This is a genomic window from Oceanobacillus timonensis (genome assembly GCF_900166635.1).
GTDB lineage: Bacteria > Bacillota > Bacilli > Bacillales > Amphibacillaceae > Oceanobacillus > Oceanobacillus timonensis.
Genome location: NZ_LT800497.1, coordinates 1222029 through 1568168, shown reverse-complemented (window position 1 = coordinate 1568168; position 346140 = coordinate 1222029). Strand labels below are relative to the sequence as shown.

Sequence of the window (346140 nt, the reverse complement as noted above, 5' to 3'; positions counted from 1 at the left end):
ACCGGGTTATACCAGTTAAAAAGCATCGAATCGCATAAGATAATAGCTGTATTACAGCATAATCATGCGGTTACCAATCTATTTCATCCTATATAAAACCGCCTGTTTCACATGATGATCGAAACGGGCGGTTTTATGTAACCTATCTGCTTTCATTTGATATTGTCTGCCATAACACGGGTTTCACTTATTCCGTGACTCCGTCCAAACCTAAATGCAGCAGGGCATAATCTCTTCCCTGCCCATCTTGTTCGGATTCTCCAATCACTTGAAATCGATGCTTCAAATAAAAAGCAGTAGCTGATGTATTGTCCTTATTTACATCTACGAATTGAATGCCATCTTTTTCTATTAAATCCTTTATAATAATGCTGCCAAATCCCTTCCCTATTTGGTCCGGGTCTAAAAACAACATTTCCAAATTTCTTTCATTCACACCAGAAAACCCAATCAATGTATCATCATGGTACCACGATTTCATATCTAGTTGCGGGAAATAAGTTGGAATTTCTGCTTTCATTTCTTCTCTATCTTTGGATTTCAAAAAATCATGTGTTGCTAACACAGATTTCTCCCATAATTGAATCAGAGCAGTATAATCTTCACTGCTAGGCTTTTTCCATTGCATGAGTACTTCCTCCCAATTAAAAATCGAATAAAAATCCTTTCCTTTTTACAAGTAAGGCATGTTTTTATTATATATGCCTGTTCATGTTTTATGAAGTAATTATTCCATTGCTATCTATAACCTCTTATTTACTGCCAAAGAAAAGTCATTTTCACTTTCTAATTATCTTCTATAATAGAACACATTTCACAATATCAGAACAAAATCGCTAACGCGACTAAATCACGTCCCAAGTAGATGCTAATCACTTGGGACGTTTTTCGCTTCAATCATAGTGCCATTACAATGCGGACAATGAAGTTCTACTTCATCCCTATTATTTTTATCCACACTAAATTCACCAATGATATACTCCGGGACTTCATCGGTTCCATGGCAATCTAAACATTGAAATAATATGATCTTCATTTCTTCTTTTAAGCCAAAAGGATCCTCTTCGTCCAGCCAGTCTGGAAAAAATTCATCTGATTTATCCGGCTCTTTTGGGTTTGTCAATTCCGTATCTCCTCCTTCTTTCTTTCTCTACATCCTCCATGTAATGATAAATCCACCCATAGTCAGCATGCCATATTCCAATGAGCTCCATCTGTTTACGGCAACACGGACATTCCAAAGGGTCCTGTTCAAATGATTCTATCATACGTTGACGGTATGTTTTTTTCTTACGTTTTGCTTCCAAAAGAAACGAAATCTGCTTCGTTCTCATGAACGCATATAAACTCAATATTTGTTGCGCTTTACGATGAGCCCTTCTACTATACAGCCCATATCTCCCAACCATTCGAAAATGCTTTGGTGGAATGTGTTGTAATATTTCAAATAAGAACCTGTACACTGGAACCTTTTTATCTACACGTTTTCCTGTTTTATGATCCTCATACCAGTAATGAACTGTTTCCCCATCATAAGATTCAATACGATATTCGGCGATAGCTGGTCGAGCTAAATATCTGCCGATATACTTGGCTACACGCTTGGCATTGTTCATTTTCTTCTCTGCATTGACATAAAAGCCTTTCGGATACCTTTGATATAACTCATTAATAAGTTCTATGATTTTCGGTGTTGCAGGAAACCACTTCTTCAACAAATCTAAGACAACTTTTTGCCAGGACTTTCTTAAAAAATCATAAGGAACATATCCATTATTAACCCATTCATTTTGATTATCTAACGCACCTTCTGTCACCAATGCATGTATGTGAGGATTAAACTTTAAATCTCTTCCAAACGTATGAATAACCGTAATAATCCCTGAACGGAAGCCTCTTTTCTTACCTTTCTTTTTATTATGGTACTGAAATACTTCGGCTACCTGTTTACTTAATTCATTTAATTTTTTTCGGTCATTGTAAAATATGTTTCTTAACTCTCGTGGAAGTGTAAAGACCATATGGCGATGCGTAACATTAAATATCATTTCCTGTTGTTTGTCTGACCAGTCATCCGTATACTTTTTCCCACAACGGTGGCATAGTCTGCTTTTACAAGTAAAACACACGAATTTAGGAGAAGGATCCCCTTCACATCCTAAACACTCATAGCGAGCATATCCTAAATCACGTGTCCCGCAACGAATTGTTTTTTCTACCGTTTCTTTTATATGTTCACGATAAGTTTTCGGAAAACGATCAGCATGGAACTCCCAAAATCCAGCAAAATGGTCTTTTAAGATTTCTTTAATAACTCCGCTTCCCTTTCTCATATCTCTACCCCTCCAGTGAGTTAATAAAAGTTTAACATAAAAGTTATCCACAGCTAGAGAATTTTATAATTTCCTAGACAATAAAAAAAGAGAAGTATATTCCTTCTCTTAAATGGTTTGATTTTATTCATTACAAGAGTCTTCTTGTGAATCCTTACGAGGTGATAAAACTTTTGTTAAATCCATTTTAGAATAAACTACTCGATGAATCATTACTTTATCATTCTTTACTGTATAAAAGACAATATAATTTTTTACCTGTAATAGCCTATATTCATCTTCTAGTTCCTTAGCAGGCTGATAAACTCTACAAGAATAAGGAAACTGTTCTAACCTCGCTATAGAGTTATCCAAATGATTAACTAACTCTATTGCTGCTTCAGGTGCTTTTAACGTGTTTTGAATATAATCTACAATATTCCTTAAATCACTGACTGCTAAAGGTAAATAAATTACCTTATAATGCGTGTTCAAAAAGTCCGATAAATAGGACCAAGTCGGCTAAGTTCGCGACGTCCGTGTCGCAAAGCCGACACTAGCACGTCGTGTGCGTCGGAAGTTCAAGGCGACTAGCAAATTCCAAACGGAGCGTATGCTTTATAATACGTGAGTATTGGAATTTGCTAGTCAACGCAGAAATTCGCCGTGTCATTTTTATTGGATTTTTTGAACATCCTCTTATACATTATCTGTGTCCTTATCTTTTATTCTGGACCTTAACTCTGAAAACACTTCTTCATGCGTATACCTTTTATCTGTTGATTTAGCCTCTATTTCTGCTTCTTTTAATTTTAAATAAATATCACTTTCAAACATTTTCCGTTCATACGCTTCTATACTCATGACAACCATGTCACCATATCCATTCTTGGTCAAGAACACCGGTTCGGATGTTTCATGTATCGTTCTTGAAATATCTGTAAAATTATTTCTTAAATCTGAAACAGGACGAATGTTTACCATATCCTCACTCCTTCACTATATTATCTTTATTTTTTCATAATTATGATAAAATTTCAATTTAGTGTTTTTTATGCATCTTCATAACTTGTATTTCAGCTATAAGTATTCATAACCTCTGCGTATCCGAAAAAACAATCCGAAATATTGTCCCTTCGCCAACCTGTGATTCCAATTCAATCCGATGATGCAGATACTCCACAGCTTCTTTGATTAAATACAGCCCCATCCCCGTAGATTCTCTGAATTTCCTTCCGTTTTCTCCTGTATAAAAAGCATCAAAAATACGTTTCTTATCCGCTTCCGGAATGCCTATTCCAAAATCCTGTACTTCTAAGACAGCCTCTTTCCCGCGTTCATACATGGAAATAAGCACGGCATTACTCTTTCCTGCAGAATACTTCACTGCATTTAAGATAAGCTGCGTCAAAATAAAGTAGAGCCACTTTTCATCGCTTTGCACGGTCAATCCCGCTGTTCTTTCATCCACTTTCGGATAAACCTGGTTACGTATGTAAAATCGTTTATTTTCCCCATTCACCTCATGAACCAGTGACTCCAGATGAATCGGCTTAATATGAAAATCCTGCTCCATCGTCCGCAGTCTTGCCATATAAAGAATCGTATGTAATCCCGACTTCATCCGCTCTGTTTCTTCCCGAATACTGGACGAATCCGGCTCATCCAGATTCTGCGCGGTCAGCTCAATCACAGAAATCGGTGTCTTCATCTGATGCACCCATTGATCCATCAGCTTCAGATGCTCTTCCCTTTCCTTTTCAATGGTATTAATCTGCTGCTGATAATGCTTGTACTGACTGCGCAACAGGTCATCCAATGCTTCAGAAACAGGATGCTGGCTGCTTTTCTGCAGCGATTCGTCCAATGTTTCTAAAGGCCTGCTTAATCGCTTATAAAAGGAACGCCGGCTGACATATTGATAACAAAGATAGCAGATCAGCAAAAAGAAGCCGATAAAAATGGCATACAGCGCCGGCAGCAGGTTCCGATAGCCATCCAGCCAATAAAGAAGCAGGATAGCCGTAAATTGCAGGATATTAAGCGCAATCAATAAAGTATGTTCCTTTAAAAATAGCTTCATTTCAACTCTCCTTCAAACAGCTGTTTTAAACTTCACGACTTAGAAAAACAAGTCTTTCTATTTCTTTAAAGCCACGTCTTTTATAAAAAGCTTCTGCCGATATTCCTCTGTCCGTCAAAAGAGAAATGGCAGTAATCGAATTGGAATCCAGTTCATTTATCAAATGATTGATTAGCGCCTTTCCAATCCCTTTATTTTGTCTATCCGTATCTACACACATTTCATGGATAAAAAATTCGTCTCCACTCCACCAGGTTCGACGTGTTCCAAATATAAAACCAACCATCTCCTCCTTTTCTATCGCAGACACGCCTAAAAATCCCGGAGTCCGGTAAAAATCTGTCAAATATTGTTCAGCTTTTGCCATCGTCCATTTATCATTCCATGGCTCCTCGTTAAAAACGCTTAAAAACAGGTTACTGCACATACGCAAATCATTCTCTTCAACTGTTTTAAAATGCACACTGACACTTCCTTCTTTCATTTATTTTTCTTTCACATGCTTTTCAGCCGATATCCGACTCCTCTGACCGTTTCCACACCATCTTCTATTCCAACAGCCTGCAGCTTTTTTCGCACTCTTGTGATATTGACATTCAATGTATTTTCATCCACGTAAGTCTGGTCATCCCAAAGCTTCTCCAGCAAATCCTCCCTGCCGGCAACGCGCGGGTAACGGTTCATTAACGTTTCGATAATATCCGCTTCTTTTTTGGATAAAAACGTTTCTTCCCCTGCAAAGGTTAATTCCAGTCGTTCCGGTAATAATTTCAGACCTTCTACTTCCAAAAAACGCTCCTTCGCATCCTGTGCATATGCTCCATAGGCACGGCGCAGCTGACTCCGTATTTTAGCCATCACAATTTCCGCACTAAACGGTTTCGTGATAAAGTCATCACCGCCATTTTCGAGTGCCATTACCTGATCCATCTCCCCTGTCCGTGCGGAAATAAAAATGACCGGACAAGTGGATGCTGTGCGAATTTGCCTGCACCAGTAAAAGCCATCATAGCTCGGTAAATTAATATCTAAAAGCACCAGATCAGGCTTTGTTTCTTGGAACACTTCCATAATCCGTTCAAAATCCGTGACAAAAGATACTCGGTAGCCATATTTTTCAATGTAATCCTGCAGATGTTTTGTAATCTTCGGGTCATCTTCTACAATCATAATGGTCTGCATATCTATCACCCTTCTCTATTCTAAAATAATTATGGCACAGATTATATGGAACCACAAAAATAGCGAAAGTATTTTCACCTTACAAAAGTGTAAGCTGACTGTAAGGGAAAACGATTTTTGCATCCCTTTTTCGTTCTTATAATAAAGATACAAATAAAAACAGAAAAAGGAGTATCATTATATGAAAAAAGGAATAAAAATACTGGTTGGAATGTTGATTGTATTCATTTTTGCAGCTGTTGCTATCCAAAAGACGACAGCCGGAATCATCCCGCTGACAGACTGGTTATTACAGAAGCCTGTGGAAACCTACTATGTAGAAACATCAGATGATAATTATGAAAAACTATGGAACGGAAATTATAAGTATGTCTTTTCAGGATTTAACGAAGATGGCGATGAGCAACAGATTACGAGAGTGATAGATAGAGAATTACAGACAGATGCTTTTCTTCAGATGGACGCTTCCGGCAGCTATGGGAAAGGCTGGGGAGAAGTGATGGAAGAAGAAATTCCAGAAGCAGCCTTACTGCAATTGGATTAAAATGCAGCAATTTACAATGACAACGCAATGTTTCATAGATTTATTCCATCTAAAAACAGGAGTACTCCCCTGATAATTGAAAGTACTCCTGCTTCTAAGTTGTATCTTATTGAAATGGCGGATGAATTGTATTGTTTCATCCATCACTAAGATTATACTTCTTCCTTTGTATGTTGAAATTTTCATTTTTCCGTTTCAAATTCTAGAGAAGAATTTTTTAAACCTTCTTATCCAAATCAGATTTATTTTCTTTATGCATCATCAAACCAGCAACCAGAAATGGCACGCCGGATAAATCAGTTATAATATTTTTGAATCCCATCGCAAGAATAAAAGCAGACCAGGAAGAATGAGCATTTTTCCTAATCATGAAGTAAGCAACAATCTCCAAAACAATGAAAACAAAAGTAGAAATGAGATATAAAAGACTGGCTATGACAAAAAAGAAAAGAACATAATTAATCGGCTCATTAGCATAAACGATAGTTTGGAGCCAGTCTAAAAATGTTCCAGAACGCGTCGTGCCATTAATCGTATTCGGATTATAAATAATATATCCGCCAAATAATGCCGTAATTCTTTGAAACAGGATAAGTATAGCAACCCACTGGATAATATTTAAACCAATCCCCAGCAAAATAAGGCTTTGTGTATGATTTCTCATAAATAGATTCTCCTTCTTCTTTCTTTATGGACTATGTTATTCCTTTTATTGCAACGAACTATTGTCAGCTCATTAAACCCTCTCAAATAATAACATATTTCGCCAATTCCTGAAGCAAAGGATGCGAAAATCTCGGCAGATGGCATTCCATTATTTAAATAATAGACCAAAGCGCTTCGGCAATAACCCGACATCTCTCAAGATATATTTTCCTATATTAGAAGTTTTATCTTTTGCTAACTTGGTAATAACCATATAAATGGAATTTTAAAATGAACATTTTCAAAACTACCTTAAAAGGAGCGTGTATCAAATGAAAATTGTAGCATTATTTCCTGAAACAACCGGCAGTAACACGGAAAACCAATTATTGAATACGGAGAAAGCAATTGGATTAAAACCGTTCTTACAAGAAAAAGGACACGAACTGGTTATTTTAAATAATAATGAAAAAGATTTGGATGCACATCTGGCTGATATGGACGTCGTTATCAGCGCACCTTTCTACCCTGCGTATATGACAAAGGAACGTCTGAACAATGCGCCAAATTTAAAACTCGCCATAACCGCTGGCGTTGGTTCAGACCATGTTGATTTAGACGCAGCCGTTGAAAATGAAGTGACCGTTGTCGAGGTGACTGGCAGTAATACAGTCAGTGTAGCGGAACATGCTGTTATGGATATTCTTATCCTGCTGCGTAATTTCTTGGAAGGCCATCGTCAGGCAGAGGAAGGCGAATGGAATTTATCACAAGTTGGCAATCATGCCCATGATTTGCAGCATAAGACAGTAGGTATTTTCGGATTCGGACGTATCGGTCAACTTGTTGCAGAACGCTTAGCTCCATTTGATGTGACCATTCAGCACTACGATCCGATGAACCAAAAAGATATGAAAGGTTCCACTTTTGTTCCTTTTGACAAGTTAGTTAAAACAAGCGATGTGATTACTATTCACGCACCATTAACCCATTCTACCGATAACCTGTTTGATAAAGAAGTATTAAGCCAAATGAAACAAGGCAGTTATTTAATCAATACGGCACGCGGCAAAATTGTCAATACAGACGATTTAACAGAAATGATTGAATCTAATCATATCCAAGGCTACGCAGGCGATGTATGGTATCCACAGCCTGCTCCGGCAGATCATCCATGGAGAACCATGCCGCGTCAGGCAATGACTGTACACTACTCCGGCATGACATTAGAAGCGCAAGCCCGAATTGAAGAGGGCGTTAAAGATATCTTAACGCGTTTCTTTGAAGAAAAACCGTTCCAAGAGAAAGATGTGATTGTAGACGGCGGTAAAATCGCAAGCTCCAGTTATACTGCGGAATAAAAGTTGTTTTAAATAGCATATTCTGCTTGATAGTGTACAGATTTATAAAAATAGGCGTATTTTGTTTCCTCGCTGAATGCGCCTATTTTTTTATAAGGAAAACCACATCTAATCGTAATAGCGAAAACAATTTCCCATCTACAAATGTCGACTCTTAACAGTCTGATTTTTTTCATAATGATAAAATGTGCGTTTACTGATATTTGTCTGTTTCGCTCATTCTCTTATAACGCAAAAAGCTATCACAGTTATATTTATCTGTGACAGCTTTTGAGTGCTTTAAATATTTTCCTGTCTTAACGTCTCCACGATACTATCCTTCTTCAATTTCGACATCGAGTAAAGCATAGCTGCTCCAACAATCAGAAATACAGCTAGAATCGCAATTCCAATATATATCCATGGAATGTTGAAACTGTAATCAAAGGCGTATTGCGTCTGCGAATAAATAATATACATCACCACAAAACTAATTGGCAAACCATACAACAAGGATTTCATTCCATAAAACAGGCTCTCAAAATAAATCATTTTACGAAAAGCTTTTGGCGTCATGCCAATCGATTTCATCGTTACAAATTCTCTCCGTCGCAAGGCAATACTTGTTGAAATGGTATTAAAGATATTAGCAACAGAGATCAATGTAATCAGGATGATAAACCCGTAAACAAAAATAGACAACACCCGTGCAAATTGTTCATTATCCCGTCTGATTTCATACTGATTATAAATAGATACCTCATTCGCAATTCCCAGCGCTTCTATATCTTCTTGCGCCTGATCCGGGTCATCAGAGGTGACATATACCTCGGATAAACTTGCTCTTTCATTTGGATATGATTCCACTATATTCTCAAGCACTTGTTCCGGTACAATAAGATAAATGGTCTTCGAATCAGCATGGGAATCCCCAACGGGATATTGATTCGTCAGACCAAGCAGCTCGATGTCTTCCCCCTGTTCCAAATTCCAATCTTCTGTCTCTTCATTGTAGCTGTTCACTTGAAGCGGCAGCATATCACCTGTATCCACTTTTAACATATCCGTTTCGATATATTGCGTGCCATCATTATAGGTGACATGGTTCACTAAAACACCACGAAAATCACTTTCTGCCCTATCCGTTATATCATTATCGGCAAGATATTGTTCCCAATCCGTATCAGATAAGCCGACTAATTCCAGGTTATACGGAAGACCTTCTGCTTTTTCAGGCGTTTGATCCCAATTTTCATAGTTCTCCCCAGTCATGTGCTCCGGAAAATATGCCTGGAGATTAGCTTCTTTGTAAATGAAACTTTCCTCCACACTATCTAAATCTTGTATGTCTTGATAGGTTTTCCACAATGGGTTTGAATCATCTATCTCCCCCGTGCCGCTAATGGAAATATCATATTCCAATTCATCCGACAGTACTTCATATGATTTGGTCAACGAGCTGGTATAGAACCCTACAGTTAAGAACAGAATAACGCTGATCATGAGTGAAAAAACAGTCACCTGGTAACGTTTCTTATGTCTCTTTAAATTCTTCAAAGCAATTTCCGCTTCATAGCCAAAGAGTTTACGGACGATACGGCTTGTTTTCACTTTCTTTTTCGTTAATTTGACATCCTTCGCCTGGCGAATAGCATCTATTGCCGTCACTTTAGATGCTCTGACTGCAGGTATCCATGCAGAAATCAAAATAGTCATCAAAGAAACACCGACAGCTATCCCAATTAAAGGAAAAGTAACAACCAGCCGAAAATCTGTCTCCAGCCCTACATTTTGTAAAATCTGATTCACATAATGCAGCGTGATGCCAATGCCGGCAAAACCAGCTCCAATTCCAACAGGGATACTGATTGCCCCGATTAAAAATCCTTCAAATAAAACGGAATTTCTTTTTTGCCGTTTCGTCGCTCCAACGCTGGCAAGCATTCCTAAATACCGTGATCTTTCTGATACCGAGATAGCAAATGCATTATAAATTAAAGCCATGGAACCAATCACGATAATCAGCATAATAACCGTTAATAATCCGGACAAAGTAGAAACCGTCCCGCTGTTCACGGAAACAAGGTACGTATTCAATAAAGTCGTGTTAAAATTATACGTATCATCCGCTACATCCAATTCTTGCGCCAGCAAATCTACATCATCGAAAAGGGTTATCCCTAAATCATTCACTTTTACAAAAGCACGATCCACCACAGATGACGCTTGTGCATCCGTATAAGCTAAAACCGTATATCCTGGAGACCACGGCTCGTCCCATATCGGTTCTTCGATTTCACCAACAATGGTAAAGCTGTATTCCGTTTGATTACGTAATTCTTCATCCACTTGTCCCTCTATAACCAGCAGGGAATCATCTTGACCTAACGTATGATTTGCCATACCTCTCGTTCCTGTATAATGTCTTTCTCCTATATTTAACTCAATCGTATCTCCAATTTGGTAATCAAAATCCTGTCTCTTTAATTCCTCAGAGATCACTACCTCCTTTTCATTTGCCGGGAGCCGGCCTTTCGTCAGATTCACTTGCATCTGCTCCAGAGCCGTTTCATCCATGCCCCGGACATACAGGTATCTTTTCAATAATTGATCATTCAACGGTGCGTAACCATATTCCTTCATCACACCAACAGAATCTGTATTGGCATCGGTTTGAATCTTTTCCAGCTGCTCTGAATCAAGCTGATCCATGCTGTAATGCCAATTCCCTTCATTAGCAATCGCATCCCGCTGCTGCATATCTATAAAAGAAATTCCCAGGGAAGCTACTCCTGTAATCATCGCAACAGAAATAATGACACCAATAATCGTAATAAGCGTTCTTCGTTTATTTTCTTTTAAATGCCTTAACGTAACTTTATTAACTATATTCATTGGCGAATCACCTCGTCCTTGGCGATCACACCGTCCTCAATGGAAATAATCCGATCAGCCTGAAGGGCAATTCGTTCATCATGGGTAATGACGACCAATGTCTGGTGATATGTTTTATTAAATAGTTTTAATAAATCAATGATTTCTTTACTATTCTTACTGTCTAGATTCCCTGTCGGCTCATCTGCAAGAATAATAGATGGATTACTGATTAAAGCTCTGCCAATGGATACACGCTGCTGTTGACCTCCAGATAGCTGATTCGGTAAATAGTCTAATCGATTATGAAGTCCTAGAATTTCTATCAATTCCTTGAAGTGCTTTTTTTCCACTTGATGGGAGTCTAACAGCATCGGCAATGTAATATTTTCCTCTACTGTTAAAACCGGCAGGAGATTGTAAAACTGATAGATTAAGCCAATCTGCCTCCTGCGAAAGACAGCTAACTGTGTTTCATTTAATTCATAGATGTCCGTATTCTCTATAAACACCTTGCCATCCGTCGGCCGATCGACACCTCCCAGTAAATGAAGCAGTGTCGATTTCCCGGAACCAGACGGTCCAATAATTGCTACAAACTCCCCCTGCTCCACGGAAAATGATACATTATCCAATGCTTTTACCGCCGTGTCACCTTTTCCGTACACTTTAGACAAATTTTCAACCCGCATTAATTCCACTACCATTTCCTCCTTATTTTCCTTTGTTCCCTACTTTACCTGTCTAAGGTGACGGGATAGTGACAATAACAGTGACAATATTGTCACTTATGATGACATAACCTGCTTATAAAATGAAACTTCATTTAGCGAGCTGTTTCTCCCTGATAGAATTTAATTAAAAAAGTGGTTCCTTTTTCAGATTCACTTATTACTTCAATATCTCCCTGCTGATGAGCAACAATCGAATAAGCCATCGCCAAACCAATACCAACACTGCCATCAGCCGCCTGACTTCCTTTATAAAAACGTTTAAAAATATGTGGAAGCTCTGCTTTCTCGATACCTTTGCCATTATCATTAATTCGAATTTCTGTAAAAATAGCATTTTCCTTATAAGAGATGGAGACTTTTCCGCCGTGCGGGGTGTGTTCTATTGCATTCTTTAAAATATTAATACAAGCCTCTTTCGTCCAGTTTTTATCGCCTATAAAAGTCACCCCTGGCTTTTCTTCTATCTCCAGCTCCATCTCCTTCAGCTCAACAGGGATTTCCATCGGTGCAACGACTTCTTGTATAAGCTGGTCCACTTCAACCTTTTCCTTGCTGAATAGCGTAGTTCCCGCATCGATTTTGGAAAGCTTTAATAACGAGGATACAAGCCATTCCATCCGTTCTAATTGCCTGCGAATATGATATGTAAATTCCTGCCGCTTTTCCGTCTCCATATTCGGATCGCTTAATAAATCAGCCATTACGGTCATCGAAGTCAGCGGTGTTTTGATTTGATGAGAAATATCGGAAATCGCATCTGTGAGTTTTTCTTTATCCTTCTGCAGCCCTTCCTGCTGTTCGGATAGCATCCGGGTCATTTTATAGATTTCATTTTTTAATATACTGAGGTCCCCTTCTCGATTATCCCGGACATCGAGCGCGGTATCTCCTGCCATAATTTTTCGTAAATAACCGGATAACTGGATCATCCGCTGGTAACGCCAAACCATCCATACCATATAACAAATCACCAGACTCCCGCCCACAATCGCAATAAAGACGGCTGTGACAGGAGAATGCATATACCCTAATAGCATACCAATTCCTAAAATCAATACCGTGGAAGTGAGAAAAAAACGGATTTCTTTATTTCGCAGCATCTTCAGCCGCCATTCTGTATCCCAGCCCTCTGACTGTTTCTATAATTGCCGGTTGCTGCGGGTTATCTTCAATTTTCTTTCGAAGCCGTTTAATATACACCGTGAGTGTATTATCATTGACAAACTCGCCAGCCACATCCCATATCTGTTCCAGCAGCTGTTCCCGAGACAGTATCTGCCCGCGGTGGTTGATAAAAATCATCAACAGCCGATATTCCAGTGCGGTTAATGCCAGTTCTATGTTTGCTTTATACACTTTTCCTTCTAACGGAAATACCTCTAACGAACCCAGCTGAAAAGTGTCTTTCTCATTTGAATTATTTTTTTGATAACGTCGGAGCACCGTTTTAATCCGTGAACTTAATTCGCGGATACGGAACGGTTTGGTAATATAATCGTCTGCCCCCATATCTAGTCCCATCACCACATTCACCTCATCATCAACAACGGTTAGAAAAATAACAGGGACATCTGCTTTTTCTTTCACAGATCGGCATAAATCATAGCCGCTGCCATCCGGTAAGGATAGATCAAATAAGCATAAGGAAATGCTGTTTAGCTCGGTATCTATTATTTCTTCTGCTCCTTGCGCATGATGACAGACAATCACTTCATAACCTTCTTGACTTAACGAATATTCCAAGCCGGAAGCAATTGCTTTATCGTCTTCTACAATAAGTAATTTCATAGCTGTTCCTCCATATTTTATTGCTCTTTCTTTCCTTTTCCTGCGCGTCATTTTTATTGGATTTTTTGAACGTCCTTTATAACTATTATACAAATAGTTTGGAATAAGTTATATAATACAAGTTATTTTTAAAATTATTAAATTATTTTTAAAATAGTTGTTGTTTTTCATTTTAAAGGGACTTATGATGTACTTAGACGCCGGCGTACTTATACTTTTTAGGAGAATTTCAAATGAAAATCGAACAAATTTCTGATTTACCAATCGTTTATATGCGAAGAATAGGTGCATATGGAAAGGAAAATAACCAGCTAATGGCTGCGTTTAAACATTGGATGATCTACAACAATGCTTCAAAGGGCAATTTATTAACAGATAATGCAGTTATATTAGGCATTATTTGGGACAATCCAACCCTTGTCCCCTCGGAAGCTTGCAGATACGATACAGCACTTGTATTGTCTGCCCAGCAGGAAATAAATGATGAATGTGTTCAACAAAGTATTTTACAAGGCGGAAGCTATGCTGTTTTCACTATTGAACATACAGCTGATGCATTGACCAGAGCATGGGAAACTATTTTCTCTGAATTAGCTGTTCCAGGCCATCAGTTAGATGAGTCAAAACCGATTTTGGAACGATATGTGAAATCCATGCTGGATAAGCATGTTTGTGAAATTTGCTTGCCCATTCAGAACCAAATCAAAGAGAAATAACGCATATGATATCTCTTTCATTCAATACAAATTCCCTAATGTTTTTGTCTATGTATAGAGATTTTCGTGGAGATTTATAACTTTCTAACACCCTGTTGTCACCTATTAAAAATATAGGTTGACAATAGGGTGTATATTCCCTTATTATTCTATTTATATCAAAACTAGAAAGTGTGGGAAATCTATTGAAATTAAGAGATATGATGTTTATGTCATTATTCGCAGCAATTATCGGAGTTCTTGCTATTTTCCCTCCTGTCCCGCTTCCCTTTATTCCTGTACCCGTTGTAGCGCAGACACTGGGTATTATGCTGGCAGGCGGTATATTAGGCGCCAAACGCGCTGGGCTCAGCGTTCTTCTTTTTGTCTTCCTCATTGCCGTCGGAGTTCCGTTATTAACTGGTGGTCGTGGCGGTTTAGGAGTTCTTGTCGGACCCACAGGGGGATATGTTCTATCATGGCCAATCGCTGCTTGGGTTATCGGTTATTTAACCGAAAAAAATATCCATTCGCTGGCCTATTGGAAACTTGTATTAATCACTATTTTTGGCGGTTCACTTATTATTAACATCGTCGGCGTTACCTATTTATCTATTTTATCAAATCTTCCATGGGGTCCGACCGCTCTTTCAGCCCTAGCCTTTTTACCAGGTGATGTTTTAAAAGCATTAATTGCCAGTGCTGCCATTATGAAAATAAATCAGATTTATCCATTGATTGGCGAAAAAAAGCGTGTAACGTACTGAGATCGTGCGTGCACATACTATTGCTTCCCATTAGAAATGGAATATTCAAAAGTACGTAACGATGGAGATAAGAAAGGTGAAGAAGCTATTTTGATTGGTTTGAACAAATATAATTTTATGAACTAATCAACCACTATCAAAATAACTTCTTCTATCTAAACCTCCCCTTCTCCCCCTAACGATTCCAAATAACGATAAAGCGTTGATTTACTTATTCCTGTTTCATTTTTAATATCAAACAATTTAAAACCGTCCTGATACATCGCAATCGCTTTTTTAATATTTTCATCCGATTTTTTGGGACGACCAATTGATTTCCCTTGTCTTTTCGCTTCGTATATGCCATGTGTTGTCGATTGTTTAATACTGTCAGATTGGAATTGCAGTACATGCGTCATCATATCCTGTAAATACATATTCAGCAGTGTGTCGCTATGCATATCTTCACGCTGAAAATGAATGGTCACCTTATCTTTTTCACACACTTTTAATACTTCCATCAAGTGATGAAAAGTATCCGCTAAAGCAATCATTTTTTCTACAAAAATATGATCTCCTGCCTGTACCTCCATCAGCAGCTCCTCCAGCTGATGCCGTTTTTTCGGCGTTCCATGTTCTTCTTGAAATATCCGGTCGCATTTCCCCTCCAGAGACGCTAATTGACGCTCAGATTGTTGATCATTATATAACGGTCTTGTATAACCATATATCATATTATTCGCTCCTATTAATTTCCCTTAAGGGTTCCTTTTTGGGAAAGTTAGTGCTACAATGTGAAAAGAATTTTAGAAAAGGAGTTTATCATGCAACATTTAAAACAACAATGGTTCGGTAATATCCGGGCGGACATCTTATCCGGTATTGTCGTAGCGCTTGCTCTTATTCCTGAAGCAATCGCTTTTTCAATTATAGCAGGTGTTGATCCGATGGTAGGTTTATACACCTCTTTTGTTATTGCTGTTGTCATTTCTTTTGCCGGCGGCCGGCCGGGAATGATCTCTGCAGCTACCGGAGCAATGGCGCTGCTCATGGTTCCTTTAGTCCGTGATTACGGTCTGGATTATTTATTGGCAGCAACGATTTTAACAGGTATTATTCAACTTATTTTTGGGATATGTAAAGTTGCCAAAGTCATGAAATTCGTACCAAACGCCGTTATGATTGGCTTTGTGAATGCGTTGGCTATTTTAATATTCACGGCACAGCTGGAACATTTCATCGGCATATCCACCATGACCTATGTATTCGTGGGAATGACATTAATTCTGTTATACACTTTACCACATTTCATTAAAGCAATTCCAGCTCCGCTAATTGCTATTGTCGTACTGACATCTGTGGCCATTTTCAGCGGAGTGAATCTGAACACTGTAGGAGATCTTGGAACGATTACCCAATCCTTCCCATCATTTTTCATTCCAGACGTACCATGGACACTGGAAACACTACAAATTATTTTCCCATATTCCTTATCAATGGCTATTGTCGGGCTGTTAGAAACTTTACTAACATCCCAAATTGTCGATGATATGACAGGAACAGAAAGTAATAAAAATGGGGAAGCACGCGGCCAGGGGATTGCCAATTTTATCACCGGTTTCTTCGGTGGAATGGCAGGATGCGCAATGATTGGACAATCTGTCATTAATGTAAAATCAGGCGGTCGGGGACGATTATCTACTTTTATTGCAGGTATCTTTTTAATGTTCCTTATCCTTGTGTTAGGTGACCTGGTTGTGCAGATTCCGATGCCCGTATTAGTCGGAATCATGATTATGGTAAGTATCGGCACGTTCGATTGGAGTTCTTTTAAATACTTAGTAAAAGCTCCCCGTACAGACGCAATCGTTATGTTGGCAACGGTCGTCATTGTTGTTTATACACATGACTTATCCAAAGGCGTGCTTGCTGGCGTTCTATTAAGTGCTATTTTCTTTGTTATCAAAATTTCAACCGTTAAAATTTCGAATAACGGCCATCGTTATCATATTCACGGGCAGCTCTTTTTTGCTTCCATTGACGGATTTGTCGATTACTTTAAAAAAGCGGATATCCAAAGTGAAAAAATTGAGATTGATTTCTCTGACAGCCGCATTTGGGATGATTCCGGAGTCGGCGCTGTAATAAAAGTAGTAAATCTATTAAAAGAAAAAGGAATTCAAGTAGAACTTGTTGAAATAGATACTTCAAGTAAGAAAATAATGGATAAATTAGATGGTGTTTTATCATCACATTAAGGGGGATTCTCCATGTATAAACATATCTTACTCGCTTCCGACGGTTCAGAAAATGCGGTACGAGCAGCGAAAGAGGCGGTCAAACTTGCCGCACACAATCCAGATTCCATCATTGATGTCATCTATGTTATCGACTTTGACAAATCAAAAACAGCAGTCCTTCACTCCAATTCCAATGAGGAAATCGATATGGAACGCCGTAAAAAGAATTCAAAAGTCATTCAATTTCTTCAGGAAGCAAGTGCAAATTATAAAACGACTATCTTACGCGGGAAACCGGGGCCGGAAATTGTGAAGTATGCGAATGACCAAGGTGTAGACATCATTGTCATCGGCAGCCGCGGCTTAAACGCATTACAAGAAATGGTGTTAGGAAGCGTCAGCCATAAAGTCATGAAACGTGCAGCCTGCCCTGCGATGATTGTGAAATAGTATAAAAATAATGACCTGCACGATCCACCTTTAAATCAAAAATATTTTATATAATACCAGCCTTTCTCCTATTCAACAAGGACACCAAAATCGGCCATTGCCCACATTTTGTGTCCTTGTTTTATTATGAAGGTTTGCCATGTTGCTGAATTGGGTTATATAATCATAGAGTTACGAAAATGCCTGTTATTTCAACGCTCTTAAAGAAGGCTTTCATGCTGCTAATCAGCTTTTGTTACCCAACAGTAAAGGAGAATCACGATGACCTTCACGCTTATACTCGCACTTATTATTTTTTGCATCACACTTATTTTTGTCATTTGGCAGCCTAAAGGCCTGAATATCGGCTGGTCTGCTTCCGGAGGAGCTCTGCTGGCATTGTTATCCGGCGTGGTCGGATTGGGAGATGTGTTGGAAGTTATTCATATTACTTGGAATGCTACCCTTGCCTTTGTAGCCATTATTTTAATATCTCTGGTTTTAGATGAGATTGGATTATTTGAATGGTCTGCCCTGCATATGGCGAAAGCAGCCAATGGAAATGGCCTGAAGATGTTTATTTACGTCAGCATATTGGGAGCAATGGTAGCAGCACTATTTGCCAATGATGGGGCAGCACTTATTCTGACACCGATTATACTGGCAATGGTTAAAAATTTACATTTCAAAGCGCATATGATTTTTCCATTTATTATCGCAGGTGGATTTATTGCGGATACAACTTCGCTTCCCTTCATTATTAGTAACTTGGTAAATATCGTATCGGCCGATTTTTTCGGAATTGGCTTTGCGGCATATGCAGCACGGATGGTTATTCCCAATCTATTTTCATTTATTGCAACGATTTTCGTATTGCTGCTTTATTTTCGCAGAACCATTCCAAAAAGATATGACCTGTCCAAGTTAAAAGAGCCAAAGGATGCCATTCAAGACAGGAAACTATTTCGCTTATCCTGGTATGTTCTTGGTTTATTAATGATCGGCTACTTTACAAGCGAATGGATGCATCTACCTGTTTCCATCATCGCCGGAATCATAGCTATTATCTTTCTTTTCCTGGCAAGGCGCAGTCCAGCAGTTCATACCAAAAAAGTTATTTCAGAGGCCCCTTGGAATATCGTAATCTTTTCCATCGGCATGTATGTCGTTGTTTACGGACTGGGAAATGCAGGTCTTACCTCTGCCCTTGCCACAGTGATTCAAGCAGTTGCTGACCAAGGATTGTTTATCGCGACTTTTACGATGGGATTAATTGCTGCAGTCCTGTCATCAATTATGAATAATCTGCCGACAGTGATGGTTGATGCGCTTGCTATTGCTGAAACAAATACATCCGGAATCTTGAGAGAAGGGCTTATCTATGCAAATGTCATCGGCTCCGATTTAGGGCCGAAAATCACGCCAATAGGTTCTCTCGCCACTTTGGTCTGGCTCCATGTATTATCACGAAAAGGGATAACGATTCTATGGAGAGAATATATTAAAATCGGGATGATACTAACTTTCCCTATTTTATTAGTCACTTTACTAGGGTTATACTTGACTCTATTGTTTTTTTAAATACACACTTAAAAAAGAAATCCAAACACATGCGATGGTGTTTGGATTTCTTTTGTTTCATATTAGAGATGCTGTGGCCTTTTTGCTTTTCTTATAAATTAAAAATAATTCCCATCAACGAATAAATAATCACTGTTGAAAAAACAACCGTCATATGAATTAAGGAATAAATAAACATCGATTTTGCCCATTTTTCCGAGTCCATCCGCTGGTAGCCGAAAACACTCAACATAAGCCATCCAAGACTCATGATAAGTGATACAAGCATCAGCCCGACGCTTAATGAGCTTAATAAAAAGCTGATACCAAACATGACAATTAAATAAATATTTGTCTGAATATACGTCCGTCTGACCCCTTTTACAACAGGAAGCATCGGCACGCCAGCTGCTTTATATTCTTCATGCTTCCGAATCGAAATCGAATAAAAATGCGGCATCTGCCAAATAATCGTAATCACAAAAAGTCCTAAAATCGCCGGATGCATAATGTCCGGATACATGGCTGCCCAGCCGATTAAAGGCGGCATAGCGCCAGAGATACTGCCGATTTCCGTATTGTACACCGTTCTCCGCTTGCTCCACATCGTATAAGGGAACACATAAAAAAACAACCCTAAAAAGCCGAGGAACCCGGCCAGCGGTGTCGTTAAACAAAGGAGAATAATTCCGGCAACAGCCATGATAATACCCAGCCACAATACTGTTCCGGGCTTAATTTCACCTGTAACGGTTGGTCTCCCTTTTGTTCTTTCCATCACTGCATCAATATCCCGGTCATATAAATTATTAAACGCCCCGGCTGCTCCTATCACGAAAATAGATCCTAAAAACGCAAATAAGATTTCCGGCAGTTTTTCTAAAATACTGATTTGATACGTGTATAAAGCTAATGTTAATCCGGCAAACATCGGAATCAAATTAGAACGAATAATTCCGGTCTTGACCGTTTGCGAAAGTATTTTGGATATGGGGCTTTTTTGATATTGCCCATTCATTGCTTCTGCCATTTCTTATCTAATCTCCTTTTACCCATCTATCTGAAACCAATACCCACGGTTTAAACTGCAATCAAATGAAAGCACTACTCAAAATATATACCATACACTATTTTAATTCCAATGAAACTATTTGTATAGAAGGTTTTATTAACGGAAATTGTGAACATTAAACGAACGTATTTTTATAATTTTAGGATTTTGCAGCATAAAACCGGACTGTATCAGATTTCATCCTCTCTGCCTGTAAAAAATCCATATATCTTTTAGCAAGATATATGGATACAAACACTACATTTTATTTTTCATATTCCGAATAATCACCGTAAAGACAGCTCCGCCATCAGGATGATTATCCGCACTGATTTCACCATGGTGTTTTTCTACGATGGCTTTCGCGATAAATAATCCCAAACCGGAATGACCATCCACGCTGTTCCGCGCTTTATCCTCCCGGAAGAACTTCTTAAACAATTGTTCCCTGTTTTGCTTTGAAAAACCTGGACCGCTATCCGCAATTACTATTTTCAATTCCTCCTCCGCTATATACGTTTTCCAAGTAATAACACCCTGTTCCGGTGTATAGCGTAGACTGTTCGTTAACATATTATCCAACATTTGATTGATCCGAAATGGATCCAGATAAAATAAACCAGGCATTCCCTCCGGATAATGAATCGTTGCCTGCAAACGAATGTTTTGAGCAGCCCCTAATTGCTTGTACTCCTTGATTTTAGCCTGGATTAGTGCTTCCACATCTGTTGATTCCACTTCTAAATGAAATTCTGTCTTCTCGTAGCTGGATACATCATTTAGCTCTTGGATCAAACGAATCGAACGCTGGCAATTAGATACTATCGTTTCCACATACTGTGTATTTCGATTGGTAAGCTCCTGATTGCTTTCTAAAATCCCCTCTGCATGTCCTTGTATAATCGTCAACGGCGTTTTCAAGTCATGTGCAACAGCTGCAACCATTTCTCTTCTTTCTTCTTCCAAACTCCATTGTTTTTCAAGCGCTTCTTTTAATGCTATTTTCATCTTATCAAAAGCCGCTACCAGCTGATGTAGTTCCTGGATATTGCTATTATTATGCATCGTAAAGTTTAAATCTTGATTTTCTATTTTTCTGGCTCCGGTGATAATTTCATTAAACGGCTCTTCCATTCGTTTTGCCCATCGCTTGCCAATGATATACGTAAATAAGTAAATATAAACAAATGGAACAAGCAAGCAGAGAATCAATAAGGTGAGAAGTACTGGCTGTGACTCAGCATTGGTTGACATGACAGATAGTTCATATCGAAAACCAACCGCTCCCTGAAGATGTTGCTCATTATCTGTAATCGGATAATAAATAACGATTTTATCCCCATCGTACATATTATTATTCAATTCCGTTAATACATCCTCCCTCGATGCAATATAACGATCTTCCATACTGCCATATTGCATCACGCCATCCGTATCAACGATTTGATAGTCTATCCCTTCTAAAGGAATCTGCTCTTCTAATACGGTTTGGTTATCGGGATTCAATACATCTTCCTGTTCATTTACAAACTCAACAAGCTCCGGTATCTGGCTTTCATAATAATTAGCAGGATTCAACGTTTTATTCTGATAGATGAGTTGAAATACTAGAAGTCCAATCACCCAGGTAAGGATTGTTGCCAAAATACTGAATAGCATAATACGGTAAAAATGACGGCTTAATTGTTTCCTTAAATGTTGCATCAGACTAGCCTTCCCATTTATAGCCGACGCCCCATACCGTTGATATATAAGGGGTGGACGGATCATATTTTTGAATTTTTGCACGTATCTTCTTAATATGTTCGGTGATGGTCGTAGAATCCCCAAAAGAATCTATTCCCCAAACCTGCTCATAAATCTGTTCCTTGGTAAAAACCTGGTTGGGGTGCATAACAAAAAACGTGATAATTTCAAATTCCCGATAGGTGAAGGGAATCTTTTCATCCTGGTAAAATACTTCATAAGCAGAAGTATCAATAATAAGATTTTTCGCATGCATGCGATGATAAGCCTTATAAGCATTTCTTTGTTCCCGGCGCAAATGCGCATAAATTCTTGTTTTTAATTCCTTTAGACTGAACGGCTTTTCAATATAATCATCGCCTCCAGCCATCAGCCCTTTAATGCGGTCATGCTCCGTATTTTTGGCGCTGACAAATAAAATCGGACAAGAAACATGCTGTCTTATCTCTTCACAGAGTTGATAGCCGTCCATACCTGGCATCATAATATCCAGAACAATTAAATCAGGCTGTTCGGGGAGTAGACGCAGTGCTTCTTCCCCACGATAGGCAACCAGTACCTGATACCCTTCATCCTCCAGGGAATCTCTCATAAAAGTAACAATATCTTTTTCATCATCTACGAGCATAATTTTACTTTTCACTTTGATCATCCTATCCAATCACGCTTTTTCCAAATTCCTATATTCAGTATATAGCTTCCCAAAATAAGAAACAATATGACTGAAAACATCATTTGTTTCTGCCCTGCCAATAATACAAAAATCGTATCTGCCATGGATAAGAAAAATACCATATAATCCGAAATATAGATGCTGCCCACCAGAAAGCCAATGATTCCAATATAAGCTAAAATCATATTCGGCAATATAGTACTAATCAAGCTCCCTACCATCATTGCTGAAACCAAAATAACAAAAGCGGTCAGATAATACAAAAACACATAACCATATACTGCTAGTGGCTGAAGCATTTCCGTATCTAAAAAAGTAGTTTCTGTAACACTGGGAAATGCCAGTTGCCCATAGATAATACCTGCTGCCATTGTAATCATTAACAGCAGAAAAACAATGATAGATAATATCGTAATTTTCGCCAAGAATAGCTTTCCTCTTGGAACAGGTCTTAATAACACCATCCGATACGCACCCGATGTATATTCTCCATTAAAGCTGTCCACAACAAGCATGGGAATCAAAATAAATAAGAAGAATAAACCTAACTCTCTTAGCAGGAAGGGTGCTGTATTTAAAGCATTCAATGTGACCTCTTCTTCCGGACTGTAAAAAGCAACTCCGCCAAACGCCGAAAGAAATAAACATTGAAATCCAATCAGCAGCAAATAAACACCAATGCCAATCCATGTCTTTTTCCTTTTAAACATCCGTTCTGTCTCGCTTCGTAATATATTTTTCAAGATAATCACCACCTAAATAAAAGCATTTTTTCGTCTGCAAATAAAATAAAGGAAACTAACCATAGGAACCATATACATAAACAGAATAAGAAGATTCCAATATAACCATTCTTTGTTCTCTGAAAGCATTAATGTCAATCCTTCCCATTGAATCATGGGTATGGATGTAAAAAATAGCCGCATATACGTACCTTCATTTATTAACTCATGAAAAAAGTTCAAAATTTGCGGATAAGTAAAGGATAATAATAAAAATCCTACCCCAGCACCAATAGCTGTTGTCGTTGTCCGGCTAATAATAGCTAATAAGAAAAACACGGTAATCATGACAATCATCGTCAGAAAAGCTAAACTGTAAAATTTCATATTATAACTTATTCCCTCTGCAACACTGACAGGAGAGGAATAATAGAATTGCATATATTCATCCGGCCGTTCAAAAAGGAACAATCCGATGACATGACTGCAGATAAAATAAAGAACAAAGAAAAGGAGCATGGTTCCTATAATAACCATATATTTAGCTGTCATCACCTTACGAAAGGAATAGGAACGAATCAAAACCATCCGCAGCTGCCCGGATTGATATTCTTCCGTAACAGACAAACTAATAAGCAGCAAAACCACTCCTTGAAAAGCAGTAAAAAGCATTTCTGATAAACCAAGCACTGGAAAATTCCAAGCTACTGTATATTGGGCAACATCAGGGCTAATCGCTGCATTCTGTGTGTTTAAATAACTGGCTGCCGCAAATAAAAGAACTGGGATACTTAAAAATGCAAGCCAAGTTGTCTTCCGTTTCCATAACCGGTTCCACTCACTACTTAAAATATATTTCATCGGGAAACCAGCTCCACAAAGGCATCTTCTAACTGCTGCCCTTCCCTTGCCAAGTTTTCCATCGGTCCAGACCATAATACGTTGCCTTCTTTAATAACAACCAATTGATCACAGATCCGCTGAATTTCATCCAGTAAATGACTGGAAATAAGAATCGTCATTCTATACTCCTCATTCAACCTTAAAATCAGCTCTCTTAACTCCCGAATCCCCATCGGATCCAGTCCATTGGCCGGCTCATCCAGTACCAGTAAAGAAGGATCTCCTAATAAAGCTTGCGCAATCCCAAGCCGCTGCTTCATTCCTAATGAATATGTCCGCACCTTATCATCGGCTCTACCCTCCATTTGAACGATTTGCAACACGTCATCTACCTTCTTTTTCCGCGTTTGCTTTGTTAGTTGTGGATGAAGCAAAGCCAAATTATATAAATTTTCTCTTCCTGTCATATAAGGAAAGAAAATTGGATTTTCGATGATTGCGCCAATCTTAGAAAGCCCCTCCTGGCGATTTTTAATGATGCTGTTTCCTTGAATAAAAATATCTCCCTCATTAGGCTGAATTAATCCAGTAAGTACTCGCAGCAAGGTTGTTTTTCCAGCTCCATTAGGGCCAAGTAAACCACAAATTTCACCTTTTTCAACCTGAAATTGAATGCCTTGAAGCAGCGTTCTCCGTTTTACTTTTTTTGTTATATGTTGTACAGATACTATATTTTCCTTCATTCGTATCAACCTCCTATTTTTAGATTAATTGATAAAAATAAAGGAATTATAAAGAAAGGTAATTATATATATAGCTCAACTTTCGCACTTTAAAAAATACCTTCCTTTCCAAGGGAACAGGAGCTGATTGATTCTTGCTTACAGCTGTTGCCAAAGATGAGAAGGTAAGGTGTAAGGCGACCGCTACGGCGGACCGTTTTGCTTTCCTAGGGGCACGCTCTTCAGCTAACTTTTGCCAAGAAGAGCACTTGGCAAAAGTGGATCTTCAGATGGTGCTGATCCCTCAGGAGTCAAAACGGTCCGCCTCCGCTAGTAGGATATTCTACGCGATTGCAATAGCTCAACAAATACTACCTTGACTAAAACATGCTTATGAAACCTTTTTAGATATACAAAATACTCCCTTCATAATAGGAGAGAATGTTTATTGTTTCTCTGTCTACTATAAAGGGAGCATATCAGCTATTGCTATTTGCACTTCTACTATTCTATATTATTACGTTATGACATTCTGTGTTTTTTTCTGTTTCCTCAGTGCAACCACACCAGCAATAAGGTAACCCAGACTGGCGACGATTCCAATAAGTCCAAGGACCAGTGTTAAAATGACACTTATTCCTCCGAAAACAATCAGCAAAATCCCAATAAGCCGGACTTTTTTTCGTTTCGCTAAAAATATTGCTGCTGCAATCCCTAAAATGGCATAAATAATCGCAACGATTGCTACAAAGGAAACAATATTTCCAAATATTTCTATTTGTTCTTCCATCGTTACTCCCGCAAGTTCATCCCCGGCCTCTTGCAACGTTTCTTCCAGATATTCTCGAGAATCTCCGCCAGGTTCTAAATCGCCAAGTACACTATAGGAATTCATAGCCAATAGACCGTATGATAAAATAGAAATAATAATAAGTATAATACTGACATTATGATTTACTTCTCCAGATCGCAAAATCACACCCCCTACTCCATGATATTTCATCATCTTACATGATTTATTTTATTTATCTTCTACTCTATATTAAATCAAAAACAGGGGATTTGAAAAGGAATGCGTGCTTGAGGTATACAATATATTTGTTTGTACACTTTCAATAGCCATGAATTATTCCCCAGGAAATAATTCATGGCTGTAAATTCCTTATTTTCCCTTTTTCACACTTTATCCCTTTGCTATGAACGGAACAAATATATTTCATCAGAAAAAAAGCGTATTATTCCATAAATAAAAGGAATCAAGAGAATAGGCCTTCCATAACGCTAGTATAACGCAATCATGCTGTTATTTGTCTAAATAGGAAGGAATACTGTCTTTGTTATCCATTTCCTCTTACAGTATAATTTCCATTAAATGATTAAAAAGGAGAGATTAAATTACGTAATGTGGAAATCAAACAAAATTTTAGGATTATTAGCTATTTTTATGTTTATCACCGTATTAGCAGCATGCGGCAACAGTAACAGCGATAGTAATGCTGAAAGTAATGGTATCGATCTTGGAGAAGAAAATATTGCACTTGGGACAGATGACTATGTATCTAACACGGTGAATACATACACAGCAAAATTACTACTTGAAGAAATCGGTTATAATGTCCAAGTAAATCAAACAGATGTAGGTGTGCAATATACCGGCTTATCTGATGGGGCTACGGATGTCATTGTCGGTGCGTGGCTTCCCTATACACACGGAAATTATTGGGATGAGTATGAAGATGATCTAGAAAAAATAGCTACAGTAACGGAAGAAGTAGAACTCGGCTTAGCCGTCCCTGCTTACATGGAGGATATTGATTCTATTGAAGATTTAAGAGATAACAAGAATAATATTGGTGAACAGCTGGAATGGGACATTACTGGTATTAGCCCGGGAGCCGGCCAAATGAACTTAATGGAAAATGAAGTCATCCCTGGATATGACCTTAATGATTGGACATTATTGGAAAGTTCAGGTGCTGCCATGGCCGCATCTTTATCTGATGCTATCGACAAAGAAGAACCGATTGTTGTCACCTTATGGACACCGCATTGGACGTTCAATGAGTTTGATTTGAAAATCTTAGATGATCCAGAAAATGCATTTGGTGATCCCGACGATGTCTTTTCGGTATCAAGAACAGGGTTTGAGGAAGATTCACCGGCAGCTCATCAGCTGATCAGTCAATTCCATATCACTAAAGAAGATACACAAGAGATGATGTTAAGCGTACAAGAAGGAATGGATCCGGAAGATGCTGCGCAACAATTTCTGGATGAAAACCCAGATTTAAAAGAAGAATGGCTAGAAGGTTTCAATTAATAGAATAAACATAAGAAGTCGAAAGGGAGATGGATGTCTGATATCCATCTCCCTTTTGAAATGATTGTTATAAATTCTTAAGATATATCTTCCTTCAACAACGTTACTTCATTTTCCGATACCTTCCAGAAAAAACTTAAACCAATACATAAAATAAAGTTAACAGCCAAGCCCCATAATCCACTTGCGATACCTAATGGCTGTAAACCGGTCATTGCCATGACGGATGCAATAATCGTACCAACTAGCATACCCGTAAATAATGCATAACGATGAAGCTGTTTCCAGTAAAGCCCTAAGAGAAATGCCGGGGCAATTTGAATCAACAATTCAAATTTTAAAATAAATATTCGGTATAACGTTGCCGGCGGGTACCAGGCAATCAAAAGCAAAATAATAACAATCGCAACACCCGTTAATTTACCGACTAATATTTGCTTTTTATCGCTGGCATTTTTATTGATATAGCGTCCATAAATATCCTTCGAAATAACAGATGAAAATGTAAGCAATACCGAATCCGCAGTTGAAATAATAGCTGCAACAATTCCACCAAATAAAAGAACCATCGCCCAATAAAAGAACGGGTGCTGCATCGCGATATGGTTAGCCATCATTCCCACTAATTGTTCCGAATCTCCCTCGCTCAAACCGGGGAAAGCCTGAATACCGATAATGCCAATGATAAAAACAAATCCAGAAGTAACAAAAGGCATCCACGCCATCCATGATAATGATTTCTTTAATGATTTTTCACTCTTCGCAGCAAAAATCCGCTGAATAGCATGTGGATAAATAGCAGCTCCAATCATAACCAGGACCAACATACTATACCAGCTTAGAATTCCACTGCTATCCGGCACTCCTAATTTTTCCGGAGAAATGGTTGCAGCATATTCTGTTGCAGAAGGCAGACCGCCAAAGTAAACCATCGATCCAATCAGCAATATTGCTACACCAAAAAGCAGCGCAATTCCTTGCATGGTATCTGTATAAGCTACAGAACGCATTCCGCCAAGCCAGCCATAGATAATCATAATAGTAACAAAAAATACTACAGCAGCCTGGTAAGGTATCGTACCGCCTGTTAATCCACTAACCCCATGACCGATAGCAATAATCTGCTCCAATAAGAAATTTCCTAATCCATAGAGCATCAACAAAGAGGCCAGCAGTGTAACTGCTTTCGATTTAAATCGCTTATCAATATAATCTGATGGCGTAATAAATTGATGTTTCTTACTCAATGTATACAGTCTTGGTGCAAACATTAAATATCCCACAACAATTAAAATAAAGAACGTAATGGACTGCATCCAAAGAAAACCCATACGGTAGGCAGTTGGTGCATAACCAACAACTGTATTTCCACTATATTGCGTTGCAAAAAACGTAAAAAATAACACGAAAACGCTAAGGTTCCCGCCGCCTAAATAAAACTCTTTATTTGATTGATGAAGCCCTCTATTTCTCCAATATGTAATAAAACCAATAAAAAGCATCAAAAAACCATAAAAAAGCATAATAATAATACCAGAAGTTCCTGAAAATGCGAGATTATTCATTGTTCCTCTTCCTCCTCCCACATTTCTTCTTCATCACTCATGTGCCAGCAATACTTTAAAATAAGTGTCAAAACGATAGATATGACGAGAGAAACGCCTAATATAATCCAAGCCCAGTAAGGTACTCCTAAAATAAATGGTTCATAGGAACCTGTAGGTAAATACCATGGCACACTAAAAATAAGTAAAGTAATTAAAATAGCCCAAATTTTCCAATTTTTAATTGGTTCCTTTTTCTGTTTCATTTTTTCCCTCCAGCCAATCTTTCTAATTTAAATAAAAGAAACTCTTTTTTAATTAGAAAATTTCAAAGATAGTTTAAACTTAACTTTATAAAAAACGATACATTATGTCAATGTGAATCTATTATTTTTTTCGTGGTTTTTGAAAATGCCGCTTTCCGTTTCTTGTTAACGCATCCTTTTAACTGCATTCTATTCCGTATCACTATCTAAATAACTACTTATCGTCGTTTCACCTGCACATGATTCTCCTTACAGATAAGATACAATCTTTCTGTTTCCAGACTGATAAAGTGAAATTTCTATTATCTATTAAAAGGAGAAACCCCCAGAGAGATTCCTCCTTTTGATAGATCCATCGCATATTTTTCTTATTCAAGGAAACCTTCTTCAAAAATAGCAAGTAAATGCTCCAGCGTTACCGGATCACTGTAAGTAGCCTCCTCTGTATTAAATGCAATCACTTGATTGTTTTCCACCGCTGGAATAGACTGCCAAGTTTCGCTCTTCGTAAATTCATTTTCTGCTCCCATCTCACTCAGAACAATGAAATCCCCTGCATATTCTGGCAACGTCTCCAGAGATAAACTGTAATACCCGTCAGCAAGCGCATCCTCCTGCACTTTTTCCGGCATGGTCAGCTCCATAGCCTGATACAATATTTCTGTTCCGCGAGCCCAGTTATCTCCAAAGACAGAGAAGTTTTTAGAGTCTGTTTCAAATACGGAAACAGAAACATCTTCCCCATGCTCTTCTTTGATTTTGTCGCCAACTGCTTTTGCGCGTTCGCTGAAATCATCCATCCATTCCTGTGCTTCTTCCTCTTTATTGAGTAATTTACCAATCTCCAAATGCTGCTGCAGATAATCCAGCTTTCCCCAGGTATAAATAACAGTCGGCGCAATCTTTTCTAGTTCATCCAGATTTTCCATATGCGAACCGGCAATAATTAAATCCGGCTCCAATGCTAAAATACTCTCCGGATCATTTTCTGAAACGACCTCTACATCTGCCAAACCTTCTTCAAAAAGCGGACTTGCTTTTGTCCATTCGTCTACCCCTACCAAATTTCCATCAAGAGCAAAGACATTTGGGCCATTTGACAATGCGACAATCCGCTGTGGATCAGCAGGTATTTCCACTGGCCCTGTCTCTGATTCATATGTCACCGTTTCATCAGATGTTTCTTCTTCAGCATTATTTTGTTCTTCATCTGACTGATTGCTGCACCCCATGATAAGCAGGCTAAGCATACATCCTAAAAGAAATAATAGCTTTTTCATTTGTTTATCCTCTTTCTATTTTTAGTTTAAAACGTTTAATCTTTCAGTCTTGCTAATAAATATAAAAAGTAAGGAGCTCCAATTATCGCGACAATGATTCCTGCCGGCACTTCCGGCTGTTGAATGAAGCGACCGATCATATCTGCCAAGAGCAACAGGAACGCGCCTATTAATCCAGAAACAGGAATAACATACTCATGCTTATCACCAACCAGCTGCCTGGCAAGATGCGGAGCAATAAGCCCAATGAATCCGATTCCGCCGCTAACCGAAACACTTGCTGCAGCAAGTCCAACAGCAGCTACTAATAGTCCACGCCGCTCTTTTTCCAGATTTGCGCCTAATCCAACGGACGTTTCTTCCCCTAAATGAAGAATATTCAGAACCATCGCTTTAGCGTAAACAAACGGAATCAAAATAATAAGCCAGGGAAGTAATGCAAGCACAAACTGCCAATCCGAACCCCAAATGTTTCCTGCAAGCCAAGTAGCCAAAAATTGATACGTTTCCGGATTCAATCGCAGTGTTAACACAATCATTAATGCATTAATACCAGCTGCAACTGCAATCCCTGTCAATACTAACCGCATAGGTAAAATTCCTTCCGAACGCTTGTAAGACAGTATATAGATGATAAGCGCGGCCCCAGCAGCTCCAAGAAAAGCTAAAAATGGCATCAGAAAAACAGATAGTGTTGTTGTTACTGCAAAGAAAGATAAAAATAACATCACAGCTAAACCCGCTCCGGCGTTAATGCCGATAATTCCGGGATCCGCCAATGGATTCCGGACAATTCCCTGCAGCACTGCTCCTGAAATTGCAAGTCCCATTCCTACCAGCAAAGCAATAACCATACGCGGCAACCGAAAATCAAATAAAATCAGATTCTGCTGTTCCGTACCTTGTCCGAAGAAAGTTAATATGACTTCTGTCGGGGTTAAGTAAATGCTCCCTGTGTTTAAGCTGATTAAAAATATGATAATCATCAGCAGAACTAAAATAGCGCTAACCAGCATTGCCCTTTGCGCTTTTCTGAACTGGCTATGCTGGTTATTTTTTTGTATGCTCATACCATTCCCCCGCCCTTTCTTGCCAAGTATAAAAAGAAAGGCACGCCCAATAAGGCAATTAATGCACCAATTGGCATTTCATGAGGAGGACTGATGTTGCGTGCTGCCAAATCAGCCAGCACAACAAGTAAAGCACCATAGATAACAGTTCCTGGAATAATCCAGCGGTAATCCTGCCCGATAAACCAGCGGACAATATGCGGTACCATTAACCCTACAAAGCTTACGGCACCAACAACAGAAACAGCCAGTCCAGCTAAAACAACAATAATCAAGGAAGCAGCCAGCTTCACACGCCCAGTTTTTATTCCTAAACCTACTGCAACCTCTTCCCCTAAACTTAATAACGTTATCGACCGGGATACTGTCATAGCAGCAATTAATGCTAAAAGTAACCACGGGATAATTATTTGTAAATGGCTCCAGTTTGTTCCGGAAATACCACCTGCATACCAAAAAGCTAAATCCTGTCCAATTTCATAATAAAGCGCAATTCCTTCACTAAGTGCACCTAAAAGCGCACTGACTGCCGCACCAGCCAACACCAAGCGAATCGGGGTCAGCCCGTTTTTTGACAATGAACCCACTCCGTATACAATTCCTGCTCCAAGTGCAGCGCCTAAAAATGAAAATAAAATCATATATAAATAAGGCAAATGCGGGAAAAAAGCAAAACAGCAAGCTAACATAAAAACTGCTCCGGCATTTAAACCTAGTAAACCTGAATCAGCAAGCGGATTACGTGTCATTCCTTGCATTAATGCCCCTGCTACAGCAAAGCAACTGCCTACAATCGCTGCGCCGAATATACGGGGAAAACGTATTTCTCTAATAATTTGATGCTGTTGTAAATCTGAATCAAATTGGAAGATGGCCTGCCATACCGTTTGTAAGGACATATCTGCTGACCCAAATGAGACAGCCAGCACCAAAGACAATAATAAAAGGATGCTCCCAATCCCTAAAATAAACATGCCACGGACAGGGCGCACGGTTTCTTTGACTTCTTTTCGTTCTTCTAGTTTATTCATTGGATGCTAATACCTCTCGTTAATTGCTTTTACTTGTTTTATTTTAGCCAGACACCGATTGCCAACATGATTTAGACGAAGCATTCACGTTACAGCCGCCAGACGTTTTTTCTGCCTGACACAGCTGGTATGATAAACAGATTGGATTTGCACTATGTGGACATCTAGCTATATTTGCATCAATTTGAAAAACTTGCTGCAAATGATCACAGGTCATTACTTCCTCCGGTGTGCCATCAGTGACAATCTCTCCATCACGCATTGCAACCAAATAGTCGGAAAAACGGGAAGCATGATTTAAATCATGAAGAACCATAATGATCGTACGACCTTCTTCTTTATTAAGGCGATCCAATAACAATAAAATATCCAATTGATGTGCCAAGTCTAAATAAGTAGTCGGTTCATCCAACACAAGAATGTCTGTCCCTTGTGCTAATGCCATTGCAATCCAGACTCGCTGCCGCTGTCCTCCCGACAAGGCATTGATTGACCGATTCTGGAATTCTGTTAATCCTGTCACTTCCATTGCCCAGTTAATATAGTCATAATCTTCCTTTCTTAAAGAGCCCATTCCTTTTTTATACGGAAAACGTCCATAAGAAATTAATTCATATACTGTCAGTCCTCCTGGTGCTTCAGCAGTCTGAGGCAGAATCGCCATTCGTTTTGCAATCTTTTTTGTATCGACCTTATGGATTTCTTCCCCTTCTAAAAAAACAGCCCCCTGCTTCACATTTAAAATACGAGCAAGGCTTTTAATTAAAGTTGACTTCCCACAACCATTCGGACCGATAATAGTTGTAATCTTATTAGATGGAATCGAGATACTGAGATTCTTAATGATTAATTCATTGATATAGCCGACATCAATGTCGTTCACTTCAATCGCTTTCATTGATTCGCCTCCTCTCTTAATATAGATAATCTCCACACTCAATAATGATAATCATTATCATTGATAACGATTATCATTATTAATTAAAAAGATGAGGTTGTCAAGTTAATTTTTGAAAATAGAAAACGGCTGAGTTTATCTATCTTTTATTAACTTAACTTTTGCTTTTTAAAAAGTAACTTCCTTTCCATAGGGACAGGGGTTGATTGTTTCTTCCATGCGCTGTAGAATCCTATTAGAGCGCAGGCCAACCACGAAGACTCCTAAGTGGTTTGCAAGCTAAAACCGTGACTCCTGGGGTTGGGACTGCGCTTACTCGTCCCATCGAAAACATTTGTACGTCGGAAAGCGTAGTGGTTGCCCGGAGCGGAGCTATGCACCATACCCTCTTCAAAAAATACAAGGATGATTTAAAAAAAGAGCATGATAATAGCAATCACGCTCATACTGGAATAGCAAGATATATATGCTTATTTTCAGGTGCGAAAGTTGAGAGGGTAATAATAACAAAGCAATCAGCTTTACGTAACTTATTCATTAACATTTCCACGGTCAAACTTTATTGACACTTTGTCAGTCATCTGTATATAATGATTTCAAAGGAGGATAATTACATGAGAGATGTGAAATTGCCTGAAGTACGAAAAGCGGAAATCTTAGATGCTTCGATGAAACTATTTATGGAAAAAGGGTACCTGCAGACAACAACAAAGGACATCATTAACCAAGTAGGAATTTCACGCGGTCTGCTTTATTATCATTTTAAAAATAAAGCAGAAATTCTTTATATCTTAGTCGAAAAGTCTGTTAATCCGCTCATTGTCCAAATGAAAAAAATAGTCAATAATATGTCCTTACCCCCGACAGAGAAATTAAACCAATTTTTACAGACAACGATTATTCAAGAAGATACAATTACCGAAGAAAAAATCACGCTGCAAGAAACTGTACACTTAGAAGAAAATAGATATATGATGGACCGTTTTTATCATAAGTTTATTGAAAAACTTCTCCCTTTATTTACAAAAGTAATTGAAGAAGGAAAAGAGCAGAACGTTTTTCAGGTAGACTTTCCTTATGAAACCGCACATTTTTTAGTAACAGGGTATGTTTTTGTTTCGAATGATCTTAAACTTAAGAATTTAGGGTTGGCAGAAATGAACGTGTATTTACAAGCTTTCAAGGGAGTTCTAGCAAAAACGCTAGGAATAGAAGCATCCGTTCTAGATGAATAACCAATGTATATTACTTCATTGGTTATTTTCAGCACTTTAACTGACACTTTGTCAATAGGAGGGAATTTATGTTAAAAGTAAACCATGTTACCAAAAGGTATGAAGACGGAACAAAAGCTATTACGGATATCAATCTCCATATTCAAAGCGGTGATATTTACGGTTTTATTGGAAGTAATGGAGCGGGCAAATCTACGATGATTAAATCAATTGTGGGAATCCATCCTTTTAACGAGGGAGAGATATGGATAGATGGCTATTCCATCAAAACCGATCCTGTTCACTGCAAAAAAAGAATCGCATTTATCCCTGATACGCCTGACCTTTACGAGCATTTAACCGGGATGCAGTATATCAACTTTATGGCCGATATTTTCGAAATTTCTTCACCCGAGAGAAAACAATCCATTGACAAATACAGTACCATTTTTGAAATGACAAGCAAACTTCATAACAGCATTGCTTCTTACTCTCATGGCATGAAACAGCGGATTGCTATCATTGCTGCTCTCGTCCACCGACCAGCATTATTTATTCTAGATGAGCCTTTTGTCGGCTTAGATCCAACTGCTTCTTATGAGCTAAAAAGATTGATGCAAGAACATGCCCAAAATGGCGGCGCTGTATTTTTTTCAACCCATGTATTAGAAGTTGCCCAAAAACTGTGTAATAAAGTCGCCATTATTCATCAAGGAGAACTTGTTAAAAACGGATTTATGGACGAGGTTGTCGGCTCGAAAAGTTTAGAAGAAATTTTTATGGAGGTCCGCAATGAATCAAAAAATATGGATATTATTTAAAAATGACCTTACCGGCAGCATTCCATTCCATCTATTATTCCGTTCCGGCAATCAAAACAAAGGGGGGAAGATAACTGCTGCTGTGCTGCTTCTCATGGGAATTCTTTTGCTTGCCTATAATACACTGACGGCAAAAACATTGGCCGATATGAATCAAGGACATCTGATTCCTGTCTATATGCTCTCCGTTTCCAGTATCATGATGGTCTTTTTATCGCTTTTACGTGCAAACGGTACTATTTTTGGCAGCAGCGATTTTGAACAGCTTTCCGCTTACCCAGTCAGTGACAAAGAAATATTTATCAGCAAGCTGCTGCATTTATATTTCTTTCACTTGCTGATCAGTCTACCATTTAACCTGCCTGTATTACTCGTTTGGGCACCAAACACTGCGGCGTCACCTGTCTTCATGATACTGTTTTGTATCACAGCGCTGGTGACACCGGTTATTCCAATTTGTATCGGTGTTATTTTGGGAAGTTTTGTTTACCATCTGGCTGCTTATTTCCGGCAAATGAATCTGATGGCTGTCTTTTTATCTCTTATTCTACTAGGGATATTCAGCTATTCGACGATACAGGCGTCAAGCCGGGCAGAAGGTATGCAAGAAATAGGGACTGCTTTGTACAGCCAAATGACAAGCATGTATTTACCATCCGTATTATGGCAATTTGACAGTGCAGCATCCAGTTTTCCTATTCTGATTTTTCTTTTCATCAGCTGTTTATTCCTTGTTCTGCTTATTTATACCGGTAGTAAGTATTATCGAAAGCTAAACTTACGGCTGCTTGCCTCCACAGTAAAAAATAATGCAAAACAGCGGATTATTAAACAACGGAGCATTTTCTTCGCTTTATGGAAAAAAGAAATAGCTACTTTATTCAGTTCCTATAACTACTTGTTGAATTCGATACTTGGTACAGTGCTGTTAATCTTTCTTAGTGTCGCATTGCTTCTATTTGGACCGGAAAAGTTGACAGATGTTGTCCCGCTGCCTATTTCAATGGAGACAATAACGAATGTATTTCCCATGTTTATTGCAGCCATGCTTCTAATAAGCAACCCAGCAACTGCTGCCCTGTCCATGGAAGGCAATAAGCTCTGGATTTTAAAAACATTGCCTATTGAACAAAAAAGAATCGTTCAAGCTAAGTTAGCCTGTACTTTTTCTCTGCATTGTTTTGGTTTTTCCATTAGTATGATTGCTTATGTAATCAGACTTTCTCCAAATTGGGAACAGCTGGTGTGGGCTATCGTCATTCCAGTAAGCTATTCCGCTTTCATCACTACATTCGGTTTAATGCTGAATTTTTTCTATCCACATTTTAGTTGGAAAAATGATATGTATATTGTTAAACAAAGCCCGTCTGTTTTCATTGCAGCTCTTACTGGGATGGCAATCGTATTTGTGCCGCTAGCACTTATTTTCTTTCAGGTTATTCCATTATTTTTGATCTATATGGCACTTTCTGTTCTATTAATTGGTTTAGCTGTGATTTTTTATCAGCGAACCTGCACGATAAAATTTTTATAAAGGAGAATGATGATGAAAAAGGATATCACGGTACTCTTCATTATGTTGGTGATGTTGTTTGTTGTTATTTTGTTCTTGCCTGCCTCTATTCCGATTCATTTTAATTGGCGCGGAGAAGCGGATATTGTCGTCCATAAATATGTTCTTTTGCTTGGCGTTATTATTCCATATTCTGTTTACTGGCAATTCTTTAGAGAAAAAAGAGAGTAGTTCATGTCTTTATACGAAAAAGGCCTTTTCCTCATCTTCTAAGGAAAAGACCTTTTCGTATATTCATGCTTTCTCGTTAGCAGTATTATGATCAGGAGATGTAAAACTCTCTTCATTCGCCTGCTTTTTATAATAGCGGCGTTCCAATTTCTTGCTTCGGAATGTTTTCTGTCCCGGATGGTGCGCTTCTGCAAAGCTGCCTCCGGTAACGTCCTTCACCGTATGCACAACCGTAAATGCATTTTCATCAATACTGCTTACCAGCTTTTTCAGATAGAAAAGCCGTTGTTTCGGGATAGCCACATAAATTAGATTTTCTTCGACACCTTCTGAGTTTTTCTCTGCTTTTAAAACAGTCGTATGTGTCCCCAAACTGGTTTGCAGCGCATGCTCGACTTCTTTGGTTTTATTAGAAAAAATATGCACGACTCTTTTTGCTTCAAAACCTTCTAATACATAGTCCGTTACCCGCTTTCCAATAAACAGCGCAAGGACTGTATACATCGTGTACACCGGACCAATGATAAAAACACCGGCAACAACGACAGAAGCATCCAACACAAAGTTGGTTCCTGTTAATTCCCAGCCAAATTTATAGTTTAACATCCGAGCAATCGTTGATGTTCCCCCTGTTGTACTTCCTGAACGGAAAATTAACCCAAAACCAACGCCAGTAAATACACCAGCAAAAACAGCAGCTAAAAGCGGATCCGGGATACCGCTCGCTAAATCTTCTAAGAGGTATATAAAAAAAGAAAATAACGGTATAGTCACGACAGATTTGATAATCATATCTTTAGGTAAATAACGATAACCTACAAGAAGAGTAATTGCATTCAGAATAAACGTAGTTAATGCCGGGGATATATCAGTTTGATGATAAATAAGCAATGATAATCCTGGCACACCACCTTCCGCTAAGGAATTCGGCATGGCAAAAATCGCCACAGAAGCGGCAAAGAAAAAGGTGCCGGCAATTAAAAATACATAGTTCTTCATACAATATTCCTCCTATTTATATTTAGTTGTGTGAAATTAATATTACACAGTTCTATTATTTTTATCCTCTAGAAAAGGAATAATATCCCAAAAAAGCAGCTGTTTCATTAAAGTGGTTACACCAGCCAAACAAATGAACCACCCGAAAAAATCTTTTCCTAAACGAATTAGGAAAAGATTTTAGAAACAACGATGTACAAGAATGTTCCATTAATGATAAACATTCACAGCAGCATCGTTTTTTGCTTGAGGATTATTTATCTTATACTGGTTACTTTACCGTACTCAACACTTATTTTCAACAGGCAAATGCATTTATTTCATTTCCAGAACTTATTGAGCACAATGTTTACATAAATAAAGGAGAACGCTATTTTCTGCGCTCTCCTTCTATATGGGGATTATTATTTTTCTACATTCACCAGCATTCTGCCCAGATGATCGCTTTCTAATACGGATGGCAGAAGTTCCGGTAATGCATCCAGCCCAACTTCCTTATACACTAAGTCTTCCAGGTTATCTAATTTTAAATCTGTTGCTAAACGTTCCCAGATATACTTCCGCTCTTCCATCGGACAATAGACCGAATCAATTCCAAGCAGGGAAACACCGCGTAAAATAAACGGAAAAACAGATGACGGCAAATTGACACCAGCTGCCATGCCGCTGACCGCAACACTGCCGCGATATTGGATTTGTGCCAATAAAGATGCTAACGGCTCCCCGCCTGCTGCATCAACGGCTCCTGCCCATTTCTGCTTATCCATCTTTTTTACTTTTCCATCATAGACTTCATTTCTGTCAATCACTTCCGCTGCGCCTAATTGTTGCAGATAAGCAGCTTCATCCGTTTTTCCTGTACTAGCTATTGTCTGATATCCTTTCTTTGTTAAAAGGGAAATAGCAATACTTCCAACACCACCTGTTGCCCCAGTGACAAGCACAGGACCATTTTCCGGCTTCAGTCCATTTTCTTCTAATCGCTGGACAGATAAAGCAGCTGTAAAACCGGCTGTTCCCAATATCATGCTTTCTTTTAAGGTCAAACCTTCTGGAAGAGGCACAATCCATTCTGCCGGAACACGTGCATATTCACTGTAGCCGCCATAATGGGAAACGCCTAATTCATAACTGGTAACGATAACCTTATCGCCCGCTTGATAACGATGATCTTTTGAATTAATCACTTCCCCGGCTAAATCGATTCCCGGAATAAACGGATAACCCTTCACAATATTTCCATTTGGATGAGCAGCAAGGCCATCTTTATAGTTGATACCGCTGTATTTCACATCAATTAGAACTTCACCCTCAGGCAGATCGGATGGTTCGATTTCTTTTACATGCAAATTCAAGTTTTCATTTTCTTTTTCTATGACGAGTGCTTTAAATGTGTTTGCCATCATATGACCTCCATCTATATTTTCTAATTGATTATTCCCTGGTTTTAGGTGTTTCAATCCTGTATTGATTCTTTTTTTAGCTCACCCCATTGGAAAATACTATTTCATCTGTTCCTCCAGCTCCCTTATTTTTTCTTCCAGCATTGTTGCTCTTTCATCCAGGCGTTTTACATCAATCAATTGCTGTACTTTTTCCTCCAGACGGTCTATCTTTGTTTCCAGCCTGCTGATGCTATCCGTTTCATATGAAAATGATTGCAAACGAGTATCGGAAAAAATAGAATCAGCATCTTTTTCCGATACTGCAAAGCAGATAATGTAATCTTCCCCTGTTACTTCTTTTACAGCATCCCCAATCCATTCACTATATTGGTCCTCGAGCCAATCAGCTGTAAATGTATTCGCTGCAAATACAGTTAATTCGTCTTCATTCCATTCTACTGTCGTATTTTTCAACCATGTATCAAAACTTGGTTTAGATAACTGCCAGCTTAGTTTTTCCAATACTTTTTGCCATATATCCATGAAGTCTTCCTCCCTCTATATCATTAAAATAAGATAACTTCTCTCTTTTCACCTTGCTGTTCATAATAGAACTCTGACATTTTTTCATCAACAAATACCTTATACATCTTCATAAAATCAGGCGCTAATGGATAATCCGGCAATGTATCCTTTGCAATCCAAAATACCTCTCCTTCATCCGAACTCTTTAATTCTCCGGAAAACAATTTTGTTTTATACAGCAATACAACATACCTTTCATCTTGGTTCGTCTGGAATTGCTTCGTTCCGCACAGTACAGGCTGTTTGATATGTAAGCCTGTCTCTTCTGCTACTTCCCGGACTACTGCATCATGGAATGATTCTCCTTTTTCAATATGGCCTCCAGGGAAAGTGATTCCCGCCCAGTTTTTATTTTGTCTATCTTGTACTAGAATCTGCCCCTGTTCATTTTCAACCATACACATATTGGTGAAAATGGCGGCTTCCGAACGCCCCATTGCTGGCTCCTCCTTGTTTCATCTATATTTTCTTACTATCTAGTATACCATTCTATCAAAATCGTAACAGGATAATATGTTATGATGGAAAAAATACAACACTAGAACAATAAGATAGAGAATCTACGGAAAGAAGGTATAGATATGAAAATTGACATTCCAAAAATTTCTCCCGCATTAACAGAGAAAAGATTTACCGATATTTTTTACGAAGAGGATCCGTTACTGGAAATGTGCGAAATCACCGGGACAGAGTTTACCAATGAAGTGGTAGAGCGTGTACGGATTTACGATGCGGTTATTAAAAATTGCCAATTTAATCAGACAGACTTTGAAAATATAGAGCTGACAGATGTCCGCTTTGAAAATTGTGACTTATCCAATGTGAATTTAACGAAGTCCTCTATCCACCGCGTGGAGTTTATTCATTGCAAATTAGTCGGTTGTGAATTTCCGGAATCATCTATCGGCAATGTCCGGTTTGATGATTCTACATTAAATCTGGCTGCTTTCGGAAATGCAAAGTTAGAAAAGGTCATATTTAACGAATCGATATTAACCAATGTCGATTTCTATCATTGTAAGTTCAAAAAAATTGAATTCCTTCGTTGCGACTTAAATGAAGCAAACTTTGAACAGACTAGTCTGAAAGGGATTGATATCAGCTCTTCCAGTTTTGAAACGTTAACTGTTTCTTTAGAAAGCTTAAAAGGCTGTAAAGTTTCCTCTTATCAAGCCATTCAGTTTGCTTCTTTGATTGGATTGGTCATTAAAGATTAAAAAGAAAATCAAGCTTATTTGTTATTTCATGTTTAATCATCCTATTTTGTGGTATATTCATAATAGACTAATTCAATCGGAAAAGAGGTTTTAAAATGGTTAAACATGTAAATTTAGGTAAATCAGATGTCTCCGTACATCCTGTCGGCTTAGGAACCAATGCGGTAGGAGGCCATAATATTTATCCGGATATGCTGGATGAAGAACAAGGAAAAGACGTTGTCCGCACAGCGCTCGATAATGGCATTAACATGCTGGATACAGCATTTATTTATGGACCGGAGCGCTCGGAAGAACTCGTTGGGGAAGTTATGCAGGAATATAAACGTGATGATATCGTGCTGGCAACGAAAGCAGCTCACAAATTTGTCGGAAACGATACAGTCATGGATAATTCACCAACATTTTTAAAACAATCCGTAGACGATGCTTTAAAACGTACGCAGACGGATTATATTGATTTATTTTATATCCATTTCCCCGATGAAGACACACCAAAAGCAGAAGCAGTCGGTGCTCTAAAAGAATTGAAAGATCAAGGAAAAATCCGTTCCATCGGTGTTTCCAACTTTACACCTGAGCAATTGAAGGAAGCAAACCAAGATGGTTATGTAGACGTACTGCAAGCAGAGTACAATTTATTAAATCGTGCACCGGAAAAGGACTACTTCCCTTACACAGCGGCAAATAACATTACATTTATTCCTTATTTCCCACTGGAGTCCGGTTTATTAGCTGGTAAATATGATAAGAACACCACTTTTTCTGATTTACGGGCAGAAAAACCAAATTTCCAAGGGCAGCAGTTCCTGGATAATCTGGAAAAAGTAGATCAGGTCAAAAAAATCGCTGATAAATATGGCGAAGAGGTCGCTCATATTGTGCTGACTTGGTATTTTTCTCAACCATCCGTTGATGTGATTATTCCTGGCGCAAAACGGCCGGAACAAGTACTAAGCAACCAAAAAGCAGCAGAGATTTCATTATCTGAAGAAGATATTCAAAAAATCAGCGATATCTTTGCTTAATCATTTACAGACAAAAACCGCCTATTGTTTGCCATTCAAACAATAGGCGGTTTTTTGGTTACAGGTATTTGTTGACAAAACGATTCATCCGTTTCGTTGCTTCCTGCAGATTTTCCATCGAAGTCGCATAGGAACAACGGATATGCCCCTCTCCGCCAGCACCAAAGATATCTCCCGGCACCACAGCAACATGCTCTTCATATAATAGTTTTTCCGCAAATTCTTCCGATGTCAATCCAGTAGCTTTAATAGATGGAAATGCATAAAATGCACCTCCAGGCATATGGCATTCCAGTCCCATCTCTGCAAAAGACTCTACAAAAAATCCGCGTCTCTGCTTATAGGACTGCTTCATTCTTTCTACATCGTCCATTCCGCTCTGCAAAGCTTCAAGTGCTCCGTACTGCGCCATGGTCGGTGCACACATTAAACTGTACTGATGCAGCTTCAGCATGGCCGCCAATAAATCAGGCGGTGCCATCACAAAGCCTAGGCGCCAACCTGTCATCGCAAAAGCCTTGGAGAATCCGGAAATTAAAATCGTTCTTTCCTTCATCCCAGCAAGCGCCGCAAAGCTGACATGCTTATGGTCATAGCTTAACTCTGCATAAATCTCATCAGAAAAGACCATCAAATCATGTTCTTCCGCCAGCATTGCAATTTCCTGCAGGTCTTCTTTTAACATCACAGCGCCGGTAGGATTATTCGGAAAACTGATCATTAACGCTTTCGTTTTTTCAGTAATTGCAGCCCGAATTTGTGCGGCTGATACTTTAAAATCATCTTCTATCTTTGTTCCGACCGAAACTGGTACCCCACCTGCCATGGATACGAGCGGCGCATAAGAAACAAAGCCAGGTTCGACAATAATCACTTCATCACCCGGGTCCAAAATAGCACGGCAGCCAATATCAATTGCTTCACTTGCTCCAACCGTTACAAGCACTTCTGATTCCGGATCATAATCCACATCAAAGCGCTGTCCCATATATTTGGTGATTTCTTGTCTTAATTCGAGTACACCTGCATTCGCTGAATAAGCCGTAAAGCCTCTTTCCATCGACGAAATACTGGCCTCACGAATATTCCATGGAGTTGTGAAATCAGGCTCTCCAACTCCTAAGGAAATAATATTATCCATGGAAGAAGCAAGATCGAAAAATCGCCGTATACCGGATGGCTTAATATCCTGTATACGTGACGATAAGCGGTTTTTGGCTTTTACACTGACTTGGCTCATGGTGTCACCACAATTCTGCGATCTTCTTCGCCTTCTTCAAAAATAATCCCGTCATGCTTATACTTCTTTAATTGAAAATGAGTTGTCGTTGAAATCACGGAATCGATGGACGAGAGTTTTCCCGAAACAAAACGGGCAATTTCTTGCATCGTCTTTCCTTCAATTACCACCTGAAGGTCATAAGCACCGGACATGAGATACAATGCCTGTACCTCAGGAAAACGGTAAATCCGCTCAGCGACTTCATCAAACCCGACACCACGTTTGGGTGTTACCTTGACATCAATCATCGCTGTTACTTGCTCAGCCTGTGGCACTTTGCTCCAATCAACAACTGTCGAATAATTTAAGATAACTTTCATTTTCTCTAATTTTTTTACAATCGTATGAATTTCTTCTTCGCTAATATTTGTCATTTTCGCTAATGTATTGTAATCAATTCGCGCATCTTCTTCTATAATTCTCAAAATTTCTAATTCTTTTTCTGTCATTATCCTTTGACTCCTTTACCATTTCTATCCAAAATCCAATTTCGTATTTGGATTATATTACATCATAACATATTCGACAAGATAAATTCATTTCTGTCCCCAAATATTTTAAATTTGAATTTGAAAATCACACAAACTCCCGGATGAAAAAGAGCAGCTGGTTCGCCGTGTATATTATACTGCTCTCGACATGAATCAAATCAAAGAAAAGCAGAATTTATCCCTCTTTTTTTCGTAAAAGCGACAAAATACGATACCCATCCGATTGCATACCGCTATATGCCCCCATCCAACCGGGATAGATAACGGGGATAATCGTAGATATAAACTGAAGAAGATTCATCCAAAACATACCTGTTATTAAGAAATGAATATATCCATTAAAAACATGATAGTGGAAAAAGAAGAATAGAATCATAGTAAAAATAGCTGTTATTAACGGGCCTCCTAACGAAATCAACACACTTTGAAATGTTTTAATGTCTTTGAGATTCCTTCTGTAACAAATACCGGCTATTCCCCACACAATATGATAATGTATTCTTCCCAGCCGAAAATTCTCTTTATTGGTATCTTTAAAATCACCCAAATAAACCTTTGCCACACCATTTTTAGCAGAACAAACGATTGCCAGGGCATGACCTGTTTCATGAATAAGTACAGTAAGTGGAAAACCGATGATATACAATAACAACAACATGAATATATTCATTACATCACTTCCCTATTTTACGGTAATGGTATAATACTCTATTACCTTTTACCATACAATAGGTGCATAGACAATATGGTATATATCAACTTATAAAAGCTTAACAGTTAAAAATCATAGATTCTCCCCCTTTTCACAAGACCATCTTTACTCCAAATCCCATCAGCAGCACGCCAACACATTTTTTAAAAACTTTTAGAAATACAGGTTTCTTCAGCCATTTCTTGACAGCATCCAAAAAATAAACCAGTATAAAAAACCACCCTGCGGCAATCAAGGTTAGCATGCACCCAAGAATAATTAACTGCTGATTCGTATTTCCGCTCAAATCAATAAATTGCGGGATAAAGGTGATATATACCAAAACAGTTTTAGGATTCAATATATTACTGATTGCGCCTTGTAAAAAAGCATCTTTATAGTGAGATTTCATTCCTTTATGATTTATAGTATCTTCCGACATCATATCTACTGAAAAAATATCTTTTGTAAAAAAGGCTTTAACACCTAAATAAAACAGATATGCAGCTCCTAAATATTTAATCATATGAAATAAGAAAACAGACTGAGCAATCACAACAGACAAACCAAGTACAGCAATCAGGGTCCAGAAAATCAGACCTGCTGCTATACCAAGTATGGTGTAAAAACCAGCTTTCATACCGTGACCAAATGTATGTTTCATCACCAATATGGTATCCGTCCCTGGAAGCATGGACATCATTAATGCCATCAATATATATGCAAATAAATTTTCCATCCTATTGTACCTTCCATTCTATCTCAACAAAGCGAGACTGCCCGTTAACTGATTCACTTTTTTCTTCTCCCCATAAATTCCCAGCCCATAATACAGATAATCCGATTTTGATTTTTTCTGCAGTTTTGCTATGTATTCCTCATACGTTTTACAGCTTTGCGCCGCATTTGAAAAATCTACAATAGTCAAATCATCGAACAGCTCTGTCGTTATCTTATCTCTTAGTTCTTGAAGAAGTTCGGCATTCCCTTTCAAAACAGGAATAGGTGATTTCACAATGCCAGCATGCTCCACATCAGACCGGTCTACTACATCTTCACCTACCATTTCAGGTATTTCTTTTCCTAATGTTACGCCTAAAATAACTGCTGTGTTGGCAATTAATCCTAAAGGCAAATTTTCATCGATGACAAGTACGCATTTCGTTTCCGCAGAACACATTATACCTCATCCTCACTTTCAAAAATCTTCATGTATTGCTTTGGTGTTAACCCAATCATGCTCTTAAACAATTTAGTCAAATGACTTTGATCACTGAACCCGGTTAAAAAAGCAGCCTCAATCGGTTTAATACCTTGTTCTAACAGCTTTTTTGCATGATTCACCCGAACCGTTTGTAAATAACTATAAGGAGAAATTCCTTTTTGTTTCGTGAATGACCTTAATAAATGATATTTGCTCCATCCGGTTAGATCACTCAGTTCTTGCAGTGAAATTTTATGATTATAATGCTCCTGTAAATAATTACTGATAGTCTTTACTTTTTGAGAAGATTCCGAACCTGTTTCCGGAATTGTCAAATCTGAATTTATCTGAATCAGTTCTTCCAGCAAATATAAAAACAACTCTTCTTTTTTAAATGCGTCCTCCTCCACAGCTATTTTTAAATGAAGTTCCTTTAAAGTAGACGCCACCTCACTCTGATACAAAACAGTCTCTTGGAAATATGGAAGAATTTCCTCACCTTGTATTTCTAAAACAGCTTTTTTCATGATATCTGTTTTTACGTTAATACAACGGTAATCCAGTGTTCCCCCATCTACTTGTTCACAGCTATGTGTATCATAAGGATTAAAAATAAGGACATCCCCTGGATAAATCGTAAATTCTTTCCCCTGACAGGTTAACTGACGCTCCCCCTCTTCAATAAAACCAATCACATAATAATCATGAAAATGAGCGGCAAATTTTTGCGTAATGCCTTTAAATTGATACGCTTCTATATCTACATCCGGATCCAGAAAAATGGTTCGGGTTTCCTGTGGCATGTATAACTCTCCCTTCTTCCATTTGTTTGACTTTCTTTTAAAATAACAAACAGAGCTTGATCTTTCTTGTATGATATTGCGCTTTAAATAAAAATAACCACCGGTAAATCTACCGATGGCTATTTCTTACTTATTATTTGATTTCATTAACAGCATAAAAATAATGATTAGGGTAAAAGCAGTAAATGCTAAAAATGGTATCGTTATAAATCCGAACCAATTAATATACTCCGCATCACACGGCACACCGCCCACACACGGTTTTAACGGTGCAAATCCCGGTACTTTCTGCTCCAGATAGTGATACAGTGAAATACACCAGCCAATAAGAGCAATCGGGAGTACATATTTTTTAATCGTAAATTCCTGTTTAAACGTTGCTACGCCAAGAATGAAAGCCAAGGGATACATAGCAATCCGCTGATACCAGCATAATTCACATGGTATATATCCTTTTATTTCACTGAAATAAAGACTTCCCAAGGTTGCAACAAGTGAAACCAACCAGGCAAAATACATATAAAGCTGTCTTTTATCCAGATGCTGCATATTATTCACCTAGCTCTGCATCGATGGCTTGTTGGATCGTCTCGTAATCAAATGTCCCCTCATCATCTATCATTACGCCATTTACCATAATAGTCGGCGTTGATTCTACGTTAAACGCATCTATCATCTCTTCGTCTCTTTCTACTTCATCCATGTACGTATCGGCTTCTATATCTTCCATCAACGCTTCCGTATCAATTCCTTCAATACCGTCTGCAACTTCTTCTATTTTATCCATCGTTACCCAAGCTGCTTGCTGGTTGCCATCAGGCTGTTCAGAAAAAAGGGCGTGATGGAAATCCCAATATGCTTCCGGATTTTGCGCATAGACGGTTTCTGCAGCTAATGAAGCTAAACGTGATTCTTCCCCATGGAACAGAACATTCACAAAGGAATACTGTACATCTCCATTATCTATATAGTCCTCTTGCAATTGCGGAAAAATATTTTCATCCCACGCTTTACAGCCAGGACATTTAAAATCTCCAAATTCGACAACAGTTACCGGAGCGTCAGCCTCTCCATCGGTTGGTTGTCCTTCTGTTGACGGCGCTTCATCAAATTCTATTCCAAAAGATTCTGAATCCCGGTTTACCAGCACGACTAGTAAAACCAAAAGGGCAACAACAATTAATGTTATTGTCACAATCACTTTTAATGGTGACTTTTTCATATATACACCTCTCCTATCTCTATGTAAAATATAACATAAAAATGTTATTTTACTCTGTTGAAGTTTACAAAAAGTAACTTCCTGTTAAAAATTCAAATACAGTTTTAATATACATTATTTTTTTAATTCATAAACCTATTTAATTGTCACTTTTATGACAATATCAAAACATATAAGTTTTGTCTACTAAATAAGAAAATGATAGAAAAAGAGATTGCATTTAAACCTCTTTTTCTATCATTTTACTTTTCAGCTTCCTAATAGGAACTTAAATTAAACTTTTCATAATAGGTTTCTATATTTTCTTCCCAATCTTCCTTGGAAACTTTAAACACGGCATTCCCATTGTTATCATATACACCTATATTTCCTTCATCAGGTGCAATTTGGTATGTTTCATTCGGATCTACTGCTACATCATCAATATCTTCACTGTTTGAACTGGCAACATCACTGTCAGGTTGTTCTTCCTCCTGAGCATTAGCATCAGCATTATCGTTAGCATTAGCAGTATCAGACTCTGCCGTTTCAGTTTCAGCCGCTTCGACATAGTTTTGAATCTGATATCGTTCTGTGTCAGATAAATCGTCCCATTGTTTGTAGTTGCTCATGAATGTTAAAGCGAGAACAAGCAGTAAAACTGGCGTAATACCCGTTATAACTTTTTTCACTTTACCTTCCTCCTGTTATTATTGTGGATTTTCTTCTACCTTCGATATACCATTTCTCCGTTCATCCTTAGAGCCGAAAATTTCGTTAGATTCTCCATCAACAATAAGTGCCTGAATACCGCCATAAAAGTCAACGTCCGTTTGGTTGTAAATTTCATAACCTCTGGCTCTTAAACCGGATTGCACATCGGTATCCAACTCTGTTTCTGTCAAAATATCATTATCTTCAATATAAAATCTACTATCATCAATAGCTTCGTCAAATGGTTCATTAAATAGCAAATATTTAGTGAGTACCTGTGTCATCACCATCGGAATCCGCTTACCACCCGGTGATCCAATACCGATTGTTTTTTCCCCATTCGTCAAAATCGACGGACTTGTAAAGCTTCGCGGTGTTTTACCTGGTTCAATGCTATTTAACGAATCATCTCTTTGACTGAAGTTCTCCATTTGGTTATTCATAAAAAATCCAGCTACATTATCACCGGAACCAAAGAAGTTCCCTAAAGTATGTGTCGCTGATACCATTGTACCATCTTGATCGATAATGACAAAATGTGTCGTATTATCGTGGTCTTCCTCGTCTGATACTGAATCATTCACTTCATAGTCTTCCGATAATTCATCAAGCGAAATCGTATCCGCCATCTGTTGTGAGTATTCACTGGAAGTTAACTCGTCCGTTGGAATAGTGTCATCTACCAATGTATCTCCCACATTTTCGACTCGATCATCATAAGATCGTTTGGAAATTTCTCCGATAAGATGGATATAATCTCTTTGATTATCTTCTGTGGATGCAATATTTAATTGCTCAGCCATTTGCAGCGATTGAATTAAAGTAACTCCAGCCAATGGCGGCGGCGCAGAATACACATCATAGCCGGCGAATTCCCCGTGAGCAGGTTTTTGGGTTTTTGTTGTAAAACTGTTTAAATCCTCTGCTGTCACCCCTGCTGTTGATAATTCTTCTTTTTCCAGTATTTGATCGGCAATTGGTCCGTTATAAAAAGCATCCGCACCACCTTCCTGGATGGAACGTAATGTTTCCGCCAATTCAGGCTGTACCAATGTATTACCAGCTTCCAGTGCTTCGCCGTTCGGGAAAAATTCTTCTAATTCCCCAGGCTCCATCCGGTAAGAACCTTTACGAAGCCGATCTACCAAATGGTTGTCCACTTCAAATCCTTCCTCTGCATAGTCGATGGCCGGCTGGATCAATTCATCCATATCCATCGAGCCTAAGTCCTGATTTAACGTTTCCATACCGTCTACCAATCCGGGAACGGCAAAGGACTCTGGCTCTGCACCTGACTCTGGCGCTGTTTCACGGTACTCGTAAACAGTGGGCTCTTCTGCATCATTCGGATAAACCAACATTTCTCCACCGCCGCCGACACCGGAACCATATGGCTCGACAACACCAAGCACATAAGAAACGACTACGGCCGCATCTGCTGCGTTACCTCCGTTTTCCAGTACTTGCATTCCTGCTTCCACGGCAAGCGGGTGGGAAGAACTGACACCATAACCGTCTACCGTCTCTACCGTTTCTGATTCTTCCACACCGTAGTCTACTTCCGTTTCCTCGCTCTCAAACAATCCTTGTTGTGTATAAACAAATACAAGTCCTGCTACGACAATAATGGTTAATATCGAAAAAAGTTTTTTATTGCCCATTATCAGAACCCCTTCCTTCTAAAGCATCTGAATGATCTACTTCCAAGATTAATTTCCCATCTTCTTTTTCAAAATTCTCTTCCGGTTGGTTACGCATTAATTGCTTATGAATTTTCATTTGATTGTATTTATTCTTTGTTTCGTAAGGCTGTGCTCCATTTATACGTACCGGTGTAATTTCAAACCTGCCTGTACCATCATCTAACAAATCATATTGAACAATAGCACTATCCTTGGTCCGGGACCATCCCTGATCAAAAACAAAGTTACCAAGTCCGTAAAAAATAACACCGTCTTTATATTTTTCCACTTCTGATAACACGTGTGAGTGGTGCCCGATAATCGCATCTGCACCGACATCAATCATCGCCCTTGCTAATTCCGTTTGTCTTGGATGCGGTTCATTGTCATACTCAACACCCCAGTGCATATTCACAAAAACAAGGTCTGCTTGCTGATTCGCTTCTTCAATCATCGGAAAAATATTATCCGGTAATGCACGAGCAACTCCAGGACGGTAACCAAGTGCAGAAAAGCCTTCCACAAGGGCATCCGTATAGCCAACAGTTGCAATCGTTAAGCCGTTTACTTCCTGATAATCAATTGCGTTTGCTTCTTCTAAGTTTTCCCCTGCACCAACATGGTTTAAACCAGTGTCATCCAGTGCTGTAATCGTGTCATTAAGTCCTTCTGCTTCATAATCCATCATGTGGTTATTGGCTAAATTGACTAATGTAAAGTTCATATCTTTTAACGTTTGAGCTGCATCCACATTTGTATGTAGATGAATTTGTTTATCTATTGGTTCATAATTCTCTTCATCCTGAAGTAAAATGGGATTTTCTAAGTTACCGGACACATAGTCGGCATTTTCAAAGTAAGGCTTCACCTTATCAAAAAGATACGCTGTTCCATGTTTATTTGTCACATCTTCCACATGACGACCAAACATTAAGTCACCTACAAAAGCAGCAGTGAACTCTGAATCAGACCTTTTTTCAACCTCTGATACATCTTGTGAAAAGAAGAGCTGATGCCCGATGGTGAAGAGAACAATGACAGCTAAACCGATGGCCACATGCTTACCGGCAGACTTTTTTTGACGTTTTCCCATCCGTAGTATTTTTTCTTGGTATGTTAATTTTCTAGACATATTAACCCTTCCTATATGATGTAATAGACGCTTAGAATAACAAAAGTGAGTGCCCCTAATAGAAGCGTACTTCCGATGGTGATAATGGCTCCTTGTTTTTGAATCGTATTTGCGATAAGACCAGGAACAATGACGCCAATTCCCCTAAATTCCAATATTTCAAACGGGAGCACCGGATAGGTGAAATCGAGAAGAAGTTTCAACACAATTCCTACCGATAACATAGCGGCAAATTTTCTCCGTCCGTAAAGCAATATAAACCGAGACAGCCCATATGTAACTATGACATAAGTTAACAAACTAATACCAAAAATAACGGCAATAAAGATAGGCTGGTCAAAAACCAGTGCTAAATATCCCGGTACTACCAGTCCGGCTGGTACAATACCTGTTCTTTCTGAAAAAAGTAAACTTAGAATAACACCAAGCACAAGTGCAATATATAAATCTGAGCCAAACATTCTATGATCCTCCTATTTCTGTGTGGGCTTGAATTTTTTCAACTAAAGGTTCGGCAGCACCATGGATATTTCCTATACCATAAATAAGATGATTCGATGCTGTCTCCGTCAATGTTTCATAGATTTCATCTGTAGACTTTCCTTGGAGATCAATGATTTGATTGACTTTTAGTTTACCGGACTTGACCGCCTGTTTAATCGGCTCAGCCTTTTCTCCAATCAACACAAGCACATCCATTGGTATATACGGCAAAACATCGTCCGCAAATTGAATGGTACGATCCACACGGTCTGCCCGACAGTTCATTACAATAATTGGGTTTTTCTCTGTGTAACCTAAAGTTTCCACATTCTTCCAAATATTAATAGTGGAAACAGAATCATTGGCCGCAAATCCATTCACAAAATAGGCGGATGTATCTCCTTGGTTTAGCTGTCTTATCCACGTTGCACCGGGATCAGGCTGTGCCTTGAGCATGCCCCGAAATGCTGTTTTTTCATCAATATCCAATGCTTCCGCAACGGCTAATGCCAGCGATGCATTTTCCGGGAAAATCATATAGGGAAATTCACGTAAATACGCTTCAGGAATTTTACTATTATCCGCAACAATCACTTTGGTTTTTCTTTTTGCTGCTTCTGCTTTGAAATATTCCACGTACGGCCCTTCCGAAATAATCAAATGTCCATTATATGGGATAGTAGCTGTAAAAGCTTCGGCTATTTCATCTAATGTAGGTCCCATTACATCCATATGGTCTTCCAGCACATTCACAATGACACCTATGTTCGCTTGCAGTAATTTCTCCTGGAATACAATTTGATAATCCGGGTTAACAGCCATACACTCACTGACCAGAGCTTCGGCACCCAGTTCTGCCGATTTTTTCACAACCATTTTCTGTTCGCGGATATTCGGTCCCTCTGGACGGCGAACAATCGGTTCTTCCTCTGATGTATTCCAATAAATAATCCTTGCTGAACTACCCGTTGTTTTACCGATAGTTTTGTACCCTGCTTCTTTGATAATACCTGTAATTAAGCGCGTTACTGTTGATTTTCCACGGATGCCATTCACATTGACCCGAATTGGCAAAGCATTCATATGCTTTTTATGTGAATTCCACTCCATGATACCGATAACCAGTGCAATAACGAGCACAATTGGAATCAATAACATAACTATACCCTTCCTTTACCATTCATCAAATCATTTAAATTGCAGATTTTTACTCCGCAATGTATTAATTGAAGTATTTAGGCACACTTTGACAATACCTATGATATTTTAACAAAAAAAGATGCGTTGCCAATAAAAATCCCATTTTTTTATTCTAATTGTAATATATTTGACAAATCTGACTCTCAAATGAAATGAAATACATGTCGAATATACCGATTAATATTTAAATTTTCTAGTCTATTATATCAGTTTTTGTATGATTGTCGTTCTTTAAATACCTCTTTATTTAAATTTGTAAAAAAGAAGATGCAGAAGGATATATTTAACAATTATATCCCTAATAAGCGCCATAGATGGAAGAATTTGTATAATAAATGAAATCAAATTGTTATACCATCCAGTCATTTATATAACAACAAACTATCTGTCTATATTTTTTAGATACGATGACGAATATAATTCGATTAATGAAAGAATCATTGGAAAGAAAAATGTGAAGTTGATTTCTCATTTTTATTTTTGATAACACAAATTGAGAAGTTAACTTCTCATTAATGCAGAAATGGGCGATGTCATGATTGTTATCAACCGTGTACAGGTATTTAGAAAACAGCAAAAAATGACTCAAGAAAAATTAGTGAGCAAGGTCGGTGTCTCCAGGAAAACAATTGCATCGCTGGAAAAAGGAAATTACACTCCATCTTTATTATTGGCACTGCAAATTGCAGAAGTACTGGAAACAGATATTCACACCATCTTTTATTTGGAAAAGGAGTGACCCTGCGATGAAGAAAATTATATTTGAGCAGACCGGCAATGTGATCATGATATTGCTTTTAACTTTAGGAATGATACAAACAGTTCTTACCGCTACTGTAAAAGAAGACCCTATCTTCTATTCTTTTGAATGAGGCATTTTTTGGTTTTTATTTGTAGGTTGGTTGATTATTTTTGGTATTGTTTTATATGGAAAAAATTGCATAATGAAGGTTATCGTACCAAGAAAGGTGAATTCAGTACTCAGGATGAGCGAGAGGAGCTTATCTCGAAAAAAAGCCAGTCTGATTACTTTTAAAATGCTGATTCCCCTATGGGTTGTTCTTCTTTTTCTGTGTTTTGGATTGAGTTTGCTCTTTACAGATATCAAAATTTTTCAAATCACGATTATCGGCATTTTAGGAGGCAGCTTAATAATAAGCTTTCTTACCTATCTGGTTGCGTGGATAACATTAGATTTAAAAGATTAAAAAAATCCCACATTGCTGGACGTAGACTGCGGACCAAGAATATATGCTGAAAAACTATGCCGTACAGGTTATCAAGTAGCCGATATCCACTATTAAAAGCGCTTTATTCATGATGCCAAACAGTCTGCTGACCAGCAGGGATGAATCTATCCTGCAACGATCAAATTACTTAGAAATGGAAATAAAGCGAAACTTCCTTCGATGGGAGTTCTTCGACGCACAACGCTTTACGATGGGACGAACAATCAAAATCCCAATCTCAGCCAGTTACACTGCGATAAATATGCCAATGCTTTTACACCGATGCTGCTCCTTCAGATAATATCTGTGACAACTTTAAAAAATTCATACACAAAATATCCGGAAAAACCAATCAATACAATGCCTGCAATAATGGAAAATCCTTTAATCATTGCACGGCTCATTACTTTTCTCGTTGTAGCTACAATAGCCAGCAACCCCATATCATGCAGCAATATCCCAGTTAAAATACCAGCCGCTATGATTAAAAAATTGCCCGGTTCAGCCGGATTATATGTATTACTTAATACTGCACCAAATACACTTAACCAAAATACAATGTTTCCTGGCGATACCGCGACAAGAAATCCATTCCGATAGGAGGAACGCATTGATTTCGCAGGTTTCTCTCCAGCCAATGTAATATCACTATCCGCATTTTTTATCGAATCGTAACCAATCAGAAATAGAAATACTGCGCCAATCAGCCACATTGGGATCTGAATAAAAGACAATTGCAGAATGGACGCCAATCCTAAATAAAGCGCAGCAATCAAAACAAGGTCGATTGTCATTCCTCCTAACCCGACAGCCCAGCCATGCATAAAGCCATTTTTCAGCCCTTGCTTGGTCATTTCCACCGTAATTGCCCCTACTGGCATCGCAATCGCAAGCCCGGCCATTACATATGTAAAAAATAATGCCATGACTGATATCCTCCTTTAAAAAATAAAATATTTTTCATCATACTATAAAAAAAGATAAATGTATACATATACAAAAAAATTTATAATTATTCTTTCATAACAAATAATAAATCACATATAAACATTGGTTAAATAGCTATTTCTCAGAAAAAACAGTGCATACAATTTTCTATAAAAAGTACATCACTCCCCTGCTTATTTAAGAAATAGAAACTTTTTATTAAATACCCTGGATTCCTGCATAATCAGCTGGATAAGAGCACAAAATATCATTGTTAATAAAATACGACAGGAAAGATGATGCGATGAAATACATTTTAGCTCTTTTTATTAAATTCGCTCTGACAACAGGAATATTATGGATAACATTAGGGATGGTTTTAAACATTTCTTTCAGTAACTTAATGATTACCAGTTTAATTTTAACTGTCGCTGCATTTGCAGGAGATATGCTGATACTGCCAAAAATCGGAAATATAGCAGCTGCAGTAGGCGATTTTGCACTTGCTTATCTCGTCATCTGGGGAGTAGGATCCTTTTTATATGACAGTTTGCTTTCCGTTGATGCAGCTGCATTAATTACTGCTTTCTTTATTACGATAAGCGAACTTGTTTATCATCGCTACTTACGTCATTTTGTTTTTGACCATGCAGACAAAAATGAAAATCACGTTCATCCGGGTAACATGCAAACAGAAGCCAGTGAAGAATTTTATGATGGAAAAGACAAAAACAAATAGACCATATGTACTTCCATTTTTATGTAAGGTTTCCAATGACATATGAGAGTATAAAGTGAAATTTAAGAGCAAATCATAAGAAAAATATGAACAAAAAAGGAGTATTTACCATGAAGTTAGCTTCCCATGAATTACATGAATTAAGCGAGCTGATTGCAGGATGTTATAATACGATAACTTGCATGGCCAGCTTTATCAATCAAGCCCAAGATCCCGAACTAAAAGGGTTATTACAGCGGCATTTCCCTTTGCATGTCCAGGATTATAATTTAAAAGTAGAATTTGTTCAAAGTCAGACAACACCTGATATAACAAAATTTCAGCCAGCTAAAATAAACCCGATGTTAGAATCTTATACACAGGCACCTGTTTCTGAATTTCCATCCGCAACGCCTCGAACGGAAGTGCAGCAGCATACGGATCGTGAAATTGCTACAGCTTATTTGCTTAATCAAAAGAGTTCTGCCAAAAACTATGGGAGTGCTTCTGTAGAGTGTGCTAACCCTGATTTAAGAACGTTTTTGGAGCATGCCTTTTTGAATAGCAACCATCACGCTTATGAAATTTGGCAATATATGACGAAAAAAGGGTATTATCCATTAATGGCTGCACCGGACAATGCTATACAGACAATCGCTTCTATCTACCAGCCAGTGGATCAGCCACCTCAAATGTAAATATAATAATAACATGTACTAAAAAATCAGGAGCAGAAATTTCTTTATTTCTGCTCCTGATTTTTGTAAGTGTTTATTTTGTTTCTTTTTTCTTAAAATACTCTGCTTGCAAAATACCCATGTGACAAATATCATGCCACTTGCCATCTCGAAACAGAGATTGTCTGCTCGTCCCTTCAGCTTCAAAGCCCATTTTCTTATATAATTTGATTGCCCGCTTATTAAATGAAAATACCCGTAAGGATACTCTGTGCAGATTTAACTCATAAAAAGCATAATCCAACAGCAGGTTCAATCCTTCTAATCCATACCCTTTTCCCCAATATTCTTTCTCACCAATATCAATAATGCACTCTGCATTCCGATTTTTATAATCTATATGGATTAAAGACACAATACCAATAGACATTTCTGTTTTTTTATCGACCATTATATAGCCTTTTGATGTTTCCGATTTCAGAATAGCATATTCTATAAAATCTTCTGTCGCTTTCATTGGATAAACATCTAAAAATGGACTGGTCGAATGCATTACTTGCACATCATTTCTCCATTTATGGTAAAGTACTGCGTCGTCCTTGATTATTTTTCTCAACCGGATTCTTTCTGATTCAAATAACACGGCATTCCCCTCCCCTTTCGTATATCGTTCACTCATTGTAAGATACCTTTACTTGTATATGAAAACAAATTGGATTCATTTTTGGAATAAAATTTCAACTATTTTTGATAGACTACTTCGCCACCAACAATGGTCATTTCCACCAAATCATCCGATAACGCTACTGATGCATCAAGCGGGTTTTGTTCCAGTACGACAAAATCTGCAAATTTACCTTCATTGATACTTCCCTCTTCTAAATCCGTTCCGTTCAATATAGCAGCATCTACTGTCATCTTTTTATAAGCTTCCAACCTTGTCAGCTGTTGATGTTCTCCAAGCAATTCTCCTTGTCTTGTTTTACGTTCGACGGCAATTCTGATAGAATCAAGCGGCGAGATATCTGTTACCGGGCTATCAGAATGGATTGTAAATGTCATCCCTTTATCTTCTGCCCATCTGACAGGATCCAAGTTTTGGACTTTTTCCGGACCTAAAAAGAATTTTTTATGGATATCTCCAAAGTAATAAATATGGTTGGTAAAGAAAGACCCGCCGATAGCATGCTTCGTCATTTCAGCAATGTCCGCTTTATTCACTGTTTGCAAGTGTTCAATTCGATTCATCAGACTGTTTGTTTTCGTTCCAGAAGTTGCTTTATAAGCTTCTATCACTGTACCTGCAGCCTTGTCCCCATTAGCGTGTGTAATCAACGGGTAGCCAAGCTGTTGAAAATGATTGAAAAGTTCTTCTAATTCTTCTTTTTCAAGTTGCAGGTCATCCGATGGTTCGCCATCGTAATAATCTCCACGAATCGCTGCTGTATGCAGCTGAATCGAACCGTCGCTGAAAAATTTAGCACCTGCCAGCGTACTATATCCACCGCTTCGTGTTTCAAATTTTTCTTGTAACTCTGTTGCATGGACTTGTTGGAGCTTTGGCTCATGAAGCAGCAGCTGATAAGCAATCGCCCACCTTGTCCGGATTTTTTGAGGGGTCTTTAAAAATTGAAGTACCGCTTCATAATCGTCCATTCCGGAATAAATACCAACCCCCATCTCGGTCGTATTGGTTATTCCTTTTGCCTGATAAGCTTTGACGCCTGCTTCGATATCTTCTGCCAGCACATCTGCTTTTGCCTGTGGAAGTACTGCTTTCACTTTATCCAAAGCCGGAAACTCAAACAACACGCCATTGACCAGTCCATTTTCATCACGTTCATATCGTCCACCTTTAGGGTCTGGATCATGTAATCCTACTCCCATTATTTCCAAAGCTTTCGTATTGACTGCTCCCATATGTGCAGAACTCTGCTGAATATAAATAGGCAGGTCTGTTGAAATCTGATCCAAATCAAAACGGTTTGGATGACGCCCTTCCGCCAATTCAAACTCATTATAACCATATCCACGCAGCCATCCGTCGACAGTAACCGCATCTTTATGTTCTTTAAACGTTTCAATCATATCTGAAATACTGCTTACATTTTCAGGCGAGCAATTCATTTGTTTACGAAAACTGCTGTACATAATTAAATGACTATGCGTATCAATAAAGCCTGGTGATAACCATTTGCCCTTTAAATCCAGAGCGTCATTATCCGTTACGACTCCATTTTGCTCCCTTATCTCCCGGATTCGTCCCTCCGACAGCTCAACTGTCGCGAGATATACATTATTATTTAATAAATCGAGTACATTTGCGTTGGTTATTTTATTGATAACCATTTATTCCAACTCCTTTGTGTGATGTTTTTCATCTACCAGCTTATGGCGCATAGCGGTCATGACCACTTCGGTCTTATCATGCGATGTACACAGACTTGCCACAACCAGCAGAATAAAAGAAAATACATAGCCGGCAAGTGCCTGGTCAAACGGTAACCCGGTATATGGATAAATCAGGATAAAAACGAATGAGCCGACCATCGTGATAAACACACCCGCTTTGGTCACTCGCTTCCAGAACATAATTGCTAAAAATGGAAAAACAAGTATCACCCCATTAACCATTAATGCCCAGCGATAAGCGTCATTGATATTGGTGATAAACAGCGCTGCCCCTGCACCTAGAATGGTAATGCAAATAACAGATAATCGAGAAACAAGCAATAACCTTGCATTGGTTGCATTCGGATGAATCATCACTTGGTAAAAATCTCTTGTTAAATTACTTGCTCCCTGCAGATTAAAGGAAGTCGCTCCTGTCATTAATGCAGCAAGCAATGCAACAAAAATAATGCCGGCTACTGGTGCTGGAAGCAATTCATTCGTCACATAAGAAAACACCAGATCTTGTTCCATATTCAAATCGACAAACTGCCTTGCAGCAACTCCGATTAAAAATGGGAAAAATGAAATCGCAGCAACAATAATATGACCAGTGATTCCAGCTGTCAGTGCTGTTCTCTCATCTTTAGCGGCAAAAATCCGTTGCCATGTAGACTGCCAGACAAGATAGAATGGACCTACTGATAAAGCGTACAGCAATGTATCCGTTAACCCATCCGGACTGATAGGACTCAAATAGGTAAATGTTGTATTGTTGAATAAATCCCCGATTCCTCCAACATGAGCAACAACAGAAATAGTCAGTATCACCAGACCTATGATAATAATCAGCGATTGAACAGCATCGGTAATAATTGTAGCGGGAAGGCCGCCTAAAATAGTAAATAACAGAATTAAAATGGTGCTGACAAATAATCCCGTATTTAATTCCCATCCAAGTGTAATGTTAAATACCGTGGACATTCCCACCAGCTGCAATCCTATCGTCGGTACAGAATAGACAAATGCCGAAATAATAGAAGGAACCATTCCTGCACGTCCGCCAAATCTTACCGTAAATAATTCAGCTAATGTAAATAATTTTTGGCGTCTGAGCGGCTTGGCAAAAAGCAGTACTAAAAGCAGACTGAATATATAAGCTACCAGCGCAAATTTAAAATAACCTGAAAAACCGACCGTAAAACCAAGACCAACCCAGCCTATAAATACTGCTGCCCCTGCATTCGTACTAATAATTGTTCCTGTGATTTTCCAAAAGCCTGTACTCCAGGAGCCGATCATATACTCCTCATATGTTTTAATTTTATAATAGTAATACCAGGCCACGCCCAGCATCATCCCGAAATACAGAATAAAATATGTAATATACCAGTTCATCAACTTCCTCCCGTTTTTTATACAGTTCTTCTTTCTCTATAATTTTTATGCTCACATACTTCTCACATATCGTCTATCACTTCCTAAAACATAGATTACTTCCTATTCCCATTTTATATAGATACGAAACCAATTTATCATATTATTTGCAATTTGTACGAAAGAAAGTCCAAACGGATAAAGCAAGGACGTCATGAGAGATAATTAAAAAATATTCGAGGAAATGTTAACTGAACGCTGAAAATAACATTTTATTATATTCACTTTCATTATCTAGTATAATAAAAAGACAGCTTTTTCACTTTCTCTGAAAAAGCTGCCTTTATTTACTGATCCTGCTCACGGTCCACATATCGGCCAAAGTCAGGAATAGCTGTCTGATCAAATGTATTTACTAATTCCTCCAGTCCTTCCGTAAGTTCTTCCTCATACATTGGCTCGCCATGCCCAGTTACTGCAATCGCAGGGTTTAAAGTTGCCAATGTTTGGACTGATTTCTTTGCCGCTTCCCAATCTGTAGTAAAATATCTTGGCGGCCCGTGTACTTCCCTGTCCTGTACCATCACCTTATACAAGGAATCTTGTTTTACGGTAATAAATGCATCCCCAGCAACCAGAACACGGTCCGTATCCCTATATAGAGAAATATGACCTGGTGAATGACCTGGCGTGTGTACCCATCGCCAATCAGGCATCTCAGGAACACTGCCATCAGCCGGGAGTTCTACTACGCTGCTCCCTAAGTTGACCGGTTCATTTGGAAACATAGCAGAAGCCTTCGCAACGAGACCACCTTCTACACCTGGATCAGGTTTGGGGTAGCTCTTTTTTCCAGTTAAAAAAGGGAGTTCTAACTTATGAGCATAAACAGGTACATCCCAATGCTTGACTAAATCAACCAGTGCCCCCACATGATCAAAATGACCATGTGTTAAAATAATTGCTTCCGGCCGGCTGTTCTTTCCAAAATGTTCTTCCGTCATTTCGATAATTTTATCTGCTGATTTCGGCATTCCCGCATCTATTAATACAAAATGGTTTGATTTATGATTCTTTACGAAACAGATGTTAACAATTTGGATTGTAAGACAATAGATATCTGGCAATACTTCTATCCAGGCGCCACTATTGACAGACGTGGCAGGGAGATATGTATAATCATCTCCGTAAGAAAAATCCTTACTCACTTTTTATCTCCTCCTATATGACACCAATATAATGAATATATAGATACCTTTCCCTTTCATGAAACTTTTATTCCTTCAAACTCCCCGAAACATAGGTTTCCATTATTTAACTAATAATCCACCGAAGATGAAGCAGCGAATGGATTAAAAAATATGTTATATTAAAACAGAGAAAGGAGTTTTACCATGTCTAAAAAGATTCTGATGATTGTTTTGACATTAGTGAGCGCAATTGCTTGCATTTTATTAACTGTCCGGCACACAACTGGTTCTAACACCATTTCTTATGATGATCCTGCCGGTCTGCTGATTTCAATCGGGATGGTAGTCGTATTGTTCTTACCACCTTTCCTCTTATCATTCCTGCATCATTCTGTTGCAAAAATGATTTCAGCAATCTAACAGGCTTTGATTGCCATTGCTTTTTTCGGGGCCATGCTGGCAAGCTTTTTTGCATCAGCAGGAGTGTTCGTCGTGATTGTAGCAATCATTGGTACTGTTTTATGTATTGCAAGTATTTTTGTAACCCTGTCTACAGGAAATAATAAAAATACATATAGCTTTTAAAATGGATTGGATATTTTATCTTATCCATTTTTTGTTTTAAAAAATATATATCGTCATTTTCACGATAGCTGCTCCCTAACCGGAAGTAACTTCAGAAACAATACAGTTTAAACGCTTCATGTTATGATAGATGTAGTATAAATAAATGGAGATTATAAGGAGGAAGCACGATGTGGAATAAAAATACATTGACTGAAAAAATCGGCATCCGTTATCCCATTATTCAGGCTGGTATGGCTGGAGGAATCACGACGCCAGAACTGGTTGCAGCGGTTTCTAACGCAGGAGGACTCGGTACGCTCGGTGCTGGTTATTTGAATGCAGAACAGACACAGGAAAGTATCCGGAAAATAAAACAGCTAACAGATAAACCTTTTGCGGTTAACCTGTTTACCCCGGAAACACCGGAAGTGCATTCCGAAGAAGTGAATCAGGCCAACAAATGGCTTTCCCCCTTCCGTGAAGCATTACATATCTCACAAGTGCCGGAAATAAATGAAATCCAGACGACTGTTTTTGATCAGCAAATCCAAATAATGATCGACGAGCAGATTCCTGTATGCAGCTTTACTTTCGGCATTCCTTCCCGCTCTATTCTTCAGCAGTTAAAAGAAGAAAGCGTTTTATTAATGGGCACGGCTACAACAGTCGCTGAAGCAAAAGCTAATGAAGAAAGCGGCATGGATATGGTCGTTATGCAAGGAAGTGAAGCGGGCGGTCATCGCGGAACATTTTCGGGTTCCTTTGAAGATGCCATGATTGGTACAATGGCGCTTATTCCACAGACTGCAGACCAGGTAACGATTCCACTGATTGCAGCTGGGGGAATCTCTGACGGGCGGGGTGTTCTGGCTTCCCTCGTTCTCGGTGCACAAGGAGCTCAACTGGGCACAGCATTTCTTACCACTTCGGAGAGCGGCGCAAATAAACAACACAAGCAAGCTGTCTTAAGCAGCAGAGAGGACCAATCAGCAATCACATCTGCTTTTAGCGGCAAACCTGCGAGAGGGATTCAGAATGATTTCATGATAAAGATGAAGCAATATGAAAAACAGTTGCCAGCTTACCCGATTCAAAACAGTTTGACGAAACCGATAAGAGGGGAAGCTGGAAAACAAAAACGTCCGGAATGGATGTCACTGTGGTGTGGTCAAAATCCAAGGTTATGCAAATCAGAACCGGCAGGCGAACGCATTGCTGCTGTTGTTTCACAAATAGAGAGGTTACAAAAATAGGCTGCTTTGCGTTCTTTCCTTATGAAAACAGGGTGCTGATCATTTTCTGATCAACACCCTGTTTTTCATTTTAGGCTTTTTCCGCTGTAAGATTTTCTTGTTGTAATTCCGGTGCTTCCTCTTGTTTTGATCTGCCTCGCTTAATAAAGAAGGCAAGAATCAATCCAATTACCGCAAATACCGTTGACACCATAAAGGCATCATTGATTCCTTCTACTTGTGCCAGATGAGCGGCGTGCAACATATCTTGTTGATTTGCAGGATTAAAATGATTATCTGCAATAATCCCTTCCATACTGTTTTTGGCCTGGTTGGTCATGACTGTAACCAGGAATGCCGTTCCAATAGCACCAGAAACAGAACGAACCGTGTTCACCATCGCTGTACCATGCGGATGAAGTCTTTCTGGAAGCTGATTCAAGCCGGCAGTCATAATAGGCATCATGATCATGGACATACCAAACATGCGAATCGTATAAATAACAATGAGATACATATAACTTGTTGTATCTGTCAGTTGCGTAAATAGGTAAGTGGTGATAACCGTTATGGTCAAGCCGACAATCGCAAGTGGACGTGCACCAACTCTGTCAAATATTCTACCGGTAACAGGCGACATAATCCCCATGATAATTGCTCCTGGCATCAGCATCAGACCAGAATTCATCGGGCTGACACCCAACACATTTTGTAAATATAGCGGAATCAGCAGCATTGGAGCAAACATAGCTACTGTAATGGCTACATTAATCACTGTTGTCAGGGAGAAAATACCATCTTTAAACACCCGAAAGTCCAGCATTGGCACTTCTGCTCTGAGTTCCCGTGTTACAAATAATGCTAAACCGATAAAACCGACAACCAATCCGGTGATTACTGTGGCATCTGTCCAGCCGTTTGTTCCAGCTGTACTGAAACCATACAAGATTCCGCCAAAACCAAGTGTTGACAGGATAATCGCCACAACATCAATATCTGGGAAAGTCTGTCTGGTAACGTTCTTCAAGAAAATCGCTCCAAGAATAATCGTTAACACAGCAATTGGGAAAATGATATAAAATAGTAATCTCCATGAGTAATGTTCCACGACAAATCCGGATAATGTCGGGCCGACAGCAGGAGCGAAGATAATCGCAATACCAATAATACCCATCGCCCCGCCACGTTTTTCAACTGGGAATAACGCAAGCACAACTGTTGTTAACAGCGGCATAATAATTCCTGCACCAACTGCCTGGATAATCCGTCCAGCCATCAATATTGTAAAGTCCGGTGCAATCCCGCAGATTAACGTCCCTGCCGCAAATAAGCTGATGGCCGTTAAAAACAGCTGTCTTGTTGAAAATTTCTCCATTAAAAATGCGGTAATCGGAATAAGTACCCCGTTCACCAGCATAAATCCAGTCGTAATCCATTGGGCCGTACTCTCACCTATATTCAAATCCTCCATAATAGAAGACAAGGCCACGTTCATCAATGTTTGATTCAACAGTGACACAAACGCGCCGAGAATGATAACCGCAAGAATAGGCCCTTTTTTTATATGTTTTGTTGTTGATTCAGTCATAATTTCTTTCTCATCTCCTGTTTCTCTTATTTAATTGTTATTTCTTCCCCTTTTTTATCCGCTAAAGAAAAAAAGAATGCCATCAAACACATTCCAATGGCCCGATGTACATTACTTCCCTTATACGGTTGTTGCTACATCGTCTGAAATGTTTTAATAAACATTTCCACTCGACGGACAAATGGCTGACATTCTTCTATTTCAGCCAAAAATAGCAGGAAAGATTTCACCAGGAACATTCTCGGGTTTTTCTGATGAATTTCTTTCTGTAAAGATTGAACCGCTGCGGTATACTCTTCTTTTTCCGTTTCATGCAACGGTAGAATATTTATCTTTTTCTCGATTTCTTCCAACAGCTGATCCACTTGCTCTTCTGGATTCCTCGTTGCTAATTCTGTTTTTAAAGCTTCGTATTCTCCCATTAATTCCGATGTTAAAACCGGTTCTGCGTCTGTTATATGATGAATCATCGTATCAAACCGATTAATGACAAAACGGGCCACGCGCTCAAAATCAAGGTCCTTATGATCACGAAAAATAAAGGAGATGTATTCCTTCAATACCCCGGAGAGCATCAACGCAAAGTCCCAGATATACGGTTCTGCCTTACTTCCATAGGTCTCTATAAAACAATCTTTATACCAGTTCATCATTGTCATTCGGATTCTTTTCATAAGCAAAGAAATTTTTGGATTATCATGAGGCGGTAAAGCTGTCAGAAGCATACTCATAAAATCTTTGTTTTCACGAATTCCGTCAAATTGCACAACAAGCTTTTGAATCAACTTTTCTTTTGGCGGTAAAGACGAATCGAGACTAAGATTTTCAGCCTGCTGCAGCATCTTTTGATGGTTATGGCGGATAACCTGAATCAATAATTCTTCTTTCGAGTCAAAAAAGTTATATAAGGTACCTTTAGAAATCTTACATTCATTCGCAATCTCCTGAACCGATGTGGCATCATACCCCTTTTTAGAAAAAAGATGAATCGCTGCTTGCATAATTTCTTCTTTTTTATCCATTATCTATCCCCTCTAACATGCACTTTCTCAAACTTCAGGCTTCAGGTATACACCTGAAGCCGATGGATGAATGAACAGGAAAACTATACCCGCTAAATGACTATACGGTCAAAATAGAACTAATTAGTCAATGAAATATTATAATTGACTACATGGTTTTTTGTCAACCACGCAGTTCTATAAATTAAAAATTCCTCCAGCGACCGTATTTACACTACTCTCGCTGGAGGTTAAGCAAATTCAGAAAACTTATTTTCTTGAATTTTTATGTTCTCAACTTTCGCACTAAAAAAAATAACTTCCTTTCCAAGGGAGCAGGAACTGATTGATTCTTCCATACATCTGTTGACAAAGATGAGAAGGTAAAGTGTAAGACGACCGCTACGGCGAACCGTTTTGCTTTCCGACGTACAGGACGTACTAGTGCAGACGTTGCGACTTTAGTCTGCCTAGGGGCACGCTCTTCAGCTAACTTTTGCCAAGAAGAGCACTTGGCAAAAGGGCATCTTCAGATGGTGCTGATCCCTCAGGAGTCAAAACGGTCCGCCTCCGCTAGCAGGATATTCTATGCGGTTGAAATAGCTCAAGAAATAAAAGTTCGATTAGACAGAACACATTTTTCATGGTGCATGATAAAAAGGCTCAGCAATCCTTTCTATGCATGAAAGCTATTCTCGATATGAATTGATTTGAACTGCTAAATCAACCATTGGAAACACCAGATTGATTGGTTTATCAGGCTAAAAAGCGATTATTTCATCTCACTTCATCAGGATGTTATTTATTCCATGTGCTGTAGAATTCTATTAGAGCGTAGGCCAACCACGCAGACTCCTATGGGAACAGGGCGAGCTGAAGATCCACTTGAAAAGCGGTTTTCTTTTCAAGTTAGCTGAAGCCGTCCCCATGGAAAGCGGAGTGGTTGGCCGGAGCGGAGCTTATACACCCTATCCTGTTCAAAACATAGAAGAATAATTTAACGAAAAGCAAGCATGATAATAGCTTTCATGTTCATCCTGGATCAGCAACGTTTATATGCTTATTCTTAGGTCCGAAAGTTGAGATATTAAAATATCCGCAACGTGTTACTTTTTCGTACCATTTCGATAAAAATATCTAAAGCTTTCGTTCGAAACGGTGATTTGGTAATAATGGAAAAGTCACGTATAAAAGGAAGACCTTTAAACGGAATCATTTTCAAATCACCATATTTCACTTCCTTTTGAACCGCCCATTTTGAAAGCAATGTAATTCCCAGCCCAGCCGCTACAGATTCTTTAATCGACTGTGTACTGCTGAAGTGCATCAACCGGGAAGGTGTTATCTTATATTGCTGAAAGAATGTGTCTGCTGCCTTTCTGGTACCTGAACCTTTTTCACGCACGACCCAAGTTTCCTTTTCTAAATCACTGATGTCTATTTCTTCCTCCTTTAACAGTAGTTTATTTTTGGAAGAAGCTACAATGACCATCTCGTCTTCTGCAAAATCCTCGGTAACCAATTCTTTTCTATCAAAATGTCCTTCTACAATTCCTACTTCCAATTGATGCGCTGCAACTAACTCTATAATACGCGTTGTATTACCAATCGTAACAGCAGGCTCAATATCTGGATATTTTCCTTGTAAGTCGGCAATAATTTTCGGCAGGACATATTCTCCAAATGTATAGCTCGCTCCAATTGCAAGCTGTCCATTTGCCCGGTTCATTAAATCATCTGATAAATTTTGCATGATGGTATACAGGTTGAGGATTTGTTTTCCATAATGATACACAATCTCCCCTGCTTTATTTAAACGGACATATTTGTTGCTGCGCTCTAGTAAGCGCATACCCATGCTATCCTCGAGCGTACGAATATATTGACTGACCGCCGGCTGTGTCATATAGTGCTCTTCTGCCGCTTTGGAAAAATTCTGTTTTTCTGCAACCGTGATAAATATTTGCAAATGTTTATCCATTTTTTCACCCTCTTTATTTCATTATAACGTTTTACTTATTATATGTATTATTATAAATTATTTTTCTTATATATTCATATTAGCTATGCTATATACAGGAGGTGCTTTTATGAGTGCAGAAGCATCAAATCAGCAAAAACAGACAAATGGATATCTTTTTGGAAAATGGATAAGCGGCATTGTATTTACGTTTTTTATTGCCTTGCTTGGATTCTTGTTGGCGAAAGTTCCAGGTTTTGATCATGTAGGACAGCTTGCATGTGCTATTATCATTGCCATTATTTACAGGCAATTTTTTGGATACCCGGAAGTTCTGCGCGCTGGAATTACGTTTTCATCCCAAAAACTGCTCCGTTTAGCAATTATTTTATATGGGTTAAAGCTAAATATAAATACCGTATTTCATGATGGAATCGGACTTTTGCTGCGTGATGCTTTGGTGATCTTGCTCGCAATCGGTGTCATGATCTGGTTAGGCAAAGTATTCAAAGCAGATAAGCATATTACGCTTTTACTTGGAGTTGGAACAGGGGTCTGTGGTGCTGCCGCAATTGCCGCTGTCGCCCCCATTGTAAAAACAAAGGATGAAGATACAGCAATCAGCGTTGGTATAATTGCTTTGATGGGTACAGTGTTTGCGATTGGATATACTCTAATCGAGCCATTCCTCCCTTTAACACCAATCGAATACGGCATCTGGTCGGGAATCAGCCTGCATGAGCTTGCCCATGTCGCTATCGCAGCGGAACCAGCTGGAGAAGATGCATTAGCTATTGCATTGCTGGCAAAATTAGGACGGGTGTTTTTACTTGTTCCACTTTGCTTTATTCTTATTTATTGGATGAAGTTTAAAAATAAGGGAAATCAAACACAAAATAAAATTGCTTTTCCATGGTTCCTGCTTGGCTTTATCCTGATGAGCCTGTTCGGCAGCTATGTGCTTGGAGACACGATTCCTGTATCTGAAATGACGATGGAAAGAATCTCGTCAGCAACAACATGGATACTAACAGCAGCTATGGTTGGACTCGGTTTGAATGTCAGTCTGAAAGCTTTGCGTTCCAAAGCGTTAAAACCGCTGTTGGCAATTACGATTACATCATGCTTCCTTTCCGTTATTGCTTATTTTATTACCTAGTTTCGAAATGAAAATAACTTCACGAAAAAGGAAACGTTTACACCGCTAATCATTGTGATTATTTATGTTATGATGGGATGAAACATCAATATTGGAGGCAACATAACATGTCGACAGCTGTTATTCTCATTGCTGTTATTGTTTTTGCTGTTATTTACCTGTTGGCATCCCAAAGTAAAAACAAACTCGCTAATAGGCAAGCACGGAAGACACCGAAAGAGATTCTCCCTGAAATTCAGCAAAGACTTCAATCGGGCGAAGATAAAATTAAATTGATTAAATATGCACGTGTAGAAACTGGTCTTGGCTTAAAGGACGCGAAAGATTTGGTCGAGGGGAATTTCGAATGGAATCCTTCCACTTCCAACGAAGAGCTTCTGCAAAACGTACAAGAGATGCTTCAATCGGGTATTGGCGAAGTAAAAGCAACGAAATATGTTCGTGAACAAACAGGACTTGGGTTAAAAGAAGCAAAAGATTATGTAGATAATGCTAAAAAGGATGGAAGTATGTGAGCCAACACATATAATCCCTTCTGTTTCCAAACAAATTCAACGAAGACAGCCTGTTCAGATAAGCCGTCTTCGTTTTTTGTGCAGAAAGATTGAATCATTGTGAATGGTAGGTCTACATACGAAACACAATCTGAAATAAAGTGACTATCGTCTAGCTGACTTCAAAACTTTTTATGTAACAGCTGCTCATTCCAACGCGCGGAATCGAGCAGCTTTTTTCATAAACCTATTCCTTATCAGCAACTTTCACAAGCTGTTTCCCAATATTCTCGCCAGAAAACAGCCCTAAAAATGCATCTGGAATCGCATGGAATCCTTCATGAATGGTTTCTTCAAACTTCAATTCACCATTTGATACAGCTTCTTCCAGAGCTTGATAAGCTTCATCATAATGTTCCGCAAAATCACCAACCAGCAAGCCTTGCATTTTGACACGGGATTTAATCAGGAATTGCTGTACACGTAAACCAATGTCTTGTTCTCCTTCTTCCAGGTTGTATGCAGAAATAGCACCGCATACAGGCACACGCGCAAATACATTGAGCAGCGGCCAGACAGCATCTGAAATTTCACCGCCGACATTTTCATAGTAGACATCAATGCCATCCGGGCATGTTTCTTGTAACTGTTTGCTGACATTTCCTTTTTTATATTCTACAACCGCATCAAATCCAAGTGTTTCTGTGATATACGCTGCTTTTTTCTCTGATCCAACAATACCGACAACACGAGCTCCTGCCTTTTTAGCTAACTGCCCGGCAATTTGCCCAACAGCTCCAGCTGCACCGGAAACAACAACCGTTTCCCCTTTTTTCGGTTCGCCAATGTGCATCATACCAAAATACGCAGTCATTGCAGGCATTCCCAGAACGCTAAGGGCATTGCTAGGCTCTAACCCGTTCGTTCCGACCTTTCGAACCTGATCTGCTTTGACAACATTATATTCCTGAAAGTCGAGGTTTCCTGTCACTAAATCACCTGCCGCAAATCGGTCGCTGTTTGACTTCACTACTTGACTGACCGTTCCTCCTTTTAATGGAGAACCGACCTCAAAAGGCGCTGCATAAGAAGGCGCATCAGACATTCTGCCCCGCATATACGGATCGACAGAAACATATAATGTTTTCACTAACATTTCCTCTTTTGCGGGTTCATTAACTTCTACTTCATTAAATTGAAATGTATTCTTATCTGGTAATCCATTTGGACGCTCTTTTAATAGTAATTGTTCTTGTTTCATTTTTATTTTCCTCCCTAATCTTGCTCATTCGATAAAGTAATCATTTATATTTATCATATTCCCCTTTTCCTTTCTATTTAAAAGTATAAACATATTATATTCACTCTATTTATTATTTTTTCTGTACTAACCATGCATAAAAAAACATTATAAGGTAAAATAAAGTTTCTTCATCCATATAAGTAAAATGGAAAAACATTCACAGAAAGAAGGTTATGATAGATTGAGAACACGGAGCCTATCTCCTATACCTTTTTTAATCATAGGAGTACTATTTTTAATTTTATTTGGTATTATTTCCTGGGGAGTATATTTTGATAGCAATTGGGTTCAATCATTGGATTTATCATGGATTGAGCGAATCCAGGGTACCATCTCTGAAGGCAAGACAGCATTTATTATGAAAATAACGGAACTAGGAAACATGAAGCTGGTGATTGCCTTAACGATTCTACTTGCTATTGTATTATTTTTTAAACGGAAATTTGCGGAAGGTCTGTGGTTTGGCGGAACCATTCTTTTTTGTGCCGCAATCGGGGGAAAGATACTTAAAAAAATCTTTGACCGCGACCGGCCTGCATTTCTGCAATTAGTTGAAAAAACAAACGAAAGCTTTCCAAGTGGTCATGCCACAGCAACAACGATTTTCTATGGATTGATTGGACTTGCGCTTGTTCTAGTTTCTGTTCAAATTTGGAAAAAAGTAATTGTAGGTTTTATCACACTCATATGGATTGGTTTTATACTATTTACAAGAGTTTACTTAGGTGCTCATTTCCCAACTGATGTACTTGCCGGATTTTTATATGGTACAGCAGCTGTATTGATTTCCATCGGTGTTTATTTACTCGTTCGGGAGCCGCTTCGCCATCTGCTGCGAAAACTTCATTTAGCGGATCGAAGTAAGGTTTTTGAAAGGGCAAGATGATAGAAAAAAGGCATCCGTACGAAAACGGGTGCCTTTTTTTACGAAATTTGCGGCGAAAGAACATGCAGTTCACATCTGCATATCATACGTTGTCTCTCGTCTTATGCAAATCAGCTCATCGCAACATAAAGTATAGCATTGTTTTAGTTAAAACACCATGCTTTTCTTAACCTGTCTCTTACCAGTATAATACTTCCTCAATCAAGTACTTATTTGTTCCTTTCGTGCCACGCTTTCACATAATCTAATCTTTCTTTAAATTTTTTCTCATTTCCCTGCTCTGTCGGAACATAGTATTGCTGCCCTTCCAAAGAAGGCGGCATTGTTTTCATCGTTGTTAATTTATCTTTTTCATTATGGGAATATTGATAACCCTTCCCATAATCCAGTTCTTTCATTAATTTTGTCGGTGCATTTCTTATTTGTAACGGGACAGGTTCATTAATTGATTCCTTTACATCTTTTTTTGCTTTTAGTCGCGCTTTGTACACGGCGTTTGATTTCGGTGCCAACGATAAATAAATAACAGCTTCTGTTAGATGCACATCACATTCCGGCATTCCAATATAACGGCAAGCTTGAAATACATCTGTGGTAATAGTCAAAGCACGCGTATCAGCTAAACCGATATCTTCACTCGCAAAGCGAATTAATCTCCTGGCAATATAGATTGGATCCTCGCCTGCTTCCATCATTCTGGACAGCCAGTAAATTGCTGCGTCTACGTCACTGTTCCGCATCGATTTATGCAAGGCGGAAATGATATTGTAATGCTCTTCGCCGCTTTTATCATATAGAAAAGAAGTCCGGTTAATCAGCTGTTCCAGATTATCCTCACTGATATAAATGCCGCCGGAACTGGTATCACTGTTTAAAACAGCCATTTCTAACGTATTTAAAGCTGTTCTGGCATCTCCGCCCGCAAATTTAGCAATAGCTTCTAAACTTTCATCTGTTATATGAATGTCCATATCGCCAAAGCCGTACGGATGGTGTATGGCATTTTTTAAAAGGCGTACAATATCAGACAACTCCAACTGGTTTAAAACAAAAACCTTGCTTCGCGATAACAAAGCAGCATTCACCTCAAAAGAAGGGTTCTCAGTGGTTGCTCCGATGAGAATAATACTGCCATTTTCCACATAAGGAAGAAAGGCATCCTGTTGCGCCTTATTAAATCGGTGTATCTCATCAATGAAAATAATGGTTTTTTGGCCCATATCACGTCTTGTTTCCGCTTCTTTCATCAAATTTTTGATATCCTTGATGCTGCTATTTACAGCAGATAAGTTAATAAATTTCGATTCCGTCTTATTGGCTATGATTTCAGCCAATGTTGTTTTACCAACTCCAGGCGGACCCCAAAAAATAATAGAGTTTATCTGATCATTCTCTATGATTTCACGTAACACCTTGCCGTGAGCCAATAAGTGCTGTTGACCGACAAATTCATCCAGTGTTCTTGGACGGACACGGCTGGCCAGCGGTGCATTTCTCTTATTCTCTTCCGAAAAAAGCGATTCTTGCTTCATTGGTCTCACCTCTTATTGGTATAAATAATCTGCGCACAGAAGAACATTCGTTCTTATTATAACAAATTATTATTTATTTGAAAAATACTGCGAAGTGAAGACAAAGCTGTATTAAATGAAACACAGCTCTTCTCTCTTCCTTCTTCTATTCATCCTTTTCCATTTGATATTTCTTCATTAATTTTTCCGCTTCTCTCATGCCATCCTTGGTCAGATAAACCGATTTCCACCTCTTACTTCCGCGAATCAAATCTTTATCCGTAAAATCATTTAAAATGTCAAAATCGTATCCCTTCCAACTTCTCCGCATATCTTGCGGGATATCTTCTTCCTTCCATGAAGTTAAATAAAGAAGCAACAAGGTCAGTTCTTTTATTTTTTCTTCCATGACGAACCATCCCTTTCATCTTTGTTTTGTTTCATTTGTTGACCGTGATTAGAGAATTTTTAAATATTTCTCTATTCAGTACCACCACTCATCGTTCATTCCCCTTCTACATACGATGTCTGATAAGAGCCTCCAGTAATCGTCAAGCAATTTAACCTGCCTCCATACGCACATGCACCATCAATACCAATTTTCTTATTCCCAAAAAACACGCTATTATCTTTTTCACCGCGTATACCCTGCGTTGGTGTATGTCCATGCACAACGGTAAAATCATGCGGATGATCAAATGCCAAAAACGGATAACGTATCCAGATTTTATCGTAGTCAGGGGTGTCCTTCCAGTCCTCTAACGTTGGATCAATCCCAGCATGAATAAACAGATGCTCTTCTGTTTCATAATAATAAGGCAGATTGGACAAAAATTCCACGTGATCGCGATCGTTTTCTTTTATGAGCTGCTTAACAGAAAATAAATCCGCTCTTGTAATCCCTTTCGGAAAATGTTCCTTACCAACATAAGATTCCAGTGTAGTCATTCCACCATTCATTAAATAGAGCTGTTCTTTATCTGCATCTTCACTGCGTATAAAATCCAAAAACATCTGGTCATGATTTCCTCTTAAAGCAATCGCTCCTTCTTCCACTAGCTCCTTCATATAAGCAACGGTGCGCTTTGGTTCTGGCCCTCTGTCGATATAGTCTCCAAGTAAAATAAGCTGATCTTCTTTTGGATTATAATCATTTAATTGTAATAGCTGCACAAGTTCCTGGTAACAGCCATGAACATCACTGATAGCAAGGATTCTTTTGTTCGACACGGTAATCCTTCCTCCTCTCTTTACACATCTTTTTCCCTAGGTCACGCTGCAGTGTAAGCTCCTGTATGAAACTCCTATTGTCCCAAAGGCTCGTCTCCCCTTTGAATAAAATCCCTTATATTACTATACCCTTTTTTCCCTCCTGATTAATCTGGAGCAAATATATTTTTTCGTTTGTAGGTGTTTTCTTTCATCCAAAAATAGACATGAAACTCCTTATCGTACATGGAATTCGCTGACTTCTTCCGTTTTCTCCCTCTCTTTACCGAGAATAAATTTCTTTTTATTCTCTAAGTCTTTTTATTCGGTAATGGGACAATAGAATATGCCTCAATGATTCTTCTCAAACCCTTTCCAACCTATAAAGACTCCTATATACTATAAGCAAAGGAGGTGGCAAACATGGAACAAGAAACAATGTTGAAAGAAATACCGCAGGCTTTCAAACTTCATTCTCAACACATTGATACAAAGTTTGAGCATATTGACCAGAGATTCGAAAAAATGGATGAAAGATTGGAACAAGTGGACTCGAAAATGGACAACATGCGAATAGAGCTAGAAGCCCGGATGGATCAAGGTTTTGAACATTTAGGAAAAAAGATTGACGGGGTTCGTGCAGATTTAACAGAAACACAAAATACGGCCGATTTTCTGTTAGATAAGACTGCCCAGCATGAGAAAAAACTCCGCTATTTTTCTGAACCGCAATCATCCTTTCCGAACGATCTAATTCCATCATTTGAATTGTCCTCTGCTGCATTATCACAGTATTGGAGCAAGGGCTCCATTATTTTCGCCATTAGTGGAATACAAAGAAAAAGAGCTATGTAACAACACAGCTCTCCTTCATGAATGACTATGTCCATGATGGTGATCCCCACTTGTCTCATAATCACTCTGGCACATAATGGAATTCCCATGTGGATTATTTTCCGTTTCAACTTGGATCGTGATGTGGCCAATCCCTTGTTCGTGCAAGTTATCCTCCACGTTTCGAAGCAGTGCTTGACTTTCCTCCACTTTCATTTGTCCGTCTACAATAACATGACAGGAAAGTGCATTCAGTCCGCTAGTAATACTCCATACATGTAAATCATGAATACCTTTCACACCATCCACACGCTCAATAACCTTTACAATATCTTTTATATCTACATGAAGCGGTGTTCCTTCCATCAAGATATGAACGGAATCTTTTGTAACACGCCAGCCGCTGATTAAAATAAGCACGGCCACCAGTACACTTGCTATCGTATCTGCCCATGTCCAATGAAAGAAAATCATTAGAAGAGCCGCAACAATAGCGCCGACAGAACCTAGTAAATCTCCGAGAACGTGCAAGAAAGCTGCCCGCATATTCAAATTATCTTTTGTATCTCCGCCACGCAACATGGTAAAGGCAACAAGAATATTTACGAGTAAGCCTATCACAGCAATAATCAGCATTCCAGTGGATGCGACTTCAGGCGGGTCAAATAATCTTTGAATTGCTTCATAAAATATAAAAATGGATACGGCCAGCAATGTCACCCCATTGATGATAGCCGCTAAAATCTCAAAACGTTTATAGCCATAAGTTTTGGCATAATTTGCAGCTCTTTCTCCTATGATAAAAGCTATAAGCGCAATGAATAAAGAAATGGAATCGCTTAACATATGACCGGCGTCCGCTAAAAGTGCCAAGCTGTTGGTAAGAATACCGCCAATGACTTCGATAATCATAAACACAGTAATAATGATAAAACTAATCATTAATGTTTTTTTATTAGCACCGTGGGTATGATCATGGTGATGACCCGCTCCCATAGGAAAACCTCCTTTTTCATTCATTTAGATGATGCAGAAGCATCTATTAACTATGATTCGCATGATTGATCATTTGTTTTAAAATAAGCATGACATGTTCATCATCCGGCGAATAATACATTGTCGTCCCTTCTCGACGGGACTGGACCAGTCGTAAGTTCTTGAGAAAACGTAATTGATGGGAAACAGTAGATTGTCTGATATCTAACGTTTCTGCAATCTTATTGACGGAGCATTCATTTTTAAATAATAAATATAGAATGCGGATTCTTGTTGGATCACCTAATGCTTTAAACGTCTGGGATACGATAAATAGCGTTTCACTATCCAGCTCTTCAGAAGAACTATTTTCCACTTTATAATCCTCCAATTTATGTACGACCTCCTCTTATCAATGTATTCTATGAAACGATGGTTAACTTGATTTTTAATATATGAACATATTAACATATAAGCATATAATATTCAACGGTGAAGCAATAATATAGTCATTCAATGAAAAATAAAACCAGCGATAGCAAATGTATTTTCTACAAACGCCATTAAAATCGCCGCCTGTTCCTTTTTCAATATGATGAATAACCCTCCTTTTTTAACATCTTATTTGTTTCGATTTGTGATGATAAATGCATTTATCGGGAAAACTATATTGTAACGATGGAATGTACCTCTCAACCATCTGTCCAGTATACTTGTTATTATTCCAAAAAATGCGTGAATAATAAGTGTTTACCTCATTTCATGCAGTTATGGAATAACAAAATGAAAGACAAATACAATCGTAATTGATAAACTTTTTATATAAATGACAGAAATGAAAAAGATCGGAGCTTAAAACATGGAAAATATTGCGTTAATTAGTATTGCTGTTATCGTCGTTGTCGGGATTTTTTCACAATGGCTTGCCTGGCGAATTCAATGGCCTTCTATCGTTATTATGTCTATTACCGGGCTATTGCTTGGTCCTATTTTTGGTCTGTTTAATCCTCAGGAAGCGCTTGGGAGCTTCTACAGCCCCTTGATTTCGCTAGCTGTTGCTATCATTTTATTTGAAGGCAGTTCCAGTCTGGATATTCGGGAAATTAAAGGCATATCTAAATCCGTTTTCCGGATTGTCACGATAGGTGCTTTCCTCGCCTGGATTGGCGGTTCGCTCGCCGCACATTATATTGCAGGATTAAGCCTGGAAGTCTCCTTCATTATCGGAGGTTTGTTTATTGTAACTGGGCCAACGGTTATCATTCCGCTGCTCAGAAACGCTAAATTAAAGCCTCGTACTGCAGCTGTTCTCAAATGGGAAGGTATTATTGTCGATCCTTTTGGTCCATTACTTGCCCTGTTTGCCTACGAGGTAATTAAAGTACTTACAACAGAAACATTACATATGAACTATATGTTCAATTTCTTTCTTAGTGCATGTCTTGCTGTCGTCTTTGGTTATGTAATTGGTATGGTTGTCAGCTTGATGATTGAGAAAGGATTTATTCCGGAATATTTAAAATCTCCGGTTATTATTGCCTTTGTATTGCTCTGTTTTACCTTGGCAGAAGTAGTGATGCATGAAACTGGTATGCTTGCTGTCACAGTAATGGGGTTGACTGTGGCCCGTACAAAACACTATGTCTCCTCCATTGGACATGATGTCAGCCATTTTGTGGAGAATGTCACTGTTTTATTAACATCCACCGTCTTTATTTTACTGACAGCTTCTTTATCAAGAGAAACCATTGCAGAAATATTCACATGGCCGATTATCGGATTTGTTCTTGTGATGTTATTTATTGTACGACCTTTATCGATTTGGCTCTCTACGATAGGAACAGAGCTTTCTAATTCGGAAAAAACCTTGATCGGCTGGATTGCTCCCAGAGGAATTGTAGCCTTATCTGTTTCCGGATATTTCGCAGCGAATTTGCTGAATGATGGGCATGAAGAAGCTGCTATCCTTACAACACTGACATTTGCACTTGTTTTTATTACAGTATGTGCGCATGGGTTTTCATTAGGTCCGGTTGCCAAAGCACTTAAGCTTGCTAATGATGCTCCTCCCGGCGTTTTATTAGTAGGAGCAAATAGCTTTTCCATTGCATTAGGAGCGTACTTGCAGAAGCTAGGGATACCCGTGTTAATCAATGATACTTCAGCTGCACAGCTACAGCCGGCTATAGATAAACAAATACCTGTCTATCAAGGACAAATTCTTGCCGAACATAGTGAGTATGAGGTGAATTTAACCCCATATGAAAGCCTTCTTTCTCTTACAGGAGATACAGCATTTAATGCACTTGTCAGTCAATCATATGTACCAAGCTTTGGCTATAGCAATACTTTTATGCTTCCAAGCAAAAGCTATCAACAAGAAGAAAATCAGGTTCCTTCTGCACGTAAAGCACATCTTTTGTTTCAAGAAGGTGCCGTCTTTACAGAGTTAAATAAAAAAATTAATACCGGCTATAGCATACAAGCGTTACCAGTGGAGAAAAAAGATAAAGTGAAGAAAACACAATTACCAAAAGAGACCATCCATCTTTTTGTTAGCAAAGAGAATAAGTCCGTTCAATTTATTACACTGAAAAGTAAGTTAACTCTTGATGAAGGAGATCAACTCATTGTTTTACAGAAAAACAAAACGGAAAACGAATGAAACATCTATGAATCGGGAAGTATATGTCTGAAACAAAGACATATACTTCCCTTTCTATTGCCAATGCCAAAATAAAAAACAATCCTCTCCTTCATATTACCTTTACCTAACAATCAGTCCCTCTTTCAAAATAAAAACCAACAAACCTGGGTAATCTATAATTATCTAGTTACAGAAATGGAGGGATATACGATGAATAAATTATTTACCATATTCGTTTTCATCGGGCTGCCGCTCTCCATCATCGGGTCTATCTTTCATTGGTCTGCCGTCATCATGTTTATTATTTATTGTTTGACGATTATTGCTTTAGCCGGCTTTATTGGCAGAGCCACAGAAAGTTTAGCAATCGTTTTAGGACCAAGAGCTGGCGGTCTGCTAAATGCTACTTTCGGAAATGCAGTAGAACTTATTATTTCTATATTTGCATTGAAAGCTGGGCTTATCGGAATTGTGTTAGCCTCGTTAACAGGTTCTGTATTAGGTAACTTACTGTTAGTCGGCGGTCTTTCTTTTTTTGTGGGTGGTTTGAAATATAAAAGGCAGTCTTTCAGCATTTACGATGCACGACATAATGCAGGTATGTTAATTTTTGCTGTTATTGTTGCATTTGTTATTCCAGAGGTGTTTACCAATACGATGGATGCACGTGATACAATGATTTTAAGTGTTGGCGTATCCATTATTTTAATTGTATTATATCTGGCTGCTTTATTATTTAAATTTGTTACCCATCGTGGCGTTTATCAAACAGATCATGCACAAAACGAACCGGATTACGAGGAAGAACCTGAATGGGGAAAAGCAAAAGCAATTATCATTCTGGCCCTTGCAACGGCTGCTGTAGCGTATGTTTCGGAACATTTGGTATCAACATTTGATACTGTCGGAGCGGCATTTGGATGGTCGGAACTATTTATCGGTATCATTATTGTTGCCATTGTGGGAAATGCAGCAGAACATGCTTCGGCAATTATTATGGCCTATAAAAATAAAATGGACGTTGCTGTTGAAATTGCCGTCGGTTCTACCTTGCAAGTAACCATGTTTGTATTGCCGATTCTTGTATTGTTATCTCTTTTCTTTCCAACATCGATGCCGCTTGTCTTCACCTGGCCGGAACTTATCAGCATGGTGACTGCCGTATTTTTAATGATCACAATTTCGAACGATGGGGACTCCAATTGGTTTGAAGGACTTGCGCTGTTAGCTGCGTATGTCATTATGGGGATTGGGTTTTACTTGATCTAAGGTTTATAATTGAAAATACGCTTTTTATAGCAACCGCATTTTTTAGCCAGTGCCCTTATTATATAAGAACACTGGCTATTTTATATAGAGAATATCTATTTTCCAAACAACCCATTCTTAATAACACATTCTTTTAACGATGATGTCTATCAGAATTTATATTGTAAATGACGGAATATAACGCACAGCAATATCTATAATTTCATACTCCTTTTCTAAATATCCAGATCCAAACGCCTGCCCACTTTTCGCCACAACACTTGAACCAGTTGTTAATGCCTCGTCCGGCACCTCTGCTTCACGTTGAATGAAGAACAAAAGCTAAGTTCGCGGTATTATGTCTCAGGCTCCTTTGTGATCTATATCCTATATGCTGGAACGAACCTGGCTGATAATGCTTGCTGGACCTTCCACTTATCATTTTTGAATTTCCTCTATTCTTGAAGTGGGAGTCTTACCAACAGTTACACTACGATAACTATATTCAGCAAGCATTTTTCTTTAAACTGCTTTCGTTCTATACATCAGATACAAGAAATACGGCGCCCCGATAATTGCCGCGATAATCCCTGCTGGAATCGTACCAATCGGTAAAATCGTCTGGCCGATGGTATCCGCAATCACCAGCAGCAATGCCCCCATCAATAATGCAATTGGCAAAAACAGCTGATGTCTTGGTCCGACGAAAGCCTTCGCTATATGCGGGCCCATTAATCCGATAAAACCAATCGAACCTACGACCGCAACGGCAACGGAAGATAAAATAACGGAAGCAATAAGCAGTATCCGTCTTTCTTTATCCATATTCATTCCTAAGCTTTTTGCTGTTTGGTCGTTTGTATTGATAATATTTAGACTGTTAGATTTAAAAAATAAAAATGGAATGATAATTAATATCCAGGGTAAAAAAGTAAAAACGAATGGCCATTCATCGCCCCAGATATTCCCCGCCAGCCATGCTGCAATAAATTCAGCCTGATCTTCATTAAATTTTCGCATTAGCGTTATCGAACCACCCGATAGTGCTGTGGATAGCCCGACACCTATCAAAACCATATTGGCAGGGCTGATTCCTTTCCCTTTATTATAGCTGAACAGAAATATCAGCAATGCGGTCAATATTCCCCCTGCTGCGCTGATTAACGGCAGCACATAAATAAACGTATTAGGGTTTGCTTGTCCGATAACAATAAAAACGGCAATTGCAAAGCCTCCGCCTGCATTGATGCCGAGAATCCCTGGCTCTGCCAATGGATTTTTAGTGATACTCTGGATTATGGCTCCGCTCATGCTCAAAGCTATTCCAGCAAGCAATGTAATCAGCATCCTCGGCATTCGAAACTCCATTAAAATTAAGTTATCCTTGAATTCCCCCTGCCCAATCAATGTTTTTAAATAAGTGGATAACTCCATTTTATATTCTCCGGAAGTAATGCTCCAAGTGACTGCCAAAAAAAGCAGCATCGCCAGAACGAGACATACAATGATCTGTTTTCTTTTCAACCTGGGATCAATCATATCGTTCGTCCCCCTTTTTTAATCAAATACAAGAAATAAGGGACACCGATAAAGGATATGATTGCACTGACAGGAGCTTCCCCCATCAGTCTGGCAATCGTATCTGCACCAACAACCAGACAGCCTCCTAAAACAGCGGTCAATGGGAGAACTTTTTTATAATCTGTGCCAACTAAAAACCTTGCAATATGCGGAATCATTAATCCTACAAACGCTATCTGCCCGACAATTGCTACAGAAATTCCTGCAAGCAGCATGCTTAAGAGCATCGTGCCCGCTCGTATAAGCTTTACATTCTGTCCCAGCCCTTTTGCAACTGCTTCCCCTACATTTAAAACAGACAACTGTCCGCTTAAAAGCATAAAGATAATCACGATGACAGCAACCACAGGTATCCCGACAGATAGCTGCTGCCAAGTAGTTCCAGAAACACCCCCGGAACTCCAGAATATTAAGGATTGATTTAACCTGAAATAGAGTGCAATTGCTTGGCTTGCAGCACTTAGCAAAGCACTGACTGCAGCACCTGCCAAAATAAGACGAACCGGATTAAATCCGTCTTTTCTGGAACGGCCAATCAACAATACCATGGTTCCGCCAAGCATTGCACCAATAAATCCAGCTAAAATCAATATGGGAAACGATATAACAGGTGAAACAGCGTAGGCCAATGCGAGCATCAGAGCAGCTCCCGAATTCAAACCAATTAAGCTCGGGTCAGCAAGGCTGTTTCTTGTGACGCTCTGAATTCCTGCACCAGAAACAGCAAGAGCAACACCAACCAATAAAGCTCCAATATCTCTGGGGATACGGACATCGATAATAATATTGTGGTTCATATCCATTGGGTCATAATTAAAAATCGCATCAAAAATCACAGAGGTATCTATCGCGGCACTACCGATTACAATAGATATCCAAAATGTTACTGCCAGAATGATACAGGCAATTGGAAAAATAACACGAAAATGAATAAAATTATTGTTCTTTGATTTCATAACTGCTGACTCATTTCTTCACTTGATTTCAACTTTGGAATATTTCCTGTTAACTAATTGGTAATTTGCTATCATCGGTTTTCCGGTTAACTTATCCTCCGTCAGCTCCGCATCAATATGGAAAACTTCGGCAAGTAATTGGCTTGATAAAACCTCTGGCAAACTGCCCTGTGTAATTATTTCCCCGTTCTTCATCGTTATCATGTAATCCGAAAAACGAATAGCCTGATTAATATCATGAAGCACCATCACAATCGTTGTATGCTGTTTCTGGTTAAGCTCCTTGATCAATTCTAAAATTTCAAGCTGATGTGCTATATCCAGAAATGTGGTCGGTTCATCCAGAAAAATAATATCCGTTTTCTGAGCCAGCGCCATAGCAATCCATACCCGTTGTTTTTGACCGCCGCTCAAATCATTGACCACGCTATGTTTAAACTCCGTTACACCAGTAACCTGTAAAGCCCACTCTATGACTTCTGCATCTTCTGGAGCTAAACGCCCAAATCCCTTTTGATAAGGATACCTTCCATAGGATACGAGCTCCCCGACAGTTAACCCGTCGGCAACTTCTGGAGATTGGGGCAAAATAGCAATTTTCTTAGCAATCTCCTTGGAAGCCGATTTTTGGATATCTGTTCCGTCTAAAGCTATTTTTCCTTTTTTTATCGGAAGAAGCCGGCATAATGCTTTCAGCAAAGTTGATTTCCCACAGCCATTCGGACCGATAATGGAGGTTATTTTCTGATCTGGTATCTCCATATTTAAATTTTCAATGATAACCTTACTCCCGTAAGCAATCGTTAAATCTCTTCCAGTAAGACGATTCATAGTGCTCCCTCTTTATAGTTAAATTAATCTTATGTTACTTCATCGCATCCAGTTGTTCCTTAATCATATCTCTTTGTGCTTCTAATGAAATCGGGTCATTATATCTGGTCACTGCTAAATCTAATTTAATTACTCTGCCCTCTTGAACAGCCTCGATATTTTCCCAAACCGCTGATTCTGTTATAGGGGCTTCTTGCCCTTCCGTAGCTAACACAATAAAATCGCCTGCGTACTCAGGAAGTTCTTCTGTGGAAAGCTCTACATTAAATTGATCCTTCGTAACCTCTGCCAGCGTATCCGGCTGTACAAATCCATAGCCATCATATAAGATTTCTCCGCCGCGACCGTAATCCGTATTAAATGAGACCAGCCCTTTCGGTGTTGATTGGAAAATGGAAAGTGTACTATTCCCGATTAGGTCTTCATACTCCGCTGCATCCTCGCTCATTTTTTCTTCCCATTCCTCCAGCCAAGCTTGTGCCTCTTCCTCTTCTCCGACAAGCTCTCCTAACAATCTCGTATTATCTTTATACGTGCTGATCATAGAATCAAACGTTACCGTTGGAGCAATTTGCTCTAGTTTATTTAAATTAGGATCTGTCGCTGTCGCAACAATTAAATCCGGCTCCAGGTTGATAATGCTCTCTACGTCTTCCGGATCGATACGTTCTATCCCTTCTGTCGCCTCATTCAAAACCTCGTCCTGGTCAACATAAAAGCTTACGCCAACCGGTTCATGCCCAAGTTTGAGCAATGCACCTATATAGGTTGGATGAAGTACGACAATTCGTTCAGGGTCAGCGGGCACCTCCACATCCTCACCGCTATCTGTCGTAAATGTTTTTGTTTCTGTCTCACTTGACTCGTTACTGTCTTCATTACTTGCTTTGGCGTTATCCGATTCCTGCCCGCTATCATTACAAGCTGTCAAAAAAATAAGAAATAGTGCACTGATTAAAAAGAATAAGCTTTTTTTCATGTTATGTTTCTCCTTGTATATTATGTTTAAGCCTAATAATTAATAGATTTTAGGCATCACTTGTACCTTGAAAATTAAATAATAATAGTTAGTCATTTTATTTATTGTTGGAGGGCGCAGCTTCGTAATGAGCGTATGCTTGCCTTGGCAAGCATACCGCGAATTAGAAAGAAGCAAGCGACAGTGCGGTAGCCCTCAAACAAAAGTGTTTACGATGCTGAGCTGTCTTTGGGAAAATAGCCATAGGTAGCGTTCCTACCAAGGGATTGTTCCGATTTCTCCTGTTGCCCCAAGCTAACACTTGGGTGTCTTCCAATTAGAGAGTGTTGCCCTGGCCCTGTGTTATAGACCTACACGTTGACTGTTTCCCGGTCAGTTAGCCCTCCCGCAAAGCAGAAGGAGGCTCATGCACTGCTGACTCCCGGTGTATTCCAATAGCTCGCAAGGCTGTCGTTCATAGGTTTCCCAGGGACATCTCAGCATCGTAGGCGCTACATCATCATAAACCAAAGGAGGTGATTCCTATGACTTCTCCCTTGTTCGTCGGAATTGACGTAAGCAGTAAGCATAACGTCGTCTGTTGCTTAACCCGGGACGAAGTGAAACGGCCTCTGAGCCGATTTACCATTACCAACAATCGTCCCGGCATTCAAGAATTGAAAGACCGTATTTCCAAACTCGTCAAAAAACATGGGTTTGAACAGGTTTTATTCGGTCTGGAACACACCGGAAGCTATTCGACGCACACGGCTATCTATTTGCAGCAGCACCTGGACTTTGGCGTATCAGATAAATTGGTTTACGCATTGAATCCTAGCCTTATCAAAGAATTCAAAAAAGCGAATTTTCTCGATGCTCCCAAAAACGACCGGGTGGATGCCTGGTATATTGCCGCAAAACTTCGTGCAGGTAATTTACCGCATCCTTATACGTGGAGCGAGCCACAAATGGCTCTACAGCGACTGACACGTGCACGATATCATTTGATGCAGGATTTAACACGGGAGAGCAACTTTCTCCTGACAAACCTGTATTTAAAGTTCAGCGACTATACCATCGCTGGACCGTTTAAACAAAACACGCTCGGCGTAACGTCCATGGCCGTCATGGAAGAGTTTACTTCCGTTGAAGAACTCGTTGATATCTCATTGGACGAGCTCATTACCTTTTTGGTGCACCATGGAAAAAATCGATTCGATGATCCCGAAGCCGTTGCCCGTTCCTTAAAAAAGGCAGCACGGTCTTCTTATCGGCTATCTGACTCCATGGCAGATTCGGTCAACTTAGCGATGGCATCCAGTATCCGGGTTATTCGCGCTATTCAGCAGGAATTAAAGGTCTTGAAAAAAGCCATTATGGATCATTTAGAAACCATCCCACAAACGCTGGATACAGTCCCGGGAATTGGTCCGATTTTCGCTTCTGGTATCCTGGCCGAAGTAGACATTCATCAATTCCAAAAACAGCAGCAGCTGGCTAAATTCGGCGGAATTGCCTGGAACCAGTCGCAATCCGGTGATTTTACTGCCAATCGAACCCGGCTGATTCAATCGGGGAACCGCTATCTCAAGTACTACCTCTTTGAGGCCGCAAACAGTGTTCGGGTGCATGACCCTGTTTTTGCCCAGTACTATGCGAAAAAGCGGGAAGAACCAAAAGAATTTGCCAACAAACGTGCCCTTGCGCTTACAGCTCGAAAACTTGTGCGGTTGATCTTTTATCTGCTGAAGAACAACCAAATTTATCATCCAGAAGGAGGGATGCCACAAAATCATAAATAGATTTTTATCGCCCTTTTTCTTTCACCTATTAATTTGTTTATATGGTATAAAATGTAAACAAATTAGGGTGGGTTTAGTTTCCTATTGCCTTTTTTAGCTGTATTGGCACGAATGAAGTAGGTTTTTAAAAATCAGTGCTTGACATTATACCGCTGCTCTCTATTTGATTTAGGTATTCATCCGTATAAATATACTTTATTTTTTTCATCCAAAATATCATTATGGGATGAAACGACAGCCGTTTTATGTGCATCTGGTTCCATATATAATTTGGCACTGTTTACTGCATTAGCAGCATCCTGATAAGCTCCGGCAATCAATTTTAATTTCCCTTCATAATAGACACAATCCCCGGCCCCGTAAATTCCAGGCAGGTTGGTATTACCAAACGCATCGCTTTTTATCTGTAAATAATCCCCTAATTCCAACCCTGTTTTATTTTCTTCGTTATTAAAAAGATAATTGTCCTTGTTGTACCCGTGATTTACCAGCAATGCATCAATTGACATCGTAAATTTTTCATCTGTTTTGTTGTTGTACAGGACCACCTCTGAAACCTCGTCTTCACCTGTCAGCTTGTCAATTTCTGTATTAAACAGGATATTCACTCCATTATTTATGAGCTTTGTTTTGGTTGATTCTAACCCCTTTAAATCTTCTCCCCGGTAAATCAACGTGATCTCCTTGGCTATTGGGGATAAATCATTGCCCCAATCTATCGAGGATGGGCCTCCTCCTGAGATAAGCAGCGACTTTCCTCGAAATTCATTAACATCAAGAACTTTATAATAAAGATTCTTGCTTTCAAATTCAGCCGCCCGCGGCACTTCCAATTTAAATGGACTGATCACACCGCCCATCCCGGTAGCAATAACGATTGTTTTTGAATAATGTATTTCCTCTGTACTGGTTGTCAGCATAAAGGTACCGTCTTCTATTTTTTCTATGTCCGTTACAATCTGCCCCAATACAACAGCCGGATCAAATGCCAGCCCTTGTTTAATCGATTGATCGATTAGCTCTCTTCCTGTTATTGGAGGAACTCCTCCCACATCCCAGACCATTTTTTGCGGGTACACATGCACTTTGCCGCCAAGCTTATTATCAGCTTCAATGATTTTTGTTTTCATTTCCCGCAAACCGGCATAAAAGGCAGTGAACAACCCTGCTGGCCCTCCTCCAATAATGGTAATGTCATATATTTCTTCTTTATTTTTAAACAATTCGTATCCCATCCTTTTCGTCTATTTTATTATTGATAATGATAATCGTTATCAATTAAATTCATTATAATTCAATTTTCTTATAAATCAATACATTTTTTTGGAGTAAAATGATAGGCTTTTTAACGGCGAAGGTAGTAAAAACGTTATTTTTCTAAGTAATGGAGGGAATGGAATAGGGTAGATATCATTTCTAAACAAAAAGAAGGGAGCTGTATGTCGTCACTCGACATACAGCTCCCTTTAAACTGAACATGTATTTTGAATGTAATTTGAGAATTGTTCTTTCTTCATTGGAACAAAAGATTTTAGCCAGAAAGGAGACGCCTTTTATGATACATTTCACAGTTTAAACAAGCTGGCTAAGCAGATCGATCATGCTGGCAAAAATTCAACGTATCCGTCCGTCATTTAAAGCTCTGTTCTCAGCTCCCACAATTCCGGAAAAAAATATTGTTCCATTACTTTCTTCAGGTAGCTTACGCCGCCAGAACCTCCTGTTCCTTTTTTAAAACCAATAATCCGCTCCACCGTTTTCATATGTCTGAAACGCCACTGCTGAAATAAACCCTCAATATCCACCAGCTTTTCAGCAAGTTCATACAACTCCCAATACTGATCTACATTTTTATAGATCAGCATCCAAGCTTTTTTTACACTTTCATTCGTTTTATGCGTTATACTAACATCTCTGTTCAGGACTTCTTTATCGATGAGAAAACCGGCTCTGGCAAGTGCTTGGATTGAAACATCGTAAAGGCTTGGTGCATCGTGCGCTTCTTGTAAAATTTGATGAAGCTCCATATCTTTTTCATATATTTTGAGAACATATTCTGTTTTATATCCCAAGGCAAATTCGATTAATCTATTCTGATAAGATTGAAATCCGGAAGCATTTCCCAATTTATCTCTAAACTCAATATACTCGCTTGGTGTCAATGTAGACAAGACGTCCCATACACTTTTCAACTGCTCTTGTATTTGAGTTACCCGGGCAAGTTTTTTAAAGGAGGACCTTAGATTGTCTTCCTGTATATCCTCAATAGCAGAGTAAATCTCATGCAAGATCTGCTTCATCCATAGCTCACTGACATGATGGACAACAATAAATAACATTTCATCATGATGACTGCTTAAACGGTGCTGGCTCGATAATAACGTGTCCAGGCTTAAATAATCGCTATACGTCATTTTCTCTTTAAAATCAGTTTGGATACTCTTTTCATTTTCAAAAGCTTGGTGCCGATTAACTGATTTCATTTTACCGCTCCTCTATTGGTTTGATAACAGCACGAACTGGGCTTCCATCACCTTCTTCCAGCGCCAGTGGCAATGCAATCAGTTCATAATCACCTTCTTCTACTTGGTCCAGCATCACATTTTCCAGAATATAAATATCGTGTTTGTATAATGCATGATGTCCGCTCAAGTCTTTACTTGAAATTCTGTCCACAGAGGGGGTGTCCACTCCCGCCAGTTTAACGCCGAGTGTTTCCATATAAGCAGCACCATCCGCTGTAATTGCGGCAACCTCTTTCGGAAATCGGTCGGGCTTGTTCGGAAGTGCCGTTTTGATCAATAAACGTTCTGCGTGTTTAATCCCCTTTGTTTTCAATGCTTCGGCATTAATTTCATCAAAATCACTAAGATCAATAACCTTACAAGCACCAACATAGCGTTCTATATCCAAATCCAGTATCCGCTTGCCATCATTTAAAAAGTGAAACGGTGCATCCACATGCGTCCCGATATGGGCGCTTGTTGTGATTTTACCGATATTCACAGATCCTGACGTTTCTTTGGTGACGGGAGTTTCATAGTGAAATGGCTCATCTTCCGGCCAGTGCGCCAGTTTATTATTCAACGGTTGGGAAATATCAATCCATTTGGACATTAGGAAACAACCTCTCTTTCATTAGAAAATTGCTCATACCATTTCTCTACCATTATATTTTTCAGTCTTTGTACACAGTCATAAACATCCGCAAAAGAATTATATAAAGCAACCGGAGCAAGACGAATGCCGGATGGTTTTCTGAAATCAGGGATGACATTCTTCCATTTTAACGCTTTACAAATCCGTGCTGCTTCCGGATGCTCCAGGTAAATATGTCCCCCACGCTGTTTTTCATTTTTTGGATTACAAATAACAAAACCGAACTCCTTTAACTCATATTCCACTAAGTCCATCATATAAGCAGTCAGCTGTAAGGATTTTTCACGTATCTTTTCTATCCCTGCTTCCTGAAATAAATCCAGCGCACCAATTAACGGAGCAGCACTTAACACATGTGGTGTCCCAATTTGAAAAGCTCCCGCATCCTCTGCAGGCATCAAGGTATGTTCCATGTCAAACTGCTTTTCTTTATCCGAGCTGAACCACCCTGCTAGTCCTGGCGAAATACCAAAATGTTTTTCATTCACATAAAGTGCCGCTACACTTCCGGGACCGGCGTTTAAATGCTTATACGTGCACCAAAACGCAAAATCAACATTCCAATCATGTAACTGATGTGGGATAGCTCCAACCGAATGACATAAATCAAAACCGATTTTTATACCGCGTTCATGCGCTGCCTTTGTTAACTTTTCCATATCTAATATTTGGCCGCTCCGATACAGAACGCTTGGTAATACGATTAGCGCAACTTCCTCTGTCATTGCGTTGATAATTGTTTGTTCATCAAGTATATGACCATCCTCGCTCGGAACTTGAACAAGATGCGTGTCATCATACCCTTGTAATGCCAACTGTGCCTTTAAAGCGTAAATATCGCTTGGAAAATTAAGCGTGTCTGCCAGTATTTTGGTTCTCTTTCCTTCCGGTTGATAAAATGTAGAAACCAGTTGATGTAAATTTACTGTTGTCGATCCGGTTACGACGACTTCTTTATTCTTAGCACCTACAAGCCCAGCCATGTTGTCACCAAGTGATTCCGATAAGTAATACCAGGGCTGCTCTCCAGTCGTCCATCCGTCAATACCGTGTTCTTTCCATGAAGCTAGTAAACCATAAACAGACTGTTCTGCTCTTTTGCTCATCAGTCCTAAAGAATTCCCGTCCATGTAAACGCATTCATTATTGAGGTAAAATTCATTTCGAAAATCTCTCAATACATCGACAGCATCTAATTTGTCAGCATAAGCTTTGGTATATTTTTCTTTCATTTTTCCACTTCCCTTAGTGATTATTTGGAAAGATTTAAAATTTATCCTATTGTATGATACCCATTCATTTTACAACAGCCATATAAGGAGATACAACTTCTAAAGAGTATCTCCTCTACTTGGATAATTATTTCCTATAGACTCGGCTCATTTTCGCTATCCTGCTCATCATCACGTACCACAAAATGTCTGATAATCCTGTTCCGGTGGATTAACAGCATATTTCTCCTGCTCCTCTGTATACGCATAAGGATCTTCCAATGCTGTCAACAAGGCTTGGAAAGGTTCGTAATCTCTTTTTTCCACTGCTGCGGTCAATACCTCTTCCACCAGATAATTCCTCGGAATAATCGATGGATTATGTCGTTTCATTACTTGATAAGCTATTTCTAAAGATGCCGATTGCCTTTCAAGCTTATCCTGCCATGCTTGATACCACTCTTTAAAAGCTGTTGATTGAAAAAGCGCAGAATCCGCATCGAACTGCTGCAGGGTTAAGGAACGAAAAGTGTTCGTAAAATCGGCACGGTATTCCTCCATTAAATCCAGTAAATTTTGGATTAATGTTTTATCATTATCCTTTTTATCCACAATACCAAGCTTTTGTCTCATCCCGTCTAACCAATATGCTTCCACAGACTTGACGTAGGTTTCTACAGCCTCTTTCGCCTCAGGAATCGCCTGTTCTTCATCTTCATCCATCAGAACTAACAAGGATTCTGCAAAGCGTGCCATATTCCAAGCTCCAATTCCCGGTTGATTGCCGTAAGCATAGCGTCCTTCCTGATCAATCGAACTAAAAACGGTTTTCCGGTCATATTGATCCATAAAAGCACATGGACCATAATCAATCGTCTCTCCGCTGATAGCAACATTATCTGTATTCATCACACCATGGATAAAGCCTTTTAACTGCCAGTCTGCAATTAATGCAGCCTGCTTGTCTGCTACCTTGTATAAGAATTTCAAATAACGGTTCTCATCCGCTTCGATTTCTGGATAATGCCGCTTGATACTATAGTCTGCCAATGCTTGTAAATCCTCTTTACTTCCCCATTGCCTTGCATATTGAAACGTTCCAACCCGAAGATGGCTTTTGGCTACTCTTGTTAATATAGCGCCAGGCAACGGAGCTTCACGCAATACTGTTTCACCTGTTGTGGCTACCGCTAAACTACGGCTTGTCGGAATGCCCAAACCATGCATTGCCTCACTGATTAAATATTCTCGCAGCATCGGGCCAAGCACAGCTCGTCCATCTCCGCCGCGGGAATAAGGCGTTCTGCCAGAACCTTTCAATTGAATATCATAGCGCTCTCCCTTCGGAGTCACTTGTTCTCCAAATGATACAGCCCGGCCGTCGCCAAGCATGGTAAAAGAGCCAAATTGATGCCCTGCATAGGCTTGGGCGATTGGTTCACTTCCATTGGGAAGCTTATTGCCTGCAAAGATATCCGCTTCGTTTTTCAAAGCAGAACTGTCCATTCCTAATTCTTCTGCGAGGTTTTCATTGTATATGACTAATTCTGGGGCATCTGCTCTTACTGGTTTCACATTTGTATAGAAAAGATCAGGCAATTGCTGGTACGTATTTTCTAAATTCCAGCCTTGATTCTGTTTATCAGTCATCGTATCGCCTCATTTATTTAAAAATTTGTTTTCTTTAGGATAACATATGAATGGTTTAGAGAAAGAATCTGGTGCTTTGTGATGAAACCTCTGAAGTCCCATACAAAGAAAGAAACAGAAAAAGCAACAAAATAATTTCGCTATAACACTAACAATCTTTGTTAGTGTTATAGCGAAATTATTTTATGGAGTTGTTTTTTTGTCACTCTCTCACAGAGCAGTTTTTTCTTGTAGAAAAGAACGAAAGAAGTTGGGAACCACTCCAACTTCTTTTATCTGTGAAATCCCGCATTCTTTCTTACACCTTTAGTTTAATCCACAGGCTATCGCCTGTCAAAGCGATACAACTTCACTCCATCTTTTAGTATAGGAGTATTCTGAACCTTTAAAAATTGAACAAACAAGAAATGCTATTTATGGTAAAATAAAAAAAGCATGAAGTGGACAAAATGTATTTCACGCAAAAAATCTCCCCAAAGTTGACATACCGCTAGCTGAAAGGGGGTGTACCTTTGGGGACTCGTAAAAACAACCTAGAAAAAAGAAATGAGAAAATCTTCAAAAATGTTTAGGTTTAATTCGAGGTCTAGCCAACCTTGCGAGAATTATATCTTTCATTAAGAATTGGTTCTCATAATTTTTTTACCGCTCTTTTTCTTTTAAAAGAGCGGGTTTTTTGCATAAAAAAAGTCGGAAGCCACCCAACTTTTTTCCGTCACCCTTGGGACGTAAAAACACCTAGTTCTAATACACCCTTATTTTAATCCAAATATAAACTTGTGTCAATTCGATTTCAGCGGACAAAATGTCATGAAATACTTGATAAAATAAGGGTTCTATATATCTATTCCCTTTATCCTCTAAATTATTCTTAATCACAAAAATTAGAAATACCTAAACCTTCTTTGTCGAACTACAATTTTTTAGCAGAAGTGATTAATCAAACTTTAAAGAGCAAATAAAGCAAGTAACAGCAATGACTTTCAACCTATAATAGTTATTAAGAATAGTACTGTCCTGCCTAACAGCACTACTCTTTTGTATTCTTATATCCAAAGAACTCATAGAGCAGAATAATGATGGCAGTTACAAATCCTATTACTATAAAAGTATTTACTTTAGGTATATCAAAAACAAACACTACAATAATAAATACAATTAAAACCATGAGTATCTGTCCATAATCTTTCTTTCTATTTTTCCTCTTATTACTCATAATGTATTTCAGAGCTCCTTTGGTTTTAATCTTTCCAGAAAAAATCAAATAATAAGTGTACATGTCAGTTATTTACCCGGTATATTATACTATAAACAAATGCATCATTTTTATTTTAAAGAAATACCTGCTCCACAAGATATCTGTATAATTAATCGAAGAAAGCGTGATAATATGGCAATCCTTCCTAACAAACTTGGAATTACCAGCCAAACCGAACTCAACCGCATAGAAGAGAAGATTTCGAAGCAAAAAGCAAAACAACTCTTTGACTCTGGTGATATGAACTTTATAGAAATAGGGACTTTCAAAGGATTAAGCGAAATTCACAGGTATCTTTTTGAAGATATCTATAAATTTGCCGGTATGATGCGCGATGTAAATATAGCTAAGAAAGATTTCCTGTTTGCCCCCGTCATGCATCTAAAGGATTCTTTGGATTATATAGACAAGATGCCTCAGCACTCCTTTGATGAGATTATTGAGAAATATGTTGAAATGAATGTTGCGCACCCCTTTCGAGACGGGAATAGGAGAAGCGCAAGAATCTGACTTGATTTGATGTTAAAATCGGAAGTGCGTGGCGTAATTGACTGGAATGTAGTAGAAAAAAAGATTACTTACCAGCTATGGAACGCAATCCAGTACAAGATATTGAGATAAAACAAATCTTAAAAAACGCTTTGACGCCCAAAACAAATGATAGAGAACAGTTCATGAACGGAATCGATGCCAGTTTCTATTACGAGGGTTATTTTGCATACAAAATGGAAGAATTATAAGGAAACAGCGCTCATTTCAGAGTTGAAATAAGCGCTGCAAGAAAGTGCTCTTTAAACCACAGGAAAAGCAGGTAAATCATCCACAAAAGCAGAAATATCCTGCCCTGCTTCCTCCTCCGTCACTAAACAAGCATCCAACGACGCCGCAATCCCTTCCTTATCCATCTCACTGCCAATCAAAACAAGTTCTGTCATTCGACCCCCGGCCTGTTCATCCCAGTCCTCAAACAAAGAGGGGTCCTGCACTTTTAATGCTTCCTGTTCTGCTTCCGAATAGCTTGCCAGCCATCTGCCGGCTCCTTCCAGTGTCATCATTGAACCTGCCTGAGACAAAAACCCTGCTACATTATTTCTGGTGACTAACCAAAAGAAGCCTTTCGCCCGGAGGATTTCCTTCGGCCAATTTTCCAGCCAACCTTGAAAACGCTCGGGATGAAACGGTTTTCTGCTTCGATAGACAAAGGAGCTGATTCCATATTCTTCTGTTTCCGGAATATGCTCCTCATTCAATTCCTTGATCCATCCGGCGCCATGCTTTGCTTCTTCAAAGTCAAATTGGCCGGTTTGAAGCACCTGTAACGGATCTACTTTCCCGAAGACTGCTGTGATAAATTTCGCATCTGGGTTTAATTTATAAAGTAAGCTCTTTAATGAAGTAATCTCTTCCTCCGTCATCTGATCTGTTTTATTTAAAATAATCACATTGGCAAATTCAATCTGGTCTACCAGTAAATCGACAATTCCTCTTTCATCGTCTTCAGCAACTTCCATCCCGCGGTCCATCAATAAGTCCTCTGATTGATAATCCTTCCAAAACTGATGTCCATCGATGACCGTTACCATCGTATCAAGCTGGAAAAAGGCATTTAAGTCGATTCCCAATTCATCATCCGCATAGACAAAGCTTTGCGCAACTGGAATAGGTTCCGACACACCGCTTGATTCAATCAACACATAATCGATATCGAGTTCTGCGAGTTTTTCCAGCTCTACAATCAAGTCTTCTCTTAATGTGCAGCAAATACAGCCATTAGTCATTTCTACCATATTTTCTTCCGTACGGATAAAGCCGCCTTCTTTGACTAATTTAGCATCCACATTTATCTCACTCATATCGTTCACGATAACGGCTATTTTCAATCCTTGCTGATTTTGAAGCAGATGATTCAGCAGGGTTGTTTTTCCTGCACCTAGAAATCCGCTTAACACCGTTACTGGTATTTTCTTGCTCACTTTATTTCACGCCTTTCTTACAGATGAACTGGCTGTAACCGTCATTCTGGAAATGACAGCATTACAGCCAACTAAACGTCTTTATTCCTATATTTTTTGTCTATATAAAAGAAGCTTCCTCTCCGCTAATGAAGGATTCACGTTCTTTCCTTGTCCAAATAAACTCGGCTCGGTGTCGTCCCTTGCTGATACAAGTACTTTCCACTATACCCTTCCGTTTTCTGATCCACCTTGGCAATAACAAGCTGGCAAACTCGCATTCCGGCCTGCAGCTGAACAGGCACGCGATTCGCATTAAACAATTCCAGTGTAATTTGTCCAGAAAATCCCGGATCGATCCAGCTCGCATTTTGAATAAAAACACCGAGTCGTCCAATCGAGCTTCTTCCTTCCACAAAGGCAGTTAACTGTTCTGGGAGACCAATTTGCTCCAATGTCGTTCCCAATAGAAAGCTTTGCGGCGGAATCGTGATGGTCTCTTGCTCTGCTATCTTGATTTTCCGATAATCTGCTGGTTGATCAACCGATAAATAGGGCGTGGACAAGTCATCAACAACTAAAAAATCTTTTCCCAACCGCAAATCAATCGAAGCAGGCTGGACACTTAATTCCTGAAAAGGAGTAATCATTAACAGCTTATCATCAACATGCTGTTTTATCGTTTGTCCGGATAAAATCATGCCTTCGCACTCCCGGATAGCTGCCACGGAAATGGATTTCTAAACGCGGACCAGTCCTCATCCATTTCTGTTTCACTCAACAGGCAGCGTTCTAAATCCTCGGTTATCTGTTCCTTATCCAAGTCCATGCCGATGAATACCAGCTTCGTATGGCGGTCTCCGAATTGCGGATCCCACAGCTCTCTGATTTCTGGATTATTCTCGAATATTTCCCTTTGCTGGGCTTTTGGCAGCGAATCGACCCAATAGGCTAAAGGCTCCACCTCAACAGAAGGCCCTGCCTGCGATAGCAATAAGGCTAGATCATTATGTGTCGCACACCAGACAACGCCTTTCATGCGGATAATTTCTCTTGGCAAATCCTGATACCAGCTTACCAGCCGTTCCGTATGAAATGGCAATCTGGACCGGTATACAAAGGAACTGATCCCGTATTCTTCCGTTTCCGGCGTATGATTTTCGACGCCCGCATTTAATTCCTGCAACCAGCCGGCTGAGTCGCTCGCCTTCTCAAAATCAAATAAATTCGTATGGACAATTTCCTGTAAATCGACCTGACAATGCTGGGTACGGATGATTTTTGCTTCCGGTTGTAAGGTACGAATCACCTGCTCCAGCTTATCTAAATCTTCTGCTTTGACTAAATCTGTTTTATTGAGAATAAGCACATTACAGAATTCAATTTGATCAATTAATAAATCAGCAATATTTCGTTCATCTACATCACTGACCGCCTGTTTCCGGTCAAGAAGCGAATCGCCTGAACCGAAATCATGCCAGAAGCGGTTCGCATCAACAACGGTAACCATGGTATCCAATCGGCAATATTGGGTTAAATCAATATCCATCGTTTCATCAATATAAGAGAAGGTTTGGGCTACCGGAATCGGTTCACTAATCCCGGAAGATTCAATCAATATATGATCAAACTCTCCTTGCTTCACCAGTTTTTCCACCTCTACTAATAAATCCTCCCGCAGTGTGCAGCAGATGCAGCCATTAGACATTTCAACCAGCTTTTCCTCTGTCCGTGAAAATCCGCCTTGGGATTGGACCAGCTCACTATCAATATTGACTTCACTCATGTCATTGACGATGACCGCCACCTTTAACCCTTCCCGGTTATGTAAGACATGATTTAATAACGTTGTTTTTCCAGAACCTAAATACCCGCTTAATACCGTAACAGGAATCTTCTTCATGTATTCGTCCTCCTCTTTTTAAAATATGAAATGTAATCCTCCAGCAACAATTGCTGCGCTGACAATACTGGTCAGCATTTGCTTTCCGCCAATAGACAGGGAAGTCCTCCAGCCCAGTTCCTTCCCAATTGTAAATAATGTCACCAGACAGGCGGAGAGTGTCGATGCCAGATAGACAAGAATAAAAATCTGGCTCAGCGACATCTCCATTAATAAGCTGCCCTGCCCTTCATTTAAGATAAGCAGGCCATCTTTCCGAATGAAAGAAAATATCAGCCCCGGCGCCGCATCTACAGGTAAGGAAAATAAATAGATTATCGGCATCGCAAGCCAATGGAGTAGAGATAATATATTCATAGCCTGGAGCACAGATGCCGCCAGACATATTATTAAAAATATCGGCATTGCCTGCAGTAAAAATTGTTTAATCGAACTGGCAACCTTCCATGCAAATGCCTGCCAGTTTATTTTTTGAATATAAGGAAGCGGAGCAATACGTGTTAGATTATCTGCCTCATTCCGATTCCAAATTCTTGTGTGGATTGCTCCAACGATAAATAAGATAAATAGATATGGAATAAATAACAGCGGGGCATGTGCTGCACTAAAGATAGACAGTGTTGCTCCGATTTGATAACTGCATGCCGAGCCAAATGCAATCAGTGAAACACAGTTCGTGCGGGTGCAGCTGCTGCAGCCTCGGCTTTGAAAAACCGCCACAACATTACATCCGAACCCCGTGATAACCGGAAGCAGGTCCCTTCCCGTCAAACCAATTTTACGAAGCCATGGATCCAGTGCACGTGTGACATGCTCCTGTATACCTGTCTCCTCAGTAAGGCTTGTCATCACACTGATCAGCAGCACAACAGGAAAAGCCCACAGAAAGGAATAAGAACCTAGCGTAATCAAGCCGTAATCACCTGTTAATACCTCCGCCAAAAAAGAAGGCGCCTGATTGATCCAGCCTGCAATCGGATCAAGAACATATTGATCAGCTATCGGCTCCAACCAACTGACAAATAAATAAGCACCCATGACAGGGACAGCAAACATTCCTAAAATAAAGAAGCAAGCCAGGATTGGTCCGGCAATCGGCATACGAAATACCGGAATTAATTGATTAGCCGTAGCACCCGCATCGGGAAGAAAGCTTAGAATGCTTTTAGAAGCTCCCCAAACTTGCGCCTGCTTTATGCCCTCAATCACCGCCTCCTGATTCTGCTCATCCATTTTTCTTGTATTTACCCAAACAACCGGAACCTGTACTAATTCCTTTATCCGATTTTGTTCAGACAGAGGTGGTAAATACTTGTCCCGATGTGTTGCAACAACTGCAATCCTTTTGCCTTTCAAATTTAGTTCTGCTTGCAGCTCGGTCAATTCTTCCTTTAAATTAGTGGCTTTCACAACTAATAAAATCGTTTTTTCATCCTGAAAATGGTCCAGGGTAAGCTGTGTATTCTGGCTGTCCATATCAAATTGCAGCCCGGGAAGATCTGTTAGATGGACATCGGGATGTAATTGACAGGAAGCTTTCAAAGCAGCAATCGTCGACCCTTTTACATTCCTGGCAATAGCACTTTTCTCACCCGTCAGCGCACGAAACAAACCCGACTTCCCAACGGATTCACTGCCAATCAGCACCACCTCTTCCTGTGTAAGGGAAGAGGCTTGAGCCTGCTCTAGCATTGGCACATCTCCCCGCACATAGAAAGGTCATTCAGATAAAAGTTTTCTTTTTTATACTCTTCCAAAATGGATAAATCCAAATCCAGCTGTCTTCCAATCGTTTCTGCGATTACCGCAAACCGCTGGCGGAATTTATAAATATAACAGAAGATATGGCTGCCATGCCGCAATTCTGGACCTGCCAAAAACAGCCCGCTCACTGCTGTTGATTCATCCTGCTCATTCACAAGTACTTCGTTATGCTTCCCGCGTGACACTAAATTCTTTATTTGCTTCGTGCTGCCAGTAAAGCCTGTTGCCAGAATAGGTCTCGCTTTTGTAAAATATACTTTTCCATCCTTCGTATAGACATCATAGCCTGAAGGATTTTCTTCAATTCGTGCGACAGTAGTATTACCCGTTACAGTTAATAATCCAGCATCGAATAAGGGGCGAACCCGGTTATAGGTATAAGTTGATAGAGCAAGACTTGGATCACTGCTATCCAATTCCCATGTATTCGTTCTAGCAATCACTCTCGTTTTTTTACCAAGCTGCCCTAATTGATAGGCAGCATCCATGCCGCTTTCGTAGCCGCCGATGATAAGAAAATCATCTCCATTCATCTCCTGCCAGGATGAAATCATACTGTTGTGGATTCCCAGATCCGCACCAGGAAACGGCGTTACATCAGGGAATTGATATTCTCCCCCAGCCCAGACAACGTAGCGGCTTTGATAAAGTCCGTCTGACGTATTTATAGAAAAAATGGTGTCTTTTTTATCTATGTGATTCACCTGAACTCCTTTTTTGATTGGAACGGCAAAATGATTTGCCACTACCTCCAAATATTTCGCATAAGCTGGTCCTGTGGGATGCTCCATATCAAGGGTATAAGCTGGTGACGTTTTCGGAACGATGGCGTTTAAATCGGTTTGACCAAATCCTTGCGCCGGGAATGATGGCGTAATAAAGCGCATTTCCTCCGGCTAGCTTTGAAAAGAAGCACCAACATCATCTTTTTCTAAAATCAGACAGGATGCATTCATCTGCTTGAGTATTGCCGCAACACCAATACCTGAAGGACCTGCCCCTACAATAACGACATCATATATTCTTTTCATGGTTACCCTCCTCAAATCGTAATTATTACGGTTTGATATTCAAAAATTAAGCAAGGCAATATTGAAAGCCTTTTTCCAACTCTTGATGGTCAAGATGCTTCCCAATAATAACAACCTCGCTTTTGCGTTTTTCATCCTTTGTCCATACATCGCCTTCCGTACCTGCAAAGAGCATATGCACTCCTTGAAACACCACTTTTTGCTTCATTTGTTTAATGGAAAGAACTCCCTTGTAACGGTAGAGACTTTCTCCTTTGATACGAACTAAGTAAGCAAACCATTTATTCACTTTGTCCAAATCAAGCGGGCGTTCATCTTGAAATACAAAGGATGTCACGTGATGATTATGATGATGGTGATGCGTTTCTGTTAACAGCTCAGGGTCAATGTTTAAAGCATACTTTAAATCAAACGATTTTTTTCCGATTAATTCTTTCGTGTCTACGATTCCATACGTCGTATAAAACTGCTTGGCATTTGGATTCATATGCGTTAACTGTTCTTCCAGCTTCTTTCTTTCATCTTCTGTAATCAAATCGGTCTTGTTCACGAGCAAAATATCGGCAAATGCAATCTGCTGCTCCGGCTCCTCTTCCTGCAGATGCTGCTCGATATGCTTGGCATCAACCATCGTGATTACACTGTCGATTTCAAAGGTATCAGCCATCTGCTCGTCCATCAAAAACGTTTGAATAACTGGGGCTGGATTCGCCATGCCTGTTGTTTCAATGATAATGCGATCCACTTTTTCTTCCTGCTTCATTAAATCAGTTAACAAGCTGATCAAATCACCACGCACATTACAGCAAATACAGCCGCTGTTAATTTCAACGATTTCTTCTTTTGTTCGTATCACCAGCTGACTATCAATCGATGTATCACCAAATTCATTAATGATCACAGCCGCTTTCTCATCTGGCATATCATGCAGCAGTTTATTTAACAATGTCGTTTTGCCGGCACCTAAGAAACCAGTTAGAATCGTTACTGGAATGGGGCTTTCTTGTGACAATGCTTTTCCTCCTTATTCATGAAAGAAAAAACAGCTTTCCGCCAATCATCAGCTAAAAGCTGTTTTCTTTCTTCTCTTCTATCGAGCAGCACTTGAAAATACAGCGCCAGCTGAGATGGTACTGCTTAGACATTCACAGCATGATTACCAGCTGGCTTTTTTCACGCCCGGCACTTGCCCTTTATGCGCATATTCTCTCAAAGCAATACGGGACATACCGAATTTACGTATATAACCGCGTGGTCTTCCTGTTACCTCACAACGGCTTTTCAAACGCGTCGGTGAAGAATCCCGAGGCAGTTTACGAAGCGCTTCATAATCCCCTTTTGCTTTTAACTCTCTTCTTAATTCTGCATATTGTGCAACCATTTGCTGGCGTTGTTTCTCTTTTGCAATTTTAGACTTTTTAGCCATTTTACACTTTCTCCTTTCGATATTACTCTTTATTTCGTATTTCATAGTAACTTTAAATCGTAACGTTTACGAATAGAATTCATTATAAACTATTTTATTAATTATGTAAACAGTAATTATTACGTTTTATGTTTTTCACCTGAATTTATGGTAGATAAAAGAATTAGTGCTATAATAATGATAATTTAGGAAGGAGTGAATAAAGCGATGGATTGGTCTGATGTTCGAAATCTTTATCCAAATCAATTTGTAAAGCTAAAAATACTAGCAGCTCAAATTGAAAAGGACAAAGAAGTTATTAAAGATGTGGCTGTGATAAGACCTGTATCTAATGCAGAAGCAACGAAAGAGTTATTACATTCAAAAGGAGATGAAGTAGTCTATCATACCGTTCATAAACAGATTATTCTTGAAGTACGCCAAGATGTTGGATGAAGGAGGTTCCGCTAATACGAAAGATTAATTATAAGGACGAACTGCTTTTGGACGACATTACACTTAGTATTAGAGAATATAAAAGACATATAAACGATAATAGGATAAAGAAAAGAGCAAAGGAGCTTGAAAAAAATGGAAAAACAACAAACGAAGCATATCTCCCATCACAAAAACGAACCTCCTCGAAATCCTAACAAACGGACGACAACAATTAATCTTAAACGGACTATTGAGCGAATGGAAGCTAATGACAGAGAAGCTATCAGACAAGCTCGTTAAATGAAAACGTTAATGCTAACATGAAATTGTTTATAATTCCCTTGCCCCAAGCCCACATCCATTTTATTGATAATTCCCATAATCAATAAAAAAGCAATCTAAAAATCATAATCGCTATTTTCTTTTTTATTCCATTCTAAAGGATTGGATTTATCATAGGCTTCTTCTCCTTGTTGAAGCCTTTCGTAAAAATCCATTTTATCACGAAGGTAAGCTGCACATCTTTGTAATTTTTCAAGTTCTTTATTTACATTTTCTTGTTGTTCACGAACAATCTCCTTTCGCTCAGGAATAGCTTCTTGACCAATCAGGCAAAGGTCAACGTATTTCTTGATTGCTTTCAGCGACATGCCTATGGAAGGATACGGGGTATTTCAAGTATCACCGGAGGAAACCGAACGTTGTGTTTCAGATGCGTTAAAGGTCGGTTACCGCAGCATTGATACTGCTGCCGCTTATGGCAATGAAGAAGCGGTTGGTAAAGCAATCAAAAATAGCGGTATACCTCGGGAAGAATTATTTATTACGACGAAGCTATGGGTTCAAGATCAAGGATATGAAAACACAAAAAAAGCGGTGGAAACCTCTTTAGAAAATTTAGGATTGGATTATTTAGATTTATACCTGATCCATCAGCCATTTGGCGATTACTATGGTTCATGGCGTGCCATGGAAGAATTATATAAAGAAGGAAAAATCAAAGCAATTGGATTATCCAACTTCGAGCCAGCCCGACTCGTTGATCTTATCTTGAATAACGAAATTGTTCCTGCTGTGAACCAAATTGAAGTACACCCATTTCTACAACAAAATGAGGCAAAAGCGGTGATGGAAGAATATGGCGTTCATATGGAAGCCTGGGGGCCTCTTTCAGAAGGCGGAAACAATATTTTTGACAATGACGTATTAACTGAAATTGCTGAAAAACATCAAAAAACTGTTGCACAAGTTATTTTAAGATGGCATTTGGAGCGCGGTGTCATTATTATTCCTAAATCTGTTCGGGAAGAACGTATGCGGGAAAATCTAGATATTTTTAATTTTTCATTGGATTCTCAAGATATGGAGAAAATTTCCGCTTTGGGTTTAGGAAAAAGCAATATCATTGATCATCATGATATAGAAACAGTTAAAACGTTGAATACGATGAAAATTCATGATTAATCAATCAAGTGCAACCATTTTTTTATAATATGGTTGCACTTGATTCTAATACAAAAAATTTCGCAGAAGAATTGCAAATTAAAATTAGAGATAGATTACAAGAACAAAGGTATAGCAATGAAGAAGGAACAACACTTGTACCATGGAAAAGCATTAGAAATATCTGCTAAAATTTGGGATGCTATTCAAAAAGAAAAGATAGGTGTATTAGTAGATTTAGGTTGCTATTCTTCAAACTCTACATGAACAATATCTGGTTCTCTTCCACTTCTGGCTAAAATCACACTAGCTTCCCTGTCATTTTTCCATTCTACAGAAATATCATGCGGCATTTTTGTTTTCTTTATCGTTTGATTATCATAATTTATCTGTAGAATCGGGTCGGGGAATTCTGCTATTTTAACCACTTCTATTTCATTTTCCTGGTTGGGAGACTGACTGAGCATTAACTGCGTTTCTTCAGGGTGACCGAAAGCGTATATAATTTTAACTGGAACCCAAACAATCGCTGCTATGATAAGCAGAATCATCAGAAAATAGATACTGCCAATAATTATTTTGTGTTTTGCCTTTCGACGCTCATACTCTACCAACTGATCATTATTCCAATCCATTCTATAGCCCTTCCCATTATTGAGATTGTAAGTCAGTTTAGCAAACTGACCAAAAAACCATTTTTACTTAGAGTTTTTTCTCTTAGAAAATCCTTGTATTTTTTCATTACTCAACAGAATCATGCCCAACAGTTTTGTAAACCGTGATATGTTTGAAGCACACCACGGTTTACAAATCATTTCTAATATGGTCTTTTTATCTTCATCCATATAATATAGGAGATAGTAAACGTTGATTATTCTTCCTCTTCATTATCACTATCACCATCAGAATCCTCTGCCTCTTCATCCTGTTCTTCTTTTATGTCAAAGTAGGAATCTAAAACACGTTCCCCAACTTTTAGATTCACTTCATTCCCTTCCCCAATTCCGACATGCGGGACAATAACAGCAAAAGCAACTTCTGGATCATCAAACGGCGCATAGCCAACTAATGACAAATTATTAAGGTCAAAACGTTCGCCATCAACAAATTCAGCAGACTCCGCTGTCCCTGTTTTTCCGGCCGGGTTATATGATTTATCATCGAAATAATCATTTCCGGTTCCTTGTGATCCTTGGTAGGAAAGACGAAAACCGTCCTGAACACGGCTGATTTCATCATTCGTCATTTCTATCCGATTCATCGTCGTTGTGTTGGTTGTATAATACAATGGCCCAAGCTCTTCCATAGAGGCAACTGGATCACGGGCTTCCTTTAAGAAATGAGGCTGAACACGATAGCCGTCATTGGCGATGGTTGATACATATTGAGCCAGCTGTAAGGCTGTGTATGTATCATACTGCCCGATAGCAAAGTCAAGGAGTGTACCTGGATCTTCTGGTGTTTGTCCTCTTAATCCGGTACTTTCATTTGGATAATCAACCCCTGTTGTGGAGCCCAGTCCAAATTGATTGAAATAATTTTGCAGGGTTTGCAGGGTTTCTCCCATATTTAAATCTATATTGGCATTTTGAGGCATCGGATGCCGATTGTCACCGCCCAGGCGCAAGGCAACATAGAACATATAAACATTGGACGACCTTTCCAGCGCTGTTAAATCATTTACTGTCCCCATATCTTGAACCGAGCTTTTCGCCTCCGCTCCTGCTAAATTCATCGGTGCATCCCTAAATGTGTCTCCCGGAGATATAGCACCTGAATCATAGCCTGTCAGGATTGTCGCCCCTTTAATACTGGATCCTGGTTCATGCGCATTATTCAGGGCCCCTAATCCGGCATCATTATATTCATCATTCTCGTCATCATATTCTACTCCAGAAACGGCTAACAATTCTCCGGTTTGTGGGTTCATTACTACAGCATAAGCATTTGTAGCAAACCGATTTTCATAAGAATTGCTTGCTTTCATCGATTGAAATTCATCTAATAAAATGTCATCAACCTCTTGCTGAAACTCTAAATCTGTCGTTAATACTAAATCTTTTCCTCGTTCTCCATCAACGATCGTCTCCGAATCAATAATCGATCCGTTCTGGCGTGTCGTATATTGAATTTCTTCCTTGCGTCCACGCAGAAAGTCTTCATATTGCTCTTCCAGTCCACTCCTGCCAACACGATCATTCCTGCTGTATCCCTTTGTCAAGTAAGCACTCATATCTTCAGCAGGAATACCTTCTTCCTGACTGGAAACATTGCCTAAAATACTAGTTAATGTATCTCCATTTGGGTAAACACGATCCCACTCTGTGGTGGCATTGATACCAGGCAATTCATCTAAATTTTCAGCTACAGCAGCATATTCCTCTGCTGTGACATCTTCATTTTTCACAACCTGTGGAGTAAGTGCGTACGCACTATCCAACTCTTTTTTTATCGCGATAAGTTCTAACTCTTCATCTGTAAAATCGGCAATTTCTTCATCTGTAATTAATTCCAGCGTAGCATCATATACTTCGGAATTTTCCATTTCTTCTGTATCCACTGATTCTAACCGCTCTTCTATTTCTTCCTCATGAAGCAATAAATAATATTCTCTTCTATCTCTTTCTGTAATTCGATCAATATATTGATCATCACTCATATCAATATATTTCGCTAACGCTTCGGCTACCTCTAGACGGTCCTCTGCTTGAACGTCATTCGAAGGCGTATACGTAATAGAATACAACGCTTCATTATCTGCAATAAGTTCTCCATTGGTATCAAAAATTTTCCCTCGGGGCACTGGCACGCTCGTCGTATCTAAATTTGTCCTCTGAATTTCTTCTTGGTAAGACTCTCCATTTAAAATCTGAACAACACCTAACTGAAGTACGAGTGCAGAAAATAAAAGGAAGATGACAAAGAAGAGGATATTCATACGAACTGGAAGCAAGGCACGTTTTTTATTATTCTCCTTTTTGTCTTTCACTTTTCTCCTCCTTATTTTATATCAGGTATATTATCAAATAACATCTTTCCTTCGAGTTCTCTGTAAACAGTTCTTTAGCAAAACGAAAAGCACATCTATTTGTTGCTATATATATTTATTTACGAAACTCACATTAACATATATGAACTTGACAACCCAGTTTTAACTTTTTTTCAGAAATCTTATTTAGGGTATGGCTGAATTTTTATTTTTCTATTCCTTTACCAATATTATAAGTACACCATAATTCATAGAACGAAACTTCATTCAGTAGGAGATTTGGTTCTTCTCCTGCTGAGATAGCCTAAGTGATTCAGGGAGTTAGCTCACCTGATCTCCCGCCTAAATAAATTTATTTTGAGGCGGGAGTTTTACGGACGCTTCTCCGTGATAAATTAGGCTATAATTTTTTAAACTATCCTTTGTTAAAATAGTATCTTAACCATGAGATTCCTTATCTCCAACAATACAAATGAACCTACTGACTTTAGGTCAAATCATTGGAATCTATTTTTAGATAATGCACTTTGACGCCCCCACATCATTATGGTAAGCTTCTTTCAACTATTAAGTTAACTTCAGGTTTACATTTGAAAAGAGGCGATAAAATGACTTATTCTATTGGAGAAGTAGCTAAAAAATTAGATCTGACTATCCCCACCTTACGTTATTATGATAAAGAAGGGCTCATTCCTTTTGTCGAACGCACCGATAATGGAACCCGTGTATTTAAAGATTCTGATATAGAGTTACTGCATGTTATTCAATGCCTGAAATCCAGCGGTATGTCTATCAAAGATATCAAGACCTTTATTGAATGGTGTTCTATAGGAGACGCTACCTTGCAACAAAGATACGATTTATTTATCGAGCAAAAAGCAGTTGTAGAAAAACAAATGGAAGAATTAAAAAATACAATGGCTCTCATCAATCATAAATGTCATTATTACAAAGTAGCGCTGGAAGCAGGAACGGAAAATGTGCATAAGGACAATAAAATAGGAAATACCGTATTCGATTCGTGAAAAATTAGCTGCACTTTATGATGTTATATATGAAGTACAGCTATTTTTCTGTCTCGAATACGGCAAACTCTTTATTTGAAATCCAGAATAATCATTCCTGGTCGGCAGTTTGATATAATCTATTTCGAAGTATGATAAAGACAAAACTGATCATTAACGCAACAACACCGACAAACAAAATTTCTCTCGTTCCAATTTGCGATATAATCATTCCCGCTATAGAGGTTCCAATGGTTGTACCCAAATTCACAGATGTCAGGAATAAACCATTTGCAAAATCCGGAGCTTGCGGAGCCGCAGACATAATCCAATACTGGTTGATGTTTGCACCAATTCCACCTAATATCCCCCATGCCGAAATAATAATAGCAGTAGGAACAGTCAGTTCAGCTACAGGATAAAAGATCAGATATAGCGCAATTAATGCAATAGGAAAAATGGTTACTGTGCGGATAGGGCTTTCAGAAAGCAATCTTCCAGCTATAATATTTCCTAAAATATTAGCCAAACCATAAACGAGGAGCATGATACTGATAACATTAGATGACATATTTGTTACGGTTCCTAAATATTCAGCCAGATAACTGTAAACGCCGAAAATAGCTGCATTGATGAGCAGCACAGCAAAAATCGAAAGCCACGTAACTCCTTTTGTTAATATTTTCAACTGTGAACCATAGGAAAGCCTTTCTGTGATTGGCATGGATGGAACCAAAAAGATCGTCGCAATCAATGTAAAAATATTAATGATAGCGAAAAAAGACATGGCTGCTTGCACGGAAATCGCATCCGAAATAAAACTGACAATCGGAACGCCTAATACCATCCCGGCAGAAACACCAATAAATACTTTGGAAATTGCTTTCGGTGCTTCTCTTTCACTGACAGAAGCGCCAGCAACTGATAATGCCATGGAGACATAAAGCGGATGGAAAAAGGCCGGTATCACACGGGCAATCAAAGCAACCGTAAAGTTTGTTGTAAAAACAGAAATAATGTTTCCGATAATAAAAATAATCAATACCATTAACATGACATTTTTTCGATTCATACCAGAAAATATTAATGGCATTGTTGGTCCGGCAATAGCTATCGCTAATGCGAAAAGACTTACCAGCAAACCTGCAGTCGAGACACTGACATTAAAATAATCTGCTAAATCCGGGAGTATGCCAATAACCCCCATTTCGGTATTGATAATACCAAATACGCCAACTGCTAATATAAATATAAGTAACCCTTTCGAATTTTTCATAAACGTTTGTTTCACTTCCTTCTTCCATCATCGCAACAAATATTTTCTATATTTATTACGCTTAAAAATATAGAAGCACATCTATAAAATAAATACTTTATCCATAGATATGCCTCTTTTATTCTCTCTGTATTGATTATTACTTCAACGTCTTTAGGATAATGTACAAATTTTTCATCCGCTTAAACGGGTTGACCAGTCGGTCGCACAATCATATCATTAACGGATATGCGATCCGGTGTGTCAATCGCAAACACAACTGCAGATGCAATATCTTCAGAAGTTAATCCAGATTCCAGCTGATCTTGATGAAGAGCTTCCGCAACCTCTTTATCACTAATGGTTTGATACAATTCGGTTGCAACTGCTCCTGGTGAGATAATGGTCGATTTAATATTATTTTCGCGCTGTTCCTGTCTTACCCCTTCCATAATTGCACGGACTGCAAATTTGGTTCCGCAGTACACAGCGGAACCAGGATAAACGACGTGGCCTGCAACAGAGTCCGTTGCTATCATATGGCCTGATTTTTGCTCTGCCATAATCGGTACCACTGCCGCAATTCCATTTAAAACACCCATGATATTGATATCAAGCATTTTCTGCCATTCATCACGGCGCCCTTCTACGATTGGAGCAGTTGGCATAATACCTGCATTATTATAAAGGACATCAATTCTTCCATACGTATTCATCGCAAGGTCCACTACTTTTTGTACATCTTCATAGTTGGTAACATCTGCTTCTTGAATATGAATATCTGCCTCAGGAAATGCTTCTTTGATTGCTTCCAGACGGTCTAATCGACGTGCAGCAATAACCAGCTTCGCACCTTTTTCAGCAAGCAGTTTGGAAGTTGCCTCCCCAATTCCGCTTGAAGCACCCATAATTACGATTACTTTATCTTTTATTGACATGATTAAAATCTCCTTTTGTGTGATTTTCTTTTCAATAACATCATAGAATGATATGATTCAAATAGCAAATACCTATATCAAATACATTAGTATACCTTATAAGCATAGGAGGAGTTATGATGGAAATCCGATTATTACGGTATTTTATTGCCGTAGCAAATCAGCAAAGTATTTCTGGGGCAGCAAAACATTTACATCTTTCCCAACCCACCTTATCTAGACAACTAAGTGAGCTGGAAGCGGAATTAGACACTCCTTTATTCATCAGAGGGAACCGCAAAATTACCTTAACCGCAGAAGGTATGTTTTTATTAACAAAAGCAAAAGAAATTGTAGAATTGGTTGATAAGACCGAAGCGAATTTTAACCAACCAACAGAATTTATTAGTGGAGAAATATACATTGGTGGGGGCGAAACAAAAGCCATGCAGTTTATTGCAAAAGCATTAAAACACCTCACCCATCATTATCCAGCTATTCAATTTCATTTATACAGTGGAAATGCGGACGATATTATGGAAAAATTAGATAACGGGTTATTAGATTTTGGGGTTGTTATCGAACCAACAGATAAACAAAAATATGATTACCTGCATCTGCCGGCTACCGACGTATGGGGTGTATTAATGCGTAAAGATAGTCCATTGGCGGATAAACAATCGATCCAACCTTCTGATTTAATAGATAAGCCTTTATTAATTTCGCGGCAAACGACAGTGGACAATGAACTAACTGGCTGGTTTGGGCAAGACGTAAAAAATCTTTCTATCACCGGAACATATAACTTGCTTTATAATGCCGCGCTTATGGTTGAAGAGGGACTTGGATATGCTTTATGTTTAGATAAGCTGATTAACACATCCGGAGACAGTAATCTTTGCTTTAAGCCTTTGAATCCTGATTTACATGCGGGTTTAAATATCATTTGGAAAAAACACCAAGTTTTCTCCAATGCAGCAAGAAAATTTTTAGAGCAAATTCGAAATAATATGGAAAAGTATACACATAATGAATGAACTTTAAAATGATAAGTTAAATATAGAATCTGGAGTATCTTTATGAAGGTATACCAGATTCTATATTTACCAATTCATCATTTAAAATGTATCTTCCACAAAATCACTAATGACCCCAATCGCCGCTTTACTCCCTTCACTGGCTGCAATAACCAGCTGCGGCGGGCCAGATGCAGTATCTCCGCCGGCATAAATTCCTTTCACACTTGTCCGGCCTTGCGAATCTGTTTTAATCCCGCCCATATCATTCAACTCTAAACCCAGGCGTTTGGCAAAGGGGGAAGCCTGCTCCATGTTAGAAGATACAAAACCCGCTTCTTTATGCAGTTCTTTCCCATTTTTAAACTGAATCGTTTTTAATTGTCCATTGTCTCCTTGCAATCGCAGAATTTCATCATCTATCACCTTTATTTGCTTTTGTGTTAAAATATCTCTTTCTTCCGCAGATAAACTTTCTTTTCCATTGGTGCAAACAACCATATCCCTATTCCAATTGGAAATCATTTTTATACCATGAAAGGAATGTGCTCCATCGGCAATATAAACCAATGGAATATTCTTTAATTCCCATCCATCACAGAAAGGACAGGCAAACAGACTCGTTCCATAAAAATCATGGATTCCTTCGATTTCAGGTAATATATCTTTGAGTCCTGTCGCCAGAATAATGGTTTGAGCTTCGTAGTCTTGACCTCTCTCTGTTTGAATTCGAAAAACAGTGTCGTTTTGTACAATATCCGACACCCGCTCTTTCTGAATCGATATACCAGGATACTTCCTTAAATCTGCATGCGCCGCCTTTCTAAATTCAACTGGCTTTATTCCATCTCTGGTTATAAAATTATGGGAGCCCTGTGTAACCGCATTGCGTGGAGCACCATCATCTAATAAAATCACTTCTTTTCTTCCTCTGCCTAAAACAAGCGAAGCATTTAATCCAGCAGGCCCTCCCCCGATAACAGCGCAATCATACAACATAAAATGTCCTCCTCTTTCCTTTAGTTAAAACACAATAATAATATTGTTAAATAACTATATCGTAATCGTTACGGTTTATCAATGTTATTGTTTCATATGTATAAAAAAAGAATCTATCTAAAAATATCTTTGGATAAATTTTTTATTTTTTTAGATTCAACAACACCGAAATCGAGGGATGACAGATTAAATTTATTTTTGATATTAGCAACTGCTATGGGTCTCGCACTGAATTATTTCACAATAATCCCATATACCAACTGATAATAGCATCACCATAAAAGTATGCAATAAAAGCGCCAACCACAATATAAGGACCAAAAGGCACCGGCTGTTTTCTTTCAATCCATTTGAACGCAATCAGCAATATGCCAATCACTGCTCCAAGAAATGCTGCTAAAAAGAAAGCAAGGATTACCTTATCTGCTCCCAGTACAATGCCTAAAACAAAGAATAACTTCATATCTCCTGCTCCCATTCCGCCACGGCTTACAATAATAATGAGAGCAAGTAAAACACTCACAAGAACCGCTCCAATAATTGGCGACCACCAGGGGGTTAAAGGGGAAATGATTCGCATGATAATAAATAATGGCAGGAAAAAGAATAAAATTTTGTTTTCAATGATCATATATCGGATATCGGAAACGAGAATAATCATCAACATCGATACGAACAATACAGCTGTAAATAATTCCCAATCAAAACCAAAATTCCAAAAACTAATCAGGAATAAGGCGCCTGTGCTACATTCAATGATCGGATATAGCGGAGAAATGCTGCTCTGACACTTCCGGCATTTTCCAAATTGCATAAGATAAGAAACAATCGGAATGAGCTCATACCAATGCAATGTTTTTTTACAGTACGGGCAATAAGACCTGTCTGTCGTAAATGTTTCTCCTCTCGGCGAGCGTAAACCAACTACATTGTAAAAAGAACCAAATACAGCTCCAAATAAAAAGAAAAAAAGACTATAAAATACCTCCAACCAAATACCTCCCCACATTCACTTTTAGGCAAAAAGCATCAACTATTTTATTATAGCAATTTTCGATAAAATAAGCTATGCGTTTTTTACCAAATTCGTTTGAGACATTCTTTTTCAATTGTGATAACGATTGAAATAAAGGAAGACATTAGAAAGGCTACTGATCATATGAAATGAAACTAAATGATCAGTAGCCTGGTTTATTTCGCTTTTTCATTTTTTACGTTGTTAACTGCTTAACGACTGGTATATCCAGCATCCGCATGAATCACTGTCCCTGTAATGTAGGAAGCTTGATCAGATGCTAACCAGAGGCTTGCTTCAGCAATTTCTCTAGCTTGGCCGAATCGACCTAAAAGACTAAGCTGCGGAGCAAATTCTTCTTCTGTTTGTCCGGTTTCCTCTAATGCTCCTCTTAGCATCGGCGTATCAATCGCTCCCGGAGCAACGGTATTGACACGAATATTTTTGTCTCCATTTTCCAGAGCCGCTACTTTTGTCATACCAACTACCCCGTGTTTTGCAGCAACATAAGCGATATTATTTGGTTGTGGACGATAGCCGCTGACCGAAGAGATATTGACAATACTTCCGCCATCTCCTTGTTTAATCAATTGCTGTAATTCATATTTCATACATAACGCTGTTCCAGTCAAGTCAATCGAAATCAATTTGTCCCAATAAGCTTCATCAAACGCAGCTGCCGGCGCATTATCAGGTGTTAAGGCAGCATTATTAACCGCTACATCCAGACGTCCATATTTTTCAACCGTTTCTGCAACCATCGCCTGCACCTGATCGGATTTCGAAATATCTACTTTTATAAAGTGAGCAGTACCGCCATTCGCTTCAATCTCAGCAACTGCCTCTTGCCCTTTTTCTTCGTTGAAATCGGCAACAACGACTTTCGCCTTTGCTTCTGCAAAGAGTTTGGCTGTAGCAAGTCCCATCCCCATTGCAGAACCGGTTACGATTGCTACTTTCCCTTCTAAAACTGGAAATGTCATACAATCCCCTCCAAATTTAATTTATTTTTAAACGGATGTCGCTCCTTGGCCCCCGTCTATTCTGTAATATGATCCGCTGATAAAAGATGCCTTCTCAGAAGATAAAAATACGATTAAATCAGCGATTTCTTCCGCAGTCGCATAGCGATTCATAGGAACGGAAGCTTCAAATGCTGTTCTTGCTTCTTCTGCATTGTCTCCCATGGCGTTTTTCTCAATACTGCGCATCATTTGCGTGTTAACACCTGATGGGGCAACTGCGTTCACTCGAACACCAAAGTCCGCCATTTCAAGCGCTGCTGTTTTATTTAAACCAATGACTGCATGTTTAGATGCAACATAGGCGCTCATTCCCGGCGCTCCCAGCAAGCCACCATTGGAAGCTGTGTTCACAACGGCACCCGCTTTTTGCTCTTTCATTATTTCCAATACGTATTTCAAACCGAAGAAAGCTCCCATCGTGTTCACACCAAATACATTATTGAAATTTTCTTCTGTTTGTTCCGTGATATTTTTAAACTCGCCATTGACTCCAGCATTATTGATAAATACATCAATTCTTCCATAATGCTCTTTCGTTTTTTGAACATATGCTTTTACTTCATCTTCTACAGCAACGTTTGCTGTTAACAATAACTTGTCTTTTGCATCCACCGATGCCATTGCTTTTTCTAAAGGTTCCTGCTTCAGGTCAACCAAAGCTAATTTTGCCCCTTCTTCGGCAAACGCTTTTGCAGCTGCAATACCAATACCGCCAGCTGCGCCAGTGATTAAAACAACTTTATTTTCAAATTGCATGATAATCATTCTCCTTCATCGTATACTTATTTAGTATTTATCCGACTGCCCGCCATCAATCGAAATAACGGTTGCATTGATAAAATCGGCTTGATCAGAAAGCAAGAATGCCACTAAATATCCTACTTCTTCTGGTTTCCCAAAACGTTTCATCGGATTTGGTTTCACAAATTCCTTTCCGACCTCTTCCCAATTATCCGGATCCATTTGTTTTAATGATCCTTCTACCATTGGTGTCATGATAGCGCCTGGAGCAATTGCTTTAATGCTAATACCATACTGTCCGTATTCAATACCGGAGTTTTTAGTTAATCCAGTAACACCATGCTTACTGGCGGCATAACCCGATTGGTTTCCGACACCACGAATCCCTCCGACCGAGGCCGTATTCACAATGGAACCAGTACCTTGTTCTTTCATTACTTTTAACACGTGCTTCATGCCATAGAATACGCCGTTTAAGTTTATATTGACGACCTTTTGAAATTCATCAATACCATAATCCTCTGTCAGGTTTTGTTTTCCTTCAATTCCTGCATTGTTGAAGAAAGCATCAATCGTAGCATACTGCTGAACGGTCTGATTGACGTAGTTTTCAACAGCTTTTTCATCGGAGACATCTGCTGTTATTATCAATACTTCTGCTTTTGGCGCTAATTCTAACACTTTATTTTTTGTTTCTTCTAAAGAAGCTGCATTTAAATCAACAAGAGATAGTTTTGCTCCTTCTTTTGCTACCTGCAAAGCAGATGCCTGACCTAAACCAGATCCTGCCCCGGTAATTAAGACAACTTTGCCCTCAAAACGATTACTCATATAAGTCGACCTCCTATGTTTTTTACGTTCCTATTCTCTTTTAATGGATTGAAAAAAGAATTCTATTACATCTTTCACCTCAATACATATTTTTATTGCGCCGTATACCCGCCATCAACGGTCAAACTATTACCGGTCATGAAGGAAGAATCATCCGAAGCTAAGAATAAAACAGCCTTTGCCATTTCTTCTGATGTACCAAGACGTTTTAACGGGGTTGCTTCTGCTAGAATTTGTTTGCTTTCTTCCGGGATAATCGGTGTATCAATGTAACCTGGACATAATGCATTGATACGAATGTTTTGTTCTGCATATTCCAATGCAAGGGAACGAGTTAAATTGATTACACCACCTTTTGCTGCGTTATATGCTGCCGAACCCGGTGACCCGACCCAGCCATACATAGATGCTGTATTGACAATGGCGCCCCCACCTGTTTTTAGCATTTCACGAATGGATTCACGAGCCACTAAGAAGACACCATCCAGGTCGACATTGACGGTTTTACGCCAATCCGCGTAATCTAATTCATGCGAAGATTGAATCGTCCCAATTCCAGCGTTGTTAAAAACAACATCTACCTTGCCAAAGGTTTCCACAGTTTGTTTAAAAATATTCGTAACTTCTCCTTCGCTTGTAATATCTGCTTTAATAAAGAAAGCTTCGGAAGGAAGCGCTTTCAACTCTTTTTCAAGTGCTTTCCCTTTTTCTTCATTTAAATCAACAAGCACCACTTTTGCTCCTTCTGAAACAAATAAACGTGCTGTTTCCGCTCCAATACCAGATACGCCGCCAGTAATGATAGCGACCTTATTTTGTAATTTCCCCATTTTTCTACCTCCCTCTTCACGAAAAGGCTTTCCCATTTCCTAAACTGGCGTTGACATATTTCAAATCTGTATTATTTTGTTACAATTTAATTGTACTATTCTATTTAAATGGATTACAATCATATAAAAACCGTAAAGTGTCTATTAATTAGACATATGAAATAAAACTGTCGAAATAATGGAGGGATTTGATGAACAATAACCAACAGATATTATCGGCGCGGAAAAATCGGACGAAAAAACATTTTATGCTGTCATTCATTAAACTGATCAAAGAGAAAGGATATCACTCGGTTACTGTCAAGGACATTGTTGATGCAGCTGCATATAATCGCAGTACATTTTACATCCACTATCAAGACAAGGAAAAACTGGCAGACGATTTACTTACTTCCATGTTAGATGGGCTGGAAGCTTCTGTTGGTAAGGCCTATAAACCTGGCCGCAAAGTGTATACAACCTATCTGAATGCATCCCACTTTAATATTATTTCCTACATTTATAGACATAGAGATTTTTTTGAACTGATTAATATAGATGATACCTTACCAGGCTTGCATTTAGGTTTTCCCCAAACCATTCAAAGAATCTATAAAAATCATTTTATATTTGAAACAATTAACGACCTTCCAGTGAATATGGATTATTTTACAAATTATACCGCTTTTGGTTTTTGTGGACTGCTTAAAAATTGGGTACATAGCGATTTTAAAGTAAGTCAAGAAGAATTTATTCAAGAAGTCGTTCAATTATCGAAAACACATATTTATTCCATCCGGTATATTGGGAAAGAATAAGAAGCAGCTCATAGTATTATTAGCAGTAAATTCCAATATTTACTTAATGTTTGATACTTCTAATGAAAAGATATCAAGTGAAACTTCTTTCAGTAGGCGTTTTACAGGCACTTTTCTGTGACTAACAGGAAATAAAGCACTAAAAAAGGAGCGGTTTAATGGAAAACGACTCCTTTTTTAGTCTATTGAAATCGGTTGTCTTACCATAATTATTTTACTCTCGCGCAAGTCTTTCACTTTCTTTTTAGCTTAATACTTTAATCCCTTTAACGATATTCCAAATGAAATAATAAATATCGATGATAAAGCAAACAGCTATCGCTATCATTGTGGTGATTAGCAACATTCCATCCGGATTGCCTTGCCCAATTTGTCCAACACGAATTAACACGATAATCGATCCAGCAATGATGATTGCGATAATCGGAATAAGGTGTGTCCATAAAGCCTTTTTCGCATGAGCTTTCGTTTCCTCATTCCCAAAAATCCAAACCAAAATTGGAAATAAGAATGGTGCAAAAAAGATACTAAAGTAACATAATGATGATAATAATTTATTTCCTTCCATATGATAAACTCCTCAAAAATACATCCTTTTATGATGAAAAAAAGAATGAATAAACATAAATGGATTAAAAGGTTTCAGCCACATAGTCACTAAGTACACTGATGGCGGCTTTACTTCCTTCTGCGGCAGCAATTACTTGCTGAGGCAGTCCACCAGCATTATCCCCTGCGGCATATACACCCTTTCTGCTTGTACGACCATAAGGGTCTATTTTAATTCCTCCCATGCCATTGGATTCTAAACCCAGACGTCCGGCAAAAGGAGCTGCTTGTTGTAATTTAGTCGAAATAAATCCGGCTTCGCGCTGGAGTTCCTTTCCATTCTTAAATTGAATGCTTTTTAATTGCCCGCCTTCTCCATGCAGACGCAAAATCTCGTCTTCTATCACCTGGATATTCTTTTGGGATAAAATAGCTTTTTCCTGCGGAGAAATGCTATCTTTCCCATTCGTACAAACGACAATGTCCTTACTCCAATTGGAAACCATTTTAATACTATTAAAAGCATGCGGATATGCAGCAATATAGACTAATGGAAGATCTTTCAGCTCCCATCCATCACAATATGGACATCCAAACAGACTCGTTCCGTAAAACTGATGCATACCTTCTATCTCTGGAAGGATATCTTTTAATCCCGTTGCCAAAATAACCCTTTGTGCTTCATACTGCTGCCCTTTCTCTGTTTGAATTTGAAAATAAGAAGCAGTCGGAACAATATCAACCACGTGGTTCCTTTGAACGGAAATCGTTGGATATTTATTTAAATCTTCATAAGATGCTTTTTTAAATTCGGCAGGATGAACCCCATCTCTGGAAATAAAATTATGCGATTCCTGGGTGACTGCATTGCGGGGTGTATCGTCATCAAATAAAATCACTTGCTGCCTTCCCCTGCCTAGAATAAGGGACGCATTTAATCCGGCAGGTCCTCCTCCTATAACTGCGCAATCATACAACATAATGATTTCCTCCTTCTTACTTATTGCAGGATGACATTTCGTAACAGTGCATTTACTATAAAGCAATCACGGAGCTTTATCAAGAAAGAAAACGAGGAATTTAGTGCCTCTTATTTTTGTTGTTTTATCAAGTAAAATATCAGAATTGATTTCAAATTAGCGAGCATGGAATTTGGTTACTTGAAGTTTATTCACTAGCAAGCCTTTTAATTTCTACTTCGCTTAAGTCTGTAATCTCTGCAATATCACTGGTTGACATACCTCTTGCTATCAGTTTCAAAGCTACTTCCTGATTCCGCTTTATTATCCCTTCTTGCTTTCCTCTCTCAAAATAAGAATTCGGCAGCTGCATGACCATTTCTTTTTCCTCTTCCGGCAAGTTTTCCATTTTCTCCATCATTTGTTCCTCCTCTTTGTTTCGTTTTAAATAAGTCTCGTAATAAGTTTGGCTTCATATAAACAAAGTGAGCCAATTTACAATAAAACCAGCTCACTTTGTTTGTTTATGGAAACAGATACCCTATTTTATTTGTTTACTCACTAGCAAGCTTTTTAATTTCTGCTTCGCTTAAGTCTGTAATCTCTGCAATATCACTGGTTGACATACCTCTTGCTATCAGTTTCAAAGCTAACTCCTGGTTCCGCTTTTTTATCCCTTCTTCTATTCCTTCTTGCTTTCCTCTCTCAAAATAAGAATTCGGCAGCTGCATGACCATTTCTTTTTCCTCTTCTGGCAAGTTCTCCATTTTCTCCATCATTTGTTCCTCCTCCTTTTTGTTTAGTTTTAAATACGTCTCGAAATAACCATTAAGAAACTCCATTTGCGCCGGATTGATTTTCAAACGGGTAATCATACGCAGAAATTCCAACTTTACCTGGACACGCTCGTGTTCTTCATAGCCCATCTGACTAAGCAATGCGGCTGCGGCCGGGTTATCTGATTGAATATATTCTTTCCAGTTTTTCTTTCTTAATTGTAATTGTAAAAAGTTAAATTGAAGTACTTCTTGGGTTGGTGTATCGATTTTGAATTGTGTCGGTTCTTCTTGGCTTCTATTATAACTCAAAACGGCGATAGGTTGAATTGGTTTGCGGTGTTTGGCGTAAAGATAGCTGAAGTAGAGAAACATTCTTTCGGGGAAATCAGCTTCATGGGTGGATTGCGCTTCGGTGTGAATATGGAGAATTTTATCCTCGTGATGCAACTTCACTTCGGCGAGCACGTCAATTTCCTTTTTGGAGCCTTCGATGTAGTCCAGGTAGACTTCCTGTTCAAAGAATGTGACGTTGGAGAAATCAATGTAGGGGTGAAGGTCGGGGAAAAATCCTTCGATAAATTCTTCAAAAAACTCTTGTATCAGCTTTTTCGTCAGCCGATCATGCTTCATGTAGTCTGCTTCTTCTTCTAAAATGACTGGTGCTGTAAACAATAGAACACTTCCTTTCTTTGAATTGTCTATATTTTACCAATCATTTAAAAATAAAGCTAGTATTATTTTAAAACACATAACAATACATATATTAAAAGACGCTGCATATGGGCGCCTTTTAATCCTATATGTTCCAACACTTTTATTTTCTGTTTTTTAACTCACAAAATCAATTCCATAATGCGTTAAAACAGCTAGTATAATACCATATAATAAAATACTCCCTCCTGCAGACAGGAATAAATTTATTTTATTCATGCCAACTCCATTAGCAATTACTGCCATTGCCCATGAGCCGACAATAGGGGTGATAAGCAGGACAACAAGCGGACCTTGTTTTTCAATGCGTTTTTTATATTTGCTTTCCGCTAATTTATCCATCCATTTCTTAATACGTTTCGACTTCGCAAGCAATGAATAAAAGAAGGCAATCAAAGGAACCGGCAAAAAATTCCCTATACTTGACCAGACAATAGAGGACACCGTATCCAGCCCCATCGCCATCGTAACTGGAACCGCAATATATATTTCAGTCATCGGAAAAAATCCGATAAACCACGCTGTAGCAGCTAAACTCAAATAATTTAACATAAACCAATCCCTCACTTATTTCGCATGACATTTTTCCATTTTCTATAGTAGAATATAAAGTATATGGTTACCATATACTCAAGTGAAAAGTTGGTGAAAAAAATGGACGCTTCCAACAAACTGATGACAACGGGAGAATTTGCAGCATTATGTGATGTCAAAAAACAAACACTTTTCCACTATGATGATATTGGCCTGCTGGAACCGGAATATAAAAACGAAAATGGTTATCGTTTTTATTCCATTCAGCAAGCTGAGGCTTATAGCTTGATTGACATGTTAAAGGAAATTGGAATGTCTTTAGCAGAAATTAAAGACTTTTTACAATCTAAAAATCCGAAGAAGATTACTGATTTATTAACAGAAAAAGAGAAACTGATAGATAAGAAAATAGAGAAATTACAGCGAACACAACAGCTGATTTCAAATCAGAAAAAGCAAACGGAAAGAGCCTTACAGTTAGACCTTGATCAATTTACCATTACGGATATGGAAATGGAACAGATTGTATTAAGTGAAAATATTTTAAATTACTCGCATAAAGATATTACAAAAATGATAATCGCTTTTATGAAATACGTGAAGCAAGGCGAAATCAATGTTGAAAATTGGGGAGCTCTCATTCGCCAGGAACAAATAGAGACAGGTGATTACTTAAATTATTCCCACTTCTTTTTGCGTGAAAACTCGCTTCATTTAACGGAAACATACCACACAAAGGCTGGGAAATATATCATTGGCTACCATAAAGGGAGCTATCTGAGTACGTATAAAACATATGATAAAATAAAAGCTTATCTGGATAAAAAAGGGTACCGTATTTGTGGCGACAGCTTTGAAGAGTACTTATATCTAATGGATGGAATCAGCTTGGATGTAAAAGCAAACTACGTCATAAAGATAATGATTCAAGTAGAAGAAAAATAAATATGTTTCAAGTACCAGTCAAATTGCGCTTGAAACATATTTACCTTTCCTCCTCCCTTCCATCCATTACTTCCAAAACATTATTCAGCAAATCTCTCAATTTCTCCATCTCCGGCACTGTGTTGGAAAGATAATAATAATTCTTTGTCCCCTCCCTGCGTATAGCCACAATACCGATTTGTTTCAGTATTTTTAAATGATGAGATACCGCCGGTCGTGACAGTTTTGTTTCTTCCGTTAAATCGATGACACGCAGACCATTGCACGCATGATCATTCAGTAAAGCAATAATGATAATTTGTCGTTTTTCATCTCCTAAAGCAATGAGAAGATCCTTTACTTCCTCCAATTCATATTTTAAGTTTTCTATTTTATTTGTTTTCATATACATCCTCGATTCATTTCATTAGTTCAATCGTTCAAATTATTAAACCATTAAATTTAAAATGAGTCAACAACATCGTCTTATGTCGGCTGTTTCAAAATAATTTGAAAACTGCCTTTAAATCGATGAGTTGACATTTTTTTAGAATATCTTTATTATTTATTATCAGTTCAATGGTTTAAATGTTTAAACTAATAAGAAGGAGATTTTCCAAATGAAAAAACGAATGAAAGCAATGCTTATTCATAAATATGGACAGAAAAACATTCAATTGAAAAACGTCCCTATGCCTAAAGTATCGAATAATGATGTACTAGTAGAAATTCACGCTGCCAGTATTAATCCCGTTGATTTTAAAATTAGAGATGGAAAATTAAAACCGCTTATCAAATATAAGATGCCATTGATTCTTGGAAATGATTTTTCCGGAACGGTTATCAAAACGGGAAAAAATGTAACGAAATTTAAAATTGGAGACCCTGTTTATGGTCGTCCAAGAAAATCAAGAATCGGAACGTTTGCTGAATATATTGCTATTCATGAAGATGATATTGCATTCAAACCAGAAAACGTAACATTTGAAGAAGCAGCGTCCGTACCATTAGTCGGCTTAACTACCTATCAGGCATTTCATGAGATATTAAACCTTCAGCCGAAAGACAAAATTTTGATTCAGGCAGGCTCTGGCGGGATCGGAACCTTTGCGATTCAACTTGCAAAAGAGATGGGTGCTTACGTCGCTACAACCGCAAGCAGCGCCGGCAAAGGTTTAGTAGAAAGGCTAGGTGCGGATAAGGTGATAAACTATCGTGAAGAGAACTTTGAGGAAAAACTAGCTGATTATGATTATGTATATGACACTTTAGGCGGGGATGCTTTAATCAATTCATTTAAAATCCTGAAACCCGGCGGAAAAATTGTATCTATTTCTGATATTCCAAATGCCCGCTTCGGAAAAGAGAATCATTACCCTTTTTGGAAAACAATCGCTTTTCGATTGGTATCAAGAAAAATAACGAAATTAGAAAGACAAAATCAGGTTCAATATAATTTTTTATTTATGAAACCAAGCGGTGAGCAATTAAACAAGATTACAGAACTTATCGAAGCAGACAAAATCAAACCATTGATGGACCGTGTGATACCTTTTGAAGATATACAAAAAGCGATGGCGTATTCAGAGTCAGGCAGGGCAAAAGGAAAAATTGTTATTAAAATAAAGTAAACTTATTCCTATTCTATCGTTCATAAAACCGATTTGCTAATTAACCAGCAGTGTAAAATCCTGTTTAAAGTGATTTTACATTACTGGTTCTTTTTTATCAGCAGGAATATATGAGCTCCATTAATGAAAGAAATACCATAAACGGATTACCCCCTTTACTTTCTACATACATTCATGTACTATATATCTAAATGATATATATCAAAAAGATATAAGGTGAGATAAATGAAAAAAATTAACGATTCGATGTATGCCGTACTCGGTATTTTAACCACAGGGTGCCATTCAGGCTATGAAATAAAACAGTTTATTGATAATAGCTTGAATCATTTTTGGAAAATCAGCTATGGACAGATTTATCCAACGTTAAAGCGGCTGGAAGAAGAAGGTTTAGCTACCGTTCAAACATCAGCTCAGGAAGGAAAACCAGAACGTAAGGAATATTTTCTGACAGAGAAAGGAAAAGAAGTTTTAAAAAATTGGTTGGAGCAACCGTTAAAGCAGTTGCCAGTTGAGCGGAATGAGGTATTATTAAAGCTATTTTTTGGCAGACATCAGACAGAGGAGCAAAGTCGTTACCTTTTAGAGGATTATAAACAAAAGTTAGAGAAACTGTACCAAACGTATGAAGGTATTGAAGAAGGCATTTCCCGTTATAACAACAATCATAGGGATGCAAAATATTGGCTTTTTACCTTGGATTATGGAAAACGGGTGACTGAAGCTGCTATTGCATGGTGCGATGCAACGATAAAAGAACTCTAACATTTTAAAGGAGGAATCATCCATGGGTAAAGAAATATTTACGGGCAGATACACGACAGAAAATGATCAAGACGTTGTTGTTTTTATTATTGGAATGCGTATCAATAAAAGGCTAGCGGTTCGTAAATGGGGACCTGTTTTTATGGCAATGCCACGTATGATAAAAGAACTCTATGAAAATCAGGAAGAATTAGGATTTCTTTCCATGGAAAGCTACTTTGGTCTGCGTACAACGATGATGGTTCAATACTGGCGTTCCACAGAAGATTTACTGGCATATGCAAAGGGAAAAAAGCACTTGACTGCATGGCAGCATTTCAATAAAAAAGTGGGAGAAAACGATGCAGTCGGCTTTTATCATGAAACCTACCAAATACAAGCCGGCACTTATGAGTCTGTCTACCGAAATATGCCATTATTCGGGATGGGTAATGCAGGCAACCCTATCCCTATTGATGCACAGCATCATTCTGCCCGCAAACGGCTGCAAGGTGTGAAAATAAAGTGAATGGCAGGTAATTTCTAAAGTAGCTTCTCTCATAAAAAATAAACTCCAAAAGATTCTGGAGTTTATTTTTGTATGGCTAACTTTTTTCTTTCTGGTGCGTTTTCTCCGTATCATCTTCCATAATATCATTTGCAGTGCTTTTAAATTCTCTTAATGTTTGCCCAGCTGCTTTCCCAATCTCCGGCAGTTTTTTGGGTCCAAAAATGATTAATGCTATAACAATAATAAGAATTAATCCAGGAATCCCTATGTTTGCTAATCCCATCCTACATCGCCTCCAATCCTCTTTGATTTTCGTTTTCACTAGTTGGCTGCTATTTTTAAGAAAATCAATCGTTCCTTCTAATGTACACTTTCCCTTTTATTCTTTTATATCATGATATAAGTATGTATATGAATAGTTTGTCTTATATATAACTAATGCTTTCATAACGATTTTGGTTTCTTTTTTATATGTAATTCCAAACCTCTGATAGATGACAGAGCAGTTTAAGCATCCGAAAAATTTCCCGGATACCGATTAATATTTCATTTCAAGGGGACATTACAACATGTACGATAAAATACGTTATGGAAGGATTTTTTCATGTTACATCAACAACATCAAGCGCTTATCAATGCCCTACAGGATTGCATTGTCGCATGTAATCACTGTTATGATGCATGTCTGAAAGAAGAAGATATAAAGATGATGGCAGAATGCATCCGCCTGGACCGGGAATGCGCGGAAATCTGTTCCTATCTGGCACAAGCTCTATGCAGAGATACACCTTTCGCCGCTGACTTGGCTTCTGTTTGTGCTACAATTTGCGAAGCGTGCGGAAACGAATGCAAAAAACATCAGCATGAACATTGTCAGAAATGCGCGGATGCTTGCTTTGCATGCGCAAAAGCATGTAAAAAGAGTGCCTAACAAACACAGAAAAGAAGCAGTTCCTTATTCAAGAAAACTGCTTCTTTTCTGTTTCCTATATTCTCCTGATTCCATCAATCATTCGACAGCAGGATATACATTACATCATTTTTTTCATTCAGAATGGTTATTTTTTATCAACCTGTATTCACTAATCCTGCAGCTACACCATTGATTGTCAGCAATACCTCTGTCACCAATTCATCAGAAGGATTTGCCGTTTCTCTTAATTGCCGCATTAAATCTACTTGCAGAAAATTGAGCGGATCAACATATGGATTACGGAGATAAACAGATTCCTGGATAGTCGGTGTATGACTGAGCAGCTCTTCATTGCCGGAAATTTGCAGCAATGCGTTTCTGGTCCGTTCATATTCATCTGCAATGTCTTCATAAATTCGTTTTGCCACATGAGGATCTTCCACTAACTCCAAATACTCTTTGGCCGTTTTCATATCTGCTTTCATCAATGCCATTTGTAAATTGTTGATAGTCGATTGAAAGAATGACCATTCTTTATACATGGTTTGTAAGATTTCCAGATGGCTGTCGTCTTCTTCCATGAAGGATTGCAGCCCTGTACCTGCTGCATACCAGGCAGGCAACATATATCTGGATTGCGTCCATGCAAATACCCATGGAATCGCCCGCAAGTCTTCAAATTGCTGGCTGTTCTTTCTGCTCATCGGCCGCGAACCGATATTTAAAGCGCCTAATTCCGTCAACGGGGTTCCCTGGTGGAAAAATGTTAGAAAATCCGGGTCACCAAACACAAGTGATTGATATTTCTGCAATGATTTTTCCGACATCGATTCCATTGCCTTTTCCCACTCTTTTTGACGCAATTCCTCTTGGGCAGGTGTATTTAATGTCTTAGCAGACCTGGTAAATAAAGCAGAAGCTGCTTGCTCCAAATTCCGGTAAGCAATATCTTCGAGCAGATATCTGGAAGAAAGCACTTCTCCTTGTTCTGTAATTTTCACACCATCCTCTAACGTCTCTGCCGGTTGAGAAAGAATGCTTGTACTTAATGAACCGCCTCCGCGGCCAAGGGAACCGCCACGTCCATGGAAGAATTTCAGACGAATATTATACTGTCTCGCCATATTATGGATTTCTTCCTGCGCTTTAAACAGATTCCAGTTGGCGCTCAACGTACCCCCGTCTTTACTTCCATCGGAATATCCGAGCATAATTTCCTGATGTTCGCCGCGTGCTTCTAACTGTTTGCGATAGACATCCATTTCAAATAATGTCTTCATAATTTCCGGTCCTGCGATTAAGTCGTCAATCGTTTCCAGTAATGGCGCAACATCAATATCACTTTCCACGGTACCATCTGGATACAAACGGTAAACGCCGGTTTCTTTAGCAAGCACTAAGACTTCTAACAGATCACTTGGTGATTCCGACATGCTGATTAAATAAACTTCAATCGCTCGTTTTCCGAATTCCTCATGCGCCTTTTTAATCGTTCGAAAAACTTCTAAAATGTTCCGTGTTTCTTTTGAATAGCCGCCATCAAAGAGCAGCAGAGGTCTCGGCTCATTCAATACCTCACTCAATACTTTCTGTTTATCTTCTTCTGTCATTCCAGCATAATCATCTGTAATATGCGCGGCTGTCAGAATCTCATGAATCGCTGTTTCATGTTCGCCGCTATGATTTCGTACATCCAGCGTCGCTAAATGGAAGCCGAACATTTCTACTTGACGAATCAGTTTCCGAATCGTTTTTAATCTTCTTGGTTCTGGCAAATGCGCCTCTGCACTTTCCTTGATTTCTTTGAGATCATGAACCAGTTCTTCCGCATCGTGATATCCTTGGGAAGTTTTCCCTGTTTCCCGCAAACGTTTTAAGATAACTGCAAATTTGCGTCGATATACTTCCGATTGGATAGGCCATTTATCTTGCTCATTCAAATACGTACACTCTTCTTCTTCTACCTTATCAATAAACTGCTGATTAATCGTGATACGTTCACTGGATTGGCTGAATCGTCTCATCAGCTCAACCATGGAAGCATCATATTTTTTCAAAATCAAGTTCCGCTGCAGTTCCAGTGTCTGCCAGGTTATTTCAGGCGTGACATTCGGGTTTCCATCCCGGTCTCCTCCAATCCAAGAACCGAAATTGATAAAATTTGGCACCTGCCAGTCTTTTTTCACTGGAATTTGTTCTTGTAATTGCGCCTCTAATTCTTGAAAGACATCTGGCAATGTTTCAAATAACGTTTGATCAAAATAGTAAAGTCCATTTTTCACTTCATCTAATACTTCTGGTTTCCGTTGTCTTAATTCATTCGTGTGCCATAAAGCCGTGACTTCATTAAACAGGCTTTCTTCCACATCTTTTCTCTCTCTTTGTGTTGTAAGCGGATTGTCCAGCTTACGCAAATGTGCCGATATCCGTTTTTGTATTTCCAATACTGTCCGCTTTGTTGCTTCTGTTGGATGTGCTGTCATAACCAATTCAATAGATAAATCATTCAGCACACTTTGAATCCCATCATTTGTCAGGTCACTTTCTTTCACTTTCGTAACCGCTCTTTCTATCGAAAAAGATTGGCTTGCATTCTCATCTTGTAAGTATTGGCGTTTGCGTCTGATTCGATGATTTTGTTCCGCAATGTTAATTAAATGAAAATAAATCGAAAAAGCGCGGATAACTTGTTGACGCAATGGTGGCTTTAAGCTGTTGATTTCCTTTTTTAACGTATGATATGTGTCGTTATCAGACCCACTGCGAAAACTTTTAGTCATTTCCCGAATGGTCTCTACTTTATCAAATAATTCTTTTCCGCCATAAAGCTTCAAAACTTCCCCTAATATATTCCCAAGCATATTAACGTCATTTCGCAATGAGGCGTTTTTATCCTTTGTTTCCATCATGCTGTTTCCTCCCCCTGTTCAATCGGTGTAAAATTATCATAACATTTTTCAAGAAAAATTAATAAATTCTAGGTACATAAGGAATTGTTTTCTGCCCTAAATCATGACTTATTCAGAAATCTGTTCCCCCTCGCTCCCAACGGATATATCATTCTAAATGGCTTTTTCCTGTGAAAATTCTAACGAATACATGTTTATATTTTTTCATTTACCTTATGATGAAAGATTGAACTCCTCCATCCTTTAAATAACAGTCATTTTAGGGCATGTGTATTCTTCTGCTTTTAAAGTAATAAAACTCTTCCCTTTTTTGGAGCATATGAAACACAAACAAACTAAAACGATTGGAAAAATAAATTTTAAGTTGACTAGCACGTAAAATACCTGAGGGATGAAGTGTCAGCTGCTTCCGTTGATTTTCGCCAGCAGCAAAATTCCTTCATGAGATTCCGTTCGCTATCCTTGCTTAAGAAATTGCTATTGCAATAACACCAATAACCATCACCGCTGCAGCAATAATTCTTCGTCGTCCAAAATCTTCTCTCAAGAAAATGACTCCAAATATGGCCCCTATTAATATACTTAGCTCCCTTACCGGAGAAACATAACTTACTGGTGTCGTTACCATGGCAATTAATATCAATATATAAGCCAATGGATTTAATAGACCCACGCCGATTGTCTCCAGCTTTAACCGCTTCCAGTTTTGACGGACTTCCTGCCAATGTTTTTTAGCAAATGGAATTAGTAAAATCACTTGTCCAAGAATGCTTCCATAACTAAGTAAGATTGGGTGGATTACCGTCACACTCACAATATATTTATCTAAAAGGGAATAACTCGCAATCATACAGCCAATGAAGATACCATACAAAATGGGATAGAGTACATTTTTTTCTCGTAAAATCCGAAATCCGCCTGTAAATATAAATACACTGAAAACAATGCATAAAATCCCGATTTGTCCAAGCCAATGGATCTCTTCTTCTAACAAGAAGAACGCGGCTACCGCAATCAGCATCGGAGCCGTTCCACGGGCAATCGGATAAATCAATGAAAAATCACCTATGCGATATCCCTTTTGCAAGGTTACTGCATAGAGCATATGTAACAGAGCACTCGCTAAAATGAATGCAAGTTCTACCCATCCAAATTTCACATCACTCCATATTATTACCATAAAAGCAAGAGGGGCATAAATCACCGCACTCGTTAACATATATAGCCATACAAATGCAGCGCCTCCTGAGGATTTTTTCGCCAAAATGTTCCATGTTGCATGAATAACAGCTGAAACCACAACGATGGCTAGTGCCCATGCACTCATCTGTTGCTCCTCCTTCACCCAAAAGCTTCATCCTCTTTTATAATCAGATAATTCTTTTATCTATTTATCGTATCACTTTTTGATCTAAAAATCATACTAGAGTCAGCAAATGCATAATCGATATACCATTTCATCCTTTATGCCACCGTCCTTTCAACCAATAAACAAAAAATTATATCCTATTCAGCAAAAGTTTCCTAAGGGCAATTTAATTGTTGACATAAAAATAAATGAGGTTCATACTACACAATGTAATCAAAACAATTTAACTGTGTGTTCACAACATATGACATTTTATAATGAAATAACTCAACTTTCGCCCTTTAAAAAGTAACTTCCTTTCCATAGGAATTGGTCGAGCTGAAGATCCATTTGAAAAGCGGTTTTCTTTTCAAGTTAACTGAAGTCGCCCCCCGTGGCGGACTAAGAACGCAACGTCCTGGGGCTGGGACTGGGGCTGGGGCTGCGCTTACTCGCCCCAACGAAAAACATTTGTATGTCGGAAAGCGTAGGGCTTGCCCGGGGCGGTTGCTATACAGCCTATCCTGTTCAAAAAATAGAAGGATGATTTAACGAAAAGTAGGCATGATAATAGAGATCATGTCCATCCTGGAACAGCAAGGTTTATATGCTTCTTCTTAGGTGTGAAAGTCGAGTAAATAATTAAAAAAGAAGGGATAAAGATGAATCATAAGAGTGCGGCATTATCCGTTCATAACCTAACAGTCTCTTATGGTGAACAAACCGCGTTACAAAACATCCATTTTCAAATTGAGCAAGGAAAACTGGCAGGTATTATTGGACCGAATGGCGCAGGTAAGTCTACCTTGATGAAAGCAGCACTTGGTTTGATTTCCAAGGATAAAGGAAATATTGAAGTTTTTGGAGAACCCGTCAACAAAATGCGTAAAAATATTGCGTATGTACCACAACGTAATAATATCGACTGGGATTTCCCAATTAATGTTTTGGATACGGTATTATTAGGGACTTTTCCAAAGTTGGGTGTTTTTCACCGCCCCAAAAAAATAAATCGAAAACGAGCTTATGAATGTTTAGAACAAGTCGGTTTAAGTGATTATAAAAAACGCCAAATTGGAGAATTATCAGGTGGACAACAGCAGCGCGTCTTTCTGGCACGTGCATTAGCTCAAGAGGCTCAGTTATTCTTTCTTGATGAACCTTTTGTGGGCATTGATGCGACTAGCGAAGAGACGATTATTCGCGTTCTTAAGGAATTACGTGATAATGGCAAGACAGTTATTGTCATTCACCATGACCTTTCCAAAGCAGAAGAATACTTCGATGATCTATTATTAATTAATACAGAATTAATTGATTATGGTTCTACGCACAAAGTGCTAAAACCAGAGACAATTACGAAAGCCTATCAAACCCAGGTTCCATTTTTACAAGCGAATGGAGGTGGGAACAGATGAGTTTTATTGCGGATATTATGCAATATAGTTTTATACAAAAAGCATTGTTTACAGCAGTTATGGTCGGCATCATATGCGGTATTCTTGGGTGTTTTATTGTCCTGCGAGGATTAGCGCTGATGGGGGATGCCATTTCCCATGCGGTGCTTCCAGGCGTTGCTGTTTCTTTCATGCTTAATATCAATTTCTTTTACGGGTCGGTGATTGCTGGTATTTTGGCCGCTCTTGGTATCGGCTATGTGAATCAACACAGCCGTATTAAGAACGACTCATCCATTGGAATTGTTTTTACAGCCTTTTTGGCATTAGGCGTCCTTTTAATACGCCATGCCCAGAGCGGGGTCAACTTAGATAGTATTCTGTTCGGCAGCTTGACGGCTGTTCAGACCTCTGATATGTGGTTGACGTTGATTGTCGGAGCCGTTGTGTTGCTTGTTGTGATTCTATTTTATAAAGAATTGCTTGTATCTACGTTTGATCCAACCATGGCAGCAGCTTATGGTTTACCGACGCGCTTGATTCACTATATGCTGATGGTTCTGTTAACATTAGTGACTGTTGCATCAATGCAAACAGTTGGTGTCATCCTGGTGGTAGCAATGTTAGTTACACCGGCATCCACTGCTTATCTGTTAACCAACCGGTTATCGATTATGCTTGTATTATCATCCTTGTTTGGGGTTCTTGCTTCCCTTGTGGGATTATATTTCAGCTTTGTATATGACCTTGAATCAGGAGCAGTGATAGTAATCACATCCTTTATATTATTTGCTTTGGTTTTTGTCTTTTCACCTAAGCAAGGTTTGCTTTGGCGCACAATCAGATCAAAACGAAAAAAAGCTGCTCTATAATGAATAAGAAAAATAAAGGAGATGGAAAAAGTGAAAATGAAAAATATCCTATTGTCCAGTATACTTAGTGCCATGGCATTACTTCTTTTAGCAGCCTGCGGCCAGGACAACCAGGATAATTCCTCTAGCGGAGACGGAAAGCTTCAAGTGGTTGGTGACTTTAGTATACTATCGGATATCGTTGAACAAGTTGGCGGTGACCAGGTAGATGTTTATAACATCATTCCTGCCGGCGAGGAACCTCATGAGTGGGACCCTTCTCCGGATGATACAAAAAATACAGCCGACGCAGATGCTTTCTTCTACTTTGGATGGAACTTGGAAGGCTTAGAAGGTGACAACGAAAACTGGGTTTACAAGCTATTGAATGCGGCAGATAAAAATAAAGATAATGACAATGTCTTTGCTCTGTCAGACGGATTGGAACAAAAAGAACTTGGCGGGTTGAAAGAAAATGAAGGAACAGTCAATCCCCATGCTTTTATTAGTCCCAAAGCCGGGATAGAGATGGCTGAAAATGCCCGTGATGCACTCATCGAAATGGATCCGGATAATGAAGAGGTCTATGAAGAAAATACAGATGCCTTTTTGAATGAACTACAAGACATGGACCAGCAATATGAGGAAAAAATTGGCGGAATTCCGGAAGAGGACCGCATCCTTGTTACAAGTGAAAGAGCCTTCCAATATGTAGCGGAAGATTATGGCTTAGAAGAAGGCTTTATATGGGAAATTGACGGAAACGATGAGGGTACTCCAGAACAGGTTAAATCAGCTATTGAGTTTGTGAATGAAAATGAACCGAACGCATTGTTTACTGAATACAATGGTGACGAACGGCCAATGAATACCGTGTCAGAAGAAACGGATGTACCTATTGCTGGAACGCTGTACTCGGGGGATTTAGGCGAAGCAGATTCTTATGTTGATTACCTTGAACATAACTTGCAAACCATTCTTGACGGAATAGCTCAAGATTCGGAAGAGGATTAGGATTCAAATCTCTTAACAGAAATGGACAAAAATCCGTATGAACAACGCGATGTTCCCTTTACAGTAGACAGCAAGATAATAAAAGCAGTGTACTTCTAATTTCAGAGAGGTACACTGCTTTTTAATTTAAAAGGTATATTTTTAAAATGTCATATTATCCAATTCTTTTCCGCTTGTTTCTTCATAACCTTTCATATATTTAATTCGGCGTTGTGCAGCAGATTCGCTGACTTGTTCATCTGCATGGTAAGAAGAACGTACGAGCGGCCCCGCTTCACAATGCGTAAATCCTTTCGAAAGAGCAATTTCTCTTAATTCATCAAACTCATCAGGATGATAGTAACGTTCGACGTTTAAATGTTTTTTCGTAGGCTGCAGATACTGGCCGATCGTTACAATATCCACATGATTGGCTCGAAGGTCATCCATCGCCTCGATAAGTTCTTCTTTTGTCTCTCCAAGGCCAACCATAATGCTTGATTTTGTAGGGGTGTCTGGCGCAATTTCTTTTACCCTTCTCAATAATTCCAAAGAGCGATCATACCGGGCAATAGCACGCACCTTTTTCGTTAATCTTCTTACCGTTTCAATATTATGGTTGAAAATATCCGGACCGCTTCCCATAAGTGTATGCAAGCTTTCATAATCTCCCTTCATGTCTGAAGGTAAAATTTCAATCGTACAGCCAGGCACATTTTCACGAATTTGCCGTACCGTTTCTGCAAAAACAGCTGCACCGCCATCTTTTAAATCATCCCGGGCGACAGCAGTCACAACAACATGCTTCAATCCCATAATCTCCACAGACTCCGCTACTCGTTTGGGTTCATTCCAGTCCAGTTCATTTGGGAGACCTGTTTTTACTGCACAAAAACGACAGCCTCTTGTACATGTATCACCAAGAATCATAAACGTAGCAGTTTGACGTTCACTCCAGCATTCATAAATATTCGGACATTTTGCTTCTTCGCAGACCGTGTTTAAGCGTTTGTCACGCATTAAATGTTTCAAATGGTTATAAGACTTGTTCGTATTCAACTTAATTTTCAGCCATTCGGGTTTCCGTAAATATTCTTCTTGTTTTGCCATCTGATCGACTCCTATCTGGAATGGTTCCATTCATCTGTTACATATTTACTGTACATAAGCTCATGAATTTCCTGTTCTTGTTCTTCAGAAAGGGTAAACGTCTTCAATTCGATATCTAAACCTGTTTGAAAACCGGCTTTTAGCGCTGTTTTCGTTTCCTCCAAAGACACTTCTCTTCCAGCTGCTTCATCGATTGAAATCGCTTTATCATCAAATGCTGCACGGGCGCGCTGTTTGACTTTTTCATTACGATAAATAAACAAGTCATATAATGTATCCTTATCCACAGAGAGCGGAATAGATCCATGCTGTAATATAACGCCCTGTTTCCTTGTTTGCGCGCTCCCTGCTGCCTTCTTATTATCAATTACTAATTCATACCAGGAAGGTTCTTCAAAACAAACGGCAGATTGGGAGGGTGCCAGCTTTTCTTCCGGTACAGCAAAATCTGCGGCAATACCCAGATTGCGATACCCTTCTAATAACCCTTTCGACAAAATAAGATAGACGTCTTTGACGGACTTTGGCATCCATGGATGCTGTTCGGAAATGATAACGCTGTACGTAAGTTCCTTATCATGCAATACAGCTCGGCCGCCAGTTAATCTCCGCACGAGGTGAAATCCATGTTTTTCCACTGCTTGCAAGTCAATTCTATTTTTCGTTTTTTGAAAATATCCAACGGAAAGCCCGGCAGGTACCCACTCATAAAAACGAAGAACCGGCGGTATTTTGCCTTCGCTATGCCATTGGAGCAAGCATTCATCTACTGCCATATTATAGGCAGGTGTTTGTTTACCGGTGTCTAAAAAATACCACGTTTCTGTCATAACATATTTCTCTCCATAAGATGAGAAAACAAATCCCCCTTTAAATATGTATTTAATCCCTCTGTTACCTAATGAATAATTGCTCAAAAGCTGCCTGTTGGTATGCTTCTTCGCTTCTGGGGTGATAAATTTTTCTGGCTGTTTGCTTATGGTGATATCTGCGAAACTGGAACTTTTGAACATGTACTCTTAATAGTAAATGGTCACGTTATATATGTCAAAAAATCCAAAAAATTAGTAATATTTCATATTATATGAGTAAAGAATAGAGCAAACCAAATAACTGTATTCCCCTCTTTCCATTCGATACAGCACCCCTTCATCTATTTATATCTTAATCCTCATCAATTTACTTATGTTTAATAATAACACTCCGTGATAATTTTTGTAAAACAGAACTATTGTACAATAAATAAAAAAAGCAGAACACCGCTTATTTGCAGCATTCTGCTTTTGAAGACCTGTTTTATACAGATGTTTCAATCAAATGGCATTTGAAATTACAATGCTGTAATTCCACCGTCAATTACAAATTCGGAACCAGTAGAGTAGCTTGCTTCATCGGAAACTAAGAATACAACCATGTTAGAAACCTCTTCCGGTTGGGCGACACGGCGCATTGGGATAGCCTGTTTTATCTGCTCAATCGCTGCTTTGGCATCTTCTCTATCCAGCATCGGTGTTTGAATCACACCAGGATGAACCGAATTTACACGGATATTGAGTGGTGATAATTCACGGCTTGCCGCTTTTGTCATACCACGGACAGCAAATTTCGTATCCGTATAGCCAACTGCTCCGCCAACTAATCCATTCATGGAAGAAATGTTGACAATTGATCCCGATTCCTGTTTTGTCATAATAGGTGTGACAGCTTTCATTCCTAAAAATACAGAAACCTGATTAATATTTACGATTTTCATATAGTCATCTAATGATAGTTCTTCCAGTGGGGTATTAAATGTAATGCCGGCGTTATTGACCAATCCGTCAATACGTCCCCATTTTTCCATAACGGTATCTACTACTGTTTTCCAATCTTCTTCACTGGCTACATCATGTTTGATGAAAAGAACGTCTCCATTTAGTTCTTTCTCTGTTTGACGACCGCCTTCTTCATTAATATCTGTAAATGCTACTTTCGCTCCTGCTTCCAACACTTTTTCTACATGTAATTTTCCCATACCCTGTGCTCCGCCAGTAATAATAACTACTTTGTCTTGTAATCTGCTCATTTAAATCCTCCTACATTTGTTTTTTAATAAATCTTAATACTTCCCCCATCAACCATCAGTGTCTGACCAGTGATATATTTTGAATCTTCACTTGCTAAAAATACAGCAGCTGGTCCAATATCATGCTCCACATCACCAAAGCGACGGAGCGGGATTCCTTCCAATACTTTTTCATAGTATTCAGGATTTGCTTCTTTCCACTGCTCTACGCCTTCTGAATAAGCAATGGGGGAAATAAGATTAGCACGAATACCAAATTCGCCAAATTCATTGGCAATCACACGTGTCATACCCCGGATGGCTTCCTTGGCAACAACATAAGAGCCTTGATTTTTATCACCTTTCATTGCTGCACCAGAACCAAAGTTAATCATATTTCCTTTGGTTTCTTTCAAATAAGGAATGACCATCTGGGATAAATAAAATGTTGCAAAAAATCCAGTTTTCATGGATAACTCTAACTCTTCTTCAGTAATGTCTAAAAATCCTTGCATTCGGGAAGCATGTGCATTGTTGACCAAAATATCGATTTGACCATATGTAGCAATAACTTCATCTACGCATGCTTGTAAGGATGCTTTATCCGTTAAGTCGGTTTTTATAAATACTGTTTCATATCCCTGTTCATTTAATGCATCACTTAATGCTTTACCTTTTTCTTCTGCGATATCTACAATCACTACTTTGGCATTTTCTTTTACATATGCCCGGACGATACCTGCACCAATACCGCCAGCACCGCCAGTAACAATAGCTACTTTATTATCTAATTTAGCCATGTTCCTCCCCTTTCTTTTTTTACAGGATCGCAACTTTTATGCACATATTAAACATCCTATTGTTAAACCGTTTCCAAATCTCACTCAGCAGGTGAATTACTTAATTCAGCTGCTGAACTTGATGGATTAATTTCTTTTTAATCCGGAGTAATTGCACAATCTCTTCCTCGTCTAAAGCAGTATATACTTCATTCAATACATCCTGCCCCCGCTGCTGCGCCTCGTCCAATAATTCTTTTCCCTTTTCCGTAATCGTAATTAAAATGACACGGCGATCATTTTCTTGCGGTTTCCTTTTAATATATCCCTTTTCCACCAGCTTACTTGTTATTCCCGTAATTGCCCCGGAAGTATAACCAATTTCTTTCGCCATAACAGAGAGCTTTTCAGATTCTTTTTCATTTAATTTCCATAAAAACACAATCTGAGAAATACTTATGTTTCTATTAAATTTTTTCATAAACAAAGTCATCATTTTATCACTGAAGAGCTCTGTGTTATGAATAAGTTCAAAAAACAGCGTCTCTTTCATACGTTTTCCCTGCTCTTTCTAATGTCGTTAAATGCTTTTATATTATTATTTTAGCACTAAACTATTTAATAGTAAAATATTAAAAGTATGAATGATGTATACATTACAACTAAAACGGGAATATAGAAACGATGAATGAATTTGGGAAGGATGATAAATGTGACACAAGAACAAGATTTCAAAGGAAAAGTTGTATTAATTACCGGAGCAGCTTCCGGAATCGGCGAAGCAACTGCATTAAAATTTGCCGAACGCGGAGCAAAAGTTGCGATTGGTGATATTAATGAAGAGAGTAACAAGGTTGTTCAACAAATTAAAGATCATGGCGGAGAAGCTGTTTTCTTTCAAACAAACGTCAGTAATCCGGAGGAAGTCAAAGCGCTGGTGGAACAAACGGCTGCTCATTTCGGAAAAATTGATTGTGCATTTAACAATGCCGGCGTACTACCTCAAATTGCATCTTTTATTGATACAACTGTAGAAGAATTTGATAAAACCATTGCGGTTGACTTAAAAGGCGTCTTTCTCTGCTTGAAGTACGAACTGGAATATATGGTTCAAGCAGGCGGTGGAAGTATTGTAAATACCGCTTCTGTGGCTGGGCTGATTGCTGATCCGGATATGTCTCCTTATGTTGCTGCAAAACATGGCGTTGTTGGTCTGACTAAAGCTGCCGGAATTGAGTATGCAGATAAAGGGGTACGTGTTAATGCAGTAGCTCCCGGAGTTACTGCAACACCGCTGGCTAAGGAAAAACTGGAAGATCCTGAGATTAGAGAAGAAATGATTGGAAACGTCCCGGCAGACCGGGCGGCTAAACCAGAGGAAATTGCAGAAACGGTGCTCTACCTGTCATCTGATAAAGCAAGTTACGTGATGGCTCAGACATATGTTATCGATGGCGGTCAAATTGCTCACTAAACGTACTGCCCTTTTTACTGATAGACATCTAAGAATAAGGTGGAAACAGGTAACTTGATTCGCAAGTATATGGATAAATGAAATATAAAAGGCTATTTGTTATACACGAAGTAACATATTTGTTTTATCAAGCTGTTTCCCTTATATTAGAAATGATGTGGTACGAATAAGCTTTACGAGGTGGAGAACGATGAAAAAAGTATATGAACTGACTACCATACAAATGGCTGAGGACTTCCTGGAACATCATGAGCTTAGCTTCTTATTCATATCCAGACCAGATTGCAGTGTATGTCATGCCCTATTACCAAAGATAAGCAGTTTGCTGGATAATTATCCGCTGATTCATTTAGGACATATTGATGCTGCAAAGGTAGAAGAAGTAGCTGAAAAGTTCTCCGTTTTCACTGTCCCTATTATACTTTTAATCATTGAAGGCAAAGAATATATCCGGGCAGACCGCTTCGTCCGCTTGGAACAGTTAGAAGAAAAACTGGATCAGATATATGAATTGTATACGCAGTAAATTAGATTAGCCATTGCGGTCATGCTGCAATGGCTTTTTTAATCTGAAATAATCGATGCATTATTTGTCAAACAGCACACAGAGACGGAAAAGCCTTCCTTGCTTAAGGGAGACTCAACTTAGCCGTTCTGCCTCCGTCTACGGTATAAATCTGCCCAGTAATAAATCCTGCCTCTTCAGCTGCAAGAAAAGCCACAAGTGCAGCTACTTCTTCCGGAGAACCTGTACGAGCGACAGGATGAATGCGGCCGATGTTATTTCGGAACGCCTCTGCATCCGGTGTATTTTCAATGAATTCACGGTTTAGTTCCGTATCAATCCAGCCCGGAGCCACTGCATTACAGCGAATTCCTTCATGGCCATGATCCACAGCTACTGCACGAGTCAATCCATGGACTCCAGTCTTGGAAGCACTATACGCAGCATGCCCGGGGTTAGCAGCCAATCCTTCTACCGAACCAGTATTGACGATATTACCTTGCGTTTTACGCAGATAAGGTAATGCTGCACGAATCAGAAGAAAAGGAGCAGTCAAGTTCACATGAAGATTACGTTCCCAATCCTCCACACTTAATTCTTCAATGGAAGACTCTTGCATCATCCCAGCATTGTTAATGAGTACATCAAGCTTTCCAGCCCGATTGATAACCTCCTCTATCACCTGATCCGGAGTATGCGGATTGGAGAAATCTGCCTGCACCCAGTCAAATTCTTCATCTTTCCCACGTTGTGCAGTGATGACAGTCGCTCCTTCATCACGCAGCCGGCAAGCAATCGCCCGACCAATCCCAGAGCGCCCGCCTGTCACCAATGCTACTTTGTTTTCAAAACGCTTTACTTGTGTTGCCATTATTATATTCCTCCTTAATTACTACAGTTCGTTCATCATCCCTTTCCTTTATTCCTTATGGAAACGGAAAAATCAGCAAAATGAAATAGTAAGAAAAAATGTATACTTCAAACATTTCAGCTATTAAAAATTTAAGGGAAAAGTTATGACATATATTCCATTTCAGTGTAACATGTTTTTTATCTTTTAAGAGACAGGATAATAAATAAACCAATCTATTCCATGCATAAATGGAGTAGATTGGTTTATACAATGTAAATGAATTCTTTTCTTCTTTGCGATTAAGCCCCTTCTATCATATCTCGCTTACGATAACCAAGGTAGCCAATAATCATCAAAGCAATACTAATCACCGTTATAACAATAAAAATTGGTCCATCAAATTGGTCCATTGGCATTTGCGGAATCCAGCTTTGCACAGCTGTTTTTAAAAATCCTTCCGGCAAATCCAAAATACCATCAAAATAATTTAGGATAAAGGAATAGCCAAGATACGCATAGACTATTTTCCCTAACTTCGGTGCCCAGCCAAGCGCTAAAGCTGCAAGTCCTGTGAAGAATAGCACGGACGGTAAGAAGTTATATCCAGCCGCAAGAAAATCAACGAAATCCATGGAGGCACTATCTCCCATAACCAACTTAGCTGTACCACCAAGGCCGCCGGCAGCCAGTAAAGTCCCGATTAAACCGGCAGCAATAGCTAAAGCCATTGTCGTCCAGTAAAATTGACCGCGGGTAACTTTGGTGGCGTGGAGCTGACTTAAATGCAGACGGCTCTCCTCAGCGAAAAGCTTATTCACAATGACAATCGGCAGAATAGAAACCAGCACGATCATGACCATCATAATGGTAGCTGTAAAAGATTCTTCAATAGAAACGCCTGATTGCGCAAACATTTGCGCCATCATTTCATTACTTTCAAGGAACGTCTGCATATCTCCGTAAATGGAACCGTATGCTGCCCCCATCACAACAAAAGCAATCAACCAGCCAATGATGACCCCTTTATTCAATTTGGTAAACAACCCCCGCACAGATAATAGAGATTGTTTTGCATGGTCTCTTCCTTCTCTTTCAGGCAAATAACCTGCGCCCATATCACGCCCGCCTTCCAGTGCAAAAGCAATCATGACCATCGCCGCACTGAAAATCAAGGCAAAAAGAATCGGCAGCCAGTTATTATCGGTAAATGGATACGTCAAATATGTCCAGCCAAGCGGATTGAACATAGATAAATCCACATTTGATACATCGGTTCCGGCACGAATAATATAAAGCAATCCAACGAGACCTAAAGCCGAACCTGTTGCACTGGATGAAGCTGGCATAATTTGTGCCAGCACCAGACCGATTCCTGCTCCAATCACACCGGCTATCCCAACTGAACTTCCAAATAAAAAGGAACCTTGGACAGAAATCGTATCTGCACCGAAAATCATTAACAGACTACTGATAACAAGCGCCAATAGCACATTAATAACAACCACTTCTACCATTGCTGCAAGTGAGTTTGCCTGCCGTCCGATTTGAAAAGAACGCACCAGTTCTGTCAGCCCGAGGTCTTCTTCCTTCCGTGTATGCCCTACAACATGCAGAACAGACATAATCATCGCAAACAATCCGCAGAATAATAACATTTCATGCGCATACATGGCTCCTAATGTATATTCCGCGGCTGTTTCAATGGGTGTCGGACCAACCATGGAGATCATCGCCGGGTTTTGCAATGTTTCATACATTCCAGCCAGCCCTTCCCCTTTTGCTATTTCTTCAAATGCAGGAACAAAGCCACCGGAAAATAATCCGACTCCTAAAATCCAAAAAATAATTTTTTTCCAATCGCGCTTTAGATACTGCAAAAACAATATATCCCAACGTGCAAATTTTTCCTTCATTGTCCTTTCACCTCCCTATCCGTGCTTACCCTTCATAATGCCGCATGAATAAGTCTTCCAATGTTGGCGGAACCGCTTCAAACTTCTTCACACCCAATTTCGTTGCTTCCGTTAAAATAGCATTGATGTATTTATTGTCAGCCGAAAAAGTAGCTTGATTGTCTTTTTGCGCAAAATCATGGACACCTTCTACAAATTCCATTTGTGAAACATCCCCCTCTGTCGATAAGGTAACAGCAGAACGGGTCAAATGCCGTAATTCATCCAAGGTTCCAGACTCTACAATCTCTCCCTGCCGAATAATCACGACCCTGTCAGCTAAACGCTCTACCTCACTCAAAATATGAGAAGACAGCAAAATGGATTTCCCTGCTTCTTTGATTTTTTCTACTTCTTCCTGAAAAACGGCTTCCATCAACGGATCAAGACCGGAAGTCGGCTCATCAAATATATATAAATCGGAATCCACGGATAAAGCTGCAATCAAACCAACCTTTTGCCGGTTCCCTTTAGAATACCCTTTGGCTTTTTTCTTCGGATCCAGTTCAAAACGTTTGATTAAATAATCTCGTTTGTGCTTATCTCCACCGCCATGCAGCTTCATAAATAAGTCAATAATTTCTCCGCCAGTCAAGCTTCCCCAGAGCGCAACATCACCCGGCACATAGGAAATACGTTTATGAATTTCCAGACTTTCTTTCCAAACGTCCTTCCCAAAAATTTCTGCCTGCCCGGCATCCCGTTTGATAATTCCCAATAAAGCGCGAATCGTGGTTGACTTTCCAGCACCATTCGGACCAATAAATCCGACGACTTCTCCCGCTTCTACAGTAAAGGTCACATCCTTTAATGCTTGAAACTTACCAAACTTTTTTTGCAAGCCTTGTAATTTCACAATTTTTGTCATAAGGCTAACACTCCTTCTCTCCTTATTTTCATACACGGTGTATCCAGTTCTGCCCTTTAAACCATGCTGCAGACAAAATAAAACCAAAATACATTTCACAGTTCAAAAATATAAAATAAATAAATAGTTTTAAACTATATATCTATATTATGGTTCAATATTATTCCTTTTTATGATTGAAGTCAATATAATATATACTATTTTTTATTTGCCAGTTCATAATTAGATAGATATAATAAATAGGAAGAGAAACGTTCATTTCAAAAAATTTTTAAAGAAATGCGCTATAGAAAGCAGGTCATACATGTGAATGGTTTTGAAAAACGGACAGAAGAAAAGAAAAAACAGATTTTAGAAGCAGCTTTTGAGCTGATGAACGGTGATGCAGACGCTGGAAATGTAACCATGGAGGAAATCGCGAAGCATGCGAATGTCGGCAAAGCGACCCTTTTTAAATATTTTGGCAGCAAGGATAACCTGATTCATGAAGTTTTCCAGGACTTTATTAATCAATTGATTACCGGTGCCAGAGAAATCATAGCTGAAGATAAATCATTTGAAGAAACGTTGATTGCATTAAGCCAAAATAAAATTGGCTATTTAGATAAAATCAACCATCAATTTTACATGCGTATGATGGATTTTTTTACGAAAAAAGATGACGAAGGCTTGTCTTTGATGATGCAGAAATTTAATGAAGTAAATTACGATATGTTATTGGATTTATTCCATCGGGGTCGTAAAGAGGGGAAAGTGGATCTGAAATATTCGGATGAATTTCTGCTGCTGTATTTCCAGGCAATTGTAGAAGGTATATCCAAACCGCAGATTTACGAGAAAATTGCCCCTTATACCGAAGAATGGACAGAGATGCTTATTAAAGGGATTGCGCCGAGGAAGGATTGATACTGCGCAACGCAATCCTTCCTCGGCGCAATTTCAACAAAAAATCGCAAAATAATAATTTTGCGATTTTTTTGTTATTTCATGCTAAAATAAAGGAACATACGGCAGACAAATCACTTTTGTATGTTTTGTATGTAATTCCAACCTCCATGTTAGCACTTTGCTAATTGAAAGGAAGCGCTGCAGTGGAGACACGAAAGAAACGAAGAAAAATAAAAAAGCAAGAAACTTTCCGAAATAGAATAGATTTAACCAGAGGCCTCACCAACCTTGTTAAAGTTATTTCTATGATTCGTGACTGGTTCTTGTGACATTTTTTCCACCCTTTTGCAAGGGTGGTTTAAAAAAAGAGCCGGGAACCACCCGGCTTCTTTTCTTCGCTCCAGTGGAACGCGAAAGAAACGTCTTCCATTTTACACCTTTATTTTAATTCAATCTGGAAATCCTGTCAATAAAGTGATACTTCCAGTGTTTGAATGTCATAAAGGTTCTATTATACTATTCCCCTTATATAAATATTTATGCTTCATACTTTCATTTTGAATGAATTTTTCTTGCGCTCAAAACATTGGATACTAACTCTGTTAAGCGTTTTTCCTTCATTTTTCTTCCCGTTCTTCCTAATATCCCACTTCGACCACTGCATTGACAATATACATTAAATCATTTTTATCCTCTTGGTCACTTAGATAGATACCGCTGGTTGTAACCAATCCGCCATCTAACTTTTCCACTGACACATCGCCGTACGGTATTAATTTTTTTATTTTTTCTTCATCCAGGTGATTCCCATCTCTCGGAATGCCTAATTTTACATTTACTTTCATATTGTTTAAATCTTGGTCAGGCAGCGCGTTTTGAACTCCTGGCATCGAATTAGAGTGAATCGCATCGATAACAGCACGTTTGGAAGCTTCGTTAATATCTTGTCCATGTAAATCTACACCTGTACCTGTCTGGATAAATAGCATTTGTTCCATGTTTTTTTACTCTCCTTTTTGTTTATTTATAGCTTCGAACTAAAAATGGTTGCCCATTCTATTTCTCCCAAATAATACATACTACCATTCTTCCAACCGCTTGTACTTATCTACCATTTGTTGATCCAGAAAATATAATGTGTCCAACAGTGCCGGAATAAAGAAACCGGGCCCTTCTGCTTTTTTCATCGCCAACTCCGCTGCAATTCCATAGGCTGCGGTTACCTCAACGCTTGCTTCATACACATCTTCTCCAACACTGACATATGGCCCGACGAGCGAGGTAAGTAAACAGCCGCTGGTTGTAATATTCTGCAGCATCGCGTCCCCATTTCCGCAAAGTGTCGTACGCATGCCATCGGTAATCACATCTGTTTTTCCGGTTGCAATGACGACCGTATGATATTTATTTGCTACAGCCTTTGCAATTTCCGGATCAATTTCTGCAATGGTGGAGTCAGGACTTTTCATGGAATCAAACACATTTCCTAGTACAGCAATTTCTCCTGCATTGGCCCGAATAGCGGTAAATTGAACCTTTTCCAACAGTTCATCAATGACTTCTGTTCGAAATGTTGTTCCTCCCACAGCAATTGGATCCAAAATAACCGGAACGCCTTCCTCATTCGCTGTTTTCCCGGCAATTAGCATAGCTTCTGCACGTTCTTCCGTCAGTGTTCCGAGATTCAACACAACCGCTTGGGCATTTTGCGCATTCTCCACCGCTTCTTTCGGCGTATGCGACATAGCCGGAGAAGCACCAATGGCAATCAATCCATTCGCAGCAAAGTTCGTGGCTACTTCATTGATGACATTATAAATAAGCGGTCTTTTTTCTTTTATTTTCCCGATGTAATCCATACTCAAACAACTCCTCCTGTCATAGACTCGAATTGGAAGTTTCCAGAATACCTTTTTACATCAAATAAAAAACCACCCCAAAATGGAGTGGTTACATTTACGTTAATGATACAAATTCACCGTATGTCTGCCATCTCCACTTTCCTACGCTAGTACGAGCTAGATCAGGTTCAAAGGGATTAAGATGATAATCTTATCTCAGCCAAGTGGCACCCCTAGTGGTTTTCTATTCAATGTTACGTTCATTCTAATAGTAAAAATGATTATTGTAAAGGGATACATTACTTGCACATTACTAGATCCACCTTTGTTTGAATCTATCACGTTACGGTTTATTCCCATCAGATTCCTTTTCCAGTTGAAAATAAAGAAATAACAGCCTTCTTATTTCCCAGGAAATTACCGGCCGTTTTCATCATGCCATTTAAGAATGAAATCAATTTTTATAAAACAAAAAGAAGGCAGCGTTTCGTATACTACAAGTACGAACACTGCCTCTTTCAGCCCTAAATGTAAGGCTTGCAGATTCTACTTCCGATTACAGCATATTATTGATTACCAGGTGATAAAACTATACATATCCGGCCGCTATCACCTTTCAAAAATATCCGTCATGCTATTGTCTTCATCGTGCCTGTACTCACTCCTCTCTCTTCTTTTTTGGATTTCATTTTTTAAAGTTGCACAAAAATTCTTCTCTAATTTTAAATAGATTGCATTTCTCAGCGTCTCTTTTAAAAGCGCATCTGACAAATGCCTGAGACTATTCATGGATATTCCTCCTACATTTGCATTTTTGAACCCGTTGATTTTCAAGAACCGGAAGTAGAATCTACATAAAATATTACAAAGTGAGACAAAAAGAACAAAATAATGCGTCAATAAATGACAGCAAGAATAAAATTCCTTCTACTTTAAATACAGGACAAATTGGCAGAGTGAATAAGGATGTGGTTGGCCTGACCGTAGCAGAATTTTACCTTGGGATGATATCAACTTGAAAAATACGTTATCTTCGTTAGATATTTTTAAATGATGACAGGAAGGGGATAATGTAGATGATACGAAATATACTACGCCGTCCCTATGCGTTGCCGATTTTGATGTCATTTTACATCCCCTCCTTCTTTTCAACATGAAAAAACGCTTTCTTTATCGGAATGGATCATTTTATTATTTCCCATCCCGATAAAGAGAGCGTTATTCGTTCTTACTTGTTTGGATTCTATACATCTATGATTTAATACCATTTACGCTTCATCAAAAATTTCTTTCGCTGTATTCAAAGCACTCCAGGCTTTAGGCCATCCTGTGTAGAAAGCCAGATGCGTTATCAATTCGACTACTTCTTCTTTGGTCACACCGTTTTGTTTTGCCATGTTTAAATGCGCCTCTAATTGCGGTACGCCTTGTGTCATTAGATTGGCACAGGTAATCATACTACGGTCGCGCGGAGATAATTCGGACTCTCTGGACCATACTTCACCAAATAATACATCATCGTTTAGAGCCGCAAATTGGGGAGCAAATTCTCCCAAATTGTCACGGCCTGCTGTTTGTTTCTTTGCCATGGTTTATCCCCTCTTTCTATTATTTTTCTTCTAATTTGGAATAAATATCATCCGAAACAGGTTCCAGCCATTCCGGGGTGCCAGCTGTTATAGCAATATGCTCAAACCAGCTGTCCTTTGTCGCACCATGCCAATGTTTGACTCCGTCGTGCGTTACAACTACATCACCGGGTTTTAAAAATTGGGCCGGTTTCCCTTCTTCCTGATACCATCCTTCTCCGCCAGTTACCAGCAATAATTGATAACCGTCATGATGGATATGCCAATTATTACGGCAGCCAGGCTCGAATGTCACATTACCAACACCTACGCTGACTTCCGGATCGGCAACTAAACTTTGCAGATAGCTTTGCCCGACAAAGTATTGCGAAAAAGCATCATTCTTTTCGCCTGCCGGAAATATCACGCCATTTTTTACGTCTTCATTTTTCGCCATTTTTTCTTCCTCCTTATTTTATCGTTTTTGATTGCGCTGATTTATAACTGTAAGACTTGCCACGGATTCACGCAGCATCATGATGAAACCTGAAAAAAGTTTTTAAATGAATGCTTTATGCTGCCTAACAAAACTGTTTTCCGAGCTTTAAAACAATATGGACTGACTTTACATTTAATCCGATTGCTTGTCGGAAATCCAGTTTTCCCCACTACATGTTTTTTCATCCCACGATTTCAAACATTTTTATTTCCAGAAACGTTATATTCATAAGAGATTTATTCCTTCGAGAAGCGGCAGCTGCTCTCAACTCCCTCACAATTCCATATTACAGCTGTATTCATGTATCGTCTAATACCTTTTAGATTAAGGAATATGCTTTAAAAGCATATTTAAATATGTCATTCTGCAAGGACAGCAGATGAATGAAAAATAGGGTATGATGATATTTACTACTTACCACATTTCTAAAACTTCAACATACGATTCAGCTTCTTTGCTCTCCTCGTTAAAATGATTCTTTTTTATCCTGTTAGACTAAAAAAGAACAGCAGAAAATATTTTCGATTCGCCTTCAAGCAACTTTTTTATAGAAGATGCATCCAGAAATAGTTCATTTAACTGCCAAAAACAGCGTTCGCAATAAATAACAGGTTTACTTGCTTCCATTTGTGGTTATGTTACAATAAAACACAGCTTTCTTAGATATAGGAGGAGAAAAACTTGTTATGAGTAAAAAATCGAATAAGAACTTTTCCAGCGTATTTACATATGCGTCGATTATCGTTGGTATATTAGTTGTGCTGGGTGCTGTTTTTCCTGATCAATTTGGACATTATTCAGGAGCAATCGGCGATTGGGTGACCGAAACTTTCGGCTGGTATTATATGGCAGTATTCACTGTCGTCTTATTTTTCTGTATCTTTTTAGGTATCAGTCCTATTGGTAAACTGAAATTGGGGAAACCAACGGAGAAACCGGAATTTAACACCATCTCCTGGTTAACGATGTTATTTAGCGCCGGTATGGGAATCGGGTTAGTGTTTTATGGTTCATCAGAGCCAATTTCCCATTATCTTGCACCACCTACCGCTGACCCGGAAACCAAAGCTGCCTTAGCGGAATCAATGCGATCTACTTTCCTGCATTATGGATTCCACCCTTGGGCTGTGTACGGTATAGTTGCATTAGCACTTGCTTATTCCCAGTTCAGAAAAGGGGAAGTTGGTCTTTTATCAAAAACATTACGACCTCTATTCGGAGATCGTGTTGATGGACCGCTTGGAAATATCGTTGACATATTAGCTGTGTTTGCAACGATTATCGGTGTAGCTGTTTCCTTAGGTGTAGGAGCCATGCAAATTAACGGAGGGTTAAACTACCTCTTTGGTGTTCCGAATAACATCATTACCCAAGGGATTATTATCGCTATTGTTACCGTGTTGTTCTTAATCAGTGCTTGGAGCGGATTAAGCAAAGGAATTCAGTATTTAAGTAATTTAAATATGATTTTAGCAGGTCTGTTATTCCTGTTTGTGTTGATTTTAGGACCGACTTTACTTATTCTCAATATGGTAACAAGTTCAACAGGGGATTACTTAACGTCACTTTTATTTAGCAGTTTGGATGCAGCGCCATTAAATGACCAGAAACATGAGTGGATGCAAACCTGGACATTATATTATTGGGGCTGGTGGATGAGCTGGAGTCCATTTGTCGGCATATTCATTGCAAGGGTTTCCCGCGGGAGATCTATCCGAGAATTTGTCTTAGCTGTTTTATGTGTTCCAACCCTTGTAAGTATATTCTGGTTCAGCGCTTTCGGTATGACAGGAATCGAAACGGGTCAAGGAGCACCGCAAATATTTAATCTGCCGCCTGAGACGCAATTATTCGGTATTTTCAATGAACTACCTTTAAGTATCATCCTATCTGTTATTGCTCTGGTGCTGATTTCATCTTTCTTTGTTACTTCAGCAGATTCCGCGACATTTGTATTAGGTATGCAGACAGCCTTTGGAACCTTGCACCCTAAAAACTTTATCAAAGTGGTATGGGGCGTATCATTATCAGCGATTGCATTTGTATTACTATTATCAGGTGGAGAAACCGGATTAGATGCATTACAATCGGCCGCTATTATATCGGCATTGCCGTTTAGTATCGTCGTCATATTAATGGGTATCGCCTTCTACAAAGATGCAAACCGAGAAAGAAAATATTTAGGTTTGACCATTACACCAAATAAACGAAGAATGCAAGAATATATAAAGAAAACAGAAGCAGAAGAAGAGCAAGAAAAATAATGAACCGAATGGTTCAACAAATATATAGTACATGCAAATAATTTTATCATCTAAAAACCCTTGTATCAGATGGATACAAGGGTTTTTAGATGATAATGTGACATGCAGATGCAAGTTCACTTTATCTGAAAATAAAATGATATTTTTCCTCTTACCAAGGCTGTGTAGTCGGTCCAATCGTAAATTCATTTACATTGGTATCTTCCGGCTGATCGATAGCAAACGCAACAACATTCGCAACACGATCTGGTCCGATTTCATATTGATTATACATTTCATTGGTACCTTTTGCAGTTTCTTCATCTGTGATGGTTTCAAGCAGTTCTGACCGGACAGCTGCCGGATAAATCGTTGCCGTACGGATATTTGTTCCTTCCTGAGCAGATTCCATACGCAGAACTTCCATTAAATCACGTACTGCCCACTTGGTTGCGCCATAGACAGCACCACCAGGATAAGCTTTGAGGCCTGCAACCGAAGAAGTTGTAATCACATGTCCGGATTTTTGTTGTTTAAATTCCGGCAGAATAGCTTCTATACCATTTAAAACACCTTTTAAGTTCACATCCACCATTCGATTCCATTCACCACTCTTCAGTGCAGATAATGGAGAGTTTGGCATTAAGCCGGCATTTAAGAAGATAACATCGACTTTACCAAATTCCGTCTTGGCTAAATCTACTAACTTCTGATTATCTTCTACTTTTGTGACATCCGCTATCTGATAAACTGCCTGTCCACCATCATTGGTAATGACTTCCGTTAATTCTTGCAGTTTTTCTTCGCGGCGGGCACCTAACACCAATTTCGCTCCTTGGCTTGCCAACAATTTAGCAGTAGCTTCACCAATACCTGATGATGCTCCTGTGACAATCACGACTTTGTCTTTAATGGCCACTTTGAACTCCTCCTTTGCTCATACTGCTGTTTTCCCTTCCATCCAAATGCTGAAACCTGACAGGTACATCGTTATTTTATTTCTGCTTTCACTCCATTTTATCTGCTAATGTAGACAGTAACTTCGCCGGATTACCGCCGACAATCGTATTCGGTGCTACATCTTTGGTAACAACAGAACCAGCTGCCACAACAGCATTTTCGCCGACTGTAACGCCAGGAAGTATCGTCGCATTGGAACCAATCCATGTTCTATCTTTCAATATCACTGGCTTCAGGTACATTGTCCCTCTGTTTTCCGGATTATAATCGTGGTTAATGGTTGCCAGAACAACATTATGACCGATCAGGCATTGATTCCCGATAAGGATTTGCCCTTGATCCTGAAATCGGCATCCGGAATTAATAAATACATTTTTTCCTATTTGAATGTTTTTCCCGAAATCCGTTGTAAATGGGAGAAATAAAGAAAAACCCTCATCTAATTCTTGACCGGTAATTTGAGACATTTGTTCTTTTATCTGCTCATCTGTATAAACTCCGGTATTTAAATGAGCGCATAAGCGTCTCGCTTCCGTGGATACGGCTACCATTGCCTGATTAACTTCAGAGCCGCCAATGATGACTCCGTCTGCTTCCATTTTTGATAAAAGCTCCTTCAATTCCATTTCATAGCCCTTCTTTCTATCCGAATCTAACCTTTGAAACCATCTTCATCATATCATAAGATAGTGTTTTTCAAATATCAAATAGCTATGCCTTATATACAAAAAGCAGGTTGACGTGTTGGTTCCATAATTGGTAGACTACACTAGAAAGGTCGTTCTACATAAAGGAGAAATGAAAAATGAGCCGTTCGACAAAAAAAGAAGCATTACTTGATGTTGCGGAAGCATTGTTTTATGAATATGGATTTCGCGGAGTAGGTTTAAAACAAATTATAAAAGAAGCCAATGTAGCTACCATGACGCTTTATAACCATTTTTCTTCTAAAGATAATCTGGTTGAAGAAGTCCTGAAACAACGTGAAGCACGTTACTGGTCTTACTTGGATTCCTATGTAGAAACAGATGCAGAATCCCCTTTTATTCTTGCAGTGGAAGCACATGGTCTCTGGTTAAAAGAACAATCTTATCAAGGAGATTTGTTTTTACGAGCAATAGAAGATTATGCAGGAACGGATAATGAAATTGAAAACATTGCAAGAAGTCATAAAGCAAAATTGCTGCAGTATTTTCAAAAATTGGCGAACAAAAAGGGAAAAGATAACGAACAAGATTTAGCGAACCAATTGACGTTGCTCTTGGAAGGAACAACTTCGATGACAACATTAATTGGAGCAGAGCAAGCAACAAAATATTCTATTAAGATGGCGAGGACACTTGTCCAACATTCATCTTAATTTTTTTACTATAAATTAGAAAGGTCGTTCTATATATTTTCAAAAGTTAGGATGAGCAACATGAAATTTTCAAAATTAGTTTTGCCTGGCGTGACAATGATTGCTGCTGCTTACGGGTTGGCAAGGTTCAGCTTTGGTCTGCTCCTCCCGGCAATCAATACATCCATGGAGATGACCGATTCGACATCCGGCGTTATCTCCTCCCTATTTTACATTGCTTATTGTGTAACAATTATTTACTCTACTGTTATCACAACAAGAGAAGGACCGAGAAGAATGATTATACTGGCCGGTTTGTCTGCATTTCTCGGACTGTTATTGATGGCCGTTACACCGAATGTTTGGCTGCTTGGATTAGGCGTATTGCTCGCTGGAGGTAGTACAGGCCTGGTATCCCCTCCTTATGGAGCCGCAGTCTCCCTTTGGATAAAAGAAAAGCAGCAGGGAAAAGCAAATACATGGATTAATTCAGGAACGGGTTTTGGGATTGCGCTTTCCGGCTTAGGTGCTATTTTACTGACACCTCATTGGCGCTTCACCTATGCCATCTATGCGGTTTTAGCATTATTTATTCTCATATGGAACTATAAAGTCATTCCGAAAATGGACACCGGCTCAGGATCAACATTAATGTTTAAAAAAGGAAATCTTTCACTGCAAGGTGCAAAAGGATCAACCAATCTGGTTATAGCTTCCCTTATTTTAGGTTTTTCTACTGCTGCATTCTGGACATTTTCCAGGTCATTTATCGAAATGGCTGGAGATTATAGTAATGCACAGCTCTCCGGATTTTGGGTGATGATTGGTATTTTCGGTGTCCTTGGAGGATTTTCAGGATCAATGATTGAAAAAGGCGGACTGCCTTTCGCTTATAAAATAGGAAGCTTGGCCATTGCTTCTGCCTCTATCATCCTGGCCTTGGCTCCGGAAAATTTTCTGATCGCTTATGTATCTGCCGGATTATTTGGCTGTGCTTATATCTTTTTAACTGGTGTTCTTCTAGTATGGGGCATTCGCGTTTTTATTAAGAATGCATCGTTAGGTATCGGTGTTCCCTTTCTGCTTTTGGCAGTTGGACAAGTCATCGGTTCTTCGCTAGCAGGTGTATTTATGGAGACATGGGGGTATACAGCTTCCTTTATAACTTACGGAATCATCGGCATGGCAGCTGTTTTAATGGGACCAAAAAAATCGTAAAAAGAAAATCCAAACTTATTCGTTGCCAGAATAAGTTTGGATTTTCTCATTTACCTTTTTATTCTATTTTACTCTCTCTGATCCGGGTTCTCATCAGATTGGTCTTCTTCAGAATCGCCATGCACTTCCTCTTTTTCTTGCTCAGAAGATGCAGCAGCTTCCTGTTTCTTTCTTTCATCCACTTGACGCTGCGTAATGATTTCTCCATCCGGCGTCATATATTTTTTATTCATTTTCCTTGTTTCCGGATCAATAAAGCTATAGATAATCGGAATGACAAACAAGGTTAAGAATGTGCTTGCAGTCAATCCGCCAATGACGACAATCCCCATTGGAGCAATGCCTTCCATGCCTTCTCCAAGTTCCAGTGTTAATGGAAGCATACCGAGAATCGTGGTAATAGCTGTAATAAGGATTGGTCTGAATCTGTCTTGCACACTGACTTCAATAGCCTCATAAGCAGACATTCCTTTTTCTTTCTGTTGCTGGATATAATCCACAATCAAGATCGCATTGTTTACAACAATCCCGATAAGGAGAATGAGACCTACCATGGCTATCACACTCAGCGGATTATTGGTGATTAACAGAGATAGAGCAACACCAATAAATGCTAATGGAATCGTCATGATAACCGCAAACGGTGCTTTAAATGATTCAAATTGAGCAACCATGACAAGGTAGATAAATACAATTCCAAGCGCAATGGCTAACATTAATTGCGGAATCGCATCATTGAGCATTTCCATATCTCCGCCCATTGAATGCTCGGTATCTTCATGCAGGTCAAGATCATCAATCTCATTTTCAATCAACTGACTCGCTTCATTTAATGAAAGACTGTCGCTGAAGGAAATGGTTAATTCTCTTGTATCTTCCATCTCATCTCTATTAATAAGCGTAGGTGATTCCCCTTCTTCCAGAGAGGCAACATCGCCTAAGTCTACATATTCACCTTCATCATTCGCAATCGAGATATTTTCAAACGCTGCTTCACTTTCCAAGACATCAGCAGGATACTTCACATTAATGGTAGTAAAGCCGTCTGTTTCTTCAATCGTAGAAGCTTCAACACCATTGGTTGCTTCATATAAAGCTTCTCCAACCTGTGCCGGCTGTAATCCATTATCTAGCGCTTCTGCACGGTCAACAACTACCTGTAGTTCTTCCACCGTTCCATCATTGCTGGAAGTTACACTATTAATATCCTCTTCTTCTTCCAATGCATCGATCACATCTGTTTCTGCTTCATCCAAGCGTTCTTCATCGTCATCCGACAAATTCAGGACAACCGAATTTGGTTCTCCGGCACTTGCCTGGGACATTGGAACAACATCAATTTCTGCAGATGCATCTGTATCCTGAATATCATCTTCCACTTCATTGATAAACTCAGAAGTGGTTATATTCCGGTCACTGGCATCTGTTAATTGTACGCTCACCGTTGCTGAATTGCTTTCATCTGTAAAGGACATCATACCAGATGAACCGGTTGTACTTAGATAAGAATCCACTTCATCATGATTATCCAGTTCCGCTTCAATATCTTCTACGGTGTCTTGTGTGTCCTCCAGCAGAGTTCCTTGTTCTTTTTCAACTTCTACTGTCAGAAAGCCTTCATCTTGTTCCGGCATGAATTCCATTCCCTGTACAAACAAGCCAATAGCTCCGGCAGCAAATAAGACAACAGCAGTAATCAATACAGATACTCTATGTCTGAGCGTCCATGCGGAGGCTCTTCTTAATCGTTTCATGTAGCCTTTTTGTTTCCGTTGCGATTCGTCCATATTTTTCGGTTCTGTCAAAATACGGCTTGCCAGCATTGGCACAACGGTTACCGCTACAAACAAGGAAGCCAGCAGACTGAACACGACTGTTATCGCTAATGGGGTGAATAACTGTCCCACTAAGCCGGTAACGAACACAACCGGTAAGAAAACAGAAGCTGTCGTCAAGGTAGAAGCAAGTATGGCTGTAAATACTTCCCTTGTTCCTTCTCGTGCTGCTTGTTTAGGATCTTTACCCATGGATAGATGTCTGTAGATATTTTCAATAACAACAATCGAGTTATCTAAGAGCATCCCGATTCCAAGTGCTAAACCACCTAATGTCATCATGTTGATACTGATATTTGTGAAGAACAGCAAAGCAAAAGTGGTAATAACGGAAAACGGAATAGACAATCCGATAATCAACGGTGCTTTCAAGTTTCTTAAAAACGCAAACAATACAAACATGGCCAACACGGCACCACTGATAAGGGAAACATAGATACTGTCAATCGCCATATCTATATACTCACCTTCGTCATAAAGCGTGCTGACAGAAAGCTGTTCATATTCATTGTCTTCCAGTAAAGCATCCAGTTCTTCATTAAATTCTTTGTTTACAGAGGACGCGTTCGCACCATCTGCCAACATCATTTCCAGCTGGACAGCATCTTCCTCATTATAACGGGTAATCACACCTCCGTTATCTTCCGAGATAGACACATCTGCAACGTCATCCAGCGTCACTTCCTCATCAGGCATGTCAAGCAATACCAGATCACGCAGTTCATCCAAGCCTTCTAATTCATTCGTTGTCCGTGTCGAAATATTGTATCCTTGCTCTGTATCTTCAATTGTATCGATAGGCATGGAGATATTATTCGCCTCTATCATTCCAGCGATATCTGACTGTGATAGATTGTAGTCACTCAAAGCTTCTGTATCTAATTCCACAGCTACTTCTCTATCCATCAAGCCATTAACATTAATGGATGCGACTCCTTGAATCGACTCCAGTTCATTTGCTAAATCATTGACTTGATTTTCAAATTCCGCTGTATCTCCATTGGTTGATGTAGCTGCCATTTGTATACTTGGCATCATGGAAATATCAAATTCGATAAAACTCGGATCTTCCGCCTGATCAGGTAACTCGGCAGAATCCATGGTACGGGTTATTTCATTTTCTACTTCATCAATGGTCATATCATAATCAAATTCTAAAAAGACCATCGAAGAAGCTTCCTGTGATTGGGAAGAAATATTCTGTAACCCTGTAACTGTAGAAAGATCCTCCTCAAGAGGTTCTGTCACATTATCCAACACTTCTTCCGGCCCCGCGCCCGGATAACTTGTTGCCACAACAGCAACAGGCGGATTAATATCAGGCATCATTTGAATCGGCAGCCTGGTTAATGAAACACTGCCCAGAATTAAAAGGACCAACATCACAACGATCGTGAATTTTGGTCTCTTAATCGAGAAATTCGATAAATTCTTCACTTACAAAACTCCTTCTATTTAAATTTTGGTATAGACCTTTTTATTGGCTATTTAAAAATTGAACAACGTGTTGTATTATTTATTATAAGGAGAATATATAAAATAGACAATGAACAATTACAGTATATCTGTTGAAAAAAGGAGGTTCTTTTCATGGGGGTCAAAGAACAGACAAAAACAAATTTGAAAGAAGCATTCTGGTCTATTTATAAGGAAAAACCGATTAATAAAATATCTATTAAAGAAATTACGGATACAGCAGGATATAACAGAGGTACCTTCTATAATTATTATAATGACGTCTACGATATTCTAAATGAAATTAAACAGGGGCTTGTTCCTTCTGAAGAGCTGCTCTCTTCGATTCTACAGAGTTTTCAAGATAATGACTTGCATAATCTGAAAGCAGAAAGAGAACAAGCCCGTTACGAATTAGAAAAATCCCAAGATCGAGACATGAACGAAAAAATCATGGTACTGCTCGGCCCAAATGGCGACCCGGATTTTCTATACGAATATAAAAAAATGGCCCGGGAAAAGATACTGAATCAAGTCAAAGATTTAGATGAAAAAAATCAAATTAAACTGGAATATATTATTGAATTTTTAATTTCCGGAATGATTCACACCTGGTTGCTTTGGAGTGAGAATAATGAAGATATGCCTGAGGACGAACTGGATAAAATGTTTAACGAAATAGCTGAAATTGGTTTTGAAAAGGTACTGGTTGATATATTTAATGGGGATAAGGAAAATTAAAATGGGCCTTTCTTTTTTTGGAATTCGGATGAAGGGATAATACTATCCCCACATTTTTAACGTATGTAAAAGAATAAGAAAGCTGATTTTCGCATCAAGAACAATGAGAAGATCGGCTTTTCTTAAAATGGTCTGTATCTAATTGTAACGGGAAGCCATCTCTATAAAGTAAAACTTCAATCAGTATAGTAAACGCCATAAATAGAAAGTAGCATAGGCTTCCCAATTCTCCCATTCAGAAGCTAATTCTCTGATTTCCTCTTTGGTCGGTTTTCTTTCCATTCCATTCGCTAACTTCATTGCATTCATCAGCCCCACATCATCCATTGGAAAAGCAGTTGGGTATCGAAGGCATCGCATACATACATAATTAGCTGTCCAAGGACCAATGCCTCTGATACGGATTAATTCTTTTTCAGCTTGCTTAAAATCATCAAAATCCAGCATTTGTTCTTTCGATAAATGACCATTTTTCATTCGTTTTGCAACATCGATAATATATTCCTTTTTCTTGCTCGTCATTTTTATATCTGCCATATCTGCAGTGCTTAATTCCGCAATTTTATCAAATGAAGGGAAAACCCAATATTTTTTACCCTCATAATTAAAAGACTCTCCAAACTTTTCTACAAACTGACGTTTTAATGTATAAGCAAATTTCAGGTTAATTTGTTGACCCAAGATGCCCCAGCATAAAGCTTCAAATAAATCATTTAAACCCATATTACGCAGTCCATAAAATTTTTCAATAGGCTGTTTTAACAATGGATCTTGCAAGCCCATTTCGTAAAAAGGAATAATATCATTATCAAGGTCAAACCATTCACAAATGTAATGGACTATTGCTTCTTTGGATTCTAATAATTCGGGTTTTGTATTCGCTAAAAATTCAACATCTAAAAAGTCATTATCGGCTGCACTGATACGTACTAATGTGCGAATGTGATTTATTTCAATAACACGAGTAATTTTATCATCTTCTATTTCATACATACACTCATTTGGTTCTCTTTGTAAATAACCCAAGTTCACCTTAAAATCAAATGCTTCAGGTGCCTTTATTACAATATGATTTTTCTTGTCTTCCCATGTTCTCACTTTTTCCTAAACTCCCCTCTTATTCGCTTCTTCCGCTGCAAGAAGCGTTCTTTTCATCTCTATACTGCCGCGAAATCCAGCCAGATCCCCAATTTTTGAAACCACTTTTCTGCAAGGAATATTTTTTATCTCCTTCCACGCCGGCGCTTGAAAAGATATCCCTTTTAATCAAAAGGAATATCAAATGCTTTCCTTACCTAAATTCTACACGAATGAACAGTAATAAAAACATCTTACAAGTTAAAAAGCAAGATATAAAAACAATTGATAGATTGATTTTTATGATTAATGATATGAACAGGTATCTATTATCCGGAAATAATCGAAAAAATGTAGAAAAATAGGACTTGTTTTTCGATTATTTCAAATGTCAAGTTGCTTCCCATAAACAAATAATTATCATATATAAAACAAAGGTTACGACTCTTGGTAATCGTAACCTTCTCACAAAAGACTCAAATCACTTAACTCGCTCTCAACACCCTAAGCCCATTAAGAATAACAAGAATCGTACTGCCTTCATGACCAACCACGCCAAGTGGCATATTGATAATCTGCAGAAAATTGCTGGCAATCAGAATACCGATAACCGCCAGGGAAAAGATAATATTTTGCTTCACAATAGCATTCATTTTTTTAGAAACACGAATGGCATGAACCATTTTTGCTAAATTATTTTTCATTAGTACAACATTTGCCGTATCTAAAGCAATATCACTTCCTGCCCCCATCGCCACACCAATATTTGCAGTTGCCAAAGCTGGTGCATCATTAACACCGTCTCCAATCATTGCTGCCTGCCGGTCTTGCTGGCGCAGGCGTTTTAAGTAATTTACCTTATCTTCTGGCAGACAATTCGCGTGAAATTCATCTATCCCAGCTTCCTTTGCGATATTTTCAGCTGTAGCTTGGTTATCTCCTGTTAACATAACCGTTCGCAGCCCCAGGCTTTGAAGGTTCCGAATAGCTTCTACAGCATCCTGCCGCAGTGTATCCTTCAATAAAAAGGCAGCAATAACTCTGGTATCTTTTTTCACAAAGATATTTGTTGTTGCTTTTTCCTGTGCATTAAAAGCATCAAGCAGCTGCTCTGCATCCTGTTTCCCTGCCATATCTGCATTACCAATCATCCAGGTGATATCATCTGCTTGTGCAGACAGTCCCTTCCCATTGTGATGCTCTACCGTTACAGCCACATTCGATTGTTCTCCCCGTTTTGGCGCCGCCCATTTCTGCATAGCAAGAGCCAGTGGATGAATCGACTCACTTTCTACAGCATAAATGATATTTGCCACATATTCTATATCTTGGCCGGGGGCAATATAATAATCAATCACTTCCGGCTCACCCTTCGTCAGCGTTCCAGTTTTATCAAAAGCAATCGCATCTAATTTCGCCAAAGCTTCTACATACACCCCGCCTTTAAATAGTATTCCTTGGCGTGCCCCATTGGAAATAGCCGATAAAGTGGCCGGCATAATCGAAGCAACTAACGCACACGGGGAAGCAACAACCAATAAAATCATGGCGCGATAAATCGTATCTGTCCAGGTCCATCCAAACAAAAAATGTGGCAAAAACATCATGACAGCGACGGTAATCAAAACGATATTAACATACATTCCTTCAAATTTTTCTATAAACTGCTGCGAAGGCGAACGCTCTTCATGTGCATTTTGAACCAATCCGATAATTTTTTGGAACATGGTCTCTGTCGGCAGCGTATTTATTTCAATCTGCAGACTGCCGCCGAGATTAACCGTTCCGGCAAAAACATCATCACTTACTGTCTTCGTAATAGGGATAGACTCCCCAGATAACGCACTTTCGTCCACTGTCGTATCCCCTTTGGAAATAATGCCGTCTGCCGGGATTCGCTCTCCTGATTTAACAGCAATATAATTACCGGGCTTTAATTGATTAATATTGACCACTTCCCCATTTAGCAAAGTGGCCGTTTCCGGCTGCAGTTTCATTAGACTTTGCAGTTCATTCTTGTTCTTATTTTCCGTGTAGCTTTCCAATGCACCGGATAAGGAAAAGATAAAAATTAAAATAGCTCCTTCCGCCCAGTAACCGATAGAGGCTGCTCCAATAGCAGCAATAATCATCAACAGCTCTACATTTAATTTTTTGGTTTGATAGGTTTCCGTAATCCCTTCCTTCGCTTTGGCAAAACCGCCGATTAAAAAAGCAGCGATTAGTAACGTAATCCATAAAGCATGGCTAATATGCCCGGATACTATCCAGGCAATCAAAATAAGTATTCCGCTTACCGCTGCGGCAATGATTTCTCCATGTATTTTGAGGTAAGATAAAATAGAACCATAGCCATTTGTCTTTATTTTTGTCCTCTCTGCTATTTCCGGCATGTTCTTCTCCTCCTTAGAAGTCGGTATAAGTACTGATATCGATTCTCATTTTCAATTAATTAAAATTAATATCAATTTATAATTATTATAAATAGTATACCATACTTTTCTTTGGATGGTTTGTAGAAATGGTGACAAATTGTATTCAGAATATGCTATATTCATAGCTAAGAGATTCCTTTTCATATGTACCGTAGATATGATGAAAGGCGGGTTAGTTATGAGTAAAGACAAAGAAACTCCGGAAGAAAAAAGAGAAAGGCTAAGACAAGAAGAATTAAAAAATCCATCAAGCAGTGTGCATGGTGGAGGCCTCCCTGATTTAGTCGGCGGTTTAGGTTGGAAAGGTACGGGTATTTTAATTCTTCTCCTTATCATAGGTATGATTATTGTATTGCTATTTGTAAAGTAGCAATCTAGTTATCCAATATAAAAAGCGCCTGAGATAAACAATCTCAGGCGCTTTTTATATTGGTTGATCAGTTGTACGGTCAATCATATGGCTATACAGTGACTGACAGGAATTAACATTAAACCTTATCTTATTCTCTGAATTGCCGTTCTTCTTCCAGCACTTTTTTTCTGCTATTTACTTGGTTCAGCCCATATAAGAACAAGCATGAAAAAAGTACCAATAAGACAACTGCGATGGTTGGCCCACTATTCGAACCAGAATAAACTATCATGAAGGTAATTAAAGAAAATAAAACAATTGCAATGAAAATGAGTCCAGTCAAAAGCCTTTGGGACATCCTCTTTAAATGTACAATCTTTGAATCCAAATCAGAAAAAAGATTAAATGGCCCCTTATCTGATTTTTTTCGAAAATAAATCCAGTTAGAAAATTCTCCTATTTTCTCCGCTCCAGTTTCCTCAATAAAATCAATATACTCTTCGCGTTCTTTTTTTGCTAATTTCGGATCAAGTAATTCTAATCTGTATATATATTCATTAGGTGTGCTTTCCTTAAAAGTATATTGGGGTACGTTGACTTTGGTTAACTCCCAGCCATCTGCAGCCATTTCATTTAGCCATTTTTCTTCTTCTGCAAATTTCCAAACGGTGAAAATTTTTCTAACTTTTTTCTCCATTATTTCTCCCTCCCCACTTCAACTATTTTCTTACCGTTGTTAATAAGCTCTTGCAGCCTTAATAATTCCAGCTCTACCATTTGCTTTCCTTGGGGAGTAATAAGATATTCTTTTTTACGGCTGTTAACGTTTTTGGGTAATTCCTTAATCCACTGCTTTTTTAACAGATTATTTAATGCTCCGTATAGCGTACCAGCTGCAAGAATTACTCTTCCTTCTGACATTTTTTCTACTTTCTGCATAATGCCGTAACCATGCAATGGCTCGTAAAGTGAAAGCAACGTATAATAAACCGCTTCTGTTAGCGCAACTTGTTCATTTTGCATCTTATTATCCTCTCTTTATATCTTATGACGTTATATCGTTCGACGATATAAATAATATATCATCTCCCGATATACCTGTCAACGATATATTAAAAATCCTATTTTACAATGTTTATCATTGCAACAACCAACCTTTATAAAATAGGCTTTTCATTCAAATCATATGTTTATAATCTAACAAACTTATTCGATTACTCCCCGGCTCGTTTCGACGCTTTATCACCTAAATCCCGGTAAAACCGCTCCTTACGGGAAAGAGAACGTCCACGCCCTCGCCGTTCTCTTACTCTTCTCATTTGACCCTGAATATACATCACAATCGGTATAACACCAAGAGCATATCTTCCATAACGGGCTACTTCAAAATCAGGCAATACGGCGTCGACCACTATTGGAAAGACAGTAAATACCAGACCAATCATTAAAATGAAAATCATTTCCGCATGAAACTTGCGGCTGATGCGCGTAACTTTCCACCCCATCGCCAAGATGAACGAAAGAACATATACAGCCGCCAGACAAAATCCAGCGTACAGCATGGTGAAAAACACCGCTTCCCTCGCATTATCGCCAATCAGGAAATTGATCGGTTCTCCTTGATATAAAATACCTTCTTCACTGCCGTTAAATGTGAAGAATACAATCACCATGAAACCAACCATAAAAAACATGAAAAAAGTAAGTGCTAAAACAACGATACGCCAAAGAATCAAGAAAACCCTGCGGATAATGCGGAAAATAAGACCAGATCCGGGTATTTTACTAAAAAGATAAATGATTATAAAAAGACCAACAATACCTCCAACTACAAATAATGTAGAAATGATTTCATCTGTAACCATAAGCTGCTCCTTTTGTGACCTCCGTGCAGAGGAATTATTGTTATTATCATATACAGACTCTGATTTGTCTGGCAATAGGTTTTTCTGACCAAAATACTAGTGTCTATCGCCTTCTTCCATTAAAAAAAGATACCAATCCGTTTAAGAACTGGTATCTTTTTCAATTCAGATAATCGTATTTTCCTTTTATTTATTGTTTATAGACTAATATATACAAATGGACGGGATAACTGCCTATTCCAATAGACAGCTTGCTGCTTAATATCCTGCAAATTCTTCAGAACGGATATTATCTTCATTTACACCGGCATCTACAAGCATTTCCTGCATTGCTTTAACCATACCGCCGGGACCTGATAAATAATAGATTGGTTTATTAATATCTGACACATACCGTTTAAGCATATCTGCATCAATATGACCGGTTTCGCCGCTCCATTCCTTTTCGTCTGCTCTTGTCATCACAGGAACAAACGTAAAATGAGGGTTTCTTTTTTCCATATCTTCCAGATCAGATAAAAACGGTGCGTCATCCGGTGTCTTATTGGAATACAGCAATGTAAGGTCATGATCCGTTTGCTGATTTGTAGCCTCCGCAATCATGCTTCGAATTGGCGTAATACCGATACCGCCAATCAGAAATACAGCTGGCGTTGATTCCGTTTTATGCAGGGTAAAGCTTCCGTTCGCCCCATCAAATTCAACCTCGCTGCCTTCTGGTAAGTTTTTCAGCTCCCGTTTAAATGCGGAATCTCTCAGTCGAGTCGCTGTAACCAGTTCATTTTCACTCGGCGCATAAACCAGTGATAATGCTCTTCGGGTTCCTTCCTCATCTGTCTCTTCTGGATCAATCAATTTAATATGCGTAAGCTGGCCTGCTCTAAATTCAAATCCTTCTGGCATTTCCCAATGAAAAGCCATTGTATCATTTGCTACAAGTTCTTTTTTCTTTAATTTAATGGTATTGTTTGCCATTTTGATTCGCTCCTTTGCATAGAGTCGTTTTCTTACTCAGATACATACTGATTGTAAGCTATTATTTTGATATATAGTATATCTTCCCCTTTTTTTCTGTTTGCAAACAAAAATGGCAAATGAAAATGCACAAACTGTGATCCAGCCTATTTATTCGGAATCAGATGATAAAAAGTCTTGCAGTACTTGTTTATTTTGTTCTAAATCAATTTCCAACACAGCACCAGCTTCTGTCCGGACATTTTGAAAGGAATTATCTACTGGAATGCTTAATGTTTCTATAGGATGCTCACTGCCAGCAATTAGTCCTTTGCCAATAGATAGAATGGTTTTATTATCTATATTTGTATCGATGTATGGATCCGCAATACCCAATAATTTCGGCAATTTCATAAGACTATGAATACTCACTGCTTCATCTTTTAATTTGGCGATTGCTTCTTGCTGCCGCTGTACTCTTCCGTGGTCGCCATCCTCATCTTTCCGGAATCGCACATACCCAAGCAGCTCTTCCCCATTTAATACTTGTTTCCCTGGTTCAAGTGTCACGCCAATATCTTCAGACATTTGATGTGGTATATCTACTTCAATCCCGTTGGGAGCAACAATGTCTGTAATTTTTGAAAAACCTTCGAAATCAACTACCGCGTAATAATGTAAGTCGATATCAAAATTTTGCTTTAGTGTTTGTCTAAGCAGCTCCGGACCATCAAATGCAAAAGCAGCATTTATCTTTTGCATGCCGTGTCCGGGAATCTCTACATATGTATCACGCATAATGGAAGCAAGTTTTATATCATGGGTATCCTGATTATAATGCGCAATCATAATCGTATCCGACAGGCCGTTTTCATCCCCTCGCGTATCACTGCCAATCATTAAAACATTGATTTCTCCAAACTGTGGTTCTGAACCTTCAAATGGAATAAAGGTTGTACCATCATCCTTGTATTGTCCTTCTTCAGCTTCTGATAAACCCTGATAATATTGCGTCACCGCATAAACACCTGCTGCGATGATGCATACGATAATAAATAACAGAACACGGGGGATCCATCTTCGCTTTGCAGTTTTTCTTCTTTCACGTCTTTTCATATTGAATGCTCCTTACATGTTCCTCTAATTGGAAAGTTTTTTCAAAGCAATTTGTACGGCAATAGCGTCATCCATATATCCAATAGGGAAAATATAATCCGGGATCACATCTACCGGTGTAATAAAGTACAATAATGTACCTCCCATGACAGCTAAAGTAAAGGGCTCTCTCTTATATTGTGCAAATTGTGTATAAAAATCCTTTAGTTGACTAATAAAAGGCCCCTTGCTCCCTACCTCATCTACTTTTTTCTTAAATTGATTGTGAATCGTTTGGTTTCCTTCTTCTGTTTGGGCTTGTTGTTCATACCTGTCCAATTGCTGTTGAACAGCATCCATACTTAAATTATCTTGATAAAGATCGGCTGCTTTTAGTGTTTGCTGAATCTCTTTCATGGATGTATGAATATCCGAAAGGTCCTGAGATGCTTCGGAGTGAACAGAATGACCAGCTGCATGCATCAGTTCTGCGAGCGGTATATCCAAACAAGAAGCAAATTTCTTTAAGTGTTGAATATTCGCTTCTCGCTTCCCATTGATAATTCGTGAAATAGTTGCCTTATCAATCCCCGTCTGCTCACTGCATTTTCTTATCGAAATAGCACGAGCATGTAATAACGCTTTCAACCTGTTACCTAAATGATTCGTGGACATATGTATTATCCTCTCATTTATCAAGATATTTGATGATTGCCCCTTTGAACCAAGGTTGTTATCAAAGAAAGCTTCCATTGCTAAGACCATTGGCTGCATCATATAAAATACTATCAACCAAGCAGGTTAATAATAATCTATTACATAATATATCCGAGTGTTGACACAATGTCAACACTCGGATATATAACAATCCTTATGATTACAGAATAACGTTTGTTTTTTACAACATCGTTACGTTTCCGTTTTAAAAATCAATTTCATCCCTTCATGACTTGCAGAAAATCCTAACCTTTCGTAAAAGCGATGAGCATCATGACGCTGTTTGTCGGTTGTCAATTGCACGAGACCGCATTTTTCAGCTTTCACGATAGCAATAGCTTCTTGAAACAAAGCTTCTCCTATCTTTTTCCCACGATAATTTTTATCAACCCGGACTCCTTCAATCTGCGCACGCTTCATTCCTAATCTTGCCAATCCAGGTATAATGGTCAATTGAATACAACCGATGATATCTTCTTCATGCAGAGCTAAGATAATCTGGTTACCAACCTGCACTTCTATGGCCTCAAAAGCTTGGTAGTATTCCTCTGGCAATGGATCCTCATATCGTTCGCGCCTGAAACCTAATTCATCGTCAGCTAATAAACGAACAATTGCAGGAACATCTTCTTTCTGCGCCTTTCGAAAATGCATCATTTTTTCCCCTTTCTTGCAGCCATTTCACTATTTTAATGTGTCACGCTTATCTCTCTTCCCTACCATATTACTATATATTATAGAAGAAATTATTTCACATTCACATCATTTCCAATGTTTTATTTCTCCAGTGCAGGGAACAAAGCAACAAAAGCTTTTAGTGAAGGGAGATAATCATGAAACAACCGGAAGATATCCAAATTAAATTCTTACATTTCAAAGATGATGGTGCTATCCCAAATAATCCGTCTTATCCGCTCCTTCTATATAAAGACGTGATTACTTCAGGAGACGATGCTAAAGCTGTTCTAACCGAAAACAACTGGCTGGGTGCGTGGCGCGGAAGTGTTGCTCCTTTTCACCATTACCACAGTAATTCCCATGAAGTGCTTATTGTAGTTAGTGGATCAGCTCAACTCCATCTTGGCGGAGAACAGGGAAATCAAGTGCAAGCAGAACAAGGAGATACAGTCATACTCCCCGCAGGAGTCGGCCATAAACTGCTAGACGGAAGTACCGATTTTGCTGTAATCGGCGCCTATCCAAATGGAAAACGTTATGATTTTTGTTATGGAAAGGCGGAAGAGCGCCCTGCAAATGTAACGAATATCAAAAATGTTCCCTTACCAGATACCGATCCGTTGTTTGGGAAGAACGGTCCGCTTTTTTCATATTGGAGGAATGATAAAAGCGGAGGTGCCAAAGTCTAACGAAAAACAATTTATCATGTACAAGGAAACCTTTTGATAAGTTTGATCACAAGGTTTCCTTTTTTTACGAACAAATACCACATTTCTAATGTTCTTCGTTAACATTCTATAAGTGCGCATGGTTTCTATTCATTAGTACTTCAATTATTCCATTTATCGCTTTATATCAGTTTTTTCTTTTCTATTTTTCTTTTAAACGTAAGTCAACGCTTCTCTTTATAGATTAATGGACGTCTTGACAAAAGAACCCCTGCATGATAAATTTTGAATAGTTAATCAAAAATATTATCGATTAATCAAATTATATTTTATTTAATCAAAAAGGAGTTTCTCATCATGGATCATCAAGCAGATGAATTTCATCATCTCCCGCGTTGGTTTCAACGTATCGTCCCATTTATAAGTATGATTTTAGCTATACTTGCATTTTCCTATGTTATTTATCTATACAACCTGGAATCACTAGCATTTGTGCAATGGGTTCGTTTCATTATTTTTGTCATTATAGGTGTGACGATGATTCTTTCCGCCATTTTTTATATTTTTAATGCAGCATTGTCCTGGAAATGGCTCATTGGAGCTTTAGGATTGCTTCCTATCTTGCTTCTATTGCAATTGATTATATTTCTGATGACGATTTTAAGGACGGTTATTGGCTCTCTCTTTCAAGGAAGTCTTCCGGAGCCGGTTCAAATGTTTATTGAAAATTATCCGAGCAAATTTGACGTTGTTATTTTATCGGTGCTTTTCGTTGTCGTAGTGCTGTGGATGATAAATAAGCTGCGAAAGAACAAGGGGTAAAAGATAAGGAGATTTGTTTATGCATCACTTAGAAACTACGAAAGTAAATCAGACGAAACGTGCGCTTTCTTTAGACCTTGCACGCGGATCTATGCTCTTTTTAATTATCCTCTCGCATATCCCATTGTTTTTATACACGATAGAGCCAGGGGTCATCACCAAAGTTGCCGGCAGTACATTCTTAGATCATTTCTTCAATTTTTTAATGGAAATCCTTGTAGACAACCGGGCGCGTCCATTATTTGCCGTTTTGTTTGGTTATGGTCTCGTTATGATTTATCGGAAGCAATGCGAAAGAAATGATGCAGCAGAAGCAATGCGTATAATAAAAAGACGCTGCTGGTATCTGATATTATTCGGTGCAATACTCGCCGGTGTCGCTGGTGGACAGGATATCTTGATGACTTATGGTATTGCTGGGCTCTTTTTCGCCTTCAGCTTAAAAAAAGATAATAAAAAGATAAAGAAATATGTGCTTCTTTCTACGGTGATATGTATCCTATATATCCCGCTTTTTTGGGGTGGCGTCCTTGTCGAAAATCAGGCGTACGGGTTACCGGTAGAATTAACCGGACAGGAAACATATTCAGGTACAATACTTGAACGGTTAGTCTCTATCCCGATTATTCCATTATTCACGCATCTTACCTTTCCGGTTATTCCTTCTATCTTAATGGGGATTTGGCTGGGGAATTTAAATATACTCATTCAACCAGAAAAACATATCAAACTGTTAAAACGGTTAACCATTGGCGGTTTAACCATTTCCCTTGCAGGTGCTATACCGTTGGTGTTGATTAATGATGTCTGGTTTCCTGACCTTTTCACCGCTGGATTTGCGTACGGTGTTCATATCCTTACTGGTTTTGCTGGCGGCGTAGGCTATGCAGCACTATTTGGACTGTTGGGAATTGCTATTACGAAGCGTGGGTTGATTATACATGCAATCGCAGCAATGGGAAAACGTTCCTTAACATTTTTCGTAATCCATGAGATTTTGACAGTTATCCTCTTGTCTCCTATGGCTTTTCATTTAGGAGCACACTTAACTGTCACCACTTCCGTATTGGTCGGTATCTTGATGTGGATGTTTACTTTATCGATTGCGTACTTGATGGAACGTCAGCAAATCAATGGTCCATTGGAGAGCTATCTGCGTTATTTGGTGTATAACAAGCAAAGGAAGAGGACAATGTCATAAGATGATAAAGTAAAAAACTGCATTCCCCAGGAGATATTCAAAACCTCTTGGAAATGCAGTTCTTTTTAAAAATATTTTATCTTATTTCTTCAGCTTCCAGCCAAATACAGGCATATCATTCGCTTCCCCATAATCTTCAATACGCTCTGCCTTTTTCAATACTTCCATATCCTCCTCTGAAATGGTAAAGTCCACTCCAGCATTATTTTCCATATGGTCCGGATTTGCTGTTTTAGGCAATGGAAGCAAGTCCAACTGCAACGTATAGCGAATACTTAATTGTGGGATGGAAACACCGTATTTTTCTGCGATAGCTTCCACTTCTTTATTTTTAAACAATTCACCATGAGCAATTGGTGAATAAGCCTCAACAAGAATGCCTTGCTCTTGCGTATATGCAATCAAATCAAATGGTGTATTGCTGATATGAGCTAAAACTTGATTGACCATCGGTTTGACCTTGCAATGATCAAGAATATTATCCAAATCCTCTTTTTCAAAGTTAGAGACACCAATTGCACGAAGTTTTCCTGCCTGATAAGCTTCTTCAAGAGCCTGCCAAGCTTCCCGATTTCCTTCAAAGAAACGGTCTTCTCCCGTAAAATCCGCCCATGGTTGTGGACTGTGAATAATCATCATATCAATATACTCAAGCCCTAATGCCTCCAAGGATTGATCAATGGCCGAAACAGCTTCCTCATACGATTTCACTTCTGCGGCAAGTTTGGTAGTGATAAATAAATCTTCTCTGTTCACGCCACTATTTTTAATTCCTTGGCCAATCCCCTGTTCATTCCCGTATGCTTGTGCTGTGTCAATGTGACGATAACCGATTTTCACAGCATCTTCTACAGCTTGTGCAGCATCGTCATTGTCGATAAACCATGTTCCCAATCCTAATTTAGGAATATCAACGCCATTAGCCAGCTGATAATTTTCGTTTAAAATCATTTGAACATCTCCTCGTATAAAGTGAATCAACTCTATTTTGCAGTATATCCGCTTGGTATTTTATTATAAGACCTAAAGTCGACTCCAGGTCAACCGCTGAGATTGTCATCAGGCAAAATGTTACTGTTAAATTTTCTTCGTTCTCATTTCCAAAATAAAAATGCATGCTTGTCACCCTTCTTTATCACAGAAAAAGATAAAGAAGGTGAAGTAATAACGTATGAAAAACATTTGGATATTCTTTATCTGAAAGCGACAAAATATCAATTAAACGTGTATAATGAATTTCGTGACGAAAATCGTCAAAATTCCACAGTTTTTTATTTCGTATCATTCACTGGTAAAATAGATAATGAGTTTGGATACGAAGTTTCTTTTTGTTTAATGGAGGTTAAGACATATGTTCAAGAAAAAACCAGATAAATTTTCCCTTTATCTCGTTGATTTTGCAAAACATTTACATGAAACAGCAGATTATTTTGTTCATTTTAAGGTAAAAGATTCGGAGACACTGAAACAATTTTCCGATACCGTAAAAAAATATGAATCCATGGCTGATGATAAGGTTCATCAAATCATTAAAGAGTTAAACCAGGCCTTTATCACGCCGATTGAGCGGGAAGACATTCTCCAGCTTGTCAATAATCTGGATGATATTATGGATGGAATTGAAGAGTTTTCTTCCAGGATGGATATTTATCATATTTTATCTTCCGATGATTACATTGATCAATTTACAGATTATATATTGAAATGCGCCGAGGAAATTTTGGCATCTATGGAATTAATCGCAAACTACCAATTAAAAGATGTGGAAGCGCACGCCATTCGGATTAAAGAATACGAAAGCAACTGTGATGAGTTATATCGAGAGTCCTTAAGGCATTTATTCCAAACAGAAAAGGACGCTATTAAAGTGATCCAGTATAAAGAAATTTATGAAATTCTGGAAGAGATAGCAGACTATTGTCAAAATGTAGCAAGTACACTTCAAAGTATCATCATGAAAAACGCGTAAAAGAGTGGTTAAAAAATGGATTATCTTACTATAATTATCGTATTGATTGTAATTTTTGCTCTTCTCTTCGACTTTATTAACGGGTTTCACGATACAGCAAATGCCATTGCCACATCTGTATCAACCAAGGCCCTGACACCCAGAAGAGCAATCATCTTAGCAGCTATTATGAATTTTGCCGGAGCGTTAACCTTTACGGGTGTTGCGCAAACAATTACGAGCGGAATTACAAATCCTTTTGAATTAGATAATGGGCTGGCAGTTATTTTAGCTGCTCTGATTGCAGCGATTATCTGGAATTTAGTTACTTGGTATGCAGGGATTCCAAGCAGTTCCTCCCATGCAATTATTGGGGCGATTACTGGAGCAGTCATTGTGTCGGCAGGGTTTCCTGCGATTCATTTTCAGGGTTTTATCTCGATTCTTGAGGGCCTGTTCTCCTCTCCTGTTATTGCTTTTATCATCGGATTTATCATATACAGCATCATTAAAGTTATCTTTAAAAACAGTAATTTAGCCAAGACAAACAAACGATTCCGGCTTGTACAAATCGTAACAGCCTCGGTACAATCCTTTGCTCATGGTACGAACGATGCGCAAAAATCAATGGGGATTATTACGATGGCACTGATTGTCGGAGGCATGCATACAACAACGGATATTCCTTTTTGGGTACAGGCTTCCTGTGCAACAGCGATGGCGCTCGGAACTTCCATCGGCGGATGGCGCATTATTAAAACCGTTGGCGGTAAAATTATGAAAATCCGCCCGGTAAATGGTGTCGCAGCTGACCTTACAGGAGCTACGGTTATTTTTGGTGCAACACTCATTCATTTACCTGTAAGTACGACCCATGTTATTTCATCCGGTATCCTCGGGGTGGGAGCCTCACATCGGCCAAAAGGAGTAAACTGGGGTGTAGCCAAACGGATGGTGATTACTTGGATTATTACGTTACCGATAACTGCTGCGCTTGGTGGAGTTATTTATTATATTTTAGATGTATTCCTTTAAAATGGAATGGGGTATCATTACGAGCTGTTCAGTGAATCTTGAAGAAAGGTTGATATATCAATCTATGTTGCATGTTTGTTTTGTAGGGCAGGGAGAAGGTTCGCTCCTTCCAGCCCCTTGTCTCCCTGCCGTCACTTTTGATCATCGTACAGGTTAGATGACTTCCTGCATCTCCTCACCCAAGTTTTCTCTTCCAATCTGTCGTCAGCTTTCATCGGCTCGAATTTCCTCATTACTACGGAACCATCCGCCACCTCTCGTTCATATAATGTTCCAGGCTGGGCTTTGCTTGCAGACCTTTCCGATTCCCCTTCGCAGAAAATATCCTGTCCATCCTTCTCCAATTTGGAGGGAGGATACTGCTTCGGCTACCTCACTTTAAAGGGGGAAAGTAAAGGATGGTTTTGACCCGCTTAGATTGTGCAACAGTGGAGCATATGTAAAACTTCAGGCCTTCCATAGAGAATAAAACTCCCAGAGGAATGAAATCTTTTTTCTAAAAGTATTTTATTTTGTTACTTTAGCTTCCAGCCAAATACAGGCATATCGTTCGCTGCACCGTATTTTTCTGCAATAGCTTCTACTTCCTTATTTTATATAGTTCACCATGAGCAATTGGTGAATAAGCCTCGACAAGAATGCCTTGTTCTTGCATATATGGAATCAAATCAAATGGGATATTGGTAATATGAGCTAAAATCGGATTGACCACTGATTTGACGTTCCAATAATCTAAAATGTTGTCCAAGTCCTCTTTGTCAAAGTGAGATACACCAATCGTACAAAGTTTTCCTACCTAATAAGCTTCTTCAAGAGCCTGTCAAGCCTCTCGATTTCCTTCCAAGAATCGGCTTTCTCCCATAGACTCTGCCATGGGTGTGGACTGTAAATTATCATCATATCAATATAATCAAGCTCTAATGTCTCCAGGGATTGTTCAATGGATGAAACAACTTATTCTTACGATTTCATTTCTGCGGCAAGTTGGGTTGTGTTAAATAAACCTTCTCTGTTCACACCACAATTTTCAATTTCTTTGCCAACACCGCTTTGATTCCCGTTTTCTTGTGCTGTATCACTGTGACAATCACCGATTTTCACCGTATCTTTCACAGCTTGTCCAGCTCGTCATTGTCAATAAACCATGTTCCCAGTCTTCATTTAGGAATATCAACTCCATTAGCCAAGTGAAAATTTTTGTTTGAAATCATTTAAATAACTTATCGTTTAAAGTGTATTAACTATATTTCACAGCATTTATAGAAGCCATTATATTAAATTACCAAAAGTCAGCCTCAGGTCAACAACTTAACTTGTAATTCAATTAAAAATTCCAATATATATCTTTTGTTTATTTTTAAAACAATACACGGATGCAACATCATCGCAATAATAAGTTCGTAATTTTTCCAGAACTTCGATAAAACAGAAAATATAGCCGCTTCACATAATCCTTTCATCAAAAGGTTATGTTAATAGGAAAGAACATTTTCAAGTAGAAGCCAAGAGGAGGCTCTTTTCCATGAGTAAAAACAAAAGAAGTTTTTCCAATGTATTCATATACGCATCGATTATTGTCGGAATACTGGTGATATTGGGTGCTGTATTCCCTGACCAATTCGGTGACATTTCTGGTGCGATAGGGACATGGGTTACAGAAACATTTGGCTGGTATTATATGACCACGTTTACTTTTATACTGTTTTTCAGTATTTTCCTTGGTCTCAGTCCAATTGGCAAACTCAAATTGGGTAAACCAAATGATAAACCGGAGTTCAATACAATATCTTGGCTAACGATGCTATTCAGTGCTGGTATGGGGATTGGTTTGGTGTTTTATGGATCATCAGAACCTATTTCTCATTATTTAGCTCCGCCGAATGCCGCTCCAGAAACGCAAGCTGCCTTAGCAGAAGCAATGCGCTCTTCTTTCCTGCATTATGGACTCCACCCTTGGGCCGTATACGGTATTATCGCACTGACATTGGCCTACTAGCAGTTTAGAAAAGGGGAGCTTGGTTTAATTTCGAAAACACTGCGCCCTATTTTAGGAGATAAAGTAGATGGCCTTATTGGAGATATTGTTGATGTATTAGCCGTATTTGCAACCATTATCGGGGTAGCCGTATCCTTAGGTGTCGGCGCGATACAAATTAATGGAGGTTTAAACTACCTCTTTGATATGCCCAATAATATATGGATGCAGGGAGTGATTATTGCTGTTGCGACTGTGTTGTTCTTAATCAGCGCTTGGATTGGATTAAGCAAAGGGATGCAATATTTAAGTAATTTGAATATGATATTAGCTGCCTTATTATGTCTTGCTGTGTTAATTCTGGGCCCTACCTTACTGATACTTAATATGATTCCGAGTGCAGCCGGGGATTACTTTAACACTTTAATATTTAACAGTTTGGATCCAGCACCATTAAACGAACAAAAGCATGAATGGATGCAGGAGTGGACGATATATTATTGGGGCTGGTGGATGAGCTGGAGTCCTTTTGTAGGTATTTTTATCGCAAGGGTTTCCCGTGGCAGAACCATCCGAGAATTTATTCTGGCCGTATTATTCGTTCCGACCGTTGTGAGTTTTATTTGGTTTAGTTCTTTTGGGTTAACAGGGATTGATACAGGACAAAGTGTACCGCAAATATTTGACATGCCGCCTGAAACACAGCTGTTTGGCATTTTCAATGAAATGCCTTGGGGTATTGTTTTTTCTATTATTGCCTTAGTGTTGATATTATCTTTCTTTGTTACTTCAGCTGATGCTGCCACATTTGTATTAGGCATGCAGACTGCTTTTGGAACGCTCCATCCCAAGAACTATGTCAAAATCATATGGGGAATCTCGTTATCCACCATTGCATTTGTATTACTTTTATCGGGCGGAGAAACCGGCTTGGAAGCCTTACAATCTGCCGCCATTATCTCCGCACTTCCTTTTAGTCTGGTCGTCATATTAATGGCGATAGCCTTCTTCAAAGATGCCGACAAGGAAAGAAAGTATTTAGGATATGCACTGACGCCTAACAAAAAAAGAATGAAGGAATACAAAGAACAGACGAAAGACGAAGAAAACGATACAAGTCAAGAGTAACGTTATTTAGCAGATGGAAAATGACTGGAACCGAGCAGGAGAAGGTGACTAACCTCCGACCTTTCACACCATAGTATACGGCGGTTTCATTTATTGCAACGCTTCGTTAGATAGCTATTAGCTAGTCTCTTTAAGCCTTGGTCTGACCAGTATTGGTCACCAAATACTTTATGCACGAAAGAGCTATTTGCGGCTGGCTAATAGCTCTTTCGTGTGTTTGCGCATTCCCATGCTTTCCCTTTCTTGATTCTGTACCTGACGAGATTCCTTATATTTCTTTTTCCCACTCTTCCTCTCCATCTCCCTGCTTCATTGGCTCTATGTATCCTTTGGCAGTCTGGGATTTGGGGTATTAGGCAGCCTCACCCAAGTACATCTAGCCTTCTATGAAGTATGTGTCCCTAAGAGTGGAGATTTGTTGCCAACTTTTTCAGATTCTGTGTCACCCCAGACACCCTTGTCTTGAGCCAGCCTCTATTACTGACTTCTTGGCTCGGGAATTTAACCCTATAGAGTGTGCACTTGCTTAGCACACTAAAATAATTCCTGCCAAAAAATAATTGGCAGGAATGAAGAAAAAGACAAATACGATCTCCATTATCTTTTTTACAATCAATGTACAATCAAGACTGGACATTCAGACAGCTGAGAGACTTTATGACTCACGCTGCCTAACATAACTCCTTTTACTCCGCTAATTCCACGGCTTCCGATGATAATCATGTCCTGTGCATGCTCTTTTGCATATTCTAAAATTTGATGCGCAGGGTCTCCTTTAAGAGAAACGGTGTTTACAGTTGCTCCTTCCAAGGTCATTAACTTGTTTTTCGCCTTTTCCAATATGTCTTTACTTTCATTTTCCAATTCAAGTAAGACATCCTCTAAATAGTCTTTCGGAACATACGTTAACCCTGGTGTTACATTTTCCTTGCTGACATTTACTAATACAATCGTGACATTCGAACGGTTTATATCAACCATACTTCGTGCAGCTTCCAAAACCTTGTTACTTACTTCTGATTCATCAATAGCGACAAGAATATTGTTAAACATTAGCATTATCCTTTCCTTCTAATTATTTTTTGAAGTACCAACCACACGGTTTCTTGCTGCCCCTAAACCAGATATCAAGAGCAGAATAGAAGCTCCAAGCAAGATGAGAAGCGGAACTGTCCAGCTATCTGTTGCATCATGTAAATACCCAAAAAGCGTTGGACCAGCAGCTGCCAGCAAGTAACCGATCGATTGAGCCATACCAGATAATTCCGCAGCTTGTTGTGCATTTTCAGTCCGCAAACCAAAAAATAACATGGAGAGACTGAAAGCAAAACCTGCTCCAATTCCTAACAAGATGATCCATAAAATAACCAGACTGGCGTTTCCGCTAATTAATCCCAGCGTTCCGACAAAAAACAATACTGCTGTTATCGTAACTAACAAACGCTGGTTAACCATCCGCCCTGCAATAATAGGCACAATAAAGGTAAATGGAAGTAACGCTAACTGCATAACAGAAAGTAACCAGCCGGATTCATCTGAATGGATGCCATATTGCATTAAAATTTCCGGCAACCATGCAATAAGCACATAAAATATCATAGATTGTAATCCCATAAACAAAGTAACTTGCCATGCTAATAACGATCCCCATAAATTGACATTATCCTGCTTACCTGTGCTCCCATCAGAAACAACAGCAGCTTGCTTATGGCGATTTATTATTTGAGGCAGCCAGAATAAAATAGAAACAAAACTGAGAATCCCCCAAATACCCAATCCTCCTTGCCATCCTGCTCCAAAATGGACTGCTAACGGAATACTTAAGCCTGAGGCCATTGCTCCAATTAAATTCATGGAAATGGAATATACGCCCGTCATTAATCCAATCTGTTTCGGAAATTCCTGCTTAATCAAGCTGGGCAATAATACGTTCGAAACGGAAATCGCTAATCCAAGAAGCGCAGTACCAATATATAAGGTCGCCATTCCAGACCAAGAGCGCAAAACAATCCCGATCGTAAGAAATATAAGCGATATGAAAATAACCATCTCCACGCCAAATTTCCGCCCCAGTTTAGGTACGATTGGAGAAAATAGCGCAAAAGCTAATAAAGGCAATGTCGTAATAATACCTGCTAATGTATTGGAAATATGCAAGTTATCCTTAATCATACTAACTAAAGGTCCCACCGAAGTTAAGGGAGCCCGTAAGTTCGTTGCGACAAAGATGATGCCTGCAATCATTAACCCAACTGCAAATTTTCCTGCGTTAGGATGCGTTTTTATATCCTGATGTTCCATTGTCTCCCCTCCTCATTTTTAGACAACATTATATTTTTTGTCTCATACATCCATTTTAGTAAATTGAAATGTATCAAAATGACAACAAAATATACTATAATATACTAAATTATAATTGTCTACCGTTTTACATGTGATTCTTCATTTGTAAAACATGAGAAGGCAAAATAAAACCCCTTTCTCAGCCGAAAAAGGGATCGATCATTAGATTCCATATCTCAACATCATATGAAGCACTACTTTTTCTTCCGAATGATTTATATAGGAATGGGAGGTATCCGCAGTAAAATGAATAGAATCATATTCCTTTAAATGATAATAACTTTCATCAATTTGCAGCGTGATATTCCCAGTCATCACAGTCACGGTTTCTGTTGTATTAGAAGGATGTGTTTCCGGAATATATGTACTGTTTGGCTGTAAATAAGCTCGATAAGTCTCTATTCCAGCATTCGCATCCTGAAATATAGGTTCTATACTCCAATTATTATCATCGCCAGTTATTTTAAATCCTTCCCCAGTTCTGGAAAGAGTAACATTGGTATCTTTTGAAAAGATGGACATCAGGGGGATAGACAAACTTTTCGATATTTTCCATAACACAGCAATCGTTGGATTAGTTTCGCCTCGCTCAATATTACCAAGTGTTAATTTACTCACACCGGATAGTTCAGATAAATCCTCCAAACTTAATTGCTTTTCTTTACGCAGTTTTCTCAGTACTGAGCCTATTTGCATAACGACTTCTTTGCTTTCATCGTTTTCCTGATTCATTTCAATCCTCCCAGAAATCAAATATTAAAGGGTATATCTTTTCTACTGTCCAATAAAAAGCATACTATAATATAGTATAATTGATTTTTCATTGATTTCCACTAATTATAGTTTGTTTATTAAAATGTATACGTAAACATTTATTTTAAGTCTCTGTTCTGCAAGGATATATCATCTTTGCAGAACAGAGACTTATTTCCCAGGAGCTGCTTATTTGCGGTGCGCCTCCACGACTTGAATAACACGATCGATTGCCTCAACAGCCGCTTGATGATTTTGTGAGAAATTGATACGGAAGCTATGCTGAAACTGCGGACCGAATTCTGTACCAGGTGTTACGGTCACTGCTGCTTGAAGCCGAAGCACTTTGACAAATTCATTTATCGAAATATCCAGTTCGGGAATGCTTGGAAACAGATAACTTCCCGCCTCTGTGGCTCTAACCGTGAACCCTTCAGCGGATTGCAGTTTCGCAACTATATCATCACGTATGGCCTGGTGCTGCGCAATTCGTTTATTCATCCAGCCATTTGGTTCAGAAAACCATGTTTTCAAAACAGCTTGACTATATCCTCCTGCACGAAGCGATACAATAGCCTGCAGTTTTTCCATGCGGTCGATTATTTTAGCTGATCCAAATGCAACACCTAACCTGTATCCGCTGAGAGATTCTGTTTTCGACGGTCCCATAATGGTAATAACATTTTCAGGATCAACGATATTTTGCGCACATAAATGGGTATAAGCCCCTTCCTCAAAAATTAAGCGCGCGTATAATTCATCAACAATAACGGATGCGCCATATTCTTGAGCGAGCGCTGCAATGCGGTGAATTTCCCCCTGTGAATAAATCACTCCTGTAGGATTATTCGGATTGGAAAATAAAAAGAGTTTCACTCCTGCTTGGAAAGCTTCCTCCAATTGGGTTAAATCTAACCCCGCCGAAGTATCTGTTCCCAAATAATCCATTTGAATCGGAACCACTTCCCCATCAAAAAATTCAACCAATTTTCTATTCGCAAAGTAATCCGATTCTACGATTGCCACTTTATCTCCTCTGGCAACAGTTGAACCCATCGCCAGAAACAAAGCTCCTTGTGTTCCTGGAGTAATGATAAAATTCCGTTCCGCATCAATTGCGGCACCGGTAAACGCAGAAACTTTTTGGGCTAGACGCTCCCGGATATCTTTACTACCGCGATATTCCGTATAAGCTTGTTTTCCTCCGGTATGAACACCGTCCACAAAAGCATCCAAAGAACCGGGAATGGGTTCAAAAGCATCCACATCCCCATGTGAAAAATCAACCGGCGTTCCAGGAATTTTTTCATACTTCCATTCCATTTCATCGGTATGCTGCCTGACTTCCTGCCCCGGTGCATATTCCGCACCAAGTTTTAGAAACTTCTTTTCAATAGCATCCATAAGGAATCCCTCTTTTCTTTTTAGATTTTTCCTCACTTTACATATTATTTCTAATTTCTTGTTGTTATCATTGTAGCTCTTATTCTTTTCTTAGTTCAACACGAAAAATAAATATCCTTTTATGATAAGCCTAACGATAAACCATTCACTCATTTATTTAAAAAATACAGCCGACAAAGGCATGAATATACACTTTCCTTCATACCCTATTTTAGAGGTGAGATAATGGGAAGAGTAGCTTACCGAGAAGCAGACATTGACTTAATGGCAAGGATGATGAGGGCGGAAGCAGAAGGCGAAGGAAAACAAGGAATGCTGTATGTTGGAAATGTCATTGTTAACCGTGCTGTAGTAGATTGTAGTGATTTTGCGGACTTGAGAACCATCGAAGAAGTTATTTTTCAGGTTCAAGGAGGCAATTACTCTTTTGAGGCCGTTCAAAAAGGAAATATGTTTTACCAAAGAGCAAGACCATTTGAAAGAAGACTAGCAAGACAGAACTTGGAGAGTTGGAGAGATCACCCGGCAAAGTATGCACTCTGGTACTTTAATCCTTACGCTCCCTGCCCTCCTACCTGGTATGATCAGCCTTTTTCCGGTCAATTTATGGACCATTGTTTTTATGAACCAGCTCCCGGAACGTGCGAAAGTGTTTATTCGTGATAATAAACTCCTATTCTCTGATGGTTCCGAGTATTTATTGCGTCAATCGAAAAAATAAATCTCCAAAGAAATAACTGCATAAGTTTGAAGAAGTCCTGGATCTTTTTGTTACCAAAAGTTCCAGGACTTCTTTTGATGCTATATCATTACAGCGGACCAACTACCGGGTGAGGTACATAAGGCTCTTCTAAAAATGCGACTTCCTCTGATGTTAATGTAATGGAAAGTGCAGCTACTGGATCTTCAATATGAGACAATTTTGTGGCACCAATAATTGGCGCTGTTACAGGCTCTTTCTGAAGTAACCAGGCAAGCGCGATTTGAACACGTGGTACACCATGCCTTTCTGCAATTTCTGCAACGCGCTCTACTACCAGTCGATCTGTATCCTCTGTCGCACCATATTTTGACTTCTGAGATTTGTCTGTTTCAGAACGTTTCGTTGTCTCGGACCAATCACGTGTCAATCTGCCTGAAGCAAGCGGGCTATATGGCGTTACCCCAATTTTTTCTGCTTTACAAAGCAGAAGCATTTCTCGTTCCTCTTCACGATATAAAAGATTTAAATGGTTTTGCATGGAAACAAATTTGGTCCAACCATTTTTCTCTGCCACATGATTTGCTTTTAAGAACTGCCAAGCATACATAGCAGAGGCTCCGATATATCTTGCTTTTCCTGCCTTCACCACATCATGCAATGCTTCCATTGTCTCTTCAATCGGTGTGTTATAATCCCAGCGGTGAATGATGTAAAGGTCCACATAGTCGGTTCCGAGACGCTCCAGACTTTTATCAATTTCACTCATAATGGCTTTTCTAGAAAGCCCGACTGCATTCGGTCCTTCATGTGTTGGAAAATAGAGCTTTGTTGCAATGGCAATCTCGTCCCGATTAGCATAGTCTTTGAGAGCTCGTCCCATAATTTCTTCACTTATTCCATTGGAGTAAACATTGGCCGTATCAAAAAAATTAATGCCAAGTTCAAGCGCTCTTTTTATAATAGGACGACTTTGCTCCTCATCAAGCACCCATGGATGAATCCATTTTTCTGGATCACCAAAACTCATACCGCCTAAGCACAGTCGAGAGACATCCAACCCGGTATTTCCAAGTTTCACATATTCCATTCTGAAACATCTCCTTTCATTTCATGTACACACTATACCCTTTAAAGCGAACTTTAAGTCAATGATATTGTTTTTTTATTACATGAATTGGAAGCGAATATCTTTCTTCATTCATTTTTTAATAGAAATGTTCTGAAAAATAGAAAATCTTTTATAACATCCAAAATATGGTTCGCTTTCAGTGTTGACCTAAAGCCAACTTTAAATGATATTATTTAGTTAATGTTACACGATTAGAGCTTTTGTAAGCTAATCTTTGTAATATAACCCCAAAGAAATAAAGTATGCGAAAGGAAGCAGATATAATGATACTGACATTGATCATTTCCCTTATTTTAATTGGCGGCTTTTTCATTGGTTTAAGGCAAGGATTAGTCTTGCAATTTGTGAATATAACAGGTTTTATTGTTTCCATTGCTGCTGCTTATCTATTTTTTAATGATATCGCTCCGCATTTAAGCTGGATTCCTTCCCCTGGTGCAGATAGTTCGTTTGAACCTATTTTTTATCAAACAATTGCCTTCCTGCTCTTGCTTATTGGCACACAAATTTTATGGAACATTTTGGGTTCCGTCTTAAATGTATTGGCGAATTTACCTTTGATAAATATTGTAAACAGCTGGCTCGGCGGCGCATTTGGTTTTGTAAAAGTATATCTCATTCTTTTTCTATTTTTAAATCTAGTTGCTTTTGTTCCAATTGTTTCCTTACAAAAGTCTGTTTCTGATTCAACGCTGGCACAGACGATGCTCCAACGTACACCTATTCTTTCTGAAAAGGTAGAGGAATTGTAATAAACGATTTTCATGAGTCCTTTTTCTTGACCTAAAGTTAACTTGAAGTATTAGAATGGTACGTACAATGATAAGGAGGTAGAAATAATGCAATCAAATTGGACACAAGAACAACTGGAAACTTTCTCAACAGCGGATGATATGTATATCTCCCCTTTTTACAGTGATGGGGAAACACCAGGAACACCAACTTGGATTTGGTCTGTCGTAGCAGATAACCATTTATATGTACGTGCTTATAATGGCCAACGCTCCAGATGGTATCAATCAGCCGTTGAGCAAAAAGCAGGAAAGATAAAATTAGCTGGTCAAGAATTTGATGTAACGTTTGAACCGATGGATAATGATGCTGCATTAACAGAAAAAATAAATGAAGCCTATCGAGAAAAATATGGTTCCAGCATGTATCTTCCTCCGATGCTCGGAGAAGGACCTGTCAGTGCAACAGTAAAAATAGTACCGCGTAATGCGTCATAGAATGGAACAAAATCGCTAACGCGACTAAATCACGTCCCAAGTAGATGCTAATCACTTGGGACGTTTTTCGCTTCAATCATAGTGCCATTACAATGCGGACAATGAAGTTCTACTTCATCCCTATTATTTTTNTGGAGTAAACATTGGCCGTATCAAAAAAATTAATGCCAAGTTCAAGCGCTCTTTTTATAATAGGACGACTTTGCTCCTCATCAAGCACCCATGGATGAATCCATTTTTCTGGATCACCAAAACTCATACCGCCTAAGCACAGTCGAGAGACATCCAACCCGGTATTTCCAAGTTTCACATATTCCATTCTGAAACATCTCCTTTCATTTCATGTACACACTATACCCTTTAAAGCGAACTTTAAGTCAATGATATTGTTTTTTTATTACATGAATTGGAAGCGAATATCTTTCTTCATTCATTTTTTAATAGAAATGTTCTGAAAAATAGAAAATCTTTTATAACATCCAAAATATGGTTCGCTTTCAGTGTTGACCTAAAGCCAACTTTAAATGATATTATTTAGTTAATGTTACACGATTAGAGCTTTTGTAAGCTAATCTTTGTAATATAACCCCAAAGAAATAAAGTATGCGAAAGGAAGCAGATATAATGATACTGACATTGATCATTTCCCTTATTTTAATTGGCGGCTTTTTCATTGGTTTAAGGCAAGGATTAGTCTTGCAATTTGTGAATATAACAGGTTTTATTGTTTCCATTGCTGCTGCTTATCTATTTTTTAATGATATCGCTCCGCATTTAAGCTGGATTCCTTCCCCTGGTGCAGATAGTTCGTTTGAACCTATTTTTTATCAAACAATTGCCTTCCTGCTCTTGCTTATTGGCACACAAATTTTATGGAACATTTTGGGTTCCGTCTTAAATGTATTGGCGAATTTACCTTTGATAAATATTGTAAACAGCTGGCTCGGCGGCGCATTTGGTTTTGTAAAAGTATATCTCATTCTTTTTCTATTTTTAAATCTAGTTGCTTTTGTTCCAATTGTTTCCTTACAAAAGTCTGTTTCTGATTCAACGCTGGCACAGACGATGCTCCAACGTACACCTATTCTTTCTGAAAAGGTAGAGGAATTGTAATAAACGATTTTCATGAGTCCTTTTTCTTGACCTAAAGTTAACTTGAAGTATTAGAATGGTACGTACAATGATAAGGAGGTAGAAATAATGCAATCAAATTGGACACAAGAACAACTGGAAACTTTCTCAACAGCGGATGATATGTATATCTCCCCTTTTTACAGTGATGGGGAAACACCAGGAACACCAACTTGGATTTGGTCTGTCGTAGCAGATAACCATTTATATGTACGTGCTTATAATGGCCAACGCTCCAGATGGTATCAATCAGCCGTTGAGCAAAAAGCAGGAAAGATAAAATTAGCTGGTCAAGAATTTGATGTAACGTTTGAACCGATGGATAATGATGCTGCATTAACAGAAAAAATAAATGAAGCCTATCGAGAAAAATATGGTTCCAGCATGTATCTTCCTCCGATGCTCGGAGAAGGACCTGTCAGTGCAACAGTAAAAATAGTACCGCGTAATGCGTCATAGAATGGAACAAAATCGCTAACGCGACTAAATCACGTCCCAAGTAGATGCTAATCACTTGGGACGTTTTTCGCTTCAATCATAGTGCCATTACAATGCGGACAATGAAGTTCTACTTCATCCCTATTATTTTTATCCACACTAAATTCACCAATGATATACTCCGGGACTTCATCGGTTCCATGGCAATCTAAACATTGAAATAATATGATCTCCATTTCTTCTTTTAAGCCAAAAGGATCCTCTTCATCCAGCCAATCTGGAAAAAATTCATCTGATTTATCCGGCTCTTTTGGGTTTGTCAATTCCGTATCTCCTCCTTCTTTCTTTCTCTACATCCTCCATGTAATGATAAATCCACCCATAGTCAGCATGCCATATTCCAATGAGCTCCATCTGTTTACGGCAACACGGACATTCCAAAGGGTCCTGTTCAAATGATTCTATCATACGTTGACGGTATGTTTTTTTCTTACGTTTTGCTTCCAAAAGAAACGAAATCTGCTTCGTTCTCATGAACGCATATAAACTCAATATTTGTTGCGCTTTACGATGAGCCCTTCTACTATACAGCCCATATCTCCCAACCATTCGAAAATGCTTTGGTGGAATGTGTTGTAATATTTCAAATAAGAACCTGTACACTGGAACCTTTTTATCTACACGTTTTCCTGTTTTATGATCCTCATACCAGTAATGAACTGTTTCCCCATCATAAGATTCAATACGATATTCGGCGATAGCTGGTCGAGCTAAATATCTGCCGATATACTTGGCTACACGCTTGGCATTGTTCATTTTCTTCTCTGCATTGACATAAAAGCCTTTCGGATACCTTTGATATAACTCATTAATAAGTTCTATGATTTTCGGTGTTGCAGGAAACCACTTCTTCAACAAATCTAAGACAACTTTTTGCCAGGACTTTCTTAAAAAATCATAAGGAACATATCCATTATTAACCCATTCATTTTGATTATCTAACGCACCTTCTGTCACCAATGCATGTATGTGAGGATTAAACTTTAAATCTCTTCCAAACGTATGAATAACCGTAATAATCCCTGAACGGAAGCCTCTTTTCTTACCTTTCTTTTTATTATGGTACTGAAATACTTCGGCTACCTGTTTACTTAATTCATTTAATTTTTTTCGGTCATTATAAAATATGTTTCTTAACTCTCGTGGAAGTGTAAAGACCATATGGCGATGCGTAACATTAAATATCATTTCCTGTTGTTTGTCTGACCAGTCATCCGTATACTTTTTCCCACAACGGTGGCATAGTCTGCTTTTACAAGTAAAACACACGAATTTAAGAGAAGGATCCCCTTCACATCCTAAACACTCATAGCGAGCATATCCTAAATCACGTGTCCCGCAACGAATTGTTTTTTCTACCGTTTCTTTTATATGTTCACGATACGTTTTCGGAAAACGATCAGCATGGAACTCCCAAAATCCAGCAAAATGGTCTTTTAAGATTTCTTTAATAACTCCGCTTCCCTTTCTCATATCTCTACCCCTCCAGTGAGTTAATAAAAGTGTAACATAAAAGTTATCCACAGCTAGAGAATTTTATAATTTCCTAGACAAATATAAAACCGTCTCCATCGATCATGGATGGAGGCGGTTTTTTCATGATAGAAAATATAGAATAAGCATTCGGTAAAGAGGGTTAAGTGTATACTAAAAGTCATTCCATGCTGTTTAGCTGAGAATTTTTTAGCGGTTATCCGGGCTTTAACACTCATTTTCGGAAGCAGTTTGATTTTCGACACACTTTTTTCTAAAGATAATTATATCTACGTTAAATCATCTGCTTATCTGCCAAGAGTACAAAGCCAAGCAAATCGCTTGTTTCTAGCATTAATCTTCAAATGATTCCCGGAGTATCCTTACTTCTTTCACTTCAAGACTAGTTAATTCAGCTATTTCTTCATCCGAATAATTCCTGCTCAACAGCTTTTTGGCAAAACCCCGTTCCGCTTCTGTCCTGCCTTGTTCCATACCTTTTCTGATTCCTTCTTCCTCGATTTCTCTATACACTTTTCCAAACGTCGGGGTGTCTCTTAACTTTTCCAAACCCATGATTTTTTCCTCCTCTTTTTTGTTTTGTGCGATGGGTAACGTTTCATACAGTTGTTCCTGCAAATCTGAGGGAATCAGCATCATATAATCTATGAAATACACTAATGCGGCGAGGTAATTGGTGCGGTGCGAATATTTTTCAAATGCCAGGCGGAGAAGCTGCTGTTTCAACCGGTATCTTTTTTTGTCATCTTTGTCGGTTTTGTCAGTGTTTTCACTGGTATACATGCCGGCAAGCACCGCTAAAGCAAATGGATTATCCGATTTTTTCAGTTCTTCTTTATCTTTTCCATGAAATCGATAAGTGTTATAGGTATAGGTTAATTCGGTGCCGTAAAAAGAATAGCCGAATGTGTCTTCATGCTCTTTCTGGCTGGCATCTGTCAACAAGGCGATGGAGTAGATCGAATGGCTGGTTCTGTCATAAATCCGGTAAAAATATTTAAACATGCGTTCTGCAAATTCTTTTTTTCCAACCGCCTGCACTTCGATGTGGATGAAGACGTATTTTTCCTCTCCATTCTTTAGATGTACTTTGACGATTTTATCTGAATATTTGGTTCTTTTTTTGGTTTTCATTAAAAATTGAAAAAGCTCCAGATTTTCAAAATGTACTCCTCGTTCAAAATCAATTTCCGGATACAAATCCGGTGCAAAAAAGGCCATGAATTCTTGAAACAACTCTTCAATCAAATTCTTCCAAAGTCCATCATAATCAGGTTGGTTTACGCGATAACTATTTGTACTTTCTTTGACTGTATTTAGCATTAGTTTACCACATCTCCAAGTAATAATAAATTTGTTTTCATCCTACTTGTTTTGTGCAAGGAAAGCAAAATCGTAAAATTGGATTTTCCACGTTGAAAAATGGATGCATAAAAGAAATTTCGCGCCGATATTTTATGTTTTTGGATTATAAAATGGCATCTTTTTTGATTTTTAATGATTTTTCTAAATCACAGAAAAAGATTGCTTTTTTAAAATCGCAAAGCACCACGATGTGGATCCCATCCGGTTTCAGCCTATCGCTTCTATAAATAGATTTTGTTGAATCAACGATTGCTTCACCCGTAATGGCTTTTTGTTGATAGAACCACGTTATTTGTTTGAAGAAGAGCTGTTTTCTATCACAGTATCTATCAGATAATTATTCATGAAGCGACGGATGAACGCATACTCAAAATCTGCGTATCCTTGAAAAATCAAATGGAATTGAATAACCCGACGACATATTATTTATAGCGAGATCAGGTAATCTTTTAAGAAGCTGCGTATGTAATGACCTATTCTATCGCTTTACAAATTTTTAAACATATGGAAATATATTTTATCAATCTATCAACATATCGACCTATCGACAAATTTTTTTAAAGAAACTAAAATGGTTAAATAATTATATAGAGGGAGGAATAGCATTATCTTTTCAAAACAAGGAAAACAAAACGTAAAAAAGTTTCTGTTTGTTTCTATCATTTTGGGAATCGCCCTAACAGGTATGACTATTCCCAATAATGCAGTAGAAGCAGCAAACACGCGCATTTATATCGATCCAGGGCATGGTGGATCTGACCCAGGAGCATCAGCGAACGGATTACAAGAAAAGGATGTAACGTTGGATATCGCATTGAAAACCAGAGATATTTTAAATGAACAATATAGCGGGCACACCATTAAACTTTCTCGGACGTCCGATGTTACCAAATCATTAGATACGAGAACGAATGAGGCAAATAATTGGGGAGCTAACTTTTTTGTTTCCATACATATCAATTCCGGTGGGGCTACAGGCTATGAATCTTATACATGGAATGGAAACTATGATAATAAAGAAAGAACCAATGCCATAAGAAACACCATCCACAATGAAACGGTGGACCAAACAGGATTCACCGATCGTGGGAAAAAGCAATCTAATTTACATGTCTTACGCGAATCGAGTGCGCCAGCTATCTTAACAGAAAATGGGTTTATCGATAACACAACAGATGCGGACAAGTTGAAAAACGATGCCGATTTAGAAGAAATCGCACAAGGGCATGCGGATGGAATCGCTAGAGCGCTTGGATTGCCTGCTAAGTAAGATTTGTTCTTTTTCAAAATGACGAGCAAAGTTAGAGCAAATGGAACATTTTTCATGATAATCGTACCGCTATCTACAAATGAAGATGGCGGTACAATTTATGTGTGAGATTATATATTTGACTCATCTTTCCACCATTTGTCCTCAAATAATATACTCCATTCGGTTTCCACATTGATAGTATGAATTCCTCATTAAGACATTAATGAAAAAACCTTACGTTCAAAGTCAATGATTTCCTCTAGAACACTTACTGTTAAAAAGACTATAAAACCCTACTTACAAGTTCATTTAAGCCTAGCCGTTTAGCTGATTAAAACAGCCTGCCCGTTATAGCTAGTACATTAAAGAAACAACTGCTGAGCTATCTTTTCTTCAATGCTTACACCTAATATACTAAGAAAATTCGAATTATCTTCTATTTATACGACAAAAATAAAAAGCCTTTCTGTGACAGAAAGACTTTTTATCCATTATAAATAATTATTTAACAACGTTAGCTGCTTGTGGTCCACGACTACCTTCTTCGATGTCGAAAGTAACTGCTTGACCTTCTTCTAAAGTTTTGAATCCTTCGCCTTGAATTGCTGAGAAGTGTACGAATACATCGTCTCCGCCTTCAACTTCGATAAATCCAAATCCTTTGTCTGCGTTAAACCATTTTACTGAACCTGTGTTCATATGAAATTCCTCCATTGTGCATAGTGCACACATTTATTACTTTGGTTGTTCTGATAATAATTCAAGACGATGATATACATTGTGAAGTTATGACATAAATCCTGTATTGCTAGCACGAACAATTAAGTTATTTGTAGTATAACACATGCCATTCAAAAAAGATACCCTTCTATATATATATTTGAAAGACGGTTTTCTTGTTCAATATAATGCATTCTTTTAAGTAACATAATCATAAATGTAATATATACTCATTTGTTAAATTTTTTTCGTTATAGTTTAATCTTCTATAACTTTTAAGTGATCATCTTGTTCACTTTGTACCCATTCGTTGCTCACGTTTCATCTTCTCCTTTACAAAGAAATACCAATCTAATTTATATTCGTTCAACATAAAATTATAAATTCCATTCCAATTTGCAAGGACATGCATAGAATATACTTTATGAAAAACTTCCTTAGTCAATTCTTCATTGTCAATATATTCATTTCTCATGCCTTCAGCTAAGTTGAAATCATTTTCTTCTAACATATCTAATAAAGCTCTTATATGATTTGCCGCAGTAAAAGTTTCTTTATGATAAGGGATCTTTTTATTATATTCAATGCCATAATCACCAAAGAAACTATTATTCGTGTCTTTCATAACAGGTGATTCCCATTGAATATCTCCCCAGTGCCAGTCACCACTTGTATTTAGATTACACTTAAGATTTAATGCATGCAATTTAGTGATATATTTCATAGGAACCACCTCTTTCCGTTAATATTCATTTCAGTACTATTATACCACAAATACACGTTTTCTAATGATCATAACTCCAATTCATCTTCAAATCCAATAGGTTAATATCCCATGATATAATTATAATCAAGTGGCATATTCCGATAGCCCATGTCTTCATATTTTCTAATTGGTTCATCACTAATATATGACTATGTTTCTGGAATGACAACCGTCCCCAGTTAATAATATCTTCCCAATCCACTCCTTCATTCAATAAAATATTATAATTAACCCCTCGTTCTCCATCATAGAAATCGCCATACACTTCAATGTCGTCAATTTCATAAAGTGAAACTTCATTCAGTGGGGGTTTTTCTTCATCCTCCACTGAATGGTAGTTGAACGAATCGGGCCGTTACTGGCTGTTCGATCTCCCACTTAGAATTTTCGAGTTTCCGCTATTCTTGAAGTGGGAGTTTTACAAAAGCCCTTCGATGGGACGAGTAATCGCAGTCCCAGCCAATTACACTGCGATAAATGATTTCGGCTTCCTCACCCTATTTCTATCTCTTTATCCGTTTCCATTAATTCCTTTCATTCTTCTCCATTTTAACGGCGAAAGTTACCATTATAAGGAATCATTCATACAGCAATAACTCGGGACGGCAAGTGACATTCATTTTTCACTTGCCAAATACAGCCAGCTGCACAGTCAAATCACCTTCCTTTTAAATAAGATATAGAAAAGCACATCAAAATTTCATTTAGGAGGGAGGGGAAATACCGTTGAATGAAAGCTATTATTATAGTAAAAAGCTGCGTGGCAAGGACCCCTATCCAAATTGCCAGTGCCATCATTGCAATAAAGAACGCAAAAGGATTCATGAGGGAAATGAAAATCGCACATCCAATACAAATACATTTCATCCTATATTTAATCCATCTATTACAGTCAATATATCCCCTGAATATACACCAACCCCCATAGGAGTGGAGACTGTCCAATACCTTACCCTTGCCGAAGAAGGGAAAAAGGTTTATACGAACAAGGATGCATTAAAGCAATATGGAAGCAGTGATATCCTTGATCCGGACAATGTTTCAACGCTTCATTTATTTGTCAATGGCTTGTTGCAGCCCCCATCCATTTACAATGTCGAAGAAGGTATTCTTCACTTAGAATCCAGTGACCTTCCTCCAAAGGATGCCCCCATTATTCTTCTGTTTGTCACGGTTAAAGGATAATATTACTTTTCTATTTGGTAAATATGCCTTTTTAATGGGACATTTTGTTAACTTCCAATACGAACTAATTCGTCTGACCAAGCATTTCCAACTCCCCTTCATAGAATACAATGTGGTTGATAGAAAATGGAGGTGAAAATGCACATGGCACTTCAGTTAATGAAAATCGCTATTAGCGGCACCATTGACACAGATGTTAATCCTGAGTCTGCAAAATTCTTTTACATTACAACAGAAGATACGGCAGCAGGAAGCACATTATCTATTGATGCTGCAAGTTTCCTGGGGGATGATGGTGAAGAGGTAACGACACTTCCAGAACTTGCAGAAGATAATAGTTATTTCACTGTGGAAATTAACGGTGTTGAGCAAATGCAAGGCTTATCAACATATACACCAGGTGCTGCAGGGACTGGTTCATTAGACATTGCTGTTCCCGCTGGCGGAGGATCTATTCCAGCAAACCAAACCGTTATCCTGCAAGTTGTTAATTTCACAGCAACATCCTCAGGGATATTTGACACCTAGAATATAAGTACTCCCTTTGTGCCCGCCAGATACTGGCAGGGCATCTATTGTCACCATAAACGCCTCATATAAGAAAAAATCTATTTAATGACCACACGTTTTTGGAAGTTTGAATAACATGATACTGTGATACTTTTCATTTCTTTTTAAGAATAACAAGGGGGAGAGTTATGAGTATTGAATTCTTTACATTGGGTCCGACAGCTATTCAACTATTTAAGGCAGGAGAGCAAAACCCGCAAAAAGCAAAACGAATGGTTTATGGACAGGCTACGTCAAATGCAAATGGGATAGCTACACTTTATTTCACTGACAATGGATTAGCAGATGGAAATCCATTATTAAATACGATTGATTATGCGGTATCCAGCGTATATTCAACAAATGCTACGATAAATGCAAGACCAAGAGTGCAAATGCGTGAGAAGAACATTACTGGAAAATATGTTTCGGCCAATGTTACAAATATTAGTGGTGTAACCGTTCTAGGCATAAGTGTATTGGGTTCGGAAAATCCAATGAGTGGGATTGTTGTGGATTTTATGATTTTGGGTAGTTTTCATAATTAAAATAGACCTTCGAATGGAAAAGTATCAATAATTGTACTTGTTCGAGTATCAATAATGATTGCCCAAACACAATTTGTAACATATTCTTTCCAAACAAAATAGCATATACATGATAATACGCTTGTTTTATATGCCTAAATTGCAAATAGATTCGAGTCAATGAAAATAAAGTAAAGAGCCGAAAGCCTTGCCATCAAAGTAGTTTCGGCTCACTATAACTATTCCCACTCTGTTTTAAGAGTATAGCATATAAACGAAAATGCTGTAATATCAAGGCGTTTGGGATACTATCAAAGCTTATAAAATGTATTAAAAAAAATAAAAAGTGCAATAAAAGTGCAATTGTACCTAATTAGATTTGTTTTCTAATTATTTGTTTCTTAACTCCAATATTCAATTTTTATTAATTAGTTAGGTTAACAATTTTGCCTATTCGAAATAAATTCATTTTCCCATTTTGCTCCTTCCTCTTCTTATGTTGTATATTAATTATGTTTGTTAGATAATATACATGAAAATGATGGAAGGAGATATATTATGAATAGAAAAATAACTGAGTTATTAACAACAGTTCTTCTAGAAAAAAATATTACATTTTTGCTTGGGGCAGGTGCTTCCACCCCATTTTTCTCATCTTTAGGTAACTTGGAAAATATTATTACACACGAAGATATCAATGAAAATGGTAAAATGCTTATCAAAAGTATCTTTTATGATAAGTCTATTGCAAATAATAAAGTGGACCCCCATTGTCAAGACACCAATTTTATAAAAATAAGGTGAAACCATTATTTCATCTTTATCCCATCTTAATGACCAGGTTTTCCTGTGCCAGAGACTGTCAAGGGCGGTCTTTCCCTTGACAGTCTCTGGCACAGGAAAGATAATCGCTCAAGATGGGATAATGATTATCTAATGAAAATAAATCGAAGCCGGTGTTTGATAATCCAATGATTGATGCGGACGTTCATGATTATAAAAATCCATGTAATGGCTTATATTGCTTCTGACTTCTCTTGGCATCTCATAAGTCTTTTAAGTAGACTTCTTCATATTTCAGGCTTCTCCAAAAGCGTTCAATCATGATATTGTCCAATGCCCGTCCCTTGGCGTCCATACTGATTTGTATGGATGGTTGTTCCTTTAAAAGATGAATATATTTTGAGCTTGTGAAATGGCTGCCTTGATCACTATTAAATATGTCAGGTGTACCCACCGTGAATGCACGTTGGACAGCATTTAGGACAAAATTCATTTCCAGTGTCTGATCCAATTCCCAGCTAATAATATAGCGGGAGTACCAATCAATAATCGCTGTTAAATACATCCAGCTATGATGCAGGCGAACATAAGTTATATCAATACTCCAAACTTGATTCGGGCGGGTAATATTCACTCCTTTCAATAAATAAGGATAAATACGATGCTGCAGGTTCCGTCTACTCAAATTCGGACCTGGATAGATGGCTTGAATGCCCATTTCACGCATATGACGCTGTACCCTTTTCCGATTAATATTCACCCCTTCTTGATTCAATAACTGGGTAATTCTGCGTGAACCGAAGAACAGAAATTTGGTATAAATCTCATCAATACGATGTTTTATGGCAACTTCCTCGGCAGATGGCAATACAGGCTTATAATAAAGACTGGAGCGATTGATTCCAAGCAATTTAGCCTGTTCTGAGATAGACAGATCCGAATCTTGCCACTCCACCAATTCCATGCGTTCTTTTTTAGTCATGGTAGATGCCAGATTTTTTTTTTGAGCCACGACAATTGCGTGGTTAATTTTCCGACTTCTGCATACAAGTTTTCTACTTGTTCTTCATGTTCGGCTCTCATTTTTTCTAAGTCTTTGTTTTGCTTTTCAAAGATTTGAGGCATCTCTTGCAGAAACTGTGTTTTCCATTTATGAAGCTGATTCACATGGATTCCATGTTCCGATGCTATCTGACTCATGGACTTTTCTTCCTTTAAGATTTCTAACACGATTTGTGATTTGAATGCGGATGTATATCTTTTTCGTTTCATATACCTACCTTAACATCTCCTTTTTTCGTGTCTAGATTCTTGGGTCCATTATAAAAAGCGAACAAAAACTGGTCGAGGAGTTAACAACAATCAATTTTGTTCGCATTTTATACTTATAAGTATATTTCATCTTGTTTTAATTGTTACAAAATGAGTTAGGATTAGTCAACAGTTAAAAAAGAAACACGTCTATTCATTTATATCAGATTCATTATTAGTATTAAATGTATCGGAATCTTTTGTTACATAGGGGTTCACACTTTTATCCTTATTTCTATATTTTTCACCAAATAAATCAAAACTCAAATAATCATCATATTTTTTTATCAGATCAGATAATTTTAACCCATAAACAGCACTTTTAATTGAATGAAGCTGTTCTGGCTTTCGCTCGTCTGAATCAATATATTCTTTTATGTATTTTCTTAACTCATTTAATTCATGATTATTCCATGATTCTTTTGATAAATTACTTTCATATTTTTCTTGTTTCAATTCAAGATTCCATGTTCTTTCTTTTTCCATAAATTTAATAATTTCATTTTCCACACTTCCACGCATTTTAAATTCTTTTGCGAACAATTCGTTTGGTGTTACATCTAATATTTGAATTATTTTTTCCAAATTTTGGAACGTTGGATAATTAATACCTCTTTCAATTTTAGATAAACTTTGCAAAGTGATCCCTACTTTGTCTCCTAATTCTTGCTGGGTAAAACCCTTTAGTTTTCTTATTATTCTAATGTTATTACCTATGGATTTTAAGTCCACCTCAATACACCTCAATTCGTAATTAATTCCTTGGGTATCATTTAATATAAAAAATATAAGATATTCAGTTGACAATTAAACTCACAAGGATTATAATCGCTTCACAAGCTAATATTAATCCTTTAAGTATTAATATGTTCATTTTTCACCAAAAATATTCAATTATATTAATATCACAGGGTTAATTATTGTGATAACAAGCAAGCTTTTTTGGCATTAAAATTATCACTTTATTTCATATCTTAATATTTATTCACTTATCACTAATTATAACATGAATAGTACTAACTATTCTTTATAGAAAGGAGTGAGTACATGAGTATGAATGAACGCCATTCTAAGAAACGTATCAACATGAGGATTAAAAATGACAATGATTTTACTAGATTAATCCCTTTAAAAAAAGTATCTGAAAATGTTTATGAAGATGATAGTAAAATTATAGATGATGTAACTTTTGACAAAGCTAAAAAGCAAATAAGAAAAAGAAAGCAAACTATTATTGACACAGTAAATGACGAAAAGTTAGAGGAAAAATAGTTGAAAATTATATATACTTTTTATGATTATTTTCTTTCCATCTTTGACTTTTATTAAAGGAGGGGTGAAATGATACCGGAAAAACCACCGGAGGAGCTATTGATAGACCAATTAAGCCGAAAATTGTATCTTACGGAAATGGAAGAAATACTGCTTAATCTTACCTATAACTTGATGTCAGACAAACTATACGCAAAAGAGGATGCCTTTTCAGAACTAATAAGATTAATAAGATTATTAAATTATGAACAGGAAAGTATCATGGACGATATTATTCGCTTAGAATACCTTGTATTTGATGAACAGGACCAATAAAAATTTAATACTAATTATAATTTATTAAACACTAAATAATTCTAAACGAATTAATTTAGTTTTTTTTTGTTTTAGGGAAATACCATGTACATTCATCAGCTTAACCAACAGAACGTATATTCCTATAAATTAATATACAAACTTAAGTTCGTATCAGGAGAGGGTATGATGAAAAAATATTTTACGATGGATTATACGGATGAACCTCGTCGAAACATATAAAATGTCTCGATATCCATTGATGATGGAGAAAGAAAAAAGTAAATAAAACCCAATCAGCTACATAGGAGAAGCTTATACTCCACCATAAGCCATGTTCAATAAAGCCAATATACAAATAAAATAGCTCAAGTATAATGACAAAAATAGACCAATAAAAAATATAGAGAGTCACCGATAAGACCGTTTTTTTTTGGTAGTAACTGGAGAAAAAAATAGTTTACAACAAAATATAAACCAAATGCGTTTAGTAATTGAATACAAAATGTTTCTGCTTTTGTTCCTGGATAATCCCATAAAGGATAAACAAACATCAATAAATCTGTAATCAATGCTAAAATAATGACTACGTAGCAAGTAAGAACATATACAGAGAATTTCTTTTTATCAGAAAAAAATAAGAATGCTACCCAGCTTATAATAAAGTTGATTGCCGCAATCAGTACCATATAGACACCTACTGTAATAAATTTCGTGATTTCTGCGTACCTATCTCCAATGCTTATACAAGAATAAAGAGAAAATAACTATATAAGTTGAATGAAAGATTCTACACCGATATGAAGACAATTATAGTGGCTGTGAATTAATACCGATATAAAATTTAAATTCAACTTATATTTTTTAAACAGTCGAATTTTTAAATGAAATAATACGGCTCTCGTGTGTTAAATGACAATAAAGATGTTTCGTTTATTTAAAACTTCAATTCTTAAGCACTGTCGTCCTATGAAGTAGCTTTCTTTTTCTTCGTTGTTGTCTTTTTAGTAGTTGTTTTCTTTTTAGGCTTCGTCGTTTTTGGTTTATCACTCTTAGCTCTATCTAACGATTCTTGCAACGCATCCATTAAATTAACCACATTATCCGGCTTCGCTTTAGTTTCTCCGCCAATTTCAACTTCTTCATTATTCTTTTTAGCCTCAATCAGTTCCATGAGTGCTGTTCTATAATCATCCTTATATTTTTCTGGTTCAAATTCAGTAGTGAGTTGCTCAATCAACATTTTAGCCGTATCCAGTTCTTTTTTGCCAACAGATTCTTGACTAGGTACATTAGGAACATCCCCAACCGCCCGAACCTCATCAGGATAATGGATTGTCTCAACCACTATAGCATCTTTATACACTCTTATTACGGCAAGTTGCTCTTTAGAGCGTATCATCATTTTAGCAATACCAATTTTACCAGTATCCGTTAATGCCTCTCTCAATAGTGCATAGGCTTTTGAACCACCCTCATTAGGTGATAAGTAATAGCTTTTTTCAAAATACACCGGATCTATTTCTTCCAGTTGAACAAAATCAACAATTTCTACAGCTTTATCTTCTTGTTCTTTTTTAAGGGCTTCTAATTCTTCATCATCCAACACTACAAATTTGTTGCTGGCATATTCATATGCCTTTACGATATCCTCATTTTTCACATCTTCATCGCAATTCGGGCAAGTCTTTTCATACTTTATGGGTGTCTTGCATTTCTTATGAAGGTTGCGCAGTTTAATATCTTTATTTTCAGTTGCAGCATGCATTTTGACTGGTATATTGACCAGACCAAAACTAATGGTTCCTTTCCACATCGTGTGCATTTTCCGACACTCCTTTTTGATTTATTTTGCTGACTTGTATGTTTTTTATACAAAGATTTGAGGCATCCTATTTAAAAGAGGTGATATAAGTGGTGGAATGGATGAAACCAATTGAAAGATCAGATATGCCAGAAGGCGATGAATGGGTGTACGAGGTTAAGTATGATGGGTTCCGATGTGAATTAAACTGGACTAATAAACAGGTTACTTTGACCAGTAAAAATAACCATGATATCTCCAATAAATTCCCCGAGATTATTAATTGGTGCAATGATAATTACAATTACTTCAAAAGCAAATTACCGCTAAAGATAGATGGAGAACTGGTCATTTTAAACCATTGCTACCAAGCTAATTTTGCTTTAATCCAAGTACGGGGAAGAATGAAAAGTATTGATAGGATTGAAAAACAGTCGGCTGCTAGACCGGCAACGTTGATGGTGTTCGATATTACAGAAATAAGAGAGAAGAAACTTACTCAAAATAATTTATCTTTACGAAAAGAAATTCTTTACCAACTTTTAGAGCCAATCCCTGATAATGAGGTTTTAAAATATGTAGAAACATTTACATCTATTGAAGAAATCCAAAAGATTGTTTCTGAATCTAAAAGCGAAGGAGTTGTAGCAAAGAAAGTAAACAGCACGTATCAAAAGGGAAAGAATCATCATGATTGGTTTAAGATTAAAAACTGGAGAGAGATTCAATGTATCTTAACAGAGTATAACCCCAGTAACGGTTATTTTGCTGTTGATGTTCTTGAGGATGATAATTTAATAAGTGTTGGAACATGCAAACATGGATTGCTGAAGGAATCAGCGGAAACGGTGCAAAAGCTTTTTAAGAAGCAAGGGAAATTAGTTAAGGGCAGTTATCATCTACCACCAGCTATAACCAGCATAATCAATACATTAGATTTATACGGTAGTGAATTAAGAGAACCTAATTTTAAAAGTATTAACCCCAATATTTCATATACAGAATGCACGCTAGATAAATTACAGTTAGACATGGCACAGTTGCCGATTGAAGTATCAAATACTGATAAATACTTATGGCCGGATGTTTTTAAAAAGAAAGACCTTTTGGTTTATATTAGAGAAATATCACCTTGGATGCTGCCATTTTTGAAACAACGTGCTTTAACAGTCATCCGATGCCCAGACGGAATAGAGGAGGAATCGTTTTTTCAAAAAAGTCTTCCAGACTACGCACCAGACTTTTTGTCATCTGATACTATTGAAGATTTAATTGTATGCAATCAGTTAGAAAGTTTAGTTTGGTTAGCAAACCATGGTTCAATTGAATATCATGTGCCTTTTCAACGAATTGGGCAAGTTACTCCGTTAGAAATTGTATTTGATTTGGATCCACCTGATAGAAATCTTTTTGCTTTGGCAGTAAAAGCAGCAAAATTATTGAAGCAAATGTTAGATGATTTAAACCTTGTTTCTTTTGTAAAAACGTCTGGAAATAAAGGAATGCAAGTATATATCCCTATAAAAGAGGGGAGCATGACTTACGATGAGGCAGGGATTTTTACAGAGGCAGTAGCTAAAACTTTGGAAAGAGCATATCCAAATGATTTTACTACCGAACGTTTGAAAAAAAATCGAAACGGAAGATTGTATATAGATTATGTGCAACATGGTCAAGATAAAACATTGGTTTCTCCATACTCACCAAGGATGACAGAAGAAGGCACTGTTTCAACACCTCTATATTGGTACGAGGTGAATGAAGATTTAAAACCAACCGCATTCACAATCGCGAACACAATAGAACGCGTTCGTGAAATAGGATGCCCATTTGCTGGATATTTCGAAACGGGTAGAAAACAAAAACTAGATAAGGTGTTGAAAATGGTTAAAGATTAAAAGCCCTCATGCTTGGGGGCTATATTATTATTTAACATCATTCCCAGCTCTATGACCACCGACTAGTTTAGCGCGAAATCTAGCCATGCCACCATCAAGTAAGCTAGAAGCATGTAGCAGAGAAGTATATCCGAATTTACGTCGTATAAAGTCTATAGTCTTGTCTAATTCTTCATTTCGGATTGTCTCTTCCGCCGGCTCGAATAAATTAAGTTGCAATGATTGTTTATGCTTTAGACCACCAAATGTTACGTTAACAACTCTTACAGGTGTATTTTCCTGGTAATGCTTATAAAAGATATATACCATATATTCTTTCAAATTTTTTGATGAATCGGTCGGGACAATTTTCATCTGTTGACTAAAACCGGATTGTACTACATCTCGAGAATATCCAATGGACAATTTCAAAACGCTAGTCATCAGATAATTTTTTCTTAACCTAGCTACATTTTCGTCTGTCATCTCTCTAATGACAACTTCAATATCGTGCATATCTTTGTAATCTCTGTTTAAAATCTGATTTCTGGAAAATGATGTACTTTTAGGTTTATAAACCTCTGATAGTAGTGTGCGATCTATTCCATGCGCATGAAAAAAAAGCTGTTCCCCAATCACACCCAAATTATTTTTTAGTTTCCTTAAATTAAATTGTGATAGGTCCTCGATACTGCGAATGCCCATTCGATTTAACTTTGCTTCCGTCTTTCCCCCTATACCCCAAAAATCGGTCAAGGGTCTTATTTTCCAAACTGTATCTGGAACATCTTCATATCGCCATTCGCCAATAAAACCGTTTGTTTCATCATGTTTCGCTTGGTGATCAAGTGCTAACTTGGCTAGAAGGGGATTATCGCCGATACCAACAGTCAATACTAACCCAAGTTCTCTCCATACATCATTCTGTATTCTCTTCGCTATATCGTGAGTACTACCGAAAAGCTTATGTGTTTTAGTGACATCAAGAAATGATTCATCGATAGAATAAACTAACAAATCTTCATTGGCAACGTAGCGTTTAAAAATGCGTAGTATTTCTAAATTTTTTTTTAAATACAATGCCATACGAGGTTCAACAATTTCTATATTTGCATTACGCGGGATCTCGTAAACCCTTGTTCCCGTTTTAACTCCATACTCTTTTTTTACCAGAGGGGACGAGGCTAAAACCAAACCACCTTGATTATCTGGTTTGGATACAACCGCAATCCGGGCTGTTAAAGGATTTTGATTTGTTTCGACAGCCTCAACACTTGCAAAGAATGACTTCGCATCTATACACATAATATCTCGCCTTGGCTCGTTTCTATAATCAATCATCAAAATATCATCCACAGCAAACTCTCCTTACGAATATATGTTTGTATATATTATACGAATAAACGTTCTTATATTCAATAGAAGAAATGCTTTTTTATTTATCCAATTATTTCATGCTTTTAATACAAATACTGCATTAGTCTATATTTTCTTGTTAATGTACCTTTATATTAGATATCCTCATTAATACGATGAAGATTGTCTAATGTTTGATTTTGAAAACCCGGGAAACAAGGAGGTGGATAAAATAAAAGAAGGAGCAGCCGATGTAGTTATTAACTATATCGAAGGCGCTCCCAATCAAGTTTGAGTGATAAAATTAAATTAGTACATTATGGAAAATAGATCATTTGTTTTGTAATAGCTATTAATTAGATTTTTAAACGTGTCTGATATTGTTATTTATTACCTTATCTTTAATTATCTTTTGCTAAATCTTTACGATTTGGAGCCATAGGAGGCTGTTCTAACCATTTATTTTTAATCATGATATTAGCTCCATCTTCTGAAAGTTTCTGTACCTCAACGGATAATCTGTTATACATTAAACCCAAATCTGCCCTAGGACTTTGAGCAATACCTACACCATAAAAGCCAATACTTGTCGAAATCAAAGCAGCTGTTTGAAACATCATCATTTTATCAGAAAACGTATATGTAGTACTTGTCGTCATCTCTGTATCCCATGTCATCGGTGCGGGCAGACTACTTTCCTTTAATTTTTCGCTAAACAATGTAATATGCTTTTTAGCTACTTCTATACATCTTAGTATAAATTTTGTAGTTTCCTTTGACTTAGCAACTTGACTATATCCAGTTAATAAAGCTGCTCCTAAAGCGTTTCTTTGAATATTAGCATAAAGGTGACCTATTTCTGATCCTGTTAATGGTCTTTTTTCACCTAAAATGTCCCATATAAAACCTTGCTTTTCTACAAAGTCAACTTCTTCAAGATTAGGCAAGTATGGCGCTCTGACATATAAGCCCTTTGATAACAATAAATCTTTTGTCATCTCGAGTAATACCGTTGTTTCTATTAAGCATTCTTTATAATGGGCAGTAATATCTGACCTTACAGCAAAGGACAAGCTAGATGCATATGATTCAGTCCCTAAAGAAGCCATTTGATGTATATATATTAATGCAAAACTGTCGGAATATAATCTTGGTGCAGTAAAATCAACATCTTCTTCTTTTTTAAAACCATGAGGAAGCACATATTTTTCCTCATTAAGTATTGCCGTAATTTTTTTTACATGTGTTTTTGATAATTGCAAAGCGTGTTCTATTACAGGTTTAACCTCTGCATCTTCAGCCTTTTCTAAAAAATAGCCTAGTGTGCATACGCTAGCACTATCCTCTATGTACTGCATCCAAAGCTGTGTTATTTCACCAGAAGTCAACCTTATTTGTTTTTCTTGGTCCATAATTAAATCCTCCGTTTTTCAATAACTATTTGGTTAGTTACTCTATGTAATTAAACGTAAAATATACAGAGGTTTATTATTATTATCTGTGAACATCATAACTACTTAAATTGCTTGGTTTAAAATAATGTGTGCTGACAAGTAACATATATGAACCTAAGATTAGTACATATTTACTGACTATAGAAAATAATAAATATTGTCATTTTTCGGGATACCGCAATGAATTTTTTAGGGAATTTTTAGGGGAAATACTGATGAATTTCATGCTAATATGTAAGTATATATTATTGGGAGTGTTTTAATGAAAAAAATTAAAATTGAAACTTCCAATCTATAATACTTTGTTAGTTCTGTACCGATACTCTAAACATTAAATTACAAGAAAGGAAGATGGTCGATGAGAAAATTAGTATTATTTTTCACTGTTTTATTCTTATTAGTTGCTTGCAACCAACAAGATGAGACCAGCAATCCTAATGTTTCTGAATCAGATGATACAGATGAAATAGTGCCAGGAGGTATCGATGCTGAGATTATACCTTTTAATTTGGAGAACGCTACAGAAGATGCAGATTTAATTGCTCAAGTAACTATTTTAGAAAAGGTAGAGGAAGTTAGCATAGAACCAGTACCTTATACTGTGTTTCGTGTTGATGTAACAGAATCTATTGAAGGTGAGCCGATTAACGAGACAGTGACTATTAAACAACTTGGAGATAGTGAATGGTCTATTAATAATAATGAATTTTTTGAACCTGGAGAAGAGTATATTTTCTTTTTAAATGAAACTAGTGAAAGTAACTCAGATTACTGGATAATAGGAGAAGAAACTGGATTCTTTCAAGTACTTGATGATGATACCGTTGTAAAATTAGTTAATTCCATACCAGAATTGAGAGATGCAGAATCAGACAATGTGAATGAACTTAATACATCCACAGAGGAATTGAAAATGGCAACAGATGAACAGGTTTTGGATAAACAGAAGCTTATTAACTTGTTAAACAATTTAGAAGGAGGTAACTAAAATGTTTAAAAAGTGCTTCTCAATTGGTATTGCTGTTATAATCACACTATTTTCATTAGCTTTTGTTGAATATACTGCAAGCGCTCATTCTGGAGCTAATTGTAATAGTGGTTCGGAAAGTACGGGATGGATAGTGAATTGCAGTAATCCAGGACATGCAGGAACTAGTAGTTACACTTATCGATTAGATCCTGCGCTAGATACAGCGTATGCAGGATATACAAATGTAGGTGTTAATAGATGGAATGATACTGGAGTTACAAATATTACACAAGCAGTTTCTTCAGATAATTTAGTAACATCACATGGAGGACCAGATGAAGATGTGGTTGCTACTACTAGAAGCTGGTACAATTCAAGCACAAGCCATAAGGATAGGTGGGAAATTAGTTACAACACTTACGTAATGAATGATAGAAGTGCTTCACAAAATAATGGAACAGCAGCTCATGAAATGGGGCACACTATTGGTTTAGCTGATTTATATGAAAATAGTAATTCAAATAAACTAATGTATGGATATTCCTCGAGAACTGTTACTTCACCTACTTCATCCGATATTGCAGGAGCTAGAGAAGCTGTACAATAAAAAATTATATATCTACTTGAATAAAAGTACCTCTTAATTGAAAAATTCTAGACAAGAGGTACTTTTATTTTTTGATTCAATAAAGTTATTTAACCGATACTAGATAATGTTATAAAACAATAAAACTCAAGAATAAAAAATATTTATACTTAAGAATTCTCAACAGTGATTAAATAGTTTACTCTACAATTATCCAGTTTGAATCTTTCTCTAAGGTAAGTTCATACTGTGAAAGTTGCATTGCTTTTGTTCCCTGGTCTAAATATTTCACCGTAACCCATGCTTTAACCTGATTATCTTGTGCTTGATAAACCGGATTAATCAGCTCAGAAAATACATACTCTTTTTCGATGGGCGGTAATACGTTACCTTTTACATAATAAGCAAGCTCTTGTTCCGTAGCCGTTGGATAGGAAGAGAAAAAGGTCTCTAAAAACTCATTGATTTCTTCTTCGGTAGCAGCTTCAACTGACCCATCACTTTCCACCTGATCTGGTGAAAAATTAGACTTTTCAGGCTGGGTCCACATTGTTGGATTTTGCGTAATAACTAGATTTTCTTGTTCATCTTGATGAAGCAAGATACGATAGGTCGAGCTTGTAAATGTGGTTTCTTTTTCTTCTGTTATTTTTTGCCGCACAGAATATACAACTGAAAAAGTATTATCTTCTTCTTCGGTAACGGACCATATATTGATATTCTCAACAGTGGAAATGGTTGGAATATCATCTCGAATCGTATCCTCATTTAAAACTTGCAATTCCTCTGTCAAGTACCTTTGAAGCTTGTCTTTTCGTTCTTCTAATTTCTCTGATTCATTTTCCCAAGTATAGTAATCTCGCACAAATTGTTTGGTGAAGTTTTCAATGGCATTCGTATCTATGATGCTTGTTTCTACCTTTTCCACTTCATGAATTGTGTGCTGATCGATGGCAGTAAAGTTTTTATAGATTCCAAAAGCCAAGCTGCTAACAAGTAGTATCCATAAAAAAATGACTGATTTTTTTCGTTTCCCTATGGTTTTTATCTTTCTCTCTGGTTCTTTCTTTGGTTTTACTTCTTTATCTTTTTTATTAAAAGGAAGTTTCATGCTATCCTGTCCTTTCTTTAATTATTAATACGTCCAGCGCCAATTAGATGTTCTTGCCAATAATCTGTTGTTAAATCCGCATAACCAATCGGATCACCAGCTTGATACATCTGATTATCGCCAACGTAGATTCCAACGTGCGTCACATAATTTGCAGTAGAGTATGTGGAATGGAAGAAAACTAAATCACCCGGTTCAGCTTCCGATAAAGAAATAGATTCTGTTACGTCATATTGTTCTTGTGCAGTTCGAGGAAGGTTAATTCCTGCTTTTTGATATACCCAACGCATCAAACCGCTACAATCAAAAGAAGTATCTGGATTATCACCGCCAAAAACATATGGAAAACCTTCATATTTTAAGGCTTCCTCCATTACTTGCTGAAAAGTTTCATCTCCAAAAGATGACGTTTCATTTGATTCTTGAAGATATGGTTCTAATAAATCGACATAAAACATATTGCCAAATTGATAACGCCATCCACCGTTTTTTTCCTCTGCAATTGGATTAGGATAGCTAACTTTCGTTCCTCCCGATTGCTCCTTTGCAAAACTTTCCGCTAATTCAAAGCTATACGATTTTCCGTTCTCTGCCACATAATCAATAAAACCGCCCCCGTAGTTATATGCTTGAAGGACGGTTGAATCATCGACATCTTTTTCTTCTGCTGATTGCAATAGCTCCGCAAGGTATTTTGTTCCCTGTTCAATGGATGCTTCTGTATCTATCGAATTGGGAGATAATCCGAGTGATTCGCTACTCTGCATAACATCTTCCGCAGTTCCGCCACTCTCTACTGCAATAATTGCGAGCAAGACAGGAACATAATCACTTATATCATATTCCTCAGCGTATTTTTCCACAGTTTCTTGATGAGCCAATACATCCTCTGTTAATTCGGTATTACTTAATTCCCCAGATGAACCAATCTCCGTAGAAGTATCAAAGTCTCCGTCTTCATCGGAAATAAATATAGCCACAAAAGCTAGTAAACCAAGAAAAGCCAATAAGCCTATTCCACCAACAATCAACATGATTTTCATTCGTAAAAAAATCATAAACGTTTCTTCCTAACCGTTTGTCTCTGACGTGGCGGTCTGTGCTGCATTTTGGTCCGTTTTCTAGGGAGAACAGGGCGTTTTGTCACCTGTGGCTTTTCTTTTGATTTTTGTGGTTGCTTTGAAATTCGATTCGATCTTACATTTTTACTTTGATTTTCTTTGGTAGCTGTTTTGTAAGGTTGATTCGCTTTTCTCTTTGGATTTCGTAACGTTTGAAGTGTTTCTTTTGGTATGGCTGTTTGTTTTCTCTTATGGTTTTCAGGAATTTTTCTTTCATTTTCTTTCGTCCTTTGTTTCACTGCGTTTGAAGGAGAAGCAGGCTGCTTCGGTGTTGGATTCATTGTATTAAAAGCTGTTCTTTTTTGATTTTTATCTAAGGCTTGTCGTTTTTCGGCAATCGTTTGTCGATGTTTACTGCTACGTTTCGTATTTTCCCGCAGCCGATTTTCTTTAGCTTTGGAAAATCCCTTTTTAAAGTCTTTGCCTGGTCGTTTAAGATTTTCCCTTCCTTGCGCCACAGCATATTTTGCTGTTGTCGGTAAATCCTGGACTTGTTGCTTGCGGTGTTGGATATTCGCACGCACACGATTTTTGGTATCTATTACTTTGCCTGTAGATTGACCAAGTTTTTGACTGAAAGATTGAGATTCACTGTTTTTGCGACCATTCCTAATTGTTCGATTTGGAGAAAGCTTTTGAAACGAATTTCTAGGAGAAACAGAATTTTTACCCTTTCCAGCCTTTCCTAAAAGTGTTCCGACAGTCGCTCCAGCTGTTGCGCCTGTTAAAGTACGCCCGATAGAACGTTGTAATCTCCGGCTGCTGCGATACGCCATTTGTTTTGGGCGGCGCATAACATGACGACCAACTTGTTGACTATCGCTGCTCTGTAATCGAAACATACTCATAATATCGCCAAGTTTCATATAGATTCCTGCAAAAGTAACGATTTGTAGAAAAGCAATCAAGAAAAATGGATAGCTGCTAGTCAAGCTGTACAACATGGAAGAAATACTAAAAGCAACGGTGATAACAAGCGTAATTCCAGCCCGTAACATAATGACATTAAACAGCTTGATTATCGCTTGTTTTCCCATGTTTTCAAAGCTGGGAATCATAGATAGTAAAAAGCTGATAGGAAGGAAAATCGCAAAAACGATAAATAGCACTTGGGAGAAAATCATCATTCCAGATAACAGAAAGACAAAGATTGAAATCCCAATATTAAATAGAAATAAAAAGAAGACCATCCCTAAACGTGTGGTAGTCTTGGTAATGGTTAAATTTTTATTATCTTCATCTTCAATTTCTGCTTTCACCGCATTTTCTCGAGTTTTTCCGTTTCTTGCATCTGGATCAATAGAAACTAAAGTATCTACACGTTCTTCACCAATGGCTTCCTTATCGGAATCATCAAATTGTAACAACATCCAAGGCTGTTCAATCTGAATCGAAAATAGATTATTACGAATCATATCAACACTATCATCGCCTTGATTATTGGAGTTAGGCATCAACATTTTTGCTCCTAAATCAAGTGCAGCTTCGCTTATATCGGCAGAAAAATCATTAATTTTCGTAATATAAGTGGGGGCAAAAGCAATAAATGATGCGGATAAAATAAATACCACTACAAAGTTGATAACAGCTCGTACAGCTTTCGTTGTCTCCTGTTTCATTAACCCCGTATAAGCGACATAAATTCCTATGATTAATATAAAGAGAAGCAAAAAGCCGACATAAAACCCTTCTTCTCCAAAACCTTCTGACGTGATTCCGGCTAAAGTTTGCATGTTTTTCCCGATAGCATTTGCTGTATCAGAAATAAAATCTAAAGAATAAGCCTGCTGGACTAAATAACCGGTGGCATTAGATAAATACAAATTAATAATCCAAATAAAATTTGTAATCGTATATAAACCATACATCACTTGCTTACCAATGCCGTCATCCCAATTCCAAGGTAGCCAGTCCCAACTTGAATCTACGAAAAAATCTAACTGGTAATTATCAAGTGGATAGAGGGAATAGAGATTGTCTTCTGATACCGTATCATCTACTAAACCTGCTGCATTAGTGACCGTTAATAAAGATAAAAACAATAAAAAAATGACTGTACTAATCAGTACAGCCATGACCATTATTTTTTTCTTTTTTGATTTGTTCATGCTTATCACTGCCTTTCTATGACAGGTGGGCGAGTGTCGAACGCTTCAAATAAATCTTCAAAGACAGGGTGAACTTGTATAATCCCAACCCTTCCATATAAATCTTGCATGAGGCATTGTCCATTTTCTAATTCTTTCAATCGCCTTTGATTGGTTTCATCTTCCGAATCGACACCGAAAAAATCCAGCGTTTTTTTGATTTCATTGATATCCCGGGAACGAAAGGCAAATTTCACACCGATATTATTCTTTAACTTTTCGTCCGTTAAATCTCCTGCGTTCTGCGTTACAAAATAAACGCCAGCATTCATAGCACGACCAGCTCGTACCAGTTTATTAGAGAGTGTTTTACCCTGTGCTACTTGTAAAAAGGACCAAGCTTCATCAAGGTCTACAATCTTAAAAATAGTGCGGTCAGAGTGAATAAAATCCAAAGCAAAAGTGGAAATGATAATTAGCATGGCGACACTCAATAGCTCCATGGTCGTATATTCTTCAAAGCTTGTTTCTGCGTCTGGAAGAACTAAATCTGCTACTTGGATAATATTTAATTGTTTTTCCAAACTGATAGAATTTTGTACCGTTCCATCTGAAAACAGAAGATGGGCAAAATCATAATCGGTAAAACTTTCAATATGATCCGCAATAGTCGAAGCTAACGGGTTAGGGTCACTTCGTAATTCGTGAATCACCAGCATTAACCCTCGATCTTCTTCTTGACCAACCGCACGAATTGCTTTTCGTAAAACAGGGAACTTGTCACCATCCCGACTAGAGATACCAGTAAGAAAGGTGAGAATATCAATCGCAAGACTTTCTGAATCCTTTTTGTTTTTCATAATAACAAACGGATCTAACAGTCCTTGGTTGGCTTCTTCACTTGTTAAATTAACAATATTAATCTCGTCGGAAATATCCGGTAAACCTTCTTTCCAGCCTCCACGTTCCCCTTTAGGATCGACCACCAATGCCTGACCGCCAAAAAGGACTGCATAATAAACAAGTAGGTTATTCGAGAAGGACTTGCCACCACCAAGCGAACCTAAGAAGGCAGATGCTAAAGCGTTGGTGACAGAGCCTTTTACTCCTTGACTTGCTAGGCTTGGATTCAAATAAACATTTCTTCCAGTGTCTAAGTTATAACCAAAATAAATGCCTTCGGTTTCACCCAGCATTTGTGTTGCACCAAACCCAAGTCCAGCTAAAAAGTCAGAGGTTACATACTGCACATAATCATTAATATAATGTTTGCTGCCGGGAATAAATTCACCATGTAAACCTAGCATGTCCCCGAATGGGCGAACGAGTTTTACATTCAAGTCATCGTAAAAGTCTTTGACTTCATTACATCGCTGTTTCAATTCATCCAATGTAGATGCAGAAACCCGAATGACATAGCTTAATTTATACATAGATTCCTTCGTTTGATCGAGGACATCTTCTAACTCATTCACTTGGTCTAAGGCTTCCACCACATTGTTTCCTGTTTCATTATCGGATTCCGTTGCATGATTATCTAAGTCTTTTAATTCCTTTTTCTTATTTCGTACCGTTGTGAGTGCTTTTTTATTCGTCATTATCTCTACGTGCATAGAGGTATCAATCGGAAAATCAAATTGTTGTTGCTGATAATAAAAGATTTCATCTGATGGAAACTCTAAGTCACCAACAATCGAATTAATGGTAAAGTAGGCTGCATAAGTTGTTGTTTCTTCTTGCTCTAGTTTTAAATAACGCTGATTTTCCGTAATTAAACAACGACTTGGCATAATTAAATCAAATTGTTTTATCCATGTTTCCGTTTCGCCTTTTTCAATCGTAAGAGGATAGTTGTAATCATCAAAAGCAATTCCTGATTGTCCATGAAGATGTTCAATGATATAACCCATATCGTCTTTCGTTAACGGTCGGACATTAAAACGGTTGGAAATTTTATTTTGTAATAACTGTTCCATCTTTAAGAATCGAGCGACTTCACTATTTGGCATGGAAACAAAATCTCCCATAAGATGATGATTGACATCACGCATGAAGCTAGAAAGAGAATTTTTCATGGATTGTCCCATTGCTTTCACACTGACTTCTTCCTCATTCAACAATAGTTTAAAGCCGATAAAGAAACGATAATCTACCTGATGTTCACCAATCATGGATACAAGTGCTTCTGTTTGATCATCAATTCGTTCATAAGCAACTTCTTTTAATCTTCCAGTAACTTGTTCTTTACTTTTTTCTTGTACAGAACGTATACTGTTTTCCGTACTAATCTGCAATGCATGAATTTTCCCGTCTTGATTCTGTGCGACTAACTGTCGAAAATGTTCATGCACCTGTATTTTTTCGTCTTTAGACAAAAAAGAATAATTATATGGCAGCAACTCAAAGTATGCAAAGCATTCTCCGTCATGGTTAAAGACGAGATTGTTTTCAATATATTTAATCGGATAGCCCATACATTTCACCCTTTACCGCAGTTATCGTTTCATTCATCATTTGCTTTTGAAGTTTGACGGCTTTTCCTCCATAAGTTACTTTGGGGCGGAAAAAGTAGGTGATAACTGATTTAAGAAAGCCATAAGGCTTTTTACCATCAAAACTTTTCTTACTCATAAACCATGTCAGTCCAACAGGAACTCCGACATATTTTAACAAGGCTCCATCAATCAATGAGAGTGGTGGAAGATTTCCAAGTAATATGACTACCAAGAGGGAAAGCACAAACCACGTCATTTGACTAAACGTGACTGGAAAAGGTAAGCGGAAATCATTAATGGCATATATCACTTTTTCAACTGACCAAATCCGAGTGTAGCTCTTTAATTTTTTCAAGAGAAATCATCCTTCCTAGAAAGAAAGCAGCTTGTCCTAATAACAAGCTGCTGCACTGTTTATTGTGGATATTCAAATATACCATGTGAAGATACAAGAAAATTGCCATCCATTTCAATGTCTCGTCCAAATGCTTGATAATCAATATAGTTTTGCAAATTAGTAGGCACTTCTCCGAGCATTCCTGTTTCTTCAACCAAATACCTTGCAACATCCTCCATGTCGTCACAGTCTGGATAATAAATAATATCATCCTGATGTTCGAGTAATTCTTCTAAACTGTCAAACCAATATCCTTGTATTTCTGAAAGAGCATCATATAAAGGCGTACCTTCAATTTCTTCTACCATAGCGCATAAACGATTGATTTCTTCGATTGGTGTATATTCTCCAATATCGAAAGGGAGCTCAAAATCATGGATAGCATATTCCTCATATTCATCATTTAAGCCAATTGTTTCTTTCACAGTTTCCATATCAATTGGAGGGGAGAACCAAGCACCCACCAATTCACCTTCATTATATTTTCCAAGGTTCGCTATATAAACTTGCATTTCCATAAACGTTCACATCCTTTTATAAAAATGATCAAAAAAAGTAGTAAACAAGATTGTCTACTACGAGTTAAAAACTCCTATCGTTGCCGAGTTATCAAAAATAATGAAAAGCTTGAAAAGAAAGCTTTTTATTCGTTGGGTCATCCTCATCATTCAACACTTCAAATTCAGTCATAGATAAGTCCGCCGGGTCATCTTCTAGTTTAATGACTATCAGCTCCGAGCCATTCACATTCATGTCATTTGCTTCTTCTATTGCCTTATCGCATATTTCATCTCCTGTTTGAAGAGACATGCCAACTTCTTGTAACGCTTCATCTAGCTCATCTCTTTTTTCAACCGTTACAATTTTATTCAATTCGTACACCTCCAAGAAAAGAAATAACATGCTGCCACTGCAATGTCTGTTTCAAAAAGATACTAAAAAAAGAGCACCTACGTTTGATTTACTGATACACGAAATAGGCTTGTTAATCCCTTCCGCACTACCGTTTGGATCACCATTTTTTTGCAGAACATAAGAAAAACACTTATCTTCAACAAAAAAACGGTCTGATTAAGCCCCTATGATTCGGTTGAAGAGGTCTAACAACACATCTTTCACTCCATCAGCGTTAAATACTAATCCTACTGCGACTAAAGCAATAATGAGAAATCCAATTAGTTTGGAAAACTCCCGTTTAAATCCTAAATAAATCCCAATCACCACAATTGCCATTAACACCAGAGATTGTGCATTATCTGAAAACCAGTTGTACAAATTCTGTCCGAAATTCATAAGCGTTTCTCCTTTCTATATTTCATCTTTTGAGGAGTGAATGACATCATCTGTCTTTATTGCTTGTTGCATAAGCAATTTTTGATGACGTTCCGTTAATTTAGCTTGATTCAACATATCTTTAATGATGGTTGTTTGATTGATTTCATCAAGTTTTGTTGCCAGTTTCCATGTGGGTGCAACTTGACGGGCTAACCACCGTAATGTTTTATCAAACGTATAGGGTTCAGGTTTCGTTGTTAAAGATATTTTTCGATTTTCTCCTAAATCCAAAAAACGCTGCCACGATGGATTCACTTTCCAACTGCTGCGACGTTTGTTTTCATCCTTATCTACAAAACGAATATAGCGATTGATTATCGAAAAAGCGGTCCGACCAGTATCCTCATACGTCATTAAATCTACAATCGCATGATACGCACGATCGTTTTTCAACCGAATTTCTAAGCGGTTTTTCACATCCGTATTTGCCAGTGATGTTCCATATTTTATAAATTGTTCATAATCCTTCTCATAGAGACAAAAATAAACATCACTTTTTAATGAGCCAATATATAACGTGTTTCCCATATCTGGTTTATCTTCTCCTTGCACTAAATCACCAGAGCGATAACTCTTAAAGCTGCGAAATACAGAGATACATTCTTCCTGACGACATTTATCTGTAAGGAAGGGAACATCCAATATGCCTGTTTTATCGTTTATCGCTAAGTCAATTCGCTTAAACACACCGCCCGTCTTGAAAACATGCATAAAGAAGTCATACCATGTTCGTTGTTGGGCTAATAGAAAATTTTCAAACTGGCGGCATCCGTTACCTTTCAATTCAAGTAAACAGCCTTTATCTTCATCCGGCGAAACCATGACCACAACATCTCCAAAAACGTATTGTTCAATATAAGAATAAAAGGCATATTCTTCATGCAGCATGTAGTCCATTTTTAATTGCATGATGTCTTCAATCACATAAACAGGGTCTGTGGTTAAAAAACGAATTCGCACATAATCAAATAAGATTTCAATGGGTGCTTCTGGATTAAACTGTTCCAGAATATCAAACAACGTTGCTTTAAGCGTTTCTGTGGGATTCACTTTTCCTGTCTCGATTTCACTAATATACGGTCTTGAAATACCAGCATAAGTGGCGAGTTTATTTTGTGATATGCCGTACTCTAACCGTTTTTCTTTTAAAACCTGATACCAAGGTAATTGATTCATTTGCATTCCTCCTAACGCAAAAAAGATGTCAACTAATGCTTAAAAGCTGACATCTTTCTAATGTGTTTAAAACCCTTGTACCATCAGGCGTTTATGGGTTGTTGAAACGGTTTCCAATTGTTTTTCTACCCCCCTGTTAGAAATGGGGGGTTAAGGCGTGGCTAAAGCCACGCCAAGGCTTAGCCCAGCACAGCGGCTTTCGCTTCGCACGCCGCTATGCTGGGCAGCCTTTAGTGTGCGAGTTTGCCTATCTCTTGTAAAAAGTCATGTTCTTTGGGAACAAGGGGTGTGTAAAATTCAGAAATGACATTATCCCCTTTATCTACATAGCCCCGACCTTTGATTTGTTTAAGAAAGAACTGTTTTTGAACGTCGCTTCCAAACATCATCCCGAACCCGAGCTCACTCATTCGACCAAGAGCTACTCGAAAGTTAAACTGATCCCTGATTCCATCTCCAAGATATTTTGCGTCTGGACGTTGACAGGCTAAGACAAGGAAAAAGCCTGCTTGTCTGCCTAACATCACAATCTGTTTTAGTTTGCTTAAAACCGCTGCATTCTCTTTGGAGGTAAGCAGCTCCATAAAAGCCACGTACTCATCAAATATCAAAAAGTGTGGAGATAAACCTAAATAAGCATAGTTTTCTCCTGTTTTATAACCTTCCATTTGTTTCATTTCTTCACTTCGAGCCATCATATCTTCATGGAATTGGTCAATACACGCCATTATATCTTCCTTTTTATAATGAACATCCGGCATGACCGTATTTAAATCGGCTAGGTCAGCATTTTTGGGATCTAAAATATACAGCTTTGCATTTGTTTTTAACAAAGCCTCAATAATGGTGAGAATAAAGTACGTTTTACCGCCACCTGTTCCGCCTGCAATAAGCATATGGGGAAGTTTATCATATTCCCAATACATAGATTCCATGAGTTTTAATCTGCCATCTTGTGCGTAGACATCCTCAATCGAAATACGGTTCGCTATCATGTCATAGAAAAGAATGTACTCCACAAAGGAATCATGTAATTCTTTTGATACTAATTCACAATACAGACCGCTTTCCAGTTTTGTTTCCAAGTTTAATAATGGCTCTTGAAATTTCCCAAGTGTGATTTCCACTTGAATATAGAGTAGTCCTTTCTCAAAACGATAATAGATTTTTGGAAAATGGCTGATTTTTTCTTTTGTGTTATCAGAAGGAATATCCTTAAAGAAGCTTTCTTTGGTGACTTGTTTAGTTTCATACCAGCCGTTTTCTAAAACCATTTTAGCGAGCTTTTGACGGTGGACAATTTGTTTGAATTGGTCATAGCGATAGCGGTAATACATAACGATACATCCAGCTGTTAATAAAAGACTGATAAGTAAAGTTACCAGTCAATACATACTAATAAAATGCTCTTGAAATAGTTTAAGCTGCCATTCTGTTGAAAGTAAGAAAGACAAGTGAAAAGGGGTAAAAAAGATAAGCCAGATTCCAATTATTCGTATAATGATAAATTGGGTAACAAGGGAAGCGTCTTTTTCCTTAATTCGTTTCCCACGTTTTTTCAAAGAAATCATAAAACCTCCTTTCCAAGATTCATTTACAATGAAAAATCTTTAAACCATTAGTCGACATTTTGGACATTGTAAAAAGAAGCATGTTTATCGAAGGAAGGCTGACTTATCCTTTCATATTTTCGGTGTGCAATTCGTTTCTCAAAAACTAAATCTTTAGCTTTTGGATAGTCCTGTCTGTTATAGGAGTAAATTTTTAAAAGTTTATTAGCTTCTTTTGTTAGTGGATAGATATAGCGAAACATTCGTCCGTTAATTTTTTCGATTCCTTTATATTCACAAAAATCTTGTGTGAGCCAATGCTTTTTCGAGACATTTTCAAAAAGTGCATTTTCTTCTAATAAAGCTCTAGCACTACGTGGGTGTATCTTTTCAAAAGTCTGATTATCACGATAAACGCTAGTCTTGAAATATCCGCAATAAAAGAAGTTGGATGCTTGATAAACATAACCACACTTGCCTTCAATACCATCTGCTAACGTATACAAATAAAGACAGTCGGTTTCTGCTTTCAACCACTTAATAAGTGTAGAAAGCGTTCGACTGCCAAAATAATTATTACGATTCATTTCTGGAAGAAAACACATCTTTCCAATTTCTAAATAGTCATTTGTTTTCAAGTCAAAGTCAGGAAAAAGTTTACGGATTGTCTGCAAAGGCTGCGTACCCCAACCTAACTCAACCACACCTAACAATCTTCTTTCTGATTCTGAAAAAATCCCTAAGAAGTATTTACACAACTTAGGGATGATTTTTGAGTAATGATATTTCCGAATAAAATGAATAGCTTCCTCTTTTGGAATTTCTTTGATGATAAGCGGTTTTTTTACCATAAATCATTTCCTATTTTTCATCTTCCGCTGGCTCTTTTTTCGGCTTTTGGGGAGGCTTTTGTTGTCCTTTTAATACTAAATCCTCTGCTTTAATAAACCAATCTACATCCGCACCACGAAAAGTAGCATTTGCTACCGTATCAGCAACGGGATTAACCATTTCCACTTCCGCATTATAATCAAACTCTTTTAGTGGAATAGAAGCAGGAATACTTACTTGAATCATCCGTCCTTGTTCTCTGGATTTTAAATCATAAGTGCGCTCCTTAACTTCGGAAGATACCGTACCATCTTCATTTTGAAGAAAAACTTCCCGTCGTAATGCAGAAAACTTTAACAATCCAAATGTTTTTTCTTTATCAATAATAATGCCCTGCGCTAATCTCATTTGTAGTTCCTCCTTATGCTTTGACTAAATCGTCAGCATGTAATTTATAATTTGTAAAACCACGATCCCCAATTTTATAGCCCTCTGCGGTAATACGTGCATTGACTAATTTTACTTTTTCCTCATGTTCAAAGAATTTTTCCCCAGCTTCATTAGGAAGGATGACTTCAATATCATCTGCCCGTTGAACGTCGGAATAGAGATTATAACTGCGAGATAGAGTTGTCATTCGTCCATTAATTCGGCGTTGTTCCACTTTTCCTTCGCCTGCATATTCTAAGTTTCCAAAAGTTTGTTCCATGTTCGGTATCACATATTTTAGTTCCATAATAGTTACCTCTTTCCTTATTTTTAATTTACTTACTTTTATATAAAGAAGAAACACGTACTGAAAGGAGGAGAACGAGAGTAAAAAATATTCATTGTAAATCACTCCTAATTATCTTTTATTAACGAAAAAACGCCATCAGTCGGTTAAATACCGTTCAATGACGTTTTCAATGTGTTTATTGATATATTTAGTTACTTTTTACATTTTTCAGAGCTATGACTGATAAAGTGATTAGATTAATGCATGTATACACTTATTGTAATCTCAAACTATATCTCTATTTCATTACATGATGTTTTTTAATCCGTAATAATCGCAAACTGTTTAATGTCACAAGTAATGTCGCTCCCATATCTGCGAATATAGCTATCCATAACGTTAACCAACCAGGGACAACTAACAATAATGCAACAGCTTTAATTCCTAGAGAAAAGGTAATATTCTGTTTGATAATATTCAAAGCTTTTCGGCTTAATTGAACGGTATACGGCAGCTTATTTAAGTCATCTGACATAAGAGCAATATCTGCAGTTTCTAGTGCTGTATCAGTGCCTGCTCCACCCATGGCTACACCAACCGTAGAAGCGGCCAGTGCTGGAGCGTCATTCACACCATCTCCAACCATTGCCACATGATGTTTCCCTCGAAGTTTTTTAATGAAGGTCAACTTATCTTCTGGAAGTAAATCAGCTTCAATATCCGCAACCCCAATTTGTTGACCGATTGCATATGCAGTTCGTTGATTATCTCCTGTCAGCATAACTGTATCAACTCCAAGATGATTTAATTGGCTGATGACTTCCTTGGAAGATTCTCTTATTTCATCCGCCACAGCTATGAATGCAAGAATCTCTGTTTCCGTTCCTAAAACCATGACCGTTTTTCCTGCTGTTTGTAAATCAGTAATCTTTTCTTTTTGATTATTTTTTATTTGATTATGCAGTTCTTCAAAAAGACTTGGGCTGCCTACATAATATACTTCATTATTTATCTTTGCTTTGACACCTTTACCTGTAATAGACTGAAATTCCTCCATAAATACATCATTATAATGCAATCCTTTTGCTTCCACCTTTTTTATAATAGCCGAAGCGAGTGGATGTTGTGAGCCTTTCTCAATCGCTGCTGTGATTATCATTAATTCATCTTCATTCCTAGCATAAGTTACAATATCTGTGACAGCAGGAACCCCTTTTGTTAATGTTCCAGTTTTATCAAGAGCAATGGCTTTAAGGTTTCCAGTCTCCTCTAAATAAACACCGCCTTTAATTAACACACCATTTTTTGCAGCGTTTCCAATGGCAGTCACTACAGCTACTGGAGTAGATACAACAAGTGCACAAGGGCAACCAACTACGAGTACAGCTAATCCTTGATAAATCCATGTACTCCAATCTCCACTACCAGCTAATGGCGGTATAATAGCAATTAATGCAGCTAGAATAACAATAGCTGGAGTATAATATTTCGCAAATTTATCGACAAATGCTTGAGAAGGTGCTCGCTCGGCTTGTGCTGCTTCTACAAGATGTATAATTTTTGATAGTGTAGTATCTTCTACTCGTTTAGTAACGCTAACTTCAAGCAAACCTTCTTCATTTAATGTGCCGGCAAATACTTCATCTTCTACTGTTTTTGTAACGGGAACACTTTCACCTGTAATAGCAGCCTGATTTAAGGTAGACATTCCTTGAATAACAGTTCCATCCATCGCTAATTTCTGACCAGGCTTTACGATCATAATATCGCCAATTTGAACATCATCTACATGGATACTGATTTCTTGATTTCCCCGTCGAATTAACGCTTCTTTCGGTGCAATATCCATTAATGATTCGATGGATTGACGGGCTTTATCCATGGAGTAACGTTCCAACGCTTCACTAATAGCAAATAGGATAACAACTGTCGCCCCTTCCACCCATTCGCCAATAATAGCTGCACCAATAATCGCAATGGTCATAAGTGTATTCATATCAAATTGTAATCTAATTAGATTTCTAAACCCTTTAATAAAGAGGCTGTATCCGCCAACTAAAATAGACACTGCATATCCAATCGTTGGAAGGAAATGTTCTTCCCCTAATTGTTTTCCTAAAATCCAACTGGCTAAAAGTAATACAGCTGAAATATAGACCTTTATATTTTCTTTTTGTTTCCAAAAAGGTTCATGTTCCACCTTTTGTTCTTTTTCATCTTGCACCTTTAAATTTTCAAACGATCCTGCTTTTTCTAATTCCTCAATGGTTGTTTGCCCTTTAACATAAATTTTTGAAGCACCAAAATTTACTTCGGCGTTTTCCACCCCTTGTAATTTCTTGACGTTATTTTCAAAAGTTTTTGCACAGCTTACACAACTAAATCCCTGTACACGATAAGCCTTCATTTCTTCTTTTGTGAGTGATTCAGGCATTTGCTTTTTCCTCTTTCTGATGAACCAATGTAATAGAAATCAATTGCTTAATATGCTCATCATCTAATGAATAAAAAGCAAGTTTTCCTTCTTTACGGTACTTCACAATGCTTTGTTTATGAAGTGAACGTAAGTGGTGAGAGGCAGTTGCCACAGAAGAACCAATGATATTGGCAATATCACATACACACAACTCAGAATCTATACATAAGGCATAAGAAATTTTTGTTCTATTTTCATCAGCAAGCACTTTGAATAATTTAGAAACACGAGAAAAATCTTCTTTTTGTAATTCGTCTTGTATACGATTGACTTTTTCCTCGTCATAACAATAAACTTCACACATGTCTTTTTTTACCAACTTAATCACTCCATCATCATTCAAATATATATTTGATTATATAATATCTTAATTGCTGAAATCATTCAAGTGTGTATTTGAATAATAGATAGTTTATTTTAATTCGTAAAAAATGGAGGGCACGCATATAAAATTTGCATAATTAACTACAATTCATTCGTTCTAAAATCTGTAATCGACTCGTCCATAAATCACACACCAAAACACAATCATCGTTTCCTCATTTTTATCACGTATCAATTTTCCATAAGGAAAAAAAGGAAAATCTTCAATTTCAATCTCATTTAAAACAAAATTGTCATCAATCCAATCCATAACCTTTTGTTCATAGATTTTATCTTCTACCAATGGAAATCACGCTCACTTCCATAATTAGCCAAAATAAAAAAGCAACCTTTTGGCGGAGAAAACTTGCAAAGGGTGCTTAGGTGTACTAATTAAATTATTGAGATTCTAACTTAACATTTCTAAGAATTAATGTGTAAAAGACTGTTAAACAGGGATGTTAAAATTAGAGAAATAAAAAAGAGATATTGCTTTTTACACAATATCCCTCATCTTTCCCCATTTCCTCTGGCGGAATTTTGGCGGGGAACCTATTTATTTTTAGTTGTTTTATCCATTTTACGTACCATCAAAATGCCGTCAAATCAATGTTTTCACTTCAAATGCCCTTAGTGAATTATTCCCACTCAATCGTAGCCGGCGGCTTAGAAGTAACATCATACACTACTCTGTTAATATTATCCACATCATTCACCAAACGCGTAGAAATCGTCTCAAGCACATCCCAAGGAATCCGCGCCCAATCCGAAGTCATGCCATCAATCGAAGTCACCGCACGAATACCAATCGTATGTGCATACGTACGAGCATCTCCCATCACACCAACACTCTTGATGTTTGGAAGCACTGTGAAGTATTGCCAGATATCGCGGTCAAGACCTGCTTTAGCAATTTCTTCCCGAAGAATCGCATCGGATTCACGAACGATTTCCAGGTGTTCTTCCGTTACTTCCCCTAAGATACGGATAGCAAGTCCCGGTCCAGGGAATGGCTGGCGCCAAACGATACGGTCAGGAATGCCAAGCTGGGAACCAAGTTCACGTACTTCATCTTTAAATAATGTGTTTAGTGGCTCAATCAAATCGAATTGCATATCTTCCGGCAGACCGCCTACGTTGTGATGTGATTTGATGGTTTGGGCTGTGTCTGTACCACTTTCAATCACGTCTGTATAAAGCGTTCCTTGCGCTAAGAAATCAATATCTTTTAATTTTGCTGCTTCATCGTCAAATACATAGATAAATTCATTGCCGATGATTTTACGCTTTTGTTCCGGATCGGAAACACCTGCTAATTTCGTTAAGAAACGGTCCTTGGCATCGACTTTGATAATGTTCATCTGGAAGTCTTCTGCAAAAACATCCATGACATCATCTGCTTCATTTTTACGAAGAAGTCCATGATCAACAAAGATACAAGTCAGCTGGTTGCCGATAGCTTTATGGATTAACGCTGCTACAACAGAGGAATCCACGCCACCACTTAGTGCACAAAGAACGTTGCGGTCACCGACTGCTTCTTGGATTTTTTCCGTTTCCATTTCAATAAAGTTGGCAATTGTCCAGTCTCCTGCACAATGACATACATCGAATACAAAGCTGTGCAATACATCATTTCCATACTCAGAGTGACGTACTTCCGGGTGGAATTGCACCCCATACATATGCTTCTCTCCATCACTGATGGCAGCAATTGGTGTCGACGGACTGGTTGCATCTACCACGAAAGAAGGCGGTGCTGCGGTTACTTTATCGCCGTGGCTCATCCATACTGTTTGTTTCGTTGGTGTATCTTTAAAGAGAGCCGGGCTTTCATTTAATTCAATTAATGCTTTTCCATATTCACGGTTTTTGGATGCTTCTACTTTTCCATCGAAATGCAATGACATTAACTGCATGCCGTAGCAAATCCCCAGAACAGGAATGCCTAAATGAAAAATTTCCTCATCACAACGGAAGCTGTCTTCCCCATAAACACTGTGTGGTCCGCCGGAAAGGATAATTCCTTTTGGATTCATTTCCTTAATTTCTGCAGCGGTCAGCTTATGTGAATGAAGCTCACTATACACGCCAAATTCACGAATACGGCGTGTGATTAATTGGTTATATTGACTGCCAAAATCTAAAACCAGTACTAATTCATTGTTCTCCATAACTAGACTCCAATCTGTATCTTTTTAACGATGTATGCTCTTCCCTTTTTCCAAAAATTTCTTTAACGAAACAGGTTTAGGCTGCTTCTATATTTAATAAAACCCGGATTCAGGCCTTTCTGTTTTCTGCAAAGTCACACCAAAAAACATAGAAAGGCAGAATCCGGGTATGATAAACAAACCTTCTTCTGCCTTCATAGTCGAATCATTTACGGTGATCCGGTAGAAACTTTCGAACCTTATTTTCGAGGATATACGAAAGGCATATGTCGAACGAATTATTTGTCTTTATATCTCTGGAGAATATCTGTTGTCCTCCACAGTATTACTTTTTCATTCTACTAATTGATGTGCCCCGGGTCAAGCCATTATTTGATTGATTAAATTTTTCCATAATTGCATTATTTCCTCTTTTTCACCTGTTAACCGTTTACTATAAATCATCCGCTCGTAAATGCTGGTTAATCTGCTCATTTCCACCGTTTGCAGCTGCTTATCTATGCGCCCGGCAAACTCTCTAAGTGTTTCATCATTGCCACGCTTGAAACCTTTTTTATTTGCCAGTTTTAACAAGTAGAGATAGGCTTCTTGGAACGAAGCATCATCAAAGTGATGTTCCAGCTTTCTCTGCAAGAAATAAATGCGAATGGCGCTTCTCTTTTTGTAAAGGATAAACAGAATCAATAAGAGTACCACAGCAATTCCAATCAGAATAGCGCCTGTCACTGTTGAAATCCCTGATGCTTCATCGGAATCCGTAGCATCATCTTCCTGTTCTTCTGCTCCCTCTGGTTCTTCTTCCTCTGCTGTATCTTCGTCCTGTTCAGGGGCTGGTGCTTCCAGCGGGTCCTCTTCCTCGTCTATAGAAGCATCATTTTCATCCGCATCGGCGTGGAAATCCGCCATATTGGAGAAACCTTGTGTCGGCTCAAATGGTACCCATCCGACATCTGGAAAATAGACTTCCACCCAAGAATGCGCATTGCTGTTGGCAACCTGATTCACATGGCTATCTGTATCCACGTCTGTATCCACCCGTTCCCCGCTTGTGAACCCTTTCGCCCATCTGGCTGGAATATCTTCGGAGCGAAGCAAAACAATCATAGCAGAAGAAAAGTTATCGCAATAGCCGATTCGGGTCTCAAATAAAAATTGGTCCACATAGTCTTCCTCTTCCTCTGGGATAGGGATATCTTCTGTCTGGTATTCAAAACCATTTGCACTGAAATAACGCTCAATGGCCCGGGCTTTATCGTATCTTGTCTCATGCCCTTCCGTTATTTCCGCTGCTAAATCTTCTACCCTTTCCGGTAAATCAGCAGGAAGCTGTGTATAACGGTCTTGTATTTCTTCTGTATCCTGTTCGGAATTATTCTGCAATGTATCCATATCAAAAGATGGACTGTCATAGTTTATTTCATAAGTTTCTGGAACGTATTCTTCCCCATCTAATGTGGTTTCAACCCCCTGCAGGCTTTCGTCCAGATGAAAATCTACCACTTCCCCCGTTGTAATAGAAGAAACGCCATAAGGATAGACCAATTTAGGTAATCGATGATTCCCCGTGAAGTTCACTTCTGCTTCCATTTCCTCTGTCTCCACGCTATCCTCGAAAGTGGATAATGTAATCTGGCCATCAGATTGGTCCATCAGATTTCGATCTGTCGACGACTCCCATCCCTTCCCTGTGTAAACATCTTTCGTTTCTATCCGCCAATAATGGTCTTCTTCAACGGCAGCTTCAAAAAGAACCGTATCGTCTTGCACAAAAGAACCGCCTAATTCTGAGTCGTCTTCTCCATATCCGACTTGCCCGACTCTTTCGCCATCACCACCTAATTGACCTGCAGATCCTTGTAAGAAAGGCAAAGGATCGGGCCATTGCGGTTCTGCTTTCGGTGCCTGATATCCTATAAAAGCAACTACGGCAACAATCAGAATAAGCGGCATAAGCCAATATTTTAGACGATCTCTTACAGAAACAGGAATATGGTTATTTTCAATCTCCTTACTCAAGCTGGACATTCCAAGGGCTATAAAAGAGATAATAAAAATACGTACAATGGCCGAGGCACCTTCATACACCGTAAATGTATCCAGAATGCCAATATAAACAAAGGTCAACAGAATAAATAGAATAATATTTTTCATTCGGACAAACCAGTAATAAAGCAAATAACTCATCAACCAGATCAGAAGCAAAAATAATAGACTTCTGAAAAAGGTGGTAAGCAAATACCATTCACCAGAAAACATCCGCTCGATATTATTAACCACTTCCCGAAAGGTTTCCACGATCCAGTTCAAATCGAAAAAGCTTGTATCAAAATAAAGCATATGCACAATCAGCAGTAACCCAATCCCTTTGATTGGCACACTGATCAGCCAATGCAGCTGAAAATAAGAAATAAAAAAGCAATATAGCGCAAATAAAATAAATACGCCGATGTTTGTTTCTGAAATATCCCCAAGCGGATAGAGCCATTCTAAAAACAGGCAGAATCCTGCGATATATAGTAGTAGCGTGTGCAGTGTGTTCAATTGTTTCCGGCTGTGTGTCATTTGAAAATCACCTCAACAGGATCCGTTCCAAGCTGTTCCAGACTTAATTCCTGTACAGCTATACCTGAAAAATAGAGCGGCTCCAGCAGATGCTTTTCTTCTTCAGATAAGTGTTTTTCCGGATGGATATAAATAATGGAAAAGTGCTTCATACGCTGTTTTGCTTCTTGAATCGCCTGGATTAAATAGGTATCCACGGATGTTATCAAAAGAAAGATGATATCTGCTTGATTAAAATGAGCCATTTCTTCGCGGAACCGCAGCGAAAAGGAACCTTGCTCTTCCTGACTTGCTGTGAGCAGATAACGCTTGATGATTTCCAGCTGCTGCGCATGATGACCTGCTTCAAATACATGTGCGCTATCTCCGATGGAAAGAAAACTTGTCTCATTACTTTTCGTTGCCAGTTCCTGCACCAGAGATAAACTCATTTCAATCGAAGCTTCATAGAGAAGCGGATGTTCCTTCTCATTCATAAAATTATCATGAACCAGTAAAATGTCTACGCTTTTCTCCCGGTCAAATTCTTTTGTCATCATCGTTTGTCTTCTCGCTGTCTGTTTCCAGTCAATCCATGCAAAGCGGTCTCCCGGAGCATATTCTCTGCTTCCCGAAGCAATGGTCGTATTTAGTTGCTGTAATTGATTGGAAATAACGCCGCCCTGTTCATAACTTGCTGTATCACTGATCAAACGAATCTTATGTTCATAGGGATAGACCATACATTTATTTTCAATAGGAAAATCGCGGCTTTTTTTGATAAAACCAAAAATTTCACCTGTTTGAATCGTTACTGTGTCCAGTATATGCTCTCCACGCGGCAAGGATTGCACCGAATAGCTGAATGTAAAATGCCTGCGGAAAAGAGGAAATAACATACGAATCAGCTTGCGGGAAACCGCCATTTTTCCTGAAGGTTGTGAAGAGAAGTATTTCTCTTTTTTTGTATCTTCCTTCATTAAAGAGGAGGGGAATTTCTCTTCAAATGTACAATATAATAAAGGAAAAGGAAGCTTCCGTTTGATATGTATGTTCACAACCATATCATCCCCGGCTTGATAAACCGGGTTTTCTATTTCCCGATAGACCTTCCAGGTACGTAACGGATACAAGGCAAAGAGAAGCTGGTAGATGCCAATTGGTAGATAACCATAAAATAAAAACCAGCTGACAAATCCGCCCTGGAACATGGCATAGCAGAATAAAGTAATCATCAAAACCAACACGCCAATACTGCGTAAGATGATGCGGATATTGTTCTTCATTCTGCAAAGCCTTTCTTAATTGGAATATGTGCCGACTCTATAATCATATCAATCACTTCTTCACTTGTTTGGCCCTGATAACGTGCTTCTGCTTTTAACAGAACCCGGTGAGCCAATACAAATGGTGCCAGGTATTTCACATCATCTGGAATAACATAATCTCTTCCTCCAATATACGCATAAGCTTTCGCAGCTTCCATTAAAGCAAGCGATCCTCTTGGACTCACACCCAAATAAATGGAACTGTGCGTTCTCGTACGGGTGACAATATTCAAAATATATTGCTGGATGGTTTCATCTATATAAACATTTTTCGTCTCTTCCTGCTCTATAATCAGCTCTTCTTGCGACATCACCGCTTGAATTTCTTCGATGGGATGGTGATTTTTATTTCTCGAAAGCATTTCTAATTCATCCGCATACGTTGGATAACCCATACGCAGTTTTAATAGAAAACGATCCAGTTGCGCCTCTGGCAACGGATACGTCCCTTCATATTCAATCGGATTTTGCGTTGCCATTACAAAGAAAGGACTTTTCAGCTGTCGTGTTTCTCCGTCCACTGTCACGCTTTTTTCTTCCATTGCTTCCAGTAGCGCAGATTGAGTCTTTGGAGATGTCCGGTTAATTTCATCCGCTAATAGAATATTTCCAAACACAGGGCCTTCCCGAAACTCAAATGCTAATTCCTTGGGATTATAAATCGATACGCCTGTCACGTCCGACGGCAGCAGATCCGGTGTAAATTGAATTCTGCTAAAATCACAATTGACCGACTTGGCCAATGTACGGACCAGCATCGTTTTCCCCACTCCAGGAACATCTTCTAATAAGACATGGCCTTCTATTAATAATGCCACTAAACTAAGCTTAACGATTTCTTCTTTACCAAAAATGACGCTATTCATATTATTTAACACATCTTGAATATGTGTATTTTCCACTATCTTCTCCTGTTCCATCATCGCCCTCCTTAACTACTAATTTGCCTGAATCTTTCTATCTTTTATGTTACTATATTAGCAATCATAATGAAATGAAATGCATTCTAAAGATTGATATATCTCTTATTATGGACAAATTCTGAAATGGTTATTCAACAGCTTTTATCAACTTAGGGGAATTTGATAGCTATTTTTCAGTAACACGATCTCTTTACACATGTTGAAAGCAGAAACAGTCTCATTTCTTCTTTGTTTTACAGTAGAAGCATACAAGCTGAAGTGCACTTCATGTCAACGAATAAGTCTATCTTTTTTCGTGTTACCTTCCATTCTTTTTTGAAACTGCATGGGCCTTTTTCCTACTAAAAAAAGCAGCCGAAGTTTCTTTTCCTCCAACTGCTTCTATCCATTCTTTATAAAAGTGTGTTATTTGTTTCTTACCATAAAACAAGACGTTGTTTCGAAACAGGCTCCGGATACACGGTGTCTATTTCCTGTAAATCCTCCGCTGTTAAGGAAATATCTGCTGCTTCTATATTATGGAGAACATGATCTGGGTTACTGGATTGCGGTATCGCTATCGTGTTTCCATTCCGAATCGACCAAGCTAACAAAATTTGAAATACGCTTGCCTCATGCTTTTCCGCAATCTCCTTTAACACGTTTTGTTTCGTCAGGTTCGCTCCAAAACTATCACCGCGGTCAATTGGAGAATATGCAATCACCGGCATATGGTACTTGTTCATCATAGGAACTAAATCAAATTCAATGCCTCTGTTTGCAATATTATAGCGGACCTGATTGGCCTTACAATTTTCTCCTCCTGGTAAATCGATAACATAATCCAGATCATCCACGTCTAAATTGGAGACGCCCCATGCTTTGATTTTGCCTTGATTTCTAGCTTTCTCTAAAGCTTCCACCGTTTCTTCAAGGGGAATATCTTCTTGCCAATGCAGTAAATATAAGTCAAGATAATCTGTTTCTAATCTTTTTAAACTTTGATCTAAGCTGACTGGAAGATTCTTTTTGGACGCATTGGAAGGAAGCACTTTGGAAACAAGAAATACATCTTCACGGGTATACGGTTGAATGGCACTTCCAACGAGTTTCTCCGCATTCCCGCTTCCATACATTTCAGCGGTATCAATCAGCTGCACACCATTATCAAGTCCGGTTCGAATCGCCGCTACTTCCTGATCAAAAGTCGCTGCTTTATCTCCCATGTTCATGGTACCTAAACCAATTGGAAACACTTCTCTGCCGGCAATGTTCACTTTTTTCATTGCTCCCCACTCCTCTTTTTGGAATCTGTTTTCTATGTTTGTTCCACGATTAGAGGAAAACAAAACGCAAAAGATCTATGGAAATATTCATCCAATCAGCAATCATGTTCTGTACTTCTTTTCTGCCCGAGCAAAGCAGCGGAAAGCCAACCAGATCTTCCGGCATCATTTCCTTTTTGGGTACTGAAAAAGAATCCTTGGAAACTAAAACGCCCCATTTCTCTGGTCTCGGTAATGTCATTCGTTCATACTTCTCCACTGCTATCGGTTCCAGTAACACGGCAAGGTCAATCAGCCCTTTATCTAATTTCTCTGTGATATAATCGCTTGTCCCGCTGAAGATATGGAAGGTTACTTGCGGATAATCACTGACCATTTCTTCTAACATCATTGCCAACGTATCAGAATTATCTGCTTCCACGCAGCCAATTGATATATGCCCGCTGAATAACTGTTTTTTCTGGTCAAAAAATGCTTACTCGGTATGGTCTGTAAGTGTAAGAATTTCCTCCGCACGGTCCTTTAAAAAGACACCGGCTTCTGTTAATTGCAATTGTTTCTTCTCCCTATAAAACAGTTCTGTTTCCAATTCTTCTTCTAGTTCTCGCAACTGCCGGCTCAAAGTCGGCTGTGTAATATGCAGAAGATCGGCAGCTTTTGAAATGCTCCCCTCTTCAGCAATTGTCCAAAAGTATCTTAATATCCGTATTTCCATTATCATGACTCCTTCAGTGTTTTTGCCTCATTCGCTAGAATAACGATGTTTGTAAAACTTTCAGTCATTCAATCTTCTGCTAATTATTTGTTCGCTGCAATAATTACTACCTTTACTATCCCCCTTATACTTAATCCCACGCCAAAATAAAACAAAGATGTTAATACAATATCATACGATATGAGATACAGTTATTCATATGACGTAATCAAATTATATGAAGAAAAATGGATAAGACAGGATTTCAGGGGGAGTCAAATAATAATGCGATGAAAAACTCCCCCTTCTTTATAAACAATATAACAGAAGGAGGAGCTAAAATATTTCGTATACATATCATTTGTTATTAGTATCTCAAGTGTATTTAATAGACTAACTGTAAAAATAACTTATTCCATCTTATATGGAAAGCTACTTTCACAATATTATTCCTTTAATGCAGAGGGTTTCACATCTTTTGGAATAGGACATTCATAAGGTGTATCTTTAAATTTCTCTTTAAATTCTTTTTGAATTTCTTCTAATTTATCAGGATTTTGCAGTACATCAATGGCTGTTAATGCCATAACGTTCCCTGAGCGCAGCATTCCCTTGTGGGCTACCGAAGTCGTACCTTGGGTAACCATTTGCCAAGAATGTGCCGGAGTTCCAATAGCACATGTTGCTGTAGAGCACTGTGCCGTTGGAACCACCCAGCTGACATCTGCAACATCTGTTGACCCTGGCATTGCCATATCCAAAGGAACATAATCACTAACAACATTACTAAGATATGCCTCTTTTAATTTATCTGTATCCTTAATGGCACCAAACGCTTTTAAGGAATCAAAAGCACTGTCTTTCTCATTAACAGATAATGAATCCCAAATTTGCTTGGCATAATTCATTTCTTCATCCGTATACAAGATTGTATCTTCGACTTCCTTAAGTTTCTCATACATTACCTTTTCTAAATTTCTATTAGGTATATAATTAGAACACGCTTTGTCCATTTCTATCGAGACGGTAGTTTCTGTCATTTGAGCGGCTCCATGCGCAATTTTACATATTCTTTCATAAATATCTTTGACATCCTGCATTTTGGGTGAGCGAATTAAATATAATACTTCTGCATCTGATTGAACTACATTGGGTGATTTTCCCCCGGTGTTGGTAACGGAATAATGCATTCTGGCATCCGGTTTAACATGCTCTCTAAGATAATTAACTCCCACATTCATCAATTCTACGGCATCTAATGCACTTCTGCCTAAATGCGGTGAAGCAGCGGCATGTGAACTGATCCCTTTAAAGCGGAAATACACCTGATAATTTGCTAAGGAACTGAGGCTCATCATTCCATTTGCTGCAGATGGATGCCAGGTTAGTGCAAAATCCAGATGATCAAAAGCCCCTTCTCTGGCCATAAAGGTTTTTCCGGATCCGCCTTCTTCTCCTGGGCAACCAAAATATTGAACTGTTCCCGATAAGTTATTGGCTTTTAAATATTCTTTTATCGCAATAGCAGCTGCTAAAGAGCCTGTACCTAAAAGATTATGACCACAGCCATGACCGTTTCCTCCGGGGATAACAGCTTCAGGATTACTTACTCCAGGTTTTTGACTTAAACCGGACAGCGCATCAAACTCACCTAGAATACCGATAATGGGATGGCCAGAACCATAAGTTCCCGTAAATGCTGTTTCTATATCAGCTATATTTTTTTCCACAATAAATTCTTCTGCTTCTAATGCAGTACATAAATGGTTCATTGAGGTATATTCTTCAAACCTTGTTTCCGGATGCTTCCAAATAAAATCACTAACATCAGTAAGAAAATCTTGTTTTTCCGCTAAAATATCACTTACAAATGCATTTACACTATTTACGATTGTCATGATACATTCATCTCCTCATTTATAGTTGATTTTTTAGGTTTATTTACACTTAGTAGTAAAATGATTGCTAATACAACAACCCCTGTTATTAGTAAAAAGCCTGTTAGCAGTCCTTGATTAATCAATAACCCAAACATAAAAGGCATCATGATAAAACCTAATACAGAGTTTGCAGAATAACCAACAGAATATTCCGTCAATACTGGTGATTTATATTCCGGATCACACATTTTCAATAATAATAATCCTGAGATAAATACTCCGGTTGATGTCCCAAGTACTGCAACACTTTTCTCGAACCAAAAGTCACTAAAATACTTTCTACAGAGAAAATAGGCAGCTAAAATAGTAAATGCTCCTATTACTATAATCATAATAAGAATTGGAATAAAATAGCTGAAGACAGCCTGAACAGGCATGCTGACGATTGCTGCAACAACAGCAAAATCAGTAAACATACTAGCTATTTTCGATGCAATTTGGCTATCTACTATCCAGCTGAGATTCAATTGACACATAGCCCACCAGATTAAGTACATAACTAAAATAGCGTAAGCCCAAATAGGAACACTTCCAATGATAGGAACATTAAAGTATTGGACAAGCGTAAGTAATCCATATGCAACGCCGCTGCCTCCAAGAATTAATGCGACATGGAATGCTAATGTGTCAACAGACGAACTTAAAGTTGTTTCTTTTCCAAACTTATTCTGTTTGTCTACATCTGACTGATATCCTTGTTTCATGTCTTTTGGGAAGCTTTCTGAACCACTTAAGTATTGTGTATACCCCTTCCTTGCACCAAAATTAATAAGAACAATTCCTATCAAAATACCACCGATAATTCCAAATGTAGCTGTTGTTACTGTAACCCCTTGTGCAGTCTCCCAGTAAGGCTGATTCATAGATTGCAACATGCTTCCAATAACTCCTGCCGTTCCATGTCCTCCGGAAAATCCTCCTCCTATCTCTGTACCAAAGGATGGATAAGCATCTGTTAACATTCCAATCTTTTCGGAAATATAATGAATTCCAATTCCCAATGCTTGTTGCCCCTGTGAAACGATGACCATTATGGCAAACATAATAAGTATATTTCTGGTTGTCCGGCTGCTCTTTTTATTCTCGTGATAATTAAGATCTTTATGTAACGCTTTTTGCTTTTGCTTATCACGTCTTGATTTGAACTTAACCCCAAAAGGTACTGTAGCAACAACTGGCACAATTAAAATTCCTGGAAGCAAAGCATATGTGCTTATCCAATCTTCAGGAATCGGAATTACTGCATTATTACCTAATACTGCTGGACCTAAGAATAATCCGATAAACCCGCCAATAACAGATGCCGGTAAAAATATAGTTTGCAAGAATTTTACTTTCGCTCTTAAAAAAGTTCCCAGCAATAAAAAACCACTTAACGCAGAAAAACTAATTAGTAAATCCATAGTTTCCCCCTTTTCGTAAAAAATGAATTCTACTCTTAAATAAAACGCTTACATATTTAACGTATTAAGACTTAATCGTCGTATAGACATCCCTGCAACTTAAATGAAAAATATTACTAATCTAGATTGAACAATTTCAAAATTATATTTTTTTCTGTAATTTGAATGAACATCAGCTCCTTATTAATTTTAAAATACAATTATTTCTATTCCCTCCTTTTTTCACTAGAGTATGAAAATAATATAATATTTATATATTATTCCCTTAACACACAACTTGTGTGTTATTAACTAATAATAAAGTTTCGTTTTTAAAATGTCAACACAATTTGTGTTATAAATCTAATTATTCCATCACTTCGTGTTACGTTTTCAGAAAATATAAGATTGAGGTGCTGGTATGAAAGGGTTTGGTATGCGTTTAGAAAATCTAAGAGATAAGCATGGTTACTCCAAAGTTGAAATTAGTTATAAACTTGGGTTTTCTCAGAATGTATATGGCTCGTACGAAAGAGAAACGAGAAGACCTACATTTGAAACAATGATCAAACTGGCAGATATATATGGAGTTTCTTTAGATTATTTAATTCGGGGAGATGAATACCACCCTAGCGATAAAGAAACGTTGAAGAAGCTGCTTGCAGAAGTAACTAAGGAAAAAGAGACGGAGTATCAGTCTGAAGAGCCGATGATATCTGAAGATTTGATTCAAATGATGAAAGCTATGAAAGAGCTTAAACCAAATGCTCGAAAGAACTTGATAGAATTTCTGAAATCACTATAATCTCTCATTCTCTTTATATGTTATATAAATTACTTATAATTAACCGATAAATAAAATGTTGCTATTAAATAACTAATTATTTCACTATCATACGCCATCTGTTTATTTAAAACCATCATTATAAAATGAAACGTCCTCCTGATAAACAATAAAAATCCGGATCATCATTCCAATTCTGATAAAAGAATTGCTTTATGATAATCCGGATTTTTTATACACACGAACATGAATCAAATATGCTTTATGAAGGACAACCGATTAATAACGAATCGGTCCATTTGGTCCAAGCGGAATGCCAATCCACATCCAAACAACAAGCATAATTGTCCAGCCTATTAAGAAGAAGATAGAGTATGGAATCATGGTAGATACTAGTGTTCCAATCCCCATTTTCTTATCATACTTCTGGGCAAAAGCGATGATAACCGCAAAGTAAGTCATTAACGGTGATATAATATTAGTCGCCGAGTCAGCGATACGATACGCCATCTGTGTGAATTCCGGTGCATAGCCAAGCTGCATCATAATCGGAACAAATACAGGAGCCATCATCGCCCACTTCGCAGAGGCGCTGCCAATAAAGATATTAATAATAGCTGCAATCAGAATAAATAAAAGTATTAAACCAATACCGCTAAAATTGACACTGTCTAAGAATTCAGCTCCATAAACACCGATAACGAGACCCATATTGGTTTCATTAAAGTAAGCAACAAATTGACCGGCTGTAAAAGCAAGTACAATAAACATGCCCATCGATGCCATCGTATCACTCATTTGCGCGGCGACATCTTTATCACTCTTAATTTCTTTGGTCACTAACCCGTAGACAAGTCCTGGTATTAAGAATAACAATGCGATTATCGGAACGAGAGAATCCATAAATGGAGACATAATAATTCCATCCATTCCTGATTCTTCTCCACGCAACGGCGCGTTCTGTGGTATAACCAGCAATGCTGCTAAAATAATAGAAACAACAAACGAAACACCTGTCCAGATAAGTCCTTTTTTCTCTGTTGCTGTAATACCTTTTATATCTTCGTTTGCTTCTCCTTTGTAAGCTCCTAAACGTGGTTCTACAATTTTTTCCGTTACCCAGGCACCAACAAATGTAAGTAAAAATACAGAAACAGCAATAAACAGCCAGTTCATGGCAATATTCATTTGATCTGCATATGCCGGATCAATAATGGAAGCTCCGGCAATCGTTAATTCACCAAGCATTACATCGGTTCCGGATATGAATAAGTTCGCACTAAACCCGCCGGATACGCCGGCAAATGCTGCAGCAAGACCTGCTAACGGATGACGGCCGAGTGCCGCAAAAATCAATGCGCCCAATGGGGGCAATACAACATATCCTGCATCGGATGCTACACTGGACATGACACCGGCAAAAACAATACCAAGCGTGATAAAACGGTTCGGAATGGATAAAACAAAACCTCGTAATAATGCACTAATCAGTCCTGTCCGTTCTGCCACGCCGATACCAAGCATCGTCACCAGTACAACGCCCAGCGGCGCGAATCCAATAAAGTTATCGGTCATACTCCCGAAAATATATTCAATCCCTTCTGCATTCAGAAGATTATTAATTTCTACCGTTTCTCCTGGATCGCCCGGATTTTCTACACTTATATTGAATGGCTGCAATGCCGCAGATAAGATGATAACCAGCAATGCCAGAATCGCAAATAGAGTTGCTGGATGCGGCAGTTTATTCCCTACTACTTCTACCATGTTTAAAAATCGTTGAAATACATTTGTCTTCTCTTTCTCCATACTGTCACTCCTTTTTTATAACAATAATATTCTGATAATGAAGTGGCTAGAAATCAATTTTATTATACATAGTTTCATTGACAATGAATACCCTTTCTTTACAAATAATAAAAGTAACACTAGAGGGAATTTTTCAAACACTGTCATTTCAACGCTTCGTAAATAATGTTCATTTTGTATGCGGTTTCATTTTTTTGAAATCAAAACAAAAAGTAGATTAGAAAAATAAACCGGCAATGGTGCTCCCTGAAGGCTGCTTCAAGGGAGCATTGGTTATTGAAAATAAGGGTTGCCTTGCATGCCCTTCCATAAATCGCTGCGTTCCATTTCATATGCAAGCTGTAAGAGACGATGTTCTTTTCCTTTATTCGCCATTATTTGAACGCCAATCGGTAACCCGTCATCCGTTATATACAGGGGAAGGGAGATTGCCGGCTGTCCTGTTAAATTAGCAAGCTGTGAAAATGGTGTATACGTTAAACTTGGTAAAAACATCTCGTAAATAATGGATTGCTTGTCCTTTTCCGCAGCCATCCTTGTTTTAAATTCATTTGCCTGCTGCGCTGTCATCGTCAGTTCCCCAACTTTTGGAGCGTGAAAAGCTGTTGCTGGAGTAATATAGAAATTATATGTTTGATGAAAAATAGACATGATTTCTGCTGCCCAGTCCCATGATGCCAGACTATCTGTATAATCTGCAGCCGACAAAGACTTTCCTGCTTGATGCAATAGCCAGGATTCTATTTCCATATCTTCGGCTGTCAAAGGAATGTCCATTGCTTTTTCCAATCCACGCACAACAGCATTCATTTCACCACTGTTCATCACGTAGTAATCCCGCATTAATTGAACGCCATCAATGGGCGGCTGCTTTTCCTCGACCATGTGTCCGCTTTGTTCCAGATAACGTACCAATTGCAGTACTGCTTTTTTAGCATCCGCGGCCACCTCAGTCCCTACCGGAGACGCTGTGCTGAAAGCAATCCGCATCCGCTTAGGCAACGTTTCAGACAAGCTGTTTTGATACCCTTTTTCAAATAAAGGGGTTTGAAAAGCAGCATGAGATTCTATTACTTGTAATTGATCCAGCATCGCCGCACAATCCCTGACTGATTTTGTTAAAGCAAAATGGATAGACGCTCCTTGCCACTGTCTGCCCTCTCCCGGACCAACCGAAGTTCTGCCGCGTGTCGGCTTCAACCCGACCAGCCCGCTGAAAGACGCAGGGATTCGGATAGACCCGCCGCCATCACTTGCCCCGGCTACAGGTATAACACCAGAGGCAATAGCTGCTGCAGCACCTCCGCTTGAGCCACCCGGAGAATATGCCGTATTCCATGGATTTCGAGTTGGTCCATACAACTTTGGTTCCGTAATATTTTTCAGGCCGAACTCCGGATTGTTGGTATGTCCCATAAATAGAAATCCCGCTTCTCGAAACTTTTTCACAAAATAAGAATCATGCTTTTGCACTTGTGTTTGTAAAAGTTTCGAGCCTGAAGTCAACTTTTCCCCTTCAATAGCCTGAGAAATATTTTTCATTAACATCGGTACACCTGAAAAAGCTGCTCCCTGAACCGGAAAATGATTTGCTTCTTTTTTTACTGCTTGTTCCCGGTGATGTGTTGTAATATTTAACGCAGGATTCACCGCATGCAGCCGTTTAAAAGCAATTTCGACTAATTCGGATGGATGGATGTCTTTTTGCCGGATAAGTTCTGCCAATCCGGTTGCATCATAGTTCTTATATTCATGAAACTGCATTTTTGCACTCCCTCTCCTATGTATCCCTTTCCTGCATCATGGAACCAGTTGATGACGAGCTGGAATACAACGGCGTTTACATTTATTTGGTTACAGATTATCATTACGAGCAGGGAAAATCCATTAAAAAAAAGCTTTTCTTTTCAAGTTAGCTGAAGCCGTCCCCATGGAAAGCGGAGTGGTTGGCCGGAGCGGAGCTATACAGCCTATCCTTTAAAAAAATAGAAGGACGATTTAACCAAAAGCTAGCTTGATAATAGCAATCATATTCATCCTGGAACAGCAAGGTTTATACGCTTATTCTCAGGTATGAAAGTTGAGTAATAATAAAATAGGTCTTTTACTAAACTTGATATTATTCTTTAATATGTTAGTATAAACTTTATCATTTCTTGTCGACCGGTTCTCCGCAAAATATGACCCATGCATCAGACAGTATCTTTCATGATTCGCTGTCTAATCCGTACAAAACAAGCGATTATCCTGCTTTGGTTCTAAGATGTGCCATGTTCCTGCTCTTGAATAACTCCCTTACATTGGAAAAACGCGCCATTCGTTTTTCTTTTTACTTTTGCTTTGCGTGGAATAAAAGGCCTCATCAGCCTTTCAAACATGTTTGTAAAGTGATAAATAGGGAAACATTTTAAATATATGACCAAATTTTTTATCAAGCACTTTATAAATCGTTTTCAAAACAACAAAGAAGGGTTCAACATAGATAAGGAGATGAAAAAATGAATAAACGTTTAATTGACTGGCCAACTTTTATATTGGCGTTAGTACTTTTACTCAGTGTCGTTATTCCATTAATTCTGTTTCCGGAAGCAGGTGCGTCTGTTATTAATCAGGCGAATGAATTTGTTACAGGAAATTTCGGAATTTTATACTTATTATTGGGGCTTGGTGTCCTCATATTTTTACTATATGTGTCTTTCAGTAAAAATGGAAATATAAAACTTGGGGAGAGAAATACAAAAAAAGAATTTGGAACATTTTCATGGGCGGCTATGCTTTTCTCCGCAGGCATCGGCTCTAGTATACTATACTGGGGGATGATTGAATGGGCGTATTATTATGAGGGACCGCCATTTGGAATCACTCCTGAATCGGAAGAAGCCATCAACTGGGCTGCGAGTTATGGAATGTTTCACTGGGGACCAGTAGCATGGGCTTTATATACATTACCCGCATTGCCAATTGCCTACTTTTATTATGTTCGAAAAAAACCCGTCCTCAAAATTAGTGAAGCCTCCAGACCGGTAATTGGAAAATATGCTGACGGGCCGCTTGGTACGATTATTGATGTATTATTTATTTTCGGTTTACTCGGCGGAGCAGGAACCACCTTGGCATTAGGAACACCAATGATTGCGGAAGGGATTAATCATATCACCGGAATTCCTGTATCTCTGGTAATGCAGGCTGTTATTATGCTGATTTGTACAGCCATCTTTGCAGTAAGTTCTTACTCCGGTATTCAAAAAGGGATTAAAGTACTGAGTGATTTAAATATATGGCTTGTACTATTTATCTTAGGGTTTGTGTTTATTTTTGGCCCAACTTTATTTATCAGCGAAATGACCTTTACAAGTATCGGTCGGATTGTTAACAATATTTTCTCGATGGCGACCTGGCTCGAACCGCTTGCGTCTATTCCCGGACATGAAGAAACGGGCTTCCCGGAATCCTGGACCGTTTTCTACTGGGCATGGTGGGTTGTTTACGCGCCGTTCGTAGGGCTGTTTGTAGCGAGAATTTCACGCGGAAGAACAATCAAAGAAATGGTGCTTGGAACATTGATTTACGGGACACTCGGTTGTGTACTATTCTTTGGAATTTTAGGGAACTATGGTCTTTATCTGCAACTTTCCGGCGGCTTCGATGTAATCGGCTTTATGAATGAGTACGGAGCTCCGGCTGCGATTATTGCTATTTTGGATCAGCTGCCGATTTCATGGTTCGTTATTCCAGTCTTTACGATACTCGCTATTATCTTCCTGGCGACTACTTTTGATTCGGCTTCCTATATTCTGGCAGCCGTTGCTCAAAAAAGACTTGTTGGCGGCGAACCAATGCGTTGGCATCGTATTTTCTGGGCGTTTGTGTTAATGATTTTACCAATGGCGTTAATGTTTATCGGCGGGTTGGAAACATTACAGACCGCCAGTATTGTTGCCGGCTTCCCGGTTATCTTTATCATGATTCTGCTGGCATGGTCGTTTATGCGGGCTTCCACAGAAGATTTGAACAAACAGCGGGATGCCAGAAAACCAAAATCTATCACCATTGAACATTCAGATACAGATAAATAAAATGTCTTCCAAAAGAATATGCTAACGTTTAAAAGCAAAAAAATGCACTTGTCATTTGGGTTATTCGTAAGCGGGAAATAATATGACGCCATGACAAATAGCCCTGAAAGGAGTAAACTTTTTGTAAAGAAGCTCCATTAGGGCTATTATGCTCGTTTTATATGTTTTGAAAGTGGCTTCACCTTGGCTTGGATATAAGGACTCCATGGAAAATAGTTTTCCCATTGTTCCGAGTCTTGAAAAATATTAAGCTGGGGAAGTTCCTTAAATAAAACGGTTAAGTATTCAAACGGATCAATTCCATTTTCTTTAGCTGTTTGGATAACACTGTATCCAATGGTATTCGCATGAGCTCCAGCTACGCTGGTTGAAAAATACCAGTTTTTACGTCCGACGGTGACAGGCCGAATGGAACGTTCTGCGAGATTATTACTAATGAAAAGGCGTCCGTCTGTTAAAAAGCGTTGAAGGGAATCCCTTAACTTTTGTGTATAATCCACAGCTTTTTGTAAAGGACCTTTCATTGTAACGAGAGCGTCCAGCCATCCCCAAAACTCCTTCAGTAACGGCTTGCTTTCCAGCTGGCGTTGCTGCAGGCGTTCCTCTGGAGATAAATCTTTCCATTGCCTTTCCAGCTTGAAAAGCTGGTCACAGTAATGGACGCCGACGGCGCCTTGTCCATTTGAATCATTGGTCTCTAAAAACTTTCTCCGAACATGCGCCCAGCACGTTTGAAGTTGCACATCTTCTAATTTTTGATAGACGGAATATCCATCACAATGAAGAAGTCCTTGAAATCCTTTGAGAAAGGTTTCTGCTACTTCAAACCGGCGTGTCTCGGAAGAATGGTAGAGAATAATGGGATGTTTGGCAGCTTCCGCTGTTCGAAATAACCATATCCTCGCATCGGCTGTAGCTGACTTTTCGTCTGCCCGGCGTAAAATTTGATAGGTCGTTTCATCAGCGGAGAGCACAGGTTCTAGAAGTAATTTTTCTCTCATTTGTTGGTACAATGGCTCCAGCCATTCTTCGGAACTTCGAATCGCCCAGTTTGCCAACGTTCTCCGGGAAACCTTCAACCCATATCTTGCCCATTCTTTTTCCTGACGATGATAAGGAATACTCATCTCCAGCTTTTGATAGAGATTATAGGCTAACACGCTCGGTCCAGCTAAACTTTTAGCTAAGGCTGGTTCCGGTGCTTTTTGTCGGAGAATGTGATTCTGACCGGTTTTCTTACAGGCTAAGCATTCATAAGCATGTTCATAATGTACATGTTTTACTAAATGAGCTGGGATAAACTCTAACTCCGTTCGAGCTTCTCGCTTCCCAAGATGTTTTAATGGGCTGGCACAGCACGAACAGACCTGGCTATCGGACGGAAGAGTGTGTTCTTCTACCACGATAGGCAAGTCTCTTGTGATATCGGCCCGCTGCCCTTGATATTTTTTTCGCTGATAAGAGATGGTCTCTATTTCAACGGCTTTGTCTGCAGGTTGCTCTGCCTCGCTAAAAGGGGGATTATTGTCTTCTTCGAAGAAGGAGAGTTGACCTTGAGAATTCTTTTCGGATGATGTTCCAAATAGTCGACGATTCATATTGGTCAGCTGGTTAATCAGCTGTTCAATTTGTTTTGCTTGTTTTTCATTTTGAATTGTCAAATGTTCGATTTGTTTCATCAGCTTCTTTTCCAATTCTGTCAACGTATTCACCCCCTGTGTCCAAATAATTTCTTTTATCGTACCACACTTTATCAAAAAGGGAAGAAAAAATTTAAAAAACAATTTCTCTCCCCCATGATTAAGTGAGGACACCTAATTTGGCAGGTTGAATTTTTTGTTTTTGATAGATGGAAAAGCCGTCAAACAGCCACTCGATTTGTTTTGGTGTCAGTTTTTCAACGTCGGTTTGCGAACGCGGCCAAGTTAACTTTCCCTGATCGTATCGCTTATAAAGCAAATAAAAACCTTCTCCATCAAACCAGAGAGCTTTAAATCGATCCGTTCTTCTCCCGCAGAATAAGAAAACAGATTCATCTAAAATATCTAATTGAAATTGACTGGTGATTACGGAAGCCAGACCATCAATGCCTTTGCGAAGATCTGTATAGCCACAGACTAAATAACAATTTTTCATCTGGGAGAAGTCAACGAGCATGACGGCACACCTCCTTTATCAAGGCTACTGCCAAAGATTCCTGACAACCTTCAAAGATTGTTAGCTGTAGAGAATGACAAGAAACTTCCGCTACTGGATTTACAGGCGTAGAGGAAGATGGTGCTGGGATCGTTACGGGAACAATCGGGTTTTCCTTCATGAAAAAACTACCTCCTGTTACTTGTTAAATCCAAGTATAGAGGTAGTTCCGTTATAATAGAATGCGGTCTATTATTTCCCGCTTACGGTTATTCCCATTTCACAAGTGCATTTTTCTATCCATGTTAATTACCAACAGTTATTTCATTTCTTCAACAGCTTGCTCCGCCCCTGTTTTGGGACTTTTCCAAACCATTGCCACAGCAATTCCTGCCATGAGTACCATTGCTGCAAAATAGTACGGATAATTTAAATTTATATCAAATAAAATCCCGCCGATGATTGGTCCAAAAACATTTCCGATACTGGTAAACATTGAGTTCATTCCACCTACAAAACCTTGTTCATTTCCTGCTGCTTTCGATAAATAAGAAGTAACAGCAGGCCGGATTAAATCGAAACCAATAAAAACAACAATCGTTACGAATAAAATCATCGCATAACTTTCCACAACCGTCATCGCCATAACAAGCATGGCAGAGAAAATCAGGCAATAACGAATCAAACGAATTTCTCCCCATTTGTCTGCCAATTTGCCGAACAAGGCAATTTGCGCAATCGTACCAACAATCGCTCCGCCGGTGATAATAATTGCAATATCCTTTGGTGCGAATCCAAATTTATGATCCACAAATAAAGAAAATAATGATTCAAAGGAAGATAAACCAAATGCGGTAATAAATATAACAATAAACGCGATAAAGTATACAGGAACAAAGATTCTTCCTAAGCCGGGTTTTGGAGCTTCTGCATCTCCTTGTTCCTCATAGTTTCTTTCTGGTTCACGCAGTGTTATTGTCGATAAGATAGCTGTAAATAGCGCCAAACCTGCCGCTGCAAAAAACGGGATTCTCGGTCCCACTTCTGCCAGTAATCCACCAACACCCGGACCGATAATAAATCCGGTGTTAATCGCTGCAGACATATAACCTAATGCTTTCGGTCTGGTCTCAAGTGTTGTTATATCAGCAATAAATGCAGTTACTGCAGGCATAATAAAAGCAGCACTTACTCCACCTAAAATTCGTGAGATAAATAAAATTTCTACGGTCTTTCCGATACCAAATAGAAACTCACTAAAACTAAAAATCAAAAGTCCGGTGACAATCATGCGTTTACGTCCAAACGCATCAACCCATCTGCCGGAAAGTGGTGAAACAATAAGCTGCGCAACGGCAAAAGCTGCTACCAAATAACCTACAACAGATCCAGACAAATTCAACTCATTCATAATCGTAGGTAAAACTGGAATAACTAATCCAATACCTAAAAATGCAATAAACAAATTCATCAGTAAGATAGACAGCGTCATATTTTGTTTTTTCATACTTCATTTCTCCTTAACTAAAATTTCATTTAAAACCTCCCTTAGGAATCTGATACATCATATCATATCTTTCTTATTTCAGATATATTTTTGCTTAAAATTTTTTGCCTTTTTTTCCGACAAATTTTGGCATATTTCTGCAACATGCATGCTAGATGTATACACCCTTACAAAGCCGTTTACAGCACCAATATTTTCGCTTTTTTTCACGCATAAAAAAAGATTACACTGGATAACCATGCAATCTTTTTTATATCAAAAAAGCAGCTATTTTCTCAAACATTCTTTACACTTCTTCTTCATCCAATACTTCCCATTTATCTCGAAACGCTTGGATAGCCTGAAACAACTCGTTCTCTCCTTTCATTTCAAAATGTTCCTCATGTCCGTTCATATCAATATGTCCATCTTTATCGACTGTCATTGTATAATTTTCCTTAGAACCTTGGAATAACAGCAAATATCCAGCATTTACAAATTCATCGGTTTCTTTGAGTTTCAGTGATTGACCAGCTTTTAAAATCTTATCAATTTCCTCTTTTTCCGTTAATGAAATCGATTTGGGTTTCCCGGACGGCTTTACTTCATATATTGTTATTTCTTCAATTTCGTTTGTTTCATTCATATTGGCAGGTAATTCATCTGCAAACAGCTTGGTATCCCCCTCTAACTTCCCAACAAGGAAAAACACTCCTGCTGCGATGATGAATGTAATGATAAGTATCTTTTTCATACAGACTTGCTCCTTTTCTTGCTGTAAATTCATTGTCTTTTTTATTATTGATATAATGAAGTATTTTGTCCACTAGAAAAGTGTATGAATTTATTCTATCTATAGATAAAGCACATTTTCAATGATCAACACGTATACGTACAAAAGAACAGGAGCAACGCGCTGCTCCTGTTCTTTGTTACTTTTCGATGATTTGGTTATTTTTCATTTCATATACATGGTCTGCCACATTTTCGATAAAAGCAGCATCGTGGGAAACAAAAATAATCGTACCTGGATACCCTTTAAAAAAGGATTCTAATGCTTTCGTTGTCTGGATATCCAAAAAGTTCGTCGGTTCATCTAGTAACAAGATGTGATAGGAACCAAGAAATAATCTGCACAGTTGCAATCGGATAGCCTCACCACCGCTTAAATAACGCAGTTTTTTATAAATATCATTTCCCCTGAAATACATAGAATGGAGCACACTGCGTAAAAAGCCTTCCTCATAATCCGTTGTTTTTCTTAAGCTGGCCAATACAGTTTCATCTGACTTTTCCTGATAAGCAAGCTGCTCAAAGAAACCAAATTCCACTTTTGGTGAAATCTCTAATCCTTCCTTCCGCTTGTAAATCGCCTGAAGTAAGGTACTTTTTCCAGAACCATTGGCTCCTGTAATTGCGATTTTTTTACCTAAAGGAAACTGAAAACGGGCAGCTTCTAAAAGCAGCTTCTCACCAGCCTTTAACGTCAGCTGATTCCCCATTACAGGAAAGGAATGATGCAACTCTAGTGCCTTGGACCGGTGAAATTGAATAGGACGTTCATGCTGAACAGCATCTACTTTTTCTAACTGCTCCATCCGTCTTTCTATTGCTTTGGCACTTTTTTGCATCCCTTTTTGCGAAACATCTTTAGGCTTTGTAGCGAGCCGCCGATCTGCGCCTTCTTTTTTTCGCGCATTTGCTTTCGCACCTTTTGTCATTTTCGCTGCCTTTTGCATTTTATCCTGTGCTGCAGCTTCTAAACGGGATTTTTCCTTCAGATATTGCTCATGTGCTTCCTGCTGTTGACTTTCTTCCAATGCTTTCTGTTCTTCATAATCCGTATAGTTACCAGAATAAATGTGGATTTCCCCATCACGAATTTCCCAAATCGTTGTGACAAGTTGATCTAAAAGTTTGCGATCATGGCTGATCAAAATTAGTGTTCCATAATAATTTTCCAATTCTCTCCGTAAATAACGGATTCCCTGTTGATCAAGATGCGTGGTTGGTTCATCAATCAATAATGCTTCCTGATAATTCGCCAAGAGCTGCGCGATTTTTATTTTGGTCTGCTCGCCGCCGCTTATTCCCTCTTCCAAATCGGGGACTTGCAGTTTGCCTAAAACCTTTGGATCGACTTCCGCATCCTCAGGCACTTCCATTTGTTTTAAATAGGCAAAGCTCGCATGACGGTGAATCTCCCCTTTTGACGGTTCTAATTCCCCTGCAAGCAAACGGATCAGGCTTGTTTTTCCTGACCCATTCGGTCCAACGATACCAATCCGATCCATAAAATGAACAGCTAACCGGTGAATGGAAAAAATATCTTTATCTAAATACGTTAAGTCGACATCTTTTATTTCAAATTGAATGTTTTGCATTTTTGCTACCTCCGAGAATTTTTATTTTCTCGTACCGATAGCCTGTCATTGTATCGATACGAGCTTGTGTGTTCTTCTAACAAGCCCGTATCAATCAAAAGAACAATAGCATCTGCATAGGAATCTCTCCTTATTTTTATTATTAGAACGAATGCCCTGCTTTTCCACACAAAGAAATAGAAAACTTTTCTTTATATCTGTATTTCATCATTAAAAAAGAACAGCAAATCGTCTGCTGTCCTTTTACATACTTCTTTCAGGAAAAAGATATACCTCATGTATACCTTCATTATAATAACTAAAAAAAGACAGACGACTCCTATTTCTCTGCGAGTGCCAAAGCACAGGCAGAGCTTGAACATGTTATCCAATTAGTTGTTCAAGTCTAGGAATCGAATTCTCATCTTAGCACAATTTCCTTTCCATTCTATATTTAACTTTATTATAAGGGGTTTATCTGTTTACGTCAATCTAACTTTTGGAGTTGTATATTCATATTACAGAATATTTATAAATGGAAAATTCAATTACTGGCAGATGAAGATGAATAGGAAGAATTATATGAGAGTATCAATAGTCTAATCGCAGCAGTTAAGGAAAAAAATTCAATAAGTACCAGACTTGTTCTCGCTACTTTCAAATCAATTTTAGGGGAATTTATTCTTTGTAGTTTAAATTTAAATCATAGTTAGGAGTTTATTTTGTAAACTGGGTTTTATTCCAACAGAATGAGAGGTAACTAGCAAAAAGGAATAATGTTCCTAAACAGGTTTTTAATATAAAAGATTAACAAGTTAACATTTCCAATGCGCCAAAAAGAAGGTAATTTGTACTTAAAATCAACTTTCTTTTTTTGATTAATTATTGCTAAAAAATTCTTAGTCCCTATATCATAAATTCCTTTTCTATTTACATTATTTTATATCTGAAACAGATACATTCTAAGTTAGTTTGATTTAGATATTAGGGGACTTTTAATTTTTATATTTTATGCACCCTTGGTCCGCTACGTGACAAAAAAGAAAAATTAATTAATACCTGTCCTTTTTATTAATATTCCTTAAAATGATTCCACTTTTCGGGATACTTGGAATCTTCACCATACTAAAGCTTAAGTTTTGATTGTCAGGAACTTCATAAGATATTTTATTTAAGTATTGAAGACTTATTTTCATGATTTCCATTGTAGCCTGTTCACCAGCACATCGGTGTCCTAAGAAATAATCTCCGCCGCCTTGAGGGATGAATTCAAATGGACTGCCCGACCAATCAGCAAATCGATTTGGATCGAATACACTCGGATTATCCCAAATGGCAGGGTGTGAATTTGATGATAGTCTAATAATTGGACATACCAAATGGGGATTTTTATACTAAATATAATAATCTCTAGGAGTGTCTAAAATGGCAAAAAGATATGATAAAGAATTTAAAGTATATGCAGTAAAATTAGTAGTGGAAGATGGAAGGAAAGCAGCCGAAGTGGCAAGAGAATTAGACTTAGTTCCCCAGACGCTGCAAAAATGGGTAGCTAGGTACAAAGAGGACCAAGAGAATAGCTTTGTAGGAAGCGGTAATCGCAGTCCCAAAGATCAAGCTGGGTATGAAAAAGATAAACGGATTCGTGATTTGGAAGAGGAGGTAGCTATTTTAAAAAAGGCTATGGGCATCTTCGCAAAAAAACAGAAGTAATCTATGGATTTATTCAAGAACACCACCACGAATTTCGTGTAGAGAAGATGTGCCAAGTATTAGGTGTTTCCAAGAGTGGCTATTATGAGTGGAAAGATCGCCCTGTCAGCGATCAATCTAAACGTAAACAAAAGCTAACAGCTCAAATCAAACGCATATTTATCGCATCAAAAAAAGATATGGCAGTCCTAAAATCACGCAGGTTTTACGCAATGAAGGGGTACCTGTTTCTCAAAAAACAGTGTCTCGTATCATGAAGGAAAATGGTTTACGTTCGAAAACAGTGAAGAAATATAAGGCGACAACGAACTCCAAACATTCGCATCCTGTCTATCCGAATTTACTAAACCAAAATTTCCAGGCAGATAAACCAGGACAAGTATGGGTAAGCGATATCACGTACATTTGGACCAGAGAGGGATGGTTGTACTTAGCGACCATCATGGATTTGTTTTCCAGAAGGATTATTGGTTGGGCAATGAGTCATCGAATGACCAAAGAATTAACACTCACAGCTTTAAGACGAGCAATTAATCAGCAAACGCCGCAAAAAGGATTAATTCACCATTCCGATAGAGGCAGCCAATACGCGGCTAAAGAGTATCAAGCACTTTTAAGAAAACATCATATCACCACAAGTATGAGTCGGAAAGGCAACTGTTATAATAATGCATGTATCGAGTCGTTTCATAGCGTGATCAAGAAGGAATTAATCTTTCATGAAGATTATCAAAGCCGAGAAGAAGCAAAGCGTAGTATCTTTTCTTATATCATGACATTTTATAATTCCAAGCGAATTCACTCAACCATTGGATATATGTCACCAATGGCGTATGAAAAAATGTATCTACGTAAAATAGCTTCATAGAAAAGCGTAATTAGCCTCTGTGTTAAAGGAAGGGACGGACTTCCCCTTCCTTTAACACAGAGGGAAGCAAGCGGAGTGCGGTAGGAATTTGAATAAATTCACCATTTCTATTGTCCAATTTCTTGACATAGATCCAGATTCGTACCATATAAATCCAATAAAGTTAATGTCCCCTCTTTAAAAAGAAAATTATTTCATGTAAAATCTTTTTTCACCAAAGCAACAACAGCTGGGAAAAATGGATAAAAACGACGCACCTCTTGGACAAACATCTCTGAATAGATGTCATCTTCTTTTTTGAGTTTCTCCCTTTCGTTAGGGTTCTGGTAGAGTGAAAGGAATGTAAAGTTTATATAAATGGCAATGGCAACAATCGGTCTCAATAAATTGATAACTTCCACAGCAACTGTTTCTGGATTAAGAAGGTTTCCTTCCATATCGCGGTGCCAAGAAAGACGATAAAGTATCGTATGTTTAGGGATTTCTAACTCCCCTTCCCGTACTTTATCTATTCGTTTTTTCATTTATTGTTCTATTTTGTTTCTGGAATATCGTCCTTTCCAATGAGGAGGACCTATATCAGCTGGGGATTCAAACATTTCTGCTAGATCATTTGTAAATGGTATTACTTCATTTTCTCCTAGAGGAATACCTACCCAGTGACAAGCAGTCCTGCACAAAATTGTTTTTACTTCTTGATAAAGCATAATTTCTTCTTTTTTTCCCATTTAATTAAAGCTTTTTCCCATTGTTTGCTGCAGATATCAGCAAGGGAGCTGAGTTGTTCATGCGTCATCATTGACATAAATAACTTTTTACGGTGGTGATGAGGGTGATTGTCTAAACCTTGAACAGCTCCTTTTCCAAATAACGTTTCTTGAATTCGATTAGGTGCTGCACCTGCTCTCTTAAATTTATCTGTATCATAGAAAATTTCTGCGGCTGCTTTTCCACCCATACAAATAGCTTTTTTCCCGAACAGACGTGTCTCGTATACATTCGAATGAAATGTATGACGCCGGTTTAGAATATACATATATCCTTCTCTTAATAGGCTCAGAGTATAATCAAGACTTTATTCCTTTGGCATCCGTTTTGAGTTTGTCACAAGTAAAACTCCACCCCCTTTATTAAATACTATTTCTATTTTTTCGTAACCTGCTCTTTTCTATTCTCGAAAATAAGCCCGATTCACCATTTGATTTCATCTCATTTGAATATAGAAGATACATTTCTAAAGCTAATCAGGCCTATGGTATTGATTACATATCTATTCATTGAAGAAAAAAGGCCCCTCTTACATTCAGAGGATCCCTTTTATTTCTTATGATATCGTTCTATCCCAAAAACGATGAGTTGCAATCGCATCAATGAATTGTTTTGAAAAATCATCTGGTTGCTGCTTATTTATAACAACACCTGTTTTGCTTGGTAATTGTTTATCTTTAAACCATTGTTCGCCTTCGTTCGAGACAGCAATTGGTTTAAAATGATCAAATGCTTCCTGTATAAACATTTTAGCCTTTTTCTCAAACATTTTATCTGCTTTCGATCCACCAGCAATGTATACCGCATCAAAAGCAACCGATGAATCGGTAAGAAACGTATGCTTAGCTTTCAGTTTGCTGTTGTCATCTGCTACTATAGATCCTAGCTTGTCACTTAATATCGCAGCTTGAACTCCGGATGCTTGCAAATTCTCGATAACTTTTTTTACTTCAACGCCATTAAATCCATCTGAAATAATGACAGCTGTTTTACGGGTTTTAGCTAATTTTGGCGTGTTCTCCTGACTTAATGCAGGGGATGCTTTTGTAATCTTGCTTTGAATATTTGCAGGCGGTACGCTTACATCAAGTTTTTGTGCAATTGCAGCTGCTAGCCCGTGGTCAACGTTACCAAACATGTCGACAATCTTTTGTTGCACTGGCTTATACTGTACTTTCCCAACTTCAAAACAAAAACCATCAATAATATGCTGTTTTTCCGCATTACTCATGCTATTCCAAAATAATTTTGCTTGACTGAAATGGTCTTCAAAACTTTTACTTCGGGATTGAATTTTTCTTCCCTCAACTTTTTCCTGATAATGAGCAAAGCCGCCATTCTTTTCATCTACCGTATGCGGTGAATTACCTGCTAAAGCATTATTTCGATAAGAGACTTGTCCCTTATTAATGGTTTGTCGATGAAACCCATCACGCTGATTATTATGAAACGGACAAACGGGGCGATTAATCGGTATCTCATGAAAGTTTGGACCGCCAAGACGGAGCAGCTGTGTATCCGTATAGGAAAATAAGCGTGTTTGCAGCAATGGGTCGTTGGTAAAGTCGATTCCAGGTACTACATTTCCTACGTGAAAAGCAACTTGTTCGTTCTCTGCAAAAACATTATCTACATTTCGATTTAAAGTCATTTTTCCAATAATACGGACAGGAACATCCTCTTCTGGCCACAATTTCGTTGAATCAAGAATATCAAAATCAAATTTAAACTCATCTTTTTCTTCTAAAATTTGAACACCGAGCTCGAATTCAGCATAGTTACCCATATTAATCGAATCCCAGAGATCACGACGATTAAAATCAGGATCTTTCCCGCCTAGTTTTTCCGCTTCATCCCATGCAAGAGAATGTGTCCCTAATACCGGTTTCCAATGAAACTTCACAAAATGCACTTTCCCTTCATCGTTCACAAAGCGAAATGTATGAACACCAAACCCTTCCATCATGCGAAAGCTGCGAGGAATCGCTCGATCGCTCATAAGCCACATAACCATATGCGCACTTTCCTGATTTTGTGAAACCCAATCCCAGAATGTATCGTGCGCACCACTTGCTTGTGGCATTTCATTATGGGGCTCAGGTTTGATGGCATGAACAATATCAGGAAATTTCATGCCGTCTTGAATAAAAAAGATAGGAAAATTATTTGCCACTAAGTCAAAGTTCCCTTCTTCTGTATAGAATTTCGTTGCAAATCCTCTTACGTCTCTTGGTGTATCTTTGGAACCACGTGAACCAACAACAGTAGAAAAACGAGTAAAGACTGGTGTTTTCACATTCGGATTTTGTAGGAATTTTGCCATCGTGTAAGGTTTCATGGATTCATATAACTCAAATTCACCGTGAGCTGAAAAGCCACGTGCGTGAACAACACGTTCTGGGATTCGTTCATGATCGAAGTGGGTCATTTTTTCACGGAAATGGAAATCTTCCATTAAAGTTGGACCTCTTTCTCCGGCTGTTAAAGATAATTCATCCTCCGTTACTTTAACACCTTGGTTCGTGGTCAGCTCTTTATCCTCGCTGTCCGCACTCCGAAAATATTCTAACTGTTCATTTTTACTGTTTGCATTTACCTTTTTATCTTCATTTATCATGTGTAGACAAACTCCCTTCCTAAATGTAGTAACATTTTATTATTTTAGCTAATAATGGATTAAAATGAAGGCTAAAATAATATGAAAACCCCCTCAAAAATGAAAGGGCTTGTTCTTTAGTGTAATGGAGGTTTTTGCGGTTGAACGGTAGTGGGTGCATACCCTTCTTTCATCTGCATCATATCTTGCGGCGTAAGTTGTGGCACCTGATAATATCCATGTTTGTTTTGATACAAAGAAATCTCATAAGCCATTTCAATACAGTTTGGAACAGAATCAGCAAGAACTCTGCGTACAACAGGATTCGTAACTTCTAATGCTGCTCCAGCTTTGGCTGGTACAGTTGACTTAACGGCACTTAACATGCCATTAGAAATCGTTTCATCATTTATTTCTGTTGATGCTTGCATTGGTTTTTTAGGTTGAGAAGCTTTTAACCCATAAGTGAAATGATTATCTTGCTTCATTTTATAACTTTGCGTAGGTTTTGCAGGATCTTGTCCCGTTTTAAAACATTCTAACGTAATATTATATTCATCCTGCATAAACGTTTTTTGACGTTCTAAAATATCGCGAAGTTCCGGGTCTTTTATATGTTCGTTTAGCATTGTATAGGTGTTCATCGTATTAATTGCTCCTGATAACACCTCGTGGACATCAAACATTTCATGGCCACCATGGTTCATTTGTTCGTTTTGCATTTGGTTATTTTCCATAATAACCCTCCTAGTTAATTTTCTTTCAATAATATGGTGACTAAAATAACAGTTAAATATACGTTTTTTTTAAATCATTCTAGAATTTACAAAAAGAAGAATCAGAAACTATGATTTCTCTATAACAAGTGATTATTAAATCACTAAAAACTGGAAATAAATCACAAGAATAAAAAGCTTATGTTATTGCAGAGTAGTATTACGTATTATCAAAGAAAGCGTGACTGAAATGACTATTGGAACAGAAGTAAAGCAAACGATTGCTTAATTAAAGCGTTCACAAGCTAATTTTGAACATACTTGTGAAAAGTGAAGTATTACAGAATAACAAAATAAAGGAAGTACTTACTATTAATTCTGCGCATACATTGCTGGTTATTGCGTGATGTGAACATCATCTTTATTGATATCCCCTCAACAAACGGCGACGTCATAAAGACGAGAATAGCCCTTCATGAGAACGAGTTGGATCTTTTTAATCCATCACATTAGCGAATGAAGAGAATTTCCTATTCGATAGCATTTGAATCAAGGAATGGTAATAAATGCTTTTTTTCTGAGCTTTCGTTATCGGTGGCCTAATCTGTGTAATCGGCCAACTTATGTTTGATGTTTTTAAACTTTCTCCTGCTCATACCCTAACCATCCTAGTTATTAGTGGTGCAATATTAGATGGTATTGGTCTATATGAGCCTTTAATTGATTTTGCTGGTGCAGAAGCCACGGTATCTATAACCAGTTTTGGTAACTCACTTGTTCATGGTGCCATGCAAGAGACTGAAAAACATGGACTTATTGGTGTAGTAACTGGCATTTTTGAAGTGACAAGTGCTGGAATATCCGCTGCGATTATCTTTGGTGTCATTGGAGCTTTGATGGAGCTTTGATATTTAAACCAAAAGGATAGGAGTCGATCATCAATGACTGTAGGAACACAAGTAAAAAGCTGCTACGCTTCTATAAAAAGTATTGAAGGTACATTAGAGTCTTTATATGAAACAACTAGAAATCCATCTTTACAAACTGCAATTGAAGATGCGAATAAGCTTGTTGCCCAAGTTAAAAGTGATATGCATCATCAAGTGATTGAATTAATGAAAGAAGAGCCACAATTTAAATCATAGGAGGATTACTATGCCAGAATGGATTATTGTCATCCTTCGTTCCCTTATTCTGATTTTATTTCTTTTTTCTTTAATCAAATGGTTAGGGACGAAACAATTAGCTCAACTGAATATTTTTGAAACCATTGCAGGTATCGTACTTGGAGGAATTGCTGCAGTTCATACAATGGATCCTGAAACAAACTTTTTTTACGCAATACTTGCTATGTTTATCTGGTTTATCGTACCGTTTGGAATTGAAAAGTTATCGCTGAAAAGTAAACGAACAAGAGATTTTACAGAAGGTAAGGCGACTATATTTATTCAAGATGGTAAAATCATGGAAGAAAACTTAAAAAAAGAAGGTTACTCTACAGATGAATTGTTGGAAAAATTAAGAGATAAAAACATTTTTTTAGCTTCTGATGTTGAATTTGCTGTATTGGAGCCAACTGGCACATTAAATGTACTTCCTTAAAAAGAAAACCGACCTTTAACTGCAAAGGATTTGGGATTAACGGTAGATCCAGGTAAAGAACCTCAAACGGTCATTATGGACGGAAATATAATGCTGGAACCATTGGCCAACGCCTCTTTAAATCCTGATTGGCTGAGAACAGAGTTAGAAAAACAAGATGTAGCTTTGGAGAATGTATTTCTGGGACAAGTAGATGATCAAGGTAAATTGTATTTAGATTTATACGATGACCATCTAGCTGTTGCTGAACCTTCACAGTCTGCACTATTACTAGCTACGATTAAGAAATGTCAAGCAGATTTAGAAATATTTTCCTTAGCTACGGATAATCAGAACTCCAAAGAAATTTATCAAAGATGCAGTAAAAATATGAATCAAGTTCAATCTATTTTAGAACCTTATTTAAAATAAATCATTTCATTACGAGAATATCGCAGTGAACTATTGTCCTTTTCGTCGGAATTAAGCATCGATTCGTACTTATACCAAGCTTTATATTATGATTTTATCCTTTATCACTATTAATTTAACTACTTTAAATTCAATAAAATTTCTAATATTCATATAATTATTGTCAACTTATTGTATCTTTTTTATCCCATTTTGTAATATTTTAAATAGATTCTACTTCCGATTATTCAAAATTTAAGGAATCAAAATGCAAACGTGGGAGGAATATTAATGAATAGTCTGAGGCATTTATCAGATGAACTCTTAAAAGAGTCTTTGATAAATGCAATCAAATTAAAGTTGGAACAAAATATTTGTAGATATTAAAAAATGAAATAAAGAAACGAGCGGAGAGGGGTGAAAAAGCTAAGAATTGAAAAGAGATGAACATGACGAATATTCGTAAAAAGTAATGGCGATAGGCTATTTATAGCTTCATGACCCTGTAATTAACAGTATGCTGAAATCGGAAGTAGAAATCTACTAGTCTTGAGTTTAGGCTGAAGGGGGTAGCCTTCGTACTTCATTGTACGGAACGCTACCCTCTTTTTTTACATAGGAAAGAATAAAATTTTTATCAATGCTTTTCAGCAGCCGGGTAGAAGACAAGCTCGCGCACTTATTAAATATGAACAACGTTTCCTGCAGTTCACCTACAATCTCGGACGGCCGAATTTCCCGAGTTTGGTTTTGACCTTGAAACAATGACTACCTCTTTTCCGGCATTTTTTTGAACACACACTATTAGAATTCCAAAAAATAATTCTAAGACGATGCAGCAGTTTAAAACCAAATTAGATCTGTGATTAAAACCTTGTATAAATGAAGGACATGAGCCCCTTTAGGATTCATGCTCTTCATTTATACTTAAAATTATAATAGCTCGAAATCAATACTATATTCTGTTCCAAAAGCGTTGCTTGGCAATTGCAGAGACAAAATCTTCCTCAAAATCAGGATTATTTGCAGCAAAAACAACACCATCTAAGTTATTATCTTTTGAAGCTTGAATGTATGACTGCCCGGTTGTTGCAACGCCAATCGGTTTATAGTGTTTATAGGTTTCATGTACGAAATTCAAGATATCCTGTTGAAATTTTTCTTGATTCGCAGTGGTTCCACCTACAACATAGATGGAATCATACAAGACTGGATTTGTTGTAACAAATGTCTCTTCAACTTCAATCTTTGTACCGTGTGCCGCTGCAACAGTTCCAAGCTTTCTACTAATAACATCCATGAATACTCCCTGTTGCTGCAAGAAGTTCATTGTTCTTTTTACTTCATCACCATTAAAACCATTACCGATTAATATTCCTACTTTCTGTGTGTATGCATAATGCGGTGTATTAGCTTGGCTAATGGCAGGGGAACTTGCTGTTACTGGAACTTGAGATCCCGTAGGCGGATTTACTCCAATATTTTCAGCAATTGTCGTAGCCATTTCTTTATCTACGTTGACCCACATATCGGCATTCTGCTGTCTTACTGATTCACTTTTTACTTTTCCAAGATGATAGCTAAATGTTTTTACAAGATCTTGCTTTTCGAAAGATGATAAACTGTTCCAGAAAAGTCTAGCTTGTGAAAAATGATCATCGAACGATTCGCTAGGGAGATCCCTCGTAATGTGTCCCTCCACTGCTCCAGGATAATTGGCGTATCCACCTTCCTCAGGAGGCGTCTCTGCTGGTGTATTACCTGCTAATGAGTTGTTATGATAATTTACGGAATCCACATCAATTCGATGTCTCTGGTAGCTATCTCGATAATTGTAATTTCTTTCTACGATTGGTTTGTTAACAGGGATATCTTCTATATTTGAGGAATGTTGTCGATGTAGTTCAGTATCCCTGTAAGCAATTGCTCTACCTTGTAATACAGGATCATTTGTGAAATCGATCCCTGGAACAAGATTGGCAGGGTCAAATACAGATTGCTCTTCTTCTGCAAAGAAATTATCTACCAATCTGTTTAATGTCAGCTTACCGATAATTTCAACAGGTATTTCTTCTTCTGGCCAAAGTTTTGTATCGTCTAAAACATCGAAATCATATTTAAATTCATCTTCTTCCGCTATTAACTGTACACCTAATTCATATTCAGGGTATGCTTCTTTTTTTATCGCTTCTATAATATCATGACGATGGAAGTCTGGATCCACTCCTCCAATTAAATTTGCTTCATCGAGTAACAATGAATGAACACCAAGTTTAGGTTCCCATTTAAATCTGACAAAAGTTGATTTTCCCTGTTCATTTATAAATCGAAATGTATTGATTGGCCAGCCTGCCATCATGCGCCAGCTTCTTGGGCGTCCCCGCATAGACATAAGCCACATGACCATGTGTGCTGATTCCTGGTTATTTGCAACATAGTCCCAAAAACTATCATGAGCGGTTGTAGCCTGTGGAACCTCTGTTCTAGGATCTGGTTTAGCCGCATGTGTCACATCCATAAATTTCATCGCGTCTTCAAGAATAAAGACAGGAAACTGAAGAGAGAGTTGATCATAATTTCCTTCTTGTGTATAAAACTTCACTGCAAACCCGCGTATATCGACTGCTGTATCCTTTGATCCTTTACTGCCGATAAAGTTAGAGAATCGAGTAAATACAGGAGTTTTCCGCCCAGGCGCTCCCAAGAAATGAAGTTTTGTAATATGTTTCATTGATTTATAAACTTCAAAATCCCCATATACCCCGAAGCCTCTGGCATGAACGACTTTTTCCGGTATTCGTTCTCTATTAAAATCGGTCTGTTTTTTATAAAAATGAAAGTCTTGTAATAAATGGGGGCCACGCTTTCCTGCTCTTAAGCTCTGTTGATCATTTGAAATTTTCACTCCGCTCTCTTCTGTCATCTGCTTTCCGGGGCCAGTGTTTTGTTTACGGTATTGTTCTAGTTGTTTATCCTTAGCATCATCGTCAGTTCTCTTTTTGTCTCTATCCTTATCCATTCAATCGCCTCCTATTAGAGGATGTTCAAAAAGTTCAATAAAAATGATGTATCGGGAAAAGGAACTTCTACTAAGATCGCCCGCGTCATTGGGACGGCCGCAGAAACCATCACAAATGTTTTGGATGGGCAAGTAACCGCAGTCCCAAACGGTTTTTGATGAGATGAGTAATCATAGTCCCAAGATGCCAGGGACTTTAGTTGATTTGATCTTTTTTCCCGTATTTTGAACACGCACTATTTTTAAATTTAACCACTCATTTATATAGGTATGTTTTATTTCCTAACTTAGAACACTACATACGATAATGGTTAGGCAAGCTCGCCTCCATTTGACAAATAAGTTGTATGACCACATGATTTAAAATCCCGTTTGCAAGTAGAATTACTAAAACTTTCACTTTCTGCAATAAAAGAAATTTGAACACAGGAGAAGATAATTATAGCTGCAGCTTCAATAAAAGTATTTCATCGCTAATTTTTCTGCTGTTCGTATTGCTAACGCTTGAGCAGTCAGCCTAGGATTCACTCCTCCACCACTATTATGCTCGACACTAGAGTTAGCGATGAAAAGCCGTTTTACTTGATAGGCTTCGCAATTAGCATCTACGACAAAACCCATTCGCATGATATTTGCCATAATTTTCGCTAACTTATTTCTCTTTTTCGCATCTTGCTTGCCGGCGTGTACTGGATAACAGGAACCGGCCCATGTTCACCTTTCATACGAGGAACCAGCTCCACTCTATTTTGACAGAATATAGCAGGCAACCAAGGTAGTCAATAATTAACAAATACAGTATAGCAAGGTTCAAACAAATTACAACAAATGGAAATAATAATCAAAATATGCAATAAATGAATAAAACAGAGTCATATAACATCTCTTCAAGTTGTCACTATCCATTTAAAATGCATTATTAAAGCCGGATAATAAATTATCCGGCTACTGTAGCTTCTTTTAATTCTACGTTATTCTTTTCTGCCTCATCATACAGCTGTAAATCATGATAAGTGATTTCTGGACGGCTTCCAACTCGGATGTTTATGCCTGTTTGACCTAGCCCTTCACTTATATAGAACGGTCTCCCATCTTGGTAATGCAAACCTTTGATTATACTTTTATGAACCAATTCTCCCATTTTTGCAAGGTGATACGGTTTAGGCCAATGTATTTGCCCGCCATGAAAATGGCCAGACAAAAGGTAGTCAAAGTGATGATTTTGCATTGCAAGAACGATATTCGGATCGTGTGTTAGAACTAAATTGTATCCTTTTTGGATTTCTTTATAGGATTTATCTATATTACTGCGACTTGTACTAAAATCATCAATCCCAATGATATTTACTTTTTTCCCACCAACCTCTATAATTTCATGTTCATTTTGCATCGTTTTAAATCCATATTCATTTAATAATTCTTTTAACTGGTTAAAATTCGAATTGTGCAAAACATAATCATGATTGCCAAAAACAACATAGGAGCCATAAACAGGATTCAACTTATTTAGTGCCTCTAAATACGGAACAAGCTTTGGGATGCTTCGTTTTCGATCGAGAAAATCCCCTGTCAAGGCAATAAGATCAATAGGCTGATCTTTCAAGTCCATAAATAACTGTTCTAGTATAATGGATATGTTTTCAATATGCATATCAGAAATATGAAGTACACGTAATGAAGTGGAATCGGTTGGTGGAAAATCTTTTTCTAGTTTAATATGATTGATTGCTACCGAATGTGTATTCTTATAACCTTTATATAAAAAGCACCCTGTTAGTGCTGTAAATACAGTGAAGATAAAATATAACATTCCCCCCTCCTATCCATCATTATAATAAAATTCTGGCGGAATTTTTAGTTGTAATTTATAGATAAAAAGGAAAACTTCATACAACTTTTACTAACGTATTTTATTTGAAACAGATTTATGCACTTACAGAAGGTTTTGACTACAATTTTCATTGATTATTCCCTGTATATGATGTCTTGCTGTCTATTTATGCAGGATTCGTCTTCTATTTAACCCTTTTATATTTGTTAAGCAGCTCATCCTTTGACATGAATAAATACATAGGGGGTATTATTTTTTCTTTATTTTACTGCTTGATAATAAATAAATTGGTAAAAGAGCGATTTGTTTAAACATTTTGTAATATCGGTTTTGAATAGGATAAATTTCAACCCCTAATTTCTTACATCCTCTATGTAACATTGTAATACCAATTAACCCTTTAATCTCATTCGTATTACCTCTTATTTCAATATAATGTACAATTTCTGGGAGTGATTCCTGTACAAACTTATAAATCATTAATGCTCTTCTAACTTCACTATCATTGTTTTGGATTTGCCCCAGTATTTTAATATTGTGTAAATGAATTTTTAGAAGCAAATCGTTTTTATTAATTTCTGTACCATCCGATAACGTAACTTTTCTTCCTTTGTATTTTGTTAAACGGACACGCATAATTCTCCGATCGTCAAATTTACTTTCAATATAACCTAAACGTGTAAAATGGAAATAAATCGGATCAATGACATTCCAAACAAAAAGTCCAGTTTTCCTAAAGTTAATACGCAATCTATTACCCCTCTAAATGATATAAGTGACAGTTTTATTCTTCATTAATCGTTGCTTAACTATTACTTGAAAAATTAAGTATTATGAATCAAAATTCTTTTGTTTCACAAACTAAACCTTGAAGGAGGCGAAAGCGTGATGTACAGGATTTTATTTATGCCTTTTTTACAAATTCCTTCAGGACATCATCATGTTGCTGACACGATAGAAAATCATTTAAATCAATCATCAAACGACTTTCATTTTGAAAAAGTGGAAATGTTATCACACTGTTATGGCAAGGTGGAAATGTTTATTTCATCCTTTTATTTACAATGGATTGATAAATTTCCAAGGATATATAGCAAAATCTATAAAGCTGTCGTAAAAAGAAGAAAAAGCAGGAAAAGCTATTATATATACGAAGTCTTATTTTAAATAAAATAAAAAATTTAATTAAACAAACCAAGCCGGATATAATTATTTGTACACATGCCCTGCCATCCTACCTTCTAAATCAGTTAAAAAAAGAGAATATATGGACTGGACCAGTTATTAATGTGTACACCGATTATTTTATAAATGATTTATGGGGGATTGAACATATTAATTATCACTTTGTACCAAGTTTGCACTTTAAGCAGGAATTGGTAATGCGAGGTATAAAACCGAAGCAAATTTTCGTAACAGGAATTCCTATCGATTCCATACTCAAAAAAAAGAAAATATCCGGAAACAATGAAAATTGATAAGTGGAGGTAACATGGGTGCTGGTTCGATTCAGCAACTGCTGCAAACTTTAAATCCCTCAGGTTCTATTCTTTATAAAGTACTATGTGGAAAAAATGAAATGTTATTTCAACATATAGAACATCTAAATTATCCATTCATCAAACCGCTTCCTTATCTCAATTCAAAAGAAGAAATGAATCAATTATACGATGAGGCAAATGCAATTATTACTAAACCTGGAGGCGTAACCATTTCCGAATGCTTATGGAAAAGACTTCCTATCTTTGTATTTGAAGCATTACCAGGACAGGAGGAATTCAATTTAAATTATTTGAAAAGTCAAGGTTTAATATTTCATTTGGATATTTGGAATTCAACAAATAACATAGAGAATATGATAACTGATATCTTAATGAACGATTTATCAGCTTTTAATGAACGGTTAGAGTCCTTTTATATATGCTTTGCAAAAAACGATGTTTCACAAATAATAGAAAAAATATTAATGTCATAAAAATTGGATGTAAGATGACTAATAAATTTTTAAAATATGTACAAGATATACACGTAATAAATATTACAAAGGGGAGATTATATTGGCTCAACAACAAATTGACGTAAACCAATTAAATCAAGCGAAAGCAAATGTTACATTAACACAGGAATTGTTAACGCAAGCTATCGAAAAAAGCACATCAGATCAAGCACTGGCACAAGAAGCAATAAAGCAGGCTTCTACTGAAATTGCTTCAGCACAAACAACGGTAAGCCAAATTCAAAGTGCCATAATGACCCAACAATCAGAATCCCAATAACAAAAATAATGACCCATGTTCCAAGCGATGGTGCGTGGGTCATTTTCTCATTTTCTTCAAATAAATTGCGGATTTAGTAAGATTTTTTTTATCTTGCCGTTCATATATTGTAAACGAGCACATTATCTCAGCTCCCATTTTTCAAATTAATTCGGTATAAAATCTGAAATAATGTGCTCCGATTTTCAAGCTATTCTGGAATGTGCTCAACTATTTTCAAAATAATTCAGCTCCATACTCCAGAAAAAAGACCCTAAAGCGGGTCGTCAACTTTCGCATATTGATTTAAATCTACACTTACTTTGTAAACTACTTCTCGATGAAGCACGACTTTCACTTCTTTCTCTAATGTGATAAACCAATCTGTATCCTTCTCCAGAAATGCTTCAAAATACTGCTGCTGAATAAGAAGATGAAACGTATATCCTTGATCTAACCAATATGCTTCATGGCCAATCCATAGCCTCCATTCTCTATCATCATAATGAAAAACCAAGATCCCTTTTGTCATCATAAACTACTATCCTCGATAGCCAAGCGTACAACTTCATCATCAATTTGATTTTTCTTTAACTGGGCTCCAAACAGAAGACTATTCACTGTCAATGTGTTAACGACCCTCGGCCAGCCTTGAGAACGCAAACCAATAGCCTCTATTGCTGTATCCGTGAAAATAGGCATGTTTGCACCAGCTAAGTTGAGATGATGCTCTATATACTTTGCGATTTCCTCTTTCTCCAGAGGCTGCATCTCATACTTCATAATCAGTCGCTGCGCTAAGGGGCGATGGTGGTTTATCGATAAGCGTGTTTTGAGATAGGGAAGACCAGATAAAACTAAGATAAATGGGTTCGTTGAATCCATTTGAAAGTTAAATAGTAGTGCTAAATCCTGAAGAAACGAATCTTTCGCCAGGTGCATTTCATCCAGTATAAAAACGGGCGTCACTTTTCGTTCGTGTTTCAGTTGTTCCATTCCTTGTTGAATTTGACGAAATAAATCAACTTTCCGGAATTTCGGTTCTTCTCCAAGTCCATACGCTAAACCGCGATAAAAGTCCATCACTCCTCCTGTGGAAAGAGGGAAGTAGACGATATGATATAGAGACGGATGGAGCGATTCTTTAAAAGAACGCAACGTGAATGTTTTGCCGGTTCCGGCTTCACCTACGAGAAGTCCCATCCCTTTTGTTTCTTTCAAGTAATCAAGAGCGCCAAGTGCTCCTTGATAATCGGTGGATAAAAACGCATTTTCTGCACGTATATCTTTAGAAAACGGTGTTTGTGCCAAAGAATAGAATGTTTTATACATGGGTATCCTCCTCCAGCTCTTCCCGTTTGGTAAATGGAGACCGGACACGTTTGGCGTGGGCATTATCTTTCATTGATACGGGGACTGCCTCTGCTACTTTTTGGTCGTCCTCGAACACAAAAATACCTTTTTCATCAAAACGGACATCGATAGATTGTCCGATAAAACGTGGAGGCACCTCATAAAGCTTTCCGTTTAGCGTAATCGTGCTGTCTGCCTTTACTTTTCGATGCTCTCTTTTCAAGAAAACCGTATCCAGAATCAATGTATCCTCCAAGAAATGCACGTTTTCTAATTGACTTTGATACACTTCATGTGGTGTCTTTCCTTCTAAAGAAGCATGAACCCGGCGATGGTATTCCTCTTCTAACCAGCGCCAGAATCGCTCATTCAATTCCTCCAAAGAGTCAACGGGGTCGGCCTGCAGAAGAGGATAAAATCTGGTTTGGATCGTTTTAAAAATCCTTTCTACCTTGCCTTTAGCACGGGGATCATACGGTTGTGTGTGTATTAACGTAATCCCTAATTGTGCACAAGCATATTGTAGGGTTTCCGAACGATAGATTTTTCCATTATCCGCATAAATGAGATTGGGTTTCCCTCTTCGAAGCAGTGCTTCCTTAGTCACTACTCTAACACCATCAAATTTTTCCGAAGTAAAGAATTGGCCAAATGGCACCAATCGGGAACAATCATCAATGTACAGAATCAAAAATGTTTTTTTCTTTTTTCCATCTATCGAAATATAAGGACCATGCGACAAATCCGCCTGCCATAAATGGTTAACATGTTCATGTGCAAACCTTTTTCGCTCCGGGATGGCACTTATTTTTTTGCCAACAAGGTTGTGTTTTTTCAATAATCGGTTTATAGTAGAGTAAGATATATTATTTTTGTTGATTTCTCCTTGTTTGATGAGCTGTTCGTAGAAAACACTCACAGGCATATGGAGAAATTTTTTTCTTATATACAGGATTTGATCCTGATCTTCCGGCGTTAATCTCCTGGAATTCCCCCGATCTGTTCTTTTCTTCGGCTTTAATGCGATGAATCCACGTTGTCGATAGTGATACAGCCATTCCTTTATTGTTTTTTCTGCCACAGTTCGCTTACCATAATAAGGAACCGAATGCACCTTGCCTTCCAACTGTTCAAAATAAGTCTTGGCATCGATCTGTTCATTTAATAATGGCGCAATTAAGCCATATCGAAATAAAGCTACTTGTTCACGTTCTTTTTCTGTCATGGAATCTTCCTCCTTTTTGATGAGAAGGACGACCGGTCATCCATAAATTTATTCTATCTTTTACGACATCCTTTGAAAACGCAAAAGGTATGTGGAATCGTAATTATTTTTTTGGGTTTTGAAATACGGCTGGATTAATTCGCCATAAAGTAGGTCGATAAGTGATTCCAGCTCCTTCGTAAGAAGGAAGATTCGCCAATATGCATAATCCTTTTCAAATAGTTTAGAGGCTCTTTTTTTCCTTTCTCCATTGTATTTTTTCTCTTCTCCTCATCTACGAAATAACTATGTATCCAAGGAACCCCTTTTAAAAAACGTCGCACATGGAATGTACATAATTGACGGGGACCATTTCCTTTTTTGTTTTCCAGAACTTCTCTTATCCTTTTTAAAATCGTGTGAAGAGTGTATTGAAAATAAGGAAGAAGAAAGTCCGGCAGGATCGAAAAACTCATTTCACACAAAAGACATTTCAATCGGCAGATTGGAATACGTAATGTGGCATCTTCTGTGATTCCATTTCTCCAATAAAAACCGTGACGATAAACATTTCCTCCACCCGTACAATGACAATTTGGACATTGATCCAATACTGGAAATTCATTTTCTTTACCTCTTTGGACGTATTCCTCTATACTTATTTGAAAATCATGGGATAGAATCATTCAAAAACCTCCGAAGGAATTTGAACAAAAATTAGCACATTTCTTCAGAGAAGTACAGCAGTAAAGCCGGAGAAATTTGAAAATTATATTGCTTTTTTAGAAGAAATAATGTGCTCGTTTACAATATAATCATTACCATAATGTTGCAGATAATATGAATAATCTTGAGGTAACTTTATATTATATTTTCCTTCTAGATTATTTATATGGTTTTCATTCCAACTAATATCAATCTCTTTTACATCGAAATCAATTATTGTTTCAAGCTTTTTTTTAAATTGTTCCATTTTTTAATACCCTCCTCGTAAATCTGATGCCGGACCAATATGCGGAATATTTCCATGCAAATCAGTTGGTATTAATTCTATTACTGTACTTGACTTATGGTGTGGTGTAACACCCGCTTGTTTTAGTAATTTCTTTGCAGCATTTTTTGATGGCAAATTATATTGGTGCTGAATTTGTTCATACACTAATGAAAAGTCATTTGGTGTACCTGTTAGTTTTCCTTTCTCAAATACTCACCCTCTGACAAAGGTGAAAAGTTAGGTCTACCATTAATAAATTCTACACCTTCACCATTTGTTATATTTTTTACTTCAGGTATATCAGAACACCATTTTCCATCCATTTACCATTTGTTCTTGGTAATCTTGTTGTTATTGGATTATTTACACCCTTATCTCCACTTCCATTGTCCTTAGTTGAACTACTACTACTCTTACCAATGCATTCTTCCCATGTTTTCAAAGAAATGTATCTTTTGCTAACCATCCTTCAGGGTTAATTATTTTTAAGTACCCTTCCCTTAAACGCCATATCCATAAGTTCTCCATGCTTCAATTAATTCTTTTGAAAGCAAATCTTTATATTTATTAATTGCGCTTTCTTCGACTTCACTATTTTTCTTAAAATCATTTTTAATGGATTAGCTACTGTCTGGTTTGGCTTATGTATTGCAACTTTTGTTTCCAGCTATTCGGAAACTTTCTTTGTAATATTTACTCGGAAACCCTTGTTTACCCCATTCAACTATTTAGTATTTCAATGCTTCTTCTTTTTACTATATTCCAAGCAAATTATAACAAAACAGCACCTGACCTAAAACATCAAATGCTGTTTCTATAATTAATGATTATTTTTCTCTTCAAACTTACTCATCTTTTCCATTAAATCTAAATCAAAATGCTCCTTATCTTTACTTATATACTTATACTCGAAATACTTTGTTCTTGCTGCTGGACCAAATTCGCTTTTATGCCAATCTGCATAATCATAATGTACTTTTAATTTTCCTTCTGCACTCAATAGTATTGTCACAGAAAACCACGGAACTTGGTCATTATTAATAAATACTTTTTGAAGTTCTATTGTTTTTTGAAATAATTTATGGAATTCTTTATAATAAGTGACTTTATCTATATTAAATAGTTTAGATATATAGTGTGAAAAAATATATTCTTCTTTTCCTTTTGGTGTAAAAAAGAAAAATATACCTCCTTCTTCATCTATCGCTTCTCCATTAAAATAAAATTTCTCCCATTCTATTGGTATCATCTCATTAATTTGTTGGGCAATTTCTCTATATGCTCTGTTTAGTTCCATTTCAAAACTCATTAAACTCATCCTCCTGATTGATTAGCAATTTCACGTAGTACCGAGAATTGACCTTCTATCTCGTACTCCACTATAAAAGAATTTGGTCGCATAGAATTATTAGAATACATAGGTTTAATACTAACTGATACTTTTTTAGGCGGCACTTCTTTTAATGCATTCGCCCACTCTGTTTCCATGTTATACCATTCTCCACCAGCACGATTAAGCTGACTATTTTGCGCAACCAAATTATCGGCATCCACATCTACGATTCTACCAATTTCATCCGTTGTATACTTATAACCGTCTTCTGTTACATAACGGGTATTAGGCGTCAATTCTTTTCTGCCATATCTGCCTCTAACGATATGTTCCCCATACGGTACTTCTTTAATTTGAAAAGCATTCTAAATAAAACAGCACTTGATGACTAGCCAAAATGTCAAGTGCTGTTTCTATATTTACTGATTATTTTTATCTTCAAACTTACGCATCTTCTCTATTAAAACCAGGGACAGTGAACCTGTTGTCCCTGATGATCATTATTTTTCCACCTTGATGATGCCAAGCTTTTTACTCAGGTTCATATAAACTATCTAAAAACCCATTAATATTTCTGGCTAAATAATGCATATTTTCCATAAGTTCATCCGTTTCCTGTTCATGGTTCCAAAAATAAATTTGTTCAAAATATTTTTCATTTACTCCTAAACACATTTGGACCGGTTAATCCTATTCTACCAAAGTTTAGAGCCCTTTTTTATGTTTTTTTATAAAATTGGTTCGAAATTCAGGATGAACTATATGATTCGTCACCGATTAATCGATACCATACGCAAAGATGAAAGAGCAAAGGAGCGCTTGGCAAAATTCAAACAGCAATATCAAGTAGATACAACGAGTGGAAATTATCGTAATCCAACAGGTGTAAATCACTTATTAATCGAGGAAGAAGAGGCTGCTGGAATGAAAAGAGAAATGAATCGAGCGTTTTGGAAGCAGGTGAGGAGTTTACTTACAAAAAAGCAATGGAAATAGGGTGGGGACTTTCCTTAATAAAGAACACGGGGACAGGCAGGGGACAGATGCCTTGCTAGGTTAGAGAAAAAATTGGGACAGTGAACCTGTCCCTGTGGCCTGTTATATTTCTTGCTCAACTAAATCTAATAACTAGAGAGATGCGGGGGCAGGTATCCATAGTATCCTCTTACTTTTAAGATTAACAATTGTATAAGTGTAATTTTACTTAAAAAGCGTTTCTAGCTCAACTAATTCTTTCAGAAACGGTTTATCATGACCTTCAGGTGGAATCTTCTGTCCCTTAGTACCACATGTCTATTTCAGTCTGTGAAAGTTGAGTAGATTAAATTTAATCCTTTAATAAATCATCATCTAAAGAAATATCAATATCATCTAAATTTATATTATATTCCCTTTCATGAGACATAAATTTTAAAATAAACTCTTTAAAAGAATTTGCAATTAAATAAAAATGTTCTCTACCCTCTATAGTCTTTTCTCTTTCGTGATACCAATAATACACTTTTCCTCTATACTCCTCTTTTAAACCTATACATATCAAGTCTCCTCCACCAGCATCTGCAATAGGCATAATATCAGTACCTAAAACCTCAATATAAGTTTGTATAGCTAATTCAATATCGTAGTTATCATTTGTAATGCCATAAAAATAGTTTATCGAATCAAAACCATCCTCTGGGGTTACTGGAGTACTCTCAATTGGTTGATACATTATGCCATCTTTTATAAAGCTTCCGCCATATTCCAGTAAAAATTCTTTATAATCTAATGGAATATTTATATTATAAATACGTTCTATCTCATTAGTACTGGCATTATAATTATCCCTTCTTATTGTACTCATATCCATATCAATAATTTCATTTAACTTACTTTTTATTATTTCATTCACTTAGTTTTTCCTCCTCTGAAATCAGATGCAGCACCAATATGTGGTATATTCCCTTGCAGATCAGTTAGTATCAATTCAATTTCAGTAGAACTTTTATGGTGTGGCGTTAATCCCTTTTCTTTAAGCCAAGCTTTGGCCAGATTGTTTGTTTTAAATCCTTTTAACTGTTTAATTTTTTCATAAACTAGGTTAAAATCCCTTTTAGTTCCATCTAACACACCTTTTTTAAATTTAATAGTACCTTTACTCCATGGAGTGAAATTAGGCCTTCCATCAGTAAATTCTACCCCTTCACCGTTTGTTACTTTTTTCACCTCTGGATTATCTGAATACCATTTTCCATTACCAGGGTTTCCTTCCCATTTACCATTTGTTCTTGGTAATCTTGTTCTTGAACTATCTATACCCTTATTAAAGTCTCCACTATTCTTAGTTGAACTATTACCATTACTCTGACTGTCCTAACTAAATGATAAGCCCCAGTAGCATCCTGCACAAGCCCAATCTCCGGCATTTGTTGTCGAATCCACTCTCGGATATTAGTAAGTGTTGGTTATTTTACACCATTAGGTAGTATAAAACTACTTGCTGTGGAAGAATTTGTATTGTTATCAGTCTGTGGCACAGCTTGTGATCCCGATGGTTTACTACTTGGTGATGGGACATCTGGACTTGGTGTTGGTCTACGAATAAACATCAACGTTCCCAAGGAGAGTACGTTTGCTATATGTTCTTTGGAATTTGGATCCTCTGGCGCAATTGCGCCTTTCGCTGTGTCTACTCCTCCCATTGTTAACCAATTAGCAAAGTCTGCTGGAGAGTTAAGCATATTTTCACCATAGCCAACTATGCCTCTATACGTATCTTTCCCGATATCTAAGGCACCTAGCGTTAGATAATTCGAAAAGTCATAAAATGAATTCATCTTGTTATCGTATAATTCTTTTTGATTATTTTCGAAACGAGTAACTGTATCCTTCCCTAACTCTACTGTATTGTTAACGGTCTTCTTGAAACTATTACCTAATTCCGTAAAGAAGTCTTCTTCCTCCACTTCCGGCGGCTTTAATCTCTCCTCAGGAATTTTCTCTACGAAATGATATTTCATAACTCCATCGTGATCCATGTAAGAGCGAACAATTCTTCCATCTTGCAGGGCTGATGAATTTTCGCATCAGGTCACCACGTCTGTTCGTGATCGGGATTATGCGACCATTCAAGAGTTTGATGCATTGGATAAGCATGACAAATACTTTTTGATTCGCTTGAAAAAATCCATGTATACACCAAATCGAAAAAGCATGCGCCGTTTGAAGATGGAAGACAGACATGTTTTAGACGATTACACAGCCGAAATAGGAAAGGTACAAAAACAATCAGAACATCGTTTTCTTGTCGTTTCCTTTTATGATAATGAAGAAAATACACTTCGGGTTGGCATTAATCTGATGTATTTATCTGCCGAAGAAATTTACAAAGATAAGAAGAGGAAAACATACTATTACAGTACGTATGTGAATTTACCAAATGGAGAAAGAAAACGAGATATGAAAAGAGGTTTTAAAACCAAGAAAGAAGCTAAAAATGCTGAAATTGATTTCCTTTACAATTTTGATATAGAAGATGAAGAAAATTTATCTTTTGAGAAAATAGCTGATATATACTTGAGTTGGTATAAAAAAAGAAGGAAAGAATCATCTTACACGAAAATAGAAAACGTGGTGCGTATTCATTTAAAACCGTTTTTCGGACGTAAGAAAATAAAATAAGCATCACCAAAACAGCTTATAACAGAAAGGTAACAATCACAAAGACACAAGCCAGTCACAGAACAGTTATTATGCTAGTCTTATCCCAATTAAAAGCATCCTGGGAACATTACAAACCCGGATATGTGGCATTTGGAGAATTTCACGATCATGTTTCTACAACTACCATAGATAACAATTTCGATAAATATGTAAAAGCAACAGGAGTTAAAAAGATACGTATACACGATTTCAGACACAGTCACGCCAGTTATCTAATAAATAAAAACGCAATGCCTAGTATCATTGCATAGCAATTAGGTCACAGAAATATAAGTACAACTTTAAATATATATAGTCACTTATACCCGAGTACAGAAAAAGAAGCCGTACTTCAAATGGAAGACGACTTCAAACCCGCTAAGATATACAATTTTAAATAAGTGTTGCCAGTTTTGTTGCCAGCGATTTGCAAATGTTGATATGACAGCATTTATAGACATCTAATGGAGACGGAGGGAGTCGAACCCTCGTCCAGAGATATCGCCACTCAAGTATCTACACGCTTAGTTGGTATATTATCATTCGCTCTCATGTCAGCCTACCAACAGGCTTCCATGGAGCTAGTCTGATTAAGTTCTTCTGCCCATCCTCAGACCGTGGATAGCAGTATAGCCCGCTTCATTTGAGACCCTTCAATCTGCCACACGGGCGATGGCAGGAAGGATCGTTTTAGGCTACTTACGCAGCTGCTAAAACAGGTTGATTGTTTTCTTTGCCAGTTATATTTAGGCGTAACGTTTTACGAGCCGTAACCTCGACGTGCAACTTGAGCTCAATCTATCCCTGTCGAATCCGTAACGTCCCCGTATAACATACAGGGAATATTGAAACTCACTTCAATTATTCAGCTGTACCTTGTTTCAGTAGTATTGTCTGTATATACAATGTCATACTAGGAACAAGGGTATTCTTCATTATAACAAATAAAACTAAAAAGTCAAGTATCGAGCGAATTAACGCATATTTTCTTTTATGGCCCGATCCACATCCCGCTTCATCTGTTTCCGTTTCATATCTTCACGTTTATCGTATTTCTTCTTCCCTCTTCCAAGACCAATTAATACTTTTGCATACCCATTTTTAATATAAATCTTCAATGGAACCAATGCATAACCCTGCTGCTGCGTCAAACCGATTAATTTATCGATTTCTTTCCGATGAAGCAGTAATTTTCTCGAACGAGTCGGGTCATGATTATAACGGTTCCCCTGCTCATATTCAGCAATATGCAGGTTGACTAATTGCACTTCCCCTTTTCTGTCTATTCTGGCATGTGCATCCTTAATATTCACTCTGCCATTGCGAATAGACTTGATTTCCGTTCCTTGCAGCACAATACCTGCTTCAAACGTATCTTCAATAAAATAATCATGGGAAGCTCTTTTATTTTGCGCAATGGTTTTTCCGTTTCCTCTTGGCATTTGACATCATCCTCTTCCATTGAACTTTTAAAAGTCCCTGTCCAGCTGTAGATATAGTGCCCACAACCGAATCCTCTATATATCTTACCAAAAAACTTGCCTTATCTCAAAAATATATTGTTTTCCCTCGAAAAACGATAAAATCTCTTTTCTAGAGATTTTATCGTTTTGGTTTATTTTTTTTCTTATTTTTGGCTTTTGGTTTGCCATTTGATTTCGATTTCGTTTTTGATTTCTCTTTGGTCTTGGTTGAAGACGGAATCACTTTCCCGGAAGGTTTCTGTTTTCTTTCTTTCCGGCGCGGAGAACCCAGGGATGTCAATTCAAAATCAACCGTATATTCTTCCAAATTAACATCGGCCACTTTAATATCAACTTCATCACCAACCCGGAATACTTTTGCCGTCCGTTCTCCAATCATGGCCTGACTGCGTTCATCATAATGATAATAGTCATCTGTTAAGTAGCTGACATGAACGAGTCCTTCCACTGTATTTTCCAGTTCGACAAACATACCGAAATTCGTTACAGAGCTGATAATACCAGTGAACTCTTCCCCAATTTTATCTTTCATAAATTCCGCTTTCTTCATATTATCGGTATCGCGTTCCGCATCAACGGCCCGGCGTTCCATTTCGGAAGTATGGCGGGCGATTTCCGGCATTCTGTCCTTCCAGTGCTTCATCGTTTTCTTGTCCATTTTCTTTTCAATTAAATAGGTACGAATTAATCGATGCACAATTAAATCTGGATAACGTCGAATCGGCGATGTAAAATGCGTATAAAAATCCGTTGCCAACCCAAAGTGACCTACACTTTGTGGAGAATATTTCGCCTGCTGCATCGAACGCAGCATTAATTTCGAAACAATCATTTCCTCTGGATCATCTTTAATCGAGTCCAAGACCTTTTGCAACTGCTGCGGATGGACCTCATTGGCTGTTCCTTTCACGGAAATACCCAAACCGGCTAAGAATTCATAGAATTTCTCCAGTTTTCCTTCATCCGGTTCCTCGTGAATGCGGTGAATAAACGGAACATCCATCCAATGAAAATGTTCGGCAATCGTTTCATTCGCAGCAAGCATAAATTCTTCAATCAATTTTTCCCCAACGGAGCGTTCGCGAATAACGACATCAGTCGGATGACCTTTTTCATCGACAAGTACTTTGGCTTCTTTAAAATCAAAATCAATCGCACCGCGTCCGAAGCGTTTTTTACGCAGAATAGCTGCGAGTTGCTCCATATCTTCAAACATTGGCACAAGCGGCTCGTATTTTTTGCGCAGTTCTTCATCCTTATCTACTAAAATCTTATTCACATCAGAATAAGTCATTCGCTCATTCGAATTAATCACACTTTGAAAAATTTCATGGTTGACGACATGTCCACTTGTATCAATCTCCATTTGACAGCCGAGTGTTAAACGGTCAACCTGCGGGTTCAAAGAACATATCCCATTTGATAAACGATGAGGAATCATCGGAATCACCCGATCAACCAAATAAACACTCGTTCCCCGCTCAAAGGCCTCTTTATCCAGAGGTGTTCCTTCATCTACATAATGACTGACGTCTGCAATATAAACGCCAAGCTGGTAATTCCCATTATCCAAACGTTTAACACTAATAGCATCATCAAGGTCTTTAGCATCTGCACCGTCAATAGTTACAATAACTTCATCCCGTAAATCCTTTCTTCCCTGTATATCATCCGGGTGAATTTCTTCCGGGACGTTATTTGCCTGCTCAATGACCTCTTCCGGAAAATCGATGGGAATCCCGTGCTTATAAATAATGGAAATAATATCAATGCCCGGGTCGTTTTTATGACCGAGAATTTGAACAATTTCTCCTTCTGCACTTTTTCTTCCCTCCGGATATTTGGTGATGCGCGCAAGTACTTTATGGCCATCCACAGCTCCGTGCATACTTCCCTTTGAAATAAAAATATCATTGGGTATCCGCTTATCATCCGCGATGACAAATCCAAAAGAACGATTATCTTCAAACGTGCCGACCACTGTAACAACAGCTCGTTCTAAAATACGGATAACCTTTCCTTCGGGGCGGCCTTCATCCATGTTTTTCTTTTCCAGTCGAACAAGTACTTTATCCTTATTCATCGCTGAACCCATATCATTTGCATGAATATACACATCGGTTTGATTTTCGTCCTCTGGAATAAGAAAAGCAAAACCTTTTGCATGCATCTGGATTGTTCCCTTGATAAGATTCATTTTGTCGGGAAGACCAAATCGGTTTTTCCTTGTGCGGACGAGTTCTCCTTCTAATTCCAATTCATTTAGGGCAATAACCAATTCTTTAAATTCTGTCGCATCTTCTAAAGCCAGGCCTTCTTCTAATTCCTGTATTGATAAAGGCTTGGTGCTGTTTTCTTTAATATAATCTAAAATGCGTTCTTTCATTATTTCACCTTCTTTCTTTTATCTTTTCTGCTTTATACTCTATACTTCCCAATCCAGGCTCTCTAAAAACATATAGATATCCTCGTGCAGCTGTTCCTTTTCTTTATCCATTGTAATAATATGATGGGAATTCGGATACCATTTTATCTCTTTATGGGTAGTTTCTACATTATCATAGATGTATTTCGCACTGTCTGTATTAATCATTTCATCCTTTTCTGCCTGTACGACAAAGGTAGGTGTATAAATCATATCAATATTTGATTTTACCTCTTTAACGGTTTCGCCTACTCCCCGAAAGAGACTCTCTGATTGCTCTATAAGCGCGTCCATTTCTTTGTCAATAGCCGTTTCGTCCTTCTGCTCGAATTGTTTAAACTCTCTGGAAAACTTCTTGAAGCCTTTTGTCAGCTGTTTCTCATTATCAAAATACATCGGCGCGCACATAGATACCATTCCTTTAATTTTCTCCGAATAAGCAAGTTTTAAACCTAATACGCCACCTAAAGATAGACCTGCCACTGCAATTTCCTTATAGCCTAAATCTCTCAAATAGTTATATGCAGCTTTCACATCTGCCCACCACTGATCCGGATTACTTTTTATTAATTCCTCCGGAGGCAGTCCATGTCCGCGATATATTGGTGCATGGCTCGTGTATCCTTTTTTCTCGAGAAAACGTCCCAGCATCCGGACATCCGCGGAGTGTCCGGTAAATCCATGTAATAATAAAACAGCCCGCTCACCTGCTTCGAATGTAAACGGCTGTGGTAATTTTATTTTCACAATTATTCATTCCCTTCATCTTCCATAAATCATTTTAGCCCATTCTATTTTAGTATACCCTGTATCACGCAAAGCGAAAATAAAAAAACCTTATCACAAAACTGCGATAAGGGTAGTATTTATTGCAATACGTATGCTGCTATAAAAGCTAATATAAAGAACAGTACACCCGTAACAATTGTTGAACGGTGAAGTACTAAATCAAGTCCGCGCGCCTTTTGCTTTCCAAATAGCTGTTCTGCACCGCCTGAAATCGCTCCTGATAAGCCTGCGCTCTTTCCAGACTGCAGTAACACTAGCGTAATCATCACGATAACGTCTACCACTAATAAAACATTAACCACAGTTAACCACATGTTTTCAAACTCCTCCTATGTTCCGACAATCCTACTCTATACTTTATCATACTTTTAATTTGTTGCGCAAGATGGAGTTGTGCACGTGGTCTTCATCCACATTAATAACAATTTTTTATTCCCTCTTTCCATTTGTTCCAAACCTGTCCTCCACGTATAATGAAATTAGAATTGCGGTGTTAACAGAAATAATAACCATACCTGTAAAGTTACCAAAGGAGGGAGATTTTCATGGAAATTAAAAACGACTGGCTGGAGGTCTCTGACGGCGCAAGCATTTTTATCAAACAATGGTTACCCGACAGCAGACCAATCGGTATCTTGCAAGTTGCCCACGGTATGGTGGAGCACATCGAACGTTATCATGACTTTGCTGCTTATTGTACTTCGTTAGGTTTTATCGTCATTGGCAATGATCACCGCGGTCATGGCAGAACAGGCGATTTAGGAATACAAGGTTACTTTACAGAAGAAAATGGCTTTCAGCGAGTAGTTACAGATTTATACGAAATCATGCAATACGGAAAAAAAGCCTTTCCATCTCTTCCTTATTACTGCTTTGGGCATAGTATGGGTTCTTTTTTAATGCGACACTTCATTCAGCATCATAGTACCGAAATGGATGGACTCATACTAACTGGAACTGGACATTATTCCAAAGTGCTCGCAACAACAGGGAAAATGGTAGCTTCTCTCTTGCCACCTAAGAAAACCTCCCCTTTCATGAATTGGCTCGTTTTAGGAAATGGTATGAGACAGGATAAACATTTCAAGCACGAATGGCTTACAAGAGACGAAGCATATGCCGCAGCTTATGAAGCAGATTCCTATACCGGCTTTATTCCGACAGCCCGTTTCTTCTATGATTTATTAGAAGGTATTTACCAAACCAGAAACCGAAATCTCAACCAAAATATACGGAATAACCTCCCTCTTCTCCTTATCAGTGGCGGGGAAGATCCAATTGGGCAATATGGAAAAGGCATATGGAAAACAGCTGCTCTTTTTCAAAAAAGCGGGCTGGAAAATATTCTCGTTCACGTTTATGACGGGGGAAAGCATGAATTATTAAACGATACCTGTCGGAATGAGGTGTTTGCGTTTATAGGAGCCTGGCTTTTAAATCATGGAAAATAGAAACAAAATCCATTTATTTTATCTGCGCACGTGTCGTCCCGCCAGCCTTGCATATTGGCACACGCTATTTTAACATAGATATGTTATAATTATAACTATAGTTCTATTAAAGAAAGGATGCTCTTATCATGAAAAGAATGAATGGAATTGCTGCTTCCAGTGGAATTGCCATTGCTAAAGTATATGAACTCAAAGAACCTGATTTAAACTTTGACAAGACATCAATTGATAATCCAGAACAAGAGATTGGGCGTCTTGAAAGCGCACTCGAAACCTCCAGACAAGAACTGGAGAAAATTAAAGCACATACATTAAAAGAAATCGGCGAAGAACATGCAGAAATTTTCTCTGCACATTTGCTTGTATTAGGTGATCCGGAGCTTATCAATCCGATCAAAGATAAAATTAAAAATGATAAAGTTAACGCGGAAGCTGCTTTAGATGAAGTTGCTACCATGTTCATCAACATGTTTAAAGATATGGATAACGAATACATGCGTGAACGTGCAGCGGATATTCATGATGTAACGAAACGCGTAATGTCTCACTTACTGCAGGTTTCCTTCCCGGATCCGGCGCTTATCGATGAACAGGTCGTTGTTGTCGCAAGAGACTTAACGCCTTCTGACACCGCACAGTTAAACCGTGAATTTGTAAAAGGGTTTGCAACGGATATCGGCGGCAGAACTTCCCACTCTGCCATTATGGCCCGCTCTTTAGAAATCCCTGCGGTGGTAGGTACAAAAGAAATTACCGGCGCAGTGAAAAAAGATGATCAAATTATCGTGGATGGTATTGATGGCGAGATTATTATTAATCCGACAGATGAAGAGATTAAGGTATATGAAGAAAAGCAAGCTGCATTTGCCAGACAACAGGAAGAATGGGCAAAATTAAAAGACGAGCCTACCTTCTCTGCAGATGGCGAACAAGTCGATCTGGCCGGAAATATTGGCACACCAAACGATGTGGAAAGTGTGCTAAATAATGGCGGCGAGGGCGTTGGTCTTTACCGCACTGAATTCTTATACATGGGCAACTCGGAATTACCTTCAGAAGATGTTCAGTTTGAAGCGTATAAATCAGTCTTAGAAAAGATGGATGACAAGCCTGTCGTTGTAAGAACACTCGATGTCGGCGGCGATAAGGAAATCAGCTACTTAGATTTACCACATGAAATGAACCCATTCTTAGGTTTCCGTGCTATCCGTTTCTGTTTAGAAAATGAACATGTATTCCGTCCGCAATTGCGTGCACTACTGCGTGCAAGTGCTTATGGTAATTTAAAAATTATGTTCCCAATGATTGCTACACTTGAGGAATTCCGTCGAGCAAAAGCGTTATTAATGGAGGAAAAAGACAATCTTCAAAAAGACGGTGTAGAAGTTTCTGACAGTATTGAGGTCGGAATCATGGTAGAAATCCCGTCTACGGCAGTGATTGCAAAACAATTCGCTAAAGAAGTTGACTTCTTCAGTATCGGTACAAATGATTTAATCCAATATACCATGGCTGCTGACCGTATGAATGAACAGGTTTCTTATCTGTATCAACCATACCATCCAGCAATTTTGAACCTGGTAAATAACGTCATTGAAGCCGCTCACTCTGAAGGAAAATGGGTTGGCATGTGTGGAGAGATGGCTGGAGATTCTACAGCTATTCCATTGCTTCTTGCCCTCGGCCTGGATGAGTTCAGCATGAGTGCCACTTCTATCCTGCCGGCAAGAACACAGATTCTTGGACTGGATAAAAAAGAACTTTCTAATCTGAAAGAACAATTCTTATCTTCAAGCACTGCGGAAGAAGTTCTTGCGTTGGCGAAAAGTAAAATTAAAAAATAAAATTAAGTCCTCGGTGATTGTTATAATCAAACAACCATCGAGGATTTTTATTTTAATACATCCGGTACATTCCTTGCGAGTTAGGAGTAGTATAACGAAATCCAAATTTTTCATATAATTTATCAGCAGGAATATCAGCGATTAAACTGACGTAAGAACCTTTGTATGTATGACTATCTAAATAGTTCACAATTTCTTGCATAACACGCTTCCCAAGCCCTTTTCCTTGATAACTTGGTTTAACCACAATATCTACTACATGAAAAACAATTGCCCCATCACCTACTACTCTACCCATACCAATCAACTTATTATCATCATAAATTGTCACAGCAAACAACGTATTTGGTAGCCCAATTTTAATCGCTTCTTTTTCCTTATTACTTAATCCTGCCTCGACACGGAGCTGGTTAAATGCTTCAATACTCGGAATTTTGTACTTGATTTGATAACACTCATTCATTTATTTTCCCATCCTTTTTAACTATTTATTTCTTTTATTATTTAAACATACCTTGAATAACTTTAATATAATATTTTCTTAGCTACTCCTATTAAAAAGCACTATTATGCTTAAATATAACAACTTTCATCATGGTAGGAGGGACCTTTGGATTTTCGCAGCAAGTATAATACGTACAGTTATACTGCACAAGAAGCGAATAAAGCTTGGAAAGACAAGATTAAAATTTTATTGATATCATTATTCTATTCAGTATGCCACAGATATAGGATGAGAGGTGGAATTTATTCAAAAACTCTATCTGACATCGGTATTGCATTTATAATAGAAAGTCATTATTCTAAACCAATTTTAGCAGTAGCTAAAAAGCAATGCAGCAGCTATTCTATTTTTTCTTTTATGCTTGATCATAACAAATAAGACTAGTTTAAAGCCAGACTGTGCTAATTTAATTTTATATAAAGCACTAATCCACCATATAAAAGCCTTGGTTCCGTAATTGCAAAAGCATATAAAGTGTAAAAAAACAATGGATATTATCTTGTTCAAAATCGCACTCTTGATGACCGTTTACTAAAAGGAAGTTGAAAAGGAACGTAGATGTTCCTGCAATGATATAATAATGAAACAACTTAACCAATCTTGATGTAGGCTCATTACAAATAGTACCTTTTTTTCTTTCAGCAATTTTAGACTATCTCAATAATTCACAATCAATATCAATCATTATATACTTCTTATTAGTATGTATACCCTGATTTTTAAATGTTAAAAAAGCTACCCGGAAGGCAACGTTAAAATATATTTATGTATTAAATTGTTCTTGATGCTACTCCTATACTTGCTAGAACAGTGTTCAAAATAATCAGAATCCCCTTGTTTGGATAAGAAAGAACTCTCTCTTACTTAAATAGAGAGCTCTTTCTTGTAATCTCTTCTTAACAGGGATCTTCCTATTAAAAAATCTTATTTAAATTATCAATATTGACTCTTGCGCTTTCCAGTGGATTACCATTAAAATCTTCCTGCTCCACTATAAACCATTCGACATCATGCTCTTTTCCAACGCGGAGTAATGTTTTTAAATCAAGTATACCCGATCCTATTTCTATACTCCGTTTTTTTTCATTCTCTTCTTTCATATCTTTTATATGAAGGGATACAATCCGGTTCCCATATTTATTGATAATATCAGTCGGTTCGTAACCCGCATATGTTGCCCAGAAACAGTCCAGTTCAATCTGCACAAATTCTGGGTCCGTCTGACCAAATAAAAGATCAAAACCTGTTTCTCCACCAAATGTCTCAAATTCAAAGTGATGATTATGGTAGGCAAATGTCATCCCGTTATCTTTACATCTTTGTCCAATTTCATTTAATTTTTCAGCTGTCCGTTGATAGTCTTCTTTGGTTTTCCGGTCTTTTTCAGGTAGCCAGGGACAAATCAGCAGGCTGTTTCCAATCTCTTGATTATAAGCCATCGTTTCTTTCAGCTTATCTCCGACCAATTCATCAAGCCCTGTGTGGCTGCCTGCTGCATCAATTCGTTTATCGTCCATTAATCTTTTCAATTTCTTTGCAGGTGTCTGAAAAAATCCTGCAAATTGGATTCCCTGATATCCCATGTCTGCCGCAAGACTGATAGTCTCTACTAAATTATCTGCTGCTGCTTCACGTACAGAATAAAGCTGCAATCCAAATGTACCCATCAATCCATCCCCTATCTGTTTGTAAATTCTTTACATAGTCACTTTTGTACAATTGATTTGATAGAAACGCCGTATATAGATTAGTTTATTCAGCAAAAAATTTCACCGGTTCTCCCTTGTCAGCAGATTCATAAAGTCCATTAATAATTTTTTGAATAATCACTCCCTGTTCTGCGGTACTGATTGGCTGCTCTTCGTTCAAACAGCAATCTACAAATCGTTCCATTTGTAATTCATAATTACCTTTTACTGGTAGAAAGGATGGTGTAATATCTATTAATGTATGATGTTTTTCTTGGTACATTTTTAAAGGAAAAACATCTGCTCCTCCATCCTCGCCCATCAACGAAACAGACATTTCATCATGTTTCTCTGTATTTGCGGCAAATGCCGATTCCAAAATAATCGACGCTCCATTTTTAAACGTTACCATTCCTCGTGCCATATCTTCTATAGAGAAGTTCTCCCAGTCCCAATGTCCTGCTAAGCCGACACCCGGTTTATTACCGAGCCTCTGATAAGTAACACCAAAAACAGTATCCGGTTCCGGGTATCCCATCAAGTAAAGTGCAGTGTCCAACATGTGTACACCAATATCAATAAGCGGGCCTCCCCCTTGGAGTTCCTTGTTCGTAAAAACACCCCAGCCCGGGATTCCACGGCGTCGGATTGCATGTACTCTTGCAGCATAGATTTCACCAAGTTCATTTGCATCAATAAACCGCTTTAAGGTATCTACTTCCTGTGTATGTCGAAAACTTAGCCCATAAGTCAATATTTTCCCGTATCGCTTTGCTGTTTCAGCCATTTTTTGAGCCTCCTCCACAGTCATCGCGGGAGGTTTTTCACAAATAACATGACAGTCTGCCTGAAGTGCTGCAATTGTTACACCAGCATGAAATTTATTGGGCGTACAAACACTTACTACATCAAGATCTGTTTCATTCAACATTTTCTGGTGATCTGTAAACACTTGATTAATATTAAATGTTTTAGCAGCGGCTTTCGCATTGTCTTTGGACACATCTGTGATAGCAACAATTTCCACCTTATTCTTCTGTTTCAGATAATTGGGGATATGCACCGCCGTCGCAATACCTCCTGCTCCTATAATACCGACACGTAAAACCTTGTCCATTCCTATTCCCCCAGTAATTCAATTAGTTCAATCCGCCGATTTTCTTCCTGTGATAAAACTGCCGCTTCGTTCAGACGGGTTAATTGAATAACATCTTCTTCTGTGATGGATGGTTTCGATTTGCCCTGTATTGCTGCAGCCCACTGTTCCATTGGAATTAGAAGAGATTCCGTCGCATCCTCAGGCTTTATCCATCCGTTCCCAGCGAATTGGCTGCTTCTTAAACGAATCTGTTCATCTTCAATAAGCAGTGTCCCCTCTGTTCCGTAAAGTTCTAATTGAAAAGGGCTTCCATCTGATAAGAAGCTTGTTTCAATAACTCCCAAGCTGCCTGATTCATATTCCAAAATAACAATAGCATTATCATCTGCACCAAGGTTTCTTGTGGAACGGAGTGATGCTTGCAATGCTTTCACAGGACCAGCAAGCCGGTTAGTCAAATAGAACGGATGCGCTCCAAGGTCAATGAGTGCCCCTCCTCCGCTCTGTGCTATATTAAAGAAACGTTCCGGCAGCCATCCATAATCCCCCTCTCCAGCAGCTACAGCACCATTATGTGCAAAACGGCAGCGTATTGTGGTTAAATTACCAAGCCATCCTTCGTCTACTGCTTTTTGTGCATACACATAATAATTCGTTGTGAGTCTTGGTAGGGAAACCATCAGGTGTACCTGATTTGCTTTCACAGTTTCATAGATTTCTTCGCATTCTTCAACTGTAAATGCCAATATCTTTTCCGTAAATATATGCTTTTTATGTTTTGCTGCAGTGATAATGATATCTTTATGCAAACTTGTCGGTGTCGTAACAACGACAGCGTCTATTTCCGAATTGTCCATGACAGATTGGAAGTCCCTTTCAAAGGGAACTCCCAGCTCCTCTGCCCATTTTCTTCCCCGCTCTTCCTCTTCATCCCAGACAAGCTGGACAGAAAGATACTCGTTTTCGTTCACTTCTCTTGCGTAATCATCTGCATGTACATGCCATCTGCTAAGTAATGCAACATTTATCATTTTTTTCCTCCTCTATATAAGACAACGTATCGTTTAGGTAAATATCTTTTATTTTATTTACAGGAAACACTCCGATTAAAAGTAAACTGCTTTTCCTGTCTTCGCAGATTCATAGATTGCCTCCAAAATTTGCGTAACCACAAGTGCTTCTTCAGGTTTTACCGTTGGTTCTGTATCATTTATAATACTCTCTATCCACAATCTTGATTCCAAATCGGCGTCATTTTCTGCTTTTCCTTCATAAAATGCTACACCACTAGTAGAGAGATCAATCTCTCTAGTATATAGTTTTCCGAAATCTTCCCCATTAATTCGCAAACCGTCTTTCATATCTGCGCCGCCCTCAGTACCACTAAGCGTACACTTCGCTTCGTCAACATCTAATGAATTTAATGCCCAGCTTGCCTCCAGGGTAATTGTTGCCCCGTTCTCCATTGTAATAAAACCAAATGCAGAATCTTCTACTGTAAATTTTTTCGGATCCCAGGGTCCCCATGCATTTGCAGCATCTTTCTTTTTGCCTAATTTATGATACGTGTTTCCCATAACCGATTTGGGTTTATAATTGTCCATCATCCATAAGGTAAGATCAAGCGCATGTGTTCCGATATCAATTAGCGGGCCGCCCCCCTGCTTTTCTTCATCCAAAAATACTCCCCATGTCGGTACAGCGCGACGACGAATCGCGTGTGCCTTTGCGAAATACACCTCTCCTAAATCTCCACGTTCTGTTACCTGATGCAGATGCTGACTGTCGGGTCTAAAACGGTTATTATAGCCAATCGTCAATTTCTTTCCTGTACGATGTGCTGTTTCTACCATTTGTTTTGCTTCCTCCGAAGTTTTAGCCATCGGTTTCTCACACATTACATGCTTCCCGGATTCCAGTGCAGCAACCGCTATTTCTGCATGAGAGATATTCGGAGTTAGAACATGCACCACATCAATCGTCTGATCTTCCAATAATTTTTGGTAGTCTTCATATACGGTTGCGTCTTCTGTTCCGTATTCCTGAGCTGCTTTTATTGCTTTTTCTTTCTCAATATCACAGAATGCTACTAATGTTACTTCCTTTATTTTTGATAGGCTTGGAAGGTGTTTCCCGTTAGCAATTCCTCCACATCCGATAATAGCTATATTTAATTTTTTCGTCATATTCAAATTCCTCCTGTTTTTCAAAAATATTTATATTCTCTTCATTTAATCAAAGCAAATTTCTGATTTCTTTTCACTGGATGCATACACGCCAGTGAGTATCTTCATCACTTCTACTCCATCCTCTACTGGACTGATGTTTTTTTGTTCTCCTTTTACACAGGAGATGAAATGGTCTATCTCCTTTTGAAATCCTCTATTAAAATCAAAAGACAGAAAATCAATCTGTGGTGTTGTATTTAAAATCGTATTATTTTTCTCCGCAATAATCTGTAATTTCGGTTCAATTTCAGCTCCTCCCTTGTCTCCGAACAGACTGACATTAACAGATTCCTCTTTTGCATGAAGTGTATAGCTAACATCTACCATCAATGAAGCACCATTCTCAAAACGAATGATTGCATTTGCCATATCCTCCACTGTATTTTTTCCAGGATCATAATCTGCCGCTTGATAAAAAGATTTATTAGCAATGTTCGAACGATTTCCAAGCTTATTATAGGTGTTTCCACTAATTGATTTTACTTTGGGTTTCCCCATCAGATACCAGCACAAGTCAATGACATGAACACCCAAATCAATTAGTGGTCCGCCTCCCGAACGATCTTTATCAGCAAACCATCCTCCTGGATTACCAAGCGCACGAATACAAGATGCTTTAGCATAATAAATCTCTCCCAAATCACCGGTATCGATAAATTTCTTTAAAACACGTGTGTTTGTTCCAAAGCGGCGGACAAATCCAACTTGCAGTGTCTTTCCATTACTTTTCTTTACTGCTTTTTCTATCTGATATGCTTCCTTCATTGTCTTACAAAGCGGCTTTTCAACTAAAACATGTTTGTCTGCCTGCAACGCTGCAATTGCGATTTCTGCGTGTGTATTATTCCATGTGCAGATACTTACTGCATCAATTTCAGAATCCGCCAATAAATCATGATAGTCCGTCACATATTTGGAAGCGCCATATTTCTCGGCTTTCCTGTATGCTCGATCTTTATTTAAATCACAAACAGCATAAATCTCTGTCTCCATATTATTTTTATAGGATTCAAAATGCATTTCAGAAATGGAACCGGCGCCAATAATACCAACTTTGATCCTCTTCACTATGCATCCTCTTTTCTTATTTCAGATTTTGTTCCAGATGTTCTGAACATTGTTCAAACTGATTTTTGTAGCTTGTTTGCATTCTTCCATTCCTTCGAATTCAATCGAAATGTATCCATCATAGCCGGATTGCTTGATAATATGGATGATATCGTACAGGTTGATATCTCCATGTCCACTGATTGCTCCGCGCAAAAAATTACCTGAAGCTGTTTGAAACCAGCCCTCACCAAGATGATGCGAAGATGCTGGACGATAATAGAAATCCTTGATATGCACCATGGAGGCATCTTTTATATTTTTCTTCACGGCAGCAACAGGGTCTTCATCCACACAGAGGAAATTTCCGACATCCAAAGTCGTTTTAAAATTTTCCCGGTCCACAATACTAAGCAGACGCTGAATCCGATCGCTTGCCTGAACATAAAAACCGTGATTTTCAATGCTGGTAACAATATCGTATTTCTTTGCGTAGTCAGCTATCCGTTGGCAGGCTTCCACCAACCTTGGCAAGTCTTTTTCAAACTGTTGAATCGATGTTTCCTGAGTTGGATTAAATGAAACATCATGCCGCATCCGCTTAACACCTAACGCGTTAGCAATATCTATTTCTTTTTTGACACGTTCCACCTCCTGTTCAAATGCTTCTTCTGTAGCCGGCAGAAAATCTGCTCCAATAGCATAATTAGATATTTCAATTCCAACCTCTTTTGCCTTTTTTTTAATTTTTTTAATTAAATCCGGGTTATCGGTCAACGTGTAACCCATCGGCACCAGTTCAATATGCTCTCCGCCCTGGGCTGCTGTCCAATCAATAACATCTAAAATGGTCATTTCCCCGTCATTCAGCGTTTTCACTAAACTATAAGAACTTATACCAAGCTTCATCTACGAATACCTCCAGTAGTTATTTATTTCCCTTTCATATAATCTAGTGCAATTAAAATTTTCATATCTGAACAAACGATACCTCTCCAGAAATACGACGATATTATCGATACTTGTCCTGTGTGCTTTCAAACCATCCTTTATTTCGTAATATCCAATCATATATTTCTTGATGACAAACAGAAAGCGATTACATATCATCATGTATTCTATGCTCAATTGGTTAAACATATTGACATGTTTTTTCACTCTAACGACTTCTTCAATAAATTCCTTTGGTGTATTCGTTCAAAGTAGGCTGATAATGAATAAGACTTTAATTGTTAATCGTTTTCTTTCCAACGATTATAAGCATCTTGATGGATTTCGACGTAACGTTCAATATTCATTTTTTCAATGGTATCTACATAGTTATCCCAGTTAGATAATGGCTCCACACCTGTAATAAATTTCGCTTCCATCTGTTCTACATAAGATTTCAAGTCTACTTCAATATTATTTACTTCTTTTTGCTCCTCCTTTGTCAAATAAACAAGCGGGTATCCGATTTCACCATATGGTTCAATCTTTTCAGCTGTTTCTTTCTTAATAAATTGTTCAAATACAGTATCTTCTCCTAGACTGTCCAAATCATTTCTTAATGATGGTGTCGTAATACCATAGTCAGGGGTGAGCGAACCTCGATAATCCTCCGAAGACTCATATCCTTCCGGTGTATCAAGCTTCTGCTTTGTTCCTTTTTCTTCGTCCTCCCACTCCCATAGATACCCTTCTGGTCCCATATTCAAATATTCAAATCCTTCGCTGGAATAGAAATGATCAATCCAGCGAATCGATGCTTCTGGATTCGGATTGTTTTCTGAAATAGAGAAGATACCTCTTGTCATCCCATGCCCCAGAGGGATGACAGGATCTTTTGAATCATCATTTGTCAAAGGATAGAACATTGGATTCTCAACAGCTTCTTCTTCTGATTCTCCTGTAGTAAAGAAAGAGTACCAATCCGGGAAAACACCTATGCGGCTGTCTTGTCCTTTAGCCTTTTTCTGTTCATCAGACTGGGAAAATGTTTCTGAATCCAATAATCCTTCTTCATATAGTTTATTCATATATGTTAAATATTCTTTATATGCTTCCTCCATTGGTGTATAACGCACTTTTCCGTTATTTTCTTCAATCCCCCATTCTTTGATGCCAAATGCGGCAAGCAGCCATGGACGAGAGCTCTCCATTTTCACGTCCAGTAATGGAATTTCATCAGCTTGTCCATTTCCGTTTGGATCCTCTTCTTTAAACCGTTTCAATAATTCATAAAATTCATCTGTTGTTTTAGGTAATTCTTCAACCCCTAGTTCTTCCAACCATTTCCCGTTATACCATAATGGGCCTGTATACCACTGAGCTGTGGTTTCATCACTAACCATTGGCAAGGAATAGATATGTCCATCAACGGTTGTAATCGACTTTTTAATATCCGGTCTTTCTTCCAGCAATTTTTTCAGATTTGGTGCATACTCTTCTATCAATTCTTCTAGCGGCATGAGTACACCCTGCTCTCCATAATCCACTTCCATCCCAGGAGTCAAATTATCCGTTCCTGCCCCATAAATAATATCACCTGTATCTCCGCTGGTAAAAGCCAGGTTCAGTTTTGTCTGAAAATCACTGATTGGTGGCGTAACGTATTGGAATTGAATGTTGGTCTTCTCTGCATAGTCCTTCAGCAGTTCCATGTTTTCCCATTCTTCGACTCCACTTCCTGGAGCCATCATTGTCAACTGTATTTCTTCATCCACAATGGGGAATCCTTCTTTGTTGACCTCAGCTTCTGCTGCTTTTTGCGCGTTTGCATCTCTTTTTTGCGTTTCTTCATCTGAACCACATGCTGCCAATATGGCAATGAATAAAATTAAAGTTAGAAGCAACCTCCAAGTATGTTTCACTGTTATTCTCCTTTCCATTTTCTAAATAATACTTAAAATTCATACTATTTATCTCTAACCTTTTAGCGAACCGATCATAACCCCCTTTACAAAGAAACGTTGTAAAAATGGATAAACAATAATAATTGGCAAGGTGGAAACAATCATTACACCATATTTGATAACTGCTGCAAGTTGTTGTTTACTGTGCATCGCTTCTGCCATACTTCCTGTTATATCCGTATTTTGTGAAGCCATTTCTTGTAGAACAAGTATTTCCCTCAGAACAAGCTGAAGCGGAAACAATTCTTTGTCCGATAAATAAATTAATGCATTAAAATAGCCATTCCAATGACCTACACCATAAAATAGTCCCATTACTGCAATAATCGGCATAGACAAAGGCAATATAATTTTGAAAAACATTTTAAAATTAGATGCCCCGTCAATAATTGCCGCTTCCTCCAGTTCTTTCGGAATCGTTGACTGGAAAAATACTCTTGCAATAACGATATTCCAGACAGCTGCAGCATTTGGTAAAACCATCGCCCAAATAGTGTCTATTAACCCAAGACTTTTGACAACCAGATAAGTTGGAACCAGCCCACCACTGAAAAACATAGTAAGTACAAACATAGCCATGAATAAATTTCTTCCCTTAAAATCCTTTCTCGACAAGGCATATGCTGCAGGTATCGTGACTGCAAGGTTAATGGTTGTCCCCAACACTGTATAGAATACGGTATTTAAATACCCTTTCCAGATTGCACCATTCTCAAAAATAATGTGGTACCCTTCAAACGTTATTCCTTTAGGAAAAAGCCACATTTTTCCTGAGTTCACATCAGCAGGATCACTAATGGATGCGCTGATTATATAGATCAGAGGATACAGCACAATCAATGTAGCAAAACCCAGGAAAACATAAATCAGCATTTTTATTATCTTATCGGTCATTGTTTCACTGATAGCTGAATTCATTAACATCTTCTCCTTTTACCATAAACTTGTTTCTGACCGTTTTCTTGCAATTTGATTGACAGTAATAAGTAGAATTGCGTTAATTACTGAGTTAAATAGACCGACGGCGGATGCAAAACTGTACTGTGCATCTAATAAACCAGCCTGATAAACAAATGTTGCAATAACATTAGACGATTCCAAGTTAAGCGGATTTTGTAAAAGTAAGATTTTCTCGAACCCCATCGCCATGATATTTCCTAGATTCATAATTAACAATATAATCATTGTCGGTACGAGAGCGGGAATGTTGATATGCCAGATTCGCTGCAACCTAGATGCTCCATCAACAATCGCTGCTTCATGATGCTGAGGGTCCACTCCTGAAAGCGCCGCCAAATAAATAATCGTTCCCCAGCCCGTACTTTGCCATACGCCGGAAAAAACATATACTGTCTTAAACCATTTCGGATCACTCATAAAAGGAATTGGATCAAATCCCAATAATGTAAGCCCATGGTTTATAATCCCCGTTGCAGGAGAGAGAAAAGCAATAATCATACCGGCCATTACTACGACTGATATAAAATGAGGCGCATAAGTGACCGTTTGTACCGTTCTTTTATACAGTCCATCCTTTGCTTCGTTCAAAGCCAACGCCAAAATAATAGGTAGTGGAAATCCGATAATTAATTCATACACGCTGAGTCCCAACGTATTCTTTATAAGATCCCAGAAATAATAAGAATCAAAAAATCGTTTAAAATGTTCCAGCCCTACCCATTCGCTTCCCCAAATACCGCTCGAAGGAATAAAATCTTTAAAGGCAATTTGAACACCGTACATAGGAATATAATGAAAAATAAAAAAGTACAAAAAGGCAGGTAAAATAAAAATGTACAGTTGCCAATTCTGTAGTATTTTTTTCTTCTTCTTTTTTGGCTTCGGCAATTTTGTCGAGGCTTTCCTGTTTTTTGGTGTTTGTCGTTTTTCCTCCTCGGTTAAGACCGTTGCTGTATTTGAATCCATATCTTCTCCCCCTTCATGTAACTGCTTTCATTCTAAATTTTTCAGAATAGAGGTTCAATATGTATATTTGGTTAAAAATTGTCTCTCTATCCTGCAAAAATCACTTTACCACCCGCACACCAATAAACTTAAATATTTAAGATATGTTGAATTTGTTCACCTATGTTAAATATGACACAATTATGATAAACACTGTAATGATGCTATTTTCTTTTCTCTCTATGTATTAGAAGCAAAACCCGTTTGACACTTTTAGAAATTATAAAACTGAAACAAAAAGAATGCGTTTACTCCAAAAAAGAACAATGCATAAGAAATATATTTAGACTTTTGTGAGAAGAAGACAAATGAAAAGTAATCTGAGAAACTCCCCTATTCAATTATTCTGTTCTTTTGCCTTCGTTTGTTCATCTGCTTGTGAAAATGTCTCCATCGTCTTTACTTGCAAAAACCAAATTAAACTTCATTTATTAGAGGGATGGTGTATTTAAATTTGATATTTATCATATTTGAATAGGGAATTAATGATTTCATATTGCTCCACCCCTCCATATCGCCACCTAGCGCCATCAGTTTAACTCTATCTCTTTATATACGATAGGAAAACCTTCTATATTTGAAGTCGCGCAACAAGTCCAGCAATCATTGCGATAGTATTACAATAGAGCTTTTCCTTGCTTCTCTGTATATAGAACAATAACTCGACAAAGGCTTTTTTGAAATACTGCACAAGACGACGAACTTTTAGTATTTATATATTAACGAAAAAATTCTACCAATAACTAGGAAATCTAGTTACTCTTCCAGCTATCATAGGCTTCCTGATGAATTTCAACATATCTCTCAATACCCATTCCTTTTATTGTTTCTACATAATTATCCCAATTTGAAATTGGTTCCACACCGGTGATAAATTTTGCTTCCATCTGTTCCACATATGACTCCAAATCTACTTCAATCGCATTTATTTCTTTTTGCTCTTCTCTTTTTATACTTACTTCAGGAATAGCAACCTGGTAATATGGTTCTCTTTTTTCTTCTGTTTCATCAATTGTAAAAAGAGCAAAATTATCAGGCTCTTCTTTTACATCTAGAGGAGGATTCAAAAATGGTGCTGCAATTCCATACGACGGTGTTAACGTTTTACGGTAATCTTCTGTATTGTCATACTCTTCAGGTAGAGGAAGCTGATTTCTTTTATTTTTTTCTTCATCAGCCCATTCCCATCTATATCCCTCAGGTCCCTGATCGAGGTAAACTCCTCCATCCTCGGTATAAAAATAATCTACCCATCTGATAGATGCCTCAGGATAAAGGTTTTCTTTCGTTAAAATAAAAGCGCCGCGGCTAAAACCTTGCGATGCAGTTACGATTAACTCATCCGATACCGGACTCGTTAATGGAACAGTCATTGGATTATTTATGGCTTCATCATTTGCCTCCCCAGTTAAAAAGTAAGAATAGTAGCCACCAAGCAGACCAATTTTATTTTCCTGTCCTTTTGCGGTTACCTGGTCTTCAGATTGAGAGAATATCTCGGGATCCAACAAGTTCTCCTCATATAATTTGCTCATATATATTAGATATTCTTTATAATTTTCCGTTATTGGCGCATAGCGAACTTCTCCATCAATTTCTTCTATACCTTGGCTTTTTAAACCAAAAGCGTTAAGAAATAGCATTCTAATAGGTTCTATTCCTTCACTGCTGATTGGAATTTCATCCGCTTTTCCATTTTCATTTGGATCTTCATCCCTGAATTGAATTAATAAATCATAAAGGTCATCTGTTGATTCAGGCAACTTCTCTATCCCCAAAGAATTCAGCCATTTTCCGTTATACCACACAGGATTCACCCATTTTCCTCTGTGATCCGTATTAATGTGTGGCAAAGCATAAATATGACCGTCTGCTGAAGTAATCGATTTTTTGATATCTGGTCTTTCTTCTAGTACTTTTTTGATGTTTGGTCCATACTCTTCAATTAGATCCTCTAAAGGTAAAAATTGACCCTGTTCTCCATATTCTCCTTCCATACCTGAAGTCAAATCAATTGGCCCATAAATAATATCATCTAAATCACCACTGGATAGAGCAAGATTTAAGTTTGTGCCAAAGTCACTGGCTGGAGGAGTATTAAATTCAAATTGAATATTGGTTTCTTCTGCATAATCTTGAAAAAAGGGCATATCCTCCCATTCTGTACCTTGTGCATTAGGCCCCATCATCGTCATCGTAATTTCTTCATCTACAATTGGAAAACCTTCTTCCCTTACCTCTATATTGTCGGCATGTTGCCCATTCTCCTCTATATCCGATGAACAAGCTGATATTAAACCTATTGCAACAATTGTTACAAGTATCATCATCACTTTGTTCCCCATCCACAAACTCCTTTCTTATTGTTCCATATTGACTAGATTGATTTACGCAATACTTATAAGCCCCCTCTATTTTGTAATTGTTTACATATTAGTACGTATTGAAAACGTTCACAATATGTATATTTATATATAAATTGTCATTGTTATTAACTAAACCTTGCTTACAAAGGTTTTATGCTTTATGTGATATGTAAAACTTGTTACAATATGCCGATTATTACAAAAACAAAAAAGGAACCCTTGGTTCCCCTCATTGTGTTATCTATTAAACCTGCGATATTGTCCAGGTGTAATCCCAACATTCTTTTTGAATTTCCTGGTAAAATTAGCAACATCCTTATACCCGACATTCAAAACAATCTGTTTGATTGAATCATTGCTTTTTACCAACTGCTGTTTAACATAATTCATTCTTAGCTCTTGTACATATTCAGAGAAATTAACACCAGTTTGATCTTTAATAAAACGACTGACATATGATGCTGATAGTTGGAATTCAACTGCAATTTTTCCCAGCGACAGATCGTACTGTTCAAAATGGATTTGTATATAGTTTAGGATATCTTTTCTTAACTGATCATTATGACTCTCTTTATCTTTTGCAACTTCTCTACACACTTCCTGAATCATTGTCAACAGGTCTTTATGCAGCTGTTCAGACGAACTAAATTCTGCAAGTTTATCAATATTTTGTATGTGGTTCCTGAGTCCAAGATCCGATATTGTTTTAATAACCGTATTAATAATGTCATAGTATATCAGCTTCACAGCGTGCAGTGGAAGTCCTTTCTTTGTATGCAGTGAAAAAATATCAGTTAATGTTTCCTTTGCTACTGCCACATTACCCTGTTTTAAACTTTGTACCAATTTTATTTGTTCTTCTCTGGGATAACCAAAGACCTGCTCCTGTTCTAAACTGATGTCTTCAAAGTTAATGATACTCCCCACTGGATACATAAATTTATAATCCATAGCTGCGAGGGCTTCAATGTAAGAACGATTGATTGATTTTTTTTCATTACAAATTCCTCCCACACTAATGGTAGGATCTGAAGAAAGCATCTTTCTCATATAATATTGTATTTCTCCAATTACCTGTCCTCTTTCTTTCCAAACATTTCCTTGTCTTTTCTCCAAGCCGATAATCAATGCAAAGGTATCATTGTAAAGTAAATTGACAGCCTGGCCAACGGCATTCATCAGTGCAAGTTCCGAAAAATCCTTTAATATTTTCTCTCTTGCTTCTACCACATTTGCTTTAACGTTTTTTTCCTCAAAAAAGATTATGGCAACAAAGTAGGCTTCCGCTTTTATCGGAATATGCAATGTATCCAGCATTTTTTCTATTTCTTTCTCGTCATTTATATCTCCTCTTAACAAACGGACCAACAGTTGCTCTCTTGCAAAAGGCTGTTGTAAATCGACCGTTTCATTAATCAACTGATAGTCGTGATAAATATGTGAAATACGGTGCTGAATGGTTTCCAATTCATTTTTATTTTCATTATTATGGCCATCATTTGTCAGTTCAAACAATCTTTTTATCGGTTTGTATTGATTTCTGCCCAAACAAACAGCAAGTACGATGCCCAGCACAAAAATACCTGTCATGATCAAAATGATTAATTGTTTTGTATGCTGCAATTTTCCAAAAAACTGATCTGTATCCATAATCGTTACAAACGTCCAATCACTGTCTTCTGATTTAACTGTTGAACGTGAATACTCATTCCCGTTAATTTTTAAATTATCAATCCCCTCCTTATTTCCAATAACTCTCCCTAAATTTGATTGTGCAATTTCTTCATCATGTATTGCAGCTGCAACTTCTTCATTATTTTCATTTAAAATATACGCATTTCCTTCAAAATCGCCCAGAATTGTTTCCATCTGGTCATTCATCATGGATTCCTTAATAAAAAACATCACCGTTCCATACGGTGTTGGATTATTTGGTGCAATTGGGTACAAATAAGCGACAACACGTTCCTTATTTCCTTCGTTTGTAATGATATTCTCAGCAGATTTGATTATTGGTAAATTCGTATGCAATTCTTCTATGAATTGCTCTTTTTCCCAATCCTCAAACTGGTATTTTCTTTCTAAGAGTACATTAAGCGGATAAGAACCATTGGTAGAATATAAAATATCTTTCGAATGATAATAAACAAATAATTCTTCTATAATAGAACTGTTTGCTTTATATTTTTTCAACTCATCGATGGCCTCACCACCGTAATAATCATCACTCACCATATAGGGAGTTAAACGAGGATCATAGGATATCCTTGCCGCAAGCGTTTTCAATTCATTCATTCTTCCATCTGTCAATTGTTTAACTTGTTCCAGTTTACTAATATTGGCTTGTTCAATTTCTTCACGTAAACTGGAAACTGAATTTTTGTATACGATAAAACTCAAAATAGAAAATGGAATCAGAAATATTAATAGGTAGGAGACAATATATTTAAATAATAAGCGGGATTTTATCCATTTAAATTTTGACACCTCCCTGGCCCCCTTTATTTTCAATTCATCTTTTTTTCTTCCAATTGAATAAAAGCTCTATGAGCAAACCATGTAATAGGAAAAATAGTCAATGACACTCCAAGAAAGAAAGTCAGCACCGGAAGATATACAAATAAATAATACAGCAGTAAAATACATAGCATCATGGCAACAGTCTCAAAAGGCCGGGAAAATGCTATGAAAAAAGATTGTTTGAAATATTGAAAGTATTTTAACTGATAACGTGCAAATACAGGAAAGAAATATAATAGAACTACGGTATATAGTAAAACGATAAATAATAATAAAGAATGAAGAAACGCAGATTGGATTACTTGTTTAGAGATGTTCAAATCTATATAGAGAAAGATACCTATAACTATAAGAACAATTCCGAGTCCATTTGATCGTAGAAATTGTTTCTTATATGTATGAAGAAATATCTGAAAAACAGGCGCATCATATCCTTCCTGAAACCATTTACTTATAACTGTAGTCACCGCAACAGTTGCCGGAATAACCCCAAACAGCCCAAGTCCCAATATAGTAAATATAAGCCAGAGTATCTGCAAGTAGATCATTTTAGAGAGCCAATTTCCAAAATCATAAAAAACCTTAATAAAGCCGTTTAATGCTGACATATTTACACTCCCATTTAATATTGTCGTATCCTTACAAATAAATCCTCCAATACGTCAAAATATTCGTATTTATCAAATAATATTTTTTATAACTTATAGGTTCCATATAACAAACATATCATATTTAACCATCTTTTGGTAGTCCAAATTTTTCGTTTTTTCAATATATTTTCACCCTCATAATATACACTTTTTCACAATTTACTTTTTCTCTCCATCAAAAATTTTACTGTATCACATTCTCTAAAATAAAATTTTATCCTTTCCTGATATAAAAAAACTAATAAAAGAATGTCTAATTAAAAACCCCCTGCCTACAATGAATGCATCATCGTAAACAGAGGGTTCTGCATTTTATTTGATCTATTATTTATCAGCCAAATTATAAAATGAAGTTAAACCGCCATATACACCCATACCAGCTAATTCATCTTCAATACGAAGTAACTGATTGTATTTCGCAACACGGTCGGTCCGTGATGGCGCTCCTGTTTTAATTTGACCAGCGTTTGTAGCAACTGCGATATCTGCAATGCTTGTATCTTCTGTTTCACCAGAGCGGTGAGAAACAACAGCAGTATAGCCGGCGCGTTTTGCCATTTCGATTGCTTCAAACGTTTCGGTAAGCGTACCGATTTGGTTCACTTTAACAAGGATGGAGTTTCCGATTCCTTCTTCGATACCTCTGGAAAGTTTGTTTGTGTTTGTAACAAACAAGTCGTCACCTACTAATTGTACTTTATCGCCAATACGCTCTGTTAATACTTTGAAGCCTTCCCAGTCGTTTTCATCCAGGCCATCTTCAATGGAGATGATTGGGTATTTGGAAATCATTTCTTCATACCAGTCAACCATTTCTTCAGCAGTACGTACCACGCCTTCACCTTTTAGATTGTATTTCCCGTCGCTGTAGATTTCAGAAGCAGCCACGTCCATTGCAAGTTTTACTTCTTCACCAGGTTTATAACCGGCAGCTTCAATGGCTTCTACAATAGTTTGAAGTGCTTCTTCATTGGAACCAAGGTTTGGAGCAAATCCACCTTCGTCACCAACGCCTGTATTGTAGCCTTTGGATCCTAATACTTTTTTCAAAGCATGGAAGATTTCCGCACCTGTGCGTAATGCTTCTTTGAAAGAATCCGCACCTACAGGCATAATCATGAATTCTTGGATATCTACATTATTATCCGCATGCTCTCCACCATTTAGGATGTTCATCATTGGTGTTGGCAGTGTTTTAGCGTTGAATCCGCCAAGATAATTGTATAAAGGAACTTCTAAATAATTTGCTGCTGCGCGGGCTGCTGCCATGGATACGCCCAGGATAGCATTCGCACCCAGTTTTCCTTTATTTTCCGTACCATCTAAATCAATCATTAATGCATCAATGATGTTTTGACGTGTTACATCTAAACCGATTAATTCAGGAGCGATGTTTTCATTCACATTTTCTACTGCTTTTTCTACACCTTTTCCTAGATAACGGTCTTTGTCACCATCACGTAATTCTACTGCTTCATATTCCCCTGTGGAAGCACCGCTTGGTACGATTGCCGAGCCAAATGCTCCAGATTCAGTGAAAATTTCTACCTCAACAGTAGGGTTTCCTCTTGAGTCTAATATCTCTCTTGCGTAAACGTCCGTAATATATGGCATTATTTTTTCTCTCCTTTACATGTAGGATGTAAGTTTTTTATTTTTTTATTAAAGATGAACCGGTCATTTCTTCCGGTTTTTCTACATTGAGTAAATCTAATAAAGTTGGTGCTAAGTCAGCAAGAATACCGCCGTCCCGTAGTGTGATATCATCTTTGGTAACAATAACAGGAACCGGGTTGGTTGTATGAGCCGTCATTGGTTTATCTTCCAATGTGATTACTTCATCTGAGTTACCATGGTCAGCGGTAATAATCGCATGCCCGCCTAACTCGGTAATTTTGTCTACAATTTTACCCAAACATTCATCCACTGCTTCAATTGCATCAATCGTCGGCTGGAGCATACCTGAGTGACCAACCATATCCGGATTAGCAAAGTTTAAAAGAATGGCATTCTGCTCTCCGCCATCAAGCTCTGATAATAACGCGTCCGTTACTTCATAAGCACTCATTTCCGGTTGCAGGTCATAGGTTGCTACTTTCGGCGAATCGATAAGTACACGTTTTTCACCGTCAAATTCTTTTTCACGTCCACCGCTCATAAAGAAGGTAACATGTGGATATTTTTCTGTTTCTGCAATACGCAGCTGATTTAAATCATTCTGTGCCAGAACTTCTCCAATCGTATTGTCGAGATTGACCGGTTTGTATGCAACCTGTCCATCTACCGTTTCACTGAAATTGGTCATCATAACAAACTCCAGATTCTTCGGTGCATTTTCGCCGCGGTCAAAATCTCTGAAATCATCATTCGCAAATGTTCTGGAAATCTGAATGGCACGGTCAGGCCGGAAATTATAGAATACAATCGCATCTTCGTCATCGATGGTTGCAACAGGTTTATCATTTTCATCAATGATGACAGACGGAATCACAAACTCATCATAGATGTCGTTCTTATAGCTGTCTTCCACAACTTCTGCAGCGCTATGATAAGAAGGCCCTTCACCATAAACCATTGCATCATATGCTTTTTTCACACGGTCCCAGCGTTTATCGCGGTCCATGGAATAGTAACGTCCAGATACCGTTGCAATTTTACCGACACCAAGTTCTTTCATTTTGTCCTCTGTCTGCTGCAAGTATTCACTGGCAGTTTGCGGACCGACATCGCGGCCATCCAAGAAGGCATGGACATATACCTCTTCCAAATCATAACTTTTTGCCAGTTCCAATAAAGCAAACAGATGGTTGATATGGCTGTGTACACCGCCATCGGATAACAGACCGAACAAGTGTAATGCTTTGTCATTTTCTTTCGCATGTTTTACCGCATTTACAAGTTCTTCTACTTCAAAAAAGCCGCCTTCTTCAATCGCCAGGTTCACACGTGTTAAACTTTGATAAACAATACGACCTGCGCCTATATTCAAATGACCGACTTCGGAATTTCCCATTTGACCATCTGGTAAGCCGACAGACTTTCCTGATGCTGTCAACTGATTATGCGCATAAGCATTCCAATAACGGTCAAAGTTTGGTGTTTTCGCTTGCTTGACTGCATTTCCTTTTTCTTCACTACGGATAGCAAAACCATCCAGAATAATTAATGCAGCTAATTTATCTTGACTCATTTTGTACCTGCCTCCACTAATTGAACAAAAGATTCAGGTTCTAAGCTGGCGCCGCCGACAAGTGCTCCATCAATATCTGATTGGAAAAGCAGTTCATCAATGTTTGCCGGTTTGACACTTCCGCCATATTGGATAACAACTTGATCTGCGATATCTTTGGAAGTAATGTCTGCAATGACTTCACGTGTTTTCGTACAAACTTCATTCGCTTCTTCACTGGTAGCTGTTTTTCCAGTTCCGATTGCCCAAATAGGTTCATACGCAATAACGGTTTGTGCTACTTGCTCATCTGATAATCCGGCTAATGCTTTTTTCACTTGGCCACCGACAACATCCATTGTTTCGTCTGCTTCACGCTGTTCTAACGTTTCTCCTACACAAACAATTGGTGTTAAGCCATGTGCAAAGGCCGCTTTTGTTTTCTGATTAACAGACTCATCGGTTTCTGCAAAATACTCACGGCGCTCCGAATGTCCAATGACAACATGAGTAACACCAATATCTGTTAACATTGAAGGGCTTACCTCTCCGGTATAAGCACCTGATTCTTCAAAGTGCATATTTTGTGCTGCAACTTTCACATTGGAACCTTTTGCTTTTTCTACAAGCGCAGGTAAATGGACGAAAGGAGCACAAACAATAGCTTCCGTGTTGCCGCTTGGCGTCTTAGGAATGACAGCGTCCATAAAATCAGTAGCCTCTGCCAATGATTTATTCATTTTCCAGTTTCCTGCAATAATTACTTTACGCATATGTCCACCTCATCTATTTTATTATTTATCGTTTAATGCATCGACACCTGGGAGAACTTTCCCTTCCATAAATTCCAAGGAAGCTCCGCCGCCGGTTGATACATGATTCATTTCACTTGCCAAGTCGAATTTTTCCACTGCGGCTGCAGAATCTCCGCCTCCGATAATCGAAAATCCTTCTGTTTCCGCGACAGCATCAGCAACTGCTTTGGTCCCGCCGGCAAACGCATTTAATTCGAATACACCCATTGGTCCATTCCAAATCACTAATTTGGAGTCTTTGATAATCGAAGCGAATTTTTCGCGTGTTTTTGTACCGATATCCAATGCTTCCCAATCAGCAGGAATTTGGTCGATAGCTACAATTTTCGTATTTGCGTCTTCTGAAAAATCATCAGCTACAACGGCATCAACTGGTAAAACGAAATTCACGCCTTTGTCTTGTGCTTTTTGCATAAATTCTTTTGCTAAATCAATTTTGTCTTCTTCCAATAGAGATTTTCCAATTTCGTGCCCTTGTGCTTTAACAAACGTATATGCCAATCCACCACCGATAATCAGGTTATCCACCTTATCAATCAGATTGTCAATCACGTTAATTTTATCTTTTACTTTTGCTCCGCCGATAATTGCTGTGAACGGACGTTCCGGATCTTCCAACGCTTGACCGAGAACTTCTATTTCTTTTTCCATTAATTGACCAGCTGCAGCTGGAAGTTTTGTAGCAACACCGGTTGTAGAAGCATGTGCACGATGCGCTGCTCCGAATGCATCATTGACATAAACATCGGCCATATCAGCAAATGCATTCACGAGTTCCGGATCATTTTTCTCTTCGCCAGCTTCAAAACGCACATTTTCAATTAATAAAATATCGCCATTGTCTAATTGGCCAATCGCTTTATCGACTTCTTCTCCGTAGACTTCATCCGTTTTAAGGACATCTTTATTCAGTAATTCACTCAATCTTTTTGCTACCGGATCCAGGCGAAGTTCATCGACAGCTGTTCCTTTAGGGCGCCCTAAATGACTGGCCAAAATGAGTTTTGCACCTTTATCCGTTAACTCACGGATTGTTGGCAATGCCGCACGAATACGCGTATCATCTGTGATTTCACCATCTTTTAAAGGTACGTTAAAATCAACACGGCAAAATACACGTTTTCCTTCCACTTGTAAATCAGCAATGGTTTTCTTGTTCAACGGAATCCCTCCTAATTTGGTATAGACAACTCTTGTTATTATACCATTTTATCTTGCTTTACTACTAATTCTACATAAGTTGAAATAAAGATTTCCCTTATAGCGACCGCTTCCGGGAAAATATATCAACTTTTGTGTTAGCAGCTTATCATTTAGTGGACTTTTGAAACTTCCTCTAAAATGAAAATAGAGGAGGAATCACTCCCTCCTCTATCTAACACCGTTCGGAGAGGCTTACCTTACAACGAACGTCATTTATAAACTTACAGTCCTTTTTCAGCCATGAATACAGCCAAGTCTACACAACGGCTGGAGTAACCCATTTCGTTGTCATACCAAGAAACAACTTTAACGAGATTATCTTCCATTACGATAGTAGATAGAGAATCAAAGATAGAAGAGTGTGTGTTTCCTACAATATCAGAAGAAACAATTGGGTCTTCTGTATATTCAAGGATTCCTTTCAATTCTCCTTGTGCAGCTTCTTTCATAGCATTATTGATATCTTCAGCAGTAACATTTTTATCAAGTTCAGCAACTAAGTCTGTTAATGAACCGTCTGAAGTTGGAACACGTACTGCGTTACCATTTAATTTACCGTCAAGTTCTGGTAATACCAGTCCAACTGCTTTTGCAGCCCCAGTTGAAGTAGGGATGATATTTTGAGCAGCTGCACGCGCACGACGATAGTCTTTATGCGGTAAATCAAGGATTTGCTGATCATTGGTATAAGAGTGGATTGTCGTCATTAGTCCACGTTTAATACCAAAGTTGTCGTGTAATACTTTCGCAAATGGTGCTAAGCAGTTTGTTGTACATGAAGCATTGGATACAACATGGTGTTTAGCCGGATCATATTGGTCGTCGTTTACACCCATAACCATTGTTAAATCTTCGCCTTTAGCCGGTGCAGAGATAACAACTTTTTTCGCGCCAGCTTGAATATGCTTTTCAGCGCCTTCTTTACTAGTAAAGATACCAGTAGATTCGATAACGATTTCTACGCCGAGGTCTCCCCAGCCAAGGTTTGCTGGATCTTTTTCAGAAAGTACAGTGATTTCTTTTCCGCCAACAACGATGTTAGAACCGTTCACACTTACTTCTTCATCTAATTTTCCATGGTTAGAGTCATATTTCAATAAGTGTGCAAGCATGTTTGCATCTGTTAAATCATTGATTGCTACAACTTCCACTTGATCATTATTTAAAGCTTGACGAAATACGTTACGTCCAATTCTTCCAAAGCCATTAATACCAACTTTTACAGCCATATTAAATTCCTCCTAAGAATTTCTTGTTTTTTTATTTATATAAAGAGGTTATCCTCTTAATATCTTTTCTGCAGCACCTTGATCGGTGATTAACATATTGCTCTTTCCCTGTTTAAAGTAAGACGTAATTGCATGACCTTTCGAAGTGCCCCCGGCAACGGTGATAACTTGCTTTGATGCATCGATATCTTCCAGTTGCAATCCGACCGTTTTCACCTTGTAAACAATACGGCCATCGACATCAAAGTAATAACCGAAAGCTTCTGAAACAGCTTGTTCTGATTTCAATAAATCAATAACCTCTTGGGGGGATCTCCTTCTTTCCGCCATACGCAGCGCATCTCCGACACCATGTATAACAATGTCAGCGTTTTTTATAACTGTTAACGCATCAATCACATGAGGTTCCTGCATGATTAACTCATAAGTGGAATCACTAATCGGATCCGGTACGTATAACATTCTGTACTGGCTATTTGATCTTCTAGCCATTTCCGAAACAATACGGGATGCTTGATTCTCCACTTTTTCCCCAATGCCGCCTCTTGCCGGAACAAATAATATATCGGTTCCTTCAGGCAATGGTTTCATTGCTTCTGCTACCGCTGCGATGGTACTTCCGCCTGTTACAGCAACCGTGTTGTCGTTTTGCAGCATAGACTGCAAATAAGTCACGCAAGCCTTTCCCATCTCTGCTTTCATTTGAGGATTATGGTCACTGTCACCAGGTACTACAATGACATTATCAATAGATAAAGTGCTTTTTAACTGGTCTTCCAAGTTCTCCAACCGGGACAAATCTCCAATCAAAGCAGCCAGCTGATCCAAGACTACTTTTCCCTCATTGGTTATAAACATACCTTTCGAGGTAACTTCAACCAAACCTTGTCCATGTAAAAAATCAATTTCTCCACGAACATGCCGCTCTGTTAAATTTGCACTCTCTGCTAAAGCCCTCCTGCCAATTGGCTGATGCACGTGTACATGCTGTAATAAAGTGTACCTTTCCTGCATCAAACTGACCAATTCAGGTACGATTTTTCTCTGTAGGGCCATGATGGATTCCATTTAAACCAGTCTCCTCCAACGGGTTCGAAAACGTCCCATGTGGTTGTTTTATGTCCCGATTCAATTTTCATTATAACATACCTTCTATAGAAAGCAAAGAAAAGGCCTGATAGAAGTACTCACATTTTATTTATTCCCATTGACTATGAACTTAAACAAAAAACCTCCCTTCTATGAGTCAGCTGGCCATATATTGACCCGCAATAAAGAAAACTTGGCATTCGTTAAAGGGAGCCTTGAAAGCGTGTTTTGCTTTCTTAGAATCCCTTATGCTCTTGAGTGCAAGCCTTTCGGCGAATGCCTTAGTTGGGGCTGGGACTGCGCTTACTCGTCCCACCGAAGACATTTGCGGTTACTCGCCCCATCAAAACCACTGCACTTATACTTGGTACCTAAAAATTTTTACTACGTCGAAATTCTTCTGCGTTAAAATTTTATACTTTCCTAACGTGTAAAAAAGACATTTTCTTTAGAACGACTCTATTCGTTCAAAGAAAATGTCTTTCTATTACTCCGCTAACAGGCTGCTGATATTTTCTATGTTTATTTCATTCCCATACACTGCACTGTCTTTATAAGCAATGACCGGAATCAGCAATTGATATTTTTCCAATAAAGCATCTGATTGGTAAATATCTATTTCTTCTACGGGGATGGCAGCTGTATTCAATAAATCCAATAATTCACGTGCTTCTACACATAGTGGACAATGCATTTTTGTATAAAATCGAATCATTACTTTTCTTTCATTCTCCTTTTACGCTTTGAGGAAGACGGAATATCCAGTTCTTCCCGGTATTTCATTACCGTTCTCCTTGCTACATAAACCTGATACGTTTCCTCCAGCTGTTTACGGATTTTTTCATCGGAAAGCGGGGATGTCTTGTCTTCCTCAGCTATAATCTGATGGACATACTGTTTCACCACAACCCGGGCAATCCCCTCTCCTTTCCTTGCTTCACGCTGCAATAGGTACTTCACCCGGAGGATACCAGCATCCGTCTGCAAATATTTATGGCTGATTGTCCGGCTAATAGTAGAAACATGAAGGTTCAAAGCATCCGCAATTTCCTGGAGCGTGAAAGGTTTTAATGCCGCTATCCCTTCCTCAAAATAAGATAACTGTTTATTTACAATGATACGCAAAACCTGTTCCAATGTCTTGCCCCGATATTGAATCGCCTGCTTCAGCATTTCTACTTCTTTCTTCTTTTCTTTTAAAAAAGCTGCTCCATCTTTTGGCATGTTCATCTGTAACATATCGTCCCGAATTTGAATGGTCGGGCTTGACCAATTAAAAAAAGATAAACGCCACTCTCCGTCTTCTTTAAAAACAGCTGCTTCTGGAATAATATACGCCGCTTCTTCCTGCTCCAATAATTTACCAGGGTTCGGGTGACATAGTTTCATATTTGTAATCAACCTGCCAGCCTCATCTTCTGTAACCGCATACGTTTCTGCTAAAGTGCCGATATCTTCTTCCGCAATCAGAAATAAGTGATTCTCAAACAAATCATCCAGAAAAGAATAATCACAACCCATTTCTTTCAACTGCAGGTGAATGCATTCTTGTAAACTTCTGGCTCCAATTCCCGGTGGATCCAGAGCTTGCAAATAGGACAGCGCCTGCTTTGTTTCTTCTATAGATAATTGGCAGTTTTCTGCCCAATCTTCCATCGATATATCCAAATAGCCATTTTCATCCAAAGAATCAATCCCGAAAAGAACAGCTTGTTTTATCCTTTCCTCTGGAATAGAAAGCATATACAGACTCTCTTTTAGTTGCTCGTACATGTTTTTTTTCGAAGCATTCATACTTTCAAGTGCATCCGTTTCTCCATGAAATTGCGTCAATACCTGTTGGTCAATAGGCTGGACATCTTCAATCAAAGGGTTTTCTTCCGCGATTTTCTGTACGTAATCGTATAATTCAATGCCGGATAGCTGAAGAATTTCGATAGATTGATGAAGCGATTGATTCATTTTCCAAGTTAATGCTTGCTGTAATACGAGACTTTGCTGCATGCTTCCCCCTCCCATTTTTTCATTAGATTGTTCTTTCGCATTGCTATCACATCAAGTTCCAATATCTACAGACACTATACTTTCTTCACCTGATTTTCCATCGTTCCAATCCCTTCGACTTCTAATGTTACATTATCCCCTGCCTGAAGCAGTCCGGACGGCTCCATCGCCATACCGACACCATGTGGGGTCCCTGTTAAAATGATATCTCCAGGCTCCAACGTCATGATTTCGGAAATAAAGTTCATTAAGAAAGGAATATCAAAAATAAGATGCTCTGTATTAGAAGACTGACGCACTTCGCCATTTACATAAGAACGGATATTTAATGCATGCGGATTATCCACTTCTTCCTTTGTAACAACCCAAGGTCCTACAGGTGTCGTATGATCTAATGATTTCCCTTGCAGCCACTGTGGTGTGCGTTTTTGCATATCACGCGCCGACGTATCATTGGCAAGTGTGTATCCGGCAATATAATCAAAAGCATCTTCTTTTTTAACTTTTGAAGCCGTTTTCCCGATAACCACGGTTAGTTCCACTTCATAGTCTAATTTTTCAGTAATGGATGGATAAAAAATAGCATCTTCCGGTCCAATAATCGCATTATCAAATTTAGCAAATAAAACAGGATAATCCGGAATATCTGATTTCATTTCATGAACATGCTCTTGATAATTTTTCCCAATACAAATCACTTTTTTAGCTTTTCCAAGCGGCATCCCCAAATGAACATCCTGAAGTGACAATGTTTCATACCCTTCTGCTTTTGAAAAAATCTTCCGCAATGCTTCAATATGTTCTTCTCCCTGTGTATAAAAAGCAGTCGGATCCGCAGGAAGCGTTTTTTCACCAAATTGTTTGGATAATGTTTCCACGTCTGCAACGGTATCAGAATCGGTTACGACCCCAACACGGTAATTTTCATCTTTCTCTTTCTGGTAAGCTACTAATTTCATCTTTTTCCCTCCCTCCTTTTATTATAGTCGAGATATCCCCGGGAAAGAAATAGATATGTCATAATTTTTTCAACCTTTTTCGAGTGTATTCATGCTATACTGGGTACCGGGAGAATGTAATAGAAAGGGGATACAACCAATGAAGAAGCAATTATTTTTTTTGGTGATTATTCTTACGGCTCTGCTAGCCGCTTGTTCAAGTAATGAAGCAGATACAGCAGAAGATGATGACGCAGAGTTACCAGAATTACCTGCTTTAGAAGTAGATTTTGATGTTCCTGAACATGTTGAAGTTGGAGAGACGATTGATTTAACTGCTCATGTCAGTTTTGAGGACGAGCCCGTTGAGGATGCCAATGAAGTTTTATTTGAAGTCTGGACGCAAGGAAATGCAGATGACAGTGTGGACATAGAAGGTACTCATCAGGAGAATGGCACATATACAGCAAGTTTTACATTTGAAGAAGAAGCTGTTTATGAAATGTATGCACATACAACAGCAGAAGGACAACATAACATGCCTTTAGAAACCGTTATCGCGGGAGATGCGGAACCATCTGAAGAAGATGCCCATGACGAAATGGACCATGAGCATCATGAGCATGGCGCAGATGAGGACGAACACGGACACGAGCATGAAGATGAATAAGAGGCTCTTTTAAACATAGGGGATGATTCATATTTCTTTTCGGTCTACATTTCGTTATACTATTAACGAGAAAGGCAAGCGGAGGGATATACGTTGATCCAGGTATACACGGACGGAGCCACAAACATGAAAATAGAAAAAAGCGGTGCCGGCATCTATATAAAGTCCGGGGAAAAGAAGCTGGAATATGCTGTTCCCCTGCCATATATGTCAAATCATGAAGCTGAATTTCACGCCATCATAGAAGCATTAAAAATTTGTCAAACAAACTTTAAGGGCGAAATCCTGTCTTTTCGGACAGATTCCAAAGTAGCAGCAGAAGTGGTCGATAAAGGGAAGACAAAAAATAAACACTTTCTTCCTTTACTGGAAACCATCCAGGCGCAAACAACAGATTTTCCATTTTTATTTATTAAGTGGATACCTGAGAAAGAGAACCACAAAGCAGATCAATTAGCTAGAAAAGCAATCCATCAACAATCATCATGATGCGCAGGATGACGTGAGAGGGAGGAATATAAAATGAGAAACATACCACTGAAGGAACAAAGCATTGTACTAATTGGTTTTATGGGTGTTGGAAAAACAACGATTGGTCAAACCGTTGCCCGAAAAATATATCGAGATTTTATTGATATTGACGAAGAAATTGAACGCAGATTTCAGATGACTCCAAAAGAAATTTTTGCAAAACATGGAGAAGCAACCTTTCGTCAGTACGAAAAAGACATCATTTCTGAGTTATGCCATAAACGGTTAAAAGTTATTTCGTTAGGTGGTGGTGCTTTTCTTCAAAAAGAAGTTCAAGATGTTTGCTTTGCCACTTCTACTGTTTTATTCCTCGATTTATCTTGGGAAAATTGGAAAGAACGGATTAGCTTATTAATAGACAGCCGCCCTGTTTTACAAGGTAAAAATATGGAGGAAATCAGAAAACTTTTTGATGACCGCCAGCCAATTTATGAAAGGCATCATTCCCGAGTCATCACAGATAATCAGGACATTGAAGAGGTTGCTGATTATATTGTAGATTCTTTAAAATTAGCTTGGGAGCTTTATAGTTATTAATTCAGCTTTCGCACCTAAGAAAGGAATGTTTGCTGAACATTTTTACCATGCACCACGTAAAATTTGTTCTGTCTGATCGAACTTTTATTTGTTTAGCTATTGCAACCGTATAGAACATCCTGCTAGCGGAGGCGGACCGTTTTGACTCCTGAGGGATCAGCACCATCTGAAGATCCACTTTTGCCAAGTGCTCTTCTTGGCAAAAGTTAGCTGAAGAGCGTGCCCCTAGGAAAGCAAAACGGTCCGCTGTAGCGGTTGCCTTACACCTTACCTTCTCATCTTTGTCAACTGATGTATGTAAGTAATGATCAACCCCTGTTCCGATGGAAAGGAACTTACTTTTTTAAGGGCGAAAATTGAGTTATTAAGAAAAAACAAGCCAGGGTGTTCAACCCTGACTTGTTTTTTTGATTGTATTACAATTCATTTTTATTATTCTTTACGTTCAAAAATGTCATCAATCAAGCCATATTCTTTAGACTGTTCTGCACTCATGAATTTATCGCGCTCTGTATCATGCTCAATAACTTCTAAAGGCTGACCAGTATTTTCAGACATGATGCGATTCATACGTCTTTTAATTTCAATAATTCTATTAGCATGAATTTCGATGTCTGTTGCTTGACCTTGCGTACCACCTAGAGGCTGGTGAATCATAATCTCACTGTTTGGCAATGCAAAACGTTTGCCTTTTTCACCAGCGTTAAGCAAGAATGCTCCCATAGAAGCTGCCATACCAATGCAGATGGTAGATACATCTGATTTAATGAAGTTCATTGTATCAAAGATGGCCATACCGGCTGTGATAGAACCACCAGGAGAATTAATATATAAAGAAATATCTTTTCCTGGATCTTCTGCTTCTAAGAATAAAAGCTGTGCTACAATGGAATTGGCCACATTGTCATCAATGCCGCTTCCAAGCAGAATAATCCGGTCTTTTAATAAACGGGAGTAAATATCATATGCACGTTCACCACGATTTGTTTGTTCAATAACTGTAGGTACTAAATTCATTTAAAAATCCTCCTTAAGTTGCCAACTTTAATGGCTGATGATTTTTTCTATACTTTATATGATAGCTCATTGGTCAATAAAGGTCAAACAAAAAGTTTCACCAAATTTATACTTTAACCATCATTCCCGATTTTATGTTTGTTAAACATGAAAATATGAAACACTTGGCGATGGATACAGAAGAACTTTTCATCAAATTATAGAAAAGGGCTTGTCTCAAAGGTTATTCATATGTATAATAAAGATTGTGTTTTTGATAAATAACATGCGCCCATAGCTCAGCTGGATAGAGCACTGGTTTCCGGTACCAGGTTTGCCGGGGGTTCGAATCCCTCTGGGCGCACTATATAAAATCCATAATGACAAGGGTTAGAGACATTCTTATCCCTTGTCTTTTTTAATGAAAATATATTCTGTTCTAACGAATTGCAAACCTCCGTGTTTCGAAATAAATTAATTCAGTCTAAACTTCCAAAAGAAAAGTCTTTTCCTCTCTTTTCATTGTCCTAAATTCGATGCTTCCATATTTTCATTATCCCCCAAAAAGCTCTTTTTTTATTTGCAAAAATAGCATATCCCATGCTCATACATACTTATTCTTTTTTAAAACCATTATCATTTCTCCAAGAACAGTTGTCCTGCAGCAACGCAAATGTCATACTATAATTAACTTATTAAAGGATATCAAGCAAGGAGGAAAAATATGAGCCTGAAGTCAAGCATCTATAAGATATTACGTATATGGAATGATGTTGATGCCGTCAAAAAGGGGAGAGTAGGGAAACGAATCGGCAGACGTGTAACTGGACGCGCTGCTGGAAAATCGATTAGAAAACTATTTAAATAAATTCTCTTCATCTATAATAATAAAAATAATCCTTTTATTATTATAGATGAAGAGTTATTATAACTTACTCCTATTAAATTGAATCAGAGAGCTCTTCAAAACAGATTCATTAAGTAAGGTAAAATCATTGATGCAGCATCTTCGAGAAAAAAGTTCCCCGAATTAGACAGAAAAACGAAGATTGAAGCAACCTGTCGTGTCTCAAGTATAGCGAATAATACCTTTATGAAACAAATGATTATTACAAACAGAACCTTGATGCCAAAGGTTCGGCACAAATGTATTAACAGTTATTATTTTAAAGTAAGGAAGCGTATCATGTCTTATATCATAATTATCATATATGTTACTGCTCTTGAAGTGGTATACTCTGTTTTTGATGAAAAAGTAAAAACAAGTTGGGTTTTTTCAGTTTTTAGAATTTCTTCGGTTGTCAGCTTGTTCATTGTCAGTATAAAACTAGAAGGATTTTTGTTTTATTTAGGAATTATTGTTGTACCGTTTGTCTCTATTACTATTATTCGTTTATTTTTTTCTGAAAATAAACCAACGATTAAAAATGATATACTGTTTTTCTTTTGTATGGTGATTTTTGTATTAGTGATGAGATTTTAAAGATTTGATTTTCAAATCCATTTATCATCATTATAATTTGTTTACATCACAAAAAAGAAATGACGTTGGCGAATGCTCATCCCATTCCCGTATTAATAAAGGTTTGAGATTTCTTTCACCAACGTCACACACGTACAGTCTCTTACATTTGAATAAAGCATGTCTCTCTAAAAACTCGTGCACTTTCTCACAAGAAGATGCAAAAAGAAGTTCTTCTCTTAAAGAAGGATTTAAAACCGGTTTACTTCATTTCTATTCATTTCATCACACTTTTTCACGGACAAGGCTGGTTAGATGTTTCATTGCCTCTTCTTCATCTTCCCCTTCAATAATAAGCGTTATTTCTACCCCTTTTGTCAGGGCTAAGCTCATTAATCCCATAATGCTTTTCGCATTTACTTTTTTCTGATCCTTTTCTAAAAATATATGTGAATCAAATCGATTGGCCTCTTGTACAAAATAGGCAGCTGGCCTTGCTTGCAGTCCTGAATCCAATTCAATCTTCACTGTTTTCTCAACCAACAAATTCACTCTCCTGTCTGTAAGTAAACGCATCCATTTTTTTGAATGCAGATAAATATCTGCATTGACTATGTGCGATGGTTATTGTGTTGTTCTTTGCATTATATCATATTCTGCGGATACTAGCATTAATTACCAAGCTGGAAATCTCCTTGCCTGATCTTTTCTGCAAATTCATCAATTTTTTTCAAGCGATGGTTCACACCTGATTTCGAAATTTTTCCACTGCTGACAAATTCACCTAATTCCTTTAACGAAACCTCTTCATACTGCACCCGCAGCTTAGCTATCTCTTGTAATTTCTCCGGCAGTTGTTCCAATCCAACTGTCCGTTCAATCAATTTAATGTTTTCAACTTGGCGGAAAGCGGCACCAATCGTTTTATTTAAATTCGCCGTTTCACAATTGACCAGCCTGTTGACAGAGTTTCTCATATCACGGACAATACGTACATCCTCAAATTTTAATAACGCCTGATGGGCTCCAATAACGCCTAAAAAAGCAGTAATTTTCTCCGCTTCTTTCATATATACAATATGTCCGTTTTTTCGCTCTAACGTTCTGGCATGTAAATCATATTCATTGAGTATGGATTTCAATGCTTCTGCATGTTCCTCGTAATAATTGAAAATCTCCAAATGATAGGAGGATGTCTCCGGGTTATTCATCGACCCGCCAGCCAGAAAAGCTCCACGAAGATAGGCTTTTCGACAACAATCTTTATCGACATATTTTTTGGAAATAGACCGGGTGATTTGATACTGATTTTTGATTAAATCTAAATCCTCTAATAAGGATTGTACGCCGTCTTTCATACGGACGATATAAACATTATTCTTTTTTAATTTCATTTTTTTCCGTACCAGAAGTTCTACCGGCAACGTATAATTTTGTTTGATTAATGTGTAGATACGCCTTGCAATTGCTGCGTTTTCCGTCTGGACATCCAATCCGTAACCTTGCTTTGATATAGAAATAACGCCATTCATTCGGACAAGTGCAGCCAGCTCAGCAAACTGACAGCAAGAATCCGATTGAATAGCGGTTAGCTCTTTCTTGATATCTGATGCGAAGGACATCGTATCACACTCCTTCCCCTTTTGAGCACTTTAAAACTTCAAAGAGCGGGGTATGTATGCTGCCCCACTCTAAATACTATAAAAACCGATAAAGCATCTCAGCTATTTTATCATTATTATGACGGAGTGTTCCATCTTTATGCTTCACGACAATATTTCCGGGAAAGACTTCTACATCCATCGTTTTTAAACGGGCAATATCCGCTTCTACGGGTACTGCTTTCTCTTCTTTATAAATTTCCTGTGTTTCCGCGTCTATCGGCTGATTGTGGACGATCACATAATCAATACAATTATCACCTACATGATCATGGATCGCCTGTACATGGTCTGCTGCAGAATAATTGGTTGTTTCTCCGTCCTGGGTCATGATATTACAAACATATACAATCTTTGCTTCTGTATTTAATAATGCTTCCTTCACTTCCGGCACAATTAAATTTGGCATGATGGAAGTATAGAGGCTTCCTGGGGAAATAACAATCAAGTCTGCCTTTTGAATCGATTCTACAGCGTTAGGCAACGGCTGCAGAGGCTGCGGCTCTAAAAAGACACGCTTAATCCTTTTTCCGGACAGTGGAATATTCGATTCACCATGGACAATCTCTCCATCTTCCATAATCGCATGTAAAGACATATTTTCATTCGATATCGGATAGATGTTCCCTTTCACATTCAAAACCCGTGAAATTTCTTTGATGCCTTGGTTAAAGTTACCGGTCATCGATGTCATGGCCGCCAGTAATAAATTCCCCAATGAATGACCTGTCAGTCCGTTTCCCTGTTGAAACCGGTGCTGGAATAGCTCTAACAGCATCGGTTCTGCATCCGATAGCGCTGCAATCACATTTCGGATATCTCCAGGTGCAGGCATTTCCATCTCGGAACGAATTCTTCCTGTACTGCCGCCATCATCTGCAACGGTGACGATGGCTGTTAAATCCACCGGCAAATCTTTTAATCCCCGAAGCAAAACCGGCATTCCTGTTCCTCCGCCAATAGCTGTTATTTTGGGAACATCACTCATGATGATGGAACCTTTCTCTTTTCAATATCCCTGTGGGAGACATGGGTAATATAATCATCACTGAATTGCTTGGAAAAATACTCCGCTAGAGCAACGGAACGGTGTTGTCCTCCTGTACAGCCAATTGCAATGACTAATTGCGATTTCCCTTCTTTTTTATACTGCGGAAACATGAAACGGAATAAGTCATTTAATTTCTCCGTAAACAACTGTGTATCCGACCATTTAAACACATAGGAATCTACTTCCTGATTTAAACCTGTTAAAGGCTTGAGCGCAGATACATAATGTGGATTCGGTAAAAAACGGACATCAAAAACCAAATCGGCATCAATCGGAATACCATATTTAAATCCAAACGATACGAAGTGGACAGAAAACACTTCCTGTATTTCTTCCTTGTATAATTGGAGAATTCTCTCACGTAAATCTCTCGGCTTCAAATCGGATGTATCAATAATCCGTTGGGAACGGCCGCGTAATTCATCTATAATAACTCGCTCCTGGTGGATTCCATTTAAGGGGAGTCCGCCAACCGCTAAAGGATGGGAACGTCTTGTTTCTTTATATCTGGACACCAATGTTTCATCCGTAGCATCTAAAAATAAAATATGGCTCTGAATCCATGGTTTATGGCTAATCGCGTCTAAAGCCTTATACAAGGAATCAAAAAATTCTCTTCCTCTGAGATCCATGACAAGTGCCACTTTTTGAATGGTATTGGAAGCATCTTTCATTAATTCTAAAAATTTGGGAAGAAGTGCAGGAGGCAGGTTATCTACACAATAATAACCTAGATCTTCAAAACTTTGTACCGCAACTGTTTTCCCAGCTCCTGACATCCCCGTAATAATAACGAGTTTTGTTTCTTTTTCCTGTTTCACTAAACTCTCCCCTTTCCAACCTCTTCCAACAAACAACTGTACTTATATATATCTGCTTTATATTATATTAGAAAATATCACATTCGCCAAGCTATTGGGCCAGTTCCCTTTCCCTTCCTTATACAGATGCAAAGAAAACATCGTATATTCCCGGAGCATACAGAGAAGATTATTCTTCTTTTCGTTGATCTATTTTTATATAAAAAAATGGACAGGTGAGTCACCTGTCCCAAAACTAATCTATCTATTAAAAGGGGGTCAATTAGTTAATTCTATAATACCCTTTTTGTGTTTCATGCGTGTTACAACAAGGTTAAGATGCAATTACCGGAGATTAATTTTTTTATACAAATCACATCCATAGACGGAAGCACCCGGCTGATTCGACAAAATTCAATAACTTTCGAATCAGTTACCACCTAAAAAACGACAATTATATGAATTAATCTTCTAACGTTTCTACATATTTAATTGCAGTTTCAGCTGCGATACTTCCATCACCTGTAGCTGTAACAATTTGTCTGAGGTCTTTTGCACGGATATCTCCAGCTGCAAAGATGCCAGGGATTTTTGTTTCCATGTTTTCAGACGTAGGAATATATCCTTCTTCATCTGTAATTCCTAAGTCAGTAAATGGATCATTTAAAGGAAGCATACCGATATAAACAAACACACCGTTTGCCGGGAAATCATATACTTCGTCTGTTTTGACATTTTTTAAAGAGATACTGCTGACTTTTCCTTCTGGACCGTTAATTTTTTCAGGTACCGTATCCCAGATAAATTCAATTTTTTCATTATTAAAAGCACGATCTTGCAAAATGCGCTGCGCACGCAATTCGTCACGGCGGTGAACAATGGTTACTTTGCTTGCAAATCTGGTTAAATAAACCCCTTCTTCGACAGCAGAGTCTCCACCTCCGACAACAAGGAGTTCTTTGTTTTTAAAGAAAGCACCGTCACAAACTGCACAGTAGGAAACGCCGCGTCCACCAAGCTCTTCTTCACCCGGGATGCCAAGTTTTTTATATTGTGCACCTGTTGCAATAATAAAAGCTTTGGTATGAAATACCTTCTTTCCGGCATAGATGGTTTTATAATGACCATGATCTTCAATGGATTTAATATCTCCATAAGCATATTCCGCACCAAATTTTTTAGCGTGATCAAACATTTTATTCGACAAATCCGGTCCTAAAATATGATCAAATCCGGGATAATTTTCTACATCTTCTGTGTTTGCTACTTGACCGCCTGGTATACCGCGCTCAAGCATCAGTGTATCTAAATTTGCACGGGAAGCATAAACAGCGGCTGTCATGCCAGCTGGTCCAGCTCCGGCAATAATTACATCATATATTTTCTCTTCGGACATTCCGTATCGCCCCTTTATCCTTATAATATTCTAATTCCATCGTATAGTGTAATGAAATTAAGATATAACGTCTATCTTTTTGCTCACTTCTTTAACGCCCAAGGCCCTTCTTCTTCTGATAACTTCGGGTGCCGCTTTAAGCCTTCTTCCCATAAACGCAACGCTTTGCTCGGGTTCCCTGTTTTATAAGCTGTTACGCTAAACCATTTATAATAGGATATTCTCCTTTTAGCCTGCTCTAAAGAAACATTTTGATACCGCTCATACGCTAATGTATAATTAGCTGTTTTCGCAAACACTTCAGCAATCCGCAGCTTTTGTTCCTCATGCATTGGATAGATATTGTTTATGATTTGAATATGTTTCTGATAGGCGGGGTCTTCTGTTTCATAATAAAACAACGCTAAATTTAAATGGCTGTGTAAATTATTTGGTTCTTCTTCCAGCAAATCCTCTTCAATATGCATCGCTTCTTCTTTTTTACCGGTATAAAACAGAGCCTGTGCATAATCGTGGACTGCCAGCTTTTGTTCTGGAAAATGTTCCATAATCTCTTCAATAACAGGAATGGCTGTTTCCCACTCCTCATTTTCAATATGGTAAAAGGCCGTTTCCTGCAAAATAATCAGTTCATCCTCATCCTCCAGAGCCAAGTTTTCTTCTTCTTCATCTTCCATTTTGATAAAGTCGAGCAACTGTGCAGCATCGTTGCTGAAATCCCCTTCCGGCTTCTTATCCAGATACAATTGTGCATACTTTTTAGCATCTTGAAGCAATCCAAGATGCGCATAGTTATTCGCAGCTAAATAATAACAATCCACATACTCCCCTGTCTGCAAAACATCTGTCAGCAGCTGATTGGCTTGGTGGTAAGCACCAATTTCTGTATAAATGACGGACAGTTGACATTTATATAAAGGAAAATAAGGTTTGGCTTCAATTGCTTTTTGAATCCATTTAATCGCAATGTCAAACTTTCTTTTCTTAAATGCTTCGACACCTTTTGTATAATAAAAGTCGCCTTCTGGAATGAATGGGGTTACGTTATTATTCGTTTTTGCTTTATTTCTTTTCCCTTTTAACATGCATCTCCCCCGTTCTTAAAGACAAGTCGAAAAAAGTATATCATAAAATATAGCATATTCCTACGTTTGTTGTTTATTTATATAGTGAAACCTTGAACACATATAGATATCAAAAAATAAGACGCATGGCAAAAAGGGATTTGCACATGCATCTTATGTTTGATTTTCACTCTTTTTTATTTATCTGGATGAGTGGTTTCGTATAATAATTGTTCCAGTTCTTTTCGGTATGCTGCTGCTTCGTCTTTTGTCCAGCCAAGTTCTTTTTCCATAAATGGAAGCACGGTGTCCATATGTGTCTCTACCCATGGACGATTAAAGAACAATGCACCGGAACGACGGATAAAGAAGTCAACTGCTTTATACGCCATTTCATCATTGATTGCGTATAATACTTGTGCAAAAACAGCCGGTTCAATATTTTCTTTTTTCGCAGCTTCTTTATTGTCTTTATAAAGTGTGAAGACTTTTTCTACATTGGAACCATAACGCTGGGTAAGCTCTGCAGCTTCGTCTTCTGTTAAGCCAAGGCTGACGCCTTCTTTCACTTTTTCTTCTTTAAATTTCTTAAAGCCTTTTGATCCGCCGACTTCACCACCGGAAATAGGCAGATGTTTCGTCTGGCTTTCGGTATATAAAATGCCTTCTTCTTCTTTTAACTGTTTGGCTACCGTATTCACAACTTGCTCACCCATTTTACGGTATCCAGTTAATTTTCCGCCTGCCATGGAAAGCAATCCGGAATCCGATTGGAAAACTTCATCTTTACGGGAAATTTCGCTCGGATTGTCTGTACCTTCTTCTGCAATTAAAGGTCGCAACCCAGCCCAGCTAGATTCAACTTTACTTGCATCAATGCCGACAGAAGGGAACATATAATTAATCGCATTTAAGATATAATCCCGATCTTTTTCTGTCATGGTTGGATGTGCAATATTTCCTTGATAGTCAGTATCCGTTGTACCAACATACGTTTTACCACCGCGCGGAATAGCAAATACCATCCGGCCATCCGGCGTATCGAAATAGACAGCCTGTTTAAGCGGAAATACGGATTCATCAAATACGAGATGGACACCTTTTGTTAAATGAAGTGTTTTTCCTTTTTTCGAACCATCCAGTTCACGGACATCATCTACCCATGGACCGCCGGCGTTAATGATTTTTTTCGCATAGATTTTATGCTGTTCTTTTGTGATTTGATTTTCTGCAACTACACCAATCACTTTTCCATCTTCATAAATGAATTCAACTGCTTTGGTATAGTTTACTGCTTTTACATCGTGTTCAACTGCTTTTTTCAACACTTCAACCGTTAAACGCGCGTCATCTGTTTTATATTCAACATAAAAACCGCCGCCTCGAAGCTCATCTTTTTTGACAAGTGGTTCGCGTTTTAATACTTCAGCCGGTTTTAACATTTTACGGCGTTCTGATTTTTTAACACCTGCCAAAAAGTCATAGACACGTAAACCAATATTGGATGTCAATGGTCCTAAATTGCTGCCTTTATGAAACGGTAACAGCATCCACTCCGGCGTGGTAACATGCGGTCCATTTTCATAAACAACTGCACGTTCTTTCCCTACTTCAGCAACCATTTTCACCTCAAACTGCTGTAAATAGCGCAAACCGCCATGTACTAATTTAGTAGAACGGCTGGACGTACCAGCTGCGAAATCCTGCATTTCAATAAGACCTGTGCGCAAACCTCTTGTAGCAGCATCTAATGAAATACCGGCACCGGTAATACCTCCACCAATCACTAATAAATCAAGTTCTTCACTTTCCAGCGTTTCCAGTACTTCTTTGCGTTGCTTACCTGAAAATTCACTCATAAACTCCACTCCTATAATTATCTATAGTTTCTTATTCCCTATTTAAAGACGGTTATGCATCTGAAAGCATAAGAAAAGTTGATTACCTGAACAGCCTTTGTTTTATTTTGCATCTGTTATCTACCTCAGATAAATAAAAAAAGACCACAAGATCACCAGTATTAAAAAATACCGGTAGTCCCGCGGCCTCTCCATCATTTCTCCGTCCGTTTCTATTAACTTCATTTTATATCCTAACATATCTTATATATGTTGTATAGCTTTTTGATTGATGAACGGATTTTTATTCGTATCGTTCGGTATGCTGGGTGTGCTGGCGTAAAAACTGCCAAAAACCCACATACAGCAGGACTATGACAAAACTTCTGCCAATGCTTTAAATATATAGTAGCTGGAAACAGATCCCGGATCGATATGTCCAACCGATTTTTCCTTGAAATAAGATGCTCTGCCTTTTGTGGCCTCCATCTGCTCAGTAGATTCCATTGCTTCTTTTGCAGTTGTTTCTAATTTTTCTGCACTGATTTCATCCTGTTCTTTCCACCAGGAAGCAAGCGGTTCCCATACATCCACCATTGTTTTTTCGCCGGTAGTCGATTTCCCCCGCTGCTGAATACCTTGTGCAGCCGCCTCCAAACCTGCTGCTATAGCGTCTTGATCTATTGTGTCTTTTCCTTTTACGGCCATCGACATTTTTAAGAATGCCGTGCCATAAAGCGGACCGGATGCGCCGCCTACTTTAGACATCAAGGTCATAGCAACGTCTTTTAATAAAGCGGACACGTCATCATACGTAGATTCCTCCAGCTTTTTGTCCACTTCCTGAAAACCTCTGGACATATTAATCCCATGGTCGCTGTCTCCAATGGCCTGGTCGAGCTCCGTTAGATAGGTTTTATTATCTTGCATATATTCGTTTGTTTTTTTCATCCAATCCTGGGCTTTTTGTATTGTTAACATGATCACATCTCCTTTTTGAACGTCCTTTTATACCCGGAATGCAACAGCTTCACTTGCTTCTGCTAACAGCTGTTTCATTTCTGTATCCACTTTTAATAATGTAATGGAGAAACCGGCCATCTCAAGGGATGTCATAAATTCACCGACATACGTATCATGAATGGAAATTTGTTTTTCTTTAAGCAAATCATTCACATGCCCATTCACAATAAATAATTCCATTTCCGGCGTAGAACCCATTCCATTAATCATAACGACAACTTCATCGCCTGCTGATAAATCGGCATCCTCGATAATATGATTGGTTAATTCATTCGCAATTTCTTTCGCTGAAGCAATCTGTTTCCGCTCCGTTCCCGCTTCGCCATGGATACCAATTCCTATTTCCATTTCATCTTCATCTAACTCGAAGCTTGGTTTACCTGCATCCGGTACCGTACAAGGTGTAAGCGCCATTCCCATGGAACGAACCTGTTCAATCGTCTTTTCCGCAGCTGCTTTTACCTCATCTAAGGAGGCGCCCTGTTCTGCTTTTGCCCCAGCTGCTTTATGCACAAATACCGTACCGGCAACCCCGCGGCGCCCAATGGTATTTTCACTGTCTTTCACGGCAATATCATCATTCACAATCACTTGCTCTACACGAATATCTTCTGCTTCCGCTAATTCACCGGCCATTTCAAAATTTAATACATCGCCCGTGTAATTTTTAACAACCAGTAAAACGCCATTTCCTTGGTCGACTGCTTTAATGGCCTCAAAAATCTGGTCTGGTGTCGGAGAGGTGAAAACTTCCCCAACAACTGCTGCATCCAGCATTCCTTTTCCGACATAGCCGGCATGAGCTGGTTCATGACCGCTGCCGCCACCGCTGACAATACCAACTTTACCAGGGGACAGCTCTTTACGGCGGATGACATTTGTACCTTCGACCTGCATCCACTGTTCTTCGTTTGCCAGCGCCATTCCTTTTACCATGTCTTCTATTACATTGCTTGGCTGATTAATTACTTTCTTCATTTCTACCCCTCCAGATGTTAATGAATTGAATCAATTCCGGTATCTATCGTAAAAAATGCAAATTGATTCCTTGCGTTCATGCCGACTGCTTCACTTAAGCTTATACGGATTCCCAACCTTTTTTTGAAAATACATAATGAAATAGTTTAACGATATGTCACGCAGCTTATTCTTTATTCCTGCAATCAGGCCCTATTATGTTATTGACATATTAGATAAAAATAAAACCTGCGACGCAGCAGACAGAAAAAAGACACAGATTATAAAAAAAGCCAGCTACAAATAGCACCAATGTCATTCTGGTACATGTTTGCGCAGGCTCTTTGTCTCCACCACGATTCATTTACATACAGGTTAAAGTAATACGCAAGCGTTGTCAATCTTGTGCTTCATTTTGCATTGATACGCTTTATAAACATTTTCATGCGGACTTTCTTCGTTTAGACCACAAACCACCTGTTTCATAGGCGGTTTGTGACTCTATACTTCTGTTCACCTATCCAAGATAACTCCACGCGACTTCTGACAACTGCAGCCAAGATACTTCCCGATTTTCTATTTCACTTCCAACCGGTAACCTGTCTCTTTCATAATCTTTTCATTTATCTCCGCTGCCGCTTCTGCTGCTGGTTCATTCCTGACTTTCACAGATACAAAACCTGTGTCCATATGAATAGATGGATTGCCTTTCATTTCCCATTCGTGCGGGATATTCTCTTTCGTAACCCGCAAGACTTCATTCTGCTTCGGCTGCTTGGCGTATTGAACCGCCATGCCAATTTCATTGCTCAATTCTTGCAGCATATTACTGTAGCGTGATGCCACTTGCGGGGTTATAAAATGGACCTCCATCACCGGCTGTCCATGCCATGTTTTCATACTGGTCTTATAAATATGCACGCCATGTGTCTTCGCATATTGTTTTGCGACTGCAATGGCTTGATTATTTTCCATTGGTTCCACCCCGGATGCTGCTGTAAACGGATCCGATTCGCCCGTTTGCGTATGAGGTGACACATCTTCATCCCCGAATTGCAGCGAAAATCCAGTTATTTTTTGAAATTGGTCTGTCATTGCCCGGCTGTTTTCCGGCTTACTCTCTTTCGTTACAACAATCCGATTATGCAAATGAACAGATGGCATCTCCACCGGTTTCTCCAGTAAAGAAGCAATCAACGGTTGAAAAGCTTCATGCCGGACGGCTGCCGAAAATACAACATTCCAGCCTGTTCCATTTTTTATATCTTGACGTATTTGTTTCTGTTCCGCTTCGGAAATGCTGTCCGGAAAGTCAAAAGACAAAAGAATATGTTCGTTTTCCGTCCCCATTTCCTGCACACCACACCGAAGAAAACGCGGATGTCCGTCAAAATACGAGCGAATATAGTCCATACTGTGATTCGCATCCATTTTGATTGCTTGTATCGGTAAATCGAAATTGCTTAATTGAAAGCGTAACGTTTTATTTAATTGATAACCGATCCGTCCTTCGATATCCACATACCGATGCTCTAAAGGAATACTTTGTAAAGCAAGCGCAACAGCAAATTGCTTACGAGGTTCCTTGATTTGCAAGTGCTCAAAAATTTCTTGTAATGATAGCGTATAATCTGGAAGCAAATCCCAATTGATCTCTTCTAAATACGGGCGGCTATATGTCAGCACATCGACTGCTGCCTCCGCAAATGTATCTATGGATTCACTCCAGGGTCCAAGTGTTTCCGCTACCTGACCGGCTCCTACTTTATCCATTTTGCCTTTAGGTGTCTCACAGTGCAGTGTGGCAATCTTAGGGTGTACATTTTGGCAGAGGCCAAATTTAAACGGCTTACCAGCTTCTTTTTGATAAAGCAAAGCAGAGCCGATATAATTCCGGAGCCGCTCCTGCTCGTTGTTCCGCTTATACCGTTTACCAACAACCCCTTTCCCATCCTTTCGTTTTGTAAACGGATAGGTCTCTCCGTTCTCGGACAGCATGGGATGGAATCTGGGGTGTATTTTATCAGCTAATGAATGCCGCGCTTCTTCATCCCCGTGCACCAACAGGGTATACGTCGGATTCATCGCTTCCACAAAACGCGTCATTTCACTGGCATCCGCATGCGCAGACAACCCAAATTTAGCGACATTGCAATGGACTTGATAGCTTGTTCCGTCAATATCGAGCATATCTTCTGTTCCCTCTGCCAGCGCAAGCAGTTTTTTGCCCGGACTCTCTTCGTCCTGGTACCCGGTCAGATAAATGGCATTCTTTTTATCCTCCACCAAATGCTTGGCATACCATGCACTGGCACCGCCGGTCAGCATTCCGGATGAAGCAACTATACAGGCAGGCTTTCCATTTACAATGGATTTCCGATCGTCCGCTTTCACGGCGATACAACGTCCCTCTGTCAAAAAAGCATCACCGGCAGTTCTTATGCGATGAGAAACCGGACCCTTCAAATAATGTGGATATTTACGGTAAATCCGGCATACCGGTGTAACCAACCCATCCACATAAATCGGAAATGCCGGAATCAATCCTTTATCCATATAATCCTGCAGGACGAGCAGTACCTCCTGACCGCGCCCTAACGCAAAAGCAGGGATAAGCGCAAATCCGCCATTTTGAATCGTTGCTGCTACATGTTCGGCAAGGCGTTTTTCTTCTGTATTACGATCCGTATGCAGCCGGTTGCCATAGGTTGATTCCATCACCATTACATCTGGATTCAACTGGTTTGCAACCTTTGCACCAGGAATTGTCCGACCTCCGCTGAAAGACAGATCGCCTGTTACAAGTATCCTTTCGCCATTCGCCTCCAGTGCAAACATTACTGCTCCAATAATATGGCCTGCCCGATATGCCGTAATTTTGATATCACCTATATGCAGTACCCCGTTAGCCGGAAACATTCGCAGTTCCTGAAGCAGTGTCTCCATTTGTTCTTCGGTGTAAGGCAGTAATTTTTCATTTAACCGGCTTTGCTCCGTCAAAATTTTATAAGCATCTTTCATCATAATTTGCATTAAATCAGCGGTCGGCGGGGTCTGAAACACAGGAATGTCCGGATACATTGCATGAACAACCGGAAGCGCACCAATATGATCCGCATGCGCATGTGTTACCAGAATTGCATCCGGTTTCCCCAACTCTTCCAGCATACCGAACATCGGAAGTACATCATCGCCGCGCATTCGCATCCCTGCGTCAATCAAAATACACGTCCGTTCAAATTGAATATGTAAACAGGAAGCGCCAATTTCACTTCCGCCTCCTAAAACTGTTACTTTCATTTAATCACCTCTTTTAGGACATGTTTATCCCCGAGTCCTCTATTTCTCCGTATCCGACATTATCCGAATATGGAGACAGGCTCTTTGTCCCAACTCTGCTATTTCTTATTTATGGATTTATTATAACATGTGGTTCAGGAATTTTTCTTGTGGATGTTCCATACTATTTGAGATACGAAGATACCTGTTAATGAACAGATGGAAGATTATAATTGAAGAGACAGTAAAGAGGCGTCACCATTAGACACCTGTTCAGAAGAATGAATGCATTAAAAAAACACAGACAACACCCTCTACCCAATGTAAAGGATTTGCTTGTGTTTCAATAGGTTAAATAGTAAGCCTGCGTGATTGTTATCCATTATTCTTTATTCCAAAGCTTCCGGCTGGAAGTAGAGACAGCCACAGCTCCTGCATCAAGCGCTTTAGTGACATCATCAACTTCTTTGATTAATCCCCCGGCAATCACAGGAATTTCTATTCCATCTGCAATCTCTTTGACCACTTCCGGCAACAGCCCGGGTAAGATTTCAACGTAATCCGGCTCGAACCTTTGGATCAGTTTCACACTTTGCTCCAAAGCAGCGCTGTCCAATACAAATACACGCTGGATGGCAAGCAGCTGATGCTTTTTAGCAGCAGCAATCACATTCCCGCGCGTCGTTAAGATGCCATCCGGCTTCATTTCCCGGTACAGAAATTCTACTCCATACTCATCCGCTTTTAATCCTTGAATCAAATCAAAATGGACCAATACTTTCTTATTGGCACGATGGCTATAATCAATCATGCTCTTCAGCTGAACTAATCTTGACTCTAAAATAATAATATATTCATGGTGGCTTGTTAACGCCTTTTCAAAATCCTTCATGCGCCGCACAGCAGGCAACACGCCGGTAAATAATTGCATAAGCATTTCCTCCCTTAATCCGCATCCGGCCATTTTCTTGATTCCATTTCTTCTTTTGTATAAATAATTTGCATCGGATTTCCACCGGCAAAAGCTCCGGCAGGAACATCTTTATGAACCAGTGTCGCAGCAGACACAATGGCCCCGTCCCCGATATGCACACCCGGTAATATCGTGGAGTTGGCACCGATCATCACCTCATCGCCGATATGCACTTCTCCGAGACGATATTCTGTTATTAAATATTCATGCGCTAAAATCGTGGTATTATAACCGATAATGCTATTATTCCCAACTTTTATTTTCTCCGGGAACATCGAATCAGGCATCGCCATTAAAGCAAATGACGTACGGTCCCCTACCTTCATATGCAGAAGATGCCGATACATCCAATTTTTCATCTGTAAAAAAGGTGTGTAACGCGCTATCTGAATCACCGCAAAATTTTTCACGATTTTCAAAAAGGACACCGTACTGTACATTTGCCATAGAGAGTTTGCTTTCGAATCTACTTTATACCTCTCTGTTCTCCGCATGACGTTCACCTGCCACTGTTAATAGATCCTGCATCGTATCCAAATAATAGGTTGGATGATAGTTTTTTAAAAAGTCCTCTGTTTTTTCAGACCAGCTGACCGCAGCCGTTTGTGTTCCTGCCCGCTGCCCGGAAACAATATCATGGAAATTGTCACCCACCATCAGCGTTGTCTCCGGAGTTGCATCAAGCAATCGTATTGCTTTTTCCACTGGTTCCGGGTCCGGCTTTTTATGAACCACATCATCGTACGTAATAATGACTGAAAAGAAATCCGTCAATCCAGTCAATTCCAACCCCATCATGACTGTTTTCTTGATTTTGGTACTTACAATACCCAGTGTGATTCCCTTATCATACAGCTTGTTTATCGTCTCGTAAACATCCGGGAAAGCTTCGACATACCGATCATGCTCTCCCATATTAAATTCCCGGTATACGGATACCATTTGTTCTGACAGTTCCGGATTAATATCATAAAATGTCTCCTGAAGCGGCGGACCATTCAAATTTTTGATTTCTTCCGGAGTGAAATGCATGTCAAAAGTATCAAATGTATGCTCAAACGAAGCTCGAATCAGCTCGTTCGTATTGATTAATGTGCCGTCTAAATCAAACAGAATGGTACGAATGTTCATGATGCATTTTCCTTTCTTCTTTCTTCCAAAAATAAGCAATGGTTATCGTTAAAATAATCGCTACTGTTAACCGTATGATCAATAAAGGCCAGACCGGAATTCCCAGCGGAATAAAGACAAGCGTATCTTCGACGACCGCGTGACAGGATACTAGAAAAATTAATGCCAAGTACATATCCTTCTTCGGCACATTATCTTCTTTCACTGCCTGCATCATTAAGCCGGCTCCATAAGCAAGACCAATTGTAAGCCCTGCAACCATTGTCATCGAAGCGCGCTTATCCATGCCAAGCAACTTCATCAAAGGAGCCATTTTTTCGGATATCGCATGCATCCAGCCCAGCTCCCGCATCAACTGCATAATCATCATCAATGGAATAACAATACAAGCTAACTGCACAATCGCTATCACAGCGGACTGTGCACCGTGAAGCCCAATTTCCCACCAGTTATTTAAAACCACGTCATCACCGGAAATAAACCCGTATTGAGCGAGCTCTCCTCCGCCATTCCAGAATAGATTGATAACCAGTCCGGACAGCGCAGCAAGTCCAACGCGTATTCCGACAATAATCCACCATTTGACACCTACCCTTGTCGCTACAGCAGATTCGATAAAAAGGTTATGGGAAAAGGACAGCATAACAGCCATAATAAATACTTCTTTGACGGTAAAATCAAAAGAAATAATCGCTGCGATACCGGCATATAAATTTAAACTATTCCCTAAAACAAGTGGAACAGCAGCTTCAGCTGACAAACCGAATAATCCCATAAGCGGTGATATGATATTCATAAACCAGGGGAAAACCGGCGTGAATTGCAATATGGTTATTATTAATGTAATCGGAAAAATAACTTTCCCCAGGGACAGGGTGGTCTTTAAACCCTGCATCAATCCCCTGTAAAGCATGCCTCGCATCTTCTTCCCTCATTTCCACTTCATACAATCCTTTTATTTCTTTTTCTTCTTTTTACGCTTATTTGTAGTTCCCTGCTTGGACGATTTCTTTTTCCCAGGTCTATCCAAGTAACGGACATTCGATGTCTTTATCAAGTACAGCATGATGATAACTCCTGCTATAATCGTTAAGATAGACACAACCTGTGCCGTTCTAAGTTCTCCAATAATATATAAACTATCTGTCCGCAGACCTTCTATAAAGAACCGGCCAATCGAATACGTGATTGCATATGTTAAAAATACCATGCCACGTTTCGGATTCGTTCTGCGGAACAATAACAGTCCGAAAAAGATAAGAAAATTCCAGGCAGATTCATATAAAAACGTTGGGTGATACATGACGCCGTCAATCACCATCTGGTTCATAATAAAATCCGGCAAATACTGATGAAAGCTTTCATAGGCCGCTTCCGAAATCGGGCCGCCATGCGCTTCCTGATTTACAAAATTCCCCCAGCGTCCAATCGCCTGCCCTAATATTAAACTCGGCGCAATCACATCGGCCAGCCGCCAAAAAGAAATTTTCTTGACTTTTGTAAAAACAATGGCGGTAATGACCCCGCCGATAACTGCTCCATGGATAGCAATTCCGCCTTCCCAGACGGCTATCATTTTCCAAAGAGGGCCATTCGCATATTGATCAAATTCAAAAATCACATAATAAATTCTTGCTGAAATAATCGCAATCGGCACAGCAAATATAATGAAATCCATAACGGTTTCTTTACCAAGTCCGACTCTTTCTGCTTCTCTCGTCGCTAAATAAACAGCCAATACAGCACCGACTGCAATGATAATACCGTACCAGTAGATTGTTAACGGTCCAAGTTCTAAAAATACCCGATCAATAGGAGCTCCTGTCCCAGTCATCAATATCCCTACCTCCTATTGTGGCGATTCCAAATCACCTTGTTCAATCATTTTTGTTAAACGATCCGAGAATTCTTCAGCTGTATTCACACCCATGCGTTTCAAACGGAAATTCATAGCTGCCACTTCAATAATAACAGCAAGGTTTCTCCCTGGTCTGACCGGGATAGTCGCTTGCGGCAAATGAACATCCATAATCTTCATGGTTTCTTCATCTAAACCTAAACGGTCATACTGTTTCTCCTCGTCCCAATTTTCCAATTGAATCACCATGGAAATCTTTTTTTTACTGCGGATAGAGCTCGCACCAAATAATGTCATCACATTGATGATTCCCAATCCCCGTATTTCCAGTAAATGTTCAATAAGTGCTGGCGCATTGCCAATCAGATTCTCATAATCCTCTTGACGGATCTCTACATTATCATCCGCAACCAGGCGGTGCCCGCGTTTGACTAATTCAAGCGCTGTCTCACTTTTACCAACACCGCTCTGCCCGATAATTAAGACACCGACACCATAAATATCGACTAAAACACCATGTATCGCTGTAAATGGTGCAAATTTAGATTCTAAGTAATTGGTTAAACGGCTTAAAACCCGTGTTGTTGTCCGTGGCGATTGGATAATCGGCACGCCGGAATTCTTAGAGGCTTCAATGAATTCTTCCGGTACATCCATCCCGCGGGAAATAATAATTCCCGGCGTTACATCCGTACATAGATTTTCAGCACGCTGCTGTCTTTCTGCTGCATTCAAACCCAGAAAGTATGCTAATTCTGTCTTTCCGATCAATTGCAGACGTTCTCTTGGATAATAATCAAAAAAGCCCGTCATTTCTAATCCTGGACGTGAAATATCACTGGTTATAATCTCGCGGTGAACGCCTTCTTCCCCTGCTACCAGTTGTAAATGAAACCTGTCCAATAAATCTTGTGTACAGACGGTTGAAACCATGATGAAGCTCCTTTCTTTATCAAAGCTAACTGTTATACATTTTAGCATAATCCTTTTAAAAAGCGTAGGGTTGAAGTTTTTTACAACTTCATAAAATGTGGTTCCTTTTTATCATACACGCAATCATTTCCTTATAATGATTTTGGGATTTTCCTTTTTTGAGTATCATAATCATACATTCTTTCAAATTTGTTGGACTTTCATACGGAAAAGCATTTGTTATTTTGAGGAACGCTGCACCGTATTTCATGAATAAAGGACAGTTGACCGGAAGATTAATAATACTTCGGTTAATAAATAAGCCTCTCTTCTAGTTTACATTTGTATACATCAAGGGAAATGGGTAAATAAACGTATCTATGAGAATGGTATGAATGAATCTGAAAGGAACAGAAAATAAAGAACACGAACTAAGGGAGGATCGTATGTATGTTTCAATCCTTATTTATATTTGTAGTTATTGGCATTTTAAACATCATTGAAACCGTACACTATGTCCAAAATGGGGAAACTTTTTTTGGTAATCGGTTAGGCGTTATTTGGTTATTGTGGGGAGTTGCTACCATTTCTTTAATTGCCTTTTATTTTTTGAGAAAGAAACAACAAGAGAGGTTTTGGAAAATCTCACAAGAATCATTTGATATGGACAGAGAGCTTGATACAACAGAAAGCGATTATTTTTATCAAATGCCGTTTACTAGGCTTTTTGATAAAATGCCTAGTATGATAAAGGGCGATCATGATTTTACATTTCAATTGTATTTTAAAAATCTGTGGTATAAATTTCTTACTCTTTTTCAAGTTCTTCCGGCATCATCAGGAACTACAGTCAATTCCGATCAGAATACAGTGAAAGTAGTTCCAGATAAAATATTTCGCCCCAAATTTTATTATGATGTGTATTGGAATGAAACTTTTTACGGCAGGCTGCGGTCGAAAGGATTTTTTAAAGAAGGCGGAAGTAAAAAGTACTTGCATTTTATATTTACTACAAGCGAGGAGGAGACATTCACGATACAGAGCGATTATTTTAGTATGGAAACCAAGATTCAAGATACAGAAGAAAATGAACTCCTTACTGCAAAACGTACCTACTTTGATTTAGCCAAAGATGAAAAAACAAATAGAAGAGGCGAGCAGCACCATATTCAGGTAGCTGAATCGAAGCTGCCAAATGAAATATTGTTATCTCTGTATGTTCAAGTTATGGGGGTACGGTAAAAAGTTTCCAGGAAATAAATATTTAGCTTTCTTAATCATATAGAATGAACCACCCCCCCTTGTAAACAGCTTCTTTTGCATCATATATCCCTGCAAAAAAGCATTCCCAGCGTAGGTATTCCTGTTGTGGAAGTTTTTATATTGTATCTCCAAACCATTCGATTGACTCCATCCCCTTTTCACGCTGACATCAAGCGACATTTACAATAAATCACCTATTATAAGAACCCTTTCTGCTGGTTATTCGGTCGTACTTTTAACCGTATCCGAAATGGGTTCTTTTTTTATGAGTTTTATATATTTTTTGTTACTTGCTCAATTTTCGCACTTTAAAAAGTAACTTCCGTTCCAAAAGAATAAGAATTGACAAAAATGATAAGGTAAAGTGGTAAAGTGTAAGGCGATCGCTGCGGCGGACCGTTTTGCTTTCCTAGGGGCACGCTCTTCAGCTAACTTTTGCCAAGAAGAGCGCTTGGCAAAAGTGGATCTTCAGAGGGTGCTGATCCCTCAGGAGTCAAAACGGTCCGCCTCCGCTTGGTGGGATGTTCAATATATGAAATAGCTGAACAAATAAACGTAGATCAGACAGAACACATTTTTCGTGGTGTATGGTAAAAATGTTCAGCAAGCATTTCTTTCTCTGCATGAATGCTATTATTTTATCTCACTTCATCAGGATGTTATTTCTTACAAACGCTGTAGCATCCTATTAGAGCGCAGGCCAACCACGTAGACTCCTAAGTGGTTTGCAGGCTAAAACCGTGACTCCTGTCACAACGCCTGCACTTGCACGTCCTGGGGCTGCGCTTACTCGCCCCATCGAAAACATTTGTGCATCGCAGGGCGAGCTGAAGATCCACTTGAAAAGCGGTCTTCTTTTCAAGTTAGCTGAAGCCGTCCCCATGGAAAGCGGAGGGCTTGGCCGGAGCGGAAGCTATACACCATATCCTGTTCAAAAAGCGAAGGATGATTTAACGAGAAGCAAGCATGATAATAGAGATCATGTTCATTCTGAAACAGGAAGGTTTATATGCTTATTCTTAGGTGCAAAAGTTGAGTTACTTGGCAAAAAAGATTACGATTTTTTAGTTTTGTGAATAACTCAAGTAAAAGGATTATTTTTCTGTACATTATAGTTGAAAAATATATAGCGTTTGTTATTATATATAGTGTGCATATACATTATATATAATAACAAACGAATAAAATTTTCGTAATCTAATAGGACAGGAGGAACGTATATTGAAAAATACATACATATTCTTACTCGGAGGATGGGCGACAGCCACTGTAGGATTATTTTTAGCTACAGTGGCAGGAACAATTGCTGAAGAACAGTTTTTAATTACTGGAAACGCTCGTCAACTTATCCAAGCAGCTGTTATGAGTGCTATCGTCGTTCCAATTATTTTGCGCTTATATGCTAAACTTCACAAGCAGACAGGGCAAACTCAAAAACCAGCCTATTCTATTAAAAGGAGTCATCACTTTTTCACTGGTTTCTTTTTTGTAACTGGATTAGCGTTCGCAGGATTATTCTCAGCAAGTACATTGGGCTGGTTAGAAATTAAACAATGGCATGCGCCGAGCAGCTGGTTCTATCCTTTTGTTATAAATATGATGATAGCATTTTTCTTTGAAGCACTCCCGGAAGAGTTAGCTTTACGAGGGCTCGTTTTTGATACATTAAGAGGACGTTTTGCTACTTGGGTATCTGTTATTATGCAAACACTGATCTTTATGGCAGTCGCCTTTAGTGTTTCCGTTCTGCAAACATTGGTTGGAATAGGCAGCTTGAGTATTACAATCATTTCTAATTTGGTGCTCTTTTTTATTTTCGGGATTGCTTTAGCTTTGATTCGTGTATACACCGGAAGTTTATGGGCATCCATTGGCTTTCATTTAGGATACCTGGAAATGACTCGATTTCTCGTCATACCTACCGAATATGGAGCGAAGCCCATTGTCAGCTTCGAGGAAAATCTCCCATATGGAAGTAACATATTCTTTATCATTGGTGTGATGCTATTTGGAGCGATTATTATATTACTTTTTTTACTTTCAATAAGAAAATGGATGGCAAAAAGAAATAATACCCTTCCTTTATAAAACTTTAGGAAAATATGAATTTATGATTGTTGTAATCTTTGAAAATAAAGAGCCACATGACACATTCATTCTCAAAAGAATAAGTAATGTGGCTTTTGGCAAACTTACATTTTAATCATCATATGTCTTTGATAGACCTTTTCCCCTTTGCGATGGGCAAATGCCATATCCTATATGTAACTTCTACGGCTATTAATCGCATATATGCACTATTTTTTTAACCAGCGTTTACTTACTAAATGCAGCCTTAAGTAAATAGACAACATCATATTGTTCCAACTCATGCATATGGCCCGCAGCATCTTCATAAAAATCTGTTGTAAGTGAATTGATACCATTTTCATCAGAAGAATAAGAAATATTGGCTACGACTACTTCGCCATTGTCTAAAGCAGCTTGCTCCGGAATACTCCCCCACACACTCGCCATGCTCTCTAAGTCGTTTAACTCTGTATCCGGTACATCGATTGAAGTCAAATTCCCCTCAGTGCCAACGCCAATATGAAAGCTATTATTGTTTTCATTAACACCTTCTGAAAGTGTAAAAATAATGGAGCCGCTTTGCTCAACCTCCGTTGTCAGATGAGCTAATCGATCATCAACCAACTTACCTGCTTCATATTTTTCAATCCATACAGCTGCTTCCTTATACGCATCATCTATATTGAAATCAAATACAAATGATTTATCTGAAGCAGTGGAAAGTATAGCGTCTTCCCTTTCTGTTAATTCACTAACAGAAAGGGTATTCGCGTCCGAGTCAGTTTTGCTGCAGGCAACTAAAGTTGATATAGATCCAAATGGCTGTCTATTCTTGCTGAAGTAAAAAGGTTGATGAGAGAAAACGTTCCACCACATGCTCCAGAAGCGCAACAAGTGTTTTTAGATATCAATGATTTATTTATAAAAATCGTCCCGGAGGACCTCATTACAAAAAATATCGATAAATGGGAGAAGCAATTAGAATCTACTAAAGTAGCGGATGATTTTGTAGTTCCGACTTTCTGGTTCAAAGAGGAAGAAGCTTATATGGAGGAAATCGCTAAAGCGATGGAACAGCAGTATCAAGAGGACAAAGAAAAATAACGGAATGAAAAAGTCCGAAGCTTTAGTCGATTTTAATTAAAGCATATTAGAGCTGTCAGGACTTTTTTCTTTGTTATTAATTGAAAGGAATATGATTAAAATTTCACAAAATAAATTATTTAGCTTTTAGTTAAGGTTATCTATATTCAAGACTTTTTCAATAACTGGATGTAATCTCTGGCACCATGTAGAATTCTATATATTAGTACAGTATTTTCAATTACCCGATAAAAAGAAATATAAGGCTCCGTTATAATCATTCGAAAATCGTAATGATTTAGAGATTTATGATTAATTTTAAGACCAGCATAAGGAAATATCTCAAGCTGTTTTAGAGAAGACATAATTCTTTGCAATACTTCCTCCGCTGCTTGTGGATTATCTAACAAAATATAATCAAATATTTCATCCAGGTCAGTATCAGCTTCCGTAAGCAATTCAACTTTATAACTTGTCATCAATTTTCTTCCTGATTCTTTTATATGCAGAATCGAGCGAAGTTGTTTTTTCTTTATTTAATCGTTGTTCTTCTGCGATTAATAATTTTTCTTTTAACTCAATTATCGCTTCTCTTTTTTCAAAAGCATCAATACTCATTAAAACAAGGTCCCCTTCTCCATTTTTAGTGATATACACAGGTTTTTCTTCTTCATGAGCAATTTGGGAAATAGTATTATAATCATTTCTTAAAGAGGTAGACGGCTTAATTATCATTTTTAAAAACCTCCTATCCATTTATTATAGTATTATAATACCACAATTATTATATTATATGTAGTTTGCTTTTGTTTGCCCTGATTAGCAGATGATTTTATAGCCCCGAATTAGAGGAAGAAGCCTATATGGAGGAAATCGCTAAAGCGATGGAACAGAATTATAAAGAGAACAAGGAAAAATAATGGAATGAAAAAGTCCGTAGCTTCAACCTATATAAAATAGAATGATATGCTTGTCCAGACTTTTTCACTCGATTTTCTTATGTGTACTTTTAAGAAAAATATAATTCTGTCAACCTTCTTATATCAATTTCATTTGAAACATTGATAAAATATGGCGCTTGCCATGCTTGTGTTTTTTTAGCAGCGTTATTTAACGAATTTTCCCAAGAAGGATATACTCTTATTGCCATTTTCCCTTTGTTACCAGCAGTTCTTAATATTCCTTTCTCTAAAAGAAGAGATTTGGGAAAAATAAACTGACCTTTCAAGTCCTTATCTATAATTGAAATTACTATTTTATTCGGGCTTTCACTGTACGCATAAGCCTGGTTACAATGATTTACATCTTTTTCCCAGAAAACGACAAAGTAGCCATCTTTCTTTAGTGTTCGTTTAGCTAAACGACTCCTATAGTTATTATCATTTATATGAAAAGTAGTTCCCTCATATTCCATATTTTGCGGCTCGTTCAATATGTTTGTGATTTCATCATCTGTGCCAGAAAGTAATTCTTTCATTAGGTTTATCGATTTTAGCATTTTTCTTCTCATCCTTTGAATTTCTGCTTATTCCACCGCAATATATATTTCTGTCTGCCCATCTGCCGGATCAATATCACCAGCATAATATTCAAAATCACCAGTGAATGTCCGACAATTCTCAGGCAGCTTCTGCCATTCCCAAATAGCTGCCCATGCTTGTGGAACCTTTTCCACGATTGGACCTTTTTCAGTTACAAATACAGCATAATTCGCTTCCGGAACGGTAAAAGTTTGAATGCCTTCTAAATTCGGAACTACGGAATCAGCCGCTACCTTTACACTCAACATAATTTCATATGGCCCTTTATCTTCTTGCTGATAATGAAAATAGCAACCGTAATATCCCGCTTCACGAATGTTTACACCTAGCTGCTTCCCAATATTTTCTGTGAAAAAGCGTTCAAATAGCGCGCCTATCTTTCCATTTCCTAGCTGCTCTGCTTCATTTGTAGTTACCGCACTGACTCCTGCTAATGTAAAAGCTGGCCTTTTCTCGATCCGGACTGGTTTTATATTTCCAGCTGATTTATCCTGCTTCATGCCTTATCAAACTCCTTATCTATGTGATAATAGCTATTATAAAGTAGGAAACCTGACAGCTGTCTGTCTAGTTTATTCAACTTATTGATACATTTTTATAATTTGAGCTGCACGCTCTGCAATAACATCTCGTAAATGAACGGGCTCTAGCACTTCCACATGAAATCCAAAGCTTAGAATAAAGCTGTATAACCATTCATCTTCAGGATAAGCTTTCTTCACCAGCCATGCCCCATCCTCAGTTGGGACAAGCTCTTCTGCATCAAACCAATCTTCCGCTAAATGACGCACGTCTCTCTGAAAACGTAAAACTACCTCGTTATTATTGGAGCTGGATGATTGTTTTCCGCTTATCTGCTTTTGTTTTGGTAAAGTTCTACGAGTAAAACTTGCTTCTGCATCAACGGACAAAGATTTCATTCTGCGTAATTTAAATAAACGAAACTGCTCTCTGTCTAAGCAGTATGCTTGGACATACCAATGTCTTCCTTTGAGAATTAATGTATGCGGTTCTGCTGTTCGCTGCGTCAACTTACCTTCCGCATCCGAGTATGTAAATACGATAAATAGACAGTTATCTATTGCCTTTTCAATACACTTCAATTTTTCTTGGAGGCGTGTACTATGATCCCAAGGTGAATAATCAATGAGAACACGACTTGTTTTACTTTGAAAAACTTCGACATCATTAGGAGGTACGATACTATTCATTTTTTCCATCAATTGCTGATGCTGCACTTTTTCATATGAAGTAGATAAACTCCGTAGTGCTGTCACAATTTCAGCCAATTCATCATTGGTTAACAGATTACGATCCAATCGATAACCTTCCGCAAGTCCGATGCCGCCATGAGCTCCCTGATAGGTCACGATAGGAATGCCGGCTGCATTAATTGCATCAATATCTCTATAAATCGTCCGTACAGATACTTCAAATCGTTCTGCTAAATCTTTTGCCTGCAGCATCCGATGATTTATCAATAATATGATAATGGACAGTAGTCTTTCTAATTTCATAATTCTCTCCTCCAAGCCAGCAGTATCTTAATATTATTCATTTTAATGCATAAAGAAAAAGCCAGGCAACAACCTGACTCTCTCTTTTACCTTATATCTCGAACAACACTGTTTAAAATCATCGAAATCAATGAAATCACAATGGAAGCAATAAATGCTGTGCCAAAACCTTCAATAATAAAATCAGGACCGATAAGCGCCTGCGTAATCATCAAGGTAATCGCATTGATAACAATTAAGAATAAACCAAATGTAATCACCGTAATTGGCAAAGTCAAAATAACCAAAATCGGCTTCACAAAAATATTCAATATAGCTAAAATCAAGCTGGCTAACAGCGCCGTGCCAAACCCTTCAAGCTGAAAAGAATCAAAAATCTGGGCAACGGCGATCAGTGCGACAGCATTTAATACTAATGAAATAATCCCCCGAAGTAACATTAATACACGTCTCCTCTAGGCATAATAAAGGCGGCGATGATATAGACAATCGCTAATGTGGAAAAACTCGGGATAAGCAGGATTAAGAATATAATTCGGAGCAGTGTCGGATCCACATTTAAATACTCTCCTAATCCGCCAAGAACGCCGGCAAGAATTTTATTGGTTTCGGAACGATATAATCTTTTCATGAAAGTACCTCCTCAGGTAATTGGTTTGCCATTTATTGATTCAAGCATATGTGTGCTTCTATTCTTATATACGAAAATAGAAATGAAAAAGTTTCATTTCTATTTTCCCGCATCGTATTCTTTTTAAACAAAACAATTATTTGGAGTTGTCTTTAGCAAAATCCCAAGTATAAAAACGTTCTATCGCCTGGCCTTCAATCAATTCATTTTTCACTTCTTCATCGATTTCATCCATTTTTTTAAACCAGCCAAACATACCTGCCACCTGTGAGTCGTGAGACAGAACTGTTTGCAGCTTGGTATCAAAAGTGTCATGAACATCATTAACGATATCCGGACTTCCTAAATCTTCTTCATGACCATTCGAGAAAGCCTGCGCCCATACTTTTGGCCTTTCCTCCGGATTCATTTCTTCGACTGCTTGAATCGCAGCAGCTCCCAGGGCATTATGATCCGGGTGCACAGCATAGCCGGGATAATGCGTGATGACAAGGGATGGTTTGATAGCTTCCAAATACCCTCTTAAATGGTCAGCTACCTCTTGTTTGTCTTCAAATTCAATTGTTTTATCACGGTATCCAAGCATTTTCAATTCAATATCCAGGGTTTCACAAGCCTGTTTCAATTCTTTTTTGCGAATTTCAGGCAAGGATTCCCGATTTGCAAATGTTGGATTCCCCATATTTCTTCCCATTTGTCCTAACGTTCCACATAAATACGTAACCGGCACACCTTCTTTTCGAAACTGTGCGATGGAACCGGACGCTCCAAATGCTTCATCATCCGGATGTGGATAAATCACAACAACATGTTTCTCCATTTCGTTCACCTGTCTTTCTGAAATCAAACTATATCATTCGTGTCTGTTATTATTGTTGAAACGGTGTCTCGCTGATTTCCAATGACACCATTAACCGACCCTCGTCGTCATGACCAGCCATAAGCAATTGATCTTCCTGGTATATCGTCCAATCCGTCAATCCTTCCGCATAAATCCAGCCAAGCTCCATTTTCAAACCGACACGGTAGGAATTTCCGTCCCCGATAATTTTTGCATTCTCATATTTCACTTTTGCATTCCGTATATATGCGCCAACATTATAAGCATTGGCATCTAAATGACTCGCATAAGCACCATTTGTTGTCTCTAAATGGACATATACATCTTTATTTAAGTAACTGTCCAGCGCCTGCTGAACTTTTTCCATTTCTATCGGCTTCATGTTTCAACCTCCAATTCTACTCTTTTACTCTATCGAAATGCAGACACAGCGTCAAATGAATAGCTTCATAAAAATGAAAACTGTCCTTCTCCATAAAAACCAGTCTGCAAAAACATCGCGCTTTGCAGACTGGCCATTTTCCATTATTTACTGCTGACTTTCTCTTTCAGAACATCATTCATACGTGCTTTATCTCTTTCCAACACTGGACCAAGGTATTTTCCTGTATAAGAGACATCTGCCTGTTCGGCAATTTTTTCCGGTGATCCCGTTGCAATAATCTGTCCGCCGCGGTCTCCGCCTTCCGGACCTAAATCAATAATATGGTCCGCACTTTTAATCACATCTAAATTGTGTTCGATAATCAAGACAGAATCTCCATTATCCACCAGTCGCTGCAGGACATCCAGCAAACGGCGAATATCAGCAGAATGCAATCCTGTTGTCGGCTCGTCCAGAATATAAAAGGTCTTGCCGTTGGAACGTTTATGCAACTCACTCGCTAACTTCACCCGCTGTGCTTCCCCGCCGGATAAAGTTGTGGCCTGCTGACCTAATTTAATATAACCTAATCCGACATCGTACATGGTTTGCAGTTTCCGTTTAATCTTTGGAATCGCAGAGAAAAATTCCAATGCTTCTTCAATCCGCATTTCCAGGACTTCGGATATATTCTTGCCTTTATATTTCACTTCCAGGGTTTCCCGGTTGTAACGCGCCCCGTCACAAACTTCACATGGGACATAAACATCCGGCAGAAAATGCATTTCAATCTTGATAATTCCGTCTCCACGACAGGCTTCACAGCGTCCACCTTTTACATTAAAACTGAAACGTCCTTTTTTATAACCGCGTACTTTAGCTTCATTCGTTTGCGCAAATACATCGCGAATATCATCAAATACACCCGTATACGTAGCCGGATTGGAACGCGGTGTTCTTCCGATTGGAGACTGGTCAATATCGATAACTTTTTCAATATGCTCGATTCCTTTTATCGTTCGATATTTCCCAGGTTTCACTTTTCCTTTATATAATTCTTTCGCCAGGGACTTATACACAATCTCATTCACCAGTGTACTTTTTCCGGATCCGGAAACACCTGTTACAACCGTCATCAGTCCAATTGGAATCTCAGCCGATACGTTTTTTAAATTATTTTCCGATGCGCCGGTAATTTTTATTTTGCGTTTATCCGCTTTTTTACGCTTAGATGGTACAGGAATAAATTCTTTTCCGGATAAATAACGGCCAGTTAAGGAATTCTCATTTGCCTTCACATTTTCCGGTGTATCGCTGGCAACAATCTCTCCGCCATGCTCGCCGGCGCCAGGACCAATATCAATCAGCCAGTCCGCTGCAAGCATTGTATCTTCATCATGTTCTACCACAATCAACGTATTATCTAAATCCCGCATTTGTTTAAGCGTCTCAATCAAACGGTCATTATCACGCTGATGCAGACCGATAGAAGGCTCATCAAGCACATAAAGCACACCTGTCAGCGCCGATCCGATTTGTGTCGCCAGGCGAATCCGCTGTGCTTCCCCGCCTGAAAGTGTCCCTGCTGAACGGGATAATGTTAAATAATCCAACCCGACATTATTTAAAAATGCCAGACGGTTATCAATCTCCCTTAAAATCAAGCGAGCAATCTGACGGTCTTTGTCACTCAGTTCAAGCTGGGTGAAGAAGTCTTTAGATTCCAGGATTGAAAAATCGGTTACTTGACTGATATGCTTCCCGTCAATTAACACCGCAAGTGCTTCTTTATTTAAACGGTTCCCTTTACAGGTTGGACAATTTTTCTGAGCCATATATTTTTCTAACGTTTCACGGATAAAATCAGATGACGTTTCTTTGTACCGGCGCTCTACGTTTTTTAGCACCCCTTCAAAAGCTACATCTTTAGTACGGGAGCTGCCAAAATCATTCTCATAATGAAAATGAATTTTTTCTTTTCCGCTTCCATGTAAAATTTTATCCATTTGTTCCTCTGGAATATCTTTCACTGGAACATCCATTGGAATGGCATAGTGATCACAGACACTTTTTAGAAGTTGCGGATAATACTGCGAACTGATCGGTTCCCATGGCGCAACCGCATGTTCATTTAATGTTTTATCCCAATCTGGAATAACCAATTCCACATCAACCTCAAGTTTTGAACCTAATCCATCACAGCTTGGACAAGCACCAAACGGGCTGTTAAAGGAGAATAAACGCGGTTCCAGCTTTCCGATGGAAAAGCCGCAAATAGGACACGCATGATTTTCGCTGAACAACAGCTCTTCATCGTCAATCACATCCACAATCGCATTGCCATCACCGAGTTTCAATGCTGCTTCCAAAGAATCACTTAAACGGCTTTCAATGCCGTCTTTCACGACAATACGGTCAATAACAACTTCAATAGAGTGCTTTTTATTTTTTTCCAAGTTAATATCGTCCGTAACCTCCATCATATTTCCATCAACACGAACACGCACGTACCCTTGTTTTTTCAAGTCTTCTAATACTTTAACATGTTCTCCCTTCCTGCCTGATACGACAGGAGATAAAATTTGCATTTTTGTTCTTTCCGGATATTCCAGCACCCGGTCCACCATCTGCTGGACAGTCTGTGAACTGATTTCAATCCCATGTGTCGGACAAGTCGGTTTTCCTACCCGTGCAAATAGCAAACGCAAATAATCGTAAATCTCTGTCACGGTTCCCACGGTGGACCTTGGATTTTTACTGGTTGTTTTTTGGTCAATCGAAATAGCCGGTGATAATCCTTCAATCACATCGACATCCGGCTTATCCATCTGTCCCAGGAATTGTCTTGCATAGGCAGACAAAGATTCAACATACCTGCGCTGTCCTTCCGCATAAACGGTATCAAAGGCGAGGGAAGATTTCCCGGAACCGGAAAGCCCTGTCAGAACCACTAATTTATTTTTAGGAATATCCACATCTATATTTTTTAAATTATGTGCTCTGGCACCTTGAATGTTTATAGATTTGCTTGGCATAAAAACCTCATCCTTCCGCTTTAAGCTCCAAGAGAACATCTCTTAATTCCGCTGCTTTCTCGAAGTCTAGATTTTTGGCTGCTTGTTTCATTTCTTTATCCATATTTTCGATGACCTGCTGTCTGTCTTTCTTCGTCATCTTCTTCACTTGTTCCGCTTCCGATTCGTATGTTTCCGAAGCTTCGGCAGCAACCGTTGCCTGAATAACATCCCGGACTTCCTTCCGAATCGTTTGTGGCGTAATACCATGCTTTTCATTATATTCCTGCTGAACAGCACGACGGCGTTCTGTTTCATCCATCGCTTTTTGCATCGAATCGGTTATTTTATCGGCATACATAATAACTCTGCCTTGCTCATTACGTGCAGCACGGCCCATTGTCTGGATTAAAGAACGTTCTGAGCGCAAGAAGCCTTCTTTATCCGCATCCAAGATGGAAACCAGTGATACTTCCGGAATATCCAGTCCCTCCCGGAGAAGGTTAATTCCGACAAGTACATCATATTTTCCGACACGGAGATCACGGATTACTTCAATCCGCTCCAATGTTTTAATTTCCGAATGCAGGTAAGCAACTTTGATACCAATTTCTTTTAAATAATCGGTTAAGTCCTCTGACATTTTTTTCGTTAACGTCGTAATCAATACACGTTCATTACGTTCAGCCCGTTTATTAATTTCTCCAATTAAATCATCAATTTGTCCTTCGATCGGACGAACCTCTATCTCTGGGTCCAGTAAACCTGTCGGACGGATGATTTGCTCTGTCATTTCCGGAGAATGTTCTAATTCATATGGACCCGGTGTTGCGGAAACATAAACCAGCTGATTTGTCTTCCCTTCAAATTCTTCAAAGCGCAACGGCCGGTTATCCATCGCAGAAGGCAGTCGAAAACCGTGATCAACCAGAACTTGCTTCCGTGCCTGGTCTCCATTGTACATTCCGCGGATTTGCGGCAATGTCACATGGGATTCATCAATAATGACTAAAAAGTCATCTGGAAAGAAATCCAGCAAGGTATATGGCGTTGCTCCCGGCTCACGTAATGTTAATGGACGTGAATAGTTTTCAATTCCGGAACAAAAGCCCATCTCCCGCATCATTTCCAAATCATAATTTGTACGCTGCTCTAAACGTTGTGCTTCCAGCAGCTTCCCGGCATCATTTAATTCTTTCAGCCGTTCTTCCAATTCTTTTTCAATATTTTTAATCGCTATTTTCATCTTTTCTTCACGGGTAACAAAGTGGGATGCCGGAAAAATAGCTACATGCTCACGGTCACCGATAATTTCGCCGGTTAAAGCATCTACTTCGCGAATCCGGTCAATCTCATCTCCAAAAAATTCTACCCGAATACAGTGTTCTTCATGCGATGCAGGAATGATTTCTACGGAATCTCCGCGTACCCGGAATGTCCCGCGCTGAAAATTAATATCATTTCTTGCATATTGAATATCTACCAGCTCCCGCAACAGCTGGTCTCTTTCTTTTTCCATGCCAAGTCTTAAGGAAAGCACCTGGCTCTTATATTCTTCCGGATTTCCCAGACCGTAAATACAGGAAACACTAGATACAATTAAAACATCATTTCGTTCAAAAAGTGCGGACGTAGCCGAGTGACGCAACTTATCAATTTCATCATTGATACTTGCATCCTTTTCAATAAACGTATCTGTAGATGGTACATAGGCTTCCGGCTGATAGTAATCATAATAACTCACAAAATATTCTACCGCATTATTTGGGAAGAATTCTTTAAACTCACTATAAAGCTGGCCTGCCAGCGTTTTATTATGTGCAATCACAAGTGTCGGCCGGTTAATTTCTTTGACCACATTGGACATGGTAAATGTTTTCCCCGTTCCGGTAGCACCGAGCAATGTCTGGTGACGCTGGCCGGCAAGTACTTTTTCGACAATATCATTAATTGCAGCCGGTTGATCACCCGCCGGTTCATAAGCAGAAACTAATTCAAAATGATCATTCATCCTATTTCCTCCGTTCCTTGCAATAACTATTTTCTATTATACCCTTTTTACGAAAAACGAACAAGCATTCGATATTTTCTTTATATTTTTGATGCTATTTTTTAAAAATCCTCTACTTCCATTATAGCCTTTCTGTCAATCTTTCAATCCTTGATTATATTTTACAATAACGAAAAGAATGCTTGGATCGCGTATAACTGCTGTTCCAAGCATTCTTTTATTAAGATGCGTTATTCTTTCTTTCTCTTCTTGCTTTAAAGGGCTCTTCTGCAAACTGAAACCCTAAAGAATGATGTTCTCCTTCATAAAGGGAACACTGTACAAAGCGGACTTCTTCGTCCCGGTTCAATACTTCCATTTTAATATAAGCTCCGCTTCCCTGCAACGCTTCATAAAAAGTCTGAGGAGTTTGCACATTTCTTCCGCCAACCCGGTAAATAACTTCACCAATTTCTATTTCCAATCTGTCTGCAGGACTTCCCGGTAAAATACCGACAACCCGTAACCCTTTTGCATGCGGCTGGTAATACGGTCTGCGTAAACGGTCGCCTTCTCGATAACGATAATTCAAATATTCCTTTCCAATTATCGCCAGTATGATGGCAGCAAGAGAAAGATATGGAACAAATACGCCGCTGACAGCAATTAGTAAAATACCAATTGCTAAAAATGTATTTGCCTTAGCCAGTTTATAGATAGCTTCCTGGTGAAAATGCCCTTTGGCTTTATAGTTAAAGCCAATCAAGAAAGGAATAAGCACCAATCCCAAAGAAGATTCACCAATGGATAAATAAGGCCACCAGGGCGCAAAAGAAGTAATTGCCCCTTCCGGAACAAGCATCAGCAACGGTACAACCGTTAATCGCTTCAGCTGCTGTGCACCTACCCAGGCTCCGCGGTCACTCAATTGAATGCTTGGAAACACATCCTGTTTTTCTATCCGTTTAATCAATAATGACTCTACAAAAAGAAGTAACCCTGCCAGCACTGCTAACGCTGGAAGGCTCCGCCCATAAAGCAAGGAGTAGTCCAAAACATTTTGTATGTCCAATATATATGGTGCAAAAAATAAAAGAAGAAACGTCAGCCCCAATGTATAGCTGGGGGAAAGTAATGTAAAACGCGTACTGATACTTAAAATAACAAAACTAAGAGCTAATACGAGAAGGGTCTCATAAGAGAATACCATCCCGACACCAATCATAACAGCAGATATTAATATACCGCTGATTAATGAAACAAGCCAAGTCTGGTGCCATTCCATAAACTTGGGATATATTTTTATCCCGAAATCATACCGCTCGCGTTTAATACGAAAATAACTTGCCATCGTTAATATAAATAAAAACCAGTATAATGCCGGATTCAGAAAAAATTTGCCTATGCCTTTTGCCAATTCAATAAGCCATGATTCCACCAATACGCTTCACCTGCTTTGCAAATCCTATTTGTTAATGAAAATTTGTTCATCCATCACTGGATGATGAATGAACAAATCTCCTGTTTTATTGATAAAGTTCCTCTAAAGAACGTTCCAACTGTCTGTCGTCTTCCCCATCACGAATTTTTTCAACTACTTGTGTTTCAATTAAACCGCCTGTTTCTTCATCTACTTCTCCAGTTACTTCCAGATCATTATCTTCCTGGAACGCTTCTACAGCACTTTCTGTTTCTTCACTAAAGTAACCGTCCGTTCTTCCCGTATCGTATTCCAGTCCAGATAACATCTCTTGCATATTCGCGATTGCCTCGCTGGTATGGTCAAAAGTGAGCGCCTCGTCATCTGTTACTTGAATAGGAGTTGAATAATAGTAATCGTCCTGTTTTTGTTCGATGGTCGGCTCTACACCTTCCCCGTCAATCGAGTTACCATTAGGTGATAACCATCTAAATGTTGTCATTTTAATGGAGCTGTCATCCCCCAATGGAACAGCCTGTTGTACAGTGCCCTTTCCAAAGCTGGTTTCGCCGACAATGTCATAATCAAGCTCTTGCATAGCCACAGCGACAATTTCAGAAGCAGAGGCACTACCTTCATCAATCAGTACGCTGATAGGGTAATCCTTTTTCTCATCTAAATCAGATACATACTCTTCTGCATTGCCATCTGCATCCTCTATTTGCAGGTAAGGCATATCACTTGGAACAAATTGCTGCAGGATTTCTTCAGCAACATCCAGCAACCCACCAGGATTTCCGCGAACATCAATAACCAGTCCATCAATACCTTGATTTTCTAAATCCGTCAGCTGTTCTTCAAATTCTTCTCCTGTATGTTCTGAGAAGTTTGTGATTTGAATAACCCCGGTGTCATTTCCGCCTTCTGAATTCACTTCACTATATACCGTTTCAACCGGAATAGTATCGCGTTCAATCGTTACTTCAAATGGATCAGAAGTACCTGAACGCTGTATTTCTAAAACAACATCGGTTCCTTTTTCGCCGCGTATTTTTGCAACAGCCTCGTTCACATTTAACCCTTCCAGGCTTTCTCCGTCCACACTTAACACTTGGTCATTTGGACGCAGTCCTGCTTTTTCAGCCGGGGATTCTTTCATTGGAGACATAATGGTAATATATCCTTCCACCTCACTGACTTCTGCCCCGATGCCTTCAAAAGATGACTCAATCTGCTCATTAAATTGTTGCATCATTTCACTATCTAAGTAAGAAGTATGTGGATCGTCCAGTGTAGAAAGCATGCCTTCAATTGCACCTTCCACCAGTTCATTATCGTCAACATCTTCTATATAATTCGATTGAATCAATTCAAAGGTTTGTGAAATTTTATTCAAATCTGCCGGCAATTCCTCACCTGATTCATCACCGCTATTACTCAATGTGCCATTGTCTGAATCAGACATTTCTAAAGCAGAGTTGTCGCCCTGGTTCTGGGCTAGTTTAACTCCACCATAACCTCCTAACACACCGATAAGTAATGCACCAATTAATATCAGTATGATTTTAGTTTGATTAAGCTTCATTTCTACACCTCTTTATTTCTTCAAAAGTTTTTATCCACCTCTGAAGTTGAATGCATGTATGCAATCACAACAGGAACTTTATCTTTCTTATTCTTCTATTATACCTGCTTTCTTAATGGAAAACACGTCATTTTTTCTAATAAGAAAAGCATATCATGTTATGAAGGGAATGACTATGATTTAAACCAATATCATGAAGAAACCGTCTTCTGTATCGTGTCCGCTCTGTTGTCTATGTTATCACTTTATCCTGATAACAAGAAAACCGAACTATTTCAAATTCCAAATAAATGGCCATTTGAATAATAGTTCGGATTCCTGCTTTGCTAAACAACTGCTTTATTCTATTCGATATTGGTTAAATTAATTAATGTAACCTGCCGGGTTAACCGGGTTCTTATAACCGCCCGGGTGTACTTCAAAGTGGAGATGGACCCCCGTAGAGCCTCCTGTATTCCCCATAACTGCAATTTGATCACCTTGGCTTACCGTCTCCCCGTTAGAAACCTTAAAACTGCTTAAGTGTGCGTATAACGTTGTATATTCTTCTCCATTTATATCATGCGTAACCATGACGGTATTGCCATAACCACTCATTGTTCCAGCGAAAGCAACCACCCCGTCTGCTGCAGAGCGAATCACTTTATCCCCTTCTCCAGTTTGTCCAAAATCCATTCCATTATGTGGTCGGACATCGCCATGAATCGGATGCACCCGGTTTGGATCAAAAGGTGATGTTTGCGGACCGGATGTCGGACGAATAAAATCAGAACTGCTGCTTGGAGCAGCACTTTGTGATTTCACTTCTCCTGATGCACTGCTTGCTACTTGTACATCTTCACTTTTTTCTTCACTTGAAGAGTCACTGTTTTCGGATGAATCATCTTTTGAAGTGTCATTGCTTTCGGATGATTCGTCTTCTTCTGAAGTATCCTCTTCCGGCTCGTTACTCTCTTCTGTTTCTTCTTTTTCCTGTTCTTGTTGTTCTGATTCTTGCTGCTCTGCTTCTTCTTGTTCTGCCTGACGGGCTGCTTCTTCTTCCCGCTCTTCCTCTGCTTTCGCTTCAGCCTCTGCGCGTGCTGCCTCTTCAGCTTCTTCCTGTTCTATTTCTTCTTTCTTACTTTCAGCCGATTCCAATGCAACCTGTTTCGTTTCTGCTTGTGCATCCATTAACGCTTGTTCTTCTTCAGCTGATAATTTCTCTTCTTCCATATCATCATATTCAATTTCCAGATCAGCCAATAGAGTTTCCTTATCAGAAATTTGATCATCCAGCTGATCTTGTAATGCGAGCAACTCATCTTGTTGATCTTCCAGTGCTGCTTTATTTTCTTCTACAGCAACTTTATTATCTTCCACCGTTACTTTGCTCGCTTCCAGTTCATCCTGGTCATCTTCCAGTTGCGCTTTATCATTCGCTTGCTCTTCTAAAATAGATCTGTCTGAATCCATTACTTTATTAACCGCTGTACTTCTGGAAACAAATTCACTGAAATTTTGTGCCCCAAAAATAACTTCTAAGTATTGAATTTCTCCACCATTTTGCTGAATGCTGCGAAGGCGGTCTTTAATGAGTTCATCTCTTTCCTCAATCCGCTCTTCTAAATCAACAATGTCTTCTTCTAATTCTTCTATTCGATCAGATAATTCTTCTATTTCATTTGTCAAACTATCAATTTCCTGATTTGTTTCTTCTATTTCCGTTTCTTTTTCCGAGAGATCGGATTGTGTCTGGCTCAATTCTTCATCGATGGATGAAATTTCGCTTTCTACGTCATCCTGTTCTTTTTGGTTTGATTCCAGCTTTTCCTCGGAATTCTCTTGCTTTTTCTTTGCTTTCTCTTTTTTGGATTCTAAATCAGATTTTTCTTTTTCCAAATCATTAATTTCATCTTCCACATCTTTTACAGACTCTGCCGAAACAGAATGTATTGGTGCTGTTATTGCGAGCAAAGTAATCAAACTAGATACTGTGAATGCTCTCATGCTTCTCATATGTTGTTCCCCTCTCCATTTTGTTTCTGCATCAAACACACTAAAACATGGCTCTGCTACCATATTCAGTATATGAATCTATTTTAGAAAAACCCGTATTCACTGCACTTGCAATGAATGCGAGTTTTCTTAAATGATTCCGGTTATGGAATTAATCTTTATCTTTCTTTTATACTTTTAAGAACTTACGGACACTCATCACGCTTCCCCAAACACCGATTATTGCTCCTATACAAAGGACCATCCCTGATAATTGCCAAGCAAATGGATTAAACGGCAGGAGATCTACAAATTGGAAGGACGTAGCAGCCGGGAAATAGTTGTATACATAGTAGTAACCACCTACAATAACAGCTACTGGAACCAAGGAACCGAGTATTCCTAATAATGCCCCTTCCACAAAGAATGGCCAACGAATAAACGAATTTGTTGCCCCTACTAACTTTTGGATTCCAATTTCTGTACTTCTTGCAATGATTGTAATCTTGATTGTATTGGAAATTAAGAATATAGCAGTGAAAACCAGCGCTACAATTAACACTAACCCTATCGCTCTGGCGTAGTTAGTGAACTCAAAAAGCTGATCGACTACTTCTTGCCCATATAATACATTTTCTACGTTATCTAATTCATCAATTTGATTTGCAATCACTTCAGTATCTTCAGGAACAGC

The 346140-nt window shown here is 38.3% G+C and carries 336 protein-coding genes, 1 tRNA gene, 1 other RNA gene, 10 pseudogenes and 2 riboswitches (1 of these 350 cut by a window edge); of the genes and pseudogenes, 97 read left to right on the top strand and 251 right to left on the bottom strand.

Translation table 11 applies throughout. The annotated features are described in order from the left end of the window. Positions 1–187: 187 nt before the first annotated feature. The 8 genes from B7E05_RS07645 to B7E05_RS07610 form a co-directional block, all read right to left on the bottom strand. Positions 188–628: a GNAT family N-acetyltransferase gene (locus tag B7E05_RS07645; protein WP_080873650.1), complete on the bottom strand. Its 441-nt coding sequence runs from the start codon at positions 626–628 to the stop codon at positions 188–190. Between the two features lie 240 nt (positions 629–868). Beyond that, positions 869–1123, bottom strand: coding sequence for a hypothetical protein (locus B7E05_RS07640; RefSeq protein WP_245832918.1), 255 nt, complete (start codon positions 1121–1123; stop codon positions 869–871). Next, positions 1098–2333 (bottom strand): IS91 family transposase, encoded by a 1236-nt coding sequence (locus tag B7E05_RS07635; protein ID WP_080872281.1) that lies wholly within the window; start codon positions 2331–2333, stop codon positions 1098–1100. Before B7E05_RS07635 ends, B7E05_RS07640 begins: the two co-directional genes overlap by 26 nt. A gap of 123 nt (positions 2334–2456) precedes the next feature. Further along, positions 2457–2807 carry a type II toxin-antitoxin system RelE/ParE family toxin gene (locus B7E05_RS07630; RefSeq protein ID WP_080873649.1) on the bottom strand — a complete coding sequence of 117 codons (351 nt, stop codon included), beginning with the start codon at positions 2805–2807 and terminating at the stop codon, positions 2457–2459. Between the two features lie 204 nt (positions 2808–3011). Next, on the bottom strand, positions 3012–3296 hold the full coding sequence (locus B7E05_RS07625) for a type II toxin-antitoxin system Phd/YefM family antitoxin (protein WP_080873648.1): 285 nt from the start codon (positions 3294–3296) through the stop codon (positions 3012–3014). 106 nt (positions 3297–3402) lie between these two features. Further along, entirely contained in the window at positions 3403–4395 is a 993-nt protein-coding gene (locus B7E05_RS07620; RefSeq protein ID WP_080873647.1) for a sensor histidine kinase, read from the bottom strand. A gap of 25 nt (positions 4396–4420) precedes the next feature. After that, positions 4421–4858 carry a GNAT family N-acetyltransferase gene (locus B7E05_RS07615; protein ID WP_080876246.1) on the bottom strand — a complete coding sequence of 146 codons (438 nt, stop codon included), beginning with the start codon at positions 4856–4858 and terminating at the stop codon, positions 4421–4423. A 32-nt stretch (positions 4859–4890) separates the two neighbouring features. Further along, positions 4891–5577 (bottom strand): response regulator transcription factor, encoded by a 687-nt coding sequence (locus B7E05_RS07610; RefSeq protein ID WP_080873646.1) that lies wholly within the window; start codon positions 5575–5577, stop codon positions 4891–4893. 181 nt (positions 5578–5758) lie between these two features. Here B7E05_RS07610 and B7E05_RS07605 point away from each other — a divergent pair, with 181 nt between their 5' ends. Continuing rightward, positions 5759–6121: a YxeA family protein gene (locus B7E05_RS07605; RefSeq protein WP_080873645.1), complete on the top strand. Its 363-nt coding sequence runs from the start codon at positions 5759–5761 to the stop codon at positions 6119–6121. A gap of 217 nt (positions 6122–6338) precedes the next feature. On the opposite strand, the gene B7E05_RS07600 is transcribed toward B7E05_RS07605, so the two are convergent. Next, positions 6339–6785, bottom strand: a complete 447-nt coding sequence (locus B7E05_RS07600; protein ID WP_080873644.1) for a hypothetical protein — start codon at positions 6783–6785, stop codon at positions 6339–6341. Between the two features lie 313 nt (positions 6786–7098). Between B7E05_RS07600 and B7E05_RS07595 the strand changes: the two genes are divergently transcribed. Next, on the top strand, positions 7099–8127 hold the full coding sequence (locus tag B7E05_RS07595) for an NAD-dependent formate dehydrogenase (protein ID WP_080873643.1): 1029 nt from the start codon (positions 7099–7101) through the stop codon (positions 8125–8127). Positions 8128–8406: 279 nt separating this feature from the next. On the opposite strand, the gene B7E05_RS07590 is transcribed toward B7E05_RS07595, so the two are convergent. The 4 genes from B7E05_RS07590 to B7E05_RS07575 form a co-directional block, all read right to left on the bottom strand. After that, positions 8407–11001 (bottom strand): ABC transporter permease, encoded by a 2595-nt coding sequence (locus B7E05_RS07590; protein WP_080873642.1) that lies wholly within the window; start codon positions 10999–11001, stop codon positions 8407–8409. Continuing rightward, positions 10998–11687: an ABC transporter ATP-binding protein gene (locus tag B7E05_RS07585; protein ID WP_425435089.1), complete on the bottom strand. Its 690-nt coding sequence runs from the start codon at positions 11685–11687 to the stop codon at positions 10998–11000. The genes B7E05_RS07590 and B7E05_RS07585 overlap by 4 nt, the downstream gene beginning before the upstream one ends. A 119-nt stretch (positions 11688–11806) precedes the next feature. Beyond that, a complete protein-coding gene (locus tag B7E05_RS07580; protein ID WP_080873640.1) occupies positions 11807–12814 on the bottom strand; it encodes a sensor histidine kinase in 1008 nt (335 codons plus the stop codon). Continuing rightward, a complete protein-coding gene (locus B7E05_RS07575; protein ID WP_080873639.1) occupies positions 12801–13502 on the bottom strand; it encodes a response regulator transcription factor in 702 nt (233 codons plus the stop codon). The genes B7E05_RS07580 and B7E05_RS07575 overlap by 14 nt, the downstream gene beginning before the upstream one ends. Before the next feature lie 233 nt (positions 13503–13735). Between B7E05_RS07575 and B7E05_RS07570 the strand changes: the two genes are divergently transcribed. Continuing rightward, positions 13736–14218: an AraC family transcriptional regulator gene (locus B7E05_RS07570; RefSeq protein ID WP_080873638.1), complete on the top strand. Its 483-nt coding sequence runs from the start codon at positions 13736–13738 to the stop codon at positions 14216–14218. A gap of 209 nt (positions 14219–14427) precedes the next feature. Further along, a complete protein-coding gene (locus tag B7E05_RS07565) occupies positions 14428–14964 on the top strand; it encodes a biotin transporter BioY (protein ID WP_245833020.1) in 537 nt (178 codons plus the stop codon). Between the two features lie 155 nt (positions 14965–15119). Here B7E05_RS07565 and B7E05_RS07560 read toward each other — a convergent pair whose 3' ends face one another. Further along, positions 15120–15677: a recombinase family protein gene (locus B7E05_RS07560; protein WP_080873636.1), complete on the bottom strand. Its 558-nt coding sequence runs from the start codon at positions 15675–15677 to the stop codon at positions 15120–15122. An 87-nt stretch (positions 15678–15764) separates the two neighbouring features. Between B7E05_RS07560 and B7E05_RS07555 the strand changes: the two genes are divergently transcribed. The 3 genes from B7E05_RS07555 (at position 15765) to B7E05_RS07545 (ending at position 19193) form a co-directional block, all read left to right on the top strand. Further along, positions 15765–17201 carry a SulP family inorganic anion transporter gene (locus B7E05_RS07555; RefSeq protein WP_080876245.1) on the top strand — a complete coding sequence of 479 codons (1437 nt, stop codon included), beginning with the start codon at positions 15765–15767 and terminating at the stop codon, positions 17199–17201. A gap of 12 nt (positions 17202–17213) precedes the next feature. Further along, positions 17214–17633: a universal stress protein gene (locus tag B7E05_RS07550; RefSeq protein WP_080873635.1), complete on the top strand. Its 420-nt coding sequence runs from the start codon at positions 17214–17216 to the stop codon at positions 17631–17633. 261 nt (positions 17634–17894) lie between these two features. After that, positions 17895–19193, top strand: coding sequence for an arsenic transporter (locus B7E05_RS07545; protein WP_080873634.1), 1299 nt, complete (start codon positions 17895–17897; stop codon positions 19191–19193). Positions 19194–19284: 91 nt separating this feature from the next. Here B7E05_RS07545 and cyoE read toward each other — a convergent pair whose 3' ends face one another. The 7 genes from cyoE to B7E05_RS07505 form a co-directional block, all read right to left on the bottom strand. Continuing rightward, positions 19285–20202 (bottom strand): heme o synthase, encoded by a 918-nt coding sequence (gene cyoE / locus B7E05_RS07540; RefSeq protein ID WP_080873633.1) that lies wholly within the window; start codon positions 20200–20202, stop codon positions 19285–19287. A 279-nt stretch (positions 20203–20481) separates the two neighbouring features. Further along, a complete protein-coding gene (locus B7E05_RS07535) occupies positions 20482–21927 on the bottom strand; it encodes a HAMP domain-containing sensor histidine kinase (protein WP_179134491.1) in 1446 nt (481 codons plus the stop codon). A gap of 4 nt (positions 21928–21931) precedes the next feature. Further along, positions 21932–22621 (bottom strand): response regulator transcription factor, encoded by a 690-nt coding sequence (locus B7E05_RS07530; protein WP_080873631.1) that lies wholly within the window; start codon positions 22619–22621, stop codon positions 21932–21934. Continuing rightward, positions 22618–23385 (bottom strand): ABC transporter permease, encoded by a 768-nt coding sequence (locus B7E05_RS07525; RefSeq protein ID WP_080873630.1) that lies wholly within the window; start codon positions 23383–23385, stop codon positions 22618–22620. Before B7E05_RS07525 ends, B7E05_RS07530 begins: the two co-directional genes overlap by 4 nt. 12 nt (positions 23386–23397) lie before the next feature. Then, a complete protein-coding gene (locus B7E05_RS07520; protein ID WP_080873629.1) occupies positions 23398–24225 on the bottom strand; it encodes an ABC transporter permease in 828 nt (275 codons plus the stop codon). Beyond that, positions 24222–24950 carry an ABC transporter ATP-binding protein gene (locus B7E05_RS07515; RefSeq protein ID WP_080873628.1) on the bottom strand — a complete coding sequence of 243 codons (729 nt, stop codon included), beginning with the start codon at positions 24948–24950 and terminating at the stop codon, positions 24222–24224. Before B7E05_RS07515 ends, B7E05_RS07520 begins: the two co-directional genes overlap by 4 nt. Before the next feature lie 496 nt (positions 24951–25446). Further along, a complete protein-coding gene (locus B7E05_RS07505; RefSeq protein ID WP_179134490.1) occupies positions 25447–25902 on the bottom strand; it encodes a DUF4064 domain-containing protein in 456 nt (151 codons plus the stop codon). 429 nt (positions 25903–26331) lie between these two features. On the opposite strand from B7E05_RS07505, the gene B7E05_RS07500 reads away from it, so the two are divergent. Continuing rightward, positions 26332–27249 (top strand): glycine betaine ABC transporter substrate-binding protein, encoded by a 918-nt coding sequence (locus B7E05_RS07500; RefSeq protein ID WP_080873625.1) that lies wholly within the window; start codon positions 26332–26334, stop codon positions 27247–27249. A 77-nt stretch (positions 27250–27326) separates the two neighbouring features. Here B7E05_RS07500 and B7E05_RS07495 read toward each other — a convergent pair whose 3' ends face one another. From B7E05_RS07495 to B7E05_RS07470, 6 genes are all read right to left on the bottom strand, one after another. Continuing rightward, complete coding sequence (locus tag B7E05_RS07495; RefSeq protein WP_080873624.1) at positions 27327–28814, bottom strand: sodium:solute symporter family protein; 1488 nt, start codon at positions 28812–28814, stop codon at positions 27327–27329. Further along, complete coding sequence (locus B7E05_RS07490) at positions 28811–29059, bottom strand: hypothetical protein (protein ID WP_080873623.1); 249 nt, start codon at positions 29057–29059, stop codon at positions 28811–28813. Before B7E05_RS07490 ends, B7E05_RS07495 begins: the two co-directional genes overlap by 4 nt. 368 nt (positions 29060–29427) lie before the next feature. After that, positions 29428–30339, bottom strand: coding sequence for an iron-hydroxamate ABC transporter substrate-binding protein (locus B7E05_RS07485; protein WP_080873622.1), 912 nt, complete (start codon positions 30337–30339; stop codon positions 29428–29430). A gap of 35 nt (positions 30340–30374) precedes the next feature. Next, positions 30375–31355: a FecCD family ABC transporter permease gene (locus B7E05_RS07480; RefSeq protein ID WP_425435108.1), complete on the bottom strand. Its 981-nt coding sequence runs from the start codon at positions 31353–31355 to the stop codon at positions 30375–30377. Positions 31356–31405: 50 nt separating this feature from the next. Next, positions 31406–32440: a FecCD family ABC transporter permease gene (locus tag B7E05_RS07475; RefSeq protein ID WP_080873620.1), complete on the bottom strand. Its 1035-nt coding sequence runs from the start codon at positions 32438–32440 to the stop codon at positions 31406–31408. A gap of 43 nt (positions 32441–32483) precedes the next feature. Continuing rightward, on the bottom strand, positions 32484–33338 hold the full coding sequence (locus tag B7E05_RS07470) for an ABC transporter ATP-binding protein (RefSeq protein WP_080873619.1): 855 nt from the start codon (positions 33336–33338) through the stop codon (positions 32484–32486). Between the two features lie 614 nt (positions 33339–33952). Between B7E05_RS07470 and B7E05_RS07460 the strand changes: the two genes are divergently transcribed. The 4 genes from B7E05_RS07460 (at position 33953) to B7E05_RS07445 (ending at position 37117) form a co-directional block, all read left to right on the top strand. Beyond that, the gene (locus B7E05_RS07460) at positions 33953–34573 is read left to right on the top strand and encodes a TetR/AcrR family transcriptional regulator (RefSeq protein WP_080873617.1); all 621 of its coding nucleotides are present in this window, start codon (positions 33953–33955) and stop codon (positions 34571–34573) included. A 68-nt stretch (positions 34574–34641) separates the two neighbouring features. Beyond that, positions 34642–35373: an ABC transporter ATP-binding protein gene (locus tag B7E05_RS07455; RefSeq protein WP_080873616.1), complete on the top strand. Its 732-nt coding sequence runs from the start codon at positions 34642–34644 to the stop codon at positions 35371–35373. Continuing rightward, entirely contained in the window at positions 35345–36907 is a 1563-nt protein-coding gene (locus B7E05_RS07450) for a hypothetical protein (RefSeq protein WP_080873615.1), read from the top strand. Before B7E05_RS07455 ends, B7E05_RS07450 begins: the two co-directional genes overlap by 29 nt. 12 nt (positions 36908–36919) lie before the next feature. Continuing rightward, positions 36920–37117 carry a DUF1648 domain-containing protein gene (locus tag B7E05_RS07445; protein ID WP_245833018.1) on the top strand — a complete coding sequence of 66 codons (198 nt, stop codon included), beginning with the start codon at positions 36920–36922 and terminating at the stop codon, positions 37115–37117. Positions 37118–37180: 63 nt separating this feature from the next. Here the strand turns inward: B7E05_RS07445 and B7E05_RS07440 are convergent, their stop codons facing one another. The 4 genes from B7E05_RS07440 to B7E05_RS07425 form a co-directional block, all read right to left on the bottom strand. Next, positions 37181–38116, bottom strand: a complete 936-nt coding sequence (locus B7E05_RS07440) for a YitT family protein (RefSeq protein WP_080873613.1) — start codon at positions 38114–38116, stop codon at positions 37181–37183. A gap of 404 nt (positions 38117–38520) precedes the next feature. Further along, on the bottom strand, positions 38521–39519 hold the full coding sequence (locus B7E05_RS07435) for an acrylyl-CoA reductase family protein (RefSeq protein WP_080873612.1): 999 nt from the start codon (positions 39517–39519) through the stop codon (positions 38521–38523). A 99-nt stretch (positions 39520–39618) separates the two neighbouring features. Continuing rightward, positions 39619–40044, bottom strand: a complete 426-nt coding sequence (locus tag B7E05_RS07430; RefSeq protein WP_080873611.1) for a DnaA N-terminal domain-containing protein — start codon at positions 40042–40044, stop codon at positions 39619–39621. 23 nt (positions 40045–40067) lie between these two features. After that, complete coding sequence (locus B7E05_RS07425; protein WP_080873610.1) at positions 40068–40523, bottom strand: 8-oxo-dGTP diphosphatase; 456 nt, start codon at positions 40521–40523, stop codon at positions 40068–40070. 144 nt (positions 40524–40667) lie between these two features. Between B7E05_RS07425 and B7E05_RS07420 the strand changes: the two genes are divergently transcribed. Beyond that, on the top strand, positions 40668–41303 hold the full coding sequence (locus B7E05_RS07420) for a pentapeptide repeat-containing protein (protein ID WP_080873609.1): 636 nt from the start codon (positions 40668–40670) through the stop codon (positions 41301–41303). Positions 41304–41398: 95 nt separating this feature from the next. Next, positions 41399–42331: an aldo/keto reductase gene (locus B7E05_RS07415; protein ID WP_080873608.1), complete on the top strand. Its 933-nt coding sequence runs from the start codon at positions 41399–41401 to the stop codon at positions 42329–42331. A gap of 58 nt (positions 42332–42389) precedes the next feature. Here B7E05_RS07415 and B7E05_RS07410 read toward each other — a convergent pair whose 3' ends face one another. The 13 genes from B7E05_RS07410 to pgsB all read right to left on the bottom strand — a co-directional run bounded on the left by B7E05_RS07410 (position 42390) and on the right by pgsB (position 53172). Beyond that, positions 42390–43571: an aminotransferase gene (locus B7E05_RS07410; RefSeq protein WP_080873607.1), complete on the bottom strand. Its 1182-nt coding sequence runs from the start codon at positions 43569–43571 to the stop codon at positions 42390–42392. Then, positions 43568–44062, bottom strand: coding sequence for an Lrp/AsnC family transcriptional regulator (locus B7E05_RS07405; RefSeq protein ID WP_080873606.1), 495 nt, complete (start codon positions 44060–44062; stop codon positions 43568–43570). Before B7E05_RS07405 ends, B7E05_RS07410 begins: the two co-directional genes overlap by 4 nt. 217 nt (positions 44063–44279) lie before the next feature. Continuing rightward, on the bottom strand, positions 44280–44774 hold the full coding sequence (locus B7E05_RS07400; RefSeq protein ID WP_080873605.1) for a hypothetical protein: 495 nt from the start codon (positions 44772–44774) through the stop codon (positions 44280–44282). Between the two features lie 133 nt (positions 44775–44907). After that, positions 44908–45534 carry a LysE family translocator gene (locus B7E05_RS07395; protein WP_080873604.1) on the bottom strand — a complete coding sequence of 209 codons (627 nt, stop codon included), beginning with the start codon at positions 45532–45534 and terminating at the stop codon, positions 44908–44910. A gap of 18 nt (positions 45535–45552) precedes the next feature. Next, positions 45553–45975 (bottom strand): DUF2000 domain-containing protein, encoded by a 423-nt coding sequence (locus B7E05_RS07390; protein WP_080873603.1) that lies wholly within the window; start codon positions 45973–45975, stop codon positions 45553–45555. Then, entirely contained in the window at positions 45975–46802 is an 828-nt protein-coding gene (locus B7E05_RS07385; protein ID WP_080873602.1) for an AraC family ligand binding domain-containing protein, read from the bottom strand. Before B7E05_RS07385 ends, B7E05_RS07390 begins: the two co-directional genes overlap by 1 nt. Before the next feature lie 126 nt (positions 46803–46928). Beyond that, a complete protein-coding gene (locus tag B7E05_RS07380; RefSeq protein ID WP_080873601.1) occupies positions 46929–47351 on the bottom strand; it encodes a disulfide oxidoreductase in 423 nt (140 codons plus the stop codon). A 1-nt stretch (position 47352) separates the two neighbouring features. Next, the gene (locus B7E05_RS07375) at positions 47353–48024 is read right to left on the bottom strand and encodes a DsbA family protein (RefSeq protein WP_080873600.1); all 672 of its coding nucleotides are present in this window, start codon (positions 48022–48024) and stop codon (positions 47353–47355) included. A 257-nt stretch (positions 48025–48281) separates the two neighbouring features. Further along, entirely contained in the window at positions 48282–48695 is a 414-nt protein-coding gene (locus tag B7E05_RS07370) for a hypothetical protein (protein ID WP_080873599.1), read from the bottom strand. A gap of 18 nt (positions 48696–48713) precedes the next feature. Next, positions 48714–50378 (bottom strand): gamma-glutamyltransferase family protein, encoded by a 1665-nt coding sequence (locus B7E05_RS07365; protein WP_080873598.1) that lies wholly within the window; start codon positions 50376–50378, stop codon positions 48714–48716. Continuing rightward, positions 50368–51531, bottom strand: a complete 1164-nt coding sequence (locus tag B7E05_RS07360; RefSeq protein ID WP_080873597.1) for a CapA family protein — start codon at positions 51529–51531, stop codon at positions 50368–50370. The genes B7E05_RS07365 and B7E05_RS07360 overlap by 11 nt, the downstream gene beginning before the upstream one ends. An 11-nt stretch (positions 51532–51542) precedes the next feature. Continuing rightward, positions 51543–51992: a poly-gamma-glutamate biosynthesis protein PgsC gene (gene pgsC, locus B7E05_RS07355; protein WP_080873596.1), complete on the bottom strand. Its 450-nt coding sequence runs from the start codon at positions 51990–51992 to the stop codon at positions 51543–51545. Between the two features lies 1 nt (position 51993). Beyond that, a complete protein-coding gene (gene pgsB / locus B7E05_RS07350) occupies positions 51994–53172 on the bottom strand; it encodes a poly-gamma-glutamate synthase PgsB (protein ID WP_080873595.1) in 1179 nt (392 codons plus the stop codon). A 577-nt stretch (positions 53173–53749) separates the two neighbouring features. Between pgsB and B7E05_RS07345 the strand changes: the two genes are divergently transcribed. After that, positions 53750–53953 (top strand): helix-turn-helix transcriptional regulator, encoded by a 204-nt coding sequence (locus tag B7E05_RS07345; protein WP_080876244.1) that lies wholly within the window; start codon positions 53750–53752, stop codon positions 53951–53953. Positions 53954–53960: 7 nt separating this feature from the next. Then, the gene (locus B7E05_RS22510; protein ID WP_281252450.1) at positions 53961–54086 is read left to right on the top strand and encodes a hypothetical protein; all 126 of its coding nucleotides are present in this window, start codon (positions 53961–53963) and stop codon (positions 54084–54086) included. Positions 54087–54736: 650 nt separating this feature from the next. On the opposite strand, the gene B7E05_RS07335 is transcribed toward B7E05_RS22510, so the two are convergent. Beyond that, positions 54737–55369, bottom strand: a complete 633-nt coding sequence (locus B7E05_RS07335; RefSeq protein ID WP_080873593.1) for a LysE family translocator — start codon at positions 55367–55369, stop codon at positions 54737–54739. 305 nt (positions 55370–55674) lie between these two features. Between B7E05_RS07335 and B7E05_RS07330 the strand changes: the two genes are divergently transcribed. Both B7E05_RS07330 and B7E05_RS07325 read left to right on the top strand, forming a co-directional pair. Next, entirely contained in the window at positions 55675–56109 is a 435-nt protein-coding gene (locus B7E05_RS07330) for a YndM family protein (RefSeq protein ID WP_080873592.1), read from the top strand. 110 nt (positions 56110–56219) lie between these two features. Beyond that, positions 56220–56786 carry a spore coat protein gene (locus B7E05_RS07325; RefSeq protein ID WP_080873591.1) on the top strand — a complete coding sequence of 189 codons (567 nt, stop codon included), beginning with the start codon at positions 56220–56222 and terminating at the stop codon, positions 56784–56786. Between the two features lie 73 nt (positions 56787–56859). On the opposite strand, the gene B7E05_RS07320 is transcribed toward B7E05_RS07325, so the two are convergent. The 4 genes from B7E05_RS07320 to B7E05_RS07305 form a co-directional block, all read right to left on the bottom strand. Further along, on the bottom strand, positions 56860–57408 hold the full coding sequence (locus tag B7E05_RS07320) for a GNAT family N-acetyltransferase (RefSeq protein ID WP_080873590.1): 549 nt from the start codon (positions 57406–57408) through the stop codon (positions 56860–56862). A gap of 98 nt (positions 57409–57506) precedes the next feature. After that, the gene (locus tag B7E05_RS07315) at positions 57507–59114 is read right to left on the bottom strand and encodes an amidohydrolase (RefSeq protein WP_080873589.1); all 1608 of its coding nucleotides are present in this window, start codon (positions 59112–59114) and stop codon (positions 57507–57509) included. Next, positions 59115–60554 carry a sodium:solute symporter family protein gene (locus tag B7E05_RS07310; RefSeq protein WP_080873588.1) on the bottom strand — a complete coding sequence of 480 codons (1440 nt, stop codon included), beginning with the start codon at positions 60552–60554 and terminating at the stop codon, positions 59115–59117. It abuts the gene before it with no gap. Positions 60555–60880: 326 nt separating this feature from the next. Next, the gene (locus B7E05_RS07305; RefSeq protein ID WP_080873587.1) at positions 60881–61741 is read right to left on the bottom strand and encodes an MBL fold metallo-hydrolase; all 861 of its coding nucleotides are present in this window, start codon (positions 61739–61741) and stop codon (positions 60881–60883) included. A gap of 186 nt (positions 61742–61927) precedes the next feature. On the opposite strand from B7E05_RS07305, the gene B7E05_RS07300 reads away from it, so the two are divergent. Both B7E05_RS07300 and B7E05_RS07295 read left to right on the top strand, forming a co-directional pair. Next, complete coding sequence (locus tag B7E05_RS07300; protein WP_080873586.1) at positions 61928–62143, top strand: hypothetical protein; 216 nt, start codon at positions 61928–61930, stop codon at positions 62141–62143. A 335-nt stretch (positions 62144–62478) separates the two neighbouring features. Next, positions 62479–63543, top strand: coding sequence for an NAD(P)H-dependent flavin oxidoreductase (locus B7E05_RS07295; RefSeq protein WP_080873585.1), 1065 nt, complete (start codon positions 62479–62481; stop codon positions 63541–63543). 70 nt (positions 63544–63613) lie between these two features. On the opposite strand, the gene B7E05_RS07290 is transcribed toward B7E05_RS07295, so the two are convergent. The 3 genes from B7E05_RS07290 to B7E05_RS07280 all read right to left on the bottom strand — a co-directional run bounded on the left by B7E05_RS07290 (position 63614) and on the right by B7E05_RS07280 (position 68092). After that, positions 63614–65110 carry a DHA2 family efflux MFS transporter permease subunit gene (locus tag B7E05_RS07290; RefSeq protein ID WP_080873584.1) on the bottom strand — a complete coding sequence of 499 codons (1497 nt, stop codon included), beginning with the start codon at positions 65108–65110 and terminating at the stop codon, positions 63614–63616. A gap of 134 nt (positions 65111–65244) precedes the next feature. Further along, positions 65245–66132, bottom strand: coding sequence for a TetR/AcrR family transcriptional regulator (locus B7E05_RS07285; protein ID WP_080873583.1), 888 nt, complete (start codon positions 66130–66132; stop codon positions 65245–65247). A gap of 1066 nt (positions 66133–67198) precedes the next feature. Next, entirely contained in the window at positions 67199–68092 is an 894-nt protein-coding gene (locus tag B7E05_RS07280; RefSeq protein ID WP_080873582.1) for a LysR family transcriptional regulator, read from the bottom strand. A 109-nt stretch (positions 68093–68201) separates the two neighbouring features. Between B7E05_RS07280 and B7E05_RS07275 the strand changes: the two genes are divergently transcribed. Both B7E05_RS07275 and B7E05_RS22385 read left to right on the top strand, forming a co-directional pair. Continuing rightward, on the top strand, positions 68202–69230 hold the full coding sequence (locus B7E05_RS07275) for a YeiH family protein (protein WP_080873581.1): 1029 nt from the start codon (positions 68202–68204) through the stop codon (positions 69228–69230). 107 nt (positions 69231–69337) lie between these two features. Continuing rightward, a complete protein-coding gene (locus B7E05_RS22385) occupies positions 69338–69745 on the top strand; it encodes a ribosomal protein L7/L12 (protein ID WP_245833015.1) in 408 nt (135 codons plus the stop codon). 226 nt (positions 69746–69971) lie between these two features. Here the strand turns inward: B7E05_RS22385 and B7E05_RS07265 are convergent, their stop codons facing one another. Continuing rightward, positions 69972–70985 (bottom strand): NADP-dependent oxidoreductase, encoded by a 1014-nt coding sequence (locus B7E05_RS07265; protein WP_080873580.1) that lies wholly within the window; start codon positions 70983–70985, stop codon positions 69972–69974. Positions 70986–71208: 223 nt separating this feature from the next. On the opposite strand from B7E05_RS07265, the gene B7E05_RS07260 reads away from it, so the two are divergent. Further along, positions 71209–71913 (top strand): phosphatase PAP2 family protein, encoded by a 705-nt coding sequence (locus B7E05_RS07260; RefSeq protein ID WP_245833012.1) that lies wholly within the window; start codon positions 71209–71211, stop codon positions 71911–71913. A gap of 209 nt (positions 71914–72122) precedes the next feature. On the opposite strand, the gene B7E05_RS07255 is transcribed toward B7E05_RS07260, so the two are convergent. The 3 genes from B7E05_RS07255 to B7E05_RS07245 all read right to left on the bottom strand — a co-directional run bounded on the left by B7E05_RS07255 (position 72123) and on the right by B7E05_RS07245 (position 74654). Then, the gene (locus B7E05_RS07255) at positions 72123–73445 is read right to left on the bottom strand and encodes a replication-associated recombination protein A (protein ID WP_080873578.1); all 1323 of its coding nucleotides are present in this window, start codon (positions 73443–73445) and stop codon (positions 72123–72125) included. A gap of 145 nt (positions 73446–73590) precedes the next feature. Continuing rightward, complete coding sequence (locus tag B7E05_RS07250) at positions 73591–73833, bottom strand: DUF6429 family protein (RefSeq protein ID WP_080873577.1); 243 nt, start codon at positions 73831–73833, stop codon at positions 73591–73593. Between the two features lie 95 nt (positions 73834–73928). Further along, positions 73929–74654 (bottom strand): metallophosphoesterase family protein, encoded by a 726-nt coding sequence (locus B7E05_RS07245; protein WP_179134489.1) that lies wholly within the window; start codon positions 74652–74654, stop codon positions 73929–73931. Positions 74655–75056: 402 nt separating this feature from the next. Here B7E05_RS07245 and B7E05_RS07240 point away from each other — a divergent pair, with 402 nt between their 5' ends. Continuing rightward, complete coding sequence (locus B7E05_RS07240) at positions 75057–75488, top strand: hypothetical protein (RefSeq protein WP_179134488.1); 432 nt, start codon at positions 75057–75059, stop codon at positions 75486–75488. 15 nt (positions 75489–75503) lie between these two features. Here the strand turns inward: B7E05_RS07240 and B7E05_RS07235 are convergent, their stop codons facing one another. Further along, complete coding sequence (locus B7E05_RS07235; protein WP_080873575.1) at positions 75504–76463, bottom strand: cation diffusion facilitator family transporter; 960 nt, start codon at positions 76461–76463, stop codon at positions 75504–75506. A 46-nt stretch (positions 76464–76509) separates the two neighbouring features. After that, a complete protein-coding gene (locus tag B7E05_RS07230) occupies positions 76510–76833 on the bottom strand; it encodes an ArsR/SmtB family transcription factor (protein ID WP_080873574.1) in 324 nt (107 codons plus the stop codon). A 468-nt stretch (positions 76834–77301) separates the two neighbouring features. On the opposite strand from B7E05_RS07230, the gene B7E05_RS07225 reads away from it, so the two are divergent. Beyond that, positions 77302–79107 carry a cation:proton antiporter gene (locus B7E05_RS07225; protein ID WP_080873573.1) on the top strand — a complete coding sequence of 602 codons (1806 nt, stop codon included), beginning with the start codon at positions 77302–77304 and terminating at the stop codon, positions 79105–79107. A 192-nt stretch (positions 79108–79299) separates the two neighbouring features. Then, on the top strand, positions 79300–80358 hold the full coding sequence (gene cax, locus B7E05_RS07220) for a calcium/proton exchanger (protein WP_143833197.1): 1059 nt from the start codon (positions 79300–79302) through the stop codon (positions 80356–80358). Between the two features lie 156 nt (positions 80359–80514). Here the strand turns inward: cax and B7E05_RS22105 are convergent, their stop codons facing one another. From B7E05_RS22105 to B7E05_RS07200, 5 genes are all read right to left on the bottom strand, one after another. After that, positions 80515–80676, bottom strand: a complete 162-nt coding sequence (locus tag B7E05_RS22105) for a hypothetical protein (protein WP_179134487.1) — start codon at positions 80674–80676, stop codon at positions 80515–80517. Positions 80677–80859: 183 nt separating this feature from the next. Further along, complete coding sequence (locus B7E05_RS07215) at positions 80860–81876, bottom strand: FecCD family ABC transporter permease (protein WP_080873571.1); 1017 nt, start codon at positions 81874–81876, stop codon at positions 80860–80862. Beyond that, positions 81873–82874: a FecCD family ABC transporter permease gene (locus B7E05_RS07210; RefSeq protein WP_080873570.1), complete on the bottom strand. Its 1002-nt coding sequence runs from the start codon at positions 82872–82874 to the stop codon at positions 81873–81875. Before B7E05_RS07210 ends, B7E05_RS07215 begins: the two co-directional genes overlap by 4 nt. Positions 82875–82892: 18 nt before the next feature. Next, entirely contained in the window at positions 82893–83705 is an 813-nt protein-coding gene (locus tag B7E05_RS07205) for an ABC transporter ATP-binding protein (RefSeq protein WP_080873569.1), read from the bottom strand. 34 nt (positions 83706–83739) lie between these two features. Beyond that, positions 83740–84684, bottom strand: coding sequence for an ABC transporter substrate-binding protein (locus B7E05_RS07200; RefSeq protein WP_080873568.1), 945 nt, complete (start codon positions 84682–84684; stop codon positions 83740–83742). Positions 84685–85208: 524 nt separating this feature from the next. Between B7E05_RS07200 and B7E05_RS07195 the strand changes: the two genes are divergently transcribed. Next, entirely contained in the window at positions 85209–86465 is a 1257-nt protein-coding gene (locus tag B7E05_RS07195) for an IS110 family RNA-guided transposase (RefSeq protein ID WP_080873567.1), read from the top strand. 176 nt (positions 86466–86641) lie between these two features. On the opposite strand, the gene B7E05_RS07190 is transcribed toward B7E05_RS07195, so the two are convergent. The 5 genes from B7E05_RS07190 to B7E05_RS07170 all read right to left on the bottom strand — a co-directional run bounded on the left by B7E05_RS07190 (position 86642) and on the right by B7E05_RS07170 (position 92485). Continuing rightward, positions 86642–87688, bottom strand: coding sequence for an NAD(P)/FAD-dependent oxidoreductase (locus B7E05_RS07190; RefSeq protein ID WP_245833009.1), 1047 nt, complete (start codon positions 87686–87688; stop codon positions 86642–86644). Positions 87689–88099: 411 nt separating this feature from the next. Continuing rightward, the gene (kynA, locus tag B7E05_RS07185) at positions 88100–88948 is read right to left on the bottom strand and encodes a tryptophan 2,3-dioxygenase (protein WP_080873565.1); all 849 of its coding nucleotides are present in this window, start codon (positions 88946–88948) and stop codon (positions 88100–88102) included. Position 88949: 1 nt separating this feature from the next. Beyond that, complete coding sequence (gene kynB / locus B7E05_RS07180) at positions 88950–89582, bottom strand: arylformamidase (protein ID WP_080873564.1); 633 nt, start codon at positions 89580–89582, stop codon at positions 88950–88952. Then, the gene (kynU, locus tag B7E05_RS07175) at positions 89582–90856 is read right to left on the bottom strand and encodes a kynureninase (protein WP_080873563.1); all 1275 of its coding nucleotides are present in this window, start codon (positions 90854–90856) and stop codon (positions 89582–89584) included. The genes kynB and kynU overlap by 1 nt, the downstream gene beginning before the upstream one ends. A 171-nt stretch (positions 90857–91027) precedes the next feature. Next, the gene (locus tag B7E05_RS07170; protein WP_080873562.1) at positions 91028–92485 is read right to left on the bottom strand and encodes a protein adenylyltransferase SelO; all 1458 of its coding nucleotides are present in this window, start codon (positions 92483–92485) and stop codon (positions 91028–91030) included. Between the two features lie 1396 nt (positions 92486–93881). On the opposite strand from B7E05_RS07170, the pseudogene fic reads away from it, so the two are divergent. Beyond that, positions 93882–94483, top strand: a pseudogene (gene fic / locus B7E05_RS07160) (protein adenylyltransferase Fic). 51 nt (positions 94484–94534) lie between these two features. Here the strand turns inward: fic and B7E05_RS07155 are convergent. The 7 genes and pseudogenes from B7E05_RS07155 to rpsN form a co-directional block, all read right to left on the bottom strand. Continuing rightward, positions 94535–95716: a GTP-binding protein gene (locus tag B7E05_RS07155; protein WP_080873560.1), complete on the bottom strand. Its 1182-nt coding sequence runs from the start codon at positions 95714–95716 to the stop codon at positions 94535–94537. A gap of 137 nt (positions 95717–95853) precedes the next feature. Next, entirely contained in the window at positions 95854–96396 is a 543-nt protein-coding gene (gene dcd, locus B7E05_RS07150) for a dCTP deaminase (RefSeq protein WP_080873559.1), read from the bottom strand. After that, a complete protein-coding gene (locus B7E05_RS07145) occupies positions 96393–97598 on the bottom strand; it encodes a GTP-binding protein (RefSeq protein WP_080873558.1) in 1206 nt (401 codons plus the stop codon). Before B7E05_RS07145 ends, dcd begins: the two co-directional genes overlap by 4 nt. Before the next feature lie 18 nt (positions 97599–97616). Beyond that, on the bottom strand, positions 97617–99290 hold the full coding sequence (locus B7E05_RS07140; protein ID WP_080873557.1) for a nucleoside recognition domain-containing protein: 1674 nt from the start codon (positions 99288–99290) through the stop codon (positions 97617–97619). Then, positions 99284–100393: pseudogene (locus B7E05_RS07135) on the bottom strand (NAD(P)/FAD-dependent oxidoreductase). Before B7E05_RS07135 ends, B7E05_RS07140 begins: the two are co-directional and overlap by 7 nt. 46 nt (positions 100394–100439) lie before the next feature. Beyond that, positions 100440–101405 (bottom strand): CobW family GTP-binding protein, encoded by a 966-nt coding sequence (locus B7E05_RS07125; RefSeq protein WP_080873554.1) that lies wholly within the window; start codon positions 101403–101405, stop codon positions 100440–100442. A 144-nt stretch (positions 101406–101549) separates the two neighbouring features. Further along, complete coding sequence (gene rpsN / locus B7E05_RS07120; RefSeq protein ID WP_080873553.1) at positions 101550–101819, bottom strand: 30S ribosomal protein S14; 270 nt, start codon at positions 101817–101819, stop codon at positions 101550–101552. Positions 101820–102026: 207 nt separating this feature from the next. Between rpsN and B7E05_RS07115 the strand changes: the two genes are divergently transcribed. Then, positions 102027–102254 (top strand): hypothetical protein, encoded by a 228-nt coding sequence (locus tag B7E05_RS07115; RefSeq protein WP_080873552.1) that lies wholly within the window; start codon positions 102027–102029, stop codon positions 102252–102254. Between the two features lie 135 nt (positions 102255–102389). Further along, the gene (locus B7E05_RS22100; RefSeq protein WP_179134486.1) at positions 102390–102536 is read left to right on the top strand and encodes a hypothetical protein; all 147 of its coding nucleotides are present in this window, start codon (positions 102390–102392) and stop codon (positions 102534–102536) included. A 98-nt stretch (positions 102537–102634) separates the two neighbouring features. On the opposite strand, the gene B7E05_RS07105 is transcribed toward B7E05_RS22100, so the two are convergent. Further along, positions 102635–102886 carry a MerR family transcriptional regulator gene (locus tag B7E05_RS07105; RefSeq protein ID WP_080873550.1) on the bottom strand — a complete coding sequence of 84 codons (252 nt, stop codon included), beginning with the start codon at positions 102884–102886 and terminating at the stop codon, positions 102635–102637. On the opposite strand from B7E05_RS07105, the gene B7E05_RS07100 reads away from it, so the two are divergent. Further along, on the top strand, positions 102885–103700 hold the full coding sequence (locus tag B7E05_RS07100) for an aldo/keto reductase (protein WP_080873549.1): 816 nt from the start codon (positions 102885–102887) through the stop codon (positions 103698–103700). The two genes, B7E05_RS07105 and B7E05_RS07100, sit on opposite strands and share 2 nt — an antisense overlap. Positions 103701–103924: 224 nt before the next feature. On the opposite strand, the gene B7E05_RS07095 is transcribed toward B7E05_RS07100, so the two are convergent. Next, the gene (locus B7E05_RS07095; protein ID WP_080873548.1) at positions 103925–104314 is read right to left on the bottom strand and encodes a hypothetical protein; all 390 of its coding nucleotides are present in this window, start codon (positions 104312–104314) and stop codon (positions 103925–103927) included. A gap of 236 nt (positions 104315–104550) precedes the next feature. Beyond that, on the bottom strand, positions 104551–106668 hold the full coding sequence (locus tag B7E05_RS07090; RefSeq protein WP_342744984.1) for a peptidoglycan D,D-transpeptidase FtsI family protein: 2118 nt from the start codon (positions 106666–106668) through the stop codon (positions 104551–104553). 608 nt (positions 106669–107276) lie between these two features. Between B7E05_RS07090 and B7E05_RS07085 the strand changes: the two genes are divergently transcribed. Further along, the gene (locus B7E05_RS07085) at positions 107277–107693 is read left to right on the top strand and encodes a MerR family transcriptional regulator (protein WP_080873547.1); all 417 of its coding nucleotides are present in this window, start codon (positions 107277–107279) and stop codon (positions 107691–107693) included. Between the two features lie 91 nt (positions 107694–107784). Here B7E05_RS07085 and B7E05_RS07080 read toward each other — a convergent pair whose 3' ends face one another. Continuing rightward, positions 107785–108948: an MFS transporter gene (locus B7E05_RS07080; RefSeq protein WP_080876241.1), complete on the bottom strand. Its 1164-nt coding sequence runs from the start codon at positions 108946–108948 to the stop codon at positions 107785–107787. A gap of 182 nt (positions 108949–109130) precedes the next feature. Continuing rightward, a complete protein-coding gene (locus tag B7E05_RS07075; protein WP_080873546.1) occupies positions 109131–109865 on the bottom strand; it encodes an SDR family oxidoreductase in 735 nt (244 codons plus the stop codon). Between the two features lie 119 nt (positions 109866–109984). On the opposite strand from B7E05_RS07075, the gene B7E05_RS07070 reads away from it, so the two are divergent. Beyond that, on the top strand, positions 109985–110881 hold the full coding sequence (locus B7E05_RS07070) for a LysR family transcriptional regulator (protein WP_080873545.1): 897 nt from the start codon (positions 109985–109987) through the stop codon (positions 110879–110881). Between the two features lie 81 nt (positions 110882–110962). Here B7E05_RS07070 and B7E05_RS07065 read toward each other — a convergent pair whose 3' ends face one another. The 6 genes from B7E05_RS07065 to B7E05_RS07040 all read right to left on the bottom strand — a co-directional run bounded on the left by B7E05_RS07065 (position 110963) and on the right by B7E05_RS07040 (position 116301). Beyond that, positions 110963–111859, bottom strand: coding sequence for an NAD(P)/FAD-dependent oxidoreductase (locus tag B7E05_RS07065; protein ID WP_080873544.1), 897 nt, complete (start codon positions 111857–111859; stop codon positions 110963–110965). A 238-nt stretch (positions 111860–112097) separates the two neighbouring features. Beyond that, on the bottom strand, positions 112098–112850 hold the full coding sequence (locus tag B7E05_RS07060) for a prepilin peptidase (RefSeq protein WP_080873543.1): 753 nt from the start codon (positions 112848–112850) through the stop codon (positions 112098–112100). A 236-nt stretch (positions 112851–113086) separates the two neighbouring features. Beyond that, the gene (locus tag B7E05_RS07055) at positions 113087–113857 is read right to left on the bottom strand and encodes an SDR family NAD(P)-dependent oxidoreductase (protein ID WP_080873542.1); all 771 of its coding nucleotides are present in this window, start codon (positions 113855–113857) and stop codon (positions 113087–113089) included. Between the two features lie 27 nt (positions 113858–113884). Further along, positions 113885–114655 (bottom strand): SDR family NAD(P)-dependent oxidoreductase, encoded by a 771-nt coding sequence (locus B7E05_RS07050; protein WP_080873541.1) that lies wholly within the window; start codon positions 114653–114655, stop codon positions 113885–113887. Between the two features lie 30 nt (positions 114656–114685). After that, complete coding sequence (locus B7E05_RS07045) at positions 114686–115471, bottom strand: SDR family oxidoreductase (protein ID WP_080873540.1); 786 nt, start codon at positions 115469–115471, stop codon at positions 114686–114688. A 92-nt stretch (positions 115472–115563) separates the two neighbouring features. Next, positions 115564–116301 (bottom strand): SDR family NAD(P)-dependent oxidoreductase, encoded by a 738-nt coding sequence (locus B7E05_RS07040; RefSeq protein WP_080873539.1) that lies wholly within the window; start codon positions 116299–116301, stop codon positions 115564–115566. Between the two features lie 191 nt (positions 116302–116492). On the opposite strand from B7E05_RS07040, the gene B7E05_RS07035 reads away from it, so the two are divergent. Beyond that, the gene (locus B7E05_RS07035) at positions 116493–117098 is read left to right on the top strand and encodes a TetR/AcrR family transcriptional regulator (protein ID WP_080873538.1); all 606 of its coding nucleotides are present in this window, start codon (positions 116493–116495) and stop codon (positions 117096–117098) included. A 244-nt stretch (positions 117099–117342) separates the two neighbouring features. On the opposite strand, the gene B7E05_RS07030 is transcribed toward B7E05_RS07035, so the two are convergent. The 5 genes from B7E05_RS07030 to B7E05_RS07010 form a co-directional block, all read right to left on the bottom strand. Then, positions 117343–117666 carry a magnetosome magnetite crystal formation protein family gene (locus B7E05_RS07030; protein ID WP_080873537.1) on the bottom strand — a complete coding sequence of 108 codons (324 nt, stop codon included), beginning with the start codon at positions 117664–117666 and terminating at the stop codon, positions 117343–117345. 64 nt (positions 117667–117730) lie between these two features. Further along, complete coding sequence (locus tag B7E05_RS07025) at positions 117731–118627, bottom strand: NAD(P)/FAD-dependent oxidoreductase (RefSeq protein ID WP_080873536.1); 897 nt, start codon at positions 118625–118627, stop codon at positions 117731–117733. 187 nt (positions 118628–118814) lie between these two features. Beyond that, a complete protein-coding gene (locus B7E05_RS07020) occupies positions 118815–119024 on the bottom strand; it encodes an RpnC/YadD family protein (protein ID WP_080873535.1) in 210 nt (69 codons plus the stop codon). Positions 119025–119160: 136 nt separating this feature from the next. Next, complete coding sequence (locus B7E05_RS07015) at positions 119161–120057, bottom strand: Rpn family recombination-promoting nuclease/putative transposase (protein WP_080873534.1); 897 nt, start codon at positions 120055–120057, stop codon at positions 119161–119163. Between the two features lie 156 nt (positions 120058–120213). Beyond that, a complete protein-coding gene (locus tag B7E05_RS07010) occupies positions 120214–120648 on the bottom strand; it encodes a small multi-drug export protein (RefSeq protein ID WP_080873533.1) in 435 nt (144 codons plus the stop codon). Between the two features lie 102 nt (positions 120649–120750). Here B7E05_RS07010 and B7E05_RS07005 point away from each other — a divergent pair, with 102 nt between their 5' ends. After that, positions 120751–121575, top strand: a complete 825-nt coding sequence (locus tag B7E05_RS07005) for a MerR family transcriptional regulator (RefSeq protein WP_245833239.1) — start codon at positions 120751–120753, stop codon at positions 121573–121575. 40 nt (positions 121576–121615) lie between these two features. Here B7E05_RS07005 and B7E05_RS07000 read toward each other — a convergent pair whose 3' ends face one another. After that, positions 121616–121960 (bottom strand): ArsR/SmtB family transcription factor, encoded by a 345-nt coding sequence (locus tag B7E05_RS07000; RefSeq protein ID WP_080873531.1) that lies wholly within the window; start codon positions 121958–121960, stop codon positions 121616–121618. Positions 121961–122186: 226 nt separating this feature from the next. Here B7E05_RS07000 and B7E05_RS06995 point away from each other — a divergent pair, with 226 nt between their 5' ends. The 3 genes from B7E05_RS06995 (at position 122187) to B7E05_RS06985 (ending at position 124458) form a co-directional block, all read left to right on the top strand. After that, a complete protein-coding gene (locus B7E05_RS06995) occupies positions 122187–123185 on the top strand; it encodes an NADP-dependent oxidoreductase (RefSeq protein WP_080876240.1) in 999 nt (332 codons plus the stop codon). A 225-nt stretch (positions 123186–123410) separates the two neighbouring features. Then, positions 123411–123950 carry a PadR family transcriptional regulator gene (locus tag B7E05_RS06990; RefSeq protein ID WP_080873530.1) on the top strand — a complete coding sequence of 180 codons (540 nt, stop codon included), beginning with the start codon at positions 123411–123413 and terminating at the stop codon, positions 123948–123950. Between the two features lie 22 nt (positions 123951–123972). Beyond that, positions 123973–124458: a DUF4188 domain-containing protein gene (locus tag B7E05_RS06985; RefSeq protein WP_080873529.1), complete on the top strand. Its 486-nt coding sequence runs from the start codon at positions 123973–123975 to the stop codon at positions 124456–124458. 76 nt (positions 124459–124534) lie between these two features. On the opposite strand, the gene tatA is transcribed toward B7E05_RS06985, so the two are convergent. Beyond that, positions 124535–124723, bottom strand: a complete 189-nt coding sequence (gene tatA / locus B7E05_RS06980; RefSeq protein WP_080873528.1) for a twin-arginine translocase TatA/TatE family subunit — start codon at positions 124721–124723, stop codon at positions 124535–124537. A 321-nt stretch (positions 124724–125044) separates the two neighbouring features. Between tatA and B7E05_RS06975 the strand changes: the two genes are divergently transcribed. Further along, entirely contained in the window at positions 125045–125371 is a 327-nt protein-coding gene (locus B7E05_RS06975) for a four-helix bundle copper-binding protein (RefSeq protein ID WP_080873527.1), read from the top strand. 137 nt (positions 125372–125508) lie between these two features. On the opposite strand, the gene ppc is transcribed toward B7E05_RS06975, so the two are convergent. After that, a complete protein-coding gene (ppc, locus tag B7E05_RS06970) occupies positions 125509–128262 on the bottom strand; it encodes a phosphoenolpyruvate carboxylase (protein ID WP_080873526.1) in 2754 nt (917 codons plus the stop codon). Positions 128263–128728: 466 nt separating this feature from the next. Next, entirely contained in the window at positions 128729–129589 is an 861-nt protein-coding gene (locus B7E05_RS06965; protein ID WP_080873525.1) for a DMT family transporter, read from the bottom strand. A 683-nt stretch (positions 129590–130272) separates the two neighbouring features. On the opposite strand from B7E05_RS06965, the gene B7E05_RS06960 reads away from it, so the two are divergent. From B7E05_RS06960 to B7E05_RS06950, 3 genes are read left to right on the top strand one after another with little or no spacing between them, the layout of a single operon-like run. After that, positions 130273–131028, top strand: a complete 756-nt coding sequence (locus B7E05_RS06960) for a metal ABC transporter ATP-binding protein (protein WP_080873524.1) — start codon at positions 130273–130275, stop codon at positions 131026–131028. Next, positions 131025–131879: a metal ABC transporter permease gene (locus tag B7E05_RS06955; protein WP_080873523.1), complete on the top strand. Its 855-nt coding sequence runs from the start codon at positions 131025–131027 to the stop codon at positions 131877–131879. The genes B7E05_RS06960 and B7E05_RS06955 overlap by 4 nt, the downstream gene beginning before the upstream one ends. A 36-nt stretch (positions 131880–131915) precedes the next feature. After that, complete coding sequence (locus B7E05_RS06950) at positions 131916–132872, top strand: metal ABC transporter solute-binding protein, Zn/Mn family (protein WP_245833238.1); 957 nt, start codon at positions 131916–131918, stop codon at positions 132870–132872. 141 nt (positions 132873–133013) lie between these two features. Here B7E05_RS06950 and lipA read toward each other — a convergent pair whose 3' ends face one another. From lipA to B7E05_RS06925, 5 genes are all read right to left on the bottom strand, one after another. Next, positions 133014–133961, bottom strand: a complete 948-nt coding sequence (gene lipA / locus B7E05_RS06945; protein ID WP_080873521.1) for a lipoyl synthase — start codon at positions 133959–133961, stop codon at positions 133014–133016. A gap of 11 nt (positions 133962–133972) precedes the next feature. Then, positions 133973–134791: a lipoate--protein ligase family protein gene (locus B7E05_RS06940; protein WP_080876239.1), complete on the bottom strand. Its 819-nt coding sequence runs from the start codon at positions 134789–134791 to the stop codon at positions 133973–133975. A 500-nt stretch (positions 134792–135291) separates the two neighbouring features. Next, complete coding sequence (locus tag B7E05_RS06935; RefSeq protein WP_080873520.1) at positions 135292–136026, bottom strand: SDR family NAD(P)-dependent oxidoreductase; 735 nt, start codon at positions 136024–136026, stop codon at positions 135292–135294. Between the two features lie 23 nt (positions 136027–136049). After that, complete coding sequence (locus tag B7E05_RS06930; RefSeq protein ID WP_080873519.1) at positions 136050–136805, bottom strand: SDR family NAD(P)-dependent oxidoreductase; 756 nt, start codon at positions 136803–136805, stop codon at positions 136050–136052. Between the two features lie 100 nt (positions 136806–136905). Further along, a complete protein-coding gene (locus tag B7E05_RS06925; protein ID WP_080873518.1) occupies positions 136906–137337 on the bottom strand; it encodes a MarR family winged helix-turn-helix transcriptional regulator in 432 nt (143 codons plus the stop codon). Positions 137338–137496: 159 nt separating this feature from the next. Here B7E05_RS06925 and B7E05_RS06920 point away from each other — a divergent pair, with 159 nt between their 5' ends. Both B7E05_RS06920 and B7E05_RS06915 read left to right on the top strand, forming a co-directional pair. Beyond that, on the top strand, positions 137497–138258 hold the full coding sequence (locus tag B7E05_RS06920) for an SDR family NAD(P)-dependent oxidoreductase (RefSeq protein ID WP_245833007.1): 762 nt from the start codon (positions 137497–137499) through the stop codon (positions 138256–138258). Positions 138259–138448: 190 nt separating this feature from the next. Beyond that, the gene (locus tag B7E05_RS06915) at positions 138449–138784 is read left to right on the top strand and encodes a thioredoxin family protein (protein WP_080873516.1); all 336 of its coding nucleotides are present in this window, start codon (positions 138449–138451) and stop codon (positions 138782–138784) included. A 103-nt stretch (positions 138785–138887) separates the two neighbouring features. Here B7E05_RS06915 and B7E05_RS06910 read toward each other — a convergent pair whose 3' ends face one another. The 3 genes from B7E05_RS06910 to B7E05_RS06900 all read right to left on the bottom strand — a co-directional run bounded on the left by B7E05_RS06910 (position 138888) and on the right by B7E05_RS06900 (position 142436). Continuing rightward, positions 138888–139634 (bottom strand): SDR family NAD(P)-dependent oxidoreductase, encoded by a 747-nt coding sequence (locus B7E05_RS06910; protein ID WP_080873515.1) that lies wholly within the window; start codon positions 139632–139634, stop codon positions 138888–138890. Positions 139635–139915: 281 nt separating this feature from the next. Next, positions 139916–141529 carry an ABC transporter permease gene (locus B7E05_RS06905; RefSeq protein WP_080873514.1) on the bottom strand — a complete coding sequence of 538 codons (1614 nt, stop codon included), beginning with the start codon at positions 141527–141529 and terminating at the stop codon, positions 139916–139918. A 25-nt stretch (positions 141530–141554) separates the two neighbouring features. Then, complete coding sequence (locus B7E05_RS06900) at positions 141555–142436, bottom strand: ABC transporter ATP-binding protein (RefSeq protein ID WP_080873513.1); 882 nt, start codon at positions 142434–142436, stop codon at positions 141555–141557. A 306-nt stretch (positions 142437–142742) separates the two neighbouring features. Here B7E05_RS06900 and B7E05_RS06895 point away from each other — a divergent pair, with 306 nt between their 5' ends. Continuing rightward, positions 142743–143342, top strand: a complete 600-nt coding sequence (locus B7E05_RS06895; RefSeq protein ID WP_080873512.1) for a TetR/AcrR family transcriptional regulator — start codon at positions 142743–142745, stop codon at positions 143340–143342. A 620-nt stretch (positions 143343–143962) separates the two neighbouring features. On the opposite strand, the gene B7E05_RS06890 is transcribed toward B7E05_RS06895, so the two are convergent. The 5 genes from B7E05_RS06890 to B7E05_RS06870 all read right to left on the bottom strand — a co-directional run bounded on the left by B7E05_RS06890 (position 143963) and on the right by B7E05_RS06870 (position 147190). After that, positions 143963–144322 carry a Lin0512 family protein gene (locus B7E05_RS06890; protein ID WP_080873511.1) on the bottom strand — a complete coding sequence of 120 codons (360 nt, stop codon included), beginning with the start codon at positions 144320–144322 and terminating at the stop codon, positions 143963–143965. Between the two features lie 81 nt (positions 144323–144403). Then, complete coding sequence (gene thiM, locus B7E05_RS06885) at positions 144404–145183, bottom strand: hydroxyethylthiazole kinase (protein WP_080873510.1); 780 nt, start codon at positions 145181–145183, stop codon at positions 144404–144406. 124 nt (positions 145184–145307) lie between these two features. After that, positions 145308–145410: riboswitch (TPP riboswitch) on the bottom strand. Positions 145411–145774: 364 nt separating this feature from the next. Beyond that, positions 145775–145954, bottom strand: coding sequence for a sporulation histidine kinase inhibitor Sda (sda, locus tag B7E05_RS06880; RefSeq protein WP_080873509.1), 180 nt, complete (start codon positions 145952–145954; stop codon positions 145775–145777). 479 nt (positions 145955–146433) lie between these two features. Further along, complete coding sequence (locus tag B7E05_RS06875) at positions 146434–146754, bottom strand: carboxymuconolactone decarboxylase family protein (protein WP_080873508.1); 321 nt, start codon at positions 146752–146754, stop codon at positions 146434–146436. A gap of 19 nt (positions 146755–146773) precedes the next feature. After that, positions 146774–147190, bottom strand: a complete 417-nt coding sequence (locus B7E05_RS06870; protein ID WP_080873507.1) for a cupin domain-containing protein — start codon at positions 147188–147190, stop codon at positions 146774–146776. A 728-nt stretch (positions 147191–147918) separates the two neighbouring features. On the opposite strand from B7E05_RS06870, the gene B7E05_RS06865 reads away from it, so the two are divergent. Continuing rightward, positions 147919–149496: a BCCT family transporter gene (locus B7E05_RS06865; protein ID WP_080873506.1), complete on the top strand. Its 1578-nt coding sequence runs from the start codon at positions 147919–147921 to the stop codon at positions 149494–149496. 151 nt (positions 149497–149647) lie between these two features. Here B7E05_RS06865 and B7E05_RS06860 read toward each other — a convergent pair whose 3' ends face one another. Both B7E05_RS06860 and B7E05_RS06855 read right to left on the bottom strand, forming a co-directional pair. Next, the gene (locus B7E05_RS06860; protein WP_080873505.1) at positions 149648–150394 is read right to left on the bottom strand and encodes an SDR family oxidoreductase; all 747 of its coding nucleotides are present in this window, start codon (positions 150392–150394) and stop codon (positions 149648–149650) included. Between the two features lie 88 nt (positions 150395–150482). After that, positions 150483–151061: a DapH/DapD/GlmU-related protein gene (locus B7E05_RS06855; RefSeq protein ID WP_080873504.1), complete on the bottom strand. Its 579-nt coding sequence runs from the start codon at positions 151059–151061 to the stop codon at positions 150483–150485. A gap of 179 nt (positions 151062–151240) precedes the next feature. Here B7E05_RS06855 and B7E05_RS06850 point away from each other — a divergent pair, with 179 nt between their 5' ends. Then, a complete protein-coding gene (locus B7E05_RS06850) occupies positions 151241–151795 on the top strand; it encodes a TetR/AcrR family transcriptional regulator (RefSeq protein ID WP_080873503.1) in 555 nt (184 codons plus the stop codon). A gap of 60 nt (positions 151796–151855) precedes the next feature. Then, complete coding sequence (locus B7E05_RS06845) at positions 151856–152992, top strand: MFS transporter (RefSeq protein WP_080873502.1); 1137 nt, start codon at positions 151856–151858, stop codon at positions 152990–152992. Positions 152993–153060: 68 nt separating this feature from the next. On the opposite strand, the gene B7E05_RS06840 is transcribed toward B7E05_RS06845, so the two are convergent. Then, positions 153061–156264, bottom strand: a complete 3204-nt coding sequence (locus B7E05_RS06840) for an efflux RND transporter permease subunit (RefSeq protein WP_245833005.1) — start codon at positions 156262–156264, stop codon at positions 153061–153063. Between the two features lie 153 nt (positions 156265–156417). On the opposite strand from B7E05_RS06840, the gene B7E05_RS06835 reads away from it, so the two are divergent. Further along, positions 156418–157023 carry a TetR/AcrR family transcriptional regulator gene (locus B7E05_RS06835; RefSeq protein WP_080873501.1) on the top strand — a complete coding sequence of 202 codons (606 nt, stop codon included), beginning with the start codon at positions 156418–156420 and terminating at the stop codon, positions 157021–157023. Positions 157024–157203: 180 nt separating this feature from the next. On the opposite strand, the gene B7E05_RS06830 is transcribed toward B7E05_RS06835, so the two are convergent. Together B7E05_RS06830 and B7E05_RS06825 are read right to left on the bottom strand one after the other, a co-directional pair. Continuing rightward, positions 157204–158121, bottom strand: a complete 918-nt coding sequence (locus tag B7E05_RS06830; RefSeq protein ID WP_080873500.1) for a DNA-3-methyladenine glycosylase family protein — start codon at positions 158119–158121, stop codon at positions 157204–157206. A 464-nt stretch (positions 158122–158585) separates the two neighbouring features. Continuing rightward, complete coding sequence (locus B7E05_RS06825; protein WP_080873499.1) at positions 158586–160493, bottom strand: heavy metal translocating P-type ATPase; 1908 nt, start codon at positions 160491–160493, stop codon at positions 158586–158588. A gap of 220 nt (positions 160494–160713) precedes the next feature. On the opposite strand from B7E05_RS06825, the gene B7E05_RS06820 reads away from it, so the two are divergent. Next, complete coding sequence (locus tag B7E05_RS06820) at positions 160714–160905, top strand: DUF6366 family protein (RefSeq protein ID WP_080873498.1); 192 nt, start codon at positions 160714–160716, stop codon at positions 160903–160905. Between the two features lie 130 nt (positions 160906–161035). Here B7E05_RS06820 and B7E05_RS06815 read toward each other — a convergent pair whose 3' ends face one another. The 7 genes from B7E05_RS06815 to B7E05_RS06785 all read right to left on the bottom strand — a co-directional run bounded on the left by B7E05_RS06815 (position 161036) and on the right by B7E05_RS06785 (position 166172). Further along, positions 161036–161584 carry a DUF2812 domain-containing protein gene (locus B7E05_RS06815; RefSeq protein ID WP_080873497.1) on the bottom strand — a complete coding sequence of 183 codons (549 nt, stop codon included), beginning with the start codon at positions 161582–161584 and terminating at the stop codon, positions 161036–161038. Beyond that, entirely contained in the window at positions 161584–161910 is a 327-nt protein-coding gene (locus tag B7E05_RS06810) for a PadR family transcriptional regulator (protein ID WP_080873496.1), read from the bottom strand. The genes B7E05_RS06815 and B7E05_RS06810 overlap by 1 nt, the downstream gene beginning before the upstream one ends. A gap of 191 nt (positions 161911–162101) precedes the next feature. After that, a complete protein-coding gene (locus B7E05_RS06805) occupies positions 162102–162752 on the bottom strand; it encodes a hypothetical protein (protein ID WP_080873495.1) in 651 nt (216 codons plus the stop codon). Between the two features lie 258 nt (positions 162753–163010). Continuing rightward, positions 163011–163727 carry a ferredoxin--NADP reductase gene (locus B7E05_RS06800; RefSeq protein ID WP_080873494.1) on the bottom strand — a complete coding sequence of 239 codons (717 nt, stop codon included), beginning with the start codon at positions 163725–163727 and terminating at the stop codon, positions 163011–163013. Positions 163728–163877: 150 nt separating this feature from the next. Then, positions 163878–164822, bottom strand: a complete 945-nt coding sequence (locus tag B7E05_RS06795; RefSeq protein WP_080873493.1) for an LCP family protein — start codon at positions 164820–164822, stop codon at positions 163878–163880. A 24-nt stretch (positions 164823–164846) separates the two neighbouring features. Beyond that, positions 164847–165476: a DUF1232 domain-containing protein gene (locus B7E05_RS06790; RefSeq protein WP_080873492.1), complete on the bottom strand. Its 630-nt coding sequence runs from the start codon at positions 165474–165476 to the stop codon at positions 164847–164849. 234 nt (positions 165477–165710) lie between these two features. Next, on the bottom strand, positions 165711–166172 hold the full coding sequence (locus B7E05_RS06785; protein ID WP_080873491.1) for a GNAT family N-acetyltransferase: 462 nt from the start codon (positions 166170–166172) through the stop codon (positions 165711–165713). A 179-nt stretch (positions 166173–166351) separates the two neighbouring features. On the opposite strand from B7E05_RS06785, the gene B7E05_RS06780 reads away from it, so the two are divergent. From B7E05_RS06780 to B7E05_RS06770, 3 genes are all read left to right on the top strand, one after another. Further along, positions 166352–166885: a cupin domain-containing protein gene (locus tag B7E05_RS06780; RefSeq protein ID WP_080873490.1), complete on the top strand. Its 534-nt coding sequence runs from the start codon at positions 166352–166354 to the stop codon at positions 166883–166885. A 336-nt stretch (positions 166886–167221) separates the two neighbouring features. After that, the gene (locus B7E05_RS06775) at positions 167222–167686 is read left to right on the top strand and encodes a hypothetical protein (RefSeq protein WP_080873489.1); all 465 of its coding nucleotides are present in this window, start codon (positions 167222–167224) and stop codon (positions 167684–167686) included. Positions 167687–167705: 19 nt separating this feature from the next. Continuing rightward, positions 167706–168887, top strand: coding sequence for a DUF418 domain-containing protein (locus tag B7E05_RS06770; protein ID WP_080873488.1), 1182 nt, complete (start codon positions 167706–167708; stop codon positions 168885–168887). Positions 168888–168968: 81 nt separating this feature from the next. Here the strand turns inward: B7E05_RS06770 and B7E05_RS06765 are convergent, their stop codons facing one another. Further along, positions 168969–169838, bottom strand: a complete 870-nt coding sequence (locus B7E05_RS06765) for an aldo/keto reductase (RefSeq protein ID WP_080873487.1) — start codon at positions 169836–169838, stop codon at positions 168969–168971. A gap of 400 nt (positions 169839–170238) precedes the next feature. Between B7E05_RS06765 and B7E05_RS06755 the strand changes: the two genes are divergently transcribed. Further along, on the top strand, positions 170239–170856 hold the full coding sequence (locus tag B7E05_RS06755) for a DUF47 domain-containing protein (protein ID WP_080873485.1): 618 nt from the start codon (positions 170239–170241) through the stop codon (positions 170854–170856). Between the two features lie 15 nt (positions 170857–170871). Then, on the top strand, positions 170872–171870 hold the full coding sequence (locus B7E05_RS06750; protein WP_080873484.1) for an inorganic phosphate transporter: 999 nt from the start codon (positions 170872–170874) through the stop codon (positions 171868–171870). 580 nt (positions 171871–172450) lie between these two features. Here the strand turns inward: B7E05_RS06750 and B7E05_RS21890 are convergent. After that, positions 172451–172651: pseudogene (locus B7E05_RS21890) on the bottom strand (aldo/keto reductase); the annotation flags it as partial. A gap of 179 nt (positions 172652–172830) precedes the next feature. Further along, the gene (locus tag B7E05_RS22090) at positions 172831–172983 is read right to left on the bottom strand and encodes a hypothetical protein (RefSeq protein ID WP_179134481.1); all 153 of its coding nucleotides are present in this window, start codon (positions 172981–172983) and stop codon (positions 172831–172833) included. Positions 172984–173392: 409 nt separating this feature from the next. On the opposite strand from B7E05_RS22090, the pseudogene B7E05_RS06735 reads away from it, so the two are divergent. After that, positions 173393–174973: pseudogene (locus B7E05_RS06735) on the top strand (BCCT family transporter). Positions 174974–175585: 612 nt separating this feature from the next. On the opposite strand, the gene B7E05_RS06730 reads toward B7E05_RS06735, so the two are convergent. The 4 genes from B7E05_RS06730 to B7E05_RS06715 all read right to left on the bottom strand — a co-directional run bounded on the left by B7E05_RS06730 (position 175586) and on the right by B7E05_RS06715 (position 179473). Further along, complete coding sequence (locus B7E05_RS06730; protein WP_080876237.1) at positions 175586–176026, bottom strand: universal stress protein; 441 nt, start codon at positions 176024–176026, stop codon at positions 175586–175588. Positions 176027–176044: 18 nt separating this feature from the next. After that, positions 176045–177274 carry a CynX/NimT family MFS transporter gene (locus B7E05_RS06725; protein ID WP_080873482.1) on the bottom strand — a complete coding sequence of 410 codons (1230 nt, stop codon included), beginning with the start codon at positions 177272–177274 and terminating at the stop codon, positions 176045–176047. Positions 177275–177478: 204 nt separating this feature from the next. Next, a complete protein-coding gene (locus tag B7E05_RS06720; RefSeq protein WP_080873481.1) occupies positions 177479–178048 on the bottom strand; it encodes a helix-turn-helix domain-containing protein in 570 nt (189 codons plus the stop codon). Positions 178049–178258: 210 nt separating this feature from the next. After that, positions 178259–179473 carry a pyridoxal phosphate-dependent aminotransferase gene (locus tag B7E05_RS06715; protein WP_080873480.1) on the bottom strand — a complete coding sequence of 405 codons (1215 nt, stop codon included), beginning with the start codon at positions 179471–179473 and terminating at the stop codon, positions 178259–178261. 225 nt (positions 179474–179698) lie between these two features. On the opposite strand from B7E05_RS06715, the gene B7E05_RS06710 reads away from it, so the two are divergent. Then, positions 179699–180136 carry a cell wall hydrolase gene (locus tag B7E05_RS06710; protein WP_080873479.1) on the top strand — a complete coding sequence of 146 codons (438 nt, stop codon included), beginning with the start codon at positions 179699–179701 and terminating at the stop codon, positions 180134–180136. Between the two features lie 146 nt (positions 180137–180282). On the opposite strand, the gene B7E05_RS06705 is transcribed toward B7E05_RS06710, so the two are convergent. Then, positions 180283–181263, bottom strand: coding sequence for an aldo/keto reductase (locus B7E05_RS06705; RefSeq protein WP_080873478.1), 981 nt, complete (start codon positions 181261–181263; stop codon positions 180283–180285). Between the two features lie 305 nt (positions 181264–181568). On the opposite strand from B7E05_RS06705, the gene B7E05_RS06700 reads away from it, so the two are divergent. Then, a complete protein-coding gene (locus tag B7E05_RS06700) occupies positions 181569–182057 on the top strand; it encodes a CvpA family protein (RefSeq protein ID WP_080873477.1) in 489 nt (162 codons plus the stop codon). An 87-nt stretch (positions 182058–182144) separates the two neighbouring features. Further along, a complete protein-coding gene (locus B7E05_RS06695; RefSeq protein ID WP_080873476.1) occupies positions 182145–182534 on the top strand; it encodes a DUF2255 family protein in 390 nt (129 codons plus the stop codon). A gap of 133 nt (positions 182535–182667) precedes the next feature. Here the strand turns inward: B7E05_RS06695 and B7E05_RS06690 are convergent. Further along, a pseudogene (locus tag B7E05_RS06690) lies at positions 182668–182853 on the bottom strand (aldo/keto reductase); the annotation flags it as partial. 305 nt (positions 182854–183158) lie between these two features. On the opposite strand from B7E05_RS06690, the gene B7E05_RS06685 reads away from it, so the two are divergent. Together B7E05_RS06685 and B7E05_RS06680 are read left to right on the top strand one after the other, a co-directional pair. After that, positions 183159–183647 (top strand): CvpA family protein, encoded by a 489-nt coding sequence (locus tag B7E05_RS06685; protein ID WP_080873477.1) that lies wholly within the window; start codon positions 183159–183161, stop codon positions 183645–183647. A gap of 87 nt (positions 183648–183734) precedes the next feature. Next, positions 183735–184124: a DUF2255 family protein gene (locus tag B7E05_RS06680; RefSeq protein ID WP_080873476.1), complete on the top strand. Its 390-nt coding sequence runs from the start codon at positions 183735–183737 to the stop codon at positions 184122–184124. A 47-nt stretch (positions 184125–184171) separates the two neighbouring features. Here B7E05_RS06680 and B7E05_RS06675 read toward each other — a convergent pair whose 3' ends face one another. The 3 genes from B7E05_RS06675 to B7E05_RS06665 all read right to left on the bottom strand — a co-directional run bounded on the left by B7E05_RS06675 (position 184172) and on the right by B7E05_RS06665 (position 186980). Beyond that, the gene (locus B7E05_RS06675) at positions 184172–184426 is read right to left on the bottom strand and encodes a hypothetical protein (protein ID WP_245833003.1); all 255 of its coding nucleotides are present in this window, start codon (positions 184424–184426) and stop codon (positions 184172–184174) included. Continuing rightward, positions 184401–185636, bottom strand: coding sequence for an IS91 family transposase (locus B7E05_RS06670; protein ID WP_080873475.1), 1236 nt, complete (start codon positions 185634–185636; stop codon positions 184401–184403). The genes B7E05_RS06675 and B7E05_RS06670 overlap by 26 nt, the downstream gene beginning before the upstream one ends. Positions 185637–185990: 354 nt before the next feature. Continuing rightward, a complete protein-coding gene (locus tag B7E05_RS06665) occupies positions 185991–186980 on the bottom strand; it encodes an Rpn family recombination-promoting nuclease/putative transposase (RefSeq protein ID WP_080873474.1) in 990 nt (329 codons plus the stop codon). A gap of 727 nt (positions 186981–187707) precedes the next feature. Between B7E05_RS06665 and B7E05_RS06660 the strand changes: the two genes are divergently transcribed. Further along, complete coding sequence (locus B7E05_RS06660) at positions 187708–188292, top strand: N-acetylmuramoyl-L-alanine amidase family protein (RefSeq protein WP_080873473.1); 585 nt, start codon at positions 187708–187710, stop codon at positions 188290–188292. A 483-nt stretch (positions 188293–188775) separates the two neighbouring features. On the opposite strand, the gene B7E05_RS06655 is transcribed toward B7E05_RS06660, so the two are convergent. Next, positions 188776–188973, bottom strand: coding sequence for a cold-shock protein (locus B7E05_RS06655; RefSeq protein ID WP_040984073.1), 198 nt, complete (start codon positions 188971–188973; stop codon positions 188776–188778). Between the two features lie 313 nt (positions 188974–189286). After that, positions 189287–189718 carry a hypothetical protein gene (locus B7E05_RS06650; protein WP_080873472.1) on the bottom strand — a complete coding sequence of 144 codons (432 nt, stop codon included), beginning with the start codon at positions 189716–189718 and terminating at the stop codon, positions 189287–189289. Between the two features lie 768 nt (positions 189719–190486). Here B7E05_RS06650 and B7E05_RS21885 point away from each other — a divergent pair. From B7E05_RS21885 to B7E05_RS06625, 4 genes are all read left to right on the top strand, one after another. Continuing rightward, positions 190487–190945 (top strand): DUF4183 domain-containing protein, encoded by a 459-nt coding sequence (locus tag B7E05_RS21885; protein ID WP_179134480.1) that lies wholly within the window; start codon positions 190487–190489, stop codon positions 190943–190945. Between the two features lie 144 nt (positions 190946–191089). Continuing rightward, a complete protein-coding gene (locus B7E05_RS06635) occupies positions 191090–191473 on the top strand; it encodes a DUF4183 domain-containing protein (protein WP_080873470.1) in 384 nt (127 codons plus the stop codon). Positions 191474–191643: 170 nt separating this feature from the next. Next, positions 191644–192042, top strand: a complete 399-nt coding sequence (locus tag B7E05_RS06630) for a hypothetical protein (protein WP_080873469.1) — start codon at positions 191644–191646, stop codon at positions 192040–192042. Positions 192043–192579: 537 nt separating this feature from the next. Further along, positions 192580–192825, top strand: coding sequence for a hypothetical protein (locus tag B7E05_RS06625; protein ID WP_080873468.1), 246 nt, complete (start codon positions 192580–192582; stop codon positions 192823–192825). 129 nt (positions 192826–192954) lie between these two features. Here the strand turns inward: B7E05_RS06625 and B7E05_RS06620 are convergent. Both B7E05_RS06620 and B7E05_RS06615 read right to left on the bottom strand, forming a co-directional pair. Further along, positions 192955–194076 (bottom strand): annotated as a pseudogene (locus tag B7E05_RS06620) (IS3 family transposase). 189 nt (positions 194077–194265) lie between these two features. Continuing rightward, on the bottom strand, positions 194266–194847 hold the full coding sequence (locus B7E05_RS06615) for a helix-turn-helix domain-containing protein (protein WP_080873467.1): 582 nt from the start codon (positions 194845–194847) through the stop codon (positions 194266–194268). Between the two features lie 315 nt (positions 194848–195162). Between B7E05_RS06615 and B7E05_RS06610 the strand changes: the two genes are divergently transcribed. Together B7E05_RS06610 and B7E05_RS06605 are read left to right on the top strand one after the other, a co-directional pair. Then, positions 195163–195387: a hypothetical protein gene (locus tag B7E05_RS06610; RefSeq protein ID WP_080873466.1), complete on the top strand. Its 225-nt coding sequence runs from the start codon at positions 195163–195165 to the stop codon at positions 195385–195387. A gap of 69 nt (positions 195388–195456) precedes the next feature. Then, on the top strand, positions 195457–195702 hold the full coding sequence (locus tag B7E05_RS06605; RefSeq protein ID WP_080873465.1) for a hypothetical protein: 246 nt from the start codon (positions 195457–195459) through the stop codon (positions 195700–195702). A gap of 347 nt (positions 195703–196049) precedes the next feature. Here the strand turns inward: B7E05_RS06605 and B7E05_RS06600 are convergent, their stop codons facing one another. Then, positions 196050–196370: a hypothetical protein gene (locus tag B7E05_RS06600; protein ID WP_080873464.1), complete on the bottom strand. Its 321-nt coding sequence runs from the start codon at positions 196368–196370 to the stop codon at positions 196050–196052. 278 nt (positions 196371–196648) lie between these two features. Next, positions 196649–197506: a non-homologous end joining protein Ku gene (ku, locus tag B7E05_RS06595; protein ID WP_080873463.1), complete on the bottom strand. Its 858-nt coding sequence runs from the start codon at positions 197504–197506 to the stop codon at positions 196649–196651. Positions 197507–197595: 89 nt separating this feature from the next. Here ku and B7E05_RS06590 point away from each other — a divergent pair, with 89 nt between their 5' ends. Continuing rightward, on the top strand, positions 197596–199383 hold the full coding sequence (locus tag B7E05_RS06590; RefSeq protein ID WP_342744982.1) for a DNA ligase D: 1788 nt from the start codon (positions 197596–197598) through the stop codon (positions 199381–199383). Positions 199384–199410: 27 nt separating this feature from the next. Here B7E05_RS06590 and B7E05_RS06585 read toward each other — a convergent pair whose 3' ends face one another. Then, a complete protein-coding gene (locus B7E05_RS06585; RefSeq protein ID WP_218672721.1) occupies positions 199411–200667 on the bottom strand; it encodes a Y-family DNA polymerase in 1257 nt (418 codons plus the stop codon). A gap of 452 nt (positions 200668–201119) precedes the next feature. Continuing rightward, the gene (locus B7E05_RS06580; RefSeq protein WP_080873462.1) at positions 201120–202130 is read right to left on the bottom strand and encodes a DUF3231 family protein; all 1011 of its coding nucleotides are present in this window, start codon (positions 202128–202130) and stop codon (positions 201120–201122) included. A 400-nt stretch (positions 202131–202530) separates the two neighbouring features. Here B7E05_RS06580 and B7E05_RS06575 point away from each other — a divergent pair, with 400 nt between their 5' ends. Further along, on the top strand, positions 202531–203160 hold the full coding sequence (locus tag B7E05_RS06575) for a hypothetical protein (protein WP_080873461.1): 630 nt from the start codon (positions 202531–202533) through the stop codon (positions 203158–203160). 1 nt (position 203161) lies between these two features. Continuing rightward, positions 203162–203749, top strand: coding sequence for a zinc metalloprotease (locus tag B7E05_RS06570; protein WP_080873460.1), 588 nt, complete (start codon positions 203162–203164; stop codon positions 203747–203749). Between the two features lie 178 nt (positions 203750–203927). Here the strand turns inward: B7E05_RS06570 and B7E05_RS06565 are convergent, their stop codons facing one another. From B7E05_RS06565 to B7E05_RS06450, 25 genes and pseudogenes are all read right to left on the bottom strand, one after another. Continuing rightward, complete coding sequence (locus B7E05_RS06565) at positions 203928–204839, bottom strand: conjugal transfer protein (protein ID WP_080873459.1); 912 nt, start codon at positions 204837–204839, stop codon at positions 203928–203930. 17 nt (positions 204840–204856) lie between these two features. Further along, the gene (locus B7E05_RS06560; protein ID WP_425435088.1) at positions 204857–205897 is read right to left on the bottom strand and encodes a bifunctional lytic transglycosylase/C40 family peptidase; all 1041 of its coding nucleotides are present in this window, start codon (positions 205895–205897) and stop codon (positions 204857–204859) included. After that, positions 205894–208068 carry a CD3337/EF1877 family mobilome membrane protein gene (locus tag B7E05_RS06555; RefSeq protein ID WP_080873458.1) on the bottom strand — a complete coding sequence of 725 codons (2175 nt, stop codon included), beginning with the start codon at positions 208066–208068 and terminating at the stop codon, positions 205894–205896. The genes B7E05_RS06560 and B7E05_RS06555 overlap by 4 nt, the downstream gene beginning before the upstream one ends. Positions 208069–208073: 5 nt before the next feature. After that, positions 208074–210521 carry a conjugal transfer ATPase TcpF gene (gene tcpF / locus B7E05_RS06550; RefSeq protein ID WP_080873456.1) on the bottom strand — a complete coding sequence of 816 codons (2448 nt, stop codon included), beginning with the start codon at positions 210519–210521 and terminating at the stop codon, positions 208074–208076. Next, positions 210505–210897: a conjugal transfer protein gene (locus tag B7E05_RS06545; protein WP_080873454.1), complete on the bottom strand. Its 393-nt coding sequence runs from the start codon at positions 210895–210897 to the stop codon at positions 210505–210507. The genes tcpF and B7E05_RS06545 overlap by 17 nt, the downstream gene beginning before the upstream one ends. Positions 210898–210956: 59 nt before the next feature. After that, positions 210957–211457: an antirestriction protein ArdA gene (locus tag B7E05_RS06540; protein ID WP_080873453.1), complete on the bottom strand. Its 501-nt coding sequence runs from the start codon at positions 211455–211457 to the stop codon at positions 210957–210959. 91 nt (positions 211458–211548) lie between these two features. Then, the gene (locus B7E05_RS06535) at positions 211549–211812 is read right to left on the bottom strand and encodes a hypothetical protein (protein WP_080873452.1); all 264 of its coding nucleotides are present in this window, start codon (positions 211810–211812) and stop codon (positions 211549–211551) included. Between the two features lie 198 nt (positions 211813–212010). Further along, entirely contained in the window at positions 212011–212232 is a 222-nt protein-coding gene (locus B7E05_RS06530; protein WP_080873450.1) for a hypothetical protein, read from the bottom strand. A gap of 15 nt (positions 212233–212247) precedes the next feature. Next, a complete protein-coding gene (mobT, locus tag B7E05_RS06525) occupies positions 212248–213450 on the bottom strand; it encodes a MobT family relaxase (RefSeq protein ID WP_080873448.1) in 1203 nt (400 codons plus the stop codon). 230 nt (positions 213451–213680) lie between these two features. Continuing rightward, a pseudogene (locus B7E05_RS06520) lies at positions 213681–214778 on the bottom strand (FtsK/SpoIIIE domain-containing protein); the annotation flags it as partial. A 290-nt stretch (positions 214779–215068) separates the two neighbouring features. Continuing rightward, the gene (locus B7E05_RS06515; RefSeq protein ID WP_080873446.1) at positions 215069–215851 is read right to left on the bottom strand and encodes a Mom family adenine methylcarbamoylation protein; all 783 of its coding nucleotides are present in this window, start codon (positions 215849–215851) and stop codon (positions 215069–215071) included. Positions 215852–215861: 10 nt separating this feature from the next. Further along, a complete protein-coding gene (locus tag B7E05_RS06510; protein ID WP_080873444.1) occupies positions 215862–216239 on the bottom strand; it encodes a YdcP family protein in 378 nt (125 codons plus the stop codon). Positions 216240–216252: 13 nt separating this feature from the next. Then, positions 216253–216567, bottom strand: a complete 315-nt coding sequence (locus B7E05_RS06505; protein ID WP_080873443.1) for a YdcP family protein — start codon at positions 216565–216567, stop codon at positions 216253–216255. A gap of 280 nt (positions 216568–216847) precedes the next feature. Further along, on the bottom strand, positions 216848–218983 hold the full coding sequence (locus B7E05_RS06500; protein ID WP_080873442.1) for a heavy metal translocating P-type ATPase: 2136 nt from the start codon (positions 218981–218983) through the stop codon (positions 216848–216850). Continuing rightward, a complete protein-coding gene (locus tag B7E05_RS06495) occupies positions 218976–219344 on the bottom strand; it encodes an ArsR/SmtB family transcription factor (protein ID WP_080873441.1) in 369 nt (122 codons plus the stop codon). Before B7E05_RS06495 ends, B7E05_RS06500 begins: the two co-directional genes overlap by 8 nt. A 162-nt stretch (positions 219345–219506) precedes the next feature. Then, positions 219507–219692, bottom strand: a complete 186-nt coding sequence (locus B7E05_RS06490; RefSeq protein ID WP_080873440.1) for a hypothetical protein — start codon at positions 219690–219692, stop codon at positions 219507–219509. A 334-nt stretch (positions 219693–220026) separates the two neighbouring features. Then, positions 220027–221562: a glutamine-hydrolyzing GMP synthase gene (gene guaA / locus B7E05_RS06485; RefSeq protein WP_080873438.1), complete on the bottom strand. Its 1536-nt coding sequence runs from the start codon at positions 221560–221562 to the stop codon at positions 220027–220029. 177 nt (positions 221563–221739) lie between these two features. Next, positions 221740–221841: riboswitch (purine riboswitch) on the bottom strand. Positions 221842–221922: 81 nt separating this feature from the next. Further along, entirely contained in the window at positions 221923–224124 is a 2202-nt protein-coding gene (locus B7E05_RS06480) for a transglutaminase TgpA family protein (RefSeq protein WP_080873437.1), read from the bottom strand. Continuing rightward, a complete protein-coding gene (locus B7E05_RS06475) occupies positions 224121–225389 on the bottom strand; it encodes a DUF58 domain-containing protein (protein ID WP_080873436.1) in 1269 nt (422 codons plus the stop codon). Before B7E05_RS06475 ends, B7E05_RS06480 begins: the two co-directional genes overlap by 4 nt. Next, positions 225386–226354 carry an AAA family ATPase gene (locus B7E05_RS06470; RefSeq protein WP_080873435.1) on the bottom strand — a complete coding sequence of 323 codons (969 nt, stop codon included), beginning with the start codon at positions 226352–226354 and terminating at the stop codon, positions 225386–225388. The genes B7E05_RS06475 and B7E05_RS06470 overlap by 4 nt, the downstream gene beginning before the upstream one ends. A gap of 416 nt (positions 226355–226770) precedes the next feature. Beyond that, entirely contained in the window at positions 226771–227619 is an 849-nt protein-coding gene (locus tag B7E05_RS06465; RefSeq protein ID WP_080873434.1) for an aldo/keto reductase, read from the bottom strand. 49 nt (positions 227620–227668) lie between these two features. Continuing rightward, a pseudogene (locus tag B7E05_RS22380) lies at positions 227669–228061 on the bottom strand (LysR family transcriptional regulator substrate-binding protein); the annotation flags it as partial. Between the two features lie 33 nt (positions 228062–228094). Beyond that, positions 228095–228334 (bottom strand): LysR family transcriptional regulator, encoded by a 240-nt coding sequence (locus B7E05_RS22375; RefSeq protein WP_245832994.1) that lies wholly within the window; start codon positions 228332–228334, stop codon positions 228095–228097. 425 nt (positions 228335–228759) lie between these two features. Further along, positions 228760–230211, bottom strand: a complete 1452-nt coding sequence (locus B7E05_RS06455; RefSeq protein ID WP_080873433.1) for a M20 family metallopeptidase — start codon at positions 230209–230211, stop codon at positions 228760–228762. Further along, on the bottom strand, positions 230208–231656 hold the full coding sequence (locus B7E05_RS06450; RefSeq protein WP_080873431.1) for a sodium/glutamate symporter: 1449 nt from the start codon (positions 231654–231656) through the stop codon (positions 230208–230210). Before B7E05_RS06450 ends, B7E05_RS06455 begins: the two co-directional genes overlap by 4 nt. Positions 231657–232056: 400 nt before the next feature. On the opposite strand from B7E05_RS06450, the gene B7E05_RS06445 reads away from it, so the two are divergent. After that, a complete protein-coding gene (locus B7E05_RS06445; protein ID WP_080873430.1) occupies positions 232057–232440 on the top strand; it encodes a helix-turn-helix domain-containing protein in 384 nt (127 codons plus the stop codon). A gap of 258 nt (positions 232441–232698) precedes the next feature. Here B7E05_RS06445 and B7E05_RS06440 read toward each other — a convergent pair whose 3' ends face one another. Then, positions 232699–234228 carry an AbgT family transporter gene (locus tag B7E05_RS06440; protein ID WP_080873429.1) on the bottom strand — a complete coding sequence of 510 codons (1530 nt, stop codon included), beginning with the start codon at positions 234226–234228 and terminating at the stop codon, positions 232699–232701. A 273-nt stretch (positions 234229–234501) separates the two neighbouring features. Further along, the gene (locus B7E05_RS06435) at positions 234502–235992 is read right to left on the bottom strand and encodes an amidase family protein (RefSeq protein WP_080873428.1); all 1491 of its coding nucleotides are present in this window, start codon (positions 235990–235992) and stop codon (positions 234502–234504) included. Between the two features lie 734 nt (positions 235993–236726). Here B7E05_RS06435 and B7E05_RS06430 point away from each other — a divergent pair. Further along, on the top strand, positions 236727–238304 hold the full coding sequence (locus B7E05_RS06430) for a BCCT family transporter (protein ID WP_080873427.1): 1578 nt from the start codon (positions 236727–236729) through the stop codon (positions 238302–238304). Positions 238305–238450: 146 nt separating this feature from the next. Here the strand turns inward: B7E05_RS06430 and tnpC are convergent, their stop codons facing one another. The 6 genes from tnpC to B7E05_RS06400 form a co-directional block, all read right to left on the bottom strand. After that, entirely contained in the window at positions 238451–240007 is a 1557-nt protein-coding gene (tnpC, locus tag B7E05_RS06425) for an IS66 family transposase (RefSeq protein WP_080873426.1), read from the bottom strand. Between the two features lie 97 nt (positions 240008–240104). Beyond that, positions 240105–240461, bottom strand: coding sequence for an IS66 family insertion sequence element accessory protein TnpB (tnpB, locus tag B7E05_RS06420; RefSeq protein WP_042528993.1), 357 nt, complete (start codon positions 240459–240461; stop codon positions 240105–240107). Between the two features lie 298 nt (positions 240462–240759). Continuing rightward, on the bottom strand, positions 240760–241947 hold the full coding sequence (locus B7E05_RS06415; RefSeq protein WP_080873425.1) for an MFS transporter: 1188 nt from the start codon (positions 241945–241947) through the stop codon (positions 240760–240762). A gap of 286 nt (positions 241948–242233) precedes the next feature. Further along, on the bottom strand, positions 242234–242680 hold the full coding sequence (locus tag B7E05_RS06410) for a hypothetical protein (protein ID WP_080873424.1): 447 nt from the start codon (positions 242678–242680) through the stop codon (positions 242234–242236). Positions 242681–242858: 178 nt separating this feature from the next. Further along, positions 242859–244310 carry a ribosomal protection-like ABC-F family protein gene (abc-f, locus tag B7E05_RS06405; protein WP_080873423.1) on the bottom strand — a complete coding sequence of 484 codons (1452 nt, stop codon included), beginning with the start codon at positions 244308–244310 and terminating at the stop codon, positions 242859–242861. Between the two features lie 1031 nt (positions 244311–245341). After that, entirely contained in the window at positions 245342–245668 is a 327-nt protein-coding gene (locus B7E05_RS06400) for a cytochrome P450 (RefSeq protein ID WP_143833192.1), read from the bottom strand. Positions 245669–245714: 46 nt separating this feature from the next. Here B7E05_RS06400 and B7E05_RS06395 point away from each other — a divergent pair. Then, positions 245715–246870: pseudogene (locus B7E05_RS06395) on the top strand (IS3 family transposase). A gap of 194 nt (positions 246871–247064) precedes the next feature. Here B7E05_RS06395 and B7E05_RS06390 read toward each other — a convergent pair. The 4 genes from B7E05_RS06390 to B7E05_RS06370 form a co-directional block, all read right to left on the bottom strand. After that, positions 247065–247394 (bottom strand): cytochrome P450 family protein, encoded by a 330-nt coding sequence (locus B7E05_RS06390; protein ID WP_080873422.1) that lies wholly within the window; start codon positions 247392–247394, stop codon positions 247065–247067. Between the two features lie 164 nt (positions 247395–247558). Continuing rightward, on the bottom strand, positions 247559–247906 hold the full coding sequence (locus tag B7E05_RS06380) for a cytochrome P450 family protein (RefSeq protein WP_080873420.1): 348 nt from the start codon (positions 247904–247906) through the stop codon (positions 247559–247561). Positions 247907–248194: 288 nt separating this feature from the next. Beyond that, on the bottom strand, positions 248195–250252 hold the full coding sequence (locus B7E05_RS06375) for a catalase (protein ID WP_425435107.1): 2058 nt from the start codon (positions 250250–250252) through the stop codon (positions 248195–248197). 119 nt (positions 250253–250371) lie between these two features. After that, positions 250372–250971, bottom strand: coding sequence for a spore coat protein (locus tag B7E05_RS06370; protein WP_080873418.1), 600 nt, complete (start codon positions 250969–250971; stop codon positions 250372–250374). Positions 250972–251573: 602 nt separating this feature from the next. On the opposite strand from B7E05_RS06370, the gene B7E05_RS06365 reads away from it, so the two are divergent. The 3 genes and pseudogenes from B7E05_RS06365 to B7E05_RS06355 all read left to right on the top strand — a co-directional run bounded on the left by B7E05_RS06365 (position 251574) and on the right by B7E05_RS06355 (position 252963). Beyond that, entirely contained in the window at positions 251574–251858 is a 285-nt protein-coding gene (locus B7E05_RS06365; RefSeq protein ID WP_425435087.1) for a SpoVA/SpoVAEb family sporulation membrane protein, read from the top strand. Between the two features lie 33 nt (positions 251859–251891). Then, positions 251892–252095, top strand: coding sequence for a DUF1657 domain-containing protein (locus tag B7E05_RS06360; RefSeq protein ID WP_080873417.1), 204 nt, complete (start codon positions 251892–251894; stop codon positions 252093–252095). A gap of 10 nt (positions 252096–252105) precedes the next feature. Then, positions 252106–252963: pseudogene (locus B7E05_RS06355) on the top strand (DUF421 domain-containing protein). A 934-nt stretch (positions 252964–253897) separates the two neighbouring features. Here the strand turns inward: B7E05_RS06355 and B7E05_RS06345 are convergent. The 3 genes from B7E05_RS06345 to B7E05_RS06330 form a co-directional block, all read right to left on the bottom strand. Further along, on the bottom strand, positions 253898–255961 hold the full coding sequence (locus B7E05_RS06345; RefSeq protein ID WP_080873415.1) for a catalase: 2064 nt from the start codon (positions 255959–255961) through the stop codon (positions 253898–253900). Between the two features lie 937 nt (positions 255962–256898). After that, complete coding sequence (locus tag B7E05_RS06335; protein WP_425435106.1) at positions 256899–257759, bottom strand: metallophosphoesterase; 861 nt, start codon at positions 257757–257759, stop codon at positions 256899–256901. A 282-nt stretch (positions 257760–258041) separates the two neighbouring features. Then, positions 258042–258542, bottom strand: coding sequence for a YkoP family protein (locus tag B7E05_RS06330; RefSeq protein WP_245832991.1), 501 nt, complete (start codon positions 258540–258542; stop codon positions 258042–258044). A gap of 135 nt (positions 258543–258677) precedes the next feature. Between B7E05_RS06330 and B7E05_RS06325 the strand changes: the two genes are divergently transcribed. From B7E05_RS06325 to B7E05_RS06310, 4 genes are all read left to right on the top strand, one after another. Beyond that, the gene (locus B7E05_RS06325) at positions 258678–258959 is read left to right on the top strand and encodes a hypothetical protein (protein WP_143833190.1); all 282 of its coding nucleotides are present in this window, start codon (positions 258678–258680) and stop codon (positions 258957–258959) included. Beyond that, complete coding sequence (locus tag B7E05_RS22655) at positions 258941–259270, top strand: MGDG synthase family glycosyltransferase (RefSeq protein ID WP_080873411.1); 330 nt, start codon at positions 258941–258943, stop codon at positions 259268–259270. Before B7E05_RS06325 ends, B7E05_RS22655 begins: the two co-directional genes overlap by 19 nt. A 14-nt stretch (positions 259271–259284) precedes the next feature. Continuing rightward, positions 259285–259767 (top strand): glycosyltransferase, encoded by a 483-nt coding sequence (locus B7E05_RS06315; protein WP_080873410.1) that lies wholly within the window; start codon positions 259285–259287, stop codon positions 259765–259767. Positions 259768–259849: 82 nt separating this feature from the next. Beyond that, the gene (locus B7E05_RS06310; RefSeq protein ID WP_080873409.1) at positions 259850–260068 is read left to right on the top strand and encodes a hypothetical protein; all 219 of its coding nucleotides are present in this window, start codon (positions 259850–259852) and stop codon (positions 260066–260068) included. Positions 260069–260321: 253 nt separating this feature from the next. Here the strand turns inward: B7E05_RS06310 and B7E05_RS06305 are convergent, their stop codons facing one another. The 8 genes from B7E05_RS06305 to B7E05_RS22085 all read right to left on the bottom strand — a co-directional run bounded on the left by B7E05_RS06305 (position 260322) and on the right by B7E05_RS22085 (position 265606). Further along, positions 260322–260582: a hypothetical protein gene (locus tag B7E05_RS06305; RefSeq protein ID WP_080873408.1), complete on the bottom strand. Its 261-nt coding sequence runs from the start codon at positions 260580–260582 to the stop codon at positions 260322–260324. Beyond that, a complete protein-coding gene (locus B7E05_RS06300) occupies positions 260579–261379 on the bottom strand; it encodes an ExeA family protein (protein WP_080873407.1) in 801 nt (266 codons plus the stop codon). The genes B7E05_RS06305 and B7E05_RS06300 overlap by 4 nt, the downstream gene beginning before the upstream one ends. After that, entirely contained in the window at positions 261372–262625 is a 1254-nt protein-coding gene (locus B7E05_RS06295; RefSeq protein WP_080873406.1) for an IS481 family transposase, read from the bottom strand. Before B7E05_RS06295 ends, B7E05_RS06300 begins: the two co-directional genes overlap by 8 nt. Before the next feature lie 134 nt (positions 262626–262759). After that, positions 262760–263290 (bottom strand): DUF6431 domain-containing protein, encoded by a 531-nt coding sequence (locus B7E05_RS06290; RefSeq protein WP_080873405.1) that lies wholly within the window; start codon positions 263288–263290, stop codon positions 262760–262762. A gap of 83 nt (positions 263291–263373) precedes the next feature. Further along, positions 263374–263577: a hypothetical protein gene (locus B7E05_RS06285; RefSeq protein WP_080873404.1), complete on the bottom strand. Its 204-nt coding sequence runs from the start codon at positions 263575–263577 to the stop codon at positions 263374–263376. Between the two features lie 841 nt (positions 263578–264418). Then, a complete protein-coding gene (locus B7E05_RS06280) occupies positions 264419–264907 on the bottom strand; it encodes an immunity protein YezG family protein (protein ID WP_080873403.1) in 489 nt (162 codons plus the stop codon). Positions 264908–264912: 5 nt separating this feature from the next. Continuing rightward, entirely contained in the window at positions 264913–265227 is a 315-nt protein-coding gene (locus B7E05_RS06275; protein WP_245832988.1) for a DNA/RNA non-specific endonuclease, read from the bottom strand. Between the two features lie 235 nt (positions 265228–265462). Continuing rightward, positions 265463–265606 carry a hypothetical protein gene (locus B7E05_RS22085; protein ID WP_179134479.1) on the bottom strand — a complete coding sequence of 48 codons (144 nt, stop codon included), beginning with the start codon at positions 265604–265606 and terminating at the stop codon, positions 265463–265465. A gap of 87 nt (positions 265607–265693) precedes the next feature. On the opposite strand from B7E05_RS22085, the gene B7E05_RS06270 reads away from it, so the two are divergent. Further along, positions 265694–265927 carry a hypothetical protein gene (locus B7E05_RS06270; RefSeq protein WP_080873401.1) on the top strand — a complete coding sequence of 78 codons (234 nt, stop codon included), beginning with the start codon at positions 265694–265696 and terminating at the stop codon, positions 265925–265927. Between the two features lie 331 nt (positions 265928–266258). Here the strand turns inward: B7E05_RS06270 and B7E05_RS06265 are convergent, their stop codons facing one another. From B7E05_RS06265 to B7E05_RS06255, 3 genes are all read right to left on the bottom strand, one after another. Then, positions 266259–266822: an SMI1/KNR4 family protein gene (locus B7E05_RS06265; protein ID WP_080873400.1), complete on the bottom strand. Its 564-nt coding sequence runs from the start codon at positions 266820–266822 to the stop codon at positions 266259–266261. Beyond that, on the bottom strand, positions 266819–267136 hold the full coding sequence (locus B7E05_RS06260; protein WP_080873399.1) for a hypothetical protein: 318 nt from the start codon (positions 267134–267136) through the stop codon (positions 266819–266821). Before B7E05_RS06260 ends, B7E05_RS06265 begins: the two co-directional genes overlap by 4 nt. A gap of 239 nt (positions 267137–267375) precedes the next feature. Further along, positions 267376–267948 carry a hypothetical protein gene (locus tag B7E05_RS06255; RefSeq protein WP_080873398.1) on the bottom strand — a complete coding sequence of 191 codons (573 nt, stop codon included), beginning with the start codon at positions 267946–267948 and terminating at the stop codon, positions 267376–267378. Between the two features lie 106 nt (positions 267949–268054). On the opposite strand from B7E05_RS06255, the gene B7E05_RS22590 reads away from it, so the two are divergent. Further along, positions 268055–268591, top strand: a complete 537-nt coding sequence (locus B7E05_RS22590; protein ID WP_342744981.1) for an Arm DNA-binding domain-containing protein — start codon at positions 268055–268057, stop codon at positions 268589–268591. After that, positions 268588–268884, top strand: coding sequence for a tyrosine-type recombinase/integrase (locus B7E05_RS22585; protein ID WP_342745021.1), 297 nt, complete (start codon positions 268588–268590; stop codon positions 268882–268884). The genes B7E05_RS22590 and B7E05_RS22585 overlap by 4 nt, the downstream gene beginning before the upstream one ends. 190 nt (positions 268885–269074) lie before the next feature. Here the strand turns inward: B7E05_RS22585 and ssrA are convergent. The 5 genes from ssrA to secG all read right to left on the bottom strand — a co-directional run bounded on the left by ssrA (position 269075) and on the right by secG (position 273624). Beyond that, positions 269075–269438, bottom strand: a transfer-messenger RNA (tmRNA) gene (ssrA, locus tag B7E05_RS06245). A gap of 148 nt (positions 269439–269586) precedes the next feature. After that, on the bottom strand, positions 269587–270054 hold the full coding sequence (gene smpB, locus B7E05_RS06240) for an SsrA-binding protein SmpB (RefSeq protein ID WP_080873397.1): 468 nt from the start codon (positions 270052–270054) through the stop codon (positions 269587–269589). Between the two features lie 160 nt (positions 270055–270214). Next, the gene (gene rnr / locus B7E05_RS06235; protein WP_080873396.1) at positions 270215–272482 is read right to left on the bottom strand and encodes a ribonuclease R; all 2268 of its coding nucleotides are present in this window, start codon (positions 272480–272482) and stop codon (positions 270215–270217) included. Positions 272483–272521: 39 nt separating this feature from the next. Further along, positions 272522–273268: an alpha/beta hydrolase gene (locus tag B7E05_RS06230; RefSeq protein ID WP_080873395.1), complete on the bottom strand. Its 747-nt coding sequence runs from the start codon at positions 273266–273268 to the stop codon at positions 272522–272524. 119 nt (positions 273269–273387) lie between these two features. Beyond that, positions 273388–273624, bottom strand: a complete 237-nt coding sequence (secG, locus tag B7E05_RS06225; RefSeq protein WP_080873394.1) for a preprotein translocase subunit SecG — start codon at positions 273622–273624, stop codon at positions 273388–273390. Positions 273625–273855: 231 nt separating this feature from the next. On the opposite strand from secG, the gene B7E05_RS06220 reads away from it, so the two are divergent. Together B7E05_RS06220 and ptsP are read left to right on the top strand one after the other, a co-directional pair. Continuing rightward, positions 273856–274761, top strand: a complete 906-nt coding sequence (locus B7E05_RS06220) for an alpha/beta fold hydrolase (protein ID WP_080873393.1) — start codon at positions 273856–273858, stop codon at positions 274759–274761. A 128-nt stretch (positions 274762–274889) separates the two neighbouring features. After that, a complete protein-coding gene (gene ptsP / locus B7E05_RS06215) occupies positions 274890–276605 on the top strand; it encodes a phosphoenolpyruvate--protein phosphotransferase (protein WP_080873392.1) in 1716 nt (571 codons plus the stop codon). A 52-nt stretch (positions 276606–276657) separates the two neighbouring features. On the opposite strand, the gene B7E05_RS06210 is transcribed toward ptsP, so the two are convergent. Then, a complete protein-coding gene (locus B7E05_RS06210) occupies positions 276658–277068 on the bottom strand; it encodes a GNAT family N-acetyltransferase (protein WP_080873391.1) in 411 nt (136 codons plus the stop codon). Between the two features lie 147 nt (positions 277069–277215). On the opposite strand from B7E05_RS06210, the gene B7E05_RS06205 reads away from it, so the two are divergent. Beyond that, positions 277216–277488: a hypothetical protein gene (locus B7E05_RS06205; RefSeq protein ID WP_080873390.1), complete on the top strand. Its 273-nt coding sequence runs from the start codon at positions 277216–277218 to the stop codon at positions 277486–277488. Between the two features lie 536 nt (positions 277489–278024). Here the strand turns inward: B7E05_RS06205 and B7E05_RS06200 are convergent. The 21 genes from B7E05_RS06200 to B7E05_RS06100 form a co-directional block, all read right to left on the bottom strand. Continuing rightward, positions 278025–278777: a sugar phosphate isomerase/epimerase family protein gene (locus B7E05_RS06200; RefSeq protein ID WP_080873389.1), complete on the bottom strand. Its 753-nt coding sequence runs from the start codon at positions 278775–278777 to the stop codon at positions 278025–278027. An 85-nt stretch (positions 278778–278862) separates the two neighbouring features. Beyond that, positions 278863–279915 (bottom strand): Gfo/Idh/MocA family protein, encoded by a 1053-nt coding sequence (locus B7E05_RS06195; RefSeq protein WP_080873388.1) that lies wholly within the window; start codon positions 279913–279915, stop codon positions 278863–278865. Positions 279916–279917: 2 nt separating this feature from the next. Continuing rightward, positions 279918–280928: a Gfo/Idh/MocA family protein gene (locus B7E05_RS06190; protein ID WP_080873387.1), complete on the bottom strand. Its 1011-nt coding sequence runs from the start codon at positions 280926–280928 to the stop codon at positions 279918–279920. Between the two features lie 75 nt (positions 280929–281003). Next, positions 281004–282083, bottom strand: coding sequence for a Gfo/Idh/MocA family protein (locus tag B7E05_RS06185; RefSeq protein ID WP_080873386.1), 1080 nt, complete (start codon positions 282081–282083; stop codon positions 281004–281006). A 45-nt stretch (positions 282084–282128) separates the two neighbouring features. Next, positions 282129–283193: a Gfo/Idh/MocA family protein gene (locus B7E05_RS06180; RefSeq protein WP_080873385.1), complete on the bottom strand. Its 1065-nt coding sequence runs from the start codon at positions 283191–283193 to the stop codon at positions 282129–282131. A 21-nt stretch (positions 283194–283214) separates the two neighbouring features. Continuing rightward, complete coding sequence (locus B7E05_RS06175; RefSeq protein ID WP_080873384.1) at positions 283215–284081, bottom strand: sugar phosphate isomerase/epimerase family protein; 867 nt, start codon at positions 284079–284081, stop codon at positions 283215–283217. A 323-nt stretch (positions 284082–284404) separates the two neighbouring features. Beyond that, on the bottom strand, positions 284405–286024 hold the full coding sequence (locus B7E05_RS06170) for an extracellular solute-binding protein (RefSeq protein WP_245832986.1): 1620 nt from the start codon (positions 286022–286024) through the stop codon (positions 284405–284407). Positions 286025–286078: 54 nt separating this feature from the next. Next, a complete protein-coding gene (locus B7E05_RS06165; RefSeq protein WP_218672694.1) occupies positions 286079–286984 on the bottom strand; it encodes a carbohydrate ABC transporter permease in 906 nt (301 codons plus the stop codon). Positions 286985–286999: 15 nt separating this feature from the next. After that, positions 287000–287992, bottom strand: a complete 993-nt coding sequence (locus tag B7E05_RS06160) for an ABC transporter permease (RefSeq protein ID WP_080873381.1) — start codon at positions 287990–287992, stop codon at positions 287000–287002. A gap of 791 nt (positions 287993–288783) precedes the next feature. After that, on the bottom strand, positions 288784–290376 hold the full coding sequence (locus B7E05_RS06155; RefSeq protein WP_080873380.1) for an extracellular solute-binding protein: 1593 nt from the start codon (positions 290374–290376) through the stop codon (positions 288784–288786). Positions 290377–290634: 258 nt separating this feature from the next. Continuing rightward, positions 290635–292884, bottom strand: a complete 2250-nt coding sequence (locus B7E05_RS06150; protein ID WP_143833188.1) for an AraC family transcriptional regulator — start codon at positions 292882–292884, stop codon at positions 290635–290637. Positions 292885–292904: 20 nt separating this feature from the next. Continuing rightward, positions 292905–293525, bottom strand: a complete 621-nt coding sequence (locus tag B7E05_RS06145) for a YesL family protein (protein ID WP_080873378.1) — start codon at positions 293523–293525, stop codon at positions 292905–292907. Between the two features lie 366 nt (positions 293526–293891). Then, on the bottom strand, positions 293892–295181 hold the full coding sequence (gene eno, locus B7E05_RS06140; protein WP_080873377.1) for a phosphopyruvate hydratase: 1290 nt from the start codon (positions 295179–295181) through the stop codon (positions 293892–293894). A 37-nt stretch (positions 295182–295218) separates the two neighbouring features. Next, entirely contained in the window at positions 295219–296757 is a 1539-nt protein-coding gene (gene gpmI / locus B7E05_RS06135; protein ID WP_080873376.1) for a 2,3-bisphosphoglycerate-independent phosphoglycerate mutase, read from the bottom strand. After that, positions 296754–297509, bottom strand: a complete 756-nt coding sequence (gene tpiA / locus B7E05_RS06130; protein ID WP_080873375.1) for a triose-phosphate isomerase — start codon at positions 297507–297509, stop codon at positions 296754–296756. The genes gpmI and tpiA overlap by 4 nt, the downstream gene beginning before the upstream one ends. A 21-nt stretch (positions 297510–297530) precedes the next feature. Further along, positions 297531–298712, bottom strand: coding sequence for a phosphoglycerate kinase (locus tag B7E05_RS06125; RefSeq protein ID WP_080873374.1), 1182 nt, complete (start codon positions 298710–298712; stop codon positions 297531–297533). Positions 298713–298975: 263 nt separating this feature from the next. Further along, positions 298976–299983, bottom strand: coding sequence for a type I glyceraldehyde-3-phosphate dehydrogenase (gap, locus tag B7E05_RS06120; protein ID WP_080873373.1), 1008 nt, complete (start codon positions 299981–299983; stop codon positions 298976–298978). Positions 299984–300031: 48 nt separating this feature from the next. After that, complete coding sequence (locus tag B7E05_RS06115; RefSeq protein ID WP_080873372.1) at positions 300032–301051, bottom strand: sugar-binding transcriptional regulator; 1020 nt, start codon at positions 301049–301051, stop codon at positions 300032–300034. A gap of 508 nt (positions 301052–301559) precedes the next feature. Next, positions 301560–301787 (bottom strand): glutaredoxin family protein, encoded by a 228-nt coding sequence (locus B7E05_RS06110; protein ID WP_080873370.1) that lies wholly within the window; start codon positions 301785–301787, stop codon positions 301560–301562. Further along, positions 301787–303076 (bottom strand): RNA polymerase factor sigma-54, encoded by a 1290-nt coding sequence (rpoN, locus tag B7E05_RS06105; protein ID WP_080873368.1) that lies wholly within the window; start codon positions 303074–303076, stop codon positions 301787–301789. Before rpoN ends, B7E05_RS06110 begins: the two co-directional genes overlap by 1 nt. A 74-nt stretch (positions 303077–303150) precedes the next feature. Continuing rightward, positions 303151–304035, bottom strand: a complete 885-nt coding sequence (locus B7E05_RS06100; protein ID WP_080873365.1) for a fumarylacetoacetate hydrolase family protein — start codon at positions 304033–304035, stop codon at positions 303151–303153. A gap of 139 nt (positions 304036–304174) precedes the next feature. On the opposite strand from B7E05_RS06100, the gene B7E05_RS06095 reads away from it, so the two are divergent. From B7E05_RS06095 to B7E05_RS06085, 3 genes are all read left to right on the top strand, one after another. Further along, positions 304175–304684: a FixH family protein gene (locus B7E05_RS06095; protein WP_080873363.1), complete on the top strand. Its 510-nt coding sequence runs from the start codon at positions 304175–304177 to the stop codon at positions 304682–304684. A gap of 93 nt (positions 304685–304777) precedes the next feature. Next, the gene (locus B7E05_RS06090) at positions 304778–305173 is read left to right on the top strand and encodes a ribonuclease HI family protein (RefSeq protein ID WP_080873360.1); all 396 of its coding nucleotides are present in this window, start codon (positions 304778–304780) and stop codon (positions 305171–305173) included. 33 nt (positions 305174–305206) lie between these two features. Next, positions 305207–305752, top strand: coding sequence for a shikimate kinase (locus B7E05_RS06085; RefSeq protein WP_080873356.1), 546 nt, complete (start codon positions 305207–305209; stop codon positions 305750–305752). A gap of 432 nt (positions 305753–306184) precedes the next feature. On the opposite strand, the gene clpP is transcribed toward B7E05_RS06085, so the two are convergent. Next, entirely contained in the window at positions 306185–306769 is a 585-nt protein-coding gene (clpP, locus tag B7E05_RS06080; protein ID WP_080873353.1) for an ATP-dependent Clp endopeptidase proteolytic subunit ClpP, read from the bottom strand. A 267-nt stretch (positions 306770–307036) separates the two neighbouring features. On the opposite strand from clpP, the gene B7E05_RS06075 reads away from it, so the two are divergent. The 3 genes from B7E05_RS06075 to B7E05_RS06070 all read left to right on the top strand — a co-directional run bounded on the left by B7E05_RS06075 (position 307037) and on the right by B7E05_RS06070 (position 308231). Beyond that, a tRNA-Arg gene (locus B7E05_RS06075) sits at positions 307037–307112 on the top strand. A gap of 360 nt (positions 307113–307472) precedes the next feature. After that, on the top strand, positions 307473–307616 hold the full coding sequence (locus B7E05_RS22080) for a hypothetical protein (protein ID WP_179134478.1): 144 nt from the start codon (positions 307473–307475) through the stop codon (positions 307614–307616). Positions 307617–307934: 318 nt separating this feature from the next. Next, positions 307935–308231, top strand: a complete 297-nt coding sequence (locus B7E05_RS06070; RefSeq protein ID WP_080873350.1) for a hypothetical protein — start codon at positions 307935–307937, stop codon at positions 308229–308231. Between the two features lie 264 nt (positions 308232–308495). On the opposite strand, the gene B7E05_RS06065 is transcribed toward B7E05_RS06070, so the two are convergent. From B7E05_RS06065 to hprK, 16 genes are all read right to left on the bottom strand, one after another. Next, a complete protein-coding gene (locus B7E05_RS06065; protein ID WP_080873345.1) occupies positions 308496–308753 on the bottom strand; it encodes an HPr family phosphocarrier protein in 258 nt (85 codons plus the stop codon). A gap of 128 nt (positions 308754–308881) precedes the next feature. Further along, a complete protein-coding gene (whiA, locus tag B7E05_RS06060) occupies positions 308882–309832 on the bottom strand; it encodes a DNA-binding protein WhiA (protein WP_080873343.1) in 951 nt (316 codons plus the stop codon). Positions 309833–309908: 76 nt separating this feature from the next. Then, complete coding sequence (locus B7E05_RS06055) at positions 309909–310859, bottom strand: gluconeogenesis factor YvcK family protein (protein ID WP_080873341.1); 951 nt, start codon at positions 310857–310859, stop codon at positions 309909–309911. Beyond that, a complete protein-coding gene (gene rapZ / locus B7E05_RS06050; protein WP_080873339.1) occupies positions 310856–311743 on the bottom strand; it encodes an RNase adapter RapZ in 888 nt (295 codons plus the stop codon). The genes B7E05_RS06055 and rapZ overlap by 4 nt, the downstream gene beginning before the upstream one ends. A 442-nt stretch (positions 311744–312185) precedes the next feature. Beyond that, positions 312186–313118 (bottom strand): thioredoxin-disulfide reductase, encoded by a 933-nt coding sequence (trxB, locus tag B7E05_RS06045; protein WP_080873336.1) that lies wholly within the window; start codon positions 313116–313118, stop codon positions 312186–312188. Between the two features lie 83 nt (positions 313119–313201). After that, a complete protein-coding gene (locus B7E05_RS06040; protein WP_080873335.1) occupies positions 313202–314203 on the bottom strand; it encodes a tetratricopeptide repeat protein in 1002 nt (333 codons plus the stop codon). Positions 314204–314379: 176 nt separating this feature from the next. After that, positions 314380–316041 (bottom strand): glycerol-3-phosphate dehydrogenase/oxidase, encoded by a 1662-nt coding sequence (locus B7E05_RS06035; RefSeq protein WP_080873333.1) that lies wholly within the window; start codon positions 316039–316041, stop codon positions 314380–314382. A 351-nt stretch (positions 316042–316392) separates the two neighbouring features. Next, the gene (gene dhaL, locus B7E05_RS06030; RefSeq protein ID WP_080873332.1) at positions 316393–317001 is read right to left on the bottom strand and encodes a dihydroxyacetone kinase subunit DhaL; all 609 of its coding nucleotides are present in this window, start codon (positions 316999–317001) and stop codon (positions 316393–316395) included. Positions 317002–317028: 27 nt separating this feature from the next. Next, positions 317029–318021, bottom strand: a complete 993-nt coding sequence (dhaK, locus tag B7E05_RS06025) for a dihydroxyacetone kinase subunit DhaK (protein ID WP_080873330.1) — start codon at positions 318019–318021, stop codon at positions 317029–317031. 555 nt (positions 318022–318576) lie between these two features. Beyond that, positions 318577–321300 carry an MBL fold metallo-hydrolase gene (locus B7E05_RS06020; protein WP_080873328.1) on the bottom strand — a complete coding sequence of 908 codons (2724 nt, stop codon included), beginning with the start codon at positions 321298–321300 and terminating at the stop codon, positions 318577–318579. A gap of 361 nt (positions 321301–321661) precedes the next feature. Further along, positions 321662–322210 carry a glycerol-3-phosphate responsive antiterminator gene (locus B7E05_RS06015; RefSeq protein WP_080873327.1) on the bottom strand — a complete coding sequence of 183 codons (549 nt, stop codon included), beginning with the start codon at positions 322208–322210 and terminating at the stop codon, positions 321662–321664. Positions 322211–322224: 14 nt separating this feature from the next. Next, a complete protein-coding gene (locus B7E05_RS06010) occupies positions 322225–322746 on the bottom strand; it encodes an acyltransferase (RefSeq protein WP_080873325.1) in 522 nt (173 codons plus the stop codon). Continuing rightward, the gene (gene ppaX / locus B7E05_RS06005) at positions 322724–323383 is read right to left on the bottom strand and encodes a pyrophosphatase PpaX (protein ID WP_080873324.1); all 660 of its coding nucleotides are present in this window, start codon (positions 323381–323383) and stop codon (positions 322724–322726) included. Before ppaX ends, B7E05_RS06010 begins: the two co-directional genes overlap by 23 nt. Further along, on the bottom strand, positions 323358–324305 hold the full coding sequence (locus B7E05_RS06000; protein ID WP_080873323.1) for a nucleoside recognition domain-containing protein: 948 nt from the start codon (positions 324303–324305) through the stop codon (positions 323358–323360). Before B7E05_RS06000 ends, ppaX begins: the two co-directional genes overlap by 26 nt. Before the next feature lie 33 nt (positions 324306–324338). Then, positions 324339–325217: a prolipoprotein diacylglyceryl transferase gene (lgt, locus tag B7E05_RS05995; protein WP_080873321.1), complete on the bottom strand. Its 879-nt coding sequence runs from the start codon at positions 325215–325217 to the stop codon at positions 324339–324341. A 15-nt stretch (positions 325218–325232) separates the two neighbouring features. Further along, on the bottom strand, positions 325233–326174 hold the full coding sequence (gene hprK / locus B7E05_RS05990) for an HPr(Ser) kinase/phosphatase (RefSeq protein WP_080873320.1): 942 nt from the start codon (positions 326172–326174) through the stop codon (positions 325233–325235). Positions 326175–326603: 429 nt separating this feature from the next. On the opposite strand from hprK, the gene B7E05_RS05985 reads away from it, so the two are divergent. From B7E05_RS05985 to B7E05_RS05975, 3 genes are all read left to right on the top strand, one after another. Next, positions 326604–327395: a hypothetical protein gene (locus tag B7E05_RS05985; protein ID WP_080873319.1), complete on the top strand. Its 792-nt coding sequence runs from the start codon at positions 326604–326606 to the stop codon at positions 327393–327395. A 761-nt stretch (positions 327396–328156) separates the two neighbouring features. Further along, positions 328157–328492 carry a hypothetical protein gene (locus B7E05_RS05980; RefSeq protein ID WP_080873317.1) on the top strand — a complete coding sequence of 112 codons (336 nt, stop codon included), beginning with the start codon at positions 328157–328159 and terminating at the stop codon, positions 328490–328492. 145 nt (positions 328493–328637) lie between these two features. Further along, positions 328638–329504, top strand: a complete 867-nt coding sequence (locus B7E05_RS05975) for a CPBP family intramembrane glutamic endopeptidase (protein WP_080873316.1) — start codon at positions 328638–328640, stop codon at positions 329502–329504. Between the two features lie 228 nt (positions 329505–329732). Here the strand turns inward: B7E05_RS05975 and B7E05_RS05970 are convergent, their stop codons facing one another. Then, entirely contained in the window at positions 329733–330362 is a 630-nt protein-coding gene (locus tag B7E05_RS05970; protein WP_080873315.1) for a hypothetical protein, read from the bottom strand. Between B7E05_RS05970 and B7E05_RS05965 the strand changes: the two genes are divergently transcribed. Continuing rightward, positions 330339–330590, top strand: coding sequence for a hypothetical protein (locus B7E05_RS05965; protein WP_143833186.1), 252 nt, complete (start codon positions 330339–330341; stop codon positions 330588–330590). The two genes, B7E05_RS05970 and B7E05_RS05965, sit on opposite strands and share 24 nt — an antisense overlap. A gap of 146 nt (positions 330591–330736) precedes the next feature. On the opposite strand, the gene B7E05_RS05960 is transcribed toward B7E05_RS05965, so the two are convergent. From B7E05_RS05960 to ftsX, 15 genes are all read right to left on the bottom strand, one after another. After that, a complete protein-coding gene (locus B7E05_RS05960; protein ID WP_080873312.1) occupies positions 330737–331048 on the bottom strand; it encodes a type II toxin-antitoxin system RelE/ParE family toxin in 312 nt (103 codons plus the stop codon). Next, on the bottom strand, positions 331035–331304 hold the full coding sequence (locus B7E05_RS05955) for a type II toxin-antitoxin system prevent-host-death family antitoxin (RefSeq protein WP_080873311.1): 270 nt from the start codon (positions 331302–331304) through the stop codon (positions 331035–331037). Before B7E05_RS05955 ends, B7E05_RS05960 begins: the two co-directional genes overlap by 14 nt. 274 nt (positions 331305–331578) lie before the next feature. Beyond that, on the bottom strand, positions 331579–332067 hold the full coding sequence (locus tag B7E05_RS05950) for a MepB family protein (protein ID WP_080873309.1): 489 nt from the start codon (positions 332065–332067) through the stop codon (positions 331579–331581). 27 nt (positions 332068–332094) lie between these two features. Next, entirely contained in the window at positions 332095–332610 is a 516-nt protein-coding gene (locus B7E05_RS05945) for a GyrI-like domain-containing protein (protein WP_080873308.1), read from the bottom strand. An 81-nt stretch (positions 332611–332691) separates the two neighbouring features. Next, entirely contained in the window at positions 332692–333627 is a 936-nt protein-coding gene (locus B7E05_RS05940; protein WP_080873307.1) for a helix-turn-helix transcriptional regulator, read from the bottom strand. 86 nt (positions 333628–333713) lie between these two features. After that, complete coding sequence (locus B7E05_RS05935) at positions 333714–334067, bottom strand: phage holin family protein (RefSeq protein WP_080873305.1); 354 nt, start codon at positions 334065–334067, stop codon at positions 333714–333716. Continuing rightward, on the bottom strand, positions 334067–334258 hold the full coding sequence (locus B7E05_RS05930) for a PspC domain-containing protein (RefSeq protein ID WP_080873304.1): 192 nt from the start codon (positions 334256–334258) through the stop codon (positions 334067–334069). The genes B7E05_RS05935 and B7E05_RS05930 overlap by 1 nt, the downstream gene beginning before the upstream one ends. A 136-nt stretch (positions 334259–334394) precedes the next feature. Next, positions 334395–335078 carry a bacillithiol biosynthesis deacetylase BshB2 gene (bshB2, locus tag B7E05_RS05925; RefSeq protein WP_080873302.1) on the bottom strand — a complete coding sequence of 228 codons (684 nt, stop codon included), beginning with the start codon at positions 335076–335078 and terminating at the stop codon, positions 334395–334397. 49 nt (positions 335079–335127) lie between these two features. Further along, positions 335128–335481, bottom strand: a complete 354-nt coding sequence (locus tag B7E05_RS05920) for a YojF family protein (protein ID WP_080873300.1) — start codon at positions 335479–335481, stop codon at positions 335128–335130. 143 nt (positions 335482–335624) lie between these two features. Further along, on the bottom strand, positions 335625–338498 hold the full coding sequence (uvrA, locus tag B7E05_RS05915) for an excinuclease ABC subunit UvrA (protein ID WP_080873299.1): 2874 nt from the start codon (positions 338496–338498) through the stop codon (positions 335625–335627). Positions 338499–338505: 7 nt separating this feature from the next. Continuing rightward, complete coding sequence (gene uvrB, locus B7E05_RS05910; protein ID WP_080873297.1) at positions 338506–340488, bottom strand: excinuclease ABC subunit UvrB; 1983 nt, start codon at positions 340486–340488, stop codon at positions 338506–338508. A 220-nt stretch (positions 340489–340708) separates the two neighbouring features. Beyond that, positions 340709–341905 carry a PDZ domain-containing protein gene (locus B7E05_RS05905; RefSeq protein ID WP_245832984.1) on the bottom strand — a complete coding sequence of 399 codons (1197 nt, stop codon included), beginning with the start codon at positions 341903–341905 and terminating at the stop codon, positions 340709–340711. An 88-nt stretch (positions 341906–341993) separates the two neighbouring features. After that, the gene (locus B7E05_RS05900; RefSeq protein ID WP_080873295.1) at positions 341994–343472 is read right to left on the bottom strand and encodes a S41 family peptidase; all 1479 of its coding nucleotides are present in this window, start codon (positions 343470–343472) and stop codon (positions 341994–341996) included. 363 nt (positions 343473–343835) lie between these two features. Continuing rightward, complete coding sequence (locus B7E05_RS05895; RefSeq protein ID WP_080873293.1) at positions 343836–345467, bottom strand: murein hydrolase activator EnvC family protein; 1632 nt, start codon at positions 345465–345467, stop codon at positions 343836–343838. Positions 345468–345636: 169 nt separating this feature from the next. Then, positions 345637–346140, bottom strand: the 3' portion of a protein-coding gene (gene ftsX / locus B7E05_RS05890; protein WP_080873291.1) for a permease-like cell division protein FtsX. 390 nt of this gene lie beyond the right edge of the window; 504 of the gene's 894 nt are visible here — the last part of the coding sequence; the start codon falls outside the window, past its right edge; it ends in the stop codon at positions 345637–345639.

Excerpts from the sequence above, each read along its gene's own strand:
- kynA (WP_080873565.1), bottom strand. The coding sequence starts at position 88,948 with ATGAAATCAGTTAATCGGCACCAAGCTTTTGAAAATGAAAAGAGTATC.
- kynU (WP_080873563.1), bottom strand. The coding sequence starts at position 90,856 with ATGAAAGAAAAATATACCAAAGCTTATGCTGACAAATTAGATGCTGTC.
- B7E05_RS07335 (WP_080873593.1), bottom strand. The coding sequence starts at position 55,369 with ATGGCATTATTTTTTACATATGTAATGGCCGGGCTTGCGATTGCGATG.
- B7E05_RS05940 (WP_080873307.1), bottom strand. The coding sequence starts at position 333,627 with ATGAAATTAGAAAGACTACTGTCCATTATCATATTATTGATAAATCAT.
- B7E05_RS05895 (WP_080873293.1), bottom strand. The coding sequence starts at position 345,467 with ATGAGAAGCATGAGAGCATTCACAGTATCTAGTTTGATTACTTTGCTC.
- B7E05_RS07115 (WP_080873552.1), top strand. The coding sequence starts at position 102,027 with ATGGATTGGTCTGATGTTCGAAATCTTTATCCAAATCAATTTGTAAAG.
- B7E05_RS06585 (WP_218672721.1), bottom strand. The coding sequence starts at position 200,667 with ATGTGTATAGATGCGAAGTCATTCTTTGCAAGTGTTGAGGCTGTCGAA.
- B7E05_RS07200 (WP_080873568.1), bottom strand. The coding sequence starts at position 84,684 with ATGAAAAAAAGCTTATTCTTTTTAATCAGTGCACTATTTCTTATTTTT.
- cax (WP_143833197.1), top strand. The coding sequence starts at position 79,300 with ATGAATAAATTATTTACCATATTCGTTTTCATCGGGCTGCCGCTCTCC.
- B7E05_RS07480 (WP_425435108.1), bottom strand. The coding sequence starts at position 31,355 with ATGCTGGTTAGCGCTATTTTAGTTCTGCTGATGATTATCATATTTTTA.
- uvrA (WP_080873299.1), bottom strand. The coding sequence starts at position 338,498 with ATGCCAAGCAAATCTATAAACATTCAAGGTGCCAGAGCACATAATTTA.
- B7E05_RS06700 (WP_080873477.1), top strand. The coding sequence starts at position 181,569 with ATGATACTGACATTGATCATTTCCCTTATTTTAATTGGCGGCTTTTTC.
- B7E05_RS07490 (WP_080873623.1), bottom strand. The coding sequence starts at position 29,059 with ATGAAACAGAAAAAGGAACCAATTAAAAATTGGAAAATTTGGGCTATT.
- ppc (WP_080873526.1), bottom strand. The coding sequence starts at position 128,262 with ATGATGGAAACAAAGGATAAAAACGCCTCATTGCGAAATGACGTTAAT.
- B7E05_RS06115 (WP_080873372.1), bottom strand. The coding sequence starts at position 301,051 with ATGGAATCCATCATGGCCCTACAGAGAAAAATCGTACCTGAATTGGTC.
- B7E05_RS06530 (WP_080873450.1), bottom strand. The coding sequence starts at position 212,232 with ATGAATTTCGGACAGAATTTGTACAACTGGTTTTCAGATAATGCACAA.
- B7E05_RS06085 (WP_080873356.1), top strand. The coding sequence starts at position 305,207 with ATGAGAAACATACCACTGAAGGAACAAAGCATTGTACTAATTGGTTTT.
- B7E05_RS06780 (WP_080873490.1), top strand. The coding sequence starts at position 166,352 with ATGAAACAACCGGAAGATATCCAAATTAAATTCTTACATTTCAAAGAT.
- B7E05_RS06110 (WP_080873370.1), bottom strand. The coding sequence starts at position 301,787 with ATGATTCGATTTTATACAAAAATGCATTGTCCACTATGTGTAGAAGCA.
- B7E05_RS07290 (WP_080873584.1), bottom strand. The coding sequence starts at position 65,110 with ATGACTGAATCAACAACAAAACATATAAAAAAAGGGCCTATTCTTGCG.
- B7E05_RS06685 (WP_080873477.1), top strand. The coding sequence starts at position 183,159 with ATGATACTGACATTGATCATTTCCCTTATTTTAATTGGCGGCTTTTTC.
- B7E05_RS07065 (WP_080873544.1), bottom strand. The coding sequence starts at position 111,859 with ATGTTGTATGATTGCGCTGTTATCGGGGGAGGGCCTGCTGGATTAAAT.
- B7E05_RS07395 (WP_080873604.1), bottom strand. The coding sequence starts at position 45,534 with ATGGAAAATTTATTTGCATATATATTGATGGCATTAATGATGTCCATG.
- B7E05_RS06655 (WP_040984073.1), bottom strand. The coding sequence starts at position 188,973 with ATGAACACAGGTTCAGTAAAATGGTTTAACGCAGACAAAGGATTTGGA.
- B7E05_RS07570 (WP_080873638.1), top strand. The coding sequence starts at position 13,736 with ATGAAAATCGAACAAATTTCTGATTTACCAATCGTTTATATGCGAAGA.
- trxB (WP_080873336.1), bottom strand. The coding sequence starts at position 313,118 with ATGTCCGAAGAGAAAATATATGATGTAATTATTGCCGGAGCTGGACCA.
- B7E05_RS06100 (WP_080873365.1), bottom strand. The coding sequence starts at position 304,035 with ATGAAATTAGTAGCTTACCAGAAAGAGAAAGATGAAAATTACCGTGTT.
- hprK (WP_080873320.1), bottom strand. The coding sequence starts at position 326,174 with ATGGTTTCAACCGTCTGTACACAAGATTTATTGGACAGGTTTCATTTA.
- B7E05_RS07210 (WP_080873570.1), bottom strand. The coding sequence starts at position 82,874 with ATGAAATCAAAGAACAATAATTTTATTCATTTTCGTGTTATTTTTCCA.
- B7E05_RS06625 (WP_080873468.1), top strand. The coding sequence starts at position 192,580 with ATGAATAGAAAAATAACTGAGTTATTAACAACAGTTCTTCTAGAAAAA.
- lipA (WP_080873521.1), bottom strand. The coding sequence starts at position 133,961 with ATGGCAAAACAAGAAGAATATTTACGGAAACCCGAATGGCTGAAAATT.
- B7E05_RS06845 (WP_080873502.1), top strand. The coding sequence starts at position 151,856 with ATGAAATTTTCAAAATTAGTTTTGCCTGGCGTGACAATGATTGCTGCT.
- uvrB (WP_080873297.1), bottom strand. The coding sequence starts at position 340,488 with ATGAATGATCATTTTGAATTAGTTTCTGCTTATGAACCGGCGGGTGAT.
- B7E05_RS07575 (WP_080873639.1), bottom strand. The coding sequence starts at position 13,502 with ATGAAATTACTTATTGTAGAAGACGATAAAGCAATTGCTTCCGGCTTG.
- B7E05_RS06995 (WP_080876240.1), top strand. The coding sequence starts at position 122,187 with ATGAAAGCAATGCTTATTCATAAATATGGACAGAAAAACATTCAATTG.
- B7E05_RS07215 (WP_080873571.1), bottom strand. The coding sequence starts at position 81,876 with ATGATTGATCCCAGGTTGAAAAGAAAACAGATCATTGTATGTCTCGTT.
- B7E05_RS07470 (WP_080873619.1), bottom strand. The coding sequence starts at position 33,338 with ATGAAAGCGATTGAAGTGAACGACATTGATGTCGGCTATATCAATGAA.
- dhaK (WP_080873330.1), bottom strand. The coding sequence starts at position 318,021 with ATGAAGAAAGTAATTAATCAGCCAAGCAATGTAATAGAAGACATGGTA.
- B7E05_RS07410 (WP_080873607.1), bottom strand. The coding sequence starts at position 43,571 with ATGAGCCAAGTCAGTGTAAAAGCCAAAAACCGCTTATCGTCACGTATA.
- B7E05_RS07000 (WP_080873531.1), bottom strand. The coding sequence starts at position 121,960 with ATGAAAACAAATAAAATAGAAAACTTAAAATATGAATTGGAGGAAGTA.
- B7E05_RS06070 (WP_080873350.1), top strand. The coding sequence starts at position 307,935 with ATGTCTTATATCATAATTATCATATATGTTACTGCTCTTGAAGTGGTA.
- B7E05_RS06200 (WP_080873389.1), bottom strand. The coding sequence starts at position 278,777 with ATGGGTACATTTGGATTGCAGCTTTATTCTGTACGTGAAGCAGCAGCA.
- B7E05_RS06635 (WP_080873470.1), top strand. The coding sequence starts at position 191,090 with ATGGCACTTCAGTTAATGAAAATCGCTATTAGCGGCACCATTGACACA.
- B7E05_RS06255 (WP_080873398.1), bottom strand. The coding sequence starts at position 267,948 with ATGGATCACGATGGAGTTATGAAATATCATTTCGTAGAGAAAATTCCT.
- B7E05_RS07195 (WP_080873567.1), top strand. The coding sequence starts at position 85,209 with ATGACTTCTCCCTTGTTCGTCGGAATTGACGTAAGCAGTAAGCATAAC.
- B7E05_RS06190 (WP_080873387.1), bottom strand. The coding sequence starts at position 280,928 with ATGATAAATGTTGCATTACTTAGCAGATGGCATGTACATGCAGATGAT.
- B7E05_RS06445 (WP_080873430.1), top strand. The coding sequence starts at position 232,057 with ATGAAAGGGTTTGGTATGCGTTTAGAAAATCTAAGAGATAAGCATGGT.
- secG (WP_080873394.1), bottom strand. The coding sequence starts at position 273,624 with ATGTGGTTAACTGTGGTTAATGTTTTATTAGTGGTAGACGTTATCGTG.
- B7E05_RS07495 (WP_080873624.1), bottom strand. The coding sequence starts at position 28,814 with ATGAATAATCTCGCATTTTCAGGAACTTCTGGTATTATTATTATGCTT.
- ku (WP_080873463.1), bottom strand. The coding sequence starts at position 197,506 with ATGCACACGATGTGGAAAGGAACCATTAGTTTTGGTCTGGTCAATATA.
- B7E05_RS06775 (WP_080873489.1), top strand. The coding sequence starts at position 167,222 with ATGGATCATCAAGCAGATGAATTTCATCATCTCCCGCGTTGGTTTCAA.
- B7E05_RS05970 (WP_080873315.1), bottom strand. The coding sequence starts at position 330,362 with ATGTGGTGGAACGTTTTCTCTCATCAACCTTTTTACTTCAGCAAGAAT.
- B7E05_RS06805 (WP_080873495.1), bottom strand. The coding sequence starts at position 162,752 with ATGGTTACAGATGAAATCATTTCTACATTATTTGTAGTTGGAGGTATT.
- B7E05_RS06850 (WP_080873503.1), top strand. The coding sequence starts at position 151,241 with ATGAGCCGTTCGACAAAAAAAGAAGCATTACTTGATGTTGCGGAAGCA.
- B7E05_RS05935 (WP_080873305.1), bottom strand. The coding sequence starts at position 334,067 with ATGTTACTTCGGGGGATTATTTCATTAGTATTAAATGCTGTCGCACTG.
- B7E05_RS06000 (WP_080873323.1), bottom strand. The coding sequence starts at position 324,305 with ATGCGAGGCATGCTTTACAGGGGATTGATGCAGGGTTTAAAGACCACC.
- B7E05_RS07145 (WP_080873558.1), bottom strand. The coding sequence starts at position 97,598 with ATGAAGAAGATTCCTGTTACGGTATTAAGCGGGTATTTAGGTTCTGGA.
- B7E05_RS22080 (WP_179134478.1), top strand. The coding sequence starts at position 307,473 with ATGAGCCTGAAGTCAAGCATCTATAAGATATTACGTATATGGAATGAT.
- B7E05_RS06705 (WP_080873478.1), bottom strand. The coding sequence starts at position 181,263 with ATGGAATATGTGAAACTTGGAAATACCGGGTTGGATGTCTCTCGACTG.
- B7E05_RS06440 (WP_080873429.1), bottom strand. The coding sequence starts at position 234,228 with ATGGAGAAAGAGAAGACAAATGTATTTCAACGATTTTTAAACATGGTA.
- B7E05_RS07375 (WP_080873600.1), bottom strand. The coding sequence starts at position 48,024 with ATGAAAAAGTCACCATTAAAAGTGATTGTGACAATAACATTAATTGTT.
- B7E05_RS07520 (WP_080873629.1), bottom strand. The coding sequence starts at position 24,225 with ATGAAATATATTTTAAGTAGTGAGTGGAACCGGTTATGGAAACGGAAG.
- dhaL (WP_080873332.1), bottom strand. The coding sequence starts at position 317,001 with ATGTTAACAATACAAAAAGCCCAGGATTGGATGAAAAAAACAAACGAA.
- B7E05_RS22375 (WP_245832994.1), bottom strand. The coding sequence starts at position 228,334 with ATGGAAATACGGATATTAAGATACTTTTGGACAATTGCTGAAGAGGGG.
- B7E05_RS07365 (WP_080873598.1), bottom strand. The coding sequence starts at position 50,378 with ATGGGCAATAAAAAACTTTTTTCGATATTAACCATTATTGTCGTAGCA.
- B7E05_RS06935 (WP_080873520.1), bottom strand. The coding sequence starts at position 136,026 with ATGAGCAGATTACAAGACAAAGTAGTTATTATTACTGGCGGAGCACAG.
- B7E05_RS07515 (WP_080873628.1), bottom strand. The coding sequence starts at position 24,950 with ATGAAGGAAAATATAGTATCTGTACAACATATAACAAAAAAAGTAAAA.
- tatA (WP_080873528.1), bottom strand. The coding sequence starts at position 124,723 with ATGGGATTAGCAAACATAGGGATTCCTGGATTAATTCTTATTATTGTT.
- B7E05_RS07010 (WP_080873533.1), bottom strand. The coding sequence starts at position 120,648 with ATGTTAAATTATTTGAGTTTAGCTGCTACAGCGTGGTTTATCGGATTT.
- B7E05_RS07050 (WP_080873541.1), bottom strand. The coding sequence starts at position 114,655 with ATGCAATTTGAAAATAAAGTTGTTTTAATCACTGGCGCAGCTGGCGGT.
- B7E05_RS06670 (WP_080873475.1), bottom strand. The coding sequence starts at position 185,636 with ATGAGAAAGGGAAGCGGAGTTATTAAAGAAATCTTAAAAGACCATTTT.
- B7E05_RS07635 (WP_080872281.1), bottom strand. The coding sequence starts at position 2,333 with ATGAGAAAGGGAAGCGGAGTTATTAAAGAAATCTTAAAAGACCATTTT.
- B7E05_RS06165 (WP_218672694.1), bottom strand. The coding sequence starts at position 286,984 with ATGAATTCAGCTATCAGTGAAACAATGACCGATAAGATAATAAAAATG.
- B7E05_RS07075 (WP_080873546.1), bottom strand. The coding sequence starts at position 109,865 with ATGTCAATAAAAGATAAAGTAATCGTAATTATGGGTGCTTCAAGCGGA.
- B7E05_RS06305 (WP_080873408.1), bottom strand. The coding sequence starts at position 260,582 with ATGATGACAAAAGGGATCTTGGTTTTTCATTATGATGATAGAGAATGG.
- B7E05_RS07310 (WP_080873588.1), bottom strand. The coding sequence starts at position 60,554 with ATGAACTGGTATATTACATATTTTATTCTGTATTTCGGGATGATGCTG.
- B7E05_RS07105 (WP_080873550.1), bottom strand. The coding sequence starts at position 102,886 with ATGTCGCTGAAAGCAATCAAGAAATACGTTGACCTTTGCCTGATTGGT.
- B7E05_RS06580 (WP_080873462.1), bottom strand. The coding sequence starts at position 202,130 with ATGGACCAAGAAAAACAAATAAGGTTGACTTCTGGTGAAATAACACAG.
- B7E05_RS07265 (WP_080873580.1), bottom strand. The coding sequence starts at position 70,985 with ATGAAACAAGAACAATTACTATTAAAAGAGCGTCCAAATGGATTACCA.
- ppaX (WP_080873324.1), bottom strand. The coding sequence starts at position 323,383 with ATGAACATTCGTACCATTCTGTTTGATTTAGACGGCACATTAATCAAT.
- B7E05_RS06410 (WP_080873424.1), bottom strand. The coding sequence starts at position 242,680 with ATGAAAAAGATACTTATCATTACATTCATCATCGCAGCAGGAGTGTTT.
- B7E05_RS07040 (WP_080873539.1), bottom strand. The coding sequence starts at position 116,301 with ATGGGGAAATTACAAAATAAGGTCGCTATCATTACTGGCGGCGTATCT.
- B7E05_RS07420 (WP_080873609.1), top strand. The coding sequence starts at position 40,668 with ATGAAAATTGACATTCCAAAAATTTCTCCCGCATTAACAGAGAAAAGA.
- B7E05_RS07620 (WP_080873647.1), bottom strand. The coding sequence starts at position 4,395 with ATGAAGCTATTTTTAAAGGAACATACTTTATTGATTGCGCTTAATATC.
- B7E05_RS06960 (WP_080873524.1), top strand. The coding sequence starts at position 130,273 with ATGAATCATAAGAGTGCGGCATTATCCGTTCATAACCTAACAGTCTCT.
- B7E05_RS06870 (WP_080873507.1), bottom strand. The coding sequence starts at position 147,190 with ATGGCGAAAAATGAAGACGTAAAAAATGGCGTGATATTTCCGGCAGGC.
- B7E05_RS06750 (WP_080873484.1), top strand. The coding sequence starts at position 170,872 with ATGGATTATCTTACTATAATTATCGTATTGATTGTAATTTTTGCTCTT.
- B7E05_RS07080 (WP_080876241.1), bottom strand. The coding sequence starts at position 108,948 with ATGAAAAATTCGAAAGGGTTACTTATATTTATATTAGCAGTTGGCGTA.
- B7E05_RS07020 (WP_080873535.1), bottom strand. The coding sequence starts at position 119,024 with ATGGAGAAAATGGAAAACTTGCCGGAAGAGGAAAAAGAAATGGTCATG.
- B7E05_RS06900 (WP_080873513.1), bottom strand. The coding sequence starts at position 142,436 with ATGACAAAAATTGTGAAATTACAAGGCTTGCAAAAAAAGTTTGGTAAG.
- B7E05_RS06940 (WP_080876239.1), bottom strand. The coding sequence starts at position 134,791 with ATGACAGAAACGTGGTATTTTTTAGACACCGGTAAACAAACACCTGCC.
- B7E05_RS07565 (WP_245833020.1), top strand. The coding sequence starts at position 14,428 with ATGTCATTATTCGCAGCAATTATCGGAGTTCTTGCTATTTTCCCTCCT.
- tcpF (WP_080873456.1), bottom strand. The coding sequence starts at position 210,521 with ATGGGCTATCCGATTAAATATATTGAAAACAATCTCGTCTTTAACCAT.
- B7E05_RS06010 (WP_080873325.1), bottom strand. The coding sequence starts at position 322,746 with ATGCGGAGAACAGAGAGGTATAAAGTAGATTCGAAAGCAAACTCTCTA.
- B7E05_RS06990 (WP_080873530.1), top strand. The coding sequence starts at position 123,411 with ATGAAAAAAATTAACGATTCGATGTATGCCGTACTCGGTATTTTAACC.
- B7E05_RS06465 (WP_080873434.1), bottom strand. The coding sequence starts at position 227,619 with ATGAAAAAAGTGAACATTGCCGGCAGAGAAGTGTTTCCAATTGGTTTA.
- B7E05_RS07280 (WP_080873582.1), bottom strand. The coding sequence starts at position 68,092 with ATGGATAAACATTTGCAAATATTTATCACGGTTGCAGAAAAACAGAAT.
- B7E05_RS06905 (WP_080873514.1), bottom strand. The coding sequence starts at position 141,529 with ATGAAGGAAAAATTTGCACGTTGGGATATATTGTTTTTGCAGTATCTA.
- B7E05_RS07590 (WP_080873642.1), bottom strand. The coding sequence starts at position 11,001 with ATGAATATAGTTAATAAAGTTACGTTAAGGCATTTAAAAGAAAATAAA.
- B7E05_RS07030 (WP_080873537.1), bottom strand. The coding sequence starts at position 117,666 with ATGGAAGGAAATAAATTATTATCATCATTATGTTACTTTAGTATCTTT.
- rnr (WP_080873396.1), bottom strand. The coding sequence starts at position 272,482 with ATGAAAGAACGCATTTTAGATTATATTAAAGAAAACAGCACCAAGCCT.
- B7E05_RS06380 (WP_080873420.1), bottom strand. The coding sequence starts at position 247,906 with ATGTATATTCTAAACCGGCGTCATACATTTCATTCGAATGTATACGAG.
- B7E05_RS07285 (WP_080873583.1), bottom strand. The coding sequence starts at position 66,132 with ATGGATAAAAAAGAAGAAATTATGCAAGCAGCGATTCATCTTTTTTCT.
- B7E05_RS06575 (WP_080873461.1), top strand. The coding sequence starts at position 202,531 with ATGAGAAAATTAGTATTATTTTTCACTGTTTTATTCTTATTAGTTGCT.
- B7E05_RS06570 (WP_080873460.1), top strand. The coding sequence starts at position 203,162 with ATGTTTAAAAAGTGCTTCTCAATTGGTATTGCTGTTATAATCACACTA.
- B7E05_RS07390 (WP_080873603.1), bottom strand. The coding sequence starts at position 45,975 with ATGTGTTCTGCGGAAACGAAATGCGTACTTGTCATCGATGAAAATTTG.
- sda (WP_080873509.1), bottom strand. The coding sequence starts at position 145,954 with ATGAATAGTCTCAGGCATTTGTCAGATGCGCTTTTAAAAGAGACGCTG.
- B7E05_RS06910 (WP_080873515.1), bottom strand. The coding sequence starts at position 139,634 with ATGGCAACACAAGTAAAGCGTTTTGAAAACAAAGTAGCATTGGTGACA.
- B7E05_RS07485 (WP_080873622.1), bottom strand. The coding sequence starts at position 30,339 with ATGAAAAAGCTATTATTTCTTTTAGGATGTATGCTTAGCCTGCTTATC.
- B7E05_RS06455 (WP_080873433.1), bottom strand. The coding sequence starts at position 230,211 with ATGACAATCGTAAATAGTGTAAATGCATTTGTAAGTGATATTTTAGCG.
- B7E05_RS06660 (WP_080873473.1), top strand. The coding sequence starts at position 187,708 with ATGACTATTCCCAATAATGCAGTAGAAGCAGCAAACACGCGCATTTAT.
- B7E05_RS07255 (WP_080873578.1), bottom strand. The coding sequence starts at position 73,445 with ATGAAGCAAGAATCGCTTTTTTCGGAAGAGAATAAGAGAAATGCACCG.
- B7E05_RS07345 (WP_080876244.1), top strand. The coding sequence starts at position 53,750 with ATGATTGTTATCAACCGTGTACAGGTATTTAGAAAACAGCAAAAAATG.
- B7E05_RS07405 (WP_080873606.1), bottom strand. The coding sequence starts at position 44,062 with ATGACAGAAAAAGAATTAGAAATTTTGAGAATTATAGAAGAAGATGCG.
- B7E05_RS06300 (WP_080873407.1), bottom strand. The coding sequence starts at position 261,379 with ATGTATAAAACATTCTATTCTTTGGCACAAACACCGTTTTCTAAAGAT.
- B7E05_RS05920 (WP_080873300.1), bottom strand. The coding sequence starts at position 335,481 with ATGAAGCCGATAGAAATGGAAAAAGTTCAGCAGGCGCTGGACAGTTAC.
- tnpB (WP_042528993.1), bottom strand. The coding sequence starts at position 240,461 with ATGCTCGTTGACTTCTCCCAGATGAAAAATTGTTATTTAGTCTGTGGC.
- B7E05_RS06785 (WP_080873491.1), bottom strand. The coding sequence starts at position 166,172 with ATGCATTTTCGAAAGGCGCAGAAAGAAGATGTTCCTGCAATTGTTCGT.
- B7E05_RS06925 (WP_080873518.1), bottom strand. The coding sequence starts at position 137,337 with ATGAAAGAGACGCTGTTTTTTGAACTTATTCATAACACAGAGCTCTTC.
- B7E05_RS06145 (WP_080873378.1), bottom strand. The coding sequence starts at position 293,525 with ATGTCAGCATTAAACGGCTTTATTAAGGTTTTTTATGATTTTGGAAAT.
- B7E05_RS22100 (WP_179134486.1), top strand. The coding sequence starts at position 102,390 with ATGGAAAAACAACAAACGAAGCATATCTCCCATCACAAAAACGAACCT.
- pgsB (WP_080873595.1), bottom strand. The coding sequence starts at position 53,172 with ATGTTATTGATTCCAATTGTGCTCGTTATTGCACTGGTTATCGGTATC.
- B7E05_RS06610 (WP_080873466.1), top strand. The coding sequence starts at position 195,163 with ATGAGTATGAATGAACGCCATTCTAAGAAACGTATCAACATGAGGATT.
- B7E05_RS06755 (WP_080873485.1), top strand. The coding sequence starts at position 170,239 with ATGTTCAAGAAAAAACCAGATAAATTTTCCCTTTATCTCGTTGATTTT.
- B7E05_RS05955 (WP_080873311.1), bottom strand. The coding sequence starts at position 331,304 with ATGATAATTAAGCCGTCTACCTCTTTAAGAAATGATTATAATACTATT.
- B7E05_RS06175 (WP_080873384.1), bottom strand. The coding sequence starts at position 284,081 with ATGAAGCTTGGTATAAGTTCTTATAGTTTAGTGAAAACGCTGAATGAC.
- B7E05_RS06155 (WP_080873380.1), bottom strand. The coding sequence starts at position 290,376 with ATGGGGAACAAAGTGATGATGATACTTGTAACAATTGTTGCAATAGGT.
- ptsP (WP_080873392.1), top strand. The coding sequence starts at position 274,890 with ATGAAAAGAATGAATGGAATTGCTGCTTCCAGTGGAATTGCCATTGCT.
- B7E05_RS06600 (WP_080873464.1), bottom strand. The coding sequence starts at position 196,370 with ATGGTACTGATTGCGGCAATCAACTTTATTATAAGCTGGGTAGCATTC.
- B7E05_RS07300 (WP_080873586.1), top strand. The coding sequence starts at position 61,928 with ATGTCTAAAAAGATTCTGATGATTGTTTTGACATTAGTGAGCGCAATT.
- B7E05_RS05930 (WP_080873304.1), bottom strand. The coding sequence starts at position 334,258 with ATGAAAAGATTATATCGTTCCGAAACCAATAAAATTCTTGCCGGCGTT.
- B7E05_RS07055 (WP_080873542.1), bottom strand. The coding sequence starts at position 113,857 with ATGACATTTCCAGTTTTAGAAGGGAAAGTAGCAATCGTAACCGGTTCT.
- B7E05_RS07095 (WP_080873548.1), bottom strand. The coding sequence starts at position 104,314 with ATGGATTGGAATAATGATCAGTTGGTAGAGTATGAGCGTCGAAAGGCA.
- B7E05_RS07455 (WP_080873616.1), top strand. The coding sequence starts at position 34,642 with ATGTTAAAAGTAAACCATGTTACCAAAAGGTATGAAGACGGAACAAAA.
- B7E05_RS06390 (WP_080873422.1), bottom strand. The coding sequence starts at position 247,394 with ATGAAAAAACGAATAGATAAAGTACGGGAAGGGGAGTTAGAAATCCCT.
- B7E05_RS06540 (WP_080873453.1), bottom strand. The coding sequence starts at position 211,457 with ATGGAAATGCAAGTTTATATAGCGAACCTTGGAAAATATAATGAAGGT.
- B7E05_RS07205 (WP_080873569.1), bottom strand. The coding sequence starts at position 83,705 with ATGAATCGTCTTACTGGAAGAGATTTAACGATTGCTTACGGGAGTAAG.
- B7E05_RS06730 (WP_080876237.1), bottom strand. The coding sequence starts at position 176,026 with ATGTTTAACAATATTCTTGTCGCTATTGATGAATCAGAAGTAAGTAAC.
- B7E05_RS07610 (WP_080873646.1), bottom strand. The coding sequence starts at position 5,577 with ATGCAGACCATTATGATTGTAGAAGATGACCCGAAGATTACAAAACAT.
- B7E05_RS06280 (WP_080873403.1), bottom strand. The coding sequence starts at position 264,907 with ATGAGTTTTGAAATGGAACTAAACAGAGCATATAGAGAAATTGCCCAA.
- B7E05_RS07415 (WP_080873608.1), top strand. The coding sequence starts at position 41,399 with ATGGTTAAACATGTAAATTTAGGTAAATCAGATGTCTCCGTACATCCT.
- B7E05_RS22085 (WP_179134479.1), bottom strand. The coding sequence starts at position 265,606 with ATGTGTTTAGGAGTAAATGAAAAATATTTTGAACAAATTTATTTTTGG.
- B7E05_RS07275 (WP_080873581.1), top strand. The coding sequence starts at position 68,202 with ATGAGTGCAGAAGCATCAAATCAGCAAAAACAGACAAATGGATATCTT.
- guaA (WP_080873438.1), bottom strand. The coding sequence starts at position 221,562 with ATGGAGAACAATGAATTAGTACTGGTTTTAGATTTTGGCAGTCAATAT.
- B7E05_RS06270 (WP_080873401.1), top strand. The coding sequence starts at position 265,694 with ATGATTCGTCACCGATTAATCGATACCATACGCAAAGATGAAAGAGCA.
- B7E05_RS06875 (WP_080873508.1), bottom strand. The coding sequence starts at position 146,754 with ATGGCAAAGAAACAAACAGCAGGCCGTGACAATTTGGGAGAATTTGCT.
- B7E05_RS07605 (WP_080873645.1), top strand. The coding sequence starts at position 5,759 with ATGAAAAAAGGAATAAAAATACTGGTTGGAATGTTGATTGTATTCATT.
- B7E05_RS07100 (WP_080873549.1), top strand. The coding sequence starts at position 102,885 with ATGCCTATGGAAGGATACGGGGTATTTCAAGTATCACCGGAGGAAACC.
- B7E05_RS05965 (WP_143833186.1), top strand. The coding sequence starts at position 330,339 with ATGAGAGAAAACGTTCCACCACATGCTCCAGAAGCGCAACAAGTGTTT.
- B7E05_RS06315 (WP_080873410.1), top strand. The coding sequence starts at position 259,285 with ATGGGTGCTGGTTCGATTCAGCAACTGCTGCAAACTTTAAATCCCTCA.
- B7E05_RS06415 (WP_080873425.1), bottom strand. The coding sequence starts at position 241,947 with ATGAAAAAACAAAATATGACGCTGTCTATCTTACTGATGAATTTGTTT.
- B7E05_RS06810 (WP_080873496.1), bottom strand. The coding sequence starts at position 161,910 with ATGCAAAATGAACAAGTTGCGCTAACAGAAGCGGTTTATTATACGTTG.
- tpiA (WP_080873375.1), bottom strand. The coding sequence starts at position 297,509 with ATGCGTAAAGTAATTATTGCAGGAAACTGGAAAATGAATAAATCATTG.
- B7E05_RS06825 (WP_080873499.1), bottom strand. The coding sequence starts at position 160,493 with ATGCCGGAAATAGCAGAGAGGACAAAAATAAAGACAAATGGCTATGGT.
- B7E05_RS06720 (WP_080873481.1), bottom strand. The coding sequence starts at position 178,048 with ATGAATCAGGAAAACGATGAAAGCAAAGAAGTCGTTATGCAAATAGGC.
- clpP (WP_080873353.1), bottom strand. The coding sequence starts at position 306,769 with ATGAATTTAGTACCTACAGTTATTGAACAAACAAATCGTGGTGAACGT.
- B7E05_RS06715 (WP_080873480.1), bottom strand. The coding sequence starts at position 179,473 with ATGGATGCTATTGAAAAGAAGTTTCTAAAACTTGGTGCGGAATATGCA.
- B7E05_RS06475 (WP_080873436.1), bottom strand. The coding sequence starts at position 225,389 with ATGAAGAACAATATCCGCATCATCTTACGCAGTATTGGCGTGTTGGTT.
- B7E05_RS06185 (WP_080873386.1), bottom strand. The coding sequence starts at position 282,083 with ATGACGAAAAAATTAAATATAGCTATTATCGGATGTGGAGGAATTGCT.
- B7E05_RS06480 (WP_080873437.1), bottom strand. The coding sequence starts at position 224,124 with ATGACACACAGCCGGAAACAATTGAACACACTGCACACGCTACTACTA.
- B7E05_RS06725 (WP_080873482.1), bottom strand. The coding sequence starts at position 177,274 with ATGGAACATCAGGATATAAAAACGCATCCTAACGCAGGAAAATTTGCA.
- B7E05_RS06345 (WP_080873415.1), bottom strand. The coding sequence starts at position 255,961 with ATGGATAAGGATAGAGACAAAAAGAGAACTGACGATGATGCTAAGGAT.
- lgt (WP_080873321.1), bottom strand. The coding sequence starts at position 325,217 with ATGACTGGGACAGGAGCTCCTATTGATCGGGTATTTTTAGAACTTGGA.
- B7E05_RS07645 (WP_080873650.1), bottom strand. The coding sequence starts at position 628 with ATGCAATGGAAAAAGCCTAGCAGTGAAGATTATACTGCTCTGATTCAA.
- B7E05_RS07430 (WP_080873611.1), bottom strand. The coding sequence starts at position 40,044 with ATGGATATATGGCAAAAAGTATTGGAAAAACTAAGCTGGCAGTTATCT.
- B7E05_RS06365 (WP_425435087.1), top strand. The coding sequence starts at position 251,574 with ATGTTTGATGTTTTTAAACTTTCTCCTGCTCATACCCTAACCATCCTA.
- B7E05_RS07585 (WP_425435089.1), bottom strand. The coding sequence starts at position 11,687 with ATGGTAGTGGAATTAATGCGGGTTGAAAATTTGTCTAAAGTGTACGGA.
- B7E05_RS07625 (WP_080873648.1), bottom strand. The coding sequence starts at position 3,296 with ATGGTAAACATTCGTCCTGTTTCAGATTTAAGAAATAATTTTACAGAT.
- B7E05_RS07550 (WP_080873635.1), top strand. The coding sequence starts at position 17,214 with ATGTATAAACATATCTTACTCGCTTCCGACGGTTCAGAAAATGCGGTA.
- B7E05_RS07250 (WP_080873577.1), bottom strand. The coding sequence starts at position 73,833 with ATGGAAGAAAAAATAAAAGAACTGACCTTGTTGCTTCTTTATTTAACT.
- B7E05_RS06020 (WP_080873328.1), bottom strand. The coding sequence starts at position 321,300 with ATGAAAGTAACAGTTTTAGGAGGCGGAAGTGAAATTGGCGCTTCCTGT.
- B7E05_RS07385 (WP_080873602.1), bottom strand. The coding sequence starts at position 46,802 with ATGCCACAGGAAACCCGAACCATTTTTCTGGATCCGGATGTAGATATA.
- pgsC (WP_080873596.1), bottom strand. The coding sequence starts at position 51,992 with ATGTTTGGCTCAGATTTATATATTGCACTTGTGCTTGGTGTTATTCTA.
- dcd (WP_080873559.1), bottom strand. The coding sequence starts at position 96,396 with ATGATTTTATCCGGACAAACGATAAAACAGCATGTTGATGATAAGCTG.
- B7E05_RS06650 (WP_080873472.1), bottom strand. The coding sequence starts at position 189,718 with ATGAAATATATCACTAAATTGCATGCATTAAATCTTAAGTGTAATCTA.
- B7E05_RS06015 (WP_080873327.1), bottom strand. The coding sequence starts at position 322,210 with ATGCAATTATTTACCGGCGTGTTGCCTGCTGTGCGGCGCATGAAGGAT.
- B7E05_RS05985 (WP_080873319.1), top strand. The coding sequence starts at position 326,604 with ATGTTTCAATCCTTATTTATATTTGTAGTTATTGGCATTTTAAACATC.
- smpB (WP_080873397.1), bottom strand. The coding sequence starts at position 270,054 with ATGCCAAGAGGAAACGGAAAAACCATTGCGCAAAATAAAAGAGCTTCC.
- B7E05_RS06765 (WP_080873487.1), bottom strand. The coding sequence starts at position 169,838 with ATGATTTTAAACGAAAATTATCAGCTGGCTAATGGCGTTGATATTCCT.
- B7E05_RS06955 (WP_080873523.1), top strand. The coding sequence starts at position 131,025 with ATGAGTTTTATTGCGGATATTATGCAATATAGTTTTATACAAAAAGCA.
- mobT (WP_080873448.1), bottom strand. The coding sequence starts at position 213,450 with ATGAATCAATTACCTTGGTATCAGGTTTTAAAAGAAAAACGGTTAGAG.
- B7E05_RS07085 (WP_080873547.1), top strand. The coding sequence starts at position 107,277 with ATGACTTATTCTATTGGAGAAGTAGCTAAAAAATTAGATCTGACTATC.
- B7E05_RS05960 (WP_080873312.1), bottom strand. The coding sequence starts at position 331,048 with ATGACAAGTTATAAAGTTGAATTGCTTACGGAAGCTGATACTGACCTG.
- B7E05_RS06835 (WP_080873501.1), top strand. The coding sequence starts at position 156,418 with ATGGGGGTCAAAGAACAGACAAAAACAAATTTGAAAGAAGCATTCTGG.
- thiM (WP_080873510.1), bottom strand. The coding sequence starts at position 145,183 with ATGGATTACATCGGGAAAATAAAAGAAAAAAGACCGCTTATTTATAAT.
- B7E05_RS06915 (WP_080873516.1), top strand. The coding sequence starts at position 138,449 with ATGAAAAAAGTATATGAACTGACTACCATACAAATGGCTGAGGACTTC.
- B7E05_RS06160 (WP_080873381.1), bottom strand. The coding sequence starts at position 287,992 with ATGGATTCAAATACAGCAACGGTCTTAACCGAGGAGGAAAAACGACAA.
- B7E05_RS06470 (WP_080873435.1), bottom strand. The coding sequence starts at position 226,354 with ATGATGGAACAGGAGAAGATAGTGGAAAATACACATATTCAAGATGTG.
- B7E05_RS07445 (WP_245833018.1), top strand. The coding sequence starts at position 36,920 with ATGAAAAAGGATATCACGGTACTCTTCATTATGTTGGTGATGTTGTTT.
- B7E05_RS07450 (WP_080873615.1), top strand. The coding sequence starts at position 35,345 with ATGAATCAAAAAATATGGATATTATTTAAAAATGACCTTACCGGCAGC.
- B7E05_RS07530 (WP_080873631.1), bottom strand. The coding sequence starts at position 22,621 with ATGATCAAAGTGAAAAGTAAAATTATGCTCGTAGATGATGAAAAAGAT.
- B7E05_RS06950 (WP_245833238.1), top strand. The coding sequence starts at position 131,916 with ATGAAAAATATCCTATTGTCCAGTATACTTAGTGCCATGGCATTACTT.
- B7E05_RS07225 (WP_080873573.1), top strand. The coding sequence starts at position 77,302 with ATGGAAAATATTGCGTTAATTAGTATTGCTGTTATCGTCGTTGTCGGG.
- B7E05_RS06295 (WP_080873406.1), bottom strand. The coding sequence starts at position 262,625 with ATGACAGAAAAAGAACGTGAACAAGTAGCTTTATTTCGATATGGCTTA.
- whiA (WP_080873343.1), bottom strand. The coding sequence starts at position 309,832 with ATGTCCTTCGCATCAGATATCAAGAAAGAGCTAACCGCTATTCAATCG.
- B7E05_RS22510 (WP_281252450.1), top strand. The coding sequence starts at position 53,961 with ATGAAGAAAATTATATTTGAGCAGACCGGCAATGTGATCATGATATTG.
- B7E05_RS06500 (WP_080873442.1), bottom strand. The coding sequence starts at position 218,983 with ATGCCTGAATCACTCACAAAAGAAGAAATGAAGGCTTATCGTGTACAG.
- B7E05_RS07475 (WP_080873620.1), bottom strand. The coding sequence starts at position 32,440 with ATGAATAAACTAGAAGAACGAAAAGAAGTCAAAGAAACCGTGCGCCCT.
- B7E05_RS06820 (WP_080873498.1), top strand. The coding sequence starts at position 160,714 with ATGAGTAAAGACAAAGAAACTCCGGAAGAAAAAAGAGAAAGGCTAAGA.
- B7E05_RS07240 (WP_179134488.1), top strand. The coding sequence starts at position 75,057 with ATGGAACAAGAAACAATGTTGAAAGAAATACCGCAGGCTTTCAAACTT.
- B7E05_RS06510 (WP_080873444.1), bottom strand. The coding sequence starts at position 216,239 with ATGAGATTAGCGCAGGGCATTATTATTGATAAAGAAAAAACATTTGGA.
- B7E05_RS06505 (WP_080873443.1), bottom strand. The coding sequence starts at position 216,567 with ATGGAACTAAAATATGTGATACCGAACATGGAACAAACTTTTGGAAAC.
- B7E05_RS07170 (WP_080873562.1), bottom strand. The coding sequence starts at position 92,485 with ATGACTGATAAACAGAATCAAGGCTGGAATTTAGAAAATACGTACCAG.
- B7E05_RS06855 (WP_080873504.1), bottom strand. The coding sequence starts at position 151,061 with ATGGAATTGAAGGAGCTTTTATCAAAAATGGAAGCAGACGGAGTCATC.
- B7E05_RS06195 (WP_080873388.1), bottom strand. The coding sequence starts at position 279,915 with ATGGACAAGGTTTTACGTGTCGGTATTATAGGAGCAGGAGGTATTGCG.
- B7E05_RS07315 (WP_080873589.1), bottom strand. The coding sequence starts at position 59,114 with ATGGTTATCAATAAAATAACCAACGCAAATGTACTCGATTTATTAAAT.
- B7E05_RS07500 (WP_080873625.1), top strand. The coding sequence starts at position 26,332 with ATGTGGAAATCAAACAAAATTTTAGGATTATTAGCTATTTTTATGTTT.
- B7E05_RS06565 (WP_080873459.1), bottom strand. The coding sequence starts at position 204,839 with ATGAAACTTCCTTTTAATAAAAAAGATAAAGAAGTAAAACCAAAGAAA.
- B7E05_RS07380 (WP_080873601.1), bottom strand. The coding sequence starts at position 47,351 with ATGCAGCATCTGGATAAAAGACAGCTTTATATGTATTTTGCCTGGTTG.
- B7E05_RS06930 (WP_080873519.1), bottom strand. The coding sequence starts at position 136,805 with ATGGCTAAATTAGATAATAAAGTAGCTATTGTTACTGGCGGTGCTGGC.
- B7E05_RS06435 (WP_080873428.1), bottom strand. The coding sequence starts at position 235,992 with ATGCAGTTTCATGAATATAAGAACTATGATGCAACCGGATTGGCAGAA.
- B7E05_RS07325 (WP_080873591.1), top strand. The coding sequence starts at position 56,220 with ATGAAGTTAGCTTCCCATGAATTACATGAATTAAGCGAGCTGATTGCA.
- cyoE (WP_080873633.1), bottom strand. The coding sequence starts at position 20,202 with ATGGCAGAAGCAATGAATGGGCAATATCAAAAAAGCCCCATATCCAAA.
- rpoN (WP_080873368.1), bottom strand. The coding sequence starts at position 303,076 with ATGCAGCAAAGTCTCGTATTACAGCAAGCATTAACTTGGAAAATGAAT.
- B7E05_RS06680 (WP_080873476.1), top strand. The coding sequence starts at position 183,735 with ATGCAATCAAATTGGACACAAGAACAACTGGAAACTTTCTCAACAGCG.
- B7E05_RS06220 (WP_080873393.1), top strand. The coding sequence starts at position 273,856 with ATGGAAATTAAAAACGACTGGCTGGAGGTCTCTGACGGCGCAAGCATT.
- eno (WP_080873377.1), bottom strand. The coding sequence starts at position 295,181 with ATGCCATATATTACGGACGTTTACGCAAGAGAGATATTAGACTCAAGA.
- B7E05_RS07360 (WP_080873597.1), bottom strand. The coding sequence starts at position 51,531 with ATGTCTAGAAAATTAACATACCAAGAAAAAATACTACGGATGGGAAAA.
- B7E05_RS07600 (WP_080873644.1), bottom strand. The coding sequence starts at position 6,785 with ATGAGAAATCATACACAAAGCCTTATTTTGCTGGGGATTGGTTTAAAT.
- kynB (WP_080873564.1), bottom strand. The coding sequence starts at position 89,582 with ATGTCCAAATGGATTGATATTTCCCAACCGTTGAATAATAAACTGGCG.
- rpsN (WP_080873553.1), bottom strand. The coding sequence starts at position 101,819 with ATGGCTAAAAAGTCTAAAATTGCAAAAGAGAAACAACGCCAGCAAATG.
- B7E05_RS06095 (WP_080873363.1), top strand. The coding sequence starts at position 304,175 with ATGAAGAAGCAATTATTTTTTTTGGTGATTATTCTTACGGCTCTGCTA.
- B7E05_RS06210 (WP_080873391.1), bottom strand. The coding sequence starts at position 277,068 with ATGAATGAGTGTTATCAAATCAAGTACAAAATTCCGAGTATTGAAGCA.
- bshB2 (WP_080873302.1), bottom strand. The coding sequence starts at position 335,078 with ATGGAGAAACATGTTGTTGTGATTTATCCACATCCGGATGATGAAGCA.
- B7E05_RS05950 (WP_080873309.1), bottom strand. The coding sequence starts at position 332,067 with ATGCTAAAATCGATAAACCTAATGAAAGAATTACTTTCTGGCACAGAT.
- B7E05_RS07400 (WP_080873605.1), bottom strand. The coding sequence starts at position 44,774 with ATGAATATATTCATGTTGTTGTTATTGTATATCATCGGTTTTCCACTT.
- B7E05_RS07460 (WP_080873617.1), top strand. The coding sequence starts at position 33,953 with ATGAGAGATGTGAAATTGCCTGAAGTACGAAAAGCGGAAATCTTAGAT.
- B7E05_RS07580 (WP_080873640.1), bottom strand. The coding sequence starts at position 12,814 with ATGCTGCGAAATAAAGAAATCCGTTTTTTTCTCACTTCCACGGTATTG.
- B7E05_RS07535 (WP_179134491.1), bottom strand. The coding sequence starts at position 21,927 with ATGCAACATTTAAGGAAACAATTAAGCCGTCATTTTTACCGTATTATG.
- gap (WP_080873373.1), bottom strand. The coding sequence starts at position 299,983 with ATGGCTGTAAAAGTTGGTATTAATGGCTTTGGAAGAATTGGACGTAAC.
- B7E05_RS06290 (WP_080873405.1), bottom strand. The coding sequence starts at position 263,290 with ATGATTCTATCCCATGATTTTCAAATAAGTATAGAGGAATACGTCCAA.
- B7E05_RS06055 (WP_080873341.1), bottom strand. The coding sequence starts at position 310,859 with ATGAGTGATGTTCCCAAAATAACAGCTATTGGCGGAGGAACAGGAATG.
- B7E05_RS06035 (WP_080873333.1), bottom strand. The coding sequence starts at position 316,041 with ATGAGTGAATTTTCAGGTAAGCAACGCAAAGAAGTACTGGAAACGCTG.
- B7E05_RS07140 (WP_080873557.1), bottom strand. The coding sequence starts at position 99,290 with ATGCTAGAGCAGGCTCAAGCCTCTTCCCTTACACAGGAAGAGGTGGTG.
- B7E05_RS06710 (WP_080873479.1), top strand. The coding sequence starts at position 179,699 with ATGGGAAGAGTAGCTTACCGAGAAGCAGACATTGACTTAATGGCAAGG.
- B7E05_RS06985 (WP_080873529.1), top strand. The coding sequence starts at position 123,973 with ATGGGTAAAGAAATATTTACGGGCAGATACACGACAGAAAATGATCAA.
- B7E05_RS07035 (WP_080873538.1), top strand. The coding sequence starts at position 116,493 with ATGAACAATAACCAACAGATATTATCGGCGCGGAAAAATCGGACGAAA.
- B7E05_RS06790 (WP_080873492.1), bottom strand. The coding sequence starts at position 165,476 with ATGTCCACGAATCATTTAGGTAACAGGTTGAAAGCGTTATTACATGCT.
- B7E05_RS06555 (WP_080873458.1), bottom strand. The coding sequence starts at position 208,068 with ATGAACAAATCAAAAAAGAAAAAAATAATGGTCATGGCTGTACTGATT.
- B7E05_RS05900 (WP_080873295.1), bottom strand. The coding sequence starts at position 343,472 with ATGAAGCTTAATCAAACTAAAATCATACTGATATTAATTGGTGCATTA.
- abc-f (WP_080873423.1), bottom strand. The coding sequence starts at position 244,310 with ATGCAAAACATTCAATTTGAAATAAAAGATGTCGACTTAACGTATTTA.
- B7E05_RS05945 (WP_080873308.1), bottom strand. The coding sequence starts at position 332,610 with ATGAAGCAGGATAAATCAGCTGGAAATATAAAACCAGTCCGGATCGAG.
- B7E05_RS06965 (WP_080873525.1), bottom strand. The coding sequence starts at position 129,589 with ATGAGTGCATGGGCACTAGCCATCGTTGTGGTTTCAGCTGTTATTCAT.
- B7E05_RS06815 (WP_080873497.1), bottom strand. The coding sequence starts at position 161,584 with ATGGAGAAAAAAGTTAGAAAAATTTTCACCGTTTGGAAATTTGCAGAA.
- B7E05_RS06370 (WP_080873418.1), bottom strand. The coding sequence starts at position 250,971 with ATGGAAAATAACCAAATGCAAAACGAACAAATGAACCATGGTGGCCAT.
- B7E05_RS07070 (WP_080873545.1), top strand. The coding sequence starts at position 109,985 with ATGGAAATCCGATTATTACGGTATTTTATTGCCGTAGCAAATCAGCAA.
- B7E05_RS07440 (WP_080873613.1), bottom strand. The coding sequence starts at position 38,116 with ATGAAGAACTATGTATTTTTAATTGCCGGCACCTTTTTCTTTGCCGCT.
- B7E05_RS07025 (WP_080873536.1), bottom strand. The coding sequence starts at position 118,627 with ATGTTGTATGATTGCGCAGTTATAGGAGGAGGACCTGCCGGATTAAAT.
- B7E05_RS07045 (WP_080873540.1), bottom strand. The coding sequence starts at position 115,471 with ATGAGTAATCGTTTTGAGGGCAAAGTTGTCTTAATTACCGGGGCAGGA.
- B7E05_RS07005 (WP_245833239.1), top strand. The coding sequence starts at position 120,751 with ATGGACGCTTCCAACAAACTGATGACAACGGGAGAATTTGCAGCATTA.
- B7E05_RS07235 (WP_080873575.1), bottom strand. The coding sequence starts at position 76,463 with ATGGGAGCGGGTCATCACCATGATCATACCCACGGTGCTAATAAAAAA.
- B7E05_RS06630 (WP_080873469.1), top strand. The coding sequence starts at position 191,644 with ATGAGTATTGAATTCTTTACATTGGGTCCGACAGCTATTCAACTATTT.
- B7E05_RS06605 (WP_080873465.1), top strand. The coding sequence starts at position 195,457 with ATGATACCGGAAAAACCACCGGAGGAGCTATTGATAGACCAATTAAGC.
- B7E05_RS07545 (WP_080873634.1), top strand. The coding sequence starts at position 17,895 with ATGACCTTCACGCTTATACTCGCACTTATTATTTTTTGCATCACACTT.
- B7E05_RS06515 (WP_080873446.1), bottom strand. The coding sequence starts at position 215,851 with ATGGTAAAAAAACCGCTTATCATCAAAGAAATTCCAAAAGAGGAAGCT.
- B7E05_RS07435 (WP_080873612.1), bottom strand. The coding sequence starts at position 39,519 with ATGGCAAACACATTTAAAGCACTCGTCATAGAAAAAGAAAATGAAAAC.
- B7E05_RS07295 (WP_080873585.1), top strand. The coding sequence starts at position 62,479 with ATGTGGAATAAAAATACATTGACTGAAAAAATCGGCATCCGTTATCCC.
- B7E05_RS06430 (WP_080873427.1), top strand. The coding sequence starts at position 236,727 with ATGAATAAACGTTTAATTGACTGGCCAACTTTTATATTGGCGTTAGTA.
- B7E05_RS06450 (WP_080873431.1), bottom strand. The coding sequence starts at position 231,656 with ATGGATTTACTAATTAGTTTTTCTGCGTTAAGTGGTTTTTTATTGCTG.
- B7E05_RS07595 (WP_080873643.1), top strand. The coding sequence starts at position 7,099 with ATGAAAATTGTAGCATTATTTCCTGAAACAACCGGCAGTAACACGGAA.
- B7E05_RS22385 (WP_245833015.1), top strand. The coding sequence starts at position 69,338 with ATGTCGACAGCTGTTATTCTCATTGCTGTTATTGTTTTTGCTGTTATT.
- B7E05_RS06770 (WP_080873488.1), top strand. The coding sequence starts at position 167,706 with ATGCATCACTTAGAAACTACGAAAGTAAATCAGACGAAACGTGCGCTT.
- B7E05_RS06975 (WP_080873527.1), top strand. The coding sequence starts at position 125,045 with ATGTTACATCAACAACATCAAGCGCTTATCAATGCCCTACAGGATTGC.
- B7E05_RS06665 (WP_080873474.1), bottom strand. The coding sequence starts at position 186,980 with ATGCTAAATACAGTCAAAGAAAGTACAAATAGTTATCGCGTAAACCAA.
- B7E05_RS06285 (WP_080873404.1), bottom strand. The coding sequence starts at position 263,577 with ATGGAACAATTTAAAAAAAAGCTTGAAACAATAATTGATTTCGATGTA.
- B7E05_RS06695 (WP_080873476.1), top strand. The coding sequence starts at position 182,145 with ATGCAATCAAATTGGACACAAGAACAACTGGAAACTTTCTCAACAGCG.
- B7E05_RS06560 (WP_425435088.1), bottom strand. The coding sequence starts at position 205,897 with ATGATTTTTTTACGAATGAAAATCATGTTGATTGTTGGTGGAATAGGC.
- B7E05_RS07560 (WP_080873636.1), bottom strand. The coding sequence starts at position 15,677 with ATGATATATGGTTATACAAGACCGTTATATAATGATCAACAATCTGAG.
- B7E05_RS06865 (WP_080873506.1), top strand. The coding sequence starts at position 147,919 with ATGAGTAAAAAATCGAATAAGAACTTTTCCAGCGTATTTACATATGCG.
- B7E05_RS06360 (WP_080873417.1), top strand. The coding sequence starts at position 251,892 with ATGACTGTAGGAACACAAGTAAAAAGCTGCTACGCTTCTATAAAAAGT.
- gpmI (WP_080873376.1), bottom strand. The coding sequence starts at position 296,757 with ATGAGTCAAGATAAATTAGCTGCATTAATTATTCTGGATGGTTTTGCT.
- B7E05_RS06795 (WP_080873493.1), bottom strand. The coding sequence starts at position 164,822 with ATGAAAAGACGTGAAAGAAGAAAAACTGCAAAGCGAAGATGGATCCCC.
- B7E05_RS07425 (WP_080873610.1), bottom strand. The coding sequence starts at position 40,523 with ATGGGGCGTTCGGAAGCCGCCATTTTCACCAATATGTGTATGGTTGAA.
- B7E05_RS06800 (WP_080873494.1), bottom strand. The coding sequence starts at position 163,727 with ATGGCAAACAATACCATTAAATTAAAGAAAAAAGAACTTGTAGCAAAT.
- B7E05_RS06040 (WP_080873335.1), bottom strand. The coding sequence starts at position 314,203 with ATGTTAAAAGGGAAAAGAAATAAAGCAAAAACGAATAATAACGTAACC.
- B7E05_RS06890 (WP_080873511.1), bottom strand. The coding sequence starts at position 144,322 with ATGGAACAAATGCTATTTATCCAGACAGGTACAGGTGTAGATTTACAT.
- B7E05_RS07330 (WP_080873592.1), top strand. The coding sequence starts at position 55,675 with ATGAAATACATTTTAGCTCTTTTTATTAAATTCGCTCTGACAACAGGA.